The sequence below is a fragment of the Bacillus sp. MYb78 genome (assembly GCF_002975115.1).
Taxonomy (GTDB): Bacteria; Bacillota; Bacilli; order Bacillales; family Bacillaceae_G; genus Bacillus_A; species Bacillus_A cereus.
This window is the reverse complement of record NZ_PCOB01000003.1, coordinates 1-444,926: the sequence shown is the minus strand read 5'-3', so window position 1 is coordinate 444,926 and position 444,926 is coordinate 1. Positions and strand designations below refer to the sequence as shown.

Here is a 444,926-nt window from a genome sequence, read left to right as displayed (position 1 = left end):
TGGTTTAAATAAAACTCTTGATGTTTTTTTAAATTCATTTAATTAACTCTTTAAAATTGAATAACTCTCTGAAATTCATCAATTCTACAATCACTACACCAATCTAAATTAGCACTTTTGGAAGTCGCCAATTTGAAGCATCTTTTTTTCCAATTGTAATCGAATGTGAAGGCAAATCCCACACGGTTACCATCTGTAACAATTTCCTCTTCTTTTATATCAGTTGTCAGCCTATACATCTCTGTTAATATTGCACGATTAATATTATCTCTCTGTTCTCTTGTATAAGAATTATATATATCCCACATCGTTACATACTCTGTATCATGCAGTTTGCGTTTGTTTGGTGTTCCACAGTCCATGTAGTCTACAGCAAACTGACCTTCTGCAAATTCATTTCTGTTTATTTTATGCAGTACCCACACAACAACTTTCTCATGTTCTGGTAAAATTACTGGTACATTCAATTCTTTTTTCATTTTATTCAGTCCTTCATTGTATAAATCTCTTATCCTATGCTTCTTCTTTTAAAGTGTACTTCGATAAATCAATATCTACTTTATTTCCATTTTCATCTTCAACCCATTCGCCTCTATAGTAACAATTTTTCATATTTTCAATGATTTCATCAATAGAATCAAATGGCATAGATTTTTTGTAAGTTCCCTCATCTCCCCACTTTGGTGTATTAATCCAGCATAATGAGTAAGAATTTTTCATAATAAAACACTCCTTGTAATTATATTTTAAAAAAATACCAGATATGTAAACTCTTTTTATTATAGACTGTTTATTACTTTATATTAATATTGATTGATAATCAAACAAAGATATAAAAGCTACACTGAATACAAAAACAGAGAGCATAAGAGCTCTCTAATCGGAATGTTTTATTTCAGGAACAACGGCCACTTCAACATCAATTTCAAAAATTACATAATTTCCTCCATCTGCTCCACGAATGACTTCTCCAATTACAAATGGACGATTTTCAGTAGGGAATGAATATTGACGAATATAGTTGTTACCATCTTGTTTGTATACTGCTACTGTTCTTTCTGTGACCATATTTTATCACCTCTTTCTTTTTATTAGTAAATTGGTCTCTATTTCTTATACGCATTTCGTAATCGTTTTACGCTATAGTTCCATCCGTTTTGTTAATCTACTGTTATCTTTGCCATTTCAGAGATACGGATAACATAGGGTAGGGATTGAATCATTTCTTTATCTTTTTGATTATCAATATCTACTCGCCATAAATATAAAGACTGGGTGTATTGAATTTTGTTAAAGAACCAACTTTGCTCATTTAAAAACGAAACAAATTCTTTTTCTTTCTGCAAATCAATCTCAACTTTTAAATTAATTTCTTCTTGAGAAGGGTCATTCACTTTACGCCATCTGACAATCGTTTTTTGATTGTCAGGGTATGCCCATTTAACCGATAATTCCTGTTGAATAGAAATAATGGACGTTTCTAATTCATACATGTTTTTAGATGTGATTTTTTCATCATGGAAGTTACCGCATCCATCAAAGAACCTAATTTTTATTTGCATTCTATTTTTCACTCCTAAATAAACGCATTACACACTCAAAATAATGAGCTATGATTACGCTATTTTTGACCGTTAATCGAATTTGAACTTTCATTTTTTATGGATTTAGTTTATCATTATTCATATACTATAGTCAATGAAAAAGAGGTGTTTCTGATTGGTTAAACTGAGCGGAATAAGCAAGTTGAAATTCATTTTTAACTTCTATATGAAAGACAAGGGCATCGGATTATCAATCATATTTGGAGCCGTTATAACGATATTCCTCATACAAATATATACAAACACAACGGATTGGGTAATGATGACAATGCTTATATCAATTTTAAGTATTGGTTTCATTATTGGGTTTGTTCATTGTTATAAGGTGATTTCGCCTATGATTGACGATTATGAAAAACGTATGTATTTAAAAGAAAAGTATCCAGATTTATTATACAAATTCAACAAAATTAACTAAGAGGGAGATGTGCATTATGTGTAAAAAACAAATGATTGTTTCACCGCAATTCACAAGAGATATACAGAACTGTTTATTTTGTAATGAGGTAGCAGAAATGCATGTGCAGGTAATAGATATGGGGTTTAAAGTATCAGGACATTTTTGTAAGAAGTGTGTAAATGAAATGGAATTAGAAAAGATTGAGTTTTGTCCGTTTCAAAACCTTGTATCTGTTTTAAGAAAAAAAGGAATGCAAGAGTGGATAGTGGTTACGAATAAAAAATATGAAAATAATAATGTGGTTTTTAAAAAGATGCGTTTTCGCAAAAAGTCGAGATATTTTATCGAAATGGAAGTCGTATGTAGTGGCGAATTAAATCGCACTATGATTCATGAATCTGATTTTAAATTAATGTTAGAAGATATTGTTTATGGAAATTGGTTCATTGAAAAAGAGAAAGAGGTGGAAAAGCAATGAATATCTTAAGTTTTATAGCAGATGTAATAGCAGAAAGATGCATGGGATGGAAAGAGATAGAAAGACCGTTCAGTGAGGAGAATTGGAATCCTATTCGTGTATATGTAGATAAAGATGGACGAGAAATCATGGCAGTTCACAAGTTTAATCCTTTGAAGAAAGAAGAGCAAGCTCTCATGATTTTAGATGAGTTGAAGAAACAACATGTGAAATTTTTAATAGGAGTGAATGAAAAACAAACTGCCTATAATTTCAAAATATTTGACAAGGAAAAAAACATTAGGCATGAAGAAGAACATGTAGAGATGATGGCTGTAATTTGTTTAGGTGTTCTGGCATGGGTAGGTATGACTATTACATCTGAAATTGCTCGGGCTGTAGATGGTGAGATTACTGCCTATGATGAATGAAACAAAAACATATGATGTGATTCTACATAATACGAATAATGAAAAGAATGATGTAGATGTTTGGATAATCATCGAATGTTTGAATGGCATAACGTATCAAATAGAAGATGTTTATCTTTCTGTAGATACTATAGATGATACATTGCAAGTGATAAGAAAAATGATGAAAGAGGCAGTACAACAAAAAATGCCACTATCTATTACTTATGCAAGAAAAGATTGTGATGAGAATCGTTATTTCTGTATAGATGGAAGTCAAATTCTTTCTTTTCAAGTACTTGCTTATGAAGTTAAAAGTAAAAAACAAAGAATTGGAGCTTAAAAAGAAGTTTCCATGTATTACATAGAAGGAGAGCGTCATATGAAGAAAATAAAAATACCTTACTTTGTAGCTATTAAAATACAAGAAGCGAAGCAAAGCGTAACTTCTACTGTGGATGTTTTGAATAACGTTTACAAGGAATCTCAAGACAATGAAGAATTAAAATCCTGGTTGAAAATCGGGGGGAACTCCGTCAAATTGTTTATCGCAGTTGAAGAAGATTATGATGTTGAATACATGGACATTTTTGGTGCTATAGAAAAATTAGAAGCAGGATATATTTGCTGTTGCATTCAGGAGGGAACAAACAAGTATTGCCGATTTAATAGTGAAAGAGGGATTTATGAATACTGGCATAAAGAAAAAAATACTCATGTAGATGAATGGGAAAAGATAGACACAGATTCTCTCGAAAACTTAAAAACTGGTTGGTATGTAGTTCCAAAACAATGTGCAGAAAAAATGTTCAAAAGTGAAACTGTTTAATGGATTTGTATGTTTATTAATACATATTACTGAATAAAAAATGAAAGGGGTTTGATAATTATGTATGAATATGCTGAGAAATACGGAAGTATATATTTGTTTGATGAAAGGGGAGAGGTTCTGTTTGAAATGAAAGAACCTGCCATTCTGTTTGATAGAAACTTCTTTACTCGTCATCAATTAGGTAATAAGAAAGACGTTGAAAAGTATTATGAGGAATGCATAGAAAAGTGTAGGGTATCAAACAGCACCTTATATGAAGATTGGATGATTATGGATTTACCAAAAGATGTAGAGTTGCTTAATAAGCTATTACATACGATTGATTACATGCAGGTCTTCTTACGGAAAGAGGGCTTAATGGAATTAATAGAAAAACAACAATAGATAATAAAGGGAGAGATAGAATTCATGGAATGTTATCATAACGCAATTTCGCTTGCAAAAGGATACCCTCAATGTTTGGATTGTGGCAAAGAGTTTAGAAATGGAGAGTTAGGAAGAATCCGAAAAGAGCGAGAGGATAAATGTAGTCATCTACGTTTAGAGCATGGATATGCATCTAATCCACCTAAGTCTTGGTGTCCTGATTGCGGAGGATATTTCAGCGATTTAGAACTTAAGAATATGAAAGATAAGCAGGTAAAGAAAGAGGAGATTTAGCTGTATGATGAAAGACTTCAGGGGCGTTGAAATAACGCACGTTCGTACAACAATGAGAATGAGAGAGAATGCGGAAATCCTTTTGTTTGAATATGACAAGGAATATGCGATTGAAAAAGTAACGAAAAAATATATGTATGTTCGAAATGAGTTAGGGAATTTAGACTCATTTTCTTTGGATATGCTATCCCCTATATATTACGAGAGATTCTTCATTCCTGTAACACCAGATAATTTTTATGAAAGATTTTACGAAGCACAAAGGAAAGGAATATAACAAAAAAGATGACTTATAAATAGTCATCTTTTTTATATGCTCTGTACATCTTTTAAAGATATTCCCTGCCTTGGGAATCTATCTTTTATTTCCTTATAGCTTTTTAATGTTTTTCTCGGATATAGTTTACTATCAATTTTCCCAATCCTCCATATATTATTCGAGTTAAAGAAAGCATCAGATATGGGTATCTCAGAGTTCATTAACTTAGAAACAGTAGTCTCATTTACTTCGCTGAATAATAATTCTCGAATGGTTATTACTCCAAAGCTACTTTGTTTTGAATTGTCTTGTAAAAGATAAACCAAATACGTTTCATTTTTATAATTCAACTCCCAAATAATTGGTTGAGAAATTTCTAAGATGACTTTTTTTTTAACAAAGGGATTATTTGTTAGTTCCCTAAAAATAGCGTCAAATAATATAGCATCTTCTACCTGTAAATCCATATGCTTGTCCTCCTATTAGATACTTTATTGTTTTTGTAAAACCCACAAAGCATTATCTACCACAAAAGGTGTCATTCTTAGTGTTCTTTTTTTGCCAAATAACCATCGAATAGAACCATCCTCATATTTCTTCACACAATAAGCATTGTTATATGCAGGACATAAGTCTAATTCATTTGTGCGTGGGCTATTCATACACTGTGCAATTTGCCCAACTTGTATTGTTTGAATCATCGTAGCGGTTGACACACCGTTTGAATCGAAGTACACATTTAGCAAATCAATTGCCTCTGAAAAATGTCCAATTTTATTTTTAAGCATTTGATATGAGGAAGAATCCTTATCAAGTTGGGATAGTTTCTTTTCTAATTCACTTTTAATTTCTTTTAATCTATTAATCGAATCTTTACGCTTCATTCTGCATCATCCTTTCTTTTTTGTTTTTTCTTTCTTTTTCCTCGTAGTTTGAGTCAACTACAATTTTGGTTCCATCTTCATGGATTTCAATTAATTGGTTATTCGAAACTGCTCTAATTGGTTTTGTCATATCACCATCTTTAACCATATCCATTAATTCTCGATACAAACCAATGAAAGAATGGTTATTTCCTGCAATAAACCCATCATAATCTGCACCAATCGCCCAAAACATCATTAAATGTTGCGTTGGATATTTTAGTTGCCAAGAGCAAACCGTATTGTAAAATATATCAAAAAAATTCTTTATTTGTGCATCAGAATAAGAAGAGGGGTTACTTTCTATATCGAGAAGGATGTTGTTTTGTCTATGTAACCAATCTGTTTCTTCAGCGTTTGTTTGTAAAGCCATTTTCTTTCCCCTTTCCATTACTTCAAAATAGTAAGTCATAATCATTATTATACACAAAATAAAATAATTGACTATAGTAAATGAATGAAATAATATTAACTATAGATAAATGAAGTTCGGTAACTATTTTGATTGAGGTGAGTGAATGATGATATCGGCAGAAATGGGCTCTATATTTGGAAAAAACAAATTTGTCATTAAAGGGAAAAACGAGTGCTATGTATCAAAGGTTATAAGAGAAAGACATGATGGAGCGATGGATTGGGAAGGGAATGTGATTCGAAAATCTGAGTATATTGTCATTCTTATTCCTAAATCAAAGATACAGAAGTTAGAGAAACGTGAAATGTATCAAAGACCATATAGATTTAGGCGTTCAGGATTTCAGATTGTTGATAGGGGTTTGTACATTGAGCTAAGTGGTTTTTTTGAAGAGTTATTGACGACAACATTTGTATTACATTACTTAAGAATGGATGGATACATAAAATTCGTAAAGAAAAATTACCCTGATAAAGCAGGAGAATATCCTATGTTTTTAGATGCTCATACACCATATCAAGTCACTTACAATGTCTTCTCTGTACTCGCAAGTGGGATATATAAATTATTTCATTGGAATAAAAAGAATAAGAAGCAAGGAAATAATGGAGGTGATACAACATGTTAGGTAAAAAACAAGAACTTGATGAACTTGTAGAAAGCTCAAGAACATTGATAAATGAAGCAACTCTTCTATTAAAAGATAAAAGCATAGAAAATTGTTTGGAATTTATAAAGAATGAAAAATTGTGGAGAGTATTAAGTCATTCGAACAAAATGGTTATTACCAAAGATATTGAGGATTATTTAAACAAACATATAATTCCTTCAAATAGTGTTTTTCGTTTTGGTATGCATGGTAGTTTTGAAGTGGTCATCTATTTGTATGTAGAGGATGAAGTTATTGGCTTTCTGCATTTGGGAAGTTCAGAACTACATATATATAATTCGTTTTGTAGTCAATATACAGTATTACCTGCAAATATACTTCAAACAAAAACAGAAGGAGCTTATTTCAAATATCAGCTAAAAGAAATGGATAAACATCAAAAGAAATTAGAAGGATTTCCAAAACGACTACTTAAAACAACTGCAAATGAACTAAAATCTCTCGTGGAGAAAAAACAAGAACTGGAGAAACGAAAGTCTTCTTTAGAAATGAACTTATCAAAATATCAAGATGCATATGAGAAAGCTAAAAGTGAAGAAACGATTCATAGGGCAAGAGCAGAACTTTTAGTAATTGCTAATAATTTGAAGGAGCTTCAGATACATACTCGTTATAGAGAATGGGAGTCTTCTAAGGTATATCAAATTTTCAAAAAGAAAGATGAAGAGATTTGCTACGGAAGTAAATGTTTAGCAGAAACAAAAAGTAGGGTCATTGTGTATCAAGGGGATTTTTCGAAAAAAGAGTTTTTGATTTGGAAATTAGATAAATTTGACTTTATAGATTTCAAGCAAGTATTTGAAAGAAATGAATTCAACTGTTCGATTAAAGATGAAGTTTTGTTTATTGAAAAGGACGGAATTATTTATGAGTTTTATTTGGATGGAACAATTGAGACTCATGATAGTAAAGCAAGTTTAGTTGATTTATTGCAAGTAGAAGAAGTATTACGAATGTTGTTAGGGGTTGACCTAAGTTGCTGTATGGCATAGATGAGGAAAAGGTATTAGTTATAGATTCCGAAGCAAAGACATTAAATGTAATGGATTTTACGTACAAAGGCTTTCTCTTTTATACCTATGATAAATGGGAAACAAAAGGTGTTCGTGTCAGTAGTTCATTACTATGTTTGAAAGCAATACATGAAAAAACAGGGATATTACTTTGCGGACCAGAGAATAGCTCAGTTATTAAGAGTCGAAACATTATGTGTAGCTTTATAGATATGTATTCAAATTAAGAATAGTTATTCCGCTATATTTTTTGCGTAATTTTTAATGCCACGTATATCTATAATAAATAGATATGAAAAACAAGGTATTAATACTAATTAATTTGAGAGGATGTTTTAAATGGAACGTATCTATGAAGATATTTTTTATGTGAGGGAATATACCTATGACTCTCCAGAGGAAAGAGATTTACATTCCGAGGAAATGAAAAAGAAAGGGTTTGAAATGGTAGCGGAAGACCATCCGTTATATACATACTATAGCAAATTTGAAAAGGCTGTACGTACTTTTAGTTTTACTGAAGGTCAAATTGTAACAAATGGCTCAATTGTTGGATTTGCAGAAAACATTAATGATGAGAACAAGACATTTGAATTATTTGCTTCAAAAGGAAAAGCAATAAGTCTGGGTACATGTTCAATGGATAACTTTACTCCATTAATTAAACAGTAAATAAAATAAATCAATAGGATAAATTAATTTGAGAGGATGTTTGTTATGGTAAAGGTAAACGACCAAAAATTAGAAAGAGTAGAAATGGTAAATGAATTAATTAAATTTATTGCAGATGTTGATATGGCTTGCACAGAAAAAAGTAGTGCAATGTTCTTTTCGACTGAATCAAGTAAAGGAACACAAAATCACTATGCATCGTTTGTTTTAGAGGGAAGAAATATTTATTACATTGATAATTATACGGAAGAAAGAGTATCTTTCCATCCTGCAAGTAAACATCGAGGATTTTCTTCTGGTGGAACAATGTGGGGTCTTGTTAGTGATTTTAAAGAGTGGATTAAGACAGGAGAACCATCAAATGGAATTCATGGATATAGTGGATTATACGCTTTAAATTGGGGCAGTCGTATTCCTTTATTAGTTAGGGACATGATTATTAACAAGGCAAAGGAGATGGGATATTTAAGAGCTGATGCAACGGAATTTAGTACGTATGTAATAGGCTATGTTGGTGAGAAATATGAGCACGTTATTCAGTGGCATTTAGAAGAAGCTAAAAGATTTATAGGTTGTGTTCAACCTGTGGAATCGTTAGCGGAGGTAATGATGGATAGAAATATTTCTCTAATGGATTTAGAAACTGTAACTGGAATTCCTGTTAAAAATTTATTAAAAATCTTAAGTGCAGAAACTCGCATTACAGAGGAAGTTGCAGAGAAACTTGAAATTGCTCTTGCTATAAAGAAAGAGTTTTGGATTAATCTTGAAAATAAATTTCAGAAATCTGCATTAACTAAGTAGATAAACAAATGAAAAGAGTGTGATGATTGCACTCTTTTTTATCTGTTAATAAAAAAGGAAAAGAGGTAATCAAAATGGCCAGAAAACAAAAAGATAAAATCGTAAGGGTTCAATTTTCAAAAGAAAAGGTAATAATGTTTGGTAATTCTTATGAATCATGGGAAAGACAGCTTGAGGAATACTTGCAAATCTTACGACAACATAATGAGCTTACCTCTATAGGACAAGCCAGTGTCAGTGTTTCTGATAACGCTTGGGTATCATGGGGCGGTTTAAAATGGTGCTCTGAAGAAAACATGCAACATCAATTCAATCGTGAAGGTTGTCAATCGAGTGAAGAGGATAATCCGAATCCTCGTAATTATAATGAAATGCGATTCTATTCGGATGTAACTATAGCAGAAAAGGTAAATAAACTCATTACAAAATATAAAAAGTAATGATAAATATAGCGTTATTTCCGTTTATATAAATAAAATTGAAAAGGGAGATAGAAATGACTAAGAAAATTAGGTTAATTCGAACAATGGTAACAGAATACGTACCAAACCCTGAGTGTTATGACAAAGGGATGACGATTGAAGAAATGGCTCAATCTGATGCAGAGCAGGATGATTTAGAAACTATCTTTAGTGAGATAGAAAAAGATGAAGTAAAATGGGAAATTATTAATGGAGATTCTACAGGCTTTATGAAAGATGTTAGTGAAGCAGAAGCAGTGGAAGTTATAAATATTGTACCAATAATTTTAGAAGAACAAGAGGTTGTTGTAGCCTGGGCACGAAAGAAAAAAGAAGATTGGAATGTGTCTTCAATCATTGAAGCCTTAGTGAGCGAAAAACCTTCTAAGACATTAAGAAAAGATGAAGAATATATGCGAGCAAGAGAAGTATACAGAGGAAAAAACAATAGTTGGCGAGATTCAGTTTTACTTGCGATTCAAATGAATATATATCGAATGGAAAATGACATTAAACAAGGACAGTTAGTTACAAATGGATGTGCAATTGGTTTTGCAGGGGAATTTAATTTCTCAGAAAGAAGCTTTCATTTATTTGCTACAAAAGATGAAAGTATCAAAATTGGGAAATATCTAATGGATGATTTCCAAGCTGTAAAATAATCTATCTAACTGCATTTCTCTTCTATATATGAAGAGAGTGCAGTTTTTTAGAGAGATTGATAGAACTATACGAACAAAGAAAGATGGGAATAATAATGAAGAAAACATTGATTGCATTAGGAACAGTATTTTTATTAAGTGGCTGTGTGGGTTGCCAGAAAAGGATGTAAAATTACAATTTTTGAATAACAATGCTGAAGTAGTAAAAGAACTTAAAATTGATGATTATGAAATTATGGATGGAGAATTAAAATATCGTATTGGTAAAAAGGTATATATTTCTCAGTATGCACCATTTATCATTGAAGGAGAAAAAAGTACAGAGGATTAAGTAAGATTGAGATTAAATAGCTGATTATGTGTACAAAAACAATGAAAGAGCGTATATAACATTTGCTCTTTTTTATATAAAGGAGAATAGAGAATGATTGATTTTGCAAGTATTTCAAAAGAAGATTTGGAGCGATTGGAGAAACAGAGAGAGAAAGAATTTGAACAAGCGATGAATGGTATCTTTGTTGAGAGTCAATCTAATAATCTCCTTATCAATGAATTGAGATTCAATTACAACTACTTGTATATGGGGAAGTTTTTAATTCAATCTCAAACAGGTTCTAAGTTTGAAATACATGAGATTAATGATGAACATATATTTATTGCTTTTATTGGTGTTCCTACTGAGAAGAGAAGACAAGGATTAGGGACTCAAATGATGGAAGAGTTAACTCGCATTGCAGATACACATGGATTCAAACTATCTTTAAATATTGACCCTAAATTCGGCGTAGGGAAAAGAGTATTGAAGAAGTTCTATAAAAAACATGGATTTGTAGAATCTGAATGGTATAAGAATAATGCGGAAATGATTCGAGAGGCTATTAATAATTAACAGAGTTATGAATATAACTTAGAAAAGAAAGGGACAGTTTATAATGAAAAAATACGGAATTGTTAAAAACGGTGTAATTCTTGAAAGATTTTCGGATAGGGATGAAATGAAGCGGGAATTCATAAAACGTAGAGAAGAGGATAGAGAATTATGGGGTAGAGAATTAAAGTTTGATGAGCTTTTAGAGGATGAAAAACTGGAGGTAATGGAAGAGAGATTGAAAGGAATTCGTGATTTCTTAGATTTTGCACATGAAAACTATGATGGAAGAACAATCCAAACTCATACAAGAATCTATGCTGATGAGCTACAATGGTCAATAGAACATGCAAAAAGAAATACGGGACATAAAAAATAGTTAGATAAAGTATGTAAAAAGCAGAGAGTAGTTCTTTGCTTTTTATTCTTTTTCTAATAGTATTAGAGCTTTTAATTTGTAATTTCATTATATACGAGAATAAAGAAATTTAAAAATATCTATTATAAAGAGATAAATATAGATAGGTATTTTATTAAATTCATTAAAAAGGAGAATGAAAGATGCTTAAAAAAGGTGACAAAGTAGTAATGCATACATGTGATGAGGCGAAGGTATATAACGGAAAAATATGGATTTGATAAGGAATTATAAAGTGAAAATTGATGAATAGTAGACACGTAACACGAAGAAAGAAAAAGGAGTGCATTTATATGATAAAGTTTTTTAATGGGATGCCAATTAGTATAAACAACACAATTACAAAAAGTAGTAAAGAAGAAAAGTATTATATCAGTTATAATCCTTCAAAAAGAGATTATGGAGTAGATACAACGGCTTTAGTTATAACAATAGGAAATAATGAAAGAGAGGTATTTTATATACTAAAGGGTAATCATAAAGAACAATATGCAAACTGTAAAAACTTAAAAGATTGTATTACTTACTATATAAGTAATAAGGAGTTTATACATAAATTTAGTGATGTATTTGAGCATGAACATTTAAATTAATACAAATATAGTGAGCTCGAAATAAAAATAAAAATAAAATAAAAACCACAAAAGAATTTTTGTTCTTTGTGGTTTTTTGTTTTTTTATTAGCTAAATCTTGTGTTAATTGCATTGTGCATATCGAAGCACCTCGTTATATTTGTTTATTTTCTTCTACAATCATATCTAAATATTTATCATTATCTGGAATATCTTCAACTTGCTTCTTGCAACATTTACATTCAAAAGAATTTTTATTTCCAAATTCGAAAGAAATCCAACCACCACCGATAAAATACCAGTCATGACCTCGGAGAGAGCAAAAGAAGTAACTTTTCCACCAACCTACCGCAACAAAGAACAAGAACCGTAATAGGTAATCAACTCCCATCAATAATAGGATAGGAATATAGCATATGTAATATAAAAGGGAGGAAGTAATGTGTCTCATGATATGAAATCTCCTTTCTAAGTATTATATTGTCTATCAAAAAAGGTAGAATGGTTACCATATCTACCCGTAAAAATTGAATTCTATTTTTCATCTCTTATTCTTTTAATTTTAGAAAACACTTGCATGAATTGTTCGGTTTCATCTTGACTTAATCCGATAGATTCTGGTTTTCTAATAGCTCGTTGTAAAACATAGAATAAATTATCATCTGTTAAAATGTTCTTCATTTCCGCTTCGGTTTCTGTCAATTTGAACACCTCTTTCTGAGATTAGTATACTACTTTATATTTACTATAGTCAATATAAACTACATTATAATTCCTTGACTCTTTAAAGTTTCTTTTCCTAACTCTGACGTAGGTGTATAACCTTTTCTAATTAATTCACGAATGTAAATCTTATTATAGAAGAAGGCAAAGATAATTCCTGCAAACCCATATGTACATAGTCCTGCAACAATAAGGATTAAGAACCACTTCCAGTCACCACGTAGTAATGGGACAAGTGCTCCAAAGAAAAATGTTGTCCAACTAAATCCTACTTTTACTTCTTCTCTTAAATTGTTTTTAGCGTTTAGCATTTCGATAATCATAGGTATCCCTCATTTCAATATGTATTTTATAAAGCTAATCTATTATAGTGAAAATCAGTTCAAAATAATCAAAAAAGAATGCTTACATATTTGTAATAAAAAAGATAGTAGGTTTATATACTCTACTATCTTTACTTCATCTTTTATTTTTCTTCTGATTTCGTTTCCCTTACTCGTACACCTGTTGTTTCTGCCGTATGTGAAGCCTCTAAAATAGCGGAAGGGTCAATTTCTAATACTGTATCTTTTAATTTCGAATAGGTTACCCTGCTTGTAATACAGTAGATGACTTTTTTTGCATCTCCTTTGTAACCACCTTCGCCATGTAGGTAGGTGATAGAAAGATTCAATTCTTTTATTAATTCCTGTCCAATCACTTCGGCTTTATCAGATATAATCATTACGGATTTCCCTTGATTAAACCCATCTAAAATAAGGTCAATCATTTTCGTTACAATATAGAAGATTGCTAATGAGAACATTGCTTGCTCTAAAGAAAATACAATTGCTACTGCAATTAAAATAATAGCATTAGCACTTAATAAAATGGTGCTTACTGCAATACCATAATTTTTATTAACCCATACAGCTAACATTTCCAGACCATCAATCGCTCCTCCAAGACGAACGACAATCCCGACACCAAGACCAAATAATAAACCGCCATATAATACAATTAATAATTCAGAAGATGTAATAGGAGGGAATTGTTTTAAAAACATCATAGAGCCTGTTGCAACTAAATTTGCATATAATGTGCGAATTGCAAACTTTTTCCCCATTGTTCTGGACGTAAATAACAAAATGGGAAGGTTTAAACTAATAAACAAGACATAAACAGGCAATCCAAATAATTCATTCCCCATAATAGATAAGGCGGTTACTCCACCATCTACTAAATTATTGGGGGATAAAATTAAATCAATAGCAACGGCTGATATCATTGCACCAATGGTTAGTAATATGTATTCTATAAATCTTTTCATTGAATCCACTCTTCTCTCTTTTTCGGTAATACTCCTGTGACCTTGTCATTTCCTACCCATGCAGGATATACAAAACATGCAGAACATCTTGCTTCATAATCCGTTGTATCTCCAATCAAAACTACATCTCCAGGAGGAGCAGGTTCATTGTTCACAAGTCTTTGTGTATGAATAGCATCATAACTTCCACACGAAAGACATACAGCAGATAGCTTATGAACAACGTTAGCAACTGCCATAAGTTGAGGTGTAAAACCAAATGGTTTCCCTTCATAAGACATGTCTAATCCACTCATATAGACAATTTTTCCTTGTAGTCGAAGTGTTAAAGCAATGGTGACAATCTCTTCAGAGAAAAACTGTACCTCATCAAAAATAACAATTTCATAAGAAGAAGATAGATTACAAATCTCTCTCGTCTCTTTTTCTGTAAGTTGCCTTGGGAGGTTATGACATGGTAATTCAAACATTCTATCTCTATCAGTAATTGTATTTTCACTAAATCGGTTATCAATCATTGGTTTAAAGCCAATAATACGTTTTTTTGCATACTGATGTCGTGTTACTTCCCTTCCTAAAAACTGTGTTTTTCCTGCAAACATGGGACCTACAATTAACGATATGTTTCCTTCTTGTGGTGAAATCATGATTCCCTCTCCTTTTATTCGAACGTATCAAGCACATAGTAAATCCTAACAATTATATTGACAATAGTCAATGTAAAAAGTACAATTATTCCATGGTTAATCTTATGTGGAGATGATAAATGATGAGTAACACAGTCTTGTTATTAGTAAATGGAGGAGAATATGCTTCTTGTCGTTTTGAAGAGGACTATAACCCTCAAGAATTTTATGAGCAAATGGTCGATATCGGAAATACCAAAAAGGAATATCTGCACGAAGAGGGAACTACCATTGTGGTTTCTATTCATGAATTCCCTTATATTAGTCCTTTATTTATCGAACTGGTAAAGAAGGAACTGATGGATTATGAACATGCAAAGGATGTAAACATTTACGAGGTAAAAGGCATAGATGTGGAGCAGAAAGTTGATGTTACTGAAGTTAGAGGTACAGAAGTATCAGGTTTAATAAAAGAGATGGGATTAGGAAATAAAACTGCTACGAGAGAGTAGTTGTTATACATGTGAAAATCAATATTAATTCATGATGTAATCAATGAGAGAGGGATGGGTAGGTTTGAAGAAAATAATTTGTTTGTATATAGATGGAGATTATTTTGCTTATCAAAAATTCAACGAAAAATACAATCCTGAAGATTTCTTTAATAAAATGAAAAAAGAAGGAGTTACCTCTAAAAATTTAATTATAGAAGATGATTGTGATGAAACAGAGGTTTGTGTGGAAGTGGAAATTAAGGAGTTTATTAATGTAGATGAGGTATTTCTTGAATTTCTAAAATTTAATTTTATTCATAACTCTGCTGATGATAAGAATCTTTATATCGTCAAAGAAGAGGAAATGTGAAACGAAAACAATAGTATTTCAAAAAGATTAAAATGAAAGTAGGAGTTAATATGTCAGGTTTAATTTGCTTACATGTCAAGGGTGACGAATATGCGGCCATGTACTTTAAGAAAAGATACGAGGAACAAGAATTTTATGAACGAATGAAAAAAGATGGTGTTGAATCCGAACAATTGACTGTTGATGGATTATATGTAGAAGTAGCAATTAAACGATTTGGAGCAGTAGACGATAAGTTTTTAGATTTTGTTACCGATACATTTATTGACTATGACAACGCTAAAACAGAAGATTTCTTTATTGTATACGATAAATAATTTGTTTTACATATAAGGATTATAGGTTTGATGAGAAGGTGTTAATTAAATGCAAGTTATTGTAAATGTAATAAAAGGTCTTGGGATTCTGCTCTATTTATTAGTTGCATTTATTCTTGGATATGCGTGGGAGTTTGTATCTACTACAGTTGTAATGATTGTAAAGTTTCCGTGGAGGTGTTCATGTAAGAAACAAGGGCATGAATGGGTTTGTCATGGTACGGGTGGTTGGGGTCTTGGTCCATTATATCCTTTTACTTGCGAAAAATGTGGGAAGCGTAGCAGAGGAGATATGAAGGATTTTGACAACCAACCTTTTACTGCGAAACTAAAAATTTAGGAGTGAGAAAATGTTAGTCTATGATTTTACAAATAAAGAAAATGAAGTAATGTTAGAAGCAAAAAGAAATACAGTTATGATTATGGCACGAGTACCAAAAGTGATTGTGTTTGAAACTGGTGATGAATTAAGCACGATGGCTAATGTGTTAGAACACCTTTCAGAATTGGCTGATGACCGTGAAGACGGGGATGGTGAGATGGCTCTTGGTATGTTTGACGAATTCCAAAAAGAAAGCTATATGAAGGATGAAGACGAGTATTCCTCACGCAATTTAAAGATTTTTACTTGTAAAAATAATGCTCTCCTATATGATGATAAAGTTTCAATCTTTTTTGGTGTATTGAATAGTGGAGATTGTTTCATTGAGCCTGAGGATATCCAAGTAATTGTTAGATATTTTAAGGAGTTTACGGAAAGTGATATGTGTAAAGACACAACAAAAGAAATGTTATTACAAATTGTTCAAGTGTTAGAAGAAGACTTGCAAGCGTTAAAGGGAAATAAACCTTATTTCAAAGTTGAAGTTGATGGAAATTAATTCATTTCGAGAATCGTTTCTGACGATTCTTTTTTCTTGGATGCAGAATGAAATAATCTTAAATATCTATAATGTATAGATAACTATAAATAGGCATTTGATAAAATTTATTAAAAAGGTAGGTATTTTAAAATGAGTTTTAAAAGTATGATTAACAAATGGAAACAAGATGTAATGAAGGAAATTTATAAGAAACCACATTTGATGGACAAAATTGGTTTGTATGATAAAGTTGAAATTCATGTAGATGGTTCGTTAATTATTAAATCTCAAAATGAACATATCTCAAATGAAACGATTACTGATGTTGTAACACCGTTTAGAGATTGGAAAAAAAGAAGAACTGCTTAAATGCGGTTCTTTTTTTATGTTCCATAGAATATGTGAAGCCAATGATATCTATTATATAGAGATAAATATAAACAGGTATTTTATAAAATTGATTAAAAAGGTGGAGTTAAGATGTTAGAACTTACTGAACAGGAATTACAAACTGTAGCAAATGAATTTAAAAGGACTGTAGAAAGCTTGAAAGAGGATATTAAAAAGGGAGATATTCAGATTTTCCCTTCATATGAAGCGTTTTTCTATTGGTTACACGATGATTTAAAACTACAACAGTGTCTTAAAATGTTATTTGAGAAAAAGACATTAGTAGATGAAGCAGAATATCTTATTTTAGAAACTGGTACAACGGTTTATGTGCGTTAAATTATAGTTCAGATATAAACAGGTATTTTACAAAAATTATTAAAAGGTGGAATTGTAATGACACAAGTAAATGAAAATAAATCAATTAAATTCGGTTTAAATCCTAAAGGAAACTATAATCAGACATTGAATGATTCGATTATAGAACCAGGATTTTTAGTGGGATGTATTAATTCAATAAAGGTACCTGGAGCAATTAAAACTCGATTCTTTTATCTTTCTATGGAAACAAAAGAAGTGAGAGATGTGACTCGTGAATTATCTTATGCTATTGATAAATTTAATGAAGAAGCTAAAAAAGATATAGAACCAGGGGAGTATGCAATGTTAATCCCATTTAATTATGTAAATGGATTAGTGGAATACTCTCATGGATGTGGTCTATCACATTATTTACAAGAAAGTGTATTTGAAAGATTAGCAGAAGTAGGTAAAGATATTTTAACCTTTCCGTTAATGGGTTGTACATTGTCTATGTACACACCTGCTGATGTTAAGAATATTTTAGGATGTGTCGGTAGTTTTGATTTAAAAATTACAGATGCATTAAGAGAACAATTTTTATATTTCTAATATATATAGACAGATGAAAGAACGTTGCCTATAAGGTACGTTCTTTTTTATTTTTTATATTTATAATGAATACACCTATTTTCTATAATATAAAGATAACTATAAACAGGTATTTTAAAAAATTCACTAAAAAGGAAGGGACTGTTTAAAAATGTTGAGTGTACAAGAATATCAATCTGTAATGCGAGGAAGTAACTATAAGGAGCATTTAGATTCTGCGGATAGTTTTTGGTTTGGGAAGCCAGATAAGGTAGATGAGACGGATTTTTTTGGTTCTCACAAATGGGTTTTTCGGTATTATGAAAGAAATGTAGGAGTAATGCATAAAACTGATGAGTTTTTTAAACCATCTGAATGTGAACCAGGGAAATTTCTACACGATTTATTAACAGAAAATGAACAGTATTATATTTATAAACGATTTGAAAATGGAATTTTGAGAATAACAAAGGAAAAATATTTGTCTTAAATGGAGGTACTAACATGTTTCAAGTCTATACATATATAAATGGAATTAAGTATTATACAAATTACGATACGGAAAAAGAATGTGATGATTATGCAAAAGCAGAAAAATGGGACGTTTATTGGGTTACAAAATTATAAACAATTATTTTAGTAAACAAGAATTATATTTCTTTGTAAGTCTATTATAAATAAATTTATATAAATAGATATTTATTAAAAATTATTTAAAAAGGTGAGGAACTAAAATGAGTAAAAATCAAATTTCAACTTCAAAAGAGAATGTATATAGTGAAAAACTATTAGATGAATTATACGAATTAACAAAAATTGAATTTAATGATGAAAGAAAACTTACTGAAATTGAAGCGAAGCAATATATGGAAATTGTGGAATGCTGCCAGGAAAACAATATAGAAATTCCTTTTGGAATACAATATTAAAATTCAGAAAAAGCAAGGAGTAATTTAATCCTTGCTTTTTATTATTTCATTGAGTAAAAATCAAATCATTACCATTTCTTAAGATAAAAAACCGCCCACAATGCCGGCAAGCGTTCGAAGGGCGATTCTAAGAAAAAATAAACTTTTTTAGCAACCATCCACCTTGCGGTAACAGTTACATAAGGCGAGATGTTGGAGCACTTCACCTTGTATAAATATTATAACATAATTGATATACTTTGTTACCTAAAATTCATTCAATAGTTGAATCGCTTCTTCTCGTTTTATTTCATTTAATCCATCTTCATAAGGGCTTGTCAGAATAAGTCTATCTGATAAGTGTAGCATGTCATCGCCATCATCTATAATTATAAATCTATCAATAGGTCTCTTAAACCCATTCATAAATGCTTGTATTTCAGCTCCTCTTGGTTCGCCTCTTAATTCAGGTGTTCTGCCTATAATATATTTTTGTAAACCGTAATGAGAGAAAATAGCCTTCTTGAGTGTTTTTACCGAGCCGAGTTTTCTCCAAGTAGAAGATACTACTATTTTCGCATCACACTTTTCAAGTATTTCTTTTAGATTTGCTAATGCTTTTGGACAAAATGCCTGTAGCATATGCTGTTTGCTTCTCACAAAATAATTTGAATGATTCATAACACCATCAATATCTAAGAAAATAAGATTCATGTATATCACCTATTATTAATAATTTTAGTTAGTAGATTTAGATTCTCTTGAAATTTCCATGATAAATGCAAAATCATTTACAAATGACATTAAGTTAGCTTTTGCCCTATTTGATTTAACTTCCTGTATAGGGGAGTTATAAACCATATCCTGCTTTCTAATGTTTGCATCTGTAAAGTAAACTGGCTCACACATGAGAACCTGACAAATATAGTCCATATCTACTTCATGTACTTGTTTCATTGACAGTGAATTATTCAATAATCCATTTATAACATGAACATCCACCGTAGATGCTTCAGATAAATGATTCATGTCATACCCAAGAGAAGACATGCGTTGTTTCAGTATAGCTCCGATAAACATATTCATCACAACCTTTTACCAAAAGATAATTTCGAATCCATGATTTGCGGGACAATTCTTTGCCCATTGAATGATTTCTTTAAACATTTGTTCAGGCGTTGTAGCTTTTGAAAATTCTTTCTTTCCATCACGGAAGATTTTATTTACTTTGGTAGGATAATGATATTTAAAACGTACCATTACATAAATTTCATCATCTACTCCATCATCTACATTTGCATCTAAGAATCCCATAAATAATAACTCTTCTTTTAAATCCATGTTGTATCGTATCCTTTCAGCATTCATTTGCTAAATGCTTTAATTTTTTGGCGTACTTTTCTAAGCTGATTTTTTCCTCAGTCAAAACTCGAATTGTTTCTCTGTGTCTTGCAATCTGGAATTCGTTAGCAAAAAAATCTTTTTCTTCTTCCTGTTTTAATAATCTTTGTTCCGCTTTAATCTTCTTTTTCAAGTGTTTTACACAATCTTTGACACCATCGCTCTTTGCTAATAAACGTTCTTTTTCAGTCATAATATGATTCATCCTTATGTCAAATTTCAATTTCTTCTAATTTAAAATATCTTCCTAAGTGTTCGAATATAGGAGTAATTTGTAGCTCACCCAATGTAGTGTTTTTCTCTGTATCAACGACAGCATACTCATTACCATAAATAAGAGATGCCTTAACGATATAACCATTAAACAAATAGGAGTCCTTTAAAAGTGCATCTAAAACCTCTTGTTCGTCATCTTTCGAAACAAATGGAATGACTTCTGTATCTTCTCCAGGATGGAAGAGCAAATAGTTATTTCTCTTGATTTCAACTAAGTGTTTCATTTCCATTTATTACTCACTCATTTCTGATTTTATGTATTTTTAACCTTGGCAACTTTCCAATAGCCATCATTATAATGGGGAGGTAACGTTCTTTCTTCTGATTCTGAAAGCCATTTCCATTTATCCTCAAATACAAGTGTTCCATCTTCTAAGATATTCAATAGTTTTATCTTACTAATTTCACCAACAAAGGAGCGGTCACCAGTGACACTGGCTTTCGTTCGATAGATATATTGACCAATGCATGTATGTAAATCAATCCTATTGTTATCTCGTCTTTTTTGACGACAGTAATAACATCTTTTTGGTAGTGCTAAATCCCTATCTGAATAAAAACGCTTGTCATGTTCTGATAGTGAAAAAGGTTCTTGGCAATCCTTACACTTTTGTTCCATGTTGGTTCCTCCGTTATCTAAAAAATCCCCTGATAGATTAGTGTTAATAGGTAATTAGTTTGTGAGTATGTCTTGTTTTTTCACACCAATTGCATCAAGAATAAGTTTTTGTTGATAGTCTGGAATATTGTCGAAACTGCCATTGTGTTGTAGTAATGCTCTTACCTTGAAGTTCTTAAGTGCTAACTCATCAACTTTTTTTAATAATTCGTCTTTTGTTAATTGCATAGTGTTCATTCCTTTCAATGGTCACAATTTAATCATCTTTAGATGGAGAAATTTCTTTATTAATCCCTAAAAACATATCAAATTCATCCTGCATTTCTTTTGTGGGAGGGGGGAAACGAATTGTTCCTCTATAATTACCCTTAGAGGTAGGAAGTAGTGATAAAAGAAGTGCTATAGATAAAGCCCCCACCACAAATAGGTGGGGATTTTCAATCATTTTATGGATGAGTGCAAGCATGTTATATGCAACTCCTTATATAGTAGTTAGCCTACGCTACAATCGAATCGTAGTGCTTTGATTTTTTAATTAAATTTTTCGCAACATCCATATAAATATCTAAATTAATTTCCACTGTATCTCCGAAAGTTTGGATAAAGACATATCGAAGAACAACAGCAAAGTCTGATAGAGTTTGGATAGAATGTTCTTTAAAAGCATCGAAAATGGTTTCAGTTATTGACCATAATTCGTGGTAATGACTATTTTCAATTCTCTCTTTTTCACTTATATTACGGCAAGACGGAATCAAAATTTTAGAATCATAGTATTCACTCAATAAAGATTGAAGTTGTTCTTTTGGAAGATTCAGCTCAACTTTTCTTGAAATCATTTCAAATTCACTGAAGACATGTTGGTCAATATAATCTCTATCTTTAGAGAACTGAGGTGTGTTAAAGTCTACATCCCATTTTGTTCTTGTAGCAGTACCTTTTAAATAGGATTGTTTCGTAATACATACACCTCGTTTTTGCCAAATAGGGAGGTTGTTCCAGTTAATGTTCTTCTCTGTAAATAGTTTTTCTTGTAACTGAGAACCGTTATATCCTTGTAATTCTTTGTGTTTAAAGTTTGCTTGAGCAACCATCGCAATACTGTTTTTCGTAGCGTCTTGTTGTCTCCATAAGAAATAGTTCGTCACTTCTTCTTTCGGTAATACAAATGCTCTACTGTCAAAAAATGCAAGTGTTCCTGTAATAGGGAACATAATCTCATTGAATTTTGCAGTGGCCATAGAAGCAGATACAGAAACCATTTTTTGCAAGTCATTACCGAACCATGATTGAGTCGTTACTTTTTCATAGTTTGTTAATAATAATGAAATTTCATCGCTTTGGTGGTAAACCATTTTGCAACCCATAATGTTTTGAGCAAGATATTTCGCTGTTTCCCAGAATGCTTTTGCGAGTACCTCGTCAAACGGTTTTTTCATATTTTTTGTATATGTGTGAAAGTGTGTACCGTCAATACGAATAATTACGGGGCTTCTTTTTGTTAATTTTGTTTTATTTTCGTACTCTTTCATTCGAGCACCTAATTTGTTTGAACTCATAATTACATCTCCTAAAAATTTAAATTTATATGTCTTTTCATTTACTTTTTTCTTTAAAATCTATAATCAATATTACATTTGTTATTAACTAAAGTCAATGATATACTATGAAATAGTAAAAAATAATTTACGAGGTGTGACAATGGAAATACAAGAAATTTTAAAATTAAAAGAAGCATATGACGAAGCGATGAAGAAAGGGGAAAAAGAAGTTGCTCAAACGACTGCAATAATGCTTGTTGAAAAGGGAGTACCAGATTTATTGAAGATGTTAGAAAACGAGAAGTTTGCAGTGAAGCGAACAAAGAGTGTTTTGAAGCGTAAAAAAAGTGAGGTGGCGTTATTTGAGCATTTATTTTTAGAAGAACAACAAAAAGTTAGTGATTTAAAAGGGGAACCTGCATTGGTTGGAAATAAAAGAAGAATATATGGAGAATATTTTGATTTAGATGAGCTCTTGTTTGAAGGTAAGAACATTCAAATTATCACAGCATCACTGTGGAATCAAAGAGTGGAAAGAATAGAAGATATGTGGAAGGGAATTTATGCAAAATGGAAAGATTCCAGTGTTGAGTCCTCTGAATTCTTAGCACAACTTGAAGGTTATGAACACAACGATTGGATTTTATTTACGTACAAAGGACAGAGAACAGCAAATGATACACATTTTAAATTTAATGGAAAAATAACTGTAAAGCCTTATGAGATAAAAGAAGGAGAGTTGAATTTTAGATACTATTTTTATACTTATATAGAGTTCAAAAAAGAGGGAGAAGATGTGATTCGCTATAAAGAAATAGATGGCGTAGCAGTAGAAGATAAAGAAGAATTATTGGAAGGGTTAAAACGTCATTTAAATGAACAAGAAAAAGCTCAATGATTACAAGTCATTGAGCTTTTCTATTTGTTATCTATTATTGAATGAAACCATGAGCTTTTGCTTCTTTAATCCAAAGAGGGAACTCATTCATAAGCGTTTCATATAGTTTTTCTTGAGACATGCTATTAATTTCTTCTTTGGTAAATCGAACAAAATTAGCGTTGTCAATTACACGACCACTCATATTATCTAATTTTTCAAGGAATGAAAAGTTTCCTTTTTGACCAATTCCAACAAATTGCCAGAAGATAGGTTGGTCAGAAGACTCACGGATAATACGTTCTGCTTCTGGCTTATCGAAATTATCACCATCTGTAATGAACACTACAAAAGTTGGGTGCTTTACAGGTCCCTGTTCTTTGTCGACTTTTACAACTTCTGTTTTTCCTAACAATTTTGATAAAAATCCGCTTTTAGGTTGTTCGATAGTTTTTGTTGTAGTTTTTGTTCCGTACTCGTTTACAATTTCGTTCATAACACCTGCATAAGCAGTATAAGGCTCTAAATCGAACTTCTTCAGAAAAACATTTTGAATGTAATTACGGTAGTTTGCTCGACTTACATCACCAATATTTCTGTGGCTTTTACCGAATCCATAAACATCAATAGAATTGTTATCATCAATATTTAAAGCCACAGCTAAGATGGATTCTGTAACGTCCTGTACAGTGTTGTTTTTATATAAATGTGTCATAGAAGTAGAACCATCGAGCACAAAAACAACTTGAGCAACGACCCCTGTAAGGTTTACCTTTTCTAATACAATTTTTGCAATTTCCGTTTTTTTCTCTAATGTAATAGCCATTTTAATATCTCTCCTTAGTTATCTAAACGTTATGTATCTATAAATAATTATAAAACGTTTTATTAACTAAAGTCAATAAAATATTATTGTTTATGTTAAATGTAAATTTCTATACTTGTTATGGGATGAAGTCCATCTATCTATAATATAAGGATTATATAAACAGGTGTATTCAAAATACAAATTAATTTTAGGAGGAAATAATCATGACAACAATTTTATCAACAGGAGATTGCCAAGAAGCATATAACAAGGTTAAGGATGTTTGGCATATCGGTAATGATTTTAAAGCAGAAGATGGATTTGATGTGAGTACAATTCAATGGTCACAATCTGCTTGGGAAGATGAAAAAAGATATTTTATGGATTTCTTACAATCCGAAATTAAGCAGTACGAAAAACGATATAAAACAAACGTTGAACGCATTGCTCTTGTAGGTCGTGTAGGACTTTGGAATGGAAATCCTGTAGGCGGTAGAATGTTATCGTGGGATGAAAATCCATTAGAGTGTATGGGACGAGTAGATGAGGTTGATGTGCGTGTAGAGAAAGATGGTTCACTATTCATCTCAGGTCATCATCATGACGGTTCACACGCTATGCAAATTTATTTCTTGTCTGAAAACAAATTAAACAAACTGGATAGGGAATGGGATGCATGTTGGTTTGATTTTGATGCGAATCATTTTGAACAGATTTATAATGATTTCAAACCTTTGAAATTAACAAAATCAGGTCGAGCATTTTACAATCCGATTATTCATTAAGTTGAAGAGCTTGTATTCGTTATGAATACAAGTTTTTTTATTGTGTTTTTATATGAGTGTGAAATAAATACTTTTAATAATTCATCTACATAATATTTTATTTGTTAAAAATAAAATAAAAAGCAGAGAAAGTTCTCTGCTTTTAAATATTTGTACTGGCAACTATTGCATCTTTGCAAATAATTCTTCTTCAGAAATAATAGGACACTCAAATTTAACAGCATTTTTATACTTAGAGCTGTTCGTTTCTTTTTCAGGCAATTCTCCTGTTACATGATTATACCCACCAAGAACTAAGAAATTTGTCTTTGCAGATACTGAACCTGATACTTTTCCACCACGAGCTTCAATTTCTTTTTTGATATCATTACGAGGTTTAGATAATGAGCCTGTAATGACGAAAATTTTACCCTCAATTTCTTCAGAAGCGATAATTTCTTCTACTTCTTCCATCATTGTAAATCCAATTGAATACAAGAATTCAATAAGCTCAATATTGTGAGATTCTTCAAAGTAACTTACCATACTACTTGCTACTGTCTCACCGATGCCATCAATTTTCATTAATTCTGTTTTTAGCACAACAGGGTCTTTTGAAAGTTCGATTAGATGTCTCATTGTTTTAAATTTCTTTGCAATGTCTTTTCCTGTACTGGAGCCAACGTTAGGAATAGCTAAAGCGTATAAGAATTTAGATAGGGGAACATGTTTGCTTTCCTCAATCCCTGATAACATTTTTTGAATCTTCTTTTCCCCGAATCCACGTAATACAGATAGTTTATCTAAGTTATCTTTTAACGTATAAATATCAGAAATAGAAGAAAGGATACCTTTTTCGTAAAATGTTTCAACTGTTTTTGCCCCTAATCCATCAATATTCATTGCATTTCGAGATACAAAATGTTTTAAAATACGTTCTTGTTGAGCACTACATGTACTGTTAATACAGAAGTAATGAACGTTATCTTCTTCTTTTACTACTTCTCCCTTACATACAGGACAGCAAGTAGGCGGTAAGATTTCTTTTTCTGTTCCATCACGTAGCTCAGTAACAGCCGATACAATTTGTGGAATGACATCATTTGCACGAGCGACGACAATTGTATCTCCAATACGGATATCACGTTCTTTTATGTTGTCGTAATTTGCAAGAGAAGCTTTTTGAATAGTAACACCATCAATCTCAACAGGTTCAAAAATACCATTTGGTGTAATTTGTCCAGATTTACCAACGGTCTCTACGATATTAAGTAGTTTGGTTGTGGCATCAAGACTATCAAATTTAAAAGCAAAGCCCCAACGAGGGAACTTAGATGTATAACCTAAAGATTCTCGAACAGCTAAATTATTAAATTTAAGCACAAGTCCATCAATCATATGAGGAATTGTTGGTCGAACTTCTTTGTTGTATGTTAAGCAATATTGAATCAATTCTTTTATTCCTTCAGGTGTGTTTTTAAACACTTTATATGGAACCACGTTAAACCCTTGTTCTTTTAAAAATTCCAATTGCTCAGTATCCTTTTCAAAGGTAATTCCCTCTGCTTTAACTAAATCAAAAGCAATAATACTTAAGCCACGTTCTTTAGCAATATTCGCATTTAATGTACGTACAGAACCAGAAACTAAGTTGCGAGGGGATTTATATTTACCATCTACATTAATTCGTTCAAACTCAGAGAAAGGAATAACGGATTCAGCACGAACCTCAAGATACCCTTTAAATGAGATTTTCTTAGGAAGGTTAGTAATAGTTCTTACAGTGTGTGTTACATCTTCACCAATATAACCATCGCCTCTTGTTGAAGCTTCATAGTAGATACCGTTGTTGTACTTTAATACAATCGTTAATCCGTCTTCTTTATCTCCCGCAATAATTTCATCATCAGATTTGTTTGCGAATTTCACAATATCTTCTTCTGTATGGCCTTTATCTTGTGACAACATGGGTGTAGAGTGTTTTATTTTTTTCAAACTATCAACTACAACTGAATAAATCCGTTTGGTAGGAGAATTTTCATCAGCAAATTCAGGGTGTTTTTCTTCCAATGAAACCAATTCATAATACATTTGGTCATATTCGCTATCAGTAATAATAGGAGTACCTTCATCATATAGCAAATCATGTTTCATAACTTCTTCACGTAATTGTTTAATTTTTTGTTCAATCATTAGTTTTGCTCCTCTTTTAATATCATTGGTTTTACTTTCCATCGTTTAATCCATTCTTTATCTGCTAAATCTTTAGCTAATTTTCTGCGTTCAGTTAAAGATAACTCTTCATTTTGATAATAACCTTCTCCATATTCATAAAAACGATTTGCTTCAGCAGTACAAGCACTTTTTGCAATTTGAATAGCTTTTTCCTCATCATAATATACCTTAGCAAATGTTTCTTGAGAAGCACCAGACCATGGTTTTCCGTCCTTTAATATGATATGCATTTCTTTATTCATGCTGTCACCACCTTTTATTGTCAATAACTCACTATAACATTTACTATAGTCTATATAAAAGATAAAGTAAATAAAAAATATTTTACTTAATAACGAAGTGGGGAGTGACTAAGATATATGATTTATTTTTATGTATAAATAAAATAATGTATTTCTTCGATTTCTTAAAACATTAATAAAAAGAATGATAACTACACAGTTAGTTTTATGATAAACTTGAGGTAAATATTGAATGGTATGGATTGGGGATGTAATAGATGACGACAGATACATATAAAGGTTTCTTAACAACAGAAATAGAAGGGGAGGATGTACAATTACCTCCTGTTATTTTGAGAAATGATGAGGAAATTATTCGTTTTTGCTATCGAAATAGACAAAAAATGAAAGAAGTCATTGTCCAAGATAAAGATGAATTTTGTTTATTTCATATAAAAAATAACAAAACGATTTTTCCATTAGAAGCTGTTGAACATGAAAAACAATTAGCAAAGCAGTGGGGAGTAGAGGTTGCCGAAATAAATTGGGAGCAGTTACCTCGCATGTAAAGTTATGAACACAACATAGAAAAAGTCGCAGAGAAATTGATATTCTTTGCGACTTTTTTATTAAATGAGATATAAACTTTCTAAACGCTCTTTTAGAGTGGTGTTACGCTCTCTTGACTTGTACGTTTTAATTGCGTGTTTAATCGCTCTTTCTTCACCAATTACCACATTAAATTCTTGAGCTCGTGTAAATCCAGTATAGAACAAGCTATTATCAAGCATTCTGTAGTGAAGCATAGAAATTGGCATGATACAAGCTCTCCATTGTGAACCCTGAGACTTGTGAATAGAGAATGCGTATGCATGGTCTAAATCTTCTTTTTCCTTGTTATCATAGAAGATATAACCATCATCGTATTTTACAATTATACGAATGATTTCCTTCGTTTTTGCAGGAACAGCACCTTTTATAGTCTCCTTATTATCAACTGGTTCTTTGATTTTTCGGATTGCTTCAATTACACCAGTTTCACCGTTTGCAATGCCACCTTTAGCATCTTTATTCGGTGTATATTGGGTAAGAAGAACGTTACTGTCTTCAGTTGAAACGTAACTTTTTTTGTACCAAACTTTTAAGTCGTTATTACGCATGTTAATGACTTTATCGCCTTCTTTAAAGTACAGAGAAAAACGTTCATTATCTACAGTGAATTCTTTATTTAAAGAAGTAACAGTTGATTCAGTTTCGTTAAAAGCTTCTTGCATTAACAAGTTAATCATATATGTTCCTAAAATACCTGTTTTTTGAGGTGATAGAACTTGGATATCATCCAGTGTATAATCAGGGAACGTAAGGACACGTTTAACAGATTCGAGAATGTTCTTCAAAATAACCTTAGGTGAATCACGAAATACAGCATAGGAATCCTTTGTATCCTCGCAAGTTTCAATCATTTCACCATCAATGATTTTTTTTGCGTTTTTTGCAATACCTGATTGCTTTCCTTGACGCTTTACTACATCTAATGTAACAACTGGAAGAACTCCACTTTCAATGATATCTTTTAGAACACTGCCTGGACCAATACTCGGCAACTGTTTAATATCGCCCATCCAGATAACTGTAGCACCACGTTTAATTGCTTGTAGTAAATCCTTAGATAATTCCACATCTAAAAACGAGCTTTCATCTAAAACGATAATGTTCCCTGGTAAAGGATTGGATGCATTGAAGGTAAATCCTTCTCCTCCACGGAATTCTAATCCTCTATGTACAGTAAGACATATTTCATTTGTTGATTTCTTAGCAACTTTAGCGGCCTTTCCAGTTGGAGCCAATAATTGAAGGTAGGGAGTAATGCCATTTGATTTACATACAATATTGAAGATTTTCAATATGATTTTTAAAACGAATGTTTTCCCACAACCTGCGGAACCATTTAGTACATAAAAACCACCACGTCTTTTCGTGAATGTTAAAATGGCTTCTTCTTGTTTTTCTTCTAATTCAATACCTTCAGCAGATAGATACTTGTCTAATTCAGCCTTAATATCTATTTGATTCTTCCATTCTTGCGTATCTGAAAGACGATAAAGCTCTTCTGCCACACGGACTTCAGCACTATGGATGTATTCTAAATACACACGGTCTTGTTCTATGACAATTCTCTCAAAAGTAAGCAAATTCTCAATTTCTTCCTCAATCAGTTCATATGGAATATCAAATAAAGGATATAAACACTTTTCTTTTTCATTTTTATAACGAGCTGATTTCCAACGTTCATAATAAGCGTTTAGTTCATCCCTTGGAATCATAACTTGGATTGTACCAAAGTAATAAGAGATTTTTTCATCTATTGTTTCTTTTAATAAACGTTCGCTTTCTTTAGAAGGAAGTGTAACTCTCAATATCTCTCTTGTTTTTTCAATTAAATCATCTTTATGTAAGAAGCAGTGACCTTCTTTTGTTGCCTCATCAAGTCCATGAATAATCCCTTCTTGAATACGTTCATCACTTAGCATGTCAAAGTGAATATCTTTAGCGATTTTGTCACATTTTTTAAATCCGTATCCTGGAATTTTCCTTGCTAAAAGATAAGGATTTTCTGAAATTAAACGAATGATATCATCTTTATATTCGCTGTATAAGCTTTTTGATTGCTCAAACGACAAACCAATATCTAATAAATAAGACAATGTATACTGTGAATTTGTTAGACTTTCAAGTTGTTTTTTCCAAGCTTCCACACTTTTTTTACCAATCCCTTTAATTCGACTAACAACTTCTTCAGGGTTTTCTATCAACATATCAATAGATTTATCACCGAAAACGCTATAAATATCCTCTGCTCTATTTTTCAGACCTTTTAAAGTTCGTAAGTAACGAACGATGCCTCTTTTCCCAATTGGCTTTATAGGTGAAACCCGATTCATTTTTACTTGTTTTTCACCTTTATAAAATACAATAACTCCATTTACCTGATAGTGAATATTCGGATTAAGTGGCATGATGAATTTTCCGTTCATTTTAAATGACTGACCTTCTTCACTTTGACAAGCATAAACACGATAACCCGATTCTGAATTTTCGTAAATTGTATCAAGTGGAAGGGTGACAATGGTAATTTCATCATCGACTTCGAAATCATCTAAAGCTGACTTTGGTTCACTAAGATAATTTTCTAAATTAAATACAGACAAGTGTTTCACCTCTCCTTTTCTAACTAATTCGTACATATTTCTTTATATTTGTATACATACATTTTAACTTATTTCATTAACTATAGTCAATAAAATAAAATGAACTCATAAAAAATAGAGGGAGTTTTCCCTCTATGCATTTTCTTTCTTATTTCTTTTTGTCTGATTCTCTGTGAGTTTTTTCAATAGAATTTCATGTTCTTTTTCTTCAATAAAAGTAACGATAAAACATTCATCACACAACTCGCTAATATTTTTAACTTCAGAACGATAACGAGTGCCTTGAACGGTAGCTAATCGGTAGTAGTATTTGTTTTTCTGGTCTATATACATCTGGAAGAAGTGGTCATGATTTTTCTGATAGAAGTGACAAACATAAATGAGTAGTTCTTCTAAATGAGAGATGTATTTTTCTTCTTCTGTATTTTCGAATTCGTAAAAATCATATTTTGTTCTTCTCGCCATAATCTCAAATGGCATAGAGTCTTTTATATAAAAAGAAGTGTATTTCAATTTAGATATAGATTTAACAAGAGAAGCAAGGGATAAAAATCCGATTTGTTCATATTCTGCGAATGCTCCATAGTGTTCAGTTTTCTGTAACTCTAAGAATCTATCAAAGTTATGTTGATAACAATTACTTACAAATATTAACCAATTCTCCAACGATTCAATATAGGCAGAAGGAGAGATAGTAAGTTTTTCTGCACCGTAAAACAAACTTTCAAATTCGGATTCAGATACAACAATAATGGAATCAAGAATAATAGATTTTTTTGTATTTGGTTCAATTGCACCCATTGTAAAATATACACCCGTATCGTCTCGTTTTTCTAAATCGTCACACTTCATCCAATCATGATACATAAATGTTTCTATCGCCTTTTTGTTTGTTGCTTTTGTACTTTTAAAGAAATGATATATTGCTGAGATTTGCACTTGAAATCTGTTTTTCATGCGTTAAAACTCCTTTTTTAACGAAAATAACTTCATGAAATATTCTTTAGATAGAACCATAGCTGAAACAGGGATGATTCGATTATCCTTATCGACTGCTTGTACTAAATAAGTAGTCGTGTCGTTAGGATAGGGAATAGGCATTGCTGTAAGATACCAAGTGTTTTGTTTTCTATTTAACATAAATGACTCTGCTAATTCTAATAGCTCTTTTTCCTCTAAAGTATCTACAAATGTTTTAGCTAAATACAATGGTGTATGGAGCGCTTGCACTCTATCAAATTCTAATTCTGTCATTTTTGAGACTCCTTTTTATCAACGCCTTCTAAAGCACCTGTAGAAAATAGGTTGAACCACATTTTAATATTCATTCTTCTTGTTAATGCTTTTTCTACAGACACTTTATCTCTAACTAAAGCTAAAGCTTCTCCATAAAAATAGGAGCAATTATTAATTTGGTTATATCTTTTACAAGCATCTAATTTATTTTCTGCTTTAATAATTTGAAAATCATTATATGAGATATCAGGCTGACCCATATCTCCACCTACACGCAATGCAACTAAATAATTCTTCATTTTCTTATCTCCATTTCGTTATTTGTATTTTTAGTTTCTAATTGAATATCAAAGGTCTTCATAAGTTGTTTCTTTGTGAAAATAATAGCTTCTAAACCACTGGCACCTTCATCTGTACCATTAGTTATTAGTGGTGATACAACAAAATGAATTTCGTCATTGGAGTATAGAATAGGCATGGAAGTAGCGACCCAATTTCGATTAGCATTTAAGAATAATTTATTTTCTGAAAAGCTTGCTCCTTCTGATGTTTTCAATTCTTTTTTCGCCTGTTCATTTACTTTTAACTTTGTTTCCCACATTCTAAAATCACGATATTCTTGCTCAGTCATTTTTTCACGTCCTTAATTATGTGTTTTATAAATAAATCATAACATTTTATTTACTATAGTCAATAAAATATGTTATAATGCAAATGAAATATAGTGAAAGGGATGAATCGGAATGACATATAAAGAGCTTGGAACGAACAAAAGGCATAGCTTATAAATAGCATGAATTATTTAAAGGAACGAATAGCAAACACAAGTGGTAAAGAGAAAAAGAGACTGCAAGCGAAATTAGATGGAATGAATGTAGCTTATCAGCACATGGTTGAATCAGATAAGATGTATCAATTTGAGAGCGAATGAGAGAAGAGATGGGTTTATCAAAAGAAGGGAAGTGTGAATGAAGTGTTAGAACCTATTACGGAACAAAAGGAAATTTTTAAAGTTGAACTATGGTTATTGCAACTCAAGACGTGGTTAGAGTGCGAGGCTGAAATTCAGCCACCAGATGTTACTGGTGTATATTTGAAGCAAGCAAAAGAAATACAAGACTTCTTAGATAGTCGAGAATAATAAAATAAGAAACTTGATATAAATAAAAAACGCAGGGATAAGTCTCTGCGTTTTTTTTGTCATGATTTAGGGCTTAAAAGAAGTGTTTTGTTGAACTATGAATTCTTAATTGCATGGCGTAGATAATCGCAAACACCTTCTCGAACTTCTCCTACAACTATAGGCTTCGGGGGATTGTTAGCAATAGATTCTTTAATCATTCGTTGAATCTCTTTAATGGAAACATTCATTGTAAATACACGCTTTTTTTCTTTTTAACATGCTTATTGAATTGATTTATCATATAGTCGAACAAATCATTTATGTCTTCGTCCATATAACGCCAATCTCGTTGATTATTAGGGTCTTCTTTCTTCCAATAAGCATTAACCCATTCTGATATATTTTCCTTCTCAATAACTTGATAAAAGCCATTGGTTAATGGAACAAGCAAGAATATATGTGTATGACCTCCGCACATCAAATAATTATCAACAAAGAAGTATAGATTTGAAATCATTTCTTCTTTTTTAGATGTATAGGTAGCAGAATATGTTTCTTCTGGGTCTAATTTCATATGTTGAGAGAAAGTTGATAATTCGTCTTCTATTAAAACACTACCTTTATGATGAATATCTGTTTGAGAAAACGAAATGATAGGACTTCTTTTACTCATTCTTTTTAGGTGTTTTTTATATCTGCTTTTCATAAAAGGTCTCCTTCGGTAAGTTAATATTTATTTTTGTTTTATAATAGCATTTGTTATCAATAGATGAGATAATTCTAAGTCAAAGGCATCGCTTTTCATCCAATTTAAGTTATTGTAATAACTTAATAAATCGTGTAACTCATATTTTTCACAAGTTTTTTTTACAGCTTCCCACCAACCAATCGTGCATTCAAGATGAATATATGTGTTCTCATAGGTAAGTAGAGACTCAGTGTTATTTATTTTAAAAGTAGTGTCTATATTTTTCTTGAAATCTTTTAAAAAATCTACGGTAATTTGTTTTTGATATTTTTTAGGGATATTACTATCGTTTTTCTTTGTCATGTTTTTGAAAAGAATCATATAATCACCTCCATATGATTTTATATGCAAACAAATCGGCACCTTTTTATTTCAAACAAAAAACAGGCAGATGCCTGTTTCAAACGCTAAACTAAGGGCGAGACAGTATCCCACCTGTACAAATCGGGCGAACCGATTTTTTCCTTATGCTCCATGAAGGGTTCGAACCTTCGACAATCCGTTTAGGAAACGGATACTCTATCCTCTGAGTTAATGAAGCGTATATATAAGATTGATATTTTATAAACCTATAATTCAGTCTGTGTCTTACACAGTCCCTTATTCCGCATCGGAATCTATTTGGGTCCCTGTAACAGGTCTGAAAGAAACTTAAAATATCACAAAAGGAGGAAGTTGTACTTACCAAACATTGCTTCTCTTATACTTTCCTTTTGAAGTTTTTTATTTGCTTTTATCATGTAATTGGGTAAGTCCAATCAATTTACATGACTACTGTAAAAAGGGAATACGCCCCGTACAGGACTCGAACCTGTAGCCTACGCATTAGAAGTGCGTTGCTCTATCCTATTGAGCTAACGAGGCAAAATATGAAATAAGGAGCAGAAGGGATTCGAACCCTCGCATGATGTAAACATCACCTATCTGATTAGCAATCAGACCTCTTTACCAGTTTGAGTACCGCTCCATAATAGAAACTCCCTCGACAGGATTCGAACCTGCAACCTATTGGTTAACAGCCAACCGCTCTACCATTGAGCTACGAGAGAATAATTTAAATAATTTCAACAACTGCTAAAACAAATAGTAGAGCAACTAAAACAAAGGGGTCATTCATTAGATAAGCTAATGTAGAAATTGAAATAACGCCTACACAAGCAGTCAGAGCCTTCGCCCAATAACGCCCATTATTGTTTTTCTTTAAATCCATAAGTAATCACCGACTTTATAAAAATGAATTGGAGCGGATTAACGGAATCGAACCGTTCCTTCTATCGGCATATATGTACACTCGTCCAATAGCTGTTCTGCCTTATACTATTCCGCATAGGAAAGCTTTATCTATATAGATAAAGCGAATTATTCAGCGTGAGCATATTTGAAGTATACATTTAATACTTCGGAATGCTTATGTAACTCTAATTTACGAAGGTCTTGTGGATGTCGATTAATGCCTTTTTCTTTTAAGGCTTTAATGCATTGACCCTTTGTAGTTGGATACGTTGCTCCCATGGTAAACACCACCTTTTTGTTAATTAAAATCGTAAATGTAATACTTTCAAACCTGTAAATCAACAGCCCCAAACTGTCGAAACAGTAAAACCAGTCAATAATACTATCCAAAAGTAATATTCCATGAATAAACAAAAGCGATTATTTCTACAAAATATAGTGGGAATCGCCCAAAACCTCAAAGTGGTTTGAGTTGGAATCGAACCAACCTCCTCAGTGCTTCAAACTGATGCTAATCCATCTCAGCTATCAAACCATATAAAATGCTGAAGGGAGGAATCGAGCCTCCTACAAATTTGCATGTCTTTTATAACAATGGCAAAGATGTAATCCAATCAACAGCAATTGTTGTGACTGTTGGTGGGGTGGTAATCCCGCATCTCTTAGCAATTAAGCTTTTTTTAAGACTCGAACTGTTCAATACATATTCAAGCGTGTAGCTACCTGTTCTACCTCAACAGTCTTAGATTTCTTATAAAACTCCCAACTTAGAAATCTTTCGTTATAAGAAGAAGTTCTACCTACTCAAGAGAGCTTCTTCAAGTATGCTATTATAACTACAAGTTTTTTCTACTGATAGCGGTAGGTTAGCACATGTATCAGCAGTATTGAAGAAAGTTCAAGCTTTGAAACTAATTAAATAGATGATTTTTCAGGTTCTCGCCATGACTCGAAAGACTTTAATAATGAACGTGTATTTTCCACAACAAAATCAAAATCTTCTTTAGTTAAAATGTTTTTTAATTCTTCAATAGAATTTGCTAATATTACAACTTTTACGTTTGATGAACGACCAAAAGCTAAAAAGTTCTTGGTAACCGATAAAACCAATTCTTTATTCAGTTCTTTTACAGGAACAATGAAAACTGATTCATCTTCTTTAAATCCAAACGTGTTACTTGCAACAACATGAGGTGTCATAAAAACAACTCCTTCATCATTATTAATTACAAAAGTAAAATTCACTTATTAAAAACGGTAAGTAGAAGTCTTGAACTTCTCCAAAAGGATAAATAGACACGCAAGCGTTGGTCTTATTTATAATTCCTTCTTGCACTCCATACGTGCACAAACCGATAATAAAATTGGCAACGCATAGGGGATTCGAACCCCTGAATGCTCGATAGAAAGTCGAGTGTGTTAGCCAGTTTCACCAATGCGTCATATGGCTAAAAGGTTCATTTGGTTTTTTAATCGAACACCTTTTGAAGATAAAACTCTCACTGGAATATTTGGATTAGGGCATTATCCGTGCCTTCCGATAGAAAGAAACTCTTTAAGTTCTAATGCCAACTGTAGGGATCGAACCCACGACCTATTGATTACAAGTCAATCGCTCTACCTGTTGAGCTAAGTTGGCGAATAAAGTGCCATCGAAGATTCGAACTCCGACCTCACGACTGTTTTATGCTCAAAGAGTCATATGCAGAATTACGTGGCTCTACCAATTAAGCTAATGGCACATATGGGGGCAGGAGAGGGATTTGAACCCCCGAACTCCGAAGAGAACGGATTTACAGTCCGTTGCGTTTAACCACTTTGCTATCCTGCCATAAATTAAACATCAATTTATAATGTTTTATTAATATTAAGAAGAGGTTAGGGACATAATCCACGAATAGTATGGTTGTAACCTAAAGTGCTACTATTCTTTACCTCTTCTTAATGAATACCGACTAATGGATTCGAACCATTGACCTACGCCTTATCAAGACGGTGCTCTACCACTGAGCTAAATCGGTGTAATAAATATCATAGGAGGGTCGGCATATCCCTCATCTCTGGTGACTTAGTTATTACTAAGCGTGTAGAGAACCTTGTCTACCTCTATGAAATTTATAAGTTAACGCTAAAGAACGGTGACGGATTCGAACCGTCCATTACGGTTTTGCAGACCGCACTCCCGTACCATCAAGATTACCGTCCATGATAGGGAGAAAGAATGATTTTATCATTCAAAACTCCGAAAATGTGCAATTCGCACTGGCTCAAAAGGCCTAAGAAAAAATGCCTGGTCTCTAAACCTCTAAACTTGACCTGGTTGTGTAGAATTGCTTGTGAGAACAATTCAAGTTTTTAAAAACGGTAAGGACTCACTCACATTAAAATTGTCCTTAAAAGGAATTTCTATAGGTCACATTTACGGTAGTGAAACACCACTTTTTAGAGCTTACAAACCACTCGGACTACTTGGTCTCTAACTTCAGCTCTGGAGGACTCCGTGGTAGACTTGCCATGTGCCATAAACAAGTCATTTTCGTCTAACCTATCCTCAGTTGCTCCCCTTCTTTGCACCCCAAGATAGGCACATTAATCAATTTAAGAGGCAGGGAGTGGTGTTTAATTTTGTAAGAACATATCCTTTCGAACAAAAGGCGCCCATATATTAATACGTAACCCTTTGCTAACTGGTCTGCAATATTTGCTGATTTGGATACTTCTTATAAAGCGACCAACGGGATTCGAACCCGTGACAACAGATTGGAAGTCTGTTATGTTACCACTACACCATGACCGCATGTGGTTACTGAGGTGAGTATCGAACTCACTCCCGTCAAAGTTAATAACTTTTAAGGTCCCATATGCTCAGTAATATTAAGTTTGAAAAGCCGAATGCAGGAATCGAACCTGCGTCCAATAGTCATGTTAATGAGTACTCCTAATCGCTTTACCACTAAGCTAAATCGGCATGATAAGAAGGTGGTAGGGAATTGACCCTACGGTGTCTGTTTTACAGGCAGTCTCCAATTTCCAGTTCACCTTATAAGCTTCCATTTATTTAACGTGTTAGGATTCACCGCATTTCGCTAAGATGTTTTTCACCTTAGACCGTCTGCTTGACTAAATAGATAACCTACTAAATCATGAAAATAATTGAGAGTCATCTTATGCCATTTTTTATGGCTCTAAAACTAAGCGAGAATAACGGGACTTGAACCCGTGCTACCTGGTAGACAGCCAGGCGTGTTTACCGCTACACTATATCCCCATATAAGCTCCCTATTTGACGTGTTAGGGTTCACGGGTACATACCAGTTCATTTTTTCTAAGATGTTTCACCTTAGACCGCCTGATTACTCAGCGTAGACTTTATCCTAAAAAGGAAACACGCCCAAGTGGAACATCGCATACAGGATTCGAACCTGCGAATGCTCGGTAGAAAGCCGAGTGTGTTAGCCAATTTCACCAATGCGACATGGTACAAGGGTTATTTTCGTTTTTTTTAGGTCGGACACCCAAGCAACATAAAACTTTCTATAATTAGTGACACTTACAAGTTATTACACTTCATATGTGCTTAATTAGAAAGAAACGTATTAAGTCCTAAACGAGGATAACGGGATTTGAACCCGTGCTACTTGGTAGACAGCCAAGTGTGTTAAACCGCTACACTATATCCCCATGAATGGTAGGGTATAGGGGACTTGAACCCCTGAATCTCCGATAGAAAGTCGGATGTGTTAACCATCTTCACCAATACCCCATAAGCAGTGAGGGAGCTACCCTCACACCCTAATATCGCACAAAAGATAGCGAATCCTTTGCCGTATTGTGGCGAGACTTAGGAATCTAACCCAAGTTCGATTCAGAAACCGAAAAAACAATTCTCGCATGTTATAAAGCGGAAGGAGAGGGACTTGAACCCCCACAACGCTCCTCACGTCCACGCCTGTTTTCAAGACAGGTCTCTTACCAATTAGAGTATCCTTCCGTAATAATCCGAGTAGAAGAGTTTGAATCTACGAATGCTCACTTCTTAAGAGAGTGGTGAATCAAGCTCTTGTCTACTCAGATAAATAATAGCTTCTGGAGAAGGCTTCGAACCTCCAATGTCAATACTGACGCCTGTGTCAAAGACAGGTGACTTTACCAATTTGTCCATCCAGAAATAATATGGCGGTGCATACGGGACTTGAACCCGTGACCTCTTGCGTGACAGGCAAGCGAGCACTCCAACTGCTCCAATGCACCATTTGGTTGAACTACCTGGTTTCGAACCAGGGGTGCAGAGTCCAAAGCTCTGTGCCTTACCGACTTGGCTATAGTTCAATAATAAGGAGAGTGAGTTGAGTTAAGTTAACGGGCTATCAACTCGACCCCAAAGTTTACCCGACCTATTAACAAATATATCTCTCCATTCTTTGTTAATGGTCAACTTGTCATAGGCTGTAATGATGGGACTTGAACCCATAGTAGTGTTTAGTCTTAGTTAACGTCCACTCGTCAGCTTTGGGTTTCAACTAATTTTCCCTAATCTAACTGCGTCTGCCAATTCCGCCACGATTACCATATATGGCTCACCAGGTAGGACTTGAACCTACGACCTTTCGCTTAACAGGCGACTGCTCTAACCAACTGAGCTACAGGTGAATAATAAGATGGTTCAGGGTGGACTCGAACCACCGACCTAACGCCTATGAAACGCTCTCTCTACCAACTGAGATACTGAACCACAATAGAGAAAGTATAAATTTCTCTATTAAAAAGGAGAGACAGAACAAGTTTAGTTTACACGCTACTAATCGCAGGTAAATAGCGTGTAGATATCGTTCTGAATCTTTAACAACTTATATTAGTATATTAACATTTTTATTAACTATAGTCAATAAAAAATATTAAAAAGTTTGTTCTACTAATCTTTATTGTTAGAAAGTGGACCTGATAGGATTTGAACCTACGACTGTCATCTTGCAAGGATGGTGTTCTCCCAATTGAACTACAGACCCATAATGTAGAAACATATACTCGTCACAGTTTACGTCTTTTGCTATCGGGTTTTGAGGTTTTCCCTTAACCTTCGTTCATCGTGTGACCCCATGAGACACGACTTATGGCGATAGCGACCATATTTAGAGGCAGTCATCAATATAAGGATACAAGTCCTTAACAATGCAGTTTGTTATCGGGATAACCCGCCCTCGATAATTGGATGATACTTTTCGGAAGATAGGACTCGAACCTACAACCCTGCCTACCTCGTTTCCTTCATGGGTCTTTCACCAAACGGTTGGCTCCTCTACCAATTGAGATACTTCCGCATAAAAGGGTGAATGACAGGATTTGAACCTGCAAGGGATTTCTCCCACCTAATCCACAGTTAGGCGTGTCTACCAATTCCACCACAAACACCATAAATAATTGAGACTAAATGTACTCACACAGACTGCCCCACGCTATAGAAAAATATGATTCTTCTAATTTCAGGATTCGAACCCCACATCCATGGACTAAATTATTGCAAGTAGAACCAACTCTTTTAGGTAAAACCTTTTCTCTCGAATCGAACGAGCACTCACGCATTAGCCTGTGTCAATACACTTAATTTTTTTTAGGACGCTTGGATGGAATCGAACCACCGACTTATCTACACAATTGGGTGTAGCTTCTACCACTGAAGTTACAAGCGTCATGAATATCAGGATAGCAGGACTCGAACCTACATGAACCACATCCCAAATGTGGTGGGTGACCAAATTACCCTATATCCTGTTAATAAAAAGAGCTATATCGGAATCGAACCGATGTTTCCTGCTTGGAAGGCAGGGGTGATAACCGCTACACTAATAGCCCGTAATGTAAATAAATAATATTCTTTTTGATAGAAATATATTCAATAATGATTGTTCTACCAGTTTTCTATAAATTTGTTTAAGATTGCATGATTCTTTTAAATACTTCAATTTTAGTTAAGAGTAAATGCAACTCTTTTTTTCTAAAAAATCTTCTGTGCCCATTGTATTCTTTACCTTGATAAAGATATGACATCTTCATAAAGTCGTCCTCTGTTTTTTGAAGTAAATCATATAGACTATGAATATTATTCTGTTTGAGAAGGCGATTTGTACATGCTTGCAATTTGAGCTCTTCAATAGGATATTCTTTAAAAGATTCTTCAATAAAATTCATATTAAACTCCTTAAATTATATATAGAAAGAAAAGCGACTAACGGGAGTTGAATCCGTACTAACAAGTTGGCAACCTGTCGTGCTACATTAAACACTATAATCGCATATTGGAAGGGCGTATGGGATTCGAACCCACGAATAATTGATAGAAAGTCAATTGGCTTAAACCACTTGCCTAACGCCCCATAATAGATGTACTCACACAGACTGCTCCTTAAGCGTAAAAGGTAATTGCGTATATTACCTTTCCAGGAATCGAACCTGTAGTCTATGGGATGCGATAATGGTAACCATTTATAGAGAATTCTCGCCAGAATTCTTTTCGACTCGAACGAACATTATGCAGAGCCTGTGTCAATACACCTAATTTAATTAATGATACGGATAGTAGGAGTCGAACCTACACGCCACGCATGGCAACTGCTCCTAAGGCAATCGTGTCTACCAGTTCCACCATACCCGCATGTTTAACCCGATATTTAAGCCGTATATCGGAAACGCAATTCTCTAAATCAATGTTTAAAATGTACATTGAGAAACATTGAAGTGCGGATAGCAGGACTTGAACCTGCACGTCACAAGGACATCGGATTTTAAGTCCGATATGTCTGCCAATTCCATCATATCCACATGATAATTTGGTTCGCCCGATAGGATTTGAACCTATGACCTCTCGATTAAAAGTCGATTGCTCTACCAACTGAGCTACGAGCGAATAATAGTGATAATATTATGTTCGGAATAAACCCACTCACCGAACTATGTCTGCTCCTCGTCATATATATCCATACAGACTTTCCTAATCGTTTGGTTGAGCCAATCACAGCTCTTTCATGTGTGTGAAATAATACTACTGCACTCTGTCGTGCGGAGGCGTAAAGCCTAAAGTAATTAAAGAGGAGGTATGTGGAATCGAACCACATCGGTCTCAAATGCACCTTATAGATGCAATCAGGAATCAAACCTGAATCCGTGCTTCGTCAAGCGTAGCCCCATGCTACCTCCATAATATTGGCGAGGGCAATAGGAATCGAACCTATATTCCTGGTTTTGGAGACCAGTGTCCTACCTAATTAAACGATACCCCCATAACATTTATAAACTAATATATATAATAGATAACTTTATTTTATTTATAACAAATTTTTAAAAAAACTTGTCGAACCTATGATTTTTTTGTTCTATAAGCTGAATTAGTCAAAACAACTTATAGAACAATTAGGAGTTAAATAATTATGTTACAGTCATCACACTGCTGAATTTAATCCCCGCCAATTAAATTCTTATTGTAAGTTCAGGGGAATGGTATTCCTATCATTACTCCCAACTACGATACTTGTCACAACGACTAAGCATCAAGAATTCTCACAACAGTAATCCCACTTACATAGAGAATAGGACTCTCTATGCACAGCACTTGCCTAAAATATAAATATTAGTTGTACAAAAGTTACTTAATGGAGCCTACAGGTTTCGAACCTGTGACCGTTCGGTTATGAGCCGAATGCTCTACCAACTGAGCTAAGGCTCCGTGATATGAATAAAGGAGGAAGTTCCTCCTTTATAAACAAGAGAAATACAACTAATAATAGAAAATCGTTTTTTAAAAGGTATTAATTACCTTACATTTATAATAACACTTTTATTTACTATAGTCAATGAAAAATATAAGAAAAAGTGTCGGACCTATGAAATATTATATATAAAGATATTTTCTTCTAATATATAGGAAGAAAACCTATAAGGAGATGATACCTTTGTTACAAGAACTGAATGAATTATTAAATGAGAGTGTAATTCAAATAGAAGAGTGTAAAAAAATATTAAATAAAATAGAGGAAACACCTTTTTGTATTATGACAGAATTATTTAATGGAGATGAAAGTCTATTACCGTATTTATTATTACCATATGGTGAGGATGCGTTATTGTCATTTCAAAACATGTTATATGAATATCTTATTCCTGAATTAGAAAAATTTATTGCTTTAGAAAAAGTGGAGTTAAGTTATGATGCCAACATTTATCCTTCACCTATTATTATTTCAATAGATGGGATAGAAATGGGCTATATCAGTATTCAAGAACGAAAAATATATTGTATTGAAAATGAACAAGAAACAATTATTCAAATACAAATTAATGAGGCGTATTTAAAGTTAGAGCAATTAAGGGAAAGTAAAAAAGAAATAGACCTATACAAGCAGAATCCGTTAGCAATAGGTGGAGGAAATCCTTTCAAATTAGCAAAAATAGCATTACAAAAAAAGAAATACATAAAGAATTTAGATAAAGATTTGTTAAATATAGATAGTGAAGCTTTTGAAATAACAAAACAAATACAAACATTAGAAAACAAATTACAAGCTATTCAAGATGATTTCATTGAGCATGGATACTTTCTTGAACGTATTGTACGTAAGATTAAAAACAAATTTAATTACAAAGTCGAAAAAGAAGAAAACTTGTAATGTTAACAAATAAATATAATACCTTTTAACATAAACAGGGGATGGGAATATATCTCCTGTTTTTTTGTAAATGATTATTTTTTATTAAATTTATTAGAACAAAAAATTTATGTATATAGGTTTATGTTTCGGAGGGGTTTTGTGTATGTTGAAAGTCTCTAAAACAAGTGTTAATATATTGACTATAGTAAATAAAAAGAGGTGTTTGATTTGGAAAAAGAGAATCGTGAAGAAAAACAAAATTATGGATTGATTTTTTGGGAGTATTTCAAATACATGGCGGTTGCGGTAATTATCGCTATTGTTATTACTTGTTTTGTTGCTCCTGCCAAAGTTGTGGGTCATTCCATGGATAATACATTAGCAGATGGAGATTATTTGTTTGTTAATAAAACAGCCTATAAAGTAGGAGAGCCACATTACAATGACATTGTTGTGTTGAAAGCTCCAAAATTGAATGGTCGCATTTTGATTAAACGGGTAATTGGTTTGCCAGGTGATGAAATTGAAATTAAAGACAATCATGTATATCGAAATGGAAAAGAATTAAAAGAATCATATATCAAAGAAGATATGAAAAATAATGCAGATGCGAAAATAAAAGTAGCTAAAGAAAATGTATTTGTGATGGGGGATAACCGAAATAATAGTACGGATTCTCGTAGTCCTTATGTAGGAACAATTTCTATAAAAGAAGATGTAATCGGAAAAGTATTTGTTAGACTGTTACCTTTTGGGGATATTAAATCGTTCTAAACAATATAAAATTATGTTTCTCCTTTTATTTGAATATGATAAGTCATTAGAATAAAAGGGGGAATGCCTACATGAATAAATATAACGTATTTGGAATGGAATTAATTAGCTATAAAACAGAGATTTTAAAAGATTATCCAGATATCGTAAAACGTTCGTTACATGATACATTTGATAAATTGTTAGAACATAATGCAATTGATGAAGATATTCATTTTTCATTAAAAGATGATGGGTTGGATACTGATAGATTTAAGAGTTTTATTTTAACGAAAATAAAATGTATTAAATCAAATGAAGAATTATTAGTAGAATATGAAGTGATTCGAGAAAGATTAGAATCTCACATTCAAGAACTTATTCAGTCACAAGAATTAGAGACAGAAAGTTTTGTTGAAAAAGAAAATATTTCTATTATCAAGAAGTTTGTGATTGATACAGAATTTGCACAAGAGTATTTTGGTATAGAGGAAAAAGATTTGGAAAAATCAATGAAACCAAAAGGGTTTGTGGAGAAATTTGCAGTATTACGTTTACCAAAAATTTTAAAGGATTTTGTCCAAATAGATGGAGTTCAATCAGAATACTTTAACTATGAAGCAATTAATTCTTTCTTAGTGTATCGTGAAGAAGAAACAACTAACTACTGCATTGATTTATGCCTATCCATTCCTATTGATATTGCAGAAGATGAAACAAAAACGGAAGCTATTATGGAAGATGTTTCGAATGTCGTAAGTAAAGCGGAAGTGTATTTCGGTGAAAGATTAACAATTTAAGTTGATGACTCCCTTTAAAAGGGAGTTTTTTTATTGACTAAAGTAAATGAAATGATTAGTATATTACATATACAGTAAATGCGGGAGGTTGTTAAGATGCAATATGTAATTGCGGTGGGTGTTTGCTTTATCTGCTCTCTTCCTTTTGTTTTTTCAAAAAGTAAAAAGAGTCGTATGTTTAGTGTTATTCTTTTAGTCATTGGTGCTTTAAGTGCCATCGTAATAGGTACTTCTAAGTGTGAATCCTATTATAGAGACTTTAAAGTAGTAGGAAACTATTACATCACAAATTATTCTTTTGATGATAAGAGTGATTCTTATACGATTGAAGCGTTAGATGAGAACGGAAAAGAAATCAAAAAACGTGTTATCAAAAAGGTAGATGCAAACATTATGAATAATGGTGTTCAAGATACATTAGTAGAAAAAGAAATTGATAAAACTTTTGAAATTAAACTATTCAATACGTATACGATATTTACTGCTACAAAGAAAGAACCATATGTACCTGACTTAATTTTTGTGAATCAGCCTGAAATGTAAAATAGCACCTAATAAGGTGCTATTTTTATTTACCATATTCAATAAAATAATATAGTATAGACACATAAATAAAAGGTGGTGATGGTATGAAAAGCTTAATACCTATGTTCACAGCCATTGCTCTTTCTACAGGAGCAGTGGGTGATGTTTCAATTACGAACGTAAACAAAACAGAGAGTTATTATAACGAAAGAAAAGTAGTAGATATAGATTTTGATAAAGAACGAATTGAAAATAAGATAAATAAAAAAACATATGATTCTTCGAATCAAAATGAAGTGTATGTACCTGGAAGTAAAAACAAAGGAATTCAATTGAATTCTGGGAAAGTTACAATTCCGTCTTCGGATTTAAAAATAGACAAGGAAGAAACAATCACAGTATCTCTTTGGATGAAATGGGATGGAAATGATAATAATTTTATACCATTTGCTTTTGGGCAATATACACTATGGTTTCACAATGGGAACTTTGGTTTCAATACAGGTAAATATGATGTTTATGGTGTGGAGAAAGGCTTGAAAGCAGGACAAATGACACATGTGTTAGCTGAATTTCACAAGAATGATGTTATGAAAAACAAGCTATTCATTAATGGAAAAAAACAAGAACTTTCACAATTGGAAGGAAGTCCTGATAATAAAAAAGCTACATTTGATGACTCGCTTCAAATAGGTGGATGGAAATATGATAACTATCACGATATGGATGAGGGTATCATACTTGATGAATTTAATGTTTTAAAAGATTCAATACAAGACGGAGAAGAGAAAGATTTATATCTTTTATCTAAAGTTCCAGAATTGAATGTGTATCAAAATGAATTATATGCGAAATCAGAATGGGCAATTGATATTTTAGATAGTGACTTGCTGTATCAAACGGATTTTGAAACGAATGATTTTATACCGAATTTTAAATGGGGATATGATGAGTTTTATGGTGATGGAGGTCAGTCTATTACAACAGAGGATAAGTTCTCTGGCAAGCAATCTATTAGAACAGAAGATACGTTTAAAAATGGGAACTGGATTCAATGGCCGAATAGAAATAGAGAGCGTTCTATACATGTGTGGGAACGGTTCAAGTTCAAAAATGGTATTCCTTTAAGTATTACGTACTATGCGAAAAGCGTTGAAGCGAAGAAGTCACTTATCATGGCAAATGGAGATGGTGGATGGGCAGAAAGTTTTTATGACCACGATTTACCACCAGTAAAGTTAACGAAACCTATGAAGAGGGGAGATAAGGTTGCACATGTTGACAATCCAGATGCTTTCAAAGTAGCAAAGCATGGATATACACTTGACCAAGATGAATTAAAAATTGGTACGGTGATGCAAGTAGAAAGTGTAGATACAGAAAATAAGACGGTTACATTTCGTAATTCTGATGGTGTAGGTAGAGATGTAGAAGAAGGAACGCCATTTCATTTTCGTCAATGGAGAGGAGCTTGGTCGTTCCCTGCTCGTAATGTAGCGAACGAGGAAGGGTGGAAAAAAGTAAGTGTTAACACCTATGTTACTGATTATAAAGATTATGATGTAAGTAAACGTGGCGGTTCTTATTACATGGCTTCTTCGACTGATAATGTTATTTATTTAGATAATGTGAAATTCGGATATGCAACTGAAGTAGAATTATATCGTGATGGTAAAAAGGTATACAACGGCTTAATGTCTGACTTTGCAGATAGAGAAGCAATTGATAAGGTGAAACCAGATATGGTTAAGAAGATAACTTTTAATGGAAATAAAGATGATTTATCTATTTCCTTTGATAAACCTAAGGATGTAGGCACGAAATATACTTACAACATCAAAGGTTTGTCAAAAAATGGAGAAACGCCATTGTCAAAAAATAAGGAAGTTGAGATTACAGCAGGAATTAAAGGTTACAGTTATCTAATTGATAAAAATCCAACTACAATTCCATCAAATAATGTGAATTTAAAAGAAGAATCATTAAAAACTGCATTAAAAGACCAAGGACAGTATTATTTACACATTAAAGCGATAGATAATCAAGGGAATATAGGAGACACAAAACATATTCCTATTGAAATTCCTATTTTAGAAGCAAAAGCGAACCATAAAGAGAATATGGTTCAGTTAAATTGGAGTGGTGGGAACGTAGAACCATACACTTATAAAGTATTTAAGAAAAAAGAAGGGGAAACGCAATTTCAAAGTGTCTCTGCAACGGATTATAAGAAAAAAGTAAAAGTTTTAAACTTGTATCCATATACCGCTTCTCTTATGAAAGACATACCTTTTCAAAATTGGAAAGGAGAGCAATTCACTCTTCCTCAATCAGCCTTACTTAAGCAATGGATGGAAGAACCGAATATTGAGGATGCAAAAGGATATGGGAAGGGATTAATAGATGTTGACGCAGTAGAATTAAATCAGTTTAATAAAAATCCTAATGAATACCTTAAAAAACCAGATGGTTCTTGGCGATATGATGTGGTTTATGCAGGAGCTTGGGATACAAATAGACAACAAGATTTAAGTATTCAAGGAGAGCAAGTCATAGAGGATTTTATTAATTCTGGAAGAGGGTTCTTAGCAGGGCATGATACAATTACGCAATATCACAACTTGAAAAATTTCGTGAAGTTGAGCGATTTCCTTAGAATAAAAACGTATCCGTTTAATGGAAATGTCTATGAAGCGAGAGCTTCAGCGATTCAAATGCCTTGGATTGGTAGTCAGAACATTGAGATTAAGAAAAAAGGGTTGTTAACAAATTTCCCTTGGGTGATAGGTGATATAGGCTCTAAGTTATCTGTTCCAATTTCGCATACAAATTCACAAGTATCTTTAGGGGATGTGTGGATGAATTATTCGGATTGGAAATCGCCATTTGTGGACAAGGAAGTTGGAGTGGGACCAGAGGTTTCAGACTCCGAAACGGGATTAGGAACGAATAATTTCTATCTGACCACATGGAGTAATACAGCAATGATTCAAACTGGTCATTCTAATGGAAAAGCAACACCAGACGAACAAAAGGTATTAGCGAATACATTGTTCTATTTAGCTCAATTGACTTCAGATACACACTTAGATGATAGAAGTGGTCAAGATATAGATGCACCCACAAAATCTGATATTAATAAGGTTACAGTGAATGAAGATAATTCAGTCAATATAAACTTCAAGGAGGCTGTTGATAAAGGGACAGCTTACGAATATTATGTAGAATCTAAAGGTGGAGATACACAAAGTGTTGTAAAATCCAATGATGCAAAAGCAGAGGTTAAAACAGGATTGAAAGGGTATTCCATTGTGATAGATGAAAAAGCGAATACAATACCTGATGAAAAAATAGAAACGACAAACACTTCTTATCAAATGGCTGTTCCGAATAAAAAAGATTTTTATATTCATGTAGCAAGCGTGGATAATGCAGGTAATATCTCGGAAGTATCTCACTATCACTATCAAGATAAATTTTCTCCTGAATTAACAATTACTGCAAGTACGAAGGATTGGACGAACAAAGCAATAACATTACATGTAGTTGCTACAGATAAAGATAGTAAGGTGAAGAAAATAGGATTACCAAATGGACAATGGATAAATGGAAGTAAGGCTGAATTCATTGTAAATGAAAATGGTATCTATTACTTTAAAGCGGTGGATGAAGGTGGTAATGAAACGATTCAATATATTATCCTTTCGAACATTGATAAAAAGAATCCAACTGTACAAATAAATGCTCCAGATAACTGGGTAAATACAGATGTAAAAGTTGAGATAATAGGAAATGATGAGTAGCACCTTTCAAGGTGCTATTTTTCGTTGACTTTAGTCGATGTTTTTAGTCTATAATAGGTATAATGTTTTTTAGGGAGGCGAGTATATGAAAAAAAGTATTGCAGTATTATCAACCGTAGCAATGATGACAGGAATGATAGCGTCAACTCAATATGCCCATGCTTCCAGTTATGGAAGTGTAGATTCATATAATCAAAGAAAAGTATTTGAAATGAATTTTGATAATGAAAAAACGATAGATTCAGTCAGTGGTAACGAGTATAAAACAACATCAAATAAAGAAACGTTCGTCCCAGGTAGTAAGAATAAGGGGTTACAAATAAATGGGGATGATATAAAAGTTCCGATTAAAGATTTGTCTATAGAGCAAGACGATACGATTACCCTTTCGTTTTGGTTTAAATGGGATGGAGATTTAAAAGGGAATTCAAATCGAGATGGAATCATTCCGATTGGTTTTGGTAAATATAGCCTTTGGTTAAATAATGGTGATTTTGGATTTAATACAGGAAATGATGATATATATGGTGTGAAAGACAAGATAAAAGTAAATCAATTTTCGCATGTCATTGCTGTGTTTCATAAAAACGATGTTGAAAAGAACGAATTGTATATAAATGGGGAAAAACAGGATATTAAGCAGATAAGAGGGACGGTCAATAATAAGAATGCAATATTTAATACGAATTACTTTCAAATAAGTGGTTGGAATGGACAAGAGATTCATAAGGTCACAGGGAATTCTGTAATAGATGAAGTGAACTTATACAAAGGAAGTACAGATGCGAAGCAAGCAAAAGAAATGTTTCTACTTTCGCGGGTGCCTGATTTATCAGTAAGACAGAATAATTTACATGCACGAGTGGATTGGGCAACTGAAATTTTAGACACAGACTTATTTTATAAAACGTCTTTTGAAAATGGAGAAGAAAAACCTACGTTTCCTCCAAGGTCAAATACACCTGATGGCTCACAGAGTTTTACGAATGAAGAATCGTATGATGGAGAAACTTCTGTGAAAATTGGGTCAACAGTAAATGGTAAGGGGAATAATTGGTTTAATGGAAGTGAGGATAAGTCACAACACAAGTCTGAAACGAGCTATATGAATTTTAGTAGAAGACAAACCGCTACAAATGGCTCTCACTTTAGTATGAGTGTAAAAGTGAAACCAAAAGGACATTCCACTATTACTTCAACTGCTATTGGGGGACCTATCAATAAAACTTTTACTTTAGCTTCTATATATGGGTATAGCAAACCGCTTACTTTATTAGAGGATGCAAAAGCGGGTAGTAAACGTTTAAAGGTAGATAATTTAGAGCAATTCCCTATAGATATTGTGAATAATCGAATGAGAAATTATTATTATGCCAATAAAATTATTCCTGAAGCTAATCCAGATAGGTTTTATGATTACGGATATATTACTCACATTGATTTAGAAACAAAAACAATGGAGTTAAGTCTTCCTATTGCAGAAGATTTTCCTAAAGGAGCAGATGTGCCAGGGCATACACATTTTAACCCTGCATATTTTCCTACAAAAGAACTTTTTAACTCTGATACATGGAAAACGATTAATCTAAATACAACGGTTGATAACAAGGATTATTATGACACTGCAAAAAGAGGGTTTACTTATTTTATTACTTCATGGGTTCTGGATGAAATGTATATAGATGATGTTCGGATGGGGTATGCAACAGAAGTTGAATTATATCGTGATGGCAATAAAATATATAAAGGGTATAATTCTGAATTTGAAGATAAGGATGCAACAGACAAAGAAAACCCAGACATGGTTAGGAAGATAACTTTGAAAGGTGATAGAAATGATTTATCTATCAATTTCGATAAACCTAAAGATTTAGGTACAAAATATGTTTACAGCATAAAAGGGTTATCTAAAACAGGTGAAACACCACTTTCTAAAGAGAAAGAAGTAACTGTTACGTCAGGTATAAAAGGATATAGTTATGTCATTGATAAAAATAAGAATACAATTCCTTCAAATAAAATAAATTTAACAACAGAAGCATTAAAAACATCATTAAATGATAAAGGACAACATTATTTACATTTAAAGGCGATAGATGGTCAAGGGAATGCAAGTGAAGTAAAACATATGCCGATTGAAATTCCTGAGTTAGTAACAGAAGCAAATAACGAAGGAAATTTTATACATCTGGAGTGGACAAAGGGTAGTGTTGAGCCATATACCTATAAAGTATTTAAAAAGCAAGAGGGTAGTAAAGAATTTCAAACTACATCAACCAGTAGCTATAAAGATGGAATACGTGTATTAGAAATTTATCCTGAAACGAGAAGTCAGGACCCTACAAACAAGGACTATATTCCTATGATTGACTTCTCCAATTGGAAAGGTGAGACGTTTAAGCTTCCTAAATCTGCATCGCTTAAAAAGTGGATGGAAGAATCCAATCAGGAACATAAAAATGGTTATGGAAAAGGATTAATAAATGTAGATGCTGTTTCTATCACTGAATTCAATAAAGACCCATCTATGATACATAAATATGATGAGCTTGTGTTTGGCTTGTGGAACAACAATAACTGGCAAGATATTTCAAATGATTCTGTATCGGAAGTGAATACATTTGTCGCTTCAGGAAAGGGTCTTCTTTTTGGTCATGATACCATTCATAATTTACGACCTAATTTTATTAAAATTGGTGAGGGTAATGGTATAGAGTATGTAAATGAAGATGTGTCCATTTACAATGGGAATAATGATAAAAAGCAATTCGTAACAGGTAATTCTACTGTAGAAATTAATAAAAAAGGATTATTAACAAATTATCCTTGGGCAATTGGAGATATTGGAACAAAATTAAAAATTCCTTTTGCACACACCTATAAACAAAAAACAGCAGGAGATATATGGCTACGATTTAATTATGAGAACATAGGTATGGATGACCCATTAAACTTCTATTTAACAACTCGTAATAACATAGCGATGATACAAACAGGTCATTCGAATGGAGAGGCTACACCTGATGAGCAGAAGATATTATCAAACACACTGTTCTATTTGGCTCAGTTGACTTCTGCAACAGAGTTAGATGATAGGAGTAGCCAAGATGTTACATCGCCTACAATTCCATCTATAACGTCTATGAATTTAGGTTCAGATGGAAATGTGTCTATTGACTATAAAAGTGCAGTAGATAAAGGGACGGATTATGAATATTATGTAGAAGCAACTGGTGGAAATAGTAACAGTAAATTAAAGTCTAATATTTCTAAAGCAACTATAACTTCTGGATTGAAAGGATATTCAATTGTAGTTGATGAAAAGTCAGATACAGTTCCTGATGCTGATATTGAAACAAAAGGCACATCTTATACCGTTTCGCCTCCTAATACAAAAGACTTTTATGTTCATGTAGCAAGTGTGGATAAGGTAGGGAATGTTTCAGCAGTTTCTCACTATCATTACGAGGATAAACGGGCTCCTGTATTAATGATTGAACCGAATGTAAAAGAATGGACTAATAAGGAAATTGTATTACACGTTACAGTTACGGATAAAGATAGTAGAGTGATGAAACTACAGATGCCGAATGGCGATTGGATACATGGCAATGAATCAACTTACATTGTGGAAGAAAATGGAATTTATTATTTTAAAGCAGTGGACCAAGGAGGAAATGAAACAGTACAATCTGTAGTTGTATCAAATATAGATAAAAAGAATCCGAAAGCTGATATAAGTGCTCCTGAAAATTGGATGAATAGGGATGTTGAAGTGAAAATTGTAGGAACTGATGAATAACACCTTTTTAGGTGTTATTTTTATTGACTTTAGTTGATTAAATAAGTCTATAATAGTAAGGTAGAATGAGTGAAGGAGGCGATAAATATGAAAAAATACACATTTATCATATCAGCAATTACAATGCTAACGGCTATGGTAAGTTCACCTCAAGTTGTTCAAGCTTCCAGTTATGGGGATATTGAATATTACAATCAAAGAAAAATACTTGAAATGAATTTTGATAAAGAAAAGATAGAAAATACAGTGACTGGAAAAGTTTATAAAACAAATGAAGGAAAAGAGAACTTTGAACCAGGGAGTAGGAATAAGGGATTAAAACCAAATGGTGACAAAGTAGAAATTCCTTTATCAGATTTAGACATAAAAAAACAGGATGAATTAACATTCTCATTTTGGATGAAATGGGATGGGAAGAAAGATATGTTTATGCCTATTGGTTTTGAAGAATATTCATTATATTTCATAGAAGGTTCTTTTGGTTTTAATACAAACAATGATGACGTATTTGGTGTTCAAGACAAGATAAAACCAAATGAATTAACCCATGTTGTGGCAGTATTTAATAGAAGTGATGTAAATAAAAACAAACTTTATTTAAATGGAGTAAAGCAAAATTTATCTCAAGTAAGAGGGAAACAATTCTCTGAAAAAGTTGGTTGGAACAACAAGTTAGTAATTAGCGGATATAGCTACGATAATCAGTATGGATTAGATGGAGAAAGTATTTTAGATGAGATTAACATATTTAACGGTGGGACAGATGACAAGGAAATAAAAGATTTATATTTAATGTCCAGAATTCCCGAATTGAGTGTATCTCAAAATGGCTTACATGCAAGAGCGGATTGGGCAACTGAAATATTAGATAGTGATGTATTATGGACAGTTGGTTATGAAGAAAATGAATCACCAAAACCAGAATTCGTCTATGAAGGCGGTAATGGGTTGGGTGACGGTGGGCAAAGAATTGTTAATGAAAAGAAAAACGTGTATGCAGGTGCAGGTGCGTATATGACACCGAATACCTTCCCTGATAAAGGGAATTCAGTATGGTGGCCATATGCTATAACTTCAAGTTGGAACCATACTTGGTTATACAACCCTATAGCCTTGCCGAATGGAAAGCCTGTTTCTGCTTCTGTAAAAGTAAAAACGGACAATGAAGGGACGGTTTCTCTTTTTACAGATTGGACATATAGAAATTCTTTTACATATAAGAACATTTATTTTGCAGAAGATGTACTACCTGGAACAAAGACATTTAAACTGAATACAGTTTCAGGAATTGGATTGGGCACCCGTATTACGTCAGATACAGACCCGTATGACCAAAAAGAGAACTTAAGTGTAAGAGAGATTGATAAAGATACAAATACGGTAACATTAAATGCACCTATTAAAGGTAGTTTTAAAAAAGGTGAAAAATGGAAAGAAAGAAATATTGGAGAACCCATTAGATTTGCAACAAAAACAGTAAAGCATAGTGAAGGTTGGCAAATTATTAATATGAATAGCAATGTAACAGATTATCCAGATATAGATTGGTCAAAAAATCCAAGACAATTGAGGCAACAAATAGAATCTAAAAATGGAAATACTTACGTGGATGATATCAAGGTAGGTTATGCTACAAAAGTTCAGTTGCAAAGAGATGGTTCGAAGATATATGAAGGATATGGTTCCGAGTTTGAGGATATGAATGCGATTGATAAAGAAAAACCGAACAAAGTTATGAAGGCAACCGTAGTGAAAGAAGACAAAAACTTAAATGTAAAATTCGATAAGCCTAAAGATAAAGGTACGAATTACAAATACAAGATAAAAGGTATATCTGAAAATGGAGAAACACCTTTTTCAACAGAAAAATCAGTAGAAGTAATGTCGGGGATAAAAGGCTATAGTTATGTATTAGATAAAAATCCAAAAACTGAACCAGGAAATACAATAAACATAACGGATGAAAATATTTCATTTAGAAATATCAAAGACGAAAAACAATTTCTACATATAAAGGCTATAGATAATCAAGGGAATGTAAGTGAAACAGCTCATATTCCGATTGAAATCCCAATATTAGAAGCAAAAGCGAATCATAAAGAGAATATGGTTCAATTAACTTGGGAAGGTGGAAAATCGGAGCCATATACGTATAAAGTATTTAAGAAAAAAGATGGAGAAAAAGAATTTCAAAGTGTTTCTGCTACTGATTATAAAAAGAAAGTAAAAGTATTAAACATCTACCCTACTAAATGGAAAGATACAACACTTTCTACAATTGATTTTATAGATAGAGATGGCAAACGAAACGTAATGCCTGTATCAGCCAGTTTAAAGAAATGGATGGAAGAATCTAATTCCGAAAATAGCAAAGGTTATGGGATGGGAGTTATTGAAGTAGATGCAGTAACGCAAGAAGAATTCAATTCATCACCCAATTCCTACATATATGATGAAAAAGGAAAAGATAAATATGATGTAATGATGATAGGTACATATGATGCAAACGGATGGAGCCCTTTGGGAAAAGAAAGTATACAGGCAATAAAGGATTTTGAGCGGAGAGGAAAAGGGGTACTCGCAGGTCATGATGTAATGACAAAAATTTCATCCTCAGTTGATTTCTTTGATGCGGTCAAAGATGATTTCAATGTATCAGACCCTACAAAATTCAGAGGGATTGGTAGTGAAAAAATAGCAATTACAAAAAAGGGCTTGTTATTAGAGTATCCATGGAAAATAGGTAATGTAGGAACTGAATTAAAAATTCCAATGGCCCATACAATGAATATTCATTTTAATGGTGATACATGGATGAAATTCGTGGGAAACAGTTGGGGTAATCCTATTACGGGAAGTGCAGTTGATGATTCCTTAAATAGTAATACAAATGCTTATTTACACACATGGAATAACACAGCTATTATTCAAACTGGTCATTCTAATGGGCAAGCAACACCTGATGAACAAAAGGTGTTAGCGAATACGCTGTTCTATTTAGCTCAATTAACGTCCGATACGCATTTAGATGATAGAAGTGGTCAAGATGTGGATGCCCCTTCGAAGCCTGATATTAACAAAGTGACGCTGAATTTAGATGATACGGCAACAATCAATTTTAAAGAATCTGTTGATAAGGGAACTACTTATGAATATTATGTAGAAGCTAAAGGTAGTGATACGAAAAGTCAATTAACATCTAATGTTGTAAAAACGGAAGTAAAAACAGGGTTAAGAGGATATTCCATTGTTATTGATGAAAAACCAAATACCATACCCGATGAAAAAATAGAAACGACAAGCACTTCTTATCAACTCGATGTTCCAAACAAAAAAGAGTTTTATATTCATGTATCGAGTGTTGATAATGCAGGTAATATTTCAGAAGTAGCTCATTATCACTATGAGGATAAATTCTCACCTGAGATAAGCATTACACCAAGTACGAAAGAGTGGACCAATAAAGAAATGACCTTACAAGTGATTGCCACTGATAAAGATAGTCGTGTAATCAAAATTTGTTTACCAAACGGAGATTGGATTAATAATGATAAGGCAACCTTCATTGTAAAAGAAAATGGGATTTATTACTTTAAAGCAGTAGATGAAGGTGGGAATGAAACTGTACAGTCCATCATTGTTTCTAACATTGATAATGAAAACCCATCGGTAGATATAGAAGCTCCATCTACTTGGCAGAATAAAGATATTCAGGTAAAGATAATAGGGAAAGATTAAGAGGAGGGGTACTAACCCCCCTCTTTTTATTTTGACTATAGTTGGTAAAAATTTATATAATAAGTAAAGAAATAGAAACGGGGGTGATGATGTTGTTTAAAAAAAACATAGCACTTTTATCAATAGGGGCATTATTATCTTGTTTAGCTCCTGTGCATATACATGCTGAAGAAAATCCAAGTCCTAAAAAGAATTTCATAATCGAACAGTCTGCATCAGGTAGAAAATTATATGGGAGTTCATATTGGACGAGTTCAAATATAAGAGAATGGCTAAATAGTGATGCTAAGAATGTTCAATTTACAAATCAGCCACCAACATCAGCGAAAATGAAAAATTTCTCTTACGATAAAGAATCGGGGTTTCTACATAGTTTTTCAAAAGAAGAATATGACGCAATTGCTATTACAAAGCATAGAGTCAATGTTACAGGTTTTGATAAAAAGTCAGGTGTTCATGATGGAGGGGATTTAAAACTCCCACTACTTAGGTACTACAATCCATCTATTACATTTAGCCAAAGTGGGTTAGTCTTGAATCGTGACAAGTATTATTATAAGTATGAAAATGACAAAGTGTTCCTGCTCAATGTATATGAGGTCTATAATTATTTGCAAAAAAGAGGTACACCTTTGCAAAAAAACATTTCAAATGAGGCGAAACAAAAACGAAATTACTACGAAGATTCTATTGAATGGTATACATCAAGTGGAGGAGAAGATGTAGGAAGCGAAGCTCTCATAACGATTGATGGAATAACAGACGCAAGTGTCAGAAGAAGAAATGCAAACAATTCAAAAGGTATTGTACCTGCCATTCACTTAAAGCCAGAATACAAGTTAAAGAATGGGACGATGGCAAAAGATTTAAAAATAGGTGATGTATTAAATTTCGGTATATACAATAATGTACCTATTAAATGGAAAGTTATCAATAAAACCGAAGATGGATATCCATTGCTTTTATCTGAAGAAATATTAGATATCAAACCATTTGATACGCAAGGTGACGAATCGTATGCTTATTCTGATACTGTAAACTTTAATAAAGAAGACGTAAGTGTTATAGATGAAACGTACACTCCTAACGAAGATCAAAAAGATGTTCAACCACCAATCATCGAATTATTAAATAAAGAATTAATCAATCAGACCCAAAAGGGTGAATTTACATTAGATTTTAAAGTGACTGATAACGAATCAGGATTGGATTATATCCAATTACCAAATGGAAATAAAGTAAAGTCTTCATCGTTTAAATATATTGTTTCGGAGAACACGGAATATCTATTTATCGCAAAAGATAAAGCAGGAAATCACAGATATTATACAGTCCCTGTAGGAAACATCAATACACCTTCAAAGGTTCTGGTGAAGTCTTCAGGAAACGCAAATGGATGGACAAATAAAGATGTAAAAGTAGACATTAGTGCTTCTAACCAAGTTGGTTTACATACAAGCTATACACAAGACTATAGAAGTAAGTACCATCCGATTTGGGAAACTTATACAACCTACAAAGGGAAAAGAATAAAAGTATCGGGTTCTGTAGAATTACTAAATGCTACAGAATCCGTTGATAAGATAAATGCTCAGATAGGATATGCATATGCTTCAAATAAAGAATATGATTCAGAATATAGCTTGGTAAAAACATGGGTAATTCCCAAAATAATTCCGCTAAAGACACTGAAGGAACAAGGACAACAAACATTTGAATTTATCTCTACTGTACCAAATGATTATCACTCAAATTTCGAGCCATATACAGGTATGAATATTGATGTGTATAAAAAGGATTATAAAATAAAATGGACAGATTTAAAGTTCGAGTTATTGGATGATGATGACTTTAAAATAAATAAGATAGAGTTACCAAACGGAAAGGATATACTGGATTCTGTTTACACGGATACCTTATCTAAAGAAGGTGTTTATACGTATAAAGTACATGATAATCGTGGGATGGTAACAGAGAAGTCTATAGAGGTAAAGATTGATAAAACATCTCCTACCATAGACTTTGAGCAATCTCAAACGGAATGGACCAATACAGATATAAACATAAAAGTAAAAACTTCTGATGCTCAAAGTGGTATAGATTACACCATTCTCCCTAATGAGAGCAAGGTAGAGAAAGATATCTTTAATTTTAAAGTATATGAAAATGGAAGCTATACATTTGAAGTACATGACAAAGCAGGGAATGTAACGAAAAAAGTTTTAGATATTAAGAATATAGATAAAGAAGCCCCTACTTTTTCGACTCAGGAGAATTATATTTATGAGAACGGTAAATATGACAAGACTCGTAGAGTAATAACGGTTATAGGAAAAGATAATGATAGTGGTATGGATTCTATTCAATTGCCAAGTGGTGAGTGGGTGAAAGGAGATAATGCGACATTTACTGTATCTGAAAACGGAAGATATCCTTTTAAATTAAAGGATAAAGCAGGGAATATAAATAGCACATCAACCAATGTTACGAATATAGAAAAGGACTCTATTTCTGGTATTCAAAAAACAGAATATAAGTTAGATGGTGCAGAAACTAAAGAGTGGACCAATTACAGTGAGCCGTTTTTCGTAAGAAAAGAAGGTCTTACAACCATTACGTCCAGAACATATGACAAGGCAGGTAATGTTTCAAAAGAATCAACAAGAATGGTTAAATTGGATAAAACAAAGCCAGTTAACAACCAAATTTTAATAGAGTTGAAATAAAAGAGCTGATTTTAAGGCTCTTTTCTTGTGTATAATTTCATATACCGTATTTGGATTACTTGTCAACATATAAGGATTCATAGAGGTTTGGAATAAGAATCGGAATGATTTCGAATTTTGATTTCTATAATAAAATAATTGAATTTATTAAAAAGAAAACAAAAATACGAGAGGAGGACTAAAAATGAATACATTCAAAAAAATAGTAAGTTCGTTTTTAGGAATTTCCCTTTTAACTATTCAATGTCAGCCTATTTATGCAGATGGTGTGAAAGAAAATGAACTTATTCAGCCATCCATGCAATCAAGAAAAACATATGGAAGCAATTACTGGACAACCTCTAATATTAGAGAGTGGTTAAATACTGATAAATCTTATATAAAGTATACAAATCAAGCACCATCTTCAGATAAATTAGGCAACTTTGCTTATGATAAAGAACCAGGTTTCTTGTCAAATTTTAATGTGGAAGAACAAGATGCGATTGCAGTTACAAAACACCGTGTATATGTTTCGCATACAGATGCACAAGCGGGAGTGAAAGATGGAGGGAATACATCTCAATCAGATGTAGCTTATCCAAATCAATCAATGACCTTTAGTTTAAATGGCTTATTAAATAATAATAAAAATTTCTTTTATAAAATGGAAAATGATAAAGTATTTCTTTTAAATGCTTATGAGGCTTATAGCTATTTACAAAAAAGAGGGTGGTCATTGCCAAAGGAATTAACATCTGAAGCACAAAAGAAACATAGTTATTACAACAACTATGAACATTGGATGTTAAGTGGTGGAAGGGCAAACATTGGATACGACCTGACATTTTTAATTACACCTGATTCATCGAGGTCACTTGTATTTGGTTACACAAATAGATTAGGAGGCGTAGTACCTGCTATACATATTAAACCAGATTATAGATTTCAGAATGGGAAGATAGCTAAAGACATTCAGATTGGAGAGAAATTATTATTTGGAAACTATAATGGGGCTCCTATTGAATGGAAGGTTGTCAACAAAACAGAAGAAGGATTTCCGCTTTTATTATCTGAAAAAATCATAGACTTAAAACATTATGATGCTCCTGGGGATGAGGCTTATAAATATTCAGAGGTTGTTGATTTCCAAAAAGAAGATGTGAATATCGTAGAAGAACCTTATCGAAATATTAATAACAGTAAGGATATAACCCCACCAGATTTTAAAATACTAAATGAAGATAAATTGAATATAAGAAGTAATGATGAGTTTACGCTTGAATTAGAAGCAAGTGATGAATCTGATATAGAATATGTCATTTTGCCAAATGGAAACAAGGTGTATAACAAGCGAGTTTCTTACACAATGTCGGAGAATAAAGAATACTTATTTATTGCAAAAGATAAGGTAGGTAATTTTAGATACTTTGTTATTCCAGTTGGAAACATCAATATACCACCAAAAGTAATTATTAATCCTTCTGCAAATGGATGGACAAATAAAGATGTAACGGTAGATATTTCAGCATCAAATGATGTAGGGAGTGCTTTTGCAGAAAAAATTCAAAATAATCGTGATAGAACAGAAGCGATGTGGCCGAATTATACAACATATAAGGGGAAAAGAATTCGTATATCAGGAGATGTTGAATTTATTGAAGCGAAAAAACCTGTAGGAGATTATTTTACAGGAATGGGATTCGTTTTTACTTCGGTCAATAAATCAGGTTCAGAATATAACTTGCAAAAAAATTATCATTTACCAATACGTTATTCTTTAAAAGAATTGCAAGAGAAAAAGAAAGCTCATTTTGACCAGGTTTTCACAGTTCCTGATTATTATTATAAGGATTTAATTCCATGGTCACAAATCAATGTAGATGCACAGGATACGAATTATAAAGTCAAATGGACAAATGTGAAATATGAATTGTTAGACAAAGATGATTTTGCTATTGAAAAAATTATACTTCCAAGTGGAAATTCAATTGGTGAAAAAAGTTATAAAGATACACTAACAAAAGAGGGGAATTATACGTACCAAGTATTAGACAACCGAGGCATGATAACAAAAAAAGATGTGGAAGTAAAGATTGATAAAACACTACCTACAATTCAAGTTGATGGGATAAGTGACAAGTGGACAAATCAAGATGTTAAGTTGAATGTAACGGTTTCTGACTCTCAAAGTGGCGTAGCAAAAACAATCTTACCAAATGGGAGTGAAACGACAAGCACCTCGTTTGAATTTGTTGCAAAGACGAATGGTGATTATCAATTTCAAACATATGATAAAGCGGGTAATGTGGCTGTAAAAAAAGTAGCCATTCGAAACATAGACAAACTACAACCTTATCATCACATTCAATCATCATTCTTATTAGATGAAAAACATAATGTTGATAAATCTGGTAGAGAGATTCGAGTAATCGCTAAAGATGATGAAAGTGGTGTAGATTCGATTCAATTACCAAGTGGTGAATGGGTGCAAGGAGATTCAGTGAAAATTAATGTATATGAAAATGGAGAATATCCATTCAAATTAAAAGATAATGCGGGAAACATAAAGGAAATAACATCTAAAATTTCGGATTTAGAAAAGATATCTATCTCTGGAATTCAAAAGATAGAATATAAGTTAGATGGTGCAGAAAATAAGGGGTGGACTAATTATACTGAGCCGTTTTTCGTGAAAAAAGAAGGTCTTACAACGATTACATCAAGAGCTTATGACAAAGCAGGAAATATTTCGAGTGAAAAATCAAAAGTGGTAAAACTTGATAAGACTAAACCAATAAACAATGGAATTTTAATTACGTTAGAATAAAAAGAGACTCGACTAAACAGTCAGGTCTCTTATTTTTTATTGTAAGAATTAAAAATTGTATAAGAACGATATAATAATAAAAAGATTTAGGGAGGAGGATACATTATGAGAAAATATAAAGCTATGATTATAAGTGCCTTAGTTACTTTAGGTATAAGTAGTTATCCTATTTCTGCACATGCTATTGATAATTTTGAAAATAAGCTTGTAGGGAGTGAAAACTCATATTTAAGAAGGGATGTATGGGGAAGTTCATATTGGGGGTCTTCTAATATTAGAGAATGGTTAAATAGTACTGATAGTGTAGTGAAATATACCAATCTACCTCCAAGTTCTCAAAAATTAGGTAATACTGCATACGATATGGAACCAGGCTTTTTAACTACATTTACAAAGAGTGAACAAGAAGGTATAGCTGTTACGAATCACAGGGTACATGTGAACTTCCATGATGCGAATACTGGTGGGAAACATGGTGGTGGATTACAAAGACCTCCTGCACATGTTGATAACCAATCCCTATTGTTTCAACTTCCAAATATAGAGAGAGAAAAGATGGATTATTTTTATCGGAACGAAAAAGATAAAGTGTTTTTATTAAACATATGGGAAGTGTATGACTATATCCAAAAAAGAGGACTCCCCTTAACGAAATCCATTAGTAAATCTGCAAAAAATAAAAATAGTTACTTTAACGATACAATTCCTTGGCTTACATCGACTGGTTATGCTGAACAAGCTTCAGATAATGTTTCAACAGTAGGATGGGAAGATTCAGCTACAAGAATATCCCGTGCTCAAGAAGCAAAAGGTGTAGTCCCTGCCATTCATTTAAAACCTGAATATAGATTGTCCAATAACATGTTGGCAAAAGACATGAAAATTGGGGACGAAGTTAAATTCGGGACATATTTAGGAGAAGAATTAGTATGGATGGTTGTCAATAAGTCCGAGGATAATTATCCATTATTAATCACTAAAGAAGTCATTGATATAAAGCCTTATGATACACCAGGGGATGATTCTTATTTATACTCTAATTATGTAAGGTTTGAAAAGGGAGACGTCGATATTACAAATGAACCGTTTCAAATGAGAGAGGAAGAATCCGATATAACACCACCTGTTTTTGAAGTGTTAAATAGAGAGGAATTAAATAAAAGACAAAACAAACAATTTGTTTTAAAGGTAAAGGTACAAGATAGTGAAAGTGGTTTAGATTATGTGCAATTACCTAATGGAAACAGAATTAAAACAGGGGAATTTGAATACACTTTTGCAGAGAATAAAGAATACAACTTTGTGTCGAAGGATAAGGCAGGTAATTACAGATACTCAGTTGTTCCAATTGGGAATGTTAACACTCCTTCAAAAGTGGAGATAAAAGCATCTACGGAAGGTTGGACGAATAAAGATGTATCTGTAGAGATTTCCTCTACGAATGATGTGGGGTATGAAGGGACATATAAGCAAGATACCAGAGATTCTTGGCTTCCTATGTGGCAAAACTTCACAACCTATAAAGATAAGAGGGTGAAAATTACTGGAAATGTGGAGTTTATAAATGCAAAAAGAGAACCTGTGAATGAAACTATAGGTGTAGGGTTTTCTTATATTTACATGGGTAATGTTGGGAGTGAATACACATTAAGAAGAACATGGACAAGAGCAAATAATTTTAAGTTGATTGACTTGAAAGGAAAAGGGAAGGTTCATTTTGAAGAAATATTCAAAATTCCTGATAATTATTATAAAGACTTACAACCATGGACACAAATTGATGTTCCTCACATTGACCATGATTTCACAGTGGAATATAGTGACTTAAAATACGAATTATTAGATAATGATGATTTTCAAGTAGATAAAATTACGCTACCAAATGGTCGTGAAGTGCACCAGAACGCCTATAGGGACACGTTAAGTGAAGAGGGCACTTATGTCTATAAAGTATTAGATAATCGTGGGAAAGAGACAGAGAAGACCGTAAAAGTGTTAATAGATAAGGATAATCCTGTATTAAATATTGAAGGAATACCTAACACTTTCACAAATAAGGAAATAGAATTAAAATTAAAAGCCAGTGATAGTAAAAGTGGTGTTTCCCGAATTGAATTGCCGAATAGCAGTCAAACAAATCAAGAAGAGATTTCGTACAAAATAAAAGCGAATGGAAGCTATACATTCAAAGTGTATGATAAAGCAGGGAATGTTACGGTCAAAACCATACAGATAAATCAAATAGATATAACTCCTCCAGAGGTTTCGACAAACGTTTCTATTTCTCAGAATAAAAAAGAAGGATTTATTGATGTGAAGGCTACGGATAGTCAGAGTGGTGTAAGCGAAATAGTATTACCTAATGGGACAAAGCAGAGAGAATCATCAGTTCAATTTAAAGTAGACCAAAATGGTGTATATCCGTTTGTCGTATTCGACAATGCAGGAAATAGAAAAGAAGTAAATGTAAAGGTGAATGGATTAGAAATTCCTGTTTCTTCAGGTATTCAAAAGGTTGAATATACATTAGAGGGAGCGATTAATAAAGGGTGGACTCTTTATAAAGAACCATTTATGATTATGAATGAAGGAATTACGACTGTTAAATCAAGAGTATATGATAAGGCAGGAAACATTTCGGAAACAAAGACGAGAGTTGTTAAGATTGATAAAACAAAACCGAATCAGAATCAAATAAAAATAGAGTTGACTGAATAGAGGGTCAGCTCTTTTTGTTTAGTTTTTTCATTGAATATAGTCTATATAAAATATATAATATAGGAATAAAATGGAGGTGCATATACATGATAAGTAAAAGGAAATTAGGCATATTGTTATTACTCTCTATCACTACAAGTGTATTTGTTGGCTGTTCTAATGAGAATACGCTTATGAAAAAAGATACATGGACTGTCAAAGAGTTAAAAACACAAAAAGAGATAAAATATGAATTGTTAGATGAAAGTGTATTGAATGAAGGTGAAATGAAATCTTGGTATGAAAAAGCATCAAAAGAAAAAGGTGTTCATTCTAAAACGGATAAAGAATACACTTATATTGTAATAGCAGACGGAAAGAAATTCACAACTGGATATGGTATTGAGTTGTTTGATGTAAGAAAGGTAAATAAGGAGATTGTCGTTGGCTATAACGTAGTGGAGCCTGAAAAGAACACAAGTATAGAAGAAAAAGAAAGCTATCCTCATATGATTCTTCGTATAAAAGCTGAAGATGGAAAAATTGTAGGAAAGAAAATAAAAGAAAAATAAAAAAAGAGACAGATTCTGTCTCTTTACCTGTATATAAAGGAAGATTAAAAATTATAATCGTCCCATCTCTCTCAAGTATTGTTCTCTGTTCTTTTTAAGTTCAGGCATTTCTTGAACAGTTTCTACACCTGCAACAACAACTCGATATAGAGAGTACGCAACTAAAAATATTAAATAACCATCCAGTAATTCTTGTAACATACTATCATCTCCTTTTTTTTGTAGAGTTATCACAAACCCTTCCTGATTTCTATATTTACTTATCTTTAATTATATTATAATTAATTAGCATTAATTCGTCAATTATTTTTTTCTAAATAGTTATAAAAGCTACACTACGTGCATAGAGTGTAGCTTTTTTCTTATCTAATTTCATTAAACTTGATTCTATCTTTAATGAAGCCATCAACAATACCAATGTGTGCTTTTCCATTTTTATCAGGGAAACTATCTTCTAATACAACTTCACCTTTGTCAGTTTGTAACGTTGCTTTTAAATGAGAAGATACATACACTTTTGCATTTCTTGGTGCATTTTCTGGAATTAATGTATTCAGGCTAAATCCCTTTTCAGGAAGCGGTAGCTCATTCACATATTGATTAGAAGATGTATAATGGTAACCATTATCCCCAACAATATCAATTGTATATTTACCCTCAATACGTGATGATTTGATTCTTTCATCTCGATATAAATCATAGTAAATTGCAAATTCGATATTGCCTCCTGCCATCATTTTCTGTGGTTCAAAAGCCCATTTAATTGGTTTAAATGTAGTTTGTGAAGGATTTACAACGTTCAACAATTCGAATTCAGTAATATTCAAAGTTGCTAACATAACTTGATTACTTTCGATTCTTGCCACATTTCCTGCATTATCTACTAATACTAATGTAACTTGGCCATTAGATTTTCCACTTAGTTCCCAAGGAATAGTAATCTTGTCTTTTGGAACAGTAGGTAGTACATATTCTTTATCTCCATCTATAATTTTCACCTTATTTATTCCAGATAATTTATCCCCTAATGTAATTGATAAATCTACCTTTTTAGAAGGAACAATTTGAGCACCATTATTGATAGCAATAGAGCCATAAGGAACTGTTTTATCTAAAACAATCGTTTGTTTGACCACTTTACTGACATTTCCAAGTGCATCTGCTACTTTCACATATACATCTTTTTTACCATCGCCTAAAGGTAAGGTGAATGGCAGTTTTTCACTAAATGGTTTTTCAATCCAATTGGTACCATCTACACTAATATACATCTTAGAAGGATAAGAATAGTTATCCTTTGCTGTAATAGAGAGCGTCACATTCTCCGTGTTTGTATAAGTGCTTCCATTATTAATTTGAAAGGAAGTCTCTGGTCCAGACTTGTCTAAAAAGATTCTATCAAAAACATCATCTGAAATGTTTCCTGCTAAATCTTTGTATTGTACAGAAACAGTTCGTATCCCTTCCTCATCTAATAGATTCCAATCTTTATCTTGTTTAAAAGGCTCAAACACAGACCAATTTCCATTGTCATTTTTAAAACGCATTTCATGATTTCCAGAAAGTAAATCCTGTGTTTTTAACTTCAATTTTACTTGTGTTTTATTTGTAACTAATAGTTCTTTTCTTAAATCTGCTATGTTTACGCTGTTTTCCATTTTCTCTGGACTTTTAGCCACGTCAGAGAATCCATAATTCCCATTTCGAGAGGTAATGTAATCTATCTTTTGTTGGTGAATAATGTTTCCATCTGGAAGACGAATTGCATTTAATCCTGTTGTGTTTACCTGAATGAGAGCATGTTCTTCATTTTGTTTCATGTATTGCACATCTAATTCCGACTTTGGTGTGTCTTCTGCATGTACTGGCATACAAAAAAGAAAGGGAATTAGCAAGCTAAGTGAGGCAGTTAGTGAATATTTTGTTTTCTTCATGGATATCAACTCCTTTCGAATTATAAGATAAATCAAAATTGAATAAAGTAAAAGATGAAAAATATCTTATTTCGTTTTATCCTCGTCATTCATTTTATGTGATAACTATAGTCAATATAATAATGACGAAGGTCGAACAGCATAGAGCCGAAATAGTGGTTACCTATGTTGATATTTAATATATGCTAAATGCAGAGAAAAAACATAGGAGGTGTGGCAGATTGGATAGTCAAAAAAACAAAAAAATGTTATATGCGGTAGGGGGTTTAACAACACTCGCTATTTTAATGTTTGGATATCAGAACTTCTATCTCGCAAATCAACAAGAAAAAGTTGGAACAACTATTTATGTCGCAAAAGAGGATATTCAAGCAAAAACAGAAGTAAATGAAAGTATGTTTACACCTGTTCATATTGCCAAGGGTGGTCTTTTAAAAGGCTATGTGACAGATATTAGTCAAATTAAAGGAGCTCAATTAAAGGGTGGTTTGTTAAAGGGTGAACCTATTGCAACACAACGTTTAGAATCGAAAAAAGAAAACACGGATGAAAAGTTGAAAATAAAAATTCAATCAGAATTTATGCCAGACATAAAGAATGCAGATAACGTAAAAGTCTTTGTGTTACTAACAAATAAGCATTCAGAGCAATCAGAAGTGCAGACATTATTTGCAAGTAAAAAAATTGAGGTTTCTGCACAAGCACCTGAAGCAACACAACCATCTAAACAAGAATATTATCTTCAATTAACGGAAGATGAAGTGAAACAATATTACGATGCTCAATCAAAGGGGAAAATTATTATCTCAAAAATGATGAGCTTAGACACGTCAGAGATTAGTTCTGAAGGGGGATATAACCCAAACAGTGAGGTAGCAAAAGGAGCTTCAAATGAAGAAAAGAAAAACAATATGTCTGTAATTAGTTATGAAGTACAAGAAGGTGACACATTAGATGGTTTAGCAATTAAGTTCAAAACGGACAAAGAAACAATCAGTAAATTAAATGGTAACAAAGAAACATTCAAGTCAGGAGAAAATATCACTGTTCCTGCAAAATAAGAGGGGAGTTGGAGAAAAGTGAACAAAGAGAATACAAGCAAAATGATAGTATGTTACCCAATTTTATATGGAAATGGAATGAAATATACAGCTACAAGCATTGCTCATTATTATAAACAAAAACACCCTGATAAAAAAGTAGCATTAGTGGATTTTGATGTAAAGGTTCCTTACTTATGTGCTAATTTTTCGATGGAAGATAAGATTCATGGAATTGATAATTTAATTGAAAAAATTGATGGGGATTTCTTAAATGAAGAGCTGTTTAAAGAGAATATGATTTCCTTGAAAAATAAAGTGGATTTATTAAAAGGTACGAAATTACTGAAGAATTACAATTTAATTGAGAAAAAGCATGTTGAAAAAATGATTGATTTGTTACGTGCTATGTATGACTTTATCGTTGTAACAGTTTCACCAGACATTGATAATGCAGGAACAATCAACGCTTTATTTCATGGAGATGAAATTCTATTAATTGGAAGAAATAATTTTAATAATTTAGAAGCTCTTCCATCTGCTGTTCGAACAGTTACGCATTTTAAACAGAATCATGTATCTGTAAAGTTACTATTTAACATGTTTAATGAACATTCAAATATTGATTTTAGTAGATGTGTAGGAGAGAACAATTTAAGTGTGATTGGCACTATCTTCTATAACGAATCACATATTGATAATCAAAACCTGTTTAAATTTGGAGCGACAAGCAAACTGTTTTCGAATAAAAAACAGCATGAATATACCGAAATTATTGAAGCGATAGAGTAAAAGAGGTGAATGTACATGAATAACGTAAAAATACCAATGGTAATTCGTGATAATGAAGAAGCATTTAAGATTATCGAATTAAAACATAGTGTAGGGAAAACATTTCGATTTTTAGAAGTACAAGATATGTGTAATGCTCTGATTGTACGATTTGATGTGTATGAAACAGGTTTATTATCACTGGATAGACGATACGGGAACGTAAAATTTATCTATAAGGATGAAACGAATGAGTTTACGGATGAAGAAATTGTAGATTTATATGTATCTGATATACAAGATGAAACCCTTCCAGAAGAAGAGGTCATATATCGAAGATTAAAAAATGAAATTCAACTTGAAATGGAGAGCCCAGGGGGTACAACGAAAGAAATAGAAAAACACACAGAACTATTAAAGAAATCAACGATTGATGAAAATGCAAGAAAATACATCATGAGTAAGATTCGAAAAACATTAATTACCTCCGATGAAGTGGATAAGTCAGATGTAGAAAAAATTTCGTATCGACTGTTCGCTGATTTGTATGGAATGGGTGTTCTACAAGAATTAGATGATGACCCTGATATGGGTGAGATTATGGTGAATGCTTGTACGTTTCCACATTTTAAATCTCGTATTTACTACATTAAAAAAGGAGTCAAATACGAATATGATAGAGAGTTTGAAACGTTAAATGAATTGATAAATGTGTTTAATAGGGTAATTGAATTCAATAAAAAGGAATTAAATGCTGTTGAAAATGCGATTGTCGAAGCAACCAGACCAAATCAAGACAGGGTAAACATCATTATTCCTGATGCCTGTCAAAACTATATCTTAAACATCCGTAAATTTACGAACTTTGTTCCTAACTTGAATATGATGAAGAAAAGTGGAACAGTTGATGATTTTATAGATAGATTAATGGATGTTTTAGTTCGTGGGAAAGCAAATATCGGGATTGGTGGACCAATGGGAACAGGTAAAACAACATTTATCAACTATGCATTAACGTACACTGAAAAAATCGAGAGAAAAGTTGTTATTGCTTCTGTAGCAGAAACTGATGTAGAACGTGTTTTGAAAGGTCACGATGTTGTTATTTTTAACGTAGATGAAGAAAAAGATTTTACATTTGATAAGCTTCTACGTACATCATTACGTACTACAGCAGACAGAGTAATCATCCCTGAAAGTCGTGGTGGAGAGTTTAAGCAATTATATGAAGCCAACTTGAAGACCAGAGGGAATATGTTTACAGCCCATGCATTAGATGATTATTCATTTTTAGATATGTGTGTGGATATGTATATGTCCTCTCCTGATGTAGGAAACGAAAGTACCGTTCAAATTCGAAATAAATTATGTAAAGCGATAGATATTATTATTATGATGAGAAAAGTTGGTCGTGATATTCGTATTAAATCTATTTCAGAAATCGTAACAAACGATAAAAATGAATTTACGAAAATGAACTGTCTGTATGAATGGGACTTTGACCCAGAAGACCCATTAGTAGGGAAGTACAAAAGAACAGAAAATCGTATGTCAGATGCTTTGAAAAGCAGATTAAACGAATGGGGCATTCCAATGTCAGAAATGAAAGACTTGTAAGCCGTTTTTTACGGCTTGCAATATTTAGAAGGGAGGTATTTCACTTGTTCCAATTACCAGATTTTAATATGAGTGGTTTAAAAAATCAATTATCTAATATCTTTACAATGGATAAAGTCTTACCAGTTATTATAAATGGGATTTTGATTATATCCGTTGTCATCTGTGCGATGGTTATTTTAAATTTAATCAATGAAAAACGCATGAGAGATAAATTACATGGAAAAACAACAAAGAAAAAAGCTGAAGATGTCTTTTTAAATCGAGTTAGTTTATTTAAGCGATTTTATCAAAACTTAGAATTCTTCTTAATAGAAAAAGGAAAAGAAGGGTTATTAGATATCTATTATTATGGATTTTTAGGTGTGAATGCTTGTATTCTGATTGGATTTATTGTTGTGAAGCAGTATTTCCTTGCTATTGTGATTCCTTTATTTCTACTTTATATAGCAAACAAAATCATAAAAATGTTAGCGGTAGATTTAATGGAGCAAATTGAAGAACAATTACCATCTGCAATTGACCATATTATTCGAATTTCTTCAAAATATGGAGATATGAAAAGTATCATCTATGAAACAGCTCGTTCATGTGATAATCCTTTACGAGAAATATTAGAAAACATCTCTCGTAAAATGATTTCGGGAGATGCAGAAACGGTACTTTTACAATTTGGTGAAGAGTACGACAACGTATGGATTAATAGCTTGGTCTTTACGCTTATCAGCTATATGGAAGATGCGAGTAAGACTACAACGATTGAAAATCTTCGTCATTTAAGAAATATCTTAGAAAAAGAGAATAGATTGAAAAAATCTCGTGTAACAGATGCGAAATATTCTGTGGCAATTAACTATTTTATTGCTGTATTAGCTTCAGGAGCGGGACTACTAAATATTGTTTTAAACCCAAAAGGAAGAGAATTCTTCTTTAGTTCTTTCTTAGGTCTAATTTGTTTCTTATTAGGCTATGGAGCTGTATTGGGAACGATTATGTTAAATATTAAAATGACAAGAGTGAAAAAAAGTAAATAATGAGTAAAAGGAATACACTGTATATCTTTTTACTCATTTGAAAGGAGTTGTTGGTTTCATGCATAATCTTTATATTCTTCCGTTACTGATTGCATTTGCTTTGATTGGACTACATTTTCTAACATCTCAAAAGAGGGTAATGGAAAAGCCGTTTATGAATGACTGGTCCAACACATTGCATATTTTATCATTTGCAGTACCTTTTAAATGGTTTATCCAAACAGATACAAACGATAAAAAAGTAAAAGATATTAACCGTTTAATTATGGAAGCGAATGTCTCAAAGAAAATGAACTATCGAGTGTTCACAACGCTACAAATAGCTATTTTAATGATGTCTTTAGTAGTATTTTTCATTTTAGTTATGCTCATGGATAATATCACGTTTTTAGTAAGTCTTTTATTCAACATTGATTTAACAGAAACGATGAAAAGTCCTGATGGTGTAATTAAGTTTAAATTCATTGTGGGAGCAATCTTACTGCTATTATGTTTAGTTCCTAAGTTTTGGTTAAAGCGAAAAGCAAAAAAGAATAAATTTTCATTTTTAAAAGACTTACCAATTCTGCAATTATTTATTATCTTAATGCTTCGCTCAAAAAGACCCATTAATGAGGTGCTATATTCATTAGCAAAAACAAAAACGAGATATAAGAGTATTTTTGAGGTAGGATATCGCATTTATGTTCGTGATAAAAAAGAAGGATTTAGATATTTAGAAGAATCGTTCGCAGGAACGAAATTCATGGATACAATGCGTATTTTATCTGAGTTCAATGAGTATTCACGAGAAGATGGGATTCAATCATTGGAGAATAACATGCAAGAGATTATCGAACACACGAATAATTTGAAGAGAAGCAAAGATTTATCCAATCTTGTGTACTCTCAAGCTTCTTTATTTATTCCGTTCTTGGCTGTTATTCTATTAGGACTGATTCCAATTGCAATGTACGGAAGTTCCTTACTGGATTCTCCTGCGGGACCTTAACGAAAAGGAATATATTAAACCTGAAAGATGAGATATCTCATCTTTTTTATTCGCTATCAATCTTTAAAAACTTAATATTATATTGTTGTGATTAGATGAAAGGAGGTATTGATTTTATGAATAAATGTGTTTTAGGAACGTTTGCAATAAGTTTTTCACTGTATAGTGTAGGCTTTATAATTGGATATATTCTCAGTAATGGAATGCCGATAGGGGAAACGGAGTGGATTTTATTAGGGCAAAGAACTTTATTGTTCTCAGGTGTTCTAACATTATGCCTATATATCGAATATATTTTAGGAAGAAAAGGGATAATAAAGGACTGATGTGAAGATACGCAGAGCATTGGACATAATTAGAGATGAGTTACATTATGTAACTTGTCTTTTTTGCATAGAATGATGGAGTGAAAGAAAAGGAGGGTGCTTATGGAATTCAAAAAAGTAATAGATTATGTAGAAAAGCATAAAGCATCTCACTTTAGAGATATTCTTAAAAAGAATATCGAAATAACTAATAAAAAGGGGAATGAAAACGAGGGGGGATTATATGGGGATAACAAGAATCAAAGACATAATGAAGCGTGATGGAGAAGAATACTACAAGAATATTTGTAAAGAAAAAATGATTTATAAGATATTAAATGATTACGAGATTAGAAGGTATAAGCCAAGAGGTAAAAACGCCTGTTTAATTCGTGTTTTAGAGCCAGAATATAAAAAATACGGAATTCCTTATAACGTAAACCATTTAGCTGAATTCCATTCTGTCATGGAATTGTATTTTCATGATATTAGAGAATGTTTGCCAAGCCAAGAACGATTTATCTTATTTAATAAAGATTTGGCCATAAGCGTTATAGATTTAATAAATCAAAATCAATTTGACGAAATTATTGTTCATTGCAATGCAGGTCAAAGTAGGAGTGTAGGAATAATGATAGGAATATCTATGCTTCTGAATGATAGTAGATTGAGAGAGTCTATTGAATTAGATAAGTTTTACATGCCAAATCCAATTGTTGTGGATGTTTTTAAACAAGTATTGAACCATTGATATAACATTACAACTGAATATTAAGTTGCGTAAAAGCATATAAGATATTATGAATCAAAAAAACAATGATTCGTCAAGCTCAGACAGGTATTAAGTGGTTTGAGCGAATAACGTAGATGAATCAATATATAATAATAAAAAAATGTAATGGAGGGATGTTTAATGAAAAATGTAATGCGTAAAATTAAAAATTCTAAGGGGTATGTATCAATTGAAACAATTATCGTAGCGGGTCTGATTATTGGTTTAGGTGTAGCAACAGTAATCTTATTCCAAAATAAAGGAAATACAGTTACAGATAAAGCGATGACAAATATTGATACTGCAACAAATCAATATAAAGTAGTTGACCCAAGTGCGAAACAATAAGGTAAAAAACTACTTAAAAATTATTGTATAGAAGAAAGACTTTTCCGTAAGGTCGTCTTGTAATAGGGATAAAAGCTTATGCAAGATTAAAGGAGCTAAAAATAAACTTTAAAAGAAAATGGGGGAATGCGAAAATGAAAAATATGTTAAAGAAAATTAAAAACTCAAAAGGATATGTTTCGATTGAAACAATTATCGTAGCAGGTTTAATCATTGGTTTAGGTGTAGCGACAGTAATCTTATTCCAAAACAAAGGAAATACAGTTACAGATAAAGCGATGACGAATATTGACACTGCAACAAGCCAATACAAAGTAGTTGACCCAAATAAAGGGGCTAACTAATTACCGTAGTCATTTAAATAGAGACGAAAGACCCTTCCGAAAGGTCGTCTGGTGATGAGGGTAATAGCTCGCACGGGATTAAAGGAATGAAAAACAAAAACAAAAATAAAAACCAAAATGGGGGAATGTAAAAATGAAAAATATGTTAAAAAAAGTTAAAAACTCAAAAGGATATGTATCAATTGAAACAATTATTGTAGCAGGTTTAATTATCGGTTTAGGTGTAGCAACGGTAATTTTATTCCAAAACAAAGGGAATACAGTTACAGATAAAGCGATGACGAATATTGATACTGCAACAAATCAGTATAAAGTAGTAGACCCAAGCACGAAGTAATATAAACTACTAAATTGAATAGAATGATTAAAACTATAGATATTTTATGTCTATAGTTTTTTAATTTATCAACAACATATAGTAAAGATTAGTAGTGTATCAATATAAAATAAAATAATACAAAAAAATATATTATATAACATAAACTTTATAAAATATCGTGTTGGACAAGGGAGGTTAGTATATAATGAGTATTTTGAAACGAATAAAAGGATTTGTTTCTATAGAAGCTGTCGTGAGTATGTCTGCGATTTTAATCGTTGTATTTTTAGGGATAGGATTTATTAGTTATATGTATCCAAAACTAACATTGGAAAAAGAAGTACATCTTCTTGCACAGAAAGCAAAAGTGCAGGGGGGACTAACAAATCAGCAATCAGAACCGATTAATAGTGATTTAGAAATATTCTATAAGAAAATGCAAGAAAAGGGATATAAACGGGAGGATGTAAAGGTAATAGCTAAAACATATACAGGTGGATTAAATTGTATTGGTGTTACACCTATTAATGGAGAAGGCTTGAATTACATAAAAAAAGATAGCAAAGACCCTATTGAAATTACTGTTACATTACCTGCGAATAAACAAGGACTATTAGGAGCATTTGCATTCTTTAATTATAAAGATAAATCAAGTAATGTTTACATTTTTAAAGAAACTGTAATGTCAGAGAGGTGGTAAAAATTGAAGAAAATATGTAATCTCATTAAGAATAAAAAAGGTGTGACTTCCGTATATGTCATCCTTATTATTTCCGTATTATTACCTTTAATTATGTTTCTATCTATAGATGTACCACACTACTTAGATTCAAGTAGAAAAATTAAAAATACTTTGGATAATGCAAGTTCATCTGCCATTACACTGTTAAATGACCAAAAAATATCAGAAGGTGTATTAGAAGTAGATAAGCAGGTTGCAGATGCTATGATAAAGAGAATTATAAAAAATGACTTATCTTTAGATGACAATTATATGCCTTTAAAAGGGAGCATTGTTTCTAAAAAACCAAATATAAAAACATATGTTGTTAATAACCCAAAGGGAATTGAAACAGTTCAAACACCTATTGATAACGTAAAAGTAAATAAAACAAGTGTAATTATTTATGCTGAAATACCTGTAAAAGGATTATTCTTCACATTTAATGAAGTGACAATGAGAAAGGTAGCAGTCAGTCAAGCTCAGTTCTAAGTTTTATTGACTATAGTTTTCATAAAAAATATAATTGTAATGAATAAGGTACCGTATGATGCGGTGCTTTTTTATTTATGGAGGTGTAAAATAGAAATGATTTTTATAGTGATTGGATTATTGGGGATGTTAGTTGGAGCTTGCATGTTATGGAGTGTAAGTAAAGTATATGAAAAATATAGTTTTCATAAAAAAGAACATCTAATGAGTGCAATTTTAAATGGCCTCTTTTATGTGCTTATCTATATGAAGTTTGGATTCATTCCTTATGCATGGTTGTTAATGATTCTGTCTATTATTCTTACAGCATTATTCGTGATAGATTTTAAGTATCAAGATTTGCCTGATGGATTAAATGTATTGGTATTCCTGTTAAGTGTTGTTTATCTTGTAGCATGGAGGATAGAGACCCCTATTCCTTATGTAATAACAGCTATTTCACTTTTTGTAGGATTTCTACTCTTGGCACTATTAACAGGTGCTTTAGGTGGAGGAGACATTAAATTTATTGGGGCAATTGGGTTGTTCTTTCATTATAATCAAATTCCTCAACTATTGATGTATGCATTCTTTACAGCATCTATATTTGCTGTAGGGTTAATGATTTTTAAGAAAAGTAAAAAAGATGATATGTTTGCATTTGGACCATTCCTTATTATTGGTGTACTTGCAACATTACTTGTATAAGTAGTCTATATGACTGCTTTTTATTTTAATTGTTTTTTATAAATGGAATTTTAAAATGTTTTGTATATAGGTTTATGTTTCGGAGGGGTTTTTGTTGCTGTTTCTTTCTTTTGTTTTATAGTGTTTGTTATACTTATTAATATTGGGGCTTTAGTGGATTTTTATGTTTGACAAGCAAGTTAACGTTTACATAATCAAAGACAGATGAGGAGATGATGTTTAAATGAATGGGTCATTTAAGGTGGTAGATATTTTAACAAAAAGAGTAATAAAAGTGTATTCTTATGCCACTATAACAGATAAAGAGAAAAAGAAATTAAGAGAGAACAATAACATTCTTATGTTTTGTTGTTGTGGGAAAGAGGATATAGAACAAAAAATCAGTTCAGATTTAAAAATATATAATGCGGTAAATGGAGCAGTTCATGATATAGACTGTTATAAACATCATGATTATCAACCAATTGATTATAAAAGTGGTTGGGGAGAAGAGATGCAAGATGGTAAAATAGTTTATACTGCAAATCTTGTTGGTCTAATTCCAGAGAATAAAAAGGAAACACTTCCTGTAGACGATAGGATTGGTACTACATCTAATATGGGAAATAATGCTTCAACAAAAAAGGTTGAAGGTAAAGTAACAATAAGAGGTTTTTGCACAAGATTAAATTTGTTGACTTGGAAGAAATACAGATATTTTCAAGCAAAAGAAAAAGTGAGTATAGAAGAGTTTGGGAAAAAAATATTTGCAATGAGTGGTCAAATACAGATATCAAGTAAAAAGAAATTTTTAGGGGATTTATGGTTTAAGAAATCAAAAGTAAAAACATTAAATCCTAAAAAGGATAGTTTGTTTATCTATATGAAGTATATAGATTATGAAGAGAAAGAATATGGCGTTAAGGTTCAATGTGTAGACAATTTTGGCAAAAAACATTTTTTCTTTGTAGAAAAGGATGTACTTGACGATAAATTAAAAAATGAACGAGTTATAAACGGAACTATGATTATTAGTGGCTTCGTGCATCGTAAAAAACTAAAATCTGAGGTATTATACTTGGGGGAATTTAGTTTATTTAAAGTAAATAAGTATGGTTTGTTTTCAGAAAGTAGCCATGAAATAGAAGTATATGAAGAAATGACTAATAAAGGTATTCCATTTTACAAGCCATTTGAGGGGTTATTGGAGTTTAATGATTACAAAGCGGATTTTATTATTGATTCTACTAAAAAAATTGTAGGAGAAGTGTTTGGGGTAAATACAGAGGAGTATCTAATAGATAGAGAGAAAAAAATACAGCTTATGAATAATTTAAAAGATAAATATGATTTTTGGTATTGGGATGCATATGCAGGGAAATCAATGCCACGGATTCCAGATGAATGGAGTAAATAGTAGTATTCTATAAATACATGCATATATTTATGATTGCTGAAGTTGAATTTGAAATATAAAAAGTTGCCATTAAAAGGGCAACTTACATGATTTTTCCGTCAAGAAGGCAACTTATATAAATAGTCAAAAGTATTTATGTTATGCAATAAGTGTTTATATTATAAGAGGAAGTTAAAAATAAAGAATTAAATGATGTGATTGTTTTATAAAATGAAAATAACCGCCCTACCAGTGAGCGGTTATTTTTTTCTAAGGCATCCGCAACTACCTTAGAAATCCTTTCTCTTCCTTAGAGAAACTGAAGTGACCCTATGGACTCTTTTCATTTCTATTATAACATGTTTGTTATAATAGAAATACAGATAGATTTATTTTAAAGTGTTTTTGAAAGTAGGTAATATTTATGAGTCCAGTATATGCTTCTTTTTTTGTATCTATTTATGTGGGAGTAGGTATGTTGTTTATGCATTACCTTTTAAAGAAAGCGTATCATGCACAGGAAATAGAGAATGACGTGAATGAAGAAGAAAATATGTACTTAGGATTGGCTAAGATGTTTGAGAATATACAATCAATAGCAGGACATAGATTTGCAAGTATGGTATATGCAATAGGTGGCTTAATAGGGTTTCCTTTATTCATTATTTTTGTAGTTGTTGAAATGTTAATTGGTCTGCTTTCTATTTTCGAAAAAATATTTTTATCAGATATTGATGAAGACGAAGAAGAAGACGAAATACATGATAAAAAGATGTAAATCTGATTAGAAGTGAATGACAAGCTCATTCGCTTCTTTTTTATTTGTAAAATAAAATTTACTAAAATATTGAAGCGGGAACAAATATGTAGTAGAATGACAATATTAATTGACTATAGTTGATAAAAATATAATATTTAGGGATGGGAGCTATAACTTTGAAATCCATGAAAACAGAATTAATTTTACAAGAAGACGATTCAGTAGATAATGCATTTCAACTTGCAAAACAAAGATATGAAGATGCAGAGAGGAATAGAGCTGAAAAACTACATGCATACCGTTTAGCAGATGATGAAGTGAAAATAGCATTTAGGCAGTTGGAATTACTCTGTCCTCATAAAAATATGAAAGGTATCTTCTTCAAGGATTGTGCAGACTGTAGTTATAGTAAGTTCCTTTTTTGATGAATGATAGGAGAATTGGAGTGGATAGATATGTATTTATCAGGAATGAGAAAGAAGATAACAGACCTATTAAAAATGGCAAAAGATAAATATGAGGGGGAACTTGTGCTTCTACCTTTAGGATGTGTAGAAAACGAAAAACCTATGGATAGATATTTAATTGCCCAGGTGTTTGAAGTAAACGTTGTAGAGAATTATGTAGAAATTGTCTATGATTTTGACGGATGTACAGAGTTATCTGAAGTCTTAACTGTAGAACAGTTTGATAAGCATGTAGAATTATTGGAATTAAATAATTCACTTCGAGAAATAGCTTTACGTTTACTGTTCGGAAAAAAGATAGACATAAATGCATGTACGAATGATTACATTGTGGAATTCAGAGAGTCAAGATTAATAGATGAAACGCCACTGAATTATCTAATAAATAAAGGATACTACGTTCGAAAATATATGTTAGAAAAAGATACTTATCATATTTCAAAAACGAAAAGAAAGGGGATATAAGAAATGAATAAAAGAATGAAACGTAAAACAGCGAAACGAGTAAACACGCAACGTCATGAAAAATTGTTGTCTACAATTCAAGAAGTATTCACGGTAGATACGAAACTGTTTTTAAACGGATATTTTGTTTTTGATATGGGGCTCCGTTCGGTATGCCATTTCACTTTAAAAGAAACTCCTAATTGGATATATGCGATTTGGTTACTTCAGAATGATTCTTATGTTGTGTTTGGTGAACATAAGAAGTTAATTGATAAGTTTAAGCCAAGCAGAACCTATGTAAGCTTTGATAATCATGTGGGTGATTTTTTAAATCAAGTTAAAAATATTGAAGAGAAACCGAAGTTATATTTTGTAGATTCCTTAACATATGGAGATGCATTGAAAGATTTTTCAAGAGATGAAAATGGTTTTTATTCGGGTTACCAGGTTATAAGAGAATTTAATGAAGATAGCGGTTGTTGGGACAAGATTTCAAGAAATGTTGAATTAACACAAGAAGAATATGTAAAGCAGAAGTATGAAGAGTTTATGAAAGATGAGCAAATTCATAAAAATAATGTTGAAGCTGATAGAAAGAATACATTTGAGTTCTTTAAGAAACTGCCATATCAGTTTGAAGATATCGTTGCAATTGGTGTTGTTGATAGAAACGAAAAAGGAATAAGTTGTTATCCGAGATATGATATTGGTGTTGTTGTAAATCCTAACATGTCTGATGAAGAATTCGATGCATTTCATGATAAAGTAGATAAGTTTATTACAGATTCTGTTTATTCAAAAGAAAGAAAAACACATGAACATCAATTTGATTTATATGGATTCTACGATGAGTTAAAAGACATTAACGAAGCAGATTATAAGTTTTATAAAAACTAAGTATGGGGGAATGAACGTGATTTTTGAGGGGGCATTTAATGTTTGAAGCGGGGGATTATGTCATGGTTAATCATCCTGATTATCCAGAATCGGAAGGATTAGCACGAGTGATAAGAGCAACATCTAAAATTCTATGGGTGGAGTTCCTTGAACGTAAAGGAAAATGGATGGTTCATGAGGATTATCTACGAAAAGCAACAAATGAGGAAATCGAGGTGAAAAACTAAACAAAATTGTTCTTAAAATGGCTTTTGAAGTTTAAAAAGAGATGGAGGGTTCTAAATGCAAGTAGTAATTCATTTGAAGCATGGTGGATTTTCGGTAATTGATTCTGAGGATAATGAAACAACGATGGAAGTTTTTAATGCATTCAAGAAAGTTAATTTTAATAGAAAAGGGGATTATGTTTCTGCTAATGTGGTTATTCCTTATAATGAAATCAAATTTGTAGAGCTTAAAGGAATTTAAAAATTCGTTATTTAGGAGAGAAGGAGAATGCGAAATGAAAAACAGAGAGTTTCATATTTTAATTGCGGAGCAGGTAATGGGATGGAAAGTAGAGACTGCACCTGATGGAACTGATTTTTTTGATACAGGTATTTTCTGTGGGGGAAGAGATATAGACGATGTTGGAATCCTTGAAAAAGATAATCTAAATGTATTTAAACCAACTAAGAATCTACAGGATGCCTGGTTAGTAATTGAGAAAATGCGAAAGGATTATCATTTCAACTTCTCATTAACTACACCAGAAGAAAGTTCTTTAAAAACAAAATGCTATTTTCAATTAGGTGATATTGAAGTGAGTGCTGTGTGTGAAACTGTACAAATGGCTATCTGTAAGTCTGCAATCTTGGCAATTGAAGCCTTAACAAAATCGTTATTGAACGGAAAAGAGGAATGAGTAATGGAAAAACAGAAGGAGTTAGTCGCTTTAAATGAAGATGACAGGGCAATTGCTTTAAAAGGATTAAAAGATTTATGTTTCTCGGCACATCAAATGCACGAATTGTTATCTCAAGATAAGCTAACGGAAGAAGCGAAGGCTCTGTTTATCTCTTTATCAGAAAGATACATTTCAGATGTAGCGAAAGCAACAAACTATGAATCTGATTTAGCGAAGGAAAGAGAGAGACGAAGTGCAGACCTTAGAAATGCAAATTTACGTATTAGAGAATTAAAACAACAGATGGCTGAAATGAAGCCTATTGATGGCTTGAAGGAGCAACTTCATTCATTAACCAATACAATTAAAGACTGGTGGAGAGAACTTGGATTTAATTATATTTCTGAAATGACTTTCACTGATTATGGTGGATTGAATGTGAAGTTTGCTTTTAGTTTGAATCGGTGTAGCAGAATATTTAGCAGAAAACCAATGTCAGATAAAAAAGAGGCCGTAGATAAAATTCAACAACTATGTGATAAAGGATTCGTTCTTATGAAGGAAGGTAACGAATTACAATTAGCGGATAATGATACGAATAAGAAATTATTAATAAACCTGTTAGAAGAAAGATTCCCAAGTATACAAATAGAACGAATAGAGGCTTCTTTCGAAAGAGATAATCAAGAATCTTATATTGAATCAGTAAAAGCATATATTGGAGAATTACATGAAATTTAACAGAAGATAAATATATTAAATAAGTGAAATAGAGGAATACAAATGGAATCTAATCTTATTACAGCTAAAAGAACTTGAATTTGGAATTGATTTAGGGTGTGTAATAGATGCACCAGATGGTAAAGACGTGATTGTAAGAGAAATATCAAGTGTCAAATATACAACTGATAATCAAGTCGAAATACGAATCGTAGGTGAATATCTCTGGAATAGATAGCATGAGTAGAAAGAAGGGAAATATATGGATTTAATAAATGAGTTTAAAAATACATTCAAAATGATAATAGATTGGGAGAATGATGGCGTATATGCATTATCTAATGAATGTATTTGTCTTATGTATATTGAACCTCATGAAGGAGCGGACTGGAAATATCTAATAAGAATCGACTACCGAAAAACTTTTGAAAGATGGTCTGCCACATGGTATGAACATGAAATTGCAGATATTACAGATGCAAATAAAGTTAAAGATTTAATGCACGACATAAAGGTTATTATCGAATATGAAAATAAAGTTGTTGTAAAAACACCAAATGATGGGAAAGGTAATGATTCTCATTATGCCTTGGATGATTCAGTTTTAGAAGGAATTCCAATGACTATTTAAGAAATGCAAAGTTATCTTCATAACTTTGTTGAAGTGGAGGGAATAGGATGGAGAAAGAAACAATGAGATTTCATGCTGAATATGTCTCATATAAAGTGGAGAAAAAGAAAGATAAATATTTTCAAATCTATAAATGTAAGAGTGGGATAAAAGAGCCCATCACTCATAGAGAAAGTTTTAGAAGTGCTTGTAAAGTAGCTAAGTTATTAGCAGATACATATTCAGAAGGCTATGAATCAGGTAAGGATTTTGGAATATTAGTTTATGGTTGGGGTTCTTAAAAAGGTAGTTTACTAAATGTTTTTGAATAGGAGCGATTATAAGATGTGTAAATTTAACAAGGCGTGGATTGGTATTTGTAAAGAAGAAAATGAAGAAGGACAAACATACTGTATGGAACATAAAGAAATGACTTGTTCTGTTTGTGGAGAACAAGCTACGCATGATTGTGCTGAAACAAACCAATTTGTATGTGGAACTAACCTTTGTGATAAAGAAGAGTGTAAACTGCAACATTTTTATCAGGCACATGCTTATGCGTTCTTTACTATTAGTAGATTAGAAGAGAAACTAAAACTATTACCATTTAATATTGTTGTTTCTAAAGTGAACTACGGGTCAGAGGAATTCCAACAATGGTTGAATGAAACATACCGAGATAGACTGGAAGTATTACTCATGACATATGGAAAAGATAATCAAATTTCGTTTCATCGAGCAAGCTTTATGCAATCTATTGAGAAAAAAGAGGATATTCAACAATTCTTTAAACATTCTTTCTATGAAAACGAAGTTAATCAAAAAGGTGTCTACTATTCTTCTGAAGCTATTCTTTTGGGACAGAAACATGAATCCTTTGATATGAATCAATTAGAAAAAATTATTTAATTAAAAAATTAATCCAGAAAGGGAGTATCTAAATGGAGACTAAAAACGTAAATGCATCGGAAAGAGAACAACTTAGCTTTCAAGTAGGATTTATTATGGCGGCCATTGATTATAATATGGTGAATTGTGACGTAGTAGAGGGATTTGAAACGATTTGTAAGGAGATTGTATTAGATAAGGGGTTTATTCGAAAGGGAATGCATCACTATGCTACAGAAAGCAATTTGATTATTGGGAATGAAGAGATGCATAATATTTTAAATGAATATGAAATGAAGGAATGACAAGCATATTTTATAATTTATTGTTTAAAGTTTATGAAGCTCTTTAATAAGAGATGTGATAATATATTAATTAATTCAATTTATCTTAATATAAAAATAAAAAGGGGGATATTATGAAGGAAAATATAGAGAAAAGACTTTCTTATTTATTTACAGGAGAATTATTTGGATTAATTACTTTTATTGTTGTAAGTTTTATGATTGACTATTCATTTCCTACATTACATTTATTTTCGCTATGTTCTTTTTGGGCTTCCTTCCTTCTTTTGGAGTTTATTTTAGTACAAGGTACGCTTTACTGGTACGTAAAAAGAAAGAGATTAAGACAAGAAAAAACATCCATTACTCCCGTCTGGATTATTTACAAATTAAAGACTTTCAAAATATTGAACGGTGGATTGCTATTAATTGGACTTATTATGTTCTCTGTTGATATTTTTAATTGGTATCCTAAATTACCTTTAAGAGGATTATCTGTTGCGGGGTTTGTTTATATTTTCGCATTGCTTGAGCATATTAATTATTATTATGTCCAACTTTCATACGATAATATTGCTGATATAAGGCATCTTCTAAAGTCAAAGAGGCTAAAACAATCATGCATGAAAAAAGATTTGAAACGTATTTCATGAAAAAAATTTTAGTTGGCTTATAAAGGAGATACTACATTTTTGTAGTATCTTTTTTTATTTTAATAGTAAAGAAATACGAAACTTTTTATTATAAGCAGAAAGTCTCTTTGTAAAATAAGTAAAATAAAATTTACAAAACGATAATAATGTCATATACTATAGTTAATGAAAATATGTTAAAGAAACTTAACGAGATTATAAGGGAATTGTATAAGGTGAGAGACTTGTTTTTAGTTGAAGTAAAACATGACGAATTTATGTTTAGCGGCAAAGAATTTCAGTTAATGCAAGAAAATGTTATTTCCAATGACCAATATCTTGCATATGTAGAAAATACAGAAGACATCAAGGCACTATTAGTAGAGCATCAACCTCATTATTATTATGAGCTTCCTAATAATCCACTACCAGGTGATTCTGAATATCAGTCCCAAATTTGTTCAGTTATAAACATTTCAGATGATGGTGGTAGCCCGCTATTACAAAGTTTTAGTCAATTAGATAGTTTTCTATCTCAAGTTGCACAAGGGAAAAGTGCAGTTATTAAAATGCGTTAATTCGAGGAGGAGTAATTATGGTAGTAGTAACAGACAGATGGATTGAAAATGGTGAAAAGGTTGTTTTGTTAGAACCTGTTTCAGTAATGAAAGAAGATACGTTTGAACATGCAGTTGCATTTGCAAATAGAAAAAAAGATGTAGATACGTTTTGTTTACGATTAAACGAAGGGACTTTAATTTTCAAAAGTGACGTTACGATTGAAACTTTAAGAGAATTATATAGTGACCTGAATCGAAAAGATGAATTGATTCAGCAAGGATGGGAACTGTTGGATGTTAAATTCAACGTATATCTATTTGGTAATGAAAATGGTATTGAACATCCAGTACAATCAATGAACGAAACAACAGCTTGGTTACAATTGTATAGTGAATTACAAGAACGAATTTTTGAGACATGTGAAACAGATTGTATTGTATCAGTTGCCTAAAAAACTAATTTTCGAGGTGAGAGTATGCGTAGCAGAGAACGAAAAATAGAAGAATTTAGAGAAGGTATTGAGAAATTCGAGAAGTCACCCCGTAATGCAGATGATTACATGGGGTTAATGCTAAGTATCCGCAAAGCTTCAAGTTTTGGGGATGGACTGGTGTATTCAGCACTTAAAAAAGAAATAGAAGAAGTTTTAAAGAATATGAGGGGTCACGATTTTAATCATGAGAAAGGATGAGGAACTTGAAAGAAGGCATTATTTATAAAGTTTTATCGGCAAAAAAAGTAGATGTATATCATTATCACGGTTCTTGGTTCGAGTATACATGGAAATTAAAGTTGATGGATGAGAATGGGGAAATTATTGAATGTAAAGAAGATACATGGGACGATTTCAAAAGTTTAGATGGCAAAAATATTCTTAAGAAAAAGTCATGTTCCGTGTTTGGTGTAGCAACAATAGAATCCAACAAATAAAAAACGTCTGTAAAAGGAATGAAGATGGGATGAAGGTCGAACAAGTCGCTGAAATTATAGATGCAAATGCAAGAATGGCATATAAACATGCTTATAGTGGTGGAACTCATAAGTCAGAAGAACAGAGAAAGAGAATGGAGCAGGTAGAGGTTAATGACTTAGTTACTGTGACTTTATCCAGTCATGTTTCTGCTATTAATCGAGTGGGATATTTGAGGGAAAAGTTTCATGATAAACACAATAATGAATGCTACCTCATTGAACGTTTAAATGGAAAGCTTGCCGAATGGTCGGATTGTAAGTTAATTAAAGTATTTGAATCCTATGTTTTTTGATTAATGAGTAAAGGTGGAAAACAAAATGATAAAAAAAGGTGCGATGTATGAACATAACTTCGGAGGAACAGTATTTGTAACTAAAGTGACAACTTCTACAGTTGAATTTAGAAATCAAAGTATTCCTGACATGGAGTTTCATGAAAAAGATGAATGGAAGTTAGAAACATTTATTGAGCAGTTTTCTTATGTTGCAGGTTAGTAGCCGTAAAACAAGCAAGGAGTGAGTTATATGAAGGAAGGATTGAAACAATCTTTTGAATATGACATTGCGATTCAAAGCAAGGAAAGATGTAAAGAAATAAATAAACATAATGGAACGGATTTCAAAGATACTTCTGAACATATTGATGTTTTAACTGAAAAAATTCATGATGCTATATTTTCAGTAGGTGAAACGGGTGGATTTTATGAAGGGGATGGAATAAGAGTAAAAGTTAAAGTTGAATATATCCCTGAAAATAAATAAGTATAAAAAATGTATTGAAGGAGCGAATTGAGTTGGATAGAGAATGTTGGATTATTAAAACAAATAAAGAGCGATATGTAAGTATTCCATTTATTTTAAGTAGTGGGTTTAGAAGTTACTTAGATGAAAAACCAGTTTGGAATAAAACGAGAACCTTTTATACAGAAGGAGAAGCGAAGGAATATTTAGCAAAGTACCTGTCCCCGACAGATAATCATTATGTCGATAGATACTCTTTTGAAGAAGGAGAGAAGTTGATAGGTGTGGAGAGAGTATTTTTGTAAATGTAACAAAAGCGTTAATTTGTGAAGTTTAATCAAATTTGAATTTTGTATAGAAAGAGGGAATTAAGGATGGAAAGTAATGACCAGCGGATGCGAAGAATAGTGAAACAACTCGCAACAGATAGATTAAATGAATTGGGTTGGAAATTTGAAAAGGTTGTATTGGGTTATGAGTTATTAGATAACAAAGGGAATTTGATAAAGACTTTCGGTGGTTATGCAACTTTACACATTTATCTTGAAGAACAAAGAATTTTACAAAGGGGGAATTAAAAGTGAGGGAACGTAAAAATTGGGACGTATTATGTGAGGTTTGCGATAAAACGATTGAACGTGGAGTAGCAACAGAATCTGGCGATAATTATTGTGACTCATGTTATGACGAATTAGCGTATGAAAACAAAGCTAAATAAATTCAAACAAAAGCGTTAATTTGTGAAGTTTAATCAAATTTGAATTTTATTAAGGAAGGAGGATTGTTTTGATGTCAGACATCTTGTACGCAGAAGCTAATTTTACGGAATTTAATTTAAGGACATTTGACGGGAGAATAGAGGAAAGTTATATGGCAGAACGTGTTGAGGAATCCTTTGAACTTTTATGTGCAAAATGTGGTAAAAACTTAACTAAAGGAGAATATGAAAACGGAAAACTTCAATACACAAAAAGAGGTAGAAAAATTCCTGGTATAGATGATAAGTACGGTTCTACTGAAATGTCAGGTGATTTAATTGTGATTTATAGCATGGAGCATAAAAGGTGTTCCAAGAAATTATGATTTTAATCAAATTTGAATTTTGTAGAAAAGTGAGGTTAATGAAGTGAATTCTAAATTAATTATAAATGTAGGTAAAGTTTGCTTATGTCGGGCTATGCATGGCGAGAAAGTTAATATATCGGAGGTAGCCGAAAAATATTCAGTTACCGAAGAACATTTAATAGACATAATCAATGAATTCAAGAATTCTATCTGGTTTTATAATGCACATAAATACCATGGTCATAATGGATGCCCTTTGGAATTTAAGATTTAAACAAAAGCGTTATTTGGTAGAAAAGGAGAATGAAAGGTGGTCAAGATAGACTTCGACAAATTTATGGTTGTAATCGGTATGGGTGAGGGATTGTGGACAAGTGAGGATTTATTGTCTTCAGAACAACTTACACTGCACCAAATGTACCAGCAATTAAACAATGATGAACAAGCGGTTGTAAAAAACGAGTACCCAGAGTTTATTGCGTACTTAATCACTACAAATCAAATTGAACGAAAACGCTATTTAGTAGAAAAGGGGAATGAGTCATGGAAACATTAGATGCACCAATTTATGAGGTTAGTAAAGAGAGTGATTGGTATAAGTCAGCAATTAAAAGAAAATATGATATAAATCATTTTTTTAAGTCTTTTAAAGAAAAATATGGAACAAATAAAGGATTCGTGTTTTATCATTCAGATTTCTTTGGGGTTCGAATGGGGACTGAAGCTTATGAATTGTTTAAAGATGAAATTTTGAAAAATCCAAAAGAAGAAGATTTTTATCCATTTAAGAAACGTTCGAAATATTATAAAGAAATTAAAGCACTTATTGAACAAATTGAAGACGTTTGTCCTTTTAAAGCTCATGATGTTTTTGGTACGAATAACTTTTCTGGCAGTCAGTGGGTAGGAGATAGATGGTTCTTCGGAGTTAATAATGAGGAATATGTAAAAAGCACTGAAGTTATTCCAGTTGATTTCAAAGAGTATTTGAAGGCAGTAATGGAAACGTTAGATTAGTTTTAAGGCTTTTAAAATTTCAATAAGAAAAGAGGAATATAGATATGTTAGTTAAATTATTTCGTAGCAGAAAAGAATATGTGTCGTTTAGAAGATTAGCAAAAAGAAAGATTGAAAAATTATATCTTGAAAGAGTCAGAATAGATGGGAAGAAGAGATTGAAATTAACTTACTATTGTAACTAAAGAGATGCCGAAAAACAAAATGAACTGTACAAAAGAATGAATAAATAAATGGAGTGAGCTTAATTAAATGCATAGAAATGTAGGGGGATGAAAATGGAACTTCATTATTGGGAAAAACAGCTTATTTTATATACAAAAGGACACTTTAAACGTATTGATTATAAAAAAGATATAAAGTTGTTTACTGCTAAATTGTATGGTTTAGGATTAGAGGATGTAGGAATGCAAAATATTTTACATATGGTATTAGATATTTATGAAGCCTTATGTGAGAATGGGTATATCAATTTTAAATTAAAAACATTTATTGCTACTCTGTTAAAGAAATCTGCTTTTAAAAGTGAATCGAATAAGATTGATGCGTATGATATTTTACAGGAACTCTTAGCAGAAATTCAAGGTATTTCTGTTTTGAGAAATGGATTAGATTTAGGAAAAGCTGACAGGGAATTGTTAGAGGAAATAATGACAGATAAGACGTTGTAACATTGTTTATTCAGTTGATTTCTCAACACCTTCATGGCAATAATATTTTACTTGTTTATATTAATTTATTTTTACGTGAAATGGACTTTAATTTTTTAGAAAGGAGAAAGGATATGAGTAGTACTTTAGATGTTTTACAGGATTCAATCAATTTATTAATAGATATTAGAAAATGGATGTACGTCGTACCAAAGGAAAACTCAAAAGGGTTTAGTACTGACAAAGAATATTGGTTTAATTACGAGGACTTCAAGATGTTTAGAACATCAGAGGAAGTTGGTATAGCTGTAAGAAATGATACGGGAGCATTCGAGCATTTCAGCTACAGTGAATTTTTATCATTCTTTGAACGTAAATAAGAGAGAATCTAACAAAATATTTATGATAATAGATTTTTTATTTTATAGAAAAGTAGGTGATTCAAGTGTCTTTAACAATTAATTCAAGCATGTTTACATATTTAAAGAATGTAATAAATAAGTATTTTCGTGATGAATATAGGTGGCGATACAATGATGAAGAAGGTGCGATGCGTTACTACAAAGGCAAACGGAATTTAAAAGAGATTGCGTTTATCGTATCTACTGTGTTTGGTGACTTAGCTGATGTTGTTCAAAAAGGATATTACCACAACTTAGATGGTGAATGTGTAGGTGGGTACATAATTATTCACTTGTTTGTAGATGCAGATTTTAATGGAATGAATCAAGGAACAAAAGGTGATTATTTGTATTGTAAATTCAACCTTTTTGAGGAAACATACTCAGTTGACCAATCTATTGATTTAGATTATTTGGTTAAAGACGACTGGATGAAAAGTTGTTAAGTACAGTTAATTTAATTCATAGGCATTATTGCAATACAATCTAAAATAACAGGGGTGTTGGAATGGATAAATATGAAAAACCAAAATGTGATTGTGGACAATCACTAAGTTTTAGAGGTTACATATATGCGGTTACAGGAATTACGGTAAAGGGTCATCCGAGTATGAGTGGTCCGTTACTTATCAAAGGTCAAGAAAAAGGTGAAGATTTATTCTGTTTTAATTGTAGGAAAAGTTATGCAGTTGGTAAAGACCATAAAGGAAGAATAGTAAGGGCCAATTAAAAGAATCATAATTAAATAATATCAATTTGAAATTTATAAAAAGGAGAGATACAAGTGAAACTAATTGATATTGCAAATAGAATTGACAAGTCAGACAAAAACAGAGCCTCTGTAAACATTGAAGAGTTAGCAAGGGAGCTAAATGTTGATTTAGATTGGGTAGAACAAGATAGAATAACAGCGTACTGGATTGGTAACTGGTATTGCACAGATAGTTATGTAGGTTACATAATGTATTTCTTTGATGATAAGCCTATGGCATTTTCTTCACAGTTAGGTCGAAAGTGTGATGAGGGTTTTCACTGGTTTAGTTTAGAAATAGCGGAAAAGGTTCAAGAGTATCTGATATCCCTTATTGTAGAGGAAAATAAAATTGATGTAAAAATTTGCGGTATAAATGCAGAAGTTCAAGATAATTATATTATTGAATTTAACTCACAACTTTTGAGTTCGAATCGTCCTATGCTTAATGGTGAAAAAGTAGAGATTGTAAAACGAATAAAAAATAAAGATTACGGTATTGATACAGCATTAAAGGTTAGATTAGCTAATGGCGAAGAAAAGCAAGTAGATATTCAAGATTTAAAATTTGGTTACTATTTAAAATAGGAGATGAACTTGTACTTTAATAAGAAAATGAGGGGATTATGGTGGCATCTAAAAAGAAAAGAGAGATGTTTAAGATAGCAACAGAACGTGGTTGTAAATGCGAAAATGATTATTATTGGTTTCAAATGAGAGACGGAACTGTTGGGTGTAATGAATGTGTTTCTTTAATAATAACTGACGTTGAGTATAAGGAAATTAAGCAAGAAAAATAACTAAAGCGTTATTGTATTACAATTTGAGTTTGGTAGAAAAGGAGAATTAAAAAATGAAAGAATTATTTAATTGGGACAGAATAATGTTTTCACCAACAGTTTTATTAAATCATTCGAAGTATAAGAATGACCATTCGAAAATCATTGAAGATGGTTGGCGATTCGATTATCAATTAGGAAAGTATTATAAGTATATTGAAATGTAATAAGTTTTGAATTTTTTTATAAAAGTAGGTGCATTAATTGAGGGTTGATAAAACTTTTTCGGAACTATGGAATTTATATTTAAGAGAGAATTTAAACACTGAATTAATGAGTGTCGAAGAATATGAAGAATACGAAAAAGAAGTTAAAGATACATCTTTAATGGCTATAAACACAATTAAAAAATTGCAACAAAAAATACGTGAACTGGAATTAGAAAACAATCAGTTAAAAGGAATAAATAGGTTTTCTTAATGAAATCATTATTTTGTAATACAATTCAAATTTTATTAAAAATGGAGGAATGAATCATGAATACAGTAACTAAAAAAGTGATTGTATCACCTGAAGCAAATTTAAAAGGATTAAGTATTAAACCGCCAAACTATTTAATAGAAGGTATAGATGGAGATAGTTATTCAATATATAGGGAAATTGAGAAAGATGAAGTATGGGATTTTGAAGGTGAGTTTGTAATAACTTATCAAGATAAGTGCTATATAAAATTAACGAATGTACCTAATGAAGAACATGCAATGGCAGTTATTAAGTCGTATTTTGGAGCAATAAAAGAACTTGGTAATTTAAATTAATTGAATTCGAATTGCATAGAAAAGTAGGTGAAAGAGTATGCCAATCAAAAAGGGGACACATGAGGATTTACCATTGTCTTTATGTTGTAAATCAAAATGTGAAAGAGGATATAAATTAGCACAAGATTATAAGTCTATTTACTGCTGTAATTGCGGTAAGAAACAAAACTAAACTGAAAAATTCAGTATAGTATTTTGTGAAAAGCAGGTGACGTAATGGCGTACCAAGTTCCTAAATGTGACTGCGGTAATAAATCAATATACATGTTTGATAAGTTGTATCATGAAAAGTTTAAAATTGCAAAGAATGGAGGTGAGTTGCCTTGTTAAGTGGTATTGGATGGGTTGTGCTTGGTCAGTGGACGTGGCAATTAGTTAAGTGGATGACACCTGGATTCTTATTAGGCATAGGCACAGGTTGGCTTATATGGGGATAAGAATAGATAAAAAATTTTGATTGTAACACAACTTGAATATATAAGGAATGAATAATCAATATGGATAATTGGAAATGGAAATATTATAGTACGACTCAGGGGAGTTGGCATAGCACATTCACAGCTTTTTATAAGGTTAAGGTAGATAAGGTGACAGGGAAAGAGATTGGGGAGCCTGTATCCATCTCTTATGAAGAATATTTAGCCAAGTAAAATGGATGCATAATGGAGGATTTTATATGAGTACAGGTCTATACATAATAATTGGCATTCAAGTTCTCTTGTTACTAACTCAAGTATTTTTCATAGAGAAGGAAAAGATGAGGGAAAGAAATGAAAACATAACAGAAAATGTAATGTTTCAAATAATAACAGGTATTGGGGCATTTATTATCCTATATTTTATTGTTCGTAATTATATGACACCAGATATGTTTAGGATTTGAGGAGAAAGGAAATATGCAGAGGAGGATATGGTATGAAAACACCACAAGAATTAAGAGCATTAGCAGATAATAAAAAGAAAATCGAAGGAGATGTTTTTGCATCTTCTATGCTTGAGGAAATCGAAGGAGAGATGATAGAAAAAGCAAATGCAGGGAATTATGAATTAAAGATTCATGCCAATTCTGGTTTGAATAGGGATAATTGGTTAGCGGAACCTCATTTATATAATGCACTTATTTTAAAATTAAGAAGTTTAGGTTTTGAAGTTTCTCATAGTGATGAAATGCGAGATGGGACATATATGATTATCAAATGGTAATGAAATTAAAGAGGAGAAATGAGTCATGTTTTGTGAAATCGTAGAGTTAGATTTGACACAACCTTTTGGTGATTTAAAAGGTTCTAAGTTTATTAAAGAAGTAAGGGCACAATCAGGAGAATTATTTAAACAAATTTTACTCATTAATGGAAAAATCTATCATCCTTGTGTTGCTTATTCTTGCATTCTGGGAGTTAGAGAAATGAAATTGAACAGAAATCCAGAAAATCATGTAATTAGCGAAGAAGGTTTGGAATGCCCTTATTGTGAATATGTTCATGATGAAAGATATTTATTGAAGAAGAATAAAGGGCATATGGAATGCCAATACTGTCATTCTGAAATTAAGTTTGTGATAGATAGAGAGGTAACCTTATCTGGGAAATGTTTGAGAGAGGTTTATCATACGGAGCCAGTAAAATTAAATGAGCCCCTTGAGCTGTAAGTGAGTGAATAAATAAATAAATAAATATCACATAGATAGGAGTATGTAAGATGGTTACAAAATCAAGAAGAAGACAAAATCTTTATATTTTATTAAACGGATTATCTAATAATGCAATGCAAGTTCAATATTGTGGCAGATATAGATGATGATGTATAACTATATATTTTATATGATTTTAGATACATAATGTATGAAAGATAGGGAGATATTGAAATGGATTTGTATTTATATGAAGAAAATGTAACAGAGCGTTTAATTACGGAATGGAAGAAGTATGGTTCGCTTGTAGTGGCGTATGACTTTGATAATACAGTATACGATTACCACAAAGAAGGGCACTCATATGAGTATGTTATTCAATTATTAAGAGAAGCTAAAAAACTCAATGCATACCTTATGGTTTATACAGCGAGACGTGATAGTGAACTATCCTTTGTTAAGAAATATTTAGAAGAGAATGATATTCCATTTGATTCCATCAATGAGACTCCTGGTTTTATACCATTTACAGATGGGAAGAAACTATATTACAACATTTTGTTAGATGACAGAGCAGGTCTTCCTTCTGCATATCGTTGTTTGTTGAATGCTGTTACATATATGGATGAGATACAGAAAAAACAAAACAAGGTAGTCAAAAGGGAGAGAGTTAATATGGAATATGACTTAAAAATTAGACAATCGTATCATGGTACTGGTGGTATAGAGGGGTATAGATATGAACTGTATGAAAACAATGGAGAAAAAATAGGTCGATTACATTCTGTACCTATAGAATGTAATTATGATAACACACTTAGTATAAATGGTGTTGCTTATATAATTTCATCAGTATATGATTCTCAAGACCCAAATGAAGAGAAAGACGAAGTGATTTATTATGAATTGAAAAGATGCGAATGTAATCCTGATTTTGATTTGGGAGCAATAATCAAATAATGTTTGGCTATTGATAATATAAAATTTTTTAATATGTAAGTTATGAAGATAACTTTAAGAAAGTAGGAGAGATTTGTGCCATTAGCTAATTTTCAAAGAAACGTCTTAGTTGGCGTAAGGGATAATAATTTTGACATCTGTAGTGAAAGAGGATGGAGTATTGAAGAGAAAGACGCTCATATTAACGTGTATGACGAAAATAATAAATTGATAGATAAGTTTTTCGGTCATATGATGTTAAGCAAATTTTTGAAAAAGTAGTCTGACCAAAGAATGTGGTTATTATATATTATATTTATTATAGAGAAGAGGAATGAAAATGAAAGGTCATGTTGATGTAGAACAATTAGTATTACTAAGTGCAGAGCAAATTTTGACTTTGAGTAATTCGAAATTTATAGATACTGTTTGGATGGATTGGGATAATGTAAGTAAAGTACAAAGTGCATTGGATGTATTTAAAAATAAAGGTTGGAAACATGATACGCTGATTAAAACAGCAAAACAATGTAATACATCGAATATAATAGCAATCTTAAACGAGTATGGAAAAGTAATGATTGAAAATTTACATTCAGAATATGGAACGAAATGGTTTGTCAGTATAAATTATGATGTGGAGATGGATACATTCTACTTTGAAGGGGAAGAGCTGTGTGACGCATTATGGATGGCCGTTCAAAAGGCTATCTTTTAATGTCTATTAAATCTTAATAGAAATAAGGATAGTAAGTGGAATGGCTAATGTAGTTTGGCAATTGCCAGTAAAGCAGAGCAATACAACAAACCATGATTGGACACATCCGAAAGCAAAATATCATGCTTTTGTAAACGATAAATCTCTATGTAGAAAGTATAGTCAATCCACGAGCTTCTTTAAAACCACGATTGAATCATCTGAGTTAAGGATAAATGAAGAACTGGCATGTGAAAAATGTCTTAAGAAATTGGATTTAAGCATATAAAAAATAATTTATACGATAACCTATTATTTTTATTAAAATAATAGTAAATGCATATAATAACTGAACAAATATAAAACAGGTAGTCTCAAGCACTTTAATAAAAAGTTATTATACAGAAAAGAGGAAATGAAAATGATAGTAGGACATTTAATTGGTGGAAATGAAATTGAAGGAATTCGTGAAGGAACTGTAATTATTAACGATGAACAACTAAAAGTTAGTTATGAAGATTTAGTTGCTGTTTGTGGAAATATTTCATTAGGTGATTTAGATACAAGCATCACTACTTTTAGAAGTGAAGAAGCTGTTGAGCGTGACTACATTAAGTTGATTCAAGCACAGTATGAAGAAATTGATGAAGACTTTGTTATTGATAATCATTTAGCTAAACAAGTTTGCTATAGTTCATATGAGATTGATTTTGAAAAGAAAACATTAATACTAAAGATTGAGACTTATGAATAAAACGCAGATTTTAGCATATGAAGAATCAAATTAAAGCGAAAAGGAACCTATAAAGGTTTCTTTTTTTATTCATATTAAATTGACTATAGTTGATATAAATATTATAATTTATCATAAAGATTTTAGTTATTGTTAATCATGCATCAGGATTTTCAATTGAAAAATTTGGAGGTTATAGCTATGGAGACAAAGCAGTTAAATGACTTTATTAATAGTGTAATGCGTTCGGATGAGTTTCAAAAGTTACAACAAGAAGTGGCAAATCATATGATTGATAAAATGAATACTTTCCCATTTGAGTCGGATGATGATGTTAGATTGGTATCAGCAAGGCTTAGGGACGCTTTTTATTTAGGTGTTAATTATGAATCAACACGAGGAATGATGGCTCTGATAGGAAAGAATAAAAGAAAGGTTGTGTAAGGATGAAACTTTCAAAAAGAAAAAAACATGATGTTTTTGATGCTTTTGGATTTTATCAAGGTAGATATAAAAGCTTTTTGATAAAGATTCAAGAGGGTGGAGATGCGTGGACCAGAGCTCACGAATATTTTTGGGTGTCTTTAAAAAGTGATAAATATGAAAAGAGCTATAACTCCTTATGGGCTGATGAAAAATTTGAAACAATTGATGAAGCAAAAGAGTTTGCAATGAATTGGGTAGATACATGTATTAAAGAAAACAAGAAATAACTTTGGAGGAAATAGAAATGAGATTAGGCTTAACTGGTTGGGACATGGATGACGTACAGAAAGAAATGAAGGGCAAAACGTGTTTCGAATTGCTACAACTTTTTAGAGATAAGAAGACATCTCTTTCTGCGAAATCAGGAGAACGCTTACTGGCTATAGAAGATGGTAGCGAAAAGGCAAAGGAACGCTTAGAAGAAGAACTTGTGCATTTAGAAAAAGAGAAGTGTGTAGTTGCCCTTAAAATTGCCGAAGAGTTATCAAAAAGCAGTTAATAGTTAAATTTTAATGATAGTAAAAACGAAATTTAAAATGCTTTGAAACTAAATCTAACTTAAAAGGATGCGGCTAATATGGTTGGAACAACGCGAAAATCAGGGATAGTTATAGGGTTTGTTTTCTTGATGCTATTAGCGATAGTAGGAGAAATAGTGAACTATACACATATTACAACTGTAAAAGGTGAAGTGATAGAAAAATATTCAAAACGTCAGGAAGAAGTAGATAAGTTTTATATAGTTGTAAAGCAGAATAATAATTCCGAAAAAGTTATTGTAAATGAAGATAGTTTGTTAATGTTCAAGTTTGATTCAGCAGATGTACAAGCTAAGATTCATCAAGGTGAGGAATATGAATTTAAATTGCGTGGTTATAGAGTTCCTATAGTATCTTTATTTCCTAATGTAGATACAGTAGTTGAAAAACAATAAAAATATATAAAGGGTGATTTGAAATGAAGAAGTATGAATATAAAAAAGTTGATTTCCAAAGGTTAACAGAACCGCATCATTTAGAGCTTGATGTGAACAAGCTGAATGAGTTAGGAGCAGAGGGTTGGGAGTTAGTTTTGATTGATAGTGGAGAGTATGTGTTCAAAAGAGAAATCTTTTAAGGAGGATGTAGTTATGAATGAATATCAAGAACAAGGATATAAGAATGATGCAGAAAAAATTGAACATGAAATGCGTGAAATGGGATATATGTCCTCTGATATTGTGGTAGTAGCATATCTTCTGTTAAAGAATAATATTGAAAAGGCAGAAGGACAAATGAATGTAGATAATAAACTGCAAGAGATGATTCGAAGAGCAGAAGAACTGTTGAAAGACTAATAGATGTAATCAAAAAGTAAGGGGAGAGCAAAAGATGGATATCAAAGATTTAATTCAGAAAATAAAAGAGAGAAAGCTATTATTACAAGCATTGAATCCTGAAATTGGTACTAAGGTTATGGGATGGAGCATTGAAACTTCAATGGATGGATTGAATGACTATTATGAAGATGGAAGCTTAAATGGTGGTTTTTGGGTAGAAGACATCCAAAGAGGTTTTTCAACTGATGATTCCAATACGTTTAAACCATCAAGAAATATGAAACATGCATGGATGGTTATTGAAAGAATGATGGAGCATTATAACTGTTCATTCTCCTTAAGTAGTACAGAGTTAAACAGTTTTAAATGTGAATTCCGTTTTGGTAACGACAGTGTAGAATATATTGACCCATGCCAATGTGTAGCTATTTGTGTAGCTTCTTTAAAAGTTTTAAGTGCTCTTGATGGCAAACAAAACAATGATAATAGGGACGAATAATATGGATAGAAAAAGAGAGTTTAAGTTTGAAGGCAAGGAAGTCTCATTTACAGATACGCTTATCATGGGGAAATTAGAAGAGAAGATTCAAAAGGGTATTGATGAAATAAAAGAAATGAAGGGCAAAGAAACAACTGTTACGATGACATTGGATGACCTCTATTATATGAGAAGATTATTGATTACTCAGGCATTTTCTACAAGATTAGCAAGAGAAAACTTAGTGGATGCAATGGAATATACTAAATCTTTGAAATAAAAACCCATAGAGTGACGGAAGAAAAGGAGTGTGTGTTTGATGTTTGAAGATATGTATGTGGTATTTTTTTTGGAGGGAGAGCGTATAGAACTCTCATTCATTTTAGAAGTTGAAGGTAAGCGATTTTATGAATTCTATAAAAAACAATATAAAAATCCTAATTCTGATTTGTCGGATTACTTCCCCGATTATCAAGAAACATATGAAGATTATTTAAAGCATTTCTTACTACCATACCTCCAAGGGTATAAGGAGCTTTACGTTGGTTATGATTCTTGGAAAGAGGAAGGGATTTGGAATGCTAAAAATCAAGATAATCAATTAAGAGGTCTTTTATTGCCACGTCTAAACTATCGTTTTTACAAGGGAGTTTTAGCCTATAGAAAGTGGCGAAACATAAAATAGAATTCATAAGTGTGAAAGGAAGGTGGAAAATCCTATAAGGAGGATTAAGATGGATAAATATAATGTATATGGAAATGGTGAGCCTGAAAAAACAAAATATGAATATGAAATAGGAGAAGTCATCATGTTATATACTTCAAATGGTCACTGTCCTATAAAATGCATTAATAAAAAAGTGGTTGATGGTAAATTAATTCAATACTTCAATAAAGGACGACTGGATTAAGATTTCTAACTGGTTTGCAGACAAAACATATGTGAAAGGGACTGACGTCGAAAATGAAATATCATATAACTCCTAAACAAGCAAAAGAAATTACAGAGGAACAGTTTTATTCCTTATTTAATGAGATTGTACCAAGAAAAGATTGGGCAGATTATCATCATAAGAAAGTAACAATTGGAAAAATGATTGATTATTTGGATGGAGTGAGTGTACATAAAAGTCTACTTACAGAAGAGTTTGTAATCGAGGTATACGATACAGAATATTCTGCGCCTGAATTGACTGATGCTTTATGGTTAGCTGTTAAAGATTGCATGTAGTTATGTAAAGTATTCATACACATTTTCACAAGGAACCTATAAAAGGTTCTTTTTATTTTACTTTAAATTGACTATAGTCTATAAAAATATTATAATTTTATCATAATCTAATAAGTATAGGAGTGAAGTTGATGGACGTAGAAAAAGGAGACCTTAATTTCATTGAAGATATATTTAAAGCCTATATATTGTCCTTGCTTTTTCTATTAATTATTGCAGTCCCTATTATCCCTCTTGAAATCTATCTTTTTGATTCATCAAACATTGAATTTGCAATTGTATCAGGATTATTTATGATGCTATTTGCTTCATTCTCATCTGAGTTGCATGGAAAGATAATGATGCCATCCGCTTTATATATTTGTTACTTTTCTCATTCATGGAATGTGTATGGTCTTGTTGCTGTCGGTCTATTTTTCCTATTATTATCTGCGATTATTATTGAGAAAGTATCCGTATGGAAAAAGAAACAACAAAAGAGAGCAATGGAAGAAATGTATCCTCTATATTCAAACCTTTTAGGTAAAAAGGAAAAGGACTTATTATCTTCTATATATGGTAAAAGTGGATATTATTATCAGGTTATTCAAGCAGGGTATGTAACAGATATAGAGTTATTAGCTATTAATGCGAGATTAAAGCGTGAAATACGTAAATAGATGTATGACACATATAAAGAGGGTGTTTTGATGATAGACCACATAAATGGCGAATTAAGATTACATAGCGGTTGGATTCCTAAAGAAAAGGTTAATACGTTTAAAGAGAAATGCGAACTTGTGGCAAATGCATGTTTCGAAGACAATAAGGGATTGCAGTATCAAATAAAATATCACGATTTAGATGGAGATGATTTTGGTACAGAAGAAAAGCCATGTGTAATGGAAAAATGGATGGCTGAGATTATTTTTTATTCGGAAGAAGATTACCCCATTGATATTGAAAAATTAATTAATCAAAAGAATGCAGGTGAAAGTGATGAAGGGGTGGATTAATACTTACCCTCATAAAATACATGCCAGTGTATTGTTGTTAGATAATGAAATACACAATTGGAAAGTGGGAGAAAATTATTGGACAAGTCCTTTTTCTATGAAGTGGTCTTTTCCCTTTCCTGCAAACATGCATGAGTATATTGTGAAGAATAATACATGGATAGTTTATACTCCAGAGCAACATAGTAAGGTGTTTCAAGAGCTTGCTCCTGAATGGATGAAACAGTGGGCTGTTGCAAATGATTATATTGGGAAGATGCCATATAAATAGATATAGATTAAATAGAGAGGATGATAGATTGTGAATATCCTTGGTACATTAAGAACTATTCAATTCAACAATGAATTATTAAATGAAGAGTTAATTCGTGTGAAGGATGAAAATTATTATTTGAAAGTCGAGAATTTAGAATTGAAAAGGCAACTTGCTAAAGAATGATTAGCAAAAAGGGAGGCATGTAAAGAATGATTTCTATTTGGGTTTGTCCTATTACGATGGAAAAATACACGTTTGGTGCAGAAATAACAGGAACTTCTATTATGACAAAAAAGAACAAGTTAAATCTACTTATTCCCTTGAGAGAAGTTGTGGAGATGGAGGTGCAAGAAGATTATTATTTAATTACCGTCTCAGGTGAATAAAATAAATTGGATTTAGGATAAGTTTAAATAAGAATAGAAGGAAAATTAGCAATGAAAAATGGTGACTTGTACAAGCATTATAAACAGAAAGAATATTGTTTTCGGTGTTATTGCATTACCAGTAACTGAATTTACAGGTGATTTTGTTGATTTAAGAGAGAATTTGGTTGCTCAAGATGCTCATACACCTGATGGAGAAGCGATTCGAGAAGTTCGTTTGTATTGTTACAAGGGAGTAGTTTTTATTGATAGAGAAAAGCCTCATGTCATTTATCAAGCAGAAGTCGATTATGGGACAGACAAAGTTTGGGCACGGGAAGTAGATGAGTTTTTCGGTATGCAAAAATTACCTTCAGGAGAATTGGTAAAACGATTTGTAATGATAGAAACGAACAAATAGAGTTTTTTTAAGAACTATAAAGTGATAGGGGATGGAAAGATGATTAATATTTTCGTTGCAATTCTTATAAGTGGCTCAATCTCTGTTGGTATGACGTACCTATTAAGTCGTAAAGAGCGAAAGAAACAGAAGCAGATGAGAAAAGAAACCCTTGAAAAATTGTATATAAAATACCCAGAGCTAAGAAGAAATGAATCATGAATATTCAAGTTATGAAGGTAACTTTAGTCATATAGGGGCGGTGTAATCATTGTAGCAACAGATATGAAATATGTATCTGAAGAAAATTGATTTAATAAGGAAGTGTTGTTAATTGGATGTTAAGACGATGAAAAACCCAAGGCATAATTATTACAACCCTAAAATATTAGTAAAAAGTGAAAATTCATACTCCATTATTGCAAGGACGGAATTTGATAAAAGATTAGGCTATCCTTTTTGTAGATATAGCAAGAGAAAAGATGCTAATGGCGAATTTGTCATTACAAGATGTAGAAAGAAAGTATATAGGGATAAATGGCAGTATATAGAAAGAGATAAATGTTCAGGGATAGATTAACTATAAGTTATTGAAAGGGTGTTAAGAATGGAAAAGGAAAAGATTGAAGAAGTATCTTTTAATAAAGAGGATGAACAGTTACAGCTTATTAAAACGAACATAGATTATGTTAAGGAATGGTCCATTAAGCATCTAATGGAAATGTTGGGTTATACACCTGTGGTTCATGTGTATAGAAATATAAATTATCTAAACTTTGATATTGAGGAAGGTCTAATGACTAAGGGTGAATTTGATGTTTATTGCAAATATTTCCGTCACGATAGAATTCAAGAACATCAAATGGATTTTGAGAAATTACTTACATATGTTTTTGGTAAGGCTTTATATGTCGTTAAAATGATAGATTTTGAAACGTTATATATTATTAGGGATACAGAAAGAAAAGAGGATTATTTCCAGTAATACTTTGTCGTTATTATATATCTTTTGCTACTGCATATAATGAAAGTAATTGCGGTGTAATTTCTGCGGAGTACACCTAAGGGAGTTCCATGAGTGGGCTCTCTTTTTATTTTACTCATAATACTTTACAAGAATTGATTCTATAATACATAGAGTAAAAAAGAAAAATAGGGCTTTAATCAAATTCACTCAGGAGGAAAGTAATGATGAATGAGTTAAACGTGTATGACAAAGATGTTGTAGAAAAATTAAATAACTGGATGGAAGAACGAGATAGTGTTATTCAATTTAGTGTAAATCGAAAGTTGAATATTATGGGTACAATCAATATTAAATTAAGAGAAGATGAATTTCTGCAAAAAGGCGAGGATTATAATCGTTTGGTATTATCAGATTGATTTTATACTGTATTAGAATCCTTTCTAAGAGTAGAATTTAGCTTAAATGATATTCGGTATAATAATTCACGTTCATGTTTTTGGGATTATGGCATGAGAGCTTATAAAGGATAGATAGAAAAGTAAGCGTAATGTTATTAATATAAAATAAGAACACCCTAATATTAGGGTCATGAAAGCTGAGATAAATTGTCTCGGCTTTTCTTTTTTATTGAATTTCCTCTTTTTGAATGCCATATGATAATACGAATATATAAAACAGGTATTTTACATTTGAAATGATTAAAGAGGAGTGTTTTCGTGATGACAGGTTATTATTTATATGAAGGTATGCAAATGGAGTTCAACGGTGAAAAGGTAGCGATTTGTGGTGATGCAGAAGCTATAAATCCACGAGAAAAAAGAGGGAATTTAGGAAGAATTGTATGCTTTGATAAAAAGAATACATTAGGTGATGAACATTCTTTTGAAACGGAAGCAGATTTTAAAAATGAAATAAACGATAAAAATGCGGTTATCTTACCCATCTATCTGCATGAAGGTCGTACACTTGAAATAAGTGTTGTGCAATATACTGAATTAGCAAGACACATAGGATATATTTATGTTAATAGAGAAATGATTCGTACCAGATATCAAGTGAATCGAGTATCAAAAGTACTAAAACAGGAAATTGTTCAGGAATTAATGAAAGAAGTAAAACAATATGATTACTATCTAAAAGGTCAAGTATATGGATATCAAGTATTTAATCCATCAGGGGAGGTAATTGAAAGTCGATTTGGTTTTTATGGTCCGAATCCGACTTCTAATGGATTAACAGATTTCTTACCAGGATTTTTCGCAAAATAATTAGTTATTTATTATAAATAATAAGGGTGAAGATGTTGAATTGGCATTAAACTAAAAATTTTTAAACACAGAGAATCATTCTTTGTGTTTTTTTATATCTACCAAAAAGAACGTACGTTTGATTTTGACGTGGATTTGTTTATAATATACATATAAGACTGTGGAGGGGATAAATGTATGTTGCAAATTTCTACTACTGATGAAGTACAAGGTTTGTATGTATTAGTGGATGAAATAATAAAGGTGTATACTCCCTTTATTAAAGGTCAAAAATTTAATGAAAAAAGAAAAGGGTTATCTATAAAATTAATAAATGAATTAAAGTTTATAGGATTTGAACATAGAAGAAACATTGGGAAATTAGCGGTATATGGATTGAAGTATATGGTCTCTGACACAAAGGAACTGCAAGAGATTATGATTTGGATAGGAGAAATGAATGGTGGTATGGGAGAATTAATTGTAAATCATTATAACCAAGGACATATAGACACTACCTCGAACGTTATTTGAATTGAATTAAAATGCTCACATGATAAAATATAGAGTGTAGAGATTAATCACTTTGATAAATTCTTTCATCATTATAAAAACCTACCAAAATAAAAAGAGCCCACCGACCATATTGGGGCTCTTTTTATTTTATGCATATATCTGCGGGATGACCAGACCATCTCTGCTTGTTATGAAGCTTCCATTCTGGGTCAATTTTTGCTGTCTCTGCATCTAAAATTTTGTATATTTCATCAGAAGCCCTTGGAGTCGAATAAAGTTCATTTATAGTATCTATTACTCCACGACCATATTTTTGAAGAAGAAGTCCTGAGAGATGTGGAGTTTCAGCACCTCTTGAAACAGATTCCGCTCTTTCTTTAGCGTATTGTCGGATATGTTGAATCATTTTTTCAATGATGATTGCATTTTCCATTATTATATTTCCACCTTTCCAACATATAAACTTAGCAATTTAAAATAAAATATTTAGTTATGTGAATATGGTTAACATTGTAACAAGTAAAGTTCACTGTGTAAATGTATAAAAATAGAGTTCAAATTGAAGATATACTCAATTGAACTCTATTTAGATTATTACGCTGATTTCTTTTCTTCATTTGCACCTGATTTACCTTTTCGTAAGTAGTGAATAATGAATGTTCCTACAAACGCTAAGATAATTACAGAGAAGAATGCTGTATGATTAATTTCAATACCGATTTGGTCAATACTTAATAGCATCTTTAAACCAATGAATGCAATTAATACATATGCAGTTGTTTCTAATTCAGGAATTTTATCAATGATAGTAATAAACACTCCTGCGATACCACGCATCATTAGAATTCCTAAAACACCACCCATAAACAGTACCCATACTTCGTTACTTACGGCAAATGAAGCTAAGATACTATCTACAGAGAATGAGATATCCATTAACTCTACTGTTGCTACTGTTGCCCAGAATACACCAATATAACGAGCTAAGAAACCATCTTTTACATCTACGGCTTCATCCTCAGGATTATCTGCACCTTTTTTGTCGATATATCGTTCTTTAAAGAATTTAAACGATAACCAAAGTAAGTAAAGTGCTCCAAATACTTTTACAATCGTAAATTTGACTAAGTAAGTACCTAATCCAATTGCAATAAATCGGAAGATATAAGCTCCCCATAATCCGTACATTAATGCTTTCTTTCGTTGCTCTTCAGGTAAATGTCTTACCATAACGGCTAATACTAATGCGTTATCCGCAGAAAGTAATCCTTCCAAAAGAACTAAACTACCAATTAAGCCCCAGGCTACAGGGTCACTTAATACTTCTTTCCACATATGTAAATCAAAGAAAGACGCATAAGTTGATAAGATATTTTGTAACATCAACAGTCACTCCTATTAAGTTTTCGTGTTTCGTATGAACATATCTTACAACTTTTATTAACTATAGTCAATATATAAATTTTAATGTATACTATATTTTATGAAACGAAATTGATGAAGGAAGTGAAAAAAAGAATGCAACAAACATCGGAATTGTTAAATCGAATATTAAAACATCCTATGTTAGAGGGTAGAAAGATTCATTCTCAAACATTACATATGGAGATGAGTGAAGGGATTACTTTCAGTAAGGTTTCCATTCATAGAGATGAATTAATCGTTTTACCGTGGAAACCGTATACAAGTGAACAGAATCACAGATATGGAGCATATATTGATGAATCAGAAGAATTAGATGAGATGGAAGCGTATGCAAATATCATAATTCAGTCTTTTACAGAAGAGGAAAGCCGTTTCGAACTTTTCATACAAGGATGGGATGATTATTTATTCTTATTAGTTATAGAGCATAAGGGAGATGAAATGTAGTATGGAATATTACAAAGATATAGAAGTATTTGTATGTGCAATCGGATTATTTGTAATCCCTATTATACTCACAACAATTCTTTATTTTATTAAAAAGGAATATTTTCAATGTAATTGGCGTCCAGGTCCAGATTATATTTCTCTATATGCCACATGGAGCCTTATGATAGTTAGTCTGGGTGCGATTATTGTATTAGGAACGATGGGTTACTCATTGATAACGGGAAAAGAATTATTTCAAGAGAGAATGAACCTTGTAGAGAAGACGAAGCGAGAAGTCATTGCAAACGCATTAAACGTTCAGGAAGACAAACTACAGATGGATGACAATGAGGAAGGTACGCTAAAAGGAATAAAAATGTATCGAGTAAAAGTAAATAACGAAACATTGTCAGTGTTTCTAAAGTATGAAGATTACTTAAAGTATAAAGTCGTCAGGATTGATAAAATTCTAACTGAAAGTAAGGATTCGTAAAAACAAAATAAAAAGATGAAGGGATTTACAACGAATGAAAACAATAAATGAGAAAAAAATAATGTTGAAACGTAAAATGCAGGAGTATTTTAGAACAAAAGATAAGGAGAGTTTACAAGAATTCCTTCAAGAGCATGATTATAGCAAGGTAGATAGACTGGCTATTTTTGAGGAGGTATCGAGAGAATACAGACAAGTTACTGCTTATAGAATTATCCCGTTACCTATGAAGGATGTAACCGATAAGAAAACTCGTGAACAGTTAAATGAGTATATGAATGATTGGCTAAAATCAGAAGGGTTAACAAAAGAAGAGATGAATGAAATGATGAGGCAATATCCCAATGTATTAGAAGAGGAGTAATAACGTATGAGTCCAACAAACGAACGATTCCAAAAAGCGAAAGAAGCGGTAAAAGATTTTTTCAATACAAGCAATCAAGATAAATTAAAAGAATTTTTTATGGAAAATACATATTCGCTTGAAGAAATGCAACAAGTGGTACAGGAGGTTCAAAAGGAGCAAGGTAGAGATTTTTCTTATCAGATGTTTAATGAGTTAATGCAATGTGCCACAGATGAGTCTGAGATTACATTTTTTAAAGAGGCTAAAAGTAAATTTTTAGTAAATCATGAGACGACAGAAGAAGAGATGTTAGCGTTGTCGAAGGCATATCCCAGAAAACCTACTGATTTATCAAATGTAACAATTATCAACAAAGCAACTCCCCCAAAAGAAAATAAGTTTAAAAAAATAATGATTTCGATTGGTACTTCTGTCTTGTTTATTATAGGAATTCTATGTACTATGTTATGGCTTTATAATTTATCAAAAAATGAAATAATTACTGCCCAAACAAATGCGGATATTCGGCAGGACTTGGTTTCAAAAGAGCTTGGAATCTCGGTAGATGATTTTATGATGAATAAATCCAGTCAACAAACAGGATTCATCGTAAAAACAAAGGATAATATCTATTTCGCTGATTTTAAACAAGAGAATACAGAAGATGCACCAGAGCTAATAGATTTGCGTCCGATAACGATGAGAGAAGCAGGGTATTTACAGGCTAAATAAACAATTTTCATGAAGTTCTCAGACAATATGAGAGCTTTTTTATATAAAAAAATGATAGAGCAAGGTCGAACACCTAAAGCATTCTTATATAAGATATATATATCTAAAATTAAATATAATCTGTTAGATAAGGGTGTGATAGTATGAAGAAAATCTTTGTTTTATTAATTCCAATCGTGCTATTGGCAGGATGCATGACTCCACAATCGCCAAAAAAACCAGAACATAAAGACATTTTTGCTGAGTTAAATAAGAAACCTGATTTTAAGAAAGATTCAAGAATGCAGATTTTAGAACAGAATGATGTTCCATTTGAAGAGAAAAGCAATTTGTCAGAAATCACAATTTTACAGGATAAAAAAACATCCTGTAAATATGTGTATACCTATACAAAATCATCAGGTTCAGCAGGGGTGACAATGAATCCGATATATAAATCAGACGGAACCATTGATTGCGATAAGTAGTTTTATACATAATTTGATAGGTAGTTTTAAACTGATTTAAAAGACTTTAGTAAATTATTTTTTACAAAAGTCTTTTTTTGTTATATAATATAGTTAAATAAATTGTACTTGCTTAGGAAATTAGTGGAGGTTATTTTATGACGAATACAGATTTACGGGTAATAATAAGAAATAATAATGGTGATAAAGAAATAGATGTTAATGAAATTCTTGTCGTATATACAGTTGCAAGTATCGCAGTGCATAAGGAATTAGAGGAAGAGTTAGCATCTTTATATAAAGAAAATCAACAGGATTGCATGATTGCATACAAAAACAGTCGCTTTTATGAAAATCCTTTATTTTCAACATATACAGCAATAGAAGAGAAAAAGATGAGAGAAGCTTTAGCTCTATATGCTTGGTATGAAGAGAAGGGTGAGGGGGATGCCTTTTTACGAAAGTTCATTAAGAAAGGATATAAGAGACTTAGTGATTATGTAGAAAGAAATCCAACCTTTAATATCAATCATTTTGTGGACTTTTACAGAGGAAGAAGTGATTCCTATTTATCTGAGTCTAAATTGTTATTAGTCATTTCTTGTGTAATGTACTTATATGAGAAGAAACAAATAAATTGGCGTAGTATGGAGATTCAAGAACACTTCAGGAATGTTGTTGTAAATATCAATTCTATAGCCGTAACTGATAAAGAAATGTTAGAAGGTAGAGCAAAAAACCAGATTCCTGCATTATCCAAGTTTCAAGAAGTGACAGGATGTAAATTTGGAAAAGTTGAAAATATAGATGACATGATTGTGAAAATGGAGGATAAATTACTTAAGGAATTAAGTAAAGAAAAGCCTTTAAAAAGAATGGCACCAAATGAACTGTTTAATGAATTGTATAAGAGAGGTATGTATAGATACATTAAACCTTTAAGTGGTGTATTGCGTTTACAAAATCTAAATGATATGAATTTTTATGCTACAACTGAAATTACAAGAGAAGAATACATTGATATTTATCAAATGTTTTCCGCTTCAAAAGACAGAGGACGTTTGACCGATGAAGATTTTACTTTTTATTTGAGTGCATCGTTATTAATTTGTATGATGGCGAAACAATATAAGGAGCTAAGAGACGAGTATCTAAATAAAGATGACTCTGCTTTATATCAAGCCATTGAAAAAGAAAAGCTTGCGAATGAAAAAGTAATCGAATTAACGAAAAAAGAAAAAGAATTCGAATCAAGAGAAAAAGAACTGAATGACAAAATCTCTGAACAAGAGGCGTATATTAAAGAATTAGAACGTAAATTAAAAGAAAAAGAAGAAACAGTAAAAGAAGATGAAATGCTTCGTAAAGAAGTAATTTCATTAAGAGAATATGTATTTAAAGAGCAAGAACAAATAGAGCAAGAAGATATGGTAGAAGAAGATTATTCTGCTCAATTAGAAAATGCAAGAATTGCAATTGTCGGTGGCCATCAAAACTGGCATCAACGAATCAAGCAAGTTTATCCTGGTATTCGAACGATTCTACCTGATGAAAAAGGAATTGATTTATCATTCTTAAGCAACATGGATATTGTGTGTTTTGAGACATCCCATTCAAATCATGCCATTTATAGAAAAGCACTAAGTAATGTTAAAGATAAGGACGTTCATATCCACTATTTCAATGGTCAACGTAATATTAGTGCTTTAGGGTTAGAATTAAGTAAACTGATGTAATAAGAAAAAAAGCAGTGATTAAGTTCACTGCTTTTTTTTATGCTTGTGTCTGCACTTCATAATTCCAACCTATTAAGACTTGAATCTTATATCCATCTTCAATTTTATGAATAAATTGAGGATGTTTCTTTAGATATTGAAGTAAGTCATCTTCTTGCTTTTCGATGTCAGATGTAGGATTTCCTGACCATTCTAAGGCTTCTAAAAAAGCATCATTTAGAGACACTTTTCTCGCTACTGTATCCAGTTCGTGTTTAATTAATACCATCATCATGTATAATTCCTCCTAAAGTTCATTTCTTGTGAAATGCCAATTTATAAAATCTATATATTATATATACTTTATCTAATATTATTCAAAATGTTATGATGATAACTAAAGGATGAGCAAAGGGGAAATGCGAATGCCGAACTTACATTGGGAAAAATTAGAGAAATTACAAATAGGGAGATATGGCGAATATTTTGCAAAAATGGAGTTTGCATCATATGGACTACAGGTATACTCTCCAGAAATTGATGACCACGGAATAGATTTTATTGTAAAAGATAAAAAAGGTAATTTTAAAGAAATTCAGGTAAAATCAATAAGGGGTATGGGCTATGTCTACATGGAGAAAACCAAATTTGATATAACCAATAAACATTTATATCTTGCATTATTGGTTTTTGAACATGGGAGATTTCCAGATGTTTTTCTGATACCCGCAGAAGCATGGTCTGAACCTAATGGTGTTTTTGTTGATAGAGGATATACTAAGCCTGGGCAAACATCAAAACCAGAGTATGGTGTAAATATTTCTCAGAAAAATTATTCAATCCTTGAGATTTTTTCAATGGAAAATTCAGTCCGAGAATTTTTGTAATAAGATATATATTACTAAGAGGTAGATACGTTTGTTGTATCTATCTTTTGTTTATGAAAAATAGATGTGATGAAGTGAGAATTTTGCTATAATACAATAGTTTATTAGGTTTATGATTAATGATTTGAATAAATATAGGGGTTTAAAATGACAGAGGCAATGAGTATTCAATTAGAAAAAGGAACTGCGGTTCCAAATATAAAATTTATTCGAAAGAAATTCAATGAGCAGGGTTTAAGATTGCTTACAAATCGCTATATTGACCGTAAAAGCCCATTAAAATTCATTTGTTCCAATCATGGAACATTGGAAACAACCTGGGGTAAGTTTATTAGAAATATGGGTTGTCATGAATGTAAGGGAAAGACTGTTAGATGGGAAGTTGTAGACAAAGCGTTTAGCAATAGAGGATATCAATTGAAAACTAAAATATACATAAATAATAAACAAGAATTAGTTTTTGATTGTCCAGTACATAAAGAACAAGTTACAACATGGGCGAATTTTAGAAGGTCTAAGATAGGTTGTAAGGATTGTTCGAAAGAAAGAACAAACAAGAACATGGATATTAAACGTACAAAGCTCAATGAGAAGGATAAGCACATCGTAGGGGAAAGATTTTCTCGTTTATTGGTTATAAAAATTCATTCGATGGAAAAGAAAAAACCAACAAAATTCTTATGCAGATGCACTTGTGGTAAAGAAGTAATTACGACTCGATTTAAACTTGAATCTGAAAACACTCGGAGCTGTGGATGTATAAGGAAAGAAAGCAAAAAAGAGCGTATTACATTAAATGGCGAATCTTTAATGATGAAAGAATGGGCACAATACTTCAAATTAAGTCAAAAAAAATTAAAGCAATTATTATCACAAGGTTATGATTATGAAGAATTAAGAACTACCTGTAATGGATTATATAAAAACCAAACAGATAAGGAAAAAGTGATATTACATATTAAAGACAAATTAAAAGAGTTCAATAAAGCATTTGAGTGTACTAATATAGCAAAACAAAATTGTCTGATTCTAAACGAACAAAAGGTTCTTATTAAATATGCAATTGGAAATAGCAATAACAAAGGATGTTTTAACTTAACGCAAACCCCCAGAAGAAATGGGGAGTTATATGATAATGAAATTGTATTAGCCAATGGACGAATACGCAAGCAGTATCATATGTCTTATTCCCATATCATATTTGTTGTAGACAATAAAGGAAGGTATGACTGTTGGATAATTCCAACGCATCGAATAAGTGATGAGTTACAATCTATTTCTTTCTCTCCTTACAGAAATGGGAAATATGATAGTTATAGAGAAAACTGGAATATAATTTAAGAATTACATTTATATATATTGTATATACCACCTATAATATATAAACAATATATAAAAAAGGTATTTTTAAAAATTATTTCAAAGGAGAATTTATATGACTTTATATGGTTTAATCGAATTATCAAATGCAGGACAATTAAGAAGAAATCTGGGGGATAATTGGGAATATGAGCCTACTAAAAATGGGTTCAATATTGCTTATAAAGATAATTTAGGTGGTATTATGGTTCAAATATCTGAAGGAACAGAAGAAGAAGAATATGACAAACCTATAATTGCTTATCGTATCTTTAATGGTTCCAAAGAAATGGTGTTTAATGGATTTGAACAAAGAGCGAGAAAAACACCATTGGAAGATATTCATTGGGGTGTAAGTCAGCGTATGAAGTATATTTTTGGATTTTAATAGGGTAAGAAGGTAGACCGTTTAGTTATTATACTAAATGGTCTTTTTTATTGTGATGAAAATGAGGATGAAAAACAATCCGAATTTACATTGACTATAGTTAATAAAAATAGTAAAATCAACTTTATAATTTAAAATAAAGGATGATTCAATTTGTATAGAAAAATTACAATCGAGGAAATTAAGGCGAAATTTGAAGAGTCTGGGTACGAATTGTTAACAAAAGTATATAAAAATAATAGACAGCCTATAAAATTTAGATGTAAGTTGCACGGAGTTAAAGAGGTGGAATGGGGGAACTTTAGACGTGTAGACGTTGGTTGTTCCGAATGCCGAAATCAATTTAGGAGAAAAAAAGAAAAAGGGGTACCAATAGGTACAAAGCAAATTTTTATTATTGATGAAATAAAAGAAAAGATTGAAAAGTCTGGGTACGAATTATTAACAAAAACATATACGGGTAAAGAGCAATTTATAAAATTCAAATGTAAAACACATGGAATCAAAGAAGTGAGATGGTCAAATCTTAGACGATTAAAAATCGGATGTCTTGAATGTAGGAAACAACATAGAAAAGAAAGAGGTAAGAAATACACGAAAGTAGATTTAAATGAGAAAGAAAAAAAACTTGTTGGAAAGAAATATTCTCGTTTGGAAGTGTTAGGATTTCATTCAGTCTATAAAGATGGCAGAACTTTATTTGAATGCCAGTGTGATTGTGGAAAGAAAACTTTCGCAAGTGAAAGTCAGTTGTTTAGGAAGTTGAAACAAAGCTGTGGTTGTATCAGGAAGCGTCCTCGAAAATTCTTAGAGCTAAATGGTGAGCTTAAATCAATAAATGAATGGTCTGCTTATTTTGGCATTTCCAAATCCACATTTCAAAAGTATATTGCGAAGGGCTATACATATCAAGATTTATATTATAAAAAGTTAAACAAGAAAAGCTACTCGAAAAAGCTACAAAATAAAGATATGAATTATATTTTTAATAAGTTAAAGAAAATTTACCCTGAGGTTGAAAAGATAAAGCATAGAAGACATGACTTAGAAGTTTGTGGAAAGAGAATCTTAATTAAATATGCGAATGCAAATGAAAAAGGCAGAGCAAGTTTTACATATGTACAAACACAACGAAAAAACAAAGAAATTTATGAAAATGAAACAGTATTAAAAAACGGGAAGATAAAAGATATCAATGAACAAAGCTGTGATTATGTGTTGTATCTTGTGTCAAATGGAGCTGAGTATAACACTTGGATTATTCCTATTGAAGATATTAGAGAAGATGCACAAGGCGTTTCATTGGCAACAGGAAGAAGAAGTAAGTTTAGTATATATGAAGAAGCTTGGGATTCCATTTTTATAGATGAATTCGAGCAAATAGAATTGACTAAAACCGCCTAATATTATAGGTGGTTTTTTTATGTCATTTTTACCAACAACGAATAAGTAGGATTCTTAGAATCTAAAATAAATGGAATATATAAAACAGGTAATTTAAAAAATTTATTAAAAAGGTGGATTCTTATTATGAGTGAAGCAGTATATGATGTTGTAACAGAAAATATTATTAAAAAGTTAGAAGAAGGTACAATTCCTTGGAGAAAACCTTGGGTAGGCGAAGCGGTTGCAGTGAATTGGAAAACGCAAACTCCTTATCGTGGTATTAATCAATTTTTATTATCAAGTGGGGAATATGCAACGTATAAACAAATTAAAGAAGCAGGTGGAAGAATTAAAGAAGGAGAAGGTAAGAAATATAGTATCGCAGTATTATGGAAATGGATTAAGAAAAAGGGAAAGAAAGATGAAGAAAATGAAGAGGACACATATCCATTATTACGTTACTACAGAGTTTATGAAATTAATACGCAATGTGAGGGGATAGAAAGTAAGCGAGTAAATGAATCTTTTGAGCATGACCCTGTAGCAGAAGCTGAAAAATTAATTGAAGACTTTATGAATAAACCAGATATGACTTATAATCCTGGTTCGGCATTCTATCGCCCATCAATGGATGTCGTAAATGTACCACCAATGAAACATTTTCCGAATGTAGATGAGTTTTATTCTACATGTTTTCATGAATTGGTTCATTCAACAGGTCATAAAAGTCGCTTGAATCGAGCAGGTATCGTAGAACAGGCTAACTTTGGTGATGAAGTATATTCCAAAGAGGAGCTTGTTGCTGAACTTGGTGCATCTATGCTATCTGCAATTGCAGGTATTGATAATAGTACATTTGAAAACAGTGCGTCATATTTAAAAGGTTGGTTAGGAGCATTAAAAGGTGATTCTCGTTTAATTGTACAAGCAAGTGCCCAAGCACAAAAAGCTGTAGATTATATTCGAGGAATTAAATATGAAAATTAAGCCGAATCTTTGATTTGGCTTTTCTTACACACATTACAAAGTTATGAAGATAACTTTTAAAAAGGGAGAAATAGAGAATGGAACAGTTCGTTGGAGCAAAGAGATTAAAACCACTAAATGATTTTATTTTTAAAAAGATTTTTGGTGAAAACACGGATAAAGACTTGTTAATTGGATTTTTAAATTCAATTGTATCGTTCCGTATTGAAGATATTGAAGTAAGAGAAGAAAAGCTTACAAAGGAATCCTTAGTAGAGAAACAAGGTATTTTGGATATTAAAGCTATTACAAGTAAAAAGGAAAAGATTAATGTAGAAGTTCAACTGCTTAATCAGTATAATATGGTTCATCGAACTTTATTTTATTGGTCTAAACTATACACAGAAAACTTCAAGTCAGGACAAAACTTCAAAGAATTATCCAAAACAATTACCATCAATTTGTTAGGATTTGAAATGTTGGAGTTAGAATCATATCGTTCAACGTTCCATTTGTATGAGGATACTGAAAAATGTATGTTAACTGATTTATTGGAAATTCATTTCATAGAATTGCCTAAGTTTGATAAAATAGAGAATAAAGATTATTCAAACCCACTTCACAGATGGTTATTGTTCTTGAAAGAGGATGTACCTACCGAGGAATTGGAGGTGTTACGAGGAATGGATGGATTAATTAATAAAGCAGATAACAAATTAAATTATCTAAGTGCAGACGATGAAGTAAAGAGAGAATATGAGTTGCGTGAAAAACATTTATCAGATGAAAAGACTCGTATTGAAGGTGCGAGAGCAGAATCAAAGGAAGAAGGTAAGGAAGAAAAAGCAATAGAAATAGCAAAAAGTCTTTTAGACGTATTACCTGTATCAGAAATTTCAAAGCATACAGGGTTATCAGCGGAAGCTATTGAGGCGATAAAGAAACAAGTTTAAGAAGTTTTTATGTAAACCTACTCAATTACTGAGTAGGTTTTATTTTTTGCCCGCATCAATAATGGTAAAATAATGTAAAAGGAAGGTGTTGGATATGAAGAATGCAAATAAGGTACAAGAGGCAATAGAATTACTAAAAAGAACAACGAACGTAAAGGATGTATCTAAAACAACGGGGCTACAAAAAGAGACTATTATTCTATTAATCGAGTCGGATTCAGAAATGATAGAAAGAGTTATAAAGAGTTTCTTAAATGATAAGGGTTATGTTTTAGAAGAACCTTTTGTTAATGAATTGAAAAGGTCCATCGAATTAAGGGATAAATATTTATCAGACCAGAGAACACGGATGGAAGGTGCGGAAGAAGAAGGCATAAGAATGGGTATAGAAATTAGTAGGAAAATAGGTAGAGAACAAATAGCAATTAAAGTCGCAAAGAGTATGTTGGCAAAAAAACTGTCATTAGAAGAGATACTTACTATACAGAATTAGAAATGGATGTTTTGAAAGAGTTGAAGAATGAGTTGAATTGATTATGTCGTGCAAAAAACAACTATTCTTTTAAAGAAGGGATTGTATCTCTTCTTTTTTATTGTGTATTTTTACAAAAAATAATTTACTAAACGGAATTCATGTTATATACTATAGTCAATAGAAAAAGAATCGAAATAAAAAGGGGTTGCAAATTAAATGGTAGTAAATCTAAGCAAATTAAAAAAAGGTGACAGAATTAATGGTGTGTTTTTATTAAAAAATTTAAATGAGTCTATTGCACAAAATAAGAATCCGTATTTTAAATTCAACTTAGCAAATAAAACAGGTTCATTAGAAACGATTTGTTGGTCCATTACGGAAGAACTTCGTACTCTTTTTGAAAAAGATTTTCCAGTTGCTCATTTAACAGGTGTTGTTACAGAATATGGAGATAAATTGCAAGTTAAACTATCAACGATTAAAGAATCCACGGAATTTGATAAAGGTGATTTAGTTGAAACTGTTGCTATGGATGGAGATATCATTCGTGCTGAAATTGAATCAACAATTGAGAACATGAAAGATAAAGAGATTAAATTAATTACAAAGACAATCTTTGAACCATGTAAAGAAAAATTCTACGACCATGTTGCGGCCAAGAAATTTCACCATGAGGTTGTTGGTGGCTTGGGATATCATGTGTACACGATGTTACTATCAGCCAAGCAATTAGCTAAAATATATGGAGCAAATGAAGACTTACTTTGTGCAAGTATTATTCTGCATGATTTAGGGAAATTAATTGAAATTGAGAATCCCCTAAATCCCGCTTACTCAGTAGAAGGTAATTTGCGAGGTCATATTGCTATTATGGATACAGCTATTCATAAAACAGTTGTAAAGCTTATTCAAGAAGAAAAGTTGGACAAGAACAGTGAAGTACCAATGCTACTATCACATATGGTTCTTAGTCATCATGGGCAATTGGAGTGGGGTTCACCTGTTGTACCAAAAGTAAAAGAGGCACTTTTACTACATTTTATTGATTCTATTGATGCGAAGATGTATCAGGTAAATAAACACTTACCAAGTGCTGAATCAGGGGCAATGTTTAACATTCCAGAAATGAGAATCGACTTCTATAAGCCTAAATACTGCTAAACAAATAATTAAGAAGGGTTCCTTTTAGGGACTCTTTCTTTTAGGGGGTATACATATGAGTAAACGGGTGTCGTCAATGCAAGAGAAGATTTTAGAATTTGCAAAGAACCTTATAGATAATCCTGATAGCTATGAACACCTATCTACAGTGGAGCGACAACAGTTATTTGCTATGAGTAAGCTATATGCATTAAGGAACCAAGCAGATGATGAGGAAGTGGATTCTATAGGTGATGCAATTTACGACATAACTGTAGATAAACAGATTTATTATCAGTATAAATTGTTATTTAAATTACTAAGAGAATTTTTAGGAGAAAAGAGTTTAAAAGACTCTTTATTAAAGAGTTCTGAATTATTATGTCTTGTTAAGGAAAAAGAATCAGAGATAAATAACAGAATTCAATTACAAGTAGACCATGTGGATGCTATGAGAAAGTTAGTAGCAGAATCAAACCCGAGTGAAAAGAAAGAAATCCAAGAATAGGAGATATTGAGATATGAATAATCAATTGGTACTTATGCAAAATGATATTTTTCACGGATTAGTCGGAGAAGAAACAGAAGTTTATCTCAATGGTCATCCTATTTGTGTAGGAGATACTGTCAAAGTTATTTCAGAGCATAGTGATGTAGAAATAGTAAATGTAGTCTTTCAAGAAAAACAAGCCTTCAAAGTGATGGGAATTCATTCTGCACCTATTGAAAAATTAAGCATTGTTGAAATTTGTAAGAGCCATACCTCTCTACAAGCAGGTGACCAATTAAAGTTTCGATTAAGTGAAATTACAACGATTGGATACTCATTACAGGTTACTGCTGTTAAAACTTCAAATGAATGAAGAAGGAAGTGAGTCTTAATGGGATTTGTTAAAACCCAAATTTATTTTAGAGAAATGATGAATGCAATAGTTTTCCTGCAAGATGAAGAAAAACGAGCGATTCAGAAAGACTTTCGAGAACAAGGCTTATTCATATCACTCATGGAGGCAGAAGCGATTTGGTATACATATGGGTTAAATCATAGTGATTCAATTTGGAAGTCGTATAAAGAAGAAAAACAAAACATGGATATTAAAGAACTTATGGATATTTATGTTGAAATGTCTGAAGTAGAAAAAGATAGAAAGGAAAAATTTAGAAAAACTATCTAAAGAATATATAAATATGGAGGATTAACTGAATGATACCATTTAACTTAAAAGAAGATAATTATAAAAATCATCCATTGGACGGAAAATATGGAGTTATCACAGCAAATTCCAGTTTTGCAAATTACCCTGTAACAATCGTTGACAATAATCATGAAAAAGGAACTCTTACATTATGTCTATTACACTTGTCGGAAGAGGTAAGGCAGTATGTATCTTTAAGATTACATTATGATTTTCTATATAAAAGCTTCGTTTTTGATAAATCAGTATATCGAATTTACGAATATGAAAAAGAAGAGCTATCAAATGAAAAAATAATTAACATCTTGAAAAAAGTATTGTATTATATCCAACCATCCTTACAAGGTGGCTCATTAGTAGGTTCAAGTAGCGAACAAATAGAAGATGACCCTAATTATTATGCAGGTCACTATGTTTTAAATGATGAGCAAGAATATACAATTTTAAAATGTGGAGAAGAATATAGGTTCTACAGAGGAAATAAAAAATATTATCCAGATTGGAAAGATACTGAAGATAAAGACCTTCTCTATGAAGGGATAATTAATTTTGAAATTTATAAGATGTCTATAGAATTGGCGGGTCTAAGACGACAAATTGTAATGTATGCTAATCAAATATTAGACGATGAACAAGATGATTCTATTCAAAAATATAAAAGCTTAAGAAAACAACTGGAAAACGCATTAAATGAGGTCGTTAACTTTTAAGAACGTTTGAATGTATAGAAGGGAGAGTATGAAATGCAAAGTGAGTTCTTAAAACAAGCAACTATTTTTGATACAGCACCACTCTATCCAGGGAAACTTATCTATCTCATTGAACCGTCTCAATGTATTAGCTCTTCAGAAAAGGTACATAACGCATTAGTTAAATCGGTGACATCGACTGAGCTTACAATTATTCGTATTAATGATGATGATGAAGTAGAAGAAAAAACATATCCTGTTGAATATTTTGAAGGTATTGGAGCAATGAAGTTTGAGATTATTCCTAAAAGAGAAAAAGAAAAAAAATAATCTGTTACTAAGAATCGAAATGCAGGTATTGAGTATTTAGATTATATGGGGTGTATTTCAAAAAAAGAAGAAATCGAATTGTCTTATTTATATTTAGAGGGTTTTCGTTATCTTACAAAAGAACAAAATGGGAAAGTAAAGTTGTGGAGAAATCTTCCTAAACGATTTAAATTAGCAAAAGGAAGCTTCTGGACAGTGCAAGAAGGAGTATCGTATGAAGGGGATTGGTGTCGCCCTACACACGGAGATTACAACTTTACGAAGTGGGAAGATGCTCCTATCGCTATTAATGAGATTGTAGATGTGCGAGGTATTAAATAATTGTAAATAATAAATACATAATGTAAAAACAGAGAACAAATGTTGTCTGTTTTTTTATATTAGATGCAAACTATTAATATAATGTATAGATAATATAAAACCAGGTATAAGAAATTATGATTTATAAAGGAGAATGTACACATGAATAAATTAGGTAAAGCTTTAACAAAAGCAGAGACTATAGAATTGCAATATTTCTATTTAAGTGGATGTCGATATATTACCAAGGGAGGGTTTAATTATACTTCCGTATGGAGAGTGAAACCAACATTACAAAAAAAACATTCTTTCGATGTTTGGAGAGATGAATGTGATATTCATCCAGAAGGTGAATTTGCGAAATTTGGAATGTATGAATCTATCACTTTGGAAGATGGACCAATCTTGATATCAGATTTAGTAGATATTTCAGAGCTAAATGCATAACAAATCACGCAAGATGTAAACTCTACTATTAAGGCTGATTATTACTTATTTGCACCAAAAGATAAAAAGTTCTCTCTTTAGAGAGCTTTTTCTTATAAAACAGTAAATTTATTAAGAAAAAATGCGTAAAATAGTCTATCAAATTTATGATTGGGGGAATGTATGTGTCTGACTATTTTCAGAGAAACATGATTGAAATTGTGAAAAATGAAGAAATATATGAGTATCGTATAAAAGGGAATGTGCCACTTGCTACATATCCTATGATAATGCATGTAATTGAATCCTGGTTATTGGATTATCGTTTCAAGGATAAGAAAGGAGCAGAGAAGGAATTACAACCTTTTATTATGTGCTTAAAGCAGTATTCATTAAATAATAAAGAAGTAGAAAGGTATTGTATAAACAATGGAATACAATGGATAGAGAATGAAGTTGAAAACAAGAAAAGATTATTGGAATTTGGGATTGAGTACATAAAAGAAATAAATCTTTGGATTTTACCAAATCGTATTCATCAAAAAGAAACGTACTTATCATGCTCTTAATTGAGGGTATATGTATTAATAAAATTATTATGTTAACAAGTAACTGATGGAGAAATTAAACTTGGATGTTTATGGTCTTCATCTTTTTTATTACAATTACATTTGATAATTTATGACATTAACTTCTACAATTTATATAGTTGATTATACAAATAATTAAAGACACTGGAAACAAGCCAGTGTCTTTTTTAGAGTTTATAAAACCCCGTAATAATGTGTAACATTATATACTCTGTTATTTCCAGTTAAACCTTTATAGAAGTTAATGCTGTCTTGATACCAAGTCTTCTTTGAACTCTTATAGTGATATAAATTCCAACGAAGAGTGAAGTTGTTTGAAGAAACGGCCGACAATATTCCCGCCGCTATTGTTACACCAGCTGTTTTACCAGGATTTTTCTTAAAAACTGTAGCAATTAGGATTGCCCCTAATGTGACTGCTGTAGCTGAAATGACGTTAAATGAACCTTCATCATAATACTTAAAGTCATAGACACCGCCACCTTTATCTGAACCAATTGTAAAATCATTAAGCTGTGGTAGTGCCGTAATTCTTTTTTTAGTAACTACATTGTTTGCAATTAATTGACCGTCAAGAGTAATTTCGCCCTTGTTCATGTCATAAAGGGCTACTTTTCGTTCCTCTCCTTCACCAAAAGCAAATTCTCGGATTCCTTTGCCTAAATCCTCCTTGAATTCATAATTGTAATCAATTCCTTCAACTGTGAACGTTCCCTTATCACCAATGTCATCATTGTTTTTTGGTGGAAGAGGAATAAAGTTTTTCTGAGATGAGGTGTTAGTTTGGTTTTGAATATTCCCAACATTTTCTTCTGCACTCGCAACAGTTGCAAAGCTTCCCAAAAGCATAGTAGCGACAGTAGTGTTAGCTAATACTTTCTTTATTTTCAAATTAATACCTCCCTTTCAAGTAATACTATACAATATCTTCCAATATTAATCTACCATTTTTTTGGAATTTTTTAAATAATTTGTTATAATTGGATTTAGAATAGTAAAGGAGGGTCTTAAATGAACGAGAAGCTTATTAAGCGAATTCACTATATAAGTTTAGTAGCAATAATATTGTTAATTATTCCATCAGGTTTAAATCCATTTTACTTCAGTATTTTCTTTTTAGTTTTAGGAGTGAATATGATTAATGGAGGTTTAAGAGTTTATGAGCAGTCAAAGAAGAAGCATATTGTTCCGATAATATGCGGAGTAGTTGCAATAGGGTTTGGAATATATAGATTAGCCTTCTGATAGATGATGCAGAGTATTTGAATTTTTAAATACTCTGCATTTTTGTAGTTATCACAGATAATTCATATGTTCTTTTATTTTAAGAATATATAAAATTTCATTTACCGTAATTATAATAAAAAACAAAATAAACATTAGCAATAAGCTTACAAAGATTTTCTCTATGTTACAATGGATAAATAATAAAATGGCCTATAATTATTGGAGGTATCGGTGTAATGACTCAACAAAATAATAAATTCATGGAGCAAGCAGATGAGATGCTTGTTCCTTTTGAAGATGAGGCAAAGGCTACCATACTTATGTCAAGTTTGATGAATGTTTTCGCTCAAAATGGGATTGATGATATGGAACAAGCAAGAATGTTTGTCATGCAAGAAATTTTCAAAATGTTTGACAACCTTACATACACAAACCTTATTACGATTTATTCACTTACTTCTCAATTAAATAAGAACTTTGCTTCAGTGAAAACTCGAAAGAATACTCAAACAAATGAAAAGACATTTTATACAAAAGATGAGATGAAAAGGATAGCAAAAGAAAATTATAACAAAGGGAGAGAATATATTAATAATGGTAAGGAAATAAAAAAAGATATCTTTTCTATTCAAAATAAAGAGAGTTTAAAGGGAACCTCTTTTAAAAAGGGAGTAATAGAAGGAAGGAAAGAACTGCTGAATGAGATTAAAAATGGAGACTATCCTAAACTTGTAGAAAAGTTATTCATGAAAAAGTTTGATGAAGGCTATGAAAAAGCTAATGAAGAATTTAGAACCGTAGGATTTCAAAAAGCGTATCAACGAGGATATGAAAAGGGAATTTCTGAAAAAGGGGGAACGATTATAAACTCACCCATGCAATTGTCCCAGAAAGATGAGTATACAAAAGGATTTAAAGATGGATTTGAAAAAGGAAAAGAACTACGCATTAAAGAACTAAGAAAAATGAGAGAATGGAATTAAGACATAATTGAGTAATTAATATATCGGAGGTAGCGGATAATGACACAGGAAAACAATGAATTTATAGAACAAGCTAATGAAATACTTTCTCCATTTGAAGAGGAAATTCGAACTACTATACTTATGTCGAGTTTGATGGCTGTTTCTGCACGAGATGGGATAAAGAATATAGAGCAAGCAAGAGTATCTATTATTCAAGACATTATAAACAGACTTGACTCACTCAATTATACTAATCTTGTTACTCTCCATATACTTTCCTATCAATTTAAGAACAATGATGACTCAGTAAAGAAGCAACGATTTGTAAAAAATGAAGAGAAAACATTCTATACAAAAGAAGATGTGCAGAGAGTTGCAAAAGAAAATTATAACAAAGGTGTTATTGAAGGTGAAAAATCACTTCTAAATGAAATTAAAAATGAAAATTACCCTGAATTAGTTCAAAATCTTTTCATGAAAAAGGTTGAAGAGGGTTATAAAAAAGCTAATGAAGAGCATCGAACAATAGGATTCCAAACAGCCTATCAGCGAGGATTTAAAGAAGGGCTTGAAAAAGGAAAGGAGCTTCGTATAAAAGAGTTGAGAAAAATGAGAGAATGGGAGTAATAAGAAAGACAAGTAATCATTACTTGTCTTTTATTGTGTAATTTAAATTCCCCTTTATTAATTCTTACAGATATACAGCTTCAAATGGAACATCTGCAATTACTTCATCTTCCTCTAACGAAACCTCAATAAAATCCGAGTAGTTATAACGTCTTTTCCTTCTCGAACGTTTCTTTTTTATGACATGTAGCTGTAGCAAATATAATACTACATACGAAAATATGACCATGAAAGGAAGGGATATGTTATGTACTGGATACTCACCACCGAGGAAGAAGTAAATCAAGTAAAAACACTATTGAATATATTGAACGACTATACACAAAAAATACAAAATGTAAGTGAGAAATCGCTTAAACAAAAGATAAAGCAGGACTTTAAAAAAGAATTGAAAGATAGGGGACCAATTTTGATTTTTGATTTAATAAGTAGGATTGGTAACCAGTTGTATATACCTATACATATATATCGCAAAATAATAAGTAAAAATAAAGACTCAATAGAGTTAAACAGGAAATTAGCTTATGAATTTTCAAAAAAGTTAATTCGTGATTCTGCAATGGAAAAAGAACCATTACAGGAGTTAGAAATGAAGGATATGAATAGGGAAGAATTAATTATTATTACGACTTTTATATATATGTTTTATGAAATAGATAATGTAAAAGAAGTTATAAAAGATACAAATGAAGTTGCTATGATTCACATAAAGAAAAGATTTGAAATCACGTGGAAAACGAAGATGTATTGGAAATTTAAATTAGTTGATATACTTGAAGGTCTTAAATCTAAATAATATTTATTTGATTCGCAACCTGGAGATTTTACAATGGTAAAGATGGCGTTTGAAACAGTAGATAACGAATAAAAGATATATCTATTATGGTATTCGATTAACAAAAAAGATTTTAAATCAATCCCTTACGAGGGTGTTTTTGTCCAAATACCCGAAACAGGGGATTTAGCTTGATTCATTAGAAATTTATACATCATGTCAAAAAGTACATATTTACGAATCCCAACCCTATAAATTTGCTATAATTATACTGGAAGTTTTATACATAAAAATGAAGGGAGGAAATTAATTGGGACAAGTACGTGTTGACCCAGATAAATTAGAAGCATCTGCGAATTCCATGTCACGAAATAGAGAAGATATGGAAAGAGTAATTCGAGAACTTTTACAAGTCACGTTCGAATTACAGATGTCTTGGGAAGGGATGGCGAATCAACGGTTTTTCGATGAATTTTTTTCAAAAAAGAGGAGTATGGATGATTTAGTTAAGCATTTACATCATACTGAACTCGAACTAAAGAAATCGGCAAGAACATTCCGTGAAGTTGATGAAAAAGCGTATGGGAATTTCAATCTACTCAGTAATCTATCAGACGCCTTTCTGCGAGGAAGCGGGAGAGCTACAGGGGACACTATTTTTAATCCGTTAAAAAAAGCGTGGAAACAAACCTCCGGCTTTTTCGGACACTTAGTTGACAATCCAATGGACGCAATGGAAGATGCAAAATATGGACTTAGGGACTTTGTGGAGAGTTCTATTGATGATACGCAAGAGGAATTTAGAGATAAATACGAATTTATTAAAGATATGAGGAAGAATCCTATTGGAACATTAAAACATAAGTGGGACGAGGAATTCCAAGAGATGCATGCTATGCGAAATGTTATGTCAGATTGGTATGTAGAGAACATAGAATATGGAAATGCAGAAAGTATCACAGAATCGATAGCATACGGAGCGACTACTTTAGCATTTTTGGGACTTGTTACAAGGGGTACTGGTGCTGTAGGAAATGGTGCGAGATGGGGAAGAAGTTTACCTTCTATGTCTGAATTTCAATTAGGAAGTCGTTTGGAAACTGCTTATGCCTATGGTAAGATGAATTATAAAATAGATACTATTAAGCCTTTAGATACATATTGGTTTGCAAAAACTTCAAGTGCAGTAAAAAGAAATACACCAGGTGCAGTGACTTCAAGTTTTAACCTTGAACGGAGTTTAGGTACTCAAAAAAAGCTAATGTACAATGATGGTGCTATTGGTGTTATTCCACAAGAAGTTCGAGAAAAATTAATAGGAAGAGAATTTAGTTCGTTTGATGAATTTAGAAAAGAGTTTTGGAAAACCGTTGCTGAATCAAGTTATGCGGAAGAATTTAATCGCATGAACAAGATGAGGATGATGGAAGGTAAAGCACCTTATACTCCAGAATCACAGCAATATGGAGAACACAAAGTATATGTCTTACACCACAAACAACCCATTCATCAAGGTGGCGATGTCTATAACCTTGATAACTTAATCATTGTATCTCCTAAGACTCATCAAACCATATTAGATCCTTCTTATCATTTTGGGAAAAAAGGGCTATAAATTATAGGGGGAAGATAACATGAATAGTAAAATGACTAAAGAAGAGCTTATTAAACTTGTAGAACAAATATGTGACCCTAAATTGCCAGATGAGTTGGGTAGTAAGTATATTGATATCTTAAAAGAGAATGTACCTCACCCAGCTCCAAGTGACTTAATCTTTTGGGATTTTAGAGACTTAACACCCGAAGAGATAGTAGAGATTGCGTTGAATTACAAAGAAGAAAAAAAGTAGGATAATATGTAAATGATAAGATGGGGCCTTTATGGAATCTGTTTTATTTTATAACCAGGAAATCTATTTAGGATAACTTTGCCCATCCCTCAGGGGAATAAGCTTAATTCATAATAAAATTAATAGTTAATTCCCCCATTTCGGGGATTTTGGAAAAAACAATTGAAAACATTGAAGTAGCAGAAAAAAACACTACCAAAAGAATTAGAAGTAAAGTCAAAAGAAGAAAAGATAAAAGTAATCTTTATCTCTACTCATAAGAAACATTTTGCTGAATTTTATGTATTCCTAAGTGAGAGACAGTTGAATCCAGTAGAGCAAAAAGTCGAACTTGTAAAAGAGTGATGATAAATTGATAGAGAAAAGAACAGTATTCATACTGTTCTTTTGTTGTTGCTCATTTTTTCATAAGAAGAGAGAAATACTCTACTACCTGTAGTCCATCTGTTTTGCTTTCTTTACCTCTACGAATAAACTTATGTGGTCGCAAATTTGTTATATCTGTAAGACATGTTATAAGCATCCACTCTGTAAATGAAAGCTTAAATTTTAATAGATTTTCAAATATATTCACTTCCGTATACGCAATCAATACAATGGCTGTTAGTAATGTAAACATTACACCACCCAAAGATATAATGATTTGTTTTAATGGATGCGTATTCTTAGGTACATCATATCTGCATCTTCCTTTGAAACCCCAAGAAAGTGTAAATTTTTTAATTCGAAATATATTTTTACCTGAACCCATTTCAAATTCTGCAATTGTTCCTTTATTTAGCAATACCATACACGCATGACCTAATTCATGAATAAATGTAGTGAGGTACAAAGCTATTAAACCTTTTATGAAACATAATACACCTAAAAATACATACGTCATATAAAATCTCCTCCTAAATTTAATTCGTTTCGAATACCTACTTTTATACATTCTTATATTATATAACAGGAATGTTATTCTGATAAATCTAACGTCAAAAAAACATATCTCTCTAAAAAAGGAGTAAGATTAAGATAGGAAAATAAACAAGAAACCCCGTCTTCATATATGAACGGGGTTTTTATTTTGATTTGAAACACTTTTCCTGTTCTTTAAAACATTCTCAATGATTATTAAATTAAGTTGTAAATTATACACTTAATTTAATACTAAATTTAGAGTTGTTTTTAGTTCTGTTTTTGTGATAGTATATAATTATCATATTGAACGGAGATGGAATCATGAAAATACCTAACCTACATCAATTAATTATCAGTCTAACGGATTTTAAAAAGAAAATAACAGATATTATTAACAAGAAAGAAACGAAAGTTATTATGAAGAATAACGAGCCCATTGCTGTATTTATGCCTTATTCCGAATATCATTCAATGGATAATCAGATAAAATCAACAGGGGAAGATATTACGTTGCCAAATGGCGTACAGATTAAGGTAGTTGTTGATACTAAAGGAGACGATATTTTTAGAGATACTATTACTATTAAGACGTATATAAAAATGAGAACTTCAGGAGAGTACAAATTACATTTTACTCAACATTTAAGTGCTCCCGATGCAGAATCTAATTTAACGAGCGAAGAATACATAGCATATACAGATGAGAAATATAACAACAAAGAGAATTAGTCATTATTCTAACGAAAACAGGGAGAATCTATTGTAGGTTCTCTTTTTTTATTTCATCTCTTTAATATAATGGACTTTTCTTTCACTCGGATGAGTAATACAATTGTAAGTAGTATATTGAAATGTACACCTTTTATAACTTAAACTTTTGATTAATAAAGTAGCTCTATTCGCGAAAAATCACTATAATGAATATAGGGAAGTGCAATATGACAGTAAGATTAAAACCACTAAATGATGTTATTTTTAAGAAGCTTTTTGGGGAAGAAGATAGTTTAGATTTTTTAGAGGGCTTTTTAACAGCATTATTAGGATTTGAAGTAACTGACTTACTTATAGAATCAGAAAAATTAAGTATTGAAAATATTAACGACAAACAAGGCATTCTTGATATCAAGGCTACTATGTCCCAAACAAAAGAAAAGATTAATATTGAAGTCCAATTATCGAATCAACACAATATGATTGAAAGAACTCTGTTTTATTGGTCGAAACTCTATACAGAGAACTTTAAAAAGGGCGAAGATTATACTACTTTAACAAAAACCATAGCAATTAATATTCTTAATTTCGATATGCTACCAATCAATAATTTTCATTCCAAGTATCAATTATTTGAGAGTCAAGAAAAAACACTTCTTACAGAGCTATTAGAAATTCATTTCATTGAGTATCCTAAGTTTAAGAAGTATACTGCTGACTTGAATAATAACCTTCATAGATGGCTACTCTTTTTACAAGAAGATGTTCCTGAGAAAACTTTAGAGGAGGTAATTGAAATGGATAAAACGATTGCCAAAGCTGAAAGCAAATTAAAACGCTTGAGTGCAGATGAGGAAACAAAACGGATGTATGATTTGCGTGAAAAATTCCTCTCTGATACTAAAACTCAAATTAATGGAGAAAAGAGAGAAATAGCAAAAAAACTCTTAAAAAAATATAAAGCCATGTCAATAAGTGATGTTGCTGAAATGACAGATTTACCAATTGACCAAATTGAACGATTAGAAAGAGAAGTTCGACCATAAGACAAAAAAGGGAATCTATTGTAGATTCTCTTTTTTCATTTCAAAAATTACAATTTTATTTTTATGTTAACTATAGTCAATAAATGTGTTATTATGTAGTTACTTAATGTAAAAGGGATGTACCGATGAGCAGTGTACAACGAGACATGATTGAATACCATGCTCAAACAGCCGTAGCAATTCAAGATTTCATGTAGGAATGAAAATCTTTTAAGAACAAAAAGAAAGAACATACTGCGAAAGAATACTCACTATAATATAGATAAGTATTTTATTGATTCAATAGTAATGATAGAAGAAAGGATGTTGAGGGCAATGATTGAATTTATAGGAGGAGCAATAGGACAACTTTTTCTTTTAATCCCTTCCAAGAAACAAAAAATATTTAAGAAAAAGTTTTATATATTAAAACAAAAGGAATGGTTCAAGAATAAATACAGCTCAGGAATTTTATTTGATAATCAGGTTAAAGAGTTTATTGTTAATTATGATATTGATAATATGGTAAAAAGTGATTCGGAAATTGAAATATTCAAGAAAAAACTGAATGAATTATTATTAAAAAATGATGTAAGATAAGGTGTTATTGGAATAAAATATTTGAATTTTAACCCTAAATCACTAAAAAAGCGAAACTAATGTTATTTCAAAGTTTCAGTATAATGTCAAATTTTATTTTAAAAAGAACTTCCTGTTATTAAAATTTTGGGTCAGTTACTACAATACTTTTTTTAAAAGAACTACATGTTATCAAATTATGCTTAAGGTATAGTATACCTATTTATAAAGAGAACTATATGTTATTAAATAGATGTAAAACCATCACATCAAAAACAAAATATTTATTATTAAAAGAGATGATGTTATTAATTTAAGTATATGATTCATCCTGAAAAACTTTTTTGTTATTACAAAGAATTTAAAGTATTATTTACTACCATATAAAAAGAACTTCCTGTTATTGAAACACCAGGCTTGTTAGATATCATCTATAAAAAACTAAATGTTATAAAAACGTATGTACAGCTTATTTTCTTGAATATTTACATTACACTTATTTGTTATTGAAATTTATTAGACCCAACAGTTCTCTCTCCATTCCATTTGTGAAATCGAGTACGGGCTGTTTTTTAATTTTTCTCCATCCCAATCTTTATGCTCTGACAGCCATTGTTCACCTAATGCAAATAGAGCATCAATATCACCTTTAGAACGTGCTTCTAATGTACATAGACCTGTTGTGCCACGTTCATATAATTGAACCGTTTAATAGCCAAAATATTGACTCACATAGCAATATACATCCTGGTTTACTTTTTGGTACACATTAAACGTAGATGTATAGTACCATCCTTCTTTTTCTGAGATTCCAAAATAAAACATCCGTAAAAACCCCTTCATTTACTAAATTCTATACGTTATTTTACCACAAGAAAGATAGAGAACAAGACATTTGTTGACTTAAGGTAAAATATATTTTACTATAAATGTGTAATACATAGACAGGGGTTGTATTTGATTGATGAAAATATCAATAGGAAAACTAACCGACTTTGCAAAAGAATTCTTGAGAAAAGAATATGATATTTCTTTTGTGGTAAATATCGAAATATCGAAAAGAATGACTCGTAGATTCGGGATTTTTTATGGTGAAATAAACGAGTATACAGGAGAACGTACACCTAAAGTGATTCGGTTATCTGAGAATCTACTCTTATACCATGAGAAGGAAGCCATTTTCGATATTTTAAAGCATGAATTGATTCATTATGCCTGTTTTGTAAATGGAAAGCCCTATACAGATGGTAGCTCTTACTTTAAGCAAGAACTACAACGATTAGGGGTATTAGAATCAAAAAAATATCCTTATAAAGGAATTGTATATTATTATGAATGCAAAAAATGTGGGTACTCCTTTTTTCACCGAATGAAACATTTTGAAAAGAAATATCTTCATAATCATTGCAATGGACAATTTCGTTTTATAGAGGAAGGAATCTTGAAATAGAATTGATTATTAATAGAGAAGAGAGGGGAAAGACATGAAATTCTCAGTAGAAGAATTAAGCGCAATTGCAAAAGACTTTTTACAAGAAGAATATGGACTTCCATTAACCATAAATATTGAAATTAGTTCTAAAATGACATCTACTTTTGGAGTGTTTTATGTGAAAAGCGTAAAAGAGAGAGTTCCTAAAGTAATTCGCTTGTCTAAAAACCTTATAATTCATCAAGAAAAAGATATTATTATTGACGTTTTAAAGCATGAATTGGTCCATTATGCTTGTTTTATACAAGGAAAACCCTTTAGGGATAAAGATACTTATTTCAAACAAGAATTAGCAAGGGTTGGCTCTTCAAGAACTCGAACATATGAATTTAAAGGGAAAGTATATTGCTACGAGTGTAAAAAATGCGGAGAAACCATACATGCTCGAATGAAAGGGTATGAAAAAAAGTATGTTCACAGAAATTGTCGTGGAAAATTCAAGTTTATAGGAGAGGGCATAGGGGCTTAAATGTATTAAACCCTATGAGTTTTATAAACTCTCATGATTTATAAATTGAAATAGGAGGATGCACAATGGATTTTAAGGGATTTAAAAGTAAATTAGTGGGGCAATTAAAAGATTGTTTTAAACGTGTGGAAACAAACACCTCCCAAAAGAATAAAAATAAGAAAGAGCAGGGAGGCAATTGATATGTCATTCGGAATCCATACAGAACTATCAGTTAAAAAAGCAGGTTCAATAGAGGAATGTATCAATATATTAAAAGACCTACAAGTTATGCAAGCTTGTGAAGTGGGAGAAACAGGATTTGACTTAGCATTAAGGAGTCTTTATCCTGGAGAACATTTAATTGTAGAAGATAATAAAGGAAACGAAATCAAGGTCAGTAAAATCAAACAGAAGAGAGAGCGTTATTCATGACAACAACTACATTTTTCAAACGTGAACAAAAACCAATTCGTGGTCTAACTGAAGAACAATTAAAAGAAGCTTTTATGCTCTATGAAGAAAAAGTGGCCAATGATATTTTTAGCGAAATCGCTTTAGAATATGGAGTTGAATTTACTGATGAAAAAACTAAAGACTTTTTACAAGTCTTTATTAATAAAGCAATGACACAAGGAATGGAATTGGCGGGTAATCCTTCTTTAGTTACGGACTACTATAAAGAGCAGAAACAGATTGAAACAGATAATAGACGTGGGGTAATTGATGTAACGGATAATACATTCTATCCATGTGGCATAGGGGAACACTGGCTAACTCTTTCAATTATATTAAAGGGGAAATACAATCATCTACATGAGGCATTTATTCAGCTTATGTATTTACATAAAGGAGGGGTAGGTCAGTTCAATGGTATTACAAGAGAGTATTTAGATGAATTCATTATGAAAACCTTTCAGTTTGTCGGTGAATTACAACCTATTCAGGAACATATAGCAGATGCTCGTTAACCATCTGTATTTGCTTAAAAAGAGAAGAGAAGGGAAGTGTAATCTAATGAATACAAAATTAAAAGAAGGACAAGTTGTAACATCTGATGATTTCATTAAAGGTAATACTAAAGATGGCATTATATATGTTGGTCAGTATAGTAATGAATGGGTTTATGAAAAGTTTTTAGGAAAATATGATTTTGTACATGGAGAGCCCAATAACGATGAATCTCGTGGTCAAAGACAATACCTAATATTGAATGTAAAAGAATCTCTACCTTATTTTACGGTTGGAAATCGAACAACTTCCTATGAAAATCGAATTCTTGCAATTGAATTAAATGAAGATGGTACATACGATGAAAATAATCAAAAAATCTCTTTCACAACTGCGGGATGTTTTACAGGAGCAATTTCTGAATCTAATATCTGCATTGTAGCAGAAATGAAAAAGGTTTATGTTAGACAAGAATTATAGATTTTATAAATAAGCTCTCTATTAGGGCTTATTTTTTATTTTATTATGCATATAATACGGAGATATGATAAAACAGGTATTGATTAAAATCAATTAATTAAAAGGGAGAGAATTATGATGGAAAACACTTATTGGAATAGAAATGGTAAATATCAAAAGGAATTGGATAAACTTGATGGATTAATGCCGAATATCGGAATGACATCCAATCAATATATGAACTTATTCATTACTGCAAGTAGCGTGTATTATGATGTTTACAACAATGGTGGATGTAATCTTGCCGATTGCTATGAGGAAAAAATAAGGGAATATATTATGCCCTTTGCTGATGATATTAAATCTTTACGATTAAACGTTCAAATGAAAACACTGATTAGAAACTTCAAGAATGAAAAGAAATTAGAAGCGTTTATGGATGAAGTTATTTTATATTTACAAGACAAGGATTTGAATTTTGAAGTATTCCGAGTATTCTTTAGTAATGAAAAAGAAGAGTTATCAAAGAATATGAAAGAAGGCCTTTCAGAAGTAACTTTTGGTCTACAAGAAGATTACGATGATTGGGTAAATCATCGAGTAGACAATTGGAAATTCACATGGGTAGAATAAGTTATGAAATAAGCTCTTTATAGGGCTTATTTTTTTATTTATTATATAATAAGAACAGATAATTAACAGACAGGTATTCATTAAAACTAATGAGTGAGCAAAAAGGGAGAGAGTTCATATGAAAAACATTTACTGGAACGGAAATGGTAAATGTCAAAAACAATTAAATATATACGATGGATTAAAACCAAACATTGGCATAACATTAAATAAACATATGAATTTATTTATAACTGCATCAAATGTGTATTATGATGTCCATAAAAATGATGGATGTAATCTGTTAACTTACTATGATGAAAAAATAGAAAAATATATTATACCATTTGCTAATGACATTCACTCTTTACGATTAAATGTTCAGATGGACCTGCTAATTAAAAACTTTAAAAACAAAAAGAAATTAGAAGCATTCATGGATGAAGTTATCTTATATTTACAGGATAAAGATTTAACCTACAAAAAATATAGCGTATTTTCCAATTATCAAAATAAAGAACTATGTAAAGAAGCAAAAGAAGGTTTTCAAGAAATCTCTTTTGGAAATGAAAACAATTATAATAATTGGGTGAATCACAGAGTCACAAATATGCAGTATATATTCGTAAAGTAAATTGAGGATATTGCTTACATACATAATTATCTATTATCAAAAACATTTAGACCTCTTGTTGAGGTCTTTTTTATATACAAAGCATAAATTCAACCATCGTTTAACAATCAACTTCACGAACAAACAATCCAAGGTTAAATATTTGCAGATTGGATAACTTTATCAAAACCCTAAAAATTCAACATGAAAAGTTTATAATCAAAAAGAGGAGGGATTATGATTGTTTTTATCGATTTTTTATTTATTCCGAAAACGTAACTTTTCGGAATAAATAGGTGTATATCTCATTAAGTAAAGAATACTTATCGTTTTGAGACGACAAAAAGAAATGAATTTAACATCGTTTGGTTTCTTTTTTATATTTCTGTAATGCCATTACCCAATCTATGTTTCTTTTGATTGGTGGATTTGTATTATGGTCTATGAAATACAATTTCTCTAATTCCTCATGTGCTAATCGTTGTTTTCTGGCATTCACCAATATATCTCTAAGCGATTCGTTTTGCAAAGATTCTTGTGATAACAATAAAGCAAATTCATCTCGCTTGTATTTATTCCATGGCTTCTCAAGATTCAGGTACTGAGCCAGTTTCCACTTCACAACCTCATGGTTTTCTAAACTTACGATGATTTCTTCTTTTGACCACATAGTTACATCTCCTTAATAGCTACTATTCATCATTATCAACATAGTGATACAGTTTCATTCCAACAGACATAAAAAAAGACACTGAAATGAATCAATGTCTTACTTTTGCAATGCTTGATATTTATACTTCTCGCACAACGGAATTATTTGATTGTATAAAATCGCTTTATAGTCCTGGAATTCTCCTTCAAAAACATTAACACCCCATAATGTTTTATTTACAGCATGATTTACAATTGCACAATCGCCTCTTAAAAAATCAGTATGAATAAAGCGTTCTCCTCCAGTAAACGATTTAAAGCCCAACACTATTAAACTCAAAACTGCCTGATTTGGAATACGAACAATATACCTTACATTCAGATAACTTAGCGTTGTGTATGCACAACTCAATTCAACAATTGTTCCTTCTGGTAGTTCTCCAAATAAATCATTCTCTAAAAATGTATGAAACTTTTCAAATACCTCCACTGAAACATCTGCATCTTCCGATAATTTCTCTTTAAAATCAATCATTATAAAATCCTCCTGTGTTTATACTTAAAATGAATCATTGTCTTGATTTTGTATCAAATATCATCCTAATAAGGACTTATTTTGATGGGAATATTACAATCTCATCTTCAAAAGCATCTAAGATTTCTCCTGAAGATAATTGGATTTTATACATTCTACCAACATCTTCAAGGTCAGCTTCTTCCTTTGTTAGCATTCTTAAAACAGTAAATGATTTTCCATTATGTTTTAGTAAATCACTTTGTGTTGTTTTGAATCCTTCCAAGAAATATGTAGAATCTATTCGAGCTTGTTGAACAAATTCATTTTCTGGAATATGATATTTCTCAAGTTTGTTCATATTATTTAAGCCAATAATGAAATATGCATATTTTTTATAATCACATTTAATGTTTCCTAATCGTTCTTGAATTTCTTCTTCAGTTAATAATCGAACAGTTTTCTCCTTTACAACTATTCCTCCAAAATCTTCATCTGTTTCTTCATCAAATACATAAATTTCTGTGTCGTTAGCATGTAAAGAAACATCAATATCTGTAATAAGTCCAATATTGTCTCCATTTGTTGTTACGAATTGTAGTTCTTTTAATTTTGTCATTTTATTCTCTCCTTGTTTTATACGAATTTGAAATTCACCTGTTATTTATATATCTATTCATTATAGATGAGCACAAAATACAATATTCAAGATTGCATTAAAAGACTAAAACTTCATTCTCTCCTTATTCACATGGTTTTTGAAAACTATAAGTAAATTATATTTTACAAGATTTAATTATTAATGTAAACTATAGTTAATGAAAAACATGAGGTGATAGAACGTGAGCAAAGAAATTGTGCTATATAGAAAGTATGGTGTGTTTTCTCTTTCTTCAGAAGCTGTGCAATGGTTAATGAAAGAACGAAACTGGTCTTGTACTACTTTTACCGAGGAGCATAAACCTTTAGATGCTAATGTAGATATTATTTATAAGACTCCAGGAACAAAGTTTGGATATGTGAACGAAGGCTATCATATTAACTGGTTCAAACATAAAGAAAATGATATTGCTTTCCGTACAAATACAGATGTCATTGATGTTATTAGAACGCTTGGAGCCGATGCCAGTAATGACTATGACTATTTATTAGAAGAAAAAGTAAATCCATTCGAAATTGTAGCGATTCCTACTGGATGTCGTTGGAGAATTAAATGTCATGATGGTTTTGAAAGTATTGCTATTCAACAAGAAATGGAGTATTAAACATGATTCCATTCATTCACACTGTTCATCATTTTATTAGTACCCAATATCCATTTTTAATGTGGATGATTTATGCAATCGCCACGATTTTACTTGTTCTTATGATAATAGATATAGATATTAAAAGAATTACACCTAATAACAAGGTTCGTATTGTATTGATTGCAGGATGCGTATTCTTTACGCTACTACTTCTGCTATTTGTTAAAGAAATAAGATGAGATTATGGAAACTGATACGCGATATAGAGTAATGGAAGAAACAAAAACTGACAAAACAATAATTGCAGATAATTTATCTTATCTAACTGCACTTGATCCCCTTTCAAAGATAAGTGCTCAATTTCCTGAAAGACGATTTTATATGGAGCCATCTTCAAACATTGTGAATCTACACATACAGGTCGGGAATATACCGAATTTAAAAGATGGTAGAACCTTTGACCAAAGTACAAAAACAACGTATCATTTACTTGATATGCGAATGATGGATGAATTACTAAAACAAATGAACATAAATGCACTTCAAATTGGTGACCAATTGGAGATTCAAATAAAGATTAACCGTAAGTAATTCGAATTAAATCATAAAAATAAAATAACCCTCTTTTAGAAAGGATTATGACATGATTCAATTAAATGCTTCTACACAAGAATTCTTAGAACAATACGCACCTTATTTAAAGGTTCGTAAAGATAAAATAATGATTAAATCTCGTGAAGGGAATGTAACAGTTCCATCTAAATTGTATCCCCTCACTAATAAGCGTACAATTGCTTTCTTCTGTTTCGCTAATACAAAACCATTAACACCTGAAGTCGAGCATTTTGAGACGATTAAGAAGGCTTTTGATGAACAAGAGCTAATGACTGGATATTGCTATCGAAATACAGAACGAGTATATGCAGGTCTTTTAGAATCAGGTATTCCCCAAGAAGATTTAAAAACATATGTAGGTTGGCTTTTATCAGGAAGTCGTCCTGTTCATCACTGTTGGTTAGTCTATAAGGATGAGTATCTATTCGATGGCAGTACCTTTGTTGCAGACTTGCAAGCACGAGAAATGATTCATGAACAAAAAATCACTGACATGCAAAAACAACGAGAGTTACTAACAGAACTTATGATAGAGAACATGAAACGACCTAATTCTGAGACAAGAGCATTCGGAAAAGCTCTTCCAACCTATGAATATGTCGGGACTGTCTGTGTGCCAAACGATGGCCGTAAAATTTACAATGACCTAATTGATGCACATCCAAACCATCCTTCTTATAATCAAGCAGGGCAAAATCCACATGGAGCATCAAAAACACAGGAAATGCTGTACAAGAAGCTCAATAACAAATAGTAAATTCTATAACAATTCAATAGTTAAGTGAAAAATATTTCATAAACTAATGATTAGGAGGAAATGCATTGAATCAGCCTAAATTTAGAGGATTCTCTTTAGAAACCAACAGTTGGCATTATGGTTATGGATGGAAAGTTAGTGATGATAAAGCTCTTCTGTATACCAATTCAACTCCTATTGAGTGCGAATTAGGTTCTATGGGACAATATACAGGAATCAATGATAAAAATAGTAAAGAAGCATATAATGGTGATTTATTTTATTGGCGTGGAGAATTAAGAAAAGTTGTTTTTCGAGAGGATAAAGGTGCTTTTATGGCTGTTAAAGTAAAAGGATATCAAAGTTACTTTTATTTAAATGATTTAGCGGACCGATTCGAAATTATAGGCAATAATACTGAAAATCATGACTTACCTAAAGAAATAAGCAATTTAACCAATTAATTATAAGAAAGAGACATTTATCGGTTGATTCTCAATACAAATGTCTCTTTCTTTATCTAATGAGGTGCAGATATGAAGATTTGTGCAATATGTAAAGGCAATTATACGGATAAGGAATCAAAAACTCGTCTGTGTAAGTTCTGTAAATCCTGTAAAGCAAAAAGAAATAATTCAATCTTGAAAAAATAAGGAGTTAAGAAACATGGAACAAAAACGTTTTATGCTATTTGCGTTTAATAAAAGCTTCCCTTCTGGTGGGTTCAATGATTTTTTATTTGCATTTAGTACCATAAAAGAATTCGAAGTAAAAATGAACGAATGGATTCAGAAATTTGATTTCTATCACATTGTAGATACGAATGATTTAAAACAGTATGAGATTTATGATGAAGGCGATGTAAATGGTTGGTATGATGATAGTTCTGCTTCCACTGAATTATTAAAAGAGAAATTAATGAAATTACTAAAGAAACTATAAGATACATAGAAATGAGGTAGTTCTACTATGGAATGCAATGAAAAAGAATTAAACACTCTACTGGTAACCTGGGAATCATTTATTGGTAAAACAGCAAAAAGAATCGGTGAAAACCACGGTTATTCTGTAGAATGCAGTACACAGGAAGTTCTTCCACAAGCAGTTATTCAAGAGATTTATCGAAGAATTTGGAAAGACTACGCTATTAAGGACGTTCATATTGTAAGCTTCCATTGTGAAACCTGTGAAGAAAATGATAAAAATAGCCCTTTCCATATGGATACAAATAGCGTTTTAGACCCAAAGGAAAATGACTTAAGTCATTGGGAACCTAATCGCTTACAAGAAATGAAGACGCGTGTGGAGGAAATTGAGGAATCAATTAAAGATATCATCCCTTATCCTGATGCTGAAGATAGAAATCGTGCTTTTAAAGTTTACAACGTATTATATAGAATTAAAGATAATAGAGGCTATTACTCTTTTGTTCAGATAGATAAAGATTTTTATTCAAGAATGAGAGAATTGCAAATCCCTAAAATTGAAGAACTACTAAACGATGCAGAAGACTTATATGAAGTGATTCCTGACCTTAAACAAGGTTACATGCATCCGACAGATAAACCAGGTAATACGAAGCAAACGCCCTATTAAATAGCATTACCACATAATTTATGAGATGTGATATGATTTTATGAGAAATCGTGTTAAGTAAAAAGTTATGAGGTGAATCAAATAGTGAAAAATGTTGAGGGAATTGAATACACTATTTCTGGATTTGAAAATCCTGATAAACTTGCGGTAGGTATTATGAAATTAACTGCTGAGATGTACTCTGCTCCAGGGATAATTTGGGATATACAAACAGATGAGAATACGAACCCTATTACAGTAAAAGTTATTTCTGCTAATAAAATAGACGATAAAATCGAATCATTAATTGGAGAAATAATAGATATAAAAGTTATAACAAAGAATGAAGCTTTCCGAAATCAATTATAAACGCACTTAGTTTTTTATCTATTTCATAGAAAGGAGTTTGATTATGGCCAATAAAGATATATTTGAGTCTATGGAACAAGTAAAAGAATATGCCAAAGAACTAAAGAATCAAGCTCCACCGAATACAGATGAGGATTTTATTGATTTACTATTAGGTTTATATCAAGGTGGAGATGCAGTACATGTAGATGGCATTGGACTAATAGATAAAAGCATTGCCCCTATCGTTCAATCTTTAAATCAAAAAGGATTTCAAACATTATCTTCTTGTTCAGGAATAAAATCAGAACATACTCATGCTAAGTTTAGTTTTGCTCCTGTTCTGGTGTTCAAGGAAACTGAAGATATAGAAAGAAAAAAACGTGTTCAATCAGTTGCTACAAAATTAAAACTTAATTTTCATGATAATGTCGATTGCTATTTACAAAAAGGTTATCGAATTGAGTTACCCTCAGATATGGATGATGACAAATTACTATCACTTTGGAAAGAGTTATATGTAAAACTTATTTCTGAAGGTAATGAAGTTTAAAATCTTCATATATAGACTAAAATGAAATTTATATTATTAAAAGTGGTTCAAGTCACGAAAAGACACTCAATTGAGTGTCTTTTTTATCAAACTTTATTTTTTACCTTCATAATGACCTAATGCACCGCCACCTGGTAAGTCTCTAACTTTCCCTTTGAAGTACCATTTGATTCCTTCGCTCTCAAAATAGCTCGCAAACACACCATCATGTCTATAGAAATCATAAGTTTTATAAACTTGGCGATTTGAGTCCCAAGTATAAGTGAAACCATACTGATTGTTAGTTGATGAGTAGTTTGTTTCTAATTTAATTTTTTGTGCAATTGGTGCCACTTGTTTTGTATTCTCTACACCTTCTGTACTTGCCGATGCAGAACCAATTCCTCCCGTTAATACGATACCAGTTGCTAATGTTCCAACTACTAATTTCTTAAACATACTAATTCCCCCTTGATAGTTTTATAACTTACATATCAACTGTAACATAATTTACTTTAATGTTAATATATTACAACTGTAGAAATATTTATCTGTATTTTGGGAATATTAGGAATTATATTTCTGAACAGATAGAATTTATTTTTTTTAACTTGGGAATACTTACATATAAAACCTCTTTTTAAAGGAGATACAAATGGATTTTCTAAACGAATTTATTTACATTCATGATGTTCAAATCAGGCAAAACCCTATATACACACAAATACTCTCTGTAATAGATATAGATGAATTTCTTACACAGTGTCAGAGAAGTACATCCGTCCCCTATGCAGAAGCAACTCATTTAGCTTGCAGACAAGCAACAATGTATATCTTATATAAATTAGCATCGGCAATTGAAAATAAAGAATCTGCACTTAATACTATTCGCATTTGTGAAGGGTATGTATCTCAACAACATCACACTTGGATTCTTATCGGAGAGGAATTTTATGTAGATTTAACATTAGCTCAATTTTTCCCCAATCACTCTATTCAAAAGCTATCTATCCTTCCAGTACATACAGCACCTTACAAACATGTACAACACTATTCATGGGACCATTGGGTTCAATTGCAACCGATTGAATAAGACAACCCTTTTTAATCGTATATGTAACCTCATTTAAAACGTAAATGGATACACTACTTCCTCTACGAGCATCTACACAAATAATTTCATAGAGATTCTAAAGGAGTCTCTATTTTTATTATCAACTATTGTAAAAATATGTCGAAAATAGTATTTTTCGGAATAAATCGAACATTAGTTCTTGTTTTTTCCACACTTCTATTGTATATTAGTGTTGGGAAAGAATTTTCTCAGATGTTTAACTTTTAAAAGTTATGAACATAACGATAAATGTTACACATGAGAAATGTATGAATTAAGCCCTCCCTATTTTTGAATCTTTTTATGAGATAGAAAAATAGAGTCGTCATCTTTTTAATATGGCGTGAATTTTGGAGGTCTCCTCCCTTCTATCAACTTCGGTGTTATTTATTTTTATTCACTTTTAAAAATATAAACCCCGAACATTCTGTAAGAAAATGCATTTATTAAGTATTTTTATTCACTCGATATTAAAAGATTCTCTTCCCTACTATTTCGTAATACGAAAAGAGATTTTTTATGGACTTACAATTCTAAAAAAAGGTTTTGTTTCAAATAGAAGCATTCTATAACCTGAGGAGGTTTAAACATGAAGAAGGATATTGAAATTAAACGTCAAGAGAAATTACGAAAAAAGCTCCTCTCTCTTCCTGACTGTGCAGTGGACTTCATTTATTCATTAGAAACATCAAAAGAATTAAACACTCGTATCGAATATGCTAAAGACCTGAATCTATTTTTTGATTTTCTTCTGCTCGATAACAAAGTTTCAGCAAGCCATACCAGGGATATTACAACAGTAGATTTAGATTCTTTACGAGATAGAGATATTATTGATTTTATGGATTACTTAACACATTATTCAAAAACCTTTTTCACTTCAAAAGGTAAAGAAACCACACAAGAATTCACGAATACATCCAGTGGGAAATCAAGAAAACTTGCTACTTTACATAAGTTTTTTGGGTATTTATTTAAGCAAAAGCGATTATCCAAAGATGTAACAGCAGGTATAGAAATGAAAGTACCTACCAAAGCGAAAATTAAAAATAGATTAAGTCCTGGAGATATTGAACGATTCTTCAAAACAATTGTAGAAGATGTACATATCGAAAACTCAAGAAAAGAAAATTTTCATAAAAAGGTTAAATTTAGAGATTACATTATGGTATTAACTATGGCTTACACAGGTATTCGAGTATCCGAATTGGTTCAGTTGGATATAGATGATGTATATATAGAAAAGCAGATGCTTGTTGTCATTCGAAAGGGTGGAGATGAACAAGCTATCCCGATGCCAGGAAGGATTCTTGATGATTTAACAGATTATCTTGTGGAGAGAAAGAAATTAACCGATGTAAAAAAAGAAGATGCAAAGGCCCTATTTGTTTCCCTTCATAAAAAACGGATGAATGAAAGAACAGTTCGTTTAATGTTGGAGAAATATAGAGTTCGTAGTGGTTTAGATATAAAGATAACACCCCATGTTTTTAGACGTACATTTGGAACAAATCATTACAATACTTATCAGGATATGTATTTGACTGCACAGGTACTCGGACACGGCTCTGCGGAAACAACTCGAAGGTTTTATGCGGACCCTTCTCAAGAACGTGTCTCCGAATCCATGAAGCAGTTTGATTATGAATACACGAAAAAAAAGACAAGTAATGATTCCATTCAATTATCTAAACTGGAGCAACTTGCAGATAAGTTAGGGATGGATATAAATGAATTAATGGCAGAATTAAAATGAGCAGAGAATTCACTCTGCTCATTCTTTTTTATAACATATAGTTCAACTTCAAATGTCATACGCATAAAAAGAGACGTATTTCAATAACAATTAGTTTAATTTAATAGAATATTCATGCCCTTGGATGCAGAATTCTAATAACACTTAGTTCTATATATTTTTCGGGTGGTTTCAGTATATCTTAATAACAATTAGTTAATCTATTAGTACCATTACTAATTCCATCGTTTACTCTTTAACGTTTTAATAACACTCAGTTTATTCATAATTTATCTTAAGAGATGAAGGAATAAGATTCCAATAACATATAGTTCTACAACTAATAAGATGGCTAACTCTTTCGTTTATGCTTTAACTTTTTAATAACAGTAAGTTCTTTGTACATTGGGCATCGTCTCATTTGTTGTTAATTCTAATAACAATAAGTTTTAACTTTAAAATGTACTCATACGATACGAAAAACGTTATTTCAATAACATATAGTTCTATATAATTGTTTATTTGCTGATATGGTTACTATTGTACTTTTCATTTTTTAATAACATTTAGTTCCTTATACAAACTTCAAGAATACTGCCAGTTCCTTGCTTATAATAACAAAAAGTTTTCATTAACTGCCATTTACCATCTTGATATTTATCATTTTACACCCACAATAACTCCTTGCATATAGATAAACGGTTCGACCCCCTAAAAATTATCCGTCCATTTCCTTCGATGCTTCTTCCATGGCATAACTTAAACGAACCAAGAAATCCTTACACTCTAATCGCTCTACTTCTGCTTCTATCATCATTCTTATCCTTTTTGCTTCAGGTTTATTTTCTTTATTTGCTTTTAATTGCTTCTTTAAAAAGGCAATCCTTCTCATATTTTCAATCACATACGGTTGTAAGTTTTCTTTCATTTCTTCTGCACTCATAAAGACACCTCATTCAATCAACATTTTTCTCATTATGAACATAATCATCTCAATTCATTCTTTTACACAATGATACTCATTTTGCCTAATCATCATAACGATAATAAAAAGAGTTAATATTAGGAATATTTTGTAAATATTTTATCAATTTACCAATATGACAGCCGATGTTAACCTGAGGGTACATCAACATATCCCAAAGGAGGTATTATTTTACAATGTTTAAAAAGATTATCGCTGTTGCTTCAACGTTAGGATTGTCTTTTGGTATTGCGAGCGTTTCCAGTGCAGAAGAGGTTACTACATCACCACTTTTACCTCAATTAAACTCACAAATTCAGTTTGAGTCTACAATATCTACTTTAGCTCCCCAAAGACTACACACTGAATATAGATACTACACAAAGAAAGAGTATATAATGGCCGCTGATATACCTAAAGTGTTCTCTGTAACGAAAGATGGCTATTCTGGGAAAATATACAAGGAGTCTGTTGAGCATTGGGGTAAACACGATGATTGGTGGAAAGTTAAATATTCTGGTCATTTAACAAAACACATGCAGTAATTATTGATATACAGGGGAAAGACACTTTATAAGGTGTCTTTTTTCTTACTCTAATAGATTTATAGACAATTACATAGCAAAGAACCAATACCTATATAGATACTGGTTCTTCTACTAAAACACTATACTCTTAGAAGCTTCTTAACAATTCCCACAGACACAAAGCAATTAAAATCAACCCTACTAATGTATACAACATACGTTACACCTCCTGTTTTCTATAAGTAATAGAAGACTATTACATACACAGTTAAGGTCTGTGTACCTAATTCGCTCGTCTTCCCTTATAGTAATTACGTCTATATTGAAGTGAAAAAAGATGGCCTCATTTTATGAAAACACCCGTTGTTTTCCATGACTCTCTCTATTTCGCATGTTTAGGTAGCTAAAATAGCTCTGTTTCACATGAAATTCACTGTTTATGGGACAAAAAAGAAGAACATAGTGGGATTTTTCGTGTTCTTCTTCATTTTATTAAGTTCATAATATTCTTTTGTAGTCTTCTAATCCTTCTCTGTTTGAAGTAAGACTTTGTGTCTTGTATGACTTTATGCCCGTCTGTTTGATATACAACCTCGTTATTTATAAACGTTTTCGGTATGATGTTTCTTAAATCTAAGAAACCAAACATTACCAAACACTCTATAAAAGTAATATCTCCTTTTATCATCCCTTTTGCAAAATGATAAAAATCAAAAGAATCTGTTCCGACTAAAACGATTGTCAAAATGAATGTAAATAAAACACCACCCATAGAGATAATGTTTTTCATTAAATACTTCCTTTTATTTGCATCTGCAATTTCAAAATAACAACGTCCTCCTGCTCCTATAAGAAATTGCAGTTTACCGATAGTAAAGAGTTTTTTCTCTCCTCCTATTTGAATAGCAGTGATTTGATTACCTGTAATGAAAACAAAAAATGCATGACCTAATTCATGAATAAGCACGATACATTTACTTGCAAAGAACACTTTGCATATTAGAATAAAAATAAGACTAATATATGACACCATTTCCACGTTACATCCTCCTAAATAAATTCAAATGAATACCTATTTTATAAATTTATTTATTATAGACTTTTGTGGTTTGGGTTATAAAAAAAAGAAAACTCCTTGCTCTTAGCAAGAAGTTATGTTCATAACATTAAGTTTTATAATTTTGAATACGGAACTGAATCACGAACATCCTAATAACAATAAGTTCTTCATAAGAGATATCAGAGTGTGCTCTCGTGCATATTTCAATAACAATTAGTTGTTTTTAAACGATGAAAATTGATAAGTAAACAGTTTCTATACATAGTATTAATAACAATAAGTTCATTCTAAATATAAAATTTACTTAGACATTTATAATAACATTTAGCTTTATACAATTTCATCTTTCTTTTAGATTACAGAAATAGAATAAATTTGTATATAGCAAAACGGTTCGAGCCCCCAAATTTTCAGAGGCTCTTTTCTCATGTAAAAGCCCCTTTGCTATTTGTTTTTCATCTTTAATATTTCAACTTTTATCTCATCAATTAATTCTTTCGTTTTTGAAGGGGAATTTTTAAGGTGTGGTGCATACGTCACAGGCTTCTCCTTCAAAAGATTACTTTTAAACTTTTTCTCCATCCTATCACCTTCTATATCATATATAAATTAATTTTTCATCTATTGCCATCTTTTAGCTTATCAATAGCCTTTTCTTGTTTTTCTATTAATTCTCTTGTGTATTTAGCCATAGGTACATCCATTACTTCCAATTTCTCTTTTTGAATATAATCAGGATAATTGAACCCAGGTAATTTATCAAATATCTCTTCCTGAACAGATTTCTCAAGTATTTGAATTAATACTTGTGGTTTTTCTTTTAATAAAAGTGACAACACTGGATGCTGTTTTACTTTAGATAAGAAAAAGAATTCATTCTCAGTGAATTGATAATCTTTCCGTGAATCCATATTTAATCAGCTCCCTTTATTCATTTAGATAATCGAAAATATGTTAAAGAAAAAAGCATGGAATAACCATGCTTTTATCGTCTTCTAAGTTTGCTAAACAAACGTTTATTTTCAGTTAATAATTGTTGAGTATGTAAAGCCGTTGGGATTTGAACAACCTCACAGTTTGGGTCCTTGCTTAAAAAGAAGGGAATATTTTCTGTTTTTGAATCTCTTATTTGTTTTTCGTTTTCAATAACCATCATTTTGTTCATAATATCTCCTCCACTTCCTTTACCATTATTCTATCATATAGTTATTTTTTTAACCAACTATGAATAATAGCAAGGTCATATACATTCGATATGTCATTATCAAGCATTATACTTTTTTGACTTGTTACTACGATTACAATGTTTTCGACAATAGATGTTGCTACCATTACCATATTCGTCTCTGGTTGCAACACCCCTTTTTCAACATTCAACTCATCATACTGCTCTTGTGAAATCTTTATTCCATATTGAGTCGTTAATTGTTGCATCAATACTTGCGGGTTATTGTTTTGATAAACATCAATTTTATAATCGCATAAATTAGCATACAAATTCATAATGCTACCTAAAGAATTCAAGTATTTAGCTGAAGTATTCATATCCACCTGCTTAAAGTAATTAGGATTCATACTTCTAATTACTGCTGAGAAATTTGCGTCTCTTGCTTTGCCCATCTCAATCGTTTTCGTTAAATCTTTATTATTTTTCTCAATGGCTGTTAATTCGGTTCCCCATATTTTTGATATTCGTGGTGTTTGAAAAATTGCCAAATCTACAAATACAAAAATAGAAACATACAATAGATAGTCCTGCCAATCTTTTGCATTAAAACCTACCGCATTAAAATGAATTCCCATCGCAAAAATCAATAAAAAATACCAAGTTTTTCGCAAATTATGAGTTAATTCTTCATAAACTGATGTCTTAAACCAACTCAAATACAATGAATATACTAAGAAACATATCGGAACAATCCATTTAAACTTTGCTATAAAACTACCAACTTTAAATAACCCTGTAAAAATACCAATTCCTGTAACCATACAATATCACCTCTTTAAAATAAAAAGCAAATCAACTACATACATATAATTGATACAGAACAATAAAAATCCTTTTTAAAAACATAACTTTTTTACATTGTGAAATTATCACTCCTTTTTCATTAAATCTATATATTATAAGCAAGTTATATCGGATACATAAGAGAATAAAAAACAAAATAAAAACAATGACTACAATAGCCATTGTTCATAATAAATAATAGATAACATATAGTTTTTTATAAGTTTTTGCTAAATAAAGGCGTCCTTATAATGCTAATAACAAATAGTTCGAACGATAAATTACCAACTACTACTTCCATTTAAATGGCAGGTTTCAATAACATTGAGTTCTTTATATTTTTCAAACACTTTAATTTTCTGGAACAAACTTCACTTCAGTTATATCACCGTAATTAATTCTCTGGAGTGCTCTTTCTTTGATGTCTTCTGAGATTTCATTTTTTAATTCTCCTGCTAATCTCTTTGCAATCTCTATTTGGTCTACAAGAGTCTCCACAACTAAATTTGGGGCATTTTCCTTTTTCAAATGCTTTATTGCTTTTTTAGTCCGATTAGCAAATCCATTCAAAGCATTCATTGTAACTTCTTTTTCTTTTAACTGCCTAATATTCATCCAAATCTTTCTCCTCAATTTATTATTCTTTTAACAACATATAGTTCAATATAAATTAATTAAGAAAGAACCGTTCTTTTAATAACATATAGTTTTATATAATAGATAAAGACAAGACTCCCTACTTTTAATAACAATTAGTTCTTTATAAGTAATTAACTTCTGTTTGACGAATTTGCAAACATGTTCTAATAACATGAAGTTCATATATAATTAGAGTATGATGATACCTAAATTTAATAACACTTACCCCTATTAATATTCTTTTTATAAAAGGTTGTTAGCTCTACAATTTCATTTTATCCATATTTCATCTATATAGATAGACCAAAATGGTTCGAGCTTATAAAAAAACACCCATCAAATAATGATGGATGCTCCACAAAAAATATAGAACAGATATATATTTATTATATCGTAGAACCTTGTGAAAGGATACCTAATTCAGATTCTCTATCATTCAAATTCAACCTGTAATTCTTCCTCTTCAATATAAATCCGTTTAATAGACTTATTTTGCTCTGGAATAGGTTCAACAGGCAGTATATGAAGAAATTTACTATACTTCATGATTTCATGTACGCTTAATGAATCAGCAGTAAGAGAACCAATTCCAAATCCATGGAACCATTTTCCTGCCTCTACACCATACATCCCACCTAATAGTTCTTCTCTATATTCTTCACTACCAATAATAATAATCTCATTCATATATAAAGGAATAATCGTATCAAGTGAAGCGATTGTTCCTTGTTGTAAGCATTCTTCTATTGAGATATCATCTGGTCCTTCTATTTCTCCATTCTTAATTTTCGTTTTAATCCCCCACTGATAGACTACATCTTCATCCAGTACCAATAATTCTTTAGGTACTTCACAAACAATATAAACTGGAAAATCTCCAGTCTCGTTCCAAAGTGAAGTGATAGATTCAGATTCGTAACGTTCTTTCCCTACTTGATTAATGAGTGACTCCTTGTTCGCATGAAAAGCGTACCAATAATGCCATTTTATTGATAAATACACCAACTCAGGATTTGAAGGCACATGAGTAAAATTATTTATTTCATTTTGATTTCGAGATGTAATTCCATGTTTTAAAATCTCATTTAATCTTTTAGTTGTCGTTCCGTGATATAGAGTAATCGTGTCCCAGGGCTCTTCTACTTCGGTAAATGACTGTTTCTTTTTTACCGCATTTTGTTTGATTCGTTCTTTCATTTCTTCTAAATTCATTATAAATAGCTCCTTTTATATCGCATTTTTAAAAATACCTGTTTTGTTATGTTTATAACATTATACTACATCATCTATATTCTTCATTCTAATCATAATTACACAAAATAAAACTACCTATTATCAAATTAATTAGGTAGTTTTATTTTTATTTATGCATTTATTATGCTAATTCACTTAAACCAATTCCAATCAAAGTCAATTTGTAATTTCTCGTCTTTAATATAAATACTTTTTATTTTAGGATTATCTTCAATAATTGGAGAAAACACCACAACTTTCACTAAATTACCATAAGCTACTTGCTCATATAAATTTAATGAATCAGCAGTTATTGAGCCAATCCCAAATCCTTTAAACCAAAGATTCGCTTCTTCTCCATATGCTCCATCTAACAAATCATCCCTATATTCTTCACTACCAATAATGTTAACCTCATCTATATACCAAGGTTTAATCGTATCAATCGAAGCTACCATGCCATGTTCTAAACAATCCTCTAACGAAATATCATCTGGGCTTTCAATATCGCCATTTTGAATTTTCTCTTTAATATCTAATTGATGAACCACATTTTCATCTAATACCAATATTTCTTTTGGCACTTCTAAAGAAATATAAATTGGAAAGTCACCTGTTTCATTCCAAAGAGAAGTAATAGACTCTGATTCATATCGTTCTTTTCCTACAGTTGCAATTAATGATTTTTTATTTTCCTGGAAAGCGTACCAATAATGCCATTTTGTTGTTAAATAAACCAACTCAGGATGTGAAGGTACACCATTTTGAGGAGTAATTCCATGTTGTAAAATATCATTCAATTTTTTACTTGTTGTTCCGTAATACAACGTAACAACTTCCCAAGGTTCCTTCAATTCTGTAAACATTTGTTTTCTTTTCATTGCACTTTGTTTAATTAATTCTTTCATTCCATCTAAATTCATTTTAAATAGCCCCTTTTACATTAAATTTATTTAAATACCTGTTTTTTTATATTCCTATGATTATACTATTCCAATACTTCATTCATTCAATAAAATCTCTGTCAGCATACATATTTCCCTTCATAGTTCGTCTTCTATTAAAAAAAACTATATTATATCCTTTTATTTTAATTTTTAGAGGTTAAACAATTGCAAAATATAGTCAATTCTCCTTATGATAAGAAGATGACGGTTTTTATTTCCTATTCAAATACGGTTAAGGAGCGTGAAAATATTGGCTATTTTTATTATCATTTTAGTTATTGCTATTATTGGTATTGGAGGTTTGTTTGTAATCAAACAGTTTTCAAGCCAAAATAAAGAACAAAGCTTATCCTCCTTGTTAATTACAACGGGTCTTTCTTTAGTTGTCAGTGCTTTTGGTTCTCCCTGGGACAAACCACTCCAAACCCTATCAATCTTAAAAAATAGCGAAACAGCGAAAGAATCCATCGCTATTACAAAAGAAATGTCCGAACCTAATGTTCTTCAACTTATTGTCGGTGCACTATTATTCGTAGCAGGAATTTACTTCTGGAGATATATTAAAAATAGAATATTCATTTTAAACATCAACGGTTATTTTGATAAAAGAATTGAAGGACATAATCGTGATTTAGGTTTAGGAACATTTGAATTCAAAGAAAGAGAAATTGATTTCATTCAAACCTATAAAAAAGGTATAAATCCTACTACTACAAAAGATATCGCTAATATGCTGAAAGAAAAAATAACTTCCTTTAAAGATGAAAGTAAAGAGTTTAAAAGAGGTTACACAGGTATCGCTCCTATCCCGTTTGTAGCATTAGCAGGAACGTATTTACAAAGAGAAAAAATAGACCATTATTTCGAGTTCGACAAAATAGAAACTGAAAAATTCTACGAGTTAAAAGAAGGTAATGGATACTCTGCTTTAGAGGTTAAAACAGATTTGAATCATTTAAATCCAAATGCAATAGAAGTGGTATTATCTATTTCTGTCACAAAAGAAATTAAGGATGCTCAATTAACTCAGTTTGAAGGCGTAGATGTTGTGAAACTGGCAGTAGATACACCAGATGATAATAAAATACGCTATACAAATCAACTTAAAGATTATGTAAAAACTATCATGGATACGATTGAAGAAATTGGAGCAACAAAAGTTCATTTGGTTTGTTCCAGTCAAAGTTGTTTAGCATTAGAAATAGGAAAAAGAATTGAAAATTATAGAATGGCACAAGTTATCTGCTACTTCTTTGATATGCATACCCCAAAAAAATATCCTTGGGGCATTGTTCTTAACGGTGACGAGAAAGGTAAATACATTCAAGCTTAATGGAGGATGCTTATGTACGACTTAAATAACAAGCTTATGACGTTTTACAAAAAACATGTTGTGTTACAAGGTAAAGAAAAAAATCGATTATTTAAGCTTAGAACATCGAATCTTGATAGATTAAAAGATGGATTAAAAGAATACAACGAGGAAAAGAAAACAAATTATTCAATTGTAGATACCGTTGTTCAGGGAAGCGTAGCTATGTCTACAGTTGTGCAAAATGAAAGTAAAGATTACGATATTGATGTTGCTATCATTTTTGATAAGGACAACTTACCTGAAGGAACAACCGCAACAAAGAATATGGTAGTAACCGCACTGAAAAAGAAATGTAAACAATTTAAAGAACCACCTACAGCAAAAACAAACTGTGTACGAATTGTTTATGAAGAGGGCTATCACATTGATTTTGCTATTTATCGAAGATATAAAGACGAATATGGTGAATATAAATACGAACATTGCGGAAGCGAATGGCGGCCAAGAGACCCAAGAAGTATTACCAAGTGGTTTAATAATGAAAATAAAAAGAAGAATTATAACCTTCGTATTGTAGCAAGACTGTTGAAAATGTTTTGTAAATCCAGACCTAAATGGGAAATGCCTGGTGGTTTAGTTCAATCCGTACTTCTCAACGAATGTTTTCAAGCTGAAACACGCATAGATGAAATGTTTTATCATACATTAGTTGCAGTAAGAGATAGATTGACCATAGATAAAGAGGTAAATAACCCCACTGATGAAGAGCAAAGCCTTAAATTAATTCAAAAAGATGATGTTCGGTTGGACAGATTAGAAAGAAGATTAACAACTTATTTAGGAAAGTTGGAAGTTTTGTTTGAGGAAGGTTGTACACCCGAACAAGCAATTAAAGCATGGCAAGAGTTCTTTAATCATGAATATTGGGAAAAACAATTAGAACAAGAAAAAGAAACAAATTCGGCTGTAAGCAAATCTTATGCTTCTACAGAGAGTAGACTATACAACGAGTCTGAGGAATTTATTGAATATATGTTCCCTGTAAATATTCAGTACCACTTATCTTTAGACTGTCGCATTACACAGGATGGTTTTCGACCTTATTTTTTAAATGATTGGTTAGAAAGAGGTCTGCATTTACCAATCAGCAAACAATTGGATTTTTATATAAAAGACAATTACGTTACAAAACCATATCATGTGTATTGGAAAGTTAAAAACCGTGGGGATGTAGCGAAAGAAAGAAACTGTGTAAGAGGACAAATTATTAAAACCAATTCAGAAACACTTAAAGAATGTACATCTTTTAACGGTGAACACTTTGTTGAATGTTATATAGTTAAACAAGGGGTTTGCGTAGCAAGAGCTAAAATTGATGTACCAATTCAGGTATAAGTCATATCAATTAAATATTCAAAGAGCAGTGAGTATTTAATCCACTGCTCTTTGAACTGTTCAAAAGTACAATTCATCTTCTTATAATTTATATATATACATTACTTATCTTTTAACAGAGTATTTATTTGTAATAACAAAATAAAAGAGAGCAAGTTTACACTCGCTCTCTTCATTAATAAGGTAATATTAACCGCTCATCATAGACTTTGTTTGATTCTTCCCCTACTTCTTTTATATAAATAACAGGAAGTTCTTTCTCTTTGCTCTCAAACATTGATTTATCATTAAGAATTGTAGTAATTCCATGGGCTTGAACTGTTACATTAAAATGCTCTTCTTCTTTATCATCATCACAAATTGGCATAAAAACACCAGTATCCCCAATCGGAATCTGAGTGCAGTCGCCTTCAATTTTCACTTTTTCTATTTGTCTATCTACTACTTGTCCTATCACATTTTCTTCTGTTCTAACTGTATGCTCACAACCGAACAAAAAAGATGAACAAGTTAATAATAGAATACATACTTTAACTGTTTTAAGTGGTTTTTGCAGTTTCATTTCTAACACTCCTATAATAAATTATTCTTTAAGAATTGAAGGTGTTGAGTAAATAACTCTTCACATGACATATCTTCTTTTATGCAAATAGATATCGTATCCATGTCTTGATATGAGATATGTATTCTTTTATCTAATTGAAACTTAGACAGTAAATACTCCTTCTCTTCCTCTGTATCAAAATAAAAACTCAAAGTCATCCCTGCATTTACAAATTCCTTTACATAACCTGCATCGACTATAAACGTAGAGCAAGGCATATAGCCGTTGAAATGGTCAGTGTATGCCTTAACATAATCTCCTCCATACTGTTCTTCTGCCATTCGATAAATAAATTCTGGCACAATATCTTTAGAAGACTCTTCCCAAGCAATCAGCTTTATTATATAAGAATCCTCTTTAGCTACCTGAAATCCTTTTAAAATCCAATGCTCATTTGTCACTTCAGCATCTCTTACTAAATCTTCTTGATATAAAACATCCGATGAAACAATATCTGAATCCTCGATACCTAATTTTTCTGTATCAATTTTAAATACTTTATAATATCCTCTTTGTTCAATGTTTAACTCCTCTAAATGTGCCCCTCCGCTTGGTATAGCTGAAAGACAATCATCAATCGTTCTACTCACACATATGCGGTTTGTCACATCGTCCTCTTTGTCTTGATGACGACAAGATGGAATTCTTGGTACAAACTCTCCTGAATGCTGTAAATCCATTGAAATGTGATAAAAAATAGACATAATAAAAACGCTCCCCTTTTTAAATAAATTCATAAAATACCTGATTTGTAATAACATAGTATTTTATGCCAGGAGCGTTTTTTTATTATATTTCGTATACAACATATAGTTTTTCTGTAAAAAATAAATAGGATAAACCATGTAGAAAATATTTTAAAATAACATACAAGTTTTTCACATAACAAATTGCTGTTCATAATAATGCGAACGTTTTTGTAATAACAAGAAGTCTAAAGTTATCTTCCTAACTTACGTTTAAAAGTTCTTCATAATTAACATTTGATATAAAATCCATTTCATCAATAAAAGCAATCTCATCGTAAATCATAACACTTACCTTCACTTCTCCCATAGATGTGTAAACACTGTAGTTTTCACAGGAACTGAAAAAACATCTCTTTAGTAAAGTGATTACATTAAGTTTAGTTTCTCTATTTATCACTGATATAGAGAATCCTTCTTTATCAAGCATAAGGAAACCAAGCTCATAACAAATACACTTTTCAGCTCTTTCCAAATCTTCGTACTTGATTTTATGGATTTTCAAAACCAAATGGAACGCAAAACTAATTAATAGAATACCCATGATAATTCCCAAAGATATTATTGGATTATCAAAAAACACCACAAGTGGAAACATAAGCCCGCCCATAATAGGAATGCAAAATCTCAATACATTATATCTATCCATATCGCTACTTCCTTTCAATTTGCTCTTTATAAATTTCATCAGACCAATATTCGGGTGGATAATGCGTTGCAAATAAAGGCTCTTCTTTTATCAATTCATAAAAAATAGACTGTTGAATCATATTTGGAACATCTACTGCATGTTCTTTTAAATCTTTTTCTAAAATTTCTGTCAAACACTTAATGAAATATTCGATATGCACATTCATCTATATCTCACTTCCTTGTCAATCCATTTATATTTGACCATTGATATGGTTATCATTATAAATATTTCATTTACTATTGTCAATGAAATAAAAATAAAATAAATTATAGTCAAAATAAAAAAAGAATGCATGATGCTACATTCTTTTCTTTACACAATTCAAGCTATTACTTTGGAAAAATCTATGTCTGACAGCTTTTCTTCCTTTATATCAACAATTAAATCAAATGGTCCTCTCACAGCAATAAAAGAATAGGCTCCTTTTGTTGTATATACTTGGTACTCATCTGATGTTAAACGGTCAATAATTACCTGTTTCCCTTCTGGTGCAAACTCAGGAGCAGGAAAATTTCTATAAATCATCTTTCTTAATCGCTCATCCTCATTTAGTTCTTCTCTTTTTAACTTCATATTGACAACATCATATACAATAAAAACAACAAACAAAAATGAGCCAATTAAGATATTGAAATTATCGAAAGATGGAAATCTATAAATTGAAAAGATAAAAATTCCTAATAGTAGATACTTCACCTTTATCAGTCCCTTCATAACATAGTTTTCTTAATAAAATCAAAATACTTCTTTGAAGAAATCTACGTCTGATAATTTTTCCTTTTTCATATTCAGTATTGCATCTTCTTCCCCTCGCTCAATAACAATGGAGTAATCTCCTTTTTTTGTATAAACTCGATACTCATCTTTTTTAACAAATTCAATAATGACCTTTTTTCCTTCAGGAGCATATTTAGGAGCAGAAAAGACTATATGAAGTGATTCCCTCAATCCGATATCTTTGTTCTTATCATCTATCTTTTCAATAAATGTTTTTAAATCATACAAAATAAAATATACAAAAACTGCAACACCGATTAAAACACCAAGCTCATCAACGTATGGGTATATATATATTCCAAAAACAAAAATTAAACCTACCAATAGATACTTAGCCTTGCTCATCCTTTTTTCACCCCTTTATTATTTTGCTTCCATCACGAAATTTCTTTGAAATAATCTACATCTGATACTTTCTTATACTCATAGCCAATTCCTTGTGCCGAAGAATGTATAGTGAGTACATACTCCCCTTTTTTTGTAAAAATTCGATATGTATTTTCTAACGATTTTTCGAATAGGACTGTTTTTCCTTCAGGAGCATATATAGGAGAATAAAACTTTTCATAAATACGAGCTTTCACTACTCTATCAGCTATGATGGACTCTCCTTTTAGCTTTTTTTTATAAATATATATAACCCCTAATAATGAAATAAAAAGAACACCACCAGAAAAGATATTCATGTTCAAAATAGAGCCAATTATAGCAAACAAAAAACCTATTACACTACAAATAAATTCTTTTCTATACATGTTATTTACACCTCACATTTCCATTAATCAGACACTCTTTATAATGCATCTTTGAAATTTGTATCAGATACCATTTTGGCATCAGTAAGTTTTGTATTACCATCATACATGTCCATTTTGAAAATAAATTCTCCATGCTCACAAAACACACGATATGATTCTGCTTTCTTTGTCATATATTCATAAAATCCCTTTAACTTAGAAGTCGATTTATTTTCTAAACATTCTACGACTATTGATTCTTGTTCTACCCCAAAGCATTTTGAAACATATTCTTTAACTGTTACAATTCTTTTCTCTGCCTCTACTTTTCTATTCTTTATATACTTCATATATACAGGGACTAAATAAAAGAGAGGGCGAATAACAACCGCAAAAAATGTGATACCCCCCAATATTCCTAATAAGACATATTTTGAATTTTCCACATGAGATGTTATATTCATCATTATTCCCCTCCACATTTTTCTACTGCTGAACACACTCTTTATGCTTAATAATAATTTCTTTTGGTGTTACCTCAACTAAAATGGTGAATTCCCCATTTGCGGTTAAGACATTGCATGTTGAAAGGTAAGATTGTTCTTTTCCAATTAATACATGTATAAAAGGAACCTTTTGGTCACACTTTACAATGCAATCATCATTTTTTAACTTCATGACACTTTTTAATTTCCTATGAATTCTCTTAAAATTAACCTCTTTCATATCAATTAATTTAAATAAAGAGATGAAATTGTAAATAAGTACAGCATATATGGTCAAAATAACAGAACCTGCTATATTATGATTCATAACAAACTTTGTTAATAAAACAAAATAAGGAACTACTACTACTGCGATTTGAATTTTATTCGTTTTCATTTGAATTCCCTTTCTTATTTATCTTTAAAAAGTCGTTTTTTTACTGGTTCGTTATACTTAAAAATTAACAATCCGATAATGATAAACAGTGTGATTTTAGGGAATAACCAATTGAATAGAATTGCTCCACCACCGATACAAGAAGCTGAAATTACATTTTGCATAGAACCTACTTTTTTAATTACATCTTTAAACATTTAAAATCTCTCCTTTTATTTATTATCAATTCTTATATAAACCCAAAAATATTTATTGGATATGTATTTATTTCGTAAATTCTTTTCTATAATTCATATGAGAAAGACGCTTAACATTTTTTACTCGGATTCCTTCTTTATATACCTTTACAGTACATAAAAGTTCTCCATCTGGAACAAACACCTTTAAATCTATATGATAGGTGGCAAAGCATCTCTTCAAAAAATCCTTCTTTGTTACTCCCTTTTCCTCTTCTACTAAAATAAAACTATTATTCTGGCCATTAAAATATTCTTCATTAAGATACTGACTTAATAAGCGTTTAACTCTGTCAAAATCATATTTTGTAATACGGTCATATTCTTTCCTGATAAAACACATCGAAATACCTACTCCGATAAAAACAATCCCTGTAATTCCATACATAACTACAGTTAGATTATTCATAACAAGATTCGTAACCCATAAAACACCCCATACTATGATGTTGAAAACGATTAATCCTATTCCCAAAAAAATTGTATATTTCATTAAAACTACTTCTGGGTCATCTTTATGAAACATTTCTACATCTCCTTCCTTCTTCATATCTTTTTATTAATATAAAAAAATATTTATTTTTAACATACCCATTTATTTATATACATATAGCTCTCTACCATAGCTAACATGTGATACCCGTTTAGAGTTTATTATTTCTACATCTTGTTCATTAACCTTCACTTCATATAGAAACTCTCCACTTGGAGCAAATACAGGAATCTTTACCTTATATGTAGAAAAACATCTTTTTAAGATTTCTTTTCTTGTTAGATTTTTCTCCTTATCAATTAAAATAAAACTGTCTTGCATTCCTAAGTAGTAGTGCTCTTTTACATGCTGTGTAACTTGTTCCTTGATTCGAACAAAATCTTTCCTTTTAATGCGGTTATATTCTCTTCTCAAGAAGGTTATAGAGATACATACAACCACAAATACAAGAACACCTATTAGTGTATTGACGAATTTTATAAAGTTCTCGGAACTCAGCTCTGGCTTAAGAAATGGAAGCAAGAACGCTATTAAAGGCAGAAGTGCATACAGGAATAAATTTGAATTAGAGTGTTCTTCCGACTCCTTATCACACATTTTAAGCCCTCCCTTAAACTATTAAACTTTAAATATTTTTGGATTTATATAGGAATTGATAAAGTATCTATTCCTATATTTTTGATTTCTTATAAAATTCTTTTGCAAAATTCACGTTTGAAACTTGCGTTATGTTTTTGAACCATACCTCATCTTTATTTACCTTTGTTTGATAAACCAATTCTCCATGATGAGCAAAAACATGAATCGACAATTCGTATGTACGAAAACATCTTTTCAAAATTTCTCTTTTTGAAACTTCTTTTTCTTCAACTAAACAAAAAGTATTTTCTACATAGCAACTACGAATATGTTTTTTTATTTCTTCTTTTATTCGATTAAAATCATTTGTTTTAATTCGGTTATATTCTTTCTTGTAAAGACAATACACATTTCCTGCAACTAAGCTAACAAAAGCAGAAACCCCTGTTATAAAGTAAAATATATTTGAATTATAGAAATTAACAAACATATGTACAAAAGAGATAATTAGAAACGCTATAATCGTAATAACTACTGGTGCAAACATTATACAAACTAATAAATCGTTAGATTCATCATCAAACATCCAAATCACTTCCTTACATACTCTATTTACTTATTCACATACAGCTCTTTCTTTAAATCTAACATTGAAATTTCTCTTACTTCATCAATATCAACTTTGTTTTCACTCACTGTAACAGAACATAAAAGCTCTCCACTTGGAATAAACGTTGTTAAAGTTAGTTGATACGATTTAAAGCATCTTTTTAAAATAGTTATTTTTGATACATATTTCTCTTCTTCCATTAATACAAAAAAACTATTAATCTGGGACATTGTTGAATACTTTGTTCTGAGAAATCTCGTCAAAGTAGCTTTTACTCTATCCATATCCCTTTGTTTTATTCGGTTGTATTCTTTTTTGTAAATAAAATATATCGTGCCTAAAATAATGCTAAGAAGAGCTGTAATCACAATATAGAAAGCGAAAGCATTTGTGGCATAGAAGACTTTACACAGTCCAACAAGCACGATAAATAATATAATAATAAATGGATTCTCTACTACCTCTGCATCAAACATTGCCTTCTCACCCATTTCCTGCATATATTAACTCGCATAAAGTTCTTTATTTAAATTCATTTTTGATACTCGTTTTACTTTCATAACATCAACGTCATATTCACTCACGTTTACAGTGCATAAGAGTTCTCCATCGGGAACAAAAACAGTGAATTTTGTTTGATAAGATGTAAAACATCTTTTATTGATATCCTTTTTTGTTAATCCTTTTTCTTCTTCCACTAATACAAAACTCTTTTTGAGGTACCTTGTTAGAGTTTTTTTTACTCTATCAAAATCTTTGTTTTTAATACGGTTGTATTCTATTTTGTAAATATAAAGCGAGATTCCTATAATACACATGACAACACCAATAAACCCCAAAATAAATGCAGTAAAATGGTTTGTATATAGTTTTGTCAACGAAGGTCTTAGCAAGAATAATATGAACCCTAAAGGCGGAATTATCATCGTGAATAGTATAGATGAAGTATTGTTATCAGACATATCCTCAACTCCTTTACATAACCTTCTTCCTACTTTAAGGAATAAATTCTAAAAAATTCTAAAAACAAATAAATATTACAATTTTTAAATCCCTTTCAACGCTTTATCAAAATCCAAATCAGAAATTTGGTCGAGGTTCTTCAGTTCACCTAATCCATCTTTTAATACATTCACAGTACAGGTATACTCTCCAAACATTGTAAAGAATCGGATGTCTTCTTCGTAAAAACCTTTTAAGCATCTATCTTTGAAAGAGCTTTTATTCAATGCTCCGTTTCGATGAATGATAATGTTCATTGCTCTAACTGTCTCTAAGAATTTCTCTTCCACTTCTTTAGGGTGCTGATTTTCGTAAAGTTTATAATAGGAGTCATTTATTAATTTTGTAAAACTCTCTCTCACGCATTCTTCAATGACTACCATATTTTTTGTTTTAGATTTTTTATAATTAAGAAAGAAATGAATCATAGTAATGAAGCATATATATATCAATAAAATAATAAAATATCGTTGAAAATTCTCTTCCACTATAGCCATAATCGACATAATTGTCAGACCCATCATGAACAAACTTTCATAATTCTTTTTATCCATATAGACACCTCTCTAAAAATTCATTCATATAAAAATGAAGAGAATATGTAAAAACATATTTTGTTGAAACATCCATCAATAAAACGCATAACCATTATGTTTACACCTCTCTTCATTTTGTTTAGTAGTTTAATTCTTTCATATAATCGACATTTGAAATAGAAATCAAATCTATACCTACCCATTCACCATTATCTCTATGTATATTGACTTCAAATTCTCCCTTTGATGTAAAAACATATAGTTTTCTCCATCCTAAGAAAGATTTTCTCGTTCGTTCAACATCAAATAATATCTCTTTCTGTGAAATTGACAGGTTATGAGCTATTACTTCTTTTAACTCTGTAAGCTCTTCTTTTCGTATGTAATGACTAAATACGACAATGCCAATCAATAGCATGATTAAGAAAATAATTCCAATTATAGGAGATAAACGAGAAATAGCTATAATCAACCCAACTATGAGCCCAAAGACCATTAAAATTTCTGCTATCATTATTGTTTCGACTCCTTCATGAAATCAACATCAGATACTTGCTCTAACTCAATATCTTTCTTATCTACATCTTTAATCTTTACAATGAATTCTCCTCTGGAAGTAAAAATTCGAAAGTCTTCGTATTTCCATGAAGATTCACCTTTTTCTCCGAAATCATAAATTACTTCATCTTTTGTAATTCTAAGCTTCTGAGGTATTTCAGATTGCAAATCAGTAAGAAACTTTTTTCTATTATCTTTAGAATCAGAGTGAACCGTCCAAACACCAATTATTATAATCGTGAATGTAATAACAGCCATAATAATGGGGAAACAGTAGAATAATGCTCCTAAAATTGCTAAGACACCAAAACAACCTATAATTCCTTCTTCATCCATTACCTATCCCTCCTATCTCATATGTTTAATTCATCTATGAAATTAACATCCGATACTTGGCTTAATTCAATCCAATAGAAGTTGTTATACTCAATTCCTAACTCCAGAATAAATTCTCCTTTTGAAGTAAACACGCTATAGTTTCCAGGTCTCAAATAAGTAGCGTTCTTTTTGTTTAAATCAAAGAGAATTTCGCCCGTTGATATGTCTAATCTATTAGATATGGATTCTTTCACATCACTAACTTCCATATAAGAATCTGTAATCGTACACCATATAGAAAATAGCAGACAAATTCCCAAAGCTACTACTATCGTTATAATCGGGAATAAGCAAAACAATAGAGAAAACATCGGTATTCCAATGAAAAAAATTACAAGTATCATATTTTCATTTGGCACTAAAATCTCTCCTTAAAAAACCTCCCTCCTACTATATAAGAGAGAGGTTTTTCTTTAAATTATGCTTCTTTTGTTAGTGCAACTTCTTTAGACTCTTCACTTGCCATTTGAGCTTTTAAAGTTTCTAATTCAGTTTGAATTTCTTCACTTACTTCATTTGCTTTAATTTCTTCAAATTCACGTTCTACATCTGATTTTGTAATAATAGAGTGAACATCTTCTTTTGCAGAAATTAAAGATTCTTTCTCGTCAATTTTTCTCTCGATTTTACCAATTTCAGTTAGAGTGTTTCCTCCATCTAAATCATGGCGAATCTCTTGAGCTGTTTTTTGAGCTTGTGCTCTGTTATTCTTAGCAATAAGTAATTGTTTTTTCGTTTCGGCTTTTTTCATTACTTTTGTCAAACGTTTTAATTCATCTTTTAATGACTCTTCTTGTCTCTCGGCCGTTTCTAAACTCAATTTGATTTCTTGAAGAATTTCCTCTTCATCTTTCTTTTGCTCTAAGAAATCAGTGGCAAGTTTATCATTCCCTGCTTTAATAGATGCTTTCGCTTTTGCAACTAAGTCTTCACATTTTTTCAATTGAGCTTCATAGTCCTTTGAAACCATTGCTCGTGAGGAAATAGCTTTCGCAGTTTCAATTTGTACTTTTTCATACTTTGTTTTGCTTTCTGCAATTAATTGCTCTAACATCACTTCAGGGTCTTCTGCTTTTGTAAGCCATTTATTGAAATACCCCTTGCAAACATTTTTAAAGCGAGTTACTAAACCCATTTCAATCACACTCCTAAATATGTATTTTTCCTTGCTATGGTTACATTATAGATTATTTTATTTACTATTGTCAATGAAATATAAATATTTTAGACTTTAGTCAAAATAAAAAAGAATGTATTATGCTACATTCTTTTCTTTACATAGTTGATATTTTATATTTTCAATCATGACAAAATCTCCTTGCCAAACCTCATCTAACGTTACAAGACCTGTTTCTAAAACCAAACTATCTTCATACGGAACATCTGGAACTACTATTTCCTCATATGAATCTATTGCAATACAAAAAACATTTTTAGGCTGTATAGATTCATTTACAATCCAATGTTCACTCGTATACATCGCATCAGGAACAAAACCCTTTTGATATAGTGTCGAAGGAGCAATTAAATTCTCTTGATTCACTAAATCATTTGTATCAAACTCATAAACCGTAATCACTTTATTATCATGTAAACTTAATGATTCTCCACCCCAAGGGACCGCAGATAAACACCCTTCAATAGTCGTCGAGACACAAAAACGGGCACTGGTACTATCTTCTTCTGCCAATCGCATTTCGTCCTTTGGAACTCTTGGAGCAAATACATTCGTTTTCTTATTATCTAAAGAAACATGATACACCTTCATTTATACACACTCCCTATCTAACTTTATTTCACGCAATAAAATACCTAATTTATAAATAACTACCTATTATAGATGGTTGTGTGCCTTTTTATATCTCTAAAAAAGTACAAATTTCTTTTGGTGTAAGCCATTTTTTATGCATATAAAATTATGAAACTCTTATCTCCTGCATATAATATGAGGATAATTTATAAAACAGGTATTTAACTAATTTATTTAACAGGGAGAGAATTATAATGACAAACACAACAACAATTATTGAACAAGGTACAGAAACTAAGAAGGAAGTTCGTGTTATCAAATGTACATCTGATATGAAAGTTGACTTTGTTTGCTTCGATGCAACAAAAGATGAAATGTCAGTTGCACAATTTATGGAGCGTCAAACAGTTTTCTTATTTAATGACCCAATCCAACGTAATGCTGTTTGGACTGTTGAAAAGAAATCTTTACTAATTGTTTCAATCTTAGAAGAAGTTTCAATTGGTGAAATTAAGACGCAAACAATTCGTAAAAGCAAGAAAAAATTCAGAAATGTATTAGATGGAAAACAAAGATTGACAACAATCCGTGACTATGTTCGAAATCGTTACGCTCTTAAAGATTCATTTGTACAGTGTTTTGATAGTGAAGGTGAAGAAGTGAAGATGGACGTTAGTGGCATGTTCTTTAAAGATTTACCAGAACAATATCAAAACCGTATCATGGCTTTAATTCTGGATATTAAGAGTTACGAGGATTTAGATGATTCTAAAAAGGCTGACCTATTTAAAAGATGGAACAATGGTCAAGCATTAAAACCATCACAAATCCGTAAAGCTATGATGTCTTATGAATTACTTCATGCTATTGCGGAAATGAAGGAGTTAGAATTTACACAAGCGGGATTTAGTGCGAGTGGTCTTAAAAATGATAATCATTCAGATATGTTATTAAAAGCATTATGTGTTTTAAAAACCAAAAATAACACTGCTTTAGATAGCAAAACAATTGATGGGTTCCTTAATCAAGATGCCTTCAAAACAGAAGACATTCATGAATTAAAAGAACTTACAAACTATCTAAATGAATCATTCAAATTTATGGATGAAAAGCATGTTAAAAAATCATTTGGTGCTTCAAAATCTATAACATTAATCTTCGTTGCAAAACAAGCAATGCAAGATAATTGTTCACATGAAGATTTCGCTAAATGGATTCATGCAGTATTCGTAAAAGATTACAATCACATTGGATACGCAACAACTTCTGGTACTACTAAGTTAGAATCAGTAAAACGCAAAAACGTAATTGGCTTAGAACATTACACAAAATTCTTTGCTAAGTAATATGCATTAAAGGGACATTCAATAGAATGTCTCTTTTTTATTTCCATTATATTTATCTACCAGTTTCTAAACGTAAGCATAAAAAAAGCAGATACCAGTAGATTGGCATCTGCATTCAAAAAGATAAGATATAGGGTATCTCGTCTTCTTTAGTATACCTTATTATGTATATAAAAGCATTATTTTACATATAAAAAGGAGCCATAATAGCTCCTTTTTACTAACTTGCTTTTTTAGTTAACTGCACAGTTTCAGCAATTGTAGCAATCGTTCCTAAGTTATTCATCATATCTGTTGGAACAATTAATTTGTTTGCAGGACCATATCCCATTTCTTTAACTGCTTCAATTTGCTTCCATTTCAATACAGTGTCACTATTTCCTGTATTTGAAATAGCAGTATTAATTTTTTCAATTTTTTTCGCTTCTGCTTCTGCAACAATTTCGATTGATTTAGCCTGTGCTTCTGCGTTCAGTAAAGTCGCTTCTTTTTTACCTTCTGCTAAACGAATACTCTCTTCTTTCTCTGCTTCTGCATTTAAAATACGAGCTAATTTATTACCCTCTGCTTCTGTGATTTGACTTTCTTTATGACCTTTAGCTCGCAAGATTGAAGCTTCTTTTTCTCCTTCAGCTTTTAAAATACCTTCTCTTCGCAAGCGCTCTGCTTGCATTTGAAGTTCCATAGCCTCTTGAATTTTTGCAGGAGGAATGATGTTGTTAATTTCAACAGATAAAATTTTAACTCCATAACTATCTGTAATCTTATCCACTGTATTTAGCAAATCGCCATTTAGTTTATCACGATTCTTAGAAACATCATCTAAATCCATATCCCCTACAATGTTACGAACGTTTGCAATGGTGGAATACACGATTCCATCTCTATAATTCTCAATGTTATACACGGCCGCTTTAGCATCCATAATTTTAAAGAAAACCACATTATCCATATGTATTGATACATTATCCTTAGTAATAACCTTCTGGGGTTCAATATCAATAATTTGTTGTTTCGTTGAAACCTTTGCACGAACAAAATCAATAAATGGAATAATAAAATACCACCCTGGTTCTAATTGACGATGGAACTTACCGAACCTCTCTACAATATAAACTTGACCAGTTGTAACAACTTTAATTGAAGAAATTACAATACCAAGTACAATCAATCCAATAATGCCAGTAATAATCATTCCCATGACTATTCAAACTCCTTCCATTACGCCATTTTCCTTAGCGTTTTCCTTTTTTTATACTCATTAAAATTAATGAGATTTGAAGGACGAGTAGCTTGAATCATATTCAATTGTCTTTTTTGTTTCCTATCATATCGAAAGTTCAAAACTGTTCGTACAATAAAACTTCCTAAAACGAAAATTAATGCAACCATTGCTGATGTAGATATTGTTCCACCAAGAATAATACACATGTCTTTAGAAAACTCAACAATAGACTGAAACAAGTCTCATTCTCCTTTCTTCTTGATAAGTAATTTATTGCCTTTATATCCAAGAACAATAAATTTCTCACCTTTTTTTATAGGGCTTCCTTGGTTAATAACAAACCAATATGTATCACCAAGAGAAACTTGATGCTCACTCTTCTCTTCCATTGCAACTGGTGATGTAAAAGTCTTTCCTTCTAATGAATTAGAAGACAATTCATCCCCTTTATCTTTTGCAAAAATGCGTCCTCGCAATGGATACATAACACCTAAGATAAGAGTTCCAACAAAAAGAAATACTGTAACTTGGACAGTAACCGAAAAATCTCCTGATAGAAAATAAGAAACAAGTGCCCCTATCCCATATCCGAAAATAAGCAGTGTACCAGAACACAATTCAATCACAATAAAAGTGAGACATACAAGTGCCCATACAATTTGCATGGTAATCAATCCACCACCCCCTTTCGTTGACTATAGTTAATATATTACACTATTTTATAAACTATAGTCAATTAAAAAATTTTTAAAAAAGTAGTTATTAATTAATTGACAGAATATTAAAACCCTCCGAAACATAAACCTATATACAAACAATAAAAAACACTTACTTAAAGAACGTTAATAATAATTAAACACATTTAAACGGTTATTGACATTTGTATAGTAAATAAAAAATATATGTATTTAAAATGGAGTAGTTTAATCGCAATACTTTTCATTAATGCACTTAATTCGTTCAGCCTCCATGTTCACATTTTGTATTTTATTTTGACTATAGTTGATGTATAATAATGATAGATTTCCGTTAACTATAGTCGATAAAATAAACGAGAGGATGATTCGATTGTCAAATCATACAGTTTTAGAAAAGAAGGTTTTAAATTATGCTTCATTAGGAGCAAATAGTAATAAGTTTTATATTCTCGAATTACGAGAATTAGCAGATGGAACATATATTGTCCACTCTGAATATGGTCGTGTAGGAAAAGCACCTCAAACCACATCAAAAAACTGTGAGGCACTTCCAGTGGCAAAATCCAAGTTTAAAACAACATTAAATCAAAAAATCCGAAAAGGTTATAAAGAAGTAGAATTAGATGTAAGTGGAAATTCTCAGAGTACAGTAGAGGTATCAAAAGATACGAAAAAAGAAGACTTGGACAAGGTAAAAGATAAAGTATTGCGTTTTATTGGAACACTTTATAAGTCTTCTACAAGTTACTTAGTAAAATCTATTCAAACACCTTTAGGTGCATTAAGTGGAAACCAAGTTGCAAAAGGACATGCAATTTTAGATAAGATTGAAGCATTGTTAAACTCTCCTAATAAAACAACTAAAGAGTTTGAAATTCTATCCGATGAATTCTACTCGATTATCCCCTTTGTATTTGGAGCAAGAGTTGATTACTCAAACATGATAATTAATTCATTCCAACGATTAAATGACCGTAAAGACTTATTAGGTGTTATTGAATCCGTTGTAAAAGTACAAAATAGTTTAGAAAAAACATTAGATGATAAATACAAGGCTCTCGGTGTGAGTTTAAAAGCTTTATCAAAACGAACAAAAGAATATAAACGAATTGTAGAAAAAGTCATGTCTACAAAAGGACATAACCATCACTTTGATTTCGAGGTGCAAGAGGTGTATGAAGTGGAAGATATGGCAGGATACAATTCTTTCAACCCTTACAACGTTTCAACAATGGAGTTATTCCATGGTTCTCGTAATGAAAACGTCTTAAGCATTCTTCAGAGTGGATTAAAGGTAAAGCCATCGTCTGCCGTTCACACAGGTTCGATGTTTGGTGGGGGTATCTATACTGCGGATTGTTCAACGAAGAGTGCTAACTATTGTTGGGGATTTGGAAGTCGTTCAGACAATGACTCACACTACTTATTCCTTTGTGATGTAGCGACTGGTAAAATTAAAGAATATGATTCTGCTCAGTCCCACTTACGTTCTGCTCCTTGGGGATACAATTCTGTAAAAGGTGTGAAAGGTAGACACTTATTACATAATGAATACATTGTTTACAAAGAAAGTCAGGTAAAGATTAGATATATTATTGAATTTAAGGCTAAACGATAAGAGAGAGTTTTTACTCTCTTTTTTTATTTATCAAACTATATATATAAATAAAAAAGACCTCTTTAAAAGTGGTCTTTTACAGTTCAATGAGGATATCCTCATTGATTATTTTTATACTATTCTCATGGTTGTATTGAAAAATAGAAATCAAGAAACGAGATAGTATAGAGAATCCAGACTTGTTGCATATGACATAGTATTAGACTCTCAATCGTATACATTATTTTTGTACAAGCATTTGGGACGACAAATACGTTGTACCTATTAAAATTTGAGTTTTTTGTGCTTACCGATGTAGAACATTCATCTTATTTGTTTTTTATTATCATGTTCTTAAGCACAAATTTATAATAACATTTTCGTTAACTATAGTCAATAAAAAGAAGAGAGTTAAAAACTCTCTTCTATCGGACACTTACTCGCTTTACCGTCTGGCATACGACCTGTTGATTTCTATACACTTTACAAGTGACAGTATGTTTACCTCTGTATTTTGTTTCATGAGTACTTTCTTTTCCGTTTGTGTCATAACTTCTGTTATTCACACTCTCATCACCCGTATTGTTTACAAACCACTTAATGTCCGTGTAGTCTGTAAAGCTCGGTTCAGCAATAAAGGTAACTGGTTTTCCTTTTGGAAGCTTACCTTTAAATGCATTTAGTGGAATACGTTGACCAGATACTAACTCGGTAAATACTTGTACGGTAACTGTTTCCTTTTGAGTGCCTATTGCAGAAGTCATTTCCGCAAACATATCAATTGTTTTTTGGATACGTTCTTCGTTTTTAGGTAGTTGTTCAGCCCAATAAGAATGACTAAAGAAGTCATTCCATGCTTCGATTGCCTTTTCTTTCGTACAATCATCTTCAAACAGTACACTCAGCTTATTGATATAGCTTGTTAACCTACTGTGCAGATTCTTAACTTTTTGTTTGTCTTTCACTGTGTACAATAAAGTTAAATCCGCATTAGTAGGATTATACACTTCTTGGTCTTGTCCTAATCTATCTCGTATATTGCAGATAGTATTATAGAATGTTACATCCAATCTTGCATCTGAAGATACTGACTCAGATGCTAATACGGACTGAATTAATCCTCCAGGCATAGACCATCCATCTCTTGATTTACAGAACATTTTCAGCAATCTCACAACACTTCTTAAATCGTTATTAGAAGCTGTATTTTCTGTATTAAACCAATTTGTAATTGCCCATGGGTCTCGACTTCTCCATTCACTACCACAATGTTCATATTCATACTCACCATCATCATTTAAGAATCTACGATAAATAGCAAAATCAATATGATAACCAGACGCATATTCAATTCTAATACAATTTGTTTTTGCTTCTGGTTCAGTACGAAAACCTGAACATTTTCGCTTTAATGCGTCTACCATGATATTTTTTACTCGTGTTGTAGAATCAGGGATGCTTGATTTGTCAAATATAATAGCTACATCAATATCATATTCGTTTTCATCGTTTTGGGTAACTGTATGCATCGCTACACTACCTTGAATCACATTATCCACTAATTTGTAATTTGTATCATGTTCATCGTTGTATTCTTTTAATCCATCTTTTAATCTGTCAATATTGGTGTTTTTTTTCTTACCCAATTCTGACTGTTTTTCCCCTTGCAAAACAACATGATTATTGTAAAACGTATTGAATTTTGAACTCAAATTATACATATCCATCCTCCTTTCTATTTTACGGAGCCGTAATAAATGTTCCCTTGTTGTTTTTATTTACAATAAGTCCCCACCTATAAGTTGGGTTTTCATACTGATAGGAAATAATTTCAGGCATACTTGTGTCATCTAACAATCTTCCTAATTCAAAAGGTACACAACTTTGAGAAGATATTAATAGATGAATCCTTTGAATAGCATGATTTGATGTCTTTATATCTCTTATCGTATCGTAAACTTTCTTGACGTAACTATCTAATTGGTCTTTTCCGCTAACTAAGTTTTCATTAGGTGCGTCTACCTTTAGTTCTACTACTGGGATATTTCCAAACTGAGACGTATCTTGCGTTGAAATATCAAAAGTAATACTCACTTTTAATACAGCTTCTGTTACTTGCATATTCGCTAACGCTTGTAAATTTGTTTGCAAATTCAGTTTTTCGTAGTTTTTCTTGCTCTTATCTAACTTGTAATACTGCTGTGTAAACTTATTTCGTTCATAGAAATGATTGATTTCATGACCATCTAATATTTTACCTGCATATAAAATAAGCGGAATAGGAGCAATTCCCGTATAACCTCTTTTAACCTTTCTACTTTCATTTTTGAAAGCTTCGAGTTTAGGAACCAACTCTTCAGTAATTTCAGGGATTACGTCTTGCTCTGTTGCATTTCTTTGTGCTTTCTTGAATCGCTGAATGAATTCAATCTCTCTTTCTTTAAAATCAAATTCGTTTAAGCCTAAGGATTTTTGATTGTTTTCAATTCGATGGTCAGCATAACCATTAATATTTAGTATATATATGCGGTTTTTCAACTTATATATAAACCAAATACCAAGAGCAACAAAGGCAATCCCTGTAACTAACTGGATGTAGTTTACATCAGTAGCATCAGTTAATGTCTTTGCTTGCGTTTTATCATTTGTGACTTTGATAATTGCAATAACAATTGAATGAATCTTGTCTACAAGCGTACCAAAAGAACCTGTAATCAAACCAAGACCAAATGATATAAACGTATGACCCCCAAAAGTCTCTACACCTTTTGTTCGGTTAAAAGCGTATAGAATTATCATGATGATTGTAGTTACAACTAAAATAATTCCAAATGTTACAATATTCATGGTTTATTGACCTCCTTTCTTTTAAAATGTAAATATCCTTATGTAATAATGTAATTATTACGTTGTTCTATAATATCAGAAGTTTGCTCTTTTTCCAAAGCAAACGCTTATTGTTTTACACATTATTTTTTTGAAGTAAAACTCTATAAAACTATGCAACTTACACACTTAATAAATGGTAAAATATAGGTATTAAGAAGGGATGTGTTTTTGATGGAGAGTTTTTTAAATAAAGTAGCAAACTACGATATAAAGTTGGAAGCTAAATCATTAAATTATGAGGGATTACGGAATCATGCTATAACATGGCTTGAAAAGACCTTGCCTGACGCAGAGATGGGCAGTACACCTAATTATAGTGATTGTCCACTGATTACTTTTGAGTTGCGTAGCGAACCTACCAGTGATATCTATTCGCACCAGGTAGAATTAGATGTGTACTACAAGATAGACTATACAAAAAAGATACAAATTGATGCAAGAAATGATATCTACTACCGCATCCGTAGTGATATTTCAGGGTATGGGATAGAAGTCGCTTATGTATCAATAAACAATATTAGAAATGCTGAAGAACGAGCAGTAAATATTCTTGAAAACTTTTTGGACTACATGGTAAAACATCATATCCCTTCGTTACAATTAGACTAATCACTTTTTAAAGTAGATTTATATAAGTTAAAAGTCCCTATTTTAGGGACTTTTTTGTTATTATCTCCCATCTTATAATCTAAAATATGAAGATAAGTTATAAAACAGGTTCTTTCAAAAGATGAATATAAAAGGAGATGTTTATGTTATGAGTATCGTTGTAACAACAAAATCACATTTAAAAAAGGTTCATGAAATTTCAAAAAAATATCCTGCTTTTAGTAGTTTTGTTCCAGAACAAAGACGAGTATTAGATAATATCCAGAAATACTCTCCTAATGCACATGGGAATGATGTGGCCATTGATTCTGCTGATATGAAATACTTCGAGGTAGAAGCACCAATTGATGCTTTGAACAGATTAATGAAGCTGTACGGTAAAGAAGAAATGATGCCATTAATGAGGAAAATGATGTACTTATAATCAAAAAGGTGGTTTTTAATATGAAAAAGATGGTCTTAATTGATATAAATGCTTCTGAAATAGCAAAGCATAATAGATACATTCAATTAACGAAAACAGGCGTTACAACTACAAATAACAAAGAAAAAGCAACTTCATTTACAGAAGATAAGGCAGTTATATTTACTTCTTATAACAAAATTTTAAAATCAGAAACACGTTAAGAAAAAAGCATGTTAGTAATTATAACTAACATGCTTTTTCTGTTACATATGTAATCCTGTCTGTATCGCATCTTGTATTAGGATTTTATTATCTCTCACATAATGAAAAACTTGTTCTTCTTCTACTTGAGATAAGCTATCAAAGGTTTGCTCTCCTTCGCTATCAATCCCTAACCCTTTACTTCTCTCTGCAATTAAATCCCCTTCTAAATCCACTGTAACTGTAGTAAATGGACTTGAATAGGCTTTCTTGCTTATATACTTGTCACTCCATTCCACACTTATCATAACATGTGCAAATCCGTCTTCTTCAAATACACTTACAAATGCAATTCCCATAATTTCCCCCATTTAACTATAGTCGTTTGACTACCTCATTTCTATATTTCTCTTATTATACAAAGTTATCATTGGAATTATTTCTCCCTTCTGAATTGCATATAATACATGAATTTATATAAAACAGGTCTTCAAAAGAAGAGATAAAAAAAGGAGAGATTTTTTATGATGAACGAATTTTTAGGACAAGTAGCAAAACATAATGTAGGTTTGAAAGTAGAATGTTTTACAGTATCGGAAATGCGACTTAATGCATTCTCTTTTGCAGGACGTAATTGTAACAAACCTTGCCCAAACTTCGGTGATTATATTTTATTCCATAGTGAATTAGGTTCCAAACAAGGTTTTGAAGAAGGTGCATCTGTTCAAATGGACGTTTTCCATGAATATGTAGAAGCTAATAAACTTTCAATTTCTTATCGTGTATTTATTGAAGAAAATGGAGAAATCACATTTGATGAATGTATTTCATTTGAACAAAAAAACGCTGAACAAATTGCTTTAAATGTGTTTTTAAAAGCTCTTGATATTGCGTTAAAACAAGAAGAAATTGAAGAAAAGTTAGCAATGAAAGAAGTTTTAGGAAAATTAACTGATTTAGGAGTAAAACTGGATATTAAAAATACTGATTTTAATCGTCTAAATGATATTGCAACTACATTTATATCTGAAGATGCTTTATCTCCAGAAGACACACCAACATATGGGGGATGTGTACTAATGTCGGTTCAATTAGATAAAGAACACGGTTTTAGGAATCCTGCTCATGTCTATTTAGATGTTTATTATGAAGTGTTAACAGATGGAAAACAGCTAATTGTAGCCCCTGCTTACAGAGTATTTTCGACAGTAGACAGTGTGGTTATCCATGAAGACATCCAATACATTCCTTTCAACACAGAAAACAATGAACACCATGTTTTAACTGCTTTCATGCAAGTATTAAACAAAATGATTCAAAAAGGAAAAGAAAATAAAGAAAGAATGGCTAAATTCTTATTACATACAGTTGTATTAAGAACAAATACTGGTCTTACTTTTTATGAAGCAAATGATTTAAGTGAAGTTGCTGATGAGTGTGAAATTGCAGACATTCTTCGTATTTATGCAAAAGGAACCAATATTTCTCATGATGCATTAGCACAAATGCCAGATGACTTAAGAGGACGATGGTTTGTCTCTCATATTCACGATAATAGTGAACATCATGGATATGAATTTACAACTGCAAAAGAAGTGAAAGATATGCTACCTGAATTATTAAAGAACGCACATACATGTGATGGTGATGTTCATGAAGGTTATGTATTAGTATATCCTCCTCACGCAGTTCTTGTAAGCTTATAATCATTATGAATGAAAAATAAAAGGAGATGTTTTAATGTTAGAAGCGCTTTTAAACTGGAACAGAATTATGTTTTCTCCCAAAGTCTTACTAAACCATTCGAAATACAAGAATGACCATGAAAAAATTCTTGAAGATGGTTGGCGATTTGATTATCAAATTGGTAAATACTATAAATGGATTGAAATAAAATAAAACTTTAATTATAAAACCCCTATCTTTTAAAGACAGGGGTTTTTCTTAGTATTTAAATAGCATGGTAATGATTTGCCAACCAGTACCTACGGACCAAAATACTACATGGTCTCCTCTTTTAATTTTCCCACTCTGAATTCCTTTATATAGAGCGATAAACGGGCTACTTGTTCCTGTATATCCAAATTCATCACCTACATATACAAATTTTTGTTTGTCTTCTCCTAACTTCTCTTGAATTACCTCGATGTTTTTTAGTGAAAATTGAGAGAAACAATACGAGCCAATATCTTCTTTTTCTAAACCATGTTTTGTTAGTAAAGATTTAATAGATGATACGGCAGGTGGCACACATACAGTTCCGTCAAATGGAATCCAATTAATTTGCATGTCTTTTGTCTTGTTTTCTGGATTATATATATTTGATAGTCCACATGCAGGGAATAAAATATTATGAGCATCTGTGCTATCTGTGTAATACATAGAATCAATAAATCCTGTGTCCTCTTCTACTTTCTCTAAAATGATTGCAGAAGAAGCATCTCCATAGTTTGGATAAGTGATTTCATCATCTGGATTACAATGAATCGAGTTATGGTCAGAACCTACAACTAATGCATGTTTTACATTCGGATTAGACATCATGTATCTACATGTTTGTTCCACTGCTACGAGCATTCCTGCACAATTTGAATTGGAATCCATACAAATCGTTTCAGCCTTACCTTGAATCTCTTTATGTACTAAAATCGCATTGGTAGGGAATGTATACTCTGGTGTTTGCGTTGAAAATACAATCATGTCCATTTCTTCTCCTGACATGTTTACCTGTCGTAATACTCGTTTTGTAGCTTCTATTGCCATAGTTAAACCATTTTCATTTTTATCCTCAATAATATATCTACTTTCTCTCCCCATCATTTTTAGAAAGCGAGAAATATCTTTTCCCTTTTCTGCAAAATGTTTTAAATAAAAATCGTTCGTTCTTGCTGTTTTTGGATGATAAATATCAACAGCTTTAATTCTAATGTTTGTCAAAACTATCTCCCCCTTTTATTTTATATATTAAGATTTTGTATTTTATTTCATTGCGAAACTTTTTATTACAATTATTTGTATGAGTATGCATAAAAAAAGAAGGGCGTCATGCCCTTCCCTCCTTCATCAAACTTCTTTGATTTCGTAATTTGCAAGACCAGTATTTTTTGCTACTCGATTCAATTGCATCTTTAGGATGGTACTTTTCGGAGCAATCTTGAAGATTACTTTTGTAAATCCATCAGCGATATATAATTTATAACAATTCTCCAACATAGGTACTACATCTGCTGATGTTACATTTAGCTTTGTACAGTCTAATTCAATTACATATTCTTTAGGATTAATTCCTGCAATTTTTTGTTTGTAGTCTTTGATGAAGTTCGCTCCATCTTCAGATGACATGCTCCCCTCAACAGAAACATGAAATACTTTTTGAATTCGATTTGCTTGTAATGTATATTTTCCCATAGTAGATATCTCTCCTAAATCTATTGTTTTGAATATTTATTTGTCTGGATTTAATAATAACACCAACAATTAGAGTAGTCAATAATTTTTTACTAAAAAATTATATTACATTGACATTAAACCGTTTTCATGTATTTTTTAAAATCGAAATATTCATATCCATCCTCGTCCTCATCCATTAAGTCTAACGATAAGTGAGTTACTGTGAATGGAATTTGTATGTATACATCGTCTTTAATGAATGATATAGTTCCATCCTTTTTATTATTAGAAATATGAATAATCTTTCCATATTGAAATTGTTTTTCATCATTTATGATAGGTAAGATATCTTCTTCATAATCTAAATCAATACTTCCTCCAACGAATCCACCATTAATCATCTTATACGAAAAAGAAAACTCATTATTGTCTTTATATATATGAAAATTCAACGCTCCAAGTTTTAGTTCCCCTGATTCAGTTGCATTACACAAATTAATCACTTGTATAGCTCCTCTCATTGATTATGAAGGTAAATAATACTTTGTTTCTTTCATACTTATTACATAAGATAAATCCTGTACACCATTTATATAACTATTATCTATTAATACTTGAACAAGAACCGTTTCGTTATCTGCTGATTCTGTAAAATCAGAAATGAAAATCTCTCTAATTTCTGCATACTCTTTGAATTCCTCAATTTTCTCTTTGTTCATTCGAATTGATATGTCAAATTGATATTTAAACATACTTTCTTTCTTTTCCTCTGTCATAATAATATCAAGTCCTTGTTTTCCTCTTACATATTCCCACTTAATTCTCCTTTTAATGAATTTTGCAATAGAGCGTGTTAATTCGAAATAATCCATTCTTCTTTCACAAGCTCTTTTACTAATCATGCAACCATCTCCACCTCTAAAAACAGGAAGCACAAATATTTCTGTTTTTTGATTTGAAGAATCAACCACATACAATACAACCTCATATGCAATCCCAACGAAACACTCCTCAGCTTCAGATGCTCTCATTCTTGTATTAATTTCAATTCGTTTAGTATTTGGATTTCGAATGAATTTATATAATGTTTCTAAACCTTCGTATACTTTTTCAATACTATTTTGAAAAACCGTTTCACGTTTGTAGACTTCTAATTCTTCATGTGATTCTTTTACTTTTTCTTCTAATCCTACAATTTTTTCTTCTAATAATTCTTTTTCATTTTTCATTTCTATATATTTCTCTTTATATGAACGCATCATTTTACTTCACTTCTCTTTCTAATTTTCTTTCATTCCATAACTTTGCATTCGTTTTGATTTCCTCTAATGTCGTTACTTTGTCACAAGTCATATATCTTTTGTCTTCACCTTTTTGAATAAGTACAATATTTTCATTTACAACTTCCGTAACTTCATATTCAAAATCTCTTTGAATGTCAGGAAGTACCTTAGGTAATTCTGGATGATTTTCAGCAAAACCTATCATGAGATTAAATGTTAAATCACTATTATTTGTGATAAAAACCTTGTCTCCTACCCTTAAAGAGGGTTCTTTAATATCTTCTTCTATTAATTTTGCATAGATATTTACAGAATCTACTCGAATATAATAATGGTTTAACCCGTGCATCTGCACTAACTCGACTTTATCCGCAGTTCCTGATATAAATAGAATTTCTTGCAGTGCCCCATTAATCTCTTTTAAAAATCTTGCTCCTACACCCGAATACACTTCAATGACATCACAATTAACACGTCCTTGATATCCAAATAAAACATATTTAAAATCTGTAATGACCTTCTTTTCCCCTTGCTTTAACATCGCCATATTAATTCATCTCCCCTTTATTCTTTATTCGATTGGATTCATGTAAAAATAACTCTTTATTTAAGTGAAAAACACATTGTATAGCTTCCTTTATTTCTTCTTCTGTGAATTTCATTTTCTTCATACAATCCTTGCAAAGTAGCGATTCTTTAAACTCTTCATCTGAATCTAAATTCATAGGCTGTTTTTTATTGCAATTAGGACAAAATACGTGAAACCTTAAATCAATTAATCCCTTATTATCTGATAACCCTAAAAATAATCGAATACATTCTCTTTCAGGCAATCCAGTTAATTCAGAGAACCGAATGGGAGAAATCTTGTCATCCCCACGATAAATTGCTTTTCGAATATATACTTCTATCATCGGCATAAGTAAATTCGGTGGATACTCATCCCTTAGAACTTTATTTTTCTTAAACGATATATTTAATTGTTCCGAAAGCATAAAAACACCTCATTTTTCATTGACTATAGTTAATATTAATAATATCATTATATTTAACAAATGTCTAAATGAAATAATTATGTAATTATTTCAAAAACACTATAATAAAAAGCAGTTAAGAGAAATGGGATTTTAAAAAATTGATTCAAAAGGAGAATGTATCATGTTTTCATTAGAACAATTAAATGAATTAAAAAAGTCGAATAAAGGAAACGAAATAGCAGAAGGGTTGATTGAAGATATAGAGATTTTACACAAAAGACTGAAATATGCTCATCGTTTTGCAAGACGAGACGATTGTTACGATGCTCCTTATGTAGAAGAAACTTTGAGTGAAATGGATGGAGAAGGCATCAAGTTTAGTGAAGAACGAATGAAGAAGTTAGCTAAAGAGGATGCTTTTATTAGGTCTCAGGCAGAAAGATTAAGTCTTGAGATTGTTTTTAATGCTTTTGTCTTGGGTGACTCAAACATGGAACGCATTTACAAAAGTTTATAACAAAAAAGAAGCTGTTTTTTCAACAGCTTCTTTTTTTAAACCATTAGTCTACAAAACTAAATTCATATTCTAATATTTTAACGGTATCTCCATCTTTAGCTCCTCGTTCACGCAATGCGGAATCTACACCCATGCTACGCAATTGACGAGCAAAACGTTGTACAGATTCATGATGTGAGAAGTTAGTCATCTTGAATAGTTTTTCAAGCTCTTGACCAGATACAACGAATGTCCCATTGCTTTCTCTTGTGATAAATAGCTTATCTCTATCACTTTCGAATTTATAGGTTACATTCCCAACCTCTTCTTCATGTTGGGCAATTACACTTGATGGCGTTTTTTCTACCAAATCAGCTACACTGAATAAGAGTTCTCTTATTCCTTTTTGATTTAGTGTTGATATAGGGAAAATAGCTATATCATCTTCTATTTCTTCCTTAAATATAGCTAAATTTACTTCAGCATCAGGCATATCCATTTTACTGGCTACAATAACTTGCGGTAATGAAACTAATCGTGCATCATATTCTTTTAATTCATTAATAATTGTTTTGTAATCCTCATAAGGGTTTCTTCCTTCTAATCCAGACATATCAACCAAATGAACAATTACTTTCGTTCTTTCAATATGTCTCAAGAACTGATGTCCAAGTCCAACTCCTTGATGAGCTCCTTCAATCAGTCCTGGTAAATCAGCCATTACAAAGCTTCTATTGTCTTCTGTAGCCACAACACCTAAATTAGGTACTAATGTTGTGAAGTGATAATCAGCAATCTTAGGACGTGCTTTTGAAACAACTGATAGCAACGTTGACTTCCCTACACTTGGAAAACCAACTAATCCTACATCGGCCATTACTTTTAAATCTAAAACAAGGTCTCTCTCTTCTCCAGGCTCTCCATTCTCAGCAATGTTAGGAGCAGGATTTTTCGCAGTAGAAAAACATACATTCCCTCTACCACCACGACCACCTTTTACTATAATTGCTTCTTGTCCGTGTGTTACTAAATCAGCCAGTATTTGACCAGAATTTTCATCTTTAATAATTGTTCCTGGTGGAACTTTCAACATTAAATCATCAGAGTTTCTTCCATGCTGACGTTTACTCATACCATGTTGTCCATTGTCTGCTGAAAATCGTCTTTTATAGCGGAAATCCATTAACGTTCGAAGTCCTTCATCTACTACAAAAACTACATTTCCTCCATTTCCACCATTTCCACCCGCAGGACCACCGTTCGGAACATACTTTTCACGTCTAAAGGATATCATTCCGTTCCCGCCGTCTCCACCTTTTACACTTACCTTTGCTTGTTCTATAAACATGTTTTCACCAAACTTTATTTTATTTTTCCTCTAAAGAAATGCACAATTCATCTTCATTTATTTGATATGTAATAGAAAAATCATTATTCATTTCAAGATATTGTTGTATTGCATAGAAATTTTGTATCCGACCTCTATAATCAAAAAAGAAAGAATTCTTTTCAAGTATCTGTATTGTAATACACATGTGATTCTCTACATACACATCAATTGAAACATGTAATATGGAAAGTAGTTCTTTTGTCCAATAAAGCAATTTTTCATCTAAATAAGAGATATCTTTATTATCACCAAGAACTTCAAATGACAATTTAAATGGATTACTACACCAATTATAAGTGAAGATAAACTCGGAAAATTGGGGCATTTTTAAATTCATAAGGTGTGACTCATGATTCGCTTCCGCTACAAATTCACGAATTAAACCATCTATTCGATGTACATCTCCCATAGATAAATGTATTTTAATCAATTGCAATCGGTTTAGCCAATCATGTCTGGAATGACGAAGTGCATCAAGAACTGGACTACTTTTAGACATAAAAGAACCACCTTTTTATATAGAAAAACTCTAATCTCAACAAAGATTAGAGTTTCCTTTTATAAGAGTTATATTATGCTTCTTGAGAAACAGGATATACGCTTACTTGTTTACGGTCACGTCCAAGGCGTTCGAAACGTACAACACCGTCTGTTTTAGCGAATAAAGTATCATCTCCACCACGACCAACGTTCACTCCTGGATAAATCTTAGTTCCACGTTGACGGTAAAGAATAGAACCACCTGTTACAAGTTGACCATCTGCACGTTTTGCACCAAGGCGTTTTGATTGAGAATCACGACCATTCTTTGTACTACCTACACCCTTCTTAGATGCGAAAAACTGAAGTTCTAACTTTAACATAGTTACACCTCCTATTTTATTGTATGAATTTTCACGAATTTGCTGTATTCAGATTGGACAGTTTCCAACGAAACGACCATTCCTAATAATAAGACCTGTGCATTACGGTAAGCATCTCCTGATAAACTTGGTAAAGAGTATTGAAGGAATCCATCATTCATAGTTGTATGATGGTCGGCACGAACGCCACAAATCCTTTCAATGGCATTTACCGTTCCTATTACAACCGTGGATACTCCCGCACATACAATATCTTTTCCATGTTCAGCAAATTCAGCATGTCCTTTAACACTAAAAGACACAATGTTTGAATCTTTTTTATTTATCATTATTTTTATCATTTTAAAATTTAAGCGTTGATTTTTTCAATTACAAGCTTCGTATATGATTGACGATGACCTTGCTTTTTACGGTTGTTCTTCTTCGCTTTGTATTTAAAAACGATGATTTTCTTTGAACGACCTTGCTTTTCAACTTTAGCTGTTACTGAAGCGCCTTCAATTACAGGGCTTCCTACTTTAACAGCATCACCGCCAACAAATAAAACTTTATCAAAAGTAACAGCTTCTCCTGCTTCTACGTCCAACTTCTCAACATAGATAGTTTGACCTGCTTCAACTTTTAATTGTTTTCCGCCTGTTTCAATAATAGCGTACATACCTGCACCTCCTCATTTTACTAAGACTCGCCATAACAAGGTAGATAATAATTTATCATTTAGAAACCTTTCATGTGCGGTTGTAGTATATAGCTAATAGGTGCTATAAACTATAACAACGAGTATCTTATCATTTATTCTTTTTTAATGTCAACAATAAATTAAAAATAAAAAGCCCTTATTTAGAAGAGCTTCGGTTTGTATCTGATTAATAATCAATATCGCATATAAGACAAGTCGTGTACTTCCTAAAAACTGCATAGCTAATGCTAATGGCTATTTGTAACGATTTTCTATATGTAGTTTATATATGTATGTGTTTATACTTTCTTCAATTCTTTCTTTAAATACACGAGGTATAAATCCGCAATGGGGAACATGAGTAACAAGGACCATTTCAATGCCGTAACTGTATCACCTTGATTTTGGTTCAACTGTCCCAAAATAACCCATTCATATATCCACCATCCTACAGATAAACAAATCAACGCACCAATGTAAGATAAAAGAAAACCGATAAGATACAAAGAAATTACATACTCGTCATGTATATAACCTTTTAATCCAATCATTATCTTGAATCGAAGAATAATTCCTTTTGTTAGTAGGTAAAACATTTTCACTTTGATTCATCCCCCTTTCGTTCGCCCATCCATCTTTGTTTAAGTTATGAAGCTAACTTTAGCCCTTTATGCATTTTTAACTTATGTACGATATCTATGAAAGCAAATCGGTGTTCTTCTTTCAGAAAATCTAAATTGTTGTTTTTATATTGAAAGAGCATGTGCTGTGCCAACAACACATAGAAATCATCCTCGTATTTTACAATGAAGGGTTCCAACCTCTCTTCTTTTAAAAACCATGGCATAAGCCTTATATAACACTCTTGAATAAAATGTAGGGCATATTCAGGATGCCTCTTCTCCCTACTTTCAAGAACTGACCATTCCAAAGAAACAAAACCATAGAATTCTAATAAAACTTTATTTACTTGAGGTTCAAGAAATCTAAACTTCATTGTGTTTGATAAAACGGGTTCTATCAGCTCTACTTCCTCTAATTTTTTCTTTTCAAAAAACTTATCAATCATTATCGCACCTCTTTTTTCATTAACTATAGTAAATAATAACATATTCAAATAAAAAAAGCATGTCTTATAAACATGCTTTCTATCAAGATATTTAATTTAAAATAGTGAAATCTAAATCAATAAATATTTTCTGCAATTCTGATTTGTATTTTTCATTACCTGATTTTACAAAGACATATTTAAAGACACTCGTAAAAAATTTAATTCCATGACTTTTGAAGTGTGGACATTCTAAAATCATGGGTGAACCGTTTAAATATTCTTCTATTATATTTGTATGTTTTGAACCAATTCCGATGTTATACCCATTATGCGTTCTTGTTATTTCTTCTATACCACTCATTGGACGAGTGAAGTGAAATTTAACAAGAACGTCAAATTCCCTTAATAAAAGTTCATCATCCCACTTTAGGTCTTTTTGAATCTCGTCAAATGTATAAACTAAATCATTATTTTTGTCCCCCATACTCGAATTTAGTAAAATTGCATACATTAGCTCTCTTGCCCTTGGATTTATTCGACTTAATATATTTCCAAATTCATTTATGTTTGCATCAACAACTTTGCTATTAATCCTTTTACGATAAAGACCAGTTAGCATAAATGTTAACCCAAAGTAGTGTTCCCTTTCATGAAATACTGGTTTATATGAATTGTATTCAAATTTTAATTCTTTTTTCATATATTCATTGATTAACTTTAATTTATCTAAAGATAATTTCTCAATTTCTTTGCCAATGTCTACAATGTCAATAACATTTAACTCAAACGTTTCAAATTTAGGTAATTTATAATATTTCTTTTTTTCTCCAATCATAAATATATTCAATATCTTAAATTTTTTATCCCAATCATATTTTTGAAATTTACTTGTACAATCTAACACTTTATCTTTGGTATTTGTTGATGTAATTTGATAACTCACACCTGCTTTTTCATCCCCTAAATCTATACTTGGAGTATTTGTATCCTCGTAGTTTAAATTTTTTAAATTTAAATCATATATGATGTTAAACAAATCACAGAAAAAGGTTTCTGCTCTTACGTTTTCAACAATAGTGTTTGCTTTTGTATCCAATTTCAATTTAATTGCAATCCTTGCTAATTCATCAGTTATTTCATTTATCACGTCTGTTCTAACAAATAGTGCCATATGAGTTCACTCCACTAAATAAATTTTCATTTAATTTATTGTATCCTCCACTAAAACAAAAGGAAACTCATATGAGTTTCCTTAATTTAATACTGTGAAATTTAAATTTAAAATTAATTTTTCAAAGTATTCATCTAATTGTTTTTTATTTTTACTTTTTGTTTTTAAAAAGTCATATAACATATTAAACCATTCGTTTCCATCCTTACTATAGGAAAGGCACAACAAATATTTATTGTAACGCTCCCAATCATCAATGTCCCTAATTATATCTATTATATCCATTTCGTTTTTTACATCAACCCAACCTTTCCTTCTCAATATGTTTAATTCTTTAATGAATATATCTTCACTCCATTTAAGTCTTTTTAAAATGTCATAAGAATCAAAAGAAATCCCTCCATCTTCAACATCAACAGACTTCATCATGATGGCATAAATAAGCGTTCTTGTTGTTCTATCTAAATCACTTAACTCTTCAGAAAACTGATTAATTATTTTCTTACCTGTTTTTCGGTATTCACTTATAAAATACTTTTTTAAGAATTTTGAATACGTCCCTTTTTTTAATTGAACGTCTATATATTCATCATTATTTTTCAATAACGGTCCCTCAGATATTAAATATTTCAATATTTTTTCTTGTTTTGGATGCGGTAATTTACATATTTCTTTTATAATTTTGGGTATGTCAATTACGTTATCTAAATCGAAATCATACTCTGGAAAATCTTTATATGTTTTCTTTGTGCCAATAATAAATATATATAAGCTATCATATACTTCATCCCACTTGAATTTTTTAAATTTATGTAATGATTCCTTGATTTTTTCTCTATCATTTCTTGAGGTTATTTGATAGCAAACTTTAGCCTTTTCATCTCCTAAATCAATGCCTGGTGTATTTTGAATTTGGTCATTTAAATTCTTTAACTTGTATCCATACATTAAATTAAAAAGTCCAGAAAAAAACATTTCTGCATCTTTATTATCATCCGTATAGTCTAATTTATTTTCAATTTCTATAATTGTTTTAATTACACCTAATTGATAAGCAAAATCCTTTTTTAAATTCTTTTGAAAGGTTTTCAATTTGCACCATTCCTTTTCGAATATAAAGAGCATACAGAATAACCCTGTATACTCTTCATTTTGTTATTAATAATGTGAATTCTCCATTCTATACTTAGCAAATTCGAATGTCTCATAGCTAATTGGATATCCGAGTTCTTTCACCTCTACTATTACTTCTTTTTCTATTATCTCATCCTTATCTAAAACCTGTAAAACAAATACTTTTTCTTCTTCATTACTATTTATATATTTACAAACTTTATTTTCTCCATCTACTTCCCGAATCATAAAAGGTTTTTCTTCTAAAGAAAATTTAGCTTTATTCATTTTAAAGAAATCCCAATCGAATTCTCCATCCTTGATTCGACCAAACTTAGAAAAATCAGCATCTCTCATGTAGTACCCTTCCTCAGTGCCACCTAACGCACCTTTTTCATACCCATAACACTGACAATTTGTAGCAAAGTCACAAGTAGGTGATAAATCGCAAGAACCACAGCAACGGTTATCTTGAAAAACTGGACATTGATTTTCTTCTAAAGGGATTCGAAACGCCTCTCTTCTTCTTTCGTTACGTCTTCCCAAGTTTGTACACTCAAATACTTCTCTTTTCCGTAAACTATGCTTTTCATCATGCTTATCCACAATTCTTCTCAACATATTAATTAATACACTCATTTTCATATCCTCCTAAAATCAATTCAAATAAATACCTGTTTTTTATCTTCCAGACATTATATGCAATTAGTATAAAATCTAAAAGTATGTAGATATAAATAAAAGAATACATATTAAACAAAATAACTATATTGATAAAAAACAAAGAAAAAGTGAGTGTTTTTATGGGGAAAATGCATTCGACAAATCATTTTATCTATAGATAGGAGGTGATGTTATGACAAAGGATTGTTTTTTATTAATCTTTTTTATCATTAATGTTATTCCAGCAATAAAATTAGTTTATGTGGCTACTCGTCCTTTAAATACTTATAATGCAAGAGAATGGAAAAATAGATTTATTAAACATTGTTTTATACTAAGTTGCACTTCGTTCTTTTGTCTTATGACTATGTTACTTTTTTTTGGAACTAATGGCTTGTTTAACTTTTTAACAGGTATGTTAATGACATCTTTTATCATATTTATGTTCAGTTTTCTCTTTTCTTTAATGAAAGAAATAAAATTTCTTTCATTATTAAATCAAAACAAATTATTTATTCTTTTTTTAACAGTAGTTGGGGTTTTATCTTCGTACTATCAAGGTGTATTTTTACATTATATTATATGAATTTAATATAAGAGCAGGTATTCACCTGTTCTTTTTTACTATCTACAATTGTCAGACATTTTTTGAGAAAATTAAGTTTTTCGAATATTTAATTTACTAAAACCTGGTTTATTGATATGATTTAATTACAACATTTGGGAAGAGGGGATTTTATGAACACTAAGTTTTTGACCCAAGAAGCTTTGGCTAAACTCTTAGATGAATGGTATAGAGAGATAAAAAAACAAAATGTCGATATGGCCACGAAATTACGAGAAGAAGTAGTTGGATATGTCAAAAATAATAAGTTGAGTGAAACATCTCAATTCCATTATCACTTAATCTCATTTCGCCATCAGGTTCTAACGGATGGCATTCATATTGGGCAAGACTCATTTGATAAAATCAATGAGTTTCCAGTTCCTTCAGATAACGTATTATCCTACTATTATCACTTATTCAAAGCGATTTACTGCACTTTCTTATTGAACATAAAAGAAGCTCATTATCATTTTGATGAAGCATCTTACCTCTTAGAGAGTATTTCGGATGAATTAGAAAAGGCAGAGTTCTATTATCGAACTGCTGTATTGTATCACCATAATAACCAATCTATGTTGGCAATTAAAAATACATTAAAGGCGAAAGAAATTTATGAACAATATCCAGGGAACGAATTGAATATAGCATCCTGCGAAAACGCATTTGCCTCTACATGTGTTTTATTACAACAATTTGAACAAGCTGAAGAGAGCTACAATACAGCTATTAATATATTACAAAAAGCAAATAAAAGCGATTTAGTCCTACGCATACGAAATAACTTGGGTTGGCTTTATGCGAGTCAAAATCTATCTGAATTGGCAATACGTCACTTATCTGAAGTATCAGAGAGCATACCGCATCATTTTAAAGCTATTTTTCTACAGGCCAGAGAGTATTACAAATTAAATGAACTAACAACAGCAGAAACATTTATTGAAAAAGGTTCTTCTATCTGTCAACAGTTAGGAAATGAAGAATACAAATGGCATTTTGCTATTTTAAAAGCATTAACAAGTGGAGCTTCTATTGAAGAAACTGAGGAAGTCGTATCGTTAGGAATTACTTATTTTGAAAAAGAAAGTCTATGGGAATATGTAAATGAATATAGTGAAATGTTAGCAGTGAAATACTACAGTGTAGAGAATCATCTAAAAGCTTCTCATTATTTCTTTAAGGCACATGAAGCGAAAAAAGAATTAGATAAAAAAGGAGCGTTACAGTGATGAAAAAATTCAAAATTGCCCTATTAGGTTTTGTATCTGTAGCTGTATTATCACTTGGATTGAATTCTGGAACCGAAACACAAAAGGCGTCCTCTGTTACCGAGAGTCCAACTCATGTTATTTACTACTCACACGCTGATGTTTGGTAAGTTATGTTCCTAACATACAAAAAGGAGATAGATTCGTTTCTACCTCCTTTTTTTCTATTTAACCTTAAAAATTCTGTAACAATAGATTTCATCAATATGGTCTTCATCATATAAATAATCGGCAGTCGATGTTTGTGTGCCGATGTATTTTCCCCACTTACACCATCTCCAACCACCCCATGGAGACTGGTCCAGCTTCCTTACTCTTGTCAAAGCAACTACATATTTCTCTTTCGACGTTTCTAATTCAGGAATATACTCTAAAATTTGTTGAGGATTATCGCAAACACCATTGCAACTAACATCACGTTCTTCTGTGTCTACAATCGGTTCATACTTATCAATAACCTGAACACCACAAATTTCTAATAAGAAATGAAAATTAAATTCAAATCCTGATTTCGCTAAATACATTCCTTTACCAATTCTCATTTTATTCCTACGCTTTTTTAACGCCTTTAAATCTACTAACATTAGGATTCACAAGCTTCTCTATTCGTTTCGATGTTCTTATTTTTTTGCTCTTCTAATTCTTGTAGTAATTTTTGAATTCCTTCAATTGATTCGAGTTTTTCACTCTTTAAATCTCTTGTATGTTCATATTCTTTAAACACCATCGAAAGTAATTCTTCCATAGATAACATAGATTTAGAAAGTCCTTTTCTTTTAAGGAATTTCCAAAGAAGTTCTTGCAATAGATAATTCTCCACTGATTGAATATTTAATGTACGCAAATTATAATATTCATCCTCTAATAGTTCATTTTTATTTGGACTCTTTTCGATTTTCAAAAGAGGTTTATAAATATTTATAGCATGATTCAAATATCCCCTTTCAACATCGGACAAAGAATCATAACGGTTCGCCATTTCTATTAAAATCGAAGGTCTTAACTTCATTCCTACTTCATCCCCTCTGCTTGATTCAAGTAATCCAATCCCTTTTTGTACCGCTTCTGTAGACTTTTATGTTTTTCAGTAATAACAGGGATACGAGTCAAATCCATATTGTGCAAGATATCTTCTTTCTTTACCTTACGACCAAGTTCATCTCCAGAAGAGCGTTTAACGAATTCCATATAGGTTTCATCAGGTCTACGAGTAACAGAATCAATACCCTGAATGATTCTTTCTGGGAACCCTTCTGAACGGAAAAATTCATCTGTTAGTCCTGCATCCTCTTTTGTATCATGTAAAACCCCTACTATCTTCTCATCAATCGTTTCTAACTGATTCACCACATGCAGAGGGTGTAAAATGTATGGATTTCCACCTTTATCTGTCTGTCCTTCATGAGCCTCAAATGCGATTTGAATGGCTTTTTGTAATAGAGGATATCCTTCAGCTTTTTTTATTTCTTCTTTCACTATTTGCACAATCTCTTTAGTCATACTAAACCGCTCCTTTAGCAAACAATCCATATATATTTATAATCCTTTCGAAATTCCATATTTCTCAACAAACTCATAGAAGTTACTATCAGGTTGAATATTTAACGCTAATTTAGCAAATCCATCTGCTAATTCATTAAAATCATCACCAGTATGTGCATCTACTTTACAGAACGTCACCTCAATATCAGGGTTTTCAGCAAAGAATTTCTGCATCCATTGATAATAAGTCTCCGAAAATTTATTATCTCTTTTCCAATATCCAGTAGCGTGGAGAGCAACACCTTCATAATCAAAGAAAATGACCAACTTTTTAGGCTTTTTCTTTTTCGCTACTAAAAGAGCTTTCATCGTACCAAGTAATTCTCCACCTATTTGTTGCATAGTAACTGCATCTTTATTACTTCCCACGCCATTATCAACATAAACAACTGTTTTTCCACCTTCTACACAAATCAATCCATATGAGTAATTCTCGATTTCTTTACTAAAACTTCCGTCAACATAACAATGAAGAGCATCTTTTGGATAAGACTCCTCACTTTTATGTATGTATGGGGCATCTTTTTGCAGGAACGCTTCAGCTTCTTCTCTTGTAGGGAAGCCTTTGTATTCAGAAGCAATACCATGCGATTTCTTATTCACACCTTGAACCAATGATGCAGTTTCATTCCACGAAGTTAAAATTAAATTTGAAACAACCTCATTCTTTTGTTTATCAAATCCCTTTTTGACTGCATAAAATTTATTTTTAGCCATGTCACATCTCTCCCTATAATATATTTAATAGTTCTTCTTTATATAAAAGTGTTTGAAACGCTGTAATTTAACTATCCTTTTAGTAAATCATACATTTTAAATTAACTATAGTCAACACAAAAAGGCGTATAAAAATCATACACCTTTTTCAATTCAACTTATCTTATTCTGTCATAATGTAGAGTTCCAATACAATTAACTGAATCTCAATCCTAATTTAGATATAATATCAATCTCATCAAATCCTGCTAATTCATTATTTCTCCATGAATACGAATGTATGAACCAGGATAACGTTTGTTTTACCATGTTAAGGTAGAATAATAAATCAACATGTAAATCATGATTGGTTTTACCTTCTATAGAATCTTGATAAGACACCCTATCCGAATTTGGCTTAAGGTTAACATTACCTAACCAAAATGCAATTTGTTTGAATCGGTCTTGTAAATCCTTAGGCTTCTTATAAACCACAGCCATATATAATCTTTTCTTTTCTTCTCTTTCATCTAAACAGTAAATGCTTTCTTCTCCTTCGATTATTTTAGATTTTAATAAAGAAGGACGATTTGCATTGCTTGAGAAAGTATTTGATTTTGTTATCGAAAAACATTCCTGTATAATGCCATTTATTTCTTCCCTATGCTCGCTTGTAAATGGTGCATAAGCAAAGCGTTCATGAGTTAGATAGTCTAATGCTAACAGAAGCGTTTCTATAACGATTAATAGTTGTTCTTCCATCGCTCCTTCTTCTTTTAATTTCGGTAGCATCTCTATTAATTCTTGCGTATACATATATATAAGATGTCGTTCATGAAAGCTTTCAGGAGATAATAAGTCTACTTCGTCATGTAAGTAAGGCAACCATTCTTTTTCAATTGCTAATTTTACCTCATCACCATCTTTAGCGTAATGATGCAGAGATAGTAGTTTCGTTCCATTTTTGAATTCTTCAGCTATGATATTCTTGATTTCTGTTGTCATAATTGCACCTATCCTTTTTCATATGTAAATTAACTACACCTTTTGTATAAACCTTCTCTATTTTAGCAAAGTTGTATCTGCTTCATAACTAATTACATTATTCAATTTATATAAAACAATAAAAAGAGTAGCTATCTGTATAAAACAGCTACTCTCCTGATTTTATTTTAGTTCTTTATAATCTACTGGTAGTTCTGATGGAAGGTTTTTATCCTTGAAAAGATTACGATTCACTTTAGAACTATTAGAATTGTAATCTTTAACAATACTTTGATATTGCATAAGATACCCATCTATGTTTTGTTGTAAGAAAGAATGTTTTTCACGAATATCTTTTGTCCATGTGCTTGGCTCACCATATAAAGATTCTATATCTTTTAAACTCTTCTCAGCGTTTTTAATGTTTTGAACCATCGCTTTTGCTCCGTTATATCCATCTTTAAACTGTTCATAGTTTGTTAGTGCATTATCGGCATTAAGCGTTTTGTCAATGACTCCTGTTGTCGTGTCTACTGCTTTATTTGCTACATGTGCGGGAAAAAAGATAACTTTCACTGCTACACCTAAAAATGATAAAGCAAAAAGGGTCAGAATAATTTTAAATGTAGTTTTCATTATTGATTCTCCCCTTGTTCTTTTGGATTTGAAACTTGAACCTTTTCGTTATTTTTCGAAAGTTCCTCCATTTGTTTATTAGCTACTTCCATCTGTTTTTTATATTGAGTTGTGTTTTGTTGTTCAGACTCATCAACTTGTGTAGAAATAGTGCCATACCCTTCTTCAATCTTATAAGGAACAGGACTAACAAAATAATCCCCTCTATGCTGATGAATAAGACCAGCAGGGTCAAACCAAAAAACATACGTTTCACTTGAGCCATATGTGCCCATTTCATCTGGTGCCTCTACAAGTGTACCTGTCCCTGAACTATACGCTTGCGATGTAGTAAGTCTTTTATTTCCACTGGTTACTTTCCCCTTTACAGGAAAACGACCAATTACACGACCTGCACTCATAGGATAAATCCATTGAAGAGTATTGGGGTCATTTGACACCAATATACGTTGACGAATATTTTCACGTTCCAAACTCTTAGTAATATTAGGTGTTTTTGTTTCCCCCATTAAATGTTTTGCATTTGCAACTTTCGCTTGTTGCTGTCTGCTCATTTCATCATCTTCTACACAACCTGTTAACATAACTGTTGCAATTGCCATTGGTATTACAAATTTAAGCGTCTTCTTCATTTTTCTTTTTTCTCCTCTCATGTCCTTCATTACCAATCCGAAATTTCAAGTTTTACAATTAAATCATATATTTATTCGTTGACTATTGTCAATGAAATTATTTTATAAAATAAAAAAGAACGCAAGGATTAACCATACGTTCTTTTACAGACCTTATTTTTTCACAACTAAGAATTTGTAATCATCAAAATATGTAGAGTCATCTACCACAATTAGATTAAAGAATTTTAAAATTTTATCTAATGAAGTATGACATTCATCCCACATATTCGTATTGCTAATAATCGCTTGTTCTGTTTGCCCAACTACGATTGCATAAATCTCATTTAGACCTTGCTTTAAAATGGAAATATCGCCTTCAATATCTCTTCCATCGTCTTCTAATTCACGAATTCGTTCAATTTCATCTTGTACGATTTCATAATCAAAGATACTTGCAGGGTTATAGTCATAACTTGCGATAGGTTCATCTTCATTCCCTTGATAGTTATGAATTCTAAAATTATCATTATCCGAATCTAATTCAACTACAGTAACAAGCTCTCCATTAATCATGATTTTAATAGATGGATATGCATCATCATTTACTGCAATTGCTGAGATTTCACCTTTTCCTGTATTGATTGTCATTTTGTTTTTAACTGTTGTCATTTCATTTTCCTCCAATATTAATTCATTTAATTTAAAATACCTGTTTTATAACTTACTGTTATTAAGTAAGCTTTCCTCTTGTTTCTATACAATTTCTAATCAGACTTGAAAAATCTTCTAATGCATAGTTAAATCCATTCATTTCAGAAATTATTATATTAAACTCCTCATCCTTAATACACTCTTCCTCTAAATCTAACAGTACCTTATTTAATTGATTTAATAATAAAATTTGTTTTGCATTCATTGTAAATCCTCCATTAATATAATTGATTTCAATACCTGTTTTATAAATTCAATTATTATATGTATATACAGAGTAATTTATCTATGCAAAAGAAAAAGACTATAGATATTTCTATAGTCCTTACCTACTTATAACGATTTAATAAAATCTAAATTGTTTTTTATGAACGAGATTGTTTTCATTTTTACTTTCGAATCTTTTTCATCTTTTAATCTTTCAAGAAGTTCTCTATCTATATCTGATAGACTTGATGCTTCCAAATTAAATTCATAGAAATCTAATTCATTCGGTTCGTTATTGTCCTTTATGTACCAACCACCAAAATGTTTTACAATAGATTCTATTACTTCAAATGAGCATCCACCCTTACTCATATCAATTAAGACTAACTCTCCATTATGACCTGTTTCCTCCACATAGTCCCGATTATTGGTGAAAAATGAAAGAACTCTTTTCTCAATCGTTACTTTCTCTGTAAAGTATATTTCCAGATATCTGTCCGTAACATGTTCTACCCTTGCATCATTACAAATGTTTTCTTTTATGTAGTGAAAAACATCCCACACTGAAATATTTTCGTTTAATAATCCTGTTGTACATGCACCCATTGTTATGAGCCTCCTATAATAAATTTTTAAAAAAATCCCTTATTTCTATAATTCATGTATTATACTGACTCTATTCATCTCATATTCCAGATGTCTCTATTCAAGTACAAAAAAGAAGCAAAGGATTATACCTTCACTTCTTCCTCTTTCTCTTTTCCATCCTTATTCATCTAACTCCACTAATTCACATGTAAAGTCTTCATTAACCTCAAATCCATAAGTTCCTAACAAATCTCCAAGGTCACTCAGAAATTTGTCCTTTTCATCTTCTGAAATAGACTTTCCACTTTTATTTAGCAAGCAATTTAATTGAATGCCCATTGGTTTTCCTTCTATAATCTCATCTAATTCGTAATCACTTAGTTCTTGTTCTGTTAATGGTCTATTATATGCTATGGACCCGAATCTTCCATAGTCGTCATTTCTATCAATAAAACCTTTCGGCTGACAACCAAGGCTAAATCCTCTTAATCTATACGCATACCAATATAATGTACTCATTACTTACACCATCCTAATTAATTTTGTATTTTTATATGTTAAAGTCTACATTTACAATACCTTCTATTTAATACTTAACCATTTCCTTTAATTTATGTTGATTTACTGCAAAACATCCTCCAAACTCTTTTACAATACCATGAATGATGTCAGGAGCTCCATACCCTCTCATACTAAGGAACACATGTGGACTATTCATTTCTGTGTACTCATAATCTTCCTTATACACTTCATTAAAATATATTTCTCCCGTATATGTTCTGTCCTCTACTTGATATTTAACATCCATTAAGCCACTTGTATTCAAAAAAGAAAAACGTCTGATTCTTAAAACCTCAGCATATTTCTCTTTAATCACCTTTAAAATATCATCAAATACTACAGCTTTTTTTACATATCCATTTGAGTTTACATTCATTTACACTCTCTCCCTTTTGATTAGATTCATTGAAACACCTGTTTTTTATATTCATTGCTATTATAGAAATATATTTAATCTCCTATTCAAAAAAGAAGCATTTAAATTATGCTTCTTCATACATTTACTTATTCTCTTTAAAAATCTTGTGTATCATTTCTTGATGATACGCTCGAAACTCTTGTAGTCTTTGATTATATTCCTCTACTAATTTTTTCTTTTCTTCTGTTACCGCAGTATGGGTTGTAATTCGTTTTTTTAACCGTAATGGCGAACGACCTCCATTTGCTTCAATTAGAATTTCTTCCTTTTCAATGAATTCTTTTTCTGAAATTCCAGAATTCGAAGACAGTAAGTGGGAGCCTAATAAGAAGAATCTTTTTGGCGTATCTACTTTCTTTTTAGAAATCCCTAAGTATTCTTTTAAGGCCCTTAAATGTCTTCCTCTTGCTCTAATAATTTTGTTGTAATCCAAGTCCTCTTTTCTCTTATCTATTAAAATCTTATTCACACATTCCTTGTCTAAATATATATTTTTTAACTCCAATTCAGAGTTCCATACTGTTTCCCATTTTTGATAATTATGATAACAAGCTCTATTTACATAACCGCCATCTGTTACATCTGATACTATATACATCCCATTCTCTTCATTAATTTTCAAATTTGACATTTTAAAGCACTCCTCCATGTATTTTTATAAAAAAAGAGACGAATTTTCGTCTCTTTTAACCTAATGAAAGGATTTCCTTTGTAACTCTCGCAAATTCTTCTAAATAAATAAAGAAGTCATGCATACAAGAATGTTTATCATTGTAAACATATCCGTATAGTTTCTCAGCTTGAGCTTCATTTAGACCGTAATCTTCTTTCAAGATTTGAACACAGTCATTTCGTAACTTAGCATTTAATCTGCTCTTTTCAGAATTCCATTCCATTTTTCGTTGTTTTACTTGTTCATTTTGTCTCTCTACTTCTTCTCGATTCCATTTTACAGATTTTTCTTCATCAAACACATGGTTTTCTGAGAATTTTCTGTGAGATGGATATTCTTGAAGAGGCTCATAGAACTTATTAACAAATGCATTTGAAATTTCATCAATACAACTATAAGAAATTTCTTTTTCGCTTAGTTTGGTCCAAATAATTTCATGTCCCTTATGACAGAATTCACAATTTATTAACGTTTCTAATGCACTATCAACTCCACCTTCTTTTGAATTGATTGTACAATCTACTATGCAAATTCCTATTTTTTCTTTTTTCTCATAAGTGAAATTTGCTAAACGACCTTGAATAAAACCATCTGCATTACAAAACTCGCAATACATCATAGAGTTTACTAAATCATAAGCATCATTCTCTTTTTTTAATCCTTTTACTTTCAATTCTACTACAACTTCATGGTTAGCCATTTTTAATTCTCTCCCTGTCAAATAAATTAGTTAAATACCTGTTTTTTATATTCGAATTATTATACATTCAAAAAATGAAATTTATTCCCTATTGATTTAATTCTAACTCTTTTCTTTTGAAGTATAAGTCGATGCAACTTTTAATTGCTCCAGTATTTACATAAAATCCGTGATTTAACGAAACTTCACTTGGAGCATCTGTCACTGTTAAAAACCCTTTTCGATTCATTTCATTTGAAGTGATTTTATGAACGTTACATTCAATCCCTCTGTATACTAATCTTTCAACAAACTCTTTGCTTCTCATTTTTATTCCACCTTTTTAATCAATTTATAAAAATACCTGTTTTTTCATGTTCTCTTTATTTTAGATTTTGATAATGGGGTTATTCATTCTTCTAAAATTTCATAAAAATAAATGATGAACCAAAATAAAAAAGAGCATTATGCTCTTATTTTTGAAGGGATTGATAAAATCTATTAGCTAAATCATATATATCCGATTTTTTACTAATCGTTCGTATCCACTTTTTTGGAATATTGTTTTCTCCGTAGAATATCCCTGCTAAACCACCAGTTAAAGCTCCGATTGTATCCGTATCCTCTCCTAAATTCACAGCTTTTAATACCGCCTCAGAAAAGGTTTCTGTTGTTAATAAGGACCATAAACAAGCTTCTAAAGAGTCTACAACATATCCTGTACTTTTTATCTCATGCTCCTGATACGTATAGATATTTCGTTTTATAATTCGTTCAAAGTGCTTTAATTCTTCTTCATACCCTTTGTTATTGTAATAAGAAATAATAACTTCTTTCATTCCTGCATATGCCTTTTCTCGTGAATGATATTTTATCAATTGAATAGCAAACTCTACATACATACTACAAGCAATCTTTGAACGGATATGAGCATGGGTGATTCCTGATACAGCTTCTATAATCGGGAATTTTTCTGCATCTTTTTTATCTATTAAATAGAAAACTAAAGGTAATACTCTCATCAACGAACCATTTCCATTATCTTTTTCACCCTTCTCTCCTGCTTCTTCCAAAGCTATCCCTGACTTTATTTTTGAAAGAGCTTTGAATGTTGTTCTTCCAATGTCAAATGGCAATTTATCATTAACATTCCAATAGCCAAAGTAATACCAATCACACATCTTTTGTTTTATATCGTTCAAATCATAGCCATGAGTTAGACTTTCTGTTAGGCAAAAAGTGAGGGAACTATCATCTGACCATGTACCTGGTGGTTGATTATGTGTCCCATAACCTGTCATTGTCATTATCTTATTCATTTTATCTCTTGGCTGAAACTCAACAGGAACACCCAAAGCATCACCTATACAAAATCCTAATAACCCCGAAAGAGCTACATTTGATTTTTGTTTATTACGATTCAAATTAAACATTTTTTGTAGAATGGATTGTTTAACTGTATATAATCTATTATTCATATCATCACCCCCTTATTATTCTTCATTGCCATTCTTTATGTTTATATTAATATTTTCTTTTCTTTTTTATGCTCTACATCCGATTGAATGCCATACAAACTCCGTATAATATTTTGATATTAAAAAACTGGTTCTTATATTAAGAGATATGAAGAGGAGAGATTTATTATGGTGGCAAAAATGTATGAAGTTGACGAAGTAGCAAAATGTGTGAGATAGCTGTAATAGCTACTACATTTGAGAAATCTGGAAAAATTGATTTTGAAGTTGATGACCTTCATGACTTCTACGAAACAATTGTTGAACCTATTTATACGGAATGGGCAAATCAGACAGGTTCATTCAAAAATGAAGAAGAAGAAGTTTATATTACAGCCTATGCAAACAGAGTCTTACTTGAACGTTACGGCACAAAGAATTAGGTAGGTTTGAGAATAGTATAAGAGGAATGGATTGCGTCTATATCTTATCTTTTTACACTTCTAAAATAAAAGGATGTGATATAATTTAGAAAACAATTCCTTGAGAAGGTGAAATTATGAAAAAGACTGCTGAAGAAATTATGAATTCTATTGATGAAATGGATAATAGTGAACGGATAAAACTATTAGGTAGTCTATTTGATAAGTATTTTGACAATAGGCCGCCCAAAGAAGAATTAGAAAAAGAAAAAGAAAAAATGCTTTGGGGAGAAAATGATGAAGAATAAACGTGGCGAGATTTGGTTTTTAGAATTAAACGGTAAGAAACGACCAGTTGTGATTATCAGTAATGATAACATCGTTGTTGAATTAGACCGTTTAGTTGCTACTGTAACCAGTCAAGAAGCAAGAAATGAATTTGATGTAGTTCTTGAAAGTTGGGAACAAGCAGGTTTAGATAAACCGTCTGTAGTCAGATGTTCAAAAATAAACACTGTCCATTACAAAGAACTATTGTTCAAAATCGGTAAACTACAAGAGCAGGATTTAGAAAGAGTATTAAAGACAATAAGAAGTTATTTTTAGGCTTGGATATTATTTATCCAGGTCTTTTTTATTTCATTATAAAAATATTTATTCTCCCATATGATAAGTAGATATTTATAAAACAGGTATTGAAAATCAATTATTTACGAGGAGATGTAGGACATGATTACTTATACACAGGATTATAAGGTTATGAAAGAAAAAGTATCTGGAGATATTTTAAAGAACTTAAAGAATATGGAACATAGAATATTGTATCTAAACAACGATGTACCAATCGCCTATGGTGAAGCAACCTTTGAAGAAGATGGTTCTGTATACATCGAGTATATTCAATGCATAGAAAAAAGAAAAGGTCATGGCAGAGACATTATCAATCATTTTAAAAATCAGGAAACCATTACTGAAATTTGGGGCGAAGCTATCCCTGATGCTGTACCTTTTTGGCATCGAATGGGAGTAAAGTTTGAACAATCAGCATTTAATGAATTCATAGAGGAAGATGAATTAGTTGAAGGATTTTTAATTCCTTTTTCGCTGAAATGTAGTTAAAAAAGTATTTATAGTTGATATTACATAAAAGAATCGCAGTAGCGGTTCTTTTTTTGTAGAGTAGGTAATCAAATAAATGTTTGAAATCACATCGCTTATGTTATAATGTATTTGAGGATTCAATTTGTGAACCTCATAATTTCGAACATACAACGTATACTAATAAAGCGAGAGTGCTCCAACACTCCCGCTCTTGTAACCAAATTACTTGTAAAGTGGATTGGTTCATAATTTAATTATTTGTTTCTTTTTTCGAACCATCCTGACTCTTCGACTTGTGCAGGGTGGTTTCTTCTTTATCTGAAGGCTTTTTCAGAATATGTTCAGTAATTGCTCTTGAAACACCACTGGACATACCCTTAATAATAGCTAAGAAGATTTCATCCATATTCATTCACCTCCTTCCTACTTAAAGTAGAAAAGAGTGAACCAATACCACCCTACAATTCGATTCAGTTACCCTTTAATTATACCATATTTTTCATAAAAAACCCTTATTTCACGGGCTTTTTTACATATAAATTTAGTATATTAACCGTTCCTTTTATGAGTTTTTTATTATGATTTTATATATAAAAAACTCAAGTTAATCTCTTGTTAGAACCTCTCCTACACGAAGAATCCCTAAACTTCCTACAACATCATTTAATTCTTCAATTGATTCGAAGATAATGTTGTTTTCTTTATATACTTCGTACCCCATTACTTCATTTACTGCTTTAATAGATGCATGTAATTTTGAGTCAGCTTCTACATCTATAATTTGCCAATCATCATGTTCCAGATAAATAACCACAACATATTTATGCATACGTACTTACTCCTCCATTATTCAAATCATTCTTGTTTTTCTTTCACTTGAAATAGTGCCTTTACTTCTTCAATTGATTTCCCACACATAGGCTGTTTTGTCTCACTATCTAATAAATAATTAGATGTCATTGCTGGACTATATCCACCTTGTACTACGTGCTGTTCGGTTACACATTTGTTCGCATGATTAAAATAGACTTTATAATAGTAATCTTTGTAACCATCGCCTCTACGGTCCACTTGATTATATATCAATTCTTCAATAGGTCTCAGACCTTGACTACTCTCTGTTTTTGTGTCCATCTCTTGCTTGCTAACAGCTTCATTTTCTTTAGGCTTCACTTCTTTTGTATCTTCTGAATTACATCCGAATAAAAGGAACGAGCAACCTAATAGCAATGCTAATGATTTTGTACTGAGTTTCATACAATTTCTCCTCTCTAACGCCAATGTGTAAAAACAATTAATGTGGGCTCTATATCCATATCAAAATGTTCTTTCACATGCTCTTTAATTTGTCTTTTTTCTTCTACATACAATGATTCATCATATTCAAACAACGATAGTCCTCTAAATCCTTCTGGGTCATAAGCTAATACCTTACCAATGACAAAGTATTTACCTGTATTCCCATCACTTATGTATCTTAGTTGAGATGGATGAGTTCCTTCTCTATATGGCTCATGCTTTTCCCAATCATCTTCATTTTCTTTCTCATATCCAATATTTGCTCCAATCATAATATAATGTGATTGCACTGAACTCATTATGAACCCCTCCATTTATATTCCGTTAACTTTTAATTCTCTTTCTAATTCCTCTATTTTCCCTGCTAATAAACATTCACGAATTACAAACCATACAGCTATCCCAAACAGTAATCCATGCACAACTACATAAAAAAAGAATCCTTTGATAGTTGAAATGTCTACCCAATTTGGGAAGTTTCTCCCCAAAACAATCTTAAAGAAAGAGAAATAAACTGCCCACCCTACATATGAAAGAAATATATATATTTCATTTATTCCTCTCTCTGCTTCTATTTGTTTCATTTCTGCTTCAATCGAGTTTTTCTTCATTATTTTCTTCTCCCTTCCCCTTCTTCTTCCAGGCGTTTTCTCAGTCGATTCCCTAATCTTCTACATGAGAAGGTGTTTTCATTAATACTACTTTCATATTCTTTAAATCTATCTATTTGTTTAACGAATTCTCTATTTGCCAAAACGTTGTATTCACTAACCATACCTTTATAGCAAATTTCATATAGTTGTAATTGTTGATTTATCCATCTTTCAGCTTTCCTTCTGTTTGAAACGAATTGCAAACAAAAATGGTCATCAATCCCTAAAAAATATACATACATGCCTCATTCATCCTTCATCCATTAAAAGTTATGAAGATAACCTTAGTTCTTAAAGCCATTTACAATCATGATGTTGTAAAATCCTAAAGAATTCTTTCTCAGTTAATTTTGCATAAATTGTAATGTCATTATCCTTTGGTTCTTCTTTCCATAATCTTTCGTCTTCTGTTCGCATTTCAAACTCTTTTAGACTGGACATACGGATTAGTAAAAGAGTTAATAATTCATACTCATGATGTGCTTTTACATGAATCTTTGCTTGTTTTAAAACATTTTCATCAAAAATCTCTTCTTTCAAGTAAATACTATCGATAATGAGAGAATTCCATTCCGTAGTGTGTAATATGCGTTCCATTCCTAATGAATCATATGCAGGGAAACAACATCTCTGGTTCCAATCTAACCAATGAATCCAAAAACTTGAGTCTTTATAGATTACAAGACCTCTCGCAAACGGAAACTTCAAAATGTCTCCTTCTGTTATGAAAGAACCTTTCTCATCTTTTTGTTCAGAAACATGGAGCAATTTTGCATAAGGAACCTCTATTGATTCAAAGACGCTCATAGCTTTATATATTTTTCCATCTAATCCTATTTGATAAGGTATTTCTTTTTTTAAAAAATCCTGGCAGTCATATAATTTATTAGTATTTTCGTCAAAAATCTTAAACATTTCATCACTCTCCCCTTCATAAGGTATCTATTTTTATTATAACAATAATAAATTACATTGACTATAGTGAATAAAAAAAGACATTCATTTCATCATAATCGAAACGAATGTCTTTTTCATCTTATTGTGGTAATAGAACTAAGCCAATGTTTTCATCATCAATTGGGTTTTTACTGATGGCGAATCCATGTTTTTCTGTTAATTCTATTACTTTTTGAATATCTCCTTTTACAGAAAGATAAACCTTTTTAATTAATTTTCCTTCTTTATCAAATGATTCTGGGTAATTTTTGTTGTATAAAAGGAATGAAGTAAAAAAGACCTCTCATATATGAGAAGTCCTTTTTATTACTTTCTAATCTCTAATTGTTCTTCATAGTATCTATTTGTTTCACCATCTTCAAACTCAACCTCAATTGGATAGTCTTCATTGTTAAAAGTATTAACAACTTCTCCATCAAAATTTTTCCAAAATCCAACTAATGGCATTACTTTCATACCTTTTTGAATTAAACTCACTGAAAATCATCTCCTTGTATCACATTTATCACTAATTATTTCGGGTCAAAAATAACACAAGAAGAATAATTCCCTAAAATTCGGGCCACATATTCATCGCCATCAATTACAACTGTTTCTCCATTTTTAATTGGAGTGTATTCTCTCATGCTTTTATTATGTAACTTATCATCTTCACTATAATTTGCTTTCATAACAGTAGCATGTTGCATTCCCCATAATACACCATCATCTTCTGTTTTGTATCCTCTACGAAGACTTACGTCCGAAGTAACGCCTTCAACCTTGAATTTATTTTCGTTTTTTATAAATGAAGTTTCTGAAACAACTAATGTTCTCATATAAAAATCTCCTTTTTAATTAATTTATTTTATATCCATTTATGCAGTCTTACTTCTTTTTTCGATTACACTCAATAATCCTTTAATATCTTTATCATAACCTTCCCCTAAACAATTTTCTAATTCTTTCTTGAAATACTTTGAAAAGAAGGGATGAGTTAAAATATTCTCTTCGGTTACTTTACCTGAGTAACCGAAAATTTCCAAGTTCCTCACGCCATTTTTAATCATTTTTCGTTGTACATCTGTAAACATTTCAAAATCTCCTTTTTAATCAATAATCTTTTATACCTTATTTATATCGAAATCTATTTATTATATAAAAAAAGACGCTACTTTATAGCATCCTATTATTTTGTATTTTGTTTTGTTATGTACATATTTTTTTAAATCCTGCATATAAAATATAACATAAAATTATATTATTTTGAAAAGATAATAGTTAATTTTATCTGTAACCTCTATATCTGCCATCTTTCCTTAAATTCTCAATCATTTCTTCTTTTGTGGTCGCTTTTTTCTTTTGTATACCTACTTTAGTACAATCCTCAATGAAATCCATATAAAGTTCTATTCCTTTAGCACTTAGATGGTTTATTAGATTGTTATGTAAAAATTCTATTTCACTCTGGTCATACTCGGAAAATCCCCCTTCTTCAGCTAAGAATGATTCCACTTCTACTTCGTAAAGCATTCTTTTCAAGATATCTATTTTATCAGCCTTTTTCATTATTATTCCCACCCTCTTTTTTATTTAAATTAATTAACTATCCCCGCTTCCAAATGCTTTAAAAATTCTCGTTTTAATGCATCTGTTCGTTCACGCTCTTTATTAAAATCCACTTTATTACCAAAGTCTAACATTACTTGGATTTTATCGGAACTCCCTCTATCAACTACTTCTTCAAACATTTTGTACAGTTTTCGTTGAACAGATTTACTTATTTTCTTCATTGCTTTCACTCCTATTTATATTCAATACCAATTCACCATCTGTTTCAGCTATCCATCCTATTTTTTGACTAATTGCAAGAATACACATCTTAATACCTTCTGTTATTTTTACAGATTTATTTTCTCGTTCCCATTTTTCATAGAATAAATAAAATAAATCTTTTGTAGTTTGTTTTCTTAAATCTATTTTTTCGAATTTATAATGTATATGTAATTGAAATAGGAGATTTTCTCTTAATTCAGATTCCCAATCTATCGTAGCATCATTCATTATTCCATCCCCCTTAAATATCATTTTTATTGACTATATATAATGAATTATATAGAATTTCAATTATAAAGTCTACAGAATAATTTTAAAGAAGGTGACGTAAATGGAGAGCATAGAAGAAATGGAAAAACGGATTACAAACATGTTTAACAACATGACAGATGAAGAGTTTGATAAAGAGTTAACTGAAGCAGGATTCGAGGTTATTAAAGGGGGAAACGGAGAGATTATTTTTACAGATGAAGTAGAAAGAATGAAAACCGCATAAGAATAAATACAAAAAGCCATCATTAAGACGGCTTTCTCTTTGCTTTATGTATTAAACCTCAGTTTCTTCTGCCAATTTTACAATGGTAGACTTTCCTGTACTAAATGTAGTAATGAAGGGAATATCTCTTTCTTTACACAGTGCCTTTACTTGTTTCATCGCAACATGCTTCGTTACTTTTAGCAAGAATATCACCATATCAGCTTTCTTCACAAGTGGTTCCAGTAACGTAACATGACTTCTGGCATTTGCCCACAAAAAAGAACCGCCTCTTTCCTCAATACTGGCTTTGTATAAGGCCTTTTTAGGCTCATTTCCTATTATTAGAATACTCTTACCTTTTAAAGCATCTTCATCTATTACAATTTCATCTTCTTCAATATTCTTTTCTTCTTTTTTATTTACTGTTCGTTTGCTTTGAAATACCAATTTTGCTTCTCGTTCGCTATCTCTTATATCATATACCCAAATAACCTTTACCTTATCTGGTTTGTCAGCAGGATACGCAATGTCCACAATCATTTCTTCCTTTAGTCTCAAATCATTAACTTCATCCACATTTAATAGGAATGAATAAGGTACCTCGCCAAACTTTATATCTCGACCATCTTCTAAACTTTTTCGTACAACTAACATATTTCCATCTTTTTCTATTGGACATAAATTAACTTGAATTCGGTTATCATCAACCTGCTTTTCTGCTCGTTTCGCTAAAGAATATTGATATTTTTTCATATCTCCATTTGCATAACCATCTTCTATTGCATAGATATAATCATGATGTTTCAATCCTAACTCTCTAATCACTTTCTCAGGTACAAAACCATCAATTTCAGGTACGAACCCACCTCTAATTTTTCGTTCAAATAAATACATCTTGTTTTTGGCAATATCTAAGGAGTTATGTATTTTATCATTTTCAATTTCTTTTTCTTCACTCTTTATACTATCAGATTCTTTCTCCTTAAAATCTGTGGTTTCTGCTTCTACATTACTATCTTCTGTATTATCTATATGAACATCTTCTTTTAATTGTCTTGTATTATCAGCGAGAATAGTCTGTAAACCCTTCTTCTTCTTCTCTAAACCCTTAATACTCTCCAGTACATCAAAATACTTTTTTATCACCTTTTTGTGCTCATCTAAATGTTCCAAAGTTAAACATTCAATTGTTTGAACTAACTCTTTTTTTATTTGTTCAACTAATATATTATCCACAGAAAATAACCCCTTTCCATTCATATATTCATATTATATAAAGAGGTGAATAATTGCAAAAGGATATCAAGAAAATATTAGATTTTATACAAAGAAAAAAGACTACAAATTTCGTAGCCTTTCTATCTTGATGGGCGATATTACATATCAAATTTATCGTTAAAATCTTCCTCTGATACGCCATATCTACGCTTATATTCATCTGCTGATAAAACATGTAAATCTTTTTCATCGTCCACAGTTTTAATTTCAACAATATATGTTCTGTTATCCATCACAACTGCAACATCTGTACATTCCTCTTCTAAACGTTCAAGAACCTTGTTCAACTCTTCTATAGATAGATTTTCAATCAATGAGTCATAACAGCTTAATTGAAAATATCCATCCATCGTTTCTATTTTCTTTTCGATTAATTCTCTGTTTTGATTATCTTTTAACTCACTAACTACCCAATCCATCATACGTTTTGGTTGACTCGCTTTATACAATACCTTTTCTGGCTCAACTACTACACCATATGAACTTTCTTTAGCATCTTTAAATACTTCATAAATTGCCATGCGATGACTCGCACCTTTTAAATCAGACAACTCATCATGTCCCCAAACATCAACAAGAATGCTTCGACCTGTTAATGGATTGGAAACAGCAACGACTTCACCAACACCTTGATAATCTAATCCATGCACATCTTTATTTTTGTGCAATAAATCCAGTAATCTATCCATATTTTCATCCATTGTAAATTGCTTTTTCATCATTAACCAATCTCCTTTTTAATTCATTCTGTATTGAATACCTATTTATATATAATCACTTATTATAAACGATTGTAAATGTCATTATTCTATGTATAAAGAAAAAGGCAGAGATACATTCCCTACCTTACTTTACAACATTCCTTTCTTTATGTACATAATATCAACACTACTTATCAACGCACTTCAATTTGAATGTCTTTAAATTTATCATCTGATTTTCCAATACGAAGAGCTTGGTTAAGTGGTTTGCACTTCTCCAATAAAGCTTTCCCTCTTTCGTCTTTCGCATACCATTCATCATTTTCATTTTTCATATATTCTCGAATTGTATCCGCTTGACATACCATTGATTTTTTACTTTTAAACATATCATGGTACTCATCAAATTTAGCTAATACCTCTTCTAAATACTCATTACTTTTTAAATACTTGTACCAAAGTAATTCATAAAACATTGATAGATATTCAATTGATAGAATCGTATTTCCTATTTTACATGCAACAGGTTTTTTCCCTTTTGCATTCTCCCACTTTTTACAAGTGTAATAAAAACCACTTTCATCTTGAAACACTTTAGACTTCTGATAATGGTTTTCTATGGTGTCAAATACGTCATGTACTGAAACTTTTGCAGATAGTGCTGAAAAACGCTTATCACCTTTTGTAGAGCATTCTAATACGTTTAACTTACGTATCTGAAGGATATTTGGCGAAACATCTGCTCCTCTTAATATACCTACATTCTCAATTTCACGTAAAATCTTCTTTTCCACTTTTTCTCTCCCAATAACAAACATCAATAGTTCTTTTGCCTTTTCAATATCCATCTTGGCTGTACCTTCCATCACGTCTTCTTCTGTAAAAATGGCAGGAAATATATCTTTAAACTTTCCTAATTCATTAATTACGCCTGATTCCTCTACTAATTCAACTCCATAAAATACAGTCATCTGAAACCGCTCCTCTTCATCCAATATGAAATATACCTAATTTATAAAATATCTACTGTATTCTATTGAGTTTTCTCAGAAATTATAATTGCTGAGAAATTGAAGTATAATAAAATAACTTATAAAAACCAGGTAATGCAAACGTGCATTGAAATAAAATTTAAGGTGGAATTACTTATGTTAGAAGACACATTAATTGTGGACCATACAAAAAGGAAACGAATTTTACCAAATAAATCACTATTACGTTGTCCAAAATGCAATAAGATTGGAGAACGTCAGGTATCTGATAACAAAAAATACGTGCAATACATACATAAAAAATACAATTCGAATAAAATTCTATCTTGTATGATGAAAACACATCAGGAAAATTCACTGAAAAATAGTAAATAATAATTATAAAAAAGAGATTATACTATTCTAAATTGAGGAGAATTAATTAATGAAAACAATAACAATTGGTGGGCACTATACTTATGACGATGGACTAACAGAAAGCAAAACAATTATGTTTGTGATTCGAAGGGGGAAATATGAAGATGATGATGCAGAGTTTTATGATACCATCTCATTATTCGGTTCTTACGGAGTACATCAGCGTGAATTTGAAGTAGAGTTTTTCCAAGATAAAGATGTCAGACTTGCTACACAAGAGGAAGTTAATAAATTAAGAAGTCATTGTTCATTTACCCCTTCAACAGTAAGAAATAAAATGGACTATCTTATTTCAAAACACTGGGGCATAAACAATCGACCAAACATTGTGTTTGACCCATATGAACCTTTGGAAACAACGTATTTGGGTGCATATCACGCAGGAACAGAATCTCTTATTTTTAGGTCCGAATTTTTGATTTTAGTTGAAGAAAATGAATTTGAGAAGATTCTTCTTCATGAATTATGTCACTGGTACTTACATATAACTGGTGAGGAATATCGAGATAGAGATGTTCGTTTTGCAGAAGAATTAATAAAAGTTGGAGCAGGTGAAACTGCAAATCTTCATAATGACGAAGCAAGAAAAGCATTCGAGATAGCATCTAATAATCTTAGGTAGCACAAAAAATCCCTTGTACTAATAATTATGAATTTATCCGAATCCTACAAAAATATCAATTAAAAGTTAGGCATCCATATTAGGATGTCTTTTTTCATGTATAATACTATTAACAGCATTTATTTTAATTTGAAGGGAGTTTTTCCATCTCATGAGTGAGACAATTCGATTAATACAGATTGATGGTGAGACAGCATACATAAAGGAAGTTCCGAATACATTAGAATCCTTAAAAGATTTAATTGGTGGCGGGTATTTAGAATCATTTCCTTTCGGGTTTGGATTTATAGGATTATGTGATGAAGATGGTCTCATGAAAGAATTACCTAAGAATCCTTTAGGGATTGCAGGGTTAATGATTGTTTCAAAATATGATTCTACTCGACATGGCGAGTTAGGTAGTTTAACAGATGAAGATATTGAACAAATACAATCATTAATCGCCCAAAAAGGTATTCACTTTCTTAAATAGAACGCAAAAGGTAGATGAATATATTTCATTCATCTACCTTCTCTTGAGTACCCTTACACAGAAGGGTCTTACGGGTCACCACCCGCATTATCGACTTTATCTGCTCGCTACACATCTTATTCGGTTCGCCATGCATTACAGTATTAATGTCATAGGTAGTCGAGCTGTACTTCTCATAACATTAATCACAGAAACCTGTGTATATGCTTTTCAAAAGAAAAACTATTTTGTAGGTTTTTTACACCTTATCTCATTATAGAGAAGTCACTACTCATTTATTCCAAAACAAAAGAACCACATCAAAAATGAATTTGAATGTAGTTCTTTATGCTGAAATTTGCATATTTTGTTTCCTCATAAAATAATGATTATATATGTATTTCACAATTGCATTTACATCACCTTCAGATACATGTGTTTGTTCATTCCACATCTTAACACGATATAAATCTTTCAACAGCCTCAATTGCATCTCTTGATTCCATTCAGAAGAAATATAAACAATGGTATTTTTAAATACAAAGCCTGATTCATATGTTTCAAGCATATATTGAATATGCCTCTCTCGTGACTTTGAGATAGACACAATCTCTTTCACTTGTGAACTTGTATATCTATACGGAAGAAAAATCAAATGAAAAGAAGATACATTCAATAATTCTTTTGCCCTTTCTAAAAACACATATAATGAATTTCTTGGTATATTGTCATGTATTTGAATCATATTGTCTCACTCACTTTCAGTTAATACAAATTAACACCTTATATATTCCGACCTCTACTATAAGCACTTCAATACTGAAATATTCAGCCCAATAAAAAGCAGAGTACATTTTGCACTCCGCTTTTCAGGCACATAATTTATATATTTGACGTATAACATTTTTATTTACAATTTTCCCATGTTCTTCTGCATACACGAATAGAACTGGCACATTCTTTTTCTCTGAATATACCTTACTTTTTTCTTTTGCTCTTTTTACATTCTTAGAAGGGAATTTTTTTCCCTTTCGACCATTCATCAATTCTTTTTCAGATTTAATCTGAATGGCTCCAAGCAACTTATCAGCTCTGAAAATCTTGTAATCAATAGCAAATTCAATATCTTCTCTCTCTTGTGCTCTTTGAAATCTTAACCAACTAAATTTCTCATGTAGTTTAGAAATCGCATTTATTTCACGGGAGAATCCCATCCATGGAACATCAATAACGGAAATATAAATGAAATTTACATAATCATTGACAGATACATAGCGTTTTCCACGTTTTATCGCTTCGTCGTACAGAAGTTCACCCATTTCAAAAATATCTTCCAATTTTCGACCATGTTCAAAATTCACAATACGCTCTTTATGTGAAAGTGATTCTTTAATCATTTCAGATTCTTTTTCATTTAATGTATACTTCTTCATAAACGCTTGTTTTTCTGGTGTCATGCGTTTAATCAAGCCATTTCTTTTCTTCCCACTTGCAAAATAAAATGATTCCCATTCATAAAAGTTTTTCGCTTTGCTTTTTTTACAAAGTTTCATAAGATGTCCTAATGACCAAATAGAATTTAAACCTATAGATAAGCTAAGTTTATTTATTTGAGAGAAGAGCTCTGTTTTTTTGAATTTCAATCGTTCCGCTCTTGTTTTGATGATGTATTTCATTTATATTCACCGTCCTTTTTTACTATAGTTAATAACTAATTTTAATAATACTATTTTTATTAACTATAGTCAATAAAAATAAAAGAGACCTATTTGGTCTCTTCTGATAAATCTTCATATACAACCAAGACTGAACAACCCCATGAATAACTGGCAGTAACAAATTTTATAGATGGATTCGCTAAGAATTGGTTTAATTTTTTCTCTAATCCACTGTCTGTTAATGCTGTGAATATTTTAGTCTTCATATAAACACCTTCTTCCTTTTCCTCTAAATAAATTTTACTTAGACAAATACAAGTGGAGAAGTTTTTTAGCCAGGTATCTCTTCCTCTATCCACTTGTTATATAGAATTATAGTGTTTGTAACGAATAATAATAATTAGACCATAGCATGAGCCGTCTCTACTTGATTTAATGCATCTTCCATTTCTTCTTTTAATAATTTTGATAATTGAACAATTTCATTTGAATGAAATCGTAAAGATACTTCACTTACCTGCTTCCTCTCTACTTCTTTAATGTAGTGAGATACAACGAAGCCCATTTAAATCTCTCTAATACGTGAGCATTAATAGAGAAATCCATTTCCTCTCATATTTGCTACAATCAATAAAAAGAGAGCACAACTACGCACTCTCTCTTTCACTCCATATTCTTTTTACATCCAATGACTGAATTGTTACTGTAGTAACTTCATCCACACAGCAATAATACGTTTGTGTCGATTGTAGTTGTTGTTTGATTTCTGAAACAGTTGCTAAATTGAATCCTTCAGAATCCTTATTCTCTATGACTTCTCCTGATTTCAATTCAATATATACGATTGATGATTTGAGCACTGGTTGTTCTGCTAATCGTACTTGAATTGACTCAAACGTGAATTTACCTTCCCCAACATGTTTACTTAAATAGGGAATTAAATCTTCCATATCTCTATCTTCTATATGTTTCGCTTCCTGCAAATCTAATGTGAATAAAACTGCTCGTCCAAATGATGAACTCTTTCTCATTTTCTTAACATATAATCCACCATTTACTCGAATTACCTTTTTACACATACCAAACACTCCTTAATAATTAATTTCTTTAAATACCTGTTTTGTTATAATCCATTTATTATAGATTTTTGTAGAGAAAATATAAAAAAACCAAGCATGATTATCTGCTTGGCTTTCATATCTAATATTTGTATTTATATTTATGATTCTTTGTAATACGCAATAAGAGCTCTATAGTCGATATTTTGAAAGCTATCAACCATTAACTCAAAAGCATACCCATCACCTACAGGTAGTAAGGTTTCTTGCATTTCTTTCTCCACGGTTTCACTGACTAAAGCCACCAATTCTACTTCATCCATATTTTGATTTTCCAAAACAACTTCCTCTACTTTGTTGCCATGCCATTTTGAAACTAAAGTTGTTGCTAAATTATCAAACTTTTTCATAATAGGTTGCTCCTTCTTTTCTGTATCGTTCATTTTCATTTGTTTATCACAATCTTCACAAACTAAAATCCCTAATTTTTCACAATAAATTGTTTTACATTCTTCAATTTCCTTATCTGTGAAAAAATGCTCACATTTTTCGCATCTTAAATCTTCATCTACCATCATTATTCGCTCCTTTTAAAATAAATTCGATTAAATACCTAATTTTTATATCCTGAGTATTATACTTTTACGATGAATTAAATATAAGAAAATACATTATTATTCACGAAAAAAAGACCCCTGTCTATAAAGAGGTCTAAATCAGTTTGTATACTTAATTATAATTTATATTCTCCCGTTTCTACTTGTCTTTCATAACCAAAATAAAAAACATCTTACTTTTGGGGTAAGATGCCTGGGATACATTCTTTGCTTTCTTTCAATATTTCTATTGCAGTATCGATTTTCGTTAGCAATTCCTGATTTATATGATTAACCTGCGAAGAAGATAATGAAGGTTCATCCGTTCTTCCCAAAAGAAAATCCGATGACACATTCAATACATCGCATAATAAATCTAACATTTCTATAGAGGGCGTACTATAGCCTGTTTCATAATTAGATATGGTAGTTTTTTTCGTATTCACTTTTATCGCAAGTTCTTCTTGCGTTAATCCACTCCATTTTCTCGCTAATCGTAAACGCTTTTTAAATACATCTACAACACCCAATACATACTCATCCTTTACAAACTCATAATTATTTCTATCATAAACCAAAAAAGAAAGGATTTCCACCTTTCTTCTTTTCATGATTCATCCTTATTCTCTTTCAAATATAATTTTACTTCTGACATGTTCTTAATTACTGGTTTATCTTCTTCATACTTGATTTTTACTTTGTATGTTCCTTTAGGCGTAGTTGCTGTATAAACATCATATGAATTTCCCTGCTCTAATACAATCTCTTTCTCATTCACACCAATTTCTTTAGCAATTACTTTAGTTCTTTCTATGTCACCATCAGTATCCTCTACTATTTGAAATAGCCTTTCTCCTTGAACCTTTAATGCCCAAAATCCACAAAGTACAAATAATACAACAAGGATTAATAGCACAACTGGAGGAATCCATTCACTATCCATAAAATCATAAGTGAACCTTATATTCTTTTGTTTTTCATTTCCTTCTTTATCCAATTTAACCACCATAATTACTCCTTTTGTAAGATGTTCACACGATTTATTTTTGTGATAACATATTTATCATTTTATTAGGATTAATAGATTTAATTATCTGTAGAACCTATTTTCACTTGAGCCATATTTTCTATAACTGGTTTGGATTCTGTACTCATCTGTTTATCAAAATCTATTGTTTCTTTAACTTTTAATTGATAAACACCTTTTGAAGTTGTAGCTGTATACCATTCAATGCTTTTGATTTCCTCATTCTCATTATTTTCTTTTTTTAAGACAATTTCCTTCTTAGGAACATCTAATTCACTTGAAACAAGAGCGACAATAGCATTGTTCTTACTCTTTAAATATTCATCATTCATTTCATTTAAAGAGCCTATCGTTAGATTCACTACATAAATACCAGTAACAACTAAGATTAAACCAAATAAAGCTCCCCAACCCTCTTTACTCATTTGTTTCATTCCTCTCTTTCACTTTAATATCAAACTCTAATTGATTAGCAATGAAACGCCCCATTTCATTAGATACCATCATTGCGACACGTTCTTTAAATCCAAAGGCTAATTTACCATTATCGCTCATGCCCTGTTTGATTAATTGCTGAATGTAGGATTCAATACATTTATTAATATAATCTTCTTTACCTTCCATAATTACTTTGGTTTCAACAACAATAGTCTCACGAATTAACTCTCTAATTTCTTCCTTATCCATTTTGAGTTCATTGTGAATTAAATTTTTAAACTCCTTGTAATTGCGATGAATAGTTGTATTCTTTTCATCAATTTCTGGTGTGATAAAAAAGTGAATATGATTTGTCTTGGCTTGAATCCAACTCCCATGTAAATCAAATTCTAAATCTGTTGATTGCAGGGTAATAACCCCATCTTTTATATTTATAATAGTATCTATCGTTCTTTGCACACCTTGATTTATACAAAAGACACTTACACTTTGACCTTCTTGAAATAGAAACTCTTCCAAGCTCAATTCCTCCTCTATTTAAGACGCTTTTTTATTTTCATCTACTTCTTTCGTGGTGATTTTTATTTCTACAATTCTTTTAATCTTTGGTTTTTCACTATCTCTATCATTTACTTCAACAGAATATACTCCTTTTTCAGTATCCGCTTGATAGATATTCGGTTCTTTACTTCTCAAAATAATTTTCGATTCAGCAACATGAACTTCTTTTGCAATCTCTTCTCTAATCTGCGACTCATATATTTGATTTTTGTGTTCAATTGACCCGATGAAACCACTTAAAAACAAATAAATCAGCGATACGCCGAACATAATAACAATAAATCCAATAGCTAATTCAAAAAAATCATCCATATAAAACATCCTCCTCCCTATAAAAATCATACTAAATTCATTAACTATAGTCAATGAATGACACATACAAAATCTACTTTCTCTGCTATTTGCAAATCCATGAGATTATAAAAAGAACATCTAACCGAGTTATCTTCATAACTTCCTGTTTAATGAAAATAAAAAAAGACTACCAAAAAGTAGTCTTACTGTTCTTCTTCAGAGAAATATTCAATGTAGGCATCAAAATCTGAGTCTAAACACTTTAAAGATATTTTTTTAGACCTATCTAATTCACGATAATGTCTTTTGTAGTAAGGATTATCCCCCTTAAAATTCGGGTCATCTACTAATGTATTCTGGATATGTCTTTCTAATTTATCAAGTATAAACCTATCTACCCTTTTTATATCTAAACTTCTAATTTCATCAAACGCCTGTTTAATGTATGTATTGTATATATAAAACACAACCATTTCAGCTTCAAAATATCCTGAAGGAAAATAGCTTCTAAACTCAGGCTTCACAGATTCTCTTGCTTTATCAAATAATGATTCATCTATATATACACACCCTTCTGGGTACCGCTTTACTAAGCTATCACAGACTTCTTTAAGTTCTAACAGTTCAGGTTTAGATTTACAAAGTAATGATATATATTTCAATATGAATACTTCAATATCGGAAATTTTCCTGCTTAATACAATCGTATATAATTCTTTTACCTCCTTTAACACTTCAACAATTAACTTATCGTCTTTTACATTATTCGGTTTCTCTTGCACTCTCATTCTCGGCATCTCCTTTTACAAGTTCACTTCCAATAGAAAATAGTAAATTTCTAAATGGTACAAAATCACCATCATTCGCATAACCTGGTCCTTTTGCATAAATACGAGGTTCATTCAAATTATGTGCCTGATACTTCATATAAGCTTCTGCTTGTGGCTTTATAAAGAAAATTGCTTTGTCTACATACGATTCTTTTCTCCACGCAATTCCTTTCATTTCAACCCCAAACACTTGAAAGTAATCATTGTAATTCTCCACAGTAATTAACTCATCATATGGATTTGAATACTCCTTATGAAGCATTTCTTCATATGATTCAATCTTAATATGTGCGTATTCACCTGTAAGTAAAAACCATGATTCCACAGCCTCTACTTCTGATTCTACCCACTCACTTCCATACACATTAACTTTAAATACAAGTGGTGTGTATTCAAACAAAGATTCAATTTCACTATTATATGGAATTGAATCATACACTTTGCTTTGCACTACAAAATACGGATTACCTGTTGCATGATTTGCTTCTGCACCAGGGAAATGATGATTCGCAAATTCCTTCAAGAATTGCTCTTGTTCCTTTGTGATTTCAATAATTACTTTTGTCATAACATTTACAGCCCCTTTTTATAGATTCAAATTGAATACCTGTTTTGTAATATCTACATATCATAGAATCTTTTAAAAGGCTCTATAACTAATATTTTTATTCTTGTAACTCTTTGTTATTTTTTAATTCTCTTGTTTATCTAAATGGTATCTAATTTTGTTAAATAATATAGTATCTAATTCCGACTTACCTGTGCCCATCCCCATTCCTAAGGTCAAATACCATTTCTCTGCAATTCTTTTCAACTCATCATTATTTAGCTCTAATTTTTTATCATCATCATTTAATGTTTCTATCGTTTCAATACAGTCATCACCATAAGCACTTGAGGGATACCTTTCGTAGAATTTATCTTTTGCGTCAACCTCGTTCTCTGCGGTTGTTTTGTAAGTTTGAATTTCATTTACAAATCGGTTATAAAAAACGACTATATACTTATTCATTGTTAACCCCTCTTCTATATACACATATAAATTATTTATTCTTTCATAAGTATCATAAAAATCTCTTTTGCTTGATACTCTTTCGGGATTTGTTTCACCGCTTCCTCTGGTGTATCGCCCTCCAAGACCGTCCAGAACGAACGCCTAATAACTTTAGCTTTCACAACAGACTCTCTGATGTAATTCACATGATATCTCATTATTTTTTACCCTCCACCGTTAAAATCTTTTATGCCACCAAGCCATGAATGTTTTCTTCCATTTTCCATTTACTAATTCAAACCCATCTATATAACATCTTCCATTTATCGTTGTTATGCTTTGTCCATTCATTTCTTTATGAAAAGGAATAACAGAGCTCCCTGAAACTACAACTCTATCCGTTTGATTTACAATAACCGTTCCTCCACAAAACGCTCCCATTTCCATCAGCCTTTCTATTTAAAGTAAATTTTATCCTATAAAAAAAAGAGGAAGCAAAATCTCCCTCTTTTTTAATTTAGTTATTAAGCATCTAAACCATATGCTTTTACAAGTGCGGCCAATCCACCTTGGAAACCTGCTCCAACAGCATTGAATTTCCACTCACCGTTATGACGGTATAATTCACAGAACACAACAGCCGTTTCAATTGAGAAGTCTTCACCTAAATCGTAACGGAAGATTTCCTCCCCTGTTTCTTGATTTGCTAAACGTACAAATGCATTTTTTACTTGACCAAAGTTTTGAGAACGTTTTTGTGCGTCATAGATTGTTACAGTAAAGGCAATTTTGTCAACAGTAGAAGGTACTTTGTCTAAATGAACCACTAATTGCTCGTCATCACCGTCTCCTCCACCTGTTAGGTTGTCACCTGAATGAACAACAGAACCACAAGTTGATTTTAGATTGTTATAGAAAATGAAATCTAAATCTTTCGCACATTTACCATTTGCATTTAATAAAAATGCAGATGCATCTAAGTCAAAATCATGACCACCATCAAATTCGTTAACATCCCAACCTAAACCAATCATTACATTTTTAAGGTTCTCTCTGCCTTTCGTAAGGTCTACTTTTTGTCCTTTTTGTAATTGAATTACCATAATCAATTCCTCCAATATGTATTAAGTATTAAGTTTTAGCTCTACTTATATAAAACCACATATATCAACTATAGTCAACAGAAAAATAATAATATATAATATAGTTAATTAATAAAACCTTAAAGAAAGGAGATGAGGTGAAATGTTTTTTCTTTGGAACGCTCTTAATGTAGGATTACTTATCGCTTCAGCGATTGCAATTAATAATAACAATATGAAATCTGGAGTAATTTATGGAGTGATTGGTGGGATATCTCTTTTACTCAGCATACTTTACTACTATAGAAGACAACTTATGAAAAATAATGCGGATTCAACTATGGGAGTTTGTATTGATAGTCTGGATTGTTTAGCTTGTGACATGAATCAAAAAAATGGATTTGATTGCGTGGATATTGAATGTGGTAAAATGCAGATTTTAGAAATTGATTGTGATGGTGTAGAATGCATGAACGCAGATTGCTGTAGTTTATAAAAAAAGAAAGGTGCTATTAACATAATGAAACCTACAACGTTTTTATATAAGGCTTGTTTATTAATACCGTGTCATCGAAGAAAAGAAAGGTGCTTACATATAAGAGGAAAACAAATGCCTATATGCACACGATGTTTTGCTATACTCTTAGGACATTTGCTCATTCCCATATTCTTTATATATTCTGTACCCTTCTATATAGGTTTACTTCTACAGATTCCCATGGTAGTTGATGGATACACACAATTAAAGAAATGGAGAACCAGTAACCACGTCTTGCGGTTCCTAACAGGTATTATAAGCGGTGCAGGATTGTCCATCTTAATTATCGCTTTTGTACGTCTACTTACTAATTAAAAAACAGAGGAGGAATAGACCTTTAGATTAAAATTCATATTAAATCTATTAATAAGAATAGCTATATCAATATTACTTTATGGTTCTTTTCACTTCATTATGTTTTTAGAAAGTAATGGACTATAAAAATATTTAACCTTATTGACTTTTTTATATACATATGCGAAACTATTAAAGGCTGTTATACTTAAAGAATCACCAAAAAGAGGATGCATATGCATCCTCTTTTTATTTATACTATTAATGGCTCAACTCTTTAATCTCTAACTTTTCTACTTTGATAATGGCTCCTTCTTTGAAAGTTACATGATAGGAGCCTTCTTTTGTCTTTACTTCATAAAATGCTTTATTACGACCAATAGGTTCTATAGACTCTATTTCATCTGCATTTTTCAAATGCAAGCTATCTGCAACAGATTTCCTTTCCTGCTTTGTTATTTCATTCATTAAAGCTCCTCCTGATAGTGCAAAACATATAGCACTAACAACTACTAATATCAATGACCATGAGTTTTCAACAAAAAGAACTCTATACATAAACACAAATACCAGTATAAAAAATACCAAAGTTGAAATTTTTAATAAAAAATATAAATTTAACATCCTTCTATCCCCCTTGTTAGTCTCAATAATACTTATATGTAATTTAAACGATTCTATTTCTTCTCATTAATCTTTTTAATTTTACTTACTGTTGGTACAAGTTTTTCACTTCCTAAAGTTACATGATAAAAAACATTTTTTATCTTCACTTCTTTTAATGACCTATTATGACGGTCTATAGTATGTATAGATTCTATTTCTGTTACATCTTTTAATTGAAGTTTTTCTACTATGGCCTTCTTCTCATAATTAAAATTAATAGGAATATAAATAAAAGCACATACAAGGAAAGCAATAAGTGTAAATAATGGCGTTTTTAATAGAATCTCTGGCGTTCTATCAAATAGCATGAATGGCAGAACCGATATTAACAGCAATACAGTTATCAACCCAAAACCGATAGACATACATTTCAATACAATGTATAAAGTCAATTTAACCACCTCTTGGTTTATTATAATTTTTATTATGTAAATTAATGATTTTCTCTTATGCGTATAATTTTTGTTGTTTTTATATCACTATCAAAAATAACAACATATTGTTTATCCAATTTCTTTATGATGTAGCCTTTTTGATTTTCTTGAAATTCCCCCTTACTATCTTCAAAATCATAAAAAACAATATCATTTTCATTAACATCTAAAGCTTTTGCTACTAATTGATATTGTATTTTTACGGAGTTCTCTTTCTCTTCCTGCATGTTATTGAAATCTATCAAGAATACTGCCAGTAAGGAAACAAGTGCCCCACATAAAAACGAAACATAGACAAACTCTGAAGGCATTCTTTTATTTGTAATTTTTTCATATTCCCACTCTTTCGATAGAATTGTAATAAATAAAATGAAAAAGCCAATGGAACTTAACGCGAAAACAAGAATGACTTTATAACAATCTTGAAAATGAAAAAACGTCAACACATTATCAGCCCCTGTCCTCATTCATCATAACATTTTCATTGACCATAGTAAATGAAAAACAGAAGAGTGAACTCTCTCCTGTTTTTAGTATCCATAATATAATTATTGTAAACTGATATTATCCTTCTAATACATTTAAATTCTTTTCAAAATTCTTCAATTCACTAATATCTAAAGTATCTATGCCTACATGTCTCTTTTCCTCATTCCCGACTTGTGTAAACATTTCTCTACTACGATAGTTCAATGAAACATAACCGTAATACCAAGGGAATAAGCCACTACCGAATCGAACCTTAAATACAATTTCTCTTTCTCTCTCATCGAATGCAATATCAGTAGCTCTTACAACAATATAATCCTTCTCTTTTCTATCTCCATTTTCTATCATATATAATGCTGTCTTATAGAAAAGTAAAAGTCCTTTCTTTGCAAATTCAACGTCAATTCCATAAGTATCACTAAATTTTTGAATTTGTTCCATCGTTTCTTGTTGATTAATTAATAGTTTTACAACCATATATCTATCGCCTCTTTCTATTTTTAATATAATTATCATTTGATATTCTATTTCATCTCTATTATTTTTATAAGAATCTATCTTAATTTTTTATTAGATATATAATCATACTCCACAAAATATTCTTCTTCTGGAAAACCATCAGGGTCAAGATTGTCTTGATTAATTTGTTCAAATTGCAGGTTCCCTTCAGTATGATTAACAAAAAGATGATACAAACGTTGAGTATTCAATAATTCCTTTAATAATCCTAAAGTCGAGATTTTTCGTTCTATTAATTGCAATCTCTCATCATTTGAAATCTCACTAAACAACCATTTATCTGTATCTTCATCCACGTCCTCCACAAAGTAGTGCAAATAATATAGCTCTTCTTTTGACTTAGTAATAAGAAATAGTGGAAAATCATAATAGTCAAACATATGGATTGTTTTAAGATTTAAATATTTTTCCATCGTCATTAAAATCATTCTAATATCCTCCCTACAACCAACAATATTTATCAAAATTCACTTCTGATTTTAACCTTAAAATAACAGAAGATTCTCCTATGAAATGTACTACATATTTACCTTTTGTATATGAAACACGACCTACATTATTCGTGTTATAAACAATATCAACTTCATTTTTAGGAACATTAAGTTCTTCTGCTACATTCTTTAACCTTTCTTCCTGAAGCTTATTTGGATTCTGTGTCGTATGCAACATATGAAAATATGAACCTATTATTAGGATTATTCCAAGTGACATTAATAGATATCCTTTATCTTCATGACCCCTTTTATTTAATAACAAAATAAGCCGACTAACGAAACCGCATGTAAATATTATGATACCTGATATAAGTACATACATACGTACTCACCCTTTTTCTGACTTATTCTTTAATGATTCTATTTTTACAATGGTTGCAGTTTCTTGTTTGAATTGAACATAATAATCACCTTTTAATGAAACAGCATTCATAGAGTCTTTACCTTCGGATTCAAATCTTATCTGTTCTTTATGAATATTAAGTTTTTTTGATATACTAATCTCTCTATCGCCATTAAGTTTTTCCCTTGCTTCTTTAGCACTACTAAATGGTGCAGTCACTAAATATGCAAATAATATTATTCCTGAAGGCACTGAGAGCACTAACCCAATCCCAACGATTGTATTTTTATCTTTCTTATCTCCGATATGTATTAACAACATTCCAGTTCCCAATATGACCATTAAAATAATATAGTCCATTCTTTCTTTTCCTCCCTAATGCGAAGCATTATACATTTCACAAAAACGAATGAATCCCCATACACAAAATGGAAGACTTATAAACACAGTAGCAAGATTATAGGCTTCGTCTTTAAGATTATCATCATCGCTTTTCATTCCTTTATAAACACAAAATGCACCTGCTAATAGTGTTGGGATTACAAACACCCCAAATAAATAATTGACTGTAACCATCCTTTCTTTATAAGTTTCTGTTCGTTTTCTCTTTTTTATGAATAGCTACAATCGAATCAGCATCTTTTTTAAATAGAATGGAATATTCTCCATCCTGTGTAATTGCCTCGTAATAATCTTTTTCTTCCCTATCTCTTTCTTTTTCAATTTCTATTTTAGATTCAGGTATTTTCAACTCTTTTGAAATTGCTTTATATCTATTTTTTTTAAGCTCTTGAATTTCCTCAAGATAGTCAAACCCAAATAAAGCAATACCACTCAAAAACAGCATACATGCAAATACACCCAAAATTTCTTTCCATTTCATATTCACTCATCCTTTTAATTTTATAATCGCTTCTATTTCATTGTTATCTTTTGATAACTCAATATAGTAGTTTCCTTTTTCTGTTTTTGCAATATATTCTATCTGTGTTTCTTTTTTTAACACCACTTGTTCTTTCTTTACATGCAACTGCTTCGCTACAAGTTGTCTAATGTTAGCCAATGATTGTTGTTTATCTAATCGTTTTACTGCTACTTTATTTTCATCTGCAACTTCATAAGCACTATGTAAGGCTTTTAAACTTTGGAAAATCAAGCCTGATGCTGAGATAAAACATAATAGAGTCCAATATAATTTCTTTGTTTCTATTTCAGCCATTTGAAAGAAACATGTTAAAAACAGAAATGTGATAAATAAGTAAACATCTCTTTCATCCATGTGTTGAATTGCATGTATCATTTTCATTAACCCTTTTATGCAGAATATTCAGACCAATCTATTTATGTCTGTTATAAGATTCATTTGCAACAGTATCTACTCGCAAAATCTCCGAAGTTCCTTTTTTAAAACGAACATCATATGTACCTTCTTTTGCGTATACATGATATACATTTCTATCCTCATTATCTTGAACAATATCAAATTCATCTAAATTTAATTCATTTTGAATCGAACTTTGAATAGCTTTGTGTTCTTCTTTTGTTGTTCTGCTTGAATCTATAGCCAATGTAAAAGATACAATAATCAATACAACCACTAACAAGATAAAAACAGGCTTTTGATTTTTAATCGAATGAATAATACTTAAAATAACAAGTAAAATCGTGCCTACTAACTCTATAATAAAAAATGTATCCTTACTTAAATTCATTAAAATATCCATCATTCTCCCCCTTAATTATTTTACAGTTTCTACATCTTTAATCTTATCGAGTTTAAATAGCATACCTTCTTTTACATAGGCTTTATAGGTTTCTGTTTTTGTGACCACTTCATATGAACTATAATCCAATTCGTTTATTTCCAATTGATTAGGATTCATATCTAATTTTTGAGCAATTAAACCCTTTACTTGTTCCTTTTCACTTGAACCTTTCTTGTTTACATATCTATCTAATCCTGAAGTAGGAATTGATTCAACGTAATTTAATCTATCCAGTTTAAATAGTTTTTCATTCTCATTGAAATACGCCTTATATGTTGCTGTTTTTGTTGCCACTTCATAAATATTACTTCTTATGTTGCTTATATTAAATTCAGTTGGTTTTATCTTTAATTCATTTGAAATTACATTTTGAATTGATGCATAGTGCTTAACTTCTGAATTGAGCTTTTCATAGATAACATAAAGAGCAGTACTTGTAACAAGAACCATTCCTACTACCATTCCTATAACCCCTTTTTTAGTTTTTGATTTTTCACCTATTGCCATTAACAAAACACCTGCTATAGCAATAGCCAAGCAAACAACTACTTTAAATGTCATAAAAATCTCCCCTTTCTATACATATAGTGACATGCTCAATGAATACAAGAGAACTTATCACCTATATCCATTGAGCAAATCCAGAAACCTAATATTAAATTATATAAATTAATAGTTATTATTTCTTTACTATTCCATCTACATTCACCGTTCCTTCAGATGTTTGTACATAATAAACACCTAAAGAAGTAGTTGCTATATAACGATTATCCTTGTCATTTTCTTTTTCAATAATAACATCGTCTTTGTTAATGTTTAATTTTTTAGCAACTGCTTCTCGTACTTCTGCCATTGCAATGTTATTATCTTTATTCTTATATTCTTTATCAGTGATATTTAACTCTTTTTTATTTTTTAAATAGATTACTTCGTTTTTATCATGTGTTTGAGGAAGAGAATTAAAAACACCTGCAAGGACAGCCATACCAACAATACTGAGTATAGTACCCCCTATAAAAAAGAATGCTATTGTTCCTTCGTCTTCATCCTCCTTACATTTATGACCACTAAATAACATTACCATCCCAATTAATAGCAATACAATTCCAAGACCTATAGTAGAAAAAATATCCATAAGCACACCCCTTCTTTGTTAAATAAACCTCTTACTATACAACGCTTTTAATTTACCATAACCTAATACTAAACTTCATAAATTCAAATAATCACAGCAGATATCAATGAAACACATACATATGAAAAAATAGGCATTCCTAAACTCATTTGGTTTACTCATCTCGTCTTTCCAAAAGCTTGCCATCTGACAAGAAGTGAATTTTATAAGGTGGGTTTTGTTCAACTTTCGGTTTGCAATTTGATGTGGAAAAACATTTAGTTACGTTTCTAAGCATTTCTTTCATTTCCTCGGTTGTTAATGGTCGTAAAAAACTGTCTATATCTATAATGAATTCATTTGTATTCAGAACTTTAGATACCCTCTCCAAATCCGCTTCTTCATTATCATTTAAACAGTTATTATCCTTTGCCCATCTCTTCGTTACGATAAACAGATTATTTAATTCCATACTACACAACTCCTCTCCCTATATACTTTTTCATTTCATTAACTACTTTTTCAGGAGTTACGAGGTCTTCCATCCCTGTGCCTTTTAATTGCGGAGCAACATTTAAATCAACCGCTAATAATTCATTCCCACCTTTAACATAATCAATTGCTACCAGGGGAAATTCATATGGGTCTAAAATCCCTTCAAAGGAAGGCATTCGTGACCAACAATCAACAACAGTGATTTCAACGTCTCCTACATTGCTTCTCCAGTCATCCTTACTACGATAATCAAGTATCGTTTTTCTACGGCCAACATTTAGAACTCTCCAACTCTCACCCAAATTCCCGCAAAGTAAGGTGCAGAAAGTATCTATTGGATAGGTTTCTAATGCTTCTATTAATGACATTCGAATTTTCCCTTCCCCTTGGTGCTTACTAATATCTGTGTAAACAACCACTTCGGTATGTAGAGGGTATTTCTTTGCCATTTCATGAAGGTAACCATAAGGAACGGTTTTAATACCTTTAGAAGACATATAATCAAGCATCTGTAGACGATTCATTCCCATATCATGTTTTCGTAAAAAAGGCACTCCACTTCCATCAAAATGATGGTCATAATAATCATGAAAATTCGTAATTAACTTCACTTCTCTACTCATCTTTGCCTTCCTCTCTATTAATCAGAACAAACACCTGAATCACTACCACCACAATCATTCGAATAAGGACCTACTACCTCATTCGAGCCCAATCCTCCTGTTTTTACCAGGTCATCATTACTTACAGATGTATTAATTTGGTTTAATGGATGTAACGGATTTGTTATATCTCCTGAATACGTTTTATTAGCTTCTTTATTTTTTGCAAAAGCTACAGCTCTTTCTGACATTTTATAACCTGTCTTTCCTGAATACGTAGTACCAATCACGAGTTTATGCAACTGACGTTCTTTTTGACTTTCTAAAATATCCATTGGAATCCCACGAGCCATACTTTCTTGTTGCTTTTTATTTAAACGGTTTCTTCTAAATCTCTTAAAAAACAAATTTATTCACTTCCTTTATGTCAATGTTAATCCAAGATAATCATACATCTTTTCTTTGACTATTGTCAATAAAAAACAAAAAGACATGTCTTCCTTGACATGTCTTACTAACAATAACTTTTAAATATATCACGACCATCTCATAGATGAACCTTATGACTGTTTTACCATCGCTTTAATAGTAGTAGCATTCTCTTTTGTTACGACCACTTCATCTGATTTTAATTGTAATTTCTCTGAAACTAATTTCCTTACCGTTTCAGCATCGCTTGTTTTAGATTTATTTTTTTTAGATTCATTTGTTTCATCATTATCCTTCACAGAATCTTTCTCGTTATTTTCCTTTGTAACTTCATATTTTATAATATCTGCTGATATTGATTTAAATGTGAATTTATATGTATTATCTTTTGTAATGGCGATAACATCCCCTTTTTCATCCTTAAATTCAATTTGTGACCTTGGAATATCCAACTTGTTAGCAATCGCAGTTTCACGACTATCTTCTTGGAAATCATTATAGCCTAAAATTCCAAAGATGATAGCTAACAATACTCCAAGGAATAAATTCATTGCTGATTCTTCTTTGAGACTCCAGGCTACACCACCAATAAAACATAACATTGACATAATAAATAAAAAAATAAACATTTCTCTTTTTACTCCTTTAAATTTTCTCTTTAACCCTGTTTTACCATCGCCTTTATAGAAATTGAATTTTCTTCCGTTTCTACTACATACTTACCTGATGATGTAATAGCTGTGTATAAGTTCTCTTTATCTTTCGTTACAACCACTTCATCTTTTTGTAGGTTAAGCTTATTCGCTACCATCTCTCTTACTTTCTCCTCATTTTTCATAGAAGGTTCATTTACCTTGTTACTCCCTTCTTTTTTTCTATCTATTTTTTCCCATTTAATAATGGCACTGGAATCAGATTTGAATTCATACATGTAATCGTTATCTTTTGTGCTTACATATACATTTGATTGATAATGTTTAAAATTAACATTCTCTTTGTTCACATCTAATTTCCCCGCAATAACCATTTCTCTCTCATTTTCTAAGGAAGCAGATTGATAAGGTAAAATCCCTAATACAATAGCACCTACAGATAGAACCATTATAAAATATTCCATCCCATCCAAAAGATAGTCATTGTCAGTACATGCATAAGCAATAGATAAGCAAAGAACAATCCCCCAAACTATCATCCAAATCATCCAGAACAACATTAACAACATCCTTTCTTTATCTATTCAATTAACGTTTCTTACAAAAGAATAACACTTTTTATTAACTATAGTCAATAAATAAAAAAATGACACCCATATTGAATGCCATTTAAAAACAATCCCCGTTTTTTATACTGTTCTTTTTAATTTAATGCTGTAAATATAGAATGTGACAGAAGAAATTAACGAGATAACTCCCAACAAGATTCCACCTACAAAAGAGACATATTGATTCGTGATAGCTCCAATAAATAACAAAATTGATAAGATACACAATGAAAGAGAACCTACTCTGTTTATTAAGACTTGTTTAGGATTCGCCATATTCTCCCTCCTTTTCAAGGTTATCTTCATAACTTTTATTAATCATAATATTCAACAAGTTCTGCTATTTTTCGTAAAATTTCAGGATTCTTGCACAATTTCACTTTATGTCCGATACTTTCCCTATTTGCATATAACCAACATTCTTCTACTACTTCTTTATCAGTAGTATAGAAATTAGGTCTATCCTTTCTACACCACTTTAGTATCTCTGCATCTTCAGACAGAGTTCTTCCAATAATCCAATACAATTCATTTTCACTAATAATATAACCCTCAACAAAACGTTTTTTCATAGGAAGGTTCCAATTTTCCCACGTTAAAGGTTCCAATATCCATACCTTATCTCCAATCTTCAAATTTCAGTCACATCTCCTTTTTCTTATAATCCCTGAAATAAAACCCTGTTTCCCCTCCATTGTTAAATACAAAACGATGGTTACATTTAAATCATACATATTACATTTACTATAGTCAATAAACCTAACTATATTCACCGTGCCATTCAATAAAGCACGAAATAAAAAAAGACATCCTTTATCGAATGTCCGTAATCCTCTCTCTACTAACCATTAATCTGGTTTGTTTGCACTCTATGTATTTTAAACATCAGAAATAATTATTTTATATTTTATGCTGATAAAATTTGAGATGTTTTATTTAAAATCTCTTCAATGTCCTCTTTAGACAAGTGAATGTGCCCTCGATTATATCTATCTTTTTTCACATTATCATATTCAATTTCTACCCTTACTAATGACTTGTCTCTTTCTAAATTCACAAGAAAAATACTATGTTGACCTGCAAACTCCCAGGATTGACCATGTGTATCAACATCCTCCTTATTCATTTTCTGTAAGTAGTTAACTAAAACTTCTTGAATCGTAGAAAATTTGGGGTATGTTATGCATAAAGACACTGGATTCTCATCAAATGTTTGACCTGTTATTTTAAACTCGATACGATTTCTATCCTCTTCTTTATTTACTGCTATTTTTGTCTTTTTATAAAAATCCTCAAATATTACATCAGTATGTAGTGCTTCAACTTTTGATATGGCATTTACTTCTCGTAATGGTTCTAATTCGACTGTCTTTACTATTTTTTCAGCTTCTTCTTTTACTTCTTCTGCTATTTCATTCTTTTCTACTTCCGTTACCTCTTCTCGCTGTTCTTCAACAACATCTTCTTGAATCCCATTTAGTAAGAATTGAGATTGCTGTTCGTTTAAATAAAATAATGATTCTTGTTGAATATCTTCACTCTTTTTAACTAACTTAATCTCAATCCATCTATTCTCTTCATTTAATGACAATTGTAGTTCTGCTTTCTTTGATGGAAAACTCCAGTATTCACTAAAAACCGAAATGTTAGCTCCGTTCATTTTACGCAAATAATTGTAAATAACCTTTTGCATTTTTTTTACTTTGAATCTTGTGATTGATAGAGAGATAGGTCGTTCATTCATATTCAAGTTTTTCATACTTAAATTTATACTACCCTTTTGTTTCTGCTCTTCAATCATTAATGATGTGTGATTCAAATCATCTTGAAACTTCACCTGACTCCCTCCCAAATTACCTCTAATTCATACGATACACATTTTATATGCTTTATTCAATATCGAATACGTGATATTTAATGGATATTTGTTAAAATTCAAATCCTATAGTATTCATATTGCCATCATCTAAATCTATTTCTCTATTGATTAGGCTACTACTTTTAAAAACTATAGTCAATAAAAAATTATTATATAAGATATCCACTCCCTTTTATTTTTTGTATAGCAAAAGAAAAAGCAGAGGAATTATCCCCTGCTCTTATTTAGCGTACTCGATTTCTGTATAAAATGGTTTTATCACTTCTTCTAACCTATAATGTTTTAAAATGGTCTTTTCAAAATAGTGACGTACAAAAGAATTAAAAATTATTTCTTTCCCTTCTTTTCCATAAGTCTTACTTACTTGACGATACTCTTGCATTAAATCTTCTATTTTATCATTTACTAAATCAGCAAAATCAATTAAATCTATATTTTTCTTTGACGCTCTTTCTATACCAAGTAAAACATCCGTTGCTACCACTGTTATTTCTATAATATCTAATTGTTCCATACTAAAAGCTCCTTTATCCCCAATTCATTTATTAATACTTCTAAAACAATTCATTATCTCGATACACATCTGTTGGATAACGATAATTACCTGTGTCTTCTTCAATATTAAAATGAAATCTATATAATCCATCATTATATTCTTGTTCTTCCTGGCTCAACTTTGCCTCTGTTTTGTACTCTGCTACAACAAATTCATAGCTACCATGTTCATCAGTCCAGGTAAATACTTGCTCTGCATCTGATTGAGTCCAATCATCACCATATGTATCTCTTATACTTTCTATACTGCCTTGATATTTTAAGCCCAAGTTGTAGTGCTCGTATATCTCTTTTTTTCCAAAGACCATTATAGTTCTACCATTATCTTTAACCAGATAATGAATATCCTTATCCTTCATATATTTTTCTTTCACTGCCTTTATGCTCTCAATAGTAACGTCCCTTAAAGTTTTTTCAGAAAAACGATACGTATATGGTCTTTTATGAAACTTCACTTGACCTATAGCTTCTTCACTCAGCATTCCTATCCAACCACGCTTACTATTCTTTAATACCTGTACATTTCCTGAAATTTCATCTACCTCACATTTGATAGGACGCTTTTCATTCACAGAAGCATATACTTCATGCAAAAATTGTAAATGACTATTATCTTTTGTTTTTTTAATTCTTTCACACAGTTTTTCATCTGCTATTAAAGCCTCGATAAATACCTTATGTGCCTCATATTCACACTGTAAACCATTTAATAATTCCTCTGGTGTAACTTCATCAATACATTCCTTAAATAACTCTTTCACACTTTTACTTTCCATAATATCTCGTCTCCTTTAATAATATCATTTTAATACCTGCTTTACCAAATTTATAAAAATACCTTATCTATATAATCTATGTATTATATTTATTCAAGAACTGTTACATTCAAAAATCGCATTAGAAAAAGCACATAAAATTATGTGCTTTTTAATTATCATTAAGTAATATTTCCAGTTATTACAAAATTAAATTTTATTCGCTATAACAACATCATTTTTTACTAAATATAATTATTTATTTCAAAACTTTAATTCATAAACCTTCTGATATTCACACTTATATCCATCAATCCATCTAATCTTACCATCTAAAATTGCTATGTGCTGTGAAAACCCATAATTTTTGGCTTTCTTATTTTTTATGTCATCTGAATAAGTACCACAAATGTATTCAAAAAATCCATTTTCACATCTATTAATCATCTCCAAGACCAGATTAACAATTTGTTCTTTTCTATAATCATTATACCTCGAAGTGGTCCAGCGAATAATCTTCCTTAAATTCGTTTTGTTTATATTCACTGTTTCTGCAATTGGTTGTTGAAACATATCATGTAATATATCTTGTTGTTCTCTTAGCTCTTCTTCTTCTTTCTTTTTCATGTCATATATGTATTGTTCAGAGTTTAGATAACGTTCTTCTTCTGCTTTTCTTTGTTTCTCTTTTTCTCGAAGCATATTTCTATAATCTTCAACACTCATTCCTAAATCTTTTGCCCTGTTCTTCTCCACATCTTCCATCATCTTCATAAGTGTATTTCCAAACATAAAAATTCCCCCTTGTTAATTACTATTTATATAAAATACCTATTTTTCATTCTATTAATTATAGTATATAGCTTTTAGAAAAATACAGAAACAGAACACGTTCAAGTTCTTATTAAAGAAAAACACATTTTTAAAAATGTGTTTTTGTCATTTGTTATTATTTCATTTAAATAAGCTCAACTGGTTTAAAGTTTTCTCTAATCTGCAAATCATTTAAAATTATTTTCTTTGTATTATTGTCAAAAATATATTTCTCACCTTTCTCTCCTTGATATAAACGATAGCTACAATCCTCGAAAAGACTACAATCTTCATTAGTGAATGATTTTAGTGATTTAATAACACCTATTGGGTTGCTTATATCTTTTGCTTTTAATACTAATTTTGCATCCTCACCATATGCTGAAAATCGAAAGTTAGTATTGATATAGCCCCTTATACCAACGTGCCATTCCGCCACAGTTCCGCCATCTCCAAACATATTAACTTCTAATATCTCAAATTTCTCCCCTGCATATTCAATAATATCATTTTTCTTAAATCCAAATTTAGTTTCCATTATAAATCCTCCATTTTAGTAATTAATTTTTATAAAATGCCTTATTTATATACTCTCTTTATTATAGTCTCTTTACTGATTTTAATTAATGTTTCATCTCATTTTAAAAAAAACCTACCATTATAGTTAGATGTTTTTATCCCTATCACATACTTTTTATTTACTATTCAATTCTTTTTTTACATGTAAAATACTTCTTTGTAGTCGAAATATTTAAATACACAATGTAACAGAAAATAATAAATAATATTGCATACACAGTATAAGATAACCATTTAGAACTATCAAAATAAGCCTCTAAAGTAGTGCAGAAAATTACTAAAAAGAATGATTCAATTGCATACAGCAATAAAGATTTGTTACTTTCATCCATTGCCTCTTCCAGCATTTCTAAGTCTCTTTGTTTTTCACTATACATGTTTATACATCCCTTCTTCAAAAGACACAAACAAATACTTCTATGCCTCACCATTATTATCATTTAATTTCTATGAAATACCTATTCTATATATTTGTTTTTATTATAGTTACTAAAATTCAAAAATATATCAAACTATAGTTTAAAAATTTTATATTCATTTTTATTAGTGGTTTGAAAAACAAAACAAAAAGCACACATATCATATGTATACTTTTTAAGTGCATCTATAATAAATAATTTTTCATTGTTAAAATAATATATGTATTAAAGCAAGTGTTGTATTTATTTTTAATCTTAACTATATACGATTTTTTAATTTATTTTATATATAGTTAACAAAAACAAAAACACGTAATAACAAAATTTATATTACTTACCCCTTAAGTTCAATTAAAATTTTCATCTGCTCGCCTTTCTGGGCTATTCTTGTGTAATAGTGAAGAATATTACCTTTTAATATCTTGTAATCATGTACATAATCCTCAATAAACACACCTTCACGATGCTTCAAATGTAAATCTTCCAATCTTTTCACTGGTTTTCCTGTAAGAGGATTGAATTTACATGAATCCCACATCATCTGCTCATCAAACACACTCCATATTCTCTTTATATCCTTTCCTTCTATATTATATGTATTTAAATCTAATGTTCCACCAACTTGAATATCTAATATTACTCTCTTCATTTTTATTCCCTCCAAAAGATTTTCTGCTTTCCGAACTTGTGCATTCACTAAAATCCCTACTATGATAGATAACATCCCTATTAAACCTTTTAAAATATATTTTGATTTTTTGTTATCCCGTTCCTCTTTAATAAGTAGATGGACATATTATACAACATATTCTCACATATATGGATATATATAGTCTACTAAAATGTTCGATAATGATATATTATCGAACATTTTTTAGAAATTAAAGAATATATCCTTATATAGCTATCTATAATTTATTAAGAATAATTATAAAAAAGGGTTTTGACAAAAATGAATTATAAAGGAGATACCAACATGAGAAAACTCTGGATTTGCACAGGAAAAGAATATAATTTACGGACAAATTCAACCTGACCATTCACCTTAGCCTTACAACGATAGGTGCATTCTTAGGATACGAACATGACGCTCTTGAATGAGCGGATTATTCAAACCAGAAATATTAGGAAGGAGCTACCCCTTCTACTAATAGATTTGATAAACACATACATGCTCTTTATGAGTGGGCAGTATTCCACCATTACAAATGGAAGAACTGCACGAAATGGTTCTTATATCATTTCAATGATATAAGTCTACAATAATTACATTATGTAAACATTGTAGTAAAAGGGATTCAATTTTTTGATTCATTGTATACAATCTATATTATATATAGGAAGAAAAATTTAAATTTAAATGTTTAATGATATATTAGATGAGAACTTTAAGCTAAATCGGTCAATGTGTTTTTATAAAATACATTGAAAAAAGAACACCTGTTTGCTATAATAAGAACAGATGTTCCGAATGATTAATTATTCACAAACTCGAATTAGAATTACCTCTTGGTAATCTTTATACGAGCATTGTCTATAGTATATAAAAGTGAATTTTTCTAATAAAAAGAAAATGATTCATTATTCACATCTTTTTATTGTAAAACATTGATAATACAATATCTTTCAACTGTTTTTACCATCAGATGGGACTTTCAGTGTTGATATCTTAAAAAAATTCATTGACTATATTCGAGATTTTGTTATAATTAATACGGAAACTTGCAGTTCATCCCGTTCGTGGATAATCTTAATATATATATAATATAAAACCAAGGAGTGGAAGTTCGTTATGACAGTTAACAAAGTAAAACAATATGTGAAGGCACTTATCCTAACAGAAGAGGATTTTATTCAAACTATAGAGGATACACTACTTGTAGATGGCATTTCAATTCGTTTGGTTGCTTCGAAGAGTGGAAACATGGAAGAAAAACTTTTCATTCCTGTACTACCTGAACGTTTTAAATTAGATGCGGAATTACATAACCATTTTGACAAAGAAGTTGTATATATTGAAGATGAAGTAGATGGCGAAATCGGTATTAGTATGAACCTTATTGATTCTAAGAACATCTTAGAAAAGGTGTATAGCACTTCTTTAACTGGAGAATACACATCACGAGATTTTAATGGTTTTACAGGTTCTTATGACGCATTCTTCTTCACAATGGCTTAACAGTTCTTTGTTTTTTATTTTTAATATCTTTATATCTTTATATACTTTATCCAACACATGCGATTTATTTGGCGATGAATCTCATGTGTTTTTTTATATTATATATCTATCAATATGCTATACACACTATCCCGATAAAACGTAACATAAACATTATATATAATAGACCGCCATTTAGTCAACGATTACTATCTTACATTTCGACATTAATCGACATATTTCTGTAATATTCTACGGAATCTTTACAAAATGTTTACATTTAAACCATATTTTTCTTTATCTTAATTAAATAAACATATTACTTAACTATTACTTTATGAAATATTTAATATGGCTTACATATAGAATTATACAATTTTTGTGTGTTTTTTTCTTGTACTTTTTGTGTTTTTTGATAAAAAAACATGTTGAGCACACATAAAACACACATAAAACACACAAATTGCATCTTAAATATTTTTTTGGGATAAACTAAAAAAAGAATGTATCTACTACATTCTTTTTTAATTCTTTGATTCACTTATAGGTTTTGTTATTTTTGCTTTCTCTAACCAATTTGACAGTGTATAGACAAGCAAACAAGTCATAGAGTCAAACGGATTGATTGTTCCTACAAAAATCGCCTTTACAATCAAGATACCTGTAGCAATTAATCCAAATACACGAAATAGAACATATAAATCCCTTGTTTCTTTCTGGGAAAACAAAAATACGCCCCCCATCATCATACCTAAAAATAATAGTGCTGATAGAAATGGCATCACTAAATGAGCAATTAATAGTAATCCTCCAAAATAAATTACCATTTTCCTCCCTCTAAAATAAAGACCATAACATTTGTTTTTAAATAAAGCAGACATGGTTGTAGTTACATTCCAAGTTAATAGATTGAGATTACTCGTGTATGTGAGTGGATACATATTATAAAAAAACAAAGTAATAAGTATCAAATATCCGCCTGAAAACATTTCTCCAAACTTTCCATTTGCCATAGATAAGAATAATACATATACACCTGTTAAGAAAAGCAAAATAAATGGTATTTCACTCTTAGAAAAAGATAGCTTTCTCATCTTCCATCCAATTGGAGGTTTTTTTACTTTGTTTTTTTCTGCTTCTTCTTTCTCCATTTTCTCAACTTCTTTAAATTTTGTGTTATAAGGGATAGTTCCTTTCTCATCTGTCCCTATCCCCTTTTCATCTTTTAAATTTTTTTTAAAACTATCTGCTCGAATCAATTCCTACACCTCCTACATATTTTCTCTCCATTATATGTACATTAGAAATATTCTACTATTAAAACCATAACTGAGTACGTCTCAGTAAAACCCCTCCGAAACATAAACCTATATAACCTCAAAAATCATTTAAACAACACAGAAATTCATACAAAAAAATAGTAGTTTACTCAAATTTAGAGATTGTGATACCATGATTTTAAAGAAGGTGAAATCATGTTACATTCATTTAATATAGAACGTTCAATTGAAGATTTTTTACTTTACTTAGAAGGATTAAGATATGCACCAAATACAATCAAAAGTTATCGTTTTGATTTGGAAGGTTTTTTCACATTTGCCATTCCACACAACAAGTCTATGGAATTTGAGTTTAAAAGATTAGAACAACTACTACTGCTGTACATTAATAGTTTGCGTGTATACAACAACAAGAGTGAATATGAAATCTCAACATTAAATCGAAAAAGGGCCTGTTTTCGTAAATACATTAAATTTCTGAATAAGTGGGAATATATTTCCTCTGACTTCTCTCATAAAATTGAATCTATGAAAAACAAAAAAAATCCCAACAAAGATATATTAAATCACGAAGAAGTTGCAAAGGTTCAATATTACTTAGATTCCATTCAGACTTCCCCTTGGCTTACACCTAAAAAGCAAGAAAAGTATATACGCAATCGTTTTATCTTTTATACACTCTTATATTCAGGTTTACGTGTGTCTGAACTTACAAATTTAAGATGGAAACATTTTAATATCACTGAAGGTATAATTATAGTAGATGAAGGTAAAGGGAATAAAAACAGAACTATTCCTATACATGAAGAATTAGTTCAAGAGTATGACACGTATAAATCATCTCTTCTATCTATGTATGGCAAGGAACATCCTATATTAACAGGATACTTATTCCCAAGAAACGAAAAACATCCTGACATTTCATTAACTACAAAAACAATTCGATTAATCATTCGAACAATTGTAAAGGAATCGTCTATCGTAGATAAACATATTTCCCCTCACAATTTACGGCACACTTTCGCATCTTATAGTGTATTAAACAACATTTCAATCCCTGTCCTCTCTTCTATACTTGGACATTCTAAAAAATCCATTACGATGGATATATATGCTCATGTTATTGATGATAAACAAAAAGAAAACGAACTAAAAAAACTCTCCTTTCGCTCTGGTTAATTCCAGAGTGTTTTTTTATAACAAAACTTATTTTATTGACTATAGTAAATAAAAATGTTAATATGTTCATATTGAAAAATACAATTGAATACGTACTCAGGAGGGTTTTATGAAGAAATTTAAATTTAAGAAACCTAATAAAAAAAATCTTCGTAATTACTTAATGTTTATTACGATTTTATTAGTAGTTCTTTCTCCATTTATTAGTGCATACTTTACGGAGAATCCTAAAGAAATTTCGTATACGACATTTACTAACATGCTTAAAGAGCATAAAGTAAAAGAAGTTACAATTATAAGAGGAACTGGTTCTGTCGTAGTAACAGATAAATCAAAGAAAGAATTTCAAACAGAAAATCCTCGTCATGAAACATTCAAGAAGGAATTACTTGAATCTGATGTTCGTGTCGTAGAGTATACACCTATTGATTTTGCAGGGTACCTTCGTAACCTTATTATTATTGGATTAATAATTGCCTTCTTCATTTGGATGCAGAAGAAACAAATGAATATTGGTGCTTCCTCTAAAACATCATCTACTGTAAAAATTAATTCCGATTTATCCTTTAAAGATGTTGCAGGAAACAAGGGTGTTATTAAGGATTTGAAACTACTTGTGGACTTTTTAAAGGACCCTAAGAGATATGATAAATTAGGAGCAACAATGCCTAAAGGTGTTCTTTTATATGGACCACCAGGAACAGGAAAAACACTAATTGCTAAAGCATTAGCAGGTGAAGCTAAAGTTCCTTTCTTCAGCATCTCAGGTTCGGATTTTATTGAGAAATTTGTAGGGGTTGGTGCTTCTCGTGTTCGTGATTTATTTGAAAACGCAAGAAAACATTCTCCATGTATCATTTTTATTGATGAGTTAGATGCAATTGGTGGAAAACGTGAAGGTGCTCACGCTGAAAATACCCAAACAATTAATGCATTACTTTCTGAAATGGATGGATATTCTTCTGCAAATGGAGTATTAGTCATCGCTACTACAAACCGTATTGAATCTTTAGATGATGCTCTTGTCCGAGCAGGACGATTCGACAAGCACGTAATGGTTCCATTACCACAGACTCCTCAAGAGCGTGAAGAAATTATTGAGATTCATGCAAAAGGAAAAACATTTGCTGATGATTTTTCAATTAGTCATTTAGCAAAACAAACTCTTGGTTTTAGTGGTGCAGATATAAAATCCTTATTAAATGAAGCTTTACTCATCTCAATTCAAGATGGTAAAGAAGCCATAGATATGCAAAGTATTGACAAGGCTATGTTTAAGATAATTCTGAAAGGTCATCCAAATGAGGATATGCCACGAAGCAAAGAGGAAATTCGATTAGTAGCTTATCATGAAGCTGGTCACGCCCTTGTTGCGAAGTTAATAACAGATATTTCAGTTCCTAAAGTAACGATTATTTCTTCCACTTCTGGTGCAGGAGGCGTAACATTCTACAGCCCTTCTAAATCAGGACTACATACGATTGAAGAGTTGAAGAATGAAATCAAACGAGCATACGGTGGTCGAGTAGCTGAATATTTACTGTTTAATGACAACCAAAAAGTAACAACAGGTGCTCATAATGATATCTTGCAAGCTACTAAGAAAATCAAAGAAATGATTTCTTCCTATGGTATGGATGAATCAATTGGCATGTTAAATCTTAATGTGTTAAAGGCTAATGAAAGCTCAATCTTAGAACGTGCAACGAAGTTATCAAGCCAACTTTACGATGAGACTGTTCAACTTCTTACAGACAATCGACTTCTATTAGATGCCATTGCAGAAGCCCTAATCGAAAAAGAAACATTATCAGAAGAAGAATTGGATGCTATTATCAGTGAACATTCTGATGTACGAATTGCAAGTTAAAAGAGAGAGTTTATCTCTCTTTTTTATAACTATATTAAGGGAATACATAGCAAAAAAGGAGTATGAATTATCATGCTCCTTTTACCTCTTTTACCTATTTATAGATTATTATTCAATTTCTCATAGTAAAATACCCAAATTGGATATCCACTTGAGACATTACAACATTCCATAATTACAGTTAGCTTCACTTTTTCACCAAAATATTTACTTAGGAATTTCTCAATATCTTCTGGTTCTCTTCCATTAAATCCTTGTCTATGATTTCCCCAAATATCCATACAACACTCTTCAAACTTCTTGTAATCCCACTGTAAAAGCCTATCTGAGTAAACTGTATGGCTTTTTGCTTCAACATAATCTTTTTTCCACACTACATACGGGTCATAGCTAAACGGATACTCTCTTTTCGTTTTCTTTACAGGATTACCGTTGAGGTCTACATATCCATTATTCACAAAAATTACTCCATCTTCTGTTTCATAATACATAATCTAATCTCTCCCTTTTCTACTATTAATTGATTCTTCTTGAATGAATTCCCTAAAATACCTCTTTTATATCAATATGTTTATTATATTCTTTTTGGATGAAAGAAATAAAACAATGACAAAATAAAAAAGCGTTACGCATCATTGTTTGATGCTTGTAACACTTTATTTAAAATCCATATCCACAACCATGTTTGGACATCTCTTTTTCAATTCTTTTACAAACTTTTCTTGTTCTTTAGGAGAAATCTTTATACTGCCAAACGGTGCTAACTTGTAAAAAATCTCAATAGCATCTGATGAACCTACGATTCTATAGCCCATAATAATATTTGTCGCTTTTGTTACTTTTTGAATATCTTCATATGCAATATAAGAACGAAAAATACCTCCTTGCACGAGCAGATAATCTTTTTCCATCACATATTTAATATCAATAAATAGCTTTCCTAAAAAATAGGTAAATATGAATCCCATCACGAGAAACGCCAAACTACCACCGATAAATTCTTGTTGTTGAGACATGATATCCCCTAATGGAATACCTATTGTCGATAGTCCTATAGAAACCGTTAGAAACACCATAAAGCTTGTTAATAGGATTCCTCTCTTTGTTTTAAATAACATGACACACACCTCTTCCTTCTTCAATTCATATCAAAGCACATTGTCATTATAATTACATACATATAAAAACATAACGATTTTCCTTCTCAATCTCTTCTTATAACAACTTTGCATGAATCACCAAATATTCTTCTGGATTACCATTTATCAAAATCGTTAGCATAGATTCATCCATGTTTTCTTCACCCGTCATAATAACTTGTTTTTTGGGAACAATCTTCTTATTTAGAACCACGTAACGAAACTCACCATTTAGTGTCTTAATGATGAAACTATCCTCTTTCTCTAATGAGCTTAGTTCTAAAATGGATTTTTTGAATTTCAAATGAGTAGACCCTTCTAATAAAACATTCCCCTTTTGCCCAGGTAATGCAGTATCCTTTATATGCCCAATCTCTTGGTCCACCTTATCAAAGTTCGTACCTTCTCCAATAGAAGCTTTATAATTCAACTTAGGAACTTCTAAAATACCTATTGAATTGTCACTTAACAGGTACTCTTCTTTTTCAAACGTATCTAATACATCCTTTACATCTTCTTTTATTTCATCTGAGACCTGATGCTTATCAATTGCTTCTTCCAATATTTCTACCTTCTGATTGTTTTCTGTTTGATTTACCTGCCTAACACACGTACCTGCCACTACAACAATTACCACAACTAAAAGTATTATATTGACTATTACTCTCAATATTTTTTTCATACACAACACCTCACCTACTAAAAATGTAACTGTCTATTATAATCATCTATCCATGTGTTTTATGCCTAAATAAAAAAGCCCCTTGTAATAAGAGGCTTTTTACTATTGTATGTATGATGTTATGATACTTGTGGTTCTGCATCGTTCACATTACCAAGAATGTCCCACTCCTCAATTCGAGGATAATTTTCTAAAAATTCTATCAGGGTATCGGAATCCTTAAATGCATCAGGGATTCGGAATGGAACAGTCAGATTTGTTGCCATCAATTGAAGTTGACCCGTTTTTTCATTTTTAACAACAAAGAATCGAACGTCTTTTTGATAATCTTTAATGTTAATAACGACTACATCTCCATGATGAAATTCAATTAACTCACCTTCAGCGTGTTCTTGAATCATATTCTCCTCGATAAATGCTCCAATAAGCTCCAGTGTTGCAAAGATGCTTTCTTGACTTGCATGTGCAGTAAATTGTTGAGGCATCATTTGTAAAAACGGAAACACGTCTGCAAATGCACCTTCTGGAATTCCATTTTTAAAATCAGCTTCACCAAAAGGATGACCAAACATTTTGAAGATATGATAAACTTCTTTCATTTCCTTAATGAATTCTTGGTATTCTTCCGCCTCTTTCAATTCTTTAGGTAATTCTTGCAAGCCTAACAAGTTTGCGAAGAATCGTTCCCCACCGAACGGACAAGAACCGCCACTCATGCAACAAACTTTCTCAGTATCCTCTTCCACACCAAATTCCTCTACAGTTTGATGTGCAATAAATTCAAGGATTTTCTCATTTTTAACTACCGTTTGAATTGCCTTTTGATAATCATTCGGGTTTCCGTTGAACTGAATCTGAACACCTTCACCAGTAAAGTCAATCTCAATCGTTACTTTACCTTTTTCCATTTCTGTCTCTTCATCAATAGGTGCATCAGTGAATTCTTCTGCTACTTCATACCCATTCACTAACGCTTCCGTTAAAATTTTGTAATTATAACTTGATTCATTTAACCACGCTGTTGTATGTGGTTTTTTCTGAATTACTAAAGTGGCCATAGTGACTAAAACGTCTGCTTCAGGAATGCCAGTCGAGTTTCCTTTCATAGAAGCTTTCACTTCTTCAATCTCCATATCCATCTCCGCTGATAAAACGATTGTATTTTTATTTTCCATTTCTAATCACCTCATAATGTTATTTGTATTCAACGAATCATTTGAATTTGATTCAGTATTTTTTATTATATAAATGTAACGATTACTTCATTCCTTTTATAGAATCGAGCATTTTCTTTCGAATAACAAACAAATTATTTTGTTTTCGGAATCAATTAAATACTGTTTTCGGAATGTACGAAATAATTTCTTCTATGACTTCATCATTTACAATTTCTCCATTTGTTTTCGAATATACATAAAAAACATCTACTTTATAATCTTGCTTGTATTTTTTATTCTTATATTCATTTACTTCTTTTGTTTCTCGTAAATAAGGAGTATCTTGTAAATAGCTTGGTGGTTTCACTTGGATACCACATAATAATGTTTCATTTTTAAATAACTCATAATCTACTTCGTATTTGTAATCAATACGACCCGATGTTTTTTTACAAGATACAATAACACCTTGTTTCTTTAACTCTGTTTGCAGTGCATCCATTGTATTACGTTCTCTAACGACAACGCCATTCCAACTCTCAGCAATCACTCGATAAAACACTGCATATTGGCATTCTCTCTTCGTTAACCCGTAAGGATTCCCTCTTTTAACGATTTCGTTATAAAGAACATCTCCCTTAAAGGCTAAACTCCCTCTGGTTCTTCCATACTCATAATTCAATTGCTTTACGGCATATGGAATTTTACCGTCAGGTCGAATTAAGATAACCTTTCTTTTTAAATCCTCGCTTAAATCCATTTGTTTTAATTTTTCTAAACGTTGATTTCCAGAATGAAAATAAAATTCTTTCCATTCTTCTTTTGTTCGAAAAGTACCTTTTTCTATAAGAGATGCTACAGAGCCAATACTCCAAGAAGTATTTAATCTTAACTCATTCCAAATTGCATTTGTATAACGGAATTTATCGGGTTCCATTTCATTTTCGAATAAGTCAAGTTGCAAAGTAACACCTCGCTTTTTGGTTTTGTATAGGTGTAGGATATAGTTCAACCAAATTGAACGCATTTCCATTACCTGTTGTTCTCTCGTCTTGTTTTACCTCTTAAGGTATAAACTAATCATACACTTTTCATTTACTATAGTCAATAAAAAATCCTTGTTTTTATACAAGGATTTCTTTTTTTGTATTAATTTGCGACAATTTCCGTTTTACATTCAAAAACAAGTGTTTTTATCGTCTCTAAAATGCTTTCAATTTGATACTTCATCGTATAGATGGCATCTGCGTATTTCGGACACATATCACTTACGTAGCTACAAAGTGGCAATGCATACTCTTCTGTTTCTTTAATATATCGTTGAATTTTCGCTTTTTCGAAGAAATACATCGTACTTACGTTGTGACATCTATCAGCAATTTTAATTAGACAAGTTTTAAAACATACTCTCATTTGTTCATAATACACATCTGTTGTCATTTCTGGGATTTCTTCTTGCATTACTATTGTAGTTTTTGTTAATCGAATGATAATATCTACAATTTTTTTAGGTAAGTAATATACATTCAATAACATATCTACGGTAACTTCTGTATCCTCTAAAATATCGTGTAGCAAAGCTCCTGAGATGACTTCTTCATCGTGAATGCCTAAAGAGATAATTGCATTCGCTATGCGAACAGGGTGGCTAATGTAAGGCTCTCCACTTTTTCTCGTTTGTCCTTCATGCATCTTTTCCGCTAAGTTCAATGAAATAATAGCGTAGTTAAAATTTTTCCCTTTTAAATATCCTCTTAAATAGGCTAATTCTTTGTGCATTTGATTTGTATACATTGAAACACCACCCTTTCATTTGTTGCTATTTATCATAAAACTTTTATTGACTATTGTCAATAAAAGTAAGGTTTATTTCAGCATATATTTATATTATAAATCATCTATAATAACTATATCTTTTCCCGAAAGGAGGATGCCGTATGGAATTATTTCTTTTTATTGGCTCTTTTGTACTGACGTTTTTATTTGTAACCGTAACACTATACTTACTACTCAATAGATGGAATTATCATGATTCTACCTACAAAGACATAACAGGATTTCATTACAAAAATATAAATCAAGATAAAAGCATATTAGCTGAGTGGAAAATTTTTAGAAGGTTAGAAAAATCTTTTCCTGATAGTATGTTATTAGCAAATGTACATATCCCTTATCAAGATGGGCAAACAAATGACATTGACATCGTTCTTATACATTCCAGTGGTGTATACCCAATCGAATGTCAAACCTTAAAAGGGAAAGTATACGGCTCTGACAAGAGTAAAGAATGGGTTCAATGGATTACAGCAAAAAACAAATATCAATTTCCAAACCCGCTTTCAAAAAATAAACAATGTACTCGATTCTTGTCACAATACTTATCTCTCCCTTATGAAGGATTAACCCCTCTTATTGTTTTTGGAAAAGAAACGTTAACAGTAAAAGTTAAATTGTCATCCAGTACAAAAGCAAAGGTAATACAAGTAGATGATATAGAAAAAACAATTCGAAATCTCATAAAAGATTCATCTCCCGTATTAACCACAAAAGACATGAAGGGTATCTATCAAAAACTATCCTTATTTACGTCTATTTCAAATACACATAAACAATAAAAATAAGCTATCAATGTTGATAGCTTATTTTCTAATCTTTTCTAAGAATTTCAGTATTTCAAGGTATAACCATACAATTGAAACCAATAAAGCAAATCCGAAGTATGACTCCATATATTTTGGAGCTTTTGCATTTACACCTTCCTCAATTAAGAAGAAATCTGCAAGAAGATTTAAAGATGCAATTCCGATAATTAGTAAGCTGATACCGATACTTAATGGACTGCTATCATGCAAGAATGGAACAGAAACACCACATAACATAAGTGCAAAATCAACTAAATAAATAATTAATACAGATAATGTTGCAATCTTTACTACGTTTAAAAACTTCTCATTTACTTTAATAATTCGAGTTACGTATAGGAATAGCATAGCCATCACAACTGCAATAGTTGCCAGTACAGCTTGTAAAACAATACCTGGGTATTTATGCTCTATCATCGTAGAGATAAAACCGATTAAAACTCCTTCTAAGGTCGCATAAATAGGAGCTGTTAACCATGCTATTTTAGGTACTGATGCTGTTATCAACGAAATAACAAAACTGGCAATTAAAATACCAATAATTAGCCCTACAGATGTTTTCATCCCCATGGTACCTTTCTGTATTTGCATAAACGAGTATAAACTCGCTCCTAATAACAGAATTAAATAGATAAATGTTTTTGCTACTGTTCCTCCTACTGTCATATGTTCTTCATTGATTGATGATTGCTGAAATTTTTCTTTATCTTTCAACATTGGATTTTTCAATGGAATAACCCCCTTTATTTGATATACCTTATATTAGATTTTAGTAGCAGATTTTATAAATCAATTTGGTCGAATATAAGCAAAAAGGACGAAATGATATCATTCGCCCATTATCTACCTGCTTATTCATTTGATGAGAGTTTGTATTTCTCAAAAGTTTCTTCAAAGACTGCCAATTTAATTGTTGTAGTAATTGGAAGTTTCGAGTAAACCCATTCTGAGTATTCTCGTATGTATCCATATGCGATTTCACATAGTTTGTAATGCCCATCAAAATAAGTAGTTGATATTTTTATACGCTCCATTATGATAGCTAAACAAATCGGATGAGAAAAATGTTCTTTGTTTTCCATAACATACGCATCAAACTCTGAATCTTCTATTTCGCCAATCGTAACTAAGTTATGTAAGTCAGCTAATTTTCTAATAAATTCTTTATCTTGTTCTTCAACTTTCTTTGATTTGTTCATTGGAAGCATCCCTTTCTTTTATCAAACAGAAACTCCCAAGAAACGTTTCTTGAGAGCTTATGTATCTGTATTAATTTAACACTCGTGTTGCACTTGTTACTCCACTTGGATTCATTTTAGAGATTTTAATTACATCTCCTGTTTGTGGAGCGTGAATGTATTGACCATTACCAATGTACATTGCTACGTGATGTGCAGGTTTGCCCCAGAAAATTAAATCCCCTGGTTGAACTTCACTTACAGGAATTTGTACACCTGCATTTTGTTGTTCTCTCGCAACCCTTGGTAATTTCACTCCTGCAACATTTTTAAAGATATATTGCATGTATCCAGAGCAGTCAAATCCAGAAGGTGTTGTTCCTCCCCATACATATGGAAGACCAAGGAATTTTTTTGCTTCAGCAATTACATTTTGAGCTTTATCTGTAGATACAGGAGCTGTTGGAACGGATACAGATACTGGAGCTTTTACACCATCTGTATTCGATGTTTGAGCTTGTGCAGTAGCATTACGACTCCCTTGAATTCCTGCAATCACTGGCGGTTGTACTGTAATACGGAATTGATTTTGCTCTTGTGATTGATTTTGAGCATTTAATTCGACTTGTTTTTGAGCTTCTAACTGAGCTTGGCGATTTCGTTCTGCTTCTTCAGCTTTTTGTCTTTCAATCTCAGCTTGACGAGCACGTTCCTCTTCTTCCGCTTTCAGCTTTTGAATTTCCACTACTACCTGTGCTTTGTTTTCTTCGAGCTTTTGTTTTTCCGTCTCTACTTGCTCTTTACTCTCTTTTAATTTAACAGTCTCTTTATCTAAAACTTCTTTTTTCTCCTTTAAATCAGCCTCTTTTTCTTTTAGGGAACCCATCATATCTGTATCAGCTTCTACAACCGTGTTGATGGCAGATACTTTGCTAATAAAGTCTGTAATTCCTTCAGAAGAAACAAGAGCATTCATATAACTAAATTTAGGAGCATTCTTTTCTTGAATTACACTTAATCTATTCTTAGAAATTCCTTTTGTACGTTCAAAGCTCTCCTGTGTTTTCGCTATATCTTCTTGTGCTTTTTCTACTTTTTTCCCCGACTTTTCAATGTCTTTTGTTAACTTATCAAGCTTTGTCATGGATTCGATAATCTCATTATCCATTTTTTGAACTTTCGTTTCTGCTTCTTCAATCTCAGGACTCGCAAATACCTGTAATGTATTAAATGATAATGCAGTAGCTAACGTTGCTAAAGCAATAACCTTTTTACTTTTCTTTCTCATAAACTATCATCTCCTTTTAATTTATATATATGTAATTTAAATTATTGTCATTTACTATAGTTTATGATATAAATTTTATTGACTAAAAACAACGAGATTATCGTTATGTAAACGACTCTTAACAGTCTGTAATGTTAGTGTAATGTTTCTGACAATTGATATTTTTATAGAAAAATAGCACCCTTTACAAAAAGAGTGCTACATAAACTATTGTTCTCGGAAATATTTCTCCCATTCTTTCATCTTTTCGAAAGACAATTTTCTTTCACCATCAATTGTGAATTTATCAATTCCTTTATCTTTAAAAACTTCAACAATGGGTTTCTTTCTATTGATAGTTTTGATTTGAATATCTGGGGTATCTAATTCTGTTCCTGTAATTAATTTTTTCGCATTCTCTTTTGTGGTAAACAAGAATGCGAGGTTTTCATAGTTTTTATAGACTGAGTTTTTTCTGTTAATTGTCACATATGTTCTGGTTCTTTTATCCCATAAGGAATAGATACATGGTTCAAAAAAGAATAGGTTATAAAATTTGAAGTTTTCAGCTTTAATTTCATGCTTCGAAAATACATATTGTACCCTACCTTCTATTTCATTTAATAACCTAACTCTAATTCCTTTTTTATTATTGGATTGAGAGAGGATTTCTTTTATGTACCCACGTTCTATTTCACCTTTGGACGTTTGAACCTCTACATACAACCCGACAATTAAATTCTTTTTAACTGTAACATCAATATTCATGATTCTCACCTCACTTTTTAAAGAATTATATGCAAATCTTTATATTAAAAATATATATTTCTGTTCTACTGCTTATAATAAGTAGATTTGAAAGAACAGGTATTTCACAAGGAATCTATTATACAAGGAGTGTTTTTATAATGAATACAAACGAAACAAAGCAAATTTTATTGCAAGTTGCTCAAGAGATTAAAAATCATGGAGGTCGAACATTTTATGTTGGTGGTTATGTTCGAGATATGTTCATGAATAAGGAAAGTAAAGATATTGATGTAGAAATTTACGGTATTACACCTGAAACGTTACGAACTATCTTATCTCAGTTTGGATATGTAGATGAGTTCGGTGCTTTCTTCGGTATTTTAAAAATTTACGGAGTGGATATCGACTTCTCTATGCCCCGTAAAGAGGTAAAGACAGATGATGGCCATACAGGATTCGATGTTGTTGTAGACCCATTCTTGGACACCCTAACAGCCTCAAAACGCAGAGATTTTAGAATGAATGCTATTATGGTAGATGTGTTAACTGAGGAAGTAATTGACCACTTTAATGGTGTCTCTGACATTCAGTTAGGCATCATTCGTCACATTGATGAACATACATTTATTGAAGATGAATTAAGAGCATTTCGAGCTTGTCAATTCGCTTCAAGGTTCAACTTTACAATTGCAGAAGAAACAATTGATTTATGCAAGGGATTTCGATTCTCTCTTCCAAGAGAAAGAATTTTTGAAGAGTTTTTAAAAGCATTAATGAAAAGCGAAAAACCTTCCATTTTCTTTTCATATATGAGAGAAATGCTTATTGTTAAAAAGTTGTTTCCTGAATTAGATGCATTAATTGATTGCCCTCAAAATCCTATCTTCCACCCTGAAGGTGATGTATGGACACATACAATGATGGTAATTGATGAATTAGCAAGCTTAAAGCATTTATCTTCAAATCCTCTTGCATTTATGTTGTTGGGACCTACCCATGACATGGGAAAACCTATTACAACTGTTATTCAGGAAGATGGACAGATAACAGCTCGTGGACATGCTGAAGAAGGTGTACCTGTTGCGAAGCAATTTTTGAAGAGAATTACTAATGACAAACGATTAATTAAAAATGTTTTAAATATGGTAGAAAATCATATGAGACCAAACTCAATTGCATTTGGTTCAGACAAGGCTGTTCGAAAATTAATGGTTGCTACTAACATCGAAGACATTGTGTTGTTCGGAGAAGCAGACCATAAAGGTAGAGGTATTTCTGAAGAAAAGAAAGATTACACAGAAGTAAAAGAATGGTTCCATCAAAAAATAGAAAAACTGCAAACGGTTGGAGAACAATCTACTATCTCCCCTCTTGTTTCAGGAAAAGATTTAATTGATGCAGGATTAAAACCTGGTAAAGAATTTAGCATTTTACTGAAAAAAGCATTTGATTTACAAATCGAAAATGGTTTATCGAAAGAAGAAATTCTTGAAAAAATATTATTATGAAAAAGACCTGTTCGGGTCTTTTTTTCTTGCTATTTACATGAGTGTTATTTATCCTTTATTGTTCTCGGTTTTAATTTATTATTTTTAAATACGGTACGTGAAATTTTAAAGTAATATAAAAAATATTTTTATCTATAATATATAGAATTTATAAAAAAACAGGTATTGATTTTATCAATTTAATTAGAGGAGATGTTTCAATATGTACGCAAAGATAATTCTAAAAACAGGTGAGTATCATTTCAAAACAGAATCACATTACAGACCAGAAGAATTGGAAGCATTAATGCACAGAATAAACAATTGTTGGGAACAATTTAAAAAAGACAAAGAAATTTCCGATGTTTTTATCAGTAAGGTTAATATAAAAGACAGATTCATCATTGAATACTTGGAGTGCTTCCAGAAATGGAAATTAACAGAAGCAGGAGATATTATTTCATTTGTTGACAATACTTCAAAAAAGAAAAGTTTTCATGTAAGTTTCATTTCGTTATGGCATTTAGGATTTTTCACTGTACCAAATAAAGATTTATTTAATACTCGTTGGGAATGCGACGTAAATGACCGACAAGTTTCTCACAAAGGATATTCATATCTATAATAAAAATATAAAAAAGAGGTTACCTGATTTTTTCAGGAACCTCTTTTTAAATAACCTCGTTGTTATATGCTCTTGATGTACACTTTGGACAAATGTGTTCACTCCAACCTACTTTACTTGCTAATGTGATAGATAAAGCATTTTGACCGTAAAATTGTTTTGTTTTTTCATCCCATAAATGCATAGTTGATTCTTCTTTACATGTCGGACATTTAATATTCTTACTCATATAAACCCTCTCCATTTCTTTTATTTTTATTTGTTATATTCATTATCTAATAAGTCTTTGTTATCATATATATTCCCAATCACTTCAATTGATTCAATAGAATGAAGGTCTCCCCCACCCTCTCCATTTACCTCAAACCCAAAGTTAGCGTCCGAAAAACAGACTACTCCTTTTACATTGTCATATCCACCATGCCAATGAGATTGACGCTTCCCAACAACAATGTCACCTGCAAACACCATTTGTTTTTCATCACTTGAATCTTTCAGTCCAATATATTGTCCCACTGATTCAAATTCTACTGGAACAAAACCTTGTCCTGGTGATTCAATATAAGCTAAGTTATCTTCATAATTCATTACAGCATTGCCATAAAACCATTTTATATCACCATAATCTTCAATCGGTTTTCCCCTAAACAAAATCACATTTATCCACTCCCTCTACTTTTAAAATACACATTTAATATTGCCCAAGCCCAAGACTACTTACGAGAATTTCATTTTCCTCTAAAGCTGATAATTCTGATTTCCCATGGTCACATTTTGTACAAAGTACATTATGAAACTTACCATTTTCTAAGTAAAAAAGAACATGGTCTCCCTTTTGAATACGGTCTTTACAGTCTCCACATTTTAATCTTGATGACCTTGCAATAGAACTATGAATTGTGATACCCATGATATCCCTCTTTCGTTAACATATTTTAGATTCTATGAAACTGATTCTTGTACTAAGTTGCATTTCTTACAATAAACCTTTTCTTCTACTACAACTGCGTTTTCCTCAGTACATGTAATTGAGCATTTTTGACATGTAAACCACCAACCGTTTTTTAACAATTCATTTTTTGGCACATATCCCAAATCAGCATATTTATCAAACTCTATTATCCTACTCGCTCTGATTTCCGTATAATCGCACCATCTATACGCTTCACTCTTCACTTTCGCTTTACCAACGGTCTCAGCAAACACTATCTCTTGATTTTCACCATCGCTACCTTGAACATGAAATGCTTTCATAACATACACCTACTTCCTTACTAAATACACTTTATATTCTACATTTCTAATACTTTTGCATTTGCTACAGGAAAGATTTTAAACCTCTGGCTTTGTAGCGTTGTTGATACAATAAAAGTATCTATATAGCTGTTCATTTTATTAGCATCTACTGTAACGAGCATACCATTATGCAACTTCACATATACTCCACTCTTGAATCCATCACCAAGCATAAAACCCTCTCCATTAAGACACCTTTCAAGCGCTTCCATCAAGGTCAAGTCATATTTTATTTTCATATACATTCCCTCCTTATTTGGATAGAACTCTTTTTTGCTTAATTTTATTGAATTACTGCCAATACTCATTATTGAAGTGTTTTCTTCCATACTCTTTTAACGCTTGGAGTTTGTTAATCATTTCATCAATATCGCAAATATGAATAGACATTGTATCTTCTCCTGTTTTATCCTCACGGGGTTTAACACCATTAAAACCAATGCTGTAATCAATACACCCATCCTTTTTCAAAATCACTTCATCAGTACCAAACTCCTCATCCCCTAAAACGATATTTCCACCTTCATATTCATGAATCTTTTTAAACATAATATTTCCCTCCCTGTATAAGACTTAATTTTTCCGAGAGTTAATCTCTTTCAAATTTAAATGCAAATGAGTAAACATCTTTCCAGTCAATTCCATAGCATCTTCAGCACTAATTTCTTTCTGGATGTATTTTCGTTGTATTTCTGCTTGATATTCAATAAACTCAAGCATGTTCAATGATTTTTCTTGTATAATTGCATCCATAATTTATTCACTCCTATTTGTAATCTACAAATCTTTGAAAGTTAATAATCTTTACTTCATCATACTTATACTTATTCTTAATTCTTGTTTGAACTTCTTTTATCCATAACATGCCCTTTTCAGATGGGTGTTCAAATATATTAATGTGGTCATTATCAATGCCACGAAAACAACCATTTGTATATGAATACGATACAAAATAATCATAGTCCATCACCTTATATGTTCCACTTCTAACCTTTTTTACATCTTCTTCTGTATATCCCATACGCAATAAATAACTACATTGCTTACACAGTTCTGATAAGCATTCAGATTCATCTACATTACAAATCCTGCATTTCACTTATCTTCACCTTCATCATAATCAGTAATTTGATAACCATCTTTTTTTGTATAGGTTACTGTTGCAATAACTTTCTCTTTTTTAATTAAATCTTTATCTGAATACATTCTAATGGTAATTTTTTTATCCCTATTTTCATCTTTAACGATATTCTCTGCAACCGACTTCAAATTCTCTGGTGTTAAAAACTCATCAACAAGCACCGCATAATTTGCATCATCTTTTGTAATGTCTTTATGCACAACCGTAAACTCACTACCCGTAGGATGATTTGCTTTTTCAATTGATTTGTTCATCGCATGAATTTTATAGAATGAAAAAATTGCAATGACCGAAAATAAGGTATAGATTATATTTTTTAATCTCTTAATTTTTTTTAGTTCCATGACGGCCACAGCTCCTTATCTTCGAAAAGAATGTCAACATCTTCTTTTTGTCTTTCATCCAAATCGTCATAATTCTCTTTGAACCATTTGATTTGAGCTTGTGTAATTTGATAAGTATGATTCTCATCAATAAGAAAACCTACAAAACCTCTCGAAATCGGAATGTAGTTCTTGAATCGTTTCAAATATTCATCGTCAGGCATATGAAACTCTCTTAATTCACCCATCTTTTTATACTTATCTTCTTTCCAGTGTTGCTCATCTAAAACCTCTCTTGCAAAATACTGATGACCTCCATATTCACATGGAACCAATGTAGCATTAGGTGTTAACCAACCAATTAAAGAAGTCATAATCACTCATCCTTTTCTGTAAATTTCATTGACTATAGTTTATAAAGACTTTATGATAATATCATGGAGGAGATTAAAATGTCAAGAATTCAAATAACTGGAGATATACATGGTATTTTAGATGTACAAAGGATATTAGAGATAGACTACTTAACAACAAATGATTATGTTATCGTTGTGGGGGATTTTGGATTTCCATGGAATAACTCAAAAAAGGAAAAGAATTTATTTCAACAATTGGTTGCAAAGCCATTTACAACTTTATTTATAGATGGCAATCATGAAAATTTCACGTTGCTAAATAAGTATGAGGAGAAAACATGGAACGGTGGGAAAGTTCATTTCTTAAGCGACAATATTATTCACCTCATGCGTGGGCAAGTTTTTACGATAAACAACAAGAAGTTTTTTACTTTTGGTGGTGCATCATCAACAGATAAATACAGAAGAATGAACGGAATTGATTGGTGGGAGGAAGAGCTTCCTTCTTATGAAGAAATGGATGAAGGGATTTCTAATTTAGAAAAACACAACTATAGTGTTGACTATGTACTTACACACACTTGCCGTACAGAAACATTAGAAATGCTATGTAGACTATATGGATTCCGTCCAAAACCAGATTGCTTAAATAAATACTTAGAATCTATATATAAAAATTTAAACTTTTCTCATTGGTATTTCGGGCACTATCATAAGGATTTACCACACGTAATGAGAAACGAAACAGTTTTATTTCGTGAGATAAAAAATATCGAGTAACCCATTGTCAAAACGGGTTACTTTTTTTATATGAAATAAAATGATATGTTCATATGATTTTATTTTATGCTCATATTTTGTTATCGCAATTACATTTAATAAATATAATATACAAACAACATACAATAGGAATACTTAATGGGTATAAAATTTAAAAGTTTTTTACAGTGGACTATTTTTACATCATGGAGATATACAGTGGTTATGGCATATATAGGGGAGGAACAAACAATGACATCGGTACTAAAATTAAAAACAACAGAAACAATGGAGAATGAATTAGGAGCGTTTTTGAAATCAGAAAGAAACAAGAAAAAATTATCTTTGGAAAAAGTAGCGAAAGCAATCGGAGTAAGTGCATCATATTTACATCGTTTAGAGAATGGAGATAGAAAAAACCCTTCTATCGCAGTCTTGGAACAACTTTGTGAATTCTTTTCACTTAATCCTCAAAAGGTTTTAGAAATGGCAGGGCTTTCAAAAGAATCTATGATTCGTGTTGATAATATAAAGATTCCTTTATCACAAATAGAAAATCTTGCTTCATTCATGTTGAAGCTTGACCTCACTGACTTTACACAAGTCATTACTTTAAAAGAGGAAGTTGAAAAGTTTCAAAACAAATTTAATAAATAAAAAAAGACAGATATATTCTGTCTTTTTTATTTATTCATTTACTTCATAATACACTCTGCCTTCAATTTTATCTTCTATCCTCTTAATATCTGGGTACTCTACAAGAACGGTTTTACCACCGTCTATATCCCCCACTTGGCATAATAAACCTTCAGGTTTACACTCATAGGCGTTTGCACGATATAACTTCTTACCATTTGTTGTGATGAATAAGTCCGTTTTTACATCTTTTATAAAAAACATAATAACTGATTTTAAATCATTTAACGATTCGCTTTTTCTTTTCAAACTCATTCATATCTCTCCCCTGTCAATTCACTCTCTACTTATAGTCTAACCAAATTTTTTTTAGAAAACAAGCTTGATTATAGTCAATGAAATTACAGGTTAGTACTCCTCATCTAATTCAAAATCAGGTTGTAAAAACTGTTTCTTTTTGCTCTTCCTTTGATGTATTGCTTCAATAGATTTTTGAATAGGTTTTTGTTTTTCCTGTAACTGTGCTGTTTTTTCTGCTCCCTGTTCCCTTTCTATTTTAGGCATCTTTTTCATCATTTTCTTTTTATGATTCAATCCAATCCGCATACAATCTTCTGCGTCTTCTACAAGATTCAAAATACCTAAGACAACAGAACGTTCCCCTTTTTCATTTTTGGTTTCACAAATAATCTCATTACGTCCTCTTCCTACAAATTCTTTATAACTGTAATAGACTTGTTGTTTTTGGTAATAAATAGAATCCTCATAAATGAGAGAGTTCATAAACACAAAGTTATTAATATTAGGCTCTAACATAGCCTCATAATCGCCCCGTTCATCAATCATTTGCTTTTTACTTTGCATAAAGAGTGTACTTCCAATACAATAATCATCTCCACAAGACAGTAATAATTCCACAAATGGAAGATAGTATTGAGAGTCATCAATATAGACAAAGTGAGGCGATACTTTTGTATCTTCATTCACTTGCATACTTAGTTGCAATTGAGATAATAGCATTGCAGTAGCTCTAATACCATCATCCCCATTCACTACGTATTCCATATCAATAATAACTATCATCTTTTTACTAATGACCTCTTCATAATCAATAATCTCTTCCTTTACTCGGTTATATTCATAACTTTGAAATTCAAGAATTTTTCTTGCCTTTTCATCTATACTCGGTTTCAAGAATACAACTTTTCTCTTTGCTTTCTTGGCCATGCCATACAACATACAAGAAATGTCTTTCCTCCCTACAATAAAAGTCGCACCACACTCTTTATTGTTAATATCTTGTTGTGCCATTAATGGTAGCATTTCGGTGGTTTTTCCTGTATTTTTAGAGCCTATAACCAACGTATTCCCTAAACGATGAATCCCATTAATATTAGATTTATCAGTGATTTTCAATGCGAATTCTTCTTTTGTCAATAATTGTTCATTCATAGCATAAAACACCTCTTTCTATTAAATTATTTAATATATTATATGAACCTTATAAATAAATATATTATTCTATAAACACTTACACTTATCTGCAAAATAAAAAAGCTTGATATATAATCAAGCTCTCTATTCAGTCTTAGCAACTTTTCTACGTTTATTTAATTTTCGACCCTTCACTTGTTCTGCTTCAGATTTATGAGGTTTCGTCCTTCTAATTTTCTCTTTCGTAATTACTTCCTCGTATTGTGATTCGTCATAGTCTCGTAATTTCATTTTAAAATCGCTCCTCTTTTTCATTAAATATATTCAATGTTTTATTTATCTTTTTTAGATGCTATATTCTATACATATAAAACGAAAAATATAATCAATAGTTGATATTTTTTGAGCTTAATAGGTTCGAGCTATGAATAAAGGTTTAATTTCCTTTAATAATAGATAAGTGCTATGACAATAATGAAATTAGGAGGGATTATAGAAAAGATGATTATAAGATATGTACATATAATAGTGGAATAAATAATAAGGATGTTTTTTACATTAACTGAATTCATTTTATATCCCATGGCAAGACTCACGACACAAGTATAGCTACTATTAAGTTATAAAAAACACAAAGTTATTAGATAAAGTAACTTTGTGTTTTAAGCATTTATTCTTCATTTTCACTACCTCCTGTTCAATCATTTTTTATATAATACTAAGTTCCTTATCAGAAAATATTGTTTATATACATTTAGTTTGTTTAAGAATTCAACTGCATAATTAATAATAATTAATAATACAAAAAACTCGCTTATAATAAGCGAGTTTCCGTTTTAAATATTTGAAGCTTTTCTTGTTTCTTTATTCAAAGCTTTGATTACTAATTTCTGCTCTTTTAGTAATTGTTTAAGGTTTCTTCCTTCAATATTTCGCTTCTGTAAACCAACTGTATTGATTCTTGTATAATCATCAGACAATCTACTTACGTTATAAAATAAAGTAAATGATTGTTGAATATCTTTAGTACGAATCATGCCATCTACACGAATGCTATTTCTCTCTATTTTTTGCTTCTTATATGTAACAGCACCTACCATTTGTTGATGTACCTGAATAGTAAAATATCTACCATCATATACATTTACTTCATTTAAAAAATCAATATTAAAGTTTTCAATGAAATTCTTAATCGCAGATGCAATTACTTCTTCGTTCTCTAAGTACGCTTGCTTTTCTGCTGAACAAAATTCCATTACACCGTTATTACAAATCATTGAACCTTTTTTTCTTAATAATGAATTAATCGCATTAATCATCATATAAAACACTCCTCTTTTTTAATTAAATGAATACCTGAATTTAGATTAACTTAATTAAGCAACTTGTTCTGCAAAAAATCCTGGTTTATACCACGAACGTAATACACCAGGTGTTTCTTTTGTTTTTACCTGAACAAAGTATTTAGATTCTTTATATGATGGTTTATTTGATACAATGTTTACATACTTCATTTCATCACGATTCTTAGCATTATCAGCTACAACCTCTGCTTCTTCGTAAGAATCACATTCAAAAATCACCTTATTAACTTTTCCTTCTGATTCTCCCCAATCACCTAAATATGTGTCTGTCATTGTTACATAATACTTTTTCATAATAAAATCTCTCCCTATTAAATAAATTTATCAAATACCTGTTTTGTTATAATCCATATATTATAGATATTTCCCTCCATAAATATAAAAAAAGTCGAGATTTATTTTTTCAACCTTTACTATGTTACAGAATAAAGTTTTCCTTTTCTTTCAGAACCTTACCATTCTTTTCTACCTCTAAAACCTCAAATCCCCACCACAATAAAAAAGAAGACACTTTAAAAGTATCTTCTTTTATTGATTATACAGCTAACCTTTCCCTCGGATAACTCGCCAATCACGCACGATAACATCATTATATACATGTAAATTAATTTCATTCTTATTCTTGGTGTTTTTTTACATATATAAAATAACTTATTATAGTAAATAATATTTTACTAACTTCTTATTTCATGTTATAATAAATTATGAAACAAATACATTATTACGAGGTGGTAAATATGAAGAAAATGACAATTAAAATTGAAGGTGGACATTGGAAATCTAAAATTGACAATATCCATGAGCATTTAAATGAAGTAAACCGAGGGAACGGGAAACACCGTACAAAAAAAGGAAAAGGTTCTTATTCTCGCAAAAACAAACACAAGGAGCGTTACGACTCATCATCTGATAAACGTAACGCTCCTTTTAATTTATAATTTGTGTTGTTCCGTCATCATTTATTTTTATCATGCCTACATAACTACCTTTGTATAATAGTTGAGCAGAATAAGAATTCGAGAATAGAAGTAATCCATTTCTATCATCTTGGATTTTAAAAGCGGTCCCTTCACATAACCCCTCTAATATCTTTTTATATAAGGTATTCTTCTTATATATATACACATCATCATATTCATACCATTTTGTTGTATACGCTTTTAAACATTGTTTTAAATACATTTGCCTGGGAATTCCCTCATCTTTTTGCTCTTGATATGAAAGCTCAATCCCTTCTAATATAGATTCTTTATTTTCTTCTAAATACGCATCTTTTACCTTCTCTTCAATTTTATTTCTATCAATATTGTCTACAATTTCAGCCTTAACAGGATTTATAAGTAGATGCCCATATTCACCATTATATGTAAGCAAAAAATCAGTTGGAATATCCATTAATTTATCTATCAGTCTCTTTTGTTTTCTCATTACTACATCCCCTTTCTTTTATTTTTTACAGTGCATTATAGATGATAGTCATTAAAAATATGCACGAATTGAAATAATAAGAAAGTCTGATGATAAAACATGTATGTTTCATATTCTTCTCATTGACTATATATAATACAATATATTGAATTTTGAGGAGGATTTGCTATGAAATTAAACAAGAAAATCAAGACTTTTTTAGAAAATAAAAAAGGTGTTGCTACGATTGAAATTGCGATATGTGCCATGTTATTCATCATTGCAATTGGAGCTTTTATTGACTTGTCTGCTATATTAAGTAAAATAAATTCCATTTCATCTACAAATGCCTATGTTTCACGGGTCGTTGGAGCTCAAGGTGGTGTAAAAACAAGAACGCCTGAAAATTTCAAAGGTGAATACATTCATTCCAAAGAACTATACCAAAACGTTAAAAATTCCTTAGAGCGTTCTGGATTAAAAGAATCTGATTGGAGTATGTATATTGATGGTAGACGATTAACAAGTAGTATAAACGTTCCACTAAAAGACTATGGTAATGAAATCACGATTAAATTAAAAACTAATTTAAAATGGGATTTATTAAGCAATTTCATCCCTGGAGACTTAACGAATAATCAAACATCAGAGAGAACCGTTGTTTCTTCATTCAAAGTTAGAACTGGAGATGTAAAATCCGAATATAAACAATAAAAAGGCTTAGTATTTTACTAAACCTTTTTTGTTGTATCTGACCAAATATGTGAAAAAGGACAGATATTATCTGCCCTTTTCCTTATTTTTCAGTTTTATAATTGTATTGCGTTGCTGTTGCTAATACTGTACTAAATTTTGTATTGTACTTATATGTATTAGAAATTCCTGCATTAACCGTAAACTCTACATCTTTTACATTTTTATCAGCATTTAATTTTTGAACCATATCTTGAAGACCTTTTAGTTGAGCTACGATGTCTTCTTGTTTTTTATTGCCTTTGATAGAAGTGTTTACGTAGAGAAGCCCGTCTTTCATATCAGCCTTACTAATCTTCCAATCTTTTGTTGCGTTCATGTTTTTATCCACTGTAGGAATACTGTTAAACACTAAGAATTCAAGATGCTTTTCAGTAGCAATTGTTTTATTTTTTAAACCATCTACATAGAACTCTTTTGGTACATCTCTTTTTTCTTTATTATCAAAGAAGAAAAGCTCTACATTTTTATGTGTTAAAGCTTGTACTTTATCAGTAAGGTCTTTCATATCTTCATCTTTCAATTTAGTTGAGCCAATTACGAGTTTAACATCATTTTTCGAGAACTCTTTGTTTATTACTTGATATTCTACTTTGATTAAATTATCAAAAGATACCTCTTTTAAATCTACTGGTTTTTCCTTAAATAAAAACATCACACCACCAATAATCGCACCAATTAGCAATACAACTACACCAATCATTCCAAATAAAACCTTTTTGTTTTTTAAATCAAATAAATTACTCAAAATCCTCCATCTCCTTACTGTTTATTTTCTATCTAATTTATATTGTCGAGCGTTCAAAAGTATCTAACGGACATTATATTTCTATAAAAAGAGGAGCAGGTAGTATTCTTTATCACCTGCTCCTCTTGGTTTATTCACTTTGCGTATTTGATTGCAAAGGTTGTTCTTCTACTTTCGGAAGAGTAGGTTGCACTTCAGTTTGAGATTGAGCTTGGTCTTGTGATGTATTTACCTCTTGGCCATCTTGCGGAACTATTGGATTTTCATTCACCGTATTTGGTGTTGGTTGACTCACATTTTGTTTCGCTTTATTTACTTCTTTTTCTTTTTGAGATGCTTCAATTTCTCTTTTCTTTGCATCTTCAATTCTTTTTTGCTCTGCCATCTTCTTCGCTTCTTCAACCTCTTTCAATCTTCGTTCCTCTTCCAAGCGTTTTCTTTCTTCTTCTTGTTTCCTTCTTTCTTCAGCTAACTTTTCTTGTCTGATTTTCTCTTCTAAATTAGCTTTATCTCGTGCCACTTTACGTAACGATTTATTGAATTCTACTTTTAAATCATCGTATGCTGATTTGTGTTTCACTCTATCCAATCGTTTCCAACCATCTTCTTCTAATGTTTTAACCGCATCATATTGTGAAGGTTCTGTAGCTGAGAAATCATTAATTTGAGTGATTAACTCTTTCATGTATCGCTCTCGTTCTAACTCTTCAGATTTCGTTAGTCCATGAATAATACGATAGTCTTCAGCATCTAAACGTTCTTGTTGAGCATTTGTTTCTTTTCGAATTCGTTTTGACTCATTACGTTCACGCACATTTTGTTTTTGCTTCACAGTATATAAGCTATTAACCAATTTACCATCTTGTACGAAAACAGTATCTGGTTTTTCAAAGTCTTTGACTTCTAAACCTTCATGAATTTGTTCCATGAACTTCCTCCAGATATCCATTGTTGTAATACTAATAGAGTTTGATTGTTCTTGCGGTGTATCATCACCCGTATACACAGCGGTTGTATAATAAGGTGTATATCCTACAAACCAAGAATCTTTATTGCTATCAGTTGTACCCGTTTTACCAACCGCAAACGGATAATTACTCATATTAGCTTGTTTACCTGTACCTTGGTCTCCATGAAGTACAGAACGCATAGTATCTGTCATTAAATAAGAAGCACCTTTGTCATATACTTTTACTGTTTTTTTGTCATTTTCATAAATCACGTCATTTGTAGATAAGAATGTAATCTTTCTAACATTTGTTGGACGAATGAATTGACCACTTCTTGCAATTGTAGAATATCCAGAAGCCATTTCTACTGTTGTAGCCCCTCTTGTTAAACCACCCACTGCAATAATTGGATTGTTATCTTGTGGTGTTAAATATTTAAATTCCATATTAGTAAGATACTGCGTTATTGTATTACCACCAAATTCAGATGCTAATTTAAACGGTATCGTATTGATAGAGCTTTCTAAGGCATGTCTAACAGTCACTGCCCCTCTATATCCTCTGTACCAGTTTCTCGGTCCCTTAGGAACTTCACTATCCTCAAGCACACTATCTGGTGAATAACCTCTTTCAAAGGCAGGAGTATATGCAACTAAAGGTTTCATTGTAGAACCTGGTTGTCTGGCTCCTAAATATGCTCTATTGAAGTTATTTCCTTCTTGTGTTCTACCACCAACAATTGCAACAACTTCTCCAGTTGTATTATCTATTGTTGTTACTGCTGATTGTTTTTTATAAATCCCAGAATTCGGGTCTTTTTCTCTGAACTTCTTCATTTCAGCATCTACAACGTTTTGAAGTTCTTCTTGTTTTTTAGGGTCAATAGATGTTTCAATTTTAAATCCACCCATTACAATTTTCTGACGCATTTCATCATATTTTTCTTGGTACTTCTCAAAATATGCTTTTCTGTCTGCATCATCTTTGAATTGATAACGGAAATTAAAACCATCCTCTTCCATCAACACTTTTACAGCGTTATCAATGGCATACGTAAGGGCACTTCCTTCAATCTGATTATTAATTGTATTCGGATTTACATTTAACCCTAATTCTTCAGCCACAGCTTCCTTATACTCTTTTTCACCTATATAGCCAAGTTCTTTCATTTTAAATAAAATGATATTTCTTCTTTTCTTCGCTTTTGCAGGATTTTTTACAGGGTCATAAATACTTGGGTTATTTGGAACACCTGCGAGCATCGCTACTTCTGAAAGCTTCAAATCTTTAGCTGACTTACTAAAATAGTATTGTGAAGCTGTTTCAATTCCATATTTACCATGACCGAAATAAATGTTATTTACATAGAATTCCATAATCTCTTTTTTAGAGTATTTTTCTTCTAATTCTTGAGCAATTACCATCTCTTCGATTTTTCGCCACATCGTCCTATCCATTGTTAAAAAGACATTCTTTGTTAACTGTTGTGTAATCGTAGAGCCACCTTGTACGGTTCCTCCACCACTTTTAACAAACGTATATACAGAACGTAGTAAACCTTTAAAATCAATTCCTCTATGGTCATAGAAACGCTCATCCTCAATGGAAACAAATGCTTTCTCAATAAATGGACTCATATCTTTAGAAGAAACATATGAAAATTCTTGTGCTTTTAGTTCTTTTAATATATTCCCATCTTTATCAAGAATCTGTGTTGATTTCTTACTATTAAATGTCGAAGCATTAATTTTACTTACTTTGTCATACCCTTTTGTGATAGACTTAGCAATTTCATCTCCATACTTATAATAGCCATACCCGAAAACACCACTTGCGCCAATGAGTGATACTAAACTTGTTCCTAAGAAGAATTTCAAGACCTTTCTTTTTTTAGAGGTCTTTTTCTTTTTCTTCTTCTGCTCCTTCACTTTCTTTATACCTCGTTCTTCTCTGGTTTCCATAAACAACCTCCTTGCTAACGTTTCACAACTGGCATAATCAGTGATTGATAATGACCATTTTGTTCATGCTGATATTCAATAATTAGAGGTTCTTTTACACAACCAATTGAGTCCGTATTATAAATTGATAAAACTTCTTCTTTAATCCCTTTGACAATACTTTTAAAAAGACCATACTTTAGGATTGTGCAATTACTGACAAATACCACTTCTTCAGGATGAAAGATTCCGATATTTCCAGGAAGTAATGCATTTACTTTTTCTTCTGTTAATTGCATTTTCGAAGGAGTTTCTGAATCCACTTCTATATGTTGTTCGTCTTCTACACTCTGTTCAGATTCATTCATCATCGACTCACCAAGAAATATAGTTCTTACTTTAGGTATTAAACCCTCGCAAAATTCGTCCTCTTCCTTAGGTGCATCAGGAACGATTTCAAATGGCTCATTTAATGTAATTAGAAGATGTGTATCTTTTGTATCTTTAATCCCTTTCTCCTTGTAATAAGCATCAATATCTCCCATTCGGGACATGACATCTTTCTTACACATAGGATATATATCTTTCGAAGTAATTAATGTCAAAATCTCTTTAACTTTTGGAAAAGCGATGGCTATTTCAATAGGTACTTTGAACTGCATCATAGTTGTTGAAATATGGATTTCATTGTCGGATAAAAAGCATTCAATCTCTTTTGACTTATCTTCTTTTAACAGACGAATCATACGAGCCACTACCTCTTTTTCAATATAAAAAAGAGATTTATTATCAATATTTGCACTTACAGTTTTTTGAATGACTTGATGTAAACTTGTAGCACAAAACTCAATTGAATTATCAACATTCACTTGTAAGTAACTCGTTCCTTTTAAATAAGTTTTTTTAACAGCAACTGCACATTCGTAAATACTGTTATGTAAAACCTCTTTATTTATAGAAAATAATTTATTACTCGAAATCGAAAAACCACTCTTTTCATACTCATTGACACGTTGAATTCTTTGAGGCTCATAAAATCCATCATCAATTTTCAGAAATTCCTCTTCAGATTCAAGCGTTAGTAGTACATTTTTCTTAAATGAAGCCTTAAAAACGCTTGTGATTTCTTCCAATGAAACTGTGATTTCCCCTGCCGTTATGACATTGGCATTGCTTACAAAGGTCATAACAGGAAAATCTTCGCTATCTCCCACAAAGACCACTTTTTCTTTTTCAGCAATCATTGTAAAAGTACCGTACTCATCATCTTTCGATTCCTTAGAGGTCAACATTTTTTCTATCATTCCAAAAGCTTTACGTATATCATTTTTCTTTGCTTCAAAAATCATGCGTTCACCTTCTTTTTATTGACTATAGTAAATTATAACACATTCCATTCACTATACAAAATAATAATTAACCCTCTTTTAAAATAGTGCAATCACTTAATGGTAACCAACCCGAATGCTCTAATTCAATATTTGTATAAATACGTACATTTCCATACGTGTCAATATCCACTACATCAAACTCTTCTCCAATATACTTGTGATACCATATGTGTTCTACTGGAGCTTTTTTAATACGAATTCTTTTCGGAACTAATCTCAATCTGTTTTCTTTTAAACCACCATTCAAAACTGTTAATTCCACTTTCTACACCCCCTTAACGATTAAATTGTTTGTATTTAAAAATTCTCTATTGTTTGACCTTCATAGAAATCGAAATATTCTGTTGTGTAAGTTTCAAGCTCACCCAAATCATTTTTAACTTGAATTAAGTCGCCACCTACACATTCTTTTACTACATATACTTTGTTTCGAGTTAAATGAAAGTCACTTTCGTTAGAAACTACTAAATCAAAAGCATCTACTTGATCTCCATAACAACTGCCTCGTTTCATAAAATACTTCCTCCTTGTCTTTATAAATCGTTCATTCACTACGAATAGAACCATTAGCTATTAGTTTTTAAAAGAACACAATTCAATTGTTGAATTTAAATTTAAGAATCGTAATACCTTTTCATTCACTACTTCAAAATCAACTTCCCCTGGATAGTTATTGTTGTACCAAGTCTTTGTAGGAATATCAAAGTATACTGTTCCGTATTTTTTCTTATCATTGATATTTACGTACTGTCGCTTCATTAATTTGGTACTGGAAACTTTCTTTTCCCAATACTTTACTCGTTTCACAAAGATTTCAGGCTGAGAACTCTTCTGAACAGATTGAACTTTGATTGGTTCTTCTTCCACCTCAGGTATTTCACTTGCAAACCTGCGTTTGAGCTCTAATAAACAATAGCCAGTCGCTTCTGCATCCTCGTATGCTCTATGACGATTCTTATTCAAATAGCCAAACGTTGTACAAAAATCATCAAGCTTATATTTTCCTTTGTTAGGACAAAAATGTTGAAATACTGCAACGCTATCTAACACTTCATTTTTTGGATGGATACCTACTTTTTCAAAATAAAACAATAAGAATCTATTCCAATCAAACTTTGCATTATGGGCTACAACTAAAAAACCATCAATAAATTGTTGAAAAACGGGTAACACCTGACCGTAGACTGGCTTTCCTTGAACCATATCATTTGTAATCCCTGTTAATTTTGTAATGTTCGCAGGGATTTTCATTTCAGGATTAATCAATTGACTATACTTATCTACCACTTTACCGTCAATGTATTTTACAGCACCAATTTCTGTAATGCGTCCACCCTTCACTGGAGAGAATGCAGTTGTTTCAATATCCAATACTACAAAATTGTTACGTCCTAATAGATTAAGCATTTTTTGTGTTTCTTTTTTTGTCGCCATAGTAAATAATCACCCTTTGTAAAGTTCTTTCGCATTGACTATTGTCAACAAATCAATTTTACAACTTACTATAGTTAAAATCAACATTTATTTATTGACTATAGTAAAAAAACCATCGCGATTAAAATGCAATGGATTTTTATTCGTTTTAATTACTTATAATTTTTCCACATTCAGAACATTTCTCTTTCTGGATTTCTTCCGTATCAAATGGGTCATGTATTGGATGTGTTTCTTTATGAGGACAAAGGCTTTGCATCTTTTCTAATAAATGATTTTCTTTTTCGTACATTCTTGCTAACTCTTCTTGGAAGAGCCCATACTCTTCTTTCGCTTTTTCATAAGCAGTCATCTCTAAGGAATCTTTCAATTCATCGCCTTCCCACTTCCTTTTACACTTTAATAAGTCCTTCGCTGTAGATTTCTTGTTACTTCGTAAAACACTATCTATCTTAGCTTCTCTTGCCATTTCTCTTAATTTATTCATGTTTAATACACTCCTTTTTAATTTCAACAATCCTTTGACCATCCAAGCCAATTGAAATATCAATTATTAGGAAATTCACTTCATAAAGCATCTCAATTTGCTTTTCTGTATTAGGCATAGCTCTTAGACGATTTAACATACGCAACCCAAAATTCCTCGCAGATGTTGCCAGAATTGAACTACCGCCATGTAAACCCGATGTTACTGCAAGGAAATCCTCATCAGCCATTAATTCGCCAACAATTAATCTGGATGGCTCATTAGAATCTTGCAAGAATCGTAAACTCCTCATACTAAAATCTCCGTCATCTCGAATAAGAATCTTCTTATTCTCAAAATCAATATTGGGCGAAATTTCAGGATAATTTTCTATTACCACTGACTTTCGTTCTGGGAATCTCTCTAATTGATACTTAAATAAAGCATTTAATAATACAGTCTTTCCCACTCCAGTAGTTCCTGTAATTACTATATTTTTATTTTCTTGAATCGCCTTTTTAATTTCTTCTATTTGTACAGATAAGAGATAATCACAACTATCAAGACTTTCCAATGAAAACGTTTCATTTTCTAATATAGAACGAATCCACTTTCCATTACGTAACGTTTTTACATATTCCTCATTCTTCATCCGTTCGTCATTATACGTGTCTGGATTATTCAGTGCCATTTCGAGTAGCCTCGTCAATGGCTCCACACCTTCCTTCCTTAACAGTTCAATTAATCCTTGTTCTTTCGTATCCAATCTCATTACTTTTGTTTGTTCTTTCATATCAACACGCCCTTTCCTTATTTTTTATCATTAATTTGTAACTTAGTTACATTGTAACTTTTTTATTTACTATAGTAAATAAAAATAATGTTCTATAACCGCATAATTTAAAAAATACACTTTACTGCAAGGCTTCTAAAGGCAATAAAAGAATGATAGCATTATCGCTATCATTCTTTTATTAATAGTTCCTTATAAAATTATCTAAGTATTGTCGTTGACCTTTATAATTGAAATAATACCCACTATCATTTGAATACAATCGTAATAAGAAAAATATATACTCTTCATTTACAAACTCATAACCAAACACAGAATCATTTATGCCATATACAACTTTACAAACAACAAGCCCGAATCCTGTAAAACTTAGTGCATTATATCCAAAAGATTCTTTGTTCATTTTCCCTTCTTTAAACTCTTGTATTAGTTCTTTTTTAGTCTGCATTTCTATTTACACTTCACTTTCTTTTAAGATTTTCAAGGATTTTAGTGTGTCAAAAAACTCATTTTCGTCTGATTCTGTTGCGAGAATTCCATTTCTTGATAATTGATACGCACAACGATATACTTCAGGCAGATAAACCCCCATCTCAACCATCTTCCCCGTCATTTCAGTTACTTCTAATGTAATCGTGTCCATCAACTTACCTAATTCTGTGTACATCCGATATGTAGCAGTGAAAGAAGCTTTTTGGATTCCATCCACTATGATGTTTTCTTGCTTCTCTTGTGTTGTTTGAACAATCACACGCTCTTTATATAGTGATTTGTTTTGTTCTCTCAATCTTCCATATAAATCTATTAATTCACTAATACCAATACTTTGATTAGACTTGCTGAATGACAAATGTGTAACTTTATTATCGAGTAAAAGTTTATGAAATTCTTCTTTTGAAATTTCTCTTATAAAACCAAATAGTCCCTGCTTCTTATAGAACTTTCCATCTTCTGACCAAGCATTGAATTTATTAAATATTTTATTCCATTTAGTAGTTATGAACATAACTTTCACCATCCCATCACTACACAAGTTGATAAATATCCCCTACAATCTCAATTTCATCTGATTGATAAAAACTAAGTGCCATACTTAGTGTGTTATCCTTTGCTTCTAACATAAATGAGCCCTCTTGTAGCGTTACAATAAACGGAACAGAATGCCCTTTAACATGCATAAGATGTCCATCATAAATCTCTCGATTATACATGTCTTTTTTACCTGAAAACAAATAGAATGTCCCTTTCATTTCATATTCGTACCCACACTCATCTCTTCGACTCATGTCAAATAAAAACAATCCATCTTCGAATGCTCTAATTTCAAAATTCTCATTGGAACATAACTCACTCCAAGAAACCATTCTATTACTCTCTTCATCGAAATAATTGAATTTAATCATTTATAATACCCCTTTAACCAAATATCTCTTTAACTTTGTTATTTACATCCCTCACAAAATCTTCATCTGTTCCCAATAATTCATTCATCAAACTTTGAACAAATAAATGTCTGGATAGCATACCATTCATATTGTCACTTTTGTTTGTAATACGAATATATCTCTTATCGTAAACAAATGTTCCTAATACTCTCTTTCGCTTATGTAGCCTAAACGTGATTTTATTACGTGTATCACTAACGATATAAAACCCTCGTCTCTCAAGTATTTTCTTCATCTTATCTGCTAATTCTACGTTTGGCTTTGTGGCATTACTCGTTCTTGGTTTCTTTTTGTATAATAATTTTACGGCTACATCTTCTTCCTTTTTGCAATCACTCACAAAATCATTCCACTCATCGTAATGAACAAGAAAATGGCCACCTAACACAGGATTGTTAATTCGGTAATATTTCTCATCTTTATCAAAATATCTACCACATAATCTACATGCGTGAACTGGTCCTTCTTTTTCCCACATTTCTTTGTTCCCTATTGTATATACTGGCTCTTTAATCTGATATTTTTTGTTCTCCATCTTTTTCATCTCCTTTCGATTCATATATATTTTTTCATTCCGAAACAATTTTCGGAGTGTATCCTCTAAGAAATTAATTAAACACTTTTCAAATTCGCTATTAGCAGTGGTAAGAACTTTTATTTGATTACTCTTCATAGAAAGTAAGAATTTATATTCTTTACAAGAAAATCTAATTTCCTCATTATTTGTAGAATCAATACGAAAATCTTCGTTTCGTAATTTTTTAAGAACATCGTCCTTGTTATTCATCTTCTTCATAGGCGATTCATATGCGAATGAAGAACATAATGTGCTTCCTGAAAAAATTGGATTTACAAGCATATCTACCATCTCCTTTATTCTACATATTCCTTTACAAAAACAATAACAATTTTATTAACTATAGTCAATAATAAAAACCAGATAAATCCTTAAAACAATCTAACACCTAACAACTATTGTAAATAATATTCATTGATAACATACTATATATAGGAATCTACTAATAAAAAGGAGTGAAGCAAAATGATTAATATAGAAACTATCAAAATCTCATTAATGATAACGTTATCCATTGCTTTTGTTCATCTATCAATACATTTCTTTTTAATGGAATTGAAAAAATGTTGGGAAGCAGATTTGATGGATTTTTTACACAAATTAGAGGAAGAAGGAGCTAAGATTGAAGCTTCTAATAAACAGTATTAAATAACGAGATACAAACAAAACAAGAGCAAGATTCTAATCTCTCGCCCTTGTTTACTTATATACTTTGTTTTCAATGAAGTCTTTCAAAATTTTATTTTCTTTTAAATATCTGTAAGCATAATCTGTACATTGATACTCTTGTCCTAAATAATGATAGATAAACTCCATTCTCTTTATTTCAAATTCTTCAATCTCTTGAATAGATGGTTCTTTATATAGTGGATTTGATATTGTTCTACTTGCACCAGAATCCAATACAAAAACTATATATTTATTAAATCTTCTGACTTTAGGGTTTATATAAGGACATGCAACCTTCGCCTCCTGAACAGCTCTTTTATAGTGAGTCATTTCAATCATCCCCTTTTTGTTTTATCTTACTTATCTACCATTCAAATTAATCCCCTTTTAGATACATATTTTTGAACTTTTTTCGAAATTAAAAATCTTGAAATTGAATATAATAATTGAATTATAAAAAACAGATAATCAAAATGATTGATTATTAAGGAGAGGCTAACACATGAATATTAACTGGAACACAATTACTGATTTTATCAATTTATTTGATTTAAAAATCTTAGTATATGGATTAATTATAGGAGTTGTCTTTTATTTAATTAAATCTGGTATAAAACGAGTTAAAAGAATGATTCGTAAAGCGAAAAGAGAAGCGAAGAAACTCACGATACGATTAATAATTAAAAGTTTTTTAGGTATATAGTAATAAAGATTTAAAGTATACTTACAAAATAGATATTTAAGTTGAACGAAAACATGTAGCGTAATAAATTAAAAATTCTATACAGGGGTGTTAATATGAGTGAACATAATCACATGGTTGAGAAAGATTGCACACTTCAATTTTATAAAGGAAAAGACAGAATGAGTGTAGATATAGAAGGAGGTAATATATTTGTTTTAAGAACCAAACTTGGAGATGGTATTTTATTGGAGAGCTACGATGAAATTGAAGATACGATAACACTTCTTACAAAAATTAAGGAAACAAAGTTTACAAAAGAATGAACTTAAAAAAGTAAAAACCACCAAGCATAGTCCTTTGTGGTTTTTTATTTCATTTTTCAATTGATAGATACATTTCTTTTAAACGCTTCAAAAACGGTCTAAATTCCTTATGCGGATATATATTCCTACAACTCTTCACATGTGATTCATGGCCATTTCATAGTCCCCTAATTCATGACACACTAACCATAAACACAATACCGCTGACCTTGAAACACCCTCATAACAAGATGCAAGGACTCTTTTCCCTTGTTCTTTATATAAAAGAATCTCGTCAAAACATTGAATCCATACTTTTTCTGCAACTATCAAGTTTCCATCATCGAAAGGAACATGATGCATTGTTATACCCTGCGGAACAACAAGATTTTTAGGAAGTGTTCTATCCCATCTAAAATCATACCAAATATCTACTAACGGTATTGTTTTTCTTATATTTCCTGTCCCACCTATATAAAGCCAATCGAATACAGGTGTTATGTCATCATTGCACGGTCTTTTCATTCTATCCCCCTTTTCATTTCAATGATTTTGTTAAAAACGGTTATAAATATCCCCGTTCTCTTGTAAAAGTTAAAATGATATAAGCATATATACTTTTTACTGAATTTCAATTTATATAGGTTTATGTTTCGGAGGGGTTTTGAATTTCCTGTTTTTAAATATTCAACTCAATAGGTTCAATAACTTTCTATAACGGTTATGACCCCTCATCTATTTACATTGGTTTTTTATAAACTTCAGTATTTATATACTTTATTCGTTCATTCTCCATTATTTTCTCTTTTTTAAAATCTCCATCTATAGCATGAAATAGCATTATAGATAATGCAAGAATACCTATTGCTACGACAGTTGCCACAATTTTATTTTCAAAAGCATTACCACATAAACCCATTACCGATAATACCAAAGTTATCTTCAATACCCACAATATAATTTCGATTATTAGGCTCGCCATAGCATTTATCTCCCTTATTCTTATAATCCCTGTTTTATCTGCATTGCAATTCCCGCAAACATACCGAATAACATGAGTAGCGATATGAAAATCATCATATATTTCATCCATTTCTTTTTCATTTTATAAACACCTCCTGCTTATACAAAATAAGTGTGATGGAAATCCACCACACTATTAAATCGCAATATCTTTAACAACTATATCAACAGACGTAAAGACAAGTTCTTTTTCTTGTTTCTCAGTCTTATAAATAACCTTAATGTAATCTTGACCATTTATAGCCAGTCCAATCACAAGTGCATATTCATTTTCAAAATCATTTACATAGGCATGTAAAAACGCTTCTGTATCAATATCCTCTTGCGAGTATGTCACAAGCTTATGCTCTACAATATCTTGAATACTCGTAACAAATGAAGGATTAAGGTCTTTATATACATCGTTAATGCTAACGCTTGTTCCTACATTCATTTCTAATTGTTTTAATAGTTCCTGTCTCTCAACGGCATTTTTATCCGAAATAATTTTCATTACTCATCACCCATTTCTATTTTCTATAATTAAATTTTACATTTTTTATTAACTATAGTCAATAAAACGAGTTGTTTATCATTGGCTTAATTCTTTATTCTTTTCTGCTTCTATTTCCTCTACTGCTTTTTTAAAAATGTATTCTTTTACTGCTACATTCACATCTTCTATTTCAAAGTCTAAAGGATTTTCATTTTTATATCGGGTTATGTACATAACATCAACAACTGTGTTGTCAAATTCATCTGTAGCTGTAATTAAGAAAATATGACCTTGGCGAATTGGCTTTAAATTAAAACTTTGCGTGGATAGGTTAGATAAAACTGAACTCACAATTACCTCTGTTGTTAGTTGCATTAATTCATTTGGAAACTCTCCATCTGCAAACTTTTTCCCCACCATTTTTTCTACTAATACTTCTTTTGTTTCTGATTCAATTTCTTTTACAATTTGAACAATATCCATTTGTATTTCACTCCTATTGCCTATAAAAAAAGTGCCGATACATATCGGCACCTTTCCCAGGATTATATTTACTTGACGTTAGAACACACATGCAAAGCATGACTGTACTTCGCATGTGAATCATTAAGAACTTTACATCCTTATGTTAACACTTTTATTAACTATAGTCAATAAAAATTAATCTTCTTTGATATAAATTGTAAAGGGATAATCACGAAATGTTTCTTCTATCAGTTTAAACACTTCATTCCAATCTCCCCCTGCTAATCCACATCCAAATTTAAAAGGTATTGCAATGGATAGATTATGTTTTTGAGCCCGCATCTTTAATGAATAAAAAGCTTGTTTCAATGCATCCATTTCCGTATATACACCATCTCTACCAAACTTGTGTTGTCCAAATATATTTGCAATGTACTTATCCTTACTTTTTATAATTTGACAAGTACCTAACAAATGTCTTCCTTTATTTTCTTGCAAACACAACGCTCTATATCTTTCAAATGCTTCTGGATAGTGTTTTTTTATATCTTTTGCTAACCCTGACCCCATTACACCTTGAGCGTTCACTTGATGACAAACAATATCTTCTGTCGCCTGTAACAAATCCCCTTTTACAATCTTTATAAACTCACTCATAAAAAAACTCCTCTCAGTTACCTTTTTTATATGTTGTCTATGTATTGTATTCATTTTTGTTTTGTTTCATAAAATCTTTATATGCAGTGACCGTGTAATAGTGTAATAAAAATTTCATTTCTAAGTATAATAAATAAATTTGAAAGAGGTGATAACAATGTCCATGAGACCAATATTGAAAGAAGTACATTGTGCAGAATGCAAAAATAGATTCAACGGGGATTTTTCAACAATAGGAATGGCACAAAAAAGACATATACTTTGCGAGGAATGTAGAAAAGAACTATATCAAAGAAATAACAAAAAAACAAGAGAAAGACAATGTTTTTAACATTGTCTTTCTAAAAGAAGAATAAATCTTCCCTTTTATTTAAAGATTGTACATGTCTATTTACTTCATCATACAATTCAAACAAATCATCATTCATATTATTTCCTTCAAAAAAATCCTCTATTTTTATCGTCCAAATATCCAATGCTATAGAGTATTTAATTTCCATTGATGGCGTTTTGTCATCTATATCACAACATTTGATAGAATATGTTACCTTATCTCTTGTTGTTTCCTTTATAAGGTCTTTATATGGTCTTAATATATCATCCATTAAATTCATTTCAAATTCCATTTTTGGAAGAATTAAATCATCTAAATCATAATAATGAAAGTTTATGTCTTCTATATATCGTTGTATTTCACAATACAATTCATCTGCTTCTGGATATTCTAACACAACTTCATTTTTCATTTCTAAATAAACATTCCATCCCAATTGTTCATCGCATTTCAATTGGAACAAATATGGATATTGACTAACATGAATACAAATTCCATTCGTATTATTTACCCATTCATAGGAAAGGTTGTTCTCTTTTAGTAAATCAGGTATTTTCTCATTAATCCATTCTATTCCCTTCACTTTACAACCTCCCTTTTTATATGTTTTCTATCTTATTTTATCTTTTTTAAGAATCTCTTTCAACAGAAAAATCTAAACTTTTAAACTAACTATAGTCAAATAAGCGGTTGAATCAAGTCTTTCTTTTATTTTTAAAAAGTTGTATACTGAACTCACAGAAAATCAAAGTTTTTATCATAAAACTCATGTTCTCAGAATAAATAATTAAGGACGAAAGGATGAGGTGATTATATGAATCAAGACAAAGCGGTAAGCTTCAATAAAAAAAGTAATTTCGATTCAGAGAGATTATTAAAACGTTACAAAACTCGTAAATTGAATTTTGATTTAGCCATTCAAAGAAAAGAAAATATCTGGGATAATAAGAGGGCATCTTTATTAATCCATTCTATTCTATCAAACTACTATATCCCACCTATCGTAGCTATTAAAGATAATGACATGTTAAGCGTATTAGATGGAAAACAGAGATTAACTACTTTATTTTCATTTATGCAAGGGGACTTAGTTTTAGATAAGAATACCCCATTAGTTGATGGAGAAAAAATAGCAGGTTTAACTTTCGAAGATTTATCTGAGGAATTCCAATCAACTATTAAAAAATACAAATTTGATTTCTCCATTTCTGAAAACTTAAATGAACAACAAATCGAAGAATTATTCTTCAGATTAAATAATGGTGTGGCTTTACGCACGATTGAGGTGACAAGAGCGGTCTTAGGAAATCGTATCATTTCTTTCTTAAAGAGAATTACAGATTTCCCATTTTTCCAATATAAAATCAACATTACAGCAGGTGCAAGAAAAAGATATACGGACCAAGAAATCGTACTTCAAATCTTAAAACTAATTTATGAACCTAACAGTGGTTTAAACAAACGTGAAATGCAACCATTTATTGATAAATTAAAAAGTGAAGATTTAAAAGCAAGACTAAAAAGCACATTAGATAATGCAATTTTTTACCTAAATGAAGCATTCCCTAAAAAGCAAAAGTTTTTAAAGAAAGTTAACGTTCCAATGCTTGTGATTTTGTCATTAGATGTTATTAATAACAACTTAAATAACAAAGTAACTCCTATCAAATTCGGAGATTGGGCCGAGGCATTCTTTGAAAATACGCCTGAAGATTATAGAATTGCTTGCCAGTCTGGTTCAGCAAGTGCTCAAAATGTAAAGAAACGTTTAACTTCTATGAGAAATCATTTCTGTAAACATTTTGATTTATCTTTAGAAGATTTAAACATAAAAGAAGATGCACCTCAAAAGGAAAAGGAATTAAATGAAGCTATATAAAAAATGAGCCCTAAGTGGCTCATTTTTTTATTGATTCATCATGCTTTTCTTCCGTACCTTCCATCAAGATAACTCTTCCGTCATAGAATTCTTGAATACGATATATTCCTTTTGATGTAGTAAAGTCAAATATTTGTTTATCTGCCTCTATGCTATAAACACTCAATTCTTTTACATCTCCAATTTTATCTTTATTTTTTAATACATATTTTCCTGTTCGTTTTGAAAAATCTGGTTTTGCATTTGTTGTAAATACATTCTTCTTTTCTTCCCCTTTTATTTCGACCACTTTCACGACTTGTTGAAAACGAGTAAAGAATTGATAGGTTCCTTTTGTTGTAATAATAACCTGCTCATTATCTGAATTAGAACTTTCTATAGATTTATATTCACCATACTTCTCTTTCTCCTTATTGATTTGAAGTATATTTTCAGGATATATCTCTATTCCTTTATCTTTTTTATAAATTTCTTTTCTATTTGGAAATGCCTGTTCAATTTCTTGTATTTGATATTCTAATCCGTTTGAAGATGTTAAATACACAAAATAAACGCCTTTTGTTGTGTATAGTTTATATAGGTCGAAGTTCTTTTTATTTACATGAACTGTCCCTTCTCTTTTACTATTTCTAAAGTCCCCCATGTTCAAATCTGCATTCTTTCCGATAAATTCCGTCATGACTTCTTTTGCTTTCTCATCATGTACTCTATTAGGGTTTAACACCATGTCTACAGATAGACCTATCATACATAGAAGTAGGACTGCAAATATAGTTGTTAATGCGGGATGAATTCTTCTTTCTTTATAAAGAATATAAATCCCATACGGAGGAAAAAGCCATAGCCATAAAAATAACTTCCTTTTCCCTTTCTTACTCGATTCCATTTCTTTATCAGTCTTATTTTCTGATTGCACAACGTCTTTCTTTTTCACTTCATTCTCCCCTTTCATATATTTTTAGTCTACTAATATATTCATTGGGGCTATATACTAAAACGGTTCGAGCTTGTTCAATAAAAAAAGAGCAAACGAATTTACTCTTAAACAAAGGATAAAACAGGAACCTGCATTTCCTTATACGTATTTGCTTGTTCCTCTGAAATCATTTTTACTACTTTATCCATTAAACATACCCTTTCATACGATAAGCCATATAATGCTTCAGTGAGACTGAATGAACAGTAGGTATTATATATTAATACCATTTTATTATCCTGTTTATTTAGAATTCCGAAATATCTTCCTTCCATATATCTAATACACCTTTCTCTATACATTTACTTCAAGTTTTTATCTTTGCTTTCATCATCTTCTTTTGGAGCAAATAACAATACTCCTGGTAAAACGGTGATAACGTCAATACTAAAGAATAAAAAAATGGATGCTTTCAGTATCTCTTTGTTAACACCTACGTTTACATTCATTACAATTAAAAGACCAAGTAAGCAAGCTAACACTTTTTGTTGAAAAGAAAAAACGTTATATCGAAAGTCTTTGTTTTTAATCGAGCCAAGAGCTATTGAACCAAACACAACTAAAGCATTCATTCCTATAACAGCCCAAATGAATTTAGAAATCCCCTGAAAGAAAGGTAGGAAGTATAGAATAGCAAGAGGTATTAAGGGAAGAATCACTGAAATTACTAATTCTTTCGTTGTAACATATGCTTTGTTTCTGGACATATTCATTTTTTATTGCCATCCTTCTATGTAAATTTATTTAAAATGAACTTATTTACGAAAAATATACTTATTTCATATGTAAAAAAAGTAACAAAGATAAGAAATGATATGAACGTTGCAGAATGTGTGTCTATTTTTAAATATTCGCTTATTAGTACAATCGCAAGAATAGAAGCACACGATTCAGTCTGAACATCTACTACCCATTTCATAATCATTTTCTTTTGTAAAACTTCATATTTACTGACTGCAATACTAATGGATACAGAAAATAACAGAATAAAACATGAGAATAAAGCTATCTCTTTTTTATGTGTAGATATGAATAGCATACATAAAGAGATAAAAGATGTGAGAAACAGCCAATACTGACTGTTCTCCATCATAAATCGTTTTCTATCACCTTTATTACTTTCTGACTTACGCAGACTGTTCATTGCTTCTATTCGGCTCTAAAAATGTAGCTAATCGACCCTCGTGATAAAAAACTAAATCCTTATCATTTAATGGCATATTGTAAAAATCTTTATAGATTTGAGGGAATTCGATATTTGGAACACAGATAAATTCATATTCATTTGAATAGCCCATTGCATACTCTACAAAACGTTTCGCAAAATATTTACCTGCGGGAACCAATTCGAATACTGTAACTTTAGTAAGAATATTATTTTCAAAACAATCTCCAATAAATGATTCCGTTGCACTTCCGTTAAAGTTCATAGCTTTTTCTTTTGGGATTTCAAAGACAAACTCATCCTTCGAAAACATCCTTACATCTTCTTCTTTACATACACCTTCTTGTAAAAATAATTGCAGTACAGCATACGTAAGATACTCTTCAATCTTAACTTGCTTCTTAGGATTTAAATTACCAAAGATAACTTGTCGAAGGTATTTTGATTGGATGAAATACTTTTCATCCGTAAAAACTTTCATTAAGTCTTCATATGAATCCATTCCTAAAACCAGAGATTTGTCATACCATTTTAAAGCCTGAAAATTAGCTGTTTTTAAATCTACAGAAACAAATACTTTACCGACATTTTCTTTTTGATAGATATTCTGCTTTGAAAATGAATGTTTTTGTACATCATATTCTTCTAATCTATCATGATTAAAAACATCAAATGCATTTGTTTGTTTAATTGTGTTAGATACTTTATCTTTTAATTGATTGTAATAATCCATAAATCCACGTTCTCCACCATTTCTTTCAACAGCGTCCTTGAACATATTATATTTTCTCTTTGTTTGATGTGTTTCATCATATAACTCTAAATAATACGAGAAATACGGCTCTTGAAACACTTTAATTGGTAAAGAAAAATCTTTTACAAATCTATTTTTTAAATCTACAGATAACATCTGTATCATCTCCATTCTATTGACTATAGTTGATATTATAATTCATTTACTACCTTTTAGTCAATTAATTTTTACAAAAAGAGACACAATGTATTTTTGTGTCTCTTTCTTCTTGCTATTTATTTGTATTTTGATAGTTTCCTTCCCACGGCTTAATCTGAGCAATTGGAACAACTAAACAAGGAATTTCGTTTAAAAACATATCTACTGCTTTTCTACGTGCAGAAAACCCATCTTTACTTCCCTGTTTTTCTAATTCATAAAGTGTTTTTGACGCACCATCAGGAATAAAATAATTATCAAATCCGAAAGCTTCTTTTACAGGTTTGTTATTCACAATTCTTCCATGTACCGCTCCTTCATATAGATAAATTCGATTTCCATCATTTGCGGCCAAACAAACTTTCCAAGTTGCTGTTTTACCTTCATATTTACTTATGTTGTCTAAAAGCCATTTAACATTTACTCCTACATCTTCGCCCTCAATGTATAGAGCATTGTCCTCTATAATTCTCATTGCACCTGCTTCTATAGATTTATACATAGCAACTACATCTACTGAAGGATGGTTCACTTCTTGAATATCTCGACCTTTTTCAATATCTATATTATTGATACCAAATCTTTGAAGCTCTTTTAACTTGTCTTCATTCGAAGAAACTAAAATATATTTCGGTTTATTTTGGGGGGCATAATCTACAAATTCTGCATTATATATCCAATTAAATGAAGTCAGAGTTTCTATTTCTTCCTTTGTTTCAATCTTTAATGCGTATAACAAACCATTGATAATTTTATAAGCATGACTTCTATCATCAGAGACAGGCATCATCCAATGGGTTTCCATTCGGGCAATTGCCTGTATGCCTTGATAAGTCGATTCTGTATCTGTATTAAACTCTATATTCAAAGACTCATTCGATAAGGTGTAACCTGATTCAATTGCATTTGCAAAAGCAGTTAGATTCCCCTTTTTTCTTAGCCATAAATATACATCTGTAGCAAGAGAACTACTGTCATCATTTACAACTTTGTCTAAAATGTAGTTAGCAAGAGTTACTTTACTTTCCATACCTTCCTGAGAAAAAATAAGATTACTTTTAAAATACTGATGCACAAATAAAGGGATTGCAGGGTTATTCATTTTTATCCTCCATGTTTCTAATTTCAGCTAATTCTTGCATGAAGTACTCTTTTATTTTATCCACATCAATTTTGTCACTTGTACTTTGCTTAAGTCTTAAATCCTTTTTTACGGAAATCCATGGTGATTCTAACACAGGTAATTCTTCTAAAAAATTACCTGAATAATGTCCATACACTAACCATACAGAATTTATAACTTCTTTTCTTTTTGAATTTATCATTTTTCACACGACCTTATTCAGGTCTTTCCCTCTGTTCTGTTTATATAATCTATCTCTTCTATAAACTGCTTCTTCATTTCTTCTGTATCCATTATGATACTCTTCTTCTCTTTATTTCTTACCTTCTCACTTAGATTAAGAAACGGTATATCTATTTCTATAAGATGATACATAAAACTATCTGAGCATTTTCCATACCTTGTCCATATCCAATCAATGACAGATTCCTTCTTTTCATCAATCATATTCATGCACCTTTTCTTTATAAAATAATTAATTTAATTCATCATGATAGGGAAATTCCATCTCAATCAATTCTAAAATATCTTTTCGACCAAGGAGTTGTAAAGATTGCACGATTCCTGTAAGCACACCATCATAGTGTTTTGCTCTGTGTGGTTTAGTCCTTTCCTGTATGGCACAAGTTATATAGTATTGAATCAGTTCTCTTTCATCATCTGTTAATTTCGCATCTAAAACATAGGGAGATTTTAATTCCGCTTTTTTAATCATCTTTCATTCTCCTGTTCTGCTATTTTATTATTCTCCAATTCCTCCATTAAAGCTTGGATAGATTCTAAATATTTAATCGGCTTTCCATAATGTAAATCTTGTAATGCATTGCATAAGTTCATCCATTGCTCCCCTGTGCCAAATTTAGGTTTCCACCAGTCTTTTTTGTCAACGTTAAATGTAGGAATCTCTTCAGAAATGATAAACGCTCTATAATTCTCTATAATCCATTTTGCTTTGTCTGTACTACATGGAGAGCCTTCAGCTTGTTCAATAAAGTTTTCTAAATGAAGTTCAATAAATTGATAGTGTTGATATAAGAAAGACATGCGATAAAAAGAATTGCCCTCTAATTCAGGATATAGATTAAGTACACACACATCTAAGATTTCACTAAGCTCATGATTGATAAGGGAGTCAAACGTAGATGGGTCTTTTAAAAACTTTTCATATTTTAAAATTGTTGTTTGAATTTCATGATTGTATTTACGAACCATTTCGTTATTTGTACTATTTGCGAGTGCTTGCAACATATTAGACATCATTGATTCAAAATCTTTTTTGATTTGAGTTTTCTCGGTCATTATTCCATATCTCCTCTATGTATTACTTCTTTTGTCCTTCTCGATGAGTCATTGTGAACTTATTATCTGTACTGCTGTAATAAATAATGTACTCTTCTTCTCTTTCTTTATCTGTAAGAATTTTAATGTGGTCATTTATTTTCTTGATGGTAAATTGGTCATTTTCTTGTTCTTTTTCTTCATGGGTATTATTATCTTTTTCTATCTTTAATTGCGGTTCCGTATCTGGTGGGTCACATGCCGATAACAGGAACATGCAAAAAAATGTACTTAATATGACATAAATAAATCTTTTACATTTCACCTATATCACCTGCTGCTTTCATTCCAGCAACTACACGCCCTGTACCACGACAATCAGGACATGGTAATCTACTATCACTTACATGCTCTCGATAAGTTCCTGTGCCACTACACCAATGGCAGGACTGTAATATATAATTCGTTGGTATGATTTTATCTAAGGTTGTTTTTATGTCGTCTTCCTCGAAGAACTCTACATAAATCCACTCTGCATCCCACCCAATAACAAACCCTTGTTTTTTCTCATCCTCTGCAATCACAACATCTACTATTTGACCTGCTTTTATTTGCATTTCCTAATCACCCCTTAGGCTTTCCTGTTTGTTTCATTCCTTTAAATTCATGGTCAAAGATTAATCTTGATGAAAATCCGCTATAATTAGGGTCTAACATATTTTCTGGTAAATCTTCTGTAACGACATGCATGTTTCCCATCCAACTATCTGAAACAATGGTTTGATTGTCTACAATGGCTTGTTTAAAGCTGTCATTCCCTTCCCATGAACGTGCTTTCCCAATGTTTACTTTTCCATGAGTATAGTATTTTCCACTTTCCTTGAAAAAGGTCACCTTAATAATCAAATCTTCTCTTTTTTCCATGTTAAAAACTCCCTATTAGTAGATTGAAATCATAGTTTTTCGTAACGATGTAACAAATCTTTTTCTTTATTAATCTTGTATTCAATAATTTTTAATGTGTCTCTTTTCTCTTTATCCACTGTCAGGTAACCAAAATAAACTAAATGACCTAATGCATTTGTTTTTGTAGCAAATTTCTCATTAAGCAAAGAATTTAATTGTTCTTTGGAAATAGAAGGATTATTCATTACAGCATTTAAAATGAAATCCTCTTGTTCAATTTGATGATTAATTAATCTCAACCAAATTTTATTCGCAACTGATTTTTCAGCTCTTTCACCACACGCACTACATACTGGAATTCCAAATCCCAGACCACCCATGTTATAGCGTTGTACTTTGTTAAATGTATTTCCACACTGACATTTATAACGTTTAGGTTCAGTTGTTCTTACAATCCCCTTTTTTGTAAATAGTTCTGGAAATTCCTTTTTAACTACAGATAACATATCAACCATGACTCTCTCTCCTTCTCTTTATCGTTTCTATTACGTTTATTTATTTTCTAAAGCAGAACAAAAAATCTTTATTCTCTTTTGTTTATTTCGCTGTACTTGTTTACACCCTTGAAAATGAGGGCAAATGTTTCTTTTTAATCCTCTGCCACTCAAAGCTTGATAACATACACACAACTCATAAGTGTCCTCTTCCTTCATTGCAATCGAATTCATCTTGCCTTCTTGTCTTTGAATCGGACAATCATCCATTTTTACATACACTTCATCGGACTCATCTGATGTAGCGTAGACAGAAGCGAAAATCTCTATTTCTTTTCGTTTCATACAAACACCTCTTCTGAATTTCATTGACTATAGTATAACAATTATATTTCTTTAAGTAAAATAAAATTTACATATTTCTTTATGATGAATAACATTAGATATATTATATAAAATAATATAAAGATATAATATGTAAATAAAAGGAGGTAATTATATGGAACAAAAATATATGTTAAACTATTTACTAACAATTGTGGGTTTTATATTTCTTTTGCTATCCAATATACTGAATTTAAATGTATTTGTTTTTTCAATATTCATATTCATCAGTATAACTTCCAATTTTGGGGCGTTCGTCCTATGGATGAGAATGTTTAACGAACATAAACAATCATTGCAAGAAAAAGAGGAATGAATATAATCATTCCTCTTTCATTTCTTTCTGAAACTCCGTAATGCCTACCCCTGCAAAAACTAAGGCAGACAATGAAATCGCTAATTCTGGTGTTTTCGCCTCTACTTTCCAATAACCTTTCGATGACGTGATAGAAAATTCAGATTCCCATATACCACATTCAAAATTCAAATCAAATGAATCTAACTCTCTTACAAGCTTTCCATCTTGAATGAGTCCATTATCCTTTGTTAATTGATTCGCTATCATCCAAGCGTGTTCCAGATTTGTTGATGGTTTAAACGAACGAACAAAGGTGTATTCATTCTTCTTTTCCCCTTGAATCCAACCTTCTTCTTTAAAGGTTTCATCCCTTCCCCATTTAAAGCCCATGACCTTTACTGCAAGTAAAGTATTCATTCGTTCCAACGTTTCTTTTTTCAAAATAATCATTCCTTTTTATAATTTAGATTAGCAATGTTCTAACATTTCTTTATTAACATCCTCCATTTTTAAGTTCATGCTATTTTCCACACGTTTCTTTTCATACTCAATTTGTTCTTTAATTACTTCGCATTGTTTTTTGTAGCATTGTCTACATTCTTCTTCTGTAAAGAAAATATTTAAGGATATGCCTGTAATGGAACGATAACCAGTATTATCATATGGGACAATGATTTTACTTAATGGTGCTCCTTTTTTACCAAGTGGTCGAAAGTGATACGATGAATAATAAACTGTTTTGTTCTTTGGTAGTTTAGCATTATCAATTACTGCTACTTCTTGAGGTGGTACATGACGAATTGCCGATTCTAAAATGTTATTATGACGATAATCACAAATCCATACCTTATCGCCTTCCTTCACCGTATCACCTATTAGCTCTTCAAAATCAATGTATTCCATCTTTAATTCCTCCTTATTTTTAATCAAAGTTGCTAAGTCAAATACATAATAAAGAAGCAGATTGGAAGCATACCTACCAGAGTCCAAACCGCTCCATATATGTGATGTTTGGCTATTTCTTTTTCAAATGGTGATTTCTCTGTCTTCAATTTCTTTAATCCTAAATATCCCTTTATAAAAACAAAAAATAGTATTGTACCTAAGAATCCAATAGAAAATATTGTTTTATCATTATAAATAAAATAATGGATTATAATTAAAATGCTAAGAAATACCCTGATTATTTCTACTAAGAATATAATGTTTCTTTTGTTAATTCTTGATGTAAGCATAATTAGATTCGTTTCTTCTTAAAAAATGTAGTAAAATGATGTCCACATTGCTGTTAGAACGATACTTTCAAATGCAAATAGTCCAACTAAAAATGGTACATCTTTAATGAATGGTTTTCCTTCTCGAATCATGATAAATCTCTCCCTTTTAAATTATATATTTTAATAAAATTAATAATTTTATCAGTTAAATAATAGTCCTATAACAACCTAATTCATGACAAGGTTCGTTTGGCTCTGATTTTCCCCAATCTAATGTAACAAAAAACTTGTCAAGAAGTTCATTGCGTTCATGTTTCAAATACCCCGTAGACACTCCAAATCCTTCTTTAACCAATTCTTGAGTAATGAGAGTTTTATATTGAAACGCTTCTCTATGTAGTTCCACAGTCAATGAGTAAGCACCTTTATCTGCTTCTATTTCTGCCCTTCGGATAAGAAAATTAATATATTTTTTATCTGTCATTTCCTCATTACTTTTACTGGCTCTTTCATATAATTTCTTTGCAATCATATACAATATCTCTCCTTTATATGATTAGAGATTTTGTAGCATTTTCACATACCACACATCGTTGATATCTGCATCTGTAATTTCTTTTAATTCTTCTTCAGAATTAATTTTGCCCCACCAACTACCCGCTCCATAAATGATTTCTTTCAATTCAGGAACAAAAATAGCAGGATTATAATGTCTTGTAATGGATAGTTCCTTACTATTCGGATTATGAGATACAAATAGACCGATATCAGCATCCCCTAAAAAAATACCTAAATATGTTTTTCCTTCATATTTTTCATTACAAGGTCTTACTTTTACCAATTGACCACATTTCCCATTATATGTTTTGGTTCGAATACCTTTTTCCTTAGGAGTATCAATACCACTAATCTCTAATGGATATTCTATAAATTTCGATTTAAACTCCTTGCAGTCAATTTGTTTTTCAATTTCTTCCTCATATTTATCATCTGGAATGTTACTAAAATCCCTTTGTTCTTTTTTACATACAGTTGTTATATCAGAAAAACCCTCACCAAATCCTATTTTGTGATTCCTACACCGTTTACAGTTAACTACTCTCGTCATTGCACATTCTCCTTTTCTTCTTTATAAAAAGGAGCTAAATATTCATTTATAAATGCAATTAATAAGTCTACATCTTCTTTCGAAGCACTTTCGTCCATTAAAAAGAAATCTAATCTAAGATACTTACTGTATTCGCCATCACCATGATATTCATCAACTGCAACAACGACTAATTCAATGTTTTCTCCAACAGGAACTAAATATTCTTGAGAACCATCTGTTACAGGGAAGTCCAATTTATACGGATATTTCTTTATTTCAGTATCTTCGATGTATTGATTAACAGCCTCTAATACCTCTTCACAAACATCTTCTTGAAAAACTCCAGGATAATCACTGCATTGCTCTCTAAAATAAGTTGATAATTGCTTATTTAGTTCCGTTCTGATTTGAGTAATTCTCGAAGTCATAGCTACTAAAAGCCCTTGTACTTCTGCATCCATTATAATTGCGAATTCTGATTTTAGAAGTTTCATAATAACATCCCTTTCTTTTTACTTCATCGTTTTATTCCATAAAGAATCTAATGCTTCTTCTGTATATGTACTAAGCTGAGTATTCGACAACCCTGTTTTTGATTCCAGTAGAAGTTTCATCCATTCAATTGTTTCGGTTTTAAAGCCTCCATCTAACGTAACCATTTTTACCTTCGCTTCATTTGCAGGTAAAACAACTACTGTTGCTCTTGAAAGCCCACTTCGCTTCTCTAATCTATCGTAAAATTGATTTAACACAATCCCTTTCATTCTCGTCCATCTCCCATCACTACAACTTCAAAATGCTCTTGAAACCAATCATCTCTTTCTCCTCTTGAGTCTGATAATCCATGCTTCTTTTGAAATTCACTCATAGATTCAATATATGCACCATTTTTTAATAACGGATAAATTTTTCCTTGTTTAAAATCCTCTCCTGCTGTTTCATCAACAACTACAGATTTAATGCACTTCAATTGTCTTTCACTCTTTTTATATCCTAAAACTTCATATTTTGCAGATATATCACTATGACTTAAGCACACTCGTTGTGAATCTGAAAAGCCATCTTCATCACAATAATTAAAAAGGCAGTAACTTTCATACTCAAGATGATTCTCATCCTGTATTAATGGAATTTTTTTTATATACCAATTCTCTTCTGCATAATGAGCCTTAAATACCTGATTTGGCTTTGCATATGCAATAATGTCTGCCAAATTTACACATTCACCTGTCGTTAATATTCGGTTCATACTCGTTCACCTCATGATTTAATTATGTAAAGGGACAATCCCTTTTGCTTCTATACAAATACCTACATGTTTTACAAACGTAGGATGATTCATTTCTTCTACAATCTTTCCTGCTTCCACTTTGTTAAATGGAGTTGCATTTGATTTATGCTCTTCTCCAAATACATCCTCTACAAAATGAGGTCGAGAAGAAAATCTTGCATATTTTTCATTTGTTAATTGAATGATATAGAGCTCATCATCTTTCATACTAATTACCCCCGTTCATTTATTAACTCTAAAAGGATTATATTATTTATATCAACTATAGTCAATAATATTTTACGAAAATAAAAAAAGAGAGATTCATCTCTCTTTTATCATTGCTTATTCTCTTGTGGAGTTTCCATTTGTTGTGATGTCTCTTCTGTTCCAAATTCAATATCAATATACGTAGAAAATGGTTTTATAGATAAATCCTTGGCTTCGTTTTTTACCTGTTCGTTTATTTGACCATTTTGTTTCTCAATGATAGATAAATAGTCTTTTAACATTTTAGCTACTTGTGTACCTTTATTTTCTTTAATAATAGACTCGAATTCTTTTTTAATATTAGGTTTCATCTTTCCATCTTCAACAAAGAACGTATGGTCAACACCTAATAAAATACTATATAAGTATCTTCCACTGTTCGCCCAAGATTCTTTATAGTTTCCATCTTTCCATTTTGATTCATTTTTCTCAATCTCTTTAATTTGACTTGCAATCTCTTTTAAATCAAACTCTTCATTTTTCGAATCAAAAATTTCGTGCTCACTTTGCTTTTTGTTAAATTGAAGGAATGTTTTTAAATCATCATCCATATATTTCCCATAATTATCAAGAACATATTGATAATCTACAGCTAAGTAAAACGTTTCAGAGCCTTTATCTTGCTTCACTTTTAAATGTAGCTTTTCTGCTTCTGCCAATAATCCCTTCACTAATCCCTCGTCTAATTTATCAATAGATTCATGTTTTGTGACGTCTACTTTTTTATCTTTCATCACTTTTAGTAAATCAGATTGCAATGGTCCCATTTTTACTTTTAATTCACCACTGTCTTGCTGTACAGAGAACATATATGCATTTAGTACGTCTGAAGCGTGTTTCTTATCTAACTTCATAATTTTATTCTTAAAAGTAGACTCTACTTCCTGACCACTACCTCGATTTGAAACCATCTTATTTACATCATTAACAAATGAAGCTTGTTCTTTGTCATTTAATTTCTCAGTTGTTTTCGTCCCACAACCGACTAACATACTTGCCACTAAGCAAGTAACTAAAATTGGTTTTGACATTTTTGAAACCAACATATCCAACTCCCTCCAAATACTGTTTATCGAAGTAATACATATACTCGAATCGCATCTTCAATTTCATCTTTCAAATTATCCATATCTACTTGGCATTCATCCGAAACTAAAATATCAGCAATTTTATCGGCATTTTTAATTAGCTCTTCTTGAAATTCCTCATTAAAACCATCTGTATACACCCCTTCTTTACAAAAACGTATAAGTTCTTCTTTAATTCTTTCTTTTTGCGTATTTTGTGTTGTATTCATTGTATCCAACTCCTTTCTTTCTTTTTATTTTCTTTATGTATTGTAGATAGTTGAGAAGGAGTATATTTATTGAAATGGTTTTATGATGGATTACTTTCTTTGAGACTAATAATTTTATTTATGCCCCTTTTAAACTCTATCTTGAAATGATGAATTCCTTTTTCTGTTGGAACAGACAAGGTATATACTGTAACAGCTCGAACATCTTTATCATCATGAACATAACTTGTTATCTTCTTCTTTTTCATTTCTTGTTTTGTAAGCTTTGATAGTTCATATAGTGTAGTAGCACTTTTTTCAGCCAATCCCATTTTTTTAGCAAGTTCAATAAATTCAGGACTATTCCCCTTTACTTCTTCATTTATAACTTGTTGATGTAGTCCTTTTCCATTCAGGCTATGCAAAAATGTATTTAACTCTAATAAAAACTCCTGATGAACATTTGCTTCTAAAGTACTTTTCGCTGTTAATGGTGATTCTGTATGTTCAGACTCATGAATGTTACCAATTCTGGATGCATTCTCAATTTTTAATTTATCATCTAAAGTTAACTCGATAGTTTGAATATCAAATGTTTTGTCATCATCTACAGAATTAATATCCACTACGGCTTTATATTTTTCATTGTTATTAACAATCTGTTTACCAAAAGAAGTTAGTGTCACAGAATCTACTTTTCTATGTTCTTTTTTATACACATCTGCTAATGTTTCAAAGAATGCATCATCTTTATTTTTATAGCTACTGGCGAAAACAGAATCTAATAATTTATACATGCTTTTCCCATTTGACATTGTTTTTAAATAGGAGTCCCTGTCTTTTATAACAGACTCAATTGTATTGATTTGATTCTGCATGGTTTCTAAAAGATTTGCTTCATCCTGTACTTCTTCTATTTTAATCCCCATAATAGTAGGTATTTTCTTTTCCTGTTCTTCTGGTTTTACTTCTTTCACGAATGATTTAAATGGAATTTTGTAATACGTACAACCTGACATAACCAATGAACTACTTAATACCATTGCACACATCGTTACTAATTTGAGCTTCCGATTCATACAATCACCACTTTCTTCATGTTTAGAAACACATCTCTTTGGGTCTCAAAAGTTGGAACACCACCAAGTATTTCAAACGTAACAAACGCATCGTTAGGAAGATAACTTAGTATCTCTTCATAATTAAGCAGTCCATCATTTAACTTTCGAGCGACCAATGTGTTCTTTTCTGTCTTTTTTAAATTAGCAAGGTGTAGCTCCTTGATATTTTTCCAATTCATATTCTTTAATGTTTCTACAAAACACGACTTGTCGTATCCACAAGCAATAAATAATTGTGGAATATCAATTGTCATTTTTACTTCATGACTAATCTCTATCACTTCTTCTGGAAGAGATACATGTAATCGTGAATTGCTTCGATTTTCCACGAACACAGGACAATTTGTTTCCTCTTCTACTCTTGTGCATAAACTTTTAAAAATATGCCATCCCATTTTCTTTTTGGACGGAGGATGAATGGTAATTCCATAAACAACTGTCACTTGTTGAAGAGCAATAATGATTTGTATATATTCTTTGTATCGAGACAGAACGTTGTTTTCACTCTGTCCCTTTTTTGTCCAATCCCCATGTAAGATAACAGGTAATGGTGCATATATTTTGTATTTATCAAGTGCTTCTTCCACGGTTAACCCACAGATATCCAATTGTACATAATCTGCTTTACCAGAGACCTTCCGTATACTCATTTGACCAAACTTCATGTTTAAGCCCTCCCTATACACCATTTTATTAACTATAGTCAAAATGATGACCTTAAAAAACCTTACGCTGTAAGGACTTCGTTGACCCTATTTTCATCTATTACAATAGAACTTCTCGACTTCAAATTTAGTAATTCTCTTAATTCAGGATTAAGCCTAAATACCACACCATTTGTTCCTGATACAAGCTCTTTCCATATCTTATCTATGGTTTTCTCTTTCATCGTTGTAAGTGTAATTAAGTTTTCCTTTGCAACATAACCATACTCTTTATAACAGTGATGAAAATAATCCTCTAACATTCCTCGTTCATGTTTAAGCTTTTTTGACCCACCTGAAGTTTCTTGCACATAAATATTTTTTGAAAATTCATCCCCAAAAATATGGGATACCTTGTCTTTTGTTAATGTATGATATTTAATATTATGTTTTATTAATATTTTTGCTCTTTCTTCTGCAATTTCCATTGTATCTTCTACATTTTCTACTAAATAAAAAGAAACAATGTTTCGCTTTTCTTTATTCTTTTTCATTTCTTCTTTTGCTTGATTTAAAAATTCTAATGGAATTTCATCGTCTTTCATTTTTCGAACAAATCCTAATACTGCAAACATATTCATGCATTGATTAATGACAGAAACTGAGTAGTTAGGGAAATAATTATATTTGAGATATTTTGTTGATACGAAAAATATAGCCTGATTTTGATAGCTTAAATGTTTACTAACCAGTGTATTTAGCCCAATTCTATTCATCGCTTTCAAAAGCTCCCATCTATCGCCAACAAGTTTATGTAAACAAGGATATCGTTTAGGCAATATACATTCTAAAGAATCAATATTCTCTTCGTATCTTTTCGATTGAACATGTAGCCATCTATCTTCCCAAATTAAACCGAATTTATGATTTGCAATTCGAATCGTCTTTCCTATTTTTTCGTTATAATACACACTTAATAAATCAATTAAATCCAGGGAATTTGTAACATCAGCTTTACTTCTCGTAAAATATCTACAATGACCTGTTTCACTCATGCTAATCCATGCATGATTCCCTTTTATAAGTGGACATTCGAAATAAGTATTCATTTCAGCCGAATTCAATATCACTTGTGTTAAGTCTACTTTTCCATAAATATCACTTATTCTTGTGTATCCATGTCGAACGTTTTCAATAACTAATTCTGTTATTTTTTGTATGTCAAATACTTCATTTCTTCTTTCGTGAATTAAATTATGGATTCGATTTCGTTGGAACATGTTTAATGGAAAAAAGTTAGGAATGTATTGCACTCAACATCCTCCTTTCATCACTCATTTACTATAGTCAATGAAAATTATAGCATATATATTTTATATTTCAATCACATCATGTATGTTTCATTAGATATTTTTATACTTTTCCTGCAATGTTAGAATTTCATTTGGTAATTTTTCATACCATGCAGGTAAAGAAAATTTAAATAAGTAATGTCGGCAAGCCTTATATTGCTTCTGAATTGATTTGTACGGATGTTTGTTTACATTATGAGCATTGCATTTAAAAACCATTTCTAAGAATACCAGATACCTTTTAAAGCATCGTTGAACGACTTCAATAGCAGGTTTTTGTACACTTTTATTCCGAACAACCCCCAATCGACAACCTATTAAATATTTAAGAACATCTCGTTCTTCCATAATGGCCTCTTTTTCCGACAATTTAATCCCCCACGATTCTAATAAAGAATGACCAAATTTAGGTTTCTCAAATTGACGTAATATATCATCATAGTGATTTTGAATATCTGCTATTGCTTGAAAATACTTTACATGCACTTCTATCACTCTTTTCTCTATTCATCTTCTAATATCGCTAATGATTCACGAACCACTTTCATTTCTTTTCCTAATACACACAAAACACTATATATATCTATCCCGTAATCATATCTTGATAGATTCAATTCATCTGTAACATCTGCCCCATTAAATAGATTAAATGCAACAGCAATTATCATTCTTTTCTTTTCGTTGAACTCATTATTTAAAGCTTCAAAAAGTTTTTGATTGTACTTCATATAAGAACCGTCAAAAGAATACAACTGACTAACCATTTCATTTGAACACTCTATTGATGTTAGTAAGTAGATGATTGCACGTTCTTTTTTCGATTTTATATAGGAAATAAAATGATTGTATTGCAACTGATGAGACTCATTAACAAAATCCATATATACATTCACCCTTCTCTATCACTTTCGTTGTAAACAAATAGTACAACAACCATCAACTATAGTCAATAATTAGTATTTACGTAAGTAAAAAATTATTTACGGAAAAGATTTATTTCCTCCTTTTGATTTGATATAATTAAACGGTAGCATACCTAATAAAGGAGCTGTCCCTATTGAAATTAATTATTTCTAATAAAAGTAAATCGAATAGGATATCAAACATACATTCTGAACCAAACACAACTTTATTTCTTTCAGATGAAGAAATAAAGATGTCAAAAGCATTAATAGAAAAAGAATTGTTTTTTATAAAAACACAACAATCAAAATCCATAGAAGAAAAGGATGTTGAAAGTGTTTCATTTTGGAATTTGATGGAATCTATGTTTAAAGCCACATATAAGAAATTAAAACCTAAAACACAATTGAATTTTGGAGAGTTAGATAGTTACTACGGAGTTATAGAAATGAATGTAGTCGATATGACAAAGACCATATTTACGAAGGAGTCTGTTAGGACAATACAATCTTTAAAATCAAAAATACAAGCTATACACCATGAATGTATAGTTGAATAAAGGAGAGATTTTCTATGAAAGTTGGAGAAAAACACATTTGTCCTCATTGTGGCAGTTCAAATACAAAATGTTTAGGTCATGGTGGATACAAACAAGGCCCAAATGGATTCGGGGATAAAACAACATTAGTTGCCTATCAATGTGATGATTGCAATCAGTCATTCAAAGAGTAGATGAATATATAAGAGAAGCTTCATAACAATTAGATTAGGAGGTGCTTTTTTACATGGATGGTTTTTGCACAGATGTTTTAGAAATCGCTAAATACTTTATTTTTAAGGGTAAAAATAGCGAAAAATATAGGGTAACAAACACGAAACTACATAAATTACTCTATTTTTCTCAAGGGTTTCATTTAGCTATTGAAAATAAACCGATTTTTCTTGAAGAGATTTATATGTTTGAACATGGTCCACTTATAAAATCAGTTCATGAAAAATACAGAAAGTACACTTATCATACAATTCCTGAAGAATGTAATGATGACTTTTCGTTTAATCAAGAGACACGGGAATTTCTGGATGATATATGGAATCTATTTAAATTATATACGTCTAAAGTATTAGAAGAAATTATAACTAACGATGAGCCATGGAAACGTGCAAGAGAAAATTTATTTTTATATCAAATACCTACTGAACCTCTTGATTTAAATTTCACAAAGGAATACTTTAAGAAAGAATACATTGTTGCTTGAAGATTTCATATAAAACATAAAATCTATATAAAAGGAGTAAGAAACGTGATAAACCGATTTTTCAAAGATATGCCTAAGGAATTAAACACTACAGGTAAATGGAGAATTGAGATATTAGCAATTTTCCCAATGAAAGAGAATGTTGTTTATAGCACTACTTATCAAGGACGTTTATGGGTTGCCTATATTAAAGTGAGGCTTAAAGCATTATTAAAGGATTGGTCAACAAGTGGAGATTACTATGGAGTTGGGTGGCGTATTAAAAAAGAAAGTTAATAAAAAGCATCTCGTTACATAAAAAAGACGCATAGAGAAAAAACTCATGCGTCTTCTTCGTGTGTTTATTGTTTGTTGTTCCTATTCCTATCATTTCTTGTAGTTAACAATTCTCCAGGACTTAAAGAATCATAGAATGGTGCAGTTGGAGCAACCCATAGTACGCCAGAACCTGAGAAAGTTTGTAATACCCCTTCACCACTTAGCATCGTTCCTGTTAAGCTCTTCGCTGACTTCTCTACACTGAATCGAATATCTCCAGAACGTAAGATTGCAAAATTACCATCTATTTGTGCTTTTTCGTTATCTAAGTAGTATTCGATAATTTCACTTCTTGGTACAGGTAATGCTAAAACAACTAAACCTGTTCCCTTCAATGAAGTTTGAAAAAATCCTTCGCCCCCAAAAACAGCAGAACTTATATTTTTTTGAGAAGTAGGCTCTACAGCTATGTTTGCGGTACTACAACAGAACATCCCTTTATCAACAATAACTTCTTCATTATTAAGTTGCATGATTGCATAATGCTTCAAAGTTGGTTCTAAATAAATTTCTCCTACACCTCTATATACAGGTTTAACCGCTGATTCACTTGTTACAGTACCTTTCATAACATTTTTTAATAGTCCTGTTACACCACCATTTTTCACTTCACACTCGATATTCCCTTTTAACATGTATAGTGCCCCTGCTTCTGTTTTTACAGAGCCATTCTTTAATGTAATTCGAATTTGTTTAAAAGTAACGTGAGCTTCTTTTGCAAAATATAACTTCATTGCATTATCAACATCTCTCGCTCCTTTTAATTGGGGCACTTCTAATATTTCAATCTTCATTTGTTCTGTCTCTTCTACTTCTAATACTTTATACATACAATCATCTCCTTTTATACATGATTGTTGTATTGTAGAAAAAAGCGTGAGGAACTATTCGATAATAAAAAAAGATGAGGGTTTTACCCCTCATCTTACAATTCAATACTTTCAATTTCTTTCATTTGGTCTCCATCTGATTCAATAATCGTTCTTACTAAATCCAATAATCTATCAGAATACCCTCTTACATAAATGACTGAGCTATCTTTAGATACTTTATGACCTGATTCGGCTAATTGCCAAATGATTAGCTTTGCTCCCGTTTTTTGGTTAATCTTCAACCATGCACGTTCTAAATTATCAGCAGATTCATTATCCGTAAAAAGAATGACAAAATCTTCGTTTTTATACGCATTAAGCAACTGACTGAAATTAGTCCCGTATCCCACCATCGTAGATTCAATTTTATCCGCCATTTCAAAAACGTTATCTTGACTACGTAGTTCTACTTTTTGTGACGTTGTAGCCACTGCAACGACCTCTGTATTATTATGAGATTTTTTAACCATGGCTCCAAATAGTGTAGCGATTTCCATAGGAGATAACCCTCCAAGCACACCAGAAGTCATAGAGCCAGAAGTATCTACGCCCACTTTCAAGCTTTTGTTCTCATTAATAGAAAACGCTTCTTGTGCTACATCACGAAGTAACTTCCCTAAGGCTTTTTGGAACTCAGGAGTCACAACTTTCTTATTCGCCTGAATTAACGCAAATGGCAACATGTGAGAACGTTTATATGCTTCTTTATCTGCAATTTTCGCAGAGACCATATCAACAATTTCTGATGGAATGTTCGTTTCAATTACAACGTCTTGTTTAAAGAACTGACCAATACTTGGATTATAGACCTCTTCTTTACTAACCTCTGTTGCAAATACACGTTCTAAAGCAACTAAGTTTAAAATAAGTGCATTGTAATTTAAACGCTCATAAACGGTTGCATATAAACGTTGCTTATCTTCTGGTAATAACGTAGAAACAGAATGCTTCACTTCTTCTAACTGAATAGAATGCTCTCGGACTAAACTATCCATATATAATGAATACTGTCCTGTTTCCAATCCACTAATAACAATCTTTAATGCTGTAGCTCGTGGGAATGTCAATTCTCCTTTTGAAACATATCTCATCAGCTTTTGAAAATCTTCATCTTTTGCTAAAGGTCTCGTAACTTTAGCAATATCACTAATTTTATTTTTATAACGAGTGGCTTGATATTCATTAATAAGTTGAATAAAACGATTGTTTACTTCTCTTTTTACAGAGCGTCCTAATCCTTTTCGAATACCGCCTTTTCGTGAAATCTCAACAAAGTTATAGAGCATATTGAAATTGCGAATTATTAGTGGGAATGATTTTTTAAACAAGGACTTATCTTCTAATGTAGAAATATAAACCATCCAAATTGTTGGGACCAGTTTTAACTTCCCTTCAACAGCTCCATAAATCGCACATTTCGTTGCAAACTCTGGTTCTTCTTTTAAAGCTCGTTGGAATAACTCCCCTGCATTTTTTAATACATCTTCTTGCTTTGTATAAAAAGTTCCATTTAATAATCCTAAGGTAAATAATTCGACCAATCGTTCTTTAAAACTATTCTTATATGCCAATGCTCCTTCTTTTGTTAACATCATATCAGGATTCATAGCTTTTACTTTATCAATTGTATTCATCTTAACACGCCCCTTTTGAATATATGGTTTTTTAAATTTAAAACTAAAAGAATGAGCCACAAGAAGATGTATTATCCTCTCATGGCTCATTCTTCTAAAACATGTAACATGTTTATATAAAACATAACGAAGAAGAAGGTGCAAGACAGTGGAGGCTGTAAAGTATCTAATCTTTTAAAAGAGTAGATACTTGCACGTTATTTTTATTCACATACAAAACACAAAATTCATTTTAGATTTTAATATCTTTAATCAAATTAATGTAGTCTTGCAAGCACCTCGTTATGATTTTTTCTACGAAATGTAGAAAGTATAAGAAATGAGCTTTGAGGGAGAAGTAATAAGACAGGTGTGAATGTTTTTTCGTATGAGTGTACGCATAAACAATCCAAGTTTATTTTTTAAAATTTGTCGTATTTGTATGTAGTCTTATCAGCACCTCAAAATATAAGCAGAAAAAGAGTAGCTTTCACAATTCCTCTTCTGGTATTAAGAAAAGAAGAGCTTCCACAGTTCTTTTCTTTAAAAAAAGTAAGTTATAACTTGAGTAGTCTCCAACCTAATCAACTACCCTTATTAACTCTTCACCTGTTCCGTAAACATGTGGCGAAATTAATAGGAACCATCCATTTATCTTCATGTTCCAACCGTATTTTCGATAAAAATCGAGATAACTCTACTTACAAAAAATAGAATCATTTAGTTATAACCTTGACGACCTCCGACCCAATCATCAACATCAACTCCATAGCAACAAGGTTAACACCTTTTACTATAGAATTGACGGGAATCTATCCACCGATATAGTTCCAACCACTATTTTTTATGTAAACTCATCATAAGTGTGTTTTACATTCTAACAAGGAAGAAGGTGCAAGACGTTAGTCCTTTTGGTAAGCTGTCAAATGTAGTCTTGCAAGCACCTCATTAACTATATTTAAATTATAAATTAATTATATACTATAGTCAATAAAAATATTATATTTTTTTATTTTATATAGTCTTATAAAATGAATTTTTTATTTCAACTTCAATATAATAGATAGTGATTCCTGTTGACCAAGCAACATAATAACTCGATAAGGGAGAATAGACACCTCATCCCGTCTTTCTGGACTTCGGGTGCCAGTGTCGTTGGCAGACAACATACAAATCTGTTATATACATCTTGAGGTTAGATGGTTGGCGAGCAACATAAAAACTTGGTGATTGTATGTTATCTTCCTAACATACAAATAAAAAAGCAGACCCTAAAAGGTCTGCTTTTCTCTTATGCTCCTGCTGTAATACCGCCATCAGCCATTACTGTACTACCGACCATACAAGAAGACTCATCAGATGCTAAGAAAGCAACAATGTTCGCAATCTCTTTTGGTTGAATTGCACGTCCAAGCTTCTGAATTGCAGGTAATTCTTTTAGTACTTCTTCACGCCCTCCAAATAATTCTGCATGTGCATCATTGAAAGTTGTATCTACCCATCCTGGACAAACACCATTCACACGAATGTTATCTTTAGCAAAATCAATTGCCATTTGTTTCGTTAACATCTTAATAGCACCCTTTGAAGTGACATATGCAGATAGTCGTTGCTCTGCAAATTCACTATTCGCTGAAGCCATATTTACAACCGCACCACCACCTGCTTTCTGCATATAAGGAAGCACGTACTTCGCCATTAAAAAGTATGATTTTACATTCACATTCATTGTTTTTTCCCAATTCTCTTCAGAAAGTTCAATGACAGAGCCAGGAATATTTACACCTGCGTTATTTGATAAGATGTCAATTCGTCCAAATTTATCAAATGTATAGTCTACGACACGTTTTACCGCATCTGCATTTGAAACATCCGTATAAACAAAGAACACCTCATGTCCTTGTCTTCTTAGCTCTACTGCTAATGCATTCCCCTCTTTTTCTAACACATCTGCAATGACTACTTTCGCACCTTCATCTATGAATTTACGAACAATAGCTCCTCCAATTCCTCGGGCTCCACCTGTTACAATTGCTACTTTATTTTCTAATTTCATATCTATCTACCTTCTCTCTTTTTATTTATGTATTTTATTTATCTGTTTTCTAAAAAATAGAACACAAAGATAAATCATCTATGTGTTCTATGTATTTATTATTTTGTTTATTACATATTCTCGATTTTAGGGACGATTTTATAACCTTTTGATTTAATCGCACCAATTACAATCCCCACGAATACCCATGAGAAACCTGCACCATAAGCAAGCATGTCAAATCCTGTCCATACGTAACCACATACTAAGATACCTACCATAGGAGCCATTACATGTAATAAGAAACCTTTAATACCTCTCTGTTTCTTTTTAAAGAAGAAGTAATAAATAACTGCCATGTTTAAAACAGTAAATGATGTTACTGCTCCAAAGTTAATGAACATCAAAACTGTTGGAATAGAACCTACTAAGATAATAATTGTAGAAATTACACCCGCAGTAATAATTGAGTTAACTGGAGTATCATGTTTCGAATGTAATTTAGCAAAGAAGCCAGAGAACGGTAAAATATTGTCTCGTCCCATTGCATACATGATACGTGATACAGCAGATTGAATGTTTAATGTAGTTGCTACTCCCGCTGATAAAACATTCACAATAATCATAAATTGGAAGAATCCATTCCCACCAATTTCTTTAGCAATATCGAATAATGCCATTTCTTCATTTAAATCTGCATGATTTGGATGAGCTAATGTTGCAACATATGTTAATACTAAGAATAGTAAACCTGTGCAAATTAGTGAGCCAACTGTAGCTAAAGGAATATGCTTTTTAGGATTCTGTGATTCCTCAGATAATGTACTTACACAGTCAAATCCCATGAAGCCCATTACTGTAATAGAAATAACTGTGGCGAAGAATTTCCAATCAATATGTTCTGGTTGGAATAGTGGTGCTAACGAAAATCCACCTGTACCATGACCATCAACAAAGACATATTTAATTGCCAACCCTACGAAAACAACTAATCCAATTAATTGAACGTAAAATAGAATATTATTTACTTTTGCGTTTACTTCAATTCCTTTTACGTTAATGATTGTATTTACAAGAACAAAGAATAAACTCCAAACAACTGGATTTACACCAGGAACTAAACCTGACATCCAAAGACCTGCAAAACTATAAACAAGACCTGGAGCTAAAATATAGTCGGCCAGCAATGTCCAACCTGCCACAAAACCTACATGAGGATTTACCCCTTTCGATACAAAGGTATAAACTGAACCTGCATGTAAAAACTCTTTACTAAACTGTGCATAACTTAATGCGGTAAAGAACATTAAAATCATTCCGATGAAGTACACCAGTGGTGCCATTCCGAAACTTTGATTTGTCACCATCCCGTAAACTTGGAATGGAGCAAGCGGTGACATACTTACCATTCCATAAATAATTAATTGTCTCAATGATAGAGACCTGTGCAGATGTTGTTCATTCATACAACTATCAACCTCCAACTTTATAAAATTTTTATACACTCAAATGCAGAATCTATAATAAACATCGTTCAATATGTTTCCATCTACAACTGCTGTCGTGCTTAGTTATATTAGCATGATTCGACAACTACCGTCAACTATAGTCAATGAAATATTTTTAATTTTATTTTGGTTAATGAATTTTTATGCATTTTTACCACAAGGTAGTAGATTGTATTTTTACTCGTATAATAAAGGTTATAGAAACTATGAAAGGTTACCGAAAAATTGTCCAAAATAAAAAAGTTACCGTTTTAACGGTAACTCATTCAAAAAAAGTATGTAATATAGAACTCTCATTCTTCTTTCTTCAATAAATGTTTGTAAAAAGCAGTACGTATAGGATTTTTTAGAATATCTTTAACCTCATTTCTAATTGATTCATTTAAATCCGTATTTCCTAACATCAACATGACATACTTATCTTGACCACTTTGGCTTGTCCCGATAAAATCACCTGTTCCCCTCAATTCTAAATCTTTTTCGGCAATGAGAAATCCATCCGTTGTTTCACACATCGTTTCTAATTTCCTTCGCCCCATCTCTGTAGCTTTATCAGATAATAATAAGCAATAGGATTGATAGCTACCACGTCCAACCCTTCCTCTTAATTGGTGTAATTGAGCTAACCCAAAACGCTCTGCATTCTTAATAAGAATCACTGTTGCATTTGGCACGTTCACACCAACTTCAATAATCGTAGTAGATATAAAAATATCATATTCTTTATTTGCGAATTTTTCTAATTCAGCATCTATATCTTGTTGCTTCATTTTACCTGTAGCCATTCCTACTCGTATTCCTTTTGGTTCAAAATATGTTTTTGCTTTTGCAAATGCTTCTTCTACACTTTCCACATCTTTTAGCATGTCACTATTACTTTCTTCTACTAAAGGACAAACGACATATGCCTGTCTTCCGCTCTTCACTTCCTCATAAATCCTTCGATAAGAATCTTCTTCCACGGTTATCAACGTGGTCTCTACTGGCTTCCTTCCTTTCGGTAATGATTTAATATTCATCACATCTATCGAGTCACCATGTATCGTCAGAGCTAAACTACGAGGAATAGGAGTCGCAGACATTGATATGGTATGAACACCTTTACTTGCTTTCAATTGAAGTAACTCCCTTTGTTTGACACCAAAACGATGTTCTTCATCTACAATTGTAAGTGCTAACGATTGAAACTCTACATCTTTGCTTAATACCGCATGAGTTCCTACGACTATATCTACTTCTCCTTCTTTTATGGCTTTAACAACCTTCTTTCGTTCTCTTACCTTCATGTCTCCCGAAAGATATGCTACCTTAATACCAAAAGAGGAAAATCGTTCCGTTATCTCTTCATAGTGTTGTTTTGCCAACACACTTGTTGGACACATTAAGGCTCCTTGATAGCCATTTTCTACTGCCATTAATAAAGAAAAGATAGCAACCATTGTTTTTCCACACCCTACATCTCCTTGGATTAAGGCATTCACTCTTTCTTTATTTTTCATTTTCTTTGAAATCATTCTTAAAGCATTTCTTTGTCCCTCTGTTAATTCAAAAGGCAATTCTCCCATTAGTTGTTTAGATAATTCGAATTTATCTATTTCAAATGGAGATTGCTTCATCTGATTATTTTCATTTTGCAATAAATTAAGGTTAAAAAAGAATAATTCATCAAATAAAAATCGACTTTTCCCTTCATTTATCTCCTCAGTAGTTTTCGGGAAATGAATATATTGAAGTGCTTTACGAAAATAAATCATATCAAATTTTTTAATGATACTATTTTCAAGATATTCATCTGAACGCACAATCGAATACGCACTATTCATACATCTTTTTAAATAATCATCACTCATTCCTTTTATTTTTGAATAAACAGGTAGAATTCCAGGATTTAATTCTGAAGATGGTCCATATAAGATAGGATTTGCCATAGAAACAAACTTTCTATATCCATACGTCACTGAGACTCTTCCACAAAATATATAAGACTCATTAATAGTAAACTTCTGAGCAATATAGGATTGATGAAAGAATGTAACATAAATAATAGATGCTTTACTATCTTCCACTTTTAAAATAACTGCATTGGGCTTCGTCTTTATTTCTTTCACAATACCTTTTATAGATTGATATTCATCAGGAATAGCATCTTGTATTAAGGTTATCTCCCTAAAGTCATAATATTTACGTGGAAAAAATCGAATCAAATCCTCTACTGATTCTATTCCCTTCTTTACAAACTGATTTTCTTTTGCTTTTGGTATATTTAATAATTGTAGTTCGATAGCAACCGCCTCCCTTTTATTTTTCTATTATTATGTTATTAACATAACCACAAAAATAAAAAAGGTATGGTGCATAGGTGGTTCTACCATTTTTATTTATACTTCACTTCCATTTTACGTACTATATTCTATACAAAATGAAGGTGGTGGTAGAAATGAAAGACTGGTTTTTAAAACTATTCAATAAAAATCCCAAAGATACGTCTACATATTTAAAATATGAAGATGGTGAAGTCATTCCATTAAAGACGACAAATAAAAGTAAATTAAAAGACGATTTAATAGAAGAAGAAAAACAAAGCCAAACCGTTTTTAAAGAAGATGAACTCCCTAAGAACCGCTCTTTTGGAGGAAATATACCGATGCAGTCACAAGAAAGGAAAAAGAAGTTTTCAAAGGTTATTATGTTGATATTTATCATTGTAATATTCGCTTCTTTTTGCCAGTTGTTTTATTATTTCCTATCTAAGAATACGACAGTCATCAATAGCAATCATAAAATCGACAGCATAACAAAGAGTGTAAAAAATCAAAAAGAAGCAGAACCGACTAAAAAAACGGAAACTACTGTAGAGGATAAATCTGTTTCTAAAACTGACCATTTTGAAAAAGAAAATGCAAAAACAATTGACGAGAAACCTATTTTTTCTTTTGGCCAAAAAGACTTAAAAGTAAAAAGCATGACAGATGAAAGAAAATCACTTCTCTCACTCTCTTCAGATACACACAATTTCATTTTAGATTCTCTATTAAAATTAAAATCTGAAGTTATCTTTTATGAAAAAGGGAAATCAAATAAATATATCTTTACGAACGAAACGGACAGATTAACACAACGTATAAACAATGCTAAATCATCTCTACAAGCAAAAGAAAAAGAACTATATAATGAAGACATGTCTTCTATTTTTACAAATCTAAATGATAGATTAATTGCTTTAGATACATTAGTTCAAACACTTAGAGCCATTGATAGAGAACAAATCATTGATACGACAAATGACTTCATTGAGAAAGAAAATAATACTTCCACTATTTATCAAGATGAATTTAAGAAGGTATTGGATTCTTATGGTATTACGTACAAAACAGATGAAGGAAAAATCACATATGCACTCTAAACATGTAGAAAGGAGTTTATTATAACTCCTTTCTATTTTATTTGTTATATAGGTTTATGTTTCGGAGGGGTTTTGTTTTTTGTTGCGTATACAAAATATCATGCACATAATATGTTTTCAAATAAAATACTATTTTCTATTAATACATGAAATATAAAATTTTATACACCTTTTATTGACGTTCTTTGATTTTTCATAGTAAAATCAAGTAAGACGTTAGAAACATTAAGGAGGATTCCTTTCATGACTAAAAACTGCGATAGAATGATTATTGTAGACCCAGGTAAAAATGCAGTAAAAGTATTTTCTGTAAAAGAAGATGGTACTTTAGATAAAGTATTCAGCTTCCCTTCAAAGACAGAGGCTAAACGAAACTTCCGTGGAATTGATGGCTCAAGTGCTCTTCAATTCAAGGTAGAAATTAATGGTCAAAAATACATCGTTGGTGAAGGTGTAAAACGTACATACAACTTTGAAATCACAAAGAACAATGACCATCATAAATTATGTGTTCTTACTGCAATTGCTAATGTTGTAGAAAAAGATAATGAAAAAATTGATTTAGTAGTTGGTTACCCTTCAAGTGATTTTGAAAACGAAAAACAACGTAAAGAATTTGAAGAATTACTTTTAGGTGATAAAAAAGGTGAAATTTCTCTTCACTTAAATGATGAAAAGAAAACATTCACAATCAGTTCAATCACTGTAAAACCAGAAGGAATGGCTTTATTCCCTCGTATGCAATCAAAAGAACAAAAAAACTTCCATATCATTGATATCGGAGGACAAAATGTAAACTATCGAGAATACGATGCAAAAGGCAATACTGTTAACTCTTGTAGTTTAGACAAAGCAGGTATTAACCACTTAGAGCAATACATTAAAACCGAATTACGTAAAGTTGTACAAGCCGATGAAATTAACGTATCTGAACTTGATGTTTTACAATCTATTTCAGATGGTAGAATTGTAGAGGTTAACAATGTTGATGGTTATAAAGATAGTGCTGAATTTATCGAAGATGTTGTATGCAACTTTATCGAAATTCGTATTATTGATGAATTATCTGGTCGTGGAGTTAGTATTGAACAAAAAGGACACTACATCATTTTCACAGGTGGAGGTTCATTACGCTTAGAAAACTATTTAAAAGCTCTATTACCACACAACACTTCCAATATGGACTTTTCTAAAACTGCAAAATGGGATAATTGCATTAGCTATTCAATGAGACATATCCCTGAAGTGCAAAAAGATAAGAAAAAGTTAGTTGCTATGTTTGCTAAAATCGTTTCTCAAGTAAAAGAAAAAGATTTTGAAAAAAGTCGAAATCCTTTCCTTAAAGAAGACGACAAAGTAGCACTTTAAGAAGCAGGATATTATCCTGTTTCTTTCCATAAAGGAGAATGCATATGGATAAGAGTAAATATAAGAAACATATAAACGTCTCCCTTCAAAACAAAAAGTATTATGATTCAATTAACCCTGTATTATTAAAATGGGCATCTAATAGCGAAAACATGTCAGAAAAGGTTAGTGAGTCTATCCTAATGGCAGCCCGATTAGAATCTTCAATAGGGATAAATAAATTAATGAACACGTTTGAAATGATTGAAAAAACACTTCAAATTTATTTCCCTGAAAAAAATAATACTTATAACGAAGCGGTAGAAAAAGCATTTGAAAAAATTGTTCATGTAAATGGTTCTATGCTATCTGATTTCATAACAAACCCTGTTCAATTCTCAGAAGCTCAATTACAATCTTCTCAGAAACAAGAATCAGTTACTTCTTCTCCTACAGCATCTATTACAGAACAAAAGGCTGTTAATAATCCTGTTGTTAAAACAGAAGAAATAACGAAAAGTGAAACAAAACAAGAAGTTGCAAAACACGAAAAAGAAGAACCTGTTATTAGCGAAGGCGAAATAACTCAAACGAATGAAGAAACGCCTAAAAATGTAAAAGTAGAAGAAAATCAAAAAGAAGAGACTAAAGCTCCTACTCCTAAAGAGTCTAAAGAAGACGAAAAACTTGAAAAAGAAAATCTTCCTGTAGAGCCTAAAGAGGACGAGAACTCTGAAAAAGAAAAACTTCCTGAAGAACATAAGGACGATAATCAAGACGCAAATGAGGAAGTAGAAATAACAGATGCAGATGTGAATCTATTATTTGGAAATTAATTTCAATAAAAAGAAGCTACTTATTAAAGTAGCTTCTTTTTTTGTGCATTTTATTATAAATCTTTCATTTTCGAATAAAATAAGTAGATTATAAAAAAAACAGGTAATTTAACAATTTTATTTCTAAGGAGAGATTATGATGAATCAAACAGTTTCAGGAGATACTCAACAGGTCGGAGAAAATACACAACAAGCAAATCAGGTTTACAGTGCAGTTTACTACCAAGGAGAAGATGTAGAAAACGCCCTGCTAAATGCAACAGAAACGGATTTTCAAATTTTCAAAGGCTTAAAAGAATTTACCCCTAAAGGCATGGTATATACAGTGAAAGAACGCTATACACAAAAGAAACCTAAACACGGTGAGATTTGGACTGTCGATTTAGGCGTAAACGTTGGTTCTGAAATGAATAAGATTAGACCATGCGTTATCGTCTCACCTGATAGCTATAACGAATCTCAAAAATTAGTAGTTGTTGTACCCATTACTCATGCTGATAAAAGTTTAGATTGTCACATGAAAATAAACTCTGAGTTACTTACAGATAGAGATTGTTCTATTAATGGGATTATAAAAACAGAACAAATTCGAACTGTTTCTCACGGACGACTACATAAGTACAAAGGCACTTTATCAAAACCAGGATTAGGCGAATTACAGCTTAAAATGAAAAATTTTTATTGCTAATTAATTCATTGGTATAAAATGATTTTTTATAAAGGGGAGCAAAAAATGAATAAAACAATTAAAGTCAATTTTAAAAACGTTTTATCAGAATTAAAAGAAAAAGAACTAAAGCTGTGTTTCTTAAAAGGTAGAGGGATGTTTATTGAAGATAAAAACAAAATCTTATATCAAATGGAAATCTATCGACATGGCTCATACTTAGATAATTTAATAAAAAACGGAATCACGGTTGAATTTGAAAAAGTAGGTAATTCATTAAGCGAGAACATTGAAGATTGGGAAAAAGAAATTTGGGGCATTGCAGATGTGGAGTCATTTATTAAAAGACACTTATAGTGTTAATTAGATAAAAAGTATATTTTGTTTAATAAAAAGATGTTTTTTATAAAAGAAAAGCTACTTATATTCTTGGAGGTAATAAAAAATGAATAATAAAAAGTTAATGGTCAAATTAAATGATTTATATACTCAATTCTTAGCAACCAGAGAGCAGAGCCGAAGAGTAATAATGCAAAGTGGAATTATTAGAAGGGCTTTTGGTGTGAAAGAATATGAGATTGGAAAACCCGTTAAGGATTATGAACGAAAGCTTGTCTTATCTGATGATGATATAAGAGAAGAATTTAACGAACGTATATCTTTTTGGAATTGGGCTAAAAAAGAAAATGATATGGACAGAGCAAAGGAATTCGAAAATATAGTTCATTATTTCATTGATGCTGTAAGATTCTTCAATGAAAATTTAGCAGAGGAATTCCAGAAATCTGTTACTTTTGAATAAAAGGTTGTCTTTTTTAAAGGGAGGTTTTGTTAATAAAACATCCCTCTTTTACTAAACGGAGGGTTTAAAATGGAAATCAAAGTAAAATGCATAGGTGAAGATTCTTGGGGAAGAAAGTTATATCAAAACATAAAAAACAAACATGTTTATGCAGTTGTAGATGATTGGCATTATACAACAAGCAAAGATGGTGAACCTGATTGCCCATTAAGAAAAGATATTTGTATTGTTATAGTTGAATAGATAAGCTATTTTTAATGAGAGGTTTATATACCTCTCATTTTTTATTTGTATTGATTCAATAATAAAAAAGATAGCTAAATATTAGACTATCTTTTTCGAAACAATCTTATTCAATTCTTGTACAGAACTTTCAAAGTTATTATTTACAACTATATAATCTGCATGTACGTGATTCATTCTCTCTTTATTTTTAACACAATATAGGATTCTATCTTTTATCTTGCTAAAAGAATCCCCTCTTTTAAACATCCTCCACGCCATACGAATCAAGGAAAGAGAAATAAATATAATCGTTACAATTTCACCATATGCCTTTTTAACCTGCATAGCCCCATTAATATCAGTAACAACATAGATTCTATCGTGCATCTTTAATTTACTATCTATCTCTTCCCTACTGACACAATATGAATTCCCTGCATATACAACACTTTCTATTTTATCCAATTCATCAAACGTTTTATTTGAAACGAAATAATAGTCTTTCCCATCTACTTCCCCTGCCCTTGGCTTTCTTGTAGTATGAGAAATTACTTCAGGAATATCCATTCTTTCCTCTAACGTTTTTCCTAATGTTGTTTTTCCACTCCCTGATGGTCCCACCAAAATAAATATTTCTTTTTCCATCGAATTAATCCCCTGTCGTCTTTCACTTCTTCTTTGGGTTCCAAGGTGTTAAAGTTTCCAATGAAACTTCAATTTCTTCTTCCCTAATCTTCTCCGATGAACGGCTCACAATTCCAATTTTAACATTCGCCATTAACTTCTTTTTATCAATCGAAATAATTCGAGCATTCGCAAAAGAACCCTCTATATATTCACACATTACTAAATCTCCGACTTTAAAATTACTTTCTTTCCCATTCACGTTTGTTCCTCCCAAAATGACACAATTGTTACTATTAGTATAATACTTTTTATTAACTATAGTCAATAAAAAGGAAGGTTTTATAAACCTTCCTTTTCAAGATAACTAATAAATCCTTTTAGTAATCCACTATCAAATTGTTTATCTGACTCCGCAACCATTAGCTTCAACACTGCTTCTTTTGTAAATGCTTCTTTATAAGAACGTTTGTGAGATAATGCATCATATACATCAATTATACTCATGATTTTAGCGAGTGGGTGAATTTGTTTCCTCATTAGTGAGAATGGATATCCTGTTCCATCCAATCTTTCGTGGTGTTGTTGAATAATATCCTTAACATCATCATTAACCATTACATTCGGGATGTTAATTGTATGTGTTTTAATAATAGCAAACTCGTCTTCAGACAATCGTCCTTTTTTATATAAGACCTCTTTTGGTAGTAAAAACTTACCTATATCATGCAACAAAGCACCTACAATTAAATTATTCAAATCCTTTTTAGATAATCCTAAATACATACCAAATTTACTTGCCAATACCGCACAACGAATAGAATGTTGCACCGTTTCGTCTTTAATCAGTAATTCCATTTTTTTATTAAAATGTAGTAATTTTATAATTTCCTTTTTATATACAGTAAGCAAATAAGTCACTCCTCTTTTATATTTTCGCTTCTGTATTATATAGAGTTTTATTTAGTATATAACCAGATATCCGTATAATTTACATTCCGAATTATCATATACTAATTAAGTAAAGTCAATAAAAAAAAACAAAATATTATTTACTGATAGATAAATGAAATTATAAATTTCATTGACTATAGTAAATAAAATATGTTATTTTAAGATGACAGAATATTTGTAGGAGGCTTTTATGGAACAAATAAAATCACATCCAGTTAAAGATGTTTATCGTATATCAGATGGCTTGTTAGTTGAAATTCATAAATACGAACGCATCGGAAATGTATGGATGCAAGAAACAAAGCAAACTAAAGGTGTTCAAGGTTGTAGAGGATTGCGAGTATTAACGGAAGATTACGGAGATAACATTCCTAAAGGAACGTTCATTCTCAATTCTGTCCCTATTCGAGTTGTTACAGATGCCAACTTGTTTAAAGCTGAAATAAAAACAAATGGTAGCGGATTATACGGAAGTATTCCAGAATTAGAACGAACATTAAAAACGATTCAAAATATTTTAGACTCCTATAAAGAGTAATTAGAGTTCGAATGAATACCAATCTCAGAATCTATAATAAGTGTATTTATAAAAACAGGTATAGAAAACTATAACATGAAAATGGAGATGTTTTAGCTATGATTATTGTTGTTACAGGTCATCGACCAAAAAAATTAAATAATATCTATGATATTTATCATCCAATGTATGTTTCTATCGGAAGGGAAATGAGAGATTTTATTTTGAAGCAAATCACATTGTTAGAAGATGGCGAAAAGCTAAGGTTAGTTACTGGTATGGCGTTAGGAATTGATACGGTGTTCGCTTTAATTGCATTGAAACTAAAGAAAATGTTTCCTGAAAAAATTATTCTGCATTGTGCCGTTCCTTGTGCAAGCCAAGAAGGCCCTTGGCGTAAACCCGACAAAGATAGATATCATCGAATTTTGCATGAGGCAGATGAAGTTGTTTTTGTCTCAAGAGAAAAGTATGTAGACGAACAAACTATGTACGATAGGGACGAATATATGGTAGATATGTTAGCCGTTGAACGGGGCTATTTACTTGCAGTTTGGAATGGAATCCCAAATGGAGGTACTTACCATACAATCGAATACGCCCAAGGAAAAAGTGCATCAATCCAAACAATTGACCCAAATCGACACATGCAATGAGACCAATATTAATTGGCCTCATTTTTCTATGAGTTAGATTATTTACGAAAAGGATGGATTTAGATGACTTATGAAGTGATTCATTACTGCCATGTACTACCTACTTTCCACACTGTAGAATCAGGACTTACTTTGAAAGATGCTCAAGATAAAGTAAAAGAATTAGCAACAAAACAAAAGTACAGTAAACACACAATGGATTGTTGCAAATTCTATGTTCAACCAGAAATAAAATAATACAATGAATAAAGGATTGAACTGAAATGACTAAAGAAAAAATTAATGTATATTTAGACGATAAAAGAGACTGTCCAAAAGGATTTACAATTGCAAGAACTATGGAGAAAGCGATTGAACTCCTTACAAACTATGCTGTTCAAATTCTTTCACTTGACCACGACTTAGGAGAAGATGAGAATGGGAAACTACTCCCTACTGGTTATGATTTCGTGAAATATTTCTGCTTACACAATTTATTTGCTGAGAAAATTTATATTCACACTGACAATCCACCAGGTCGTCAAGCTATGTATGAGACGCTGAAAGGTGCTCAAAGACGAGGATTTATTGCTGAAGATATTAAAATACACCATTACTCAATCACAGTGAATAGATACTCTGGCGAATAAAACGTGCTCGCAATAGAATTTAATAATAATGCTCATCCTTTCTTATTATGATATAGCAAATATTTATTTAAGAGAGGATGAAAATTGCGATGGCAAAACCGAAAACAATAAAAGGAACTGTTGGAGAAAAGACAGTTGAATATAAAGAAATGACTATGAAAGAGTATTTTGTAGTTTTCATTACTACATTAGTAGGTTTTTCTTTCCCTACAGCTATAATTGCTTTTCTACTTGTTAAAACTACCGAGCTAAACATCTTTACAGCAGTTGTTATCGGATTACTTATGATAATTTTATTAGTTGTTTCATTCGGATGGCATAAACCTGCTTATAAAAATGAAAAGAAATCAGAGAAAGATGATGACGATGATTAAGAGGTGTATCTATAATGGTACATCTTTTTTTATGTTCATAAATGTTAAAGCATGATGGTCCCTACTATTTTACATTTTGGTTACATTACCTATATAAATTGTATTTATTTGATATAATAATATCCGAAATTAATGAATATAGGAGGTTTTATTTTGGCTAATAAAAATAGAACTAAGCAGAAGCAAAATAATAAATCACAAGATGCTCAACATGTACAAGAAACACCTGATTCTGCTTCTTCAAAAATCAACAACAATGAAATAAAAAGTAATAATGGATTCTTTAAAATTGTAAGCCAAGCAACGCTTATTGCGTTGCTGTTAACAGCACTAAGTTATTCGTTTACAGCCTTATTTAAATCTGGATATCATCATTATTATCGATTAAATGATTATTCATTGTTAACAATTGATACAAGCGATTTGGTACATTTCTTTTTAGTATCATTCCAATATCTATTACCATTAACAATATCTTATTTTGCTGTTAGATACATATTCTTAGCACCTGAATTTTTCCTCAGAAAAGGTGGAGTAAAAAGTATAACAATAGCTTTTGTTATCATTCTTTTCTTTATACCCATGTTTATGTCTTGGATTTTTAATATAGACAAATTCGATAAAAGATATATATTTGCATGGGCATTTGTTACAAATTGTATAGTTTTTTATCAGTTCTTCTCACCTACAGTCCAATCTATATTACAATTTCTTCTAACGCCAATCAGACCTTACAAAGTATTTTTTATTCTCAGTGCATTTATCTTTTTAGGAATTGGCTCCTATAGATTAGGTGTTGATACAGCAAAAAAACAAGAAGAATATTCAATTGTTACTCAGGGTGAAGAAGAGCTTATTGTAATTAGTACCAAAGGCAACAGTTTAATTACAGCTCCTTTTAATAAGGATACAAATACAATAAAATCAACCTTTACAGTTATTCCCATGAAAAATCAATTAAGCTTAAAGACTACAACACTGACAAAAAATTTAATAGTAAAATCAGACATATAAATAATATGAATACATAAAAAAACACCTTATTTGTCTTTAGGTGTTTTTATGTATTCAGCACTTCCCTATTACTCACTAAAAGAATATAATTTCTTTTATGAAATCCAACCGAGTTTTGTAATAGAATGATATAGTCATATTAGCAAATCATATTAAACTGTTTAGGAGGAACACTGTTGATTGAAACATTATTAATAAAATTTTATAAACAAAATCTGAGTAATTATGCATTAGTATACAAACATGTTCTTATTAACATCATCATTGCAGTTATAATAATTTTTCTTTCTGTACTAATTCCAGCCCCCTATATTATTCATAATAACCAAGAGTTTCTGTTAATATCTATATTTTTCTTTATTTCATTAATAGTAGCTGTTATGGCACTAAGTTTATTAGTTAATCTTCCTGCAATGAATTTTACCAGGAGATTTTATAAAATAAAACTACGTAGTTTAGAGTGGGAACTTTTTCGTTTATATTTATTAAAAGAATATTTAGTTGAAACTAAATTTATAGATACTGAAAATAAAAATACAAAAGAAAACAAGGAAAAAATTGAAATGATTATTTCTTTATTCCAACAAAAACTTGATAATCGACAAAAGAATAAACCTTTTTCAATTTTGGGTTCTTACTTTAACACTACTATTGTATTTTTAATTCCCATCTGGACCGCATTTAATAATCAAGTATACTTTAAAGAAGTCACCCTAAATGAAGCAATTCATAACATAGGAACTATTTTTTGGGTGGTACTACTTTTATTTGTTCTGTTTTGTATGATTAAAATATATAAAATACAATATAAATTTCTTTACCCCGACTACAAATTGCAAGAAATCATATACATGCTTTCACAATTACAAATCATACATAATAATGACAAGTTTTCACAAAAACATATACCTCAAGACCAAAAAGACAAAATTAAAACTATGGTGAAAGATTACAATAAAACAAGGAATAATTACAAAGAAAAAAATACCACTTCATTTTTAAAAAGATATTCTTATTTCAAATGGAAGTGATAAAAAATAAAAGCACCTATTATTAGGTGCTTTTTAATACAACTTCTTCCCCTTTCCAATTGTTAATGTCCATGCAGTTCCACAAGGATTGGGAATCTCTTGAGCATCAATTAGACATTCTTTGCACTTGTCATTTTTATACCACTCACAATTTTTAGTTACAGCATTACGCAACACTCGCTTTGAAACAACTCTGGCAGTTGGTCCCTTCAAATATCTATCTTCCGTATGCACAATTATATTTTTAGGGTCTTTTATCATATCTACTGTTTTATTCATATCCTCTCTTCCCCTTTTAGACTGAAATCGTCTTATATGTATTCCCGTCAATAACTAATCCATTCAGTTGACCATCAAAGACCGCTCCCCCATCAATTCCAATCTTTGTCTTACATGGAGAAATCCAAACATCATTGGACTTATCCTCATTTAATACTCTTGTAATAGTATGACCAAATACAATTGTTTTTCCTGTTTCATTTATACCATAATGAAATGGTTTTCGAATCCAACTAAAATCCTTTTCGGATGAGTTTTTCCAATCAGAATACACAAGATTCACTCCTGCATGGACAAAAATAAAATATTCTGTTTCATAAAAATAAGGCATGTCTTTTATAAACTGAATGACTTCTGAATATTTCTCTTTCATCAATTTAGCAAGATGTTCTGGCGTATACCTAATAGATGCTTTTTCTCCTAAAAATGAATCTATTGTAGCGTTTCCACCTTGATTCAAGTAAAATTCCCCCTCATTTACAGGGTCATCTATAAAATTCAAAAACAATTCTTCATGGTTACCTCTTAAAAAAATAGCATCATATTGTTTCTTCAAGTACATAGCTAAAATCAATGTTGATTTTGATTTCTTTCCTCTATCGAGCAAATCACCTAATTGTATCAGTCTATGTATATCTCTATCCCACTTTTTTAACAAGGTTGTAAATTCTAATAAACATCCATGAATATCCCCGACCACAAAAAATCTATCTAATACTTGCTTAACTTCGGTTATCTTCATAACTTCCGAATGGTTCATTTGTGTATCTCCTATCATCTATATAAGTTTCTTTGGCAAAATTTGTTTTTAGTTTACAATAAAGCTTAGTTTGTTATTTCATTTATAGCTTGTACAAGTAAAATTTCATCACAATCATATAAACCTGAAGTATTCATATTGTTGTATTCAACAACTTTAAATCCATTATTCGTCTCTGCAACATCAATTACAAATGCTTGAGCTAATGGAAATTGGTTAATCATTTTCATTGTGTAGGAAAGTAATTCATCAGAAGGTTTACGGACAGTGCTCATAACTTTATTTTCTTTATAACAAGAACTGGTCACGATGTTCTGATTGATGACAAAGAAACGATATTCAGCTTGTATTTCTTGTATAGGAGAAATCATTAATTTTTGACCAAGATAAGGACTATCCTCCTTACATTCTCGTTTCTGCCATGCCAAAAATTCTTCTCTTGTCACCGTTTGACCTGTAAATAACTTTGTATTCCCTGTAGGTCGAATAAAGAACTCCTCATCTATCGGATTTAGCTCCCATAAATCACCTACCATAAAATCTTTGTTTAGCAGTTCATCTCCCAATACTTGCTGAAATACTTCAAATTCAAATTGGTCATTCACAAAAGAACCAGGCTCCAAATTCATTTCTTTCGCTATATTTGCAAGTGTTTTAGAGCCATATACCATTACTTGCTCATTACAAATAAAATCATTTAAGACTCTATCAGAATTATCTCTTGGTATTTTACTTTCCTTATCAATCACTGTTAGTGAATTATCTTTGTCTACTCTTACAATCAAATACTCTATAGAACACTTTTCTAATGCTTTTACCATCCGTATTGTATTGGGGTTATAATTTAAAAACTCTTGTACTAACCATTTCATTTCCGATTCTCCTTTCTTAGTATCATGTGTAAAATGCAGAAGAGATGTTGTTATCCCTTCCACACCTTCCTATTATTACGCTGAAAACCTCAAAGTTTCAGTTTCACTAATTTTAAGGGCATGTAAATAGCCTCCAAAAACCGCTCCTCCATCGATTCCAATTTTTGTTTTGCATGGAGATATCCAAACATCACAATTATTATCATCATGATGTAGATACGGAGTAGGTGTATGACCAAAAACAATGATTTTTCCTGTTTTGTTTTTTCGTTTATGAAATGGTTCTCGAATCCACAACAAATCATCTTCCCCTGACATTCGCCAATCTTGTAAGATTAAATTAACACCTGCATGTACAAAAATATGACTATCTGTTTCATGATAAAGAGGAAGATTTCTAAGGAACTCTACTTCTCTTGAAAACTCTCTTTTTATGTAGTCTGCAACTTCTGTCAGATACTTAAATTCATAGCCTGGTAAAAATGTTGAAAGGGTTTCTCTTCCTCCATTTCTGAAATAGGATTCTGCATATGAATGTGGCATGTCTAACCACTGTAAAAACATAGCTTCATGATTTCCTTTTAAAATAATAGCTCCATACTCTTCTTGTAATTTCATGGCAGTTAGAATACACCCTAAACTATCTGGTCCCCTATCAATTAAATCACCTAATAAAATAAGTTGCTCTGTTTCTCGATTCCAAGACTTAAGTACTTCATCTAAATTCTCTTTACACCCATGTAAATCACCCACTACAAAAATACTTTTCTTCATTTCTATCACTCCTCTAAATTTTATATTTTTATTCCCTTATAGGTAAATAATTTAATTTTTATTACTGAATTTCTCTTGATAATCTTTAAATACATTCTCGAAATACGATAAACTTTCGTTTCCTCTTTTAATGAATTTTGATTGCCATCTTAATTCCTCTAATAATTCTTTCCAAAAACGCTCATCTGACTTTGTAGCTCGATTTTCTACAAATTCCTTTTCTAAATAAATTAATTTACTGATAGTCATTCTATGTAATGCTTTAGCTTTTAACTTTTGCATAATTTTCATTTGTCATGTCTCCTTTTGATAAAAAGAAAGAGAGAATTATCTCCCTCTCTTTAATAGTTCACTCGACAATTTTGTTTCCCTACAATTTCTTGCATCTGTGTAATCATCGTCAAATTAAAATGAGTGAAGTTTACTTTGTAAGTATTGCCCCCAAAGATAAAATAAACAGGCACTGTACTATCTTCTGACTCATATTCCTTCAAATAATCTCTTACTTTTACAAATTGTTTTCGTGCATTATTCACGTTGCGAGACCCTAAAAGAACAATCTCTTTTGGATTCCCATCATTACCAACATCATGGATATCAATCACTCGTTTTACCATGATTTGTGTGCCTCGGTCATCCTCTTCAAATTTACCTTCAACCGCAATGATACTACCTTCATGTAACAGACCTGCACTTTGCTCTAATACGTTAGAGAATGCAACACACTTAATCTCCCCTGTTGTATCTTCTAATTTAAATACATTAAGAGGTTTATTGTCTTTTTTCGTGTAGTACGTTTCAATTTCCGTAATAATACCTGCAACACGAATAGATTTTTTATAAGAACGAACTCTATCTGCTTCATCTTTTTCATCTGTATCTTGTAAGAACCCAATCTCACAAAATTCTTCTTCAGCTAACAATGTTTCATACGAATCAAGAGGATGTGCTGAAATATAAAACCCTGCAAACTCTTTTTCCTTTTCCAATTTAAAATCAATGTTAAACTCTGTTAATGTAGGAGTTAATACCTCTCTGATTTTATCTTGGCTTAATAACGGAATATCAAAGATAGACAATTGTCCTGATTGATAGTCTTTTCGTTCTTGTGAAGCTACCAATAGTAAAGCATCTAACATCATTAATTTCGAATTACGTGTACCTTCAAAGCTATCGACTGCACCTGAGAAGATTAATGCCTCTAATACTCTTCTATCCACTTTTTGATATTTTGCCATTCGAACCGCACAATCTTGGAAATTACGGAAGTCTCCTCTTGTATCTCTTTCCTCAATTAAACGAATTGATATTTTACCCATATTTCGAATACCTTGTAAGCCAAATCGAATAGAATTCCCTTCAACCGTAAATACTTCTCTTGATTTATTTACATCTGGTGGTAAGACATCAATCTTTTGTCGTTTACTCACAGCCATGTATGCTTTGATTTTATCTGACATTGTGATAAATGAATTTAAAGTAGCACACATATATTCTGTTGGATAGTAATACGCTAAGAAACCTGTTTTAATCGCAATATTCGCATAACCTGTTGCGTGAGATTTATTGAATGCGTAACGTCCAAATTTCTTCATTCGTTCCCATAAAGCAATTGCAATATGTTCATCAATTCCATTTGCAACACAACCTGTAATTCCTTTTTCCTCTGAACCGTGTACAAAGTATTCACCATACTCATTTAAAAGGGCTTCTACTTTCTTTGCCATCCCTTTTCGAATGGTATCTGATTGTCCTCGTGTAAAGTTTGCTAATTCACGAACGATAAACATACATTGCTCTTGATATACGATGATGTTGTAAGTCGTTTCTAAAATAGGTTGCAACTGAGGAACATCATATTCAATTCCTTCAGGCTTTAACATGTTTTTAATGTAATTCGGAATTTCATCTAAAGGACCTGGGCGGTACAACGAAATCCCTGCAATTAAACGTTCAAACAATTGTTTCCCCATTTCAGCATCTAATGTATGTGCATCTTGGAATAACTCCATCATGAAGTTTGTCATTCCTGCACTCTCTAATTGGAATACCCCTGCCGTATTACCTTTTGCAATGTATTCATAGACTCGTATATCATCGAGTGGAATACTTTCAAGTGTAATGGGTTCTAACCCTAACTCTTTTCGTTTCTTATTAATATCAATAAAGGCTCGTCCCATAACACCCATTGTACGAAGACCTAAGAAGTCCATTTTTAGCAAGCCCATCTCTTCACATTCATCTTTGTTATACTGAGTTGTATGCTCATAGGCTCCTGTATCTGTGTTCTCTAATAGAACCTGAGGAATATGGTCTGTTACGGCACTTGGGGCGATTATGACACCGCAAGCATGTTGTGATACGTTACGAGGTAAACCTTCAATACGAAGAGCAATATCAACAATTTCTTTTACCTCTGCATCAGAATGATACATATTATAGAATTCTGGACTCTCATTCAATGCTTTGTTTAATGTCATACCTGGTTTTTCAGGGATGGCATTTGCAATCATATTTCCTAATGGTTTATCTAATACACGAGCTACATCTCTAACAGATACTTTTGCGGCCAATGTACCAAATGTAATAATTCGAGAAACTGCTTCTTCTCCATATAATTCTTTCACATAATCAATTACTTCTTCACGTCTTGTATCCTCGAAATCAATATCAATATCTGGCATTGAAATTCGGTCAGGGTTTAAGAATCGTTCAAAAATAAGTCCATATGGAATTGGGTCAATATCCGTAATATCTAAAGCATATGCAACTAAAGAACCACAAGCAGAACCACGACCAGGTCCTACTAAAATACCTCTCTCTTTTGCAAATCGAATAAAGTCCCATACAATAACGAAATAACCTGGGAACCCCATGGTTTTAATTGTTTCAATCTCAAAGGTTAATCGCTCTCGATATTCTTTACTTTTAAATTCTTTCTGCCCTTTAAATCGTTTCGCAAATCCTTCCCATGCTAAATGTTCAAAGTAATCCGCTTGCGATTCGAATCCTTCTGGTAGAGGGAATTCAGGTAGATAGATTTCTCCAAGTTGAATGTCAATGTTGATTCTTTCTGCAAGGTCAAGTGTATTATCAAGTAGCTCTGGCATATCCCAAAACAAATCTTCCATTTCTTCAGAAGTGTGAATGTGATAACCACTCCCTGGAAAGACCATACGGTTTGGGTCATCCATTGTTGTTTTCGTTCCAATACATAACAGGATTTCATGTACAGAAGCGTCCTCAATTTCTGTATAATGGCTATCTGAAGTCGCAATTGCTTTTAAACCAAATTCTTCAGCCAATTGAAGCAACGCAGGATTTACAACTTCTTCCTCTTCACAACCATGTCTTTGGATTTCAATGTAGTAATTTTCCTTACCAAAAATATCAATCATTTTTTGTACTGTTTTACGAGCTAAATCCATGTCTCCCTTAATAATCGCTTGAGGGACAAGCCCCCCTAAACATGAGCTTGTTGAGACAACACCTTCACTATATTTTTCTAACCATTCCAGTTTTACATGAGGTTTATAATACTTATTCTCAAATCCCATACTTGTTAACTTAACAAGGTTACGATAACCCGTTGCATTAATCGCAAGTAACAACTGATGTTTACCTTCTTTTTTGCCATCTAAAGTTTCAATATATGCTTCAAAACCTAATATCGGTTTTTTATTTGCTTTTTTCATTTTTTTATAGAAATCTAACGTCCCGTACATAACACCGTGGTCAGTAATCGCACTTGCCCACTCCGTTTTTGCAACCATTTCATGAATTTTTGTTGCACCATCCAATAAAGAATATCCTGTATGTCCATGAAGGCTGACATAACGTACAACATCTAACACATTTCCATTTACAACTGCTCTAAACATTTGTCTGCGTTCGAATAAGTTTCGATTGTTCTTTTCAAATTTATTTAGAGGCAATGTACAGATAAGTTCAAAATTATCATCTTTATTCTTTTTTACCGCAACTTTATCTCCTTCGAGATGCAGTTCAACGATAGTTCCTTTTTCAATGCTTAAATTAGGAAATACAACTTGCACATTACCCTCTCCTCTCCTAAATTTACGTTGACTATAGTTAATATAGATTCATTTTACATTAACTATAGTCAAAAAGTAAAGAGGAAAGAAAACTTCAGATAAAAGAAAAAAGAGCCGATGGATAACTTCCATACGACTCTTCTACTTATTACCTTGTAATTTCTCTTTTTAAAACTCTTGTTAATTCTTTGTTAATATCTGATGGGTCACAAGAAATTACCGATTTTTGATACATATCATTATATACATCTATCGTTTCTTCTCTATGTCTTTTGCTTCCGAAACAAATAGATACAACCTTTATGCCATTTTTCCTCGCTTCTTTCACAGCATCTTTTACATCTGCTTGTCCTAACTTTTGCGATGGGTAAGCAGATGGTAGACCATCTGAAAGAATCACTAATAAACGATTTCTTTCTGGACGTTGTAGTAACTCCTTAATAGCGATACGAATAGAAAATCCATCCATATTTCCACCATTCGCTTCGAAATACGCATTCCATGATTCATTGAATTTACTATCATTAGAAAACTCACTTACAGTTGTATGCATTACATTTCTTCCACTTGCTCGAAAGATAGTTGATTTAAAGGGAATAAAACCTTTTATTCCTTCTTCAATTACTGCACAAGCCTTTTGAGAACAAGATACTTTATTATTGTTCTCATCCACCCTATCCATCATAGAACCTGAACCATCAACTAACATGTATGCTACATAGTCCGTTGTTTGTGGTTGTCCTTTTTTCAAGAATACATTGTAATCTTTTGTCCCCACTTTCCAAATCGAAGACGTATCAAGTATTCCTTTTCTTCTATGTCTGGAATCATATGTTTTTTTATTTTTAAATATTTCCTCTATTTCTTTTCTAAATCGTTTTCCATCTCTTTTTATATCTTCCGTTAACTCTCTCTTTCTCTTTGTGATGGGAGATATAGTAAGTGTTGGCTTTTGTTTTCCGTATTTATTATCACTATATGCCTCCTGTACATCATTTACTTCTTTTTTTGTCACATCTTTATCTATCTTAGCCTTTTTCTTAGATTCTTCCTTTTGCTTATCCTCTTCCTTTTTTGCATTTTTTAAAGCAAACTCAGCATCTTTCATTGCATCTTTTCGTACATTTTCAATAATATTTTCTACAATACTATCATCTGAAATTGAATTTGATTTAGATTCATCTTCATTTGAATCTTCTGTAGAATCATCTTGTTTGCTTGTATTGTTTACATCGGATTCCTCTTCTGTTCCTTCTTGTGTTTCTTGTGTTTCTTCATTTTTAGCAGAATCTTCACCTTCCGTTGAATCCTCATTACTTTCACTTGTTGAGTTAGCTTCACCTGAACGCTCTTCTTGTTTTGGTTCGCCTTCCTCTCCCTTCATGTCACCTAAAATACCATTACCATCCCCCTCATTTTGTTCCTGTTCTTGAGAAGAATCATCCTTATTTTCTTCCTCGGATTTAAAATGAACTGAAATTGCGTTTCCTGGATTTTCAGATGATGTTGTATCAGGATTTTCACAAGTATATTGTGTGTAATCTGACATGTCATCTACAGACATTTGATTTGCTTCATCCTTTAACAATTCTGCAAGATAAGGAGCTGTGATTTCAATAATTCTCATGCACCTATTTGCACAACCTTGTGCCGTAGATTCATTGATGCCTTTAATCGTCATTGTTTTTATCTTATTTAATTCTTTTTCCATTCTTGTATTTTTATAATGTACCTCAAAATCTTTTGGGAATAGACCTGTTACAGAATAGCTTGTAATGGAATATAAAAAATCTTGTAATTCATTTTCTTTTCTTATAGGCTGTTCTTTCCAAAGAGTAGCATTTAAGAATTGAATATGTTTTTTATATCCTTTTTTTCTATTACACAGGCGTTTTTCGATACGACCATCCTCTACCGAGTTTAGTACATGTTTCGCAATTTTCATCCCATGATTTTGATGGATTTGAAATTTTTCATTTAAATACTCAGAACCATCTTTTAAGAACATTTTTAGAACCCTGTAGTCAGAGGATTTTATATGCTCTGCTTCATGTCCTGTTAGAGCCTTTAATGCTGAAAAAATCTCTTCATATGAAAATGATTTCTCTACAAAAATTTCAGGAAGTCCCACCACGATTTTCTTAAAATCGGTATAACTACTTCCTCCAACATTTAAACTAAATGGAATGTCCGTTCTTCCTAATAAATTGAAAATAACCATGTTGAGTTGATTATAAATGGATTTTCTGTTAAAATAATCTATGATGTTTTTTGTTTTGCTACTATGTTGTATCATAACGAAAAATATCTCCTTTTTAATTGATTTTTTGAATACCTGTTGAAGACGGAGTGACGGAAATCACTCCGTTTTCTTTTTATGCAAGTTCATTGTCAATTACATTCATCACGTAATTTCTATAGTCCTCATCTTCAATTCGGTTTGCTACATTATCAATAATCGCTTCTTTTAACCCTAAATCCTCTGCCACTTCTAATGCAGAGATAAATCCTCGAATCGTTAAACAATTTTTTGATATCTGACCGTTTTCTACCATTGCGAAAATGTTTTGATAAATCTTATCCGCATCTTGAATATCAATTAACTTTGCAGATGGAACACGTACTCGTAAAGTTTCAATGATACTTTTATTAGATGGGAATAAAATCGGTGTAAATCTATCCATAGTCGCCTCGTTCAAAGGATTGGTTCCAATGTAATCTTTATTCATTGTTAGCATGACGCCAAAATTTTGCCCTGCTTCTACCCAACCATATCCAGGCACTTGCATAGCTCCACGGTCATCAACTGCTGAGTGAATTTGTACTAACACCGATGGGTCAACAGTATTCACCTCATCTAAGTTTATAAAAGCTCCAATTTCCATTGCTTCTACAAATGCTTCTTTCTCAAAAATTACATTTGAAAATGGTTTTCCGTCTTCAGTTGTTCCTTGTTCAAAAGACTTAGAACCAAGCAAATCCATCTTATCGAATTGGCTATTTAAAGACACTTCAAATAATGGTCTTTGATAAATCCAAGCTAAAGTTCGAACAAACACGTTCTTTCCTGTACCTTTTTCTCCCTCTAAACGTAAATGTTTTCCTTTATTCGTATACACAACAGATTTTTTCACTGCTCCAAATGTATCTTTAAATAAAGTCTCAGGTTTTTTAGGAATACGGTTTGCCACATCTTCTTCATACTTTCTATATGTTTCAAAAGTAAGAATGATATGTTTTTCAGAAACATCATTACTTCGAAGATATGATTCAATTGCTTCTAACTCCTCTTTTTCAATTCCTACTTTATTAATCACTTCTTCTTTTACATCTTGTAATGTATTTACATCATCTATTTCAGCTACTTGATTAAAAATAGACTCATCAATTTTAAAAGAAACTGTATACGTAGTTGGTTTGATATCTATTACTTTACCCACTACTTCATTTAACACTTGTAACCCTTTCTTTAAAGATTGAACTGATTCATCATTACTACTCAGGTTTACTTCACCTGCGGGCTCACCTTGAAATAACGTAGTGATTTTATCTGTCTCTTTTTTAAATGAAACTAACGTTGTATCACCTTGTTGAAAAGCTTTTATCACTTTTGTTTTCCCTGTATATTGTCTAAGGCTTCCTTTCACAATTACCTCACGTTCCAATATTTTAACAGAATGACTCATATCTTTATCTACAACTCCTTCTTCATTCTCCTCATCTATCATCACACCTATTGTTAAACCAATCTTTTTTATCCCATTACTTAAGTCAAAAGATGGGTGAAATTCTATCGTTCCTTCTATACTGTCATTAGTCATTTTAGCATGTAACTCTTTACTTGATATGCCTGTATGTAATGAAAGAATATTTCCTGATACGTGACCTAATTTATTACCTCTTGAATCTACACATTTTACCGCTAATTTATCTATTGGATGATTCGGGTCTTTTATCAATTCTACCTTTGTACCTACTCTAACATAATCCAAATTCTTTGCTCCTACCACTGCTACATGTACCTTTTTCATTTTCATTCTCTCCTTTTTATACAATTTATAAAAATACCTGTTTCTTATAATCTCTTTATTATAGTAATATGAAACACTTTTTACTAAAGTTATGAAGGTAACTTTAATTTGAATTACAAAAGAGAAAGGCAGGATTTTACCCTACCTTTTTCTCCATATATTCACTTCCAAATGATGTTTTTTTCTCTACTACAATACCTAAACGAGTCATCTTAGTTAATTCGTTAGCAATATCAACCATTGATACAATTCTTCCTGCTTTTTCGTTAATATCTTCATGAATTTTCGGAAGTTTCCCCATTTTAATAGGTAAAAACTCTTTTAATACTTTACTTAAATCATTCTTTTCCATATCCTCGATAAACATATGAAACTCGTCAAATGGGTCGAGCATATGTGGGGATTTTGTAAAGGTTGTACGGAATCGAACCGCAAATGTTTTAGGTAATGTTGCAGAGGAGATAAAACAATGACCTGATGGTAACTCTGGTAAACGTTTCATTTCATCTTCTGTCAAATTCGTTTCTTTTCGAACCATTTCCATATCGTCTGCTGTATTTAAACGATAGATAAATTTTGTATTCAACTGTGCCACAATTGTCGGGTCTAAAGCATCTGGTTTTTGTGTACAGAAAATCTCAAACACACCATATTTCCGAGCTTCTTGTGCAATCTTTTTCAATACCTTTTTCGTAGGTGAAGAATGACGTGGTGCAAAGTTATGTGCTTCATCGACAATAACAAAGAACATTGGGAAGAACTCAGGTCTTTCTCCACCATGTTCTTGATAATCTTGATAGTTTCTACGTTTTTTATAGAGTTTTTTAAGAACATAGGAAGCTATCATTTGTTGACGTAACATATCTCCACGAATGACTGCAATTTTCCCTTGTTTCATAGCAGATTCTACACCATCAATATCGCCTACAAAAATATTTGTAGATTCTAAGGCATCCAATTTCCAAGATAATGCTTGTAAGGTTTTACTTCCTGAAACCCTATTTTTATTTCTTGTATAAAGTAACACTTGCTCATCTGTTAATTCATCTTCAGGTGATGTTTGTCTCCCATTTTTTACTTTCGGCTTTGGATTCTCATGCACCTCAAAAGCTATTTTTAAATTAATAACTTTGTTTTTTAAATGTGCTAACGTATCTCCTTTTTCATATAGAACTTCTAATGCACCTCGTTGTGGTTCTGTTAATTCTCCCACGAAATCAAATAAGCTCATAAGCTCATCCAATTTTAATTCATGAAAATTAATCCCCACATCTCTTCCAATATAAAAGATTTGGTTTCTATCTTGAAAATCATGAACAAGATTACTATCTAAACCATCTAATCCATCCATTGGCTCCACAAAGTTCATTTCATTATGAGGGTCAAATGCTACACCTGGAATACGAATCTTTTGAATCTCCTCTTCAATTACTCGTAATCCATATGTTTTACCTGAACCAGATGTTCCAAACATACCTATATGAGGATATTCTCGGAACTTACGATAATTCAATACAAAAGGTACCCCTTCTTGACGAACTGCTCCACCGTTTTTCCATAGAGGAGCAATATTTGTTAATTCTTGAGGTAGATTAGATTGCATTTCCTCTGTACCTGAGATAACACCTAAAGTTAGTGCATCTGATGGTTTTGCATGAATTAATATTTTCTTCATTTCTTCAAATGTAGTATCTCTCACAACTGCATTTGGGGTTACTGGTTTTGTTAATGTCTTCAAAACTTTCACTCTTGCAATATGAGTTTTTCTATCATTTACAATTTCTTTTGATAATCCCTTTACAATATCCAATGCAAATCCTTCAGGCATAATAGACTCTGATAAAAATGGAACTGTAGTTGTATTTAAAACTTCAATAGGTAAATCCCCATGTAATTCATCATTAATCATTAAATATTCATTTTGAATAAACGGCTTATCTTGTGAAACAACGTAAACTTCTCGTACTGTGGTTTTCCCCATTACAAATCCTCTATTTGCCACGTAAAAACCTCTCCTTTTCTATTTGTCGTGTCTTACTCTACTTTTAATTCTATTTTTCTTAAAGGAAGCAGGAAGATTAATCTATCTTCTCTGCTATTGTTGTTCCGTTTTCATCTAACTCCATACGAAATACACTGTCAGACACAAGAGGCATATACGTATCCTCATGTGACACGAGGAATGTTTGCCTTCCTGTATAGTCAACTAACTCCCTAATAAGATGAGCTGTATTTTCTGATGGCTCTTTGGAAACATATTTTGTAGGCTCATCTAAGAAGAATCCTGCTTTATTATTGTCTCCTACAAGTAAATTGACTGATGCAAAAGTAGCTAATGAAACAATATCTGCTCTTCCCCCACCATCTTCTTGAGCAGGGTCTGTTTCCACTACTTCATTTGGATACTGTGCTTTTACTAATACATCTGCAACTGGAACACCACGGGCACTATCTAACTGAATATCTACTGAAAGATTGTCACCCATAACCATTTGCAAGGATGATGTGGCTGTTTGCGAAAGAATCTCTTTTCCGTTCTCTCTTGCTTCTTTTGATGCCCTTTCTAACAACTCTTTCATCATCGCATGATGTTCTTGTTTCCCTTTTAAACTCTCTAAAAGACTTTCATTTTCTGCGAACTGTTTTTTATGTAAATTTAATGTACCTAAATCGGTATGATATTTGTCTTTCATATTACCCAATTCCTTGATAATGTCAGAATAATTCATGTCATCAACTCCCTTTTGTTAAAAATACAAAATCTTTAAAATATGCTTCATCTATTGTTATTGGTGGGATTTTTGTCTCTTTATCACATGCAGTACATATTGTTTTATTAGCGATTATCTGATAAGCCATCGAAGAAGAGTTGTCCTTGAAAAACGACAGTCCAAGCTTCCCCCCACATTCACATTTCGTAATCATACTGATACTGGATATTTTTCTTTTATATATTTAATCACCTTACTTGCATCTACTTCTTCAAAATCGGAATCTATATCAGGTAAATATGCTTCTTTACCACCATGTGAGTTTTCATCTGAAGGAATTACACTCGGTACATTATCTAAACTTTCCACATATACAACATTTTTCATTAAATTTAACCATGTCTCTATGCCATTCGAATTCACGAGTATTGCATGATTTCGAATCATATTTCGGTTATCTTTCGTTTCTGACCATACTTCCCCATCTCTTGAAATAAAACCACTTTTTACAAGTTGACCTGTGTAGTTACAATTTAATTTTGCTATAAATTTGCCAGACACATCTTTAAACCAAATACGAATTCTTTCATCCTTCTTAAAACCTTTTACCATGTTATACAACTGTTTATAGTTGTGGATGATAATCCAATTCTCTATCAATTCTTTTACTGACATACCTAATGTTTTGCAACGTGTATACTCACCGTTTTTAAATGTTTTATAATGAACACTGTATCCGAAACTTGAAGGAGTTAAATGCCCTACAACATCACTGTTTCTATTTTTTGCATATACCATATTCACCACTCCATTTTATTATTGACTATAGTATATAACATATATACTTTTAAGTAAAATATTTTTTATATAAAAAGGAGCTCTTTTTTGAGCTCCCTTTCCTTATTTATGCTACTTCTCTTACATCTACAGTCGTTTCTTCCTCTACAAAGCGAATTCTCATAAGAGCTTGTACCATTTCAACTTGGATTCCCCCTCCTAATTCATTGAATAATTTACTACTTGCAAACAAGAATTCTTCTATTGGTTTCTTCTGATTGTACACTGCTAATTTAACATCTTGTTTTAAATCAGTTAAAGAATCAATATGATGAATCCAATTTTTATCCACGATTTCTAATAGAATTTGCTTCATTTGTTCTTGAATTTCATTTTGAACAACAAGCTCTTTTTTCACTTCAAAGGCATCCATACAATTCTGTAATATAGATTCTTTAATTTCTTCAATATCCTTCTGTAATGCACCATCCACATTGACTACACCAACCATTGAATACTTCATTTCTAAAGTACGTTTCATTTCTTCCAATGCAGGTTGTAAATCTTCATCTTGTCCAAATTCTTCATACTTGTGGAGTTTTTCAGCAATTACTGATTCAAAGGCATCTCTGGCCATACTTTCTAACTGTCCTACGATATCAAAGCTTGGTTCTAATACATCGTCCCTTTGTTGATAAATGACTTTTCGTTGTTCGTTAATAATAGAATCGTATTTCATCGTTTCCTTACGAGCATCATAATGCATTGCTTCTAAATTTCGTTGGCACTTACCAATCGCTTTTGTAAGGAATTTATTTTCCACTGCATCATTATCATCTTTAGGCATAAGTGAAATCATTTCCTTAATTTTATCTGATGCAAATACTCGCATTAAATCATCTTCAAAAGAAACATAGAAACGACTAATCCCTTTATCACCCTGACGACCAGAACGACCTCTTAACTGGTTATCAATTCGTCTATTATCATGACGTTCAGAACCAATAACTTTTAAGCCACCAACCTCTGTAACGCCTTCACCTAACTTAATATCTGTACCACGACCTGCCATGTTAGTAGCAATTGTAACTGCTCCTTTTTGTCCTGCATTCATAATGATTTCAGCTTCAATATCATGAAACTTTGCATTTAAAACTTGATGAGGGATTCCCTCTTTTGTTAATAAGTCTGATAACTCCTCTGATTTTTCAATTGTCGAAGTACCAACTAATACAGGCTGTCCCTTTGCGTGTGATTTTTTAATATCTTCCACAATAGCAATAAATTTTGCTTTCTCTGTAAAATACAACTTATCTTGCTTATCTTTTCGTTGCACAGGCTGATTTGTAGGAATGACAACAACCTCTAAACCATATGTTTCACGAAATTCAACTTCTTCCGTTTCTGCTGTACCTGTCATACCTGATAATCGCTTATATAGTAAAAAGAAGTTTTGATAGGTAATAGAAGCTAATGTCTTATTTTCTTCTTGAATTCGAACACCTTCTTTTGCTTCCATCGCTTGGTGTAATCCATTCGAATATCGTCTTCCTTCTGACACACGTCCTGTATGCTCATCAATAATAAAGACCTCTCCATCTTTCACTAAGTAATCTTTATCTCTTTTAAAGAAGTAGTGAGCTTGTAGCGATTGGTCTACATGATGACGAATTGTAGTATTCTCTAAATCCGCATAGTTTTTCATACGGAACATCTTTTCTGCTTTTTCCATACCGCTATCAGTCAACATAACAACTCGAATCTTTTCATCTACTGTATAGTCATCCTCATGTAAAGAACGGACAAACATATCTACAATTGCATACCATTGAGAAGGTTCTTCGCCTGGTCCTGAAATAATAAGCGGTGTACGTGCTTCATCTAATAGAATGCTATCCACTTCATCGACAATACAGAAATGTAGAGGTCTTTGCATCTTATCTACTTTTCTCTTCACCATATTGTCTCGTAAATAATCAAATCCAAGTTCTGAATTGGTAATATAGGTAATGTCTGAATGGTAAGCTTCTCGCTTTTCTTCCATTGTTAACTCACCTGTAATTACAGAACTACTTAGTTGTAAGAAATCATATAGTGGCTTCATAATACCTAAATCTCGTGTTGCTAAGTAATCATTTACTGTTACAACATGTACTCCTTCACCACTAAGAGCATTCAAATAAACAGGTAGTGTGGCAACCAATGTTTTTCCTTCACCTGTCTTCATTTCTGCTACATTTCCTTCATGTAAGATAATGCCACCGATTAATTGAACCTCGTAATGCCTCATTCCTAATACTCGACTGGAAGCCTCACGACATACAGCGAATGCTTCTGCCAATAGGTCATCAACCGTTTCTCCCTTTTGTAAACGTTTTTTAAATTCTGCTGTTTTTCCTTGCAATTCTTCATCTGACAAGGATTTCATTTCATCTTCTAATGCCACAATACTTTTGACTTGCTTTGTTACTCTCTTCACTTTACGTTCAGAATTCGTTCCGATTATTTTATATAAAAGATTCATTTTATCCGCTCCTAACTATGTTCTTTATTCCTTTATAGTACCACCTTCAATAAACTATAGTCAATTGATGTATTATTTTAAGTAAAAAATATTTTACATTATTCGTTGACTATAGTAAAATCTAATTATAAATAATAATGAAGGAAGTGCAATACATAATGAGACCTCGAAAGTTCGAATACTTATTCAGTATTAAGGTTTTTTATAGAGACAAGACTGAAGATTTGAATGTAACAGTACACAATAGGAAAAAGATGAGTGATGAAAAAGATTTTTACAAAATCGCAGAAATGATAACTAAAGACCTTAATGCAGATAAAGTAGTAATAATTGGATGGAAATTCCTAAGAGCAAAACGTGCTTTATAAAGGTGAACAGCCATGAAATCAAAAAGAATACGAGCTATTTTGAAAGCAACAGGATACAACAAAAAAGGGAATGTATATAAAAAACCTGGCATTTGCTTCAACTGTAACGGTTCAGGTGTTTGGCATGAATGGATATCAAAAGGCATCTATCCTCATGTCGAGACTTGGTATGAATCACCAGAGACTTGTTCTTGGTGTAAAGGAACAGGTACAGCTACTGAAGTGACATGCGTTGAAGCTGAAAGAGACATACCATTCCAATAGAAACGAGGAACAATCATGGACAAATCAAAATTAGCATTAGAAGGAATTATTCAAGTGTATCAAAATGGATTTTTAGCAGAATACAAAGAAGATGATAAAAAAGAAATGAGAATCGTTCTTTTAGAATTAATCTTAGAGATTACTCGTGTTCAAAATGACTTTCGTTATTGTAGCAAAAAAAATTGCCCTTGTTGTCCTGAAGTACATATTGCAAAAATGGTAAAGCAGTACAATGACCAATTAAAGAAAATTTTTAATCCATATATCCTATCAGATGTAAGTCCTATCTTAATTTTGGAGTACTTAGATAGCTTTAATTTAGAAAATATTAAGGAGATTTCATAATGAAAGAACCAAAATTCAAAGGATTTAGCACAGAAACAAATCAATGGCATTTCGGATTTGGATATTACATTAACTATTACACTGATAAATTCAAAGCAGAGAAAGGGATAAATGATAACATCACTCTCTTCACAGAATGTAGCCCTGTCATTGTTGAAATGGAATCTGTAGGTCAATATGCCACTACGGTAACAGATATTAACCATATCCCTCAAGAATTGTTTGCAGGAGATATTATTCGTTTTCGATACAAAGGGGAATGGAACCCTTGGTCTGAACCTATGGTGATTGAATGGGGTGGTGATAAGTATCCTGCATTTGATGTAAAAGGTCATTCATATGATTGCAATTTACTATCACTATTCGTCAAAAGTGGTGAATATGAAATTGAATACTTGGGAACCGCTTATGAAAATCCCAAACTACTAACATCTTACAAATAAAAAGGTAAAGGATGAAGAAAAATGTTAAACAATAAATCAATTCAAGATATGGCAGATAGATATACAGCATACCAACAATGTTTTCAACATGGAGAATCAGAGAACCCTTGGGATAAAGCTTACGAAAAAGCAGTAGAGTGTATGGATGATATTCCTAAATTAATTGATGACGTAACCTACTTGCGAAGTCTAATTAAAGGATTGCAACGGGTGAAAGTTCATACATGCACAGTTCCATCATCTGACTGTTGGTATAAAAATAGAATAAACGAAGAATTCTTTTTATGTCCTTTAACAGAAGGACATTCCGATAGATATCATGTACTTGTAAACATTGAAGGTCAAATAAAAATTTGTCCAATTAAAAAAGAAGATGTTTCGTTAGTTGGACAAATACTATTACTTGATGAAGCTCATTTTCCACTTATTAATCACAACCGTAAATAATATATAAATCAGAAGAAAGACCTATTGTAATAAACAATAGGTCTTTCTTACTTATATGTAAAATATACAAACTGTAAGAGGTGTATACACTATAAGTTATCATTTATGAATTTTTAAGCCCCAATAAACATTGTGCCTCCTATCATCCATATAAATGGTGTGCAAAACAAAACAGAATTTAATACCATCCCGAATTTCGTCCATCTACTTCTTTCGCTTTTATAGGAAATATAGGCTAAAATAAATCCAATGGGACAAATAATCAATGGAAAGAAAATAGGCAATCCTTCTAAGATATTTGGGATAACCTCGCATAAAAAATTAACAATGAGCATTGTTAATACAAGGGGTATCAATATGGATATAATCGTTCTTATCTTATTTACATTCACCGTAGCATCCCCCTCCTTTACCATAAAATATATAATTATTGTTAATGTACATATTTTAGAGTCTACCTATAACAATCTTATATAATAGTAATCATTAATTACAATTCATTTTATATTCGTTATCCTTATATCCATCAAAAAATCCCCCACTCCTAAAAGTAAGGGATTCCATTAATCTACAATATTAGAATCGTTTAAATCCTAATAAGTGTTTCTTCCAATATGGACTATTAATATCTGAAATTGCGATTGTTGGTTCTTTTGCATTAATAAATTCATGGTCATTTAACATAATTCCAATATGAGAAGGACCTGCTTTGTATGTGCCTTGGAAGAATACAATATCACCCGCTTGAGGTGTTGCAACTTGTGTGAATCTATTAGAATTCCAATATCCAGTTACATTCGTTCTACCAATACTAAATCCTGATTGATTCAATACATAATAAATGAATCCACTACAATCCATTCCACCTACACTTGGATTTGAACCACCCCATACATACTTCATCCCTAAAAACTTCTTAGAGAATTCTAACATTTGTTGTTTGTTTCGGCTTACTGGCTGTGATACTTGTCCAGTATTTCCAGATGTTACATTCCCTTGTTTTGGTGACTCATTTGTTTGAATGGCAAAATCTTTACTAATAAACCCTTTTCGTCCATTAAATGAAATTTCTAACCATCCATTTACTTCTGCCGTAGACGTTACAACTGCCCCCATATGTAATTTGCCAAGAATCGTTGAAGCAGTTGTTCCACTCTCACGTACATTCAGCGTTGTTGTATTTATCTTGTAATTGCTTGTTTTAGAAACTTGATTAGGAGTTTCTTTATTACCTGCATCTACACCAATCTTCACAAAATCCTTACTTACAAATCCTGATGCATTATCAAATGAAATTCGATACCAATTCCCTGATTCTCCAGTAATTGTTACATTTTTCCCTCTTGTTAATCGACCAACCTTTCCAAACTGTGTACCTGCTCCTTCTCGAACATTTAACACGTCTGCCGTTACAATACCTTTTTTACCACCTGTTGTAGCCGTAGGATTTGTTGTAGCAGGTTTATTAGGTTGATTATTACCTTTGTTTTGTGATTGGCTATTAGAGACAAATTGAGAGCTTACAAATCCCGCTTTTCCATAGTAGTTAATTTTGTACCATTCTCCTTCTTTGCCTGTAACACTAAGAGAATTCCCTTCAAATAAGCGACCAATCTGTTCAAATTGTGTACCTGCTCCACTTCGCACTTTTAACACATCTGCTGTTACTACATAACTACCATTTGAAGATACTTGAGTTTGCGTATTCCCTCCTGTATGAGGGTCTGAAACAACTAACTTATCTCCAATATGTAGTATGTTCGATTGCAAACCACTCCACTCTCGAACTTTGTTGTAATCTACACCATATTTATGACCAACATCCCAAAGTGTATCCCCTTTTTGTACAGTGTGCGTCATCGCTTCTGCATTAATTGTTTGACCAAACATCCCTAAAGTACCTACAACCACGCACGTACCTAATCCTACAATTGACTTTTTCATTTATTACAACTCCTTAATCCATTTCGTTCATTGACTATAGTCAATATGTTAACATGTACAAAAACTATAGGCAATGTCTTTTTTTAAAAAACTAATAGATAAATAGTTCATAAATCAAAAAACAAAACCCCTCCGAAACATAAACCTATATAAACAAAAAAAGAAAAGACCTTCTTTTATAAAAAAGCAATAAAAAAGGATAGTAGAACATATTGTCTACTACCCTAAAATTTATGATGCTAACCAACGAGAGAAGAAGTTTAGCAGTTCTGGAGCGAATAACACACCAGTATATACGAAAACGGAAATGCCCATTCCAAGAAGACCTTTTCCTACGAATCCAATTAAAGCCACGATAGCAAAAACAATAAATGCAATTACAGCTAATGGCTGAATAAAAGTTTGTAAGAACTTAACTACGTCATATCCTTTTCTTTCAGCCCAATTACTTGCTTGGTCAATAGAAACTGATGGCACTTCTTTATCTGGGGCATAATCAAATTTCCTACTATTTGTTTTAATAGCATCTCTATTGATTGCCTCTACCTTATTAGTTGTCACGCTCTCTTCTGCGTGAGCCTGTATTTGGACAAGTGGTAAAATGAGTAATACCGCAATCCAAAATGCAAAGAAGAGATTTTTTGGTTTTTCAATAACATGCATAGTTGCCACCACCTTTTCACTAAAATCTATATATTATAGATATAAAGATAGGCTTTCATAACCATGCATTGTCGAATAATCTCAAAAAAGAGTATGAAACTTTACATTTCATACTCTTTGTGTTTCATCATTCTTAATCCATATTGTCTGGTATTAATTCTTCCACTGTTTCATCAACTAACTTCCACAAATAATCATTTGAGAATCCCCATTGTTTATAGATAATCTCCTGACATCTATTACTTAATATAGCTCTATTACTCTCTTTCTTTGAGAAACTCATTTTTTTGAATTCCTCTTTTACTAAAGCTATTACTCTCATATCTAATTCTGTATTATTTACTTCTCTTAGCTGTTCTTTTTCCAGAATCGCAACTAATCGTTCTTTTTCAGTAGTTGTTAAAGACAATAATTGACCACCTTTGATTTTATTAATCATTTTAGTTATCATAATGTTCTCTCCTCTTTAGATATAATTTATAAATTATAAATACCTAATTTTTATTCTGCTCATGTATTTTAGATTAATAAATCGTAATTTATAATTCATATCCATTAACAAATAAAAAGAAGTACAAGACCCTGTTTCTTCGGATTCTTAGCACTTCTTAGTTGCTCTCATTTTCATAATACAGTAAGCGTTTTATTTATATTACCATTCCAGAAATAGAAAGTATTATCTCTTATAAGGAGGTAATTCTTCTTCCAGTTCCTCTACATCATTCATTAAGTCATCCACCCTATTTCTTAATCTTTTTGTTCTTTCTTTTTCCAATTCAAGTGCTGTTTCAAGTTCTTTTGTAATAAAAATAAATCTCTTAGCCAATTCTCGCAAGGCATCTTCTGTATATTTCTCATTTCTTAGTAACTCATCTAATTCTTCCATAGATAAATTTATCAACTTTTTTGTATCAACAATGACTTCCTTCATTCTTTTGCACCTTCCTGCTTTAAATCGATTTTTTCTTTACTCTCTTCTTTAGGACTTTCAGATTTTTCTCCATAAACATTTTTGATAGTGGTATTCCAACTCTCAAACCAAGTATCAGGTTTCTTTTTTTTATCTTTCATGTTATAAACACTCCAATTAGCAAATCTTTACTTAATTTCTTCATTTTCTTTTATATATTATCATCTCTCCTTACAATATGAGATTCCTATATAATTTCTACTTTTTTCGTAAGCTTTGACCAGTACGTTTTATCTTCTTCATTTCCAGGATGTCTATACTGTGTTGTTGGATTTGTTGCACTAAACCCCTGTTTTCGATATTTATTGATTTCTTTATTAACGACATCATATTCTTTGTCTTCAACATACATTTCTATAAGTTCAAATTTTTTAATTTCTACTTTCATAATACTTTCTCCTTTCATACTCCTTTATCACAAATATCCTATGTGGAGAGATTTATAACGCTTCTCTTAAGTACAGAAGAACTCCCACAGCTAAAGGAGTGGGAGTGGTTAGGTTACTATTTACAATCTTAAATCTTTTCATTTATTCTTACAATCTCTTACTACTAATTCCACTCTTTACACAAGTTATCATCATCTACTTCTTTATGTATTTTATTTTCTACACAAATCAATTGTGTACCTGTAGTCATGGAATGCGAACACGACAAACAAGAATAGTCTGGCTTTCCAATCCAACGAGAATCATTTTCTTTTTTCAACTCTTTGATTAGTTCATCCTTAGTCATTTTTGTATTCCCTTCCTGTTATTTCCCATTTTACATCACTATACTTTCCTTCGCCTCGAATGATTGATGGGACTTCAGGCTGTTTCGCATCAAACTCTGCCATTTGTTCAATCGTCATGCCTTCATCATAGTGTTCTTTATCGGGCTCATATTCCCATGTTACAGTCATGGATAACTTAATCTTTTCTGCCATTATTTTCCCTGCCTTCATTATTTATTCTTGTTTTATTTGTACTTTAATTATTTCTCTTCTGATTTTTGTTATATAACATGACATATAATCCACTATCCTCTGGATTTTCTATCCCATGTAAAATAATTGATGTCCAATAACCATCTAAAATCATGCGTTTAATAAATAGTCTATCAAGACCACCATTTTGAGGAAATCCACTATACTCAAACTCTTGCTCATCCAATGCATGTGAGCAATTCTCCTCGAATCCATAGCCTCCAAATATTCCTTGAAAGACATCTTCTGTATCACTATTTTCTTCGAATCCATTTTCAAAGATAACTGTTACTTTGTCCGTAGAACAAATCTTTTGGAACATTTCTCTATATTCACCTTGAAAATCAATCAAACATGTCATTTTTCTGTTAGGATTACTATTTCTTGTAAGGGACGAAACAATCTCCCACGCTTCCTTTGGTAATACATAATTCAAATCATTATTTGTATAAGAAATCATAATATATTCTCCTCCATTTAAATAAATATTAATATTTTTATTGACAATAGTCAATTAAATATATACATGCATTATTACTCAATCTCTCCTCTTTTAATTATTTCAATGTAAAATACCAGTTTTTTAGATTTGTATTATTATATGTGATTAAAATGTAGACATTCTATAGAGAAGCAAAGGTTATCTTCATAACTTTAAGTTATTTCTTATTTTGAAACAAAACATACTTTTATTACAATAAAAAAAGAGGGAGAATGTCTCCCTCTTACTTTATTATTTCAATGCACGTCCCACGCTTGTAACACTGCCCCAATTGTTAATTTTAGAAACTTTAATTGTATCGTTTGATTGAGGAGCATGAATGTACTCATTGTTACCAATATACATACCTACGTGGTGAGCAGGTTGTCCCCAGAATACTAAATCTCCTGGTTGAGCTTGGTCTTTTGCAATATTTGTAGCCCATGCTTGCTGTTCTCTTGCAGTACGAGGAATATTCACTCCTGCTTTCTTATATCCATATTGCATATACCCTGAACAGTCAAACCCTGGATATTCTACTGGATATCCTCCAATCCAAGCACCTGTTTTCTTAGCAGGTTCCCATTCTCCATTTGACAATTTCTTAGGTGGTGTCGTTCCACCCCATGCATACCAAGAACCAATAAATTCTTTTAAGTATCCATAAATTTCTTGAGCTTTTTGACTACCTTCAATACTCATAGGACCTGAGCCACCAGGAGTAGAAGTACCATCTCCATTTCCTTGCGTACCTGTCGTATCAAATAAAGATGAAGGGTCAATTGGAGCTTTTGTTTTTTCTGTGTACAATTCAAAGTGAACAACTTCGCCCTCTTCTGTTGTACCACCTGCTGTACCTATTTTTTCTCCTTTTTTAATTTCTTTTCCTTTTTTCACATCTACAGAACCTAAGTTACCGTAAATGACTGTAGTATTTTTGTATCGAATTTCTACAAACTTACCATGAACACCACCCTCATGTTCACTTAAACCAACTACAATACCATCTGAAACAGATTTTACTTCCGTTCCCTGTGGAGCTAAGATATCAATCCCTTTATGGAATTCTTGTGTCTCTTCTTTTTTCACTAACCCAAATTGTTTTACAATGGTTGCAGGTTCGATATCAATAGGTTTGTCAAATCCATCAGGGAATAACTTACCTACATCTAACTTTTTATCATCTTTTTTACCAGCCCATGCAGAACCAAGTGGGTTTTTAAATAATTGAGCATATTTCTCTTTCCATATTTCATCTGTCATTTCATCAAATTCAGATAAATACTTTTTCTCTTCCATTACAAACATCATATTGATAACATCTTGAGAACGATTTTCTGGAATTAAGTTTTTGTAATGTACAGCATCACTTTCAACCTGTTTAAGTGGGTCGTGTTTTGGTTTGTCAGGGAATAACTCGTTCCAGTGTTCTTTTAATTTATCAAAGATACCTTTGATTAAAGAACTAAATCCAAAGTCTCCACCGCCACCTTTTACTTCTAATCCACTTGCAGAACCAACTTCGAGATTTCCATCAGCCATTACTTTCGTTCCATCTTCTTTCATTACCCATGGTGCTTTACTTTCAGGTGATGCATAGTAACGTAATACATGTTCAATATATTTTGCGTCACCGTAAGTGCTACCACTCCATTTAAAGTATTTAGAAGGGTTATTATGAACCTCGTCACGGAACTTCATCCATCCAGTGTCTCCCGTATTTTGTCTGATTTCATCAGATGTTTTACCTGTTTCTTGTGCATACAAGTCAACAATTGCATTTGTACCACCAGGTCCATAGTTGTAGGCTTGAATAGACAGTAATACATTGTAGAAATTACCTTTTAATCGAGAAGCAAATTCCATCGTACCTGCTTTGATATTCGCATCCACATCCGTTACATCCCCAGGACCACTTATGTTCATCGTTTCTTCTTGCTTTGTTTGGAAGTTAAATGCAGTTACGCCTTTGATAACCTCTCCTGGCTTTTCAACTTGCATTAATCCAACCGCCGCACCATTGTATCCTCTACCACCTGGTAAACTTCCTTCATGGTCACCACCAGATTCTTGGGATGCTTTAGCAACTAATAAATACGGGTCTACACCAAACATCTCTCCATATTTTTTGAATATCTCAATATATTGAAGTGATTTCTTGTAGTTCTCAGAGTCAGCACCTTCACCTAACTTGAACTCACCCATATCTACCTGTCCACCACCTTGTTGGGCTTGCTTTTCTTTATCTTCATGCTGTTTCAATAGAGATTCTAATTCTTTAATATCCTTGTTCGTTCTACTTCTGACATCAAAAGCAAATCTTGCATCTTTAGGAACTTGAGATTCAAAGTTTTCAACATAGTCTCTGAAATACCTATTCCCTGTAACACCTGATGTATCAGGGTCTCCATCATATGTAGGTGCTTGTTCCCACATTGTCCCCTCTGCATATTTAAACATAGTTACTTCTTCTTCATACCATTCTTTTTCCTCATATGATTCTGTAACTGGAGTTAAGCTTGGAATATTCGTTTCTTTTCCATCAGTCCCTTTGAATAAAGGAAGACCTTTGTCATCCGTTTTAATACGAGTTTTCTTTACCATCTTCCATTTCTTCACTTTTTGTTTAAATGGTATTTTTTCTTCGTATTTTTCACCAGTGTCTTTCCATTCGTTCGTAATTTTATTTGTAATATTACCCGCAGGTGAAGCTACTTTATCAATCATCCAAGTTTTCTTTGGATATCCTTCTACTTCTTTTTTATGCTCTGCTTGTTGACCTTCAGGAAGATTCTGCTTTTGAACAACTTGTTGTTTTTCTTCATCCCAAGTATCTTGATAAAGAACTTTTCCTCTTCCTTCTTTTTGTTCTTCATACTCTTGGTAGTGAAGAATTGGAGCAAATCCATAATCCCATACAGCACGTTCCTTTTTGTCTTTTATTAAATTACCATCTTTATCATAACTATTGCTTTCAGCAACTAAACGACCTTTATCATCTGTTAATGGTTTTGATTCCATTGTCTCAGGGTCATGATAAACTGGTTTTAAAAATTGCTCTGGATATCTGAACTTATCATCAAATAGAAACTCATCCAGTGTCCACAACGTATTAGGACTTAAGTAGAACATCTTTTCTCGCTCAAACTTATCCTTAATATTCTTTTGTTTAATAATAGGGTCATCTGCTGTATATAGCTTTTTCTCATCACCAACAGTAATGTAATAAGAACGGTCTGAAAAATACGTGTAAAAGGCTTTAATGACCTTATTACCAGGCGATAGATTCATAGCCTCCCAGATACCACTTAGTGTTTTTACAAGTGGATTATCATGTTCTTTATCATCCATTTGATAACCCTGTTCTTTCCCCCTACTTTCGAAAACTGTATCAAAAGTAATCGTAAATATAGAGAAGATTAAAATCGCAATTAATATATATGGAAGGGCCGCAATTACAAGCGATTTAATCGCAGAAAAAACTGCCTTCATAATCATTTTTGCACCTTTTTTTAATGCCTTCATTGCCATTTTACCTGTCTTCTTTGCACCTTTTTGAACAGCGTTATTCATTTGCTCTTCAGCTATTTTCGAGGTGGCATCTGTCCCATTTTTATTCTCTTCATTCATCGAATTCTCCCCCTTTCAAAGCTTTATCTTTATTCTATTCTTTTACTATTATTGTTATCTATATATAACGAGTTCTACTAAGTTTTAACTATAGTTAAAAATAAAACAAATAAAAAAAGGATAGACATTAGCAAAGAAAAATCGCTATTGTCTATCCCTCTCTTATTCCTTTTAAAACACAAAAAGGGCTCCATTACCAAGTAGGTAACAGAACCCTTCTATGTAAAAAATCCATCTTTATTTAAACTGCATGAAAAAGAGAAATCTTAATCTTTTAATCTTCCCATTTCTCGCAAGTATTGTTCTCTATTTCGTTTTAATTTCGGTCTCTCTTTCAATTGGTATATACCTGCATCAACAATTTTGTACAGAGAGTACGCAACTAAAAATATTAAATAACCATCAAGTAATTCTTGTAACATACTATCATCTCCTTTTTTTGTAGAGTTATCACAAACCCTTCCTGTTTTTTAATATTCATTTATATAATTATATTATATAACTTTAATACTTATTCGTCAATTATTTTTTTCTAAAATAAGCTAATTATTTAATGAAATGAACATAAAAAGAGACTCATCGTTTTTCATACGACAAATCTCTCTTCCTAAATTCGTTGTTTCTATTTCTTAACCCTTCTGTAATTTGGTAATTGAAGCATTTCATTATTGGAGAAGTTCGTATTAATATCTTTTTGAATAATATAATTCTTCCCAGATTTTGATACGTTTTTATATCCAAATGCTTCTTTATCTACCCACATACCAACAGTTCCTTTTTCTTTATTTACTGTAGCATGAAGAATACCTTTTGATTTGTAATAATCCATTGCTTGCTTATCATTGTTTTTGAATGATTCCATCACAGTTGCAAGATTTTGTTCTTCTTGCGTTCCTTTCAGATTTGAATTATTAAATTGTTGAGTCGCTTCATCAAAGTCGTATTCTACATACATTTTGTTGTCACCCACATCAACCATTTGTTTAATACCAGTATCTTCTTCTAACCCTTTTGCATCATGGTAGCGAGTAATATTCCCATCATTTGAAAGGTCTTCTTTCATGTACCCTTCTGCCTGTTTTTTATAAGAGTCTAAACTGTCAGGTGAACTACCTGTAGCCATATCTTTCATTGCGCCAAATGCAGATTTAACACTTCCATCTCCATTGTTCTTACGGGAAGTAAAGCTATCATTTGCTTTATTAAATGTTTGCATCCCTTTTTGTTTTGCAAGGTCAGTAGCTAATCCCATACCTGCTCTATCACCAACAGCACTTGAACCTGCCATGACACCACCAATTGTTCCTACCTTTGCGGTTGCCATTGCAACTCTACCCATACCTTTCGCACCTTCTTTAAGGATTGATTTTTTCTTTAAGCTTGGTGCAGGGCTATTGCTACCTGCTTTTCCATTCATTTCTCTCATCTGACTGTTCATTGCATGAGTTTGTTTACTATCTACATCTGCCATAGAACTCGCCCCCATATTTGCACCGCCAGAACCACCTGCTCCAATTCCATTGAAGTTTTGAGCTCCTTTTTTGTTCATTTGTGAACCACCACTTACAGATTCCATAGTTTTCTTACGGTTACGTTGCTCCATAAATCCTGCGGTAGCTCCTCCTACCATACCCATACCCATACTTAATGCTTGACCACCAATTTGACCTGAAATACCACCGCCAGAAAGTCCCATTAGGTTTTGACGGAACCATTGTGTCATTGGTACAAACGCAATAAGCAAGATGATACTTTCTATTAATCTTGTTTGTCCTAATGTTGTTACATTCGCAAAGAACGCTATCATTAAGGCATGGAATGTTTGCATATATATGTTTGATGTTAATTCTTTCATATAGTTACCAAACAATTGTTTGTATTTACCACCAAATGCAATGGATACAACAAATAATGGTGCTGTTGCATATAATAACGCAACTGTAATTGCTCTCATGATATACACAAAGTTAAAGTAAATCATGATGATAAAGAATGCAATGTTGATTAAAATCGCACCTACTAAACCTGAACTCATTGTATTTGCTGTTCCAAATGATTGAGAATAATTCGACGCACTCCCAAATATAGCAACTAACTTAAAGTTAATAACTGCTAATATGTGGAATAAAGGTCCAATCAACGCTAACATAAATCCTGTCATTAACAGGTTTTGAATACCATCAATTAAATTTACTCGCATCATTGGATTTACTGCGGATAAGTTTCGAGAAACTAATAACTTAACAATTGCTCCAATGATAAGTGCCCAAGCAAGACATTGACACACCCAGAATAGTGATTGAGCTGAATCAAACCAGTTTAAAGGCATAAGACCTTGGTAAGTAGTTGTTGCTCTTGCTCCATCATTTAGCATTAATTCTTGGAAACTATATAGTCCAAGTAATTGACGAACAACACCTAATACACTACTGATAAACTCACTGAAATATTGTTCGATTTTACCTGGTTTTACTAACTCATCAATTTGAGAAAATGAAATTCCATCTTTTAGATAGTTTGTATTCCCTTGTAATACGATTCTTTTCCAGTCTAAGTTTTTAACTTCTTTATCTTCTACTTTATCCCTGTAATCTTCAGGAATTGTGTTTGCTAATTCCTGTCCAGGATAGTATCCTTTTGGAACCATAGCAACGAAATAAGATGGTTCTCCACCAGAAACTTTAATTTTTATGTAGTGACCTTTATCAATCCCCTTTAAAGGATGTTCAATGTCATTACCCGAAGAAAACGTAAATGATTTCCCATTAAAGCTAACTTCTGTAGAACTACCATCCATTGCACTATCAGATGCATTCGCTACATCTACTGCCAGTTCCATAAATTCTGTTCTTGTACTTGTTTTTTCCTTGTCAGAACTTTTATAGTCTGACGCAGATAAAATATATGCAATCGCATCATTAAAACTATTAACCAAGTTATCAGCAACCCAATATGCACGTTCCCTATCTAATCCCGTTGCATCATGGTTACTTTGTGTTTTTCCTTGGTGATACCCTGGGAATGTATAAAGAAGTGCCCAATCTTTACCAGTTAGATGTGATTTAGGAACAAATTCTTCATATTCTTTCTTTAGTTTATCCGCTTCACCAGAAACAGGTGGTAATGTGAAATTACTTGTTTTTGCGTGTTCTGCAAAAATACCAATTTCTGATTCTTTGTGATTTGATAACTTCCAATCATTATCCTCTTGTGTCACAACCGCATTGTAACGATATGAACCAAAATCAATAGCAATCCCCATAAAATACGCATCGTGAGCGTATGCTTTAATAGGTGACATTAACAAGGTGGTTGCCGTTACAGCAGTTAAAGCAAATTTAGAGAGGGTTTTAAAAAACCCTCCTTTTTTTCGGTCACTCATAAGTATCCCTCCTTACATTAAGCGATTTTTTTCTTTATTTGAATGTGGTTATGATTCTCTTCTACTTCATCCAAAGGTTTCGCTTGATGTGCTTTTTTAATTAAATCCACTTCAAATTCAAATGGCATTACATAAGCAACAGAGCTTTCTCCATTCATACGAATCAGTAACTCGCCTCGTTGTGCTTGTAGTAAGAAGTTTCTTTCTCCATCAGATAATTTGAATGTGTCTTGTAATAAATCAATATCCGTACTATCTTGACGTAGGAAGATATTGACTACAGCATTCGTTAATACCGCTTTACCTTGCTCATTATTCGCAAATTCGATAAAGTTTTGAGATGCTACTAACAATCCACCGTTACGTTTACGGATACGTCTTGAACAGTTTTCTAAGAATTGAGATGTATATTCAAATCCTGCCATATTTTTATTTACTAACATCCATGCTTCATCACAGACAATACGTTTTTTGATATGTGGATTTTTCTTGGCAAATTTCTCCCAAGTCCAACTCATTGAAACGAACATGCCAATTGGTCGAAGTACGCTTTCTTCTAATCTACTAATATCGAAAGTAACAATTGGTGCATCTTTAAAGTTTGCTAATTCTTCAGATGTATAACAGTCGAACATGTCATACACGCCACCCTCTTTAAAGATTTTTAGTGCATTTGCTAAACTTTCTAATTCTTTATTCTGTTCTTTTCTTGCATAAGACTCAAATTCATCATGGAAGTCTGTAAATCTTGGCATTTGACGTTTACGACCTGTTTCTGAGAACTCACCAGTTAACTCATCAAAGTATGGTTCATTGTCATATAACGAATCAGGGGCTGATGTAAAGCCTTTATCCTTATATACTTTTGCAAGATTGTGACCTACAATAGAACGTTGTTCAGGTGTTAATCCCCCTGCCATAACCGCTACAAGGTTTAACAAGTCGGCAACTTTCGATTTTAAATCAATCTCCTCTTTACCAGTGTCCACATTATATTCTGTCTCTACATCAAACGGATTAAGGAAGTGTTTAGAGTCAGGTGCTACATAAATATGTGCTCCTCCTAATGCTCTTGTAAGTGGTTTGTACTCTCCCTCAGGGTCAATAATTACTGTACGTACACCACGTAATGCACTTCTCATTGTTAATAAGGACACGAAGAATGTTTTACCAGAACCCGCTTGACCGAATACCGTAATATTCGAGTTATTTAATTTATTTCTATCATAAAAATCAATTAATACAGGGGTAGACGTTGATAAATTCACTCCACAGAAAATACCTGTTTCATGAGAGATTTCAGAATTATAGAATGGGAAACATGCTGTTAGAGCTCCAGAGTTGAAGTTTCTGAATGAATCTAATATATAAGTTTTCCCAAATGGAAGAGCTGATTTATAGCCATCATCTTGTCTTAAATAGGTAGGCATCATATAAACCTTTCTACCCTTTAATTTGTTGTCTAACTTTTGGGATTCCTTATTCAACTCCTCTTTAGAATCCGCATATAAATTCGATGTGATTTGGATGTAAAAAAGGTTTTCATAGTTTTGCTCTAATTTTTCACGTTGGTTATATAATTGAACAATCGTATTTCTTAATCGTGTAATATCACGAATATTCCCCTTTTCTGTTTCGATTTGTAATTGCGATTCGAATTGCGTAAGTTTATGCGTTAATTCATCAAGAGCTGTTCTATCATCAGCAGGTTCGATATATAACGCTGTATCTAAATCACCTTCATAGCTATATAACAAATCAAGCCAACCCACAGATACGTTTGTAGGAAATCCCTGCATAACCATATTACGCACGTATTTATTTCCTACTTTTAAACAATCATCAAAACTTCTATCAAAAGAAGGAGGAGCAACAAAATCCTTCATACTCCTTGTCCCTCTTTCTAATGTATCTGTTTGTTCTTCTTTATGATTGGCATTTAAATCAATAATTGCATCTCCGTTTATTTTATTTTTTGATTTTTTCTTCTTAAAGAATGACATCTTTATCAGCCTCCATCTCAGGAATATTTGGAATTTCTACAGATGGTGTTTTGTAGTAACCTGCAACAGCTTCTCGAATTTTATTGATTTCTTGAATCGCTTTATTTGCTGAACCTTTCACATCTGCATCTACTCCATTACTCTCTAATAATTCTTTTTCTAAGCGAATTTGAGATTCATATAAAATCCAATCCAATTTCCCTTCTGGTAATACCTCTTGTAATGGATTCTTCTTACCTTCCACCATAAGATTTAAGTATTCACCACTTACAACACCTTCAGCATGTGAATGGTTTTGTCTGTGATAGACACCAAATATTACTTCTGCAACTTCATTCGTTTCTAAAATGTTTCCCTTTACACCAATACCTGCTAATCCATCAATTAACATTTGGCAACGTGTATAAAGTTCTTTTGCAGAATAATCGTATTTTTCCTCATCCGTAGCTGTCGTTAACTCATTCGCTTCCATATAAGGTACGATGATATATTTTTTCTTTTGTTTGTTATTACCAATAATTGTTGGTAAATTTGCCATTTCTGAATAATAAGCGTCCCCATAACTTTCTAAATTCGGATAGTCTTTTATTGTAGTCAGAATATCATCTTCTAATAACTTCAATGTTTTCGCATTATCAACTGTTCTTGTATGAACAAAGAATGTGATTGGATGCGATAATGAATTTAAGAAACGTTGGAAAGATAAATCAATAATTTCTTTTTCTTTTTCTGTTTTCAAATCATAGTTAATAGAGTTGCATTCAATAATCGCTCTATAGTGATGTTGACCTAAATCAATCATTGAATCGGTAATATCTTTATACGGCAGGAAATCTTGTGCATTTTTAATGTCCTCCCTTGTAGATGTATCCGCTTGTTTTGGGTCGGTTTTCTTCAATTGATACATAACAGCCCATCCCATACCACCAAATAGAGCAAGTAATAAAACGGTTCCTATAATTACTCCTGTCATTCTTACACTTCCCTTCTACGGTTTATTAGTTTTTTTGTTTTTCTCTTTAAAGCACGTTTTCGACTGATATACTCCCATAATGTCATGTCCAATTTTTTCTTAAAGGCAAATGGTGTTCCTGACAGTAACCCAATAAGCCCTAAGAAACAGGATATAATTCCGTTTCCAATTGTGACAAAGCTCAAAATGAAGAATAGTGCTCCCAGACCGAAGCCACCTAATAACCAGAAAAATTGATTTAAATTTAATACGCCCCCGATAACTTTTTCCTTCTCTTTCATATCAGGAGGAACTGGATAAATCTTCATGAGAACCCACCCCTTTCATTGACTATAGTTAATGTTATATGATATATAATAGATAGTCTACGGATTACTATTCCTATATGGTTCGACTATATGGGGGAAGCTGTTCTACTTAATACATAATCGAAACACAAGATAAACGAACGAGAAATGAGAGGGTTTTATGAATAAAAAAATAGTAATTATGGAGTATAGTGATGGGCAAATCTCTGTATTGTTTGAGGATAAAACGAGAAGGATTATTAGTAGAGGCGAGTTAGGTCTAATTCAATTAACACAACAACATCGTAAGAATCCTAAAGTAGAATATATGGAGTTAACTGAGCTTGAGGTTGTTATTAGATTAAGCTTTATTAGAAGATTTATAGAAAATAATGTATTAGATGGTTCTGTGGATAAAGTTCAACTAAAACATCACATTGATAAATTGAATTTTTACCATCAGTATGGAATCATTTCTGATGAAGATTTTGAGGATTATATGAGTCGAATAAAGGCATAAAAAATAAAGTACCTATTTTAGGTACTTTATTGCATGAGAGGTAATAGTTTTTCATTCAGGATACGTTCGATGTTTTTAGGATTTTTATTGAACTCTTTATAACTTATCCTGATTAGTAAAAGCTCATTTGATATACAATATTCATCCTTTATTCTATCTTTTATTTGTCTTTTTCTAAACGATTCCTCTCCCCCAAAATGTTCAACAGGCTTTATATGTTGTATTCCATCAAATTCAATGAGGGTTACAATTTTATTTTCTTTAAAAACTGCAAAATCAAATCTAAGTTTCCCTTTATAAATACAATCATCAAAAGTGTATTCCTTTTCATATTCAATGTTCTTACTTTCAAGATAGTTCATTATAAGCTGTTCACCTTTACTGGAGTTGCATTTTATACAAACCGAACCTACCAATAAACTATCAGGATTCAAATCAAATATATGATTACACTTCTTATGCCTAACTGTTATTTTCACTCTACTGCCCTGATACTCACTTAATAAGGTGTATTCATCATCATAGATATCAGCTATTTCTCTTTTGAATTCTTGATGTGTTTTTAATTTATTTAACCTTCTTCTTTGTTTTGTACATTCAGGGCATGTTGCTTTTCTTTGAAGAAATCCATCTGCTCTTGGACTCCATTCGTACTCACACTTATTGTGTCTGATTTTAATCTTATTTGAATTACTTTTATACTGTCCTATCACACTGTATTCAGAGCCATAAATACTATCTATTTCTCTTACATAGTCTTCATGACTTTTCCTAATATTACCTGCACAAAAAGAACATCTCGCTCCTAATGAAATGAAATCATTTGGTCGAATATCATATTCCCTTCCACACATATTATGCTTTACCGTTAGAGGGGTTTTACTATTCTTATACTCTCCTAAAACCTCATACTCATCACCTACTAATTTTTTTATCTCTTCTTTAAATGATTTTGTTGTCTTTTTTATTTTTCCATAACAATTTGGACATCGTTTACTTTTAAAAAATACCCGTGGCTGTACATCCCATTCATAGTCACAAGCATCATGTCTCATACGAATTAATTCACTTGACGTCTTATAAACACCTAATACAGTGTATTCGTTCCCTCTTTTTTCTTTCACTTCTTTCAGGAAATATTCATGCGTTTTTTGATAACCTCTTGGCATTTTCATCCCCCTTTCTTATCATGTATCAATAGATACAACTATTTTATATATGCTATGTATTCTATGTTTTTTACCCAAAAGAAAAAACGCACCTGGAAATTATCCAAGTACGTTTTTTTGGCTTGTTCTTTGCTTATTTGAATGCACTGTAGAAAACACTGTACCCTGTCTTTCGACATATTTCATAAGGGGTTAGACTATATCATACTCCACAGCTTCATCTGTTTGGAGTGTTGGCACTTCGGAGGAAGGATTTTCACCTTCTATCTCCTACTCTACTCACTCTGTTTTTTTAACAGGTTTTCGATAGTCGTTACACTTGCTACTATGTTATATAGTAGATTAGCACGGTATTATCAAGCTATCTACATCTCTGTAGACCTTAGAGTCTCTTACGAAGCGTATTCGCCTATGGTCATTTCTCCTTTTGAGAGAAAGGCTTGTAATTGTCATACAAGCAGTCTTAGTTAACTTCTACCGTTAGCATGATTGCATCATCACACACCCTGCACTTACAGGTTCACCAACTGTTTCCTTACGCCATTTCTGGCATAGGGGACTTTTCCTTTCGGATAATCCTACGATGATAGTTACGGCACCTACTTTCCTTTTTTGTCTTTCGACACATCTTAAGGAAAAGACTATATCATACTCCACAGCTTCATCTGTTTGGAGTGTTGGCACTTCGAAGGGGGAGTTTCACCACAACCTCCTACTCTACTAACTCTATACTGTATATAGGTTTTCGATAGTCGTTACACTTTTAATTATAAATATATATAAATAATACATTTACAATCACTTAGCACGGTATTAACAGCTATCTACATCTCTGTAGACCTTAGTCTCTCTTACGAAGCTCATTCGCCTATGGTCATTTCTCTTTTTGAGAGAAAGGCTTGTAATTGTCATACAAGCAGTCTTAGTTAACTTCTACCGTTAGCATAATAATAAACATTTATTATTACACACCCTGCATTTACAGGTTCACCAACTGTTTCCTTTCGTCATCTCTGACGCAGGGGACCATTTAGTTAATCCAGCGGCCGCAATACCACTCCAAATTAAGCCTGTTAACGCTTGAGAACGAGCTTGTGGGTTACCCGCAGATGCACCAAGTTTCATGAATTGGAAAATGAAGAACATAATCATTGAAACCGCACCGATACCAGAGATACCAACGATGAAGTTACGGTATTTGTTGATGAAATTAGTCCAAGCAGAACCACTATTAGAAGTATTGCTCATACCTCCACCACTAAGTTCTAATTTACCGTCACTACCAACTTTAACTTCAACATCGCCGATTTGTCCCTCTGCATGTGCTTGCATCACAGGTAGTCCAAAGCCCATCATCATCACAAGAGTTAAGAAGAAAGCCATAATTCCGTTTTTCACGGAAAGGTGTTTTCTTTCGATAGCTTCTGTCATGGCGATGCACCTCCTACTATTCTGTTTTCAGTCAAAATGTTTTTGACTTTTTTTATTTTTTATAGTCAACAGCTTTACTGTTGATTATGTTATATAGTAGTATTTATCTCTCGATTTAATAACTAAAAATGAAGAAAATATGTCGTACCCCCTGTTCTACCCCCTAATAAAGGTTTTAGTAGCTACAAACTCCATCATATCCTCATTTATAAGCATGTCATACAATAAGTCACTCATCTTTTTCGCCACAATCCCCTTCATTCCTCGTGCTCCTAACCCTTTATGTAAAGCTTCTGTAGCAATATATTCAATTGCTTCATCTGTAAAACGCAAATCTTTTTGTTCTTCTTTGAATAGCTTTATATATTCAGGAATAATAGCCCCATTAGGCTTCATTAAGATATCCATTAAGTCTTCTTTCGTTAATGGGTTTAGTGTAAGTATTAGAGGAATACGACCAATGAATTCAGGAATCAGTCCAAACTGTATTAAGTCCTCAATACTTATAGGACTCATTTTAGAATTATCCTTACTTGCCTCTACTGTATCTGCATTCGTAAATCCAATCGTTTTTTTATGCTTATTCATTCGTTTATCAACAATCTCTTGCAATCCATCAAAAGCTCCTCCAAATATAAATAGAATATTTGAAGTGTTAATGGTCACAGTTGTTCGTTTAATAGATTGTCTATTTTGTTCGATTGTAAAATTTGTACCCTCAATCATTTTTAATAAAGCTTGTTGAACACCCTCACCTTGCGGGTCTTTTGTACTTGTATGTGATGTACGTTTTGCTAATTTATCAACTTCATCAATAAAAACAATTCCTTTTTCAGCAGAGGAAATATCTCCATTTGCTTCTTGTATTAAAGAAGATAAAATACTATCTACATCTTTTCCGCTATATCCTGTTTCTGTAATTGTAGTAGCATCTACGATTGTCATGGGAATATTAATGATTTTTGAAATCGTCTCTACTAAATGCGTTTTTCCACAACCACTCTCACCAATTAGTAATATGTTGTTTTTAGGAATGTTTGTTTTTACTTTGCTATAAATTCGTTTGTAATGATTATAAATTTCGACTGTCAAAACCTTCTTTGCATCGTCTTGTCCAATTACATCTCTATCCAATTTATTTTTTATTTCATGTGGTCGTAAAGGACGTGAATACATCAGAGATGCTTCTTTTTTATTTACATTCCCCTTATTAGTTTCACCTGTTTTCCCATGAAAATGTTCGTAAGCAATTCGTGAACAATTCTTACAAAGTCCAACACCTTCAAGTATAGCAGGTAAGAAATCCTTTTTTTCAAAACCACAAAATGAACATTTTTTCTCCATATACGCATCCCTCCTTGTAAAATGAATTACTTCATTATACGAATATATTTTTACTATAGTAAACAAAATAAATGTTCTATCTCTTTCAATACAACAATTCATGAAAAATAAAAACAGCACATCAAAATGTACTGTTTCGAAATTTCATCATATAATATTTGCGAACCTACTTAATGCATTGATTCTTAAGTGCAGTTCTTGTTCTTTTGGTGTAATAGAATTTAAATTGCTTCTCAATTCCTTTGCGAAAGATAATACTTCCATTTTATTCCTCCTATATATTTGACCTATATCATCCAATAAATAGGTGAAATCCTCTTCTAATACGTTCAGTTCTTTGATTTCAACTAAGACTCGAACAAACATTGTATGTACAACCAGTTCTCTTTCTTGAATCACAACATCTGTAGAACGAAAATGCTCTTGTAGTACCTGATGTTCAGGATAATGAATCAGCAAATACTCAAGGAAGAATGTCTCAGCTTCTCTACATAAGGAATATGTATATTCATCCGAAATAGCCTTATCTAATGTCTTTACTTCTGCTTCCCACATATGAATATCTTTTGAAGAACTCATTCCCAATAATAATTTCCAAATTAATTCTTTCATTCGCTTGTTTTCTTCTTTGAAAAATAAAGAGTTTTCTTTATGTAATGTATTCATGATAGAATCACTCCCCCTTCTGTATACCTCATTATAGTAAGGGTTAATAGATTTTATCATTTGGTTCTGTCATACTATCAGCCTATGTCTATTCATAATAAAAAGCCATACCACGTTGATATGACCTATACTAATGCATATAAGAAATCTGTTTCTTCTGCACTGCACTCTTCTATTCTTACTGATTGAAACATCAACATGTTTTCTCTTACCAAAAATATTAGAAATACATTTCCATACTTTGAAAAGGACGAAAATATAATCGTGTTTAATTCTTCAGCTATATCATGTTGAATGTCCACTCTTCCAAATTCGTGTTTCACTCGTTGTAAATCCATATGGACATTACGAGATTTTATAAATAAAGTTTCTTTAAATGAATCCCATCGTTTTGTCTTGTGAACCAACTCATTTATATGGATAGATTCCCCTTGTAGAGTAACTTGCATACTTTTTACCTGATTCTCAATTAGAATTGTCATCATCATTCTCTCCTTTTGAAAGTTATCTTCATAACTCGACTAAACTAATGCATACACCTGTTTATAAAAATCTGTTTTAATTTCATTAAATGTTAATTCATTACTGTTAATCTGATACCAAACTTCAACATGACCATACTTGCTGTAATAGAAAAGTCCTAATTTATCTGCGTTTCTATCAGAATCTGTTATAATTTCAAAGTCCATCGTTTCCCTATGAAGTCGCTGAAATGTTTTAAACAAACGTTTGATTAATACTTGTATATGCTCATAAAAGACACACCAATCATAACCCTTACAAACAATATCCATCATAGAAAAAGACTTTTTACATACTTCTTTTTTTAGTTGCTGTACCTTTCTCTCAATTAATTGATTACACATGCCACCTATCCCCTTTTTAATTAAAACGTATGTTCACCTGTTTATATATTCCATGTATTATAGTTGTTTTAGGTATATTTCATAAAAAAAGCAAATAAAAAAACGCAAGGAAGTACGACTCTCCTTACGTTGTAAAATCTATTATTTTTTATAATCGCTTGGTTTTGGGATAAAGGGGTTTTCTACCAACCAAAGCATACGACTATACAATGTAGGCAATTCTTCCTGTATAGCATTCCAAACCAGTTCTAAATCTACTGCATGGTACACATGAATTAACATATTTCTAAATTTAATCCATTTACTCCAATCTACTTTGTAATACTTCTTTTGAAAGTCTTTTGGAATCTGATTCATTGCTTCTCCAATGATTTCTAATCCCCTAATAACAGCCTTTTGTGTTTTTCTATCTTCCTTAAACTCTTCAAATGTCATGTCCTTTGTGAACTCTTGTGTATCTGTAATCTCTTCCATAATGGTTCTAAATATGATTTTGAAGTCCTTTAACATATTTAACATCCTTTCTCATATAAGGCAGAATTTCTGGCTTCACGTTCTCTTCCGATACCAAATCTACCTCTTTTAAAAATAGTTCCTCTATAAATTGTTTTAATCCCATAAAACGTTGAAATGTTTTTTTACCTTCTTTAAATCGTACAACCATATCTATATCACTATCTTCTCGTGCTTCATTTCTCGCATGAGAACCAAATATTCCAATTGACTCTACCTCAAATTCTTTTAATGTTGAAATATTTTCTTCTAACTTGTTTAGTATCATTTCACTTGTTAACATTTGTTTTTCCACCTAACTATTTTCATTTGTTAACTATAGTTATATCTCAACCATGTATAAAAAAAAAGAGGCAATAAATCACCTCTTCAAATTTAAGCAACTACAAGAGCAGTAGTAGTTGTATTATTGTGCATTGCTTCATTATAAATAACGTTCTCCATGAAAATGCCGTTTAAATATTTTTTGTCCCCATCAAAACAGAAAACATAAACACCATTTTCAAATACTTTAAACATTACATCAAATGATTGTGCATCGCCTTTTAATAACTTATAACCCATTCCGTTTAAATCTTTCATATCTTCATCTAATTCAATGTCTACTACTTCAACTTCATTAAAATCATCGGCCGTATGATTTTGAATTGCAGTAATTTGATTTTGTGTTAAATGAATAGATACGTTTAATGTTGAATCTAAATCAAATACAGACAGTCTTCCATCTTTAAAGTTTTTAAATGCAACATATGAATCATTTGTTTTTGTAAAAACAAAACCTCTGCTGATTAAAGATGCTTTTTCCTTTAAATTAGTTTTATCAAATAAATAAGAGCAAACTGCACCAACTGTAGCTAACATAACATTTACCAACCCGAACATATTTACCATACATAAACCAAACACACCTAAAGCTACTGTATAAGCTACGTTTTTCATATCTAAACCTGTTGTTTTCATTTTATATCTCTCCTAATATAATATTTTTTATTATTCCGAACTTAAATAGCTTTGAATAGAAAAGCTACAAGTACAATCCCAACATATACTAATAGAATACATCCGATTGAACGAGCCATTTGTATAGGATGTTTCTTCATTTCCTCTTTAGAAAAACTCATCAAAAACCCTGCTATTATCATAATACATCCAAAAATAATTATTTTTACCATTTTTAGTCCTCCGATTTGTAATCCCTTTAGTTTAAAACTAATTGTTTAAGTTTTGAAATTTTCACTTTTACATCATATTTTTTATATGTGTAATAACCAACCGCACCAATTGTAACTGACATAACATTTTCAAACCCAAATGTATCAATTACATATAAAGCAAATCCACCTAATGCAAGTCTAAATAAATTCTTTTTTGTAACTAAACTTCTTAATCTACTTTTAATACCCAGTTTTTTAGTTAATTTATACATACCGTAAATAACTAATCCACCTACTAAAGCACCTTCAATACCTACCCAAGATAATAAACCTAATACAAGCAACGCACCTAACATTTGTTTTACTTTACTTACCTTTTTGAACATACGTAACATAATAAAGAACTCTCCTTTTAAATTAATTTTGTCAAACACCTGTTTTATAAAATATCCATATATTCTATGTAATTTATATAGAATTTAGTCATTACTTCGACTTTAAAATTCCGTATCATTTGCCATTGTTCTTGCTTCATTTCGATTTCCTGTTTCGAAAATCACATTCCAACTACAAGACATTTTTCTCTCACCAGAATCAATTTCTTGTTTTAATGAATGCTCACGTACATTTGAAACACAAAATAAAAATGGGATTTTCTCGCCAATAACAATACCTTCATATACTCGATATACTAATTTATTCTCAGCCTCTTTATTCATCATCCTTAACACTCCTTACTCATCATTGTTTTCACACGACTATATAAAAAAATACCAATACCTACCCAAGAAACATATCCAATACTACAAATCACAAATTGTAGAAATTCACTATCTATCATCCTTGCAACATTTGAGATTCTATCGCTAATAATTACATAACTCATTAATAAAAAAATAATTGTTAAACTCCTATTACGCACTATCCTATCCCCTTTAAACTCATTTTTTAAAATACCTGTTTTTTATAATCCCTATATTATAGATAAAATCCATAAAAAATATTTGCAAAAACACTTTTCAATTAAAAACGAATGATGTATACTTTTCTTTGACAATAGTCAAAATAAATATAAGTTATTATTTATAGTCAAAATAAATATTATATAAAGGTATATATATATAAGGTATTCAAACTGAATCTATTTTAAGGAGATGTTTTTAATGAAAAAACAAACGAAACATATGTTAAATCGTTGCAAATCTATTTATCTATTCATTCGCAAGGAAGGTAGTGTAACTACAAAAAAATTGCAAGATGAATTTGGAGTTTGCCAACGCACAATTCAACGAGACATGTTAGTCCTTCAACATAACGGTCTTGTTTCTCACGATAATCGAGGGAATTGGAAAATCACGGATAGAAAAGTAAAAGTTGCCTAATTCATATTTCGCAACTTTTCTTTTTAACATTGGATTTTATTAAAGCATTTTAGAAAGGACTGAAAATCGTATGATTCAAGAATTGGAAAAGAAATTGAAAGAAATTTTATTCTGCAAGAAATGTTTAAAAGAAGCACTATCCTTATGGAGTCATGAAACTGTTGAATATGTAAAAGAAGATAAGCAATTTATGTATTTTGCTATTTCCTCAGAAAACAAACCTTCTGTTTTCTATCGAGTGGCTGACGATATGGACACGTTTAAATTAGAAAATGGTGAATGGAAATATATCGCCACAATTTAATTTACAAGAAATAAGAATTTATGAGGAGTTGATTCATTATGGTGATGTTTGTTTTACATATGGATGATACTCCCTTTTTTAACTTTAATATTCCGAATCAAAAGTTTAAAAAAGGTGAAGTCATTACAAATGCTCATTTAGATGATTCATATATAGTCGTCCATTGCGACCCTGCAACCGTCACAGTAAAACCTGTTTCATAAGTGATGTATACAGAAAAACAATATATCTAAAAAGTGAGGAATTATAGATGGAGATTTATAAAGTTGCCGAAGTGGATATGTATGGTTGCGAGACAAAGCCACAATTCTTTCAATTATGGAATGACGCTGAAGAAGAGTTCAATAAACGAATGAAAGAATTGCAAGAAAAATTAGATGTTGCAAAACACGATGATGAATTAATGTATGGTACACATCCAGTTCATATCAGAATAAAAAAGGATGAGATTCTGAATCACCCTCCTGCTCTAAAAGAAGGGGTAATTAATTATTGGTTTTCTTGTAAGGGTGATTGGGACATGGCTTATATAACAGTTGTCATTGAGCCAATTCAAGTTTTATAACAAAAGCATTTATACGTTCTATATACGTATAAGGAGTGACTTATGATGTCAAAGATTCATATAAACGTTACAGAAGGTGATTTTATCTTTGCTGAATGGAAGGATGAAGACTGGAAACGGTTCAAGAAGAAAGTTCATGAATTAAGAGTAAATGGTTATCGAAAAGTAAATGAATTTAATGATTTTCTTAACTCTTATCAGGTTTACAGAAAAGGAAAATCGAAAAAACGAGTTACTGTAACAATGATGCGTGTGTAGTATTTAGGTAAATGAAAAGGAGGATTACTAATGAAAGTAATATACGAAGAAGAAGAATTAAAAGTATTAACAATTGACTTTTCTAACTCATCTTTGAAACTCGACAAAGGAGAAGGATATTTTGTGTGGGTTCGATTTGATGAGGTTATATGTACAGAGGTTCAATTAACAGAGTAATTTTGGATTTAGATACAAGTAAATGATTTACCGTTATTTGTAGAAAAAATAATAAATAATTTAAGAAAGGAAAACTTACTATGAAAAATATCACAAATGGAAAATTCACTTGTACCTGCACAAGATGTGGAAAGGACAATGTAGTAATGCGTATTTCTCATGTTACTACCAGTAAGTATGGTGAACCTGAAACCCTTACGAAATTAAAGCTGTGCTGTACGAATAATGATTGCAAAGCAGAGTGGGAAGAACTTTATTAAGTAGCTTATAGAGGTGAAAATAAATTGTTAGAAAAACATGACATGATTTTAGGTGCAACAGCTTGTGTTTTAATTGTTTTACTTGCTATAGGTTTAGGTATAGATAGTTATAACAGTCCAAAACAAGTATATAAAATTGAGTATATTGATATTAACAATCAAAAACAAATCATATACGCAGATACATATAGGACAGACGATGGTTACATTACCTATAAAGAAGTTAATCATTCAGAATATAAGACAATCAGTGGTCGTATTGAAATAGAACCCTACAAACGTTTGACTTATAAGGAAATGGAAAAACATGAATTCCCCAAAAATAAGTAAATACAATATTTACGATAAAAGAAAATGAAGTGAGGAATTATTTTGAGAGAGAAAAAATTTCGTTATACATTCAAGCATATTGCTACAGATAATATTGAAAGAAAAATATATACGTTAAGTCAATTGGAAACACGGAACGCATCTGAATTATCACCTTGTTTCAACTCTGAATTTGGTTATGAGCTTATAGGAAGAGATGAATTCACAGGGCTTAAAGATAAACTTGGTAATGATATATATGAAGAAGATTTAATTGAACGAAATGATGGGCAAATAAGACGTGTATACTGGCATGATAAATTTGCTGATTGGGTTGCTACTGATTTTGGAGATTCGTTATATCTATTTGCAGATGAGAGTGAAGTAGTTGGTACTACACGAGGAACAATGAAAATAGCATACATTATTAACGAAGATGGAACATCAAATGAGAATTTCATCATTGAATTAAAAGATTATAAAAAAGGAGTTATCATCGAAAACTATGGTGAAAAGTTTGAAGTTGTAAGTGATAATACTTCAACAGTAAGTATCCTTAGGATTAGTGAAGAAAATAAATAATTTATTTAGATAAATGTATTATTCGAATAGTTTATTATATGATTTTAATTTTATTAAGGAATGAGAAATGAGAAATGGAAGTTATATATACACAATGGCATAACAATTATGACAACTTGGTTTTAAATGAGAAATATACAGCGACTTTATATAAAAAAGGATGGTTGCTCATAGAAACAGGATTGTACCAGAAAGCATTATATCGTGAAGAATGCTTTACCGTAGTTAAGTAATATTTAATAAAATTGTTATTAATGATACAGTTTTAAACTTTATTGCGAAGAGAGGTAATAAGAATGGGTTACAATTTATATTTTTCTATTGATGAGGATGATAAAGCCATATTGCTACATTTAGGTAATGGCATTATTATTTCATTTGCGACTTTAGGTGAATACGAGGATTTTATTAAGGACATGGATTCAATGAAAAATGAAATTGAAGAGAATTTATAGCAAATATGAAATTTGTTTTGAGTAAAAAATACATAGAATAGGTGATTATATGGAAGTAAAAGAAAGAAAAACATTAGTTGTTGGTGATAAATTGATGGCATTGCATGATGAAAAGTTGTTTGACCATGTTACAAAGGACAAAGTATATCCTGTTATGAAGGTAACTGGTACTGGGTTTTACATCGTGAATGATAATGGAGTTGAGTGTTTTCCTATCGGAGTTCGCTTTAAAATTATTACTGAATAAAAATATTCTTTCGAGGTGAGTGAAATGAAAAATTTATTAAACAAAAAACTTCCACTTAACGGATGGACTATGATTACTATATTTTCAATTATTACTTTGGAAATCATATTTTTTGTGAGCTACTTCAAGTTTATAAAATAGACAGTATTTATGTAAAAAAAAAGAGCGTCCTAAAAGGATACTCTTTTTTTACTGTTTACATCGCCATATGATTTACTCTTTCTTCCTGCTTCATATGTTTTGGCTTCATTTTATCTACAAGTTTTTTAAGCTTCTTAAAACAAAATAGTTGCAATACGGAAATCACACCACACATTGCTACATATCCCATATCTCCATTTAAGAAGTTATTGAGAGCATGTAATCCTGTATATGGTATTGATAAAAGAACGTTTGTTGGTAATATTTTTGCTATTTTATATTTCAACATTATCTATTCTCCTTTTCCGCTATTATGCTTGCACACTATTTGTTTTATTTTGAGTAGAAATTACCTTGTACTCAATCACCTCCCACATTCGCATTACTGCTTTTGTAATAGTCCATTCAGGGTTTTCTGCATATTTTAGTATTACGTGCTTTCTCACACTTCCTAAAACATCCTTACCTGCTATACACTGAACTACATACAAATTCCTCATTCAATCAATCTCCTTTTTTTAACTAAGTGTTTGAAACTACCTGTTTTATAGTTGTCCATTTATTATATGCACTTACTATTCTTTCAATAAAAAATAAAAGCAGACAAATTAAAATTGTCTACTTTGTAAATTTTATTCATTTCTAATCTCATAAAAGACTTTTGCCAGTTTTCTTAATGTCATTTCTTTTTCTGTTCGCATATATTGTTTTGGTGTTAATGAAATTGTATTACTACTTCCTATATCCATCTGTTTATCTGCATCCGTTAGAGAAATCTGCAATTCATAGATAAATTCCCCTTCACGGACATCCATTCTTTTCGTTAAAAACGCCCTGTATTCTGCTACACATTCTTGTTCTTTGTATAGTTCTATTTCAATCATTGTATTATCACTTAGAAACGGTAGCCATTTACACGCTAACATATCCTCATTTTCCATCGTCATAAATACCCATTTATCATCTCTATTATATTTTTTGATTTTCATGGTCGATTCCCCTTATATATATTTAAAAAAACAGGAATGTAACAAACATCCCTGTATCTGTGTTTTCTCAATAAGAAAATACTTCATTCTCATCATTAATTTCACAACCGCATTCCCCACATTTTTTACCATCAGAATATTCATTAGTGATACTCTTCTGATAGTCTCCATCTTCAAAGTCCCATTGAATAGTTTCTCCTTGATGCTCAGTGATAGAAGTCATGCCTTTACCACACGCAGGACAAACGTATTTTCCATCTAACTGTTGTGCTAAGTTATTAGACACAGTAAAGAAAAATCCTAATTCATCTTCTCCCATAATTACTTCACAAATACTGGTCCCATTCAAATGAGGATGTGTTTCATCAATCTTACGTCCCTCTTCTTCTTTAAACGTGACAACAATATCCAATACAGTATCATTTTCTGTTTCTTTATCCTTACCATAAAGTACAGCATCTATTGTACCAAATAAGCCTTCATAATCCGAATCCTTTAATGCTACAACTTCCATACCTGCTTCTACTTGAGGTAATAATGGATATGCTTTTAATTCAACCTTTGTAAATGTGTTTGTCATAACATGACACTCCTTTTTAATTAAGTTTTGTACTACCTGTTTTCTTTATAACTTCTTATTATATGCTCTGTTTATATATGTAATAAAAAAACAGATGAAAATATCCATCCGTTTTTGAAAGTTTTATTTTAAGTCCTTACGCAAATACTTCTTCTCTATAACCTTTTCCACATCAATATCTGGATATGGAATGCAATTAGTGTTCAGAAATCTATCCAAGATACTTTTATGGATTGGGTCAATTCCTGCATCTTCCATTAGCTTTCCGTACTTAGCTTTTATAACAAGCATTTCCTCATAAACTTTCTTATATTTCTCTGGTATGTTACTTCCTTCATGCTCTCTTTCATATCCTCTTCCATTAATACTATAATCTTTTGATACATTTAAAGAACAACGTTTATCATCATCGTACTTACTTTGTACTGACAGTTCCATATCTCCTACATTCGTATTGACATACAGACCATTTCCCCATGCTCCACCAATTCGAATACGGAATTTTCCTTCTTTAAATTCTGCTCCATGAATACTATTGAAATATTCATATTGCGTCATACCATGGTAGATTTCACGTTGAATGTCTCTTTTGCAATCCTCAATTTTCGAAGCAATATTTCTCTTCTTTTGGTCTAAGATTTGTACTTCTTTATCAAGCTCCATTAATTCATTTTCAAGATGTTTCTTTTCTAATTTCTTAGCCTCAATAGTGTTCATTTTGCTTTTCTCCTTTAGAATCAATTTTTTAAAATACCTGTTATTTATATAGCTATATATTATATGCTAACACAAATATTAAATTACTTGTCTATGAATGTGATTTTGATTCTCTTAACAAAACAATCGTATCTAATAAAAAAACAAAAAGTACTATGGTATGTTTTTACAAACGAGGAAGAAAACCTAATCACTGAGGTAACTTTCAATATCATTGATGATAAAAAACAAGCCTAATTGAAAAATATCAAGTTAATAAGAAAAAAGACATGTGAATAATTACAAGAAATCATGTTGATTAAGGAAAGTATTAAGCAAGGAAAAATGTCTACAATTCCTTTTATATCAGTGGATTTCATAGATTTTATTTTTACAATGTATGTAATATCGTAAATTTGATGTTCAATATACCTATTAACATATATTAATTTAGATGAAATATTAATATACAATGAGAATGCCTGTTATTGACGAAATATTAAGTCTTAATTGAGCACATAAAAAAACTTCTATAGTAATAGAAGTTTTAAGTTGAGTAAAATTAGCTAAATTTCTTAACCAATTCTGTTACATATGCTTCTTCATGATTTTGAACTTCAAGCCATCTACGTCTATTTGTCTGAATCATTTTTACCGATTCTTCAGCCTCAGCTTTTTCAATCAAACCTAAAAAATGTTGATTCTTAGCCACAATCATATACTCTTTCTTAATTGATTCAATTAATTCAGCCAATGCTACTAATGAACCTGATGAGCCTTTGTTTATAAATCTTTTTATTTCTTCTTTCTGCATTAACGCACAAACAACAAAAGAAGTAGGTTCACCTGTTTTTACAATATCCCTAATATGTTGTTCCCATCCTTTTAAAAACTCATTTACCATTGTTTGTTCATTATTCATTATCATTCTCTCCTCAATTATTGAATTTTTTAAAATACCTAATTTATATAAACTATTGTATAATACATAGATTGCAGAAGAGATATAACATATCCTCCTTCACATCCATAAAAAAACACGGTACAATTTTTAATAAGAATGTAATAGAAAGGAGCTATTTCACTTGCTTGAAACAGACATCCTAATCAAAAAAGTAATAGATAAGATTTCTAAAACAACATTGTTAGAAAAAATGGAAGACAAAAATCTTGGTGATATTGAGGATATCATTTCTTACATATATAAAGAACACTTTGAAAATAAAGATGCAAAAGAAACCTTGATTAAGGTAAAGAAAGATTCCGTAAATCGAACAAAGAGAAGATGGACACAAAATGCTATCAAAGATTATGACAAGAAAGTAAATCGAAAAAACAAAAAGGAACTTCTGGGTGAGTTCGAGCTACTAAACGATTATTATGAGAAAAATGGTAAAGAGCTTTTCTTAAAGCAATTCAATAATCATCCAAATCCAGAATCTGTTATTGAGGAGCGCAAACAACTTTTACTGGCATGGAGTGAATCTGATGAGAAATCACTTTCCAGTTATCCTTATCTTCATCAAAAAACAAAGAAACAAGTGGAAACAGCCATTTTGACAGACATTACAATGATTGTGGGTATGACATTGTTAGAGGAAGAACGGAATTCTTATTCTACCAATATTGTCGTAGAAAGCCCCTTCTCTGCTATTGAGTATCCCATTTTTGGTAATGTGAGAGGTAAAGTAAAAGTAAATGACAAAAAAGAAAAAAATACAAATGAATCTGATTTTTATGCTGATGAATACAACTTATCAGATGGAAATAAATTCGACATTCTCATCAGTAAAGACTATGTTGATGAGTTAAATCATAACGTAAAAGATTTAGACCCTTTCGACTATAAGTTGTTCTTGGAAGTGATGAGTCATAGGGATGAAACTTTTACTACACAACGCACAATCATTGTTACAATTGGTGATTTAGTAAAGAAGCTATATACATCTGACGGAAAGAAGAACTACACCGCAGTTTCAGAACGATTGCTCAAAATGGGTAATTTTAGATTTACAAACATGAAAGATGATGGCGAGGTTAACTTAGTTGGTGTGTTTTCAGATGTTAAACTAACGCCTATATCAAATGGTAACGTGGTTGCAAGAATTGTAGTTGCGGATAGTATGTACCAGAACTATATACAACGCCAAACTGTTTTGGTATATAAACAAAAAGTTGATGAATTAAAAGTTGATTTAGCCCATCATCTGATTTTTGTACTTCAAAAAGAACGAATGATATGCTATCAAACAAGTGGTTCTTATACAATCTCAAGAGATTTAATATATTTTGCAGGAAGTATCCGATTCAAGAAGAGAAGTAAACCTGAAAATATAAAAGAAATTGAAAAAGCATTTGACGAAATTATAGAAAAACAAATCATTGTAAAAGCATATAGAAGAATTCGTGACACGTTCCATATCGAATTTTATCCAGTGGAAGAACAGGAAGCTAAGGACTTATTAGAAACAAGCTACCAAGACATTCCGATGGGATTAAACACACCATTATAGGTGTGTTTTTTATTTATCTGCATTTTCTTGTTCTCATAATGCATATTTTTGCTCCTAACTCCCGTACCAATACGTAATTTTGCTCTTTACTTCCGTACCAATATGCAGTTTTGTTCTAAAAACCGCTCATTCTCCGTACTAATATGCAGTCTTGCTCTTAATCTCCGTACCGATATGCAGTTTCTTTACATTAATGGTCTTTTTTCAAAAATAAATTGTGAACATTTTGTGTCTAAACCCCCTCATTTTTCATGATATTGCTCTCGACTTCCGTACTAAAATGCAGTTTTGTTCTAAAAATCACTCATTCTCCGTACCAATATGTATTTTTGCTCTTTACTTCCGTACCAATATGCAGTTTCTCTTGATAATTTGTGATTTTCCTCCATATTAATTATCAGTTTTTTCTAAAACCGAATGAAATTTTGCTCTTAATCTCCGTACTAATATGTAATTTTGCTCCTAATATGCTTAATTCTCCGTACCAATATGCAGTTGTGCTCCTAACTTCCGTACCATTACGTAATTTTGCTCCTAAACTCCGTACTAATATGCAGTTTTGAACAACAAGCTATGAAGCCTGTTGTTATCACGTTTCTACAAAAAATGCTCCTAACTTCCGTACTAATATGCAGTTTTACAATGTTAGCCAAAATTTATTATACTAAATCGTAGATTATTGTCGGAGAAAGGAGGAATAAGGAATGAGTAAACCCACACTAACCATTAAAAGACATACATTGATTGCAAATAAGCTTTTGGTACTATTCAGTGGTTTAAGCCGAAATACAAAAATAGATGATAAATACTATTACGAAAAACATGCTTTCGGGATTGATAATAAATTTTTGCCTATCCCTGGTGAATTCAAATGGACAAGTTCTTTAATTAAACAAGTAATTGCATATATTGCCAAATCAAATAGTGAAGGATTCATTTCTTTCCTTTCTGAAGAAGAGTTAGCGAATACAATTCACTGCTCTGTTCGTACTATCCGCAATAACAACAAGCTTTTAGAAGATAAAGGCATTATTCGTTGGGATAGAATTTTTGGTGAATATATCAAGGTAGAACTGGTAGATTATTTATTACAGTTCTTAGACCTACAACCGAAAGATATTGCAAATATAAAAAAAGATGATGTATTTGCAGAGGTAAAGGAATACATAGCAAATGTGAAAGTTGATTTATTAGGTGAAGAATTAACTGATTATGTTTCAAAAGGTGGATATACGTCAATTTCCGATGACGTTATTTATGAGCTGTTCAAGATTAAAGATGTGAACGTGCTTAGACTGGCTATGAGGGCTCTTTATTCCTTTGAAAAAGAAGTGAATGTAAAAGAGAACTCGGAAGCTGTCGTTTCCTATAGTGAAATTAAAAATGTATTACCTCCGTATATTGGGTATAAGTCTGCTATTCGTAAGATGGTCGACAAACTTTCGCATATCTTCCAATTAGAATTGTTCGAAGGCAATCAATGTATTCGTACCTTCTTTGAAGAAAAGAAAGCGAATAAATCAATCGAAAATAAAATTAAAGATGGTTTCGTCTTATCCTTTAACCTTGTCGGAACAAAACATAGCAAACAGCAAAAGAGAACTGAGGCAATTCTCGGTGTATTTGAGTTCAACAAATTTGCTCGTAACATCGAATCATGGGGTGGCTCTTTAGATATTACAGAAAAACACATCAAATCACTTGTTTATGAGTTTGGTTTGGACTCGCTAAATAAAACAATCGTATCTATTGAAAAGAACATCAATGAATCTATTAAAACATTAAACGATTCAAAAGGATTCCTCGATAGAATGAAAGAGAATACATATGGTTTCATACGCAATATTGCAAATGGGTATTATCAGGCAAAAATTACAGCTTAAATACCCCTTCTTTCCCATGCCCTTTTTTAAGAAATACACCTTTTTTCTCGCCTTTCAAAGTCGGAATATTCAGTCTTAAAATTATTTCTTTTCCGTATTCATACTAATTATACTAAAAAATTTTTGAACATCGCAAAAATAGGATTTATTTTACATCCAAGGAAAAAAATCAAATCATTAGAGAAGAATATAAAATTATTGAAGATGAAAAACAAATAGAATTGAAAAATATAGAGTAAACAAGAAAAAAGTAATGTGAATAATTACAAGAAATGATGTTTATTAAGGAAGGTATCAAACAAGGAAAAACAACGGTAAACCCTTTTGTATCAAGGGATTGAAGATGTTTTATTTTTACAATGTATTTAATGTATTGAATTTAAGTCTCAATATACCTATTAATATTTATTAATACTGATTAAATATTAATTATGAATGAACTAACAGGGGTATTTTCTGAATACTTCGATTTCCTTTGTATAAGGACCTTTCAAAGATATATAAAACTGTAAAATGTTATATAATAAAATCAAGATATATAGGAGGTGATATAGATGAAGTTTAAAATAAAACACAGTCCAATTCCTGTAGCAATAGCTTTGATGTTTATGCCTTTAATATTTAGTATTCTGTTCAGTAACCACAATAATATTGGTTCAGTAAGTTTAATGCTATTTAGTCTCGTTACATTCTTATCTGTCTTTACATCTTCTTATGAGATTACTGATAAAAGTCTCATTCTAAAATACATGTGGTTTAATAAAGAAATTCCTTTTGAAGACATTCGTCATTTACGTTATTCAGGAAAACCTTCCAATTCACAAAAATGGTCCTTGCAGAAAATAGAGGTCATGTATGGCATGTATGAAACATATTCTATTGGTGTGCCACGAGAAGAGGAAAAATTCCTTCAAATGTTACAAGAAAAATGTCCTCAAATGAAGGTAATGGATAGACCTGTAATGTAACAGAAAGTTTTAGAGAATGAAAAATAGCCATCCTTTTAAAGGAGTGGCTATTTTATTTGATTACTTTTGCAATTCGATAGTTGCATAAAATTCCTTATTATGAAACATGTCGAATCGACCTACGATATAAACTGGATATTCTTTAATCGTTAATAAAGGTTTTGATGAATCAAATTCTTTATTAACAACCTCTGCTAAGTCTGAAATCAACTCTATAAATAATTCTTTTGATGGTTGTATTTTTGCTTTTTGATTAGATTCCATATCCCCGACATAAAGGATATTATCATGTGTATAAGAAAAACGTGTAAATCCTTCAACAATAAACGGAGCTAATAAACTATCATTTAGAATCTTCAACAATGCCACACTATTAGCAGTGTCCACATGAATTTGAGGATTTAATTTCTTTTTCAGTGCTTGTGCAATGTCTTCTATATTCGCTTTTCGGTAATGGGATGCTGTTACATCAAAAGCTCTGGTGCTTTCATTCAAGATATGTTTCCCATAATAAGCATCACCAAAATTTTTACTTGAAATTTCTGTGATTAGATAAACACTCTGCTCATCAGTTGCATAAATAAATTCATCCACTTTAAATCTCATTTAATAACCCTCCTGCTTTCTTGTAGCCCATTTATTTGTATTTAGTAGCTTTCTATTATGTAAATAGCAGAATCCCCTATATGGAGCTCCTGCTATGTTTGTAGAACGTATGTTTAATTCATAAACTCATGATTCCAACCAGAGTGAATCATATGACTTGCAATTTTAGAGATATTACGAGCATCATCAATTCCTCTATGATGAATGCCCTCTAATGGTAGATGATGCATTTTTAAGGCTCTTTCCATCCCCATAGGGCGTTGTCTTGTCCAAGTACCATGTTGATGTTTTAGACTGATATGCAAATGCCCAAAAGGATAATTTACACCGAATCTCTCACAAACCTGTTTAAATTGTTTCTTGTCATAGAATCCCCAAGAAGCAAATACGCAATCATATTTATTGTATAATGAAGCTATTTCATTCATAGCATCTTTAATGGATTTTCCATAATCCACTTCATCCTGCCTAATCGTAGTTAAATGCAAACAATATTCGCTCAAGGTAGGAAATAAAACAGGCTTCACAAAGGTCTGATACTCTTCTACAATTTCAAATGTTTCTGTATGTAACACTACTGCACCGATTTCAATAATTTCCGAGAAAAAATTACGAGGTTCTGCTCCCCGTTTAAAGCATGTAGATTCTAAATCAATAATAAGTAAATGTTTCATGTTGTTCTCCTCTTCCTATTCTTGTGCAGGTAATAATTCAGGATTGTCATATGCATTCCCTATTACTCTTGCACCTTTTCCGATTAAATACTTCAAAAATTGCAATCCATTATCACGAAAACTATAGATAGTCTTATCTTCTTCATCAACTTTGTAGTATTCACATTCAGTCAAAAATTGATTATTTCGTTTTAAATATCCCTCATACTTCACTTCCATAAAATCTGAAACAAAAATACGAATAATCACTTCATCAATATTATGCTCATTCATTATTTGTCCTGCATTTGAGTTCCAAAATCCATCATTTTCATCAATCAATTTTCTTTCTAAAAGCAGAAAGTCTCCTTCGAAAATCTTCTTTTCTTCAGTAGAAACTTCATTGATTCCTATCCACTGATTTACTGTTTCAGGAATAACTGGTGCTGATTGATGGTGCTCATCAATAAAAAACTGTTTTTCAGCATAATTTGAAATGAGTGAGCCATATAACCAATGATTATCAGTTGTACTTTTCCCTCTGAATAATACTTTTTTCATTTTTATTAACTCCTATTTAATATAGTTTTATATGTATTGTTTATTGATAAATCTTTAGCTACTAAAAAGAAGAGGTAATAACCTCTTCTCTTCTGTTTAAAACTGTCTCTTAATTCGCTTTAAAGTTATAAACAGGTTTGATGATTTTTTCGATACGAACAGAATCTTGAATATTTGTGATGATTTCATCCATAGGTTTATAAGCCATAGGACTTTCATCGAGAGTGCTTTGACCAACAGATGTACTCCAAACGTCTTTCATTGTTTCTTCAAAATCAGTTAAAGACAATTGTTCTTTTGCTTTAGAACGACTCATCAATCGACCTGCTCCATGTGGACCAGAGAAATTCCAATCAGGATTTCCCTTTCCATAACAGATTAGGCTTCCATCCCTCATGTTAATCGGAATAATAACCTTTTCGTCTTTTTGAGCAGAAATAGCACCTTTACGTAAAATCATGTTCTCTATGTCAATGTAGTTATGAATAGTCGAGAATTCTTCTACAACCGTTAAATTCATACGTTTAACTACTTCATCCATCATCGCTTTTCTGTTTAACCAAGCGAATTTCTGGGTAATTCTCATATCATGTATGTAATCATTAAATGCAGGTCCTTCTAAGTAAGCTAATTCTTTTCTTATTTTTGGTGTTGCTACTTGTTGTAAAGCGGTTTGAATTTCAGATTCTCGTCCTTCAGCTTTTAGTTGCTTGATAAGTTCAGCCTTAGTATTTGAAACAGAACTTAATATGTCATAGGCTTTATTTTGATAAAGCTCTGCAACCTGTTTGCCTAAATATCTACTACCTGAATGAACCACCATGTATAAGTTTCCTTCATCATCTCGATTGCACTCATAGAAATGATTCCCGCCCCCAAGACTACCGATGCTTAACATCGCTCGTTGTAACTTAACATGTTCTGCACAACGTAAATCCTTTAAATTGATTAATTTTGCAAATGGATGTTCTTTTTCGCGAATAGAAAACCCAGATGGAACATATTTTCTGATTACCTCATCTAATTGTTCAAAATTAATTTCTTTTTCTTTTAGTTTAACAGTATACATGCCACAGCCAATATCAACCCCTACTAAATTAGGCACGATTTTATCTTGTATTGTCATCGTTGTACCAACTGTACATCCTTTTCCTGCATGTGTATCAGGCATAATGCTGATTTTGCTATTCTTCGTGAATTCTTGATTACACAACTCAATGATTTGTCCAGTTGCTTGCTGTTCAATATTATCTGTAAATACTTTTGCATTTGTATATTTCCCACGTAGTTCTATCATTTCAACCACTCCTTTTATTAACTATAGTATACGTTTTAATATATTAAAAGTCAATTATTATTTACTTATATAATCTGAATTAGGTTAATCTCTCATGTATATATAAAGGTTAGGCTACCATTTGCGTAGGAATTCGTGTAATTACAACATCATTACAAGGAACGACTTCCTCAACGTAACAAATCCTTTTCCTACTTAAGTTCTTTAATTTATCACTAAAGATATATATATTTTCAAACTTTGTTCCCTTATCTTTTTTCCCTTTTGCATCAAGATTTGTAACCCAATCATATAATTCGAATAACTCAACATCGTATCCTTTAGAATTATCCCATTCGACCAATACGTGTTCCATCTCACGTACCTTCTCAATACTAACTAAAGATACATGACTTTCGCTGTTCCCAATTCGGTCAATGTTGTATAAATAAGCAAATAGATTAGGAATAGACTCATCTATATAAAATACAAGATGTTTTACATTTACAAATTCACGAATACCTACAGTTGTCAAAGCATTCACATCGTCAAAGGTTTGTACCTTATCTGTATCTTTACTTCCCATAGAGTTGTTTGTAAGCATGGTAATCTTTTGTTGTGTTTTATGAAATTTATCTGGATGCTGAATGAAAATTTGAGCATTTTTAATTTTATAGAATAAATCTTCAGCTTTTTGTTTGCCACTTCTCTCAATGACGGAAGCTAAGATTGCTCCACGAATCGTTGATAACATCGGATGCTCATAACTACGAGCAAGCAAATGACTATCTTTGTATTTCTTTAATGAAAATAATGACTTTACTTTATAAGTAATTTTTAGCATGTTCTATCATCCTCTTTATCTGCGGTAAACATAAGGCAAGAAGGGAGTGAATCCCTTCTTTCACCAATTCGCTTTATAGTACAATTGTTCTTTTTCTAAATCTCGGTGTTCAAATCTATATTCAATTGCTTCAATCGTCAAATCTATACGGTCAAAATAAGATTCGTTATATGATGGACTTCCAATATAGCCACTCAATGGTAATAATGTACTTGCTAAAGAATGGTCTGTCATCACTTTCTTACAAACTTCTAAGAGGTCTTCTAAATCTTTCTTCGTTACCTGATAGAGCTTATTATTTTCTGCTCCAATTTTCTTTTGATTTATAAACCAATCATGAATGTGGTCTGCTCCACTCCAATAAAATAGTGTATTTGTAGAGCGAATATAAGTCTCGCCTTCATTTACTGTTCCTACATACATACATATCTAAAGCCATGTGTTTCTCTCCTGTGCTCTTACTTGCTTGCTTCTGCAAATTGAGAGTCGATAAAATTCATATTTCTCTCAATCATAAAGTCAAGGTACTCATCATCTAATAATGTCTCCATTACTTGATTGAATTCGGTAATATCTTTGAACTCATGAGAAACCTCAGATAAGTCTTTATGAATGCTGATAAAATCATCATTTAAAGCAGAGTATTTTGTCATTAAATCTACTGCATTTGTTTTCTCCGTTACAATACCTGTTACTTTAATTAAGTGAGGCATGTTACTGGAACATTTTGCACCATGAATATCTAAAATTGTGTTACGGAAAGCAATTAGAGCTTTCTTGATACGACTCTTAATTAGCTCTTTATCTTCAGAGATGTATGTTTGACGTTCATCATCAAAACCAATTCGAGATAAATTCATTTGTGTTCCTAATGCATATTCAGAAGAACGTAATGTACCATGGAATAGCATTTGTGTATTTTGGTCTTTATTTGTATTTGCATCGGATGTTGTATCCTCTTTTTGTTTCGGTTTTGCATTCTTTTCCGTAGGGTCAACACGACTATGTAAGACTGTGTAAGGAGCAGGTCCTTTCGATTGAATCCCCCAAGAGAAGCTAACTGCTTTTTCACGTTTCTCATTCGCACCTTTACCTGCGTTCATAAAGCCCATGATGTCATCAATCACACAGTTTTTAACTCGATTCCCACTTGCAGATAAGGTAGTATCAACTTCACGAACTGCCCCATTTCGCATTGGAGACATGATTTTACAGGTGCTACAAATTTCATCTACATGTGACAATGCACGTAAGTTACTTGCAAATACATGACTTAACATAGGGCCAGATAGTGCATTTCGAATGTCTCCATCTGTTAAAGTAACAACTCGTCCTTTTGTCACGTTCCCAATTGTATCTTCGTTATTCAAAGCTTCTGCTACAAGTTCTACTCGTAAAGCAAAGTGTAATTTCCACATGTAATCTGCTGTTGTAATTTTCTTTAAATCTCGTTTCATAATTCGTTTCCTCCGTATGTCTGCTTACGCAACGTCTTTTGTTGGATTTTGGTTTTTATCTACACTTGTATATTCGGGATTTCGATTTTCATCTGTTAAGATATAAGCTACATCATTATTTAAAGGAATTTCTTCCTTCTTCTGCACTTTCTCTTTGTATGTATTTGAAGATAATAGAATGAGATTAGAAAGTGTTTTTAATTTCACACCATCATTTAAAAGGCTCATTAATTCATTCATATTTTCGTCATTTAACAAGTAAGTTTTGTAATTCCTGTTATATAAAAGAGACATGTCTTGCAGTATTTCAATAAGGTCTTCCTCATGTACACATGACATAAGAGACACCTGCAATGAATATCCTTTTTTGTCCTGAACTAAACGATTTAAGCCTCGCCCTAATTTTGTAATTACTTCAGCGTTATAAACGTCTTGGAATGCATTCAATTTTAATAACTCCTTTGCAGTGGTCTCACTAATCGTTTCATTTCGTTTTGTGTATTGCTGTATCATTTTAAACAGGCTATCTTCATCTGGATTTAACACATATGAAGCAGTTGTATATTTACAATCTCGATTCACAGTAGAATAGGTAACCTTTTTCAAGAGTTCTTCTAATGATTTTTCGTTTAAATCAAGAATGGTAAATACCTTCACCTTATCCATTAATGGTTTGTTATTTGTGGGTACAACCTGCATCACCCATAAACCATCATAGTTATTTGAAATTTGCTCACCCTTCAAATATTGAATGATTTCCAGATAAATACGTGACAAGGTAACCACCTTTGAATCATCTCGGATTTTTCTAAGAGATTTTATCTCTCCTGTTTCTTTATCAACGTAAGAAAATAATTCAATTTTTAAAACATCTTCAATTTTTTTTGGTTCTAACAACCAATTAATTTCAACCTCATCACTGAGACGCACATAACTGGATGCATAATGAAACCCTAAAAAAGAAAGGAATTTTTCAAAAGGATAAACCCTTTCCGATTTAGGTGCTTTATATGAGCGAAGTCCTTTGCTATAAAAACAAGTCCCTACATATAAAGCCCCTTCATCACGTTTGTACGATGAAATAATTGATTCATCCAATGTTTCGTAGTATTTGAAGATGTTGTCCAGGTTCTGTTCACATTCGAAAAATTCTTGTGTTTTTGCTAATAATTTTTCGATTTCAGACTTATTAATAGTAGAATTCAAGTTATTGACTTTTTCAAAAGGCAAATCATCCAAGAAGAATTCAATATAATTCACCTCATCGTAAATCTCGATTACATAACATGCTTTCTTGTTACTTAATTTACAAGAAACATCATTTTGTCGAAGAATGGCTAATAGACCATAGGCGATACAAAGTTCTTGGATAGGATTCTCTACCTTTAGAATCTTTAATTGTTTCATTTATACAACCTCCCAAAGTAATCCATGGGCGGTTGCTGTATTTTCACCAAACCCAACTTCATAGAGAGTCTGAATTGCTTTATAGTCGCCTTTGACTAACAAAACAGATTTCCATGATGGGATATAAATGTCATCTTTGTAATGAGTAGAAACAGGTGTTTTTTGAATGATTTCAAAATGAATATCTCCATCAATGCCTAATGCCTTTAATTTTCTTTTAGAGATTTCTTTTAAACGTTCCTCAATTTCTTTCTCATCTTCAATTCGTACTTTTGTACCATCAATGGTATAGCTTGTAATGACTTTTCCTTTTAAAATATATTTCTCTTTTTCAGGCAATTTAGGGATTGTAATAATGTTTGTAATGGAAAGCATCATATCCCCAACTCGTTTCATATTGGATACCTCGATACTATCAATTACTTCTCGAACTAAACTGTCTGTCCCTGACAAATAAAAATGGAATGTATCCTCATGAATGTAAATATTAGAAAATGTGAATAATCGGAAATTTTTAGAGTGTCGATTATGTAGTTCTTTTGCTCTATTGGGATTCATTATTCCTAATAACATGGAATACATTTCATGAGTATAAAACAAATTTTCTGGTTTTAATCTGGAAAGAATCTTTCCAGAAATCTTAATCCTCATATTTAATACTCCTCTCAATGATTATTATGTATGTCAAGACGAAATGTGTCTTATATATGCTGACTATAGGATAATTATAATATTTTTATTAACTATAGTCAATAAAACAAGAAATAAAAAGGAACCTTTAAAGGCTCCCTGATACTTTTGTATATATCTTTTATTTCTTTGTTTTATATTTTTCGCAAATTTACATGTGCTGATAGATTGTATAAAAAATATGAATTATAGGAAGAATAAAGATTAATATAGAACAGATAGTTCCAGTCACCATGCATTTTGTTGCATGTTTTTCACTTTCCATAGTTGCTCCAACTCTAACCGCATTACACCATCTAATAACATGGATACAAAGGATTATTAGCGTAATTATAATAATACTCACCATAAAGAAATTCCAACTCACTCTTCAACCACTCCTCAAGATGCATAAATGGATTATCGAATAAACTAAAATTCTGTTTTTCTAAAACCACAAATAATGCAATTCATTTTGATTATAGATAAATTATATTAGTTTTTATAAACTATAGTCAATTAAAAATAAAGAAAGAAGGGAACCTTATAAGGTTCCCTTCTATTTCTTTCTCTACTTTTCGTTAATTTTTTTTAGTTACATATCATTTTACAAAAAAACAGGTATTATATTTTCTCAGTTTCTTTTTTACCGTATTTCTTCATGAAGTCTTCGAAAGGTAATTTGTCTATTACGGTTTTTTCGTCCATTGGTGCAACAACTTCCTGCTCATCAAAGACCCCTTTCTTAGCTACCCTTGAAGAAATATCAACTGCTTTGTCAGATAGAACAACTATAACAAAACCTCGTAATCCCTTTTCTGCAAAATAGGCTGAACCGATTACATCAGTGCTTTTTGTAAATGATGACCAATGATTATTAAAGTCAATTGCTTTCATATTATTGTCAGTTCGCCAGTTTTTATGTGCTTCTTCAAAGACTTTAGGGTAATTTGGTTGGTCATCATAATCAGTTCGTTGTGGTTCGTCATTTCCACCAGTATGAACTCTAAATAGCAACGTTTCAGGCTCAACTATTAAATCTTTTAACTCATCATTGTTATTCTGTAACTCTTCAAATACTTTTGTCCATTTTTCATCAAATTCGGTCAAACTTTCATCATTTTCAATACCTATACTTCGTTCGTGCCAATCAAAAATTATTTTCTCTATTTCCTCTATTTTCATATGTATTCACTACCTTTTCTCTATATAGTTTTTGGCATTAGGTTTTAGGACTATTTTTCTATATCAGATTTTTAAGGCAGGTTTAGTCAGGTTTTTCATTATCAAATATGATGCTTTTGATATTCCTATAAATCCTCTGTTTTAAACTCTGTATAACCCTCATAGTAATAACTTGCGTCAATTCCTTTAAACAGACTTTCCATACTCAAGTCGTCCGTCAGGGCGTTCTGTACAAGATACTTAAGCTCTCCAGTGCTTACACTGCTTCTAATCATGGCGTTCAAATACTCGTCTTTGTCTATAATATTCCAGTCCACGATTTTGCCCAGTTCCTGCTTGAGCATACAATCGAGCCATATTCTCATTGAACGACCATTTCCCTCTCGAAAAGGGTGTGCCACATTCATGTCAGCGTACTTGTCAAGAATTTCGTCAAAAGTCTTGTGTGGCAATTCATCAATGTATTTCAGCGACTGCTCTAAGAAAATACGAGGTGCAAACTGGAAATTACCTTTTGCAATATTGACCTCTCTCATCTTACCCGCAAAGCTATAAATTTCAGAGAAAAGATGTTTATGTATATCAGCTAAACCTTTGAATGTGCCGACCTCGATTTCATCAATTTTGCCCGTATCAAATAGCTCTTTGGCTTTAATTTTTGACAGCCGTTCTTCCTCACGAGCAAGTTCGGCTGAGTTCGTCAAACCAAGTTTATTTTTCAGTACCATTCTTAACACCCCATTTTTCTCAACGTATTACTCTTAATGTTTATTTTAGCATGAAATGAAAAGCCAGTAGATACATTCTACTGACTTTCTAAAACATATTGATATATATATACTTTCTTTGGTTAGCTATCATTCTGTTTAATATCCCCAATATTGAATATTGAATCCATTTGGTGTCAGTGGTTTATCGAAAACTATTAATCGAAACTTATCATTTCTAAACATAATAGGTTGATTATTTTCATCAGGTATAAGCATATTTTGTGTGCTCCTTTCAAATCCTTTCAGTACATCTAAACAATCATTTCCTTGAATGACCCCAAAATCCTCACATTGTTCATTTAAAATTCCGTGAGTAACAAGTCTGCCATTTCTAATGATAGGTTTCTCTAACTCTTTTACAACCCCAAGGAATAAAGGTTTTCCCTCAATGATACAGAATTCTTTTATATTTTTATTAGCATCCATTAACGCCATTAATTTTTCATATGTTAAAGACATGTCCCTCATCTCCTATACAAACATCACCTTCTCACCTTAATAAGGAGAAAAAGATGATGTTTATTATTTATCACTCTGAAACAAAAGTATTACTCTGCTTTTTCTAACACCATAAAGAATGTACTATCAGGAAGTGCTACAGCATTACCAGACTCATCTTCGAAATCAATTTTCTCTCTCAAGTTGATTGTGTACCCTTCTTGTAGATAATTCACAGCTTTAACAATCTTTACTTTGTCTCCGAAAATATTAGAAACGAATTCTTTATATTCATTTGGTGTGAAGATACCAAATTGTTCTTGCACTTCATGAGCAAATGAATCTTCCCCCCATGTATATGTATATAAAAATTCCATAGCATCATTAATAGGTATCTTTACTGTATTGTCCGAAAGCACTTCATATTGAATCTCACGACCTTTAAATTCACGAGCATATTCTTCTAAAAACTTCAGACCACTTTCATCTTTAAAACGAATGACACGCATTAAATCTTTGTCTTCGGTCATAATCCCATCACGAATGATAATTCGACCACCTGGTTTTAATGCTTCATATGCACTCTGTAATCCTTTTTTTATTACTTCCTTATTGAACTTCTTCCCATCATATTCAATATAAGAAAATAGCTCATGAAAAATAGAAGAATATACGATTGTATCTACCGATTCTTTTTTGAAAGTATCAGCAAAGTTAAGAGCATCGCCCTTTATAACATCCCATGAACGAGACTCATTTTGTTTTTTCTGCTTCAACGAATCAATAACATTCTGTGAAATATCAATTCCATAAATATCTTTTCCCTCTGTTTCTTCTTCTATCATATCTAACATGACTCCACCGCCTGGTCCTACATCGACAATGGTATCGCCTTTTATATAATCCAAAATGATTCTTTTGTCATCAGCAGAACTATTCATATGTTCCAAATAAAGTTCTTCATTATGGAATCTATCATATGCATCCTTACGTAATCCAAAGAAATCAAATAAAAGTATATTTGCACGATTATGCATCATATCAACTTTTTCTGCCTCTACACAGAAAGTAATTAATGCTTCACCAACCGCAGAAAATTTAAAGGAAACATGTGCAGTCTGCATAGATTCATCCACCTCAACATGGAAAGAAACATGAGTATTATCAGGATTCTTATTTTCACGATATTCATGTAGGTATTTCTCAATAACACGTTTACGGTATACATTGTTGTGTTTCTTCCCTTTAAAATCATAATGTAGTTGTTGCATTAATGTTTCAAAGTGAATGTGATGAATCTTACTGTCAGATACAGCATCTTTTATCATCAAGAAAATCGTCCAAATATCTTCGAAACTTAAATCATGCATAGCAGGTTCCACGTACCATAAATCTTTATCTGCTAAGAAATTTTGAACAAGAAGTTCTTCATCTCCCATAATTCGTTCTTTTTCTGCTACCGTTTCTCTATGTTTATGTGTTAAACGATGCATTCGAGAAGAGAATGGTTCTACATTCCCATTAAATAACCCGTCAATCACAGATTTTACGTCTTCTTTCACTTCATTCCACAAAGATGGTGAAACACCCTCGATAATACACAGATTTAAGTAATACAGAATATTTTTAAGTTTTTCTTCCGTGTATCTTTCATAGAAACGATGAATCATGCTTACATGTGAATCAAGACGTGCTTCGCCTCGAATATATTGACCGATTAATCCATGGGTTAAAATTAAATCACCAATTAAAAAACGTTCTCTTCTTTCATCTATATTTTCTACATGTAAGGCTGTCAAATTTTCTTCCCAATAAATACTTTTAGAGCCTTCATTATGAATCATGAGGTTAAAGCCATTTTCTAACCATTTTCTGCGTTGTCTCAATGAACCACCTTTTGCTACCTCGCTATAAACTAACACTGTTTCAATGATTCGATATGTTTCTTCATCAACAGAAATTCTTTCTAACGATTCTAAAGTGCGTAATACATAATGCAATAGACTATTCGTAGATAGCTCACTAAGAGATTCCACATTCTCATAGTTCTGATGAATTTCATCGGCTTCAATTAAATATTTTAGCCAAGTGGGGATTGAAAGTAATTCTCCTGCAAGATATGTATTAATAATTTCAATGTTTTTCATTTTTATTAGCTCCTTCATAACAATAAGTTTTATATTTAGTTCAAGAATCATATCTCTGAATATTTATCGCATTTCAATACCATGTAGTTTTTTTATCAGTGTTCATTCAAATAAGTGAATCATTCGGTTTTTCACATTCTTTATACTTTGTATATCTGATTGCATTAATGTCCCTAAGAGATATACAAATAAAGGCCAGTCATCATCTCCAGGTGTTAAAAGGTTTGCATCTACAATCTCACCTGAGTCTGCTTTCGTAATTACTTTTTCAGTCCATCCGAGCTCACGTAGTAAACAAGGAGTCTCCTTTATAAGTTGATAAGAGTTAACTCTATGAATACTGCCACTTGGCATAAATCTACCATGATGTTGCAAAATAAGATTGAACTCCAACTTGTTAACATTAGGCTTTACAGATAATGCAGAGACTATATTATGTTTTACTCCTCGAATCAAACCTATCTTTCTTGGTTGAAATGGCATATGAGCCAATGGTATGTCTTCATAACCAATATACTTTTGCCAAGCGGTTGTTAACTTCCCTAAGTCATGCATCCCTGCAATGAGTGAATATCTCTGTATTTTATCTACTTTCCGAATGACACCATCTCTTATCAAGGTTGTCTTCATAACCTCTCTTATCTCTTTCGAATGTGTAATCCATGATTCTTCTATGTAATCTTCATATTTCCGATTTTCTACTTTTTCTTGACTCTCTGCAAAAGATAGACAACTTACTCCATCTTCTATACGAAATCCACAGGCATCATAAAAACTATTTAATCCTTGTATGACTAAAGAATCTCCAATACGGACAGAATGAGGCTGTATCTCTTCTATACTGCCAGATGTTCCATTCGATAATCTATATAAAGTATTTGATTTTGCAAGTTTTTGTAAGGATGAAAGAGAGATAGATATAGATTCTTTTAGAAAGCTATCTTGATTCACTTCATTATCAACAATCAGATTCACATTTTGAATCGCACGTATTAAATCATTCCGACTGCCATTTTTCATTGCTCTTTTATGCTTCTGTAGAGACCTATCAGTAATGGATTTCTCATAATATGAATTCATAATTTCATTCACCCATTGTTTTTGTAGTAGCCATGAAAAGCAAATCCCTTGATTAGCAAGAAGCTTGTCTTTTGTAGCAAGTACAACCTCTTCATCGTATATCCCTTGGTAATGACCGTTAAAAACAGTTAGACATCCATTACCACCCCAACGGGCTACACGCCCTTCACGTTGGATAAGGCTATCAATAGAACAAAGAGAGGAATATACGGTAGGTGCTGAAATGTCCATCCCTGCTTCAATAATTTGTGTCGATATTAAGATTTTGTCATTGGAAAGAGAACCTTTTCCAAAATACTTAAATACATCTGCTTCAACTTGTTCTCTATCTTTTTGTTGCAACTTATTATTTAACAAAATAACTCTACTCTTGTCTTGTATCTGTGTATATAGTTCAATTTGTTCTTTTTGCGTGTTGCAAATAATAATTTGTTTCTCTTTAAGAGATTCAATAGAAGTACAATCAAGAGATTCTTCATAAAAAACCTTAACTTGCCTGTTTTCTATAACGGGGTTTTCAACTTCTATTATTTCAGCGTTGTATCTATGGCTCATAAATTCCATTAAGTATGTCGGCATTGTTGCAGTCATTATCATGAATTGATTTCCGTTTTCATGAATAGAATCCAACATGCCAAATAATGTTTTAAGAGTTTTATTGGTTTCAAGTAATTGAATTTCATCAAATATAAAGTTACTCTTTAATACATTTTTCCCTCGGATAAAAGCTTGCCTTCCAATCCCTAAGTAACCAGATAGTACTTGGTCTATGGTTGTTACAGCATAATAACTATCAAGAAATGGGTCATTACTTATGGAAGAATGCTGAATACTCCATTCTTTCCCTGATTTTAATGAAGACTCATATGTATTTAGTCGCTTTTGAATAGAAGTAGCTAATGTCTTCATAGGCAACACATAGGTTGTTTTTCTATCCCATCGTTTTGTCAACAAGTAGGATGCTTCAGTTTTTCCTGAACCACAAGGACTTAATAGAATTATATTTTTCTTTTTATTCATAACACGTACAAGCTTAGATTGAGGTTCTGTTAATTTGATTTTGTTCAAATCATGTATGTTAAAAATTTTTTTAAATGTGTGCATAAAGCCCATTGTTTCACCTCAAATATATCACTTGATAAATTAAATATAGCACTTTTAATAAACTATAGTCAATATTATACTTAATAATAAGTAAAAAATATTTCACTTAATCAGACAATAACTAATAAATTTCACTAATATTTGCCCCTAATAGACTGTAAACACCAATAATAGATAAGTAAGAGTATGTCGAAATAATAAAATATTTGTCTGTTTTGTTTTAGAAAATATCATGATGTTTTCATGTTGTAAATATAGTTGTTAATTTTATAACATAACTATAAAAAAACTATATTAAATATTTTATAAAATGATATGTTGATAATATAAAATAACTTGTTTTATAAAGTCATAAATTATTATTTTATATAAAAATAAAACAAAGTGGATATCTCAAAATCCACTTTGTTTTTTCTTTAATGTATACCATTTAGTTAATGGGAGACTTTCTTCAATAGTGCCATCCTCTTTTTGATAGGGAACAGAATCCTCAAATTCCTCCCAAATATTCAAGCATGTTCTTGCTAATTCATATACAATGGAATGAATTTCTTTTCTATCGCTTGTACAAGTTAAAAAACAGATATTTGGAACTTGAATTCCATGCCAGTCTTCTCGTCTAAATATAATTGTATAATTAGCATCAATCATCTTATCTTCAGAAATCCATCCTCGTTCTTTCATGAGTTCACGTATTTCCATAATACCCATCGAGGGATTTAAATTCTTTTTCTTTGCTTCCATAAATTGAGTGAATTTTTCTCGAACTGATGTGCGTTGAGGAGATTCTTTACTCATATGGGTTATCAGAGTCTCGTAGTCTTCTTGTGTTGTAATATATGTAGGGTGGATAGGTCTTCTTCTTCTCCATTTTATATCCCTATTTTTTCTTTTCATGCAAATAGCCCCTTTATAAAATTTTGATTATCTCCTTAAATCAATAATTTCACCTCTGCCAACATAAAAAGAGAAAACATTTGTATTCCGTGCAAAACATCGGTCTAATACTCGTTGAATCTCTTCAATATCTTCTTGATTAAAACATTCGTATGCCTCTTGATACCATCCTGACATATACCACTCTGAGTTTTTTGGAATATCCGAATTTATATTCGATAAAGTGGAGTTAATTAAAGATTCAGCATGAAAATGGAAGTTTTCTTTTTCTGGATGATACCATTTCACTTCAAATAGTTCATCTTTATCATACTGGTCATCCCCTTGCAAAATGTCCTTAATTTCTTTAACTGTTTTCATTTCACCTCTTTGATTAATTAACAATACCTCATCTCGTAAAATAGAAAATTTCATTACATATCATCTCCTTCTGTTTTCTCTATCAACAATAGCCCCTCGAACATTAAATGATAAACACCATACTTTCCATCGACTGTTTCTACCACATGGTCTTCTTTACGGATAGGTTCCAAATAAAAAGGATAAATTTTACCTTTTTCAAGACCTTCCTCTTTTTTTGTTACAAAGCTCATCCAATGTGTAACCTGAGAGTATAACATTTCAACATGTTCGACTGTGTTTTCTTGTTCAAAATCATCGACTTCTACAGCATTATATCGAATATTATCTATTAGTATTTCTTTCATAAAATCCCCTCATTTCTCACAAATAAAAGGAGGAAGAATCCTCCTAAGAATCAAAATGGTTGGTCGCTTGAAGTATGATTACTTGTAAAATCATGATTTGCATATTTCTTAATGATATCTGTAGGTAATAAGGTCTTCATTTGCTGAAGCTTTTCTTGAATTTGTGCATCTATTTCTTCGATTTTTGTTTTTGCCTCAGACGGTTTAACACCAAGCGTCTCTAAATCATCAGCAACTTTTTTGTACTGGTCTCGTAATGTTTTCACTACAGTAGATGCTTGAATACGAATGGTTTCCCCTTGCTTAATTTGTTTTTCAAACTCTTCAACTTGTGATGCGATATTTGTAGCACTTGCCATAAATAAACACTCCTTCTTGTTTTATTATGTATTTTTTATATACTTACAGTTTTTTTAGGAAACTAATTTCTCCATGCTATATTCATCAGTGATTCGATTAATAACAGCATTATCTATTGTGCCGTGGCAAACAGGACACTTTCCGATTTCGGTTAATAAAATTTTGTAATCATTAACCAATTTTTCATTTTTAGAAATGACGTGTTCAATTTTCTGTTTCTGTTGTTTTTCTTCTTCGTTAATAGAAGACAGTCTATTTGTTAGAGATTGAACGGTATCTTTTTTCGCCATTAATTCTTTTAATTCGGATAACGTGCTCTCGGCTTCTACTAAGCTATTTGTCTTTTCTATAACTTCACTACTAACATCAATTTCTTTCACTAAACGATTCTTTGTTTCAGTGAGTTTTGTTGATTGCGTCAACAATTCTTCTTGAACTGATTTAGATTTTGCTAATTCTTTAATTTCATCTAACAATAGTTGAGCATTTGGTAAATTCATTAATTGCTCTGATACATGTTTAGATTCTTTTCCATCGGCAATAATAGTAGTAAGAGAACGATATAGTTTTTGAATTTCATTTCGTTTCTGTACCATTTCTTTGATTTGATATATTTCCGAATAAAGATTTTCAACCTGACCCAAATCTTTAATCACATCATTAAGTTCACTAATTTTGTTATCAATTAATTCTTGCTCTTTTAGTAGAGTAGTAATCTTTGCCTTCTTGGCCATTAATGCGTCTACTTCTGCACTCAATTGTTCTAATTCAGTAATCTGCACATGTGTTTGAGGGAGATGGGCAAAGGAATCAATACCTTCCTGAATGGTTTTTCGCTCTTTATCAGCCGTTTCAATTTGTTTGTTGTATTTTTTCAAGTCACCCTCAAGGTCTCTAATTACAGCATCGGCATAATGAGTGCCGTAGATGGAACCGACAATTTTAGCTCTCTCAGAAGAAGTATAACCATCTCCAACAAAAAACCAAGAAGTACCTTGCTTCATGAAGTTAATTGGAACATCATTATCTGTATCAATATTTAATTTATTAAATCCGAGAATTTCTTGTACAAGTGACAATCCTTTTGTGTTTGTACTTTCCACGGAACCATCTTTCGGGTTATAAATCTCATATCCATTCTTTCCGCTTTTAGATTTTTCTACAATACGAGAAATAACATAACCAGTGGATAAATAAATTGTTACCCTTGCAAAATTAGCACCCTTTTTGATAAATCTACGAGGGTTCCTACCGAAGTTCTCAAAGATAAATGCAAAAGCGCGTATCACTGCACTCTTACCTTGACCGCTTTCTCCAGTAAATAGATTGAGACCTTTTGAGAAATCGAGTGTAGTATTTTCGTGTGACTGGAAGTTTTCCAATACCATTTTTGTAATGTAATAGGAATCCGCTACAACATTCTCTTTCATTAAAGATTTCATTTTTGAGGTAATTCGTTCAATAACTTCATCTTTTAAAACATTACTTACGTTTTCGTTTTCAGAAATAACTTCGATAACTTCAGTAATGTTTGTTGCCTTTCCGATATTCGCCTTATTTACAATGGATTTTATTTCTTCCATCTTTCCTTGTTTTTCTTTTTTCTGCATAATCTTTGTTCTATCTAATACTTCTTCCGCTTTTTTGGCACTCTTCAAGTAAATTGTTTTCACCTTAAGTCCACTTACTTCATCAATTTCAATGAGAAGAACTTTTGGTTTTCGTTTCATTTCTTTTAAATCACTTTTCATCCGAGGGATTGCTCCTGGATTTATAAAATACTTACCATCTACTTCTGTTAAACCGAATCCAATATGGTCATGACCAGTAACTGTTAAATCAGCTTTTGTAAGATGAGCTATTTCATCTACTAATGTATGTGGAAATAAGTTTCCCATATCTTTATTTGTTAAATAACCATGTACAATATGGATATGGTAATCGCCCGCTTTTTCCTCAATGATATAATCTGAAAGATTTTCTTTTTTATCCATGCCATGATGGTAGTGAGTAGCTGTAATGGCAATGGTCTTTCCGTTCTCCATTTCAAAAATAATAGGATTTTCTTTTGAAGCTAATTGCATAAAACCAATTTTTTCTAAAAATCGTAAGCTTGTTTTTTTGTAACTATTTAAAGAATCACCTATCAATTCATGATTTCCAATCGCACCAATCATCGGGATTGGTTTGGCATCTATTAATTTATTTTGGAATTCTTCATTAGATAATTGTCCTAAAGAAAATTGTTTGATTAAATCAAAGGTATCTACCATGCTCCATTTTTCTACTACATCTAATAGAAAATCATTTTGAAAGGTATGGGAGTTTAAAAAATCACCAGGTTGTAAAAAAGCGTTTACCTTATATTTAATTCCTAATCCTTTAATCTCTTCTCTTTTTTCTGAAATACTTTGCTGATAACTATCTATTCGATTACTTGGAGTAGAAGGTCTCTCATGCATATCACCGAAGTAAAGGAACCTCAAAACATTTTTCAAATCAAACCCTCCTAATTACCCGTTCTTGTAAATTTTATTTTACTTAATGTAGTTAAAATATAACACTTTTATAAACTATAGTCAATAAAACATTTAGAGCTATAAAATTGCTTGTAAAGAATAGGTCGATAGGTTTGTTGGGCAAATTTGAAATACTGTTTCTGACTGAAAGTATAAACAAACAAATAAGGTACATATAAAACCTATAAGAAATACAATTAGATACATCAAACATTTAGGCATAAAACCATCTCCTTTTTATATTTTCTCATCCTATTCAATTCAGAAATTCTGTATTCACAGATAGGGTCTTATAAATAAAAGAGTATAAAATACGCTAATATTTGGCAATTCCTCGCAATTGCCTCGTTAATAACTGACAGAGACTGACAGGGTTTGATAAAAATAATATAAAATAATGACTATAAACTGACACACTTTTTTTTACGAAAAGGATAGGATGAATAAAAAGAAATAAAGGAGGGCGTATATGTGGATATATTCAAAACTATATCTTTTGGAGCGAGAAAGGTTGATGCTGATAGGATTGAAAAATTACAAGAAAGACATAAAAGAAAGTATGGAGGAGCTACTATTAATCAAAGTGATTTGTTAAGGCGTTTAATAGAGATTGAATACAACAGTGGAGATAGAGAAGTATTTTGTGCCAATAACGATGATTTAAAGCATATTAAGTTTCTACAAGAGCGATATGAAAAGCTATATGGGGAAGAGATTAGTCAATCAGAACTAATAAGAGAGTTACTAAGACGAGAACATATAATAGTAGAAAAAGAAGATGGTCATGAGCGAGACATGAAGTTTATGCAACGGATTAGAAAGTAATAGCGGATATCTCCTACTCGAACACACCTCAAACACCCGAAAACTTATGAAAACAGTCGAATCTTACTAAGATACAACATACAGAATAAAGAAATTTTATTCTAAAAACTATTATTCGAACTAAGAGGGTTTTGGGAAGGAGATGTTATATATGAATTTAACAATGACTGGAAAGCATGTATCTTTAACTGAGGGAATGAAATTTACAATGAATAAAAAACTGGATTTTTTAAATAAGTTCCTTAAGGAGGATACAGTTGTAAGCGTTACTGTACAAGTGGAAAAAAGATTAACAATTTCAGTATCTGTTCCGTTTAATGGAGAGTTGATTTATGCAAAGAGTAAAGATGAAGATTTCTATGTAGCATTAGACAGTGTAGTTGATAAGGTGAAAAGACAAATTACAACTGCAAAAGATATAGAAAAATCAATGAGACGATTACATAAAAAACATATCTTAATACCTATTGCAAATGAAACAGAAATGAAAGAGGTTAAACTTACAGATAACATTGTAAAACGCAAGCAATTCGAATTAAAACCTATGCATGAAGAAGAAGCGATTCTACAAATGGAGGTTTTAGGTCATAAGCAATTCTTATTTGTAAATGCAGAACTAAACGACACAATCTGTCTTTTATATACAAGAAAAGACGGGAAGTATGGAATGATTGAAAGTTGTGCATGATATAAAATAATAAAAGCAAAATAAAAATAATAATAAAATGATATCTATAATAAAACAAAAAGATACACAATAAAATGTGTATCTTTTTTTATTTATTGGCCATATTACTTTTTATTATGTTCTGTAAATATATTTTATATTGTTTAAATAAAAAAAGATGAGTTAAATTAACTCATCCTCTACATCATTAATATTCGATTGAAAAGAATTCCCACCTCTTTGGTATTCATTCTCTGAAATAACCGTAGTGCTTTTAACTTTTGCACCGACATCTTCTGCATCAACGAATGTATCATCTTCAATTTCAGAAAGAGGGTCGAGAACAACATCATTTGAAGAATAGTTACTCTTAGGTTTTTCAAGTTGAATATCTGTAACGACAGCTTCTTCATTTAATTTTTCTTTTACTACTTCCACTTTTTTCTCTTCTGTAGGTTTTTGAGAGCCACCAAATTCTTTGTGATACTTCTTATCTTGTTCTTCGTTATATTCGGCTACCATTCTATCAAGTAAATCATTTAATTCTTTAGGAATATACTCGATTTTACTAACACCTGGAGCTTGTATACTGTTGTTTTTAATTAAACAATATGTAATTTGCCCGAATTCACGATAAATAATATCGGTTGCAGAATATCTGGCTTTTGTTTCTTCAGCCTCCCTAAAACTTTCATTTACTGGTCTTCGTCCTAAACCGCCCAACACACTGAATTTTTCTTGAGAGTAGCCTTTCTGCATTGTTTTCTCAATAATTTCTCCAAATTGTTTTGAATAGTAATCAGCATCTTGAGCATTACCACCAGGATAAATGATTGTATTACGAGCATTGGTAGAGACAAGTTCAATAAAGTCTTTTCCATCTTTACCACTACCCATACCGATTAAGGCACGGTTTTGTGTTGCTAAATGTGATGCTACACGATAAGAACGACCTTGTGTTAACATATCAGCAAATCCAGGATTTGAATACGTTTGGAATTCATCTATATAAAGCATATTTCCTCGTCTTGTATTCTCATTCCCTGGTCTTCTAAATACAGCAGACTGTAATTGTAGGATAATAAAGTAACCTAAGTATTTACCTAAATCACGTAGTTTACCTTGAGCGGTAGCGATTGTAATAATCGTACCTTCTGCAAGTGATTTATCAAAGTCTACATCTGAACCACGACCTTTAGGAGGATTCAGAACTCGTCTTAAATATTTATTAGAAACAAGTTTTGCTACCTGAGAACGAACACCAGAACAATGTTCGTATGTTTTTGTTGCCCCTTTATCTCCTGTTGCACCAGTGAAATAATCGTTTAAGAACCATAATGCGATATCGTTGTTTTCTTTTGCCATTGAATCGCTTTCGGAAGGTAATTTAGAGAAATCCTGCACCATTTTTTTACCGCCACCACCTGTATTATGTAACAGGGTTGATAAATCAATTAATGTAGCATCATCTCCATATAAACGCTTTAACACTTTCAGAGCATTACGAATTAAGTTTTCGTTCATATCTAAGAAGAATTGAGGAGAATCAGGGTTTAACATTTTAAATGTTGTGGCCATATTCTCAATTACATCTGATTCATCTCCGAATAAAGGATTGAAATACGGACAATCAGGTAAAATTGGATTAAAGTATTGAACCTCTCGATTATAATAACGAGCCATTGCAAAGATTTTCTCAGCTAAATCCCCTTTAGGCTCAATTACAGTAACACCTAATTCAGGATTTTGCATATCCCTATGAATCATTGGAATAATTGTTTGAGAGGTTTTACCAGAACCTGTTGGTCCCAAAACTAACATGTGAAGATATCTATCTTTTAAAGGTAGAATTACAGGGTTTTGCGTATCTATGTTTTTACCCAGTACCGCATCTCCTTGCTTAATTTCTTCTTTTTCTTCACCTGCTAACGCATTCCATATAGATGTCTCTGTGAATGCAATCATTTTATTTTGGAATTCTTCATTTCTAAAAATAGCAATAGAACTGATAATAATTGCAAAATCAACAAGATAAATAACCTTTGTCATACTACTGTATAATTTGGGGTCTTCTATATGATTTAATCCAGATACAATAAAGTGGTCAAATATAGACAATGCACCAATAACTAAAGAGATTTTCATAATCTTGATTGCAAATGATTTTTTCTTTTCATCTGCAAAGTCTTTTAAAAACGAAAAACCTAAAATAATTAACAATGCAATTCCCAGATGAATAAAAAAGAAGCTTTTCTTAAATAAAAGAATGGTAATGAACATGCTACATTGAAAAGCGAATAAGCCTATCATAATGCCGTTGATATTTTCACCTAATTGCTTTAATGTAGGGTTGTTTTTTAGTTCTGCTATCTTGTTGCCCATTATTTACCACCATCCGTTTTCAAGGATTGGTGCTTATCAAAATCCTTATCCATTTCTTTAAAGAATTGAATTGTTTTATAGTGGTACGTTTTATCTTTAGGTGCATATATACCGTAATATTCTAAAGTTGCGTTATTGTATTCGATAACATATGCAATTAAGTTGTTTTTCTTTTCTATCTGAAATTCTATTTTGTGAACTCGTTCCGCACCAACCATTGTATTTTGAATAGTTTTTAACATAGGGTCATCACTTTCGCCACGTAAAACCTCATGGTCTAAAATCTTTACTTCACCATTTACAATAGGAGATAAACTATCGAAATCATGAATAACTGCTCGTCTTTCTTTTTCAGGTAACATAATAGTGCCGATTACCATCATTTCAGGGTGACGCATACCTTTAGCGATTTTCCCTTTTTGGAAATCTGGTGCTGTCAGTGTAGACATCATGATAGATGCATCATAATAAATGGACGCAATATTTGTATTCGTGCCTGTTGTGAATTGATAGTTTTTCACTTCATTTTTTACTTTGTTAAGTATTTTGTCATAACTTGCGGAAGAGGCTAATTGAATCAACTCTTTTTCAAACGCCTTTGCTTTGTCTTCAGGATATTCTTCTTTTCCTTGACCTTGACCAATCTTCATCAAGTTACTTTCATAATTGGCACCGTCGCCACCCATCATGTCTTTTTTCTCATCAATTGTCATTTTTGAGATTTCTTCTTTTTTGAGTGGTGTATATTTCTCTAAATGCTTATCAATCTTTTTTTCCTCTTTTTGTTTTATAACTTTTTCTTTTACTGTCTTATCCTCAGTAGCGAATGGATTTGCTACTGCAAACCAGATGCTTGTCCCGATTCCAACAACCACAGTTGCCCCAAGTAGACCAAGTAAAACTTTTTCTTTTTTCATAAAAATCCCCTCCTAAAAAAATATGTGCTATATCATATACAAGGAGAGAAATATTTATAAAAAAAATAGACTACAAGATGTGTTAATACACTTTGTAGTCTATGAATTAGTGTTTCTATTAACTATTTGGTAGAAACAGTTTGCAATTTATTGGTATATTTTAATTTAGCGCTACTTGTTTTTCCTGAACTCCAAGTCATGGTCTTTTCACCCGTCTCCTTACCATTAAGTAAGTCTATCGCCTCTTTTTTTGTGATTTTTGCTCCAAAATACTCTTTACCAATTAGTACAGTGCAAGGGTCTTTGTAATTTTCGCATAGGAAGTATTTGCTTGTTTCTTTAATACCACCACCGCATTTAGGGCACTTACAAATCGCTTCACTTTTAGATGCTGAAGAATTGGAACCTTTTGATTTTTTAGTATCGGAATTAAAAATCATATCAATGGAACCTTTATCTTTATTTACAGCGAGTTTTGCTTTCCATGTCTTTCCATTCTTTGTAAAGTCTAATTCTTTAGAGGACTTTCCACTTAAGATTTTTTTAATTTCAGCTTTCGTGATTTTTGCTTCTAAGAATGTTTTTCCGAATAAAAAGTCACATCCGTTTTTGTATGCTTCGCATAGATAATATTTTTTACCTTCAATTACATGTTTTCCGCATTTTGGACAAGAGCCAAGGGAGTCTTTGCTTGAGGATACAAATACTTTTAATTTCTTCAAATCCTCAACTTCCTTTTGTATGTAAGCAATCATTTCTTTATAAAAGACATTCGGGTCAAACTGATTTGCTTCAATTTCTGAGAGTTTTTGTTCCCATTTCGCTGTTAGTTCTGGAGACGTAATATCGTGACCATTTAAGGATTGGATAATTCCGATTCCATATTCAGTTGCAAAGAAGGATTTTTTCTTACGCTCAATCATATTTAGTGAAACTAATTTTTCAACAATACCGCCTCTTGTAGCGGGCGTTCCAATACCTTTTGCTTCTTTTAAAACTTCTTTTAGTTCATCGTCATCTATGAATCGTCCTGCATTTTCCATTGCGATGTTCAGTGTTCTATCTGTGTATCTGCCAGGCTTACTTGTTTGTTTGGTAATTAATTCCGCTTTCTTCAAGGAAACCATTTCGCCTTTTTTTAGTGGTGGAAGCATGTTGTCTTGAGCCTTGTAATTATATAAGGCCATAAATCCGATTGACTCTAATACACTTCCTGATGTTTTAAATAAATGTCCGTTATTTTCGGTAACAACACTTGTTTTTTGGCTCACCATAGGAGGTAAGAAGATACTTAAAAATCTTTTTGCAATTAACATATATACATTAATTTCTTTATCTGTTAATCGACCAAAATCAGGTGATAATCCTGTCGGCACGATTGCATAATGGTCGCTTACTTTTTTATCATCAACATATTTTTTATTATTTGCTATATCTGAAAGAATTTTAGAATCATTAATAATCGCCTTTGTTTTATCTGCTAACTCAGGGATGTTTTGTAAAGGTCTAAGCATAATAGCGAAATCGTTACTGATAGCTTTTGTTAAATGGGAGCTATCTGTACGAGGATAACTTACGAATTTTTTTTCATACAATGTTTGAGTGATGTTTAAAGTTTCTTGCATTGTGTATCCATATACTGAGTTTGCTTCGTTTTGTAAGGCTGATAAAGAATGTAACTGTGGAGCGTATTTTACATCTTTTTCCTGATTAACAATTTTAACTGTGCTATCCGTACTTAAAGAATCAATAATCTTTTGTGCATCTTCTTGCTTCCAAAATTGTGTATCCCCATCTTCATTGAAGTGAACGCCTTTATATTTCCCAAAATCAGCTTCTATTTCCCAAAAGTTTTTCGGAACAAAATTCTTAATTTCAAGTTCTCTATCAACTAAAACTTTTAGGGCAGGAGTCATAACTCGTCCCAAATTCATCTTTTTACCACCTACAATTGAAAAAGCTCTTGTAAAGTTCATTCCAATCAACCAATCGAAATATGCTCGTAATTTACTTGCTTTTGTCATATTGCTTAAAGCGGGTTCATTTTCATCTCGTAGATTATCAAGAGCTCGTTTAAGTTCTTTTTCTGTTAAATCGCTATGCCAAATTCTTTTAACAGGTAAGTTACAGCCGATAGAATCATAGAAACTAAAGAAAATATGCTGACCTTCTCTTCCTGGGTCACATCCATTGATAATATAGTCGTAATTTCCATTTTTGATGGCTTTTTTAATGTCTTTATACATATCTAACTTATCCTTGGTTGGTTCATAAAGGAATTTGTCAGGAACCAATGGAAGGGTAGCTAAATCCCATTTTGCCCATTCTTCTTTATACTTATCAGGATTAATCAATCCCATTGTATGTCCTGCGAAGGATTTAAACTCGATAGTATCTTTATGACCAAAAGTGTGGTAAGCACTTTGGATTTCTCTCATTAAACTCGGTTTTTCTGCAATTAGTAAAGCTCTTGCCATTTTTATCATCTCCGTTTCTTTTACTATAGTCAATATTATATGTTATTTATTGACTATATTCAATAAAAAGTAAGTTTATCAACTATGTTTCGTTTTCATGGTATTCTATGTTTTTTGTAAATGATTTAATAAAATTATATTTTCTATTATGTTGAATATATTTTTTGCTTTGTATATAGGTTTATGTTTCGGAGGGGTTTTGTTTTTGTAGATATGTAGCGTTTTTTAAGATTTACTTAGACAATATTCACTAATAACAGACAATGGCTGTTCCTAATAGGTAAAATACCAAAGTAGACAGTTGACTGGAAGTGAGAAAAATGTCGAACATGATAGATGCTTGAAATGGTTTACGATTAACAAAATAAAATATATCTTGTAAATAAGATGTTTTTTTATATAAAAAAATAAAATAAATTATGGTAATAAAAAATATTATTTTATAAAAGGGGGATGTTTTAATATGAAACAACAAAATACATTCAATAAATGTGGTCAAAATGTAAATGATATGTTGTCTGGTGGTACAAAGAAAGGAGAGTCTACTATTAGTGAGAGTGAACTTAATCGGGTTGTGAATGAAGAAAACTTAGGAAGCATTCAGCAAATGGCGTCTGATTTTCTAACTGATGGCGTAAAACATTTACCAGAGATTCGAGAACGAATGAAAGCAATGGGAATGGAAGGTCAATTAGATACAGTATTAAAGGGTTTTGGGATTCCGATGCCAGAAGAAATGAAAGGTAAGTAAAAGTTATCTTCATAACTTTTAGGTGGTGGATACTATGTTTACTTATCAAAATACATATCAATGCTGTACATTAGATGAATCTACTTCTCGATTTTGCGAAGAAATTTCAAGTTCCTTGAATACAGAAATAAAAAATACATTGACGATTCATAGAGCAGTTATGGTCTATCATGCGTATATTATCTTTAAAAATGATAAAGTGCTTGATATTAAGATTGAGCTAAATAAAAAGAAATTAATGTGGGTCTGCATTTGTGAAGAGTTGGATAAGGAAAGTTTATTTGATTCTATACATAAAGAAATGATTTTAGATAAAGAGGGCTCATCTGCTAACTCACGAGGTAGATTATTTGGTTTTCGAGCGGAGCGATTTCTAAGGGATATAGCTCAATAAAGACAATGTATACAAAAAAGAATCCAGTAACATTACTGAATTCTTTTTGTCTTTTCATTAATAATATGTTGTTGAAGGTGTATGTGTATCAATATTCATCTCTTTTATTTTATTTGACCAAGTTTCAATCTTTTTGTCTGATAAATATCCAGTATGAACACACTCTCCATCAATAAATAAGGCTCTTCCAAATCGCATGATTTTATTGTATTCTATATGCTTTTCTAAATTATAATCTGGAACAATGTTTACTACATGTGTTTCGTTGTTATAGACACCTATACTAACATGATTCATTCATAGACCCTGCTTTCTTTATTGTAATAAAAAAGGATGAAACATATAGTCCATCCGTTAATCTAACCAGAAATCAATGAATAGAAACAATTAATCTTTCTCTCTTGAATAAGCCATCGACTTCTCTCCACGATGTAATTAAATCGTTTTTATCCATCATATAATCTGATAGAATGATATCTTTACTGTTAATCTGTTTGTCACTAATCAACTGTGTATCAACTGTTTTTTTATCACTTGAAACTTCTTCCATTACTACTACGTTTACCATCATTTATTCCTCCAAATTAAGTTCATTTTTTCAAATACCTGATTTTAATATACAAAATATTATATGTATGTAAATGGATAAAATAACGAATTTGACTATAGTCAACAAAATTATAATTCATTAACTGATATATGTAAATAAAAAACTTCTTACATATTGTAAGAAGTTTATAATTCTTTCTGCAATTTTTCTTTGATTCTTGAATTTCTATTTGTATCACTAACCTTTAAAATTCCTTTATTCAGTGTTTCTTCATCACCAATGCTAATTAAAATTTTCTTTGCTCTGGTTCTCCCTGTATAAATTAAATTACGAGTAGACATACTTAATTGAGATTCATGGAAAGGCATGATGACAATAGGGAATTCACTACCTTGGCTTTTGTGAATAGTAATTGCATAAGCCAGTTGTAATTGTTCCATATCCTTTTCTGTATAAGCAACAGGGTCTTCTCTATCTGGATATTCTACATCAACCTTAAATTCGCCTTCGTATGTATAGATAGAAGAGACAACACCAACTTCGCCATTGTATACCCCTAAATCTTTATTGTTTTCCGTGTGAATTACTTTATCACCAGTGCGGAATGTTGTAAACTCATCTCTTTGGTAGTCCATTGAAGAGTTAGGAGGATTGAAATGTAACTGAATCGCACGATTTAATTCATCAGTTCCTAAATCTCCAATACGCATAGGTGATAGTAAACAGATATCGTCTAATTTGTAATGATATTTATCTATCATTCTTTGGATGCTTTCAATAATTTTTTTGCGAATAACTAATGAGTTTTTCTCTTGAATGAAATACTCGTCACCTTTTGTGTGGTCAAAACGAATTCCATCAGGGTCTTTTGTTGTCTTTCCGTGAATAACCTTGTATGAATTCATTACGATTTGTGAGTTTTCAGCTTGACGGAATACCTTATCTAATTTCGTAACAGGGATTTTACCACTATCAATTAAATCTCGTAAAATTAATCCTGGTCCTACAGAAGGTAATTGGTCAACATCCCCAACAAAGAGAATACGAGTATTCTCACCTATATTATTTACCAGTTTGTTAGCTAAATATGCATCGACCATACTAAATTCATCTACAACAATAAAATCTGATGTTAATTGATTCAATTCTTTCGTTCCACCAAAGCTATTCAGACCTAATCCTCTATGAATTGTCGATGCATCCATATTTGTTAATTCTGTCATTCGTTTACTTGCTTTGCCTGTAGGTGCCAATAGTAGGATAGTAGCTTTAGGATTTACTTTTTTAATACATTGTACAATCGTGTTTGTCGTTTGCGTTTTTCCTGTTCCAGGGCCGCCAGTTAAGATACTAATACCATTTAGCAAAGCCATATATACAGCTTCAGCTTGTTTCTCTGCTAATGGGAAATATGCTTTTTCATATTCCTGTATAAAATCATCAATATGATGTTTTTGGCATAATGGTGTTTTGAAAGAATGCACTAATTCTTTTAAGCCAGAAACAATGTTGTTTTCAATTCTGTGATAGTCTGCTCGATAGATGCACACTTTTCCATCGTTATTTTCCTCGGTCACAAGAGCACCAGAAGTAAATAATCCTTGTAGTATCGCATCTATTTTTTGAATCGGTACAGATATCATCTGGTTCTTCGGATATGCTCCGACTCGAACAATGAATTCCTCTAATGAATCCAGTAACTCGTCTTTAAAAATACAAATATCACCTTTAGATTGCATTCTATGTTCGATGTAGAACAAGATAGCGTGTTTAATTCGCTCTACACCATCACTCGGTTTTCCTAATGCATAGGCGATTTTATCTGCATGTGTAAAATCTAATTTTGAAATAGAACATACGACATATGGATTTCCTTTTACTTTTACTAAACTGGTATCTCCTAAATCTTCGTAAATTCGAATAGCTACAGAGGATTCCAAGTCAAAGGATTGAATGAATGTAGCTAATTCCTCAAATCGTTTATGTTCAACTAATTGGTTTTGAATACTCTTTGCTCGTTTTTCTGTAAGACCGATATTTACTAAAACTTTATAGTCTTTTTCAATAAGTGAAATAGCTTCTAATCCCAATTCATCTACGATTTTTTTTGCTGTTTTCATTCCGACTCGTGAAACACGTTTTTTTATAAAATCTATTAATCCTTTTTTTACTTGAGGGATGGTAGCAGTTGGAGTAGCAGTAAGTTTAATGGAATATCCATATACTTTGTGTAATTGAACAACGCCTGTCCCTTCGAATTTGTCACCTTTATGAACCGTGTTGAAATTCCCTTGAATTCTCATTTCTTTAGGGAATTGATTTTCAGAATCGTGATTCAAAATATTTGCCGTAATAATATAGAATCTACTTTCGGCATTTTCATGTAGTATCTTCTTAACTTCGAACTCTAATGTGAACTGTTTTCCTGTTTTAAACATGATGATACGCCTCTCTTAACTGTGTAAAAGTAATCCTGTTTCTGAATGGATAATAAGTGGAGTCTTCGCTTCACCTTCGACAACGATACATTCTTCTCCATCAACTACTGATGGATATAGCATGAAATTAAGGTTATCTTCTTCTTCAGGCACATCACTTTCGATTAGGATAGTGAAGAATAAAACACCTTTATGATTTTTAATACCCTCTGAAATCCCTCTTTTTCTTAAATTGTATCTATCAGGTCTTACTAAATGTCTGTTTTCCGTAATAAAACAATCGGGTGCATTCGATAAAGCAGTGTTTGAATCTAATTCAGTAAACAATTCTTTTCTTATAAGAACAGGTATATCGGTAGATACATTAATTCGAATAATTTCTTTGTCAGGATAAATATTCTTTAAATTGAATTGAATTGAGATTTCTTTCGCTTCTCCCCCAAAATTTGATTTATAAGATGTATAAAAAATAAATCCTCTATGAGGCACATTTAAAACTTTTTTAGGTCGAAACATTTTTCCGACAGAACAAATCCCGATGATTTCAGTCATGGAATAAATCCTCCTTCACTATAGTAATCTTTCTTCAGATTAGCATTTCAATCGCATTTTGTCAATTATTCTTTACTAAAACGTATTAATCGAAGTGGGTAAAGCGATGTTCGTCTGACTGAAAACGAATATTTTTTTTGAAAAACATATAATATAACATACTTTGATAGGAAATATGTTTGAGGAAGGTGAGAAAAATGGAAAAGGTTCTGCGAGTTTTAGTTATAGATGATGCTCATTTTGTTCGTGAGTTAATAAAAAGAGCGATGGAAAAAAAACCAGATGATGAATTTATGTATGAAGTTGTAAAAGAATCTGAAACAGGAAAAGAAGGGATTATTGATTATTTTAAAATGAAACCTGATTTTATTGTCTTGGATTTAAGTCTTCCTGATATGGATGGATTTGATGCGATGAAACAGATTCTTTCAAAAGAACCAAATGCTAAAATCATAGCAATGTCAGAAGACTATAGCGATTCTATGAAAGAAAAAGCCCTTGCAAACGGAGCTACATACTATGTACCAAAACCATTTCAAAATGCATTTCTTTGGAAGGGCGTAGATGTAATCATAGAACGATTAAGAGAAGAAGGGTATCAGTTTCCCTACGAAAGCTCTGAGGAGGAGCTTAATTCAGAAGTTATTTGGGAAGAAGTAAGTGAAAGTGATGAAAGTCAAAACAATGAAGCTAAAGAGGGTGTCGTAGTCATCTCTTCTTCAGATGATGAAGAAGATGAGCTCTTTGCTATCACACCTCAAAAAACGGAACAAAAGACCGTTGTTATTTTGGAGAATGAAGAGTTCGAAGAGGTTAAAGAGAGCGAGTCGTTATTTCAGGTTCCAAGGATTATAGAAGAAAGCGATAATGAGGAAACAATTAATCTTGAAATTATGACAAAAGATGACAATGATATACAAAAAGAAGAAAATGATATGTCCATAATCAAAGAATATAAAATAATTAATGATGAAAAAATAAAAAAAGATGAACATATTATAAAACATGATAAAAACATTATTGGTAATAATGTTGCTGATAAAACATATTATATTGAAAAAATAGAAACATCTGATGTGGATGAGGTGAACTTAGAAGGGAAAGAGGTATCTCCATCTGAGGGGGGTCAAACACCATTAGAACCAGTTAATGAATTAATTAGTGAAGAATCATCATATAATGGATTAACAAAAGATAATGGTTCACATCCAGTGGTGCATTCAATTCGACCACCAAGGGATAAAGTTCTGAAACAAATGTATGAAGAACAATACCGAAATTATCCTAAGTTTTATGATGCAGAAGATGTTGAAAAGCCAGAAGAAAATGCTGATAAAAATAAAACAGGTTTATTTTCTTCATTAAGAAAAATTTTTCAGAAAAAATAAGGGGGAATTACACATGGAAATGACAAAAATTAAAGAAGCAATCGAAAAAGGAACAGTATTTAATGGGATGGTACGTTTAGTACAGCGAAGTGAATTGTTAAATACGGATATTCTGATGACTGAATTAAATGGAATGCAAGTAATTATTGCCCGTGAGGAAGTTGATATGAGAGATGTTAAAACTTCACTTGTTAATTATATTGGGCGAAAAATTTCATTTGTTATCGTATCAGTTGATGAAGACAAAGGAGTTTTAATCGCTTCTCGTAAAGTTGTTCAAGAAAAACAACGTGATGCGTTAATTTCTGAATTAGAATCTGGAACAGAGTTCGAAGCTAAAATCACAAAAATCTTACCATTTGGTGCTTATGTAGAGATTAAAGGAATTGCTGTACTATTACGCAACTCGGACTTCGCAGAAGGCTATACTGCTTTACGTGAAGTAAGCAAAGTGGGTGATGTTTTACAAGTGAAATTAGCGAAAGTAACGAAAAATAATCGTATTTTAGTTCAAGCGGTTGAGAAATACAAAACAGATTCGCCTATGAATTTAGAGAACTTTGAACCTAATCAAGTTGTATTAGGTCGAATTAGAAGTGTGAAACCTTGGGGTTGCTTCGTATGTATCGCAGAAAATATTGATGCGTTATGTCCAATTCCTGGAACAATTGAAGTCGAGGAAGATATGCGTGTTAGCTTCCGAATTACACAAGTACGTAAAGAAGAAGAAAAAGTCAGAGGTAAAATCATTAACATCTTACCAGATGACATTGAAGAATAGAATTCTAATAGAACAGAGGATAAGATAGCAAGAGTATTTATCTCTTGCTATCTTTATATCACGAAAGGAGATGTTGTCATGTATCTAAATGAGTTAAATAAAATATCTGATATTCCTGACGACTTAAGACAGACGTTTCAAAATAAATTTACAAATACCGTTTCTAAAAATGAAATTATAAAAATGAAAAACGATGGAAAACTAACAGAGCGAGATTTAGAGATTGCTAAATTCCTATTCAAATTTAGATTTGCAACAGCAAGTCAAATTCAACAATATTTACAGATTTTAAACGAGGATTCTGAGGAGAGTGCATCCATTTATGCAATTCGAAATCGTTTGGAAAAATTAGTGCAAAATCGAGTTTTAAACAAGTTTATGCTTGGTGATTTCGAAGAAGAGCATATTAAACAAGATTCGTATCCTTTTTATTGCTTGGATTTAGGTGGGAAATACTTAGTTACGCACTATTCTAAAGAAGATACATTTGATTGGTATATGATTACAAATATGAAATCATCTGAAATCATTGCAAAAGACTTGCTTTCTACTCAATTTTACTTGCAGTTAATGGAGACTTGTCCTGAGAAAATTGTATTCTTTAATGTAAATCCTGAATTGCGAGTAGGAAATAAAAACATTGTTCCATCTTTTGAATTTTGCATGAAAATAGGTGGCTTGGAAGGTCAACATAGATATTTCCTTGGTGAAATTGGTAGAGATGCTGATGTCCCTCTATTATTTAGGCAAAAAGCTGAAAAATTAGAGCAACTTATTATTACAAATGCATGGAAGAAATACTACTATGATAGTGATATTGCTCCAGTTTTATTTGTGGTAAGTGAAACGGATGTCTTAGCGAAAGAATGCGGAAAAATCTTAGATACTTGTACAGAAATTAAAAATTATCGCTTTACTACATATGAAAGGATGAAACGACCTTTATATGAAAAAGGTGCATTTTTAAGATACCTTCCAGATGTAGAAGCGTTAATGGAAACAAAAGCCTCTACCTTTAAACGATAAAAAGTACCGTAAATTACGGTACTTTTTATTATGCTCCTATAGAGATATAGACAAATAGCATATACACAAGAGGTATTGCACCTAATAAACCTGTACAAATCCCTACAATAAATAACTCGTGCGTGATTTCTTTTCGTTTTGTTGGATTATCTGCATGTGCCCCTAATTTCATAAATAAAGTGATAAAAGCTAAAATACCTGTCATTACTCCAAATGCAATACCACCTGCAATATGGAATTGATATTCAGCCATAAAGTCATTAAAAGCATCTGCAAACTTTTCACCTAAAAGAGATTGTGCATGTGTTAAATATGTAGACAATAGAAATGTATAAACAAGTGTAAAAATAAATAGACTTTTTTGAGTTGTATTTCGTATTAATTTCATTCGAATATCCCCTTTCTATGGTTGTTTAGATTCTTTATCATATGTTTTTAAAAGGTCACATTCTATGATATTTCGTTCTACCATTCTTTATAATTAATTTGACTATAGTTAATAAAAGTATTATAGTCCTACTATATTTATTTATGGCTATATAAGTTTGGTATATAAACATATTTGTTTGAATAGGAGGATATTATAAATGCGTACAAGAGGATTGTTTGTTTCTATTGAAGGTGGAGAAGGTTCAGGTAAATCAGCTTTAATTCAAGGTCTCTCTCTTTATTTAGAAGAACAGGGTATGGAATGTTTAACATCAAGGGAACCAGGAGGTGTAAAAGTAGCAGAAGAAATTAGAGAACTTATTATGGAAAATGAGATGGATGCCATTACAGAAGCTTTATTGTTTGCTTCTGCAAGGAGAGAACACTTTAAAAATAAAATTTCCCCTGCATTAACAGAAGGAAAAATCGTTATTTGTGATAGATTTGTTGATAGCTCAATTGTGTATCAAGGATATGTGCAAGGTATTGGTATGGATAATGTCTTAAGTATCAACTCGCAAGCTCTTGAAGGATTAGTCATGCCACATCTAACGCTTTATTTAGATGTAGAACCTACTATAGCATTGAATCGAATTGCTCAAAATAATCGAGAAACAAATCGATTTGATGAAAAATCTATAGAATTTCATAAAAAGGTTCGTGAGGGGTATTTGCTTATTGAAGAAAAACATTCGAATCGAATTAAAAAAGTGGATGCGTCATTATCTAAAGATGAAGTATTACAGCAATCAATTGAATATATAAAAAATATCTTATAATCACTTGTATAGCAGGTGATTATTTCTTTTTAGTTAAAAATAATTGACTAAACACTAAAGGGAATTATATAATGAAGTCAAATTACAAAATATAATAAATGAAAGATATCATAGAGAACGTGAGGTTTTGATTATGAAAATTAAGGATTTTGATGAGCTAAAGCGGAAAGGATACTTAATTGTTGATGGTGAAATTACCGTAACAAATAAAGTAGAAGAAGTTTTAAAAGAACGAGGTTTAGAACAAGCAGACTTAGCGAAGATGACAGGGTTGTCAAAGCAATACATTAGTTCTGTAATAAAAGAAAATGTAAAGCCTGGTATTGATTCGGCAATAAAAATAGCTTATGTATTGGATATGGCAGTAGAGGAATTATTCCATTTAAAAGAAATTGGATGGACTTCAGGTATAAAAGAAACAGGTGAAGAAACACTATTTTTAGATATGTATGAAATGGAGATTATTCGTGATAAGGAAATGGAAAAAAGAACGAATGATGAAATAGAAGGTTCGAACTCCACTACAGCAGGATATACCTATTTCGATAAAGATACGAACGAAAAGGTATCAAAAGAGCGATATGATGAAATGTTAGAGTTATTTATTTCAGAACGTATTCATCAGGAAATTGAAAATGTTAAAAATGCATTAGAACGTGGTATGGCTAAAAAGGCTGTTGAATCAAGAGCGAAAAAACAACTTCAAGCAGAGTTTAATAAGCGATATACAGAAAGATATAAAAAATTAGATAAAATTGTAATGCCACTTGTAAATAAAAGAAAATAGATTAGAGCTGAGTCTGAATATATCAGGCTCTTTTTTGTACGCCCATTTTTTCGATTGAAATTCTTTTGAAATGAATACAATAAGGCATTTCAATAAAGAAAGGGTGATATAAAATGAATCATCATGCTCATAAAATTGGTGGGGTTTGTGCAGGGGTTATTGCTTGTACGGCCATGATGAATGCACCGATTACTTACGACAAGTGCTTATTGTCAGGAACGTTATTAATTGGAAGTTTTATAGGTGGTTTATTACTTGATATTGACCATCCTGATAGTAAAATGGGAAGGAAATTTAGATTCCTATCTTGGGGTATAAATAAGGTCTTTGGTCATAGAGGGCTTACGCATACTCTTATATTTACAATGCTTTTATCCATCTTACTCTTCTTTTGTACAACGTTCTTTGATGGATATTTACAGGTTCTCTATTCGCAATTTGTTATAGGTATTACAGTTGGGTGTCTAAGCCATCTATTATTAGATAGTATGACGAAAGCAGGTGTGCCTCTCTTCTATCCATTTACCAAAAAGCATTTCCGAATAGCTAAGTTCAGGACAAATCGTGATGAATTTGTAGTTTCAACGATATGTATTGTGGTTACATTAGCAATCGTTGCAATTTTAATCTGAAAATAGTGTGTACGCTTTTTTCTTTTTTTGTAATGGATTTTAATTTGTAAAACTATAATAAATGGATATTAAAAAAACAGGGATTTTACAAATTTAATTACTAAGGAGAGAAAAGTTATGAACACAACTTTAAACAAAAAAGGGATGGAATTGGTCGAATTAAAGACTCGATTAGAAGGTGCTTTAGCTGATAATTTTATAAAGGAAGCTATGACGGATTTAATCCATAAGAAATTAAATACGGAAGAAGCGAAAATAGTTCTATCTGCTCCCTCTGCTAATGCTCTTATGAGACAATTAGAAGGAATGAGCCAATATAGAATGCCTGAAGAAAAGATAATGCTAAAAAAAATCATTGAGATTACTGATTCAATAAAGAAACATGCACAGCCTGTTCAATCTGGTAGAAATCGGCACCAAAGGCAATCGCAAAAACAGTATCATTTAAAATTTTTTGTTGATGTAGATATCGAAAAAAACACTGCTGTAGTTGTTAAACATATTGGTTTAGGTGCAGAGTTTTTAAAAAATTATTTTAAGGTATCGGATGATACAAAGCTAAAAATTCTAATGAGGAAGAATGGTTTTTTACATCAATATGTTGATATGCGTTTATATGCTGTAATTAATAAAGTATTAAAAGGTATTAGCGACAATCACAAGCAAGGAATACGTATTTCCACTTCTGAATCATACTTTGCATCAGATGTAGAAATGTATAATATTAATGTTCAATTTGAATTTAGTTCTAAAGAGAATATTAATGATGTTGGTAAACAAATAGCTTATATGCTTCGTAGATTAGAAGATGATGTAAGGCTAAAAGAGATTTAAGAAAGGCTCCCTTAAAAGGGCCTTTTTATTTTGGATGTAATTATCTATTGGAAGATGAATTATTAATAGCATTCTCAGATTTCTCAAGTATCTCTTTTGTATGTGGAGACATCCCTGAATCAGGAGTTTTTGAACCAGATTTTTTACTCATAAATTAACCACCTCTCAATGGAATAAAAAAGAAGATGTACCTTTGTACATCTCCATTTATTCCCGTTTTAACGAGAGTTTATACTGTATTCTTTAAGAATGTTTTCATTTTTATCAATGATTCGTTTTGTATATGGACTCATACTGGCAGTTGTTGGAGTAGAAACCCTACTTCTTCTCTTTTTTCTTATATTGCGAAAATCATTTTGTACAGCTTGTCCATTAGATTTTTCAGACGTTTTCCCCATCTTCAACAGCTCCTCTCTCATCACGTTCACAAATTGCTAAATCATAGACATGTATTAGTAAGAAAAAAATATCTACATCTATTTCTGTTATAACTTTCTTAGAAGAGATTTGCAAAATATACTCTTGTTCTAACACTGTTATTGGAGCAAGGGCGATTTTACTATCTTTGCTATAAAAGGTTTTTTTGTCAACTAATGTCCCAATAGCTTCTGTACGGTTGTCCAAAGAGAGAAGGTCAATAAGTCCTCTCATTTCGGCATGAGAACTGAAACGATTTAATGATATATCAATTCTATTATCTTCTCCATAGTTTTTTAATACATTGGACAACCCTGTTATGTACATTGTATCATTTTGTATATTTTCTTCAATAGTTACATCTCCTATATATGTAACAAGAGACTTCATTTTTTCGCTAAAGGATAGTACCAATTGATTACTATCCTTTAAAGCTTCTATCGGTTCATTTAATTCGGTAGGACCTATTTTTTTGACTAAAGGTGTTTGGAAGACTGCTATATCTATTAATACAGCAGAGATAAACGCATATAGGAATTGTAATGAGTTCTTCTCAGTAATGGGATAATTCGTAACAACATAACATGCACCGATTACAAATAGTAGATACCAAAATTTTCGAAAGAGCAAAATATTGAACCTACTATCCTTCTTTGTTAGTTTATCTGTAAAAGACAACAATATTAAATAAGTAAAAAGATATACGACAGCAAACCATAGGGCTACTTTTCCTGCAAATATCAATCTATCATCCCCTTGTATCTATCTATTTTGTCTTATCTTTTAGTATACATTCTATAAGAGTTCTCGATAATCTTTTTTTATGTAAAACCTTTTTTTGTTGACTATAATACTTTACAATAATATTTTTATTGACTATAGTTAATAAAAGGAAGGTGATGGTAATATGAATAAACATTTGAAGACAAAGTGGATTCGCCCAGAGAATACAGTTGAACGAAGAGGTAAGTTACAGGATTTAAGAAATGCTAAAGAGTTAAATCATTTAGCAGATTGTGTCTTGGAGATATTATATAATAGAGGATTTGATACGATAGAAAAAATTGAATCGTTTCTACATATGGATATTACTGATATGCATAATCCGCAATTAATGAAAGATAGTGATAAAGCAGTCTCACTTCTTAGTCACGCAATTAAAAACAACCTACACATTGTAGTATATGGAGACTACGATTGTGATGGGGTATCGGCAACCTCAGTTGCTGTTTTAGCTTTAAGGAATTTAGGAGCAAAGGTTAGTTACTTTGTTAATAATAGATTCAAACATGGATATGGAATGAATGTACTTGGATTAGAGGATATGATGAAGAAATATCCTGATGTAGATGTTGTACTAACAGTTGATAATGGGATTGTGGCATATGAAGGAATTAAGAAAGCGAAAGAATTAGGATTAACAGTGATTGTTACAGACCACCATGACCCAGGCGACCATCTTCCAGAAGAAGCTGATGCAGTTGTAAACCCAAAGAGACATGACTGTGAGTATCCTTTTAAAGGTCTTTGTGGAGCAAGTGTTATTTATAAAGTAATGCTTCAGCTTTATTGGGAATTAGATAAAGATTTAGACTATGTACAAGATATGATTGATATTGTGGGGATTGCAACAGTAGGAGACATTATGCCTCTTATTGATGAGAATAGGGTGTTCGTAACAGAAAGCATTCGCCAAGTAAAACGTGCCCAAAGACATGTGTTTAAAGTATTACAAGAGAAAACGGGAGTTAAGGAGATTACGGAAGAGACATACGGATTCAAATATGTTCCCATGATTAATGCATTAGGGCGAATTACGGGTGATGTTGATGAAGCCATTGAAATGTTTGTTTCGCAAGATGAGGAAAAAATTCCTGAGATTGTAGAGAAAGTTATTGAAACAAATGAGTATCGCAAACAAATTACGGAAGAGCAAGAAGCATTAGCAATTCAGATGGTAGAAGAAAAAGGTATCAAACCTGTCATTGTTATTTATCATCCTTCGTTCCATGAAGGGATTGTTGGATTAATTGCAGGTAGATTAAAAGAAAGATATTTTAGACCTGTTATTGTTCTTGCGGAGGGGCATGGATTTATTAAAGGTTCAGCTCGTAGTATTCCTAATTTTCATATTAAGAAAGCCTTTGATGAAACGAAAGAATATTTAATTGGCTATGGTGGACATCCAATGGCAGGAGGATTATCTTTAAAAGAAGAGCATTTAGAAGCATTTGAAGAAAAAATTTGTAGTCTTGCCGAATCTCAGTTAACGGAAGCTGATTTTATCCCTCGTATTATGGTAGATACAGTTGTAGAACCTAAAGATGTTACAGTTGATTTGGTGGAAGAATTAGATGTGTTAAAACCATTTGGTGAGGCATTTTCCAAACCAAATTTTGGACTGAAGGGTTTCAAAGTGGATAAAGTTTACTATATGGGCGAAAATAAAAATCATCTGAAGTTAAAAGAGAAAAAATTAGAAATCATTATGTTTAATAGAGCTGATATCTATCAAGAAATGCAAGAACCAAGAAATATAAAAGCGTTAGGGTATCCTTCTCTTAACATATGGAATAATAATGTTAGTGTTCAATTTAATATAGAAGGCATAAACCTTGCAGGGTGCTAAACAGAGTCTTATCCATATAAAATGGGTAAGACTTTTTGTTTATTATGGACTGGATTTAGCAAATATTAGCGAATGTTGTGGAGTTTTAAGAAAAAACATTATAAACATAAAACAAAATATTATTTTATAAGAAAAAATAAAGCGTTGATAGTAGAATATAATATTTTGTTAAATAGTAAAATTAAATAATAGTTGTTGGTAAAATTTTAAAAAATAAATTTAAATAAAATAAAACAAAAAAGAATTTTTGATTTTTGATATTACATAACGAAAGAGGGGGAAAATATGAATAAAAAATTAATGGCAGTTCTTTCAGTAGGAGTTATAGCGAGTAGTTTTATTGGCAACACAACAATGGCTCATGCTGATGAGGATGTAAAAGAAGCTCAAATTCAAAAAGAATTTAACAAAAATATTATTGATAATGCAAATGAATTGATGAAGATAATTGATAATGCGGAACAGACAATGAATCCAGAAGATATTGATAAGGCTATTGTCGCTTTTATAGATATGCATAAACCGTTGGAACCTAAGGATTATATTGTCCATAAAAACAACGATATCTATGACCAAGCCTTTGATAAAATCTTTAATACGATAAATAAGTTAGAAGGTACAGAGAAAAACAACAAGATAGTATCATTCCATAATCAATTGACTTCTCAAATCAAGAAAGGTACTGGTACTTTCTATAAAACGTATCTATTCTATATCAATAACACAAATCAAATCCCTGAGATTCGAGATACGCTGATGAAAAACGTTTCTGACATCCAATTTATTATAACAAGTCCTCCTGGTATGGAAGCAATGAACCCTGATGGTTCTATTAAAGTACCCGATGCACCATCGAAAGAAGAGATTCAAAGAGTCATAGATGAAGGTAGAGAGAATAAATTAGCGGAATTAGAAAAAAGTGGGGAAATGGAAGGTAAGCAAGAAAATCAAGAGTCAGTGAAACCAGAGCCGATTCGCTCAGAGTCTGTTACGTATGAAAAAGAGGGGGGTATGTGCTACAAAATTACAACGTTCTATGCTGATGGTGTACAGGAAAAGAAGGATAAAGGTGAAGTACCTAAAATGGACTATGTATATTGTGGCATCTTAGATTACGTGGATTATGGTGGTGGAAATGTGAAACAAGAGGTTCCTGAGAATTGGGATTATCTTGTGAAAGAACAAAACCCTGAAAGCAATTTGACGCTACAATACACTGTAGATAAAAAGGGAGAAAAACCCTACTACTATGATTCGGGTATTCGTGTAGCCTTAAACGGGACAGCTTCCTATGAACAATTTAAGGACATTCTCTATCAAGTATCTGTTAAGTCTAAAGGATACGTTGTAGAAGATAAAGGAAAGATGCTTGTAATTGTGGAAGGGAAACCCATCCTCGTGAAAGATGCGAAAAAAGAATACTCGAAAGAAGAGATAGAGTCAATTTTTAAAGACTTTGAAAAAGTAGATATACGAATTATGGAAACAAGAATCGGGAAGTCTGAAAGCTTAGAAGAAAGAATTGTAAGTAAGCAAGCGAAGAACGTAAAAATTGCTGATAAATCAATAGAGTTAGAAACAAATCCAATCGTAAAAGATGAGCGAGTGTTATTACCTGTTGAGCAAATAGCTAAAGAGCTTGGAGCAACTGTTGAGAGAAAAGGAGATGTCTTAACATTGAAGAAGGATAATAACGTTGTCGTGTACAAAGACAAGAACGACACAATCTCTCTAAATGGAAGAGACGTAAAAATAGCTACAAGTCCTGAATACAAGAATGATATATTTATGGCAGAAATTCAAGAAATGATAGATATTTTTGGTTTCGATATGCTTTGGGATGGAGAAACATCTACAATTCAAATTAATAACAAATAAAAAGAGGAGTTGCATTCTAAAGGTGCAACTCTTTTTTTGTAATAACAATGATATATAAAATAATTACAACATAAAATAAAATAATTTAATGATAATAGTGAAATATAGTTTACTGAACATCAGTTAAATTATATACTATAGTTAATATAATTTTGAGAGGAGTAGATAACATGAACATTAAAAATAAAAATAAAAATAAAAATAAAATGCTTTCTTTATTTGCGACAGGAGTTGTTTTAACAGCGGGGTTACCTCTTACAGCTCATGCTGATACAGAAAAGAAAGAAATTGCAGTACAAGACGTTCAAGGAGAAAAGGTAGTCCCTATGAAAAAGTTACTTGATGAAATGAAAGGTCAAGTCCAAGAAGGTAGCGATGAAAATGGTGATTACAAAGTATACATTGTAGGTAACAAATCAATTAAAATACACGAAAAATCTGCCTGTGCTTATGTAGATGGTGAATTACAACCATATAAAAAAGAAAAAGTAGGAGGCTTTACATTCCCTACGTATTGGGAGCCGATGTATACATCAGATGATGTGTTAGTACCTGCAAATTTCGTAGTGGATGTTTTGCCTGTTAAATTAAACGGAGACAAGATTGAATTTGATGTGGAAAAGAAACAAGAAGCTCCAAAGGAAGAACCGAAAACAGAGATTAAAGAGCAAAAACAAAGTAATATCCCTATCCCGAAAGGACAGGAAGAAAGTAATAAACAATCAGTGGTAGAAAAGAAGCCGGATTCAACAAACGTTCAAAAAAGAGAGACGAATCAAGGGAATCAATCAACACAAGGGAATGGTCAACCGAACACATCTCAGCAACAGGTAGTGAAACCGAAAGAGCCAACTCATCCTAAGAACGATGATACAAATAATAAAGAAGTACAAGTAAAAGAAGACAAGCCAGTTCAACCACCTCAAAACAATCAAGATGGAAATCAGAAAAAAAATGAGGGGGAAAATAAGACTGTTGATGGAAAAACATATACAGCTCCTGAAGTGAAACAGTTGGCTTATTCATTGGGATTTTTCGATGGAGAACAAGGGTTAAAATTTAATCAGTATGGTAAACAAGGTGATAATTCTTACATTATTTCTAATTTATACACACCTGGAAATGGAGAATGGGATGTGACCATATTTATTTATAATGGAAACAAAGCTATTGATGAACCTTTAAAAGCATTATTCAATAAAATGTTACCGACAAAAGGAAATGAATTATACACTGTCGTAAATACACCAGAGGTCAAATCTCAAGAATTAATTTTAGATGGAAGAAAAATTAGAATTGATAAAACAAAAACATTGTCGATTAAATTTGGACCAATAGAAAATTAGTGTCGAATCATGATGTTTCATGTGAAACATTGTTAAATTTAAATGTACTTTTTGAAGAGTATCCTTTGGATACTCTTTTTATATAGAACTCGATACACATGAAAAAGTTGAATAAAAAGTAATATTATCTTCCTCAAGATAACTATAATGAAATATTAAAATAAAAAATATTTTTATTAATATAGATTTGAATATATTTCGAAAGGGGATGTCTATGATGAATAACAAAAATTTTGTTATAAGTATAGGTGGTGGTGTATCTTTGGGATTCTTAGCCTTATTAATGAGCCCTATGCAAGCTCATGCTTTTGATGGTGTGGAAGGAAATGAGGGACTAAACAGCACATTAGAATCGGTATGGGATGGGGTTCCTGAACACTTACAAGGAAAGATAAAGCCTCCTATCATGAGATTTACAGATAAAGATGGAAAGAGACAATCTTGGTATCATGGAATTGGTGGGAATCTTATGTTTAGAACGAATTATCATGGAGTTGTTTACTACTCACCAGTTCCACCTAAACAATTAGAGTATATGACTTCTATGAGAACCTATTTTTATGACTTTGAAAACTTCAATAATAGGAATGTGGGCGGTGGTTATGCGGAGAGATATGATAAGTCTTATCCTAATTTCAAAACGAAATCTACGGTGCTAAATCAAACAAATAGAGAGTCACTTAGAGCACCAAACTATTATAACCAATATAATGAATATCGCGGAGTAAGTGGTGAGTGGAGACACTTAGGATACACCCAATTTGGCTCACCTGTTGAGAACCCGTATTTCCCAGCAGATATCTTTACTGGTGAAACACCAGGTAGTTATCCTTGGGATTTATTTCCGTATAACTTAGGCTCAAAATGGTTACCGGATGGTCCTTCTGAATGGGATAAAACTGATAATAAAGATTTTTTCTCTCAAAAAATAAATGCGATTAAAAGATTGTTAGACCAAGAACCATCTATGAAGTATAAAAATCCAAATCCTTATTATTGGGCTGACAGATTATCTTTAACTTCGGACCCAGAGGCTGAAATGGCTGTATTTAACGGGACAAGAGAAGGTGGTCGTAAATATAGAACATTAACCGTAAAATCTGATGAATCGAAGAATCTTCGCATTACTGATTATACAGTTTTAGATGACAACGGTAATGTTGTAGGTACTTATACAAGAAGAGATGGTGTAGACAATGGAAGTTCTCAATCATTTAGAAAATTGATTAGAGGAGAGAAATATAGAATTGTTGTTAGAGTGAAAAATGATTCCCAACAAGAAACGACTTTAAAACCAACTAAATTAGACATTGGATATAGCTTATCATCTACAACAGCGAATAAAGGTTGGAATGACTGGGAAACAACTTTACCGCAAGAAAAAACACTCGTGCCAGGTGAATCTGCGACATTTACATATGATAATTTCGTTGTTCCACTAAATTCGAAAAAATATATTGGATTAACAGGTAATATTAATAAAGACCATTTCTTTGCAGGAGATAATACGAATCCGAATGATGATGATGCTAACTTAGTGTTACCAGTTGAGGGCTCAGGGAATATGAATGCTGAAAATATCACTTTAATTGATAGGAATGGAAATGAAGTTGCAAAGCCTATCCCAGGCGAAGACTACAAAATTAAGTATAAATTCAAATATCAAGGTGTTGACATTAGGGAAGCTGTTTATAGGGATGAAGGCTTTTGTGAAGCTCACAATGATAGTGGAGCATGTATATCTTGGGGGACAAGAGAAGTCTTTGACCATTACTACTATCCAGAGGTAAATATTGACGCTTACTACACTATTAATAGAAAACTACCTAAGGGTGAAAGTGATGCCCTTAATGGTCATCTAACACAAAGAATGCAATTAAGAAACGGTACAACTTTCGAATTCATCACTCCAGAGTATACAACTTATGAAGTGCCAATTATTGATACTTCTATACGTATGAGCTTAGAAAATAACTATGACTATGCGAATATAGATAAAGATGATGATACTTCCAGAAAAAAATGGCATAGTTTCTATAATTACAAAGTGAAAAATGTAGAAGTGCTTCCTAAAACAGAAAGACCTACAGAAGCTGGTTATCAAACCTTTGCGGTGAAATTTGATGTTGTAAACGAAGTACCTGACGAAGTGAATGATTTTGAAAAAGATGTTCAAATCGGTGTTACTGTAAATGGTGATAGACATGTATTTACAGAGCATCTGGGAATAGGAGAAAACAAAAACATTGTAAAAGAAGTTAAAGTATGGGTTGACCCTAAAACAACATCTAAGGTTGATGCTCAAGTTTATGTGAATCTTGATAAGAATGCATGGGAAGAAGACTTGAGTACCCAAGCAGATAACAAAGGAGATTCTGCGACAACTGTAAGAGACTCAGGAACAGCAGGAGCGAAAATAGAACAACCATTAAATCCGTTTGACAAGGCTTGTGCTCTTGGTAAAAACACAAAAAATACATGGAACCAATTCTACGAATTACATGGATGGAGTGGTCAATTAAAACGATACTCTGCGAATGGAAAATCGTATGAGTTCTATAAATATAGTGCAGGAAATACACAGAGGACAAATGTTCCACAACAAGAAGAATATAAAATTAATAAAGTCTTGTTTAAATCAAAGTTAACGGAAGACTTAAAACTTGGCTCTTCGAAAGATGGTTGGGTGGATTTAGCTAAAGGTGAAGTTGGTAAAATTAAAGCGGGATATGGCTATGAATTAAAAGTGGATGTAGATTATAATACAAATGCTTTTGAGACAGAGCCTCAACCTTGGGTTTCGAATGGGTCAGGTCAATGGGTTCGTCCGAAACATGTAGAGCCAAACATTCCGAATGAGCTCTATGTAAAAACTCCAGATGGAAAAATCTTATCTGTTTCAGGTGTTCATGGCACAAATAAGGGCCTTGATGTAAAGCGTACAGGTGATAAAAATAAGGTAATTATGACCTATTCGATAAAACCAAAAGACACATTGGGCATTAAAAAGACTCCAAAAATTTATGTTGACCCTAACACGAAAGATGGTACGTATAAATTACAGGTGTTTACGCCTGAAATTAATGGAATACCTACTAAATCAAAATTAGAAGGTAATACGTTAACGAGTATTGGAAATATGCTGTGTGACAATTTAACAGATTTAAAACTTGAAGTTACAGGCAGTGCAACAGATGATTTAAAAGGTCATATTGTTCAATAAAAAAAGAGGTGGAATTCTCCATCTCTTTTTCTCATTCTTATTTTTTTGAACTAAATTCAATTTTCATTGTTCCTTGTCTTGTAACTTTCATAGTTCTACCATCTAATTCAAATATTTCTGTTTTAGGTCCCTTTTTATTGATAGCGTTATAAAAATTCTCGCTTTGAGTAGGTAGAATAACTTTTAATATTGCTTTTAGAGGTTCATCAATAGTCGTATTCCCATTATAGATAAATAGATTCACTTCTAATTCTTTACCTTCGTTAATATACATACTCATTGAATTGTAAGAGGAATCCCCTTCCTTTCCATAAGGGTTAAAAGCATATCCGAATTCTGTAGTGAAGAATCCATTTTCTTCAGCAACACGTTTTAATTTGGTCATGTCACTTTGATTATCTTCTACTGGTTTTTGATTCTGGTCTTTATAGATGGAATTATACATAAACTTAGCGAATTGTTCCCTTGTTACATCGTATTGTCCACCATATTGATTCTGACCAACGCCATTTGTTACACCATTTGTATATAAGGCCTGAATAGCCTCTTTTGCCCAATGACCATTCGGAATATCATTAAATTTCATGTTTCCTTTAACTGCTAAATCAAATGCATGTTGTAAAACAGATGACATTTCATAGCGAGTTAGCGTAGCGTCTGGTCGGAATTTATCCGTTCCATCACCCTTCATAATCCCTGCTTGAATAACAGCGTTGATATTGTCTTCAAATGGGTGATTTTGAATATCTGTAAAGGAAGTATTTTGTGAACCATTATCTTGTAGTTTAAAGTATCGAGTCATAATAGAGGCTACTTGTCCACGAGTGACGTTATCACCAAATCCATAGACTCCATTACCGTATCCATACACAATTCCATTGTCAGCTAAATAGCTAATAGCTCCTTCAGACCAATGACCACTTGGTACGTCATTAAATTTTGTTGTTTGTGCCTGTGCTGTCATTGTTGCTCCAAATAAAGTTGCAGTGATTAAACCTGTTGCGATTACATTTTTAAATTTCATAATATTTTCCTCCTAAAGAAAATGTTTTATCTATAATTATATTTTTTAATTTTGTCTTATTGAATATAAATCATATATTTCTTGTATCTCTATAAACAATTATAGCAATTTTACTTTTATTTGTCAATTATTTTTTACTAAAATAAAAATCTTCTTTTTTCCTCGATAATAGAAAAAGAGATAGTATCTCTATCTCTTGGTATCTTTCTTGTTTTCTGTAATAAATATTGCAAAAAAACTCATGGTTATATAATTTTGTATTAGTAACAATTTGTGTTTTATTAGTATTGAACAATTATCACGTTCAAATCTCCACTGAATGCATTACATTCTTCATATATAATCTCCATGCATTTTTCTTCACTGAATTTTCCTGCACCACAGCCAATCAAAGGAACTGCAATAGATGTAAATGAGTGTTTTATACATAACTCCAATGCGTTCTTTACGGATAATCGAATGGCTTTCTCTGATGAATTCCATAGCATTCCGATTCCTGCAACATGTATGATGCCTTTGCAATTTAATTTACCTGCTGAAGTTAGCACCGCTTCCCCTAAAGACAATAGACCTTTACGTTGAACTTCATTAAATGGTTTTAAACCTGCTTTCTTCTTAATTGCTTTTGATACACCATGAGGAAGTAAAATCCAATAAGGAATAAAATTTCGATTCCATGCATTCACAATCACATCAACTTCTGTATGAAAATCTGTTATATTTCCACGTTTAACAATAATATTCATCTCGATAACTCACTCCGCTTACTATAATAAATAAAAGTATATTGTATTGACTATAGTCTATATGATATCATAAAAATAACAATTTAATATATTAGGAAGGTTGTGCATTTATATGAAACAAAAAGATTCCTTTTTGAAGGGTTTCATCACTTGTTTTGTTATTACACTTATTATTTGGAGCTTGTATACATACCTGAATACAACGCCATTACACATTAGGTGGGGGAGTAAATTAAACATTTTCTTGATTCTTTTTATTTTGTTAAGTGGTGCATTTGCATACTTTAGTGAAGGTGTAACACAGAAGAAAACAATATATTCGGTGTTGATTGCCAGTGGTCTATTAGTAGTCTCGAACATTATCTTCTTTTGTATAACAACACCTTTATTCCATAGTTCAGATTATCGAGCTTTAATCGGAAACGTTGAAGAAAAGAAATTTGAAAAAGATGTTTCTCATGTGGACTTAAAAGAGTTACCAACAATTGATAAAGAATTAGCGAGGAATTATGCAGACAAAAAGTTAGGTGAAATTCCTGCTTTAGGTAGTCAGATGGAGGTTGGTGATTTAACTATCCAACAGATAAAAGGGAAGTTGTATTATGTTGCTCCACTTGAACATACAGGGATTTTTAAGTGGTTTAAGAATAGCAAGGGTACGAAAGGTTTTATAAAAGTAAGTGCAACAGATTCTCAAGATGTTGAGCTTGTAACATCTGTAAAAGGAAAAGATGTAAATCTAAAGTATTTGCCAAGTTCTTATTTCAACTCAAATCTGTATAGACATGTATATTTAAATCACCCAACAAAGGGTGTGAAAGGTTATACATTTGAACTTGATGATGAAGGGAATCCTTATTGGGTGGCATCTGTTTACAAACGCACGATTGGACGTTCAGGAGAAGTCATTACAGGAACACTTGTTATTGACCCTCAAACAGGCAAGATGAAAGAATATAGTATAAAAGATACTCCTAAATGGGTGGATATTATTCAGCCGAAATCAACAATAGCGGATTACTTAGATTATTGGGGAGAATATGTACATGGCTACATTAACTTTTCAAATCAAGATAAATTAGAAACTACAGAAGGAATGCAAGTGATTTACAATAATGGCGAATGCTATTTCTATACAGGAATTTCTTCAGTAGGAAAAGATGAATCTACAGTAGGATTTGTATTAGCGAATACTCGTACAGGAAAAACGAGCTTCTATAAGGTATCTGGTGCTACAGAAACAGCGAGTATGCAATCAGCAGAAGGTAGTGTGCAACAATTAAGATATACAGCTACATTCCCTATATTGATAAACGTACAAAACGAGCCAACGTACTTTCTAACATTGAAAGATAAAAAAGGATTAGTGAAATCCTATGCAATGGTCAATGTAGAAAATTACAACATTGTAGCGATTGGAGATTCATTGCAAGCTACACTAAATAATTATGTCAAATCATTAGCGGGTAAGAGCTCGCATACAAACTTAAATTCAAATGGCCTTGAGAAAAGTGAAGTGGGAACAATTGAAAGAATTGGCTCTCTAACAAATGAGAATGGACAAGTCTTTTATATCCTACTAAAAGAAAAGCCAAACACGCTACTTATGGTTCCATCTTCTATTTCAAAAGAATTACCTTTAAGTAAAGAAGGCGATAAAGTGAAGTTTTCGTACATTGAATTGCCTAATATGAATGGCATTACTGCTAAAGAATTTAAAAATGAAAATATGGATATTAAATAAGGAGAGTTTTTCTCCTTATTTTTATGTAAAGAAGCGAGGTAAAAAAATGCAAAATGTAGAAAGTTGGTCTTTTGATGAGAAGGTAACAAAAATATTTGATGAACATGTGCGTCAATCCATTCCATCTTATGAAATGCTTCAAGACATAATATGTGGTATTGCTCAATTTTTTATAGTTGAGAACGGTGTTGTAATTGATGTAGGTTGTTCAACGGGTGAGACGATAAAGCAATTAAAAGAAGTTACACCTAAAACATTTAGAGCATTTGGATTAGACACCTCTCAATCTATGTTGGAAAAAGCAAAAGAAAAGTTGTCTACCACTGAAGATGTTTATTTATTCGATGAAGATATTTCAAAAGTGGCATTACCAAAAGCAGACGTTATTATCAGTTGTCTAACAAATCCATTTATTTCAGTAGATGAGAGAAAGAAACATATGAAACGATTAGTAGCAAAGCTGAAAAAGGGTGGAGCGTTGATTATTGTTGAAAAAACTTACGCAAAACATTCCATGCATCAGGATATTTTCACGCAACTACATCATGATTTTAAAGAACAACAAGGTTTCTCAACAAAGGAAATTAGGAATAAAGATAAGTCTTTAAGGGGTGTGTTTCGAGTAAGTCAGGTAGAAGAAAATAAACGGTTTTTAGAAAGAAAAGGAATGCTCGTTGAAGAATTTTTTAGATGCTTGCATTTTGTAGGATACGTTGGGATAAAACAAGCTTAAACGCTTGTTTTATTTATGTCTACAACCATCCAAACTATAATTTTATTAACAATAGTTAATGAGATTAGGGGGAATTAGGATGAGAATGAACGAAATGCGATGGGGGATGGTAGCAAGACCTCAAAACGGATTGATTTGTGTGGATTTATTTTGTGGAGCAGGAGTAGGTGCTTGTGGGGTTAAATTAGCAGGTTATCATATGGCTTATGCTGTAGACAATAATCCGTATGCTGTTAAGACTTACAATAAAATGATTGGTCCACATGCTGTTTTAGCTGATATTCGAAAAATAAATCCAAATGATATTCCAGACCATGATTTTATGATTGCTACACCTGTATGCAAGAGTTTTAGTGTGGCAGGAAAAGGAGATGGATTTGATAACAAAGATTTCGGTGATTTACCACATGAATTCTTAAGAATATTAAAAGCGAAAAAACCAAAAGCATTTTTATTTGAAAATGTGAATGGAATGGTAAATAAGAAGAATAGACCAGGGTTTGAAGCCTTTGTGAAAGAGATTGAAAACAGTTCATATAATGTTACATGGAAGCTTGTAGATTGCTATGAATATGGGATTCCGCAACATAGAAAAAGAGTGTTTATGGTAGGGATTCGAAGTAATTTAGGAAAGACATTTGAATTCCCAGAAATCGTTTCTATAAGTGAAAGGAAAACGATACGTGATGCGATAGGCGATTTGCCTAATCCTGATAAGGTGATGAATTCTTTAAAAGATATACAATACGAAGCACAAGAACAAAGTTCTGTTCATAACCACGTAGGATATGGGATTCGAAGTGATGAAAAAGAATTTGTACATAAAATTCCTGTGGGTGGAAATTGGAAGGATTTAAACGAAGATGATGCTCGTAAATTTATGGGTGGAGCATTTGAAAGTGGTGGAGGAAGAACGGGATTCTTAAGAAAAGTATCCTTTGACCAACCTGCTTATACCATTACAAGTCTAATGAACGGAAAAAATAACGCCCAAATCATTGATAATCAAGATAAGTATTACGAAGGTGGATTTTCTCCAAGGTATGTAAGTAGGAATAGACAAAAACAATGGAATGAAGCATCCTATACAATTGTGTCTGAAGCCCGTCAATTACCTCTGTATCCTGAACCTGCTAATTATGATATTCGCAAAATGGATACATATGACGTCTTACCACCAAGGAGATTCACAGTGAGAGAATGTTTAAGATTACAGACTGTCCCAGATTGGTTTTCTTTTGAAGAAGATGTCCCGTTGAATAAGCAATATGAACGATGTTCTGGCATTCCATCATTGATGGCGTATAAATTAGCGATTGAGATAGAAAAATATTTAATTTGAGATATTACGTTCATGAATAATTGGTATCAGAAATCAATAAAATGTAAAAAGGGGGTGGAAAGGATGGATGCTACATATATCATTAAAGAAATTTATTTAACGAAGAAGATGGAAGATACGTCATTGAGTGAAAAGGAACGAAAATTAGCAAGAAATGAACTAAAGGCATTACAAAAAAGTCTAAAGAAAAAAGAGGTTAATTCGAATTAACCTCTTTTTTTATTTTAAGCTACTTTCATAGACCCTCTCTTGAAATCCGCTATTTGAAAAGTGATGGATATTTCCTAAACTGTCATATTGATAAACAGCTTCATGAAGGGGCTTGGCATTTAATCTCTCTAAAGTTGTAAAGTATATGTTTTTAATACCTACCAAATCATTGGCTATTTCCAAATCGTGAAAAGCTTCTACTTCATTTTTAACAAGGATTAAATATCCAATTTCTCTACCAAACCTTCTGTGAAATGAAGCGATATTCCTTTCGTGATAAGCAATTTTTTTCAAAATAGAGAGTGGTTGAGAAGTGTAATCATCAAATAGGAACTCTTGTACTCGACCATTTTCGATTAGTAGATTATTATCCTGTTTGATTTTTCTTATATAGAATCCATAATCCGTATCGTGTAAAGCTTTTCTTAATTTCTCCCCATTTGAAAAGTGAAATCCGTGTTTTTCATGGATAATCCTTAATACCTCTTCCTGTCTCCAATTACTATGTTGTAGATTTGGAATCAGCTTATTACACATTAACTCTAATAATTCCTTTGTTGTGCCAATGTATAATTCAAATTCATTATCGAAACCATCCAATAAAGAATCTACGGCTGTAAAACGAACAAGGTCTTTTCTACTTTCAATCTTCTCTGTATTATCAATTAAAAATAATACAATAATCTTTTTATCTTTATCTTTATAGTAATACTCGCTTGATTGTAAAAAAGAACGGTAATGATTCCACTTTTCTTTCAGTTGTTTTTTGCTCTCTGTAGCCATGTCCATTTCTAAGAAAAAGTCAGTATCAAATATTTGAATAAGCCCATCTGGTCGAATGTTTTTATATTGAGATACATATTTCTCATCGAAATATCTCCATTTAATATCACTTTCTTGTGTCTTTTCTTTAAAATCTAAAACAAATTGATTTAAATGAATTTGATGATTGATTAAACGTGGATTCATCTTTAGTTCTCCTGCACGGTAGTAACCTCTTTTGATTATTTTTCGTTTAGGGTCTAAGATGTCGGTTGGAAGGTCAAACTGATAACGAACAATTTCAACACCTTGAGAAGTTAAGAAAACAGCTTGATTTGTTAAATTAAATTCTACACAATCAATAACCTCTAATTCGATTAAATCTAAAAACTTTGTCTCCATAAACAATTCAAAAGAATCAATTGTATCAGAGAAAAAATATCTATAAGCTTGACGTATCGTTAAGCATCTCAATAGATAGACATTATAAAGAAAATCTAAATCTTGATTTTTTAGCTCTTTTGCTATTTCGTAAGTTGAAGGTTTCAAAATCATGCACCTCTTTCATTTTGTTCTATATATACTATTTATACTAAAAAAAGCCCTATCTCATAACAGAGACAAGACCTAATTCATTAACTAAAGTTTGTTAAAAATTTAAATTAAGTTTTCAATGAATTTAATGAAAGTTGATTGACATCAACATTAGTCAATGATAAGATATTTATGAATCACAGGTAAAAAATAATGAAAAAATCAAGAGTTTTTTACATATTTGTAAAAGTACATATCAATTTTTTCGAGGATACTTTTCGTTGTTTCTAAACCCATCCTCTTTAATTGGTAGTCTAAATTAAAACCTTCATATCGTTCTTCGACAATCTCAGCGATTTTTGCACAGATTTCATAACGATTATTTTCATAACCAGGCTTGACTTCATCTATTGCAGTCTGAATTAATTTTTTTGTACCTCTTGTTAATTTTTCTTGTTCCATAACTTCCATTTTTCCATTCTCCTTTCAAAATGAATGGAAATGCGTTATGGATGAACTAAATCCTACAAATAAATTATAACTTTTTCATAGACTAAAGTCAATGGAAATTCTCTAAAAATTAAGGGGGTTATTTGAATGGCTATTCAAGACCAATGGAAAGAATTAAATAACGAAATACAAAATGATGAAAATCATATTCTAAAAGATATTGTTGAAACAATTAATGACTCTTTAAGGGACCCTAAAGAAGAAGATGTTCAGTCTTTAAATGATAAATTCGATGAAATAGAAGAAGAATTAAAGAAACTATATAAAAAGACAAAATACTCTCAAGTAGAAAAAACAATCAAAACATATATAAATGACATAAGAGATACTGTATATAGAAAGAAAGGTATAAAACTATCTAAATGGGATGCTTTTGTACTGGAAGCGAAAAGGCATAATTGGGAATGTGTATTAGAATTAATAGACTTAGTAAATATAATAGATAATAGCTCAGATGAAGAAATGGAAGATTACGCAAAAAGGTTTGAACAAAAATATAAAGAAGATGTAATGCCGTTTATAGAGAGAAATTTATCTCCATTTAATAAAGATTTAGTGAAAAGGGAATTCAATAAAAAACAAAAAGGTTATGCAAATCTAACTAAGAAAAATGACCAAGAGAACTTTGGAGCATTACTTAAACATCTAAGATTATCAAAAGGATATGCTTTAGAAGATGTAGGAAGACTTTCAGGAGTATCAGCTTCTTATATACATTTACTTGAAAAAGGACAAAGACAAAGCCCTACACTTGAAACTGTTGAAAAACTGGCTGAAGGTCTTGAGGTACCTGTACAGTATTTCTTCAAAAACAGAGGACAAGGTAACGGTGCAAACGATACTGCTATGACAGGATTTGCTGAAATGGTTATCCTGCAAAACTTCACATTAAATGGAAAGAAAGCATCGAAAAAACAAAAAGAGGCTATAGTTTCCTTGTTTAATGGAATAATGAAAGCAGAATGGACACCTGAAACAAAAATTGCAGAAAGCATGGAATTGATTCGAAAAATTGAGGAATTCATCTCTCTAATGGACTAATAATCTCAGAATGGTTTTTACGAAACTTTTATTTTGTAAATCTAATCAACATGTTTTTAAAATGGATTCTTAAACAAAAATATTGAAATTTGAATACTGAAACATGAGAAGTATTGGCATCTGCCGATACTTCTTTTTTTTATTCCCTATAGAACATACCTCAATCATTAATCCTCAATAAATTTTCCTCTTTTTAAATAGTATGTTAATAAAAGTATGAAAGTTGGTGAAATCCATGGAAAAGGTTTTATTAGCGATTGGACATAGACAAGTTGAAGATTTTATAAAGGCAAAGTCAAACGGTGAGTATGCAATTGTAGGTACAACTGTGTATCGTGGAGGGATTATAAAAGCGATAAAAGAAAACAAACCTGATGTTATTGTGTTATTTGAATCATTAAAAGGGAATGAAAATATTTCAGACATTATTTATGAAATTAGAGCAAATTACAAGAATGTAAGAATTATTTTCGGTTCCAACAAACGTGAGCCAGGGGATGTACTGTTAGCAACAATTGTAGGGTATGGCATTTATGACATTTTATATGGAGAAAAAATAAATGCGAATGAGATTATCCGATTAATAAAAGAAAAGAATGAGTTTTCGGATGTGTTTCATTTACGCCCTAAAACAACAGTAGACGAAAAAACAAATCAAAAATTGTATGATGCACCTACAAAAGTAATAGAAAAGCCAGTAATCAAAGAAATCTATTTGGATAAAACGAATCCAAATGAATCTGGGAAAGAAGAGGGTGAAGCTCCTAAAGAAACAAATCTGAAAGCCGAAACGGAACAAACTATGGAAAAAATCACTGAAGATGAAAGTGTGAATCTTGAAGAAACGAAATCAGAATCAATCGGTGATGAAGTGATTGACATTGAAGAGGCAGTTTTCAATCTTGAAGAAGTTGAAAAGAAAGAAGAAACGGATAATCAAGAAGAAATCATTAATCTTGAAGAAAAGGTAGTAGAAGAACATGAAATGACAGAAGAACCTCTTCCAGAAAGAAATCCAGAATTAGATAAAAAAGTGGATGAGAAACTTCAGAATATCAGTGAAAACCTAAAGGAAATGAAAAAAGAAAAGCCCGAAAAAATTGGATTTTTCGCAAGGTTAATGGGTGCAAAAGAAAATACAGAAAAAAATAATGAGCACGAAGTTCAAACAATACAGGAACCAATTATTGAACAAAAGCCACCTGAACCTGAAGTTGAAGTTAAACCTGAAATTATTCCAGAACCTAAAATCGAAGTCCCAATTCCAGAACCTAAAATCGTTACAGAAACGATAATTAAGGAAACGATTATGCCAGTTCATATGAAACAAAAAATCCTAACATTCTTAGGAAGCGAACAAGGTGTAGGGAATTCTCAAATCGCCTTTAACACGGCATTACATTTGGCGAAAAGTGGCTTTAGAACAATGTACATTGATTTTAAAGAAACAGGCTCAACAGTGGAGTACTTATATCAATTAGGTACATTCGAAAAAGGTTTAGATATCGCTTTGCGTGGCATGGAGAATCAAAACTATACACAAGTTGAAGATTCTATTATTTCAATGAGTAGCATTATCAGTAATACACCGAAAAACTCTATGATGCTGAAAAACTACAAACAGTTTCCAGACTTGTTAGATTTACTCTTTTACTCAGAAGATTATGTTACAAAAAAAGATAAAGAAAAGGAACAAATCAATAGTGCTTGCTTAAAAGATTTATTCATGTATTTCATTATTCAGAAAAACTATGATTTCATCATTTTAGATGTTCCTTCTGATTTGAAGAATGAATTCACGAAAATAGCCATGGCCTATAGTACAAAAATATTCTTAACACTAACACAAGATGTATCACACATTGGAGGATGGTTAAGAAAATTGCCCGAACTTACTAAACGAATAAATTTAGATAAAAAAATATATTATATTATCAACAAATACGAAAAAGCAGAATTAAACCAACGGGATATTTCAGAGTGGATGAAAGTAGACATCCCTATTACCATTCCTTCTCTGAATAAAGATTTTATTAATGCAAATTATATTGGTCTTCCTGTTTTGTTGTATTCAAAGAACAAAGAGCTTAAAAAAGCTTTTGCTTCTATTGAGAAGATAATATTCGAATAAAGTTAAAAGGGGGAAGGATATATGAAAACTAAACAAGTAGCAATTACGATTGCTCAAATGGGAGCGGTTATTCTATTTGCAGGAGGGTTTTATTACTTCACGCAAAAACAAATGGAGCCAACAACAGTATGGCAATTTAATCGAGATATCCCTGCTAATACACAGATTACAGAGGGTGATTTGGTAAAAACAACTATTCCTGCTCAAGCAGTAACAAAAGGATTTGCTCTTTCACCAAAAGATATCGTTGGTAAATACAATAATTCAAAATTAGTTACGGGTGAATATGCATTGAAGCAAAAATTAGTTGATAAAAAGAATATTGACCCATTTGAAAGTATGGATTTAACAAAATATCGAAAAATTTCACTTCCTATTACTTATATTGATGGATTAGGTGGAAATGTGAAACGAGGAGATAAAGTAGACCTTGTATTTGTTGGAGAAGGTGAAAAGGCAGGAGAAGGTTCAGGGAAAGGATTTAAATATTCAAAAGCTTTCTTACAAGATATTCTTGTCTATAATGTCACAACAGATGATGGTTTCCGTTACACAGATAGAAGTGAGGGTGTGAAAGGAGACGAAGCAGGAGATATGCAAGATGGTAAAGACATTCAATCTGGTGGAGAAGGTGGTAAATTATCCACTGTAACATTAGCTGTAACGCTTGACCAAGCTGAACAAATTTCTGCTCGATTAAAATCTGGAAACATTCGCATTGTGGGACGATTTGACGATAGTCAAAACTATGACACAGCAGGATTTATTGTGGGTGAATATGACAAAGTATTCTCTGGAGAAGGTTTAGCTGAAAGCAATAAATAGTTAACAAATTTAATAATGGAGAGTCATTGTATTCTCCGTTATGTTTTTAATACAAAGGGGGAAGTAAATTATGAATAAAGTTCTATTAGCTACAGGTCATGAAGCTCTTGATAATGTAATTAAAAAAATAAAAGAGTATGAATTTGTCGGAAGCATTGAATATAAAAGGGACTTAGTAGAAGCGTGTTCTTTCTATAATCCTGATATTGTTCTTATCTCAGATTTTCTAACGGGAAAAGAATCTCTGTTAGAAGAAATGATTATGGTAAAACAAAAACACCCGCAAATTCGAATTGTTTACGTGACAAAAACATTAGACATGAAAAATGTAGAACGAGTAAATCAATTAGGAATGTTAGTACTATCTGGTATTTATGATATCTTAACAGAGAGCAAGTTAAATGCAGTGTTAATTAAACAATTATTAGATAATCCTCGAAATAAAGAGAGTGTAGATTATTTACTTCGTAATATCAGAAGTGCATCAACAGATAATACAGAAGATATAGAAGTAGAAGCGATTGAAGAAACAGAAGAATACGATATTGAAAAATACGGATATAAAAATGTATATCTTGTTTCATCTATCAAACCTGGAACTGGTAAGTCATTTGCTTCTACGAACCTTGCAACGACAATTGCAAAGTACGGAAAGAAAAAAGATGGAAAACCACCAAAAGTTGGATTGATTGAAGCTGATTTACAAAACTTATCTGTAGGTACATTACTTCAAATTGAAGACGATAAACACAATTTAAAAACTGTAATGGATAAAATAGCGACTATTATGACAAGTGATGGAAGGCTCATTGAAGATGAAGCAAGAATTGAAGAAGTAAATAAATATATTAAAACTTGTTTTAAATCCTATTACCCTTGCAAAAACTTAGAAGCATTAGTAGGGTCACAATTAACAATGAGTGAAATTGAAGATATTAAACCATTCCATTATATTTATTTAATTGAAGCTATCGTGGATGAGTATGATGTTATTATTATCGACACAAACTCCTCATTAGCTCATGTCACTACATATCCGTTGTTAAGATTATCGAATACTGCTTACTACATTATTAATCTGGACTTTAATAACGTTCGAAATAATGCTCGTTATAAAGAGACCCTAAAAGATTTAGATGTGTTAGACAGAGTAAAATATATTCTTAATGAAGATATTGAAGAAACTGGAGCATCTAACGAGAATGAAGGAGAAAAATTAATCTTCACTTCTGAGCATTTAAGTCAAACTGGTTTTGATGTAGATGTAAAAATACCATTGCTACCAAAGAATATTTTCTTAAATAGATTATATGAAGGGACACCAGTAGTATTAGATAATAACGCAAATACATTAAAGGCACGATTAGAATTTGCAAAATTAGCTAATCAGATTTGGGAAATGGAAAATTTACAATTCTTAGAACAAGAATATGAAAACATAGACAAATCGAAAGAACGAAAAAAACGTTTCTAATTGAAACGTCTTTTTTTTATGCAAAACAAGGTAAACCCACTTGTTTGTTATATTTCATCCCCTTTTTATCTAAAACAACAATAGCAAATAGAAAAAGGGGGAATTTGAAATGGCAATGGAAACAGATTTCAAATCAATAAGAAAAGATTTACAACGGGTAAAAGGTGCAAAATATACTTCGGGAGTGTTAGGATTTGAAGATGCTTTAGAACTCGTTAGAGGGGAAGTAGCGAAAAAATTAACAACCGAGATGGATGAACAAAAAGAAGAAACAAAAGAAGATGCCATAATCAAAGACAAGAAATATCTAAGAAATCGAAAAGAAGAGTATAAAAAAAGAATTGAATCTATTGTATATGGTCAGAACATAAAAGTCAGAGGTTATGAACATGACATAGAGTTATTCATTGCAGAAATGGTTGAGGAATTTTCGGGATACTCAATTTTAGCTGATGCTCAGAACAACCCTGGTGTATCGGATATATTCTGCCTTCAATGGAATAAAATCTATGTAGAGCAAAATGGTGTCAATGTTAAATATCATAAGACATTTAGAAGTGCAGAACATTATAAAGCGTTTGTTGATAGATTGGTTCGAGAATCGGGAAACGAGATTAACAATGGTAATAAGAAAATTGTTAACTTTGAGCTATATGGTGATAGATATACTGCTACATCTAAGGCTGTTTCGCCTAAAGATTTCTCGTTAACAATTCGTAAACATAAAGAAGACCAACTGCAATTGAAAGATATTATTGCTTTCAATGTAATGAGTCAAGAAATTGCAGACTTATTAGGTACGATAATTTTAGGAGAATGTAACGTTATTTATGGTGGATTAACAGGTTCAGGGAAAACAACATCTATTCGTGCTTTATTAGACCACTATGTATCACAAGCAAATAAAAGAATGTTAGTGTGTGAAGATACGCAGGAGCTATTCCCAAAAAATGACCATACGTTAGAGTTAGTATCCGTAAGAAATGATGACCCTAAATTGGAAATTACATTGCAAGAAATTATCTATACTGCATTACGTTTAAAGCCGAAATATATTTGCGTTGGTGAGGTTCGTGGCTTAGAAGCGGAAAGTGCGGTAGAGGCTATGGAAACAGGTCACAGTACAATATTTACCATGCATGGTGGTAAACCTATGAATATTGTAAACAGGCTTGTAACGAAGTATCTGAGTGCTATGCCAACGTTAGGCATTGATGTAGTAGAGCGTATTATAGGTAGTGCAGTGGATTATATCGTATTACAAGATGACATCCCTGATATCGGAAGAAAAGTAACAAGTATTACAGAGGTTAGCTTTGATTTCGAAAAAGGTAGAGTCGCTTTAAAAACGATTTTCGAATATGACTTCTTAAAAGGAGACTTTGAAATGGTCAATAAAATCTCTCAAGAAAAAGCAAAAAATATGCTACGAAGAGGCGTGAAAATTGAGACATTGAAACCTCTTGTTGAGGGATGGTCCGAAGAGTTAAAAATTGCATAAACATGTCTTACTAAAAGAGAGCTTGTTCTTTATGACAAGCTCTTTTTGTAGAACGATATTCGCCAATGAAAGACTATTAAATAATTTTCAAAATGTAATAATAAAATAAAGAGATGCTGAAAAGGAACATGAGCATAAAAAATAAAAGGTGGTGTTGTATATATGGGATATGCGATAGTTGTATTTACAGTTTTTATGTTAGCCATTATTTTCATTTCTACCAAAGAAAAAATGAAAGAAGATAAATCGGTGTTAACAATGAGAAAATCTCAAGCATCTTCAAAGTTAAGGGAAAATGCATTGAAATTAAAGTTAGAAAGAATGGTAGAAACAAAAGCGAAAGTTTCCACAAAGAATACAGTAGAAACGATGTGTTTACAAGCGGGGTATAAATTGACATATGGTGAATTTAAATTAATGTCGTTCACATCTGCTATTGTACTACCAATCCTTGTACTGGTGATGACATCAAACCCAATTTTAGCTTGCTTATTTATTATGGTAGGGTATATGATTCCTGGTCAAATTATTGCGTTTATTAAAAATAGACGATTGAATATGATTGAAGAACAAGTTGGTTCATTTATGAATTTAGTCGTAGAACGTTATAAAGCCCAAAATGATTTCCCTAAGTCTATAAAAGAAAGTCTATATGATTTCAAGGGGCAAGAACCTATGTACAGTGAAATTAGACAAACTGTATTAGATATTGAGTTAGGGATACCAACAACAGATGCAATGGATAACTTAGCAAGACGTACAGGAAATAAATATTTAGAAAGATTATCTAATTATTATCAAATTGCTATGACCTTAGGTACAGAGGATGCAAGAGAAAACTTATTAGGTGAAGCATTCCAACAATTTGAAGAGAATCGAAAAATGAAATCTACTCTAAGAAAAGAAATAGCAGGACCTGTACGAGAAGCTTATATTATGGTTGCGGCCATTCCTCTGCTTATTAGCTATCAAATTGCAACCTCTGATAGTTATGTAGATTTTATGTTAAACACGACACCAGGGAAAATTGGTTCAACTGTAATTTGTGCAATCATTATGGGGTCTATTTGGTTCATTAATAAAAAAATTGGTGCACCATTAGAGTAAGAAGGGAGATGTTTTCGATATGGTAATAATGAAGTATATTTTTATGGTTTTGGGGACGATATGTTTTCTGTTTTTTATTCGGAATGTTTTCATGTTCCTTTTTCTAAATGAAAACCATTCAACACATAAAAAACGGTTAAAACAACTACAATTCAATAATAAGGAAGAGTTAACAAATGATGAGCAAACAAGAGCGTTTATCGACAAAGTAACCAGACCTGTATTGAAATACGTTGTACCTAAAATGAAAGTTAGAGATAGTCAAGAATTAGAAAAAGATTTAAAGTTAACGAAATGGGATAAATACTTTAATGCGAGTCAATATATCGCAATGAATATTACTTTGAAAATCATAGGTGTAGTTGCTCTTATTGTACTAATACCTGTATCTGTTCCATTCGCATTAATATGGTTCTCTGCCTTTTTCTTCTTATTTGGATTTCTGTTTAATAATTCAGTTACAGAAGCGAAAGAGAAATTGCTTGGAGGATTTCCAGATTTCATCCGTATTACAAGAGGATATTTAACAGCAGATATTTCATTTACAAAAGCTGTTGAGGGTAGTATTCCATATGTAGGTGACGCATGGAGACCGCTTCTTCAGGAGTTTATTGTAAATTGCGATATCCATTCTGTAGAAAAAGCAATTGATAAATTAAAAGACCAAGTTGATGTGTTTGCGGTAAAAGAATTATTATCTCTTGTACGCTTAAACTTAGAACAAGGTGTTGACGTTAGAGAAAGTTTCGAAAGACAGATTGATAAAGTAAGAGAAATGCAACTGGAAGCCATTATGAATAGAATTGCGAAACGACAATTGTTAGCGATGGTATTACAGGGACCTCTATTACTTACATTAATTGGTGCTTTTGGATTACCAACATTCTATTCTATGACAACTCTATCATCTATGTAAGTTATGTATTAGACAAGGTTCGGACAATAGTTCGACCTTTTTTTTGTTATAGATGTTATCTATTTACAGTAAGATACATCAGTAAAAATAATTAAGGTTATAAACGATAGTAAACAGGTATTGAACAATTACCAGACGGTTTAATCGTTATAAACAAGATATAACTTTAATACAATAAGATAATAAATCAGAGAGGGGATGTTGCAATGAATAACTTAATGAATCGAGCAAAATTTGTATTAAATGGAGAAGATGGTGCGTCAAACGTAGAGATTATCGTTTGGATTTCGGTAGTATTAGTATTAGCAACTGCATTATTTATCTTTAAAGATAAAATCGTTGGCTTCTTAGGGAAAGCAGGTGGAACTGTAGATAAACTACAAGTTAAGTAGTTTAATATAATCCATAAAAATCACAAAGAAGAAACAGAGGTGATAGAATGAATAACTTAATGAATCGAGCAAAATTTGTATTAAATGGGGAAGATGGTGCATCAAACGTAGAGATTATTGTTTGGATTTCGGTAGTATTAGTATTAGCAACTGCATTGTTCTTATTTAAAGATAAAATCGTTGGCTTCTTAGGAAAAGCGGGCGGAACTGTAGATGGCTTAAAAGTAGCTTAATACAACGTAAAAGGAGCGTATAGGTATAACGCTCCTTTTTTTATAGGAAAAGAGAAAGGGGTGCGAATATGAGTAGATTGAAAGAGAAGTTAAAAGAACAAAAAGGATTTGGTTTGTTTGAATATGTAATAGGCTTATTAATTTTTGTTGCTCTTATATGTTTCTTATTTGATGTTGTTACGATTACCTATAAACAGTATGTTGTATCACAACAAACAAATGTCATAGCACGTCAGTTAGGTGTACAAGGAGGAATTACGAATCAAGTACCAAAAGGCTTCCCAGGTGGAGATAAAGCGTATGTAGACTCAAGAGAGCTTGTACAACAAGTGAATGACCATCTTGAAGGAGCTGGTATAAAAAGCAATGAATGGGACCTAAATTTAATTCGATACGATAAAAATGGAAGAGTTGTAGAGACAAAGAAATTAACAACTGCCACAAATTTTAAAGTAGATTATCAATCTGCAATGGATATTGAGTTGACTTATAAATATAAATGGAACGTTTGGGGTCAAATCATTCCTGGTACATCAGATGAAAAAGAAGCGATACAAAAAAGATACGTAACATCCGAATTTAAGTATAACTACGATGTTTGGGAAGGTGAAAGAAATGAGACGAATTAAAAAAACATTAAAAAATACAAAAGGTGTCTTCTCTATCCTAATTGTAATAACTGTATTTATTGTTCTTTTAGCGATTACAGCCTTTTCAGATATAGCATCTAAATCGTGGGCTGTAAATGAAATCCAGTCTATTATGGATACATCAGGGATGAATGCATTACAAACAACTGTAGATACAAATAAATTACGTGATGAGATATTCTCCATTGATAAGGAAAATGAAATAGACACTGAAATCAATTCTGTAAACTTAACAGATTATGAAAGAAAAATATCTGCTAAATATAAAGAAGAAATTCGAAAACACGTAAAAACAAACAAAAACATTGTTGCTTTAAACGTTGAGCAAGTAAAAGTGGATTGGGGCAATGATACTTGGGGATTAGGAGAAACAAAAAAGAAACGTCCTCAAATTGTTTTAGATACAGTGAGTAAAGTCAGAATTAAAAACAGTTCATATTTCGATGATTTAGGTGGTTTATCAAAAGATATGTATAATGCACGTAATGGTTCAAACTTCACAGTAACATATAATGGTCAAAAGGAAGATGGTACTGTGGAATTAATTATTAGAAGTGTTACAAGAATGGTATACAGATAAAAACATCATGTAAAATGGTGTTTTTTTTTATTAGACAGAATCAAACAAAAATTAGGTATGTACTTGCTTCTAAAAATCTACTATAAAATAAAAGTTTTTAGGAGGGGATTTTGTGCCTGAGATACAACAATTTTTATTAAATATTAAAAATGAAATATTATATGTAAACAGTCATATTTTTATTGTAGCCATATTGTTATTATTTTTATTTATAGCAACTTATACGGATTTAAAAAACATGAAGATTTATGATAAGTTTAATGCAGTGTTTTTTGTAACTCGATTATTAATCATTATTCTACCGTTTGGAATTACTTATCAATGGACCCATTTAATTGGTGGTCTGATAGGAGGTTTGTTCCTATTAATACCTGCAATGGTATTAATGCATAAAATGGGTGGAGATATCAAGTTCATGTTTATATTCGGGATGTATTTAGGTGGCTACTACACAATCGTCTTATTATTGTTATCTTGTCTCATTCACTTTATTTATTCTATTGTATCTATATTTATATTTAAGAGACAGAACAAGAAAACAATGGTACCATTCGCACCATTCTTCTGTATTTCGTATAGTATCTTAACTTTATTAGGTTTTCTATATCTCTAATATATAGCATTCGGTTGTACTTTTTTTACAAAAGTCATCGGATGTTTTTTTTATGAAATGTAGTCTATATAAATTACAAAATTTTTATTTTTTATATTTGAATAAAACGATTACATACTGTAAAATAATCCCTATATATAAATATAATGTTTTAGAACATGGGGGAGAAAAATGAATAAAAATGAACTCTTAGAAAAAATGAAGGAAAGGAATAGATTGTCCAAATCGGAGAATCAATTAGCTGTAGATACATTTATTAATATTATCTATGAAGCGTTGCAAAATGGAGAAAAGGTATCTTTAAAAGGGTTTGGACAATTTGTAACTAAAGAAAGAAAAAGTAGGAACATTAGAATCCCCTCTTCAGAAAAAGAAGTAAGAGTTCCTGCAAAGGAAATCCCTGCGTTTGAGCCAGGTGAGGAATTTAAAAATAAGGTGGAAAGAATAATTGAATGAAGCGTAATAGAACTTTATAGAGCATGAAACGCCTCTTTTTCTTATTGACTATATGATATGATTTTTATATAAAAAAAGAAGGGCGTGAAATTCATGATTAATATTGTGATTAGTAAAATGAGTTTGAAAGATAAAACATATATAAAAATTTTTTATGTTATGAATGAACATCTTATCCATATTAAAGTTTTGGAGAAAAAAGATGATACCTATAAATCGGTTAGTGTAGAAAGTTTAGGTAAGACGACAGCATTAAAATTGTTAACAGAGCCAAAAGATGATGTTCATGTAGACCCAGAAGAATTAATAGATGTGTATGAGTACATGGATTATGCTTTTGAAAAGGCAAAGAGCGAAATAATTCACCATGTAAACAAATCTGATTCATTAGAGTTACTATCGTTTCATGAAATTGGAGGGAAATATTTTGCATTAATTGATGACCAAAACACACCAGTTCATAAAATCTGGGAAATTGGAATTGATGCATTTGGGAAATTCGATAGAATTTCACCCGTTCCTTATTCTCATATTCATGTTCTGACTGAATTGTTATTACCTGAATTACTACAATATGACAAGAGAGTTGTATTACATGTTTCAGATAATATATACTTAGGAATCATGAAAGAGGGAAAAGACGTAGTGGCATGTATTTACTCTGTTAAAAACAATCCGACAGACGATAAAAATAAAATGATTTTTGCAGATGGTGGGTTTGCCTTTAAGGAAACTTCAGAGGGATACATGAGATATACAGAATTCCCTGAGAAAATCGAGAAGAAAATTGAAAAGAGCTCTAAAACATTAATGAATTTCTTAATTGAATTATTTGAAAGAAAATAAGAGCAAGGGATTTCCCTTGCTCTTTTACTTATTAATCATATCTCTTACATCAAAATAATCTATTCCAAAAGAAGCTAATTCTTCCTTCGAGATAATATAATTTGTAGTCGTATTTACATCAACACCACTTTTTTTAAATGCACGAGTTGCGATTCTTCTTGGTTGCCGAGATAGAGATGCAACGAATTTTTTTAAATTAATTACATGATAATTGTGCATGGTGTTTCGATATTCCTTAAGTAACGCTTGTCGCTCCTCTTTATCTGTTAAAGAAAAGATATAAGCTTCTAATGGGATTGCTTTTACTTTCTCCACTATGTATCAGTCTCCTCTCAAGTAAAAAGTGCTCTATAGAAGAGCACTACTTATTTACTTTCTTTGCTTTCTTTATTAGCTTCTTCTTTTTTCGGTTCGACTTTTTCTTCTACGACTTTACCATTCTTGTCTACTTTTTCTGTTTTAATAAGGTCATATAGTTTGTTTTTACCGAATGCTGTATCCATTGTATCCTTGAAGATTTTCTCATCAGTTGAACCAATCCATGTATATGAAATTTTTCCTGATTCATCAATGAATACAAAGCTTGGAACGAGTTTTAAGTTGTAATTTTTAACAATAGATAAATTATCTCCGTTATCTTTTCCTGCAATAGAATTTTCATTTACTTCGATATTCAAATCTTTAAAGAACTTCTCAACATCTTCTTTTGAATCTTTTGGGAAGATAGGTAGAAATACTACATCTTTATAAGATTCTTTTACTTTTGCTACAGTAGGTGAACTTTCTTTACATACTGGACAATCATCTCTCATAAAATCAAGAACAACTTTTTTTCCTTTTAATTCGGATAACTTAACTGTTTCCCCTTTGATGTTCTTATATTCAAAGTCAGGAGCAGTCTTACCAATAGACGTCAAAGCAAAATCCATTGCCAATTTATCGGGAAAGTTTCTTTTGAATTCATTCATCCCTTTTTCGCTATAAGAAAGAAGAATTTCTTCAGCAGGTTTAGAATAGTCCACAGATACTTTTCTTTCTTTATATGTTACTTCTTTTTGTGTTTCCTTTTCTTTAGGTGATTCTTTTGATTGACATCCACCCAACATCATTCCAACAACTGCAAACGCCATGAGTCCCATAAAAGACTTACGAAATTTCACATTATCAACTCCTTTTATTATGTAACTAAATTCTAACATTATCATTAACTATAGTCAATAAAATTGATGGATTGATGATTCTTACTACCCTACTCACATATAATATAAAAATTATAAAAACAGGTATTTATATAAATTAAATTTATAAGGAGTGGGATTTTACAATGGGGAAATTACCAAACAAAATAGAAGGTTACAATGCAGAATTAAGGTTAAATGTTGAGGGATATCGTCTTCTTGGAAAGAATGACCAGTTTCCGATTTTTTCAAAATCTGCGGATTTCTTTTGTAATGGAGAAATTTTAGATTATAAAACATATTACAAAAGAGTATTAGAAAAAGGATATGGGGTTATATACAATGACTACATTATTTTTAAGAAAAATGCAGGTTCAATTGCATATAAAGATTTCATTAGAGAGTACAACTCTAAAACAAATGAAGGAAAAAGTTTCATGAATGGAAAGTTATATGATGCTTTGTTCGATATATACAACTTTGAAATGATAAAAGGATTGTTGTTATCAGCGAAAAATAGTTTTATGAGCGTGAATCAACTAAGAGAAAAGTTATGTCAATTTGGTGACCCAACAACGATGAATAATTTATTAGAAGAGTGCTTACAATAGCACTCTTTTTGTTGTTTTAGTTATTGTTTTTGTATAGAACATTGTCAGTCATATTTACTATAGTTAATGAATAAAATATGGTTTATTGTAAGATTAATAACTTTGGAAGAGGGGATAAACCATATGACACACTTAACAGAAATGGAAAAAGAAATTATTGCAGTAGAAAACGAGAGGCTTGTTTATTATGTAGTAAAGATGTTTGAGAACTCTCAAATTGACCCAGATGAATTGGTGAATGCAGGGATGGTAGGATATGCAAAGGCCTTAAATGCATTTGATACAACTCGTGAAGTGAAATTCTCTACATATGCTATTAATTGTATTAAGAATGAGATTTTATTCTTTTTAAGAAAAGAAAAGAAACATAGATTAAATAATGTTTCTTTAAACACTGTTTTATCTGTTGATAAAAATGGAAACGGGTTTCATTTAGAAGATATTGTTGCGGAGAAAAATAACGGAGAAAAGTCTTTAGAAGATAGAGTAGTAGAAGATGACCACAAGCGTTTGATTCGAGAAGCGATTAAGATGTTAAATCCAGAAGAACAATATATTATGACGTTTCGTTATGGTTTAGATAAAAATGGAACAGAAAAGACACAAAAACAAATAGCTGAAGATATTAACATGAGTCAAGCGAATGTATCTAAAATCCAAAAACACTGCTTGTTAAAAATTAAGAGATTAATTAAAGAAGAAAAGGTTGCCTAATAATATTTTTATCAATGTACAGTAATAATAAAGTTACTGTATTTTTTTATGTCCTTAACTATTCCTGTTTTTTTGTAAGGGTGATTTTTAATAAATAAATTAAATTTTTACATGAATAAAATATCTTGTATATAGGTTTATGTTTCGGAGGGGTTTTTCTTATTAAAAAAACAGGAGGAATTTAATCCCCCTGTGAGTTACGAAATGCCAATTTAAATGTAATGATGTACGGTATGGTGAATAATAACAATTCCACGAATATACGTCCCCACCCTAACAAGTAATAGTAGTGAACGAATAGAGAGCTGTTGATGTACAGTGGAATACCTACGAAGAATACGCCACCACCACCAATATAGATATTACCTAAAGCCAAAATGATTAGACCAATGATATATCCGTTTAATTCTTTTTGAGATTTGATTTTCAATCTCTTTATAAAAAAGAGCATACATCCGATTTCTAATCCAATACAAATTAAAGATACGACTCGATGTGATTCAAATACAATAGATAAAATCCAAAACGCTATGGTCATCAATAAATAATAGCTTGATAATAAAATGAAATTATTTACATGCCGTTCTTCGATTTTGCTAAATGTGTTAGTCATATTTTCCACCTCTTATAAAAACAAGGAAGCTAATAGCCCCCTTGTTTACTTTTTACTATTTCCAGTATCTGTTTTTGTTAGTTTTGTAATTAACTCTTCCAGTTTTTTTGAAGTTTCTTTCAGTTCTTTAAGAGTTTTTTCTGATTGTTCGTTCGAATACTTTGCAGTAATATACGCATCAATATGTGTTTTTACAACAAGGGCAAAACGTTTGAGGTCATCACCTTGCATTGGGATTCTAACCAGTTGTTCAGGGCTTGTGCCATAACGAGGTACAATTAAGCCTTTATCATTTTTTTCCCCTTTACCAAGTTCTGCTTGGAAAAGGAATGGAAGCTTAGAACCTGGGAGTAACTTTAGAACACGGGATTCACTCATTCCATCTTCACGCTCTATCCCACGTTGTTTTAATGATTCAGCAGGTGTTCCACCCATATCATCAAAGATTTTACCAGGATACTTCGCACCTTTTGCTTTTTCATTCTCAGCTAACTTATGGATTTTTCCTGACATGATATCTGCGGAAAGAACTAAGAACTTATCAATATCCATATAAATTGGGATTTTGGCTGTGTAGCGTTCTCCTGCTTTTTTGTTTTGGTCATAAGTAATGAAATTCATATAGACCTTTCCAATGTTAAATCCTGTGTTTAGAACCTCCATGAAACAATCTCTTCCATCGAATCGAATAATTTGTAACGGATTAGTTTCTCTTGCCATTGTTACATCAGCTCCTCTAAATATTAAGTTTTTCATCAATATGTAAAAGTAAAATTGGTTTAAAACAATTCATTTACTATAATTGATTTTATTATTTTTCTTTGACAATAGTCAATGAATTATATAATCTTATTATAGTTTCTGATTCATGAAATTACAAGGTATTATTTTATAATTTGAGGTGTTTTTTAGTGAACTATTATGAAGATGAGATAGCTTTATTGCTAAAGGAAGAGCTAAGTATTCTGTATGGTATCAGTAGTTTTGATGTGCTATATCGTTATGTTGTGTTGCGATTTGGATGTGATAGTATAGATGATAAAAAAAAGAAAGAAGAGTTTATATATAAAAAGAATTTTATTCAATTCATATTGAATGAGTTACAGATTGAAGTTAAAAAGGATAACGTTAACTATAAGGGAGAGTTTATCTCTATCAATCCGATTATAGGGAGTTGTTTTGCAAATGCTATTGAAGATTGGTGTTTTTCATCAACGTTCTATCCCGTTACAACTGAAGAGGATGTATCGCAAGATGTAACTACGTATTTGTCTGATTTGGAAAAAGACTTGGTGAAAAGGGCTAAGAAGAAGAACAGGAAATATAAGAAGGAAAGTGATTACTGGTATCGAGTGAAGTACGAATATTTGATGTTATTAAATGAATTGTTTCAAGTGCAAATTTCAAGTCCAAATAGAATCAGAGGATTTGCTTGTGTTGATGATAGGGTGTCAATTGAAACCTTAGAGAGTCGTTATAGTCGAATGTTTATATCTGATGTTCAATATAGTTCAAATGTCGAGTTGATAACAGAAGCGATGTTAGAAGAGTATATGAAGCGTAACTTATCGTTAGTGGAAAGTGGACTTAAATTAATTGCTACTCAATACATGCTTCCAAAGGGAAGGATTGATATGTTAGCGAAAGATTCGAACGGTTTGTATGTAATTATTGAATTAAAAGTAGAGGAAGATACTGACATTGTATGGCAGAGCTTGTATTATAGAAATGAAATTAAAAGAATAAAGAATGTGAACAAAGTTAGGTTCATAACCGTCATGCCGAAATGTGAGGACCATATTTTCGATTCCTTGCAATCCGTTGGTGGTGTGGAGATTTTTGAGTACATTCCAATGATAAAAAATGAACAATTAATTAAGGTGCAATTTAAGAAAAAATCTACTGGAACAACGAACGTTAAAAATGTTGCATGACTTTATCAAGGGAGGTACTTACATGTTGATTCCTGAAAATGTTCATCCATCATGGGATGAATTCTTGACGAATGACAGAAAAGAAGAAGTAAATGTGATTTTTGATGAGATAAAACAAGATTTTACCCCTTCAGACCCAAAACTTGTATTGAGGTTTTTAGAAAGAGATTTAAATAAAGTGAAGGTAATTTGGCTTGGACAAGACCCATACCCTATAGAGGGGAAAGCCTCAGGTCGGGCATTTGAGGATGCAACAATAAAGGACTGGACCGATAAAGGGGTAGGGAGGTCAATTAAAAATGTGATTAGAAGTATCTATCGAATGGAAAATAACATTGAAGATTATAAAGATGTAAAGACATATAAAAAAATTCAAAAAGAAATTAAGAATGGGGCGTTTAATATAAAACCACCTAAAGAATGGTTTGATTCTTTAGAGAATCAAGGTGTCTTGTTCTTAAATGTATATTTCACTTGTCAGGTGGGACGAGGTAAAGCGGGGACCCATAGAGATGAATGGAAAGATTTTTCAGCTAAATTACTTAAGTATATTAATAGTAACAACCCAAATGTTATTTGGTTTTTATGGGGGAATCCTTCACGAAAAATAGGAGATATTATGCAGTTCAATAATATTTATGAAAGTAGGCATCCTGCATATCAAAATAAAGCCTCAGGAGAGGATATATTAGATTTTGAGGGATTTAGAGGGACAAATCATATGATTAATTGGCTTGGAAAGTAGGAAAAGAAGCAGAACTAAAATCTGCTTCTTTTTTGTCTTTTAATCTACAAATTCAGCTAAATTCTCATTGATTAGTTGGTAAATCGCTAATGATAAGAATCCAGATAAGAGAATAAATACGTAGAAGAATAATTGATTCCATAAAAATCCTGCTCCAATAGCACATCCAATAGAAAAGATGAATAAGATGAAGCATGTAAATACTGTGGATTTTGTATGTTTTTTTATTTCATCAGGTAGGTGACTATGTACCTTAAAAGTTTTTGTTAAGTTAATAAGTGTTAAAATGATTGCCATGCAAGAGATGGCAACTAATAGTACATTAATGACAAGTATCAGCATATTTCATTTCCCCTTTCCTTTCATAGTTATATCCCTATTATATGATTTTATTATAGGGTTAAAACTTGTATGTTGTTTGACTACAACCCTTTATTTCATTGACAATAGTCAATATAAAATGTATCATACGTGGTGAAGAAAGACAGTAAGTAAGGAGATGATAGTATGAGTGAAGAATACAATGGAGATTCCATAGAGATATTAGAGGGATTAGAGGCGGTTCGTAAACGACCAGGTATGTATATTGGTTCAACGAATACCAAAGGTCTACACCATATGATTAAGGAAATCACCGATAATTCCGTGGATGAAGCAGTAGCAGGATATTGCGATGAAATTATTACTCGGATACATAAAGATAATTCTATTTCTATAGAAGATAATGGTCGGGGAGTCCCTGTTGATGTACATCGAAAAGCAGGGTATTCAACTGCAAGGGTGATTTATACTATCCTTCATGCAGGTGGTAAATTCGGTGGGAATGGATATAAGGTGTCTGGTGGTTTACACGGTGTAGGTGCATCTGTAGTGAATGCATTGAGTTCTTATTTAGAAGTAGAAATACATAGGAACGGAAAGATATATAAAGACCGCTATGAAAATGGTGGAGTCCCTGTTATACCGTTAACTGAAAATGGAGAACTTCCTTCAATTGGGGATACAGACAGACGTGGTACAAAGGTTCGTTTTTTACCAGATAACACAATCCTTGAAACTACAGAATGGAATATTGAAACCATTGAAAAGAGATTACAAGAATCTGCATTTTTAAATAAGGGATTGAAGTTTGTTTTTATAGATGAAAGAACAGGATATGAAAAGACCTTCTGTGAAAAAGATGGAATTGGGGGATTAGTGAAGGAAATAAATCATTCAAAACCTACATTAACAGATGTCATATCTTTTTCAGGTGTATCGAAAGATATTGAAGTTCAAATCGCTTTTCAATATGTACAAGAATATAACGAACATCTTATCAGTTATTGTAATAATATTATTACCCCTCATGGTGGAACTCATATAGTAGGTTTAAAATCAGGTATAACACGATTAATTAACGGTTATGCAAAAGAACTTGGTCTACTAAAAACGAAAGACAACACGATTGATGGTGCTCATATCCGTACGGGAATTGTGGCTGTAGTGTCAATTCGTCATTCGAACCCACAATATGAGGGGCAAACAAAAGAAAAGCTTGGCAGTACGGATGCGAAGGGTGCCGTAGAGGAAGTCATTAAAAATGAAGGCTCCAAGTTCTTTGACTTACATGTAGAAGAAGTTAAACGGATTATTGAAAATGCAATGAGGGTGTCCAAGATTAGGGAAACAGAAGAGAAATCGAGGGATAATAGTCTCCAAAAGAAAGATGCCCAATTACAGACGAATGGAAAATTAGCATCTGCTTCTTCAAAAACACCTGTAAAAAAGAAAGAGATTTACCTTGTAGAAGGTGATTCAGCAGGTGGGACAGCAAAACAAGCAAGGGATAGAAAAACGCAAGCTATACTTCCTGCAAAAGGTAAGATTATCAATGTGGAAAAAGCCAGAATTGATAAAGTTCTATCAAATGAAGAGATTCAAAGTATTATAGTTGCAATTGGTGGGGGTCACGGGAAGGCCTTTGATATTTCAAAAGTTAATTATGGTCGAGTTGTTATTATGACAGATGCCGATGTAGATGGTGCTCATATTCGAACGTTATTGCTTACTTTCTTCTATCGTTATATGCGTCCTCTTATTGAAGAAGGGTATGTTTGGATTGCAGTGCCACCGTTATATCAAATTGTACACGAAGAACAAAAAGGTAGAAAGAAAGTAGAAACTTCCATGTATGCCTATTCTGATGAAGAGTTAGTTTCTGTAAAAAACCTTTTAGGTAATAAGATAAAAAGAATTCAACGTTATAAAGGATTAGGGGAGATGTCTGCAACTCAATTATGGGATACGACATTAAATCCCGAAACAAGAAAGCAAATACAAGTAAGGATAGAAGATGCGAAAGAAGCAGATGCTGTAACGGAACTATTGATGGGTGACAAGGTAGCACCGAGAAGAGAGTTTATTATCAGTGAAGCTCATAAAGCGAATATAGATATTTAAAAGAAGGAGGGGAAATCTCCTTCTTTTTTACTAACAGCTATTTACAATTGTATAATCGTCATAATAATATATATGTATACAAAAAACTATATGCATAACCTGATTAAATAAATAACATTTTTAAGTAATTAATAATTGACTAATGAATGTTATTGAGTTACAATGAAATCAAGTTAGGAAAACGAAAACAAACTTTAAAACTATTTAGTAATTAATAATTGACTAAATAATATTAAAGAGTTATAATAAAATTAAGATAAGAAACACGGAAACAATAAGGGAATTTAATCTTAATCAATTAATTATTATAAAAATATATTAGGATAATATAGGAGGAAACAAAAATGAAAAACATCACAAAGGGTAAAGTAGTAGGAACGGCATTAACAACAGCATTAGCTTTCGGAACATTAGGGGCTTTAGGAACAACTGCTCATGCAGACCAATTAAAAGATGCAGAGGTAAACTTACCAAAGACTGAAATCGTAGCTCCACAACATGCTCAAGTAGCACCAGTGAAAGAAGTAAAAGAAGAAGCGAAAGTTAAAGAAGTGAAGGAAACTGCTAAAGAAGTAAAAACTGAACAACCACAAAAGGCAGAATCGAACAACGTGGTGGAAAATAAAAAGCAAGAAGTTAAGCAAACGGTAAAGCAAGAAACAAAGCAGGAAGTTAAGCAAGAGGTAAAACAAGATGCGAAGCAAGAAGTAAAATCAATTGCTCCACAAAAAAATGTAGTTGCACCTCAGCCGAAGGTAGCACAAGCACCACAACAACACACTGTTAAAGATGTGAAGTTCGTAGACCACTTCTATCGTGTGCAAGGTCAAGACCCGAAACGTCAACCTATTGAGAAATTTGTTGTAAGTGGTTTAGGGAATGGTGTAACAGCGAAAGTGTTATATTCATTTGAAGCTAATGACACTGAATATGTAAAAATTGAAGTAAAAGATGGATTCGGAAATACTATCACACATGATATTCCTGTTTCTGTAAATACAATGCCTGTCATTACGTTAGACAAACATAGAGTGCTTGTAGAACAAGGTCAAGGTGTTAATGTCTTAAATGCGTTAGGTGCAAAAGGTTATGATGAAGAAACTGGTGTTCTTAATATTAAAGTTACTGGTAATACAGATACATCGGTATTAGGTGAACGTTCACTTAATTTAAAAGTTACTGACAATACTAATCTATCGGTTTCTGAAAATGTTATTATGAACGTTGTTCGATTTAAAGGTGTTCTACAAATTGAACAAAACGAAAATATTAATTACATTGATGCTACTCGATTTGTTGAAGGTCTGTCTAACACAGCTCGTGCAATTATCACAAATGTTGACGAAGTGAGTGGTATGGTAACTGTAAAAGTAACAGACGGTGAAAATTCAATCTCAAAAGCAGTAAAAGTAACAAAAGCTCATGTAAATGAAGAACCAAGTATTAGCGTTGAAAATGACTATGTATTTGCAAAACAAGGTGAGGTTAAAGATATTATTGCATCAGCGAAAGTAACGGCAAGTGACCGAGAAGATGGAGATTTAAGCAAATCAATTAAAGTAAGTGGATTTGACCCTCAGGCTTCAGGTGTGCAAACAGTAACACTTACTGTAACTGATAGCGAAGGTGCGACTGTGGAACGAAAAGTGTATGTTCGCATGATTAATTTCGTAGACTCAATTAAGATTGAAAAAGGATTTAGAGTGGAGAACATCGCTAATGAAAAATTAGTTACAGGTCTAAAAGGTTCAGATGGTGTTTCTATTAAGGATAATGGAAATGGAACAATTACAGTTTCTGTAAGAGATAATGCCTTAAACACTACAATTCAATCTGTTGTAAAAGTTGAAGTAGAAGGTAATAAAGAAGAAGACAAAGGAACAAATGAAGATAAAGGTACAAACGAAGACAAAGGCACAAACGAAGATAAAGGTACAAACGAAGACAAAGGAACGAACGAAGACAAAGGAACGAACGAAGATAAAGGAACAAATGAAGATAAAGGAACAAATGAAGACAAAGGAACAAGTGAAGATAAGGGTAACAAAGAAGATAATGGTACAGTAACAGAAGATAAAGGTACGAACGAGGACAAAG

At 31.6% G+C, this 444,926-nt stretch carries 628 protein-coding genes, 35 tRNA genes, 2 pseudogenes and 1 other annotated feature; of the genes and pseudogenes, 290 read left to right on the top strand and 375 right to left on the bottom strand.

From position 1 onward, the window contains the following. Nucleotides 1-50: 50 nt before the first annotated feature. From CQ064_RS10325 to CQ064_RS10310, 4 genes are all read right to left on the bottom strand, one after another. Nucleotides 51-479 carry a hypothetical protein gene (locus CQ064_RS10325; RefSeq protein ID WP_000711906.1) on the bottom strand — a complete coding sequence of 143 codons (429 nt, stop codon included), beginning with the start codon at nt 477-479 and terminating at the stop codon, nt 51-53. A 34-nt stretch (nt 480-513) separates the two neighbouring features. Continuing rightward, nucleotides 514-720 carry a hypothetical protein gene (locus tag CQ064_RS10320; protein ID WP_000798702.1) on the bottom strand — a complete coding sequence of 69 codons (207 nt, stop codon included), beginning with the start codon at nt 718-720 and terminating at the stop codon, nt 514-516. Between the two features lie 156 nt (nt 721-876). Further along, on the bottom strand, nt 877-1,068 hold the full coding sequence (locus CQ064_RS10315; RefSeq protein ID WP_000255790.1) for a hypothetical protein: 192 nt from the start codon (nt 1,066-1,068) through the stop codon (nt 877-879). Between the two features lie 92 nt (nt 1,069-1,160). After that, nucleotides 1,161-1,562 (bottom strand): hypothetical protein, encoded by a 402-nt coding sequence (locus CQ064_RS10310; RefSeq protein WP_001165944.1) that lies wholly within the window; start codon nt 1,560-1,562, stop codon nt 1,161-1,163. 157 nt (nt 1,563-1,719) lie between these two features. Between CQ064_RS10310 and CQ064_RS10305 the strand changes: the two genes are divergently transcribed. From CQ064_RS10305 to CQ064_RS10270, 8 genes are read left to right on the top strand one after another with little or no spacing between them, the layout of a single operon-like run. Then, a complete protein-coding gene (locus CQ064_RS10305; RefSeq protein ID WP_000240016.1) occupies nt 1,720-2,022 on the top strand; it encodes a hypothetical protein in 303 nt (100 codons plus the stop codon). 16 nt (nt 2,023-2,038) lie between these two features. Further along, a complete protein-coding gene (locus CQ064_RS10300) occupies nt 2,039-2,482 on the top strand; it encodes a hypothetical protein (RefSeq protein WP_000335152.1) in 444 nt (147 codons plus the stop codon). Next, entirely contained in the window at nt 2,479-2,892 is a 414-nt protein-coding gene (locus CQ064_RS10295) for a hypothetical protein (RefSeq protein WP_001024041.1), read from the top strand. Before CQ064_RS10300 ends, CQ064_RS10295 begins: the two co-directional genes overlap by 4 nt. Continuing rightward, entirely contained in the window at nt 2,882-3,214 is a 333-nt protein-coding gene (locus CQ064_RS10290; protein ID WP_000980855.1) for a hypothetical protein, read from the top strand. Before CQ064_RS10295 ends, CQ064_RS10290 begins: the two co-directional genes overlap by 11 nt. 39 nt (nt 3,215-3,253) lie before the next feature. Continuing rightward, entirely contained in the window at nt 3,254-3,700 is a 447-nt protein-coding gene (locus CQ064_RS10285; protein ID WP_000721298.1) for a hypothetical protein, read from the top strand. 60 nt (nt 3,701-3,760) lie between these two features. Further along, nucleotides 3,761-4,087 (top strand): hypothetical protein, encoded by a 327-nt coding sequence (locus CQ064_RS10280; protein WP_000273393.1) that lies wholly within the window; start codon nt 3,761-3,763, stop codon nt 4,085-4,087. A gap of 24 nt (nt 4,088-4,111) precedes the next feature. Continuing rightward, nucleotides 4,112-4,363 carry a hypothetical protein gene (locus CQ064_RS10275; RefSeq protein WP_000389059.1) on the top strand — a complete coding sequence of 84 codons (252 nt, stop codon included), beginning with the start codon at nt 4,112-4,114 and terminating at the stop codon, nt 4,361-4,363. A 4-nt stretch (nt 4,364-4,367) separates the two neighbouring features. Next, entirely contained in the window at nt 4,368-4,640 is a 273-nt protein-coding gene (locus CQ064_RS10270; protein ID WP_000974042.1) for a hypothetical protein, read from the top strand. Nucleotides 4,641-4,672: 32 nt separating this feature from the next. On the opposite strand, the gene CQ064_RS10265 is transcribed toward CQ064_RS10270, so the two are convergent. Genes CQ064_RS10265 through CQ064_RS10255 form a run of 3 tightly spaced genes read right to left on the bottom strand, consistent with a single transcriptional unit; the run spans nt 4,673 to nt 5,918 of the window. Further along, entirely contained in the window at nt 4,673-5,089 is a 417-nt protein-coding gene (locus CQ064_RS10265) for a hypothetical protein (RefSeq protein ID WP_000365733.1), read from the bottom strand. Nucleotides 5,090-5,113: 24 nt separating this feature from the next. Then, complete coding sequence (locus CQ064_RS10260) at nt 5,114-5,506, bottom strand: hypothetical protein (RefSeq protein WP_000823043.1); 393 nt, start codon at nt 5,504-5,506, stop codon at nt 5,114-5,116. Beyond that, a complete protein-coding gene (locus CQ064_RS10255; RefSeq protein ID WP_001207950.1) occupies nt 5,496-5,918 on the bottom strand; it encodes a hypothetical protein in 423 nt (140 codons plus the stop codon). The genes CQ064_RS10260 and CQ064_RS10255 overlap by 11 nt, the downstream gene beginning before the upstream one ends. Nucleotides 5,919-6,066: 148 nt before the next feature. Here CQ064_RS10255 and CQ064_RS10250 point away from each other — a divergent pair, with 148 nt between their 5' ends. From CQ064_RS10250 to CQ064_RS10200, 11 genes are all read left to right on the top strand, one after another. Beyond that, the gene (locus CQ064_RS10250; protein ID WP_000622060.1) at nt 6,067-6,588 is read left to right on the top strand and encodes a hypothetical protein; all 522 of its coding nucleotides are present in this window, start codon (nt 6,067-6,069) and stop codon (nt 6,586-6,588) included. Then, nucleotides 6,582-7,622: a hypothetical protein gene (locus CQ064_RS10245; protein WP_000900808.1), complete on the top strand. Its 1,041-nt coding sequence runs from the start codon at nt 6,582-6,584 to the stop codon at nt 7,620-7,622. Before CQ064_RS10250 ends, CQ064_RS10245 begins: the two co-directional genes overlap by 7 nt. Continuing rightward, nucleotides 7,607-7,870 (top strand): hypothetical protein, encoded by a 264-nt coding sequence (locus CQ064_RS10240; RefSeq protein ID WP_000965533.1) that lies wholly within the window; start codon nt 7,607-7,609, stop codon nt 7,868-7,870. Before CQ064_RS10245 ends, CQ064_RS10240 begins: the two co-directional genes overlap by 16 nt. 112 nt (nt 7,871-7,982) lie before the next feature. Then, nucleotides 7,983-8,315 (top strand): hypothetical protein, encoded by a 333-nt coding sequence (locus tag CQ064_RS10235; RefSeq protein ID WP_000439876.1) that lies wholly within the window; start codon nt 7,983-7,985, stop codon nt 8,313-8,315. Nucleotides 8,316-8,360: 45 nt separating this feature from the next. Further along, nucleotides 8,361-9,119 carry a helix-turn-helix transcriptional regulator gene (locus CQ064_RS10230; RefSeq protein ID WP_000241491.1) on the top strand — a complete coding sequence of 253 codons (759 nt, stop codon included), beginning with the start codon at nt 8,361-8,363 and terminating at the stop codon, nt 9,117-9,119. Nucleotides 9,120-9,193: 74 nt separating this feature from the next. Further along, entirely contained in the window at nt 9,194-9,559 is a 366-nt protein-coding gene (locus CQ064_RS10225; protein ID WP_000101620.1) for a hypothetical protein, read from the top strand. A 56-nt stretch (nt 9,560-9,615) separates the two neighbouring features. Then, nucleotides 9,616-10,242 carry a hypothetical protein gene (locus tag CQ064_RS10220; protein ID WP_000162418.1) on the top strand — a complete coding sequence of 209 codons (627 nt, stop codon included), beginning with the start codon at nt 9,616-9,618 and terminating at the stop codon, nt 10,240-10,242. Between the two features lie 151 nt (nt 10,243-10,393). Beyond that, nucleotides 10,394-10,573, top strand: coding sequence for a hypothetical protein (locus tag CQ064_RS10215; protein ID WP_001114252.1), 180 nt, complete (start codon nt 10,394-10,396; stop codon nt 10,571-10,573). 93 nt (nt 10,574-10,666) lie between these two features. After that, nucleotides 10,667-11,131 carry a GNAT family N-acetyltransferase gene (locus CQ064_RS10210; RefSeq protein WP_000564704.1) on the top strand — a complete coding sequence of 155 codons (465 nt, stop codon included), beginning with the start codon at nt 10,667-10,669 and terminating at the stop codon, nt 11,129-11,131. A gap of 43 nt (nt 11,132-11,174) precedes the next feature. After that, nucleotides 11,175-11,489, top strand: a complete 315-nt coding sequence (locus tag CQ064_RS10205; protein WP_000759840.1) for a hypothetical protein — start codon at nt 11,175-11,177, stop codon at nt 11,487-11,489. Nucleotides 11,490-11,821: 332 nt separating this feature from the next. Next, entirely contained in the window at nt 11,822-12,121 is a 300-nt protein-coding gene (locus tag CQ064_RS10200) for a hypothetical protein (RefSeq protein ID WP_000589184.1), read from the top strand. A 134-nt stretch (nt 12,122-12,255) separates the two neighbouring features. Here CQ064_RS10200 and CQ064_RS10195 read toward each other — a convergent pair whose 3' ends face one another. The 5 genes from CQ064_RS10195 to CQ064_RS10180 all read right to left on the bottom strand — a co-directional run bounded on the left by CQ064_RS10195 (nt 12,256) and on the right by CQ064_RS10180 (nt 14,780). Next, nucleotides 12,256-12,552 (bottom strand): hypothetical protein, encoded by a 297-nt coding sequence (locus CQ064_RS10195; RefSeq protein ID WP_001216048.1) that lies wholly within the window; start codon nt 12,550-12,552, stop codon nt 12,256-12,258. Nucleotides 12,553-12,635: 83 nt separating this feature from the next. Continuing rightward, entirely contained in the window at nt 12,636-12,803 is a 168-nt protein-coding gene (locus CQ064_RS33575) for a hypothetical protein (RefSeq protein ID WP_000140685.1), read from the bottom strand. A 59-nt stretch (nt 12,804-12,862) separates the two neighbouring features. Further along, nucleotides 12,863-13,147, bottom strand: coding sequence for a hypothetical protein (locus CQ064_RS10190; RefSeq protein ID WP_000582858.1), 285 nt, complete (start codon nt 13,145-13,147; stop codon nt 12,863-12,865). Nucleotides 13,148-13,290: 143 nt separating this feature from the next. Then, nucleotides 13,291-14,133 carry a YitT family protein gene (locus CQ064_RS10185; protein ID WP_000819335.1) on the bottom strand — a complete coding sequence of 281 codons (843 nt, stop codon included), beginning with the start codon at nt 14,131-14,133 and terminating at the stop codon, nt 13,291-13,293. After that, on the bottom strand, nt 14,130-14,780 hold the full coding sequence (locus tag CQ064_RS10180; RefSeq protein ID WP_000625294.1) for a thymidine kinase: 651 nt from the start codon (nt 14,778-14,780) through the stop codon (nt 14,130-14,132). The genes CQ064_RS10185 and CQ064_RS10180 overlap by 4 nt, the downstream gene beginning before the upstream one ends. Before the next feature lie 122 nt (nt 14,781-14,902). Here CQ064_RS10180 and CQ064_RS10175 point away from each other — a divergent pair, with 122 nt between their 5' ends. From CQ064_RS10175 to CQ064_RS10130, 11 genes are all read left to right on the top strand, one after another. Further along, nucleotides 14,903-15,271, top strand: coding sequence for a hypothetical protein (locus tag CQ064_RS10175; RefSeq protein WP_232292966.1), 369 nt, complete (start codon nt 14,903-14,905; stop codon nt 15,269-15,271). 64 nt (nt 15,272-15,335) lie between these two features. Continuing rightward, nucleotides 15,336-15,623, top strand: coding sequence for a hypothetical protein (locus CQ064_RS10170; protein ID WP_232292965.1), 288 nt, complete (start codon nt 15,336-15,338; stop codon nt 15,621-15,623). A gap of 50 nt (nt 15,624-15,673) precedes the next feature. Beyond that, on the top strand, nt 15,674-15,940 hold the full coding sequence (locus CQ064_RS10165; protein ID WP_000015694.1) for a hypothetical protein: 267 nt from the start codon (nt 15,674-15,676) through the stop codon (nt 15,938-15,940). Nucleotides 15,941-15,989: 49 nt separating this feature from the next. Next, the gene (locus CQ064_RS10160) at nt 15,990-16,280 is read left to right on the top strand and encodes a hypothetical protein (protein WP_001197223.1); all 291 of its coding nucleotides are present in this window, start codon (nt 15,990-15,992) and stop codon (nt 16,278-16,280) included. 10 nt (nt 16,281-16,290) lie between these two features. Next, nucleotides 16,291-16,821, top strand: a complete 531-nt coding sequence (locus tag CQ064_RS10155; protein WP_000964147.1) for a hypothetical protein — start codon at nt 16,291-16,293, stop codon at nt 16,819-16,821. A 132-nt stretch (nt 16,822-16,953) separates the two neighbouring features. Then, nucleotides 16,954-17,172, top strand: a complete 219-nt coding sequence (locus CQ064_RS10150) for a hypothetical protein (RefSeq protein WP_000008745.1) — start codon at nt 16,954-16,956, stop codon at nt 17,170-17,172. A gap of 111 nt (nt 17,173-17,283) precedes the next feature. Further along, nucleotides 17,284-17,532 (top strand): hypothetical protein, encoded by a 249-nt coding sequence (locus tag CQ064_RS10145; RefSeq protein WP_000891847.1) that lies wholly within the window; start codon nt 17,284-17,286, stop codon nt 17,530-17,532. A gap of 57 nt (nt 17,533-17,589) precedes the next feature. Next, nucleotides 17,590-18,105, top strand: coding sequence for a hypothetical protein (locus CQ064_RS10140; protein WP_000195508.1), 516 nt, complete (start codon nt 17,590-17,592; stop codon nt 18,103-18,105). A 151-nt stretch (nt 18,106-18,256) separates the two neighbouring features. Further along, nucleotides 18,257-18,574, top strand: a complete 318-nt coding sequence (locus CQ064_RS10135) for a hypothetical protein (protein ID WP_000953874.1) — start codon at nt 18,257-18,259, stop codon at nt 18,572-18,574. Nucleotides 18,575-18,588: 14 nt separating this feature from the next. Further along, nucleotides 18,589-18,711, top strand: coding sequence for a hypothetical protein (locus CQ064_RS34025; RefSeq protein ID WP_000487995.1), 123 nt, complete (start codon nt 18,589-18,591; stop codon nt 18,709-18,711). A 107-nt stretch (nt 18,712-18,818) separates the two neighbouring features. Further along, entirely contained in the window at nt 18,819-19,013 is a 195-nt protein-coding gene (locus CQ064_RS10130; RefSeq protein WP_000042162.1) for a hypothetical protein, read from the top strand. A 246-nt stretch (nt 19,014-19,259) separates the two neighbouring features. Here the strand turns inward: CQ064_RS10130 and CQ064_RS10125 are convergent, their stop codons facing one another. The 9 genes and pseudogenes from CQ064_RS10125 to CQ064_RS10090 form a co-directional block, all read right to left on the bottom strand. Then, nucleotides 19,260-19,706, bottom strand: coding sequence for an HAD domain-containing protein (locus CQ064_RS10125; protein ID WP_001048907.1), 447 nt, complete (start codon nt 19,704-19,706; stop codon nt 19,260-19,262). Between the two features lie 24 nt (nt 19,707-19,730). After that, on the bottom strand, nt 19,731-20,072 hold the full coding sequence (locus CQ064_RS10120) for a hypothetical protein (protein ID WP_000469604.1): 342 nt from the start codon (nt 20,070-20,072) through the stop codon (nt 19,731-19,733). Between the two features lie 15 nt (nt 20,073-20,087). Next, nucleotides 20,088-20,333: a hypothetical protein gene (locus CQ064_RS10115; RefSeq protein ID WP_000364376.1), complete on the bottom strand. Its 246-nt coding sequence runs from the start codon at nt 20,331-20,333 to the stop codon at nt 20,088-20,090. A 16-nt stretch (nt 20,334-20,349) separates the two neighbouring features. Next, nucleotides 20,350-20,586, bottom strand: coding sequence for a hypothetical protein (locus CQ064_RS10110; RefSeq protein ID WP_000136529.1), 237 nt, complete (start codon nt 20,584-20,586; stop codon nt 20,350-20,352). Between the two features lie 19 nt (nt 20,587-20,605). Then, a complete protein-coding gene (locus CQ064_RS10105) occupies nt 20,606-20,899 on the bottom strand; it encodes a hypothetical protein (RefSeq protein ID WP_000425269.1) in 294 nt (97 codons plus the stop codon). Between the two features lie 23 nt (nt 20,900-20,922). Next, nucleotides 20,923-21,288, bottom strand: a complete 366-nt coding sequence (locus tag CQ064_RS10100) for a zinc-ribbon domain containing protein (protein WP_000435429.1) — start codon at nt 21,286-21,288, stop codon at nt 20,923-20,925. 54 nt (nt 21,289-21,342) lie between these two features. After that, on the bottom strand, nt 21,343-21,516 hold the full coding sequence (locus CQ064_RS33570) for a hypothetical protein (protein WP_001177564.1): 174 nt from the start codon (nt 21,514-21,516) through the stop codon (nt 21,343-21,345). Between the two features lie 28 nt (nt 21,517-21,544). Then, nucleotides 21,545-21,754 (bottom strand): hypothetical protein, encoded by a 210-nt coding sequence (locus tag CQ064_RS10095; protein ID WP_000880380.1) that lies wholly within the window; start codon nt 21,752-21,754, stop codon nt 21,545-21,547. 370 nt (nt 21,755-22,124) lie between these two features. Continuing rightward, nucleotides 22,125-22,847, bottom strand: a pseudogene (locus tag CQ064_RS10090) (tRNA(His) guanylyltransferase Thg1 family protein); the annotation flags it as partial. A 142-nt stretch (nt 22,848-22,989) separates the two neighbouring features. Between CQ064_RS10090 and CQ064_RS10085 the strand changes: the two are divergent. Continuing rightward, on the top strand, nt 22,990-23,727 hold the full coding sequence (locus CQ064_RS10085) for a hypothetical protein (RefSeq protein WP_000405384.1): 738 nt from the start codon (nt 22,990-22,992) through the stop codon (nt 23,725-23,727). Nucleotides 23,728-23,761: 34 nt separating this feature from the next. Here CQ064_RS10085 and CQ064_RS10080 read toward each other — a convergent pair whose 3' ends face one another. Then, nucleotides 23,762-24,532, bottom strand: a complete 771-nt coding sequence (locus CQ064_RS10080) for a VWA domain-containing protein (RefSeq protein WP_001018762.1) — start codon at nt 24,530-24,532, stop codon at nt 23,762-23,764. Between the two features lie 206 nt (nt 24,533-24,738). On the opposite strand from CQ064_RS10080, the gene CQ064_RS10075 reads away from it, so the two are divergent. Then, the gene (locus tag CQ064_RS10075) at nt 24,739-25,299 is read left to right on the top strand and encodes a hypothetical protein (protein WP_000207702.1); all 561 of its coding nucleotides are present in this window, start codon (nt 24,739-24,741) and stop codon (nt 25,297-25,299) included. A gap of 162 nt (nt 25,300-25,461) precedes the next feature. Here CQ064_RS10075 and ligA read toward each other — a convergent pair whose 3' ends face one another. After that, nucleotides 25,462-27,471 carry an NAD-dependent DNA ligase LigA gene (gene ligA, locus CQ064_RS10070; protein ID WP_000572529.1) on the bottom strand — a complete coding sequence of 670 codons (2,010 nt, stop codon included), beginning with the start codon at nt 27,469-27,471 and terminating at the stop codon, nt 25,462-25,464. Then, the gene (locus tag CQ064_RS10065) at nt 27,471-27,755 is read right to left on the bottom strand and encodes a hypothetical protein (RefSeq protein WP_001031185.1); all 285 of its coding nucleotides are present in this window, start codon (nt 27,753-27,755) and stop codon (nt 27,471-27,473) included. Before CQ064_RS10065 ends, ligA begins: the two co-directional genes overlap by 1 nt. A gap of 257 nt (nt 27,756-28,012) precedes the next feature. Between CQ064_RS10065 and CQ064_RS10060 the strand changes: the two genes are divergently transcribed. Then, the gene (locus CQ064_RS10060) at nt 28,013-28,303 is read left to right on the top strand and encodes a hypothetical protein (protein ID WP_000205993.1); all 291 of its coding nucleotides are present in this window, start codon (nt 28,013-28,015) and stop codon (nt 28,301-28,303) included. 60 nt (nt 28,304-28,363) lie between these two features. On the opposite strand, the gene recD2 (CQ064_RS10055) is transcribed toward CQ064_RS10060, so the two are convergent. The 5 genes from recD2 (CQ064_RS10055) to CQ064_RS10035 all read right to left on the bottom strand — a co-directional run bounded on the left by recD2 (CQ064_RS10055) (nt 28,364) and on the right by CQ064_RS10035 (nt 32,810). After that, nucleotides 28,364-30,952, bottom strand: coding sequence for an SF1B family DNA helicase RecD2 (gene recD2, locus CQ064_RS10055; protein WP_372584672.1), 2,589 nt, complete (start codon nt 30,950-30,952; stop codon nt 28,364-28,366). 123 nt (nt 30,953-31,075) lie between these two features. After that, the gene (locus tag CQ064_RS10050) at nt 31,076-31,900 is read right to left on the bottom strand and encodes a hypothetical protein (protein ID WP_000797166.1); all 825 of its coding nucleotides are present in this window, start codon (nt 31,898-31,900) and stop codon (nt 31,076-31,078) included. Nucleotides 31,901-31,903: 3 nt separating this feature from the next. Then, a complete protein-coding gene (locus CQ064_RS10045) occupies nt 31,904-32,197 on the bottom strand; it encodes a hypothetical protein (RefSeq protein ID WP_000137387.1) in 294 nt (97 codons plus the stop codon). After that, a complete protein-coding gene (locus CQ064_RS10040) occupies nt 32,194-32,478 on the bottom strand; it encodes a hypothetical protein (RefSeq protein WP_000800861.1) in 285 nt (94 codons plus the stop codon). The genes CQ064_RS10045 and CQ064_RS10040 overlap by 4 nt, the downstream gene beginning before the upstream one ends. Beyond that, a complete protein-coding gene (locus CQ064_RS10035; RefSeq protein ID WP_000139153.1) occupies nt 32,475-32,810 on the bottom strand; it encodes a hypothetical protein in 336 nt (111 codons plus the stop codon). Before CQ064_RS10035 ends, CQ064_RS10040 begins: the two co-directional genes overlap by 4 nt. Before the next feature lie 162 nt (nt 32,811-32,972). On the opposite strand from CQ064_RS10035, the gene CQ064_RS33565 reads away from it, so the two are divergent. Both CQ064_RS33565 and CQ064_RS33560 read left to right on the top strand, forming a co-directional pair. After that, nucleotides 32,973-33,110, top strand: coding sequence for a hypothetical protein (locus CQ064_RS33565; RefSeq protein ID WP_003273277.1), 138 nt, complete (start codon nt 32,973-32,975; stop codon nt 33,108-33,110). A 33-nt stretch (nt 33,111-33,143) separates the two neighbouring features. Further along, complete coding sequence (locus CQ064_RS33560) at nt 33,144-33,320, top strand: hypothetical protein (protein ID WP_001006704.1); 177 nt, start codon at nt 33,144-33,146, stop codon at nt 33,318-33,320. A 226-nt stretch (nt 33,321-33,546) separates the two neighbouring features. Here CQ064_RS33560 and CQ064_RS10030 read toward each other — a convergent pair whose 3' ends face one another. From CQ064_RS10030 to CQ064_RS09855, 41 genes are all read right to left on the bottom strand, one after another. Continuing rightward, nucleotides 33,547-34,008, bottom strand: a complete 462-nt coding sequence (locus CQ064_RS10030; RefSeq protein WP_000842403.1) for a hypothetical protein — start codon at nt 34,006-34,008, stop codon at nt 33,547-33,549. Between the two features lie 27 nt (nt 34,009-34,035). After that, on the bottom strand, nt 34,036-34,371 hold the full coding sequence (locus CQ064_RS10025) for a hypothetical protein (RefSeq protein WP_000600085.1): 336 nt from the start codon (nt 34,369-34,371) through the stop codon (nt 34,036-34,038). Nucleotides 34,372-34,518: 147 nt separating this feature from the next. Continuing rightward, a tRNA-Arg gene (locus CQ064_RS10020) sits at nt 34,519-34,591 on the bottom strand. Between the two features lie 249 nt (nt 34,592-34,840). Beyond that, nucleotides 34,841-34,914: transfer RNA gene (locus CQ064_RS10015), tRNA-Arg, on the bottom strand. 13 nt (nt 34,915-34,927) lie between these two features. Next, a tRNA-Ser gene (locus CQ064_RS10010) sits at nt 34,928-35,017 on the bottom strand. A 10-nt stretch (nt 35,018-35,027) separates the two neighbouring features. Further along, nucleotides 35,028-35,099, bottom strand: a tRNA-Asn gene (locus CQ064_RS10005). A 5-nt stretch (nt 35,100-35,104) separates the two neighbouring features. After that, nucleotides 35,105-35,260 carry a hypothetical protein gene (locus tag CQ064_RS33555; protein WP_003273270.1) on the bottom strand — a complete coding sequence of 52 codons (156 nt, stop codon included), beginning with the start codon at nt 35,258-35,260 and terminating at the stop codon, nt 35,105-35,107. Nucleotides 35,261-35,409: 149 nt separating this feature from the next. Beyond that, on the bottom strand, nt 35,410-35,562 hold the full coding sequence (locus CQ064_RS10000; protein ID WP_000501435.1) for a DUF2639 domain-containing protein: 153 nt from the start codon (nt 35,560-35,562) through the stop codon (nt 35,410-35,412). A 184-nt stretch (nt 35,563-35,746) separates the two neighbouring features. Beyond that, nucleotides 35,747-35,818, bottom strand: a tRNA-Phe gene (locus CQ064_RS09995). Nucleotides 35,819-36,198: 380 nt separating this feature from the next. After that, nucleotides 36,199-36,483, bottom strand: coding sequence for a hypothetical protein (locus CQ064_RS09990; protein WP_000187828.1), 285 nt, complete (start codon nt 36,481-36,483; stop codon nt 36,199-36,201). A 165-nt stretch (nt 36,484-36,648) separates the two neighbouring features. Beyond that, nucleotides 36,649-36,725: transfer RNA gene (locus CQ064_RS09985), tRNA-Glu, on the bottom strand. 124 nt (nt 36,726-36,849) lie between these two features. Next, nucleotides 36,850-36,922 (bottom strand) — tRNA-Thr (locus tag CQ064_RS09980). A 6-nt stretch (nt 36,923-36,928) separates the two neighbouring features. Then, nucleotides 36,929-37,025: transfer RNA gene (locus CQ064_RS33550), tRNA-OTHER, on the bottom strand. Between the two features lie 3 nt (nt 37,026-37,028). Next, nucleotides 37,029-37,114, bottom strand: a tRNA-Tyr gene (locus CQ064_RS09975). A gap of 118 nt (nt 37,115-37,232) precedes the next feature. Next, nucleotides 37,233-37,304, bottom strand: a tRNA-Ile gene (locus tag CQ064_RS09970). A gap of 111 nt (nt 37,305-37,415) precedes the next feature. Then, nucleotides 37,416-37,488: transfer RNA gene (locus tag CQ064_RS33545), tRNA-Cys, on the bottom strand. Between the two features lie 521 nt (nt 37,489-38,009). Continuing rightward, nucleotides 38,010-38,080 (bottom strand) — tRNA-Gly (locus tag CQ064_RS09965). Between the two features lie 89 nt (nt 38,081-38,169). Continuing rightward, nucleotides 38,170-38,251, bottom strand: a tRNA-OTHER gene (locus CQ064_RS09960). A 228-nt stretch (nt 38,252-38,479) separates the two neighbouring features. After that, nucleotides 38,480-38,551: transfer RNA gene (locus CQ064_RS09955), tRNA-Asp, on the bottom strand. Between the two features lie 133 nt (nt 38,552-38,684). Beyond that, nucleotides 38,685-38,758, bottom strand: a tRNA-Glu gene (locus CQ064_RS09950). Between the two features lie 133 nt (nt 38,759-38,891). Next, nucleotides 38,892-38,964: transfer RNA gene (locus CQ064_RS09945), tRNA-Asp, on the bottom strand. Nucleotides 38,965-38,969: 5 nt separating this feature from the next. After that, nucleotides 38,970-39,046 (bottom strand) — tRNA-Glu (locus tag CQ064_RS09940). Nucleotides 39,047-39,185: 139 nt separating this feature from the next. Next, a tRNA-Ser gene (locus CQ064_RS09935) sits at nt 39,186-39,274 on the bottom strand. A gap of 92 nt (nt 39,275-39,366) precedes the next feature. After that, nucleotides 39,367-39,451, bottom strand: a tRNA-Gln gene (locus CQ064_RS09930). A gap of 6 nt (nt 39,452-39,457) precedes the next feature. After that, a tRNA-Asp gene (locus tag CQ064_RS09925) sits at nt 39,458-39,534 on the bottom strand. Between the two features lie 3 nt (nt 39,535-39,537). Next, a tRNA-Gln gene (locus tag CQ064_RS09920) sits at nt 39,538-39,612 on the bottom strand. Between the two features lie 244 nt (nt 39,613-39,856). After that, nucleotides 39,857-39,933 (bottom strand) — tRNA-Asn (locus CQ064_RS09915). Nucleotides 39,934-39,942: 9 nt separating this feature from the next. Next, a tRNA-Met gene (locus CQ064_RS09910) sits at nt 39,943-40,015 on the bottom strand. A gap of 201 nt (nt 40,016-40,216) precedes the next feature. Beyond that, nucleotides 40,217-40,289 (bottom strand) — tRNA-Ala (locus tag CQ064_RS09905). Nucleotides 40,290-40,501: 212 nt separating this feature from the next. Further along, nucleotides 40,502-40,600 (bottom strand) — tRNA-OTHER (locus tag CQ064_RS33540). A 7-nt stretch (nt 40,601-40,607) separates the two neighbouring features. Next, nucleotides 40,608-40,693 (bottom strand) — tRNA-His (locus tag CQ064_RS09900). Nucleotides 40,694-40,895: 202 nt separating this feature from the next. Continuing rightward, nucleotides 40,896-40,970, bottom strand: a tRNA-Trp gene (locus CQ064_RS33535). 8 nt (nt 40,971-40,978) lie between these two features. After that, nucleotides 40,979-41,052 (bottom strand) — tRNA-Pro (locus CQ064_RS09895). A 9-nt stretch (nt 41,053-41,061) separates the two neighbouring features. Beyond that, nucleotides 41,062-41,133: transfer RNA gene (locus tag CQ064_RS09890), tRNA-Gly, on the bottom strand. A gap of 78 nt (nt 41,134-41,211) precedes the next feature. Beyond that, on the bottom strand, nt 41,212-41,469 hold the full coding sequence (locus CQ064_RS09885) for a hypothetical protein (RefSeq protein ID WP_001009224.1): 258 nt from the start codon (nt 41,467-41,469) through the stop codon (nt 41,212-41,214). 108 nt (nt 41,470-41,577) lie between these two features. After that, nucleotides 41,578-41,654, bottom strand: a tRNA-Glu gene (locus CQ064_RS09880). Nucleotides 41,655-41,848: 194 nt separating this feature from the next. Further along, nucleotides 41,849-41,932 (bottom strand) — tRNA-Leu (locus tag CQ064_RS09875). A gap of 84 nt (nt 41,933-42,016) precedes the next feature. Then, nucleotides 42,017-42,099, bottom strand: a tRNA-Leu gene (locus tag CQ064_RS09870). A 9-nt stretch (nt 42,100-42,108) separates the two neighbouring features. Continuing rightward, a tRNA-Lys gene (locus tag CQ064_RS09865) sits at nt 42,109-42,184 on the bottom strand. A 297-nt stretch (nt 42,185-42,481) separates the two neighbouring features. Beyond that, nucleotides 42,482-42,557 (bottom strand) — tRNA-Trp (locus CQ064_RS09860). Between the two features lie 370 nt (nt 42,558-42,927). Then, a tRNA-Ile gene (locus CQ064_RS09855) sits at nt 42,928-43,000 on the bottom strand. A 217-nt stretch (nt 43,001-43,217) separates the two neighbouring features. Here CQ064_RS09855 and CQ064_RS09850 point away from each other — a divergent pair. From CQ064_RS09850 to CQ064_RS09800, 11 genes are all read left to right on the top strand, one after another. Beyond that, nucleotides 43,218-43,940 (top strand): hypothetical protein, encoded by a 723-nt coding sequence (locus CQ064_RS09850; protein WP_003273265.1) that lies wholly within the window; start codon nt 43,218-43,220, stop codon nt 43,938-43,940. A gap of 201 nt (nt 43,941-44,141) precedes the next feature. Continuing rightward, a complete protein-coding gene (gene lepB / locus CQ064_RS09845) occupies nt 44,142-44,696 on the top strand; it encodes a signal peptidase I (protein ID WP_003273264.1) in 555 nt (184 codons plus the stop codon). A gap of 71 nt (nt 44,697-44,767) precedes the next feature. Next, a complete protein-coding gene (locus tag CQ064_RS09840) occupies nt 44,768-45,475 on the top strand; it encodes a hypothetical protein (RefSeq protein WP_001046276.1) in 708 nt (235 codons plus the stop codon). 96 nt (nt 45,476-45,571) lie between these two features. After that, nucleotides 45,572-46,018 carry a hypothetical protein gene (locus CQ064_RS09835; protein ID WP_001200465.1) on the top strand — a complete coding sequence of 149 codons (447 nt, stop codon included), beginning with the start codon at nt 45,572-45,574 and terminating at the stop codon, nt 46,016-46,018. Nucleotides 46,019-46,104: 86 nt separating this feature from the next. Further along, on the top strand, nt 46,105-49,803 hold the full coding sequence (locus CQ064_RS09830) for a LamG domain-containing protein (RefSeq protein WP_000838532.1): 3,699 nt from the start codon (nt 46,105-46,107) through the stop codon (nt 49,801-49,803). Nucleotides 49,804-49,888: 85 nt separating this feature from the next. After that, the gene (locus CQ064_RS09825) at nt 49,889-53,605 is read left to right on the top strand and encodes a hypothetical protein (RefSeq protein ID WP_000748152.1); all 3,717 of its coding nucleotides are present in this window, start codon (nt 49,889-49,891) and stop codon (nt 53,603-53,605) included. A gap of 87 nt (nt 53,606-53,692) precedes the next feature. Next, entirely contained in the window at nt 53,693-57,343 is a 3,651-nt protein-coding gene (locus CQ064_RS09820) for a hypothetical protein (protein ID WP_000760947.1), read from the top strand. Nucleotides 57,344-57,432: 89 nt separating this feature from the next. Next, nucleotides 57,433-60,069 carry an OmpL47-type beta-barrel domain-containing protein gene (locus CQ064_RS09815; protein ID WP_003320086.1) on the top strand — a complete coding sequence of 879 codons (2,637 nt, stop codon included), beginning with the start codon at nt 57,433-57,435 and terminating at the stop codon, nt 60,067-60,069. A 184-nt stretch (nt 60,070-60,253) separates the two neighbouring features. Continuing rightward, the gene (locus tag CQ064_RS09810; protein WP_001091317.1) at nt 60,254-62,878 is read left to right on the top strand and encodes an OmpL47-type beta-barrel domain-containing protein; all 2,625 of its coding nucleotides are present in this window, start codon (nt 60,254-60,256) and stop codon (nt 62,876-62,878) included. 105 nt (nt 62,879-62,983) lie between these two features. Further along, nucleotides 62,984-65,596, top strand: a complete 2,613-nt coding sequence (locus CQ064_RS09805; protein WP_001233875.1) for an OmpL47-type beta-barrel domain-containing protein — start codon at nt 62,984-62,986, stop codon at nt 65,594-65,596. A gap of 86 nt (nt 65,597-65,682) precedes the next feature. Beyond that, the gene (locus tag CQ064_RS09800; protein ID WP_000624051.1) at nt 65,683-66,147 is read left to right on the top strand and encodes a protease complex subunit PrcB family protein; all 465 of its coding nucleotides are present in this window, start codon (nt 65,683-65,685) and stop codon (nt 66,145-66,147) included. Between the two features lie 51 nt (nt 66,148-66,198). Here the strand turns inward: CQ064_RS09800 and CQ064_RS33530 are convergent, their stop codons facing one another. Together CQ064_RS33530 and CQ064_RS09795 are read right to left on the bottom strand one after the other, a co-directional pair. Further along, the gene (locus CQ064_RS33530; RefSeq protein WP_000938781.1) at nt 66,199-66,348 is read right to left on the bottom strand and encodes a hypothetical protein; all 150 of its coding nucleotides are present in this window, start codon (nt 66,346-66,348) and stop codon (nt 66,199-66,201) included. 161 nt (nt 66,349-66,509) lie between these two features. Beyond that, nucleotides 66,510-68,081 (bottom strand): hypothetical protein, encoded by a 1,572-nt coding sequence (locus CQ064_RS09795; RefSeq protein WP_000751600.1) that lies wholly within the window; start codon nt 68,079-68,081, stop codon nt 66,510-66,512. Between the two features lie 221 nt (nt 68,082-68,302). Between CQ064_RS09795 and CQ064_RS09790 the strand changes: the two genes are divergently transcribed. The 83 genes from CQ064_RS09790 (at nt 68,303) to CQ064_RS09430 (ending at nt 105,519) form a co-directional block, all read left to right on the top strand. Then, nucleotides 68,303-69,142 carry a LysM peptidoglycan-binding domain-containing protein gene (locus CQ064_RS09790; RefSeq protein WP_000378198.1) on the top strand — a complete coding sequence of 280 codons (840 nt, stop codon included), beginning with the start codon at nt 68,303-68,305 and terminating at the stop codon, nt 69,140-69,142. Nucleotides 69,143-69,160: 18 nt separating this feature from the next. Continuing rightward, complete coding sequence (locus CQ064_RS09785; RefSeq protein WP_001031299.1) at nt 69,161-69,913, top strand: CpaE/TadZ family protein; 753 nt, start codon at nt 69,161-69,163, stop codon at nt 69,911-69,913. 15 nt (nt 69,914-69,928) lie between these two features. After that, a complete protein-coding gene (locus tag CQ064_RS09780) occupies nt 69,929-71,509 on the top strand; it encodes an ATPase, T2SS/T4P/T4SS family (protein WP_001066995.1) in 1,581 nt (526 codons plus the stop codon). Nucleotides 71,510-71,553: 44 nt separating this feature from the next. Continuing rightward, nucleotides 71,554-72,543, top strand: a complete 990-nt coding sequence (locus CQ064_RS09775; RefSeq protein ID WP_000487173.1) for a type II secretion system F family protein — start codon at nt 71,554-71,556, stop codon at nt 72,541-72,543. A gap of 58 nt (nt 72,544-72,601) precedes the next feature. Next, the gene (locus CQ064_RS09770) at nt 72,602-73,534 is read left to right on the top strand and encodes a hypothetical protein (protein ID WP_000551757.1); all 933 of its coding nucleotides are present in this window, start codon (nt 72,602-72,604) and stop codon (nt 73,532-73,534) included. A gap of 116 nt (nt 73,535-73,650) precedes the next feature. Then, the gene (locus tag CQ064_RS09765; protein WP_001030568.1) at nt 73,651-73,860 is read left to right on the top strand and encodes a hypothetical protein; all 210 of its coding nucleotides are present in this window, start codon (nt 73,651-73,653) and stop codon (nt 73,858-73,860) included. A gap of 102 nt (nt 73,861-73,962) precedes the next feature. After that, nucleotides 73,963-74,121, top strand: a complete 159-nt coding sequence (locus CQ064_RS33525; protein ID WP_000394605.1) for a hypothetical protein — start codon at nt 73,963-73,965, stop codon at nt 74,119-74,121. Continuing rightward, a complete protein-coding gene (locus tag CQ064_RS09760) occupies nt 74,084-74,590 on the top strand; it encodes a protein-tyrosine phosphatase family protein (protein WP_003320075.1) in 507 nt (168 codons plus the stop codon). The genes CQ064_RS33525 and CQ064_RS09760 overlap by 38 nt, the downstream gene beginning before the upstream one ends. 162 nt (nt 74,591-74,752) lie before the next feature. Beyond that, nucleotides 74,753-74,959 carry a hypothetical protein gene (locus CQ064_RS09755; protein WP_000800239.1) on the top strand — a complete coding sequence of 69 codons (207 nt, stop codon included), beginning with the start codon at nt 74,753-74,755 and terminating at the stop codon, nt 74,957-74,959. A 134-nt stretch (nt 74,960-75,093) separates the two neighbouring features. After that, complete coding sequence (locus tag CQ064_RS09750; RefSeq protein ID WP_000794173.1) at nt 75,094-75,303, top strand: hypothetical protein; 210 nt, start codon at nt 75,094-75,096, stop codon at nt 75,301-75,303. Between the two features lie 133 nt (nt 75,304-75,436). Continuing rightward, complete coding sequence (locus CQ064_RS09745; RefSeq protein ID WP_000794174.1) at nt 75,437-75,640, top strand: hypothetical protein; 204 nt, start codon at nt 75,437-75,439, stop codon at nt 75,638-75,640. 187 nt (nt 75,641-75,827) lie between these two features. Further along, nucleotides 75,828-76,322: a hypothetical protein gene (locus CQ064_RS09740; protein ID WP_000025582.1), complete on the top strand. Its 495-nt coding sequence runs from the start codon at nt 75,828-75,830 to the stop codon at nt 76,320-76,322. Nucleotides 76,323-76,325: 3 nt separating this feature from the next. Then, nucleotides 76,326-76,835: a hypothetical protein gene (locus CQ064_RS09735; RefSeq protein ID WP_000717646.1), complete on the top strand. Its 510-nt coding sequence runs from the start codon at nt 76,326-76,328 to the stop codon at nt 76,833-76,835. 96 nt (nt 76,836-76,931) lie between these two features. Further along, complete coding sequence (locus tag CQ064_RS09730) at nt 76,932-77,522, top strand: prepilin peptidase (RefSeq protein ID WP_000576310.1); 591 nt, start codon at nt 76,932-76,934, stop codon at nt 77,520-77,522. 223 nt (nt 77,523-77,745) lie between these two features. After that, entirely contained in the window at nt 77,746-78,918 is a 1,173-nt protein-coding gene (locus tag CQ064_RS09725) for a hypothetical protein (protein ID WP_001014477.1), read from the top strand. A 403-nt stretch (nt 78,919-79,321) separates the two neighbouring features. Further along, nucleotides 79,322-79,675 (top strand): hypothetical protein, encoded by a 354-nt coding sequence (locus CQ064_RS09720; protein ID WP_000075605.1) that lies wholly within the window; start codon nt 79,322-79,324, stop codon nt 79,673-79,675. Nucleotides 79,676-79,842: 167 nt separating this feature from the next. Next, complete coding sequence (locus CQ064_RS09715) at nt 79,843-80,082, top strand: hypothetical protein (RefSeq protein WP_003273224.1); 240 nt, start codon at nt 79,843-79,845, stop codon at nt 80,080-80,082. Nucleotides 80,083-80,097: 15 nt separating this feature from the next. Beyond that, entirely contained in the window at nt 80,098-80,589 is a 492-nt protein-coding gene (locus tag CQ064_RS09710; protein ID WP_142389148.1) for a hypothetical protein, read from the top strand. Between the two features lie 3 nt (nt 80,590-80,592). Beyond that, a complete protein-coding gene (locus CQ064_RS09705; RefSeq protein ID WP_001042539.1) occupies nt 80,593-81,468 on the top strand; it encodes a hypothetical protein in 876 nt (291 codons plus the stop codon). A 38-nt stretch (nt 81,469-81,506) separates the two neighbouring features. Beyond that, the gene (locus CQ064_RS09700; RefSeq protein WP_000460991.1) at nt 81,507-81,695 is read left to right on the top strand and encodes a hypothetical protein; all 189 of its coding nucleotides are present in this window, start codon (nt 81,507-81,509) and stop codon (nt 81,693-81,695) included. A 55-nt stretch (nt 81,696-81,750) separates the two neighbouring features. Further along, nucleotides 81,751-81,936: a hypothetical protein gene (locus CQ064_RS09695; RefSeq protein WP_001198461.1), complete on the top strand. Its 186-nt coding sequence runs from the start codon at nt 81,751-81,753 to the stop codon at nt 81,934-81,936. Nucleotides 81,937-81,970: 34 nt separating this feature from the next. Further along, complete coding sequence (locus tag CQ064_RS09690; RefSeq protein WP_000797112.1) at nt 81,971-82,372, top strand: BC1872 family protein; 402 nt, start codon at nt 81,971-81,973, stop codon at nt 82,370-82,372. A gap of 3 nt (nt 82,373-82,375) precedes the next feature. Further along, nucleotides 82,376-83,095, top strand: a complete 720-nt coding sequence (locus CQ064_RS09685; RefSeq protein WP_000414819.1) for a hypothetical protein — start codon at nt 82,376-82,378, stop codon at nt 83,093-83,095. A 241-nt stretch (nt 83,096-83,336) separates the two neighbouring features. Continuing rightward, nucleotides 83,337-83,705 carry a hypothetical protein gene (locus CQ064_RS09680; RefSeq protein WP_000364267.1) on the top strand — a complete coding sequence of 123 codons (369 nt, stop codon included), beginning with the start codon at nt 83,337-83,339 and terminating at the stop codon, nt 83,703-83,705. A gap of 47 nt (nt 83,706-83,752) precedes the next feature. After that, nucleotides 83,753-83,986 (top strand): hypothetical protein, encoded by a 234-nt coding sequence (locus CQ064_RS09675; RefSeq protein WP_000410305.1) that lies wholly within the window; start codon nt 83,753-83,755, stop codon nt 83,984-83,986. A 43-nt stretch (nt 83,987-84,029) separates the two neighbouring features. Continuing rightward, nucleotides 84,030-84,593, top strand: coding sequence for a hypothetical protein (locus CQ064_RS09670; protein ID WP_000335082.1), 564 nt, complete (start codon nt 84,030-84,032; stop codon nt 84,591-84,593). A 32-nt stretch (nt 84,594-84,625) separates the two neighbouring features. Continuing rightward, nucleotides 84,626-84,877: a hypothetical protein gene (locus tag CQ064_RS09665; RefSeq protein ID WP_000448570.1), complete on the top strand. Its 252-nt coding sequence runs from the start codon at nt 84,626-84,628 to the stop codon at nt 84,875-84,877. Nucleotides 84,878-84,990: 113 nt separating this feature from the next. Next, complete coding sequence (locus CQ064_RS09660; RefSeq protein WP_000662052.1) at nt 84,991-85,509, top strand: hypothetical protein; 519 nt, start codon at nt 84,991-84,993, stop codon at nt 85,507-85,509. A 215-nt stretch (nt 85,510-85,724) separates the two neighbouring features. Next, on the top strand, nt 85,725-86,066 hold the full coding sequence (locus CQ064_RS09655; RefSeq protein ID WP_015055221.1) for a hypothetical protein: 342 nt from the start codon (nt 85,725-85,727) through the stop codon (nt 86,064-86,066). A gap of 17 nt (nt 86,067-86,083) precedes the next feature. After that, on the top strand, nt 86,084-86,500 hold the full coding sequence (locus tag CQ064_RS09650) for a hypothetical protein (protein ID WP_000261948.1): 417 nt from the start codon (nt 86,084-86,086) through the stop codon (nt 86,498-86,500). Between the two features lie 24 nt (nt 86,501-86,524). Beyond that, on the top strand, nt 86,525-86,740 hold the full coding sequence (locus tag CQ064_RS09645; protein ID WP_001257617.1) for a hypothetical protein: 216 nt from the start codon (nt 86,525-86,527) through the stop codon (nt 86,738-86,740). After that, nucleotides 86,737-86,979 (top strand): hypothetical protein, encoded by a 243-nt coding sequence (locus CQ064_RS09640; RefSeq protein WP_003320064.1) that lies wholly within the window; start codon nt 86,737-86,739, stop codon nt 86,977-86,979. The genes CQ064_RS09645 and CQ064_RS09640 overlap by 4 nt, the downstream gene beginning before the upstream one ends. A 29-nt stretch (nt 86,980-87,008) precedes the next feature. Then, nucleotides 87,009-87,314, top strand: coding sequence for a hypothetical protein (locus CQ064_RS09635; RefSeq protein ID WP_000862012.1), 306 nt, complete (start codon nt 87,009-87,011; stop codon nt 87,312-87,314). Nucleotides 87,315-87,339: 25 nt separating this feature from the next. Next, nucleotides 87,340-87,516: a hypothetical protein gene (locus CQ064_RS33520; protein WP_000591690.1), complete on the top strand. Its 177-nt coding sequence runs from the start codon at nt 87,340-87,342 to the stop codon at nt 87,514-87,516. Nucleotides 87,517-87,546: 30 nt separating this feature from the next. Then, the gene (locus CQ064_RS09630) at nt 87,547-87,783 is read left to right on the top strand and encodes a hypothetical protein (protein ID WP_000657986.1); all 237 of its coding nucleotides are present in this window, start codon (nt 87,547-87,549) and stop codon (nt 87,781-87,783) included. Between the two features lie 32 nt (nt 87,784-87,815). Next, nucleotides 87,816-88,067, top strand: coding sequence for a hypothetical protein (locus CQ064_RS09625; protein ID WP_000373373.1), 252 nt, complete (start codon nt 87,816-87,818; stop codon nt 88,065-88,067). A gap of 69 nt (nt 88,068-88,136) precedes the next feature. Continuing rightward, complete coding sequence (locus CQ064_RS09620) at nt 88,137-88,340, top strand: hypothetical protein (RefSeq protein ID WP_000445379.1); 204 nt, start codon at nt 88,137-88,139, stop codon at nt 88,338-88,340. Nucleotides 88,341-88,342: 2 nt separating this feature from the next. Then, a complete protein-coding gene (locus CQ064_RS33515) occupies nt 88,343-88,480 on the top strand; it encodes a hypothetical protein (RefSeq protein WP_001209185.1) in 138 nt (45 codons plus the stop codon). Nucleotides 88,481-88,551: 71 nt separating this feature from the next. Beyond that, nucleotides 88,552-88,845 (top strand): hypothetical protein, encoded by a 294-nt coding sequence (locus CQ064_RS09615; RefSeq protein WP_001280168.1) that lies wholly within the window; start codon nt 88,552-88,554, stop codon nt 88,843-88,845. Nucleotides 88,846-89,137: 292 nt separating this feature from the next. Further along, nucleotides 89,138-89,383, top strand: coding sequence for a hypothetical protein (locus CQ064_RS09605; RefSeq protein ID WP_000238684.1), 246 nt, complete (start codon nt 89,138-89,140; stop codon nt 89,381-89,383). Further along, nucleotides 89,371-89,844 carry a hypothetical protein gene (locus CQ064_RS09600; RefSeq protein WP_000448840.1) on the top strand — a complete coding sequence of 158 codons (474 nt, stop codon included), beginning with the start codon at nt 89,371-89,373 and terminating at the stop codon, nt 89,842-89,844. The genes CQ064_RS09605 and CQ064_RS09600 overlap by 13 nt, the downstream gene beginning before the upstream one ends. A gap of 278 nt (nt 89,845-90,122) precedes the next feature. After that, nucleotides 90,123-90,515: a hypothetical protein gene (locus tag CQ064_RS09595; RefSeq protein ID WP_000419006.1), complete on the top strand. Its 393-nt coding sequence runs from the start codon at nt 90,123-90,125 to the stop codon at nt 90,513-90,515. A 113-nt stretch (nt 90,516-90,628) separates the two neighbouring features. Next, entirely contained in the window at nt 90,629-90,874 is a 246-nt protein-coding gene (locus tag CQ064_RS09590; protein WP_000099431.1) for a hypothetical protein, read from the top strand. 65 nt (nt 90,875-90,939) lie between these two features. Beyond that, nucleotides 90,940-91,341: a hypothetical protein gene (locus tag CQ064_RS09585; protein WP_000059754.1), complete on the top strand. Its 402-nt coding sequence runs from the start codon at nt 90,940-90,942 to the stop codon at nt 91,339-91,341. A 62-nt stretch (nt 91,342-91,403) separates the two neighbouring features. Then, complete coding sequence (locus tag CQ064_RS09580) at nt 91,404-91,625, top strand: hypothetical protein (protein WP_000362158.1); 222 nt, start codon at nt 91,404-91,406, stop codon at nt 91,623-91,625. Nucleotides 91,626-91,679: 54 nt separating this feature from the next. After that, nucleotides 91,680-92,234 (top strand): hypothetical protein, encoded by a 555-nt coding sequence (locus CQ064_RS09575; RefSeq protein WP_000766518.1) that lies wholly within the window; start codon nt 91,680-91,682, stop codon nt 92,232-92,234. 38 nt (nt 92,235-92,272) lie between these two features. Continuing rightward, the gene (locus CQ064_RS33510; RefSeq protein WP_000226598.1) at nt 92,273-92,446 is read left to right on the top strand and encodes a hypothetical protein; all 174 of its coding nucleotides are present in this window, start codon (nt 92,273-92,275) and stop codon (nt 92,444-92,446) included. A 53-nt stretch (nt 92,447-92,499) separates the two neighbouring features. Continuing rightward, nucleotides 92,500-92,652, top strand: coding sequence for a hypothetical protein (locus CQ064_RS33505; protein WP_000661087.1), 153 nt, complete (start codon nt 92,500-92,502; stop codon nt 92,650-92,652). A 37-nt stretch (nt 92,653-92,689) separates the two neighbouring features. Next, complete coding sequence (locus CQ064_RS09570) at nt 92,690-92,905, top strand: hypothetical protein (protein WP_001261789.1); 216 nt, start codon at nt 92,690-92,692, stop codon at nt 92,903-92,905. A gap of 56 nt (nt 92,906-92,961) precedes the next feature. After that, entirely contained in the window at nt 92,962-93,243 is a 282-nt protein-coding gene (locus CQ064_RS09565) for a hypothetical protein (protein ID WP_001099224.1), read from the top strand. A gap of 37 nt (nt 93,244-93,280) precedes the next feature. Then, nucleotides 93,281-93,415 (top strand): hypothetical protein, encoded by a 135-nt coding sequence (locus CQ064_RS34020; RefSeq protein ID WP_003273189.1) that lies wholly within the window; start codon nt 93,281-93,283, stop codon nt 93,413-93,415. Nucleotides 93,416-93,740: 325 nt separating this feature from the next. Then, the gene (locus CQ064_RS33500; protein ID WP_000371002.1) at nt 93,741-93,893 is read left to right on the top strand and encodes a hypothetical protein; all 153 of its coding nucleotides are present in this window, start codon (nt 93,741-93,743) and stop codon (nt 93,891-93,893) included. Nucleotides 93,894-93,919: 26 nt separating this feature from the next. Further along, nucleotides 93,920-94,126: a hypothetical protein gene (locus CQ064_RS09560; protein WP_000103459.1), complete on the top strand. Its 207-nt coding sequence runs from the start codon at nt 93,920-93,922 to the stop codon at nt 94,124-94,126. A 32-nt stretch (nt 94,127-94,158) separates the two neighbouring features. After that, nucleotides 94,159-94,446 carry a hypothetical protein gene (locus CQ064_RS09555; RefSeq protein ID WP_000856752.1) on the top strand — a complete coding sequence of 96 codons (288 nt, stop codon included), beginning with the start codon at nt 94,159-94,161 and terminating at the stop codon, nt 94,444-94,446. A gap of 25 nt (nt 94,447-94,471) precedes the next feature. Beyond that, entirely contained in the window at nt 94,472-94,891 is a 420-nt protein-coding gene (locus tag CQ064_RS09550) for a hypothetical protein (RefSeq protein ID WP_000458597.1), read from the top strand. 216 nt (nt 94,892-95,107) lie between these two features. Next, nucleotides 95,108-95,833: a hypothetical protein gene (locus CQ064_RS09545; protein WP_000366898.1), complete on the top strand. Its 726-nt coding sequence runs from the start codon at nt 95,108-95,110 to the stop codon at nt 95,831-95,833. A gap of 75 nt (nt 95,834-95,908) precedes the next feature. Further along, on the top strand, nt 95,909-96,094 hold the full coding sequence (locus CQ064_RS09540; RefSeq protein WP_001127568.1) for a hypothetical protein: 186 nt from the start codon (nt 95,909-95,911) through the stop codon (nt 96,092-96,094). A 58-nt stretch (nt 96,095-96,152) separates the two neighbouring features. Further along, on the top strand, nt 96,153-96,530 hold the full coding sequence (locus tag CQ064_RS09535; RefSeq protein WP_000675882.1) for a hypothetical protein: 378 nt from the start codon (nt 96,153-96,155) through the stop codon (nt 96,528-96,530). 40 nt (nt 96,531-96,570) lie between these two features. Continuing rightward, on the top strand, nt 96,571-96,798 hold the full coding sequence (locus CQ064_RS09530; protein ID WP_000024618.1) for a hypothetical protein: 228 nt from the start codon (nt 96,571-96,573) through the stop codon (nt 96,796-96,798). 132 nt (nt 96,799-96,930) lie between these two features. After that, a complete protein-coding gene (locus CQ064_RS09525; protein ID WP_000635016.1) occupies nt 96,931-97,263 on the top strand; it encodes a hypothetical protein in 333 nt (110 codons plus the stop codon). A 180-nt stretch (nt 97,264-97,443) separates the two neighbouring features. Next, complete coding sequence (locus tag CQ064_RS09520; protein WP_000448652.1) at nt 97,444-97,686, top strand: hypothetical protein; 243 nt, start codon at nt 97,444-97,446, stop codon at nt 97,684-97,686. A gap of 2 nt (nt 97,687-97,688) precedes the next feature. Then, the gene (locus CQ064_RS09515) at nt 97,689-97,955 is read left to right on the top strand and encodes a hypothetical protein (RefSeq protein ID WP_000777433.1); all 267 of its coding nucleotides are present in this window, start codon (nt 97,689-97,691) and stop codon (nt 97,953-97,955) included. A gap of 17 nt (nt 97,956-97,972) precedes the next feature. Beyond that, nucleotides 97,973-98,227, top strand: a complete 255-nt coding sequence (locus CQ064_RS09510) for a hypothetical protein (protein WP_001236385.1) — start codon at nt 97,973-97,975, stop codon at nt 98,225-98,227. A 78-nt stretch (nt 98,228-98,305) separates the two neighbouring features. Then, nucleotides 98,306-98,662: a DUF1523 family protein gene (locus tag CQ064_RS09505; protein WP_000233160.1), complete on the top strand. Its 357-nt coding sequence runs from the start codon at nt 98,306-98,308 to the stop codon at nt 98,660-98,662. A 23-nt stretch (nt 98,663-98,685) separates the two neighbouring features. Continuing rightward, the gene (locus CQ064_RS09500; protein WP_003273176.1) at nt 98,686-98,844 is read left to right on the top strand and encodes a DUF4177 domain-containing protein; all 159 of its coding nucleotides are present in this window, start codon (nt 98,686-98,688) and stop codon (nt 98,842-98,844) included. 13 nt (nt 98,845-98,857) lie between these two features. After that, the gene (locus CQ064_RS09495) at nt 98,858-99,064 is read left to right on the top strand and encodes a hypothetical protein (protein WP_001008175.1); all 207 of its coding nucleotides are present in this window, start codon (nt 98,858-98,860) and stop codon (nt 99,062-99,064) included. A 34-nt stretch (nt 99,065-99,098) separates the two neighbouring features. Further along, a complete protein-coding gene (locus CQ064_RS09490) occupies nt 99,099-99,545 on the top strand; it encodes a BC1872 family protein (RefSeq protein ID WP_000351662.1) in 447 nt (148 codons plus the stop codon). 1 nt (nt 99,546) lies between these two features. Then, entirely contained in the window at nt 99,547-99,804 is a 258-nt protein-coding gene (locus CQ064_RS09485; RefSeq protein ID WP_000375390.1) for a hypothetical protein, read from the top strand. Nucleotides 99,805-99,843: 39 nt separating this feature from the next. Beyond that, complete coding sequence (locus tag CQ064_RS09480) at nt 99,844-100,209, top strand: hypothetical protein (protein WP_000461268.1); 366 nt, start codon at nt 99,844-99,846, stop codon at nt 100,207-100,209. 49 nt (nt 100,210-100,258) lie between these two features. Beyond that, a complete protein-coding gene (locus CQ064_RS33495; protein ID WP_000362208.1) occupies nt 100,259-100,435 on the top strand; it encodes a hypothetical protein in 177 nt (58 codons plus the stop codon). A gap of 53 nt (nt 100,436-100,488) precedes the next feature. Beyond that, nucleotides 100,489-100,755, top strand: a complete 267-nt coding sequence (locus CQ064_RS09475; protein ID WP_000873708.1) for a hypothetical protein — start codon at nt 100,489-100,491, stop codon at nt 100,753-100,755. A 131-nt stretch (nt 100,756-100,886) separates the two neighbouring features. Next, nucleotides 100,887-101,414, top strand: a complete 528-nt coding sequence (locus tag CQ064_RS09470; RefSeq protein ID WP_000382196.1) for a hypothetical protein — start codon at nt 100,887-100,889, stop codon at nt 101,412-101,414. 30 nt (nt 101,415-101,444) lie between these two features. Then, nucleotides 101,445-101,750 (top strand): hypothetical protein, encoded by a 306-nt coding sequence (locus tag CQ064_RS09465; RefSeq protein ID WP_000565240.1) that lies wholly within the window; start codon nt 101,445-101,447, stop codon nt 101,748-101,750. Continuing rightward, nucleotides 101,734-102,021, top strand: a complete 288-nt coding sequence (locus tag CQ064_RS09460) for a hypothetical protein (RefSeq protein ID WP_000679415.1) — start codon at nt 101,734-101,736, stop codon at nt 102,019-102,021. Before CQ064_RS09465 ends, CQ064_RS09460 begins: the two co-directional genes overlap by 17 nt. Before the next feature lie 30 nt (nt 102,022-102,051). Further along, on the top strand, nt 102,052-102,189 hold the full coding sequence (locus CQ064_RS33490) for a hypothetical protein (RefSeq protein ID WP_001023160.1): 138 nt from the start codon (nt 102,052-102,054) through the stop codon (nt 102,187-102,189). A 26-nt stretch (nt 102,190-102,215) separates the two neighbouring features. After that, nucleotides 102,216-102,392 carry a hypothetical protein gene (locus tag CQ064_RS33485; protein ID WP_000623704.1) on the top strand — a complete coding sequence of 59 codons (177 nt, stop codon included), beginning with the start codon at nt 102,216-102,218 and terminating at the stop codon, nt 102,390-102,392. 58 nt (nt 102,393-102,450) lie between these two features. After that, nucleotides 102,451-102,792 (top strand): hypothetical protein, encoded by a 342-nt coding sequence (locus tag CQ064_RS09455; RefSeq protein ID WP_000255619.1) that lies wholly within the window; start codon nt 102,451-102,453, stop codon nt 102,790-102,792. Between the two features lie 39 nt (nt 102,793-102,831). After that, nucleotides 102,832-102,993 (top strand): hypothetical protein, encoded by a 162-nt coding sequence (locus CQ064_RS33480; RefSeq protein WP_000608119.1) that lies wholly within the window; start codon nt 102,832-102,834, stop codon nt 102,991-102,993. A gap of 112 nt (nt 102,994-103,105) precedes the next feature. Beyond that, nucleotides 103,106-103,351 carry a hypothetical protein gene (locus CQ064_RS09450; protein WP_000382696.1) on the top strand — a complete coding sequence of 82 codons (246 nt, stop codon included), beginning with the start codon at nt 103,106-103,108 and terminating at the stop codon, nt 103,349-103,351. A 27-nt stretch (nt 103,352-103,378) separates the two neighbouring features. Beyond that, a complete protein-coding gene (locus CQ064_RS09445; protein ID WP_000410009.1) occupies nt 103,379-103,756 on the top strand; it encodes a hypothetical protein in 378 nt (125 codons plus the stop codon). Nucleotides 103,757-103,959: 203 nt separating this feature from the next. Beyond that, nucleotides 103,960-104,154 carry a hypothetical protein gene (locus CQ064_RS09440; protein ID WP_000980840.1) on the top strand — a complete coding sequence of 65 codons (195 nt, stop codon included), beginning with the start codon at nt 103,960-103,962 and terminating at the stop codon, nt 104,152-104,154. A 303-nt stretch (nt 104,155-104,457) separates the two neighbouring features. Next, the gene (locus CQ064_RS09435) at nt 104,458-105,006 is read left to right on the top strand and encodes a hypothetical protein (RefSeq protein ID WP_000148387.1); all 549 of its coding nucleotides are present in this window, start codon (nt 104,458-104,460) and stop codon (nt 105,004-105,006) included. A gap of 177 nt (nt 105,007-105,183) precedes the next feature. Next, nucleotides 105,184-105,519 (top strand): hypothetical protein, encoded by a 336-nt coding sequence (locus CQ064_RS09430; RefSeq protein ID WP_000939401.1) that lies wholly within the window; start codon nt 105,184-105,186, stop codon nt 105,517-105,519. A gap of 124 nt (nt 105,520-105,643) precedes the next feature. On the opposite strand, the gene CQ064_RS09425 is transcribed toward CQ064_RS09430, so the two are convergent. Together CQ064_RS09425 and CQ064_RS09420 are read right to left on the bottom strand one after the other, a co-directional pair. Continuing rightward, a complete protein-coding gene (locus tag CQ064_RS09425) occupies nt 105,644-105,934 on the bottom strand; it encodes a hypothetical protein (RefSeq protein ID WP_000426379.1) in 291 nt (96 codons plus the stop codon). A gap of 161 nt (nt 105,935-106,095) precedes the next feature. Then, nucleotides 106,096-106,890: a TerC family protein gene (locus tag CQ064_RS09420; protein ID WP_033795617.1), complete on the bottom strand. Its 795-nt coding sequence runs from the start codon at nt 106,888-106,890 to the stop codon at nt 106,096-106,098. A 129-nt stretch (nt 106,891-107,019) separates the two neighbouring features. On the opposite strand from CQ064_RS09420, the gene CQ064_RS09415 reads away from it, so the two are divergent. The 6 genes from CQ064_RS09415 (at nt 107,020) to CQ064_RS09390 (ending at nt 111,108) form a co-directional block, all read left to right on the top strand. Further along, nucleotides 107,020-107,373, top strand: coding sequence for a hypothetical protein (locus CQ064_RS09415; protein WP_001187997.1), 354 nt, complete (start codon nt 107,020-107,022; stop codon nt 107,371-107,373). Between the two features lies 1 nt (nt 107,374). Beyond that, a complete protein-coding gene (locus CQ064_RS09410; RefSeq protein WP_000456988.1) occupies nt 107,375-107,848 on the top strand; it encodes a hypothetical protein in 474 nt (157 codons plus the stop codon). A 61-nt stretch (nt 107,849-107,909) separates the two neighbouring features. Continuing rightward, nucleotides 107,910-108,212 carry a hypothetical protein gene (locus CQ064_RS09405; protein WP_232292964.1) on the top strand — a complete coding sequence of 101 codons (303 nt, stop codon included), beginning with the start codon at nt 107,910-107,912 and terminating at the stop codon, nt 108,210-108,212. 6 nt (nt 108,213-108,218) lie between these two features. Continuing rightward, on the top strand, nt 108,219-108,926 hold the full coding sequence (locus CQ064_RS09400) for a DUF3290 family protein (protein WP_000075433.1): 708 nt from the start codon (nt 108,219-108,221) through the stop codon (nt 108,924-108,926). Between the two features lie 143 nt (nt 108,927-109,069). Next, nucleotides 109,070-109,393 (top strand): hypothetical protein, encoded by a 324-nt coding sequence (locus CQ064_RS09395; protein WP_000719350.1) that lies wholly within the window; start codon nt 109,070-109,072, stop codon nt 109,391-109,393. Nucleotides 109,394-109,530: 137 nt separating this feature from the next. Beyond that, nucleotides 109,531-111,108: a hypothetical protein gene (locus CQ064_RS09390; RefSeq protein WP_000185529.1), complete on the top strand. Its 1,578-nt coding sequence runs from the start codon at nt 109,531-109,533 to the stop codon at nt 111,106-111,108. A gap of 37 nt (nt 111,109-111,145) precedes the next feature. Here the strand turns inward: CQ064_RS09390 and CQ064_RS09385 are convergent, their stop codons facing one another. Then, complete coding sequence (locus CQ064_RS09385) at nt 111,146-111,382, bottom strand: hypothetical protein (RefSeq protein ID WP_000980422.1); 237 nt, start codon at nt 111,380-111,382, stop codon at nt 111,146-111,148. Nucleotides 111,383-111,512: 130 nt separating this feature from the next. Here CQ064_RS09385 and CQ064_RS09380 point away from each other — a divergent pair, with 130 nt between their 5' ends. The 16 genes from CQ064_RS09380 to CQ064_RS09305 all read left to right on the top strand — a co-directional run bounded on the left by CQ064_RS09380 (nt 111,513) and on the right by CQ064_RS09305 (nt 122,151). Beyond that, complete coding sequence (locus tag CQ064_RS09380) at nt 111,513-111,974, top strand: DUF4365 domain-containing protein (RefSeq protein WP_001133168.1); 462 nt, start codon at nt 111,513-111,515, stop codon at nt 111,972-111,974. 147 nt (nt 111,975-112,121) lie between these two features. Continuing rightward, nucleotides 112,122-113,315: a hypothetical protein gene (locus CQ064_RS09375; RefSeq protein WP_000133613.1), complete on the top strand. Its 1,194-nt coding sequence runs from the start codon at nt 112,122-112,124 to the stop codon at nt 113,313-113,315. 94 nt (nt 113,316-113,409) lie between these two features. Further along, a complete protein-coding gene (locus CQ064_RS09370) occupies nt 113,410-113,721 on the top strand; it encodes a hypothetical protein (protein ID WP_000177373.1) in 312 nt (103 codons plus the stop codon). Nucleotides 113,722-113,874: 153 nt separating this feature from the next. Beyond that, the gene (locus tag CQ064_RS09365; RefSeq protein ID WP_000285944.1) at nt 113,875-115,125 is read left to right on the top strand and encodes a hypothetical protein; all 1,251 of its coding nucleotides are present in this window, start codon (nt 113,875-113,877) and stop codon (nt 115,123-115,125) included. Nucleotides 115,126-115,251: 126 nt separating this feature from the next. After that, nucleotides 115,252-116,094: an ArdC family protein gene (locus CQ064_RS09360; RefSeq protein ID WP_001287634.1), complete on the top strand. Its 843-nt coding sequence runs from the start codon at nt 115,252-115,254 to the stop codon at nt 116,092-116,094. Nucleotides 116,095-116,171: 77 nt separating this feature from the next. Continuing rightward, nucleotides 116,172-117,026, top strand: a complete 855-nt coding sequence (locus tag CQ064_RS09355; protein WP_000434761.1) for an Rpn family recombination-promoting nuclease/putative transposase — start codon at nt 116,172-116,174, stop codon at nt 117,024-117,026. Between the two features lie 94 nt (nt 117,027-117,120). Then, on the top strand, nt 117,121-117,519 hold the full coding sequence (locus CQ064_RS09350) for a hypothetical protein (protein WP_000786239.1): 399 nt from the start codon (nt 117,121-117,123) through the stop codon (nt 117,517-117,519). 198 nt (nt 117,520-117,717) lie between these two features. Beyond that, nucleotides 117,718-118,662: a 3'-5' exoribonuclease YhaM family protein gene (locus CQ064_RS09345; protein ID WP_000261311.1), complete on the top strand. Its 945-nt coding sequence runs from the start codon at nt 117,718-117,720 to the stop codon at nt 118,660-118,662. A 55-nt stretch (nt 118,663-118,717) separates the two neighbouring features. After that, entirely contained in the window at nt 118,718-119,149 is a 432-nt protein-coding gene (locus CQ064_RS09340; RefSeq protein WP_000044818.1) for a hypothetical protein, read from the top strand. Between the two features lie 13 nt (nt 119,150-119,162). Beyond that, the gene (locus tag CQ064_RS09335) at nt 119,163-119,504 is read left to right on the top strand and encodes a hypothetical protein (protein WP_001064687.1); all 342 of its coding nucleotides are present in this window, start codon (nt 119,163-119,165) and stop codon (nt 119,502-119,504) included. A gap of 18 nt (nt 119,505-119,522) precedes the next feature. Next, on the top strand, nt 119,523-119,816 hold the full coding sequence (locus CQ064_RS09330) for a hypothetical protein (RefSeq protein ID WP_000508140.1): 294 nt from the start codon (nt 119,523-119,525) through the stop codon (nt 119,814-119,816). A 29-nt stretch (nt 119,817-119,845) separates the two neighbouring features. Then, nucleotides 119,846-120,547, top strand: coding sequence for a hypothetical protein (locus CQ064_RS09325; RefSeq protein WP_000612093.1), 702 nt, complete (start codon nt 119,846-119,848; stop codon nt 120,545-120,547). A 33-nt stretch (nt 120,548-120,580) separates the two neighbouring features. After that, on the top strand, nt 120,581-120,856 hold the full coding sequence (locus CQ064_RS09320) for a hypothetical protein (protein WP_001190314.1): 276 nt from the start codon (nt 120,581-120,583) through the stop codon (nt 120,854-120,856). A gap of 78 nt (nt 120,857-120,934) precedes the next feature. Then, on the top strand, nt 120,935-121,177 hold the full coding sequence (locus tag CQ064_RS09315) for a hypothetical protein (RefSeq protein ID WP_232292963.1): 243 nt from the start codon (nt 120,935-120,937) through the stop codon (nt 121,175-121,177). A 141-nt stretch (nt 121,178-121,318) separates the two neighbouring features. Beyond that, entirely contained in the window at nt 121,319-121,603 is a 285-nt protein-coding gene (locus tag CQ064_RS09310; RefSeq protein ID WP_001037224.1) for a hypothetical protein, read from the top strand. Nucleotides 121,604-121,761: 158 nt separating this feature from the next. Then, on the top strand, nt 121,762-122,151 hold the full coding sequence (locus CQ064_RS09305) for a hypothetical protein (RefSeq protein WP_372584671.1): 390 nt from the start codon (nt 121,762-121,764) through the stop codon (nt 122,149-122,151). A 195-nt stretch (nt 122,152-122,346) separates the two neighbouring features. On the opposite strand, the gene CQ064_RS09300 is transcribed toward CQ064_RS09305, so the two are convergent. After that, entirely contained in the window at nt 122,347-123,063 is a 717-nt protein-coding gene (locus CQ064_RS09300) for a hypothetical protein (protein ID WP_000694487.1), read from the bottom strand. A 120-nt stretch (nt 123,064-123,183) separates the two neighbouring features. Between CQ064_RS09300 and CQ064_RS09295 the strand changes: the two genes are divergently transcribed. From CQ064_RS09295 to CQ064_RS09270, 6 genes are all read left to right on the top strand, one after another. After that, on the top strand, nt 123,184-123,417 hold the full coding sequence (locus CQ064_RS09295; RefSeq protein WP_001003238.1) for a hypothetical protein: 234 nt from the start codon (nt 123,184-123,186) through the stop codon (nt 123,415-123,417). A gap of 218 nt (nt 123,418-123,635) precedes the next feature. Then, nucleotides 123,636-124,382: a hypothetical protein gene (locus tag CQ064_RS09290; protein ID WP_000193747.1), complete on the top strand. Its 747-nt coding sequence runs from the start codon at nt 123,636-123,638 to the stop codon at nt 124,380-124,382. Nucleotides 124,383-124,421: 39 nt separating this feature from the next. Continuing rightward, nucleotides 124,422-124,991 (top strand): hypothetical protein, encoded by a 570-nt coding sequence (locus tag CQ064_RS09285; RefSeq protein WP_000191282.1) that lies wholly within the window; start codon nt 124,422-124,424, stop codon nt 124,989-124,991. 247 nt (nt 124,992-125,238) lie between these two features. Beyond that, nucleotides 125,239-125,787, top strand: a complete 549-nt coding sequence (locus CQ064_RS09280) for a hypothetical protein (RefSeq protein WP_000289861.1) — start codon at nt 125,239-125,241, stop codon at nt 125,785-125,787. Nucleotides 125,788-126,076: 289 nt separating this feature from the next. After that, nucleotides 126,077-127,381 (top strand): WXG100 family type VII secretion target, encoded by a 1,305-nt coding sequence (locus CQ064_RS09275; protein WP_000532003.1) that lies wholly within the window; start codon nt 126,077-126,079, stop codon nt 127,379-127,381. Between the two features lie 19 nt (nt 127,382-127,400). Then, entirely contained in the window at nt 127,401-127,616 is a 216-nt protein-coding gene (locus tag CQ064_RS09270) for a bacteriocin immunity protein (RefSeq protein ID WP_001086227.1), read from the top strand. 397 nt (nt 127,617-128,013) lie between these two features. On the opposite strand, the gene CQ064_RS09265 is transcribed toward CQ064_RS09270, so the two are convergent. Then, nucleotides 128,014-128,499 carry a site-2 protease family protein gene (locus CQ064_RS09265; protein ID WP_000222808.1) on the bottom strand — a complete coding sequence of 162 codons (486 nt, stop codon included), beginning with the start codon at nt 128,497-128,499 and terminating at the stop codon, nt 128,014-128,016. A 341-nt stretch (nt 128,500-128,840) separates the two neighbouring features. Between CQ064_RS09265 and CQ064_RS09260 the strand changes: the two genes are divergently transcribed. From CQ064_RS09260 to CQ064_RS09215, 10 genes are all read left to right on the top strand, one after another. Further along, complete coding sequence (locus tag CQ064_RS09260) at nt 128,841-129,248, top strand: type II toxin-antitoxin system Phd/YefM family antitoxin (protein WP_000701306.1); 408 nt, start codon at nt 128,841-128,843, stop codon at nt 129,246-129,248. A 209-nt stretch (nt 129,249-129,457) separates the two neighbouring features. After that, a complete protein-coding gene (locus tag CQ064_RS09255) occupies nt 129,458-130,276 on the top strand; it encodes an Rpn family recombination-promoting nuclease/putative transposase (RefSeq protein WP_000218427.1) in 819 nt (272 codons plus the stop codon). A gap of 315 nt (nt 130,277-130,591) precedes the next feature. Then, nucleotides 130,592-130,855, top strand: a complete 264-nt coding sequence (locus tag CQ064_RS09250; protein ID WP_000569056.1) for a hypothetical protein — start codon at nt 130,592-130,594, stop codon at nt 130,853-130,855. Between the two features lie 943 nt (nt 130,856-131,798). After that, complete coding sequence (locus CQ064_RS09245) at nt 131,799-132,284, top strand: SprT-like domain-containing protein (protein ID WP_000703231.1); 486 nt, start codon at nt 131,799-131,801, stop codon at nt 132,282-132,284. Between the two features lie 34 nt (nt 132,285-132,318). After that, on the top strand, nt 132,319-132,795 hold the full coding sequence (locus tag CQ064_RS09240) for a SprT-like domain-containing protein (protein WP_000672879.1): 477 nt from the start codon (nt 132,319-132,321) through the stop codon (nt 132,793-132,795). A 183-nt stretch (nt 132,796-132,978) separates the two neighbouring features. Continuing rightward, nucleotides 132,979-133,209 (top strand): hypothetical protein, encoded by a 231-nt coding sequence (locus tag CQ064_RS09235; RefSeq protein ID WP_000007812.1) that lies wholly within the window; start codon nt 132,979-132,981, stop codon nt 133,207-133,209. Beyond that, nucleotides 133,206-133,745: a hypothetical protein gene (locus CQ064_RS09230; RefSeq protein WP_000214163.1), complete on the top strand. Its 540-nt coding sequence runs from the start codon at nt 133,206-133,208 to the stop codon at nt 133,743-133,745. The genes CQ064_RS09235 and CQ064_RS09230 overlap by 4 nt, the downstream gene beginning before the upstream one ends. Before the next feature lie 46 nt (nt 133,746-133,791). Further along, entirely contained in the window at nt 133,792-134,205 is a 414-nt protein-coding gene (locus CQ064_RS09225; RefSeq protein WP_001093222.1) for a hypothetical protein, read from the top strand. Nucleotides 134,206-134,322: 117 nt separating this feature from the next. Continuing rightward, nucleotides 134,323-134,817, top strand: coding sequence for a hypothetical protein (locus CQ064_RS09220; protein ID WP_000432384.1), 495 nt, complete (start codon nt 134,323-134,325; stop codon nt 134,815-134,817). A 118-nt stretch (nt 134,818-134,935) separates the two neighbouring features. Next, complete coding sequence (locus CQ064_RS09215; RefSeq protein WP_000790565.1) at nt 134,936-135,430, top strand: hypothetical protein; 495 nt, start codon at nt 134,936-134,938, stop codon at nt 135,428-135,430. Nucleotides 135,431-135,764: 334 nt separating this feature from the next. Here CQ064_RS09215 and CQ064_RS09210 read toward each other — a convergent pair whose 3' ends face one another. From CQ064_RS09210 to CQ064_RS09200, 3 genes are all read right to left on the bottom strand, one after another. After that, the gene (locus CQ064_RS09210; RefSeq protein ID WP_000269713.1) at nt 135,765-136,079 is read right to left on the bottom strand and encodes a hypothetical protein; all 315 of its coding nucleotides are present in this window, start codon (nt 136,077-136,079) and stop codon (nt 135,765-135,767) included. Between the two features lie 99 nt (nt 136,080-136,178). Further along, the gene (locus CQ064_RS09205) at nt 136,179-136,595 is read right to left on the bottom strand and encodes a hypothetical protein (RefSeq protein WP_000564860.1); all 417 of its coding nucleotides are present in this window, start codon (nt 136,593-136,595) and stop codon (nt 136,179-136,181) included. A gap of 76 nt (nt 136,596-136,671) precedes the next feature. Beyond that, the gene (locus CQ064_RS09200; protein ID WP_000163756.1) at nt 136,672-137,193 is read right to left on the bottom strand and encodes a hypothetical protein; all 522 of its coding nucleotides are present in this window, start codon (nt 137,191-137,193) and stop codon (nt 136,672-136,674) included. Between the two features lie 223 nt (nt 137,194-137,416). Between CQ064_RS09200 and CQ064_RS09195 the strand changes: the two genes are divergently transcribed. The 9 genes from CQ064_RS09195 to CQ064_RS09155 all read left to right on the top strand — a co-directional run bounded on the left by CQ064_RS09195 (nt 137,417) and on the right by CQ064_RS09155 (nt 141,648). Next, nucleotides 137,417-137,839, top strand: a complete 423-nt coding sequence (locus tag CQ064_RS09195) for a hypothetical protein (protein ID WP_000031614.1) — start codon at nt 137,417-137,419, stop codon at nt 137,837-137,839. Nucleotides 137,840-137,841: 2 nt separating this feature from the next. After that, complete coding sequence (locus CQ064_RS09190) at nt 137,842-138,060, top strand: hypothetical protein (protein WP_000611974.1); 219 nt, start codon at nt 137,842-137,844, stop codon at nt 138,058-138,060. Between the two features lie 4 nt (nt 138,061-138,064). Continuing rightward, a complete protein-coding gene (locus CQ064_RS09185; protein WP_000447073.1) occupies nt 138,065-138,412 on the top strand; it encodes a hypothetical protein in 348 nt (115 codons plus the stop codon). Between the two features lie 52 nt (nt 138,413-138,464). Continuing rightward, nucleotides 138,465-139,190 carry a hypothetical protein gene (locus CQ064_RS09180; protein WP_000615454.1) on the top strand — a complete coding sequence of 242 codons (726 nt, stop codon included), beginning with the start codon at nt 138,465-138,467 and terminating at the stop codon, nt 139,188-139,190. 68 nt (nt 139,191-139,258) lie between these two features. Then, on the top strand, nt 139,259-139,636 hold the full coding sequence (locus CQ064_RS09175; RefSeq protein ID WP_001075501.1) for a YopX family protein: 378 nt from the start codon (nt 139,259-139,261) through the stop codon (nt 139,634-139,636). Between the two features lie 202 nt (nt 139,637-139,838). Next, nucleotides 139,839-140,114, top strand: a complete 276-nt coding sequence (locus tag CQ064_RS09170; RefSeq protein ID WP_000436058.1) for a hypothetical protein — start codon at nt 139,839-139,841, stop codon at nt 140,112-140,114. A 27-nt stretch (nt 140,115-140,141) separates the two neighbouring features. Beyond that, nucleotides 140,142-140,768 carry a hypothetical protein gene (locus tag CQ064_RS09165; protein WP_000389016.1) on the top strand — a complete coding sequence of 209 codons (627 nt, stop codon included), beginning with the start codon at nt 140,142-140,144 and terminating at the stop codon, nt 140,766-140,768. An 84-nt stretch (nt 140,769-140,852) separates the two neighbouring features. Continuing rightward, a complete protein-coding gene (locus CQ064_RS09160) occupies nt 140,853-141,116 on the top strand; it encodes a hypothetical protein (protein WP_000799858.1) in 264 nt (87 codons plus the stop codon). Nucleotides 141,117-141,159: 43 nt separating this feature from the next. Continuing rightward, nucleotides 141,160-141,648, top strand: a complete 489-nt coding sequence (locus CQ064_RS09155; protein ID WP_001284364.1) for a hypothetical protein — start codon at nt 141,160-141,162, stop codon at nt 141,646-141,648. Between the two features lie 93 nt (nt 141,649-141,741). Here the strand turns inward: CQ064_RS09155 and CQ064_RS09150 are convergent, their stop codons facing one another. Beyond that, the gene (locus CQ064_RS09150) at nt 141,742-142,086 is read right to left on the bottom strand and encodes an LCI fold-containing protein (RefSeq protein ID WP_000473851.1); all 345 of its coding nucleotides are present in this window, start codon (nt 142,084-142,086) and stop codon (nt 141,742-141,744) included. 196 nt (nt 142,087-142,282) lie between these two features. Here CQ064_RS09150 and CQ064_RS09145 point away from each other — a divergent pair, with 196 nt between their 5' ends. Both CQ064_RS09145 and CQ064_RS09140 read left to right on the top strand, forming a co-directional pair. Next, entirely contained in the window at nt 142,283-142,720 is a 438-nt protein-coding gene (locus CQ064_RS09145; protein WP_000346904.1) for a hypothetical protein, read from the top strand. 610 nt (nt 142,721-143,330) lie between these two features. Further along, nucleotides 143,331-144,497 (top strand): tyrosine-type recombinase/integrase, encoded by a 1,167-nt coding sequence (locus CQ064_RS09140; protein WP_000710755.1) that lies wholly within the window; start codon nt 143,331-143,333, stop codon nt 144,495-144,497. Nucleotides 144,498-145,194: 697 nt separating this feature from the next. On the opposite strand, the gene CQ064_RS09135 is transcribed toward CQ064_RS09140, so the two are convergent. Further along, nucleotides 145,195-145,419 carry a hypothetical protein gene (locus CQ064_RS09135; RefSeq protein ID WP_001271662.1) on the bottom strand — a complete coding sequence of 75 codons (225 nt, stop codon included), beginning with the start codon at nt 145,417-145,419 and terminating at the stop codon, nt 145,195-145,197. Between the two features lie 218 nt (nt 145,420-145,637). Between CQ064_RS09135 and CQ064_RS09130 the strand changes: the two genes are divergently transcribed. Beyond that, a complete protein-coding gene (locus tag CQ064_RS09130; RefSeq protein ID WP_000473367.1) occupies nt 145,638-145,985 on the top strand; it encodes a hypothetical protein in 348 nt (115 codons plus the stop codon). A 466-nt stretch (nt 145,986-146,451) separates the two neighbouring features. Here the strand turns inward: CQ064_RS09130 and CQ064_RS09125 are convergent, their stop codons facing one another. The 8 genes from CQ064_RS09125 to CQ064_RS09095 all read right to left on the bottom strand — a co-directional run bounded on the left by CQ064_RS09125 (nt 146,452) and on the right by CQ064_RS09095 (nt 151,833). Beyond that, nucleotides 146,452-147,000 carry a hypothetical protein gene (locus CQ064_RS09125; protein ID WP_241199321.1) on the bottom strand — a complete coding sequence of 183 codons (549 nt, stop codon included), beginning with the start codon at nt 146,998-147,000 and terminating at the stop codon, nt 146,452-146,454. Between the two features lie 471 nt (nt 147,001-147,471). After that, a complete protein-coding gene (locus CQ064_RS33475; protein WP_000412112.1) occupies nt 147,472-147,609 on the bottom strand; it encodes a hypothetical protein in 138 nt (45 codons plus the stop codon). A gap of 35 nt (nt 147,610-147,644) precedes the next feature. After that, nucleotides 147,645-147,938 carry a hypothetical protein gene (locus CQ064_RS09120; RefSeq protein WP_000378335.1) on the bottom strand — a complete coding sequence of 98 codons (294 nt, stop codon included), beginning with the start codon at nt 147,936-147,938 and terminating at the stop codon, nt 147,645-147,647. A gap of 74 nt (nt 147,939-148,012) precedes the next feature. Continuing rightward, on the bottom strand, nt 148,013-148,192 hold the full coding sequence (locus CQ064_RS09115; protein ID WP_001038517.1) for a hypothetical protein: 180 nt from the start codon (nt 148,190-148,192) through the stop codon (nt 148,013-148,015). 41 nt (nt 148,193-148,233) lie between these two features. Beyond that, a complete protein-coding gene (locus CQ064_RS09110; RefSeq protein ID WP_000256069.1) occupies nt 148,234-149,016 on the bottom strand; it encodes a type II toxin-antitoxin system SpoIISA family toxin in 783 nt (260 codons plus the stop codon). 373 nt (nt 149,017-149,389) lie between these two features. Further along, nucleotides 149,390-149,653, bottom strand: a complete 264-nt coding sequence (locus CQ064_RS09105) for a hypothetical protein (protein WP_001026376.1) — start codon at nt 149,651-149,653, stop codon at nt 149,390-149,392. A 456-nt stretch (nt 149,654-150,109) separates the two neighbouring features. Then, the gene (locus tag CQ064_RS09100; RefSeq protein ID WP_001047224.1) at nt 150,110-150,889 is read right to left on the bottom strand and encodes a hypothetical protein; all 780 of its coding nucleotides are present in this window, start codon (nt 150,887-150,889) and stop codon (nt 150,110-150,112) included. A 173-nt stretch (nt 150,890-151,062) separates the two neighbouring features. Further along, nucleotides 151,063-151,833 carry a hypothetical protein gene (locus CQ064_RS09095; protein WP_001046937.1) on the bottom strand — a complete coding sequence of 257 codons (771 nt, stop codon included), beginning with the start codon at nt 151,831-151,833 and terminating at the stop codon, nt 151,063-151,065. 265 nt (nt 151,834-152,098) lie between these two features. Between CQ064_RS09095 and CQ064_RS09090 the strand changes: the two genes are divergently transcribed. Together CQ064_RS09090 and CQ064_RS09085 are read left to right on the top strand one after the other, a co-directional pair. After that, nucleotides 152,099-153,190 (top strand): SAVED domain-containing protein, encoded by a 1,092-nt coding sequence (locus CQ064_RS09090; RefSeq protein WP_003273106.1) that lies wholly within the window; start codon nt 152,099-152,101, stop codon nt 153,188-153,190. A 12-nt stretch (nt 153,191-153,202) separates the two neighbouring features. After that, nucleotides 153,203-154,567, top strand: coding sequence for a nucleotide-binding domain-containing protein (locus CQ064_RS09085; protein WP_000272156.1), 1,365 nt, complete (start codon nt 153,203-153,205; stop codon nt 154,565-154,567). 175 nt (nt 154,568-154,742) lie between these two features. Here CQ064_RS09085 and CQ064_RS09080 read toward each other — a convergent pair whose 3' ends face one another. The 21 genes from CQ064_RS09080 to CQ064_RS08980 form a co-directional block, all read right to left on the bottom strand. Then, a complete protein-coding gene (locus CQ064_RS09080; protein WP_000775916.1) occupies nt 154,743-155,129 on the bottom strand; it encodes a hypothetical protein in 387 nt (128 codons plus the stop codon). 11 nt (nt 155,130-155,140) lie between these two features. After that, entirely contained in the window at nt 155,141-155,875 is a 735-nt protein-coding gene (locus CQ064_RS09075; protein WP_000021916.1) for a hypothetical protein, read from the bottom strand. Between the two features lie 244 nt (nt 155,876-156,119). Continuing rightward, nucleotides 156,120-156,566, bottom strand: coding sequence for a hypothetical protein (locus tag CQ064_RS09070; RefSeq protein WP_000376444.1), 447 nt, complete (start codon nt 156,564-156,566; stop codon nt 156,120-156,122). Nucleotides 156,567-156,570: 4 nt separating this feature from the next. Then, nucleotides 156,571-156,774 (bottom strand): hypothetical protein, encoded by a 204-nt coding sequence (locus CQ064_RS09065; protein ID WP_001100595.1) that lies wholly within the window; start codon nt 156,772-156,774, stop codon nt 156,571-156,573. A 158-nt stretch (nt 156,775-156,932) separates the two neighbouring features. Next, nucleotides 156,933-157,307 carry a hypothetical protein gene (locus CQ064_RS09060; protein WP_000876326.1) on the bottom strand — a complete coding sequence of 125 codons (375 nt, stop codon included), beginning with the start codon at nt 157,305-157,307 and terminating at the stop codon, nt 156,933-156,935. A 39-nt stretch (nt 157,308-157,346) separates the two neighbouring features. Beyond that, the gene (locus CQ064_RS09055; protein ID WP_000030329.1) at nt 157,347-157,733 is read right to left on the bottom strand and encodes a hypothetical protein; all 387 of its coding nucleotides are present in this window, start codon (nt 157,731-157,733) and stop codon (nt 157,347-157,349) included. A gap of 32 nt (nt 157,734-157,765) precedes the next feature. Then, nucleotides 157,766-158,143, bottom strand: a complete 378-nt coding sequence (locus CQ064_RS09050) for a hypothetical protein (RefSeq protein ID WP_000285933.1) — start codon at nt 158,141-158,143, stop codon at nt 157,766-157,768. A gap of 38 nt (nt 158,144-158,181) precedes the next feature. Continuing rightward, nucleotides 158,182-158,592, bottom strand: a complete 411-nt coding sequence (locus tag CQ064_RS09045) for a hypothetical protein (protein WP_000981123.1) — start codon at nt 158,590-158,592, stop codon at nt 158,182-158,184. A gap of 19 nt (nt 158,593-158,611) precedes the next feature. Further along, nucleotides 158,612-159,007, bottom strand: a complete 396-nt coding sequence (locus CQ064_RS09040; RefSeq protein ID WP_000856155.1) for a hypothetical protein — start codon at nt 159,005-159,007, stop codon at nt 158,612-158,614. Between the two features lie 14 nt (nt 159,008-159,021). Continuing rightward, entirely contained in the window at nt 159,022-159,204 is a 183-nt protein-coding gene (locus CQ064_RS09035) for a hypothetical protein (protein WP_000471767.1), read from the bottom strand. A 67-nt stretch (nt 159,205-159,271) separates the two neighbouring features. Next, entirely contained in the window at nt 159,272-159,769 is a 498-nt protein-coding gene (locus CQ064_RS09030) for a hypothetical protein (protein WP_000468562.1), read from the bottom strand. A gap of 69 nt (nt 159,770-159,838) precedes the next feature. Beyond that, a complete protein-coding gene (locus tag CQ064_RS09025) occupies nt 159,839-160,333 on the bottom strand; it encodes a hypothetical protein (RefSeq protein WP_000332861.1) in 495 nt (164 codons plus the stop codon). A 73-nt stretch (nt 160,334-160,406) separates the two neighbouring features. Then, nucleotides 160,407-160,901, bottom strand: coding sequence for a hypothetical protein (locus tag CQ064_RS09020; RefSeq protein ID WP_000459047.1), 495 nt, complete (start codon nt 160,899-160,901; stop codon nt 160,407-160,409). A 26-nt stretch (nt 160,902-160,927) separates the two neighbouring features. Continuing rightward, nucleotides 160,928-161,401 (bottom strand): hypothetical protein, encoded by a 474-nt coding sequence (locus CQ064_RS09015; RefSeq protein WP_000458930.1) that lies wholly within the window; start codon nt 161,399-161,401, stop codon nt 160,928-160,930. Between the two features lie 27 nt (nt 161,402-161,428). Further along, complete coding sequence (locus CQ064_RS09010) at nt 161,429-161,887, bottom strand: hypothetical protein (protein WP_001282840.1); 459 nt, start codon at nt 161,885-161,887, stop codon at nt 161,429-161,431. 84 nt (nt 161,888-161,971) lie between these two features. Then, nucleotides 161,972-162,481, bottom strand: coding sequence for a hypothetical protein (locus tag CQ064_RS09005; RefSeq protein ID WP_000358745.1), 510 nt, complete (start codon nt 162,479-162,481; stop codon nt 161,972-161,974). A gap of 121 nt (nt 162,482-162,602) precedes the next feature. Continuing rightward, nucleotides 162,603-162,977, bottom strand: a complete 375-nt coding sequence (locus CQ064_RS09000; protein ID WP_000559862.1) for a hypothetical protein — start codon at nt 162,975-162,977, stop codon at nt 162,603-162,605. Further along, a complete protein-coding gene (locus tag CQ064_RS08995) occupies nt 162,977-163,357 on the bottom strand; it encodes a hypothetical protein (protein WP_000343059.1) in 381 nt (126 codons plus the stop codon). Before CQ064_RS08995 ends, CQ064_RS09000 begins: the two co-directional genes overlap by 1 nt. 17 nt (nt 163,358-163,374) lie before the next feature. Then, entirely contained in the window at nt 163,375-163,758 is a 384-nt protein-coding gene (locus CQ064_RS08990) for a hypothetical protein (protein ID WP_001132406.1), read from the bottom strand. A gap of 59 nt (nt 163,759-163,817) precedes the next feature. Next, nucleotides 163,818-164,534, bottom strand: a complete 717-nt coding sequence (locus CQ064_RS08985) for a PspA/IM30 family protein (protein WP_000524913.1) — start codon at nt 164,532-164,534, stop codon at nt 163,818-163,820. A gap of 120 nt (nt 164,535-164,654) precedes the next feature. Then, a complete protein-coding gene (locus CQ064_RS08980) occupies nt 164,655-165,167 on the bottom strand; it encodes a hypothetical protein (protein ID WP_000870140.1) in 513 nt (170 codons plus the stop codon). Between the two features lie 236 nt (nt 165,168-165,403). Here CQ064_RS08980 and CQ064_RS08975 point away from each other — a divergent pair, with 236 nt between their 5' ends. Next, nucleotides 165,404-166,495 (top strand): DUF262 domain-containing protein, encoded by a 1,092-nt coding sequence (locus tag CQ064_RS08975; protein ID WP_000185907.1) that lies wholly within the window; start codon nt 165,404-165,406, stop codon nt 166,493-166,495. Between the two features lie 220 nt (nt 166,496-166,715). Here CQ064_RS08975 and CQ064_RS08970 read toward each other — a convergent pair whose 3' ends face one another. The 3 genes from CQ064_RS08970 to CQ064_RS08960 are packed head-to-tail and all read right to left on the bottom strand — an operon-like array spanning nt 166,716 to nt 168,385. Further along, nucleotides 166,716-167,696 carry an SPFH domain-containing protein gene (locus tag CQ064_RS08970; protein WP_000525387.1) on the bottom strand — a complete coding sequence of 327 codons (981 nt, stop codon included), beginning with the start codon at nt 167,694-167,696 and terminating at the stop codon, nt 166,716-166,718. A 20-nt stretch (nt 167,697-167,716) separates the two neighbouring features. After that, nucleotides 167,717-167,959: a hypothetical protein gene (locus CQ064_RS08965; protein ID WP_000487820.1), complete on the bottom strand. Its 243-nt coding sequence runs from the start codon at nt 167,957-167,959 to the stop codon at nt 167,717-167,719. A gap of 3 nt (nt 167,960-167,962) precedes the next feature. Beyond that, complete coding sequence (locus CQ064_RS08960) at nt 167,963-168,385, bottom strand: NfeD family protein (protein ID WP_003273075.1); 423 nt, start codon at nt 168,383-168,385, stop codon at nt 167,963-167,965. Between the two features lie 394 nt (nt 168,386-168,779). Here CQ064_RS08960 and CQ064_RS08955 point away from each other — a divergent pair, with 394 nt between their 5' ends. Beyond that, nucleotides 168,780-170,036, top strand: coding sequence for a WGR domain-containing protein (locus CQ064_RS08955; RefSeq protein ID WP_003273073.1), 1,257 nt, complete (start codon nt 168,780-168,782; stop codon nt 170,034-170,036). 404 nt (nt 170,037-170,440) lie between these two features. On the opposite strand, the gene CQ064_RS08950 is transcribed toward CQ064_RS08955, so the two are convergent. Both CQ064_RS08950 and CQ064_RS08945 read right to left on the bottom strand, forming a co-directional pair. After that, a complete protein-coding gene (locus CQ064_RS08950; protein ID WP_000282552.1) occupies nt 170,441-171,736 on the bottom strand; it encodes a nucleotidyltransferase in 1,296 nt (431 codons plus the stop codon). Nucleotides 171,737-171,755: 19 nt separating this feature from the next. Next, nucleotides 171,756-172,862, bottom strand: coding sequence for an SAVED domain-containing protein (locus CQ064_RS08945; protein WP_001028553.1), 1,107 nt, complete (start codon nt 172,860-172,862; stop codon nt 171,756-171,758). Nucleotides 172,863-173,075: 213 nt separating this feature from the next. Here CQ064_RS08945 and CQ064_RS08940 point away from each other — a divergent pair, with 213 nt between their 5' ends. From CQ064_RS08940 to CQ064_RS08930, 3 genes are all read left to right on the top strand, one after another. Further along, nucleotides 173,076-173,513, top strand: coding sequence for a hypothetical protein (locus CQ064_RS08940; RefSeq protein ID WP_000443326.1), 438 nt, complete (start codon nt 173,076-173,078; stop codon nt 173,511-173,513). Between the two features lie 148 nt (nt 173,514-173,661). Further along, the gene (locus tag CQ064_RS08935; protein WP_000029650.1) at nt 173,662-173,937 is read left to right on the top strand and encodes a hypothetical protein; all 276 of its coding nucleotides are present in this window, start codon (nt 173,662-173,664) and stop codon (nt 173,935-173,937) included. Between the two features lie 20 nt (nt 173,938-173,957). Next, nucleotides 173,958-174,140, top strand: a complete 183-nt coding sequence (locus CQ064_RS08930; protein WP_000738919.1) for a hypothetical protein — start codon at nt 173,958-173,960, stop codon at nt 174,138-174,140. 42 nt (nt 174,141-174,182) lie between these two features. On the opposite strand, the gene CQ064_RS08925 is transcribed toward CQ064_RS08930, so the two are convergent. Continuing rightward, nucleotides 174,183-174,479 (bottom strand): hypothetical protein, encoded by a 297-nt coding sequence (locus CQ064_RS08925; RefSeq protein WP_000510394.1) that lies wholly within the window; start codon nt 174,477-174,479, stop codon nt 174,183-174,185. Between the two features lie 165 nt (nt 174,480-174,644). On the opposite strand from CQ064_RS08925, the gene CQ064_RS08920 reads away from it, so the two are divergent. Beyond that, a complete protein-coding gene (locus CQ064_RS08920) occupies nt 174,645-175,826 on the top strand; it encodes a hypothetical protein (RefSeq protein ID WP_000980777.1) in 1,182 nt (393 codons plus the stop codon). A gap of 34 nt (nt 175,827-175,860) precedes the next feature. Next, nucleotides 175,861-176,019, top strand: coding sequence for a hypothetical protein (locus tag CQ064_RS33470; RefSeq protein ID WP_000888349.1), 159 nt, complete (start codon nt 175,861-175,863; stop codon nt 176,017-176,019). Between the two features lie 45 nt (nt 176,020-176,064). Here the strand turns inward: CQ064_RS33470 and CQ064_RS08915 are convergent, their stop codons facing one another. The 6 genes from CQ064_RS08915 to CQ064_RS08890 form a co-directional block, all read right to left on the bottom strand. Beyond that, nucleotides 176,065-177,057 (bottom strand): 3-oxoacyl-[acyl-carrier-protein] synthase III C-terminal domain-containing protein, encoded by a 993-nt coding sequence (locus tag CQ064_RS08915; protein ID WP_000181944.1) that lies wholly within the window; start codon nt 177,055-177,057, stop codon nt 176,065-176,067. A gap of 126 nt (nt 177,058-177,183) precedes the next feature. Further along, complete coding sequence (locus tag CQ064_RS08910; protein ID WP_000521666.1) at nt 177,184-177,528, bottom strand: hypothetical protein; 345 nt, start codon at nt 177,526-177,528, stop codon at nt 177,184-177,186. A gap of 116 nt (nt 177,529-177,644) precedes the next feature. Then, complete coding sequence (locus CQ064_RS08905; RefSeq protein WP_000609008.1) at nt 177,645-178,013, bottom strand: hypothetical protein; 369 nt, start codon at nt 178,011-178,013, stop codon at nt 177,645-177,647. Between the two features lie 21 nt (nt 178,014-178,034). Beyond that, nucleotides 178,035-178,772: a hypothetical protein gene (locus tag CQ064_RS08900; protein ID WP_000986416.1), complete on the bottom strand. Its 738-nt coding sequence runs from the start codon at nt 178,770-178,772 to the stop codon at nt 178,035-178,037. A gap of 1 nt (nt 178,773) precedes the next feature. Continuing rightward, nucleotides 178,774-179,340 carry a hypothetical protein gene (locus tag CQ064_RS08895; RefSeq protein ID WP_001241103.1) on the bottom strand — a complete coding sequence of 189 codons (567 nt, stop codon included), beginning with the start codon at nt 179,338-179,340 and terminating at the stop codon, nt 178,774-178,776. 1 nt (nt 179,341) lies between these two features. After that, nucleotides 179,342-179,788, bottom strand: a complete 447-nt coding sequence (locus tag CQ064_RS08890; RefSeq protein WP_000947845.1) for a hypothetical protein — start codon at nt 179,786-179,788, stop codon at nt 179,342-179,344. Nucleotides 179,789-179,951: 163 nt separating this feature from the next. Between CQ064_RS08890 and CQ064_RS08885 the strand changes: the two genes are divergently transcribed. Further along, a complete protein-coding gene (locus tag CQ064_RS08885; RefSeq protein ID WP_000492019.1) occupies nt 179,952-180,287 on the top strand; it encodes a hypothetical protein in 336 nt (111 codons plus the stop codon). Between the two features lie 43 nt (nt 180,288-180,330). Here CQ064_RS08885 and obgE read toward each other — a convergent pair whose 3' ends face one another. The 10 genes from obgE to CQ064_RS08835 all read right to left on the bottom strand — a co-directional run bounded on the left by obgE (nt 180,331) and on the right by CQ064_RS08835 (nt 187,172). Continuing rightward, nucleotides 180,331-181,614: a GTPase ObgE gene (obgE, locus tag CQ064_RS08880; protein ID WP_000469473.1), complete on the bottom strand. Its 1,284-nt coding sequence runs from the start codon at nt 181,612-181,614 to the stop codon at nt 180,331-180,333. Between the two features lie 19 nt (nt 181,615-181,633). Continuing rightward, complete coding sequence (locus tag CQ064_RS08875; RefSeq protein ID WP_000047133.1) at nt 181,634-182,155, bottom strand: Spo0B C-terminal domain-containing protein; 522 nt, start codon at nt 182,153-182,155, stop codon at nt 181,634-181,636. A gap of 73 nt (nt 182,156-182,228) precedes the next feature. Next, complete coding sequence (gene rpmA, locus CQ064_RS08870; RefSeq protein ID WP_000915492.1) at nt 182,229-182,519, bottom strand: 50S ribosomal protein L27; 291 nt, start codon at nt 182,517-182,519, stop codon at nt 182,229-182,231. Nucleotides 182,520-182,530: 11 nt separating this feature from the next. Beyond that, nucleotides 182,531-182,848 carry a ribosomal-processing cysteine protease Prp gene (locus CQ064_RS08865; RefSeq protein ID WP_000608708.1) on the bottom strand — a complete coding sequence of 106 codons (318 nt, stop codon included), beginning with the start codon at nt 182,846-182,848 and terminating at the stop codon, nt 182,531-182,533. Between the two features lie 20 nt (nt 182,849-182,868). Next, nucleotides 182,869-183,177: a 50S ribosomal protein L21 gene (gene rplU / locus CQ064_RS08860; RefSeq protein ID WP_000270910.1), complete on the bottom strand. Its 309-nt coding sequence runs from the start codon at nt 183,175-183,177 to the stop codon at nt 182,869-182,871. Nucleotides 183,178-183,190: 13 nt separating this feature from the next. Then, nucleotides 183,191-183,269 (bottom strand) — a sequence feature (ribosomal protein L21 leader region). A 228-nt stretch (nt 183,270-183,497) separates the two neighbouring features. Beyond that, the gene (locus CQ064_RS08855) at nt 183,498-183,794 is read right to left on the bottom strand and encodes a hypothetical protein (protein WP_241199319.1); all 297 of its coding nucleotides are present in this window, start codon (nt 183,792-183,794) and stop codon (nt 183,498-183,500) included. A 50-nt stretch (nt 183,795-183,844) separates the two neighbouring features. Continuing rightward, complete coding sequence (locus CQ064_RS08850; RefSeq protein ID WP_000565648.1) at nt 183,845-184,267, bottom strand: hypothetical protein; 423 nt, start codon at nt 184,265-184,267, stop codon at nt 183,845-183,847. A gap of 91 nt (nt 184,268-184,358) precedes the next feature. Then, nucleotides 184,359-185,420: an SMEK domain-containing protein gene (locus CQ064_RS08845; protein WP_001173392.1), complete on the bottom strand. Its 1,062-nt coding sequence runs from the start codon at nt 185,418-185,420 to the stop codon at nt 184,359-184,361. A gap of 81 nt (nt 185,421-185,501) precedes the next feature. Next, complete coding sequence (locus tag CQ064_RS08840) at nt 185,502-186,512, bottom strand: SMEK domain-containing protein (RefSeq protein ID WP_000847218.1); 1,011 nt, start codon at nt 186,510-186,512, stop codon at nt 185,502-185,504. 66 nt (nt 186,513-186,578) lie between these two features. Continuing rightward, a complete protein-coding gene (locus CQ064_RS08835) occupies nt 186,579-187,172 on the bottom strand; it encodes a hypothetical protein (RefSeq protein WP_000114651.1) in 594 nt (197 codons plus the stop codon). Nucleotides 187,173-187,934: 762 nt separating this feature from the next. On the opposite strand from CQ064_RS08835, the gene CQ064_RS08825 reads away from it, so the two are divergent. Beyond that, nucleotides 187,935-189,029: a tetratricopeptide repeat protein gene (locus CQ064_RS08825; RefSeq protein ID WP_001092785.1), complete on the top strand. Its 1,095-nt coding sequence runs from the start codon at nt 187,935-187,937 to the stop codon at nt 189,027-189,029. Continuing rightward, a complete protein-coding gene (locus tag CQ064_RS08820; protein WP_000713614.1) occupies nt 189,029-189,178 on the top strand; it encodes a Phr family secreted Rap phosphatase inhibitor in 150 nt (49 codons plus the stop codon). Before CQ064_RS08825 ends, CQ064_RS08820 begins: the two co-directional genes overlap by 1 nt. A gap of 54 nt (nt 189,179-189,232) precedes the next feature. On the opposite strand, the gene CQ064_RS08815 is transcribed toward CQ064_RS08820, so the two are convergent. From CQ064_RS08815 to CQ064_RS08740, 16 genes are all read right to left on the bottom strand, one after another. After that, nucleotides 189,233-189,652 carry a hypothetical protein gene (locus CQ064_RS08815; protein ID WP_000959509.1) on the bottom strand — a complete coding sequence of 140 codons (420 nt, stop codon included), beginning with the start codon at nt 189,650-189,652 and terminating at the stop codon, nt 189,233-189,235. Beyond that, complete coding sequence (locus CQ064_RS08810; protein ID WP_000776842.1) at nt 189,652-190,077, bottom strand: hypothetical protein; 426 nt, start codon at nt 190,075-190,077, stop codon at nt 189,652-189,654. The genes CQ064_RS08815 and CQ064_RS08810 overlap by 1 nt, the downstream gene beginning before the upstream one ends. A 2-nt stretch (nt 190,078-190,079) precedes the next feature. Beyond that, nucleotides 190,080-190,568 carry a hypothetical protein gene (locus CQ064_RS08805; protein WP_000159511.1) on the bottom strand — a complete coding sequence of 163 codons (489 nt, stop codon included), beginning with the start codon at nt 190,566-190,568 and terminating at the stop codon, nt 190,080-190,082. A gap of 36 nt (nt 190,569-190,604) precedes the next feature. Next, complete coding sequence (locus tag CQ064_RS08800) at nt 190,605-191,327, bottom strand: ribonuclease H family protein (protein ID WP_001107209.1); 723 nt, start codon at nt 191,325-191,327, stop codon at nt 190,605-190,607. A gap of 195 nt (nt 191,328-191,522) precedes the next feature. Next, nucleotides 191,523-192,311 carry a hypothetical protein gene (locus CQ064_RS08795; protein ID WP_000206051.1) on the bottom strand — a complete coding sequence of 263 codons (789 nt, stop codon included), beginning with the start codon at nt 192,309-192,311 and terminating at the stop codon, nt 191,523-191,525. A gap of 162 nt (nt 192,312-192,473) precedes the next feature. After that, nucleotides 192,474-192,926 carry a hypothetical protein gene (locus CQ064_RS08790; RefSeq protein ID WP_000858685.1) on the bottom strand — a complete coding sequence of 151 codons (453 nt, stop codon included), beginning with the start codon at nt 192,924-192,926 and terminating at the stop codon, nt 192,474-192,476. Then, nucleotides 192,926-193,558, bottom strand: a complete 633-nt coding sequence (locus CQ064_RS08785; RefSeq protein ID WP_000751884.1) for a hypothetical protein — start codon at nt 193,556-193,558, stop codon at nt 192,926-192,928. The genes CQ064_RS08790 and CQ064_RS08785 overlap by 1 nt, the downstream gene beginning before the upstream one ends. Nucleotides 193,559-193,711: 153 nt before the next feature. Then, on the bottom strand, nt 193,712-194,209 hold the full coding sequence (locus CQ064_RS08780; protein WP_000214260.1) for a hypothetical protein: 498 nt from the start codon (nt 194,207-194,209) through the stop codon (nt 193,712-193,714). A gap of 61 nt (nt 194,210-194,270) precedes the next feature. Then, nucleotides 194,271-194,456 carry a hypothetical protein gene (locus CQ064_RS08775; protein WP_000992264.1) on the bottom strand — a complete coding sequence of 62 codons (186 nt, stop codon included), beginning with the start codon at nt 194,454-194,456 and terminating at the stop codon, nt 194,271-194,273. Nucleotides 194,457-194,584: 128 nt separating this feature from the next. Continuing rightward, nucleotides 194,585-195,064 carry a hypothetical protein gene (locus CQ064_RS08770; RefSeq protein WP_000500540.1) on the bottom strand — a complete coding sequence of 160 codons (480 nt, stop codon included), beginning with the start codon at nt 195,062-195,064 and terminating at the stop codon, nt 194,585-194,587. A 162-nt stretch (nt 195,065-195,226) separates the two neighbouring features. Continuing rightward, entirely contained in the window at nt 195,227-195,565 is a 339-nt protein-coding gene (locus CQ064_RS08765; protein ID WP_000105989.1) for a defense against restriction DarA-related protein, read from the bottom strand. A 67-nt stretch (nt 195,566-195,632) separates the two neighbouring features. Beyond that, nucleotides 195,633-195,983 carry a hypothetical protein gene (locus tag CQ064_RS08760; RefSeq protein ID WP_001102273.1) on the bottom strand — a complete coding sequence of 117 codons (351 nt, stop codon included), beginning with the start codon at nt 195,981-195,983 and terminating at the stop codon, nt 195,633-195,635. Nucleotides 195,984-196,107: 124 nt separating this feature from the next. Next, nucleotides 196,108-196,656, bottom strand: coding sequence for a hypothetical protein (locus tag CQ064_RS08755; protein ID WP_000067283.1), 549 nt, complete (start codon nt 196,654-196,656; stop codon nt 196,108-196,110). A gap of 55 nt (nt 196,657-196,711) precedes the next feature. Continuing rightward, complete coding sequence (locus CQ064_RS08750; protein WP_001273589.1) at nt 196,712-197,398, bottom strand: hypothetical protein; 687 nt, start codon at nt 197,396-197,398, stop codon at nt 196,712-196,714. Between the two features lie 88 nt (nt 197,399-197,486). Next, on the bottom strand, nt 197,487-197,705 hold the full coding sequence (locus CQ064_RS08745) for a hypothetical protein (protein WP_001256681.1): 219 nt from the start codon (nt 197,703-197,705) through the stop codon (nt 197,487-197,489). Between the two features lie 145 nt (nt 197,706-197,850). Then, nucleotides 197,851-198,855, bottom strand: a complete 1,005-nt coding sequence (locus tag CQ064_RS08740; RefSeq protein ID WP_001065263.1) for an ADP-ribosylglycohydrolase family protein — start codon at nt 198,853-198,855, stop codon at nt 197,851-197,853. 206 nt (nt 198,856-199,061) lie between these two features. Between CQ064_RS08740 and CQ064_RS08735 the strand changes: the two genes are divergently transcribed. From CQ064_RS08735 to CQ064_RS08725, 4 genes are all read left to right on the top strand, one after another. Beyond that, nucleotides 199,062-199,277, top strand: a complete 216-nt coding sequence (locus tag CQ064_RS08735) for a hypothetical protein (RefSeq protein ID WP_000333215.1) — start codon at nt 199,062-199,064, stop codon at nt 199,275-199,277. A gap of 116 nt (nt 199,278-199,393) precedes the next feature. Continuing rightward, nucleotides 199,394-199,564: a hypothetical protein gene (locus CQ064_RS33465; RefSeq protein ID WP_000750403.1), complete on the top strand. Its 171-nt coding sequence runs from the start codon at nt 199,394-199,396 to the stop codon at nt 199,562-199,564. After that, a complete protein-coding gene (locus CQ064_RS08730; protein WP_000792089.1) occupies nt 199,554-199,862 on the top strand; it encodes a type II toxin-antitoxin system PemK/MazF family toxin in 309 nt (102 codons plus the stop codon). Before CQ064_RS33465 ends, CQ064_RS08730 begins: the two co-directional genes overlap by 11 nt. 123 nt (nt 199,863-199,985) lie before the next feature. Further along, nucleotides 199,986-200,375 carry a GNAT family N-acetyltransferase gene (locus CQ064_RS08725; RefSeq protein WP_000634200.1) on the top strand — a complete coding sequence of 130 codons (390 nt, stop codon included), beginning with the start codon at nt 199,986-199,988 and terminating at the stop codon, nt 200,373-200,375. A gap of 232 nt (nt 200,376-200,607) precedes the next feature. Here the strand turns inward: CQ064_RS08725 and CQ064_RS33460 are convergent, their stop codons facing one another. From CQ064_RS33460 to CQ064_RS08670, 14 genes and pseudogenes are all read right to left on the bottom strand, one after another. After that, nucleotides 200,608-200,763 carry a hypothetical protein gene (locus tag CQ064_RS33460; RefSeq protein WP_000343341.1) on the bottom strand — a complete coding sequence of 52 codons (156 nt, stop codon included), beginning with the start codon at nt 200,761-200,763 and terminating at the stop codon, nt 200,608-200,610. Nucleotides 200,764-200,961: 198 nt separating this feature from the next. Next, the gene (locus tag CQ064_RS08720) at nt 200,962-201,186 is read right to left on the bottom strand and encodes a hypothetical protein (RefSeq protein WP_000549806.1); all 225 of its coding nucleotides are present in this window, start codon (nt 201,184-201,186) and stop codon (nt 200,962-200,964) included. A 26-nt stretch (nt 201,187-201,212) separates the two neighbouring features. Next, on the bottom strand, nt 201,213-201,614 hold the full coding sequence (locus CQ064_RS08715) for a hypothetical protein (RefSeq protein WP_000778168.1): 402 nt from the start codon (nt 201,612-201,614) through the stop codon (nt 201,213-201,215). 14 nt (nt 201,615-201,628) lie between these two features. Continuing rightward, nucleotides 201,629-201,955, bottom strand: coding sequence for a hypothetical protein (locus CQ064_RS08710; protein ID WP_000100139.1), 327 nt, complete (start codon nt 201,953-201,955; stop codon nt 201,629-201,631). Nucleotides 201,956-201,970: 15 nt separating this feature from the next. Continuing rightward, nucleotides 201,971-202,267 carry a hypothetical protein gene (locus tag CQ064_RS08705; protein ID WP_000742246.1) on the bottom strand — a complete coding sequence of 99 codons (297 nt, stop codon included), beginning with the start codon at nt 202,265-202,267 and terminating at the stop codon, nt 201,971-201,973. Further along, nucleotides 202,267-202,551, bottom strand: a complete 285-nt coding sequence (locus CQ064_RS08700) for a hypothetical protein (protein ID WP_000289835.1) — start codon at nt 202,549-202,551, stop codon at nt 202,267-202,269. Before CQ064_RS08700 ends, CQ064_RS08705 begins: the two co-directional genes overlap by 1 nt. Nucleotides 202,552-202,600: 49 nt before the next feature. Continuing rightward, entirely contained in the window at nt 202,601-203,224 is a 624-nt protein-coding gene (locus CQ064_RS08695; protein WP_000472593.1) for a hypothetical protein, read from the bottom strand. Between the two features lie 121 nt (nt 203,225-203,345). Then, nucleotides 203,346-203,522 (bottom strand): annotated as a pseudogene (locus CQ064_RS34390) (hypothetical protein); the annotation flags it as partial. Between the two features lie 50 nt (nt 203,523-203,572). After that, nucleotides 203,573-203,743, bottom strand: coding sequence for a hypothetical protein (locus CQ064_RS33455; protein WP_000052853.1), 171 nt, complete (start codon nt 203,741-203,743; stop codon nt 203,573-203,575). A 35-nt stretch (nt 203,744-203,778) separates the two neighbouring features. Next, a complete protein-coding gene (locus CQ064_RS08690; protein ID WP_001259780.1) occupies nt 203,779-204,084 on the bottom strand; it encodes a hypothetical protein in 306 nt (101 codons plus the stop codon). A 39-nt stretch (nt 204,085-204,123) separates the two neighbouring features. Further along, nucleotides 204,124-204,339: a hypothetical protein gene (locus tag CQ064_RS08685; RefSeq protein WP_000493589.1), complete on the bottom strand. Its 216-nt coding sequence runs from the start codon at nt 204,337-204,339 to the stop codon at nt 204,124-204,126. 193 nt (nt 204,340-204,532) lie between these two features. Beyond that, a complete protein-coding gene (locus tag CQ064_RS08680; RefSeq protein ID WP_000708849.1) occupies nt 204,533-204,814 on the bottom strand; it encodes a hypothetical protein in 282 nt (93 codons plus the stop codon). A gap of 29 nt (nt 204,815-204,843) precedes the next feature. Then, on the bottom strand, nt 204,844-205,038 hold the full coding sequence (locus CQ064_RS08675; protein ID WP_000724004.1) for a hypothetical protein: 195 nt from the start codon (nt 205,036-205,038) through the stop codon (nt 204,844-204,846). Then, entirely contained in the window at nt 205,022-205,309 is a 288-nt protein-coding gene (locus CQ064_RS08670; protein ID WP_000996076.1) for a hypothetical protein, read from the bottom strand. The genes CQ064_RS08675 and CQ064_RS08670 overlap by 17 nt, the downstream gene beginning before the upstream one ends. A 103-nt stretch (nt 205,310-205,412) precedes the next feature. Here CQ064_RS08670 and CQ064_RS33450 point away from each other — a divergent pair, with 103 nt between their 5' ends. Then, nucleotides 205,413-205,577, top strand: a complete 165-nt coding sequence (locus CQ064_RS33450; protein ID WP_000443643.1) for a hypothetical protein — start codon at nt 205,413-205,415, stop codon at nt 205,575-205,577. A gap of 51 nt (nt 205,578-205,628) precedes the next feature. On the opposite strand, the gene CQ064_RS08665 is transcribed toward CQ064_RS33450, so the two are convergent. From CQ064_RS08665 to CQ064_RS08655, 3 genes are all read right to left on the bottom strand, one after another. After that, nucleotides 205,629-206,795, bottom strand: coding sequence for a DUF2325 domain-containing protein (locus tag CQ064_RS08665; protein WP_000368810.1), 1,167 nt, complete (start codon nt 206,793-206,795; stop codon nt 205,629-205,631). A 140-nt stretch (nt 206,796-206,935) separates the two neighbouring features. Next, nucleotides 206,936-207,559, bottom strand: coding sequence for a hypothetical protein (locus CQ064_RS08660; RefSeq protein ID WP_000976430.1), 624 nt, complete (start codon nt 207,557-207,559; stop codon nt 206,936-206,938). Nucleotides 207,560-207,732: 173 nt separating this feature from the next. Next, nucleotides 207,733-208,509 carry a DarT1-associated NADAR antitoxin family protein gene (locus CQ064_RS08655; protein ID WP_000215730.1) on the bottom strand — a complete coding sequence of 259 codons (777 nt, stop codon included), beginning with the start codon at nt 208,507-208,509 and terminating at the stop codon, nt 207,733-207,735. A 177-nt stretch (nt 208,510-208,686) separates the two neighbouring features. Here CQ064_RS08655 and CQ064_RS08650 point away from each other — a divergent pair, with 177 nt between their 5' ends. The 3 genes from CQ064_RS08650 (at nt 208,687) to CQ064_RS08640 (ending at nt 210,041) form a co-directional block, all read left to right on the top strand. Continuing rightward, entirely contained in the window at nt 208,687-208,905 is a 219-nt protein-coding gene (locus CQ064_RS08650) for a hypothetical protein (protein WP_000888768.1), read from the top strand. Between the two features lie 49 nt (nt 208,906-208,954). Continuing rightward, nucleotides 208,955-209,569 carry a SprT family zinc-dependent metalloprotease gene (locus tag CQ064_RS08645; protein ID WP_000849657.1) on the top strand — a complete coding sequence of 205 codons (615 nt, stop codon included), beginning with the start codon at nt 208,955-208,957 and terminating at the stop codon, nt 209,567-209,569. Between the two features lie 151 nt (nt 209,570-209,720). After that, nucleotides 209,721-210,041 carry a DUF3846 domain-containing protein gene (locus tag CQ064_RS08640; RefSeq protein ID WP_000005015.1) on the top strand — a complete coding sequence of 107 codons (321 nt, stop codon included), beginning with the start codon at nt 209,721-209,723 and terminating at the stop codon, nt 210,039-210,041. Nucleotides 210,042-210,366: 325 nt separating this feature from the next. Here CQ064_RS08640 and CQ064_RS08635 read toward each other — a convergent pair whose 3' ends face one another. The 17 genes from CQ064_RS08635 to CQ064_RS08570 all read right to left on the bottom strand — a co-directional run bounded on the left by CQ064_RS08635 (nt 210,367) and on the right by CQ064_RS08570 (nt 218,579). After that, nucleotides 210,367-210,765 (bottom strand): hypothetical protein, encoded by a 399-nt coding sequence (locus CQ064_RS08635; RefSeq protein ID WP_000614595.1) that lies wholly within the window; start codon nt 210,763-210,765, stop codon nt 210,367-210,369. A gap of 124 nt (nt 210,766-210,889) precedes the next feature. After that, a complete protein-coding gene (locus tag CQ064_RS08630) occupies nt 210,890-211,696 on the bottom strand; it encodes a C2 domain-containing protein (RefSeq protein ID WP_000873972.1) in 807 nt (268 codons plus the stop codon). An 89-nt stretch (nt 211,697-211,785) separates the two neighbouring features. Next, nucleotides 211,786-211,944 (bottom strand): hypothetical protein, encoded by a 159-nt coding sequence (locus CQ064_RS33445; protein WP_015055224.1) that lies wholly within the window; start codon nt 211,942-211,944, stop codon nt 211,786-211,788. Between the two features lie 134 nt (nt 211,945-212,078). Beyond that, on the bottom strand, nt 212,079-212,243 hold the full coding sequence (locus CQ064_RS33440; protein ID WP_000508152.1) for a hypothetical protein: 165 nt from the start codon (nt 212,241-212,243) through the stop codon (nt 212,079-212,081). An 82-nt stretch (nt 212,244-212,325) separates the two neighbouring features. Then, on the bottom strand, nt 212,326-212,757 hold the full coding sequence (locus CQ064_RS08625) for a hypothetical protein (RefSeq protein ID WP_000335158.1): 432 nt from the start codon (nt 212,755-212,757) through the stop codon (nt 212,326-212,328). Nucleotides 212,758-212,897: 140 nt separating this feature from the next. Continuing rightward, a complete protein-coding gene (locus CQ064_RS08620) occupies nt 212,898-213,311 on the bottom strand; it encodes a hypothetical protein (protein WP_000227338.1) in 414 nt (137 codons plus the stop codon). Nucleotides 213,312-213,526: 215 nt separating this feature from the next. Then, a complete protein-coding gene (locus CQ064_RS08615; protein WP_000829094.1) occupies nt 213,527-213,943 on the bottom strand; it encodes a helix-turn-helix domain-containing protein in 417 nt (138 codons plus the stop codon). Beyond that, a complete protein-coding gene (locus tag CQ064_RS08610) occupies nt 213,940-214,341 on the bottom strand; it encodes a hypothetical protein (protein WP_003272996.1) in 402 nt (133 codons plus the stop codon). Before CQ064_RS08610 ends, CQ064_RS08615 begins: the two co-directional genes overlap by 4 nt. Nucleotides 214,342-214,418: 77 nt before the next feature. After that, entirely contained in the window at nt 214,419-214,784 is a 366-nt protein-coding gene (locus tag CQ064_RS08605) for a hypothetical protein (RefSeq protein WP_000031396.1), read from the bottom strand. Next, entirely contained in the window at nt 214,777-215,316 is a 540-nt protein-coding gene (locus tag CQ064_RS08600; RefSeq protein WP_000390834.1) for a hypothetical protein, read from the bottom strand. Before CQ064_RS08600 ends, CQ064_RS08605 begins: the two co-directional genes overlap by 8 nt. A gap of 18 nt (nt 215,317-215,334) precedes the next feature. Then, nucleotides 215,335-215,670 (bottom strand): hypothetical protein, encoded by a 336-nt coding sequence (locus tag CQ064_RS08595; RefSeq protein ID WP_000340840.1) that lies wholly within the window; start codon nt 215,668-215,670, stop codon nt 215,335-215,337. 185 nt (nt 215,671-215,855) lie between these two features. Then, entirely contained in the window at nt 215,856-216,440 is a 585-nt protein-coding gene (locus CQ064_RS08590) for a hypothetical protein (RefSeq protein ID WP_001265874.1), read from the bottom strand. Continuing rightward, nucleotides 216,415-217,050 carry a hypothetical protein gene (locus tag CQ064_RS08585; protein ID WP_000169851.1) on the bottom strand — a complete coding sequence of 212 codons (636 nt, stop codon included), beginning with the start codon at nt 217,048-217,050 and terminating at the stop codon, nt 216,415-216,417. Before CQ064_RS08585 ends, CQ064_RS08590 begins: the two co-directional genes overlap by 26 nt. A gap of 123 nt (nt 217,051-217,173) precedes the next feature. Further along, a complete protein-coding gene (locus CQ064_RS08580) occupies nt 217,174-217,494 on the bottom strand; it encodes a hypothetical protein (RefSeq protein WP_001046054.1) in 321 nt (106 codons plus the stop codon). A gap of 35 nt (nt 217,495-217,529) precedes the next feature. After that, nucleotides 217,530-217,694 (bottom strand): hypothetical protein, encoded by a 165-nt coding sequence (locus CQ064_RS33435; RefSeq protein WP_001268865.1) that lies wholly within the window; start codon nt 217,692-217,694, stop codon nt 217,530-217,532. Between the two features lie 19 nt (nt 217,695-217,713). Continuing rightward, entirely contained in the window at nt 217,714-217,917 is a 204-nt protein-coding gene (locus CQ064_RS08575) for a hypothetical protein (RefSeq protein ID WP_000500645.1), read from the bottom strand. A gap of 83 nt (nt 217,918-218,000) precedes the next feature. Beyond that, the gene (locus tag CQ064_RS08570; RefSeq protein ID WP_000236656.1) at nt 218,001-218,579 is read right to left on the bottom strand and encodes a TerD family protein; all 579 of its coding nucleotides are present in this window, start codon (nt 218,577-218,579) and stop codon (nt 218,001-218,003) included. Between the two features lie 142 nt (nt 218,580-218,721). On the opposite strand from CQ064_RS08570, the gene CQ064_RS08565 reads away from it, so the two are divergent. Further along, complete coding sequence (locus CQ064_RS08565) at nt 218,722-219,054, top strand: hypothetical protein (RefSeq protein WP_000465830.1); 333 nt, start codon at nt 218,722-218,724, stop codon at nt 219,052-219,054. A 24-nt stretch (nt 219,055-219,078) separates the two neighbouring features. Next, the gene (locus CQ064_RS08560) at nt 219,079-219,411 is read left to right on the top strand and encodes a DUF2085 domain-containing protein (RefSeq protein ID WP_080546086.1); all 333 of its coding nucleotides are present in this window, start codon (nt 219,079-219,081) and stop codon (nt 219,409-219,411) included. A 240-nt stretch (nt 219,412-219,651) separates the two neighbouring features. Here the strand turns inward: CQ064_RS08560 and CQ064_RS08555 are convergent, their stop codons facing one another. The 25 genes from CQ064_RS08555 to CQ064_RS08425 all read right to left on the bottom strand — a co-directional run bounded on the left by CQ064_RS08555 (nt 219,652) and on the right by CQ064_RS08425 (nt 233,651). Beyond that, nucleotides 219,652-220,014 (bottom strand): hypothetical protein, encoded by a 363-nt coding sequence (locus CQ064_RS08555; protein ID WP_000933619.1) that lies wholly within the window; start codon nt 220,012-220,014, stop codon nt 219,652-219,654. Between the two features lie 53 nt (nt 220,015-220,067). Beyond that, a complete protein-coding gene (locus CQ064_RS08550) occupies nt 220,068-220,457 on the bottom strand; it encodes a hypothetical protein (protein ID WP_372584670.1) in 390 nt (129 codons plus the stop codon). A gap of 32 nt (nt 220,458-220,489) precedes the next feature. Then, nucleotides 220,490-220,936, bottom strand: a complete 447-nt coding sequence (locus CQ064_RS08545) for a hypothetical protein (RefSeq protein ID WP_258166653.1) — start codon at nt 220,934-220,936, stop codon at nt 220,490-220,492. Between the two features lie 118 nt (nt 220,937-221,054). After that, nucleotides 221,055-221,456 carry a hypothetical protein gene (locus CQ064_RS08540; RefSeq protein ID WP_000260569.1) on the bottom strand — a complete coding sequence of 134 codons (402 nt, stop codon included), beginning with the start codon at nt 221,454-221,456 and terminating at the stop codon, nt 221,055-221,057. 77 nt (nt 221,457-221,533) lie between these two features. Beyond that, a complete protein-coding gene (locus CQ064_RS08535; RefSeq protein ID WP_000602455.1) occupies nt 221,534-221,926 on the bottom strand; it encodes a DUF6575 domain-containing protein in 393 nt (130 codons plus the stop codon). Between the two features lie 13 nt (nt 221,927-221,939). Next, nucleotides 221,940-222,209, bottom strand: a complete 270-nt coding sequence (locus CQ064_RS08530) for a hypothetical protein (protein ID WP_142389144.1) — start codon at nt 222,207-222,209, stop codon at nt 221,940-221,942. 111 nt (nt 222,210-222,320) lie between these two features. Next, nucleotides 222,321-222,695, bottom strand: a complete 375-nt coding sequence (locus CQ064_RS08525) for a hypothetical protein (RefSeq protein WP_000384544.1) — start codon at nt 222,693-222,695, stop codon at nt 222,321-222,323. A 223-nt stretch (nt 222,696-222,918) separates the two neighbouring features. Continuing rightward, nucleotides 222,919-223,218, bottom strand: a complete 300-nt coding sequence (locus CQ064_RS08515) for a hypothetical protein (RefSeq protein ID WP_000871358.1) — start codon at nt 223,216-223,218, stop codon at nt 222,919-222,921. Nucleotides 223,219-223,224: 6 nt separating this feature from the next. After that, on the bottom strand, nt 223,225-223,635 hold the full coding sequence (locus tag CQ064_RS08510; RefSeq protein ID WP_000580950.1) for a hypothetical protein: 411 nt from the start codon (nt 223,633-223,635) through the stop codon (nt 223,225-223,227). A 37-nt stretch (nt 223,636-223,672) separates the two neighbouring features. Further along, nucleotides 223,673-224,059 carry a hypothetical protein gene (locus CQ064_RS08505; protein ID WP_000353719.1) on the bottom strand — a complete coding sequence of 129 codons (387 nt, stop codon included), beginning with the start codon at nt 224,057-224,059 and terminating at the stop codon, nt 223,673-223,675. A gap of 15 nt (nt 224,060-224,074) precedes the next feature. After that, nucleotides 224,075-224,662: a hypothetical protein gene (locus tag CQ064_RS08500; protein WP_000143309.1), complete on the bottom strand. Its 588-nt coding sequence runs from the start codon at nt 224,660-224,662 to the stop codon at nt 224,075-224,077. Between the two features lie 118 nt (nt 224,663-224,780). Next, the gene (locus CQ064_RS08495; RefSeq protein ID WP_000350961.1) at nt 224,781-225,236 is read right to left on the bottom strand and encodes a hypothetical protein; all 456 of its coding nucleotides are present in this window, start codon (nt 225,234-225,236) and stop codon (nt 224,781-224,783) included. A 154-nt stretch (nt 225,237-225,390) separates the two neighbouring features. Continuing rightward, nucleotides 225,391-225,687, bottom strand: coding sequence for a hypothetical protein (locus CQ064_RS08490; protein ID WP_000422451.1), 297 nt, complete (start codon nt 225,685-225,687; stop codon nt 225,391-225,393). 1 nt (nt 225,688) lies between these two features. Then, nucleotides 225,689-226,333, bottom strand: a complete 645-nt coding sequence (locus CQ064_RS08485) for a hypothetical protein (protein WP_000085837.1) — start codon at nt 226,331-226,333, stop codon at nt 225,689-225,691. A gap of 17 nt (nt 226,334-226,350) precedes the next feature. Continuing rightward, nucleotides 226,351-226,719: a hypothetical protein gene (locus tag CQ064_RS08480; protein ID WP_000465483.1), complete on the bottom strand. Its 369-nt coding sequence runs from the start codon at nt 226,717-226,719 to the stop codon at nt 226,351-226,353. 153 nt (nt 226,720-226,872) lie between these two features. Further along, the gene (locus CQ064_RS08475; RefSeq protein ID WP_000469570.1) at nt 226,873-227,370 is read right to left on the bottom strand and encodes a TMEM14 family protein; all 498 of its coding nucleotides are present in this window, start codon (nt 227,368-227,370) and stop codon (nt 226,873-226,875) included. 29 nt (nt 227,371-227,399) lie between these two features. Continuing rightward, nucleotides 227,400-227,954 carry a hypothetical protein gene (locus tag CQ064_RS08470; protein WP_000899782.1) on the bottom strand — a complete coding sequence of 185 codons (555 nt, stop codon included), beginning with the start codon at nt 227,952-227,954 and terminating at the stop codon, nt 227,400-227,402. Nucleotides 227,955-228,316: 362 nt separating this feature from the next. Then, nucleotides 228,317-228,637: a hypothetical protein gene (locus CQ064_RS08460; protein WP_000689623.1), complete on the bottom strand. Its 321-nt coding sequence runs from the start codon at nt 228,635-228,637 to the stop codon at nt 228,317-228,319. A 272-nt stretch (nt 228,638-228,909) separates the two neighbouring features. Next, nucleotides 228,910-229,839 (bottom strand): hypothetical protein, encoded by a 930-nt coding sequence (locus tag CQ064_RS08455; protein WP_000671746.1) that lies wholly within the window; start codon nt 229,837-229,839, stop codon nt 228,910-228,912. 262 nt (nt 229,840-230,101) lie between these two features. Then, on the bottom strand, nt 230,102-230,395 hold the full coding sequence (locus CQ064_RS08450; RefSeq protein ID WP_000436137.1) for a hypothetical protein: 294 nt from the start codon (nt 230,393-230,395) through the stop codon (nt 230,102-230,104). A gap of 40 nt (nt 230,396-230,435) precedes the next feature. After that, entirely contained in the window at nt 230,436-231,212 is a 777-nt protein-coding gene (locus tag CQ064_RS08445) for a hypothetical protein (protein ID WP_000444410.1), read from the bottom strand. 243 nt (nt 231,213-231,455) lie between these two features. Next, nucleotides 231,456-231,983, bottom strand: coding sequence for a hypothetical protein (locus tag CQ064_RS08440; protein ID WP_000467887.1), 528 nt, complete (start codon nt 231,981-231,983; stop codon nt 231,456-231,458). A 166-nt stretch (nt 231,984-232,149) separates the two neighbouring features. Beyond that, entirely contained in the window at nt 232,150-232,542 is a 393-nt protein-coding gene (locus tag CQ064_RS08435) for a hypothetical protein (protein ID WP_000448251.1), read from the bottom strand. 163 nt (nt 232,543-232,705) lie between these two features. Then, nucleotides 232,706-232,960, bottom strand: coding sequence for a hypothetical protein (locus CQ064_RS08430; protein ID WP_000286759.1), 255 nt, complete (start codon nt 232,958-232,960; stop codon nt 232,706-232,708). Between the two features lie 376 nt (nt 232,961-233,336). Further along, on the bottom strand, nt 233,337-233,651 hold the full coding sequence (locus CQ064_RS08425) for a hypothetical protein (protein WP_000832170.1): 315 nt from the start codon (nt 233,649-233,651) through the stop codon (nt 233,337-233,339). A 1,143-nt stretch (nt 233,652-234,794) separates the two neighbouring features. Between CQ064_RS08425 and CQ064_RS08420 the strand changes: the two genes are divergently transcribed. Next, nucleotides 234,795-235,181 carry a hypothetical protein gene (locus CQ064_RS08420; RefSeq protein WP_000217776.1) on the top strand — a complete coding sequence of 129 codons (387 nt, stop codon included), beginning with the start codon at nt 234,795-234,797 and terminating at the stop codon, nt 235,179-235,181. A gap of 503 nt (nt 235,182-235,684) precedes the next feature. Here CQ064_RS08420 and CQ064_RS08415 read toward each other — a convergent pair. Continuing rightward, nucleotides 235,685-236,419 carry a hypothetical protein gene (locus CQ064_RS08415; RefSeq protein ID WP_000617212.1) on the bottom strand — a complete coding sequence of 245 codons (735 nt, stop codon included), beginning with the start codon at nt 236,417-236,419 and terminating at the stop codon, nt 235,685-235,687. A 216-nt stretch (nt 236,420-236,635) separates the two neighbouring features. Here CQ064_RS08415 and CQ064_RS08410 point away from each other — a divergent pair, with 216 nt between their 5' ends. Then, nucleotides 236,636-237,619, top strand: a complete 984-nt coding sequence (locus CQ064_RS08410) for a tyrosine-type recombinase/integrase (protein ID WP_000903258.1) — start codon at nt 236,636-236,638, stop codon at nt 237,617-237,619. 109 nt (nt 237,620-237,728) lie between these two features. Beyond that, nucleotides 237,729-239,489: an ATP-dependent metallopeptidase FtsH/Yme1/Tma family protein gene (locus tag CQ064_RS08405; protein ID WP_000713606.1), complete on the top strand. Its 1,761-nt coding sequence runs from the start codon at nt 237,729-237,731 to the stop codon at nt 239,487-239,489. A gap of 98 nt (nt 239,490-239,587) precedes the next feature. Here CQ064_RS08405 and CQ064_RS08400 read toward each other — a convergent pair whose 3' ends face one another. From CQ064_RS08400 to CQ064_RS08375, 6 genes are all read right to left on the bottom strand, one after another. Continuing rightward, entirely contained in the window at nt 239,588-239,980 is a 393-nt protein-coding gene (locus tag CQ064_RS08400) for a hypothetical protein (protein WP_000291107.1), read from the bottom strand. A gap of 165 nt (nt 239,981-240,145) precedes the next feature. After that, nucleotides 240,146-240,607, bottom strand: coding sequence for a PH domain-containing protein (locus tag CQ064_RS08395; protein ID WP_000897942.1), 462 nt, complete (start codon nt 240,605-240,607; stop codon nt 240,146-240,148). 97 nt (nt 240,608-240,704) lie between these two features. Next, nucleotides 240,705-241,310 carry a sortase gene (locus CQ064_RS08390; protein ID WP_000722780.1) on the bottom strand — a complete coding sequence of 202 codons (606 nt, stop codon included), beginning with the start codon at nt 241,308-241,310 and terminating at the stop codon, nt 240,705-240,707. Between the two features lie 119 nt (nt 241,311-241,429). Beyond that, nucleotides 241,430-242,485: a hypothetical protein gene (locus tag CQ064_RS08385; protein ID WP_000428570.1), complete on the bottom strand. Its 1,056-nt coding sequence runs from the start codon at nt 242,483-242,485 to the stop codon at nt 241,430-241,432. 151 nt (nt 242,486-242,636) lie between these two features. Next, the gene (locus CQ064_RS08380) at nt 242,637-243,431 is read right to left on the bottom strand and encodes a hypothetical protein (RefSeq protein ID WP_142389145.1); all 795 of its coding nucleotides are present in this window, start codon (nt 243,429-243,431) and stop codon (nt 242,637-242,639) included. Between the two features lie 185 nt (nt 243,432-243,616). Next, entirely contained in the window at nt 243,617-244,261 is a 645-nt protein-coding gene (locus tag CQ064_RS08375) for an HD domain-containing protein (protein WP_000288491.1), read from the bottom strand. A 143-nt stretch (nt 244,262-244,404) separates the two neighbouring features. On the opposite strand from CQ064_RS08375, the gene CQ064_RS08370 reads away from it, so the two are divergent. Continuing rightward, nucleotides 244,405-245,082, top strand: coding sequence for a nuclease-related domain-containing protein (locus CQ064_RS08370; protein ID WP_000418703.1), 678 nt, complete (start codon nt 244,405-244,407; stop codon nt 245,080-245,082). Nucleotides 245,083-245,106: 24 nt separating this feature from the next. On the opposite strand, the gene CQ064_RS08365 is transcribed toward CQ064_RS08370, so the two are convergent. The 4 genes from CQ064_RS08365 to CQ064_RS08350 all read right to left on the bottom strand — a co-directional run bounded on the left by CQ064_RS08365 (nt 245,107) and on the right by CQ064_RS08350 (nt 248,322). After that, nucleotides 245,107-245,838, bottom strand: a complete 732-nt coding sequence (locus CQ064_RS08365; protein WP_000795400.1) for a Bax inhibitor-1/YccA family protein — start codon at nt 245,836-245,838, stop codon at nt 245,107-245,109. A 122-nt stretch (nt 245,839-245,960) separates the two neighbouring features. Beyond that, nucleotides 245,961-246,308, bottom strand: a complete 348-nt coding sequence (locus CQ064_RS08360) for a hypothetical protein (protein ID WP_001043219.1) — start codon at nt 246,306-246,308, stop codon at nt 245,961-245,963. Between the two features lie 70 nt (nt 246,309-246,378). After that, nucleotides 246,379-247,575 (bottom strand): C40 family peptidase, encoded by a 1,197-nt coding sequence (locus CQ064_RS08355; protein WP_001227902.1) that lies wholly within the window; start codon nt 247,573-247,575, stop codon nt 246,379-246,381. A gap of 207 nt (nt 247,576-247,782) precedes the next feature. Further along, a complete protein-coding gene (locus tag CQ064_RS08350; RefSeq protein WP_001018080.1) occupies nt 247,783-248,322 on the bottom strand; it encodes a DUF2196 domain-containing protein in 540 nt (179 codons plus the stop codon). Nucleotides 248,323-248,462: 140 nt separating this feature from the next. Here CQ064_RS08350 and CQ064_RS08345 point away from each other — a divergent pair, with 140 nt between their 5' ends. Continuing rightward, a complete protein-coding gene (locus CQ064_RS08345) occupies nt 248,463-249,812 on the top strand; it encodes a CCA tRNA nucleotidyltransferase (protein WP_001095296.1) in 1,350 nt (449 codons plus the stop codon). A 202-nt stretch (nt 249,813-250,014) separates the two neighbouring features. Then, nucleotides 250,015-250,416 (top strand): hypothetical protein, encoded by a 402-nt coding sequence (locus CQ064_RS08340; RefSeq protein ID WP_000270941.1) that lies wholly within the window; start codon nt 250,015-250,017, stop codon nt 250,414-250,416. Between the two features lie 46 nt (nt 250,417-250,462). On the opposite strand, the gene CQ064_RS08335 is transcribed toward CQ064_RS08340, so the two are convergent. Genes CQ064_RS08335 through CQ064_RS08290 form a run of 10 tightly spaced genes read right to left on the bottom strand, consistent with a single transcriptional unit; the run spans nt 250,463 to nt 253,550 of the window. Continuing rightward, nucleotides 250,463-250,645 (bottom strand): hypothetical protein, encoded by a 183-nt coding sequence (locus CQ064_RS08335; protein ID WP_000041836.1) that lies wholly within the window; start codon nt 250,643-250,645, stop codon nt 250,463-250,465. A 26-nt stretch (nt 250,646-250,671) separates the two neighbouring features. Further along, nucleotides 250,672-251,073, bottom strand: coding sequence for a YopX family protein (locus CQ064_RS08330; protein WP_000600170.1), 402 nt, complete (start codon nt 251,071-251,073; stop codon nt 250,672-250,674). Between the two features lie 34 nt (nt 251,074-251,107). Then, nucleotides 251,108-251,326 (bottom strand): hypothetical protein, encoded by a 219-nt coding sequence (locus CQ064_RS08325; RefSeq protein ID WP_000513097.1) that lies wholly within the window; start codon nt 251,324-251,326, stop codon nt 251,108-251,110. 32 nt (nt 251,327-251,358) lie between these two features. Continuing rightward, nucleotides 251,359-251,670: a hypothetical protein gene (locus CQ064_RS08320; protein WP_000642906.1), complete on the bottom strand. Its 312-nt coding sequence runs from the start codon at nt 251,668-251,670 to the stop codon at nt 251,359-251,361. Nucleotides 251,671-251,708: 38 nt separating this feature from the next. Further along, nucleotides 251,709-251,951 (bottom strand): hypothetical protein, encoded by a 243-nt coding sequence (locus CQ064_RS08315; protein ID WP_000695960.1) that lies wholly within the window; start codon nt 251,949-251,951, stop codon nt 251,709-251,711. A 52-nt stretch (nt 251,952-252,003) separates the two neighbouring features. Continuing rightward, entirely contained in the window at nt 252,004-252,261 is a 258-nt protein-coding gene (locus CQ064_RS08310) for a hypothetical protein (protein ID WP_000473366.1), read from the bottom strand. 24 nt (nt 252,262-252,285) lie between these two features. Further along, complete coding sequence (locus CQ064_RS08305; RefSeq protein ID WP_000338785.1) at nt 252,286-252,465, bottom strand: hypothetical protein; 180 nt, start codon at nt 252,463-252,465, stop codon at nt 252,286-252,288. A gap of 13 nt (nt 252,466-252,478) precedes the next feature. After that, nucleotides 252,479-252,811 (bottom strand): hypothetical protein, encoded by a 333-nt coding sequence (locus CQ064_RS08300; RefSeq protein WP_000650120.1) that lies wholly within the window; start codon nt 252,809-252,811, stop codon nt 252,479-252,481. Continuing rightward, the gene (locus CQ064_RS08295) at nt 252,808-253,197 is read right to left on the bottom strand and encodes a hypothetical protein (RefSeq protein WP_000420713.1); all 390 of its coding nucleotides are present in this window, start codon (nt 253,195-253,197) and stop codon (nt 252,808-252,810) included. Before CQ064_RS08295 ends, CQ064_RS08300 begins: the two co-directional genes overlap by 4 nt. Beyond that, nucleotides 253,188-253,550 (bottom strand): hypothetical protein, encoded by a 363-nt coding sequence (locus tag CQ064_RS08290; RefSeq protein WP_000202388.1) that lies wholly within the window; start codon nt 253,548-253,550, stop codon nt 253,188-253,190. Before CQ064_RS08290 ends, CQ064_RS08295 begins: the two co-directional genes overlap by 10 nt. A 78-nt stretch (nt 253,551-253,628) precedes the next feature. Here CQ064_RS08290 and CQ064_RS08285 point away from each other — a divergent pair, with 78 nt between their 5' ends. Together CQ064_RS08285 and CQ064_RS08280 are read left to right on the top strand one after the other, a co-directional pair. After that, entirely contained in the window at nt 253,629-254,312 is a 684-nt protein-coding gene (locus CQ064_RS08285) for a metallophosphoesterase (protein WP_000086946.1), read from the top strand. 231 nt (nt 254,313-254,543) lie between these two features. Further along, on the top strand, nt 254,544-254,948 hold the full coding sequence (locus CQ064_RS08280) for a helix-turn-helix domain-containing protein (RefSeq protein ID WP_000204971.1): 405 nt from the start codon (nt 254,544-254,546) through the stop codon (nt 254,946-254,948). A gap of 30 nt (nt 254,949-254,978) precedes the next feature. Here CQ064_RS08280 and CQ064_RS08275 read toward each other — a convergent pair whose 3' ends face one another. The 5 genes from CQ064_RS08275 to CQ064_RS08260 all read right to left on the bottom strand — a co-directional run bounded on the left by CQ064_RS08275 (nt 254,979) and on the right by CQ064_RS08260 (nt 258,019). After that, nucleotides 254,979-255,242: a hypothetical protein gene (locus tag CQ064_RS08275; RefSeq protein WP_000054002.1), complete on the bottom strand. Its 264-nt coding sequence runs from the start codon at nt 255,240-255,242 to the stop codon at nt 254,979-254,981. Between the two features lie 93 nt (nt 255,243-255,335). Next, nucleotides 255,336-256,379 carry a hypothetical protein gene (locus tag CQ064_RS08270; protein ID WP_001005334.1) on the bottom strand — a complete coding sequence of 348 codons (1,044 nt, stop codon included), beginning with the start codon at nt 256,377-256,379 and terminating at the stop codon, nt 255,336-255,338. A gap of 126 nt (nt 256,380-256,505) precedes the next feature. Then, on the bottom strand, nt 256,506-256,652 hold the full coding sequence (locus tag CQ064_RS33430) for a hypothetical protein (protein ID WP_000776546.1): 147 nt from the start codon (nt 256,650-256,652) through the stop codon (nt 256,506-256,508). Between the two features lie 545 nt (nt 256,653-257,197). Continuing rightward, complete coding sequence (locus tag CQ064_RS08265) at nt 257,198-257,683, bottom strand: hypothetical protein (RefSeq protein WP_000973209.1); 486 nt, start codon at nt 257,681-257,683, stop codon at nt 257,198-257,200. A 54-nt stretch (nt 257,684-257,737) separates the two neighbouring features. Beyond that, the gene (locus CQ064_RS08260) at nt 257,738-258,019 is read right to left on the bottom strand and encodes a hypothetical protein (RefSeq protein ID WP_000761194.1); all 282 of its coding nucleotides are present in this window, start codon (nt 258,017-258,019) and stop codon (nt 257,738-257,740) included. Nucleotides 258,020-258,462: 443 nt separating this feature from the next. On the opposite strand from CQ064_RS08260, the gene CQ064_RS08255 reads away from it, so the two are divergent. After that, nucleotides 258,463-258,663 (top strand): hypothetical protein, encoded by a 201-nt coding sequence (locus tag CQ064_RS08255; RefSeq protein ID WP_000738845.1) that lies wholly within the window; start codon nt 258,463-258,465, stop codon nt 258,661-258,663. Here CQ064_RS08255 and CQ064_RS08250 read toward each other — a convergent pair. Next, a complete protein-coding gene (locus tag CQ064_RS08250; RefSeq protein ID WP_001231276.1) occupies nt 258,653-259,153 on the bottom strand; it encodes a hypothetical protein in 501 nt (166 codons plus the stop codon). The two genes, CQ064_RS08255 and CQ064_RS08250, sit on opposite strands and share 11 nt — an antisense overlap. Before the next feature lie 168 nt (nt 259,154-259,321). On the opposite strand from CQ064_RS08250, the gene CQ064_RS08245 reads away from it, so the two are divergent. After that, nucleotides 259,322-259,846 carry a TadE/TadG family type IV pilus assembly protein gene (locus CQ064_RS08245; RefSeq protein WP_000773461.1) on the top strand — a complete coding sequence of 175 codons (525 nt, stop codon included), beginning with the start codon at nt 259,322-259,324 and terminating at the stop codon, nt 259,844-259,846. A gap of 82 nt (nt 259,847-259,928) precedes the next feature. Here the strand turns inward: CQ064_RS08245 and CQ064_RS08240 are convergent, their stop codons facing one another. From CQ064_RS08240 to CQ064_RS08185, 12 genes are all read right to left on the bottom strand, one after another. Beyond that, nucleotides 259,929-260,633, bottom strand: a complete 705-nt coding sequence (locus CQ064_RS08240) for a hypothetical protein (protein ID WP_000067200.1) — start codon at nt 260,631-260,633, stop codon at nt 259,929-259,931. 130 nt (nt 260,634-260,763) lie between these two features. After that, nucleotides 260,764-263,544, bottom strand: coding sequence for a transglycosylase domain-containing protein (locus tag CQ064_RS08235; RefSeq protein ID WP_000449990.1), 2,781 nt, complete (start codon nt 263,542-263,544; stop codon nt 260,764-260,766). Nucleotides 263,545-263,558: 14 nt separating this feature from the next. Next, entirely contained in the window at nt 263,559-264,872 is a 1,314-nt protein-coding gene (locus CQ064_RS08230) for a hypothetical protein (RefSeq protein ID WP_000575659.1), read from the bottom strand. A 67-nt stretch (nt 264,873-264,939) separates the two neighbouring features. Next, a complete protein-coding gene (locus tag CQ064_RS08225; protein ID WP_000424194.1) occupies nt 264,940-265,176 on the bottom strand; it encodes a hypothetical protein in 237 nt (78 codons plus the stop codon). A 35-nt stretch (nt 265,177-265,211) separates the two neighbouring features. Then, nucleotides 265,212-265,427, bottom strand: a complete 216-nt coding sequence (locus CQ064_RS08220) for a hypothetical protein (protein WP_000820317.1) — start codon at nt 265,425-265,427, stop codon at nt 265,212-265,214. Between the two features lie 60 nt (nt 265,428-265,487). Continuing rightward, nucleotides 265,488-266,348: a 3'-5' exonuclease gene (locus CQ064_RS08215; protein WP_000201648.1), complete on the bottom strand. Its 861-nt coding sequence runs from the start codon at nt 266,346-266,348 to the stop codon at nt 265,488-265,490. Nucleotides 266,349-266,496: 148 nt separating this feature from the next. After that, nucleotides 266,497-266,835 (bottom strand): hypothetical protein, encoded by a 339-nt coding sequence (locus CQ064_RS08210; RefSeq protein WP_001038112.1) that lies wholly within the window; start codon nt 266,833-266,835, stop codon nt 266,497-266,499. Further along, nucleotides 266,828-267,607 carry an ATPase, T2SS/T4P/T4SS family gene (locus CQ064_RS08205; protein ID WP_000664227.1) on the bottom strand — a complete coding sequence of 260 codons (780 nt, stop codon included), beginning with the start codon at nt 267,605-267,607 and terminating at the stop codon, nt 266,828-266,830. The genes CQ064_RS08210 and CQ064_RS08205 overlap by 8 nt, the downstream gene beginning before the upstream one ends. Nucleotides 267,608-267,788: 181 nt before the next feature. Beyond that, complete coding sequence (locus CQ064_RS08200) at nt 267,789-268,055, bottom strand: hypothetical protein (RefSeq protein WP_001193585.1); 267 nt, start codon at nt 268,053-268,055, stop codon at nt 267,789-267,791. 6 nt (nt 268,056-268,061) lie between these two features. Further along, nucleotides 268,062-268,613, bottom strand: a complete 552-nt coding sequence (locus CQ064_RS08195; RefSeq protein WP_003319934.1) for a hypothetical protein — start codon at nt 268,611-268,613, stop codon at nt 268,062-268,064. A gap of 19 nt (nt 268,614-268,632) precedes the next feature. Further along, nucleotides 268,633-269,010, bottom strand: coding sequence for a YopX family protein (locus CQ064_RS08190; RefSeq protein ID WP_000589339.1), 378 nt, complete (start codon nt 269,008-269,010; stop codon nt 268,633-268,635). Nucleotides 269,011-269,023: 13 nt separating this feature from the next. Continuing rightward, entirely contained in the window at nt 269,024-269,911 is an 888-nt protein-coding gene (locus tag CQ064_RS08185) for a hypothetical protein (RefSeq protein WP_000960846.1), read from the bottom strand. Between the two features lie 183 nt (nt 269,912-270,094). On the opposite strand from CQ064_RS08185, the gene CQ064_RS08180 reads away from it, so the two are divergent. After that, on the top strand, nt 270,095-270,277 hold the full coding sequence (locus CQ064_RS08180) for a hypothetical protein (protein ID WP_000608114.1): 183 nt from the start codon (nt 270,095-270,097) through the stop codon (nt 270,275-270,277). Between the two features lie 51 nt (nt 270,278-270,328). Here CQ064_RS08180 and CQ064_RS08175 read toward each other — a convergent pair whose 3' ends face one another. Further along, nucleotides 270,329-270,628, bottom strand: coding sequence for a hypothetical protein (locus CQ064_RS08175; RefSeq protein WP_000150196.1), 300 nt, complete (start codon nt 270,626-270,628; stop codon nt 270,329-270,331). Between the two features lie 468 nt (nt 270,629-271,096). Between CQ064_RS08175 and CQ064_RS08165 the strand changes: the two genes are divergently transcribed. After that, nucleotides 271,097-271,306 (top strand): hypothetical protein, encoded by a 210-nt coding sequence (locus CQ064_RS08165; protein ID WP_001289225.1) that lies wholly within the window; start codon nt 271,097-271,099, stop codon nt 271,304-271,306. 135 nt (nt 271,307-271,441) lie between these two features. On the opposite strand, the gene CQ064_RS08160 is transcribed toward CQ064_RS08165, so the two are convergent. The 6 genes from CQ064_RS08160 to CQ064_RS08135 form a co-directional block, all read right to left on the bottom strand. Continuing rightward, nucleotides 271,442-271,810 carry a protein-tyrosine phosphatase family protein gene (locus CQ064_RS08160; protein WP_000828340.1) on the bottom strand — a complete coding sequence of 123 codons (369 nt, stop codon included), beginning with the start codon at nt 271,808-271,810 and terminating at the stop codon, nt 271,442-271,444. Nucleotides 271,811-272,024: 214 nt separating this feature from the next. Next, on the bottom strand, nt 272,025-272,267 hold the full coding sequence (locus tag CQ064_RS08155; protein ID WP_000157580.1) for a hypothetical protein: 243 nt from the start codon (nt 272,265-272,267) through the stop codon (nt 272,025-272,027). A 177-nt stretch (nt 272,268-272,444) separates the two neighbouring features. Beyond that, nucleotides 272,445-272,801 carry a hypothetical protein gene (locus tag CQ064_RS08150; protein WP_000691895.1) on the bottom strand — a complete coding sequence of 119 codons (357 nt, stop codon included), beginning with the start codon at nt 272,799-272,801 and terminating at the stop codon, nt 272,445-272,447. A 78-nt stretch (nt 272,802-272,879) separates the two neighbouring features. After that, entirely contained in the window at nt 272,880-273,266 is a 387-nt protein-coding gene (locus tag CQ064_RS08145; protein WP_000355859.1) for a hypothetical protein, read from the bottom strand. 177 nt (nt 273,267-273,443) lie between these two features. After that, entirely contained in the window at nt 273,444-273,905 is a 462-nt protein-coding gene (locus CQ064_RS08140; protein WP_001288570.1) for a macro domain-containing protein, read from the bottom strand. Nucleotides 273,906-274,246: 341 nt separating this feature from the next. After that, a complete protein-coding gene (locus CQ064_RS08135) occupies nt 274,247-274,822 on the bottom strand; it encodes a hypothetical protein (protein WP_000675932.1) in 576 nt (191 codons plus the stop codon). Between the two features lie 231 nt (nt 274,823-275,053). Between CQ064_RS08135 and CQ064_RS08130 the strand changes: the two genes are divergently transcribed. Continuing rightward, entirely contained in the window at nt 275,054-276,118 is a 1,065-nt protein-coding gene (locus CQ064_RS08130) for a DUF262 domain-containing protein (protein ID WP_001070769.1), read from the top strand. A 19-nt stretch (nt 276,119-276,137) separates the two neighbouring features. Here CQ064_RS08130 and CQ064_RS08125 read toward each other — a convergent pair whose 3' ends face one another. The 29 genes from CQ064_RS08125 to CQ064_RS07970 form a co-directional block, all read right to left on the bottom strand. Beyond that, nucleotides 276,138-277,052: a hypothetical protein gene (locus tag CQ064_RS08125; protein WP_000726010.1), complete on the bottom strand. Its 915-nt coding sequence runs from the start codon at nt 277,050-277,052 to the stop codon at nt 276,138-276,140. Between the two features lie 107 nt (nt 277,053-277,159). Beyond that, complete coding sequence (locus tag CQ064_RS08120) at nt 277,160-277,369, bottom strand: hypothetical protein (protein WP_000399092.1); 210 nt, start codon at nt 277,367-277,369, stop codon at nt 277,160-277,162. A gap of 27 nt (nt 277,370-277,396) precedes the next feature. After that, nucleotides 277,397-277,807: a hypothetical protein gene (locus CQ064_RS08115; protein ID WP_001057355.1), complete on the bottom strand. Its 411-nt coding sequence runs from the start codon at nt 277,805-277,807 to the stop codon at nt 277,397-277,399. A 414-nt stretch (nt 277,808-278,221) separates the two neighbouring features. Then, nucleotides 278,222-279,169 carry a hypothetical protein gene (locus CQ064_RS08105; protein ID WP_000953589.1) on the bottom strand — a complete coding sequence of 316 codons (948 nt, stop codon included), beginning with the start codon at nt 279,167-279,169 and terminating at the stop codon, nt 278,222-278,224. A 115-nt stretch (nt 279,170-279,284) separates the two neighbouring features. Further along, nucleotides 279,285-280,313 carry a non-canonical purine NTP pyrophosphatase gene (locus tag CQ064_RS08100; protein WP_001064140.1) on the bottom strand — a complete coding sequence of 343 codons (1,029 nt, stop codon included), beginning with the start codon at nt 280,311-280,313 and terminating at the stop codon, nt 279,285-279,287. Then, nucleotides 280,306-280,536: a Panacea domain-containing protein gene (locus tag CQ064_RS08095; RefSeq protein WP_000610792.1), complete on the bottom strand. Its 231-nt coding sequence runs from the start codon at nt 280,534-280,536 to the stop codon at nt 280,306-280,308. The genes CQ064_RS08100 and CQ064_RS08095 overlap by 8 nt, the downstream gene beginning before the upstream one ends. Nucleotides 280,537-280,553: 17 nt before the next feature. Next, complete coding sequence (locus CQ064_RS08090; RefSeq protein WP_000564617.1) at nt 280,554-280,781, bottom strand: hypothetical protein; 228 nt, start codon at nt 280,779-280,781, stop codon at nt 280,554-280,556. 28 nt (nt 280,782-280,809) lie between these two features. Beyond that, nucleotides 280,810-281,049, bottom strand: coding sequence for a hypothetical protein (locus CQ064_RS08085; RefSeq protein WP_000591167.1), 240 nt, complete (start codon nt 281,047-281,049; stop codon nt 280,810-280,812). After that, entirely contained in the window at nt 281,046-281,633 is a 588-nt protein-coding gene (locus tag CQ064_RS08080; protein ID WP_000137077.1) for a hypothetical protein, read from the bottom strand. Before CQ064_RS08080 ends, CQ064_RS08085 begins: the two co-directional genes overlap by 4 nt. 22 nt (nt 281,634-281,655) lie before the next feature. After that, the gene (locus CQ064_RS08075; RefSeq protein WP_000649856.1) at nt 281,656-281,937 is read right to left on the bottom strand and encodes a hypothetical protein; all 282 of its coding nucleotides are present in this window, start codon (nt 281,935-281,937) and stop codon (nt 281,656-281,658) included. After that, nucleotides 281,927-282,229 (bottom strand): hypothetical protein, encoded by a 303-nt coding sequence (locus CQ064_RS08070; RefSeq protein ID WP_001165837.1) that lies wholly within the window; start codon nt 282,227-282,229, stop codon nt 281,927-281,929. The genes CQ064_RS08075 and CQ064_RS08070 overlap by 11 nt, the downstream gene beginning before the upstream one ends. A gap of 7 nt (nt 282,230-282,236) precedes the next feature. Beyond that, the gene (locus CQ064_RS08065) at nt 282,237-282,536 is read right to left on the bottom strand and encodes a hypothetical protein (RefSeq protein ID WP_000415282.1); all 300 of its coding nucleotides are present in this window, start codon (nt 282,534-282,536) and stop codon (nt 282,237-282,239) included. Nucleotides 282,537-282,565: 29 nt separating this feature from the next. After that, nucleotides 282,566-283,033 (bottom strand): hypothetical protein, encoded by a 468-nt coding sequence (locus tag CQ064_RS08060; protein WP_000228147.1) that lies wholly within the window; start codon nt 283,031-283,033, stop codon nt 282,566-282,568. Nucleotides 283,034-283,069: 36 nt separating this feature from the next. Then, nucleotides 283,070-283,357 (bottom strand): hypothetical protein, encoded by a 288-nt coding sequence (locus CQ064_RS08055; RefSeq protein WP_000823052.1) that lies wholly within the window; start codon nt 283,355-283,357, stop codon nt 283,070-283,072. Between the two features lie 361 nt (nt 283,358-283,718). Next, the gene (locus CQ064_RS08045; protein ID WP_003272908.1) at nt 283,719-284,144 is read right to left on the bottom strand and encodes a BC1872 family protein; all 426 of its coding nucleotides are present in this window, start codon (nt 284,142-284,144) and stop codon (nt 283,719-283,721) included. 18 nt (nt 284,145-284,162) lie between these two features. Continuing rightward, complete coding sequence (locus CQ064_RS08040) at nt 284,163-284,597, bottom strand: hypothetical protein (protein ID WP_000455710.1); 435 nt, start codon at nt 284,595-284,597, stop codon at nt 284,163-284,165. Between the two features lie 519 nt (nt 284,598-285,116). After that, nucleotides 285,117-285,443, bottom strand: a complete 327-nt coding sequence (locus tag CQ064_RS08030; protein ID WP_000560778.1) for a hypothetical protein — start codon at nt 285,441-285,443, stop codon at nt 285,117-285,119. Between the two features lie 24 nt (nt 285,444-285,467). Continuing rightward, nucleotides 285,468-286,019 carry a hypothetical protein gene (locus CQ064_RS08025; RefSeq protein ID WP_000199090.1) on the bottom strand — a complete coding sequence of 184 codons (552 nt, stop codon included), beginning with the start codon at nt 286,017-286,019 and terminating at the stop codon, nt 285,468-285,470. Further along, entirely contained in the window at nt 286,016-286,495 is a 480-nt protein-coding gene (locus CQ064_RS08020) for a hypothetical protein (RefSeq protein WP_000771344.1), read from the bottom strand. The genes CQ064_RS08025 and CQ064_RS08020 overlap by 4 nt, the downstream gene beginning before the upstream one ends. Before the next feature lie 18 nt (nt 286,496-286,513). Continuing rightward, complete coding sequence (locus CQ064_RS08015; protein ID WP_000676433.1) at nt 286,514-286,765, bottom strand: hypothetical protein; 252 nt, start codon at nt 286,763-286,765, stop codon at nt 286,514-286,516. After that, a complete protein-coding gene (locus CQ064_RS08010) occupies nt 286,762-287,250 on the bottom strand; it encodes a hypothetical protein (protein ID WP_001079918.1) in 489 nt (162 codons plus the stop codon). Before CQ064_RS08010 ends, CQ064_RS08015 begins: the two co-directional genes overlap by 4 nt. An 18-nt stretch (nt 287,251-287,268) precedes the next feature. Continuing rightward, on the bottom strand, nt 287,269-287,499 hold the full coding sequence (locus CQ064_RS08005) for a hypothetical protein (RefSeq protein ID WP_000650712.1): 231 nt from the start codon (nt 287,497-287,499) through the stop codon (nt 287,269-287,271). 110 nt (nt 287,500-287,609) lie between these two features. Beyond that, nucleotides 287,610-288,587, bottom strand: coding sequence for a hypothetical protein (locus CQ064_RS08000; RefSeq protein ID WP_000961332.1), 978 nt, complete (start codon nt 288,585-288,587; stop codon nt 287,610-287,612). 23 nt (nt 288,588-288,610) lie between these two features. Further along, nucleotides 288,611-288,838 carry a hypothetical protein gene (locus CQ064_RS07995; protein ID WP_001098599.1) on the bottom strand — a complete coding sequence of 76 codons (228 nt, stop codon included), beginning with the start codon at nt 288,836-288,838 and terminating at the stop codon, nt 288,611-288,613. A gap of 80 nt (nt 288,839-288,918) precedes the next feature. After that, the gene (locus CQ064_RS07990) at nt 288,919-289,896 is read right to left on the bottom strand and encodes a hypothetical protein (protein WP_001080415.1); all 978 of its coding nucleotides are present in this window, start codon (nt 289,894-289,896) and stop codon (nt 288,919-288,921) included. After that, nucleotides 289,893-290,603: a hypothetical protein gene (locus tag CQ064_RS07985; RefSeq protein WP_000668390.1), complete on the bottom strand. Its 711-nt coding sequence runs from the start codon at nt 290,601-290,603 to the stop codon at nt 289,893-289,895. Before CQ064_RS07985 ends, CQ064_RS07990 begins: the two co-directional genes overlap by 4 nt. 62 nt (nt 290,604-290,665) lie before the next feature. Beyond that, nucleotides 290,666-291,895, bottom strand: a complete 1,230-nt coding sequence (locus tag CQ064_RS07980) for a hypothetical protein (RefSeq protein ID WP_001199405.1) — start codon at nt 291,893-291,895, stop codon at nt 290,666-290,668. 90 nt (nt 291,896-291,985) lie between these two features. Further along, nucleotides 291,986-292,420 (bottom strand): hypothetical protein, encoded by a 435-nt coding sequence (locus CQ064_RS07975; RefSeq protein WP_000558208.1) that lies wholly within the window; start codon nt 292,418-292,420, stop codon nt 291,986-291,988. Between the two features lie 17 nt (nt 292,421-292,437). Next, entirely contained in the window at nt 292,438-292,815 is a 378-nt protein-coding gene (locus CQ064_RS07970) for a DUF6075 family protein (protein WP_000348283.1), read from the bottom strand. A 176-nt stretch (nt 292,816-292,991) separates the two neighbouring features. On the opposite strand from CQ064_RS07970, the gene CQ064_RS07965 reads away from it, so the two are divergent. Genes CQ064_RS07965 through CQ064_RS07955 form a run of 4 tightly spaced genes read left to right on the top strand, consistent with a single transcriptional unit; the run spans nt 292,992 to nt 294,369 of the window. After that, nucleotides 292,992-293,396, top strand: a complete 405-nt coding sequence (locus tag CQ064_RS07965; RefSeq protein ID WP_000766869.1) for a hypothetical protein — start codon at nt 292,992-292,994, stop codon at nt 293,394-293,396. Between the two features lie 14 nt (nt 293,397-293,410). Further along, nucleotides 293,411-293,569 (top strand): hypothetical protein, encoded by a 159-nt coding sequence (locus tag CQ064_RS33425; protein WP_000862564.1) that lies wholly within the window; start codon nt 293,411-293,413, stop codon nt 293,567-293,569. Nucleotides 293,570-293,622: 53 nt separating this feature from the next. Further along, nucleotides 293,623-294,093: a Panacea domain-containing protein gene (locus CQ064_RS07960; protein WP_000348586.1), complete on the top strand. Its 471-nt coding sequence runs from the start codon at nt 293,623-293,625 to the stop codon at nt 294,091-294,093. Between the two features lie 45 nt (nt 294,094-294,138). Next, the gene (locus tag CQ064_RS07955) at nt 294,139-294,369 is read left to right on the top strand and encodes a hypothetical protein (protein WP_000610361.1); all 231 of its coding nucleotides are present in this window, start codon (nt 294,139-294,141) and stop codon (nt 294,367-294,369) included. Between the two features lie 65 nt (nt 294,370-294,434). On the opposite strand, the gene CQ064_RS07950 is transcribed toward CQ064_RS07955, so the two are convergent. The 5 genes from CQ064_RS07950 to CQ064_RS07930 all read right to left on the bottom strand — a co-directional run bounded on the left by CQ064_RS07950 (nt 294,435) and on the right by CQ064_RS07930 (nt 302,700). Continuing rightward, on the bottom strand, nt 294,435-295,241 hold the full coding sequence (locus CQ064_RS07950; protein ID WP_000278850.1) for an AIM24 family protein: 807 nt from the start codon (nt 295,239-295,241) through the stop codon (nt 294,435-294,437). 95 nt (nt 295,242-295,336) lie between these two features. Beyond that, a complete protein-coding gene (locus CQ064_RS07945) occupies nt 295,337-296,917 on the bottom strand; it encodes a TROVE domain-containing protein (protein ID WP_001091977.1) in 1,581 nt (526 codons plus the stop codon). A gap of 1,270 nt (nt 296,918-298,187) precedes the next feature. Further along, nucleotides 298,188-298,952 carry an SDR family NAD(P)-dependent oxidoreductase gene (locus tag CQ064_RS07940; protein ID WP_000764315.1) on the bottom strand — a complete coding sequence of 255 codons (765 nt, stop codon included), beginning with the start codon at nt 298,950-298,952 and terminating at the stop codon, nt 298,188-298,190. A 110-nt stretch (nt 298,953-299,062) separates the two neighbouring features. Continuing rightward, entirely contained in the window at nt 299,063-300,397 is a 1,335-nt protein-coding gene (locus tag CQ064_RS07935; protein ID WP_001005247.1) for an APC family permease, read from the bottom strand. A gap of 335 nt (nt 300,398-300,732) precedes the next feature. Continuing rightward, a complete protein-coding gene (locus CQ064_RS07930) occupies nt 300,733-302,700 on the bottom strand; it encodes an ATP-dependent DNA helicase RecG (protein ID WP_258166659.1) in 1,968 nt (655 codons plus the stop codon). Nucleotides 302,701-302,876: 176 nt separating this feature from the next. Between CQ064_RS07930 and CQ064_RS07925 the strand changes: the two genes are divergently transcribed. From CQ064_RS07925 to CQ064_RS33420, 7 genes are all read left to right on the top strand, one after another. Beyond that, entirely contained in the window at nt 302,877-303,842 is a 966-nt protein-coding gene (locus tag CQ064_RS07925; RefSeq protein ID WP_000656091.1) for a hypothetical protein, read from the top strand. A gap of 243 nt (nt 303,843-304,085) precedes the next feature. Continuing rightward, nucleotides 304,086-305,210 (top strand): ParM/StbA family protein, encoded by a 1,125-nt coding sequence (locus CQ064_RS07920; protein WP_000164518.1) that lies wholly within the window; start codon nt 304,086-304,088, stop codon nt 305,208-305,210. A 44-nt stretch (nt 305,211-305,254) separates the two neighbouring features. Then, nucleotides 305,255-306,025: a hypothetical protein gene (locus CQ064_RS33125; protein WP_003319898.1), complete on the top strand. Its 771-nt coding sequence runs from the start codon at nt 305,255-305,257 to the stop codon at nt 306,023-306,025. Between the two features lie 136 nt (nt 306,026-306,161). Beyond that, nucleotides 306,162-306,713, top strand: coding sequence for a type II toxin-antitoxin system PemK/MazF family toxin (locus tag CQ064_RS07910; RefSeq protein ID WP_003272864.1), 552 nt, complete (start codon nt 306,162-306,164; stop codon nt 306,711-306,713). A 45-nt stretch (nt 306,714-306,758) separates the two neighbouring features. Beyond that, the gene (locus CQ064_RS07905; protein ID WP_001044073.1) at nt 306,759-307,049 is read left to right on the top strand and encodes a hypothetical protein; all 291 of its coding nucleotides are present in this window, start codon (nt 306,759-306,761) and stop codon (nt 307,047-307,049) included. A gap of 88 nt (nt 307,050-307,137) precedes the next feature. Then, nucleotides 307,138-307,494: a hypothetical protein gene (locus CQ064_RS07900; RefSeq protein WP_001060377.1), complete on the top strand. Its 357-nt coding sequence runs from the start codon at nt 307,138-307,140 to the stop codon at nt 307,492-307,494. Nucleotides 307,495-307,563: 69 nt separating this feature from the next. Continuing rightward, a complete protein-coding gene (locus CQ064_RS33420; protein ID WP_000404135.1) occupies nt 307,564-307,737 on the top strand; it encodes a hypothetical protein in 174 nt (57 codons plus the stop codon). A gap of 81 nt (nt 307,738-307,818) precedes the next feature. Here CQ064_RS33420 and CQ064_RS07895 read toward each other — a convergent pair whose 3' ends face one another. The 3 genes from CQ064_RS07895 to CQ064_RS07885 all read right to left on the bottom strand — a co-directional run bounded on the left by CQ064_RS07895 (nt 307,819) and on the right by CQ064_RS07885 (nt 309,264). Then, on the bottom strand, nt 307,819-308,364 hold the full coding sequence (locus CQ064_RS07895) for a guanylate kinase (RefSeq protein WP_000409979.1): 546 nt from the start codon (nt 308,362-308,364) through the stop codon (nt 307,819-307,821). Nucleotides 308,365-308,386: 22 nt separating this feature from the next. Beyond that, a complete protein-coding gene (locus CQ064_RS07890; RefSeq protein WP_001013437.1) occupies nt 308,387-308,605 on the bottom strand; it encodes a hypothetical protein in 219 nt (72 codons plus the stop codon). A gap of 80 nt (nt 308,606-308,685) precedes the next feature. Continuing rightward, the gene (locus CQ064_RS07885) at nt 308,686-309,264 is read right to left on the bottom strand and encodes an HD-GYP domain-containing protein (RefSeq protein ID WP_003272853.1); all 579 of its coding nucleotides are present in this window, start codon (nt 309,262-309,264) and stop codon (nt 308,686-308,688) included. A gap of 223 nt (nt 309,265-309,487) precedes the next feature. On the opposite strand from CQ064_RS07885, the gene CQ064_RS07880 reads away from it, so the two are divergent. From CQ064_RS07880 to CQ064_RS07855, 7 genes are all read left to right on the top strand, one after another. Further along, complete coding sequence (locus CQ064_RS07880) at nt 309,488-309,835, top strand: hypothetical protein (RefSeq protein ID WP_000435080.1); 348 nt, start codon at nt 309,488-309,490, stop codon at nt 309,833-309,835. 98 nt (nt 309,836-309,933) lie between these two features. Then, nucleotides 309,934-310,470, top strand: coding sequence for an SLOG family protein (locus tag CQ064_RS07875; protein ID WP_000587831.1), 537 nt, complete (start codon nt 309,934-309,936; stop codon nt 310,468-310,470). Nucleotides 310,471-310,533: 63 nt separating this feature from the next. After that, nucleotides 310,534-310,707 carry a hypothetical protein gene (locus tag CQ064_RS33415; RefSeq protein WP_000220595.1) on the top strand — a complete coding sequence of 58 codons (174 nt, stop codon included), beginning with the start codon at nt 310,534-310,536 and terminating at the stop codon, nt 310,705-310,707. Nucleotides 310,708-310,733: 26 nt separating this feature from the next. Then, nucleotides 310,734-311,099: a cyclic-phosphate processing receiver domain-containing protein gene (locus tag CQ064_RS07870; protein WP_000159540.1), complete on the top strand. Its 366-nt coding sequence runs from the start codon at nt 310,734-310,736 to the stop codon at nt 311,097-311,099. Nucleotides 311,100-311,188: 89 nt separating this feature from the next. Then, nucleotides 311,189-311,473: a hypothetical protein gene (locus CQ064_RS07865; protein WP_001118291.1), complete on the top strand. Its 285-nt coding sequence runs from the start codon at nt 311,189-311,191 to the stop codon at nt 311,471-311,473. 153 nt (nt 311,474-311,626) lie between these two features. After that, complete coding sequence (locus CQ064_RS07860) at nt 311,627-312,487, top strand: hypothetical protein (protein WP_001284597.1); 861 nt, start codon at nt 311,627-311,629, stop codon at nt 312,485-312,487. Nucleotides 312,488-312,663: 176 nt separating this feature from the next. Next, entirely contained in the window at nt 312,664-313,518 is an 855-nt protein-coding gene (locus CQ064_RS07855; RefSeq protein WP_000573417.1) for a hypothetical protein, read from the top strand. Nucleotides 313,519-313,551: 33 nt separating this feature from the next. Here the strand turns inward: CQ064_RS07855 and CQ064_RS07850 are convergent, their stop codons facing one another. The 12 genes from CQ064_RS07850 to secA form a co-directional block, all read right to left on the bottom strand. Next, nucleotides 313,552-313,797: a hypothetical protein gene (locus CQ064_RS07850; RefSeq protein WP_001044653.1), complete on the bottom strand. Its 246-nt coding sequence runs from the start codon at nt 313,795-313,797 to the stop codon at nt 313,552-313,554. 16 nt (nt 313,798-313,813) lie between these two features. Then, the gene (locus tag CQ064_RS07845) at nt 313,814-314,557 is read right to left on the bottom strand and encodes a metallophosphoesterase (RefSeq protein WP_001016619.1); all 744 of its coding nucleotides are present in this window, start codon (nt 314,555-314,557) and stop codon (nt 313,814-313,816) included. Between the two features lie 65 nt (nt 314,558-314,622). Next, nucleotides 314,623-315,429 (bottom strand): ATP-grasp domain-containing protein, encoded by an 807-nt coding sequence (locus tag CQ064_RS07840; RefSeq protein WP_000871791.1) that lies wholly within the window; start codon nt 315,427-315,429, stop codon nt 314,623-314,625. Between the two features lie 75 nt (nt 315,430-315,504). Continuing rightward, entirely contained in the window at nt 315,505-316,203 is a 699-nt protein-coding gene (locus CQ064_RS07835) for a metallophosphoesterase family protein (protein WP_000748198.1), read from the bottom strand. A 51-nt stretch (nt 316,204-316,254) separates the two neighbouring features. Then, on the bottom strand, nt 316,255-316,494 hold the full coding sequence (locus CQ064_RS07830) for a hypothetical protein (protein ID WP_000700015.1): 240 nt from the start codon (nt 316,492-316,494) through the stop codon (nt 316,255-316,257). Between the two features lie 50 nt (nt 316,495-316,544). Continuing rightward, the gene (gene dnaE, locus CQ064_RS07825; protein ID WP_001198458.1) at nt 316,545-320,258 is read right to left on the bottom strand and encodes a DNA polymerase III subunit alpha; all 3,714 of its coding nucleotides are present in this window, start codon (nt 320,256-320,258) and stop codon (nt 316,545-316,547) included. A gap of 148 nt (nt 320,259-320,406) precedes the next feature. Then, complete coding sequence (locus CQ064_RS07820) at nt 320,407-322,554, bottom strand: hypothetical protein (protein ID WP_000614276.1); 2,148 nt, start codon at nt 322,552-322,554, stop codon at nt 320,407-320,409. A gap of 79 nt (nt 322,555-322,633) precedes the next feature. Beyond that, nucleotides 322,634-324,289, bottom strand: coding sequence for an AAA family ATPase (locus CQ064_RS07815; RefSeq protein WP_000755492.1), 1,656 nt, complete (start codon nt 324,287-324,289; stop codon nt 322,634-322,636). Nucleotides 324,290-324,425: 136 nt separating this feature from the next. Beyond that, a complete protein-coding gene (locus tag CQ064_RS07810) occupies nt 324,426-326,291 on the bottom strand; it encodes an ATP-binding protein (protein WP_000013366.1) in 1,866 nt (621 codons plus the stop codon). A 76-nt stretch (nt 326,292-326,367) separates the two neighbouring features. After that, entirely contained in the window at nt 326,368-327,018 is a 651-nt protein-coding gene (locus tag CQ064_RS07805; RefSeq protein ID WP_001109581.1) for a hypothetical protein, read from the bottom strand. Between the two features lie 192 nt (nt 327,019-327,210). Further along, nucleotides 327,211-327,798 carry a hypothetical protein gene (locus tag CQ064_RS07795; protein WP_000262375.1) on the bottom strand — a complete coding sequence of 196 codons (588 nt, stop codon included), beginning with the start codon at nt 327,796-327,798 and terminating at the stop codon, nt 327,211-327,213. Nucleotides 327,799-327,904: 106 nt separating this feature from the next. Further along, the gene (gene secA / locus CQ064_RS07790; protein WP_001051038.1) at nt 327,905-330,301 is read right to left on the bottom strand and encodes a preprotein translocase subunit SecA; all 2,397 of its coding nucleotides are present in this window, start codon (nt 330,299-330,301) and stop codon (nt 327,905-327,907) included. A 158-nt stretch (nt 330,302-330,459) separates the two neighbouring features. Between secA and CQ064_RS07785 the strand changes: the two genes are divergently transcribed. The 5 genes from CQ064_RS07785 to CQ064_RS07765 are packed head-to-tail and all read left to right on the top strand — an operon-like array spanning nt 330,460 to nt 332,168. Beyond that, nucleotides 330,460-330,669, top strand: a complete 210-nt coding sequence (locus CQ064_RS07785) for a hypothetical protein (RefSeq protein ID WP_001247785.1) — start codon at nt 330,460-330,462, stop codon at nt 330,667-330,669. 12 nt (nt 330,670-330,681) lie between these two features. Beyond that, the gene (locus tag CQ064_RS07780) at nt 330,682-330,933 is read left to right on the top strand and encodes a hypothetical protein (protein ID WP_000837704.1); all 252 of its coding nucleotides are present in this window, start codon (nt 330,682-330,684) and stop codon (nt 330,931-330,933) included. Between the two features lie 15 nt (nt 330,934-330,948). Next, nucleotides 330,949-331,278, top strand: coding sequence for a hypothetical protein (locus CQ064_RS07775; RefSeq protein ID WP_000361448.1), 330 nt, complete (start codon nt 330,949-330,951; stop codon nt 331,276-331,278). Next, nucleotides 331,278-331,721, top strand: coding sequence for a hypothetical protein (locus tag CQ064_RS07770; protein ID WP_000662582.1), 444 nt, complete (start codon nt 331,278-331,280; stop codon nt 331,719-331,721). The genes CQ064_RS07775 and CQ064_RS07770 overlap by 1 nt, the downstream gene beginning before the upstream one ends. A 21-nt stretch (nt 331,722-331,742) precedes the next feature. Beyond that, on the top strand, nt 331,743-332,168 hold the full coding sequence (locus tag CQ064_RS07765; RefSeq protein ID WP_000933829.1) for a hypothetical protein: 426 nt from the start codon (nt 331,743-331,745) through the stop codon (nt 332,166-332,168). A gap of 576 nt (nt 332,169-332,744) precedes the next feature. On the opposite strand, the gene CQ064_RS07755 is transcribed toward CQ064_RS07765, so the two are convergent. From CQ064_RS07755 to CQ064_RS07695, 15 genes are all read right to left on the bottom strand, one after another. Further along, nucleotides 332,745-334,112, bottom strand: a complete 1,368-nt coding sequence (locus tag CQ064_RS07755; RefSeq protein ID WP_000748510.1) for a C40 family peptidase — start codon at nt 334,110-334,112, stop codon at nt 332,745-332,747. Nucleotides 334,113-334,343: 231 nt separating this feature from the next. Further along, a complete protein-coding gene (locus CQ064_RS07750; RefSeq protein WP_000558127.1) occupies nt 334,344-334,775 on the bottom strand; it encodes a hypothetical protein in 432 nt (143 codons plus the stop codon). Between the two features lie 133 nt (nt 334,776-334,908). Further along, nucleotides 334,909-335,226 (bottom strand): hypothetical protein, encoded by a 318-nt coding sequence (locus CQ064_RS07745; RefSeq protein ID WP_000628951.1) that lies wholly within the window; start codon nt 335,224-335,226, stop codon nt 334,909-334,911. A 225-nt stretch (nt 335,227-335,451) separates the two neighbouring features. Next, nucleotides 335,452-335,706 (bottom strand): hypothetical protein, encoded by a 255-nt coding sequence (locus CQ064_RS07740; RefSeq protein ID WP_000665844.1) that lies wholly within the window; start codon nt 335,704-335,706, stop codon nt 335,452-335,454. Further along, a complete protein-coding gene (locus tag CQ064_RS33410; RefSeq protein ID WP_000653338.1) occupies nt 335,703-335,846 on the bottom strand; it encodes a hypothetical protein in 144 nt (47 codons plus the stop codon). Before CQ064_RS33410 ends, CQ064_RS07740 begins: the two co-directional genes overlap by 4 nt. Nucleotides 335,847-335,932: 86 nt before the next feature. Beyond that, nucleotides 335,933-336,133, bottom strand: a complete 201-nt coding sequence (locus CQ064_RS07735) for a hypothetical protein (RefSeq protein ID WP_000861916.1) — start codon at nt 336,131-336,133, stop codon at nt 335,933-335,935. A gap of 164 nt (nt 336,134-336,297) precedes the next feature. Next, on the bottom strand, nt 336,298-336,480 hold the full coding sequence (locus CQ064_RS07730) for a hypothetical protein (RefSeq protein ID WP_000158923.1): 183 nt from the start codon (nt 336,478-336,480) through the stop codon (nt 336,298-336,300). After that, entirely contained in the window at nt 336,473-336,673 is a 201-nt protein-coding gene (locus tag CQ064_RS07725) for a hypothetical protein (RefSeq protein WP_003320273.1), read from the bottom strand. The genes CQ064_RS07730 and CQ064_RS07725 overlap by 8 nt, the downstream gene beginning before the upstream one ends. 43 nt (nt 336,674-336,716) lie before the next feature. Beyond that, nucleotides 336,717-337,172 (bottom strand): hypothetical protein, encoded by a 456-nt coding sequence (locus CQ064_RS07720; protein ID WP_000626859.1) that lies wholly within the window; start codon nt 337,170-337,172, stop codon nt 336,717-336,719. 273 nt (nt 337,173-337,445) lie between these two features. Beyond that, complete coding sequence (locus CQ064_RS07715; protein WP_001001494.1) at nt 337,446-340,823, bottom strand: NlpC/P60 family protein; 3,378 nt, start codon at nt 340,821-340,823, stop codon at nt 337,446-337,448. A gap of 266 nt (nt 340,824-341,089) precedes the next feature. Beyond that, on the bottom strand, nt 341,090-341,245 hold the full coding sequence (locus CQ064_RS33405) for a hypothetical protein (RefSeq protein ID WP_000938780.1): 156 nt from the start codon (nt 341,243-341,245) through the stop codon (nt 341,090-341,092). Between the two features lie 200 nt (nt 341,246-341,445). Further along, nucleotides 341,446-344,205 carry a hypothetical protein gene (locus tag CQ064_RS07710; RefSeq protein ID WP_001283804.1) on the bottom strand — a complete coding sequence of 920 codons (2,760 nt, stop codon included), beginning with the start codon at nt 344,203-344,205 and terminating at the stop codon, nt 341,446-341,448. A gap of 17 nt (nt 344,206-344,222) precedes the next feature. Further along, the gene (locus CQ064_RS07705) at nt 344,223-346,208 is read right to left on the bottom strand and encodes a VirB4 family type IV secretion system protein (RefSeq protein WP_000007639.1); all 1,986 of its coding nucleotides are present in this window, start codon (nt 346,206-346,208) and stop codon (nt 344,223-344,225) included. Then, nucleotides 346,195-347,181, bottom strand: coding sequence for a hypothetical protein (locus tag CQ064_RS07700; RefSeq protein WP_000148198.1), 987 nt, complete (start codon nt 347,179-347,181; stop codon nt 346,195-346,197). The genes CQ064_RS07705 and CQ064_RS07700 overlap by 14 nt, the downstream gene beginning before the upstream one ends. Nucleotides 347,182-347,183: 2 nt before the next feature. Beyond that, complete coding sequence (locus CQ064_RS07695) at nt 347,184-347,489, bottom strand: PrgI family mobile element protein (protein WP_000708626.1); 306 nt, start codon at nt 347,487-347,489, stop codon at nt 347,184-347,186. Nucleotides 347,490-347,649: 160 nt separating this feature from the next. On the opposite strand from CQ064_RS07695, the gene CQ064_RS07690 reads away from it, so the two are divergent. Further along, complete coding sequence (locus CQ064_RS07690; RefSeq protein WP_001035157.1) at nt 347,650-347,988, top strand: hypothetical protein; 339 nt, start codon at nt 347,650-347,652, stop codon at nt 347,986-347,988. Between the two features lie 26 nt (nt 347,989-348,014). Here the strand turns inward: CQ064_RS07690 and CQ064_RS07685 are convergent, their stop codons facing one another. The 13 genes from CQ064_RS07685 to CQ064_RS07625 form a co-directional block, all read right to left on the bottom strand. Next, on the bottom strand, nt 348,015-349,157 hold the full coding sequence (locus tag CQ064_RS07685; RefSeq protein ID WP_001137296.1) for a hypothetical protein: 1,143 nt from the start codon (nt 349,155-349,157) through the stop codon (nt 348,015-348,017). A gap of 987 nt (nt 349,158-350,144) precedes the next feature. Continuing rightward, nucleotides 350,145-350,588, bottom strand: coding sequence for a hypothetical protein (locus tag CQ064_RS07675; protein WP_000133475.1), 444 nt, complete (start codon nt 350,586-350,588; stop codon nt 350,145-350,147). A gap of 156 nt (nt 350,589-350,744) precedes the next feature. After that, nucleotides 350,745-351,932 carry an ATP-dependent Clp protease ATP-binding subunit ClpX gene (clpX, locus tag CQ064_RS07670; protein WP_000412049.1) on the bottom strand — a complete coding sequence of 396 codons (1,188 nt, stop codon included), beginning with the start codon at nt 351,930-351,932 and terminating at the stop codon, nt 350,745-350,747. Nucleotides 351,933-352,079: 147 nt separating this feature from the next. Further along, the gene (locus CQ064_RS07665) at nt 352,080-352,598 is read right to left on the bottom strand and encodes a hypothetical protein (RefSeq protein WP_001094088.1); all 519 of its coding nucleotides are present in this window, start codon (nt 352,596-352,598) and stop codon (nt 352,080-352,082) included. A 125-nt stretch (nt 352,599-352,723) separates the two neighbouring features. Then, a complete protein-coding gene (locus CQ064_RS07660) occupies nt 352,724-353,080 on the bottom strand; it encodes a hypothetical protein (RefSeq protein WP_000153829.1) in 357 nt (118 codons plus the stop codon). A gap of 39 nt (nt 353,081-353,119) precedes the next feature. After that, nucleotides 353,120-353,464: a hypothetical protein gene (locus CQ064_RS07655; protein WP_000336192.1), complete on the bottom strand. Its 345-nt coding sequence runs from the start codon at nt 353,462-353,464 to the stop codon at nt 353,120-353,122. A 141-nt stretch (nt 353,465-353,605) separates the two neighbouring features. Next, the gene (locus tag CQ064_RS07650) at nt 353,606-353,974 is read right to left on the bottom strand and encodes a HepT-like ribonuclease domain-containing protein (protein WP_000910134.1); all 369 of its coding nucleotides are present in this window, start codon (nt 353,972-353,974) and stop codon (nt 353,606-353,608) included. Continuing rightward, nucleotides 353,946-354,260 (bottom strand): nucleotidyltransferase family protein, encoded by a 315-nt coding sequence (locus CQ064_RS07645; RefSeq protein ID WP_000958018.1) that lies wholly within the window; start codon nt 354,258-354,260, stop codon nt 353,946-353,948. The genes CQ064_RS07650 and CQ064_RS07645 overlap by 29 nt, the downstream gene beginning before the upstream one ends. A 92-nt stretch (nt 354,261-354,352) precedes the next feature. Further along, a complete protein-coding gene (locus CQ064_RS07640) occupies nt 354,353-354,937 on the bottom strand; it encodes a hypothetical protein (RefSeq protein ID WP_000858742.1) in 585 nt (194 codons plus the stop codon). A 41-nt stretch (nt 354,938-354,978) separates the two neighbouring features. Next, nucleotides 354,979-355,149: a hypothetical protein gene (locus CQ064_RS33400; protein WP_003320258.1), complete on the bottom strand. Its 171-nt coding sequence runs from the start codon at nt 355,147-355,149 to the stop codon at nt 354,979-354,981. Between the two features lie 26 nt (nt 355,150-355,175). Beyond that, a complete protein-coding gene (locus tag CQ064_RS07635) occupies nt 355,176-355,526 on the bottom strand; it encodes a hypothetical protein (RefSeq protein ID WP_000945342.1) in 351 nt (116 codons plus the stop codon). Nucleotides 355,527-355,628: 102 nt separating this feature from the next. After that, on the bottom strand, nt 355,629-355,853 hold the full coding sequence (locus CQ064_RS07630; protein WP_000981151.1) for a hypothetical protein: 225 nt from the start codon (nt 355,851-355,853) through the stop codon (nt 355,629-355,631). A gap of 2 nt (nt 355,854-355,855) precedes the next feature. Next, complete coding sequence (locus CQ064_RS07625; RefSeq protein ID WP_001246024.1) at nt 355,856-356,053, bottom strand: hypothetical protein; 198 nt, start codon at nt 356,051-356,053, stop codon at nt 355,856-355,858. A gap of 241 nt (nt 356,054-356,294) precedes the next feature. Here CQ064_RS07625 and CQ064_RS07620 point away from each other — a divergent pair, with 241 nt between their 5' ends. From CQ064_RS07620 to CQ064_RS07590, 10 genes are all read left to right on the top strand, one after another. Continuing rightward, nucleotides 356,295-356,513, top strand: a complete 219-nt coding sequence (locus tag CQ064_RS07620; RefSeq protein ID WP_000745033.1) for a DeoR family transcriptional regulator — start codon at nt 356,295-356,297, stop codon at nt 356,511-356,513. 70 nt (nt 356,514-356,583) lie between these two features. Continuing rightward, nucleotides 356,584-356,817 carry a hypothetical protein gene (locus CQ064_RS07615; protein WP_000613910.1) on the top strand — a complete coding sequence of 78 codons (234 nt, stop codon included), beginning with the start codon at nt 356,584-356,586 and terminating at the stop codon, nt 356,815-356,817. Between the two features lie 38 nt (nt 356,818-356,855). Further along, nucleotides 356,856-357,020, top strand: coding sequence for a hypothetical protein (locus tag CQ064_RS33395; protein ID WP_000244996.1), 165 nt, complete (start codon nt 356,856-356,858; stop codon nt 357,018-357,020). A 47-nt stretch (nt 357,021-357,067) separates the two neighbouring features. Then, nucleotides 357,068-357,382, top strand: coding sequence for a hypothetical protein (locus tag CQ064_RS07610; protein WP_000409261.1), 315 nt, complete (start codon nt 357,068-357,070; stop codon nt 357,380-357,382). A gap of 45 nt (nt 357,383-357,427) precedes the next feature. Beyond that, nucleotides 357,428-357,640 carry a hypothetical protein gene (locus CQ064_RS07605; RefSeq protein WP_000034556.1) on the top strand — a complete coding sequence of 71 codons (213 nt, stop codon included), beginning with the start codon at nt 357,428-357,430 and terminating at the stop codon, nt 357,638-357,640. A gap of 30 nt (nt 357,641-357,670) precedes the next feature. Continuing rightward, complete coding sequence (locus CQ064_RS33390; protein ID WP_000864872.1) at nt 357,671-357,817, top strand: hypothetical protein; 147 nt, start codon at nt 357,671-357,673, stop codon at nt 357,815-357,817. A 284-nt stretch (nt 357,818-358,101) separates the two neighbouring features. Continuing rightward, nucleotides 358,102-358,407: a hypothetical protein gene (locus CQ064_RS07600; RefSeq protein ID WP_000890309.1), complete on the top strand. Its 306-nt coding sequence runs from the start codon at nt 358,102-358,104 to the stop codon at nt 358,405-358,407. A gap of 42 nt (nt 358,408-358,449) precedes the next feature. After that, on the top strand, nt 358,450-358,968 hold the full coding sequence (locus CQ064_RS07595) for a YopX family protein (protein WP_001208314.1): 519 nt from the start codon (nt 358,450-358,452) through the stop codon (nt 358,966-358,968). Between the two features lie 296 nt (nt 358,969-359,264). Next, complete coding sequence (locus CQ064_RS33385; protein WP_000541071.1) at nt 359,265-359,423, top strand: hypothetical protein; 159 nt, start codon at nt 359,265-359,267, stop codon at nt 359,421-359,423. 49 nt (nt 359,424-359,472) lie between these two features. Beyond that, nucleotides 359,473-359,670: a hypothetical protein gene (locus CQ064_RS07590; protein ID WP_000453185.1), complete on the top strand. Its 198-nt coding sequence runs from the start codon at nt 359,473-359,475 to the stop codon at nt 359,668-359,670. Nucleotides 359,671-359,866: 196 nt separating this feature from the next. Here CQ064_RS07590 and CQ064_RS07585 read toward each other — a convergent pair whose 3' ends face one another. The 6 genes from CQ064_RS07585 to CQ064_RS07560 form a co-directional block, all read right to left on the bottom strand. Beyond that, nucleotides 359,867-360,100 (bottom strand): hypothetical protein, encoded by a 234-nt coding sequence (locus CQ064_RS07585; protein ID WP_000922392.1) that lies wholly within the window; start codon nt 360,098-360,100, stop codon nt 359,867-359,869. Between the two features lie 22 nt (nt 360,101-360,122). Continuing rightward, nucleotides 360,123-360,311, bottom strand: a complete 189-nt coding sequence (locus CQ064_RS07580; RefSeq protein WP_001245324.1) for a hypothetical protein — start codon at nt 360,309-360,311, stop codon at nt 360,123-360,125. 132 nt (nt 360,312-360,443) lie between these two features. Beyond that, nucleotides 360,444-360,800 carry a hypothetical protein gene (locus CQ064_RS07575; RefSeq protein WP_000694546.1) on the bottom strand — a complete coding sequence of 119 codons (357 nt, stop codon included), beginning with the start codon at nt 360,798-360,800 and terminating at the stop codon, nt 360,444-360,446. Between the two features lie 67 nt (nt 360,801-360,867). Beyond that, on the bottom strand, nt 360,868-361,380 hold the full coding sequence (locus tag CQ064_RS07570; RefSeq protein WP_000185563.1) for a hypothetical protein: 513 nt from the start codon (nt 361,378-361,380) through the stop codon (nt 360,868-360,870). 123 nt (nt 361,381-361,503) lie between these two features. Next, on the bottom strand, nt 361,504-362,097 hold the full coding sequence (locus CQ064_RS07565; protein WP_001092014.1) for a hypothetical protein: 594 nt from the start codon (nt 362,095-362,097) through the stop codon (nt 361,504-361,506). A 541-nt stretch (nt 362,098-362,638) separates the two neighbouring features. Beyond that, on the bottom strand, nt 362,639-362,998 hold the full coding sequence (locus CQ064_RS07560) for a hypothetical protein (RefSeq protein WP_001058531.1): 360 nt from the start codon (nt 362,996-362,998) through the stop codon (nt 362,639-362,641). 163 nt (nt 362,999-363,161) lie between these two features. Between CQ064_RS07560 and CQ064_RS07555 the strand changes: the two genes are divergently transcribed. The 3 genes from CQ064_RS07555 (at nt 363,162) to CQ064_RS07545 (ending at nt 367,440) form a co-directional block, all read left to right on the top strand. After that, nucleotides 363,162-364,589 carry a hypothetical protein gene (locus CQ064_RS07555; protein WP_000894312.1) on the top strand — a complete coding sequence of 476 codons (1,428 nt, stop codon included), beginning with the start codon at nt 363,162-363,164 and terminating at the stop codon, nt 364,587-364,589. Between the two features lie 704 nt (nt 364,590-365,293). Next, on the top strand, nt 365,294-366,472 hold the full coding sequence (locus CQ064_RS07550; protein ID WP_000042997.1) for a hypothetical protein: 1,179 nt from the start codon (nt 365,294-365,296) through the stop codon (nt 366,470-366,472). 554 nt (nt 366,473-367,026) lie between these two features. Beyond that, nucleotides 367,027-367,440: a PH domain-containing protein gene (locus tag CQ064_RS07545; RefSeq protein WP_000669342.1), complete on the top strand. Its 414-nt coding sequence runs from the start codon at nt 367,027-367,029 to the stop codon at nt 367,438-367,440. A gap of 60 nt (nt 367,441-367,500) precedes the next feature. On the opposite strand, the gene CQ064_RS07540 is transcribed toward CQ064_RS07545, so the two are convergent. From CQ064_RS07540 to CQ064_RS07445, 19 genes are all read right to left on the bottom strand, one after another. Then, nucleotides 367,501-368,046 (bottom strand): hypothetical protein, encoded by a 546-nt coding sequence (locus tag CQ064_RS07540; protein WP_001211401.1) that lies wholly within the window; start codon nt 368,044-368,046, stop codon nt 367,501-367,503. 113 nt (nt 368,047-368,159) lie between these two features. Then, nucleotides 368,160-368,720 carry a 3'-5' exonuclease gene (locus CQ064_RS07535; RefSeq protein ID WP_000681618.1) on the bottom strand — a complete coding sequence of 187 codons (561 nt, stop codon included), beginning with the start codon at nt 368,718-368,720 and terminating at the stop codon, nt 368,160-368,162. 15 nt (nt 368,721-368,735) lie between these two features. Next, nucleotides 368,736-369,260, bottom strand: a complete 525-nt coding sequence (locus CQ064_RS07530; protein ID WP_000756495.1) for a YopX family protein — start codon at nt 369,258-369,260, stop codon at nt 368,736-368,738. Nucleotides 369,261-369,369: 109 nt separating this feature from the next. Beyond that, entirely contained in the window at nt 369,370-370,557 is a 1,188-nt protein-coding gene (locus CQ064_RS07525; RefSeq protein WP_000571624.1) for an RtcB family protein, read from the bottom strand. A gap of 109 nt (nt 370,558-370,666) precedes the next feature. Next, nucleotides 370,667-371,380: a hypothetical protein gene (locus CQ064_RS07520; protein ID WP_000913126.1), complete on the bottom strand. Its 714-nt coding sequence runs from the start codon at nt 371,378-371,380 to the stop codon at nt 370,667-370,669. A 60-nt stretch (nt 371,381-371,440) separates the two neighbouring features. Beyond that, nucleotides 371,441-371,803 carry a hypothetical protein gene (locus tag CQ064_RS07515; RefSeq protein WP_000289272.1) on the bottom strand — a complete coding sequence of 121 codons (363 nt, stop codon included), beginning with the start codon at nt 371,801-371,803 and terminating at the stop codon, nt 371,441-371,443. 35 nt (nt 371,804-371,838) lie between these two features. Further along, nucleotides 371,839-372,837 carry a DevR family CRISPR-associated autoregulator gene (locus CQ064_RS07510; protein WP_000817542.1) on the bottom strand — a complete coding sequence of 333 codons (999 nt, stop codon included), beginning with the start codon at nt 372,835-372,837 and terminating at the stop codon, nt 371,839-371,841. Between the two features lie 24 nt (nt 372,838-372,861). Further along, complete coding sequence (locus CQ064_RS07505) at nt 372,862-374,244, bottom strand: hypothetical protein (protein WP_000811512.1); 1,383 nt, start codon at nt 374,242-374,244, stop codon at nt 372,862-372,864. Then, nucleotides 374,245-374,895: a CRISPR-associated endoribonuclease Cas6 gene (locus CQ064_RS07500; RefSeq protein ID WP_001220549.1), complete on the bottom strand. Its 651-nt coding sequence runs from the start codon at nt 374,893-374,895 to the stop codon at nt 374,245-374,247. It lies immediately after the preceding gene. A gap of 642 nt (nt 374,896-375,537) precedes the next feature. Further along, nucleotides 375,538-376,098, bottom strand: coding sequence for a hypothetical protein (locus tag CQ064_RS07490; RefSeq protein ID WP_000687420.1), 561 nt, complete (start codon nt 376,096-376,098; stop codon nt 375,538-375,540). A gap of 125 nt (nt 376,099-376,223) precedes the next feature. Next, nucleotides 376,224-376,826: a protein adenylyltransferase Fic gene (gene fic, locus CQ064_RS07485; protein ID WP_000243323.1), complete on the bottom strand. Its 603-nt coding sequence runs from the start codon at nt 376,824-376,826 to the stop codon at nt 376,224-376,226. Nucleotides 376,827-376,964: 138 nt separating this feature from the next. Beyond that, nucleotides 376,965-377,327, bottom strand: coding sequence for a hypothetical protein (locus CQ064_RS07480; RefSeq protein ID WP_000060400.1), 363 nt, complete (start codon nt 377,325-377,327; stop codon nt 376,965-376,967). An 89-nt stretch (nt 377,328-377,416) separates the two neighbouring features. After that, nucleotides 377,417-379,453: a class I SAM-dependent methyltransferase gene (locus CQ064_RS07475; RefSeq protein WP_000789093.1), complete on the bottom strand. Its 2,037-nt coding sequence runs from the start codon at nt 379,451-379,453 to the stop codon at nt 377,417-377,419. 102 nt (nt 379,454-379,555) lie between these two features. Next, nucleotides 379,556-381,646: a CRISPR-associated helicase Cas3' gene (gene cas3 / locus CQ064_RS07470; RefSeq protein WP_000506550.1), complete on the bottom strand. Its 2,091-nt coding sequence runs from the start codon at nt 381,644-381,646 to the stop codon at nt 379,556-379,558. 384 nt (nt 381,647-382,030) lie between these two features. Next, nucleotides 382,031-382,534: a hypothetical protein gene (locus CQ064_RS07465; RefSeq protein ID WP_000823893.1), complete on the bottom strand. Its 504-nt coding sequence runs from the start codon at nt 382,532-382,534 to the stop codon at nt 382,031-382,033. Between the two features lie 27 nt (nt 382,535-382,561). After that, complete coding sequence (locus tag CQ064_RS07460) at nt 382,562-382,948, bottom strand: hypothetical protein (RefSeq protein ID WP_000672506.1); 387 nt, start codon at nt 382,946-382,948, stop codon at nt 382,562-382,564. Then, on the bottom strand, nt 382,948-383,241 hold the full coding sequence (locus CQ064_RS07455) for a hypothetical protein (protein WP_000658834.1): 294 nt from the start codon (nt 383,239-383,241) through the stop codon (nt 382,948-382,950). The genes CQ064_RS07460 and CQ064_RS07455 overlap by 1 nt, the downstream gene beginning before the upstream one ends. Before the next feature lie 50 nt (nt 383,242-383,291). Beyond that, nucleotides 383,292-383,600, bottom strand: coding sequence for a hypothetical protein (locus CQ064_RS07450; RefSeq protein ID WP_000135419.1), 309 nt, complete (start codon nt 383,598-383,600; stop codon nt 383,292-383,294). A gap of 54 nt (nt 383,601-383,654) precedes the next feature. Beyond that, complete coding sequence (locus CQ064_RS07445; RefSeq protein WP_000800213.1) at nt 383,655-386,099, bottom strand: metallophosphoesterase; 2,445 nt, start codon at nt 386,097-386,099, stop codon at nt 383,655-383,657. 492 nt (nt 386,100-386,591) lie between these two features. Here CQ064_RS07445 and CQ064_RS07440 point away from each other — a divergent pair, with 492 nt between their 5' ends. Both CQ064_RS07440 and hpf read left to right on the top strand, forming a co-directional pair. Next, the gene (locus CQ064_RS07440; RefSeq protein WP_000350848.1) at nt 386,592-386,945 is read left to right on the top strand and encodes a hypothetical protein; all 354 of its coding nucleotides are present in this window, start codon (nt 386,592-386,594) and stop codon (nt 386,943-386,945) included. Between the two features lie 151 nt (nt 386,946-387,096). After that, nucleotides 387,097-387,633, top strand: coding sequence for a ribosome hibernation-promoting factor, HPF/YfiA family (gene hpf / locus CQ064_RS07435; RefSeq protein WP_001054765.1), 537 nt, complete (start codon nt 387,097-387,099; stop codon nt 387,631-387,633). A 162-nt stretch (nt 387,634-387,795) separates the two neighbouring features. On the opposite strand, the gene CQ064_RS07430 is transcribed toward hpf, so the two are convergent. The 3 genes from CQ064_RS07430 to CQ064_RS07420 form a co-directional block, all read right to left on the bottom strand. After that, the gene (locus CQ064_RS07430) at nt 387,796-389,994 is read right to left on the bottom strand and encodes a type IV secretory system conjugative DNA transfer family protein (RefSeq protein WP_000527010.1); all 2,199 of its coding nucleotides are present in this window, start codon (nt 389,992-389,994) and stop codon (nt 387,796-387,798) included. Further along, on the bottom strand, nt 389,994-390,911 hold the full coding sequence (locus CQ064_RS07425; protein ID WP_000711866.1) for a hypothetical protein: 918 nt from the start codon (nt 390,909-390,911) through the stop codon (nt 389,994-389,996). The genes CQ064_RS07430 and CQ064_RS07425 overlap by 1 nt, the downstream gene beginning before the upstream one ends. A 122-nt stretch (nt 390,912-391,033) precedes the next feature. Beyond that, complete coding sequence (locus CQ064_RS07420; protein WP_000090078.1) at nt 391,034-393,388, bottom strand: type IA DNA topoisomerase; 2,355 nt, start codon at nt 393,386-393,388, stop codon at nt 391,034-391,036. A gap of 463 nt (nt 393,389-393,851) precedes the next feature. Between CQ064_RS07420 and CQ064_RS07415 the strand changes: the two genes are divergently transcribed. Together CQ064_RS07415 and CQ064_RS07410 are read left to right on the top strand one after the other, a co-directional pair. Next, nucleotides 393,852-394,139 carry a hypothetical protein gene (locus CQ064_RS07415; RefSeq protein WP_000813320.1) on the top strand — a complete coding sequence of 96 codons (288 nt, stop codon included), beginning with the start codon at nt 393,852-393,854 and terminating at the stop codon, nt 394,137-394,139. A gap of 34 nt (nt 394,140-394,173) precedes the next feature. Then, the gene (locus tag CQ064_RS07410; RefSeq protein WP_000495734.1) at nt 394,174-394,533 is read left to right on the top strand and encodes a hypothetical protein; all 360 of its coding nucleotides are present in this window, start codon (nt 394,174-394,176) and stop codon (nt 394,531-394,533) included. 57 nt (nt 394,534-394,590) lie between these two features. Here the strand turns inward: CQ064_RS07410 and CQ064_RS07405 are convergent, their stop codons facing one another. From CQ064_RS07405 to CQ064_RS07390, 4 genes are all read right to left on the bottom strand, one after another. Continuing rightward, nucleotides 394,591-394,830, bottom strand: coding sequence for a thioredoxin domain-containing protein (locus CQ064_RS07405; protein WP_001017051.1), 240 nt, complete (start codon nt 394,828-394,830; stop codon nt 394,591-394,593). A 73-nt stretch (nt 394,831-394,903) separates the two neighbouring features. Next, on the bottom strand, nt 394,904-395,101 hold the full coding sequence (locus tag CQ064_RS07400; RefSeq protein ID WP_000248666.1) for a hypothetical protein: 198 nt from the start codon (nt 395,099-395,101) through the stop codon (nt 394,904-394,906). Between the two features lie 167 nt (nt 395,102-395,268). Further along, nucleotides 395,269-397,521 carry an SF1B family DNA helicase RecD2 gene (recD2, locus tag CQ064_RS07395; RefSeq protein ID WP_000477250.1) on the bottom strand — a complete coding sequence of 751 codons (2,253 nt, stop codon included), beginning with the start codon at nt 397,519-397,521 and terminating at the stop codon, nt 395,269-395,271. 15 nt (nt 397,522-397,536) lie between these two features. Then, nucleotides 397,537-398,073 (bottom strand): hypothetical protein, encoded by a 537-nt coding sequence (locus CQ064_RS07390; RefSeq protein WP_000134995.1) that lies wholly within the window; start codon nt 398,071-398,073, stop codon nt 397,537-397,539. Between the two features lie 197 nt (nt 398,074-398,270). Here CQ064_RS07390 and CQ064_RS07385 point away from each other — a divergent pair, with 197 nt between their 5' ends. The 3 genes from CQ064_RS07385 (at nt 398,271) to CQ064_RS07375 (ending at nt 401,268) form a co-directional block, all read left to right on the top strand. After that, the gene (locus CQ064_RS07385; protein WP_000416812.1) at nt 398,271-399,461 is read left to right on the top strand and encodes a response regulator; all 1,191 of its coding nucleotides are present in this window, start codon (nt 398,271-398,273) and stop codon (nt 399,459-399,461) included. Nucleotides 399,462-399,474: 13 nt separating this feature from the next. Beyond that, nucleotides 399,475-400,242, top strand: coding sequence for a S1 RNA-binding domain-containing protein (locus CQ064_RS07380; RefSeq protein WP_000426104.1), 768 nt, complete (start codon nt 399,475-399,477; stop codon nt 400,240-400,242). 78 nt (nt 400,243-400,320) lie between these two features. Next, nucleotides 400,321-401,268 carry a hypothetical protein gene (locus tag CQ064_RS07375; protein ID WP_000281095.1) on the top strand — a complete coding sequence of 316 codons (948 nt, stop codon included), beginning with the start codon at nt 400,321-400,323 and terminating at the stop codon, nt 401,266-401,268. 28 nt (nt 401,269-401,296) lie between these two features. On the opposite strand, the gene CQ064_RS07370 is transcribed toward CQ064_RS07375, so the two are convergent. Beyond that, complete coding sequence (locus tag CQ064_RS07370; protein WP_000767357.1) at nt 401,297-401,656, bottom strand: hypothetical protein; 360 nt, start codon at nt 401,654-401,656, stop codon at nt 401,297-401,299. A 199-nt stretch (nt 401,657-401,855) separates the two neighbouring features. Here CQ064_RS07370 and tmk point away from each other — a divergent pair, with 199 nt between their 5' ends. The 4 genes from tmk (at nt 401,856) to CQ064_RS07350 (ending at nt 404,729) form a co-directional block, all read left to right on the top strand. Beyond that, the gene (gene tmk, locus CQ064_RS07365) at nt 401,856-402,476 is read left to right on the top strand and encodes a dTMP kinase (RefSeq protein ID WP_001260373.1); all 621 of its coding nucleotides are present in this window, start codon (nt 401,856-401,858) and stop codon (nt 402,474-402,476) included. A 133-nt stretch (nt 402,477-402,609) separates the two neighbouring features. Next, entirely contained in the window at nt 402,610-403,263 is a 654-nt protein-coding gene (locus tag CQ064_RS07360) for a helix-turn-helix transcriptional regulator (protein WP_000692786.1), read from the top strand. Nucleotides 403,264-403,376: 113 nt separating this feature from the next. Then, nucleotides 403,377-403,895 (top strand): metal-dependent hydrolase, encoded by a 519-nt coding sequence (locus CQ064_RS07355; protein WP_001015460.1) that lies wholly within the window; start codon nt 403,377-403,379, stop codon nt 403,893-403,895. A gap of 117 nt (nt 403,896-404,012) precedes the next feature. Beyond that, nucleotides 404,013-404,729: a hypothetical protein gene (locus CQ064_RS07350; RefSeq protein ID WP_001098393.1), complete on the top strand. Its 717-nt coding sequence runs from the start codon at nt 404,013-404,015 to the stop codon at nt 404,727-404,729. 218 nt (nt 404,730-404,947) lie between these two features. Here the strand turns inward: CQ064_RS07350 and CQ064_RS07345 are convergent, their stop codons facing one another. Continuing rightward, nucleotides 404,948-405,127: a hypothetical protein gene (locus tag CQ064_RS07345; RefSeq protein WP_000520817.1), complete on the bottom strand. Its 180-nt coding sequence runs from the start codon at nt 405,125-405,127 to the stop codon at nt 404,948-404,950. Next, a complete protein-coding gene (locus CQ064_RS07340; protein WP_000575300.1) occupies nt 405,111-405,890 on the bottom strand; it encodes a type II toxin-antitoxin system SpoIISA family toxin in 780 nt (259 codons plus the stop codon). The genes CQ064_RS07345 and CQ064_RS07340 overlap by 17 nt, the downstream gene beginning before the upstream one ends. Nucleotides 405,891-406,053: 163 nt before the next feature. On the opposite strand from CQ064_RS07340, the gene recJ reads away from it, so the two are divergent. The 4 genes from recJ (at nt 406,054) to CQ064_RS07320 (ending at nt 414,222) form a co-directional block, all read left to right on the top strand. After that, nucleotides 406,054-407,775: a single-stranded-DNA-specific exonuclease RecJ gene (gene recJ, locus CQ064_RS07335; RefSeq protein ID WP_001032840.1), complete on the top strand. Its 1,722-nt coding sequence runs from the start codon at nt 406,054-406,056 to the stop codon at nt 407,773-407,775. A gap of 285 nt (nt 407,776-408,060) precedes the next feature. Next, nucleotides 408,061-409,653, top strand: coding sequence for a stalk domain-containing protein (locus tag CQ064_RS07330; RefSeq protein WP_001035650.1), 1,593 nt, complete (start codon nt 408,061-408,063; stop codon nt 409,651-409,653). A 170-nt stretch (nt 409,654-409,823) separates the two neighbouring features. After that, the gene (locus CQ064_RS07325) at nt 409,824-410,999 is read left to right on the top strand and encodes a hypothetical protein (protein WP_001022358.1); all 1,176 of its coding nucleotides are present in this window, start codon (nt 409,824-409,826) and stop codon (nt 410,997-410,999) included. Nucleotides 411,000-411,216: 217 nt separating this feature from the next. Beyond that, complete coding sequence (locus CQ064_RS07320; RefSeq protein ID WP_001060587.1) at nt 411,217-414,222, top strand: hypothetical protein; 3,006 nt, start codon at nt 411,217-411,219, stop codon at nt 414,220-414,222. A 37-nt stretch (nt 414,223-414,259) separates the two neighbouring features. On the opposite strand, the gene CQ064_RS07315 is transcribed toward CQ064_RS07320, so the two are convergent. Both CQ064_RS07315 and CQ064_RS07310 read right to left on the bottom strand, forming a co-directional pair. After that, entirely contained in the window at nt 414,260-415,246 is a 987-nt protein-coding gene (locus tag CQ064_RS07315; protein WP_000669586.1) for an S-layer homology domain-containing protein, read from the bottom strand. A gap of 281 nt (nt 415,247-415,527) precedes the next feature. Next, on the bottom strand, nt 415,528-415,992 hold the full coding sequence (locus CQ064_RS07310; RefSeq protein ID WP_001021686.1) for a macro domain-containing protein: 465 nt from the start codon (nt 415,990-415,992) through the stop codon (nt 415,528-415,530). A gap of 112 nt (nt 415,993-416,104) precedes the next feature. Between CQ064_RS07310 and CQ064_RS07305 the strand changes: the two genes are divergently transcribed. The 4 genes from CQ064_RS07305 (at nt 416,105) to CQ064_RS33380 (ending at nt 420,021) form a co-directional block, all read left to right on the top strand. Beyond that, nucleotides 416,105-417,736 (top strand): hypothetical protein, encoded by a 1,632-nt coding sequence (locus CQ064_RS07305; protein WP_000810200.1) that lies wholly within the window; start codon nt 416,105-416,107, stop codon nt 417,734-417,736. Nucleotides 417,737-417,782: 46 nt separating this feature from the next. After that, entirely contained in the window at nt 417,783-418,469 is a 687-nt protein-coding gene (locus CQ064_RS07300; RefSeq protein WP_003272738.1) for a methyltransferase domain-containing protein, read from the top strand. A 79-nt stretch (nt 418,470-418,548) separates the two neighbouring features. Further along, on the top strand, nt 418,549-419,811 hold the full coding sequence (locus tag CQ064_RS07295) for a DNA cytosine methyltransferase (RefSeq protein WP_001242608.1): 1,263 nt from the start codon (nt 418,549-418,551) through the stop codon (nt 419,809-419,811). A gap of 63 nt (nt 419,812-419,874) precedes the next feature. Continuing rightward, nucleotides 419,875-420,021, top strand: coding sequence for a hypothetical protein (locus CQ064_RS33380; RefSeq protein WP_000340222.1), 147 nt, complete (start codon nt 419,875-419,877; stop codon nt 420,019-420,021). A 9-nt stretch (nt 420,022-420,030) separates the two neighbouring features. Here the strand turns inward: CQ064_RS33380 and CQ064_RS07290 are convergent, their stop codons facing one another. Both CQ064_RS07290 and CQ064_RS07285 read right to left on the bottom strand, forming a co-directional pair. Next, entirely contained in the window at nt 420,031-421,338 is a 1,308-nt protein-coding gene (locus tag CQ064_RS07290) for a replication-relaxation family protein (protein ID WP_103574786.1), read from the bottom strand. 201 nt (nt 421,339-421,539) lie between these two features. Further along, nucleotides 421,540-421,788, bottom strand: coding sequence for a hypothetical protein (locus CQ064_RS07285; RefSeq protein WP_000453488.1), 249 nt, complete (start codon nt 421,786-421,788; stop codon nt 421,540-421,542). Nucleotides 421,789-421,914: 126 nt separating this feature from the next. Between CQ064_RS07285 and CQ064_RS07280 the strand changes: the two genes are divergently transcribed. From CQ064_RS07280 to CQ064_RS07215, 14 genes are all read left to right on the top strand, one after another. Continuing rightward, nucleotides 421,915-422,868, top strand: a complete 954-nt coding sequence (locus CQ064_RS07280; protein WP_001007338.1) for a helix-turn-helix domain-containing protein — start codon at nt 421,915-421,917, stop codon at nt 422,866-422,868. Nucleotides 422,869-423,103: 235 nt separating this feature from the next. Next, nucleotides 423,104-424,999, top strand: a complete 1,896-nt coding sequence (locus tag CQ064_RS07275) for a CpaE/TadZ family protein (RefSeq protein ID WP_000416808.1) — start codon at nt 423,104-423,106, stop codon at nt 424,997-424,999. A 21-nt stretch (nt 425,000-425,020) separates the two neighbouring features. Further along, entirely contained in the window at nt 425,021-425,824 is an 804-nt protein-coding gene (gene cpaB / locus CQ064_RS07270) for a Flp pilus assembly protein CpaB (protein WP_000851043.1), read from the top strand. A 70-nt stretch (nt 425,825-425,894) separates the two neighbouring features. Then, on the top strand, nt 425,895-427,298 hold the full coding sequence (locus tag CQ064_RS07265) for an AAA family ATPase (protein WP_001045297.1): 1,404 nt from the start codon (nt 425,895-425,897) through the stop codon (nt 427,296-427,298). Nucleotides 427,299-427,407: 109 nt separating this feature from the next. Beyond that, nucleotides 427,408-428,799 (top strand): TadA family conjugal transfer-associated ATPase, encoded by a 1,392-nt coding sequence (locus tag CQ064_RS07260; protein ID WP_001240562.1) that lies wholly within the window; start codon nt 427,408-427,410, stop codon nt 428,797-428,799. Between the two features lie 162 nt (nt 428,800-428,961). After that, complete coding sequence (locus CQ064_RS07255) at nt 428,962-429,906, top strand: type II secretion system F family protein (RefSeq protein WP_000540082.1); 945 nt, start codon at nt 428,962-428,964, stop codon at nt 429,904-429,906. Between the two features lie 91 nt (nt 429,907-429,997). After that, a complete protein-coding gene (locus CQ064_RS07250; protein ID WP_003272726.1) occupies nt 429,998-430,822 on the top strand; it encodes a hypothetical protein in 825 nt (274 codons plus the stop codon). Between the two features lie 206 nt (nt 430,823-431,028). Continuing rightward, the gene (locus tag CQ064_RS07245) at nt 431,029-431,214 is read left to right on the top strand and encodes a hypothetical protein (RefSeq protein WP_001061354.1); all 186 of its coding nucleotides are present in this window, start codon (nt 431,029-431,031) and stop codon (nt 431,212-431,214) included. Between the two features lie 47 nt (nt 431,215-431,261). Continuing rightward, the gene (locus CQ064_RS07240; protein ID WP_001061355.1) at nt 431,262-431,447 is read left to right on the top strand and encodes a hypothetical protein; all 186 of its coding nucleotides are present in this window, start codon (nt 431,262-431,264) and stop codon (nt 431,445-431,447) included. 68 nt (nt 431,448-431,515) lie between these two features. After that, on the top strand, nt 431,516-432,076 hold the full coding sequence (locus CQ064_RS07235; protein WP_000088659.1) for a hypothetical protein: 561 nt from the start codon (nt 431,516-431,518) through the stop codon (nt 432,074-432,076). Further along, a complete protein-coding gene (locus tag CQ064_RS07230; protein WP_001252699.1) occupies nt 432,063-432,677 on the top strand; it encodes a hypothetical protein in 615 nt (204 codons plus the stop codon). The genes CQ064_RS07235 and CQ064_RS07230 overlap by 14 nt, the downstream gene beginning before the upstream one ends. A gap of 112 nt (nt 432,678-432,789) precedes the next feature. Next, nucleotides 432,790-433,290, top strand: coding sequence for a prepilin peptidase (locus tag CQ064_RS07225; protein ID WP_003272720.1), 501 nt, complete (start codon nt 432,790-432,792; stop codon nt 433,288-433,290). Nucleotides 433,291-433,461: 171 nt separating this feature from the next. Beyond that, nucleotides 433,462-433,746, top strand: a complete 285-nt coding sequence (locus tag CQ064_RS07220; RefSeq protein ID WP_001038645.1) for an HU family DNA-binding protein — start codon at nt 433,462-433,464, stop codon at nt 433,744-433,746. A 93-nt stretch (nt 433,747-433,839) separates the two neighbouring features. Next, nucleotides 433,840-434,592, top strand: a complete 753-nt coding sequence (locus tag CQ064_RS07215; RefSeq protein ID WP_000608375.1) for a hypothetical protein — start codon at nt 433,840-433,842, stop codon at nt 434,590-434,592. A 24-nt stretch (nt 434,593-434,616) separates the two neighbouring features. On the opposite strand, the gene CQ064_RS07210 is transcribed toward CQ064_RS07215, so the two are convergent. After that, nucleotides 434,617-434,907 (bottom strand): hypothetical protein, encoded by a 291-nt coding sequence (locus tag CQ064_RS07210; protein ID WP_000416677.1) that lies wholly within the window; start codon nt 434,905-434,907, stop codon nt 434,617-434,619. A gap of 50 nt (nt 434,908-434,957) precedes the next feature. Further along, on the bottom strand, nt 434,958-435,752 hold the full coding sequence (locus tag CQ064_RS07205) for a TlpA family protein disulfide reductase (RefSeq protein WP_000672149.1): 795 nt from the start codon (nt 435,750-435,752) through the stop codon (nt 434,958-434,960). A gap of 164 nt (nt 435,753-435,916) precedes the next feature. Here CQ064_RS07205 and CQ064_RS07200 point away from each other — a divergent pair, with 164 nt between their 5' ends. Both CQ064_RS07200 and CQ064_RS07195 read left to right on the top strand, forming a co-directional pair. Next, nucleotides 435,917-436,381, top strand: coding sequence for a hypothetical protein (locus CQ064_RS07200; protein ID WP_000517332.1), 465 nt, complete (start codon nt 435,917-435,919; stop codon nt 436,379-436,381). Nucleotides 436,382-436,504: 123 nt separating this feature from the next. Next, nucleotides 436,505-437,095: a sigma-70 family RNA polymerase sigma factor gene (locus CQ064_RS07195; protein WP_000149417.1), complete on the top strand. Its 591-nt coding sequence runs from the start codon at nt 436,505-436,507 to the stop codon at nt 437,093-437,095. 181 nt (nt 437,096-437,276) lie between these two features. On the opposite strand, the gene CQ064_RS07190 is transcribed toward CQ064_RS07195, so the two are convergent. Further along, nucleotides 437,277-437,708: a hypothetical protein gene (locus tag CQ064_RS07190; protein ID WP_000185561.1), complete on the bottom strand. Its 432-nt coding sequence runs from the start codon at nt 437,706-437,708 to the stop codon at nt 437,277-437,279. Nucleotides 437,709-437,753: 45 nt separating this feature from the next. Next, nucleotides 437,754-438,428, bottom strand: a complete 675-nt coding sequence (locus CQ064_RS07185) for a hypothetical protein (RefSeq protein ID WP_000090436.1) — start codon at nt 438,426-438,428, stop codon at nt 437,754-437,756. Nucleotides 438,429-438,619: 191 nt separating this feature from the next. On the opposite strand from CQ064_RS07185, the gene CQ064_RS07180 reads away from it, so the two are divergent. After that, entirely contained in the window at nt 438,620-439,642 is a 1,023-nt protein-coding gene (locus CQ064_RS07180; protein WP_001110333.1) for an endonuclease NucS domain-containing protein, read from the top strand. 22 nt (nt 439,643-439,664) lie between these two features. After that, a complete protein-coding gene (locus tag CQ064_RS07175; protein ID WP_000906848.1) occupies nt 439,665-440,387 on the top strand; it encodes a uracil-DNA glycosylase family protein in 723 nt (240 codons plus the stop codon). 39 nt (nt 440,388-440,426) lie between these two features. Here the strand turns inward: CQ064_RS07175 and CQ064_RS07170 are convergent, their stop codons facing one another. Next, complete coding sequence (locus CQ064_RS07170) at nt 440,427-440,729, bottom strand: hypothetical protein (RefSeq protein WP_000906491.1); 303 nt, start codon at nt 440,727-440,729, stop codon at nt 440,427-440,429. A gap of 165 nt (nt 440,730-440,894) precedes the next feature. Here CQ064_RS07170 and CQ064_RS07165 point away from each other — a divergent pair, with 165 nt between their 5' ends. Together CQ064_RS07165 and CQ064_RS07160 are read left to right on the top strand one after the other, a co-directional pair. Further along, entirely contained in the window at nt 440,895-442,829 is a 1,935-nt protein-coding gene (locus CQ064_RS07165) for a DNA gyrase/topoisomerase IV subunit B (protein WP_001288315.1), read from the top strand. Between the two features lie 344 nt (nt 442,830-443,173). Then, nucleotides 443,174-444,926 (top strand): hypothetical protein (locus CQ064_RS07160; RefSeq protein WP_105559648.1); only part of this gene is annotated, 1,753 nt, incomplete at its 3' end.

Bases quoted from the DNA above. Each gene is read 5' to 3' on its own strand.
- CQ064_RS10325 (WP_000711906.1), bottom strand. From the start codon at position 479: ATGAAAAAAGAATTGAATGTACCAGTAATTTTACCAGAACATGAGAAA.
- CQ064_RS10320 (WP_000798702.1), bottom strand. From the start codon at position 720: ATGAAAAATTCTTACTCATTATGCTGGATTAATACACCAAAGTGGGGA.
- CQ064_RS10315 (WP_000255790.1), bottom strand. From the start codon at position 1,068: ATGGTCACAGAAAGAACAGTAGCAGTATACAAACAAGATGGTAACAAC.
- CQ064_RS10310 (WP_001165944.1), bottom strand. From the start codon at position 1,562: ATGCAAATAAAAATTAGGTTCTTTGATGGATGCGGTAACTTCCATGAT.
- CQ064_RS10300 (WP_000335152.1), top strand. From the start codon at position 2,039: ATGTGTAAAAAACAAATGATTGTTTCACCGCAATTCACAAGAGATATA.
- CQ064_RS10295 (WP_001024041.1), top strand. From the start codon at position 2,479: ATGAATATCTTAAGTTTTATAGCAGATGTAATAGCAGAAAGATGCATG.
- CQ064_RS10290 (WP_000980855.1), top strand. From the start codon at position 2,882: ATGATGAATGAAACAAAAACATATGATGTGATTCTACATAATACGAAT.
- CQ064_RS10285 (WP_000721298.1), top strand. From the start codon at position 3,254: ATGAAGAAAATAAAAATACCTTACTTTGTAGCTATTAAAATACAAGAA.
- CQ064_RS10280 (WP_000273393.1), top strand. From the start codon at position 3,761: ATGTATGAATATGCTGAGAAATACGGAAGTATATATTTGTTTGATGAA.
- CQ064_RS10275 (WP_000389059.1), top strand. From the start codon at position 4,112: ATGGAATGTTATCATAACGCAATTTCGCTTGCAAAAGGATACCCTCAA.
- CQ064_RS10270 (WP_000974042.1), top strand. From the start codon at position 4,368: ATGATGAAAGACTTCAGGGGCGTTGAAATAACGCACGTTCGTACAACA.
- CQ064_RS10265 (WP_000365733.1), bottom strand. From the start codon at position 5,089: ATGGATTTACAGGTAGAAGATGCTATATTATTTGACGCTATTTTTAGG.
- CQ064_RS10260 (WP_000823043.1), bottom strand. From the start codon at position 5,506: ATGAAGCGTAAAGATTCGATTAATAGATTAAAAGAAATTAAAAGTGAA.
- CQ064_RS10255 (WP_001207950.1), bottom strand. From the start codon at position 5,918: ATGGCTTTACAAACAAACGCTGAAGAAACAGATTGGTTACATAGACAA.
- CQ064_RS10250 (WP_000622060.1), top strand. From the start codon at position 6,067: ATGATATCGGCAGAAATGGGCTCTATATTTGGAAAAAACAAATTTGTC.
- CQ064_RS10245 (WP_000900808.1), top strand. From the start codon at position 6,582: ATGTTAGGTAAAAAACAAGAACTTGATGAACTTGTAGAAAGCTCAAGA.
- CQ064_RS10235 (WP_000439876.1), top strand. From the start codon at position 7,983: ATGGAACGTATCTATGAAGATATTTTTTATGTGAGGGAATATACCTAT.
- CQ064_RS10230 (WP_000241491.1), top strand. From the start codon at position 8,361: ATGGTAAAGGTAAACGACCAAAAATTAGAAAGAGTAGAAATGGTAAAT.
- CQ064_RS10225 (WP_000101620.1), top strand. From the start codon at position 9,194: ATGGCCAGAAAACAAAAAGATAAAATCGTAAGGGTTCAATTTTCAAAA.
- CQ064_RS10220 (WP_000162418.1), top strand. From the start codon at position 9,616: ATGACTAAGAAAATTAGGTTAATTCGAACAATGGTAACAGAATACGTA.
- CQ064_RS10210 (WP_000564704.1), top strand. From the start codon at position 10,667: ATGATTGATTTTGCAAGTATTTCAAAAGAAGATTTGGAGCGATTGGAG.
- CQ064_RS10205 (WP_000759840.1), top strand. From the start codon at position 11,175: ATGAAAAAATACGGAATTGTTAAAAACGGTGTAATTCTTGAAAGATTT.
- CQ064_RS10200 (WP_000589184.1), top strand. From the start codon at position 11,822: ATGATAAAGTTTTTTAATGGGATGCCAATTAGTATAAACAACACAATT.
- CQ064_RS10195 (WP_001216048.1), bottom strand. From the start codon at position 12,552: ATGAGACACATTACTTCCTCCCTTTTATATTACATATGCTATATTCCT.
- CQ064_RS10190 (WP_000582858.1), bottom strand. From the start codon at position 13,147: ATGATTATCGAAATGCTAAACGCTAAAAACAATTTAAGAGAAGAAGTA.
- CQ064_RS10185 (WP_000819335.1), bottom strand. From the start codon at position 14,133: ATGAAAAGATTTATAGAATACATATTACTAACCATTGGTGCAATGATA.
- CQ064_RS10180 (WP_000625294.1), bottom strand. From the start codon at position 14,780: ATGATTTCACCACAAGAAGGAAACATATCGTTAATTGTAGGTCCCATG.
- CQ064_RS10175 (WP_232292966.1), top strand. From the start codon at position 14,903: ATGAGTAACACAGTCTTGTTATTAGTAAATGGAGGAGAATATGCTTCT.
- CQ064_RS10165 (WP_000015694.1), top strand. From the start codon at position 15,674: ATGTCAGGTTTAATTTGCTTACATGTCAAGGGTGACGAATATGCGGCC.
- CQ064_RS10160 (WP_001197223.1), top strand. From the start codon at position 15,990: ATGCAAGTTATTGTAAATGTAATAAAAGGTCTTGGGATTCTGCTCTAT.
- CQ064_RS10155 (WP_000964147.1), top strand. From the start codon at position 16,291: ATGTTAGTCTATGATTTTACAAATAAAGAAAATGAAGTAATGTTAGAA.
- CQ064_RS10150 (WP_000008745.1), top strand. From the start codon at position 16,954: ATGAGTTTTAAAAGTATGATTAACAAATGGAAACAAGATGTAATGAAG.
- CQ064_RS10145 (WP_000891847.1), top strand. From the start codon at position 17,284: ATGTTAGAACTTACTGAACAGGAATTACAAACTGTAGCAAATGAATTT.
- CQ064_RS10140 (WP_000195508.1), top strand. From the start codon at position 17,590: ATGACACAAGTAAATGAAAATAAATCAATTAAATTCGGTTTAAATCCT.
- CQ064_RS10135 (WP_000953874.1), top strand. From the start codon at position 18,257: ATGTTGAGTGTACAAGAATATCAATCTGTAATGCGAGGAAGTAACTAT.
- CQ064_RS34025 (WP_000487995.1), top strand. From the start codon at position 18,589: ATGTTTCAAGTCTATACATATATAAATGGAATTAAGTATTATACAAAT.
- CQ064_RS10130 (WP_000042162.1), top strand. From the start codon at position 18,819: ATGAGTAAAAATCAAATTTCAACTTCAAAAGAGAATGTATATAGTGAA.
- CQ064_RS10125 (WP_001048907.1), bottom strand. From the start codon at position 19,706: ATGAATCTTATTTTCTTAGATATTGATGGTGTTATGAATCATTCAAAT.
- CQ064_RS10120 (WP_000469604.1), bottom strand. From the start codon at position 20,072: ATGTTTATCGGAGCTATACTGAAACAACGCATGTCTTCTCTTGGGTAT.
- CQ064_RS10115 (WP_000364376.1), bottom strand. From the start codon at position 20,333: ATGGATTTAAAAGAAGAGTTATTATTTATGGGATTCTTAGATGCAAAT.
- CQ064_RS10110 (WP_000136529.1), bottom strand. From the start codon at position 20,586: ATGACTGAAAAAGAACGTTTATTAGCAAAGAGCGATGGTGTCAAAGAT.
- CQ064_RS10105 (WP_000425269.1), bottom strand. From the start codon at position 20,899: ATGGAAATGAAACACTTAGTTGAAATCAAGAGAAATAACTATTTGCTC.
- CQ064_RS10100 (WP_000435429.1), bottom strand. From the start codon at position 21,288: ATGGAACAAAAGTGTAAGGATTGCCAAGAACCTTTTTCACTATCAGAA.
- CQ064_RS33570 (WP_001177564.1), bottom strand. From the start codon at position 21,516: ATGCAATTAACAAAAGACGAATTATTAAAAAAAGTTGATGAGTTAGCA.
- CQ064_RS10095 (WP_000880380.1), bottom strand. From the start codon at position 21,754: ATGCTTGCACTCATCCATAAAATGATTGAAAATCCCCACCTATTTGTG.
- CQ064_RS10085 (WP_000405384.1), top strand. From the start codon at position 22,990: ATGGAAATACAAGAAATTTTAAAATTAAAAGAAGCATATGACGAAGCG.
- CQ064_RS10080 (WP_001018762.1), bottom strand. From the start codon at position 24,532: ATGGCTATTACATTAGAGAAAAAAACGGAAATTGCAAAAATTGTATTA.
- CQ064_RS10075 (WP_000207702.1), top strand. From the start codon at position 24,739: ATGACAACAATTTTATCAACAGGAGATTGCCAAGAAGCATATAACAAG.
- ligA (WP_000572529.1), bottom strand. From the start codon at position 27,471: ATGATTGAACAAAAAATTAAACAATTACGTGAAGAAGTTATGAAACAT.
- CQ064_RS10065 (WP_001031185.1), bottom strand. From the start codon at position 27,755: ATGAATAAAGAAATGCATATCATATTAAAGGACGGAAAACCATGGTCT.
- CQ064_RS10060 (WP_000205993.1), top strand. From the start codon at position 28,013: ATGACGACAGATACATATAAAGGTTTCTTAACAACAGAAATAGAAGGG.
- CQ064_RS10050 (WP_000797166.1), bottom strand. From the start codon at position 31,900: ATGAAAAACAGATTTCAAGTGCAAATCTCAGCAATATATCATTTCTTT.
- CQ064_RS10045 (WP_000137387.1), bottom strand. From the start codon at position 32,197: ATGACAGAATTAGAATTTGATAGAGTGCAAGCGCTCCATACACCATTG.
- CQ064_RS10040 (WP_000800861.1), bottom strand. From the start codon at position 32,478: ATGAAGAATTATTTAGTTGCATTGCGTGTAGGTGGAGATATGGGTCAG.
- CQ064_RS10035 (WP_000139153.1), bottom strand. From the start codon at position 32,810: ATGACTGAGCAAGAATATCGTGATTTTAGAATGTGGGAAACAAAGTTA.
- CQ064_RS33565 (WP_003273277.1), top strand. From the start codon at position 32,973: ATGAATTATTTAAAGGAACGAATAGCAAACACAAGTGGTAAAGAGAAA.
- CQ064_RS10030 (WP_000842403.1), bottom strand. From the start codon at position 34,008: ATGAAAAGCAGATATAAAAAACACCTAAAAAGAATGAGTAAAAGAAGT.
- CQ064_RS10025 (WP_000600085.1), bottom strand. From the start codon at position 34,371: ATGATTCTTTTCAAAAACATGACAAAGAAAAACGATAGTAATATCCCT.
- CQ064_RS33555 (WP_003273270.1), bottom strand. From the start codon at position 35,260: ATGGATTTAAAGAAAAACAATAATGGGCGTTATTGGGCGAAGGCTCTG.
- CQ064_RS10000 (WP_000501435.1), bottom strand. From the start codon at position 35,562: ATGGGAGCAACGTATCCAACTACAAAGGGTCAATGCATTAAAGCCTTA.
- CQ064_RS09990 (WP_000187828.1), bottom strand. From the start codon at position 36,483: ATGACACCTCATGTTGTTGCAAGTAACACGTTTGGATTTAAAGAAGAT.
- CQ064_RS09885 (WP_001009224.1), bottom strand. From the start codon at position 41,469: ATGAATTTTATTGAAGAATCTTTTAAAGAATATCCTATTGAAGAGCTC.
- CQ064_RS09850 (WP_003273265.1), top strand. From the start codon at position 43,218: ATGATACCTTTGTTACAAGAACTGAATGAATTATTAAATGAGAGTGTA.
- CQ064_RS09840 (WP_001046276.1), top strand. From the start codon at position 44,768: ATGAATAAATATAACGTATTTGGAATGGAATTAATTAGCTATAAAACA.
- CQ064_RS09835 (WP_001200465.1), top strand. From the start codon at position 45,572: ATGCAATATGTAATTGCGGTGGGTGTTTGCTTTATCTGCTCTCTTCCT.
- CQ064_RS09830 (WP_000838532.1), top strand. From the start codon at position 46,105: ATGAAAAGCTTAATACCTATGTTCACAGCCATTGCTCTTTCTACAGGA.
- CQ064_RS09825 (WP_000748152.1), top strand. From the start codon at position 49,889: ATGAAAAAAAGTATTGCAGTATTATCAACCGTAGCAATGATGACAGGA.
- CQ064_RS09820 (WP_000760947.1), top strand. From the start codon at position 53,693: ATGAAAAAATACACATTTATCATATCAGCAATTACAATGCTAACGGCT.
- CQ064_RS09815 (WP_003320086.1), top strand. From the start codon at position 57,433: ATGTTGTTTAAAAAAAACATAGCACTTTTATCAATAGGGGCATTATTA.
- CQ064_RS09810 (WP_001091317.1), top strand. From the start codon at position 60,254: ATGAATACATTCAAAAAAATAGTAAGTTCGTTTTTAGGAATTTCCCTT.
- CQ064_RS09805 (WP_001233875.1), top strand. From the start codon at position 62,984: ATGAGAAAATATAAAGCTATGATTATAAGTGCCTTAGTTACTTTAGGT.
- CQ064_RS09800 (WP_000624051.1), top strand. From the start codon at position 65,683: ATGATAAGTAAAAGGAAATTAGGCATATTGTTATTACTCTCTATCACT.
- CQ064_RS33530 (WP_000938781.1), bottom strand. From the start codon at position 66,348: ATGTTACAAGAATTACTGGATGGTTATTTAATATTTTTAGTTGCGTAC.
- CQ064_RS09795 (WP_000751600.1), bottom strand. From the start codon at position 68,081: ATGAAGAAAACAAAATATTCACTAACTGCCTCACTTAGCTTGCTAATT.
- CQ064_RS09780 (WP_001066995.1), top strand. From the start codon at position 69,929: ATGAATAACGTAAAAATACCAATGGTAATTCGTGATAATGAAGAAGCA.
- CQ064_RS09770 (WP_000551757.1), top strand. From the start codon at position 72,602: ATGCATAATCTTTATATTCTTCCGTTACTGATTGCATTTGCTTTGATT.
- CQ064_RS09765 (WP_001030568.1), top strand. From the start codon at position 73,651: ATGAATAAATGTGTTTTAGGAACGTTTGCAATAAGTTTTTCACTGTAT.
- CQ064_RS33525 (WP_000394605.1), top strand. From the start codon at position 73,963: ATGGAATTCAAAAAAGTAATAGATTATGTAGAAAAGCATAAAGCATCT.
- CQ064_RS09760 (WP_003320075.1), top strand. From the start codon at position 74,084: ATGGGGATAACAAGAATCAAAGACATAATGAAGCGTGATGGAGAAGAA.
- CQ064_RS09755 (WP_000800239.1), top strand. From the start codon at position 74,753: ATGAAAAATGTAATGCGTAAAATTAAAAATTCTAAGGGGTATGTATCA.
- CQ064_RS09750 (WP_000794173.1), top strand. From the start codon at position 75,094: ATGAAAAATATGTTAAAGAAAATTAAAAACTCAAAAGGATATGTTTCG.
- CQ064_RS09745 (WP_000794174.1), top strand. From the start codon at position 75,437: ATGAAAAATATGTTAAAAAAAGTTAAAAACTCAAAAGGATATGTATCA.
- CQ064_RS09740 (WP_000025582.1), top strand. From the start codon at position 75,828: ATGAGTATTTTGAAACGAATAAAAGGATTTGTTTCTATAGAAGCTGTC.
- CQ064_RS09730 (WP_000576310.1), top strand. From the start codon at position 76,932: ATGATTTTTATAGTGATTGGATTATTGGGGATGTTAGTTGGAGCTTGC.
- CQ064_RS09725 (WP_001014477.1), top strand. From the start codon at position 77,746: ATGAATGGGTCATTTAAGGTGGTAGATATTTTAACAAAAAGAGTAATA.
- CQ064_RS09720 (WP_000075605.1), top strand. From the start codon at position 79,322: ATGAGTCCAGTATATGCTTCTTTTTTTGTATCTATTTATGTGGGAGTA.
- CQ064_RS09715 (WP_003273224.1), top strand. From the start codon at position 79,843: ATGAAAACAGAATTAATTTTACAAGAAGACGATTCAGTAGATAATGCA.
- CQ064_RS09705 (WP_001042539.1), top strand. From the start codon at position 80,593: ATGAATAAAAGAATGAAACGTAAAACAGCGAAACGAGTAAACACGCAA.
- CQ064_RS09700 (WP_000460991.1), top strand. From the start codon at position 81,507: ATGTTTGAAGCGGGGGATTATGTCATGGTTAATCATCCTGATTATCCA.
- CQ064_RS09695 (WP_001198461.1), top strand. From the start codon at position 81,751: ATGCAAGTAGTAATTCATTTGAAGCATGGTGGATTTTCGGTAATTGAT.
- CQ064_RS09690 (WP_000797112.1), top strand. From the start codon at position 81,971: ATGAAAAACAGAGAGTTTCATATTTTAATTGCGGAGCAGGTAATGGGA.
- CQ064_RS09685 (WP_000414819.1), top strand. From the start codon at position 82,376: ATGGAAAAACAGAAGGAGTTAGTCGCTTTAAATGAAGATGACAGGGCA.
- CQ064_RS09680 (WP_000364267.1), top strand. From the start codon at position 83,337: ATGGATTTAATAAATGAGTTTAAAAATACATTCAAAATGATAATAGAT.
- CQ064_RS09675 (WP_000410305.1), top strand. From the start codon at position 83,753: ATGGAGAAAGAAACAATGAGATTTCATGCTGAATATGTCTCATATAAA.
- CQ064_RS09670 (WP_000335082.1), top strand. From the start codon at position 84,030: ATGTGTAAATTTAACAAGGCGTGGATTGGTATTTGTAAAGAAGAAAAT.
- CQ064_RS09665 (WP_000448570.1), top strand. From the start codon at position 84,626: ATGGAGACTAAAAACGTAAATGCATCGGAAAGAGAACAACTTAGCTTT.
- CQ064_RS09660 (WP_000662052.1), top strand. From the start codon at position 84,991: ATGAAGGAAAATATAGAGAAAAGACTTTCTTATTTATTTACAGGAGAA.
- CQ064_RS09650 (WP_000261948.1), top strand. From the start codon at position 86,084: ATGGTAGTAGTAACAGACAGATGGATTGAAAATGGTGAAAAGGTTGTT.
- CQ064_RS09645 (WP_001257617.1), top strand. From the start codon at position 86,525: ATGCGTAGCAGAGAACGAAAAATAGAAGAATTTAGAGAAGGTATTGAG.
- CQ064_RS09640 (WP_003320064.1), top strand. From the start codon at position 86,737: ATGAGGAACTTGAAAGAAGGCATTATTTATAAAGTTTTATCGGCAAAA.
- CQ064_RS09635 (WP_000862012.1), top strand. From the start codon at position 87,009: ATGAAGGTCGAACAAGTCGCTGAAATTATAGATGCAAATGCAAGAATG.
- CQ064_RS33520 (WP_000591690.1), top strand. From the start codon at position 87,340: ATGATAAAAAAAGGTGCGATGTATGAACATAACTTCGGAGGAACAGTA.
- CQ064_RS09630 (WP_000657986.1), top strand. From the start codon at position 87,547: ATGAAGGAAGGATTGAAACAATCTTTTGAATATGACATTGCGATTCAA.
- CQ064_RS09620 (WP_000445379.1), top strand. From the start codon at position 88,137: ATGGAAAGTAATGACCAGCGGATGCGAAGAATAGTGAAACAACTCGCA.
- CQ064_RS09615 (WP_001280168.1), top strand. From the start codon at position 88,552: ATGTCAGACATCTTGTACGCAGAAGCTAATTTTACGGAATTTAATTTA.
- CQ064_RS09600 (WP_000448840.1), top strand. From the start codon at position 89,371: ATGGAAACATTAGATGCACCAATTTATGAGGTTAGTAAAGAGAGTGAT.
- CQ064_RS09595 (WP_000419006.1), top strand. From the start codon at position 90,123: ATGGAACTTCATTATTGGGAAAAACAGCTTATTTTATATACAAAAGGA.
- CQ064_RS09590 (WP_000099431.1), top strand. From the start codon at position 90,629: ATGAGTAGTACTTTAGATGTTTTACAGGATTCAATCAATTTATTAATA.
- CQ064_RS09580 (WP_000362158.1), top strand. From the start codon at position 91,404: ATGGATAAATATGAAAAACCAAAATGTGATTGTGGACAATCACTAAGT.
- CQ064_RS33510 (WP_000226598.1), top strand. From the start codon at position 92,273: ATGGTGGCATCTAAAAAGAAAAGAGAGATGTTTAAGATAGCAACAGAA.
- CQ064_RS33505 (WP_000661087.1), top strand. From the start codon at position 92,500: ATGAAAGAATTATTTAATTGGGACAGAATAATGTTTTCACCAACAGTT.
- CQ064_RS09565 (WP_001099224.1), top strand. From the start codon at position 92,962: ATGAATACAGTAACTAAAAAAGTGATTGTATCACCTGAAGCAAATTTA.
- CQ064_RS34020 (WP_003273189.1), top strand. From the start codon at position 93,281: ATGCCAATCAAAAAGGGGACACATGAGGATTTACCATTGTCTTTATGT.
- CQ064_RS33500 (WP_000371002.1), top strand. From the start codon at position 93,741: ATGGATAATTGGAAATGGAAATATTATAGTACGACTCAGGGGAGTTGG.
- CQ064_RS09560 (WP_000103459.1), top strand. From the start codon at position 93,920: ATGAGTACAGGTCTATACATAATAATTGGCATTCAAGTTCTCTTGTTA.
- CQ064_RS09555 (WP_000856752.1), top strand. From the start codon at position 94,159: ATGAAAACACCACAAGAATTAAGAGCATTAGCAGATAATAAAAAGAAA.
- CQ064_RS09550 (WP_000458597.1), top strand. From the start codon at position 94,472: ATGTTTTGTGAAATCGTAGAGTTAGATTTGACACAACCTTTTGGTGAT.
- CQ064_RS09545 (WP_000366898.1), top strand. From the start codon at position 95,108: ATGGATTTGTATTTATATGAAGAAAATGTAACAGAGCGTTTAATTACG.
- CQ064_RS09535 (WP_000675882.1), top strand. From the start codon at position 96,153: ATGAAAGGTCATGTTGATGTAGAACAATTAGTATTACTAAGTGCAGAG.
- CQ064_RS09530 (WP_000024618.1), top strand. From the start codon at position 96,571: ATGGCTAATGTAGTTTGGCAATTGCCAGTAAAGCAGAGCAATACAACA.
- CQ064_RS09525 (WP_000635016.1), top strand. From the start codon at position 96,931: ATGATAGTAGGACATTTAATTGGTGGAAATGAAATTGAAGGAATTCGT.
- CQ064_RS09520 (WP_000448652.1), top strand. From the start codon at position 97,444: ATGGAGACAAAGCAGTTAAATGACTTTATTAATAGTGTAATGCGTTCG.
- CQ064_RS09515 (WP_000777433.1), top strand. From the start codon at position 97,689: ATGAAACTTTCAAAAAGAAAAAAACATGATGTTTTTGATGCTTTTGGA.
- CQ064_RS09510 (WP_001236385.1), top strand. From the start codon at position 97,973: ATGAGATTAGGCTTAACTGGTTGGGACATGGATGACGTACAGAAAGAA.
- CQ064_RS09505 (WP_000233160.1), top strand. From the start codon at position 98,306: ATGGTTGGAACAACGCGAAAATCAGGGATAGTTATAGGGTTTGTTTTC.
- CQ064_RS09500 (WP_003273176.1), top strand. From the start codon at position 98,686: ATGAAGAAGTATGAATATAAAAAAGTTGATTTCCAAAGGTTAACAGAA.
- CQ064_RS09495 (WP_001008175.1), top strand. From the start codon at position 98,858: ATGAATGAATATCAAGAACAAGGATATAAGAATGATGCAGAAAAAATT.
- CQ064_RS09490 (WP_000351662.1), top strand. From the start codon at position 99,099: ATGGATATCAAAGATTTAATTCAGAAAATAAAAGAGAGAAAGCTATTA.
- CQ064_RS09485 (WP_000375390.1), top strand. From the start codon at position 99,547: ATGGATAGAAAAAGAGAGTTTAAGTTTGAAGGCAAGGAAGTCTCATTT.
- CQ064_RS09480 (WP_000461268.1), top strand. From the start codon at position 99,844: ATGTTTGAAGATATGTATGTGGTATTTTTTTTGGAGGGAGAGCGTATA.
- CQ064_RS33495 (WP_000362208.1), top strand. From the start codon at position 100,259: ATGGATAAATATAATGTATATGGAAATGGTGAGCCTGAAAAAACAAAA.
- CQ064_RS09475 (WP_000873708.1), top strand. From the start codon at position 100,489: ATGAAATATCATATAACTCCTAAACAAGCAAAAGAAATTACAGAGGAA.
- CQ064_RS09470 (WP_000382196.1), top strand. From the start codon at position 100,887: ATGGACGTAGAAAAAGGAGACCTTAATTTCATTGAAGATATATTTAAA.
- CQ064_RS09465 (WP_000565240.1), top strand. From the start codon at position 101,445: ATGATAGACCACATAAATGGCGAATTAAGATTACATAGCGGTTGGATT.
- CQ064_RS09460 (WP_000679415.1), top strand. From the start codon at position 101,734: ATGAAGGGGTGGATTAATACTTACCCTCATAAAATACATGCCAGTGTA.
- CQ064_RS33485 (WP_000623704.1), top strand. From the start codon at position 102,216: ATGATTTCTATTTGGGTTTGTCCTATTACGATGGAAAAATACACGTTT.
- CQ064_RS09455 (WP_000255619.1), top strand. From the start codon at position 102,451: ATGGTGACTTGTACAAGCATTATAAACAGAAAGAATATTGTTTTCGGT.
- CQ064_RS33480 (WP_000608119.1), top strand. From the start codon at position 102,832: ATGATTAATATTTTCGTTGCAATTCTTATAAGTGGCTCAATCTCTGTT.
- CQ064_RS09445 (WP_000410009.1), top strand. From the start codon at position 103,379: ATGGAAAAGGAAAAGATTGAAGAAGTATCTTTTAATAAAGAGGATGAA.
- CQ064_RS09440 (WP_000980840.1), top strand. From the start codon at position 103,960: ATGATGAATGAGTTAAACGTGTATGACAAAGATGTTGTAGAAAAATTA.
- CQ064_RS09435 (WP_000148387.1), top strand. From the start codon at position 104,458: ATGACAGGTTATTATTTATATGAAGGTATGCAAATGGAGTTCAACGGT.
- CQ064_RS09430 (WP_000939401.1), top strand. From the start codon at position 105,184: ATGTTGCAAATTTCTACTACTGATGAAGTACAAGGTTTGTATGTATTA.
- CQ064_RS09425 (WP_000426379.1), bottom strand. From the start codon at position 105,934: ATGGAAAATGCAATCATCATTGAAAAAATGATTCAACATATCCGACAA.
- CQ064_RS09415 (WP_001187997.1), top strand. From the start codon at position 107,020: ATGCAACAAACATCGGAATTGTTAAATCGAATATTAAAACATCCTATG.
- CQ064_RS09410 (WP_000456988.1), top strand. From the start codon at position 107,375: ATGGAATATTACAAAGATATAGAAGTATTTGTATGTGCAATCGGATTA.
- CQ064_RS09405 (WP_232292964.1), top strand. From the start codon at position 107,910: ATGTTGAAACGTAAAATGCAGGAGTATTTTAGAACAAAAGATAAGGAG.
- CQ064_RS09400 (WP_000075433.1), top strand. From the start codon at position 108,219: ATGAGTCCAACAAACGAACGATTCCAAAAAGCGAAAGAAGCGGTAAAA.
- CQ064_RS09395 (WP_000719350.1), top strand. From the start codon at position 109,070: ATGAAGAAAATCTTTGTTTTATTAATTCCAATCGTGCTATTGGCAGGA.
- CQ064_RS09390 (WP_000185529.1), top strand. From the start codon at position 109,531: ATGACGAATACAGATTTACGGGTAATAATAAGAAATAATAATGGTGAT.
- CQ064_RS09385 (WP_000980422.1), bottom strand. From the start codon at position 111,382: ATGATGATGGTATTAATTAAACACGAACTGGATACAGTAGCGAGAAAA.
- CQ064_RS09380 (WP_001133168.1), top strand. From the start codon at position 111,513: ATGCCGAACTTACATTGGGAAAAATTAGAGAAATTACAAATAGGGAGA.
- CQ064_RS09375 (WP_000133613.1), top strand. From the start codon at position 112,122: ATGACAGAGGCAATGAGTATTCAATTAGAAAAAGGAACTGCGGTTCCA.
- CQ064_RS09370 (WP_000177373.1), top strand. From the start codon at position 113,410: ATGACTTTATATGGTTTAATCGAATTATCAAATGCAGGACAATTAAGA.
- CQ064_RS09360 (WP_001287634.1), top strand. From the start codon at position 115,252: ATGAGTGAAGCAGTATATGATGTTGTAACAGAAAATATTATTAAAAAG.
- CQ064_RS09355 (WP_000434761.1), top strand. From the start codon at position 116,172: ATGGAACAGTTCGTTGGAGCAAAGAGATTAAAACCACTAAATGATTTT.
- CQ064_RS09350 (WP_000786239.1), top strand. From the start codon at position 117,121: ATGAAGAATGCAAATAAGGTACAAGAGGCAATAGAATTACTAAAAAGA.
- CQ064_RS09345 (WP_000261311.1), top strand. From the start codon at position 117,718: ATGGTAGTAAATCTAAGCAAATTAAAAAAAGGTGACAGAATTAATGGT.
- CQ064_RS09340 (WP_000044818.1), top strand. From the start codon at position 118,718: ATGAGTAAACGGGTGTCGTCAATGCAAGAGAAGATTTTAGAATTTGCA.
- CQ064_RS09335 (WP_001064687.1), top strand. From the start codon at position 119,163: ATGAATAATCAATTGGTACTTATGCAAAATGATATTTTTCACGGATTA.
- CQ064_RS09330 (WP_000508140.1), top strand. From the start codon at position 119,523: ATGGGATTTGTTAAAACCCAAATTTATTTTAGAGAAATGATGAATGCA.
- CQ064_RS09325 (WP_000612093.1), top strand. From the start codon at position 119,846: ATGATACCATTTAACTTAAAAGAAGATAATTATAAAAATCATCCATTG.
- CQ064_RS09320 (WP_001190314.1), top strand. From the start codon at position 120,581: ATGCAAAGTGAGTTCTTAAAACAAGCAACTATTTTTGATACAGCACCA.
- CQ064_RS09310 (WP_001037224.1), top strand. From the start codon at position 121,319: ATGAATAAATTAGGTAAAGCTTTAACAAAAGCAGAGACTATAGAATTG.
- CQ064_RS09305 (WP_372584671.1), top strand. From the start codon at position 121,762: ATGTATGTGTCTGACTATTTTCAGAGAAACATGATTGAAATTGTGAAA.
- CQ064_RS09295 (WP_001003238.1), top strand. From the start codon at position 123,184: ATGAACGAGAAGCTTATTAAGCGAATTCACTATATAAGTTTAGTAGCA.
- CQ064_RS09290 (WP_000193747.1), top strand. From the start codon at position 123,636: ATGACTCAACAAAATAATAAATTCATGGAGCAAGCAGATGAGATGCTT.
- CQ064_RS09285 (WP_000191282.1), top strand. From the start codon at position 124,422: ATGACACAGGAAAACAATGAATTTATAGAACAAGCTAATGAAATACTT.
- CQ064_RS09280 (WP_000289861.1), top strand. From the start codon at position 125,239: ATGTACTGGATACTCACCACCGAGGAAGAAGTAAATCAAGTAAAAACA.
- CQ064_RS09270 (WP_001086227.1), top strand. From the start codon at position 127,401: ATGAATAGTAAAATGACTAAAGAAGAGCTTATTAAACTTGTAGAACAA.
- CQ064_RS09265 (WP_000222808.1), bottom strand. From the start codon at position 128,499: ATGACGTATGTATTTTTAGGTGTATTATGTTTCATAAAAGGTTTAATA.
- CQ064_RS09260 (WP_000701306.1), top strand. From the start codon at position 128,841: ATGAAAATACCTAACCTACATCAATTAATTATCAGTCTAACGGATTTT.
- CQ064_RS09255 (WP_000218427.1), top strand. From the start codon at position 129,458: ATGACAGTAAGATTAAAACCACTAAATGATGTTATTTTTAAGAAGCTT.
- CQ064_RS09250 (WP_000569056.1), top strand. From the start codon at position 130,592: ATGATTGAATTTATAGGAGGAGCAATAGGACAACTTTTTCTTTTAATC.
- CQ064_RS09245 (WP_000703231.1), top strand. From the start codon at position 131,799: ATGAAAATATCAATAGGAAAACTAACCGACTTTGCAAAAGAATTCTTG.
- CQ064_RS09240 (WP_000672879.1), top strand. From the start codon at position 132,319: ATGAAATTCTCAGTAGAAGAATTAAGCGCAATTGCAAAAGACTTTTTA.
- CQ064_RS09235 (WP_000007812.1), top strand. From the start codon at position 132,979: ATGTCATTCGGAATCCATACAGAACTATCAGTTAAAAAAGCAGGTTCA.
- CQ064_RS09230 (WP_000214163.1), top strand. From the start codon at position 133,206: ATGACAACAACTACATTTTTCAAACGTGAACAAAAACCAATTCGTGGT.
- CQ064_RS09225 (WP_001093222.1), top strand. From the start codon at position 133,792: ATGAATACAAAATTAAAAGAAGGACAAGTTGTAACATCTGATGATTTC.
- CQ064_RS09220 (WP_000432384.1), top strand. From the start codon at position 134,323: ATGGAAAACACTTATTGGAATAGAAATGGTAAATATCAAAAGGAATTG.
- CQ064_RS09215 (WP_000790565.1), top strand. From the start codon at position 134,936: ATGAAAAACATTTACTGGAACGGAAATGGTAAATGTCAAAAACAATTA.
- CQ064_RS09210 (WP_000269713.1), bottom strand. From the start codon at position 136,079: ATGTGGTCAAAAGAAGAAATCATCGTAAGTTTAGAAAACCATGAGGTT.
- CQ064_RS09205 (WP_000564860.1), bottom strand. From the start codon at position 136,595: ATGATTGATTTTAAAGAGAAATTATCGGAAGATGCAGATGTTTCAGTG.
- CQ064_RS09200 (WP_000163756.1), bottom strand. From the start codon at position 137,193: ATGACAAAATTAAAAGAACTACAATTCGTAACAACAAATGGAGACAAT.
- CQ064_RS09190 (WP_000611974.1), top strand. From the start codon at position 137,842: ATGATTCCATTCATTCACACTGTTCATCATTTTATTAGTACCCAATAT.
- CQ064_RS09185 (WP_000447073.1), top strand. From the start codon at position 138,065: ATGGAAACTGATACGCGATATAGAGTAATGGAAGAAACAAAAACTGAC.
- CQ064_RS09180 (WP_000615454.1), top strand. From the start codon at position 138,465: ATGATTCAATTAAATGCTTCTACACAAGAATTCTTAGAACAATACGCA.
- CQ064_RS09170 (WP_000436058.1), top strand. From the start codon at position 139,839: ATGGAACAAAAACGTTTTATGCTATTTGCGTTTAATAAAAGCTTCCCT.
- CQ064_RS09165 (WP_000389016.1), top strand. From the start codon at position 140,142: ATGGAATGCAATGAAAAAGAATTAAACACTCTACTGGTAACCTGGGAA.
- CQ064_RS09155 (WP_001284364.1), top strand. From the start codon at position 141,160: ATGGCCAATAAAGATATATTTGAGTCTATGGAACAAGTAAAAGAATAT.
- CQ064_RS09150 (WP_000473851.1), bottom strand. From the start codon at position 142,086: ATGTTTAAGAAATTAGTAGTTGGAACATTAGCAACTGGTATCGTATTA.
- CQ064_RS09145 (WP_000346904.1), top strand. From the start codon at position 142,283: ATGGATTTTCTAAACGAATTTATTTACATTCATGATGTTCAAATCAGG.
- CQ064_RS09140 (WP_000710755.1), top strand. From the start codon at position 143,331: ATGAAGAAGGATATTGAAATTAAACGTCAAGAGAAATTACGAAAAAAG.
- CQ064_RS09135 (WP_001271662.1), bottom strand. From the start codon at position 145,419: ATGAGTGCAGAAGAAATGAAAGAAAACTTACAACCGTATGTGATTGAA.
- CQ064_RS09130 (WP_000473367.1), top strand. From the start codon at position 145,638: ATGTTTAAAAAGATTATCGCTGTTGCTTCAACGTTAGGATTGTCTTTT.
- CQ064_RS09125 (WP_241199321.1), bottom strand. From the start codon at position 147,000: ATGGTGTCATATATTAGTCTTATTTTTATTCTAATATGCAAAGTGTTC.
- CQ064_RS33475 (WP_000412112.1), bottom strand. From the start codon at position 147,609: ATGGAGAAAAAGTTTAAAAGTAATCTTTTGAAGGAGAAGCCTGTGACG.
- CQ064_RS09120 (WP_000378335.1), bottom strand. From the start codon at position 147,938: ATGGATTCACGGAAAGATTATCAATTCACTGAGAATGAATTCTTTTTC.
- CQ064_RS09115 (WP_001038517.1), bottom strand. From the start codon at position 148,192: ATGAACAAAATGATGGTTATTGAAAACGAAAAACAAATAAGAGATTCA.
- CQ064_RS09110 (WP_000256069.1), bottom strand. From the start codon at position 149,016: ATGGTTACAGGAATTGGTATTTTTACAGGGTTATTTAAAGTTGGTAGT.
- CQ064_RS09105 (WP_001026376.1), bottom strand. From the start codon at position 149,653: ATGAATATTAGGCAGTTAAAAGAAAAAGAAGTTACAATGAATGCTTTG.
- CQ064_RS09100 (WP_001047224.1), bottom strand. From the start codon at position 150,889: ATGAATTTAGAAGAAATGAAAGAACGAATCAAACAAAATGCGGTAAAA.
- CQ064_RS09095 (WP_001046937.1), bottom strand. From the start codon at position 151,833: ATGAATTTAGATGGAATGAAAGAATTAATTAAACAAAGTGCAATGAAA.
- CQ064_RS09085 (WP_000272156.1), top strand. From the start codon at position 153,203: ATGTACGACTTAAATAACAAGCTTATGACGTTTTACAAAAAACATGTT.
- CQ064_RS09080 (WP_000775916.1), bottom strand. From the start codon at position 155,129: ATGAAACTGCAAAAACCACTTAAAACAGTTAAAGTATGTATTCTATTA.
- CQ064_RS09075 (WP_000021916.1), bottom strand. From the start codon at position 155,875: ATGTCTATTTTTTATCACATTTCAATGGATTTACAGCATTCAGGAGAG.
- CQ064_RS09070 (WP_000376444.1), bottom strand. From the start codon at position 156,566: ATGGATAGATATAATGTATTGAGATTTTGCATTCCTATTATGGGCGGG.
- CQ064_RS09065 (WP_001100595.1), bottom strand. From the start codon at position 156,774: ATGAATGTGCATATCGAATATTTCATTAAGTGTTTGACAGAAATTTTA.
- CQ064_RS09055 (WP_000030329.1), bottom strand. From the start codon at position 157,733: ATGAGCAAGGCTAAGTATCTATTGGTAGGTTTAATTTTTGTTTTTGGA.
- CQ064_RS09050 (WP_000285933.1), bottom strand. From the start codon at position 158,143: ATGTATAGAAAAGAATTTATTTGTAGTGTAATAGGTTTTTTGTTTGCT.
- CQ064_RS09045 (WP_000981123.1), bottom strand. From the start codon at position 158,592: ATGATGAATATAACATCTCATGTGGAAAATTCAAAATATGTCTTATTA.
- CQ064_RS09040 (WP_000856155.1), bottom strand. From the start codon at position 159,007: ATGAAAACGAATAAAATTCAAATCGCAGTAGTAGTAGTTCCTTATTTT.
- CQ064_RS09035 (WP_000471767.1), bottom strand. From the start codon at position 159,204: ATGTTTAAAGATGTAATTAAAAAAGTAGGTTCTATGCAAAATGTAATT.
- CQ064_RS09030 (WP_000468562.1), bottom strand. From the start codon at position 159,769: ATGTTTCATAAAGATGACCCAGAAGTAGTTTTAATGAAATATACAATT.
- CQ064_RS09025 (WP_000332861.1), bottom strand. From the start codon at position 160,333: ATGTGTGATAAGGAGTCGGAAGAACACTCTAATTCAAATTTATTCCTG.
- CQ064_RS09020 (WP_000459047.1), bottom strand. From the start codon at position 160,901: ATGTTTGATGATGAATCTAACGATTTATTAGTTTGTATAATGTTTGCA.
- CQ064_RS09015 (WP_000458930.1), bottom strand. From the start codon at position 161,401: ATGTTTGATGCAGAGGTAGTAGAGAATCCATTTATTATTATATTATTT.
- CQ064_RS09010 (WP_001282840.1), bottom strand. From the start codon at position 161,887: ATGTCTGATAACAATACTTCATCTATACTATTCACGATGATAATTCCG.
- CQ064_RS09005 (WP_000358745.1), bottom strand. From the start codon at position 162,481: ATGGATAAAAAGAATTATGAAAGTTTGTTCATGATGGGTCTGACAATT.
- CQ064_RS09000 (WP_000559862.1), bottom strand. From the start codon at position 162,977: ATGATAGCAGAAATTTTAATGGTCTTTGGGCTCATAGTTGGGTTGATT.
- CQ064_RS08995 (WP_000343059.1), bottom strand. From the start codon at position 163,357: ATGGATGAAGAAGGAATTATAGGTTGTTTTGGTGTCTTAGCAATTTTA.
- CQ064_RS08985 (WP_000524913.1), bottom strand. From the start codon at position 164,534: ATGGGTTTAGTAACTCGCTTTAAAAATGTTTGCAAGGGGTATTTCAAT.
- CQ064_RS08980 (WP_000870140.1), bottom strand. From the start codon at position 165,167: ATGAAGGTGTATCATGTTTCTTTAGATAATAAGAAAACGAATGTATTT.
- CQ064_RS08975 (WP_000185907.1), top strand. From the start codon at position 165,404: ATGACAAACACAACAACAATTATTGAACAAGGTACAGAAACTAAGAAG.
- CQ064_RS08970 (WP_000525387.1), bottom strand. From the start codon at position 167,696: ATGGGAATGATTATTACTGGCATTATTGGATTGATTGTACTTGGTATT.
- CQ064_RS08960 (WP_003273075.1), bottom strand. From the start codon at position 168,385: ATGCAAATTGTATGGGCACTTGTATGTCTCACTTTTATTGTGATTGAA.
- CQ064_RS08955 (WP_003273073.1), top strand. From the start codon at position 168,780: ATGATTCGATTGTCAAATCATACAGTTTTAGAAAAGAAGGTTTTAAAT.
- CQ064_RS08950 (WP_000282552.1), bottom strand. From the start codon at position 171,736: ATGTATAATTTGAGTTCAAAATTCAATACGTTTTACAATAATCATGTT.
- CQ064_RS08945 (WP_001028553.1), bottom strand. From the start codon at position 172,862: ATGAATATTGTAACATTTGGAATTATTTTAGTTGTAACTACAATCATC.
- CQ064_RS08940 (WP_000443326.1), top strand. From the start codon at position 173,076: ATGGAGAGTTTTTTAAATAAAGTAGCAAACTACGATATAAAGTTGGAA.
- CQ064_RS08935 (WP_000029650.1), top strand. From the start codon at position 173,662: ATGAGTATCGTTGTAACAACAAAATCACATTTAAAAAAGGTTCATGAA.
- CQ064_RS08930 (WP_000738919.1), top strand. From the start codon at position 173,958: ATGAAAAAGATGGTCTTAATTGATATAAATGCTTCTGAAATAGCAAAG.
- CQ064_RS08925 (WP_000510394.1), bottom strand. From the start codon at position 174,479: ATGGGAATTGCATTTGTAAGTGTATTTGAAGAAGACGGATTTGCACAT.
- CQ064_RS08920 (WP_000980777.1), top strand. From the start codon at position 174,645: ATGATGAACGAATTTTTAGGACAAGTAGCAAAACATAATGTAGGTTTG.
- CQ064_RS33470 (WP_000888349.1), top strand. From the start codon at position 175,861: ATGTTAGAAGCGCTTTTAAACTGGAACAGAATTATGTTTTCTCCCAAA.
- CQ064_RS08910 (WP_000521666.1), bottom strand. From the start codon at position 177,528: ATGGGAAAATATACATTACAAGCAAATCGAATTCAAAAAGTATTTCAT.
- CQ064_RS08900 (WP_000986416.1), bottom strand. From the start codon at position 178,772: ATGATGCGTTCATATAAAGAGAAATATATAGAAATGAAAAATGAAAAA.
- CQ064_RS08895 (WP_001241103.1), bottom strand. From the start codon at position 179,340: ATGGCGATGTTAAAGCAAGGGGAAAAGAAGGTCATTACAGATTTTAAA.
- CQ064_RS08890 (WP_000947845.1), bottom strand. From the start codon at position 179,788: ATGCTTTCGGAACAATTAAATATATCGTTTAAGAAAAATAAAGTTCTA.
- CQ064_RS08885 (WP_000492019.1), top strand. From the start codon at position 179,952: ATGTTTTCATTAGAACAATTAAATGAATTAAAAAAGTCGAATAAAGGA.
- obgE (WP_000469473.1), bottom strand. From the start codon at position 181,614: ATGTTTATAGAACAAGCAAAGGTAAGTGTAAAAGGTGGAGACGGCGGG.
- CQ064_RS08875 (WP_000047133.1), bottom strand. From the start codon at position 182,155: ATGTCTAAAAGTAGTCCAGTTCTTGATGCACTTCGTCATTCCAGACAT.
- rpmA (WP_000915492.1), bottom strand. From the start codon at position 182,519: ATGTTAAAGTTAGAACTTCAGTTTTTCGCATCTAAGAAGGGTGTAGGT.
- CQ064_RS08865 (WP_000608708.1), bottom strand. From the start codon at position 182,848: ATGATAAATAAAAAAGATTCAAACATTGTGTCTTTTAGTGTTAAAGGA.
- rplU (WP_000270910.1), bottom strand. From the start codon at position 183,177: ATGTACGCTATTATTGAAACAGGCGGAAAACAATTAAAAGTTGAAGCA.
- CQ064_RS08855 (WP_241199319.1), bottom strand. From the start codon at position 183,794: ATGTTTTACCTACTAACAAAAGGAATTATTCTTCGATTCAAGATAATG.
- CQ064_RS08850 (WP_000565648.1), bottom strand. From the start codon at position 184,267: ATGATTGATAAGTTTTTTGAAAAGAAAAAATTAGAGGAAGTAGAGCTG.
- CQ064_RS08845 (WP_001173392.1), bottom strand. From the start codon at position 185,420: ATGGCACTATTTGTTAGAACAGACGTGATAAATGAAATAACTGATGAA.
- CQ064_RS08835 (WP_000114651.1), bottom strand. From the start codon at position 187,172: ATGAGTGTATTAATTAATATGTTGAGAAGAATTGTGGATAAGCATGAT.
- CQ064_RS08825 (WP_001092785.1), top strand. From the start codon at position 187,935: ATGAACACTAAGTTTTTGACCCAAGAAGCTTTGGCTAAACTCTTAGAT.
- CQ064_RS08820 (WP_000713614.1), top strand. From the start codon at position 189,029: ATGAAAAAATTCAAAATTGCCCTATTAGGTTTTGTATCTGTAGCTGTA.
- CQ064_RS08815 (WP_000959509.1), bottom strand. From the start codon at position 189,652: ATGTTAGTAGATTTAAAGGCGTTAAAAAAGCGTAGGAATAAAATGAGA.
- CQ064_RS08810 (WP_000776842.1), bottom strand. From the start codon at position 190,077: ATGAAGTTAAGACCTTCGATTTTAATAGAAATGGCGAACCGTTATGAT.
- CQ064_RS08805 (WP_000159511.1), bottom strand. From the start codon at position 190,568: ATGACTAAAGAGATTGTGCAAATAGTGAAAGAAGAAATAAAAAAAGCT.
- CQ064_RS08800 (WP_001107209.1), bottom strand. From the start codon at position 191,327: ATGGCTAAAAATAAATTTTATGCAGTCAAAAAGGGATTTGATAAACAA.
- CQ064_RS08795 (WP_000206051.1), bottom strand. From the start codon at position 192,311: ATGACAACAGAAATCAAGAATATCATAGCTGAAGAATTCAAAAATGGA.
- CQ064_RS08790 (WP_000858685.1), bottom strand. From the start codon at position 192,926: ATGAAAACTACATTTAAAATTATTCTGACCCTTTTTGCTTTATCATTT.
- CQ064_RS08785 (WP_000751884.1), bottom strand. From the start codon at position 193,558: ATGAAGAAGACGCTTAAATTTGTAATACCAATGGCAATTGCAACAGTT.
- CQ064_RS08780 (WP_000214260.1), bottom strand. From the start codon at position 194,209: ATGACAACAGTTAAAAACAAAATGACAATCAATACAGGAAAAGGTGAA.
- CQ064_RS08775 (WP_000992264.1), bottom strand. From the start codon at position 194,456: ATGAATGCAAAACAAATTTTATTATTAAATCAATTAAATAAGGTACTG.
- CQ064_RS08770 (WP_000500540.1), bottom strand. From the start codon at position 195,064: ATGGGTGCATGTACAACAGGATTATTAAACGAAAATATTTCAGTGTGG.
- CQ064_RS08765 (WP_000105989.1), bottom strand. From the start codon at position 195,565: ATGAGTACATTATATTGGTATGCGTATAGATTAAGAGGATTTAGCCTT.
- CQ064_RS08760 (WP_001102273.1), bottom strand. From the start codon at position 195,983: ATGAATGTAAACTCAAATGGATATGTAAAAAAAGCTGTAGTATTTGAT.
- CQ064_RS08755 (WP_000067283.1), bottom strand. From the start codon at position 196,656: ATGTCAAATTTGAAAATTAATGAAGAGAATGGGATGTATATAGTATCA.
- CQ064_RS08750 (WP_001273589.1), bottom strand. From the start codon at position 197,398: ATGGCTAACCATGAAGTTGTAGTAGAATTGAAAGTAAAAGGATTAAAA.
- CQ064_RS08745 (WP_001256681.1), bottom strand. From the start codon at position 197,705: ATGAGAAGCAAAGAGTTTGTTGAAAGATTAGTATACAGAGGGATTGAA.
- CQ064_RS08740 (WP_001065263.1), bottom strand. From the start codon at position 198,855: ATGAATAATAGATTATATACAGTTAAACAATCCATTCTACAAAAAATG.
- CQ064_RS08735 (WP_000333215.1), top strand. From the start codon at position 199,062: ATGTGTGAGATAGCTGTAATAGCTACTACATTTGAGAAATCTGGAAAA.
- CQ064_RS33465 (WP_000750403.1), top strand. From the start codon at position 199,394: ATGAAAAAGACTGCTGAAGAAATTATGAATTCTATTGATGAAATGGAT.
- CQ064_RS08730 (WP_000792089.1), top strand. From the start codon at position 199,554: ATGAAGAATAAACGTGGCGAGATTTGGTTTTTAGAATTAAACGGTAAG.
- CQ064_RS08725 (WP_000634200.1), top strand. From the start codon at position 199,986: ATGATTACTTATACACAGGATTATAAGGTTATGAAAGAAAAAGTATCT.
- CQ064_RS33460 (WP_000343341.1), bottom strand. From the start codon at position 200,763: ATGGATGAAATCTTCTTAGCTATTATTAAGGGTATGTCCAGTGGTGTT.
- CQ064_RS08720 (WP_000549806.1), bottom strand. From the start codon at position 201,186: ATGCATAAATATGTTGTGGTTATTTATCTGGAACATGATGATTGGCAA.
- CQ064_RS08715 (WP_000778168.1), bottom strand. From the start codon at position 201,614: ATGAAACTCAGTACAAAATCATTAGCATTGCTATTAGGTTGCTCGTTC.
- CQ064_RS08710 (WP_000100139.1), bottom strand. From the start codon at position 201,955: ATGAGTTCAGTGCAATCACATTATATTATGATTGGAGCAAATATTGGA.
- CQ064_RS08705 (WP_000742246.1), bottom strand. From the start codon at position 202,267: ATGAAGAAAAACTCGATTGAAGCAGAAATGAAACAAATAGAAGCAGAG.
- CQ064_RS08700 (WP_000289835.1), bottom strand. From the start codon at position 202,551: ATGTATGTATATTTTTTAGGGATTGATGACCATTTTTGTTTGCAATTC.
- CQ064_RS08695 (WP_000472593.1), bottom strand. From the start codon at position 203,224: ATGTTTAAGATTTTTGACGAAAATACTAATAAATTATATGACTGCCAG.
- CQ064_RS08690 (WP_001259780.1), bottom strand. From the start codon at position 204,084: ATGAGAACATTAGTTGTTTCAGAAACTTCATTTATAAAAAACGAAAAT.
- CQ064_RS08685 (WP_000493589.1), bottom strand. From the start codon at position 204,339: ATGTTTACAGATGTACAACGAAAAATGATTAAAAATGGCGTGAGGAAC.
- CQ064_RS08680 (WP_000708849.1), bottom strand. From the start codon at position 204,814: ATGAAAAAGGCTGATAAAATAGATATCTTGAAAAGAATGCTTTACGAA.
- CQ064_RS08675 (WP_000724004.1), bottom strand. From the start codon at position 205,038: ATGAAGAAAATAAGTAAATCTGTTCAACGAAAACTGTACAAAATGTTT.
- CQ064_RS08670 (WP_000996076.1), bottom strand. From the start codon at position 205,309: ATGAATGATGCTACGATAGATTGGGAATCTGAATTAAGAGAAAATCTC.
- CQ064_RS33450 (WP_000443643.1), top strand. From the start codon at position 205,413: ATGGAGAGCATAGAAGAAATGGAAAAACGGATTACAAACATGTTTAAC.
- CQ064_RS08660 (WP_000976430.1), bottom strand. From the start codon at position 207,559: ATGATGAAAAAGCAATTTACAATGGATGAAAATATGGATAGATTACTG.
- CQ064_RS08655 (WP_000215730.1), bottom strand. From the start codon at position 208,509: ATGACTGTATTTTATGGAGTTGAATTAGTAGAGGAATCAGGCGTAATT.
- CQ064_RS08650 (WP_000888768.1), top strand. From the start codon at position 208,687: ATGTTAGAAGACACATTAATTGTGGACCATACAAAAAGGAAACGAATT.
- CQ064_RS08645 (WP_000849657.1), top strand. From the start codon at position 208,955: ATGAAAACAATAACAATTGGTGGGCACTATACTTATGACGATGGACTA.
- CQ064_RS08640 (WP_000005015.1), top strand. From the start codon at position 209,721: ATGAGTGAGACAATTCGATTAATACAGATTGATGGTGAGACAGCATAC.
- CQ064_RS08635 (WP_000614595.1), bottom strand. From the start codon at position 210,765: ATGATTCAAATACATGACAATATACCAAGAAATTCATTATATGTGTTT.
- CQ064_RS08630 (WP_000873972.1), bottom strand. From the start codon at position 211,696: ATGAAATACATCATCAAAACAAGAGCGGAACGATTGAAATTCAAAAAA.
- CQ064_RS33445 (WP_015055224.1), bottom strand. From the start codon at position 211,944: ATGAAGACTAAAATATTCACAGCATTAACAGACAGTGGATTAGAGAAA.
- CQ064_RS33440 (WP_000508152.1), bottom strand. From the start codon at position 212,243: ATGGGCTTCGTTGTATCTCACTACATTAAAGAAGTAGAGAGGAAGCAG.
- CQ064_RS08625 (WP_000335158.1), bottom strand. From the start codon at position 212,757: ATGTGTAAAAAGGTAATTCGAGTAAATGGTGGATTATATGTTAAGAAA.
- CQ064_RS08620 (WP_000227338.1), bottom strand. From the start codon at position 213,311: ATGGTAGATGAAGATTTAAGATGCGAAAAATGTGAGCATTTTTTCACA.
- CQ064_RS08615 (WP_000829094.1), bottom strand. From the start codon at position 213,943: ATGAAAAGAAGAAAGGTGGAAATCCTTTCTTTTTTGGTTTATGATAGA.
- CQ064_RS08610 (WP_003272996.1), bottom strand. From the start codon at position 214,341: ATGGTGGTTAAATTGGATAAAGAAGGAAATGAAAAACAAAAGAATATA.
- CQ064_RS08605 (WP_000031396.1), bottom strand. From the start codon at position 214,784: ATGAGTAAAGAGGGTTGGGGAGCTTTATTTGGTTTAATCTTAGTTGTT.
- CQ064_RS08595 (WP_000340840.1), bottom strand. From the start codon at position 215,670: ATGGATGATTTTTTTGAATTAGCTATTGGATTTATTGTTATTATGTTC.
- CQ064_RS08590 (WP_001265874.1), bottom strand. From the start codon at position 216,440: ATGAGAGTGCAAGAGAAACCGAATAATGTAAAAGACGATAAGTTAATT.
- CQ064_RS08585 (WP_000169851.1), bottom strand. From the start codon at position 217,050: ATGACAAAAGTAATTATTGAAATCACAAAGGAACAAGAGCAATTCTTG.
- CQ064_RS08580 (WP_001046054.1), bottom strand. From the start codon at position 217,494: ATGAATAAGTATATAGTCGTTTTTTATAACCGATTTGTAAATGAAATT.
- CQ064_RS33435 (WP_001268865.1), bottom strand. From the start codon at position 217,694: ATGAGATATCATGTGAATTACATCAGAGAGTCTGTTGTGAAAGCTAAA.
- CQ064_RS08575 (WP_000500645.1), bottom strand. From the start codon at position 217,917: ATGGGAGCGTTTTGTGGAGGAACGGTTATTGTAAATCAAACGGATAGA.
- CQ064_RS08570 (WP_000236656.1), bottom strand. From the start codon at position 218,579: ATGGTAATTCAATTACAAAAAGGACAAAAAGTAGACCTTACGAAAGGC.
- CQ064_RS08565 (WP_000465830.1), top strand. From the start codon at position 218,722: ATGTTTTTTCTTTGGAACGCTCTTAATGTAGGATTACTTATCGCTTCA.
- CQ064_RS08560 (WP_080546086.1), top strand. From the start codon at position 219,079: ATGAAACCTACAACGTTTTTATATAAGGCTTGTTTATTAATACCGTGT.
- CQ064_RS08555 (WP_000933619.1), bottom strand. From the start codon at position 220,014: ATGTTAAATTTATATTTTTTATTAAAAATTTCAACTTTGGTATTTTTT.
- CQ064_RS08540 (WP_000260569.1), bottom strand. From the start codon at position 221,456: ATGGTTGTAAAACTATTAATTAATCAACAAGAAACGATGGAACAAATT.
- CQ064_RS08535 (WP_000602455.1), bottom strand. From the start codon at position 221,926: ATGATTTTAATGACGATGGAAAAATATTTAAATCTTAAAACAATCCAT.
- CQ064_RS08530 (WP_142389144.1), bottom strand. From the start codon at position 222,209: ATGTCACTTGGAATAATCCTAATAATAGGTTCATATTTTCATATGTTG.
- CQ064_RS08525 (WP_000384544.1), bottom strand. From the start codon at position 222,695: ATGGACTATATTATTTTAATGGTCATATTGGGAACTGGAATGTTGTTA.
- CQ064_RS08515 (WP_000871358.1), bottom strand. From the start codon at position 223,218: ATGAAATGGAAAGAAATTTTGGGTGTATTTGCATGTATGCTGTTTTTG.
- CQ064_RS08510 (WP_000580950.1), bottom strand. From the start codon at position 223,635: ATGATACATGCAATTCAACACATGGATGAAAGAGATGTTTACTTATTT.
- CQ064_RS08505 (WP_000353719.1), bottom strand. From the start codon at position 224,059: ATGGATATTTTAATGAATTTAAGTAAGGATACATTTTTTATTATAGAG.
- CQ064_RS08500 (WP_000143309.1), bottom strand. From the start codon at position 224,662: ATGACATTTAAAGTAGTTGTTTGCTTGGCTATTGCTATAGCAGGTGTT.
- CQ064_RS08495 (WP_000350961.1), bottom strand. From the start codon at position 225,236: ATGGATATTTTTTCTACTATAGGTCTTGGAATTGTATTGCTATTAATT.
- CQ064_RS08490 (WP_000422451.1), bottom strand. From the start codon at position 225,687: ATGGAATTAAATAATCTGTTTATCGTAACGAAGAGATGGGCAAAGGAT.
- CQ064_RS08485 (WP_000085837.1), bottom strand. From the start codon at position 226,333: ATGAGTAGAGAAGTGAAGTTAATTACGAATTTTCATGATTATTATGAC.
- CQ064_RS08475 (WP_000469570.1), bottom strand. From the start codon at position 227,370: ATGTTTATTTTTTTATTTATTATGTCAATGTTATGTTTTATTGGTGGT.
- CQ064_RS08470 (WP_000899782.1), bottom strand. From the start codon at position 227,954: ATGTTGTTCTGGATGATTTGGATGATAGTTTGGGGGATTGTTCTTTGC.
- CQ064_RS08450 (WP_000436137.1), bottom strand. From the start codon at position 230,395: ATGGAACAATTAGATATTATAGAAATAACAGTGGTAGCAACGGATGTT.
- CQ064_RS08445 (WP_000444410.1), bottom strand. From the start codon at position 231,212: ATGGAAAGTAAAAGTGTGAAAGAGTTATTTAAGGAATGTATTGATGAA.
- CQ064_RS08440 (WP_000467887.1), bottom strand. From the start codon at position 231,983: ATGTTTGGAAATACACTTATGAAGATGATGGAAGATGTGGAGAAGAAC.
- CQ064_RS08435 (WP_000448251.1), bottom strand. From the start codon at position 232,542: ATGGAAACTAAATTTGGATTTAAGAAAAATGATATTATTGAATATGCA.
- CQ064_RS08430 (WP_000286759.1), bottom strand. From the start codon at position 232,960: ATGTATAGTGAAAAACAAAGAGACTTAGAAATGCTGGAAGAGGCAATG.
- CQ064_RS08425 (WP_000832170.1), bottom strand. From the start codon at position 233,651: ATGAAGAGAGTAATATTAGATATTCAAGTTGGTGGAACATTAGATTTA.
- CQ064_RS08420 (WP_000217776.1), top strand. From the start codon at position 234,795: ATGACAGTTAACAAAGTAAAACAATATGTGAAGGCACTTATCCTAACA.
- CQ064_RS08410 (WP_000903258.1), top strand. From the start codon at position 236,636: ATGTTACATTCATTTAATATAGAACGTTCAATTGAAGATTTTTTACTT.
- CQ064_RS08405 (WP_000713606.1), top strand. From the start codon at position 237,729: ATGAAGAAATTTAAATTTAAGAAACCTAATAAAAAAAATCTTCGTAAT.
- CQ064_RS08400 (WP_000291107.1), bottom strand. From the start codon at position 239,980: ATGTATTATGAAACAGAAGATGGAGTAATTTTTGTGAATAATGGATAT.
- CQ064_RS08395 (WP_000897942.1), bottom strand. From the start codon at position 240,607: ATGTTATTTAAAACAAAGAGAGGAATCCTATTAACAAGCTTTATGGTG.
- CQ064_RS08390 (WP_000722780.1), bottom strand. From the start codon at position 241,310: ATGAAAAAAATATTGAGAGTAATAGTCAATATAATACTTTTAGTTGTG.
- CQ064_RS08385 (WP_000428570.1), bottom strand. From the start codon at position 242,485: ATGGAAAATAAAAATACAATCGTTTTATCAGCGGAGATGGATATGGAG.
- CQ064_RS08375 (WP_000288491.1), bottom strand. From the start codon at position 244,261: ATGTATACAAATCAAATGCACAAAGAATTAGCCTATTTAAGAGGATAT.
- CQ064_RS08370 (WP_000418703.1), top strand. From the start codon at position 244,405: ATGGAATTATTTCTTTTTATTGGCTCTTTTGTACTGACGTTTTTATTT.
- CQ064_RS08360 (WP_001043219.1), bottom strand. From the start codon at position 246,308: ATGAACAAATCAAAGAAAGTTGAAGAACAAGATAAAGAATTTATTAGA.
- CQ064_RS08355 (WP_001227902.1), bottom strand. From the start codon at position 247,575: ATGAGAAAGAAAAGTAAAAAGGTTATTGCTTTAGCAACGTTAGCTACT.
- CQ064_RS08350 (WP_001018080.1), bottom strand. From the start codon at position 248,322: ATGAATATTGATGTTACAGTTAAAAAGAATTTAATTGTCGGGTTGTAT.
- CQ064_RS08345 (WP_001095296.1), top strand. From the start codon at position 248,463: ATGAATACAAACGAAACAAAGCAAATTTTATTGCAAGTTGCTCAAGAG.
- CQ064_RS08340 (WP_000270941.1), top strand. From the start codon at position 250,015: ATGTACGCAAAGATAATTCTAAAAACAGGTGAGTATCATTTCAAAACA.
- CQ064_RS08335 (WP_000041836.1), bottom strand. From the start codon at position 250,645: ATGAGTAAGAATATTAAATGTCCGACATGTAAAGAAGAATCAACTATG.
- CQ064_RS08325 (WP_000513097.1), bottom strand. From the start codon at position 251,326: ATGGGTATCACAATTCATAGTTCTATTGCAAGGTCATCAAGATTAAAA.
- CQ064_RS08320 (WP_000642906.1), bottom strand. From the start codon at position 251,670: ATGAAAGCATTTCATGTTCAAGGTAGCGATGGTGAAAATCAAGAGATA.
- CQ064_RS08315 (WP_000695960.1), bottom strand. From the start codon at position 251,951: ATGAAAATAAAATATGACTTGACCTTGATGGAAGCGCTTGAAAGGTGT.
- CQ064_RS08310 (WP_000473366.1), bottom strand. From the start codon at position 252,261: ATGTTTAAAAAGATTCATGAATATGAAGGTGGAAATATCGTTTTAGGG.
- CQ064_RS08305 (WP_000338785.1), bottom strand. From the start codon at position 252,465: ATGGATGCAATTATACAAGAAAAATCATTGAACATGCTTGAGTTTATT.
- CQ064_RS08295 (WP_000420713.1), bottom strand. From the start codon at position 253,197: ATGGAACTAAAAAAAATTAAGAGATTAAAAAATATAATCTATACCTTA.
- CQ064_RS08290 (WP_000202388.1), bottom strand. From the start codon at position 253,550: ATGACTTCTTTAATTGGTTGGTTAACACCTAATGCTACATTGGTTCCA.
- CQ064_RS08285 (WP_000086946.1), top strand. From the start codon at position 253,629: ATGTCAAGAATTCAAATAACTGGAGATATACATGGTATTTTAGATGTA.
- CQ064_RS08280 (WP_000204971.1), top strand. From the start codon at position 254,544: ATGACATCGGTACTAAAATTAAAAACAACAGAAACAATGGAGAATGAA.
- CQ064_RS08275 (WP_000054002.1), bottom strand. From the start codon at position 255,242: ATGAGTTTGAAAAGAAAAAGCGAATCGTTAAATGATTTAAAATCAGTT.
- CQ064_RS08270 (WP_001005334.1), bottom strand. From the start codon at position 256,379: ATGAATGAACAATTATTGACAAAAGAAGAATTCGCATTGAAAATCACT.
- CQ064_RS33430 (WP_000776546.1), bottom strand. From the start codon at position 256,652: ATGAAATTACGAGACTATGACGAATCACAATACGAGGAAGTAATTACG.
- CQ064_RS08265 (WP_000973209.1), bottom strand. From the start codon at position 257,683: ATGATGATTAATGCGATTAATTCATTATTAAGAAAAAAAGGTTCAATG.
- CQ064_RS08260 (WP_000761194.1), bottom strand. From the start codon at position 258,019: ATGAAAAAGTATTATGTAACAATGACAGACACATATTTAGGTGATTGG.
- CQ064_RS08255 (WP_000738845.1), top strand. From the start codon at position 258,463: ATGAAGAAAATGACAATTAAAATTGAAGGTGGACATTGGAAATCTAAA.
- CQ064_RS08250 (WP_001231276.1), bottom strand. From the start codon at position 259,153: ATGAGAAAACAAAAGAGACTGATAGATAAATTAATGGATATTCCAACT.
- CQ064_RS08245 (WP_000773461.1), top strand. From the start codon at position 259,322: ATGAAATTAAACAAGAAAATCAAGACTTTTTTAGAAAATAAAAAAGGT.
- CQ064_RS08235 (WP_000449990.1), bottom strand. From the start codon at position 263,544: ATGGAAACCAGAGAAGAACGAGGTATAAAGAAAGTGAAGGAGCAGAAG.
- CQ064_RS08230 (WP_000575659.1), bottom strand. From the start codon at position 264,872: ATGATTTTTGAAGCAAAGAAAAATGATATACGTAAAGCTTTTGGAATG.
- CQ064_RS08220 (WP_000820317.1), bottom strand. From the start codon at position 265,427: ATGAAACGAGGCAGTTGTTATGGAGATCAAGTAGATGCTTTTGATTTA.
- CQ064_RS08215 (WP_000201648.1), bottom strand. From the start codon at position 266,348: ATGGCGACAAAAAAAGAAACACAAAAAATGCTTAATCTATTAGGACGT.
- CQ064_RS08210 (WP_001038112.1), bottom strand. From the start codon at position 266,835: ATGAATAAATTAAGAGAAATGGCAAGAGAAGCTAAGATAGATAGTGTT.
- CQ064_RS08205 (WP_000664227.1), bottom strand. From the start codon at position 267,607: ATGAAAGAACAAACAAAAGTAATGAGATTGGATACGAAAGAACAAGGA.
- CQ064_RS08200 (WP_001193585.1), bottom strand. From the start codon at position 268,055: ATGCAGACTAAAAAAGAACTAATACAAGAGTTTAAAGAAGGGAAAATG.
- CQ064_RS08195 (WP_003319934.1), bottom strand. From the start codon at position 268,613: ATGTTCATAACTACTAAATGGAATAAAATATTTAATAAATTCAATGCT.
- CQ064_RS08190 (WP_000589339.1), bottom strand. From the start codon at position 269,010: ATGATTAAATTCAATTATTTCGATGAAGAGAGTAATAGAATGGTTTCT.
- CQ064_RS08185 (WP_000960846.1), bottom strand. From the start codon at position 269,911: ATGCTTGTAAATCCAATTTTTTCAGGAAGCACATTATGTTCTTCATTC.
- CQ064_RS08180 (WP_000608114.1), top strand. From the start codon at position 270,095: ATGATTAATATAGAAACTATCAAAATCTCATTAATGATAACGTTATCC.
- CQ064_RS08175 (WP_000150196.1), bottom strand. From the start codon at position 270,628: ATGACTCACTATAAAAGAGCTGTTCAGGAGGCGAAGGTTGCATGTCCT.
- CQ064_RS08165 (WP_001289225.1), top strand. From the start codon at position 271,097: ATGAGTGAACATAATCACATGGTTGAGAAAGATTGCACACTTCAATTT.
- CQ064_RS08160 (WP_000828340.1), bottom strand. From the start codon at position 271,810: ATGAAAAGACCGTGCAATGATGACATAACACCTGTATTCGATTGGCTT.
- CQ064_RS08155 (WP_000157580.1), bottom strand. From the start codon at position 272,267: ATGGCGAGCCTAATAATCGAAATTATATTGTGGGTATTGAAGATAACT.
- CQ064_RS08150 (WP_000691895.1), bottom strand. From the start codon at position 272,801: ATGAAAATTATTTCGGATAAAAATGCCGTTGAGAGACAGGAACTATTA.
- CQ064_RS08145 (WP_000355859.1), bottom strand. From the start codon at position 273,266: ATGGATATTGTTCAAATTGTAAAAGAAATTGAATCAGAAACAAAAGAA.
- CQ064_RS08140 (WP_001288570.1), bottom strand. From the start codon at position 273,905: ATGAGTGAGTTTATAAAGATTGTAAAAGGGGATTTGTTACAGGCGACA.
- CQ064_RS08130 (WP_001070769.1), top strand. From the start codon at position 275,054: ATGAATCAAGACAAAGCGGTAAGCTTCAATAAAAAAAGTAATTTCGAT.
- CQ064_RS08120 (WP_000399092.1), bottom strand. From the start codon at position 277,369: ATGGAAGGAAGATATTTCGGAATTCTAAATAAACAGGATAATAAAATG.
- CQ064_RS08115 (WP_001057355.1), bottom strand. From the start codon at position 277,807: ATGAATATGTCCAGAAACAAAGCATATGTTACAACGAAAGAATTAGTA.
- CQ064_RS08105 (WP_000953589.1), bottom strand. From the start codon at position 279,169: ATGTTATCTGTAGATTTAAAAAATAGATTTGTAAAAGATTTTTCTTTA.
- CQ064_RS08100 (WP_001064140.1), bottom strand. From the start codon at position 280,313: ATGAATAACCCTGCAATCCCTTTATTTGTGCATCAGTATTTTAAAAGT.
- CQ064_RS08095 (WP_000610792.1), bottom strand. From the start codon at position 280,536: ATGATAAATTCAAAAAGAAAAGAAGTTATAAATTCTGTATGGTTAGTG.
- CQ064_RS08090 (WP_000564617.1), bottom strand. From the start codon at position 280,781: ATGATTGATGAAAAGAAGGAATCTGTCATTGATTGGATATGGACAAGG.
- CQ064_RS08085 (WP_000591167.1), bottom strand. From the start codon at position 281,049: ATGATTAAAAAAGCGGAATTAAAATCTCCCTATGTTTTAGATGCGAAA.
- CQ064_RS08080 (WP_000137077.1), bottom strand. From the start codon at position 281,633: ATGACCGAGAAAACTCAAATCAAAAAAGATTTTGAATCAATGATGTCT.
- CQ064_RS08070 (WP_001165837.1), bottom strand. From the start codon at position 282,229: ATGCAAATAAAAGCAGGTCAAATAGTAGATGTTGTGATTGCAGAGGAT.
- CQ064_RS08065 (WP_000415282.1), bottom strand. From the start codon at position 282,536: ATGGAAAAAAGAGAAGATTTGATTATTAAGGTGACCTTTTTCAAGGAA.
- CQ064_RS08060 (WP_000228147.1), bottom strand. From the start codon at position 283,033: ATGGTTGATATGTTATCTGTAGTTAAAAAGGAATTTCCAGAACTATTT.
- CQ064_RS08055 (WP_000823052.1), bottom strand. From the start codon at position 283,357: ATGAAACGAAAAGAAATAGAGATTTTCGCTTCTGTCTACGCTACATCA.
- CQ064_RS08045 (WP_003272908.1), bottom strand. From the start codon at position 284,144: ATGATTATTTTGAAAAAAGAAACGTTGGAACGAATGAATACTTTACTT.
- CQ064_RS08040 (WP_000455710.1), bottom strand. From the start codon at position 284,597: ATGGAATACATTGATTTTGAAGAGCTAATAGGTGATACGGTGAAGGAA.
- CQ064_RS08030 (WP_000560778.1), bottom strand. From the start codon at position 285,443: ATGATTGCAAAGAAATTATATGAAAGAGCCAGTAAAAGTAATGAGGAA.
- CQ064_RS08025 (WP_000199090.1), bottom strand. From the start codon at position 286,019: ATGACGAGAGTAGTTAACTGTAAACGGTGTAGGAATCACAAAATAGGA.
- CQ064_RS08020 (WP_000771344.1), bottom strand. From the start codon at position 286,495: ATGAAACTTCTAAAATCAGAATTCGCAATTATAATGGATGCAGAAGTA.
- CQ064_RS08015 (WP_000676433.1), bottom strand. From the start codon at position 286,765: ATGAAAGGGATTGTGTTAAATCAATTTTACGATAGATTAGAGAAGCGA.
- CQ064_RS08010 (WP_001079918.1), bottom strand. From the start codon at position 287,250: ATGAACCGAATATTAACGACAGGTGAATGTGTAAATTTGGCAGACATT.
- CQ064_RS08005 (WP_000650712.1), bottom strand. From the start codon at position 287,499: ATGAAAGATGATGAGCTCTATATCATTCAATTAACAAATGAAAAATAT.
- CQ064_RS08000 (WP_000961332.1), bottom strand. From the start codon at position 288,587: ATGTTGGTTTCAAAAATGTCAAAACCAATTTTAGTTACTTGCTTAGTG.
- CQ064_RS07995 (WP_001098599.1), bottom strand. From the start codon at position 288,838: ATGAATACAACACAAAATACGCAAAAAGAAAGAATTAAAGAAGAACTT.
- CQ064_RS07990 (WP_001080415.1), bottom strand. From the start codon at position 289,896: ATGAATCGGAAGCTCAAATTAGTAACGATGTGTGCAATGGTATTAAGT.
- CQ064_RS07985 (WP_000668390.1), bottom strand. From the start codon at position 290,603: ATGAAGTTTGGTCAAATGAGTATACGGAAGGTCTCTGGTAAAGCAGAT.
- CQ064_RS07970 (WP_000348283.1), bottom strand. From the start codon at position 292,815: ATGGATTTTGTTAATGAGTCTCATCAGTTGCAATACAATCATTTTATT.
- CQ064_RS33425 (WP_000862564.1), top strand. From the start codon at position 293,411: ATGAAAGTTGGAGAAAAACACATTTGTCCTCATTGTGGCAGTTCAAAT.
- CQ064_RS07960 (WP_000348586.1), top strand. From the start codon at position 293,623: ATGGATGGTTTTTGCACAGATGTTTTAGAAATCGCTAAATACTTTATT.
- CQ064_RS07950 (WP_000278850.1), bottom strand. From the start codon at position 295,241: ATGTATAAAGTATTAGAAGTAGAAGAGACAGAACAAATGAAGATTGAA.
- CQ064_RS07945 (WP_001091977.1), bottom strand. From the start codon at position 296,917: ATGAATACAATTGATAAAGTAAAAGCTATGAATCCTGATATGATGTTA.
- CQ064_RS07940 (WP_000764315.1), bottom strand. From the start codon at position 298,952: ATGAAATTAGAAAATAAAGTAGCAATTGTAACAGGTGGAGCCCGAGGA.
- CQ064_RS07935 (WP_001005247.1), bottom strand. From the start codon at position 300,397: ATGAATGAACAACATCTGCACAGGTCTCTATCATTGAGACAATTAATT.
- CQ064_RS07925 (WP_000656091.1), top strand. From the start codon at position 302,877: ATGAAAGACTGGTTTTTAAAACTATTCAATAAAAATCCCAAAGATACG.
- CQ064_RS07920 (WP_000164518.1), top strand. From the start codon at position 304,086: ATGACTAAAAACTGCGATAGAATGATTATTGTAGACCCAGGTAAAAAT.
- CQ064_RS33125 (WP_003319898.1), top strand. From the start codon at position 305,255: ATGGATAAGAGTAAATATAAGAAACATATAAACGTCTCCCTTCAAAAC.
- CQ064_RS07910 (WP_003272864.1), top strand. From the start codon at position 306,162: ATGATGAATCAAACAGTTTCAGGAGATACTCAACAGGTCGGAGAAAAT.
- CQ064_RS07905 (WP_001044073.1), top strand. From the start codon at position 306,759: ATGAATAAAACAATTAAAGTCAATTTTAAAAACGTTTTATCAGAATTA.
- CQ064_RS07900 (WP_001060377.1), top strand. From the start codon at position 307,138: ATGAATAATAAAAAGTTAATGGTCAAATTAAATGATTTATATACTCAA.
- CQ064_RS33420 (WP_000404135.1), top strand. From the start codon at position 307,564: ATGGAAATCAAAGTAAAATGCATAGGTGAAGATTCTTGGGGAAGAAAG.
- CQ064_RS07895 (WP_000409979.1), bottom strand. From the start codon at position 308,364: ATGGAAAAAGAAATATTTATTTTGGTGGGACCATCAGGGAGTGGAAAA.
- CQ064_RS07880 (WP_000435080.1), top strand. From the start codon at position 309,488: ATGGAACAAATAAAATCACATCCAGTTAAAGATGTTTATCGTATATCA.
- CQ064_RS07875 (WP_000587831.1), top strand. From the start codon at position 309,934: ATGATTATTGTTGTTACAGGTCATCGACCAAAAAAATTAAATAATATC.
- CQ064_RS33415 (WP_000220595.1), top strand. From the start codon at position 310,534: ATGACTTATGAAGTGATTCATTACTGCCATGTACTACCTACTTTCCAC.
- CQ064_RS07870 (WP_000159540.1), top strand. From the start codon at position 310,734: ATGACTAAAGAAAAAATTAATGTATATTTAGACGATAAAAGAGACTGT.
- CQ064_RS07865 (WP_001118291.1), top strand. From the start codon at position 311,189: ATGGCAAAACCGAAAACAATAAAAGGAACTGTTGGAGAAAAGACAGTT.
- CQ064_RS07850 (WP_001044653.1), bottom strand. From the start codon at position 313,797: ATGAATAAAACAGTAGATATGATAAAAGACCCTAAAAATATAATTGTG.
- CQ064_RS07845 (WP_001016619.1), bottom strand. From the start codon at position 314,557: ATGAACCATTCGGAAGTTATGAAGATAACCGAAGTTAAGCAAGTATTA.
- CQ064_RS07840 (WP_000871791.1), bottom strand. From the start codon at position 315,429: ATGAAATGGTTAGTACAAGAGTTTTTAAATTATAACCCCAATACAATA.
- CQ064_RS07835 (WP_000748198.1), bottom strand. From the start codon at position 316,203: ATGAAGAAAAGTATTTTTGTAGTGGGTGATTTACATGGGTGTAAAGAG.
- CQ064_RS07830 (WP_000700015.1), bottom strand. From the start codon at position 316,494: ATGAAAATTATGCAAAAGTTAAAAGCTAAAGCATTACATAGAATGACT.
- CQ064_RS07820 (WP_000614276.1), bottom strand. From the start codon at position 322,554: ATGATACAACATAGTAGCAAAACAAAAAACATCATAGATTATTTTAAC.
- CQ064_RS07815 (WP_000755492.1), bottom strand. From the start codon at position 324,289: ATGAAAAAGGTACATGTAGCAGTGGTAGGAGCAAAGAATTTGGATTAT.
- CQ064_RS07805 (WP_001109581.1), bottom strand. From the start codon at position 327,018: ATGAATTATTCTGACATTATCAAGGAATTGGGTAATATGAAAGACAAA.
- CQ064_RS07795 (WP_000262375.1), bottom strand. From the start codon at position 327,798: ATGGTATATGCAAAAAATAGAAACAGTGATGTTGTAGGGCATTTAACT.
- secA (WP_001051038.1), bottom strand. From the start codon at position 330,301: ATGAATCTTTTATATAAAATAATCGGAACGAATTCTGAACGTAAAGTG.
- CQ064_RS07785 (WP_001247785.1), top strand. From the start codon at position 330,460: ATGAGACCTCGAAAGTTCGAATACTTATTCAGTATTAAGGTTTTTTAT.
- CQ064_RS07780 (WP_000837704.1), top strand. From the start codon at position 330,682: ATGAAATCAAAAAGAATACGAGCTATTTTGAAAGCAACAGGATACAAC.
- CQ064_RS07775 (WP_000361448.1), top strand. From the start codon at position 330,949: ATGGACAAATCAAAATTAGCATTAGAAGGAATTATTCAAGTGTATCAA.
- CQ064_RS07770 (WP_000662582.1), top strand. From the start codon at position 331,278: ATGAAAGAACCAAAATTCAAAGGATTTAGCACAGAAACAAATCAATGG.
- CQ064_RS07765 (WP_000933829.1), top strand. From the start codon at position 331,743: ATGTTAAACAATAAATCAATTCAAGATATGGCAGATAGATATACAGCA.
- CQ064_RS07755 (WP_000748510.1), bottom strand. From the start codon at position 334,112: ATGAAAAAGTCAATTGTAGGATTAGGTACGTGCGTGGTTGTAGGTACT.
- CQ064_RS07750 (WP_000558127.1), bottom strand. From the start codon at position 334,775: ATGCATGTTATTGAAAAACCAAAAAATCTCTTCTTTGCATTTTGGATT.
- CQ064_RS07745 (WP_000628951.1), bottom strand. From the start codon at position 335,226: ATGATAACTAAAATGATTAATAAAATCAAAGGTGGTCAATTATTGTCT.
- CQ064_RS07740 (WP_000665844.1), bottom strand. From the start codon at position 335,706: ATGAAGGAAGTCATTGTTGATACAAAAAAGTTGATAAATTTATCTATG.
- CQ064_RS33410 (WP_000653338.1), bottom strand. From the start codon at position 335,846: ATGAAAGATAAAAAAAAGAAACCTGATACTTGGTTTGAGAGTTGGAAT.
- CQ064_RS07735 (WP_000861916.1), bottom strand. From the start codon at position 336,133: ATGAAAGTAGAAATTAAAAAATTTGAACTTATAGAAATGTATGTTGAA.
- CQ064_RS07730 (WP_000158923.1), bottom strand. From the start codon at position 336,480: ATGACTAAGGATGAACTAATCAAAGAGTTGAAAAAAGAAAATGATTCT.
- CQ064_RS07725 (WP_003320273.1), bottom strand. From the start codon at position 336,673: ATGGCAGAAAAGATTAAGTTATCCATGACTGTAACATGGGAATATGAG.
- CQ064_RS07720 (WP_000626859.1), bottom strand. From the start codon at position 337,172: ATGATTTCTTATACAAATAATGATTTGAATTATGTATTACCAAAGGAA.
- CQ064_RS07715 (WP_001001494.1), bottom strand. From the start codon at position 340,823: ATGAATGAAGAGAATAAAAATGGGACAGATGCCACCTCGAAAATAGCT.
- CQ064_RS33405 (WP_000938780.1), bottom strand. From the start codon at position 341,245: ATGTTACAAGAATTACTTGATGGTTATTTAATATTTTTAGTTGCGTAC.
- CQ064_RS07710 (WP_001283804.1), bottom strand. From the start codon at position 344,205: ATGAGTGACCGAAAAAAAGGAGGGTTTTTTAAAACCCTCTCTAAATTT.
- CQ064_RS07705 (WP_000007639.1), bottom strand. From the start codon at position 346,208: ATGTCATTCTTTAAGAAGAAAAAATCAAAAAATAAAATAAACGGAGAT.
- CQ064_RS07700 (WP_000148198.1), bottom strand. From the start codon at position 347,181: ATGACAGGAGTAATTATAGGAACCGTTTTATTACTTGCTCTATTTGGT.
- CQ064_RS07695 (WP_000708626.1), bottom strand. From the start codon at position 347,489: ATGAAGATTTATCCAGTTCCTCCTGATATGAAAGAGAAGGAAAAAGTT.
- CQ064_RS07690 (WP_001035157.1), top strand. From the start codon at position 347,650: ATGAATAAAAAAATAGTAATTATGGAGTATAGTGATGGGCAAATCTCT.
- CQ064_RS07685 (WP_001137296.1), bottom strand. From the start codon at position 349,157: ATGCCAAGAGGTTATCAAAAAACGCATGAATATTTCCTGAAAGAAGTG.
- CQ064_RS07675 (WP_000133475.1), bottom strand. From the start codon at position 350,588: ATGACAGAAGCTATCGAAAGAAAACACCTTTCCGTGAAAAACGGAATT.
- clpX (WP_000412049.1), bottom strand. From the start codon at position 351,932: ATGGAGAAAAAATGTTCATTTTGTGGTTTTGAAAAAAAGGATTTCTTA.
- CQ064_RS07665 (WP_001094088.1), bottom strand. From the start codon at position 352,598: ATGAATACATTACATAAAGAAAACTCTTTATTTTTCAAAGAAGAAAAC.
- CQ064_RS07660 (WP_000153829.1), bottom strand. From the start codon at position 353,080: ATGACAATTCTAATTGAGAATCAGGTAAAAAGTATGCAAGTTACTCTA.
- CQ064_RS07655 (WP_000336192.1), bottom strand. From the start codon at position 353,464: ATGTGTAATCAATTAATTGAGAGAAAGGTACAGCAACTAAAAAAAGAA.
- CQ064_RS07650 (WP_000910134.1), bottom strand. From the start codon at position 353,974: ATGTTAAAGGACTTCAAAATCATATTTAGAACCATTATGGAAGAGATT.
- CQ064_RS07645 (WP_000958018.1), bottom strand. From the start codon at position 354,260: ATGTTAACAAGTGAAATGATACTAAACAAGTTAGAAGAAAATATTTCA.
- CQ064_RS07640 (WP_000858742.1), bottom strand. From the start codon at position 354,937: ATGAAAACAACAGGTTTAGATATGAAAAACGTAGCTTATACAGTAGCT.
- CQ064_RS33400 (WP_003320258.1), bottom strand. From the start codon at position 355,149: ATGGTAAAAATAATTATTTTTGGATGTATTATGATAATAGCAGGGTTT.
- CQ064_RS07635 (WP_000945342.1), bottom strand. From the start codon at position 355,526: ATGTTACGTATGTTCAAAAAGGTAAGTAAAGTAAAACAAATGTTAGGT.
- CQ064_RS07630 (WP_000981151.1), bottom strand. From the start codon at position 355,853: ATGATGAATAAAGAGGCTGAGAATAAATTAGTATATCGAGTATATGAA.
- CQ064_RS07620 (WP_000745033.1), top strand. From the start codon at position 356,295: ATGAAAAAACAAACGAAACATATGTTAAATCGTTGCAAATCTATTTAT.
- CQ064_RS07615 (WP_000613910.1), top strand. From the start codon at position 356,584: ATGATTCAAGAATTGGAAAAGAAATTGAAAGAAATTTTATTCTGCAAG.
- CQ064_RS33395 (WP_000244996.1), top strand. From the start codon at position 356,856: ATGGTGATGTTTGTTTTACATATGGATGATACTCCCTTTTTTAACTTT.
- CQ064_RS07610 (WP_000409261.1), top strand. From the start codon at position 357,068: ATGGAGATTTATAAAGTTGCCGAAGTGGATATGTATGGTTGCGAGACA.
- CQ064_RS07605 (WP_000034556.1), top strand. From the start codon at position 357,428: ATGTCAAAGATTCATATAAACGTTACAGAAGGTGATTTTATCTTTGCT.
- CQ064_RS33390 (WP_000864872.1), top strand. From the start codon at position 357,671: ATGAAAGTAATATACGAAGAAGAAGAATTAAAAGTATTAACAATTGAC.
- CQ064_RS33385 (WP_000541071.1), top strand. From the start codon at position 359,265: ATGGGTTACAATTTATATTTTTCTATTGATGAGGATGATAAAGCCATA.
- CQ064_RS07590 (WP_000453185.1), top strand. From the start codon at position 359,473: ATGGAAGTAAAAGAAAGAAAAACATTAGTTGTTGGTGATAAATTGATG.
- CQ064_RS07585 (WP_000922392.1), bottom strand. From the start codon at position 360,100: ATGTTGAAATATAAAATAGCAAAAATATTACCAACAAACGTTCTTTTA.
- CQ064_RS07580 (WP_001245324.1), bottom strand. From the start codon at position 360,311: ATGAGGAATTTGTATGTAGTTCAGTGTATAGCAGGTAAGGATGTTTTA.
- CQ064_RS07575 (WP_000694546.1), bottom strand. From the start codon at position 360,800: ATGAAAATCAAAAAATATAATAGAGATGATAAATGGGTATTTATGACG.
- CQ064_RS07570 (WP_000185563.1), bottom strand. From the start codon at position 361,380: ATGACAAACACATTTACAAAGGTTGAATTAAAAGCATATCCATTATTA.
- CQ064_RS07565 (WP_001092014.1), bottom strand. From the start codon at position 362,097: ATGAACACTATTGAGGCTAAGAAATTAGAAAAGAAACATCTTGAAAAT.
- CQ064_RS07560 (WP_001058531.1), bottom strand. From the start codon at position 362,998: ATGAATAATGAACAAACAATGGTAAATGAGTTTTTAAAAGGATGGGAA.
- CQ064_RS07550 (WP_000042997.1), top strand. From the start codon at position 365,294: ATGAGTAAACCCACACTAACCATTAAAAGACATACATTGATTGCAAAT.
- CQ064_RS07545 (WP_000669342.1), top strand. From the start codon at position 367,027: ATGAAGTTTAAAATAAAACACAGTCCAATTCCTGTAGCAATAGCTTTG.
- CQ064_RS07540 (WP_001211401.1), bottom strand. From the start codon at position 368,046: ATGAGATTTAAAGTGGATGAATTTATTTATGCAACTGATGAGCAGAGT.
- CQ064_RS07535 (WP_000681618.1), bottom strand. From the start codon at position 368,720: ATGAAACATTTACTTATTATTGATTTAGAATCTACATGCTTTAAACGG.
- CQ064_RS07530 (WP_000756495.1), bottom strand. From the start codon at position 369,260: ATGAAAAAAGTATTATTCAGAGGGAAAAGTACAACTGATAATCATTGG.
- CQ064_RS07525 (WP_000571624.1), bottom strand. From the start codon at position 370,557: ATGATAGAACTACGTGGGAAATATACAAATGCAAAAGTATTTACAGAT.
- CQ064_RS07520 (WP_000913126.1), bottom strand. From the start codon at position 371,380: ATGCTAAAAATTACTTATAAAGTAAAGTCATTATTTTCATTAAAGAAA.
- CQ064_RS07515 (WP_000289272.1), bottom strand. From the start codon at position 371,803: ATGTATGTAGGAACAGTAAATGAAGGCGAGACTTATATTCGCTCTACA.
- CQ064_RS07510 (WP_000817542.1), bottom strand. From the start codon at position 372,837: ATGAAACGAGATTTAAAGAAAATTACAACAGCAGATTACATGTGGAAA.
- CQ064_RS07505 (WP_000811512.1), bottom strand. From the start codon at position 374,244: ATGAAACAATTAAAGATTCTAAAGGTAGAGAATCCTATCCAAGAACTT.
- CQ064_RS07500 (WP_001220549.1), bottom strand. From the start codon at position 374,895: ATGAGGATTAAGATTTCTGGAAAGATTCTTTCCAGATTAAAACCAGAA.
- CQ064_RS07490 (WP_000687420.1), bottom strand. From the start codon at position 376,098: ATGAAAATAGAGGAAATAGAGAAAATAATTTTTGATTGGCACGAACGA.
- fic (WP_000243323.1), bottom strand. From the start codon at position 376,826: ATGGTACTGAAAAATAAACTTGGTTTGACGAACTCAGCCGAACTTGCT.
- CQ064_RS07480 (WP_000060400.1), bottom strand. From the start codon at position 377,327: ATGTCTTTAACATATGAAAAATTAATGGCGTTAATGGATGCTAATAAA.
- CQ064_RS07475 (WP_000789093.1), bottom strand. From the start codon at position 379,453: ATGAAAAACATTGAAATTATTAATACATATCTTGCAGGAGAATTACTT.
- cas3 (WP_000506550.1), bottom strand. From the start codon at position 381,646: ATGGGCTTTATGCACACATTTAAAAAAATTTTTAACATACATGATTTG.
- CQ064_RS07465 (WP_000823893.1), bottom strand. From the start codon at position 382,534: ATGAAAAGAAAAAATAGGGATATAAAATGGAGAAGAAGAAGACCTATC.
- CQ064_RS07460 (WP_000672506.1), bottom strand. From the start codon at position 382,948: ATGAAATTTTCTATTTTACGAGATGAGGTATTGTTAATTAATCAAAGA.
- CQ064_RS07455 (WP_000658834.1), bottom strand. From the start codon at position 383,241: ATGAAAGAAATACTAATAGATAATATTCGATATAATGCTGTAGAAGTC.
- CQ064_RS07450 (WP_000135419.1), bottom strand. From the start codon at position 383,600: ATGGCAAGTGCTACAAATATCGCATCACAAGTTGAAGAGTTTGAAAAA.
- hpf (WP_001054765.1), top strand. From the start codon at position 387,097: ATGAATTTAACAATGACTGGAAAGCATGTATCTTTAACTGAGGGAATG.
- CQ064_RS07430 (WP_000527010.1), bottom strand. From the start codon at position 389,994: ATGGGCAACAAGATAGCAGAACTAAAAAACAACCCTACATTAAAGCAA.
- CQ064_RS07425 (WP_000711866.1), bottom strand. From the start codon at position 390,911: ATGAAAAAAGAAAAAGTTTTACTTGGTCTACTTGGGGCAACTGTGGTT.
- CQ064_RS07420 (WP_000090078.1), bottom strand. From the start codon at position 393,388: ATGGCAAGAGCTTTACTAATTGCAGAAAAACCGAGTTTAATGAGAGAA.
- CQ064_RS07415 (WP_000813320.1), top strand. From the start codon at position 393,852: ATGAAACAACAAAATACATTCAATAAATGTGGTCAAAATGTAAATGAT.
- CQ064_RS07410 (WP_000495734.1), top strand. From the start codon at position 394,174: ATGTTTACTTATCAAAATACATATCAATGCTGTACATTAGATGAATCT.
- CQ064_RS07405 (WP_001017051.1), bottom strand. From the start codon at position 394,830: ATGAATCATGTTAGTATAGGTGTCTATAACAACGAAACACATGTAGTA.
- CQ064_RS07400 (WP_000248666.1), bottom strand. From the start codon at position 395,101: ATGGTAAACGTAGTAGTAATGGAAGAAGTTTCAAGTGATAAAAAAACA.
- recD2 (WP_000477250.1), bottom strand. From the start codon at position 397,521: ATGTTTAAAACAGGAAAACAGTTCACATTAGAGTTCGAAGTTAAGAAG.
- CQ064_RS07390 (WP_000134995.1), bottom strand. From the start codon at position 398,073: ATGACTGAAATCATCGGGATTTGTTCTGTCGGAAAAATGTTTCGACCT.
- CQ064_RS07385 (WP_000416812.1), top strand. From the start codon at position 398,271: ATGGAAAAGGTTCTGCGAGTTTTAGTTATAGATGATGCTCATTTTGTT.
- CQ064_RS07380 (WP_000426104.1), top strand. From the start codon at position 399,475: ATGGAAATGACAAAAATTAAAGAAGCAATCGAAAAAGGAACAGTATTT.
- CQ064_RS07375 (WP_000281095.1), top strand. From the start codon at position 400,321: ATGTATCTAAATGAGTTAAATAAAATATCTGATATTCCTGACGACTTA.
- CQ064_RS07370 (WP_000767357.1), bottom strand. From the start codon at position 401,656: ATGAAATTAATACGAAATACAACTCAAAAAAGTCTATTTATTTTTACA.
- tmk (WP_001260373.1), top strand. From the start codon at position 401,856: ATGCGTACAAGAGGATTGTTTGTTTCTATTGAAGGTGGAGAAGGTTCA.
- CQ064_RS07360 (WP_000692786.1), top strand. From the start codon at position 402,610: ATGAAAATTAAGGATTTTGATGAGCTAAAGCGGAAAGGATACTTAATT.
- CQ064_RS07355 (WP_001015460.1), top strand. From the start codon at position 403,377: ATGAATCATCATGCTCATAAAATTGGTGGGGTTTGTGCAGGGGTTATT.
- CQ064_RS07350 (WP_001098393.1), top strand. From the start codon at position 404,013: ATGAACACAACTTTAAACAAAAAAGGGATGGAATTGGTCGAATTAAAG.
- CQ064_RS07345 (WP_000520817.1), bottom strand. From the start codon at position 405,127: ATGGGGAAAACGTCTGAAAAATCTAATGGACAAGCTGTACAAAATGAT.
- recJ (WP_001032840.1), top strand. From the start codon at position 406,054: ATGAATAAACATTTGAAGACAAAGTGGATTCGCCCAGAGAATACAGTT.
- CQ064_RS07330 (WP_001035650.1), top strand. From the start codon at position 408,061: ATGAATAAAAAATTAATGGCAGTTCTTTCAGTAGGAGTTATAGCGAGT.
- CQ064_RS07325 (WP_001022358.1), top strand. From the start codon at position 409,824: ATGAACATTAAAAATAAAAATAAAAATAAAAATAAAATGCTTTCTTTA.
- CQ064_RS07320 (WP_001060587.1), top strand. From the start codon at position 411,217: ATGAATAACAAAAATTTTGTTATAAGTATAGGTGGTGGTGTATCTTTG.
- CQ064_RS07315 (WP_000669586.1), bottom strand. From the start codon at position 415,246: ATGAAATTTAAAAATGTAATCGCAACAGGTTTAATCACTGCAACTTTA.
- CQ064_RS07310 (WP_001021686.1), bottom strand. From the start codon at position 415,992: ATGAATATTATTGTTAAACGTGGAAATATAACAGATTTTCATACAGAA.
- CQ064_RS07305 (WP_000810200.1), top strand. From the start codon at position 416,105: ATGAAACAAAAAGATTCCTTTTTGAAGGGTTTCATCACTTGTTTTGTT.
- CQ064_RS07300 (WP_003272738.1), top strand. From the start codon at position 417,783: ATGCAAAATGTAGAAAGTTGGTCTTTTGATGAGAAGGTAACAAAAATA.
- CQ064_RS07295 (WP_001242608.1), top strand. From the start codon at position 418,549: ATGAGAATGAACGAAATGCGATGGGGGATGGTAGCAAGACCTCAAAAC.
- CQ064_RS33380 (WP_000340222.1), top strand. From the start codon at position 419,875: ATGGATGCTACATATATCATTAAAGAAATTTATTTAACGAAGAAGATG.
- CQ064_RS07290 (WP_103574786.1), bottom strand. From the start codon at position 421,338: ATGATTTTGAAACCTTCAACTTACGAAATAGCAAAAGAGCTAAAAAAT.
- CQ064_RS07285 (WP_000453488.1), bottom strand. From the start codon at position 421,788: ATGGAAGTTATGGAACAAGAAAAATTAACAAGAGGTACAAAAAAATTA.
- CQ064_RS07280 (WP_001007338.1), top strand. From the start codon at position 421,915: ATGGCTATTCAAGACCAATGGAAAGAATTAAATAACGAAATACAAAAT.
- CQ064_RS07275 (WP_000416808.1), top strand. From the start codon at position 423,104: ATGGAAAAGGTTTTATTAGCGATTGGACATAGACAAGTTGAAGATTTT.
- cpaB (WP_000851043.1), top strand. From the start codon at position 425,021: ATGAAAACTAAACAAGTAGCAATTACGATTGCTCAAATGGGAGCGGTT.
- CQ064_RS07265 (WP_001045297.1), top strand. From the start codon at position 425,895: ATGAATAAAGTTCTATTAGCTACAGGTCATGAAGCTCTTGATAATGTA.
- CQ064_RS07260 (WP_001240562.1), top strand. From the start codon at position 427,408: ATGGCAATGGAAACAGATTTCAAATCAATAAGAAAAGATTTACAACGG.
- CQ064_RS07255 (WP_000540082.1), top strand. From the start codon at position 428,962: ATGGGATATGCGATAGTTGTATTTACAGTTTTTATGTTAGCCATTATT.
- CQ064_RS07250 (WP_003272726.1), top strand. From the start codon at position 429,998: ATGTTCCTTTTTCTAAATGAAAACCATTCAACACATAAAAAACGGTTA.
- CQ064_RS07245 (WP_001061354.1), top strand. From the start codon at position 431,029: ATGAATAACTTAATGAATCGAGCAAAATTTGTATTAAATGGAGAAGAT.
- CQ064_RS07240 (WP_001061355.1), top strand. From the start codon at position 431,262: ATGAATAACTTAATGAATCGAGCAAAATTTGTATTAAATGGGGAAGAT.
- CQ064_RS07235 (WP_000088659.1), top strand. From the start codon at position 431,516: ATGAGTAGATTGAAAGAGAAGTTAAAAGAACAAAAAGGATTTGGTTTG.
- CQ064_RS07230 (WP_001252699.1), top strand. From the start codon at position 432,063: ATGAGACGAATTAAAAAAACATTAAAAAATACAAAAGGTGTCTTCTCT.
- CQ064_RS07220 (WP_001038645.1), top strand. From the start codon at position 433,462: ATGAATAAAAATGAACTCTTAGAAAAAATGAAGGAAAGGAATAGATTG.
- CQ064_RS07215 (WP_000608375.1), top strand. From the start codon at position 433,840: ATGATTAATATTGTGATTAGTAAAATGAGTTTGAAAGATAAAACATAT.
- CQ064_RS07200 (WP_000517332.1), top strand. From the start codon at position 435,917: ATGGGGAAATTACCAAACAAAATAGAAGGTTACAATGCAGAATTAAGG.
- CQ064_RS07195 (WP_000149417.1), top strand. From the start codon at position 436,505: ATGACACACTTAACAGAAATGGAAAAAGAAATTATTGCAGTAGAAAAC.
- CQ064_RS07190 (WP_000185561.1), bottom strand. From the start codon at position 437,708: ATGACTAACACATTTAGCAAAATCGAAGAACGGCATGTAAATAATTTC.
- CQ064_RS07185 (WP_000090436.1), bottom strand. From the start codon at position 438,428: ATGGCAAGAGAAACTAATCCGTTACAAATTATTCGATTCGATGGAAGA.
- CQ064_RS07175 (WP_000906848.1), top strand. From the start codon at position 439,665: ATGTTGATTCCTGAAAATGTTCATCCATCATGGGATGAATTCTTGACG.
- CQ064_RS07170 (WP_000906491.1), bottom strand. From the start codon at position 440,729: ATGCTGATACTTGTCATTAATGTACTATTAGTTGCCATCTCTTGCATG.
- CQ064_RS07165 (WP_001288315.1), top strand. From the start codon at position 440,895: ATGAGTGAAGAATACAATGGAGATTCCATAGAGATATTAGAGGGATTA.